This window comes from Roseburia rectibacter (assembly GCF_014287515.2).
GTDB lineage: Bacteria > Bacillota > Clostridia > Lachnospirales > Lachnospiraceae > Roseburia > Roseburia rectibacter.
Genome location: NZ_CP092473.1, coordinates 2,279,112 through 2,740,484, shown reverse-complemented (window position 1 = coordinate 2,740,484; position 461,373 = coordinate 2,279,112). Strand labels below are relative to the sequence as shown.

Genomic DNA, 461,373 nt, shown 5'->3' with positions numbered 1-461,373 from the left:
CTTAGAGCAGGACAAAATGAGAAATGGAATTTTGAAAACTTATAAAGAACTGAGGAAGTTGTGAAACTGTGCCAGGTTCACAACATTCATAGCCTAAAGATGAGTTTTTTTTAAATTCAAATTCGAATAAAAACGAAGGGAGCCATATATGCTGGCAGAAAATGTAGAAGGAATCGCTAATGCAACCGAGACCGTCGAAATGTTAAACCAGGCGCAGGAAAACTTACAGGAGGTTGCGAAGAACCCGGGAATCGTAGGCACATGGCTGCAGGGACTGATACCGGATCTTTTGAACTTTGCGTTTCAGGTCGTAGTTGCGATTATCATTTATATTGTTGGAAGCAAGATCATTGGTCTGATCTTAAAAATGTTCCGCAAATCCATGGAACGCAGAGATGTCGATACCGGTGTCAGACAGTTTGTACTGCCATTGATCAAATACGCACTATATCTGGTACTGATCTTTATTATCATGGGACTGTTTGGAATTGCAACCACCTCGGCAGTGGCAGTGCTTGGTTCTGCTGGCGTGGCAGTCGGTCTGGCACTGCAGGGCAGCCTTTCAAATTTTGCGGGTGGTGTGCTGATCTTACTGTTAAAACCTTTCCGTGTCGGAGATTACATTATAGAACATTCCGGCGGGAAAGAGGGTACGGTAACAGAGATCTCCATTTTCTATACAAAACTGCTCACCATTGATAACAAAGTGGTCATGGTACCAAATGGTACACTCTCTAACAGCAGCATCACAAATGTTTCCACCATGGAAAAACGCCGTGTGGATCTGGTAGTAGGTATTGCATATGAAGCGGATATCAGAACTGCAAAAGAAGTGTTGTATTCTGTTGCAGAAGCGGAGGAGGCAAGACTGCCGGAAGAAGAGATTCTTGTATTTGTGGATGAACTTGGAGATTCGTCAGTAAATATGGGTGTGCGTATCTGGGTAAAAACAGAGGACTACTGGACTGCAAAGTGGCGCCTGACTGAGAATATCAAATATGCACTTGATGATCATAATATTTCCATTCCATATCCGCAGATGGATGTGCAGATAAAACAGTAACTGCAAAATGTGCATATTTCACAATAATTATAAAATAAGATTGACAAAATAAGTAATATATGCTAAATTCGACTCATGGTGTTGTTATAAATTTCATCGTTTGGACAGCACAGTACACACGGAATATTCCGATGTGGAAGAAACAAAAGTTTTGCATGTATTAGGAGGTCTTGAAAGAGTTATGCAGCAGGGAACTGTAAAGTGGTTTAATGCCAAAAAGGGTTACGGATTTATTTCGGACGAGCAGGGGAATGATGTATTCGTACATTTTTCCGCACTGAACATGGATGGATTTAAGGAGTTAAAAGACGGCGAGCGTGTAGAGTTCGAGGTTACTGAGGGAGAAAAGGGACCTCAGGCTGCCAATGTAAGCCGTATCGCATAATAGCGGATTATTCCATAAGTACCAAAAAAGGGAGTGTAAATAATACATTCCCTTTTTAAGTTGTGTAAAATATGGTATACTAATAGACATAAGATCATATTTTGGAGGATGATGATGAAACTGACTGATTTGGAAGCATACGAGATTTTAGAACAGTGCCCTTTGCGTGATTTGAAATCCGAAGGGTTTATTTTACGCCATAAAAAAAGCGGTGCAAGAGTTGCGGTAATTTCAAATGATGATGATAACAAGGTATTTTATATCGGGTTCCGTACGCCGGCAGAGGATTCTACAGGTGTACCACATATCATAGAACACACAGTATTGTGTGGGTCTGATAAATACCCGGTCAAAGATCCTTTTGTGGAGCTGGTCAAGGGATCTTTGAATACATTTTTAAATGCGATCACGTATCCTGAGAAAACGATCTATCCTGTGGCAAGCTGCAATGACATAGATTTTCAGAACCTGATGAGTGTTTACATGGATGCCGTATTTCATCCAAATATCTATAAACATCAGGAGATTTTCAAACAGGAAGGCTGGCATTATGAGCTTGAGAGCGAAGATGCACCGGTCACCATCAATGGTGTTGTATATAATGAGATGAAGGGAGCTTTTTCGTCTGCAGATGATGTGCTGCAGCGGGAAATTTTAAATTCCCTGTTCCCGGATACCACATACAGCAATGAGTCCGGTGGAGATCCGGAACACATCCCGGATCTGACATATGAGGATTACCTTGATTTTCACAGAAGATATTATCATCCGTGCAATTCATATATTTATCTGTATGGAAATATGGATGTGGCAGAAAAACTTCGCTGGATGGATGAGGAATATTTAAGCCATTATGAAGAGATTGAACTTGATTCGGCCGTAAAGGCACAGAAAACATTCGAAAAACCGGTGGAGATCACAAAGAAATACCCGATTTCTTCTGCAGAACCAGAGGAAGATAACACGTATCTTTCCTATAATCTGGTCGTAGGAGATATTTTAGATAAGAAACTTTATCTGGCATTTGATGTTCTGGATTATGCATTGCTTGGTGCACCGGGGGCACCGTTAAAACAGGCACTGATCGATGCGGGGATCGGAAAAGATATCGTTGGTGGTTATGACAGCAGTACCATGCAGCCGGTATTTTCCATTATTGCCAAAAATGCAAACAGCACAGATAAAGAAAAATTCCTTGAGACGATACAGAACGTTTTAAAACATCAGGTAAAAGACGGAGTGGATAGGAAAGCGCTGCTTGCAGGAATCAGTGCATCGGAGTTCCGTTATCGCGAGGCTGATTTTGGGCAGTTCCCGAAGGGACTTTTATACGGTATCCAGTGTTTAGACAGCTGGCTTTATGATGACAGGCAGCCGTTTATGCATGTGGAAGCATTAGATACCTACCGTTTTCTACGGGAGCAGGTTGAAACAGGATATTTTGAGGCACTGATCGACAAGTATCTGATTCATAATCCACATGCATCGGTCGTTGTGATCGAACCGGAACGAGGATTAAATGCAAAACGTGATGAGGCACTGGCAGAGAAACTTGCTGCATATAAGGAAAGCCTGAATAAAGATGAGATAAAACAGCTCATCGAGGATACAAAGCATTTAAAACAGTATCAGGAAGAATCATCACCAAAAGAAGATTTAGAAAAGATCCCGATGTTAAAACGCGAAGACATGAAGCGCGAAGCAGCACCACTTTATAATAAGATAAAGAAATGTGGTGACACGACGATCGTGCATCATGAGATGTTTTCAAATGGCATCGATTATCTGCGCATCCTTTTTGATATCCGTGATATGGAGATAAAGGATCTTCCATATGTTGGAATACTGAAATACATTCTTGGATATATGGACACAGAGCGGTATGGATTTTCAGAGCTGGCAAATGAGATCAACATTCATACCGGAGGGATATCCGCAAGTACCGGTGTATATCCGCATGTGAAAAAGCAGGATGACATGCAGTTTATGTTTGAACTGCGTGTGAAAACACTGGCATCAGAACTGCCTCAGGCAATGGATCTTTTACGCGAGATCTTAATGACAACAAAGATTTCCGATGAAAAGCGTCTGCGTGAGATCATAGCCCAGCTGCGTTCCAGGATCGAGGCAGCATTTGACGGTTCCGGTCACTCGGTGGCATCCATGCGTGCATTGTCTTATTTTTCAAGAGCGGCATATTATCAGGAAGCAACAGCAGGTATTTCGTTCTATGAGCTGGTTTCCGATTTAGATGAACATTTCGATGAGAAAAAGGACGAACTGATCGCAAGGCTTATGCGGCTGGTACAGATGATATTTGTGCCGGAACGTATGTTAGTCAGTGTTGTCTGTGAAGAGGCTGATTATCAGGCGGTGGAAGAACAGATTGCCTTTCTGTTAAAGAATCTGTATGTGTCAAAAGAGACTGTAAAAGAGCGGATGCTGCCAAAGGTTCATCTGGAAAAGAAAAATGAGGGATTTATGGATGCATCGCAGGTACAGTATGTGGCAAGAGCCGGCAATTATGCGCGTCACGGATTTTCGTATCACGGGGCACTGCGTATTTTGAAAGTCATTATGGGATATGATTATCTCTGGATCAACGTCCGTGTCAAAGGCGGTGCCTATGGATGCATGAACAGCTATATGCGAAATGGAGATACTTATTTTGTATCTTACCGTGATCCGAACTTAAAGAAAACAGATGAGATCTATGATGGCATTCCACAGTATCTGGCTGATTTTAAGGCGGACGAGCGTGAGATGACAAAATACATTATCGGTACGATCAGCGATATGGATACGCCGATGAATCCGAGTGCGAAGGGAGCGCGTTCCATGACCGCATATTTACAGGGACTGGATTTTGCGGATATCCAGAAAGAGCGTGATCAGGTGATCGGTGCAACAGAAGATGATATCCGTGCCTTAAAGGATCTGATCGCATCCGTATTGGATGAGAAAAATATCTGTGTCATCGGAAATGAAGAAAACTTAAAGAGTCAGAGTGATATGTTTATGCAGTTGAAAAATTTATATGAATGATTTTGGAATGGAGTACAAATGAAAGAAAATTTTAAATCAGGATTTGTCACAATTATCGGCAGACCAAATGTTGGAAAATCAACGTTGATGAACCATCTGATCGGACAGAAGATCGCAATCACATCAAATAAACCGCAGACAACCAGAAACCGTATCCAGACAGTCTATACGGATATGGAGCGTGGACAGATCGTATTTTTGGATACACCGGGAATCCACAAGGCAAAAAATAAGCTGGGCGAATATATGGTAAACACCGCGGAGCACACATTAAATGAAGTAGATGTGATCCTCTGGTTAGTGGAACCTTCAAACTTTATCGGAGCAGGCGAGCAGCATATCATCGAGCAGTTAAAGAAGACAAAAACACCGGTGATCCTTGTTATTAATAAGGTAGATACGGTGAGCCGGGATAAGATATTGGAATTTATCGATACTTACCGCAAGGTATACGATTTTGCCGAGATCGTTCCGGCATCCGCACTGCGTGCACAGAATCTTGATACCGTATTGGATATGATCTTTAAATATCTGCCGTATGGACCGCAGTTTTATGATGAAGATACGATCACAGACCAGCCGGAGCGTGCGATCGTTGCGGAGATCATCCGTGAAAAAGCACTTCATGCATTAGATGATGAGATACCGCATGGAATCGCAGTCTGCATTGACCGCATGAAACAGCGGAAAGGACAAAATATCATGGACATTGAGGCAACGATTGTCTGTGAGAGAGATTCCCATAAGGGTATTGTGATCGGAAAAGGCGGAGCCATGTTAAAAAAGATCGGTTCAAACGCGCGCTATGAGATTGAACGTCTGTTAGAGGAGCAGGTCAATTTAAAACTCTGGGTAAAGGTCAAAAAAGATTGGCGTGACAGCGATTCCATGATGAAGAACTTTGGCTATAATAAGGACGAGATCTGACTTACCATTTTTTTGCTGGTATAAGGGAAGCTGTCTGAGGAAATCCTAACATTATCAAGTGATGGATGATGGGAGGATGAGATTATGGATGAAGCCTGGAGCAATTTTATGACAACAGGAAGAGTAACCGATTATTTAAAATACAAAGAGTCGCATAAAGGCAGCTTTGATACCACAGGGAGAGGATGGGAAAATAGACCGGATGGGACAGAATATCGTAGTGACCGGGATGGTCTTAAAGGTAATGCCGATTGGCGATTATGACAGAAGAATCACACTGCTGACGAAGGAAAGGGGCAAGATCACCGCATTTGCAAAAGGTGCAAGAAGACCAAACAGTGCACTTGTTGCTGCGGCAACCCCCTTTTCCTTTGGTGAATTTGAAATGTTTGAGGGGCGAAGCTCCTATACGGTGGTGAGGGCTTCCATTCAGAACTATTTCAGGGAAGTTCAGGAAGAACTTGAAGCTACATATTATGGATGTTATTTTCTGGAATTTGCCGATTATTACTGTCAGGAAAACAATGATGAACGCGAGATGTTAAAGCTGCTTTATCAGTCACTTCGGGCATTGACAAGCAGTGCATATGATAAGAGACTGGTCCGTTTTATTTTTGAGTTAAAGGCAATGTCGGTAAACGGTGAAGCACCGAATGTATTTGCCTGTCTGAAATGTGGAAAAAAAGAAGAACTGAACTGGTTTGTAACAAAACGGGGTGGCTGTGTCTGTGATCCCTGTGAAAAAAAAGAAGCGTCCACGGAGGAAAGCGGCAGGTTTTTCCTGGATGAATCAACTCTTTATACGATGCAGTATATCATTTCAGCAAGGGTGGAAAAATTATATACTTTTTCTGTCAGTGACAGTGTGTTAAGGCAGCTGCTTGCAATTATGAAAAGTTATCGTGCAGTTTATCTGGATCACACATTTCAGTCTCTTAAAATGTTAGAGGGACTATTTACTGGTTGAAATCGGGAATCGGAAATAGTATAATGTAAAACATTGGATATGTAAGACGAATGGAGACTTGTAAAAATGAGAAAAGCATGTATGGCAGGTATTGGCGTACTGATTGGCATTTCGATGCTGGCTGGATGTGGAAAATCTCTGAATGCAGATACGGATACGGTATATGTACAGAAAAACGGAACCGTACTCACAGTAGATGTTGAGACACTGGATAAAGATTATTATGATGAGACAGAACTAAAGGATTATGTGACAGATGCTGTTTCTGCTTATACGGAAGAACATGGAAAGAATACGGTAAAACTGGAAGGACTTTCTGTGAAAGAGAGTACGGCAACGCTTAAGATGAAATATAAAACACCGGAAGATTATACAGGATTTAATGGCATTGAACTCTATGAGGGCAAGGTTGTTAAGGCACTGGCAGCAGGATATGATTTCAACACAGATTTTGTCAGTGTAGAAGATGGAAAGGTGACCGGAACAGCGACGAAGGAAGAAATTTATTCCGGGGATGATTTAAAAGCAGTCATCATCAAGGCAAACAGAGATGTCAAAGTAGATGGAACGATCTGTTATGTTTCCACAGAAAATGTAAAGCTGACCGGGGCAGACAGTGTTTCCATACGGGATGGTTACAGTTTAAACAGTGATAATGTTTCAGATGAAAATGCTTCTGGCGGAACAGAGAATGTTGGCGGTTCAACAGAGATATCTGACACGGATGTCAATGATGACACAGCCTATGTAAAAGATGATGGGGCATTTGAAACAGATGTCTACACATACATTATTTATAAGTAAACATACAAAAGAGGCAGTCCACTGCCATTTTATAGAAAGGTGAGGAATTATTTATGGAAAAATCAATGGACAAAATCGTAGCACTGGCAAAATCAAGGGGTTTCGTATATCCGGGATCTGAGATTTACGGTGGTCTTGCAAATACATGGGATTATGGTAATCTTGGCGTTGAATTAAAGAACAACGTAAAAAGAGCATGGTGGCAGAAATTTATTCAGGAGAATCCATACAATGTAGGTGTGGACTGTGCCATTTTAATGAACCCGCAGACCTGGGTTGCATCCGGACATCTTGGCGGATTTTCAGATCCTCTGATGGATTGTAAAGAATGTCATGAGCGTTTCCGTGCAGATAAGATCATCGAGGATTTTGCAGAGGAGAAAAAAATCGAGTTAAAGAGCTCCGTAGACGGATGGACACAGGAAGAGATGCGTGATTTCATCGAGGAAAATCAGGTTCCATGTCCAACCTGCGGCAAACACAACTTCACAGATATCCGTCAGTTTAACCTGATGTTTAAGACATTCCAGGGTGTTACTGAGGATGCAAAGAATACCGTATACTTAAGACCTGAGACAGCACAGGGTATTTTCGTAAACTTTAAGAATGTACAGAGAACATCCCGTAAAAAGATTCCGTTTGGTATCGGACAGGTCGGAAAATCTTTCCGTAATGAGATTACACCGGGTAACTTTACATTCCGTACCAGAGAGTTTGAGCAGATGGAGCTTGAGTTCTTCTGTGAGCCGGGTACTGATTTAGAGTGGTTCCAGTACTGGAGAGGTTTCTGCCGTGACTGGCTGATCTCCCTTGGAATCAAAGAGGATGAGATGCGTCTGCGTGACCATGATCCGGCTGAGCTTGCATTCTACAGCAAGGGAACAACGGATATCGAGTTCTTATTCCCATTCGGATGGGGCGAACTCTGGGGTATTGCTGACAGAACCGATTATGATCTTGGACGTCATCAGGAGACTTCCGGTCAGGATCTTACTTACTTTGATGATGAGAAGAATGAGAGATATCTTCCATATGTTATTGAGCCTTCACTTGGAGCAGACCGTGTTGTTTTAGCATTTTTATGTGCTGCTTATGACGAGGAAAATATCGGAACAGAGGAAAAACCGGATATGAGAACGGTTCTTCATTTCCATCCGGCTTTAGCACCTGTTAAGATCGGTGTACTTCCATTATCCAAGAAGTTAAATGAAGGTGCTGAGAAAGTATTCGCGCAGCTTTCACACAAATATAACTGTGAATTTGATGACAGAGGAAATATCGGAAAGCGTTACAGAAGACTGGATGAGATCGGTACTCCGTTCTGTGTAACCTACGATTTCGAGTCTGAAAATGACGGTGCCGTAACGGTTCGTGACCGTGATACCATGGAGCAGGAGCGTATTAAGATCGAGGATCTGGATGCTTATTTCGCAGAGAAGTTCAACTGGTAAAAGAAAAGATATGATCAGGAGAAAGACCAGAGACAATGTGCTTTGGTCTTTTTCTATGGGAGAAATTAAAAAATGGGATTCCTACGGAATAAAAATGGTAACGTCAGTAAAAAAGTCTGGTTTGCTCTGGCATATACCATATGTTTTACAATCATTGCGGGGGCGGTATTCTCCGTATTTATCATAAATAAAAAGAGTTTTATATGGGTTCCAGACGGTTTGCAGCAGCATTTCAATGCGCTGCTTTATTACCGTTCCTGGCTGTTATCGATCATAGATACGCTTATTACAGAACACAGGCTTTCGGTTCCGCTGTGGGACATGCATATCGGACTTGGCTCAGATGTGCTGACGACGCTTCATTATTATGTGATCGGTGATCCACTCAATCTTTTATCGGTGTTTGTGCCGGATGAAAAGTATATGGAACTTTTTTACAATGCGATGGTTCTGGTAAGGATTTATTTTGCCGGACTGGCATTTTCTGCATATTGCAGGTATCACGGACAGAAACCTTATTCTACGCTGCTTGGGGCAATGGTATATGATTTCTGCTTCTGGGTTATCATTGCGGTGCGCCATCCGTATTTTTTAAATCCGATGATTTATCTGCCGTTGATCCTGATTGGTGTGGATAAAATTTATAAAAAACAGAAACCATGGTTATATATGGGAATGCTTGCGGTGGCAACGGTCAGCAGTTTTTATTTTACCTATATGATCTGTATCTTTGTTGCCATCTATGCCCTGCTTCGTTACCTGATGCTGTTTGGAAAACCGGTTTTTAAGACGGTATGGTACTGGGTATGGCGTTTTGCGGCATACTCGTTTGTAACGCTGTCATCTGTTTCTATTATTCTGCTTCCGGTTGTTGCCATGACATTATCTACAGGAAGGGCAGGAGCACAGCATACGTTTTCATTGCTTTATCCGTTATCTTATTATCGGAAATTATTTTATGGATTCCTGATCGGAGGTTCGACCTACTGGAGTGAACTGGGATATACGGGAATCGTCCTTTTGGCAGTGCTGCTGCTTCTTCTTGGGCGAAGAAAAAACAGGGGACTGCGTGCCGGATTTGTACTTATGACGCTGTTACTGTTGTTCCCATTTGCGGGAAAAATGTTGAATGGTGGAAGTTATGTGGTAAACCGTTACATGTGGGCATATTCTATGCTCGTGTCTTTTATTGCGGTAAAAATGTATCCACAGATGATGGAGATGCATTTTAAGAAAAAAATAGCACTTTTCTGGGCGGGGATCACCTATATCTGCCTGTGCTTGGAGGTGCTTGGAAAGCATCAGAAACAGTATGTATTAGTGGCATTATTATTATTTTCCGTGCTGTTAGTCCTCATTGTCGGAACCGGGAAAAAGACGAAAGAAAAATTTGTTTTTAAAGCGGCATTGTTAGTGGTCGTGATGCTGGAACTGATCTATCAGGGATGGGCAGAATATGCGCCACAGGCGGGCGGTTATGTGGAGGAATTTGCCACACAGGGGGAGGCACTTTCCATGCTGACAAAGGGTGCGGCTGGAAACCTTGTGAAAAATCATGCGAAAGATACGACATACCGCTATGAGTCCCTGCAGTCTGAGGAGTGGAAAAACACGGCAATGCAGCTTGGAATTAATGGTACTTCCTATTATTTCAGTCTTGCAAACCCGGATATCAACCAGTTTCAGAGAGAAATGTACATCAATCAGACCAGGGATTTCTGTTATTCCGGGTTTGATGCGCGCACGATGTTAGAAGTACTTTCCGGCGTGCGTTATTATGTGGTGCCGTCCGGGAATAAAGGACTGCGTCCATATGGTTACAACGTCTGTATCAATCGTGGAACACTTGGCGCGGGGGGACAGTATGAAGTGAAATGCGATGCCTATGAGAATGATTCCGTACTGCCGGTCGGATTCGCAGGCAGTGCAGTAATTCCACGGAGTATCTATGAAAAGCTGGATGTAACAAAAAAACAGCAGGCACTTTTACAGGGAATCATTGTGGAGGATGATAAGGTTCCGGCTGCATTAGCTCAGAAGGAAACCGGAATGGAATTTACAGATAAAGAGATTTCTTATGAGATTACGGATATGCATAACGTGGAACTGACAGACCAGGGATTTACAGCGACAGAAAAGAAAGCGTCGGTCACACTTTCCTTTGAGGGGATGCCGGAGAGCGAAACATACTTTATATTAAAGGGACTTGGGTTTTCGGAGGAAGGAAAAACCTTAACACAGTCGAAGAGCCGTCTGCACATTGATGTGACCTGTGGAAAGATTACAAAGATGATTACATTCCTTACCAGAAAGAATAATTTTTACAGTGGTGTGGATGATTATCTGATCAATACCGGCTATCGTGATGAAAAAGCAGATGAAATTACACTGACATTTCATGAAAAGGGGACTTACCGGTTTGATGAGATGCAGATCGTATGTCAGCCGATGCAGCAGGTTGATAGTCTGGCAAAAAAACTGAAACAGAATGTTTTAAAAGGGGTCGTCATGGATACCAACCGGATATCCGGTACTCTTGAGACAGATCAGGAAGAATTGTTTTGTCTGACGGTCCCATACAGCAGTGGATGGCGGGCGTATATTGATGGCAAGGAAGCAGATGTTTTAAAGGCAGATACGATGTATATGGCAATTGATGTGCCGGAGGGAATACATCAGATCGAATTTTATTACTGTACACCGTATTTAAAAACGGGTGCTGTTTTGAGCGGTCTTGGAATCCTGTCGGTGATCGGGATTGCTGTTTTCAGATATAGAACGGGTGATAAGAGAAAAAAAGAACAGGGCAGGACGAAAGAAAGGATCTAAGATGTCTACGATATATCTATCGGAAAAAAATGAATACAGGGCACTTGATTTTCTGAAATTTGCAGCAGCATTTCTAGTTGTTGCCATTCACATTCCACCATTTGAAGAGGCTGCTCCGGTATTTTCACACGAATTTCAGCAGGTAATCTGCCGGATGGCAGTGCCGTTCTTTTTTGTATGTACCGGATATTTTATGGGAGAAAAAATAGCGGACAAAGGCAGGGTAAAAAAATATCTTTTCCATATTATAAAGATGTATGTATGGTGGAGTCTGTTATATCTGATTCCGATCATTGACCGGTTCTGGGAGAAAAAAAGAAGTGCTGCCGGAAATTTGTCAGAACTGGCGAGAAGATTTTTTCTGATCGGTTCTTATATACAGCTATGGTATCTTCTTGCAACGGTTGTGGCGGTACTGTTATTGTATCTTCTTGCAACGCACTTTCAGTGGAGTGTAAAAAGAATTGTAGTGGCTGCCGTACTATTATATCTGGCTGGAGTCTGCCATAACACTTATCATCATGCTTTTGATGATCTTTCTCTGGCTGCAAATGAGATCAGATGGTATCTTTCTGTATTTGCCACCGCAAGAAATGGCCTGTTTTTTGGATTCCCGTTTGTGACGATGGGATATTTGTTCCGGGTAAAGGCAGACCGGATCAGAAAAAATGATTATGGATGGCATACGATAGTTTTTCTGGCACTCATGATGTTAGAAGAGTGGATCGTCACTCAGAAAATTGGCGAATCATCCCATGATATGTATCTAATGACACCTCTTGTCACGGCAAATCTTTTTCTGGCAGCCGCTTTTTGTCCGGTAAGCGATAAGCGGGGAGCAATGGCAAAGATTATGCGTGAACTCTCGACTGAGATTTTTCTTTTACACATGCTGGTATATTTCTGGTATAAAAAGATTATGGAGAGTCTGGGACTGGATGCAGGAAATCATCTGGTGCGTTATCTGGTGGTTGTTAGTGGCAGTGTTCTGATCGGATTAATCCTCATATATATAGGAAGAAAAAGGAATAAAACCGTAAAATTATAAAAAAAATATAAAACCGCAGAAATTATAAAAATTAGTGTTGACAAAAGAATATGATGGTGCTATTTTAAGTACATAGATGTTAGCACTCCACAATAACGAGTGCTAACAGATATAAAAAGTAACTGGGAACTAAGGCAGATGCCAGATTCTTACAGAGAGTTACAGAGTATGGAGATGGAGAAGAGAATGGACGAGGAATTCGAGTTAGACGAACGAAAAACGAAAATTCTTGATGCAATCATCCGCAACTATTTAGAGACAGGCGAACCGGTTGGATCACGAACGATATCCAAGTATACCGATTTGAATTTAAGCTCTGCAACGATCCGTAATGAGATGGCAGATCTGGAAGAACTTGGATACATTTTACAGCCGCATACTTCAGCCGGCAGGATTCCTTCTGACAAAGGATACCGCTTTTATGTGGATCATCTGATGGAAGAGAAAAAACGTGAGGTCGATGAGATGAAGAGTTTCGTCATCGAACACACGGAGAAGATGGATCAGGTGTTGCAGCAAGTGGCAAAGATATTGGCGAACAATACCAATTATGCAACGATGGTAACAGCACCGACGTTCCATAAGAATAAAGTAAAGTTCATCCAGTTATCCAATATGAATGAAGAACAGATCTTAGCAACGATCGTTACCGAAGGAAATCTGGTCAAGAATAAAATTATTCCGGTCAGTGAACCAATCGATAATGAGACGATGTTAAAACTGAATTTCCTGTTAAATGCGAATTTAAATGGTCTTGCATTGCAGGAGATCAATCTTGGAACCATTGCAAAGCTGAAAGAGCAGGCAGGCATTCACAGTGACATCATCAGTGATGTGCTTGATACTGTGGCAGAGACGATGGGACAGGATGAGGACATCCGCATTTATACAAGCGGAACAACCAACTTCTTTAAATATCCGGAGTTAAGTGATTCGGAGAAAGCGAGTGAGCTGATCTCCACATTTGAGGAGAAACAGCAGTTAGCGAGCCTTGTAACTGAAAACCTGTTAGATGATGATAATACAGGGATTCAGGTTTATATAGGAAATGAAAGCCCGATACAGACCATGAAGGACTGCAGTGTTGTGACAGCAACTTATGAATTGGGCGAAGGCGTTCGTGGAACGATAGGAATTGTCGGACCGAAGCGAATGGATTATGAGAAAGTAATGGATAACCTGAAAACCTTGAAAAATTCCTTAGATGGAATTTTAAACAAGGATAAGGAACAGACATAGAAAGGTGGTTCATAGATGTCAGAGATGAATGAAGAGGTATTAGACGAAGCAATGGAGAATTCCACAGAGGAAAATGCTTCTGAAACCCAGACGGATGAAAATGTGACATCCACGGAAGAGACAACTGAGACAGCAGATACGGAAGAAGCAGAAAATGCTGATACGGATTCTGAAGATTCAGATAAAAAGAAATCTTTTTTCAAAAAGAAAAAAGATAAAAAGGATGAGCAGATCGAAGAGCTTACTGACAAAGTCAAAAGACAGATGGCAGAGTTCGATAATTTCCGTAAGCGTACAGAAAAGGAAAAATCACAGATGTACGATATGGGAGCCAAAACGATCGTAGAAAAGATCCTGCCGGTAATTGATAACTTCGAGCGTGGTCTTGCAGCTGTTCCGGAAGAAAGCAAAGAAGATGCTTTTGTTGTCGGAATGGATAAGATCTACCGCCAGATGCTTACCGTATTAGAGGAAGCAGGTGTAACACCGATCGAAGCAGTCGGTGCAGAATTTGATCCGAATTTCCACAACGCAGTAATGCATGTGGAGGATGAAACCTTAGGAGAAAATGTAGTAGCAGAAGAACTCCAGAAGGGATATATGTACAGAGATACTGTAGTAAGACACAGTATGGTAAAAGTAGCAAACTAAGTATTTCATAGATATTAGATGAGGAGGAAATCATTATGAGTAAAATCATTGGTATTGACTTAGGTACAACAAACAGTTGTGTAGCTGTTATGGAAGGTGGAAAACCTACCGTTATCGCAAATCAGGAAGGTGCAAGAACAACACCATCTATCGTTGCATTCACAAAAACAGGCGAGAGATTAGTAGGTGAGCCTGCAAAACGTCAGGCTGTTACAAACGCAGAAAAGACCATATCTTCTATCAAGAGACATATGGGTACTGATTATAAAGTAGCAATTGATGATAAACAGTATTCTCCACAGCAGATTTCTGCAATGATCTTACAGAAATTAAAAGCTGATGCAGAAGGATACTTAGGAGAAAAAGTAACAGAGGCTGTTATCACAGTTCCGGCTTACTTCAACGATGCCCAGCGTCAGGCAACCAAAGATGCAGGTAAGATCGCAGGCCTTGATGTAAAACGTATCATCAACGAGCCGACAGCAGCAGCTTTAGCTTATGGTCTTGACAATGAGAAAGAGCAGAAGATCATGGTATACGACCTTGGTGGTGGTACATTTGATGTTTCTATCATTGAGATTGGCGATGGTGTTATCGAAGTATTATCTACAAACGGTGATACACATCTTGGTGGTGATGATTTTGATAACAGAATCACACAGTGGATGATCGATGAGTTCAAGAAAGCAGAAGGTGTTGATCTTTCTACTGATAAGATGGCTCTTCAGAGATTAAAAGAAGCTGCTGAGAAAGCAAAGAAAGAGCTTTCTTCTGCAACAACCACAAATATCAACCTTCCGTTCATCACAGCAACTGCTGAGGGACCGAAACACTTTGATATGAACTTAACAAGAGCAAAATTCGATGAGTTGACACATGATCTCGTTGAAAAGACAGCTATCCCGGTTCAGAATGCTATGAGAGATGCAGGACTTACTAATGCTGATCTTGGTCAGGTATTATTAGTTGGTGGTTCTACACGTATCCCGGCAGTACAGGATAAAGTAAAACAGTTAACAGGCAAAGAGCCAAGTAAGACATTGAACCCGGATGAGTGTGTTGCCATCGGTGCATCTATCCAGGGTGGTAAACTTGCAGGAGATGCAGGTGCAGGTGAGATCTTACTTCTTGATGTAACACCACTTTCACTTTCCATCGAGACAATGGGTGGTATCGCAACAAGACTGATCGAGAGAAATACAACAATTCCTACAAAGAAGAGCCAGATCTTCTCAACAGCAGCAGATAACCAGACAGCAGTAGATATCAACGTTGTACAGGGTGAGAGACAGTTTGCAAGAGATAACAAATCCCTTGGACAGTTCCGTCTCGATGGTATCCCGCCAGCACGTCGTGGTGTTCCGCAGATTGAGGTTACATTCGATATCGATGCAAACGGTATCGTAAATGTATCTGCAAAAGATTTAGGAACTGGAAAAGAACAGCATATTACAATCACAGCAGGTTCTAACATGTCTGATGATGAGATCGATAAGGCAGTAAAAGAAGCTGCAGAGTTCGAAGCACAGGATAAGAAGAGAAAAGAAGCAATCGATGCAAGAAACGATGCTGATTCCTTCGTATTCCAGACACAGCAGGCATTAGATCAGGTTGGGGCAAACCTTGATCCGGCTGATAAATCTGCAGTAGAAGCTGATATGAATGCAGTAAAATCATTCTTAGATGCACATCAGAATCCGGAAGAAATGACAGAAGCTGATGTAACAGAGCTGAAATCCCTTCAGGAAAAACTGACAGAGAGTGCTCAGAAGGTATTTGCAAAGATGTATGAGCAGACACAGGCAGCACAGGGAGCAGCAGGTGCAGGTCCTGACATGAGCGGTATGGGCGGTAACGCACAGGCTGGCGGATCTTCTGCAGATGATGATGTCGTAGACGCAGACTTCAAAGAGGTTTAATCATCAGAAATAATAAAAATACAACGGGGTTTCCGGGGGTTTTCCCGGAAACCCTGTATGCAGTTTGAGAGAGGAAAACGTTATGGCAGATAAGAGAGATTATTATGAAGTCTTAGGCGTGAGTAAAACGGCAACAGATGCTGAGATCAAGAAAGCGTTCCGTGTACTTGCCAAAAAGTATCATCCGGATATGAATCCCGGAGATAAGGAAGCGGAGGCAAAGTTTAAAGAGGCACAGGAAGCATATGCAGTGCTAAGTGATGCAGAGAAGAGAAAACAGTATGATCAGTTTGGTCATGCGGCATTTGATGGCAGTGCCGGTGGAGCAGGCGGATTTGATTTTTCCGGTATGGATATGGGAGATATCTTTGGGGATATTTTCGGAGATTTCTTCGGCGGTGGATCAAGAAGACGTGGCAATGATGGACCGATGAAAGGTCAGAATCTGCGTACCAGCGTCCGCATTACATTTGAGGAAGCTGTATTTGGCTGTGAGAAAGAGATCGAGATGGTCTTAAAGGATGAGTGCCAGAAATGCCATGGTACAGGTGCAAAACCTGGAACAACACCGGAGACCTGTACAAAATGCGGTGGTAAAGGTAAAGTGGTTTTTACCCAGCAGTCTTTCTTTGGGACAGTACAGAATGTACAGACCTGTCCGGACTGTGGCGGCTCCGGAAAGGTGATCAAGGATAAATGTCCTGATTGCCGTGGAACCGGATACATTTCAAGTAAAAAGAAAATTCAGGTATCGATTCCTGCCGGAATTGACAATGGACAGAGTGTCAGAATCCGTGAAAAAGGTGAACCTGGCATCAATGGCGGACCGCGTGGAGATCTGTTAGTAGAGGTAGTAGTATCTCGTCATCCGATCTTCCAGCGCCAGGATATGAATATCTATTCTACGGTACCGATTTCATTTGCACAGGCGGCATTAGGCGGAGAAGTTCGCATTAATACGGTGGATGGTGATGTTTTATACGAAGTGAAAGCAGGTACTCAGACAGATACGAGAATACGTCTGAAAGGAAAAGGTGTGCCTTCTCTTCGCAATAAAGCTGTGCGTGGTGATCATTACGTAACTTTGGTGGTACAGGTTCCGACATCTTTAAATGCAGAAGCAAAAGAGGCACTGCGTAAATTTGATGAGGCGACAGGTAATACTTTAAACAAGTCGGCAGAGAGCGCAGGAACAGCAGAAAAGCCGAAAAAGAAAAAGGGATTCATGGATAAGATCAAAGAATCCTTAGATGATATCTAAAAATAGGGCAGATAACAGAAAAATGAAAGAAAACGAAATTTTTGAAAAAGCACCGGTATCTAAGGCTTATTTTACAATGGCACTTCCGGTAGTGCTCAGCATGGTGGTATCGCTGATCTATAATATGGTGGATACTTATTTTATTGCAGGGACAGGAAATACTGATCTTGTGGCGGGTGTATCACTTGGAGCACCGGTTTTTACGCTGATGATCGCACTGGGAGATATCTTTGGACTTGGAGGAAGCTCTGTTATTTCAAGAATGTTTGGGAAAAAACAGGATGACGACGGAAGAAGGATGAGCGTATTCTGTTTTTATGCTGCAATTTTATGTGGTATTCTGGTGATTATCATAATGCTGGCTTTTCGCATGCCAATTCTCCATATGCTGGGAGCAGATGAAGATACATTGTGTTATGCGTCTGCATATTATACGGGTATTGTGATCGGAGCACCGTTTATTATTTTATCCTTTACACCATCAAACCTGCTCCGTACGGAAGGCTTTGCGAAGGCGTCTATGGTAGGAACGATATTGGGTGCAGTTGTGAATATGGTGTTAGACCCGGTATTTATTTCTCTGCTTGGATTTGGGGCAGCAGGAGCTGCAATCGCAACGGTCATCGGATATATATGTGCAGATCTTTATTTTCTGTGGTTTTTACTGAAACGAAGCCAGAAATTGTCTGTAAACCCTGTGGGATTTCATATTTCGGCTGATGAACTGAAGCCGATTTTTGCCATCGGAATCCCTGCATCGATCACAAATCTGATGCAGAGTTTTGGAATGGCACTGACAAACCGTTTTTTACTGCCTTACGGCAATGAAAAAGTGGCTGCAATGGGAATCGTTATGAAAGTAAATATGATCGCTGTGCTGGTATTAGTTGGATTTGCATTTGGTGCGCAGCCGCTCATTGGGTACAATTATGGAGCAGATAATAAGAAACGGTTAAAAGAAATTCTGGCATTCTGTTATAAATTTGAGTGCAGTCTTGCCGTGATCCTTGCCGCAGCCCTGTCACTTGCAGCAAAACCGCTGATACGGGTATTTATGGATGATGCACAGATTGTAAATTCCGGCGTGGAAATGCTTAAATACCAGCAGATGGGAATGTTATTTGTAGCGATCGTTCTTGTGACGACCTGTACATTCCAGTCTGCCGGAAAGGCATGGGGAGCGTTCTGGCTGTCGGTCAGCAGACAGGGACTTATCTTTGCTGTTGTGATATTGACTGCATCCCATCTGGCAGGCTATACCGGAGTATTGGCAGCGCAGGCAGTTTCAGATTTTCTGACGGCGGTGCTTGCAATTCTTTTTTACCGGCATTATTTTGGTTCACAGCACAATTAATTTCTAAATAACAATATTCAAATGTTAATACGAAAATTTTCTTGACATTCAGATATTTCTGCGTATAATAAAAATGCAAACAAGTTGCAAATGCAAAACGATTGCAAAATAATTGCAGGAATGGAGTGCCATATGTTAGATATTATTTTAGATACTTTATTAGACAGTGTAAAATTACTGCCTTTTTTGTTTGTAACATACCTTCTGATGGAGACATTAGAGCATAAAACCGGAGGAAAGGCAAAAAACCGGATCAGAAATGCCGGAAAAAGCGGACCAGTATGGGGCGCGTTGCTTGGAGTGATACCGCAGTGTGGTTTTTCTGCCGCAGCATCAAGCCTTTATGCAGGGCGTGTGATCACAGTCGGAACACTGCTTGCGATTTTTCTGTCGACCTCCGATGAGATGCTCCCGATCATGATTTCAGAGGCAGTAGCGCCGGCAGTGATCGTTAAGATCCTTGCTGCCAAAGTAGTGATTGCTATGATTTCCGGTCTTGTGGTGGAATTTTTATATGTAGGTGTGATGAAAAAGCATGAAAAAGAAATGGACATCCATGTGGTCTGTGAGGAAGAACACTGCAGCTGTGAGGATGGAATTTTACTTTCCGCACTGAAGCACACATTAAAGATTTTTTTGTATATTTTGATCATTTCTTTCCTTTTGAATGTTGTGATAGGAATTATCGGGGAAGATACACTGGCAGGATTTTTTACAGTGATGCCGCTCGCGGGTGAGGCTGTCGCAGCGTTAGTCGGACTGATCCCGAACTGTGCATCTTCGGTTGTGATTACAGAACTTTATTTAAGCGGCATTATCGGAGCGGGTGCTATGATGTCTGGACTGTTAGTCAATGCCGGTGTCGGACTTCTGGTATTATTCCGTTTAAACCGTGACTGGAAGCAGAACCTTGGAATCGTCGCAGCGTTGTATGCACTTGGTGTATTCTGGGGCATTGTCATAAGAGCATGCGGGATTGTGTTTTAATGATAAGTCAGTGAGCAATCAAAGTATGTTATGCGTTTGCACCGTAACATTATAAAATTGAGAAAACAGGAAGGTACGAGGAAGAATGCCGGGAAGTGGTTATGCGACGATCAGCCGTAAAAAAATATTGGAATTTTTAAAGAAAAACAGTGACCGGACAGTGGCGGTAGCAGATATCGACCATTATCTGAGGACGCAGGACTGCGAGGTAAACATCACCACCATTTACCGCTATTTAGATAAACTGGCAAAGGACGGCACGGTGATCAAATATGTTGCTGAAAAAGGGAATCAGGCAGTATACCAGTACGTAGAATTGGGGCATCATTGTGAGGAACATCTCCATTTACAGTGTGTAAAATGCGGAAAGATCATTCATCTGGAGTGTGAATTTATGGACGAAATCTCGGAACATATTTTAAAAGATCACGGATTCCGGCTGCAGTGTAAGAATTCAATTTTGTATGGAATGTGCAGTGCGTGCCAGGAAAAAGAAGAATGAAATATCAGGAATGATTTTTGGAATCTGTCGTAAAAATAAAGATATGTTATAACGAAAAATATGATATTCCTCCTGCTGTATTCATATAATGAAAAAGAATGGCGGGGGAGGATGATCATCATGCATATGACGTCGATCGGAAAGAAAACCTGGTGTCAGAGAGTAAGAGCAGCCATTATTTTAGAGGGAGCCATCCTTCTTGTGGCTGCTTTTATTTTATGTAAAAATACAGCCGGAGCAGGAGAAAATGCGGTCGCTGCAACATCGGATGGGACGATCCGCTGGGTAGATTTTAATGTATCCTACGAGGCATTGTGCAAGGCATATGAATATGATGTGGGAACATATGGAAAAGAGATACATATTGACTGGATCGATCTGCTTTCCTATGTGGCAGCTAAAAATGGCGGGGAGTTTGGTACATCCGCAGTGTCGGAGCTGAATCAGGCAGCAGAAAAGGTGAAGAAAAAAGAACTGACATTTGATGAGGCGGCAGAGCAGCTTAAGTATTTTTCCTATTATAAAGAGGCATATTCTGCGGTACTGGGAGGTCTGGTCGGTGATTATGAGATACAGGAGAGCGAAGGCGGCCCTTATGTGAAAAAATATGGACTGAAGGCATTTTCACCGATCGCAAAAGGATTTCCATACAGCGATTATGATGATTTTGGTGTATCAAGAAGCTATGGATATAAAAGGCAGCATTTAGGGCATGACATGATGGGACAGATCGGAACGCCGGTGATCTGTATTGAGTCGGGATATGTGGAGGCACTCGGCTGGAACCAGTACGGAGGCTGGAGGGTGGGAATCCGCAGCCTGGATAAAAAACGTTACTATTACTATGCACATCTGCGGCAGGATTATCCCTATCAGGCAAAGCTGAAAGAAGGAGATTTTGTGACAGCGGGGGATGTGATCGGTTATATGGGGCACACCGGCTACAGTACAAAGGAAAATGTTAACAATATCGATACCGTGCATCTTCATTATGGATTAGAACTGATCTTTGATGAGGAGTGGAGAGAGAATGGTCATGAGATATGGGTGGACTGTTATAATCTGACGCGTTTTTTGTATAAAAACCGTTCCGAGGTACATAAAGTGGAAGGCACAAAGGAATGGAAACGGACTTTTGATATGAAAGAAATTACACAGGGTGAAAATGTGCAAAGTGAAAGAAAAAATAATAAAAATAGGTAATTTTTTGATGAAAATGACATATTGTATTGACTTTTTTCATAATTGGGTGGAAAATTTAGAGTAAGCTTAAAGAAAGCAGGCATTACGGGATTGCGGAGTATTGCCGGGCGGAACATAAAATTATAAAAATAAAGAGATGCTGCACAAAATGGGGGATACAAATGAAAAAAAATAAAATAAAAAAAAGCTGCATGATAGCAGCGATTCTTTTTGTGCTGCTGTGTTCAGGCATAAGTTCTCCGGTTCATGCAAAAGAAAAAGAGCGGGGACGTGTGTTGTTTATCAGTTCTTATTCCTATGCATGGGAGACGATTCCGCAACAGGTTGAGGGAATCAGGCGGGCACTTGGGGATGAAGTGACGATTGACTATAAGTTTATGGATACAAAAAACGTTGATACAGCGGAAAATGTACATCTGTTTTACAAAAGCCTGAGTTATTATCTGAGTCAGGTTCCGGCTTATGATGTGGTTATAGTGGGAGATGATGCCGCGTTTAATTTTGCACTTGCGTACCGGAAAAAATTATTTGGAGATACGCCGATTGTTTTTGAGGGTGTCAATAATTCAGAAAAAGCATTGGAGCTGAATCAGGAACCGGATGTTACAGGTGTGATAGAAAACCAGACCTATGAAGATACCATAAAACTTGCAAAAAAAATATGTCCCCAGGCTACGCGTATCGTGGCAATTGTTGATAATACAGTAACAGGACTCAGTGCAAGAAAAGAATTTTATTCTTGTCAGGATTCTTTTCCTGATCTGGAATTTCATGATATTAATGCATCAGAACTTTCACAAAAAGATCTGATCGGGCGTGTAGAGTCTTTGGATCAAAGCTCGATTCTGTTATATATTTTGTGCAGTAATGATAAGGATGGAAATGTATATGCATCAGCAGAATCTGTGCAGATGTTAAGCAGCCGTGCCCGTATTCCGGTGTTTTCCGGAATTGCAATCGGTATGGGACAGGGATTGCTTGGCGGAAAGATCGTCTCACATGAAAAGATGGGGGAGATTGCCGGGCAGATGGCATCAAAAATTCTGGATGGCGGAGTCTGTGAAAGTATGGCTGTGGTGCAGGACTCACCGATGATATATTGTTTTGATGAAAATGTTATGAAGCGCTTTGATATATCACGCAGTATGCTGCCGGATAATGCAAAAATTATCAATCATAAAGAGACATTTATGGAACAATATGGAAAAGTAATCCGTGTTACATCTGTGATTGGTGTGATACTGCTTTTATCCATTATCTGGCTTGTGCGGGATAATATGCATAAAAGAAAGGTAAATGAAACAATCAGTTCACTCAATAAAAAGCTGAATTTTATGGCGCGTTATGATGCACTGACATCGCTTTTAAACCGTCGTGTGTTCATGGAGGAGCTGCAGTACCGGATCAGGGAAGGAAAACCATTTGGTCTGATCATGTTTGATATGGACAATTTTAAGCGGATCAATGATGTCTACGGACACAATGAAGGAGATGCGGTACTTAAGGAAATGGCAGTGCGTGCTGGTACACTTGTAGATGATGTATTTGAGGTTTACAGGCTGGCGGGGGATGAATTTGTCGCGATTGTGGCAAGCGGTCAGACAGAAGTCATAGATACCTATGCGATGAAGATTTTAGATACATTTAAAATACCATATCAGATTGCCGGTGGTGAGCAGTATCTGGCATCCAGTATCGGGATTGCAATTTATCCGAAAGATGGAAAGAACAGTACAGAAGTGATCGCGGCGGCAGATCATGCTATGTATGAGGTAAAGAAAAACGGAAAGAACAGCAGGGCATTTTATGATGCCGGAATGAAAAAAGATGATCCGTAACGGTGACAGTGCGGATCATCTTTTTTGTTATTCATGATAGTAGAATGACTATTTTTTCATATTAGCACGTTTACGAAGTGTCGGGTCTAAGATACGTTTACGGATACGAAGACTCTCCGGTGTTACTTCGAGAAGCTCATCGACATCAATAAAATCAAGTGCCTGCTCTAAACTTAAAACTTTTGGAGGAACCAATGTCAGAGCCTCGTCAGCGGAAGAAGAACGTGTGTTTGTAAGATGTTTCTTTTTACAAACGTTAAGTTCGATATCCTCGGCTCTTGCACAGGAACCGATTACCATACCGGCATAAACTTTTTCACCCGGTCCGATAAATAAGGTACCACGGTCCTGGGCGGAGAAAAGACCATAGGTTACAGATTCACCGGACTCAAATGCGATCAGGGAACCAAGTTTACGGTAAGCGATCTCTCCACGGTATGGAGCATAGCCATTGAAAATAGTATTGATGATACCATTTCCCTTTGTATCAGTCATGAAATCTCCACGGTAACCGATGAGACCGCGGGATGGAATGTTAAACTCAAGACGGGTATAACCACCGGTGATCGGTTTCATGTTGACAAGCTCACCTTTACGCTGGCTTAACTTATCGATAACTGTACCGGTAAATTCATCCGGAACATCGACATAAGCGATCTCCATAGGCTCTGTCTTTTTACCATTTTCGTCTGTGTGATATAAAACCTCAGCCTTGCTGACTGCAAATTCATATCCTTCACGGCGCATGTTCTCAACTAATACGGATAAGTGAAGCTCACCACGGCCGGATACTTTGTAGCAGTCCGGGCTCTCTGTTTCCTCTACCCGCAGAGAAACATCGGTATTTAACTCTTTGAACAGACGGTCTCTTAAATGACGGGAAGTGATGAATTTTCCTTCCTGTCCGGCGAGCGGACTGTCATTTACCATAAAGTTCATGGAAAGTGTCGGCTCGGAAATTTTCTGGAACGGGATCGCAACCGGATTTTCCGGAGCACAGATCGTATCTCCGATATGGATATCAGCGATACCGGAAATCGCAACGATCGATCCGATTTTTGCCTCTGCAACATCTACTTTATTTAAACCGTCAAATTCATATAATTTGCTGATGCGGACTTTTTTCTGTTTGTCCGGTTCATGATGGTTTACTACAACAGCTTCCTGATTTACCTTTAAGCAGCCGTTGTCGACTTTACCGATACCGATACGTCCAACGTACTCATTGTAATCGATCGTACTGATGAGTACCTGTGTGTTTGCATCCGGGTCACCCTCCGGAGCAGGAATATAATCAATGATCGTCTCAAACAGAGGTGTCATATCTTTTTTGTTATTTACAAGATCACCGATCTCGCGTACTGCGTAACCGTCTCTTGCGGATGCAAAAAGGAATGGACAGTCTAATTGTTCGTCGGAAGCATCTAAGTCCATGAATAATTCAAGCACTTCATCGACAACTTCGTTCGGGCGGGCTTCCGGACGGTCTACTTTATTTAAACATACGATAACCGGAAGAGAAAGCTCTAACGCTTTCATCAGTACGAATTTCGTCTGAGGCATAACACCCTCGAATGCGTCAACGACAAGAATAACACCGTTTACCATTTTAAGGACACGCTCAACCTCACCACCGAAGTCTGCATGACCAGGAGTATCAATGACATTGATCTTTACGCCTTTATAGGTAATGGCAGTGTTTTTTGAAAGGATCGTGATACCACGTTCTCTCTCGATATCATTAGAGTCCATGACACGTTCCTGAACTTCCTGATTCGCGCGGAATACGCCGCTCTGCTTTAACAGCTCATCGACCAGTGTTGTCTTACCATGGTCAACGTGTGCGATAATGGCAATATTACGGACATCTTCACGTTTCATTTTCATATACAAAATCTCTCTTTCCTGTGTGAAATGAATTAACTGTAACATAAGGTTAAAAAACCAACCTATACATTTTATCATATTTATGGGATTCTGCAAGATTTTTTTCAACAAAAACCTGACAAAAGTTGTCATTACATTCGTTTTCTTATCGACATGTTCCATGAAAATTTGAATGTGATACATGGTAAAAATAATATGTCAGGCAGGTCATACGAGAAAGAAACGGTAAAAAAAGTACAAAAAATACAGGTGTATGGCCGTAAGGAAGGGAGAAAATTCATGGCAGATAAAATGTTTGAAAACAACCAGGTGTCAATCGTGGGGGAGATCGTATCAGATTTCCGGTTCAGTCACGAAGTGTACGGAGAGGGATTTTATATGGTCGATGTGGCAGTCAACCGTCTCAGCAATTATATGGATTATATACCACTTATGGTTTCAGAGCGGCTGATTGATGTCAATGAAGATATGGTCGGACAGAATATTTATGTGACAGGGCAGTTCCGTTCATTTAACAGGCACGAGGAAAAGAAAAACAGGCTGGTGCTTTCTGTGTTCGTGAGAGAACTGGAATTTTTAGATGAGATCGATGATGACGTGAAAAGCAACCAGATCTTTCTGGATGGTTATGTATGTAAGGAACCGATTTACCGGAAAACGCCGCTTGGAAGAGAGATCGCAGATCTTTTGATCGCAGTCAACCGCTCCTACGGAAAATCAGATTATATCCCATGTATCTGCTGGGGCAGAAATGCGAGATTTGCATCCGGATTTGATGTAGGCGGACATGTGCAGATCTGGGGCAGGATACAGAGCAGGGAATATGTTAAAAAACTGTCGGAGACGCAGACGGAAAAGAGAGTCGCCTATGAGGTGTCCGTCAGCAAAATTGATTTTTTAGAGGAATTGGATTGACAGTAGAAATAGATGGTGCTATGATTGCTAAAAGATACATATTGCTTGATAGAGGTTGCGTGCTTTAAGAGTAGTTTTTACGGATGTGGCAGAGACAGTGGATGGAAAATGAAAGGAAAGGACGCCGAAGGAGTATATTTGCTGCAGATATGTTCCTGGGCATAAGGTAAAGAGCCTTATGACTGTCATCTTAAGCTGTAAAGCAGAAAGATGGGGCGCTATCGGATTCGACATATACTGAGTAATACATATGATTAGAATTTACGAACCGGCTCATCAGAGTCGGTTTTTTTAATTCAAAGGGAAATTATGTCCTATGAATAAATAAAATACCGTGTGCACAAAGCAGTGTATCCTAACGTATCATAATACAGGAAGCAGGAGGATTGTTAGTATGTCTATTTTTAAAGGAGCCGGTGTGGCGATCGTAACACCAATGAAAAACAATGAGGAAGTAAATTATGACAGATTAGAGGAAATGATCGAGTATCAGATCGATCAGGGAACGGACTGTATCATTATTGCAGGTACAACCGGTGAGAGCTCTACATTGACGACAGAGGAGCATGCAGACGTGATCAAAGCCGCAGTCCAGTTTGCAAAACACCGTATCCCGGTTGTTGCCGGAACCGGTTCAAACTGTACAAGAGAAGCAATCCATCTTTCTGAGAAAGCAGAAAAGGCGGGCGTAGATGGATTACTCTGTGTAACTCCATATTATAATAAGGCAACACAGGGCGGTCTGATCCGCTACTACACAGAGATTGCAAATTCTGTAAAACTTCCTATTATTATGTACAATGTGCCAAGCCGTACCGGATGCAATATTCTTCCAGAAACAGCCGCAACATTGTATCGTGATGTGGAGAACATCGTTGCGATCAAAGAAGCAACCGGAAACGTTGCACAGGCAGCAAAAGCAATGTATTTAACGGACGGAAAACTTGATTTGTATTCCGGTGAGGATGGAATCGTGGTACCGCTTATGTCCATCGGAGCGATCGGAGTGATCTCCGTATGGTCAAATGTTGCACCGAAAGATGTACATGATATGTGTATGGCATTCTTTGATGGCGATACGAAAAAAGCAATGGAGATCCAGTTAAAGGCACAGCCGCTCATTGAGGCACTGTTTTCAGAGGTTAACCCGATACCGGTCAAGAAAGCACTGAATCTGATGGGTATGGAAGCAGGACCGCTTCGTTCCCCACTCACAGAGATGACAGATGCAAATGCAGCAAAACTTGCGGAAGTAATGAAGAATTATGGGATTAAGCTGGCGTAAGTGATAAAAACATCAGACAGCCAGATTGATAAAAACACCGGAAATGTTGGGGGCAGCGTTTCCGGTGTTGCTTTAAACATAGAAAAGAGAGGAAAAAACAATATGATAAGAGCAATTATGAGTGGATGTAACGGAAAAATGGGACAGGTGATTACCGGAATCTGTAAGGAAGATGCAGATATTGAAATCGTGGCAGGAATCGACCTGTACGATGGCATTAAGAACGATTATCCGGTATTCCCGAATATTTCTGTGTGCGATGTGGCAGCGGATGTGATCATTGATTTTTCCAACGCAAAGGCAGTGGATGATCTTTTAGTATACAGTGTGGACAAGCAGATCCCGGTAGTACTCTGTACAACAGGACTGTCTGAGGAGCAGTTAAAAAAGGTGGACGAGGCATCGAAAAAAGTTGCCGTATTAAAATCTGCCAACATGTCCCTTGGAATCAACATGTTAATGGAATTATTAAAACAGGCAGCAACCATTTTAGCACCGGCAGGTTTTGATATGGAGATTGTTGAAAAACACCATAATCAGAAATTAGATGCACCGAGCGGTACGGCACTTGCACTTGCTGATTCCATGAATGAAGCACTTGACAATGCATATACTTATACTTATGACCGCAGCAAAGAGCGTAAAAAGAGAGAAAAAACAGAGATCGGTATTTCAGCAGTGCGTGGTGGCAGCATCGTAGGAGAGCATGAAGTGATCTTTGCAGGACTTGATGAGGTGATCGAGTTTAAGCATACTGCATATTCCAGAAGTGTATTTGCAAAAGGAGCTGTTCAGGCAGCAAAATTCTTATCCGGTAAACCGGCTGGTTTCTATGATATGGGGGATGTGATCAAGGCTACGATCGCGTAGTGTATTGACAATAAATTAACGTTGGTTGCCCCGGTTCATTTCCTGTGCTAAGATAAAAAGCAGCAAATGAACGTGCAGAAAGAAATGAGGAACACTATGGGGCAGACCGACCTGCGTTATTTAAAAAGTTTATCAAACCAGTATCCAACCATTGCCACAGCGGCAACGGAGATCATTAATTTACAGGCAATTCTTAGCCTGCCAAAGGCAACGGAGCATTTTATCACAGATGTGCATGGGGAGTATGACCAGTTTTTACATGTGTTAAAAAACGGTTCCGGTGCTATTAAGCGGAAAATAGAAGATGAATTTGGCAATGCAATCAGTGCGGCGGAGAAAAAAGCAATCGCCACACTGATTTATTATCCGGAACAGAAATTAGAACAGGTTTTAAAGACGGAAGATAATTTAGAGGACTGGTACAAGGTGACTTTGTACCGCCTGATCCGCATCTGTAAAAGTGCATCTTCCAAGTATACAAGATCAAAGGTGCGCAAAGCACTGCCGAGAGACTTTGCCTATGTGATCGAGGAACTTCTGACCGGCAGACAGGAAGTATCTGATCAGGAAGCATACTATAATGAAATCATCCGGTCGGTCATCCGTACAGGAAGGGCTGCGGAACTTGTGACTGCGTTCTGTAATCTGATCCGCCGTCTTGTCGTGGATCATCTGCATGTAGTCGGGGATATTTTTGACAGGGGACCATATCCGAATCTGATCATGGATACGCTGATGGAGCATCATTCTGTGGATATCCAGTGGGGTAATCACGACGTATACTGGATGGGAGCAGCGTCTGGAAGTGCTGCGTGCATCTGCAATGTGATCCGCATTTCCGCAAAATACGGCAACCTCGATCTGTTAGAGGATGGTTATGGAATTAATCTTGTACCGCTGGCAAGATTTGCGATGAAATGGTATGACAAGGATTCCTGTGATTGTTTTAAACTGGATTACAGGGAAGATGAGTATGATGTACATGACGCATTTTTAGATGAAAAAATGCACAAGGCGATCACAATCATGCAGTTTAAGCTGGAAGGACAGCTGATCAAAGAACACCCGGAATTTGAGATGGAAAAAAGGCTTCTGCTTGACAAGATTGATATTAAAAAGGGAACGGTGTGTGTGGAAGGAAAAGAATATCCGCTCAAGGATGTCAACTTTCCGACAATCGACTGGAAAGATCCATATCGCCTTTCGGAGGATGAAGCAGATGTGATGGAGCGTCTGGTGGCGGCATTTACAAATTGTGAAAAGCTGCAGCGTCATGTACGTTTTTTGTATACACAGGGAAGCCTCTACAAAGTATACAATGGCAATCTTCTCTATCATGGCTGTGTGCCGTTAAATGAGGATGGCACGTTCACGAAAGTCAATGTTTTCGGAAAAGAATATACCGGAAAAGAGCTTTATGATGTGCTAGAAGGCTATGCGAGAAAAGGTTATTATGCGATCGACCCGAAGGAAAAGAAAAAGGGACAGGATATTTTATGGTTTATCTGGGAAAACCAGAATTCCCCGGTGTTTGGCAAGGCAAAGATGACAACGTTTGAACGTTATTTTATCGCGGATAAAACGACACATCAGGAACCGAAAAATCCATACTACAGGCTGCTTGAAAAAGAGGAAGTGGTCAACCGTATATTAGAGGAATTCGGACTTGAAGGTGCGGAGGCACACATTATCAACGGTCATATTCCGGTGGAGGCAAAAAAAGGAGAGTCACCGGTTAAATGTAATGGAAAACTTCTGATCATTGACGGCGGTTTTTCTAAAGCATACCAGCCAAAGACCGGAATTGCAGGCTATACGTTGATCTATAATTCGTATGGTCTGGTGCTTGCGGCGCATGAGCCGTTTGAGTCGGTGGAAAAAGCGGTGCAGGATGGAAGCGATATTGTCTCCCACACCGTACTCGTGCAGCAGGTTGTACGGAGAAAAACAGTTGCGGATACGGATATCGGAAAAGGCTTAAAAGAGTCGATCCATGATCTTGAAGAACTGCTCGCAGCATACAGGGCAGGTACGATCGTGGAGAAGAACCGGGCAGAATAAAAGAGCATGCGCGCATACAGACAGGAGTATTATTGTGTGTAAACTTAAGATGCGCGAAGCACAGTGCAGAAATGAGGATTGATATGTTAATAGGAAATCATTTATCCGCATCGAAAGGTTATGCGGCAATGGGAAAGGCAGCGTTAGCGTTAGATGCCAATACATTTGCTTTTTTTACCAGAAATCCACGTGGTGGAAAGGCAAAAGAAATTGATGAAAAAGACGTGGAAAAGTTTTTAAATTTTGCTAAGGAGCATGAATTTGGCAAGATCGTTGCACATGCGCCGTATACGATGAATCTCTGTGCAGCGAAAGAGGATGTCCGTTCTTTTTCAAAGGAAATGTTATTCGATGATTTAAGACGCATGGAGTATACACCGGGCAATTATTATAATTTTCATCCGGGTTCCCATGTGGGACAGGGGGCAGATACTGGAATTGAACTGATCGCAGAAGCGTTAAATGAGGCATTAAAACCGGATCAGACAACGACAGTTCTGCTTGAGACGATGGCAGGAAAAGGAACTGAGGTTGGCAGAAATTTTGAGGAATTAAGAGAGATCTTAGACCGTGTGGAATTAAAAGAAAAAATGGGAGTCTGCCTTGATACCTGCCATGTATGGGATGGCGGCTACGACATCGTGAATGATTTAGAGGGTGTATTAAAGGAGTTTGACCGGGTGATCGGGCTTGACCGTTTAAAGGCGGTTCATTTTAACGACAGCATGAATGACTGTGGTTCCCACAAGGACCGCCATGCGAGGATCGGAGAGGGAAAGATCGGCGCAGAGGCAATGCGTCATGTGGCAGTGCACCCGCTTTTAGAGGGAAGACCGTTTATTTTAGAGACACCGAATGATGATGAGGGATATAAAAGAGAGATACATTTAGTCCGGGAGTGGACCAAATAAATATCTGTATATACAAAAGAATGTGATTGTATATTGAAAGACATCGTTATTTTATTACTACGGTATCGTACCGATCGTTCTGTTTGTATTTAACCTTTTTGTGACACCACTTCTGATCAAGAGGCAGGTAACAGAAGTTGACTATGGAACATTCATGAAAATGATCGACGATAAGAATATCGGAGATGTCCAGGTGGAGACTGGAGGATCTCTATATTGGAGATTATGTATCAGCATCCAAGACAGGAAAGACATATGCCTATTATGGTTATCTGTCAACTAGTGGATATTCCAGTTTATCTTCTGCTGCCATCAGTGTTGCAAATCCGCTGTCAACACGCAGCAGCAAGATGTTCAAAATTAATTCAGTTACCGGAAAAGGAACAACAGCAACGATCACATTAAAATCAAAAGTGACCGCAGATCAGTTGTTTGGTCTTGCCTGCACTACAAGAAAAGATTATAAGTCCACCATCAAAAAGGGGAATACCTGCCAGTTTAAGATCAAACTGAAAGGAAATGGAAAGACTATAAGTGCAACCGCAACTGCCAAAGTTGGAAGCAATAAGATTACAATCAAAACAAAGAAACTGACAAAGGGTAAAACCTATGTGTTACAGGACTGCTACTATGGTGGATGGCTCGATTCCAAAAAGGATGGCAATAAAAAAATTTCATTTAAAGCAAAATAAAATATGAAGAAAAGCAGATATTTATTGCATTTGCCAGATGCGTGTGTTATACTTCAAATCACATGAATGCGAAAATTGTTTTCATGCAAATATTCGTTACAATAGAGAAGAAACAGATCTATTGTTTGCCCACCAAGAGATTGGTTAAGCCCATACGGACAGGCGGGGCAACTGCCGATTGCGGTGTAAGCCGCGTTATTGATTGAGTTAGAAGCTCAAATTTTATAAGTTGATTACGGGGATATCCCGGAATCCAATATCACTTGTGAAACGGTCAATAAGAGTAGTATACGCAAATATTTGCTGGCGATGGTGCCAACGCAGTTGCTGTTCACACATACTGTGTGAGCAGCAACTATTACAGCCCATTTTAAATGCATCTTCGATGCATGGGGCTGTAATTTGGCATTATCTAGTTTCTGGCGCACAGCTTGACAGCAAGTGTCAAGCTTACGACTGAACAGTAACCCAACGCGGACTCTGGAGAAAATAGTTTTTGCAGAATGTAGACAGATTACATAAAGTATGACTATGATGATAACGACGATAGAAGAACAGGTGATGGATGCCTGTTCTTTTTTGTACTTTTGGATATTAATGAATTTATCAGAAAGGCGCAAGCATATAAAGGCAGACATACCGTATTTTTATGGAAGATGAGGGGGTTTTTAGAAGTCATGGACAAAGAGCAGCAGATGCATGCGCCGGTTTATGAAGCATTAGAAAAGTTAAAAAAACGAAGAGTGGTACCGTTTGATGTGCCGGGACATAAGAGAGGAAGGGGAAATCCGGAGTTAGTGGAGCTGTTGGGAGAAAAGTGTGTCAGCTTAGATGTCAATTCCATGAAGCCGCTTGATAATCTCTGTCATCCGGTCTCTGTGATCAAGGAGGCGGAGGAACTTGCAGCGGAGGCATTCCGGGCAGAACATGCATTTTTTATGGTAGGAGGAACCACTTCATCTGTTCAGGGTATGGTGCTTTCCTGCTGCAAGGCAGGGGATAAGATCATTTTGCCGCGCAATGTGCATAAGAGTGTGATCAATGCACTTGTACTCTGTGGAGCGATTCCGGTTTATGTCAACCCGGAAGTGGATGTGAAACTTGGCATTTCGCTTGGCATGCAGGTATCAGAAGTGGAACGTGCGATTCTGGAGAACCCGGATGCAGTGGCAGTACTGGTCAACAATCCAACTTATTATGGAATCTGCTCTGATCTGCGTTCCATTGTAAAAGTGGCACATGCACACAATATGCTGGTGCTGGTGGATGAAGCGCATGGAACACACCTGTATTTTGGGGAGAATCTTCCGGTGTGTGCCATGGATGCCGGTGCAGATATGGCATCTGTTTCCATGCACAAGTCGGGAGGAAGTCTGACACAGAGTTCGCTTCTTCTGACCGGACGGGGCGTGAACTGGGAATATGTCAGCCAGATCATCAATCTGACACAGACGACGAGTGCGTCTTATCTTTTGATGTCAAGTCTTGATATTTCGAGAAGAAATCTTGCACTGCGAGGAAAGGAATCATTTGCAAAAGTAGCACAGATGGCAGAATACGCCAGAGATGAGATCAATTCCATCGGTGGATTTTATGCGTATGGTAAAGATATGATCAATGGCGGCAGTGTCTATGATTTTGATGTGACGAAACTGTCAGTCTATACGCGAGATATCGGACTTGCAGGCATCGAAGTCTATGATCTGCTGCGGGATGAATATGATATCCAGATCGAGCTGGGGGATATTGCGAATATTCTTGCCTATATTTCCATTGGTGACCGGATACAGGACATCGAGCGGCTTGTCGGGGCGCTTGCAGATATCAAGCGGCTGTATTCAAAAGATCCGGCAAAGATGTTAAACACAGAATATATCAACCCGAAAGTTCTGGTGTCGCCGCAGGTGGCATTTTATTCCCAAAAGGAATCTCTGCCGGTACGACAGACGGCCGGAAGAATTTGTGGTGAATTTGTCATGTGCTATCCACCGGGAATCCCGATTTTAGCGCCGGGCGAGATGATCACGCCGGAGATCATTGAGTACATTGTTTATGCGAAAGAAAAAGGATGTTCCATGCAGGGAACGGAAGATCCCGAAGTTGAAAATCTGAAGGTGCTTGCACATGAACCAAAGATGTGTTAGAAATCGGACAGAAGAAGGGAGAAGTAATCATGGAGCTTTGGTTTTCAGATTACCATACAGAAAAAGTAAAGGTATCTATTAAGGTGCAGAAACAGTTATTCGGACTTCAGACAGAGTTTCAGCGGATCGATGTGTTTGATTCGGACGAGTTTGGAAGATTTTTAAGTTCGGATGGAAGTATTGTTTTTTCAGAAAAAGATGAGTTTGTCTATGATGAGATGATCGTACATGTTCCTATGGCAGTACATCCGCATGTAAAAAAAGTGTTAGTCATCGGTGGCGGTGACGGTGGTGTGGCGCGTGAGCTTGGATACTACGATGAAATAGAACAGATCGATGTGGTGGAACCAGATCGTGTGTTCGTGGAGGTATGTAAAGAATTTTTCCCGGATAACGCATGTGGTTTATCGGATGAGCGTGTGACAGTTTACTATGAGGATGGACTTAAGTTTTTGCGGATGAAACATGACGAGTATGATCTGATCATCAATGATGCAATCGATCCGCTTGGGCATACAGCAGGGTTGTTTACCAAGGAATTTTACGGAAACTGTTTCCGTGCCTTAAAGGATGACGGAATCATGGTCTATCAGCATGGAAGTCCTTTTTACGATGAAGATGAGGAATCCTGCCGTGGAATGCACAGAAAGGCAAGTCACAGTTTCCCGATCAGCCGTGTTTATCAGGCACACATACCAACGTGTTCCTCCGGTTACTGGCTGTTCGGATTTGCTTCAAAGAAATATCATCCGCTCGATGATCTGGATGTGAAGCGCTGGAAAGAGCGGAAGATAAAGACATGGTATTATACGACCAACCTGCACAAGGGAGCGTTTATGCTGCCACGGTATGTGGAGGATATGTTAGAGGAAGAGGAAGGCCGTAAGAAATAAAATATACAAAAATTGCCAATAACGTAAAGTATGTTAGTTAGATTCAGACGATAAGAAAATTAAAGATATAAAAGGCATGGAAATTGCGGTCAGAGTGAAAATAAGGATTTTCACACATAAGAAAGGAGATCAAAATGGGAAGATTATTAATTATCGGATGTGGCGGAGTAGCAGGAGTTGCGATTCACAAATGTTGTCAGAACAGCAAAACTTTTACAGAGATCTGTATTGCGAGCAGAACAAAATCAAAATGTGATGCATTAAAAGAAAAACTGGAGAAAACAACAGATACCGTCATCACAACAGCGCAGGTAAATGCGGACAACACAGAGGAGCTGATCGCCCTGATCAAAGAGTATCAGCCGGATGCTGTATTAAATGTAGCATTGCCATATCAGGATTTAACGATTATGGATGCCTGTCTTGCCTGTAAGGTAGACTATATTGATACTGCAAACTACGAACCGGAAGATACCGATGATAAAAAATGGCGTGCTATCTATGAAAAACGCTGCGAAGAAGAAGGATTTACCGCATATTTTGATTATTCCTGGCAGTGGGCATATCGTGAAAAATTTAAGGAGGCAGGAATCACTGCACTTCTTGGAAGTGGGTTTGATCCGGGTGTAACAAGCGTATTTACAGCTTATGCATTGAAGCATTATTTTGATGAGATCGAGACAATCGATATTTTAGACTGCAACGGCGGCGACCATGGTTATCCGTTCGCAACGAATTTCAATCCTGAGATCAATCTGCGTGAGGTTTCTGCAAATGGTTCCTACTGGGAGAATGGTCACTGGGTGGAAACAAAACCGATGGAAATTAAAAGAGAATATAATTTCCCGCAGGTCGGTGAGAAAGATATGTACCTGCTGCATCATGAAGAGATTGAGTCTCTCGCCCAAAATGTGCCGGGAGTAAAGAGAATCCGTTTCTTTATGACATTTGGACAGAGCTATCTGACACATATGAAATGTTTAGAGAATGTTGGAATGCTTTCTACTTCACCGATTGAATATGAGGGCAGGGAGATCGTACCGATCCAGTTTTTGAAAGCACTGCTTCCGGACCCGGCATCATTAGGACCGCGCACTGTCGGTAAAACGAATATCGGCTGTATTTTTACAGGAAAGAAAGATGGAAAAGAAAAGACAATCTATATCTATAATGTCTGTGATCATCAGGAGTGTTATAAAGAAGTAGGTTCCCAGGCAATCTCTTATACGACTGGTGTACCGGCTATGATCGGTGCAGCTTTGGTTGTTGATAAAGTCTGGGATAAAGATGGTGTATTTAACATTGAGGAATTTGATCCGGACCCGTTTATGGATATGTTAAACCAGTATGGTCTGCCGTGGATCGTGGATGAAAATCCGCAGACAGTAGAATAAAAAATGGGATTTGTGCTGACATACAGGCTTAAGATGTAAATGAAAAAATTCATTGGAAAAGCTGTGCAAGAAGGGGATTATGATGAAATGGCAGGAGATTCCTACCCCATGTTATGTGGTAGATGAAAAGAAATTAAAACAGAATTTAAAAATATTACAAAACCTGGAACAGGAAACTGGCTGCCATGTGCTTTTGGCGCAGAAGGCGTTTTCCATGTTTTCACTGTATCCGCTGATCGGGCAGTATATCAGCGGAACGACAGCGAGCGGGATTTTTGAAGCACGTCTCGGAAAAGAAGAGATGGGAAAAGAAAATCATGTGTTTGCGCCGGCTTATAAGGAAAAAGATATGGAGGAGCTGGTTAAAATCTGTGATCATATTATCTTTAATTCCTTTGCACAGTATGAAAAGTACCAGAATTACTTTTTGCAGCCGGAATGTATGGCAAGCGCAGGAATCCGCGTGAACCCGGAGTGTTCCACACAGGAGGGGCATGAGATCTACGATCCGTGTGGACCGGGTTCAAGACTTGGCGTGATTTATGGCGAATTTCCGGGACAACTGCCGGATGGGATCGAGGGACTGCATTTTCATACGCTCTGTGAGCAGAATGTGGATGATCTGATCACGACATGGCATGCGTTTGAAGAGAAGTTTGGAAGATATTTAAAACAGGTAAAGTGGCTGAATTTAGGCGGCGGACATCATATCACAAGAGCAGATTATAAGCTGGATGACTTAAAGAACCTGATACACGAAATCAAAGAAAAATATGGTGTGGAAGTTTACCTAGAACCGGGTGAAGCGATTGCACTTAATGCGGGATATCTGGTTACGGAAGTTATGGATATCGTGCATAATGGAATGGACATTCTGATCCTGGATGCATCGGCGGCATGTCATATGCCGGATGTGCTAGAAATGCCTTATAGACCTCCGTTAAAAGACGGTTACCTGCCGGGCGAAAAGCCGTATACATATCGTCTTTCTTCCATGACCTGTCTTGCAGGGGATGTGATCGGTGATTACAGCTTTGCACAGAAAAAACAGGTGGGAGATCGTCTTGTCTTTGAGGATATGGCAATTTATTCCATGGTGAAAAACAACACGTTTAATGGTATGCCGCTGCCTGGAATTGCCGTCTTAAGAGAAGATGGCAATGTGGATATGATAAAGGAGTTTGGTTATGAGGATTTCAAAGGCAGATTGTCCTGAAATGATAAAAGAGACAAATCCCGCGCAGGATGGTTTTTATATGCCGGGAGAATTTGAAAGACATCAGGGGTGTATCATGATCTGGCCGGAGCGCCCAGGCTCCTGGCGAAATGGTGCAAGAGAAGCAGAAGCAGCATTTTCTGCTGTGATCCGCGCGATTGCAGAGAGTGAAACGGTGTATGTTGCTGCAGGAAAAAAAGGGATCGGTCACGCAAAGGCATTTGCACAAAGTTTAAAAGAAGAAGAAAACTTGTATCCGGTGATCGTTTTTGAGATGGAAACGGATGATTCCTGGGCAAGAGATGTTGCACCGACTTTTCTGGTAAAAAATGTAAATAAAAATTCTATTGCATTGACGGCAGACAATCAGATGTCTGTGCAGGCAGATTGTGTGAAAAATAAGAAGGTTTATATACAGGATTTGTGTTCTGGTACCAACATAAGATGCGAAAAAGACAGCACAGGAATGGAGATTCATACGGGGAAAAATCTGTGTATACGTGGCGTAAACTGGAACTTTAATGCATGGGGCGGTACGGTGGATGGATTGTATGCCTCTTATGAAAAAGATAATGCGTTTGCATGGAATTTCTGTAAAAAATTTGGCTTTACCTGTTATGATGCCAGACCGTTTGTGTTAGAGGGTGGCTCGATTCACAGTGACGGTGAGGGAACACTGCTCGTTACGGAGTCCTGCCTGCTCAGTGAAGGAAGAAATCCATCACTCACAAAAGAACAGATTGAGGAAAAACTGAAAAGTTATCTGGGTGCCGAAAAAGTTTTATGGCTGCCTCGTGGTATTTATCAGGATGAAACAAATGAACATGTGGACAATGTCTGTGCATTTCTAAGACCGGGAGAGGTTGTCCTTGCATGGACAGACGATAAGAACGATCCGCAGTATGCATTGTCAAAAGCGAGTTTTGATTATTTAAGTTCGGAGTATGATGCAAAGGGCAGAAAACTGATCATTCACAAACTTCCGATCCCGGATACCCCGGTTTGTATCACAAAAGAGGAGCTCGAAGGATATGAATTTGAGGAAGGCGAGGATAAAAGGGAAGTGGGAGAGCGGCTTGCAGCTTCCTATGTGAACTTTTATTTTTCCAATAATGCCGTGGTCATGCCGGCGTTTGGCGGGGAAAATGAAAAAAGTGACAGGCGGGCACAGCAGATTATGGTAGAACTATGCCCGGAGAGAAAAATCATACCGGTGTATGCAAGGGATATACTGACCGGTGGAGGAAACATTCACTGCATTACACAGCAGATCCCTGCATATATCGTGAGTTCCTCCGATAAATGATGGTTTGCGGGTGACATGAGTTTCCTCGTGTAGGGTGGTTCCGGGGGTTTTCGATTGGCAAATTGCATCAAGCCGGGACTCGTTTTGTTCCGTTGTACGAAAATAAGAAAGTCTAAGTATGCCTGATTTATATTGTGGCGGAGTGAAGTGTGCGTCTTAAATGTGCCATCCGGGCACATTAAGACTTGTGCTGCCGTCCGTGGCAGCACAACACTGTATTGTGAACAGGCATACAAAGACTTTCTAATTTTCTCCCAAAGTCACAAAACGGATCCCGGCTTGATGCGATTTGCCAGCCGCAAGATTGTGAACCACCCTTCGTCGGGGAACTCATTTTACAACCTTGGGGGTGCGTAAATTTTTGTAACATTCATTTCAAAAAGGTTGAAAAATCTCGACGCAATCTGTTATATCTATGCTTTTAAACATACATACTTGGAATAATAATCTGCATTATTAGTCTGGTAATTTACGAAATGATTAATGTAATGCAACATAGCAGATGAAACTTCAGACAAGTCATCAGGCTGAATATTAATGATACAGCACATTAGGATTTTAAGCATATTTCCATTCGTGCGAATATCAAAAATCCACACTTACGCCCCCAAATTTTGAGATGAACCGCCCACCCAAATGGTGTTCACAACCTGAAGACTGGCATCTTGCGCAAAGCCGAAGCTAATTTTGTGACTTTGGGAGAAAATTAGAAAATCTTGGTATGCCTGCCTACACACAGTGATGTTCTGCCATGGATGGCAGAACAAGGCAGCATCGAGTCATGGATGACTCGTTGTTGCCGTTCACGTCACTCCGAGAAAATCTAATTCAGGCATACCTAGACTTTTCTTATTTTCGTACAACGGAACAAAAATTACTCCGGCTTTGCGCAAGATGCCATTCACAAACCTCCGACACACCATTTGAGTGGGCGACGCATACCTCAACAAACCAGCATTTATTGCGTAACCAGTGAATATCAGAATATATGGAGGTATTACTATGGTGAAAAGAATCGTAGGTCTGATAGCATGTGTTATGTGTGCAATCCCTTTTTTATTGTATAAACAATGTTCCATTGCATTTCTCATTACCGGGGCTGGAGTTATGGTGATGCCCATTGTGGGAATAATACTGATATGTCTTGACTGTACGCTTGGAATTTATGTTATGTACAAAAAATACAAAAGAATTTTAAATATGTATTCATAACTTTCAATTTTAAGATAGCTTTGTTACCGGACAATATCGAAGAATGGCAATCAGATTGCACGGTATGAAACTTCCGAAAGGAATTTTGCCGGGATCTTTATATAATCCGGACAATATGTTGAAATGTCTGGAGTGGATAAAAGAAAAAAGCAAAGATAAAAATTGTTTGGGAGTATTATGTGCTCATGAATATATGTGATGAAGAAAAAATCTGATTGTGAAACGAAAAGATTTTTATGCCACTTCCACCAAAAAGAAAATTTACAGTAAAAAATAAGAACAGAAAGGACATACACATGAGACAGGTAAAAGTAGCCGCAGTTCAGATGAAATGTGAACCAGAGCAGGAAAAAAATTTGAAGAAGGCAGAAGAAATGATCCGCAAGGCTGCAGCGGAAGGTGCAAATATCATTTTACTGCCGGAACTTTTTGAAAGAGAATATTTCTGCCAGCAACGCAGATATGATTTTTACAGCTATGCAAAACCCGTGAAAGAGAGCGAGGCTGTAGCAATGGGAGTACGCCTTGCAAAAGAATTAGGCGTGGTGCTGCCGGTCAGCTTTTATGAGCGTGATGTCAATAATCTTTATAATTCGATTGCCTGTATTGATGCGGATGGAACAATCCTTGGTGTGTATCGGAAAACACATATTCCTGATGATCATTATTATCAGGAAAAGTTTTATTTTACACCAGGAGATACCGGATTTAAAGTATTTGATACGAAATATGGCTGCATTGGTATCGGAATCTGCTGGGATCAGTGGTTCCCGGAGACGGCGCGTGCGATGGCACTGCTTGGTGCAGAATTATTATTTTATCCGACGGCGATCGGCTCTGAACCGATCTTAGAATGTGACAGTATGCCGCACTGGAGACGCTGCATGCAGGGACATGCGGCAACAAATCTGATGCCGGTGATTGCGGCAAACCGTATTGGCAGGGAAGAAGTAGAGTCTTGTGATGAAAATGGCGGACAGAAGTCAGCATTGGAATTTTATGGATCATCGTTTCTGACAGATGAAACAGGTGAGTTACTGGTCAGTGCCTCAAGAGATAAAGAAGAAATCTTAAGTCAGACTTATGAATTGGATGAACTTCGGGAAAAAAGACTGGAGTGGGGACTTTTCCGGGACAGAAGACCGGAATGTTATGGAATTATCGCAGGTATGTAATTTATTGAGTATATGATGGAGGCTGCAATATGAACAAAGATCCATTCAAAGAATATATAAAAGAATCAGAGCCTGAAAAGAGAGTTAAAGGATATGCATGGCATACTGCAATTGGTCTGCAGGCTGTGGATGGATTAAAAACTTCGCAATATTTAGTTGATACTGCAATTAGAAATATTGAAGGTGATATTTCAATAGATGAAGCCAGTGAATTATTAAACAGTTATTATGAGGAAAATCCTAAGACGGAAAATGATGACAGAACGGAGGAAGCGGATAAGGTTGCACTTAGAATTGCCAAAATTTTATCTGAAAAAGCATTTAGCTTTACTCCGAATGAATATATATCAATCCACAAGAAATTGTTTGTTGGGATTTATAAGCATGCAGGCAAAATATGTGATTATTGCTTTTAGAGGAGAAGAATGAACTCCACAATCGTTCAATGCATATAAGTGGCTCATTGAAAGCGGACATTGAAAAAATTTTGACGAATATTGATGATGTTATCGAAAATAAAACAGTTATGCATGTGACTGCTTTATATGAAGAGTGCGGAAGGAATAATGTATTTGGACGTTCTGGTGTTGAGAGAATAACAGGTTTGAAATCTACAAGGGCATCAGAAATCATAAAATTAATGTTAGAAAATGATGTCATAGAGCCTGTTAGAGGGCAGGGAAAAGGAAAATATCGATTCAAATGAAGAAACGATAAATGATGGTTTGTGGTTAGCTTGAGTTCCCCGGTGAAGGGTGGTTCCGGGGTTTTCGATTGGCAAATTGCATCAAGCCGGGACTGTTTTGTTCCGTTGTCCGAAAATAAGGCAATCTAGGTCTGCCTGCTTAGGTTGTGGTGGAGTGACGTGTGCGTCCTAAATGTGCCATCCGGGCACATTAGGACTTGTGCTGCCGTCCGTGGCAGCACAACACTGTGTTACGAACAGGCAGACTAAGATTGCCTAATTTTCTTCCAAAGTCACAAAACGAGTCCCGGCTTGATGCGATTTGCCAGCCGCAAGGTTGTGAACCACCCTTCGTCGGGGAACTCATTTTACACCCTTGGAAGTGCGTAAATTTTTAGTGTTTTGTGTCTGAATCTGATAAAGAAATATTTCCAAATAACTATATTCAATAGTTTATTATTTGTTTGATAACGCTGGCAAAAACCTCAATATATTCCACTATGCTCATGTTTATTGCCATACACATTTGAAGAATATTTTGTGTTATTGGTCTGACAATTTACGAAACAATTCATGTAGTACAATGTAGCAGATGGAAATTCTGGGAAGTCATTAGGCTGAATATCAATGATACAACACCTTAGGATTTTAAGCATATTTCCATTCGTGCGAATATCAAAAATCCACACTTACGCCCCCAAATTTTGAGATGAACCGCCCACCCAAATGGTGTTCACAACCTGAAGACTGGCATCTTGCGCAAAGCCGAAGCTAATTTTGTGACTTTGGGAGAAAATTAGAAAATCTTGGTATGCCTGCCTACACACAGTGATGTTCTGCCACGGATGGCAGAACAAGGCAGCATCGAGTCATGGATGACTCGTTGTTGCCGTTCACGTCACTCTAAGAAAATCTAATTCAGGCATACCTAGACTTTTCTTATTTTCGTACAACGGAACAAAAATTACTCTGGCTTTGCGCAAGACGCCACTCATAAGCCTACGACACACCATTTGCCGCACAGTTCATTTCAAAACAACAAACCAGCATTTGTAGGGAAAACTTATTCGTAAAAAACACAGGTACATTTTAAAATCTCACAGCAGAGATTAAAAATGTACCTGTGTTTTTATGTATCATATAAGATAGCAGAACAGCTACAAAAACTGTATGCTGAATTATAAAAGCTGAATCCCGTTTTTCTCACACTCTTTTGCGACTGCATCCGGCCACAGAGAAGACTGTACTTCTCCGATATGTGCTTTACGAAGGAAAAACATACAGATACGGGACTGTCCGATTCCACCACCAATGGTATAAGGAAGTTCTTCGTTGATGATTGCTTTCTGGAAAGGAAGTTTTGCACGATCCTCACAGCCTGCTTTTTTGAGCTGGGAGAGAAGTGCTTTCTTGTCAACACGGATACCCATGGAGGAAATCTCAAGTGCAATGTCAAGTACCGGATAGTAGACAACGATATCTGCATTTAAAGACCAGTCATCATAGTCCGGGGCACGTCCGTCATGAGGCTCTCCATTTTCTAAGGTATCACCGATCTTCATGATACATACGGCACCCTTGGTTTTGGTGATGTAATATTCACGTTCCTTCGGTGTATTGTCCGGGAACATCTCCTCTAATTCCTGGGTTGTGATAAAGAAGATATCATGTGGAAGGATCTCTTCTATATAATCATACTGGATCGCCATGTATTTTTCCGTCTTGCGCAGGCAGTTGTATACAGTGGTGACGGTTTCTTTTAATGTCTCAATATTACGTTCTTCTTTATGGATGATCTTTTCCCAGTCCCACTGATCTACAAAAATAGAGTGGATGTTGTCGGTATCCTCATCTCTGCGGATAGCATTCATATCGGTATACAGTCCTTCACCGTAATCGAAACCGTATTTTTTTAATGCGTAACGTTTCCATTTAGCGAGAGACTGTACGACTTCTGCCTCTTTTCCATTCTGTTCTTTGATATCAAAAGTAACAGGGCGTTCAATACCGTTTAAGTTGTCGTTGAGACCGGATAACGGATCAACGAAAAGCGGAGCAGAAACGCGGGATAAATTCAGGCGAAGTGCAAGCAGGTTCTGGAAAAAATCTTTTACTGTTTTGATTGCAATCTGCGTATCGTGCAGATTTAGTTCTGAATGATAATCTTTTGGAATAATTAAATGTTCCATCTAAGGTTCTCCTCTCTGGTATAAACCACATATTGCGGCATAATACCAATCCCATGTGCCTTGTATATGTATGAAAATGAAATTGACACACTAAGTTATTATAGCACAGCAGACCTCATTTTCAAGAAAAGATCATGTAATTTCTTGAAAAATACATGTATACAATGTAAAAATTAGCGGAAACAATATATGATACATATTGACGAAAAAAGGCAATGATTTTATAATTTATATTGTAAAATTTATGTAAAAAGAGAGGGCAGTTTATGAAAAAGCAAAAGACGGTGTCGATTAAGGCAAAGTTACTTGGTGTCATTATACCGGTCGTAATTGCAATCGTTGTGGTACTTGTTGTGGTTGCTTATCAGATATCTGCAGGAATTATCAAGAAATATTCACAGAATTTACTGCAGTCTTCGGTAGAGAATCAGGCGTCCCAGATTGAAGCGTGGCTGAATGAGAATCTTGCTTCTTTTCAGATGGCGAAGACTACGATCGAGAATTTAAAACCGGATGATGAGGAACTAAAGACCATATTGGACAGTTACTATGGATATAACAGCAATTATCCGGATGGACTTTATGTGGCAGATTCCACAGGACAGCTTATAACGGCATCCGAATCGACAAAAAAGGAATCCGATGTAACAAACAGTACATGGTATAAAGAAGGTCTTTCCAGAGTCAATATGGCAGTCGGTTCTGCCTATCAGAATGCAGATGGTGTGGACGTGATCAGTGCTTCTGGCATTTTAAATGATGGATCTGATAAAGTACGTGTCATTTCAGCAGACATGACATTAGACCGGATTGCAATTATTGTAAATTCTTTTATCGAGATGAACGACGCGGAAGCATTTCTGGTTGATAAAACCAGCGGTGTGATCCTGGCAAACCGTGATTCATCTCTTATTTCCCAGACACTCGGGGCAGAAGGACAGAGTCATTTTTACCAGCTTACGGCAGAGAAAGCTGCAGAGAAAGACTATAATTTTGCTACACTTGATGGAAATATGACGGTATTTCAGGAAGTAGAAGGAACAAACTGGCTTTTAGTATCTTACATTCCTACAAGCATTGTACTTTCTGATCTGACACAGCTTCGTAATATTATGATCGTAATCAGTGTGATCTGTATTGCATTGCTCTGTGTACTGATCGAACGTGTAACTCATGTTGTAATCAAACCTGTCAAGGAAATGACAAGAGTGATCACAGCGATGACTTCCGGTGATTTTACGGTTTCTATTAAGACAAAAGGCAATGATGAGATCGCAGTCATGAGCCAAAGTGTGGAGAAGTTTATTGCTTCCATGAAACAGATGATCTCCGAGATGGGAAATGTTTCCGGCAAGTTGAAGAATCAGGCTGACTCAAGTAAGGGTGTTTCCGGTGAGATGAGTTCGGCAGCGGGAATCCAGTCACAGTCCATGAGTGAGTTGAACGCGACGGTTGATCAGTTGTCTGTATCTGTAAATGAGATCGCGGAAAATGCAACACAGCTTGCAGGTGTGGCAGCAGATACCAAGAGCGACAGTGATATGGTTGAAAGCAAGATGCAGGAGACAGTTGCTGTTTCTGAAAAAGGACGTAAGGATATGGAGCGCGTTGGTGAGGCACTCTCAAATATCGAAGTTTCCATTCACAATCTGGAAGAGGCTGTTAATAAGGTAGGAACCGCTTCCGGCGAGATCGTGCAGATCATCAAACTGATTGGTGATATTGCTGACGAGACGAACCTGTTATCTTTAAATGCATCGATTGAGGCTGCACGCGCAGGCGAAGCAGGAAGAGGATTTGCAGTTGTTGCAGCTGAGATTGGTACACTTGCAAAGAACAGTGCGGATTCGGTAGCACATATCACAGAGCTGATCACAGAAATCAATACGTTAGTAGAAGATGCTGTCAGACAGGCAGGAAACAGTGCACAGGATATTTCAGGCAGTGCAGAATTGATCCACACAGCAGTCGATACATTTGATACGATCTTTAAAAATATTCAGGAAACGAGCACGCTGATCGGCAACGTGGTTGATAAGATCAATCAGGTAGATCAGGTTGCTACGAATGTTGCAGCTATTTCGGAAGAGCAGGCGGCAAGTTCCGATGAGATTCTTGCAACATCAGAATCCATGTTACAGCAGGCAAAGAATATTTCAAAGAACAGTGACCAGGTAGAACAGGAAGCAGATAACCTTGCCGTTTCTGCAGATCAGCTTGCAGATCAGGTAAAACAGTTCCGGATATAGAGAGGAGATCGTGCGATGAAGAAATTAATAAGTACTATCATGTGTCTGGCATTGCTCGTAGGATGCCTTGCCGGATGTGGTGGAAATACACAGACAGGTTCAATAGATGGTAAAGGATTAAAGATTCTTCTGTCATTATCACAGGCAGATACTTTCCGAAATGTACTTGTGGCACAGGCACAGCAGACGGCGGAAGAGTGTGGGGCTCAGCTGGATGTATTTGATGCAGAAAATTCCATTGAAAACCAGGTGGAACATATCAAAAAGGCGGTCAGTGAGAATTATGATGTGATTTTATGCGGACCGGTTGATGCTGATACGGCATTCGAATTAGAAGCGCTTGCAGGTGATATACCAATCGTATTTTTTAACAGCTGCCCGGATGAGTCGAGACTTCAGGCTGGGAAATATATTTATGTTGGATCGGATGAATATGTGGCAGGACAGTATCAGGCAGAGTATATTCTAGATAAATTTGCTTCTGCGGATGAGATCAATGTGGTGTTGTTAGAAGGACCGAAAAAACATTCCGCGACAAAAGGAAGATCTGAGTCATTAAAGGATACTTTAAATGCATCAGGGAAAAAGATCAATTATGTCTTTGAAGATAACGCCGACTGGGAGCAGGACCGTGCGGAAGAGATGTTCAATATATTTTTAAAGACAGGACAGAAGTGTGACGTTGCTGTCTGCAACAACGACTCTATGGCACTTGGTATCATTGATGCCTGTGATGCAGCAGGAATCAGTGATGTGACGGTACTTGGAATCGATGCGACTGCAGACGGATGCAAAGCGATTGAAGATGGAAAGATGGACTTTACCGTATACCAGTCCGCAGTTGGACAGGGTGAGAGTGCTGTTTATGCAGCAATCGCACTTGCAACCGGAAAAGATGTGACGACTTTAGAGGGAGCTACCGCAGATGGCTTATATGTATGGGTACCATTTGAAAAAGTAGACAGTTCTAATGTTAAAAATTATGAATAGAAAGCGTACATAAAAATGGAATATACACATGTAAAACACACGTTTTCGCCAGTATATAATGAGGAATCCAGAATATTAATTCTGGGTTCCTTTCCGTCTGTAAAGTCGCGGGAGAACCAGTTTTATTATGGACATCCGCAAAACCGTTTCTGGAAGCTGATAGCGGAAATTTTTAATGAACCGGTGCCACAGACGATTGAGAAAAAGAAAGATTTGCTTTTAACGCATCAGATTGCTGTGTGGGATGTGATCGACTCCTGTGATATTGTGGGTTCTTCTGACAGTTCTATCAAAAATGTTGTGCCGAACGACATGAATGTAATCTTATCGGGGGCAGATATTCAGGGAATCTTTGCAAATGGTGGAAAAGCACATCAGCTTTTTGTAAAATACTGTAATAAAGAGGGAATGCCGCCGCTTGGCAAACTGCCATCCACAAGCCCTGCAAATGCAGCATGGAATTTTGAACGTCTGACGGCGGAATGGAAAGCGGCATTTGGAATGTATTTAGAAATAACAGAATAGAAGATGAAGAACAGCACAGGAAGGGGATAAATTTGAAAAAAGAAGAAATGACAAATATGGATTTCCTGCTTGAGGCAGTGGGAATCGTAGCTGCAATGATTTATCTGGGACTGCAGATTTATTATGGAATCGTATATGGAGTGGCATTTACCGGAATTATTTTAAATGCGGCGATCCTGATTCTTGTATATGTTGGACTGACGCTGCTTGCACGTTATCCGGAAAGGGTAAATAACCTGCCGAAAGAAATATGTAGTGGAAAAATAAGAAAATATACGATCCATATGGTGCGTGCGGTCAAGCTGATCTTCGTGCTCAGTCTTTTATTTACCAGTATCTGTGATGTCGCCGGAGTGCAGATCAATAAGGGATACAGTCTGGTGACGGTGGCGCTGATTGCTGTGGTGACGGTGGTGTATGAGGGGAAGATCATAAAACTGCTGCGAAAATAGAACAATATTTACAGTCAAACAAGCAATAAACATACATTATAAGGCAAAAAGACGATTCTGACAAAAGGAATCGTCTTTTTGCTTGTAATCTGGAAAAGCTGTGATATAATACAAACAAAAGTTAGATAACACTAACAAAAGTAAGAAAAGACTTTAAAACCATTCAGAATAGATAAGGATATAAGAACAATTCTGTAATGGGAAAGGGGAGCATATGTCAGAAGAAGAAAGAAAATTTTTGGAAATTGTTGATCTGAAAAAAGGGTTTGGAAGCGGGGAGACCCGACAGGAAGTACTTCGGGGAATGAATTTTTCCGTGGCAAAAGGAGAATTTTGTGTGCTGCTTGGACCATCCGGTTCCGGAAAGTCGACGCTTCTCAATATTATCGGTGGAATCGATAGTGCGGACTCCGGTTATATTTCCATCAACGGCGATAAGTTAGAAGAACTCGGAGAGAAGAAGCTGACACAGTACCGCAGAAAACATTTAGGTTATGTATTTCAGATGTATAACCTGATCGCAAATTTAAATGTCAAGGAAAATATTGAGGTTGGTGCATATTTATCAGACAGTCCGCTCGATATTGACGATCTGTTACATACGCTGGGACTTTATGAACACAGGCATAAACTGCCGAACCAGCTTTCCGGCGGCCAGCAGCAGAGGGTTTCCATCGGGCGTGCCATTGTGAAAAATCCGGATATCCTGCTCTGTGATGAGCCGACCGGAGCACTTGACTACAACACTTCCAAGGAAATATTAAAGCTGATTGAGGATGTCAATGTCAAATATGGTAATACAGTTATCATGGTTACACATAACGAGGCAATCCGGCATATGGCAGACCATGTCATCAAACTCCGTGACGGGGCAGTGCGTCATAACGATATCAATGAACATAAAATTTCAGCGGCAGATCTGGAGTGGTAGGAAGCTGTATTGGCGTACAAACTTGTGATGCGCTTAAAAACAGCGCAAGAATGGAGATTAGTATGAAAAAGAAAAAAATCAAAAATCCGCTTATCAGACGAATACCGAGGGAACTGACAGGAGACTGGAAAAAGTATCTTGTGGTAAGTCTGTTCCTGATTCTGATGATCGGCTTTGTGTCCGGCATGTATGTTGCAAACGAGAGCATGATGACAGCGGCTGATGAGGGTGTTGGCAGATACAAGCTGGAAGACGGACACTTTGAATTAAAAAAGAAAGCAGACGAAACACTGCTTGATGCAATTAAGACAGGCGATAAAGCAGATGTCAGACAGTATTACATTGATGAGGCAAAAAAGAAGCTGGATAAAAAGTTCGATAGTGAATTTGAAGAAAAGTTCAAAAAAGAATTTGATGAGAAGTTTGAAACAGAATTTAAGGAAAAATTTGATGCAGAGTTCCAGTCAGAATTTGATGTTTCTTTTAATGCACAGATAAAGCAGATGCTGATGGCGCAGGGACTTGATGAAACAACTGCGGGAGTTATGCTTGATACAGCAGTAGCACAGGCAAAACAGTCCAGGCAGTACAACAAAGCCTATGATACAGCGTATGAAAAAGCATATCCTAAGGCACATGACGAGGCGTATGAGAAAGCGTTTGATGAGGCACATGACGAGGCATATGAGAAAGCATACGACGAAGCCTGGAACAAGGTTTTAGATGAGATCAATGAGAAATATGCGGATGCAGAAGAAAAATATGAATTGAACGATCCTGATTTTAAGGAAACTCCGGTTCATCTGTATGAAAATTTTTACAGGGATGAAGAGGAAGATCATGACAACGACGGAACTTCGGATGGAACAGTCCGTGTTTTTGCAAAGACAGATGATATCAATCTTGCATGCCTGATGGACGGAAGTTTCCCGGAAAAAGAGGATGAAATTGCCATTGACCGTATGCATGCTGACAATGTCGGGATAAAAGTCGGCGATGAGATCACAGTCGGAGAAGAAAAATATCAGGTCGTTGGTCTGATCGCATATGTCAACTATTCCACACTGCACGAAAAAAGCACGGATCTGATGTTTGATGCCTTAAAGTTTAATGTTGCAATGGTAACAGATGAGGGATTTGCAAAGTTACATAAGACGATTCATTACGATTATGCATGGAAGTATGAAAATGAGCCGTCAGATGAAAAAGAAGAGAAAAACCAGTCGGATGATTTTATGCGGGCGTTGCTCACACAGACCGTGGTAAATGACAATGAGATTGAAGATTATGTGCCAAAATATGCGAATCCGGCGATTCATTTTGCAACCGACGACATGGGCTCTGATGAGGCAATGGGAGGTGTGCTGCTTGATATTCTGATTGTCATCATCGCATTTATTTTTGCAGTTACGATCAGCAATACGATCACAAAAGAGTCATCTACAATCGGAACATTGCGTGCGTCCGGCTATACGAAAGGGGAGCTGGTACGCCATTATCTGTCTATGCCGGTTATCGTTACCCTGATTTCCGCATTAGTCGGAAATGTGCTTGGCTATACGGTATTTAAAGATGTTGTGGTATCCATGTATTATAACAGTTACAGCCTTCCGACCTATGAGACGATCTGGAATCCGGATGCATTTTTTAAGACAACCCTGATACCGGTCGTGCTGATGTTTATGGTCAATCTGATCGTCATTATTAAAATGATGCAGCATACACCGTTACAGTTTCTGAGGCATGATCTGAAAAAAACAAAACGCAAAAAAGCAATGCGGCTGCCACATTTTAAATTTTTTAACAGATTCCGTCTGCGCATCATGTTTCAGAATGTGGCAAATTATCTGATTCTGTTTGTGGGAATTTTCTTTATCATGGTGATGCTTGCAATGGCAGTGGGAATGCCGGATACGCTTTCTTATTACAAAGAAAATGCAAAAAATATGATGTTTGCAAAGTATCAGTATGTTCTGAAATCTTTTGAGGATGAAGATGGAAATGTACTGACGACGGACAATAAAGACGCAGAAAAATTCAGTATGTGTTCTTTGCAGAAAAAAAGCGATGTAATAGATGAGGAAGTCTCTGTTTACGGTATTTCAGACAATAGTAAGTATGTAGAAATAAAAGGTATGCAGTCCCTGCAGGAAGATGAAGTTTATATTTCCAGATCATTTTCAGAAAAATATGAACTTAATGTCGGGGATACCGTTTCACTGGATGAAAAATATGAAAACAAACAGTATACGTTTACGATAGCCGGAATTTATGACCAGTGCGTAAACATTGCAGTATTTATGCCGATTGAAAATTACCGCATGGTATTTGAGCTGGATGAAGAGGCATTTAGTGGATATTTTTCAAATGAAGAGCTTGCAGATCTGTCGGAAGATGATATTGCAACGGTGATCACCGAGCGTGATATCACAAAGATGTGTGACCAGTTAGATCATTCCATGGGATCTTATATGGATTATTTCCAGATACTTTGTATCCTGCTTTCCGCAGTTTTGATCTATCTTCTGACAAAGCTGATCATTGAGAAAAATGAGAATGCAATTTCAATGACAAAGATTCTTGGATATGAGAATAAAGAAATCGCCAGCCTGTATCTGCTTTCCACAACGATCGTGGTTGTGATCGAAGATGCGGTCAGTGTTGTATTTGGAGCGTTTGTTATGAATCTGGCATGGAAAGCGATCTTGTTTAGTTACAGTGGATGGTTTGCATTTGTGATCCAGCCAGCCGGATATGTGAAAATGTTTGCATTTGTGCTGATCGGATATCTGTTTGTAATGATACTGGACTTTATGCGTATCAAAAAGATCCCGATGGATCAGGCACTCAAAAATGTGGAGTAGAGATTGCTGCTGTGCATATTTATTGTGTGACCGGTAACGAAAGATTTTTCGTAAAAATTTTTGGTTGCATTAAAAATGGCATTGTGCTACTATTGCAATAGAAATTTAAAGGAGAGGAACCAATGCGGAGATAATTTACTTTTGAAACATGAAAGAAAACAGAGTCAGCAAGAGAATGTGTGTCATATATGGCATGCGTTTGTCTGCTGATTCGGGATGATACATGGCATATATTGCACCGGTATAAGGAATAAAGTGCATGATATGTTGTGTAAATCTGAAGTTACAGCAGTATTGCAGAGGTGCAGTACGGCATATCATGTTGCCAAAAGTGGATTTGATTCTTGTATCCTCTCTTTTTTGTGTTAAAAAATGGCGGAAACGGACATTTTGTTGTCCGGGACAATCGATTTTATCTTACAATGTGCAATCTATTGTCTGCCAGATGTGATCATAAAATATGTGAGGTGTAAGAAAAATCCCATGGCAGCATGGGATTTTTTGTATGGGAGGAAAATCCTCTGCTCCTGCAAGAGGCAAATGCTATAAGAAACATAGCATGCATTTTCCTTCGCAAAACAATGAGGCTAGTGTGAAAAATACATTTTTCTCACGCAAGATTTGTGCTTACGCACAAACTTGAGATGCGCTTGAAAGCAGCGCAAGAATGGAGATTTTTATGTCACAGATTCAGGTAACAGATCTCACATATGGTTATGAGGGAAGTTTTGATACGGTTTTTGAAAACGTATCTTTTGGGATTGATACGGACTGGAAGTTAGGTCTGATCGGGAGAAATGGAAAAGGAAAAACAACTTTTTTAAATTTGCTGCGTGGAAAATATAAATATGAGGGGAATATCACATCGTCTGCAGTGTTTGATTACTTTCCATATCAGATATCTGAAAAACAAAGGGAAAATTGTGCATCCTTGTTTTTAGAAGAAGTAAAACCGGGATGTGAAGAATGGCGCGTGATCGTAGAACTTGGAAAGCTGCATGCGGATGCAGAGTTATTATACCGTCCATTTAAAAGTTTAAGTCATGGAGAGCAGACAAAAGTACTTCTTGCGGTGCTGTTTTCCGGGGAAAATGATTTTCTGCTGATCGATGAGCCAACGAATCATTTGGACATGCATGCAAGGGAATGTGTGAAAGAATATCTGTGCGGCAAAAAAGGGTTTATCCTGATATCGCATGACAGGGATATTTTAGATGCATGCATTGATCATGTACTGGTTTTAAATCGAAAGACGATCGAGGTACAGAGCGGCAATTTTTCAAGCTGGTGGGAAAACAAGACGCGGATGGATCATTTTGCGATGGAGGAAAATGAAAAACATTTGAAAGAAATCGCATCTTTAAAACAGGCGGCGGCAAGAAGCCGAAAGTGGGCGGATAAAAACGAAGCGACGAAAATAGGCTATGATCCGGTCAAAGAGCATGACCGCTCGGGTGCAACGAGAGCATATATCGGTGCCAAGACAAAAAAGATGCAGAGCCGTGTGACACAGTATGAACGCCGGATGGAGAGGAAAATACAGGAGAAAGAGGGGCTTTTGCAGGATATTGAACAGCCTGTCAGTTTAAAAATTATGCCGCTTTCCTATCATAAGGAACGTCTGATTTCCTGCCAGGAACTTTCGGTGCGGTATGAAGGTGCAGAGGACAATGTATTGAAAAATCTGACCTTTGAACTGGTGCAGGGGGAGCGTGTCTTTTTACATGGAGAAAACGGATGTGGAAAATCGACGCTGATCAAGACGATTCTGCAGCAGGTAAATATCGGACAGGCAGGTTATGAGATGAAAAATGTGCAGCAGATCAATACACAGCAGTCAGGCAGCAGTTATGCAAAATTGCTTGTGACAGACGGAGAAATCCGAACAGCTTCTAATCTGGTGGTGTCATATATTAATCAGGATACCAGCTTTCTGCGTGGTGATATCAGAGATTTTTGCAGGGAAAGAAATTTAGAAGAAAGTTTATTTTTTGCATTACTGCGCCAGCTTGACATGGAACGGACACAATTTGAGAAAAGACTCGAAGAGTTTTCGGAGGGGCAGAAGAAAAAAGTACTGATTGCCGCGAGTCTGATGACACCGGCACATGTGTACATCTGGGATGAACCGCTCAACTATATTGATGTTTTTTCAAGAATGCAGATCGAGCAGCTGATCCTTCGGTATCAGCCGACCATGATCCTTGTCGATCATGATATCAGGTTTCAGGAGAAAATCGCAACGCGTGTTGTGGAACTGTAAAGCTGTGATCCGACCGTTTTTGTAATCTGGCGATCAGAAGAGGAGGATAAAAAATGTTAGAACGGATTGAAAATGTAAATGAACAGGTAATAAAAAAAATGTTTTTATTATATGCAGAATCCATGGCGGATATGGAGGGGAAATTTAAAAATCGTGATGAAATGGAGGCATCATATGCGGCGTTTTTAAAGGAGTTTATCGAAAATCCAAAGCAGATGGTGTTTGTTGAAACTGTAGAAAAACAGTGGGTATGCGGACTCAGGGCAGTTGAGTCAGAGCCGGGGAAATGGTTTTTTGAGGCAGTTGAGACGAGGCCGGGGCAGAGAAACAGAGGATATGGTAAAAAACTGATACGTCATGTAACGGAGTTTTTGAAAGGCACAGGCGCAAAAAAGATAGATTGCATTATAGGAAAAAGTAATTTATCATAAATAAAAATGCATTCGGATTGTGGATTTAAAGAAACGAAGGAGCCGCCGGTAAATTGTTGGGGAGAGCTTGAGGAGGGAAGAATTCTTTTCCGGCTTGAAATTTGATCATATGCCATTTTGCACATGGTATAATCAATGAATTTATCTGCCATATGCTCAATCGCTGATACAGGAGAGAAAAGAGGAATACAATGATAAATATTATAGAAATCAAAGATCTGGATGCCCCGGAGCTGCAGATTTATTACAATTTAAATGAAGCACAGCTTTTTCACTATTTTGAGCCGAAGCCGGGGATTTTCATTGCGGAAAGTCCGAAGGTGATCAAGCGTGCCTTAGATGCCGGCTGTGTGCCGATGTCATTTCTGATGGAAAAAAAGCATGTAAAGACGCAGGCAAAAGAAATTCTTGCGCGCTGCGAAAAATTACAAAGCCAGGACATCAAACAGACAGACAAGATGGAAGCAGAGAATGGAAATTCAAGCATGGCGGCGGAGCATGATATTCCAGTCTGCACAGCAGAGTGTGAGATTCCCGTCTACATTGCAGAAATCGAGGTGCTGGCAAAGATCACCGGCTATCAGCTGACACGCGGCATGCTATGTGCCATGTACCGTCCCACACTGCCTTCGGTGGAGCAGATCTGCAAGAATGCAAGGCGTGTTGCAATTTTGGAAAATGTGGTAAATCCAACAAATGTCGGAGCAATTTTCCGTTCTGCGGCGGCACTTGGAATGGATGCAGTTCTTTTGACATCAGCCTGTGCAGATCCGCTGTACCGGAGAGCAAGCCGTGTCAGCATGGGAACAGTATTCCAGATACCGTGGACATATTTTGATAAAAATGCATGCTGGCCGGACGGTGCGATGGATGTGCTGCATAAGCTGGGATATAAAACGGCGGCAATGGCACTTCGGGATGACTCCGTGAGTATAGATGATGAAAAAATGATGGCGGAGGAAAAGTTAGCAATCGTTCTCGGAACGGAAGGTGACGGACTGGCAGATCACACGATCGCAGACTGTGACTATACGGTGAAAATTCCGATGACACATGGTGTGGATTCACTGAACGTGGCGGCTGCAAGTGCGGTGGCATTCTGGCAGCTTGGGATGAAGTGCGAACAGTAACAAACTAACTTCTTAGAGAAAGATGGAAGTGTGAAAAATAAGATTTTTCACACGCAAGAATGGAGATTTATATGAAAGTAGTAGCAGCAATCGATTCATTTAAGGGAAGCATGACGTCCATGGAGGCTGGAAATGCTGTAAAGAAAGGAATTCTGGCAGCAAAACCAGATGCAGAAGTATGGTTAAGTCCACTCGCAGATGGCGGTGAAGGAACCGTGGATGCATTGATCGAAGGCTTGGGAGCAGAAAAAATACCGGTTACCGTGGCAGGACCGCTTGGAGAAAAAGTGTCGTGTTATTACGGTTTTTTAGAAGAGACAAAAACGGCTGTCATGGAAATGGCATCTGCTGCGGGAATCACGCTTGTGATAAAGAAAGATCCGCTGCGTGCATCTACCTATGGAGTGGGGGAGATGATTGCAGATGCCCTGAAACGAGGATGTAAAAATTTCATGATTGGAATTGGTGGAAGTGCAACCAACGATGGCGGCATCGGAATGTTAAAGGCGCTTGGATTTGAATTTTTTGATGAAGATGGAAATGATGTGGGAGAGGGCGCGGCTGCGCTTGCAAAGATTGAGGTGATCCGGACTGAAAATAAAAATTCGCTGCTTTCCGGTGCAAAATTTCAGATTGCCTGTGATGTGAAAAATCCGCTTTGCGGCAAACAGGGTGCAACTTACATATTTGGACCACAAAAAGGTGTGACGGAAGAGCAGAAGTCTAAGGTCGATGAGGCAATGAAACATTATGCGGATGTGACCAAAGAAAGTTTAGGCTGTGACTTTGCGGACTGTGAGGGCGCCGGTGCAGCGGGAGGACTCGGATACGCGTTCCTTTCGTATCTTGCGGGAGAATTAATACCGGGGGTGGAACTGATTTTGCAGGCAACCGGTCTGGAAGAAAAAATGAAAAATGCGGATGTTGTGGTGACCGGAGAAGGACGTCTGGATGCACAGACGGTTATGGGGAAAGCACCGGTCGGTGTTGCTGCGCTGGCAAAAAAATATAATGCGAAAGTCATCGCATTTGCAGGGAGTGTTGCACCGGAAGCTTCCGTCTGTAATCAGGCAGGGATTGACGCATTTTTCCCGATCGTAAGAGGCGTGACAACATTAGAAGAAGCAATGAAAAAAGAAAATGCAATGGAAAATATAGCCGCCACGGCAGAGCAGGTATTTCGGCTGCTGTGAGGGAAAAGAATGGAGATTTGTGTGAAAATACATTTTTTCACACGCAAGAAAGGGGGTTAATATGATTCGTTTTGAAGAAATTACAACAAAAAATGTCTGGGATGTATGTAGATTAAAAGTGACAAAAGAGCAGGAGAATTTTGTCTCCGCAAATATTGAAAGTCTTGCGGAGGCATATGCTGTTAATAATGAGGGATATTATGCAAAACCGCTCGCAGTTTAAGATGAGGGTCTTTTGATTGGTTTTGTGATGCTGGGCTATGGGAAGACCGGCCATGAAGATGATCCTGAAATAGCAGAGAATAACTACTGCCTGTGCCTCACTTTGAATTGACGGAGTACTGGGCAAATGAATTACTTCGGCTGGTGTTAGAAGGTAGGTAGTCTATCAAAGATAGAGGAGTAAGTGTGAAAAATAAGATTTCGCGCAGAAATGGAGATTAATATGAGATATAAGATCAGTCATGCTCTCGTCCAGTTTGGCGGGGATGTGATTTTACGCGATGTCAATTTTGAGGTGCATGATAAAGAAAAGATTGCCATTGTAGGACGAAACGGCTGTGGAAAGACCACGCTGCTGCGTCTGATCGCGGGCGATATTTCGATGAATAATTTAGACAGCGATGAAGAATGTGGTATTACGATGGCAGGAAAACAGGAGATTGGTTTCCTGCGTCAGGTTAATTTTACGGAAAAAGATGTGACCGTGGAAGAGGAAATCAAGAAAGTATTTGAGCCGGTGTTTGCGTGTGAAAAGCGGATGCGGGAACTTGAAAATGAGATGAAAACTTCCGCGGACAAACAGCTTTTGCGCGAATATGACAACTTACAAAGCCGTATGGAGGCAATGCGGGGATATTCGTGGCAGCAGGATATGGAGACTATGTTTCAGCGGTTCGGGTTTGCGTTAGAAGATCTGAAACGCCCGATCGGAAGTTTTTCCGGTGGACAGCAGACGAAAGTGGCATTTATCAAACTGCTGTTAAAACGTCCGGATATCATGCTGCTCGATGAGCCGACCAACCATCTGGATCTTCCGACAATCGAGTGGTTAGAAGGATATTTAAAGACTTATGATAAGGCGGTCATCATTGTTTCACATGACCGTATGTTTTTAGACAAAGTGATCGATGTGACCTACGAGATCGAATATCATGAGATCAAACGTTATGCCGGCAATTATACGGCATTTATAAAGCAAAAGGAAGAGGCACTCATCAAGCAGGAAAAAGACTATGAGGAGCAGCAAAAGGAGATCAAACGTCTGACGGACTGGATCGAAAAATGGAAAAATACGCCGACGAAAGTGGCGGCGACACGTTCAAAGCGCATGGCGATCGAACACATGGTAAAAATCGAAAAGCCGAGACATTTTGATACGAAAGCATTTCATGCGAGATATGTACCGCGCATGGAAAGCTACACGAATGTGATTCATGCCAAAAATCTTGAGATCGGTTACGATACCGTCTTAAGTAAAGTCTCATTTCTGCTTCAAAAGAAAGACAGACTTGCAATCATTGGGGAGAACGGTAAAGGAAAATCCACACTTTTGAAAACCTTAGTCGGCGAACTGCCTGCGTTAGGTGGTGAATTTTCATTTGGACAAAATGTAGAATGGAGTTATTTTGACCAGCAGAAAGCAGTGCAGGAGCATTTCCGGGAAGATCAGACCGTGCTTGAAAATTTCTGGGAGGAATATCCTTCCTATATGAGGGAGGAAGTCCGCAGTGCACTGGGGGGATTTTTATTTTCCGGAGAAGATGTAGAAAAGAAGATGGGACAGCTTTCCGGCGGAGAAAAAGTCCGTCTCGCACTCTGTAAAATGCTGCAGACCAAACCGAATCTTTTGATCTTAGATGAGCCGACGAACCATATGGATATTGTTGGAAAAGAGGCGTTAGAACAGATGTTAAGAGAGTACGAGGGAACAGTACTTTTCGTCTCACATGACCGTTATTTTATCAGCAGGATCGCAACCGGGATTTTGGAGTTTTCCGAGAGTGGTGTGAAACAATATGCCATGAGCTATGAGGAGTATCTTGCAGAAAAACAAAAAGAAATGGGGATTTCCCCAAAAGGGCAGGTAATGTCACAGAGTGCGCGGCATATGGCAGGAAATTACACACAAAACCCCGCGGGGAATGAGAAACAAAATCAGAATCAGAGTAGTATCAAAACAGGCAAAGATGTGCCGACTTTAACGGATGTATTTGACAAAAAAACATATTATAATCCGGGCAAGATCCGTTCGAGACTGCAGCGTCAGTTAGAAAAATATGAAAAAATGTTAGAGGAGAGCGAGGAAAAACTTGCAGAAATAAAAATGCAGTTCATGGATCCGGAGCTTGCCAGTGACTATCCGAAGCTGATGGAACTGCAGAATGCACTCGATGCGGAGGAAAAGAACCAGGAGAGTCTGTTAGAGCGGATGCTTGAGACGGAGACCGAACTTGCGGAATTTGAGGAGGAGTGAGTATGAAATAATTGGACCAAAAGTTCTTGGATGAACTTTTGGTCCTTGTTTATATCTATATCCGTTCAAACACTGGAATATGTTCGATCGGTGCGTCTGTTATGTTTACCCATTTTCCTGCAGGAAGATATACATCGCGTTTATTTATATCTGCGGAGAGAACCGGTGCTACAATGCTCATGTGCGGTAAAGTAACACACAGAGCTTGACAGACAGCAGCCCCCTATTCTGAGTGTCAGATACAGCTATTTTTGATAACTGTATCTGGCAATTTTATTTTGAGGGTTGACTATGAGTTTATAGATGCTATAATGTAACTGTACATTAAGTACAATCAAAAAAACGAAGGCGGTGAGTTATGGAAATCATTATCAGTAATAACGCCAACAAGCCGATATATGAGCAAATCACATCGCAGATAAAAGCAATGATAATGAGTGGAGAACTGCAAGCCGGAGACGCTATTCCCTCAATGCGTTCACTGGCAAAATCTATTCATGTTAGTGTGATTACCGTCCAAAAAGCATATGAGGATCTGCAAAGGGACGGTTTTATTGAAACAACTGTCGGCAGGGGGAGTTTTGTATCGGCACAAAACAAAGAATTTTATCAAGAAGAACAACAACGTATTGCAGAGGAACATTTACAAGCCGCCGCAGAGATTGGACGGACAAGTAATATTTCCCTTGAAAAATTGACGGAGTTGTTGGCTTTATTCTATCAGGAGGACGAATGAGCATGGAAAATATTTTAGAATTACAACAGGTTTCCAAAACATTTTCTAAGTCAAATTTTGCGTTAGAAAATGTGACTTTTTCTCTGCCGTATGGTTCTATTTTGGGTTTTGTCGGGGAAAACGGAGCCGGAAAAACTACAACGATTGGCTGTATTCTAAATACAATCGCCAAAGACAGCGGAATGGTAAAGTTGTTTGGAAAAGAAATGACAGACGCAGATACAGATATGCGGGAAAGAATAGGTGTTGTTTATGACGGAGATAATTTTCCAGCTTATTGGACAGCAGCACAATTAGCGAAAGTTATGTCAGGATTTTATAAGCAATGGGACAATATTTTGTTTCAGAAATTTTTAAAAGAATACAAATTACCTGCAAATCAAAAAATTAAGCAATATTCCAGAGGGATGACAATGAAATTAGCGATTGCGGTTGCTTTATCACACCATCCACAACTGTTAATTCTGGATGAAGCTACTGGCGGACTTGACCCTGTTGTACGCGACGAGATGTTAGATACATTCCTTGATTTCGTACAGGAAGAAGACCACTCTATTTTACTTTCTTCCCATATTACAAGTGATTTAGAAAAAGTGGCAGACTATATTACATTCATTCATAATGGAAAACTGATTATGACCGTATCGAAAAATGATTTGGTTTATAATTATGCGGTTATGCGCTGCAAGGAAAATCAATTCCTTGCATTAGATCCGGCAGATATTATTGTTTATCGGAAACGTGATTTTCAAATTGATGTTCTGGTTTCAGATTGTAAAGCAATGCAGAGAAAGTACAAAGAAATCGTGATAGACCACGTTTCTGTTGATGAAATTTTTTTGCTTTTAGTAAGGGGGGATCATGTATGAAAGGTCTTTTTAAAAGCAATTTTCTTGCTGTATGGACAAATGCAAAAATTTTTTTGCTTTTTATGTTTGCAATGGGGATTGCCGTTATCATTATTCCAGACCAGACATGGCAAATGTATTTCATAATTATTGGAATTGTCGGATTAGCAGTAAATGCAGCTACCGTTATTGGAAATGAATTTTCCTCAAAATGGGGAAAATATAAACTTACTTTGCCAGTAAAGCGGATTGATATTGTAAAAAGTTTATATATAAATCAATTATTATGGATTATGATAGGAGTGCTTTTCGTTGGCATTATAATAGCCCTATCCTATCTGTTACATGGAATTACTTTTGAACAATTTGAGGGTATCTCAGGTGTACTTGTAATAGGAATTAGTATAAGTCTTACAATGGGAGCAATATTTATTCCTATGGTTTATTTAGCGGGGGAAGATAAAACCATTGTGTTTCTTATCATATCTTTGATTTGTGCATTGGGTATTGCCACAATGCTTTTTAATATACCGTTGTTCGGGACGTTTATTTTAATTGGTTGTTCTATATTGTTATTTATCGTGTCCTTTCCTTTGACTGTAGGTATTTTCAAGAAAAAGGAATATTAGGTGATAAAGCAAAACCAGACGAGCCAGTCAACGGTCATGATGCTAGAATTTTTCAGTGCTGATTGAAATGCTGTATAAATGATAAGATTTACAGCATGTATAGCTAGTATTTAATAGGGGTGAGAATACAGACATGAATCAATTAAAAAAGAACACAGCATACTACCATCTTCCAGGCCTGTTTGAGTTTTATGAATTGTACCATGTGTTTCTGCCACTATTCCGGGAACACAGAGAATACTTTTACGACTGGTGTGAGATAGGCTCTGTCTATGGTGCCCCGTCAGATTGTATCTGGGGCGGAGGCCGTACCTCGTTCGGAGATCATGATCCGCGGGAGGTTTTTGCGTTGATGCAGGAATACGGAATCTCAGCGCGGCTTACATTCAGCAATTCCCTGCTTGGGCAGGAACATCTTTGGGATAAGAAATGCAATCATCTCTGCACTTTATTTGAGAAAAGTGAGGGTGTCAGAAATGGTGTCATTATCTATTCGGACCTGTTACTGGAATATCTGAAAAAAAATTATCCGGGATTTTATTTTGTTTCTTCCACCACCAAGGTCCTGACGGATTTTGAGCAGTTCGTAAGGGAAGTAAACAGAGATGAGTTTCTTTACGTCGTACCGGATTTCCGGTTGAATAAGGTTTTTGATAAATTAAATACATTGACAGGGGCACAGAAAGCCAAAGTGGAATTCTTATGTAATGAATGCTGCTGGTTTGGCTGTGGGGACAGGAAAATCTGCTATGAAGCTGTCAGCCGCAAAAACCTTGGCGAAAATGGTCCGGATCACCGCTGTGCAGCTCCGGATGCAGGGAATGGCTATCGTTTTTCGAAGGCAATGGAAAATCCCGGATTTATTGGTGTGGATGATATGAAAAACAGCTATCTGCCGATGGGATTTTCCAATTTTAAAATCGAAGGCAGGGGACTTGGCAGCGCCCTGATTCTGGAGTTTCTGCTCTATTATATGACAAAACCTGAGTATCAGCTGCAGGTCAGAGAGGAGATATATCTGGATAATATGCTGGATCTTTTTTAAATAAGTCCCTTTAACACTTTCTTGTTATGGTACATCATCTCATCTGCACGTTCACGCACTTTTTCTATATCGGTATCATCCGGTGTGACCAGCGCATATCCGCATGCGATTTCCACTTCAGTCGGAATGATATTCTTATTATTGAGTATCGCTACGTCCTGATGCATTTTTTGAATAAAATGTTCTATCTGAAATTCTGTTGCATCCGGTATGATGCAGCAGAATTCATCGCCGCCGATACGGTAACATTTGCCAAAACGATCAAACGCAGTCTCTATGATATGTGCCGAATTGATGATATAGGCATCCCCGGCACTGTGTCCATAGTTGTCGTTACACATCTTGAGATTATTAAGATCAAATGTAACCACCATATGATTTTTAATATCCGATTCATTATTTATAAAGTAATCATAGGCATTTCTGTTGTAGAGTCCTGTCATGGAATCATTCAGTGCAAATTGTTCGAGTTCCTCCATCCTGCGTCTTTTTTTCAAACTGGTAACAGCCTGTCTTGCGGATTCTAAACCGAGAATTATGATAAATACAAGGAAGGATGATCTTCCAAACATTCCGGAATTATTTCCTGTTTTGTAATAACCGACCATATCCACGATAGTTGCAATGATGACAAGCGTAAGAGCCATCATGCAGGCTTTCAGTTTCTGGTCTGTCTGTTTTTTTACAATCTTATATATGATAACTGCAATGAGATAAACGAGCACCATACAAATGGAAATGTGAGTGATCCAGATGCTTCTTCGAAACTCATAGAATCCGGTAAAGTGCAGCAAACTGCAGACAACTGTCTGAAGTATACAAAGATCGCAGATGATTTTCCAGATTTTATCATCATTGATCTCAAGGAAGCTCTTTACAAACATCAAAAATGGGATAGGCATTATCATCAGAAACATAAAAGCAGCAAAAGCAGATGATCTTCTGTTTAGGAGCATCAGAGAACAAACATCTGTCTCGTTGGCGGTCCAAAGTCCAAGCAATATGGAGAAGATCCCCAGATAAAAAAGGGTTCCGTCTATATGGCTGCTGTTGTGAATAAACACCCAGTAACACGTGATAAAAAAACCGGCTAACAGAATAAATACACTCGCTATAAAAGTGGGCATAGACTGACGCAATATGCCTGTATAGATTTCATTTCCGGTTCCTATATAATATTGTTCAATTTGACCGGCTGTTTCCGGATAACAGGGTTCCAGCCTGACTATGACTGTTTCTGCATGTGTCGGCAGTTTGACAAAATTCCATACATTTCCTGTTGTATGCCCCCATATTCCACCGGAGTCATCTAATCTGTATATTTCATTGTTTTTCGTAGAAACGGTCACATGCTGATGTGAGGTAAAAAATACAAGGGAACCGTTGTTGCTTTCATTGCGGTTAATGTTAAAACTAAGCAGTACCATTCCATCATCCAGGTATTGTATTTTGTCAGGCTGACGCGCTTTGAGTTTGCTTACAGAGGCTGCATCCTGATTTGTAAATATGGTACAAAGCAGGAGCATGATAAATAATGTCAAAATTACACCTGTCAACATTTGCTGTGCGTTTTTTTCTTTATTTTGTCTTAAGTTCATCTATGATCAGATCTCCACAAATAATACTTTTACTTTATTTTACCATGTTATGGGATAATATTCTATAATATTGCGTGGATTTTTGGTGGCGTTCAAGATATAATAAGACTGCCGGGCGAAGCGAGTCAAGATACTTGTATAAGTGGCAAACGGCGAATTGGATAAATAAAGGAGCAAAAAATGTACACACTATTATTACTATTAATTTACATGGCATTTATAAGTCTTGGCTTACCGGACTCTCTGCTTGGTTCGGCATGGCCGATCATGCATGAGGCATTTTCGGTGCCGCTGTCCTATGCGGGACTGGTCACAATGATCATCTCTGCAGGGACGATCTGTTCAAGTTTAATGTCGGAACGCCTGACAAAGAAATTTGGAACACAGATCGTTACGGTATGCAGTGTCCTGTTAACGGCAGCTGCCTTGTTTGGTTTTTCGACGTCGAGCGCATTTTACATGTTGTGCCTGTGGGCGATTCCGTATGGACTTGGCGCAGGAGCTATCGATGCGGCACTCAATAACTATGTTGCACTGCATTATTCATCAAAACATATGAGCTGGCTGCATTGTTTCTGGGGCGTGGGAACAATCATCAGCCCGTACATAATGAGCTATGCACTGACCACCTCATCCTGGCAGAACGGTTACCGCATGGTATCTTTTCTTCAGATGGGGATCACAATGATTCTGTTTGTGACACTTCCGGTCTGGAAAGTCAACAAAACGGCAGAACAGCAGGAAGAGCAGCACGAGGTGATTGGAATACGCGGTGCAGTGAAGATCAAAGGCGTACCACAGCTCTTGCTTGGATTTTTCTCTTACTGTGCATTGGAATCTACACTGATCCTCTGGTCAAGCAGTTATCTGGTCGGTGCAAAAGGTATCTCTGCGGAGCGTGCGGCGGCATATGCGGCATTGTTCTGCAGCGGTATCACGCTCGGAAGATTTTTGGCAGGATTTGTGACGGAAAAATTAGGGGATCATAAGATGATCAGGCTTGGCACAACTATTTTACTGGCTGGCTGTGCTGCAGTACTTCTGCCGATTCCGTCTGACACGGCAGCTCTGGCAGGACTTGTCGTGATGGGGATTGGATGCGCACCGGTCTACCCATCGATCATTCACGCAACACCGGCAAATTTTGGAGAGAAAAATTCCCAGGCGATCATCGGTATCCAGATGGCGAGTGCTTATGTTGGTTCTACATTTATGCCTCCGGTCTTTGGACTGATCGCAAACCATATTTCCATCACACTGCTGCCGGCCTATGTGCTGATTTTCATTGTGTTAATGTTTTTCATGGTGGAAAAGACATTCCGGCTGGTGCGGTAATAGAGAAGAAAACAAAAAATGAAGGGAGACTGTTTCACAAACCGTGAACAAAAAGATATGAGCAATTTACACACACACGACAACAAAAGAAGTTCTTTTTCCGGGAAACTGGGTTATGTACTGTCCGCCGCAGGTGCGTCCGTAGGACTTGGAAATATCTGGAGATTTCCATATCTGGCGGCAAAATATGGTGGAGGGATTTTCCTTCTGATCTATATTTTACTGGCACTGACGTTTGGATATACGATGATCATGGCTGAGTCGGCACTTGGACGCATGACAAGGAAAAGTCCGGTGGGAGCATTTCAGGCATTTGGAAAAGCCGGATGGCTGTCAGCCGGTGGATGGATCAATGCGATCATCCCGGTATTGATCGTGCCGTATTATTCCGTGATCGGCGGCTGGGTGATCAAATACCTGATCGAGTATATCAGGGGAAATGGAAAAATGCTGGCGGCAGACGGATATTTTTCGGAGTTTATCTCAGATGGAGTATCCACGGAACTCTGTTTTATCCTGTTCTGTCTGTTCACTCTGACGATCATTTACGCAGGGGTGCGAAACGGAATCGAACGTGTATCGAAATTTATGATGCCGATACTGATCGTGTTATCCGTCCTGATTGCGGTGTATTCCGTGACAAGACCGGGCGCCATGGAGGGAGTAAAATATTTTCTTGTGCCAAATGTGAAAAACTTTTCCTGGATGACGGTGGTAGCGGCGATGGGACAGATGTTTTATTCGCTGTCGATTGCAATGGGAATCCTCATTACCTTTGGATCCTATATGAAAAAAGAAACATCACTGGAAGATTCCACAAGAAATGTGGAAGTGTTTGACACGGCGATCGCTATTATGGCGGGACTGATGATCATTCCGGCGGTGTTCGCATTTTCGGGCGGCGACCCGGATACTCTGCAGGCGGGACCGGCATTGATGTTTATTACAATTCCAAAAGTGTTTGAGAATATGGGATTTGGGACAGTAGTTGGAATCCTATTTTTCCTGCTAGTACTGTTTGCAGCAGTAACAAGTTCTATCGCATTGACTGAGAGCGCGGTTTCTACCTTTGAGGATGAGCTGGGATGGAGCAGAAGAAGAGCAACGGTTTTAGTCGGAGTGATCATGATCGCGCTTGGAAGTTTATCTTCACTGGGATATGGACCGTTAGTAGGCATTAAAATTATCGGCATGCAGTTTTTGGATTTCTTTGATTTTCTGACGAACTCTGTGATGATGCCGATTGCGGCAATGCTCACAAGCCTGTTTGTATCGAGAATCGTCGGAATGAAGCGGATGGAAGATGAGATCATGCACGGAGGGAGCACATTCCGCAGGAAAAAGATTTTTATTGTGATGATCAAATATCTGTGCCCGGTCTTTGCACTGATCATACTGATCAGTTCCGTGGCAAATGCATTTGGCTGGATTGCAATGTAAAGAAAATATAATATATTTTAATAAGCGGCTTGTCCTCACTTATGTGATGGATGTCATCAGCAGTTATGCTCAAACCAACAAAGGAGAAAAAACGTGAACCTGTACCAAACCCTCAAACACTATTTTGGATATGATACCCTGCGCACCGGTCAGCAGGAGCTGATGGAAGGAATTTTAAAGGGAAAGGATGTACTTGGCATCATGCCGACCGGAGCCGGAAAGTCACTCTGTTATCAGGTGCCGGCACTAATGCTTTCCGGTATCACGATCGTGATCTCGCCATTGATCTCCCTGATGTCCGATCAGGTCAAAGCACTGAATCAGGCAGGAGTACATGCAGCATATATCAACAGTTCGCTGACGGAGAATCAGATCCGGGCAGCACTTTTGTATGCAGCGCAGGGAAAGTATAAGATCATCTATGTGGCACCGGAGCGGTTAAATACCATGCGTTTTTTAGATTTTGCATGCCGGGCAGACATTTCGATGGTGACAGTGGATGAGGCACACTGTATTTCCCAGTGGGGACAGGATTTCAGGCCAAGCTATTTAGAGATTGCAGATTTTCTTGCAAGACTGCCGAGACGCCCTGTGGTCAGCGCATTTACGGCGACAGCGACCGAGCGCGTCAAACAGGATATCACGGGAAGTCTGCACCTGCAGAATCCGGTGACTGTCGTGACCGGGTTTGACCGGCCGAATCTTTTCTTCCGTGTCGTAAAGCGAAAAGGTGGAAAAGAGACGGACAACAGTATTTTAAATTATGTCAAAAGGCATGAGGATGAGAGTGGAATCATCTACTGTGCGACAAAAAAGAATGTGGACAGTGTCTGTGAACTTTTATTGCAGCACGGCATTCTGGCAGGGCGGTACCATGCGGGGCTTTCTTTGGAAGAACGGAAAGAGAGTCAGGATGATTTTACCTATGACAGGATCCGTGTGATGGTTGCAACCAACGCATTTGGAATGGGGATCGACAAATCCAATGTGCGTTATGTTCTCCATTATAATATGCCGCAAAGCCTTGAATATTATTATCAGGAGGCGGGAAGAGCCGGGCGCGACGGGGAGGAAGCGGAGTGTGTGCTTTTCTTTTCCAAACAGGATATCATGATTAACAAACGGCTGCTTGACTATAAGGCGACAGAGGGCGGATATACGTCGGGGGATCCGGCAGTCCGGGCAAATGAACAGCGGAAACTGAATCAGATGATTCATTACTGTGAGACAGATGAGTGTCTGCGCCAGTATATCCTGAACTATTTTGGGGATCACAGTCCGTGCACCTGCGAAAAATGCAGTAACTGTGTTGTACCAGAGGACGAGGTGGAGGAAAATTATATAGAGACCGGAAAGGCAAAGAAAAAGACCGCGGGACTTGCAGATTTAACGAAAGAGGGACAGGAGCTGTTTGAGGAGCTGCGTAAATGCCGGTTGGAGCTTGCAGCAAAACAGGGCGTACCTCCATTTATCATCTGTTCGGATAAAACGTTGAAAGATATGTGCGCTAAATGTCCGGCTGATAAAGCGCAGATGGCAGACGTTTACGGAATGGGTGCACAGAAGATTGCAAGCTACGGGGAAAGTTTTGCAGAGATCATCCGGATGTTTTTGCAGACACATGAATCCGGAAATATGACGACAGGAAAGACAGAAGGAGCTGCGGTAGTAGAAATTGTGTCGAAGCCCCTGGCGGGAAAAAAGAAACAGCCGTTTTATATTGCACCGGGAAAATTAGATCAGGTAACGTTTTCTGACGCCTGCATGGTATCGGAACTGACCGACCGGATCAATGCGCTCTGTGAGGAAAAAGACCGCAAAAAGCTGACGGCTGCTTTTGTCAATGATCTGCTCGTACAAAAAGGCTATTTGAAGGAAGAGGAACAGGACGAAACCCGCATCAGACGTGTGACCGAAAAAGGCATTGCAGCGGGAATATGCGAAGAGGAAAGACGGTCAAAATTTGGCGGCGGGCATTATTATGCACTGATCCACACGAGGGAGAGTCAGGAAATGATCGTGGCGGAGCTGAAAGCATATTTTACTGATTTTCCATCCGGTTCAGCTCCGGCAGAACCGTAAACAGCATTGTGATAAAACACAGACTGCCACCGATCACATTTGATACGGGTTCTGCAAGAAATACGCCGTCCGTTCCCATGTGGAAAGTGTATGGCAGAAGATAGGTCAGCGGTACAACGATAAACACCTTGCGCAGCAGGGAAAAGAAGATCGCCTGTTTCCGTTTGTTTAAAGATTTGAAAACAGTCTGACCGATATACTGCAGATCCATAAAGATAAATGCAGCAAAATACAGTTTTAATGCGGGAACGGCATCTGCTGACAGTGCTGTATCCGAACTGAAAACACCAATTAAATATTCCGGGGCGAGAATGATCACGCTCCACATGAGGCCGGTATAGACGAGCGCCATAAGAGCCATCGTGATGCCGGCTTTTTTGACGCGCGCGGGGCGGAGGGCACCATAGTTGTAGCTTATGATTGGGGAGGAACCTTCCGTGATCGCATAGATCGGAGTTTCCACCATCTGGCGGACACTTGAGACAATTGTCATGACAGAGACGTACACATCGCCACCGGTGACGGAGAGTACATGATTGCAGCAGATGGAGACGAGACTGTTGGTGAGCTGCATGATAAAACCGGATGTACCGAGGCTGATGATACTTTTCGCGAGAGGAATGCAGGAGGAAAGTTCATTTTTTCGAAGCAGGCGGACTTTGATCTCCGCTTTGCGGCGCAGAAAATGAAACACAAACAGTGCAGATAAAATCTGTGACAATACAGTGGCGGCCGCTGCACCGTTTACGCCCAGATGGAAGGTAAAAATAAAGAGCGGATCCAGGAGAATGTTTGCGATTGCACCGATTGCCACGGAAAACATCCCGGTTGTGGAATACCCCTGTGCATTGATAAAAGGGTTCATGCCGGTAGCAATCATGGATGGAAGTGTACCGAGCAGATACAGCATCATATAAGGTCTGGCAAAAGTCAGAGCATTTTTTGAGGCACCAAAAAGAATGAGAAGCGGTTTTGCAAAGAGAAGACCGGTTCCCATCAGGAGGAGTGCACTGGCACATACCATGGAAAAAGAGGTATTTAAGATCCTGTTTGCCTGTTCTTTATCACCTTTCCCACGGTTGATCGAAAAAAGCGGTGCGCCGCCGCTCCCGAACAGATTGCTGCATGCCGTGATGATCATAATAAGCGGAAAACAAAGTCCGACAGCACCAAGCGCTGTGGTCCCGATATTCGGGATACGACCAATATAAATGCGGTCTACAATGTTATAGAGCAGACTTAAAATCTGGGCTGCAAGCATAGGGAGGGCAGCGCTTAATATATTTTCAGTTACGGTTCCGTTTTCAAAATCAATGCGTTTCATGGTAATCCTCATTTTTGTGAAAAATTTAATTCTTGAAAACCAGTATAGCATAAATTATAATATATAAAAAATATTTATTTTATATCATAAAACAATATTTTTTATATATACTGACAAAAACAGGAGAGGAGGGAAACATGGAAATCAGACAGTTGGAATATTTTCGTGCAGTAGTGGAAGAGGGAACGGTGAGTGGTGCTGCGAAAGTTCTTAAAATGACACAGCCACCGGTCAGTTATCAGATGAAAATGCTTGAAGAAGAACTTAATGTACAGCTTTTTTTTCGTGGAACAAAGAAAATCACATTGACAGAAGCTGGAAAGGTGTTGTATGCAAGGTCTGGCAGTATTTTAAAAATGTTAGATGTTACAAAGCGTGAGGTGGTCAAGGTAAGTCAGTCTGCAACGATACATATTGGTATTACACCATCTACGGTTCTGATGATGTCAGAATATATTGAGCGGTTTTCAAAACAATATCCGGAGATTCATTTTGATATTCATGAGGGATCGACATTCAATTTAAAAGAACAATTAGAAAAACACATGATAGATATCACAACGCTGCGTACGCCGATCACGCTGAACGGTTGTAAGACAAAGAGGCTGATTCAGGAAAAACTGGTTGCCGTGGCAGCAGATGGATATGAGGGAATAGAGGGATTCAGGAAAAAGGATGGATCACAGATTAGTTTGAGAGAATTGTCAAAGGAACATCTGATATTATCACACCGGTATCGGAATTATATTATTTCAGCGTTTGAGGCTGTTGGACTGACCTGCGATATCTATTATGAATGTGAGGATGCAAGAACAGCGATGACAATTGCAGAAAAAGGGATTGGAGTGGCAATTTTGCCAGAGTCCATGCGTGTGTCTGACTCGATGAGTGTTTATGGCATTACGGACGCTGATCTTACAACCGAGATATTGTTAGCATGGCGCGAGGAACGTTTGCCGGTAGAAGTGGAAGCATTTATTAAGGAAATGGAATTCGAGGAGGATTAACATGACGAAAGAAGAAAAAATTGCACGTTACAGTAAATTGAATCAGGAAGTGGTACCGGGGAAAATTGTATGCGCAGGTTCCTCACTGATGGAGATGTTTCCGGTCGAAAAATTTATTGACGAAGACCATCTGGATATCACGGTCTATAACCGTGGAATCGGCGGTTTTATCACAGACGAGCTGCTTGAAAATGTAGATGTCTGCATCCTGGATCTAAAGCCGTCCCGCCTTTTTATCAATATCGGGACAAATGATCTGAGTGATCCTGCGATATCAATAGACCGGATGATCGCAAACTATGACAGGATACTTTCCATTGTAGAAAACAAACTGCCTGATATTGAAATCTATATGATGGCATATTATCCGATTAATTATGAAGCAGCAGCCGAGGAGATGAAACCATGTCTGCGTGTCCGCACGAACGGGAAAATTGCGATGGCAAATAAGGCAGTGCAGGAGCTTGCGGAAAGACATCATGCAAAATATATAGATATCAATGATCCGTTAAAAGACTGGGATGGAAATCTAAAAGCAGAGTATACGATTGAGGGAATGCATATCAAGGAGGAAGGCTACCGTGCGATCTTTGATCTGTTTATGGGGTATGCAAAAGAGCCACGATGGAACGTCTGAAATATAGTTTGTCTCGTATGCAGGTCATAAAGATGCATAGTCTTTTGCTTCCTCTGTGACAGTTTCGTATGCGAAAAGAATCATTTTCAAAAGATTTTGGCTCTGCCATCCGTCAGAATGTATCAGCCATTCGAAATAGCGTTGTCGTGTGAAAATAAATGTGTTAAAATATTCTAATTCACGACAATCGTTCTGGCAGGGATTTATGCAGCCGGTTGTTGCACAATTGAGGTAATGGTTCGGGATAGAAGAGGAAAAGCATGAATACAAAAAACATAAAAGCCGTAATTTTTGATATGGACGGCACACTGATCGATACGGAAAAATATTACCGCATGTTCTGGCCAAAGGCACTGGCGCATTTTGGGTATGAAATGACGGATGAACAGGCACTTACCATGCGGTCGCTTGGGCAGCCATATGCACCACAGCATTTAAAAGAAATGTTTCATGATCCGGATCTGGATTATACGGCGATACGAAATTATCGCAAGCAGATCATGGGAGAGTGTCTGAAAAAAAATGGAATTGAGATCAAAAAAGGTGCAATCGAACTTCTTGATTATTTAAAGGCACAGGGTATTCGCCGTGCAATCGCGACGGCGACAGATCAGGTGCGTACGGAACAGTATTTAAAGCAGCTTGGTCTTTACGGTTATTTTGATCAGATCATCTGTGCAACGATGGTGGAACATGGAAAGCCTTCACCGGATATCTATCAGTATGCATGCAGACAGCTTGCACTTTTGCCGAATGAATGTATGGCGGTTGAGGATTCCCCAAACGGTGTATGCAGTGCTTATGATGCAGGCTGTAATGTTGTGATGGTGCCGGATCAGACCGAACCGGATGAGACACTGCGTGGGAAACTGGCAGCGAGGGTGGATTCGTTAGATGAGATCATAAAGCTGTTTGAGAAATTCCCCGGTCTGACAAAGGAAGACGAGGAGCATCAGCTCAGTAAAATCATAGAGATCGCGCAGGATAATTTAGATCATGCGAAAGAAGATATCCGGAAGATCAATGAAGATCTTGCCGATCTCCTCGAAGTCTACGATGCAAAGGATAAGGAAGGACTGGCACTCTGGAACAATGCGACTGCGAGGTTAAAAGAGGAAGAACGGGAACTGGTGCGCTATGAAAAGGCACGTAAGAAGCCATATTTTGGGCGCATTGATTTCAGGGATCCAAAGGCGAAAGCGGATGAGACTTTTTATATTGGAAGAGTCGGCATCACGGACAGCAGCTCTGATCCGGTTGTGCTCGACTGGAGAGCACCGATCGCATCAGTATACTATGAGAGCAGGATGGGAACGTGCCAATATACCGTGAGTTCTGAGGGAACATTTGAGATTGATCTGAAACGCAAGCGCACTTACGAGATTGAAAATGACCGGTTAAAAGATTTCTTTGATTCGGATGTGGTCGCCAACGATGAACTGCTGACAAAATACCTTGCCAAAAATAAAAAGGCAGTTTTGGGCGAGATCATTGCGACGATCCAGAAAGAGCAGAACCTCATTATCCGCCGTTCACCGAAAACAAACATCATTGTGCAGGGTGTCGCTGGTTCCGGAAAAACGACGGTGGCGATGCACCGCATTTCCTATATTCTATATAATTATAAAGATGATTTCCGCCCGGAGGACTTTTATATTATAGGAAGCAACCGGATTCTTTTGAATTATATCACAAGTGTTCTGCCGGAACTTGATGTGTATGGAATCCGTCAGATGACGATGGAGCAGCTTTTCATCCGCCTTTTGTATGAGGATTGGGGCGAGACGCGGTTTTCTTACCACAATATCGACAAGACAGATGCAAAAAACAGCATCAGGGGCGGCACGGCGTGGTTTCTGGATTTAGAAAAATTCTGCCAGAACTATGAGAATCAGTCGATCGCAAAAGAAGACATTTATATGGAAAAGACTGGAAATCTCCTGTTATCAAAGGAGCAGATCGGACGTTATTTAAAAAATAATCCGAAAGTTTCCATGCAGAGCAAGATACTCATGTTAAATGAGATTTTGTATGCAAAATATGAAAATGAGGTTTCCGGGAAGTCCGTGACTTTTCCGCCAAAAGAGAAAAAGATTTTAGACAAAAAGTACGCGTCTTATTTTGGGGATGGAAAATGGAGAGAATCTGTATTTACTTTTTACAGAGAATTTTTACTTGCGCAGCAGGAGGCAGGAAAAGAAGTCGATGTGCCGGAAAACTCGTTTGATGTCTATGATCTTGCGGCACTTGCATATATTTACAAGAGGATCAAAGAGACGGATCCGGTGCGTGAGGCGAGCCATGTAGTGATTGATGAGGCGCAGGACTTTGGCATGATGTCATACAGATGCCTGCATTACTGTCTGTATGACTGTACTTACACGATCATGGGTGATACATCCCAGAATATTCATTTTGAGTATGGTTTAAACGACTGGGAAGAGTTGAAAAAACTGATTTTGACAGGGACATTTGATGCGTTCGGACTTCTTAGGAAAAGTTACCGCAACACGGTGGAAATTTCTGGGTTTGCAAATGAAATTCTGCGTCATGGAGATTTTTCCATTTATCCGGTAGAGCCGATTATCCGTCACGGAAATCCGGTGCAGACGGTGGCATGTCCGGATGAAAATCAATTGCTGGCAGATACCGTCACCACGATCAAAAAATGGCAGCAGGACGGTTATGAGACGATCGCTGTGATCTGTCGTGATGAGGCGGAAGCGGCACAGGCTGCGGAAGAACTAAAGAAATATGTAAAAATTGCAGAATCAGATCTGGAAAAAGCCGAGTTCGGGGATGGCGTCATGGTGCTTCCTGTCTCCTACACGAAAGGACTTGAATTTGATGCTGTGCTGCTGTTTGATCCGACACAGGAAAAATACCCGTCGGATAACGGGCATGTCAAACTTCTGTATGTGGCTGCGACCCGCGCACTGCATGAACTTGTGGTTTTGCACCGTGGAAAGCTGACCGGGATCCTTGCCGACAAAGTCCCGGAAGGAAAACATATGAAAGAGTTTGCGGCAGAAACCTTGACAAAAGCAGCGGAATTTGAACGGGTGCAGCACACGGAAAAAGAGATCGAACAGCAGCGCAGGATCGAGGGCGCAAAGGATATGGCAGAGCGCGAGTATATCGGTCCGAAGCGCATTGTCATTAAAACGCAGGGGAAAGAGAATGAGGCTGCGGCAAGAGGAAAAATATTGACAGGGCAGAAAATGGCATCTGCCTGTAAGAGAGCTGTGGCAGCGCCAGTCAGAAAAGCAGCAGACAACTCTGGAAAAAACGAAAAAAATCATACGGAGGAAATCATTATCTCTCCATATGAATTTGGCGCGATACCGGACAATGCGATCCTCCGTGTCAAAGGTCATTCCCGAAACAATTTTGTCATCAAATGGATCAAAAAGACAAAAAGCTATGTGGAACTTTCCAGTATGTACGGACTTTTACGCATCACACCGATCACACCGGAGGTGATCCGGGTCAGTTTCGTGAAGGGTGTCACGGAAAAAATTGGCGATACAGCATGGAAAGGAAAGGCGGATACAGCATTTACATGGAGTGCAAAAGAATCCAAAATGCTGGTAGAAATTGCAACGGAAAAAGTTACCGTGCACATTGCAAAAAATAATGGTGCGGTCTGCTTTTACAATGAGAAAAAGCAGTTACTGCTTACGGAAAAAGCGGAGGAACCGAGGTTTCAGGAAGGCGGATGTAACTGGACATTTTTTGAATGGGAAAAGTCCGAACATTTGAAAGCAAAGGGACTGCTTGCCGCTGATTTTATGGATGTGACAGCAAAAGCAAAATACATTTCCTATGGTGGAAAAAAGTTAAGAATGCCGCTTATTTTATCAGAGAAAGGATACGGGCTTGCCATTGCATCGAAAGGAACTGTGCTGTTTTGTGGGATACGGACTTTTGGACCTTATATCATGGCAGAGGGGAGTCAGAGCGATTATTATTTTATCAGCGAAAAGAACCGTGAAAAATTGGTTGAGATCTACCAGAGAACATTGACTTTACGCTACTGTTCACAGGCAGGCATTTTCTGAACTGAAAATGCCGTATGATACAGTGGTGGCAGCAGATTTTGCCGATTTGGAATGCGAAGCATCGGCAAAATCCGTTACTGGAACGAGGTACGAGTGAACAGTAACGACTTTATAACTGAAGATTTAAACATGATACGGATATTGATTGAATCAGAAAAGCGGTTTGTTTTATAATGGAGCGGATAAGAAAGAATAGGAGATCAGTGTGCAAAACTTGTTTTCATTAGAAAGCAGCGCAGGAAAGGGAGTTTAAATGAATATAAAAAATTTAGAAAACAACGCAAGAAAATATGTGAGCAGTCTTGGAAATTTTCATGTATTAGAGTATCAGTCAGACGCCTCCGTTGCGCCGGAAAATGCGAGAAATGAGTACTTTATGAGTAAAATGGGTGTCCGCAGACGCCAGATCGTTATTGAACTAAACGGAAAAGAGTCTGCCATTATCCAGGCGGGCAGCATGCAGTGGATGGCAGGTCATGTGAAAGCAACCACAGGGATCAAGGGAGTCGGTGATTTTGTCGGCAAGATGGTCAAAGGTGCGATCACAAAGGAGACAGCAGTCAAACCGGAATACGTCGGCAACGGCATTCTGGTGTTAGAACCTACCTATAAATATCTGATCTTAGTGGATGTCGGATCCTGGGGTGAAAAGGGCATGACGATCGAGGATGGCATATTTTATGCCTGTTCCGGAACCGTAAAAAATAAGCTGACGGCGCGGAAAACAATCTCATCGACCGTGCTTGGCAAAGAAGGATTTTTCAACTTAAGTCTGGTCGGGGAAGGTGTCGCAGCATTGGAGAGTAACGTGCCGTATGAAGAACTGATTGAGGTGGAACTTGACAATGATGAATTAAAAATTGATGGAAATCTTGCAGTCTGCTGGTCCTCCGGTCTGGAATTTACTGTGGAGAGATCGACGAAAACGCTTGTGGGTTCGGCAGTCAGCGGCGAAGGACTCGTCAATGTGTACCGCGGAACCGGAAAAGTGCTCATGAGCCCGGTCGCACCGACGGCGTCACTCTATGAGGCAACACATACGGTGGAGGCAAAGCCGGGAGTGGAGATGCATGAGGCGGAGTAGAAGGGAAAGATAAAGATGGAGGAAACATATGATTACCGGAGAATTACGAAATAAAATAGACAGAATATGGGAAACATTCTGGACAGGAGGAATTACAAATCCGTTAGATGTCATAGAGCAGTTTACATATTTGAAAGTTGAAGTCCAAAAATCTCTTGATGAAACCCAAACATTATTTGACAGTCTGATGCAGAAATATTTTGGATAGAGGGGGAGAGATACTATGGCGAAAATGACAGTTTATCATGGTGGTTATACACCTGTTGAAACCCCGGAAATCCGCATAGGACGCAATACAAAAGACTTTGGCATTGGTTTTTATTGTACGATCATAAAAGAGCAGGCGCAGAGGTGGGCAAGACGTTATGATACGAAAATTGTGTCGATTTATGATGTGCGTTTAAATCAGGATTTAAACATCAAAGAATTTCGTGAGATGACGGATGAATGGCTGGATTTTATTATTTCGTGCAGAAGTGGGAAAGTACACGATTACGATATAGTGATCGGTGCAATGGCAGATGACCAGATTTATAACTATATTTCCGACTATATGGATGGCACGATTACAAGAGAACAATTCTGGGTATTGGCAAAATTCAAATATCCAACGCATCAAATCACGTTTTGTACGAAAGAGGCATTAAAATGTCTGGAATATAGAGGTTACGAGGAGGTAACACTGTAATGATCGGAGAAGGGCGCGAAGATCAAAAGGACAATGATTTATTTTTTGTATGTGGTCTGATTGATTATATTGCAAGAAAAACAAAAAACAAGAGGGCTGATATTGTAAACTGGCTTGGCAAAGAACGGCTGCAGAAAATCTATGAGCTGGCAGATATTTATCATTGTGACAATATTGACAGGGTATGTGAAGATTTTGTGGAAGAAGCGAAGATCCCGAATGGAACCTTTGATAATGTAGCAGATTGCAGATACGTGATTCCCTCACATTGGGATATTGCAAAAGTATATAAACGTTTGATCAAACAGGTGGCACAGGAAAAACAAATAGATATAATGGATGCATTGATAAAAGTATATAATTCGTTTCTAAGTCCGAAAATTGATGATTATAACAGTAGTCTTTATTACGAAAATCCATCTTATTTACTGGAGTGTTATATAGAAAATACAATTCTTTAATTTGATAAATAATAGTTTCGTTTGCACGCTGTCAGAAATACGTGCCTTAGTTAAGGTAGCTAAAAGTAGAGGATAATGTTATACTATGCATTATAGGAACATGGAAATCAAGAAACAGACACAAGAATTTATGATAGCATCATATTATTTTTGTCTGCAAACATAGAAAGAAACTAGTGGTATCAAAGCAGGTATCAGACGATATAAAACAGTTTTTTATGAGATATGTCAGAAAAACAATGTCTTTCATATAATGAATAGACAGAAGGAAGGAGACAGTTAAGATGTTAGAAATGAATGAATTGGATTCTATGTGTGGAATTTCAGATGATGAATTAACAGAGCGTTTTAAAGAGGCTATTCGGATTGATAATGAGATAAAAAAAATAAAAGGTGTTCCAATTGCAGGCTATGATGTTGAAAAAAAGACGGCTTTTTTAGAGTATCCGGATGGAAGGAGAAAATATGCCTCAGTATAGGGAAAAGTTTCCAGAAATAATTGTATTTGCAGGACCTAATGGTAGCGGAAAATCAACTATTACAAAGATGGTAAAAGTTATTGAACCGTATATTAATGCAGATGATATAAAAAGAACAAACTATTGTTCTGATCTTGAAGCAGTGCAATTGGCTGAAAAGATGAGAGAACAGGCGATTGTTAATCATAATAGCTTTACTTTTGAAACAGTTATGTCAACGGACAGAAATCTGGAATTATTGAAAAAAGCGAAAGAGAAAGGGTATTTTATTCGATGTATATACGTGTTGACTGCTGATGTAAATGTTAATATATTACGTGTGGAGTCTAGAAAGGCGTTAGGTGGACATGGGGTACCGGAAGATAAAATTCGTTTCAGATACTCGAAAGCGTTAAAACTTATTCCAGAATTAGTTCAAGTTGCAGATATAATGCATATTTATGATAATACATCTGTCCCGTATAGGATTTTTAAAAAAAGAAAAACAGAGTATTTTATATGGGAAAATAATAATTGGAGTGAGGAAACAATAAAAAAATTAGTTGGTTTACAGTAGAAAAGAACCTGTGTAATTTCTTAAATTGCATAGGTTTGTTTTATAAGTCTGAAAAACGTAAATAATAAATTAAATTTTGACAGTGATGTTGGCGCAGGATGTTGGTACGAAAGGAAAAGAGTACCAACATGGATGAAAAATTAGTATGCATATTAAATGAAATGGCAGATTTTTTTAGTATTGCGCAAATGAAAAAATTGCAGGAAGTATTACTTAAAAACTTATCCAGTGAAACACCGCAGAGAGAGCAGACATCCAATGAGACATATTTAAAAATGTTTATAGATGCAAAGCAGATCGAAGGATGTTCAGAGCGGACGCTGCAATATTATAAAATGACAGTGGAACATTTGCTTGCGACTTTAGATGTTCCGGTTCGAAAAATGACAACCGATGAGATCCGAAGTTATCTGGCAAATTACCAGCAGCGTAATAATTGTAGTAAGGTTACGGTTGATAATGTGCGTAGAAATATATCCAGCTTTTTTTCATGGTTAGAGGAAGAGGATTATATTTTAAAAAGCCCTATGAGACGAATACATAAAATTAAAACAAAACAGTCTGTGAAAGAGACGATTTCTGATGAAATGATTGAAAAACTCCGTGATAACTGCGAATGTGCGAGGAATTTAGCGATGATTGATCTTCTGTATTCAACCGGAATTCGTGTCGGAGAGCTGGTAAGATTGAATATCTCAGATATTGATTTTGAAGAAAGAGAATGTATCGTTTACGGAAAAGGAGATAAGGAGCGCAGAGTTTATTTTGATGCAAAAGCAAAACTGCATCTGCAAAATTATATCAATAGCCGCCATGACGATAATCCGGCATTATTTACAACTTTAGATGCTCCGTATGATAGATTAAAAATCAGCGGCGTGGAAATACGGGTGCGTGAGCTTGGCAGAAAAATCAGCATGGAGAGAATACATCCGCATAAGTTCCGACGAACGATGGCAACGAGGGCGATTGATAAGGGAATGCCGATTGAACAGGTACAGAAAATTTTGGGACATTCTCAGATAGACACGACGATGCAGTATGCAATCGTAAATCAGAATAATGTAAAAACAGCACATCGGAAGTATATTGCATAGACATATATATATGATGGTAACGGGGGAAAATAAATGGACAAAGTAATTGTATATCATGGCAGCAATGTTGTGGTTCCAGAACCTAAAATTATGATTAATGGACATTATAAAGATTTTGGATATGGATTTTATTGTACCAATATAAAGAAACAGGCAAAAAGATGGGCATTAACAAAACGTGGAGAATCTATTGTAAATATATATTCATATTCGGATATATCATCTCAGAAAGCAAAAATTTTTTCGGAAATGACGGAAGAGTGGCTTCAATTTGTTGTGGATTGTAGAAGAGGAATTGAGCATAATTATGATATTGTGGAAGGACCGATGGCTGATGACCAGATATGGGATTATGTAGAAGACTATATGGCAGGAAATATAAAAAAATCTGCTTTTTGGGAATTGGTAAAATTTAAATATCCGACGCATCAAATTGTATTTTGCACAGAGCAATCGCTAAGAATGCTGCAGTTTGAAGGGAGCGAAAATGTATGACAAATAAGTATTTTCCAGATGAAGAAATTCAAAAGAATGATTTATATTTTATATGTTATATGATTGAACGGGTGGCAAGAAAAATTCATCAAAAGAACCGTTATGTTGTAAATAGGATCGGAAAAGATGAATTATACCACTTGATTAGTGTGGCAAATGTACTTCATGCAGAAAATCCAAAAGATGTAGAGGATGACTGGATTGCAGCTTATCAGTTAAAAAAAGGCGATTTTGATATTGCGGATGTGAATAAAGAATTAGTGAGACAGATCCCATCGGCAATGCAGATGGGAAAAGTATATCAGCGTTTGATTGTCGATACGGCTCTTTGGAATGAAAATTATGTTGATGGAATATGCAGGGTTTATAATAATGATATTTGTGATATAATAGATAATTATAATTGTAGCGCATATTACGAGCCATCCTATATTATTGCCAGAGCATATCAGAATGGCGGTTTTTAAGGGAGTAAATAAGGTATTTTATCTCACAATCTGATCCCATAAATTCGGATTTGCAGGGCTGCGAACAGCCCGCGGAGGAATGATGTAGATGGAAATGATGTATGTGGAAGATTGTTGTGAAATACTTGATTCAATGAGAGTACCTATTACAGCATCGGATAGAGAAGAGGGAGAATATCCTTATTATGGAGCAAATGGTATTCAAGACTATGTTGCTGATTACATTTTTGATGATGAACTTGTTTTACTAGCTGAGGATGGTGGAAACTTTGGTTCAAAAGAGAGACCTATTGCTTATAGAGTTTCTGGAAAATGTTGGGTTAATAATCATGCTCATGTATTAAAACCAAAGGTGGGATTAAATGTAGATTACTTATGTTATTCACTTATGTTTTATAAGGTTGATGGAATGATAAATGGTGCAACGAGACAGAAATTAACGCAAGCTGCAATGTGCAAAATGAAAATTCCTTTACGAACATTAGAAGAGCAATCACATATTGTTGATGAATTGAATCGAATAGTAAAAATAAAGAAACTGCGGCAACTGGAATTGGAAATATTAGACAACCTCATCCAAGCCCGATTTGTCGAGATGTTTGGTGATCCAAAACTTAACGATAAGGGATGGAATGCGGGTATTATATCCGACTATTATGAAGTTAAAGGTGGTAAGCGTATTCCTAAAGGTATGGGATATGCTGATGATGCAACTGCTCATCCATATCTGAGAGCAACAGATATGAAAAACGAGACTATTCTTGATGATGATATTCATTATATTGATGAAGAAGTGTATGAGCATATCAAAAGATATACGGTCAAAAGTGGCGATATTTATTTGACTAATGTTGGTGTAAATCTTGGTATGGCGGGAGTTATTCCAGAAAAGTATGATGGTGCAAATTTGACTGAAAATGCAGTTAAGTTAGTTCCTAAAACAGAGAAGGTCATAGATGGCGTTTTTTTTGCTCATTACATTAATTCCCCAGGTATTCAGGATTACATTAACGAGAGAAAAATGTCTGTTGGTGTACCTAAGTTGGCTATTTTTAGAATAGAAACTATGCCTTTATTATTACCACCGATGGATATACAGATGCAGTTTATTGAGTTTCACAAACAAGTCAACAAATTGAAACTTGCAACCTCCCCACAAACCACTCTCGCTGCTTGATATTAAAATTGTAATACTAACATCATCATCCAACAATAAATAAACGAAAAAGGACTTAATCACTATCCACACAAGAAAAAGGAGCATCAGCCATGGAAACTAATTTTGATTATCTTTTAGAAAAAGAAGAGTATTCCGATTTTGCAAAACAGGCGATAGAGGCAGAAAAGAGCATCAGCATATCGCCTGCGACATGTGCGATTCTCTCCAGAAGAGCGTTAGAACTCGCGGTTCGATTTGTGTTTTCCTATGATGCGGAACTGACACTTCCGTATCGGGATAATGTGTCGAGTCTGATCCATGAGCCTACATTTCGCAGCATCATTGAACCAAGACTGTTTCCGATGCTGAAATATACAATCCATCTTGGAAATGTCGCAGTCCATACGAACAGTAATATCAAAAGAGATGAGGCAGTCATAGCCCTGCGTGATCTGTTTGAATTTTGTGACTGGATTGATTATTCCTATTCGAAAGAATATACGGAACGTTTTTTTGATGAGTCTATACTGCCATCCGGGGATGAAAAAAGGGTAAAAGCGGAGGAGTTAAGACGTTTATATGAGAGTCTGTCCAGCAAAGATAAAAAATTAGAAGAAATTTGCAGGGAAAATGAGCAGCTGCGAAAACAGATGCAGGCACAGCGTACACTTCACAGCCAGACCAGAGAGTTCCATGTAGATGAGATCAGCGAGGCAGAGACGCGAAAGAGATATATCGATGTGGAATTACAGAGAGCAGGATGGATTATGGGACGGAATTGTACGGAGGAGGAACCGGTTACCGGTATGCCCAATGCCTCAGGAAATGGCTTTGTGGATTATGTTTTATGGGGAAAAGACCATTTGCCGTTGGCAGTGGTAGAGGCAAAAAAAGCATCGGCAGATCCAATCGTTGGAAGCCAGCAGGCAAAATTATATGCGGACTGTCTGCAAAATCAGTATAAGCAGCGTCCACTGATTTTTACCACAAATGGATTCGAAATTTTTTATACAAATGATAATGAGGGATATCCAAGGCGCGAGGTATCCGGGTTCTTTACGCAGGAAGAATTACAGATTGAGATAGACAGAAGAAAGTTAAGAATTCCGTTGGAAAACATTGAAATTCGGGATGATATTACAAACCGTCCTTATCAGAAAGAAGCGGTAACAGCAGTCTGTGATGCAATTGAAAAAAAGCATCGGAAGATGCTGATCGTGCAGGCTACCGGTTCTGGAAAAACCAGAGTCAGCATCAGTATTGTGGATGTGCTGCGGAAACATAATTATGTAAAAAATATTTTGTTCCTTGCAGACCGGACGGCGTTGGTAAAGCAGGCGAAGAACAGTTATACAAATTTGCTGGATGATTTATCCTGCTGTAACCTGGTAGAAGGAAAAGATGATCCGGAAGCCTGCCGCATGATTTTTTCCACTTATCCTACCATGATGAATGCAATTGATGAGACGAAAAATAAATATGGGGATCGTTTGTTTACACCGGGATATTTTGACCTGATCATCTGTGATGAGGTGCACCGCAGTATTTACAAAAAATACCAGGAAATTTTTGAATATTTTGATGCAATGCTTCTTGGCATGACGGCAACGCCGAAAAATGAAATTGATAAAAATACATACGGGGTATTTGATCTTGAACGCGGCGTCCCGACATTTGCTTATGAATTAGAAAAGGCGGTAGAAGAGGGATATTTGGTCACTTATTCGACATTGGAATACAAAACGAAGATCATGGAAGAAGGCATCCATTATAATGAGTTGTCTGAGGAAGAGAAAGAGAAGTTTGAGGAAACTTTCAAAGATGAAGAGACGGTGGAGGAGGATATTTCCAATACTGCAGTTAATACATGGCTCTTTAATGACGACACGATCGATCTGGTGTTAAAAGAGCTGATGGAGAAGGGGTTAAAGATCGAAGGTGGGGATAAAATTGGAAAAACGATTATTTTTGCAAAAAACACTCCTCATGCGAAAAAGATTGTGGAGCGTTTTAACACGTTATTTCCGGAATATGGTGGAGATTTTATCAAACAGGTCGATTATAGCATCAAATATGCAGATACACTGATTGATGATTTTGGCACAAAAGAACGAATGCCGCAGATTGCAGTATCTGTGGATATGCTGGATACGGGAATTGATGTTCCGGAGATTTTAAACCTTGTATTTTTTAAAAAGGTGCGCAGTTATGCAAAGTTCTGGCAGATGATAGGAAGAGGAACGCGTTTATGCAAAGATCTGCTGGGCGAGGGAATGGATAAAGAGCGTTTTCTGATTTTTGACTTCTGTAATAATTTTGAATACTTTCGGGTGAATAAAAATGGTTCTGAGAATGGAATTCAGGAATCACTTTGTGAAAAAATATATAATGCAAAGGCACAGATATGCAGGGAACTGCAGGCATCACAGTATGTCATGGATGCGGATTATGCAGTGTACCGAAAAGAGCTGGTAATGGGGCTGAATCAGGCAGTGATAGAATTAAATGATGACAGCTTTGTGGTAAAAAGGCATCTCAGATATGTAGAGATGTTTCGGAAGCTGTCAAGTTGGAATCAGTTAGAGACGATTGAAATATCCGAGATTAAAGAACATATCGCACCGTTAATGAAACCCAAAAAAGAAAATGAACTTGCCCGGAGATTTGATTATCTGATTTACAGCATTGATCTGGGATTATTACAGAGCAAAAGCGTCCAGAAACCAATTCAAATTGTGATGACAACAGCCGAACAGCTCTCGAAAGTATATCGGCTTCCGCAGGTCGCAGCAAAAAAAGAAATGATTGCAAAAGTTCAGGAGACAAATTTCTGGGATGATGTAACGGTTGTAGAATTAGACAAAGTGAGGGAGGCTTTGCGGGATCTGCTTCAATATCTGGAACGTGCAGGAAGAAGAATTTATTATACCGATTTTACGGATGAGATCACAGATAGGAAAGAAGGGGAACCCATTTATGCCAGCGTGGATCTGAAAAATTACCGGAAAAAAGTAGAGTTTTACCTTCGGGATCACAAGGGTAAAATTTCAGTATTTAAACTGAGACATAATAAAAGACTTACAGAGGCTGATTTAAAAGAGTTAGAAGAAATTCTCTGGAAAGAACTGGGAACAAAAGCAGATTATGAAAAAGAGTATGGAGATACGCCGGTGGGACGTCTGGTACGGCAGATTGTAGGAGTTGACAGGGAAGCAGTCAATGAAGCATTTAGTGAATTCCTGACAGAAGAGCGTTTAAATGTAAATCAGATCCGGTTTGTAAGGCTGATCGTTGATTATATTGTTGCAAATGGAAATATTGATGACAACAGGGTACTGATGGACGAACCGTTCCGGTCGGCGGGCAGTATCACAGCTTTGTTTAAAGATGATATGGATTCGGCAAGAAAGATTATGAGCATTGTGGACAGCATCAAGCGCAATTCCGAGGAAACTGCGTAAAAAATCTGCTGGCAAAGAGAAAACTTATTCAACAAAAGGTGAAGTACATGAAAAGAAAAACAAAACGAATACAAGCAGTATGTATCTATATGATGTTATTGTTACTGCTGCTTTTGCCACAAACAGTAATGGCAAAAAATACAGAAAAATCCAAAACCACATTTCCGGTTCAGGTAATTCATAAGACTGGTGATGATAAAGAAAACTTTGTGATCGTGATCATGGGAGATGGATATACCGCCGGTCAGCAGGATCAGTTTTTGGAAGATGCCACTCAAAAGGCGCGTGGAATGCTGACATGGTCACCATATAGGGAATATTCTGACCGTATTAATATTTACGCTGTGCAGGCAGTTTCTAACGAGTCAGGCATTGGAGTGTATGGCGGCAAGAGTCCGGATACATATTTTCATGTCAAAGTATATGGAAAGGCAGCCGGATTTACCAATGGCGGGGATGAAAGGGCGAAAGCGTTAAGAACGGAACTGGAAGAAAATTATCTGGATGAAGGCGCAAATGTTGGAACGATTCATATACTTTGTAATGATACAGGAAGCTATGGTGCATCAGTAAATCCATTATTTTCTTTTTCTACAAATTCTGAGGATAATAGTGATGGAATGGTTATGGCTCACGAGACTGCCCATAGTATAGGCGGACTCGGCGATGAATATGAGAGATATACCAACAAACCAAATATGTCCGACACTACTGATCCGGAGAAAATCAAATGGAGCAAAATGTTAGGATTTCGCGGGATCGGAATCACGAATGCGGGAACGGATACCGCATTTGCGCCCAGTCGTGAATGTATGATGCGGTGGCTCGGACAGCCGTTTTGTGAGGTCTGCAAAATGGAACTGGCAAGAAAGCTGAATAACACGGATTATGTCAGTAAACCGGCGGCTCTTTATATCAGTGATCCTGAAGTTTCTATTCCTCATAACAAAACCGCGACACTTGACAGAGACAGTGAAAAATACAGAATTACCGAGTCTAATATCACAAAAGCCAATGATCATGATTTGGAATTTCGCACGGTTGTACAAAATATGGTGAATAAAGAACAGCATCTTAAGATGAGTTTTCGCATTATCGGCGCAGATGGAATAACGGTAAAATATAGTGCAGAAAAAGAATTTACCATCCAAGCCCTTACAAATTTCTATGACCCGGATGCTGCAAGAGAGTCTCTTTCCGTTGTACTTAATGATGTGTATGGTCTGACAAACGGTGACAGACTGGATGGAAAAATCGTGGACATGGATACACAGGAAGTTTTAGCGACAGATAAAACAGGTAATCAGGCATGGAGTACCGTCAACATTCATTACCGGTTAAAGAACGAAGACGGAACAGAAACAGATATTCCGAATACAAAAGCATCGATTGTCCATGTACCACGCAATTCTACATATACCTTAAGAAATCCTGAGTTATCCGGTTATGCCTGTGTGGGAAACAGTGTGGATCAGGATAAGATAACGATCACGGAAGACAGCATGGACATTGTTTATTATTATCAGGAGAACAATGATTCCTCCGGAGACGAAGATCAGGAGATAGCAGAGTGTACGACAAGACCGGTTACAGTGCCGTATGATTCAAACAGGCATACATTTGACATTAGACCAGGGGAGGGTGTGAATCTTCGATACAGTATGAAGGAGGACGGACCTTATACAATAGAAGAACTTCCGGCTTATACAGACGCAGGTAAATATACAATTTATTTTGAAGCATCTTCTGATTCTGCAAAATCCTGTTATGGGCAGGCATTTTTGGAAATTACAAAGGCTGTTACAGAACTAAAGCTTCTTGCAACGCCCGCAGGATCAGAGGGTGCTGGCAGCGTAACACTTAAAGTTATAAAACAGGGAATCAGCGCAGATGAACCGGTGGATATTACTTGCAATGATTCCAGCATTACACTGGTTAAGAAGGAAAATGATCAGTGGACGGTATCACTTCCGAACAAGACAAAGACATATTCTTTTACCGCAAAATATAATGGCAATAAAAACTATGCAGGGAGTGAAGCTGCCTGTCAGGTTATTGTGAAAGAAAAGAAAACACAGACTGGAAGTGGTGCTTTAGAAGCACCGGAAGAACCGGAAGAACCGACGACGGAAAAACCGACACCACAAAAACCGACACCACAAAAACCAGCACCGGAAGAACCGACAACAGAAAAACCAACACCGGATAAAAAGATAAAAAATAAGACGGTCAGAATAAAATGTAAGTCCAGGAAAGGGAAAAAGCAGGTTTTAAAGGTTAGTAAGTCAACGTTGAATCGTCTTATTGACAATGAGGCAAAAGCACTGCAACTGGAATATGGAAACGTTATAATTACGATGGACCGCAATGCCTTAAAAGAAATAAAAAAACAGATGAATTCAGATGTGTATTTTCATGTTAAGAAATTAGATAAACGCATTCTTTCTTCAAAGGCAGGTAAAATTGTCAAAAAACGTCCAATGTATGAAATTTCGGTTACAGGTGCAAAGAAAAAAACGTTAGGAAAATTGAAAAAGGGAAAGGTTACCGTAAAGATCCATTATAAGATTTCTAAGAAAGAAAAAAAGAAAGATCTTTTTGCGTACACCATCAACAAAAAAGGAAATGTCAAAAAGATTTCAAAATCTTATTATGATTCTAAGAAACAGACAGTGAACTTTACAACAAAGAGCTTTTCTAAATTTGCAGTGGGCGGTCGTTTGTGAGAGTGATAAAAAGTTCCTGGATCAAAAAATACAGGAAAATGCCTAAATTGCGGGAATTGCAACCATCAATTGACAGATTGACAGGCACATTTGGTAGCCTGCAACCGGTCAAAATGGGTATGATGGAGGCGTAACAAAGATCACATCATTGAAAAAGAAAAGAGGATGAGTTATGATTTTAGCTGAAAAAATTATGGAAGAGCGAAAAAAGAACGGATGGTCGCAGGAAGAACTGGCAGAGAAACTTTCCGTCTCCAGACAGGCGGTGTCAAAATGGGAGAGTGCCCAGTCAATACCGGATCTGCAGAGGGTGATCCAGCTGTCAGAGATTTTTGGGGTGAGTACAGACTACCTTTTAAAAGATGAATGTGAGACACCGCAGCCCATTGAGGGAGTGGAACCTTCCGACAAAGATTTTCCATTAAAAAAGGTTTCGGTGGAAGATGCAAATGATTTTATGGAAGTCCGGAAGAAAAATGCACCGAAGATCGCAGCTGCAGTTGCAGCCTGTATCGTCAGTCCGTCAGTTCTGATATTTTTGGCAGGATTATCGGAGGCGCAGATTGGAAATATTTCCGAGGGTGTGGCTGCATCGGTTGGACTGGTATGCCTGCTTGGATTTGTGGCTGCAGCGGTATTTACATTTATTTTCTGCGGTATGCAGACAAAAAGATTCGAGTTTCTGGAAAACGAATGTTTTGAAACCGCCTATGGGGTAGAAGGGCTTGCAAAGGAAAAATTAAAAAATTATGAGGGAACATTTACCAGAGGAATCGCCGTTGGCGTGGTGCTCTGCATCGTTGCGGCAATCCCGCTTTTGGTGGCAGCATGTATGGATGCACCGGATGCTGTATGTACCAGCTTTGTATCGCTGCTTTTAATTCTGGTAGCATGTGGCGTGTATATGATAATCCGTGTCGGTATAATAAAAGGAAGTTATGATATTCTTTTGCAGGAGGGAGATTATACTATTTCAGAAAAGAAACTGAAAAAGAAGTTAGATGCATTTAGCGGAGCGTACTGGTGTATTGCCACTGCAATTTATCTGGGATGGAGTTTCTGGACAATGCGTTGGGATTTTACATGGATCATCTGGCCGGTGGCAGGGGTACTTTTCGCTGCAGCATCAGGTATTTTCCGTGCGGTCATGCAAAATGAAAAGAAAAAAATAGAATGAAAACAGGCTAGTGTGAAAAATAAGATTTTTCACACGCAGGAATGGAGTAAAATGAAATATCAGTCAGTTGCAATACTTGGAGCAGGAGCAGTAGGTTCCTACATCATCTGGGGACTTACCCAAAAGAAAGATATTGATCTGTGTGTGGTTGCGTCAGGAGAACGCAGAGCACGTTATGAAAAAGAAGGATTTTTTATCAATGATAAAAGATACGATCCAGTCATAAAAACACCTGAGGAGGCACACGGCGTAGATCTTTTGATCGTAGCAATGAAATACAATGCACTCCGCCCGGCATTAAAGGATATCCGGACGGTGGTGGGAGAGAAAACAACCGTTATCAGCTTGATGAACGGCGTGGACAGTGAGGAGATCATCTCAGAGGTGATCTCTTCTGATAAAATCGTACATTCACTGATCAAAGTGGCATCGGAGAGAGATGGCAACCATGTAAAATTTGAGCCGGAGACAACGATCGGCATTATCTACGGGGAAGCAGATCTTAGCAGAGGGACAGAGAGAGTTGAAGCATTAAATGATCTTTTTGTGGATACAGGGCTTCATTACAGGGCAACTGATGTGATCCTTACGGAAATCTGGAGCAAATTCCGGCTCAATGTGCCAAATAATCAGGCGCAGGCTATGGTTGGCTGTGGCGTCGGAGCCTATAAAGACAGCGAACATATGGCATTTTTGCGGGACAGACTCAGGGAGGAAGTGGATCTGATCGCAAAGGCAAAAGGAATTGATTTTGACAAATCGGATACATCCTCAACCTTTGGCAGCAAAGTCATGGACCGCGCTAGATATTCCACGCTTCAGGATCTTGATGCAAAGCGTCACACAGAGGTAGATATGTTTGCCGGTGCAGTCGTTCGTATGGGGAGAGAGTTAGGCATTCCTACACCGTATAATGAGTTTACTTATCATATGATCAAAGCCTTAGAAGAAAAGAACGACGGGAAATTTGATTACAAATAAGAAAACAGAATGGGAATAAAGTCAAATTGCGGTGCAGTGCTGCATTTCTTACAGCTTTCATTTTGATGTCATCTGCCTGTGTAAATGGATTAATCTACAAGAAAGTGGTATTTGACAAAGCCGGTTTTACAGACACGCCGAAATCGATCGATGAGTTTCTGGGCATTAAAGGCAGATTTTACTGTTTCCGGTTATTACAGTGTATATTATTATATGCAGGAACAGGGATTTGAACATTTTCGTAGTATCTGCTTTTTTGCGATTAGGGAGAAAAATCAAGAATTAGGACTTCCTATTTAGAAAAAGATGTAGTATAATAGCCACATCGAAAAATTCAATTGTCACATCAGACATCATTTCCGCAGACGATTCCAACAGGTGAAAAAAGTAAGGAGTTTATGAATGAGAGAAAAATATGAGAGTTTATCATTAGTCGTTTTGCGTGATCTGGCAAAGGCACGGGGACTGAAGAATATTTCTTCCATGAAGAAGAGCGATTTGGTCAATCGTATGCTTGAAGAAGATGCACGCAAACAAAAAGAGACGGAGAGTATGCAGACGCAGGAAGAGCGCGGGGAGCGTGTGAAAGCAAAAGAGGGCACAGAGCGTTCGAAAGATCATGCACAGCCGAAAGAATATTCCAGAAAAAGGACGGAATATGTACCAAGGGAACGCGGAACAGATGCAGATCGTCAGACAAAAGAAAAGGCAGAAGAGCCGGTAGAAACACAGGAAAATCAGACGGCATCTGCAGCGGCAGATGATACCATGATGAGTCTTGACAGTGGAATTACGGCAAATGGTATTTTAGAGGTTATGCCGGATGGATACGGATTTATCCGCTGTGAGAATTATCTTCCGGGTGAGCATGATGTGTATGTTTCACCATCACAGATCCGAAAGTTTAATTTAAAAACGGGAGATATTGTCTGTGGTAATACAAGAATCAAGACACAGCAGGAAAAGTTTTCGGCACTTTTATATGTGACTACAATTAACGGCTATCACCCGAGTGTAGCCCAGAAGAGAAAAAGTTTTGAAGATCTGACACCGATTTTTCCGAATGAGAGGATACGTTTAGAACGCCCGGGATGCAGTGTTGCGATGCGTATTGTAGATCTTGTTTCCCCAATTGGTAAGGGACAGCGTGGTATGATCGTTTCCCAGCCTAAGGCAGGAAAAACAACACTTTTAAAAGAAATCGCCAAATCAGTAACATCAGGAAATCCGAATATGCACCTGATCATCCTTCTGATCGATGAGAGACCGGAGGAGGTTACAGATATCAAGGAAGCCATTGTGGGCGATAATGTTGAGGTAATTTACTCTACTTTTGATGAACTCCCGGAACATCACAAACGTGTATCGGAGATGGTGCTTGGCCGTGCAAAACGTCTGGTAGAGCACGGCAAAGATGTCATGATCCTTCTTGACAGTATCACAAGACTTGCAAGGGCATATAACCTTACGGTTCCACCAAGTGGACGTACCTTATCCGGAGGTCTTGATCCGGCGGCACTCCATATGCCAAAAAGATTCTTTGGTGCAGCGAGAAATATGCGTGAGGGAGGAAGCCTTACAATCCTTGCGACAGCGCTGGTTGATACCGGAAGCAAGATGGATGATGTTGTATTTGAGGAATTTAAGGGAACCGGTAACATGGAACTCGTGCTCGACAGAAAACTTTCGGAAAAGCGTGTATTTCCGGCAATCGATATCGTGAAATCGGGAACCAGAAGAGAAGATCTGCTGCTTGATTCCGAAGAACAGGAAGCAGTTGACATCATGCGAAAAGCAATCAATGGAATGCGCAAAGATGATGCCGTGGAGAATATTTTGAATATGTTTGCACGCACCAAAAATAATCGCGAATATATTAATATGGTAAAAAAGAACAGAATTATTTAAAAATATCTTGATTTTTTTGAAATCGTATGTTACACTGAATAAGCTGTTTATCGGGACTTTCCTTTGGAGTAAGTACCATATGCGGATCGGGCATACGGGTATAAAAGGATTGAACAGGCGAAACTAAATAACGATAAGAACATAAAGAGGTGAAAATCATGAGAGAAGGAATCCATCCAGATTATTATCAGGCAACAGTTACATGTAACTGCGGTAACACATTCGTAACAGGTTCTACAAAAGAGGATATCCACGTAGAAATTTGTTCCAAATGCCATCCGTTCTACACAGGACAGCAGAAATCTGCAAGAACTGACGGACGTATCGATAAGTTCAACAAGAAGTACGGCATTAACAAATAGTACGCAAGTGAACATGGTTAAAGATAAGGTTGAGGTTTATTTAATCTCAACCTTTTTTTAGAGCGTCGGATGATTTTATTCGTTAATTTCGTGAAAACCGACAGGAATGGAAAACAGTGTGAAAATCTTCTTTTTCACACATAAGAATGGAGATTAACATGAGATATTCCGGGATTGGCGGACAGGCAGTCATGGAAGGTGTGATGATGAAAAATCAGGAAAAATACGCCGTAGCTGTCAGAAAGCCAGATGGGGAAATTGCACTTGAGGTTTCCGAATATAAAGGTATTATAAAAAATAAGAAAATCAGAAACATGCCGGTCTTACGCGGTGTGTTCAGTTTTATAGAGTCGTTGTACCTGGGTGTTGCAACGTTGACGTTTTCCGCTTCTTTTTTTGAGGAAGAAGAGCAGGAACATGAAAAAAAATCAAAAAAACAGCGCGAGAAGAAAGTGCTGACCAAAGAGCAGCAGGAAAGACAGGACAGCCTGATGATGGGTGGTACGGTTGCATTTTCCATTGTTCTTGCTGTCGCGATATTTATGATTCTTCCATATTATATATCTGTATTTTTTCAGAAGTTTACAGATTCCTATATGCTGATCGCTGTTTTAGAGGGGCTGATCCGTCTGGCAATTTTTATCGGGTATGTGGCAGCGATTTCGCTGATGCCTGATATCAAACGGGTTTACATGTATCATGGTGCGGAGCATAAGTGTATTAACTGTATTGAACATGGGATGGATCTTACGGTGGAGAACGTGAGAAAGAGTTCCAGATTACATAAGCGTTGTGGAACCAGTTTCCTGCTGATCGTTATGATCATCAGTATTTTCTTTTTTATGTTCATCCATGTGGATTCAAGAGTGTTAAGACTGGTACTTCGTCTTGTGCTGATCCCTGTGATCGCGGGGGTATCTTATGAATTTATAAGACTGGCAGGACGCAGTGATAATGAAGTTGTCAATCTGCTCAGCAAACCGGGACTTCTGTTGCAGCACATTACAACGAAAGAACCGGAGGATGACATGATCGAGGTGGGTATGGCATCTGTTGAGGCTGTGTTTGACTGGAAGGCTTATGTGAAAGAAATAAAGCAAGAGGACAGTAAGGAACATGACATATCGGGAAGCAATTAATCTCGGTGAGAAAGTTTTAAATATGGCAGATGTGGCAGATGCTAAAATCGATGCATGGCTGCTGTTAGAGATGGTCTGCAAGATTGACCGCAGTTTTTATTATCTGCATATGGAGGACGAGGTAGCTGAGGAACAGTTAAGTGAATATGAGATCGCACTGAGAAAACGCGCAGAACATGTGCCGTTACAGTATATTGTCGGTGAGGCTGAATTTATGGGATTGAAATTTAAAGTCAATTCCAATGTGCTTATTCCAAGGCAGGATACGGAAACTTTAGTGGAAGAAGCATTAAAAGTTGTAAAACCGGGAATGAATGTGCTTGACATGTGTACCGGTTCCGGCTGTATTATTGTCAGTATTGTGCATAATATACCGGAGGTGGAGGGAACAGCGACGGATATTTCCAAACAGGCGCTTCTTGTGGCGAAAGAAAATGCAAAGCTGAATCAGGTTTCGGTTACATTTGAACGCAGTGATCTGTTTGATAATGTGACAGGAACTTATGATGTGATCGTATCAAATCCACCTTATATAAGAACAGAAGAAGTACTTAAACTTATGCCGGAAGTACGGGATTTTGAACCGATGGAGGCATTGGATGGCAAAGAAGATGGTTTATATTTTTACCGGAAGATCATGGAGAAATGTCCATCGTATTTAAAACCGGAAGGGCACATTCTGTTCGAGATCGGTTATGACCAAGGCGAGGCGGTATCCGGGCTTTTAAGAGAGGCGGGATTTAAGAATGTGGCGGTCATCAAAGATTTAGCACAAAATGACCGTGTTGTGACAGGAATGCTTTAGCGTGGAATGTGGTGTGTTTGTTAGAAAGATGGTATGTGAAAACAGGGAATGTGTAAAGGTATTCTTTGATACACAGGAATGGAGGATTTATGTTTGATAAATTAGAGGATTTACTGATCCGTTTTGAAGAATTAATGAGTGAGTTAAGTGAGCCGGATGTTGCAAATGATCCGGTGCGTTTCCGTAAACTGATGAAAGAGCAGAGTGACCTGACTCCGATCGTAAACGCATACAAAGAGTACAAACAGTGCAAACAGAATATTGAAGATTCTCTTGCATTGCTAGAGGAAGAGTCAGACGAGGAAATGCGTGAGCTTGCAAAAGAAGAATTAAACGATTCTAAGGCAAGAGTGGAAGAGTTAGAAAAAGAGTTGAAAATTCTTTTACTTCCGAAAGACCCGAATGATGACAAAAATGTTATCGTTGAGATCCGTGCGGGCGCCGGTGGTGACGAGGCAGCTTTATTTGCAGCTGAGATCTATCGTATGTATCTGCATTATGCAGAAAGCAGAAACTGGAAGACAGAGATTATGGAAGCAGATGAGACAGGCATCGGCGGTATGAAGAGTGTTACTTTTATGCTGAGTGGTCAGGGCGCGTATTCTGTTATGAAATATGAGTCCGGTGTACATCGTGTACAGCGTGTGCCGGAGACAGAGTCCGGCGGACGTATCCATACATCAACGATCACGGTTGCTGTGATGCCGGAGGCTGAGGAAGTGGATGTACAGATCGATGATAAAGATATCCGTATCGATGTCTGCCGTGCATCCGGTGCCGGCGGTCAGTGTGTCAATACGACAGACTCTGCCGTGCGCTTAACACATATCCCGACCGGAATCGTGATCTACAGCCAGACGGAAAAATCACAGATCCAGAACAAGGCAAAGGCATTTGCCCTGCTGCGTACTAAACTGTACGACTTAGAACAGCAGAAAGCCCACGATGCAGAGGCAGAGCTTCGTAAGAGCCAGGTTGGAACTGGTGACCGTTCCGAAAAGATCCGTACCTACAACTTCCCACAGGGACGTGTGACAGATCACAGGATCAACCTCACACTTTACAAACTTGATAAGATCATGAACGGAGATATCCAGGAGATTATTGACGCATGTATCGCAGCAGACCAGGCAGCGAAACTTGCGAAGATGAATGAAAATGCGTAAAAAACAAAAGTCATCGGAGAATATCCTATGAATTTAAGGAACCAGAGATTACCTCTGGTTCCTTTCCGTATATTCTGTTTTTATTCTGAGATTAGCCAGTCGATCAGGTTGATTGATTTTATGCCATCATAGGAAGAATCTATGCCTGTATTTAAGGAAAGAACGATTTTTTCATAGTTATCGCTGATTTTTTTGAGTGGTGCTAATTCCCGGCTACGAACATCTTCACTTGTCATTGATTCTGTGACCTGAACATAAAGTTTGTTGTCTGCCTTTGTTGCAATAAAATCCACTTCGAAATTACCAACTTTACCTATAGTAACATCATAGCCTCGACGAATCAGTTCAAAGTAAACAATGTTTTCTATTGCATGACCGCTGTCACGATCTCTGAATCCAAGCAGATAGTTTCGAAGTCCGATATCGACAATATAGTATTTGCCAAGAGTGCGTAAATATTCCTTTCCTTTGATATCAAATCTTTTGATGTCGTAGAAAAAATATGACTCTAGAAGTGCATTCACATAAGCCTGAACAGTGTGAACACTTGGGGTTCCTTTTCGCTTCCCGTTTTCAAGAAGTCCTTCATTTACCAAGGTGTTGCCGATAGAAGAAACAGAGATGTTGCTTCCAATGTTATCAGCAAGGAACATGATAATCTTTTTTAAAAGGACCGGGTCAGTGATTTTTTTCTGACCTCTGCGACTTTCACGTTCGAGAATGTCTCTTATAATAACGGTAGAAATGCAAAAACTTTAAAAAAATGACATTTTTTGCATTATAAAATAGCTGGAAACATATAGGATGGAATAACAAATACAGAGCTGCAGTATATGTGATGATAGTAGTTATAGCTGTGGAAGCAATTATTTGCTCCACACATCCTCCGGCCAGGCAGCGAAGATGAATGAAAATTAAGGATAAATAATTTCTTACCAAAATCCCCAATTCATGCTATATTTTACTTGCACCCAAGCGGTGTATCATGTATGATATAATGAGTGTAAGTGAGTCAACATATTTGAATGATTGACGAGCGGCGAATGTTGATCATGTGCTGATTTTGCACATGATATAGCATGAGTTGTTATATGAGGAGGACAGACATCATGGAGAACGAGAATGTCTCAAAGAATTTTATCGAACAGTTTATTGATCAGGATATAGAGGAAGGACATTGCAAAACCGTCCATACAAGATTTCCACCGGAGCCGAACGGATATCTTCATATCGGACATGCCAAGTCCATACTTTTAAATTCTGGACTTGCACAGAAATATAATGGAAAATTCAATTTACGATTTGATGATACGAATCCGACCAAAGAAAAATCGGAGTTCGTGGAAGCAATTAAAGAAGATATCAAATGGCTTGGGGCAGACTGGGAGGACAGACTGTTTTTCGCATCCGATTATTTTGACCAGATGTATGAAGCAGCAGTAAAGCTGATCAAAAAAGGAAAAGCATATGTTTCTGATCTGAGTGCAGATGAGATCCGTGAGTACCGTGGTACTCTGACAGAGCCTGGAAAAGAAGATCCGGCGAGCTCAAGAAGCGTGGAAGAGAATCTTGCTTTATTTGAAGATATGAAAAACGGTAAATTTGCTGACGGAGAGAAAGTGCTCCGTGCAAGGATCGATATGACATCTTCAAATATCAATATGAGAGATCCGGTTATTTACCGTGTGGCACATATGACACATCACAGAACCGGAGATAAATGGTGCATCTATCCAATGTATGATTTTGCACATCCATTAGAGGATGCGATCGAGGGAATTACCCATTCTATCTGTACACTGGAATTTGAGGATCACAGACCTCTTTACAACTGGGTAATTGATGAAGTCGGCAAGGACATGATCCCTGACAAGGATGAGATGCCTCCAAGACAGATCGAGTTTGCAAAATTATATCTGACAAATGTTGTAACCGGAAAAAGATATATCAAACGTCTTGTAGAGGAAGGTATCGTAGACGGCTGGGATGATCCGCGTCTTGTATCGATCGCAGCACTCCGCAGAAGAGGATTTACACCGGAATCTTTAAAAATGTTCGTAGAACTCTGTGGTATTTCCAAGGCAAACAGTTCCGTGGATTATGCAATGTTAGAATACTGCATCCGTGAGGATCTAAAGATGAAACGTCCGCGTATGATGGCAATCTTAGATCCGGTCAAAGTGGTGATCGATAACTACCCGGAGGGAGAGACAGAGTATCTTGAGGTAGTTAATAACCTTGAGAACGAGGAACTTGGTGTGCGTAAAGTTCCATTTTCACGCGAACTTTATATTGACCGTGAAGATTTTATGGAGGAGCCGCCAAAGAAATATTTCCGTATGTTCCCAGGCAACGAAGTGCGCCTGATGAATGCATATTTCGTGACATGCAACAGTTTTGTGAAAGATGAAAATGGAGTGGTAACTGAGATACACTGTACTTACGATCCGGCTTCAAAAGGTGGAAACAGCCCGGACGGACGTAAAGTAAAAGGAACGATCCAGTGGGTATCGGCAGCACAGGCAGTTCCGGCTGAAATCCGTCTCTATGAAAATATTGTGGATGAGGAAAAAGGCGTGTATAATGAAGACGGAAGTCTGAATCTGAATCCGAATTCCCTTACGATTTTGAAAAACTGTGTTGTTGAGGAAAACTTAAAAGATGCAAAAGCATATGACAGTTTCCAGTTTGTAAGACAGGGATTTTTCTGTGTGGATGCAAAGGATTCAACCGCAGATCATCTGGTATTTAACAGAATTGTGTCATTAAAGAGCTCATTTAAATTACCTAATGCATAAGCATTAGCTACACCGGGATGGTGCATTTGCACCCGGAAACGGGCGTATCAGGAAAGGATATGAAATACATATGAATTTATTTGCAGGATTGGAAAAATTTGGTATCAAAGCGGATAACACAACGGATCTGTTTGAAGAAGAGAAAAAGCCGGCAGCATCTGCTAATGGAGGAAAAACAGAAGCTGCTCCGACAGAAGACAGTTTTCTGTTAGACAAAGCGATCCGCTGTACTGTATGTGATAAGGTATTTAAGACCAAAATGATTAAAAACGGACGAATCAAACGATTAGAGCCGGATCTGGATCTGCGTCCACGTTTTGAATATATTGATACATTAAAATATGATGTGGCATCCTGCCCGTATTGCGGATATACAGCGATGAACCGCTATTTTGAGCATGTAACATCAGGACAGATCAAACTGGTCAAAGAACAGGTTTGTGTGAACTTCAAACCAAGTGGTTCTGATGAACCAATGGTTTTAGACTATGACCAGGCGATTGAGCGTTATAAACTGGCGCTGTTTAACACGATCGTGAAAAAAGGAAAGACGAGTGAGAAAGCATATACCTGTCTGAAACTTTCCTGGCTGTATCGTGGAAAAGGGGAGGAGTTAAAAGGAACTGATCCTGAAACATTAGGGAAGAAAAAAGAGGTAAAAGAGCAGGAAGAAGCATTTTACCAGCAGGCATATGAAGGCTTTATGAAAGCAATGTCTACAGAGATGTTCCCGATGTGTGGAATGGATCAGTGTACCGTAGATTATCTTCTTGCAGCAATGGCATATCATTTTAAAAAATATGATGTGGCATCTAAGTGTATTTCAAGGATTCAGGCTGCGCCTTCCGCATCAAAGAAGATGAAAGACCGCGCATATGATTTAAAAGAAAAGATCGTTGCAGAAATCAAAAAAAGCAAATAGGCAAAATTATAATGATTGAAATAATGATTGATCTACAGGGGGGAGCGAAAGCTCCCCTCTATGAGAAAATATATGAGTATATCAAACGGGATGTCATTGCGGGAAAGATTCCCGTCGGGGAAAAACTTCCATCAACAAGACTTTTGTCAAAACATTTGTCTGTAAGCAGAAGTACCGTGGAAATGGCATATGAACAGCTCCTGGCAGAGGGATACATCAAAGCAGAACCTTGCAGGGGTTTTTTTGTATGCGATATTACGGAATTATATGAATTTGGTCATGCAGAAAATGGATCAAAAGATATAGCTCCATTTGGGAAAAAGGGACAGAAAGAGAAAATGGGGGAAGATATCATTGACTTCTCACCATATGCGATCGATACCGAACATTTTCCATATAATGTGTGGAGAAAATTAAATAAAAATGTGCTGTTAGATGACCGGGAGGAATTGCTTTTATCCGGAGATGGACAGGGAGATTATGGACTCAGAAAGGCGATTGCAGCTTATCTTCATCAGGCGAGAGGGGTTAACTGTGAGCCGGATCAGTTGATTATCGGAGCCGGAAATGAATATCTTGAGATCTTACTGACACAGATTTTGGGCAGAAATAAGCGTGTCCTGATGGAGAATCCGACTTATCTGCAGGCATATCATACATTTTTAAATATGGGATACCAGATGTCACTGGTTACCGTGGAAGAAGATGGAATAGATCCCTGGAAAGTCAGAAAATATGATCCGGATATTGTCTACATTATGCCTTCCCATCAGTTTCCGCTTGGAACGGTCATGCCGTTAAAGCAGAGACTGGAGCTGCTGAAATGGGCTTCTGAAAAAGAAAACAGGTATCTGATCGAAGATGATCACGACAGTGAATACAGGTATCGTGGAAAGCCGATCCCGTCCCTGCAGAGTGTGGATCATTTTGATAAGGTTATTTATATTGGAACTTTTTCTAAGAGCATTGCACCGTCACTTCGAATCAGTTATATGGTGCTTCCGCCGGAATTGTTAAATCGTTATCATGAAAAATGTGGATTTTACTCTGCAACTGTTCCTAAAATCCAGCAGGAGGTATTGCGTGCGTTTATTGAAGAGGGACATTTTGAACGTCATCTGAATAAGATGAGAGGAATTTACCGTGCAAAACATGATTTCCTCCTTGCGGAACTAAAAAAGAGAAACTGGGTGGAAAAAGTTTACGGAGATCATGCAGGACTGCATGTTCTGGTGCAGATACGTACAGAAAAAAAAGAAGCGGAGATATGTGACCTTGCAGGAAAGCAGGGAATACGTATCTATGGAATCAGTGAATACGTTGTTCCGGAAATGGCTTCGAATGGATATGAGAATACAAAATACAGCAAGTATTCCATAGAAAGTGAAAAAATCGGATCTGCCGGAACTGCACCGGACAAACAGATTCTTTTACTTGGTTATGGAAGACTGTGTGAAGATGAGATCCGGAAAGGACTTTTGATATTAGATACAATTATATGATGTATTCAATACTGTTTTCGGGCGTTTTCCTGGTATTTGTGTTGAACAGGATCACAGCCTCACGTTCCTCATATGGTCCCATTTCATAAAAGCCGACACCGGTACTTGAAAGCCTGTCGATTGAAATCATGCGGTTAGCACGCTTTGGCTGATCGGTGATAAAGGTGATGCCATCTTCAAAGAATTCTTTGTCGAGTTCAGGGTCATCTATCTCTTCATAATATGGATCAAACACATAAATATCATTGTCCGAAACACCAGTCAGCAGAATATAATGCGGTACTTCTAAGTAGACACGGAGCAAAACAGCACCACCCTGCTGCAGGGCACCGATAATATGGCTGTTTTGGGATAATACGACATCTTTTTTAGATAGAAAATTGCAGGAAATAGGAAAGTTTTTCACTTGTCCAAACTGGGTGAGCCAGTTGCTTAAAAACATCATGGCAGATGCGGAAGTACCGCGTTTTCCTACCTCACCGGCTTCATTATAAGAATCGAGACAATAGAGCATAATATATTTGACAATATCAGGATAAATTTCTTCACGGTCAAACAGATATCGGATTGCATTTGTCAAGGTGGTCGGGCCACAGTCATATTCAGTGGATTGATAGATTAACAGATTTTTCATGTGTATTGCCTCTTTTCTTTATTCTAAGGAATACTATAATCAGCCGTAATTTTTTTGTCAATCTGAAAGATGCTAAGTTGTGAATCACCTTTTGACACCTGGATATTCTGAAAAAATGATTGACAATTTAAAAAAGAAAAAATATAATTTACCTAATTCCTAGTGGATTACTAGTAATAATGTGCAAAAAGTACTGGTTTATGTGCGAGAAGCGGGCATAATACAGTTTTTTGTCAGAAAGTGAGGAAATTATGAGAAAAGAAAGAAGATGGAAAAAAGTCCTGTCGGCGCTTATGCTTACGGCTGCGATGGGGATTACTGCTGTTGGATGCGGGACTTCTGGCGGCAATACAGGCAGTCAGCCGCAGGGGGAAAATGCTGCAGCAACAGAGATGGCAGAAGTTTCAGATGATATTGTAAACATTGGTGTTACGGATACACTTGGAACATTAAATCCGCTTTTGATGGATGGCGGTGAGATCAATAAATATGCGACCAGCCTGATGTTTCTTCCACTGGTGGAATTAAATTCCAAACTGGAATTTGAAGGTGAGATTGCTGATTCTGTCACAACGGAAGATAATAAAAATTTCATCGTGCATATCGATGAGAAAGCAACCTGGTCAGATGGCGAGAAGATCACTGCAGATGATGTGGTATATACAGCACTTCGTCTGACTTCCCCGGTTATTGGAAATACCTCCATGATGTATTATGTGTTTGAAGGTGTCGGAGATGACGGTTTTACGGAAGAGGGAGCGGAGAGTATCGACGGTATCAAAGCGATTGATGATGCAACAGTACAGTTTACTACAAAAGATGAGATGTCATTAGCCACATTTGAAAATTCCTATGCACGTTATCTGATGACACTTCCAAAACATGTGATCGAGCAGTACAGTGAGGAAGAATTAAAGACGGCTGACTGGTTTAATCATCCGGATGTGGTCAGCGGACCATATATGGTGACGGATTTTGATGTCGATCATTATATTTCTTATAAAGCGAATGAAAATTACTGGAAAGGTGCACCAAAGATCGCGAAACTCAATATCAAGATCGTAAGCGGCAGTCAGCTTTATGCCGGATTACAGTCCGGGGAGATCGACATTACACAGCCGACAATGAGTGTTATCCCACAGGAAGATTATGACAGCATTGAAGGACTTTCCAATGTGAATGTTGTATACGGAGAACCGGTAACAAACCAGTCCGTGTTTATCCAGACAAAGAATGTTCCTGATGTGCGTGTGCGTCAGGCAATGTTATATGCAATTGACCGTAAGATGGTTTTAGAGCAGCTTTTAAAAGGAAAAGGTGAAGTTGTAGACGGATTTCTTTCTTCTGCAAGTCCTTTTTATGACGATGGCATCGTTCCGGTAGAACAGGATGTGGAGAAAGCGAAAGAACTTTTAGCAGAGGCCGGATGGGACGGATCACAGACTTTACGTTTTTGTGTGAATTCCGGAGACGGCGCATTCGTAAATGCAGCAAATGTGTTTGTGGCACAGTGGGCTGCAGTTGGTATTAAGGTGGAAGTGCAGACAGTGGATTTTGCAACCCTGATGTCTGTAGCAGGTACAAATGATTATGATATTTTGGCGGTACAGTATACTTATGCGCCGGTTGATCCATACCCGGATGTAGCATGGCTTTTAGGTGGCGAGGAGAGCTGGACCGGATACGGAGATGACAGTGTAAATGAAGCACTTGCAAAGACACAGACGACAAGTGATATTGATGAGATCAAAGGTCTTTATTCAGTAGTGGATCAGAAAGTGCAGGAAGATGTGCCGATGTTCTCTGCTTATATTGTCAGTGCGCAGGCGGCTGTTAACAAACGTCTGGTAAATGCCACACCAAGTGTGTATGGTTTCTTTAATAATGTAGAACAGTGGGAAATTACGAAATAAGGAACGGGAAAATCAATGTCAAAATTATTACAGGTAAATGATCTGACGACAGCGTTTACCGGAGATTTTGGAAAAAAGATCAGTGTGGATCATGTCAGTTTTGAAGTTGCAGAAGGAGAAACGGTTTGTATCGTTGGTGAGTCCGGCTGTGGCAAGAGTGTGACATCACTGTCTATAATGGGATTATTAGGAAAGGGCGGAGCTGTTATTGACGGCTCTGTCCTCTTTACAAACAAAAATCTGCTAGATATGGATGAAAAGCAGTTAGATATGATCCGCGGAAATCAGATGACGATGGTTTTTCAGGACCCTTTAACGTCGTTAAATCCGGTGTTTACGATTGGAAGTCAGATTACGGAGAGTATACGCATCCATCTGCATCTTTCAAAAAAAGAAGCAAAAGAGAGGGCTGTTACGATTTTAGAGAAAGTCGGGATGCCGGATGCGCGTGCAGCAATGAAAAAATATCCGCATATGTTATCCGGAGGGATGCGTCAGCGTGTGATGATCGCGATGGCACTTTGCTGCAATCCAAAGCTTCTCATTGCGGATGAACCGACAACGGCGCTGGATGTGACGATTCAGGCTCAGATCATGGAGCTGATGAAAGAACTGCAAAAAGAGATTGGGATGTCAGTGATCCTGATCACACATGATATTGGACTTGTGGCGCAGATGGCGGATCGTGTGCTTGTTATGTATGCGGGACAGATTATAGAGATGGCATCAGTGAAAGATCTTTTTTATCATCCGGCACATCCGTATACGAAAGCACTGCTTGATACGGTTCCGGGTATTTATGATGAGAGTGGAAGGACACTTGCATCAATTCCGGGCATTGTACCGGAAAATTATGACCAGATCACAGGGTGCCGGTTTGCAGACCGCTGTGCATTTGCCGGAGAAGGCTGCGTGGAAAAGCAGGAGATGAAAGAGACAGAAAAGGATCATTTTGTACGCTGCCATAAGGCTTGCAGGAGTTAAATGGAATGGATAAAGAACTGATCAGAGTAGAAAAATTAAAAAAATATTATGACATCAAAGGTGGTATCATTACCCATACTGTCAGTCAGGTACAGGCAGTTGACGGTGTTGATTTTTCAATAAAAAAGGGCGAGACACTTGGTCTGGTTGGAGAGTCCGGATGTGGAAAATCCACGATCGGACAGCTTTTAGTCGGGCTGATTTCACCGACGGACGGAGCGATTTACTATCATGGAGAAAAAATCGCTGCAAAATCACTTACCCACAATGAAAAAAAGGCACGAAAACAGGCAGGAACCGGTCTTCAGATGATCTTTCAGGATTCCTATTCCTCTTTAAATCCCCGGAAACGTATCTATGATATTTTGGCACAGCCAATGTTATATCATGGAATTTCGGATAAGAGAACAATTGACACTGATATAAAACAGCTTTTAGATATGGTCGGACTGCCCCAGAGCACACTTTTAAAATATCCGCATGAATTTTCGGGTGGACAGAGACAGCGTATTGGAATAGCAAAAGCGTTGTCATTAAAACCGGAGTTCATCGTGTGTGATGAACCGGTCAGTGCACTTGATGTGTCGATACAGGCACAGATATTAAATCTGATCCGTGAGTTACAAAATGAACTGGGACTGACAAGTCTGTTTGTGGGGCATGGTCTTGGAGCTGTCCGTTACGTGAGTGACAGGATCGCGGTTATGTACCTTGGGAAGATCGTTGAGATCGCAGATGCCAGTGAAGTGTTCTTACATCCTGCACATCCGTATACAAAAGCGCTGACACATGCAGCACCGGTTGCAGATCCGGGACACCGGGAAGAAAAGCCTGCAGTTTTAAAAGGCGAGGTTGCTTCCGCGGTGCATCCTCCAAAAGGATGCCGGTTTCATCCGAGGTGTCCGTATGCGAGAGACGACTGCCGGCTGAGTGAGCCGGTGCTTTTACCGATTGCCGGAAAACCGGATCATCTGGTGGCATGTCCTTATTATGAGGGGACAGAAAATGCGTAAAATGCGGTGATGCACAAAAGCAGTGATGCAAAAGTGCAGGAAATGAGGAATCATATGACAAAATATATTATCAAACGTATCCTGATCGCGATTCCGGTATTGCTCGGTATTACTGTGATCGATTATGCGATCATGTGTATGGCGGGGAGTCCGCTTGAAATGCTGCAGGGACCGCGTGTTTCGGAAGCTGCAGTACAGGCAAAAGCAATAGCACTTGGACTCGACAAACCATTTTATGTGCAGTATTTTGTGTGGCTGGGACAGCTTCTGCATGGGAATATGGGATATTCCATTAAAAATTACCAGCCTGTTGCAGATATGATCGCAAGCCATCTGGGACCAACATTGCTTTTGATGGGGGTATCACTGTTTGTCAGTATATTGCTTGCTGTTCCGTCAGGAATTTACAGTGCAATCCATCAGTATTCAAAAGGTGATTATACGGTAGTGACATTATCATTTCTTGGCAGCAGTATTCCGGGATTTTTCCTTGCCATGCTTCTCATCTATCTGTTTACAGTCAAATTGGGCTGGCTGCCTTCCGGTGGAATGACAACGCTTGGCACGTCCGGTGGTGCAGCAGATGTGGCGGCACATATGGTTATGCCGGTCATTGTCCTTGCGGTGTCCATGGCAGGAACAAATATCCGCTATATCCGCAGTGCAGTGCTTGAAATCTTACAGCAGGATTATCTGCGTACAGCACGGGCAAAGGGAATCGGACATTTTCTTGTCATCAATAAACATGCACTGCGCAATGCCTTAGTTCCGATCGTGACGGTCATTGGAATGGAAATACCGGTATTGTTTGGAGGTTCTATTATTGTGGAGCAGGTATTTTCCTGGCCGGGACTTGGTCTTATGACGATGAGTGCGATCACAAACCGTGATTATCCGGTTATTATGGGAGTCTGTCTGCTCTCAGCGATCGTTGTACTGCTCGGTAATCTTCTGACAGATATTTTATATGCGGTAGTAGATCCGACGATAAAACTTCAGTAAAGAGGTTGAATTTGTATGATAAAAAAGAAAAAAGAAAACTTAAATGAAACATATATGCAGATGGTGCTGCGTCGTTTCCGTGCACATCATCTTGCAAAAATCAGCCTTGTGATACTGGTTGTTGTCGGACTGGCGGCATTGTTTGCACCGGTTGTTGCGCCTTATGACCCGGATGCAATTGTCGGAACGTTTAGTGGAGCACCGTGTAAAGAGTTTATTCTTGGAACAGATCAGATCGGCAGGGACGTATTCAGCAGGCTTTTATATGCAACAAGGATATCACTGCTTGTGGGAATCCTTGCTACAGCCATATCGACGGTGATTGGTGTGGTACTTGGCCTGATCGCGGGATATTTTGGCGGAGTGGCAGATATGATACTGATGCGTTTTACGGATATGGTCATGTCTTTTCCTTATATCCTTCTGGTGCTTGTTGCAGCAGCGATCTTTAAACCGGGATTGTGGAGTATTATTCTGATTCTGGGATTTGTAGACTGGCCTGGGGTAGCAAGACTGGTACGTGGAAATGTGCTCAGCTTACGTGAAACAAATTTTGTCAAAGGAAATGTAGTGGCAGGCATGCCGCTTCGTCATATCCTGTTTTCCGAGATTTTGCCAAATACGGTTGCTCCGATCCTCGTATATGCAACTTCTGTTATGGCAATCTCCATGTTAGATGAGGCGGCGTTAAGTTTCCTTGGCATGGGTGTGCAGCCTCCAATGGCAAGCCTTGGAAATATGTTAAACGGAGCACAGTCTATTACGGTACTGACGTCACAGCCTTGGCTCTGGCTGCCTCCGGGGATTATGATCGTTGTGCTGGTTATTTCCATCAACTTTGTTGGGGATGCACTGCGTGATGCATTTGATCCGTCTGGTGGGCGCAGATAGGTGCCCATGGATCATGAGCTTCCCTGTGTAGGGTGGTTCTGGAGGGTTACGATTGGCAAATTGCATCAAGCCGGGACTGTTTTGTTTCCGTTGTCCGAAAATAAGAAAGTGATTTCACTCTGATAATAATCAGAGTGAAATTAGTATGCCTGATTCAGGTTGGGGCGGAGTGACGCATGCCTCAACAAACCAGCATTTGCCGGGCGGCTTATGATATTATATTATGCAGAAAAGCAGAATGGAGAAGTATATGGAACAGAAAGTATTAGAGCAGAAACTTACGGATTTCTTTGAGGAACTTCACAGTCACCCAGAGCTATCCTATGAGGAATATGAGACGACAGAGCGGATCAAAAGAGAACTTCATGCAGCAGGAATCGAAATTTTACAGACACCATTAAAAACCGGCGTGGTTGCCATAATACGAGGCGCACAACCGGGAAAAACATATGGATTGCGTTGTGACATTGATGCACTGCCGATCATGGAGGAGACAGAGCTGCCTTATAAGTCAGAAATTCCGGGAAAGATGCATGCCTGCGGACATGATTTCCATACGGCAGCAGTGCTTGGAACAGCATTACTCTTGCAGGAGCGAAAAGAGAAACTGCATGGAAATGTAAAAATTCTGTTCCAGCCGGCAGAGGAGTCGTCACATGGAGCAGAGACGGTTCTGCAGACAGGGATACTTTCTGATGTGGAGGCGATTTTTGGTCTGCACACAGCAGCATATCTTCCGGTTGGCACACTTGGAATCCGTGCCGGAAGTGTTATGGCGGCGGTAGACCGGTTTGAATTAAATATTACGGGTACAGGCTGCCATGGCGGTCATCCGGATGAGGGAGTGGACACGATACTTGTGGCGGCATCTGTGATACAGGCATTGCAGAGCATTGTCGGCAGAAACTTAAATCCGTTTCATACGGGGGTGGTCAGTGTGACAAGGATTCATGGCGGTAATACCTGGAATGTGATTCCGGATAAAGTGGAATTAGAGGGAACAGTTCGTTCCATGGACAAAGAGGATCGTGTTTTTATAGAAAAACGCATGCGCGGGATTGCAGAAAACATAGCCGCAGCGTATGGTGCGAAGGCAGAATTACTATGGTATCCGGGACCTCCTGCAACAGTCAATGAGGAAACATGGAGTGCGTTTGCAGAAGATGTGGCAAAAGAATGTGGCTATGAGGTTGTTCCACAGCGAAATTCAACAGGTGGAGAGGATTTCGCATTTTATCTGGAAAAGATACCGGGATGTTTTATCAATGTCGGGACAGGGGTTGGTTATCCAAACCATCATCCACAATTTTATGCGGATGAGGCTGCACTTGCACCGGCGGCAGAGTATTTTGCAAGACTGTTAGAAGAAGCACTTGGTAAATAATACAAAAACAGGAGTCCTTGCGGGCTCCTGTTTTTTGATCTCAGATCATGAACTGTCTGAATTGAAATCAGAATTTCTGATTAATCCTCGTATTTGTTTTTCTCGCCGATCTCCTGCATTTTCATAGCACGAACTTTTAATGGAAGTCCGAACAGTGTGATAAATCCGGAAGCATCATGATGGTCATAAAGATCACCGGTTGTGAAACTTGCGAGTGACTCACTGTACAGAGAATATTTTGAAGTAGTTCCGGCTTTGATGATGTTACCTTTGTATAATTTGAATTTTACTTCACCGGTTACATATTCCTGTGTGGAAGTAACGAAAGCTCTGACTGCATCACATAAAGGTGTGAACCATTTTCCTTCGTAAACGATCTGGGCAAGTTTGTTTCCCATATCTTTTTTTACTTCCATGGTAGCACGGTCTAAAACAAGCTCCTCTAACTGCTGATGAGCTTCCATTAAGATCGTTCCGCCAGGAGTCTCGTATACACCGCGGGATTTCATACCAACAACACGGTTCTCAACGATATCAATGATGCCGACACCATGTTTGCCGCCGAGACGGTTTAATTCACGGATGATATCGGAAACCTTCATCTCTTTTCCGTTTACGGAAGTCGGAACACCTTTCTCAAATGTCATAGTTACATATTCGCCTTCTTCCGGAGCTTTTTCCGGGGAAACACCGAGAACTAAAAGGTGGTCGTAGTTAGGCTCGCATGCAGGATCCTCTAATTCAAGACCTTCATGGCTGATGTGCCAGATGTTACGGTCACGGCTGTAGCTTGTGTCGGCAGAGAATGGAAGATGAATGCCGTGTGCTTTGCAGTATTCGATCTCTGATTCACGGGAATCCATAGTCCACTTCGGATCTCTCCATGCAGCGATGATCTTTAAGTCAGGAGCAAGTGCTTTGATGCCAAGCTCGAAACGGATCTGATCGTTTCCTTTACCGGTAGCACCGTGGCAGATTGCAGTAGCGCCTTCTTTTCTTGCAACTTCAACTAATTTCTTAGCGATCAGAGGACGTGCCATAGAGGTTCCAAGTAAATATTTGTTCTCGTAAATGGCATTTGCCTGAACACATGGCATAATGTAATCATCACAGAACTCGTCGATGATATCTACAATGTATAATTTGGAAGCTCCACAGGAGATAGCTCTTTCTTCAAGACCGTCTAATTCTTCTTCCTGACCGCAGTCGATACAGCAGCAGATAACTTCGTAATCATAATTTTCCTTTAACCATGGAATAATGGCGGTGGTATCAAGTCCGCCGGAGTACGCTAAAATAACTTTTTCCTTCATGTGATACAGCCCTTTCTGTTATGTATATTTGATCTATTTGTTTCCAGATCATTGACTAAAAACAATATACAACAAAAAATATAGAAACGCAAGTGAAAAAATATACATTCATTATTCATAAAAATGCATAAAGATTATACAAAATGCAGAAAAAGGCTTAATATATAGTATGCTAAAGAAAAAAGATAAAAAATGGTATTGCATAAAAAATAAAACGAATGTATAATTATGCAATATCAAACAGCGTATGAAAAAAGATACTTTACGACTGCGATGAGGTGTATTAATATAGGAAGAAAGATGCTTATGCAGGTATGCCTGTATACAATGACAGATAAGAAATTTTAAAAGGCATATAAAATAAGGATAAGCAGAAAGGACGAAAAAATGATAAGAGCAGGAATTATCGGAGCAACCGGTTATGCAGGAAATGAACTGGTTCGTATTTTAATGGGACATAAAGAAGTGGAGATCAAATGGTATGGATCCCGCAGTTACATAGATAAAAAATATGCAGAAGTTTATCAGAACATGTTTGAGATCGTGGATGATGTGTGCTTAGACGATAACATGGATGAACTTGCAAGCCAGGTGGATGTGATCTTTACAGCAACTCCGCAGGGATTTTTAGCAGGGGTGCTGACAGAAGATATATTAAATAAGGTAAAGATCATAGATTTGAGTGCTGATTTCAGAATCAAGGATGTATCTGTTTATGAGAAATGGTACAAGATCGAGCACAAGACTCCGCAGTTTATTGAAGAAGCTGTTTATGGACTCTGTGAGATCAACCGTGATAAAGTAAAAGGAGCAAGATTGATTGCAAATCCGGGTTGTTATACCACTTGCTCTATTCTGACAGCGTACCCGCTTGTAAAAGAGGGCATGATCGATCCTAATACGCTGATCATTGATGCAAAATCAGGAACTTCCGGTGCAGGGCGTGGCGCGAAACTGCCAAATCTGTTCTGTGAAGTCAATGAAAACATGAAAGCATATGGAGTGACAAATCACCGTCATACACCGGAGATCGAGGAACAGCTTGGTTATGCGGCAGGAAAAGAGATCGTTGTTAATTTTACACCGCATCTGGTTCCGATGAACCGTGGTATTCTTGCAACAGAGTATGCGACACTGGTGAAAAAAGCAGATGGCAGCCTTCCTTCTGATGAAGAAGTAAAAGCAGTCTATGATAAATATTATGCGAAAGAAAAATTTGTCCGTGTACTTGAGAAAGATATCTGCCCGGAGACGAAATGGGTAGAGGGCAGCAACTATGTGGATGTCAACTTTAAGATTGATGAGAGAACCGGCCGTATCGTGATGATGGGAGCACTTGATAATCTGGTAAAAGGTGCAGCAGGTCAGGCGGTACAGAACATGAACCTGTTATTTGGTTTTGATGAGGCAGAAGGCTTAAATATGGTTCCGATGTTCCCATAAAGTGGATGGACGATTACATTGGAGTCTGTGACTACAATTTTATGTGGTAAAAAATAACTGGATGAGACAGTTATGCTAGAAGAGGAATAAAAGACATGAAAGAGAACAAGGTAAATATCCGTGAGATGACAATGGAGGATTTTGAGGAGGTACATGCGCTGTGGATGGGAATCCACGGGTTTGGAATCCGGAGCATTGACGATTCGAAAGAAGGTGTGGAACGTTTTATCAGACGTAATCCGACTACCAGCATGGTGGCGTGCGAAAATGGCAGGATCGTCGGTGCGATTCTGTGTGGTCATGATGGAAGACGCGGATGTTTATATCATGTCTGCGTTCACGAAGATTACAGAAAGCAGGGCATTGGACAAAAGATGGTGGAGGCCTGTCTTGCAGCTTTAAAACGTGAACATGTCAATAAAGTAAATCTGATCGCCTTCAAAAAAAATGATGTTGGAAATCATTTCTGGCAGGGGATGGGATGGACATTCCGTGAGGATGTTAATTATTATGAATATGTCACAAATGAAGAAAACCAGACGGTATTTAATCCGTAAAAATACAATTTTCACACGCAGGATTTGAGCTACGCACAAACCTGAGATGCAAAAGAAAACTTTGTCTGCATTAGAAAGCAGTGCAGGAATGGAGGAAACGATGAAACAGATCAAAGGCGGAGTTACCGCAGCAAAAGGATTTGAAGCAGCAAGCACAGCAGCAGGAATCAAATATAAAGACAGAACAGATATGGCAATGATCTACAGCGAGGTTCCGTGTGCAGTGGCAGGTACATTTACCACAAATATTGTAAAGGCCGCTCCGGTAAAATGGGATCAGCATGTAGTCTATGACAGCAAAATGGCGCAGGCAGTTGTTGTCAATGCAGGTATCGCAAATGCATGTACCGGAGAAGAGGGAATGGGCTACTGTAAAGCAACCGCAGAAAAAGTAAACAATCTGCTTCATATCCCGACGGATGAGGTACTTGTGGCATCAACCGGAGTCATTGGTATGCAGCTTCCGATCGAACGTATCTGTGCGGGAGTTGAAACGATGGTTCCACAATTAAATGGCGATATCGAAAGCGGACATAAAGCTGCACTTGCGATCATGACAACGGATACGCATGAGAAAGAAGTGGCAGTTGAGATCGAACTTTCCGGTAAGACGGTCACGATCGGCGGCATGTGCAAAGGTTCCGGCATGATCCATCCGAATATGTGTACCATGTTAAGTTTTGTGACAACGGATGCTGCGATTTCACAGGAGTTGTTATTAGAAGCATTAAAAGCGGACGTGGAAGATACCTATAACATGATCTCTGTAGATGGCGATACATCCACAAATGACACCTGTCTTCTGCTGGCAAACGGAACGGCAGAAAATACAAAGATCACAGAGAAAAATGCGGATTATGAGACATTTACAAAAGCACTCCGTTTTGTCAACGAGACACTTGCAAAACAGATGGCAGGAGACGGAGAAGGTGCAACTGCATTGTTTGAAGTGAAAGTAGTCGGAGCTGAGACAAAAGAACAAGCAAAGATCTTAAGCAAATCCGTCATCACATCAAGCCTTACCAAGGCAGCTATCTATGGACATGATGCAAACTGGGGCAGAATCCTCTGTGCCATGGGCTACTCTGGTGCACAGTTTGATCCGGAAAAAGTAGACTTATTCTTTGAGAGTGCCGCAGGAAAAATGCAGATCATCAAAGACGGTGTCGCCGTCGATTACAGCGAAGAAGAAGCAACCAAAATCTTATCCGAGCCGGCAGTCACCGCCATCGCCGACATCAAAATGGGAGATGCAGAAGCTACCGCCTGGGGCTGCGATCTGACTTACGACTATGTAAAAATCAACGCCGACTACCGTTCATAAAAAGGCGTGCCTTCATTTTATCTGGCAGGTGGTCACAGCAAACAAAATATGGATAGAGTTTCGCACGGCAATATCAACATTTTATAGAGGGGAAGAGGAGAACCAAAGCAATGGAAGAAAATAACAATATGAAAGAAATTTTGCAGAAAGCCGAAGTGCTCATTGAAGCGCTCCCTTACATACAGCGTTTTAACCGTAAGATCATTGTGGTAAAATATGGTGGAAGCGCCATGGTAGATGAAGAATTAAAAAAACATGTCATCCAGGATGTTACCCTGTTAAAACTGGTTGGATTTAAACCAATTATTGTACACGGCGGTGGAAAAGAGATCAGCAAGTGGGTCGGAAAAGTCGGTATGGAGCCTGTATTTGTCAACGGACTGCGCAAAACAGACGAAGCGACCATGGAGATCGCTGAGATGGTGCTGAACAAAGTCAATAAGTCACTTGTGACACTGGTACAGGAACTTGGAGTAAATGCGGTCGGTATCAGTGGAAAAGATGGTGGACTTTTAAAAGTAGAGAAGAAATATTCAAACGGTGAGGATATCGGTTACGTTGGTGAAATCACTGAGGTAAATCCGCAGATCTTATATGATCTGTTAGAAAAAGATTTCCTGCCGATCATCTGTCCGGTCGGAATGGATGCAGAATACAACAGCTACAATATCAATGCGGATGATGCTGCATGTGCGATCGCAAAAGCAGTAAAGGCTGAAAAACTGGCATTTTTAACCGATATAGAGGGTGTTTACAAAGATCCGGAAGATAAAGATACCCTGATCTCTGAACTTCGTGTATCAGAAGCAAGAGAATTGATCGGGGATGGATTTATCGGTGGCGGCATGCTTCCGAAGTTAAATAACTGTATTGATGCAATCGAGAACGGTGTTTCAAGAGTCCATATCTTAGATGGACGTATCGCACACTGCCTGCTTCTTGAAATCTTTACAAACCGCGGAATCGGAACTGCTATATTAGGAGATAAGGAGACGAAGTTTTATTATGAATAAAGAAGGATATATAAGTGAAGCAGAGGAGAATATCCTCCATACATATAACCGGTTTTCATTGGTATTAGACCATGGAGAGGGAGTGTATCTGTACGATACAGATGGCAAAGAATATCTGGATTTCGCGGCAGGTATTGCTGTGCAGGCATTCGGATATGGTAATAAAGAGTATGGGGATGCATTAAAAACACAGATCGATAAAATTATGCATACGTCAAATCTTTATTATAATGTGCCGATCATCCATGCAGCAGAGCGGGTAAAAAAGGCAAGCGGTATGGACCGTGTATTCTTTACTAACAGTGGCACAGAAGCAATCGAAGGTGCGATCAAGGCTGCAAAAAAATATGCCTATACGAGAGATGGTCATGCAGGTCATGAGATCATTGCAATGAATCATTCTTTCCATGGAAGAAGCATCGGAGCGCTTTCCGTCACCGGCACTAAACATTACCAGGAACCGTTTGAACCACTGATGCCGGGTGTGAAATTTGCAGATTACAATGATCTCGACAGTGTGAAAAAGCTGATCACGGATAAAACCTGTGCGATCCTGTTTGAAACAGTACAGGGTGAGGGCGGTATTTATCCGGCGACGAAAGAGTTTATGGAAGGTGTAAGAAGCCTTTGTGATGAGCATGATATTTTACTGATATTAGATGAGATCCAGTGTGGTATGGGACGAACAGGAGAAATGTTTGCATGGCAGCATTATGGTGTGAAACCGGATATCATGACAAGTGCAAAAGCCCTTGGCTGCGGTGTACCGGTCGGAGCATTCATGATGACAGAGAGAGTAGCAGAAAAGTCCTTAAAACCGGGCGATCATGGAACAACTTATGGTGGAAATCCATTTGTAGGGGCTGCAGTTGACAAGGTGCTTGAGATGATGGAGCGCGACCATATCACGGATCATGTCAAAGAGATCGCACCATATCTGGAAGAAAAATTAGATGAACTGGTTGATTCTTATGATTTCTTAACGGCACGCAGAGGACTTGGACTGATGCAGGGCGTTGTATCCGAAAAACCGGTCGGACAGATCGCCGCAAAAGCACTTGAGGAAGGTCTGATCGTGATTACGGCGGGGGCGGATGTACTTCGTTTTGTACCGCCACTTATCATTGAGAAGAAACATGTAGATGAGATGATCGGAAAACTGAAAAAAGCTCTGGATCAGATGTAAGGATCATGGAATAGCTGACCTGTCTGCATGATTGATGAATGGATGAAAATAAGACTGCACACGGATGTGTGCAGTCTATTGTCGTAAAATGAGGAATAGGAAAGAGATTATGAAGAATGTACAGAAAAGAAGTGTAATTGCAGCCATAGTGGTATGTGCAGGAGCAGCCATTATGGCTGGTGTCGTTTCAAAACAGCCTGAAAAAGAAGCGGCATTTCGTTTGCCGGAAAAACAGACGGATGCAGAAGAACAACAGCCGGGTGCAGAAACAGATCCATATGATGCCGCAGAAACAGATCTGACGGTGTGGTATGAGGATGCATCTTATATGGATTTCTTTGAATATGCAGCAAGACAGTATTTTGCAAAGACCGGTGTTAAGGCAGTTTTTAAATGTCAGGATACATTAGATTATATCGGAATGATCTATGATGACACCATAAAAGGAGAGGATTATCCGGATGTTTATCTGCTGAATGGTGACGGACTTGAGGAGGCATATTTATATGGACTTGCCGCATTAAATGAGACACAAAAAGCATATGAAGGTGCATCACAAAAGGCATTGGAGGCTTCCTCTTACGAAGAAAAGCTGCTGGGATATCCGCTCAGTTATGATGCAAATGTGTTTGTTTATCAGAATGGATATTTTGAAAATCGGCCGGAATCACTGCAGGCAATTATTGATTATTCGAATGAGAATGAACCGGGTGAAAATGTGGAATACCTATTGGAGTGGGATGTAAATGATGCATTTTATGATTTCCCATTCATTGGCAACAGCGTGACATTTGAAAAAACAGCACCGGAAATGATGAATGTAACCTATGATGAGGATTTGTATCAGAAAGATCTTGAGTATTTTGAGACGATTCTTGGCTCATTTTCCCTGGATATCAATACAGTTTCCATGGACAGTATATTAGAACATTTTAAAGATGGAAAAACACTCTGTGCATTTGTGAACACAGATTCCCTGCAAAAATTAGATGATATATCTTATTCTGTGATGGAGATTCCGGCATTGAATGAGGAACTTCCATCTGTTGCATGTGCATCTACGGATATGCTGGTTGTTAATGATTTTTCAAAGAATGCGTCCGATGCAGCAGATTTTGCAGAGTTTGTGACTGTACAGCTTGCAGACGTGCTGCATGATATGAGTGGTCATTATTCCGTATTTTTATCGCAAAATGCGTCTGATGCGGAAAAAACTGCATATCAGGCATATGAGGATGCCATTTTACTGCCGGATTCCCAGGATGCAAAAGACTTCTGGGTAGGTTTAAAGGAAAAAATTGCCGAGTATTTTTAAATTTTATAAAAATAAATGAAATAAATTTTATACACTCTTGTAATAAATGAAAAATTTCGTTAAAATATAGAGAGTGGGCATTGAGGACTCCTTCTAATATAAGAGAAGGAGATGCTTATGATTAAAAAAATTATAAAAGTACTATGTTTTTCATGTTTCTGCCTGTTGGCAGCAGCATGTGGAGAAAGAGAAAACGTCTATTTTCAGACAGAAACATCTGTGGCTGGAACACAGCAGAACGAGGATGTGGCGGCGACAGAGATTATGGCAGAGAATAACGCGGATGATACACAGACGGCAGGGTCTGATAAAAAACGCTTTGTGTATATATGCGGAGCTGTAAATGTGCCAGGTGTTTATGAAGTGGAACAGAATGCAAGACTCTATGAGGTGGTTGAAGCTGCCGGTGGTCTGAGGGAGGATGCGGCAGAAGAGTCTGTCAATCAGGCACGTCAGATTGAGGACGGAGAGATGATACGCATCCTGACACAGGAAGAGGCAGCGCAGGCTGGTGATGAAGAAGCAGGGGAAGGGGCAGAGAATGACGTGAAAGCAGAAACAGCAAATGATTCAGACGGCAGGATCGATCTGAATCTTGCAACTGTGGCAGAACTCATGACGCTTCCCGGAATTGGTCAGGCAAAAGCGGACAGTATTGTCCGTTACCGCGAGAAGAATGGTGCTTTTTCTTCTATAGAGGAGATCAAGCAGGTAGAGGGAATCAAAGAGGGCGTTTATAATCGAATAAAAGATAATATAAAGGTGAAGTAAAATGGCAAAAAAGGTTCTTGTTGTAGATGATGAAAAGTTAATTGTAAAGGGTATCCGGTTCAGCCTTGAACAGGACGGAATGGAAGTAGACTGCGCATATGACGGGGAAGAAGCATTAAAAATGGCAACCGAAAATGCTTATGATATGGTGCTGCTTGATATCATGCTTCCGAAGATGGACGGATTTGAAGTATGCCAGCACATCAGGGAGTTTTCTAATATGCCGATCGTCATGCTTACCGCAAAGGGAGATGACATGGATAAGATCTTAGGTCTGGAGTATGGCGCAGATGATTATATCACAAAACCATTTAATATCCTTGAAGTAAAAGCAAGAATTAAGGCGATCATGCGGCGTACAGCAGCAAGTCAGCCGAAAAAAGAGGACAGCAAAGTCATAGAAGCGGGAGATCTGAAATTAGACTGTGAGAGTAGGAGACTCTTTATTTTAGGAAAAGAAGTGAATCTTACTGCAAAAGAGTTTGATCTGTTAGAACTTCTTGTCAATAACCCAAACAAAGTCTATGGCAGGGAGAACCTTTTGAATCTTGTGTGGGGATACGAATATCCGGGAGATGTGCGTACAGTGGATGTTCATGTGAGACGTCTGAGAGAAAAGATCGAGAGTAATCCGAGTGAGCCGAAGTATGTGCATACCAAATGGGGTGTTGGATATTATTATTCTCAGAATTAGTAAGGTGCAGCCATGACGAAATTAAAAAAATTTACCGATTTTCTGAACAGCCTGAGATTCAGGCTGATTCTTTTACTTATTCTTATAGGTGTGATACCGTGTGTTCTGTTACGGATTGGGATGCTGAATTCATATGAAAACAGGGCTGTTTCACTTCGAACCAGTGAAATCTTAAGTCAGGCGAAAATTTTAGCAAATCAGATCGTGTCAAATGATTATCTGGAAAATTCCGGTTCTCCTACTATCAATGCGCAGTTAGAGCAGCTTTCTACTATTTATGACGGACGTGTCATGATCATCAGCGACACGTTTCAGGTAGTGAAAGATACTTATAAGCTCGATGAAAAAAAGACGATCATTTCAGAGGAAGTCATTAAGAGTTTTTATGGAGAAGAGATTACAAAATATGATTCGAAATATCGTTATATTGAGATGACGATACCACTTGTGCGCACAGATCAGGAAAACGAAAGCAGACAGGTGATCGGTGTCATGATGGTAAGTGTATCGACGGACACAATCAGTCTGAATTTAGAATATCTTGCAACCAATACAAGGATTATTGAATTGATCTGTATTTTTTCGGTTATTTTTGCGAGTGTGATCATTGCAGGGCAGATGGTGAAACCATTTCATAAGATGTCAAAATCGATCGATGAGATTCAGACAGGTTATGGAGAGGATGCACTTTCTGTCAATGATTATACAGAAACCAGAATGATCAGTGAGAAGTTTAATAAAATGTTGGGAAGGATGAAGGTGTTAGACGATTCGAGACAGGAATTTGTATCGAATGTGTCGCATGAATTAAAAACACCGCTTACTTCCATGAAGGTGCTGGCGGATTCCATCAACAGTATGGAGGATGCTCCGATAGAGCTTTATAAAGAGTTTATGGGAGATATCGGTAACGAGGTGGATCGTGAGACGAAGATTATCAATGATCTGCTTTCCCTGGTCAAGATGGACAAGGCAGCAGGGGATTTAAATATCACGAATATTAATATTAATGAATTGTTAGAGCAGATTTTAAAACGCCTGCGTCCGATCGCAGATAAGCAGAAAGTGGAGCTTGTGCTTGAGAGTTTCCGGCCGGTCAGTGCTGATGTCGATGAGGTCAAGATCACGCTTGCCTTTACCAACCTGATTGAAAATGCGATCAAGTATAACAAAGAAGATGGCTGGGTACATGTTTCGCTGAATGCTGATCATCAGTATTTTTATCTGAAAGTTGAGGATTCCGGAATCGGAATACCGGAAGATTCCTTAGAACATATTTATGAACGTTTTTACCGCGTGGACAAGTCACATTCCAGAGAGATCGGTGGAACAGGACTTGGTCTTGCCATAACGCGAAATGCAGTGCTGATGCATCGTGGTGCGATCAAGGTATTCAGTACAGAGGGAGAGGGAACGATCTTTAATGTTCGTATTCCGCTCAACTATATTTCATAACAGATTGGATCTATTGAAAATGAAAGGTCAGATTATGGATAAAAAAATAATTATCCTGTTGTCAGGATTTATTCTGGCAGTTATTTTGCTGACAGGATGTGGAAACAATGAGGTAGCCAGTGAATATCATATTGAATATCTGAATAAAGAAAAAACAAAAATCGTAGATGTTCCTTATGAGCCACAGGCTTCCGATACGCAAGGTTTGATCGAAGAATTTTTAGCAAAGTTAAGCTCGGATTCTGACAATGTTGAGTACCGTAAACCGATACCAAACGGGGTGGAGGTTACCGATTATTCACTTGACGGTGTAATGCTTTCGATTCATTTTGATGCAGATTACAGCAGTATGGCAGAGGTGGAGGAGGTATTGTGCCGGGCAGCAGTTGTTCTTACAATGACGCAGATTCCTGGGGTGGACTGCGTATCATTTTATGTGGCGGACGCACCACTTACGGACGTCAGAGGCAATATTGTCGGAAGTATGAATCAGGACAGCTTTATTGAGAATCCGGGGGAACAGATTAATTCCATTCAGTGTACGACATTAAAACTTTATTTTGCAAATGAAGCCGGTGATGGTCTGGTAGAAGAGACAAGAAGTGACGTATATTACAGCAGCAATGTGTCAATGGAAAAACTGATCATGGAACAGCTACTGGAGGGACCACAGACAGAGGGGGCGAAGTCTGCAATCCCGGCAGGAACAAAACTGATCAATGTATCAGTGGTGGATGGTGTCTGCTATGTGAGTCTGGATGAAAACTTTAAAAATCAGGATTATCAGGTAAATGAGGCAGTTGTCATTTATTCAATCGTGGATTCCCTGACAGAATTGTCTACGATCAGTAAAGTACAGATCTCAGTCAACGGAGATACCAGTGGCACTTACCGTGATAATTTTAAATTGAGCGACATGTATGACAGGAATCTTGATTATGTCGTTACACTGGAGGAGACAGGAACAACAGAGGAGGAGTAGATTGGGGAAAAGACCATTTTTGGAAATGGCGGCCGGGTTTATCTGCGGTATTTTCATTGCAGTATATGGAAAACCGTGGATGATCGTGCCCGGATGTATTGGAATTTTGTTATGGACGGCAATCCTGGCGGGATATAGTCTGGGGCGGCCGGAGAATGACAGATATCCTGCCTGGAAGCGGCGATGCTGCGTGGGGGTGTTATGTGCGGCATTTTTTTCCCTGGGCTGGTATCATTGCCGGGCGGTGCAGGCGGCAGAAAATCAGTATTTGCCGTATTTAGAGGATGGAAAAGAAATCTTCTTAAAAGGAAAGATTGCAGGCAAAGAACAAAAAAAGGAACAGTACTTATACTATATGTCATCCTGTCAGATCAGACAGGATCTTAAAATCAAAGAATGGCAGAGGGTATCTGCAAACGTCATTATCTATTGTGAGTCCGACACATATTCTATCGGACAAACGCTTGTATTACATGGAAAAACAAAATTATTTAACCGGGCACGCAACGAGGGAAACTTTGATCAGGCGGCTTATTATAAAGCGCGGGGAATCTCATTTGCTGTAAATGATGTGGATGTAAAGAATGCATACGGAAAAAGGGATCGCATTGCAGAGACAATGTATGGATGGAAATATTACCTTGCTGGTGTGTATGAGTGCGCACTTGGAGCACGGGAGGGTGGAATTTTAAATACGATGCTTCTGGGAGAGAAAAATCTTTTGGATGCAGAGATAAAACAGCTTTACCGTACGTCCGGAATTTCACATATTCTGGCGATATCAGGTCTGCATATATCTATGATCGGTATGACATTTTACCGTTTTTTGCGAAAGAGAAGTCTTGGTTTCTGGGGAGCGGGAATTTTTGCAGCAGTTTTTATGGTTTCATATGGTCTGATGACAGGAATGGGATATTCGTCTTTCCGGGCAGTCAGTATGTTTTGTATTCTTCTGCTGGCACAGGCAGTGGGACGAAGCTATGATTCGTTAAATGCAATGGGTTTTGCAGCACTGCTCATTCTGTGGAAACAGCCGTTTGCACTATGTGATGCAGGTTTTCAGTTTTCGTTTATTGCGGTATCTGGTGTGGTCTGGGCTGGAAAAATCGTTCAAAGTGCATACCAGGGGCATGTATTGTTACAGAAAATTGCTATGGGATTCGTACTTCAGCTTGTAATACTGCCGGTCACAGCGTGGTACTTTTTTGAAATTCCGGTATATGCGATGCTGATAAATCTGCTTGTGCTGCCGTTTGTCGGTATTGCGCTGGCATCAGGGATAGCGGGAGGCCTGCTGGGAAGTGTCGTGATACCAAAGACGGCAGTGTTATCCGGGGGATCACTGGTTTCTGCTATAGAAACCCTGCCGCATATGTACAACGGTATGGGATGGAAATGGAAGATGGTACGTATCGTATTGTTACCATGTCATGTGATCTTAAGCGGCTGTGAAAAAATCTGTACGATCGCATCGGATCTGCCCAAAGCAATGGTAATTACAGGAAGACCATCCGCAGTAAGAATAGTGCTATATTATCTGTTGCTGCTTGGAGGACTTTTTTTACTTTTCTGTGTGACAAAACGACAGGAAAAAGAGTCACATGGGTGGATACCTTTTATCTGTGGTTTTAGTCTGCTTGTTTTTTTGTTTGTACCATTTCAAAAAGACATGAAACTCACTGTGCTTGATGTCGGACAGGGTGACGGAATTTATCTGCATACGGACAATGGATATGATGTTTTTATAGACGGTGGAAGTACGGATGTGCAGAGTGTGGGAAAATACCGCATCTTACCATATTTAAAGTCAAATGGTGTAAAAGAAATCGATTATTGGTTTGTATCCCACACGGATCAGGATCATATATCCGGTCTGTCGGAACTTTTTGAAGAAAGATACAGGATCAGAAATCTCGTATTTTGGAGGGGAATGGTACAGGATGAAAGTTATAAGAAGCTGGTTTTGCTTGCAAAAGAACATGGAACAAATATATGTACAATGAACCGTGAGGATATATTATTTCTTGGAGAAGGAAAGATAACAGCCATTTCACCGGAATACTATGCAGGAGATGAAAAAAGGAGTGATACATCTGCGGATAAAAATGAGGAATCACTTGTGCTATTATATGAGGAAAAAGGTTTTTCGGCACTGTTTACCGGCGATATAGGGGAAATGCAGGAAAAAAAGATTTTAAACTGGTTAAAAGTTTCTGATATCGATTTTTACAAGGCAGCTCACCATGGCTCAAAATATTCAAATACAAGATCATTTTTGAACGCAGTATCGCCGCGGATTTCTGTTATTTCCTGTGCGAAAAGGAACCGGTATGGTCATCCGGGCAAAGAAGCGGTTGAAAATATAAAAGATACGGGAAGTTCCTTGTTTTATACGATGGAAGATGGTCAGATCACTGTGACACGGTCAAAGAAACATGCGCTTACAGTACAAAAATATCTGGTGCCGGATAAGCAGTTTGTATTTGTAAGGTAATGTATGCTATACTGTGATAAAGCGAAACGGACAAAAAGGGATGGAATAAAATGAAAACGATTGATGAGGATATTAAGAGCGGAAATTTCAAACAGATCTATCTGTTGTATGGAACGGAAGCATATTTAAAGAAACAATACAAAGATAAACTGAAAAATGCAATGGCAGCGCCGGATGATACCATGAATTTTACGAGGTTTGAAGGGAAAAATATCAATCCGAAAGAAGTGATCGATCTTGCCGAGACACTGCCTTTTTTTGCGGATAAAAGAGTCATACTGATCGAGGACAGTGGCTTTTTTAAAAGTTCCTGTGAGGATCTTGCCGAATATCTGTCACAGGTGGCGCCAGCGACACATTTTATCTTTGTGGAGGAGGAAGCAGATAAGCGTTCGAAAATGTATAAAGCGGTTAAAAATAATGGAAAAATCGTAGAATTTTCGGCACAGAGTGAGGAACTTTTGACACGCTGGATTCTGACGAGACTAAAGAAAGAGGGGAAAAATATCACCGGTTCTGTGATGCAGCTATTTTTAAGCAGGACAGGAACGGACATGGGAAATATCGACAGGGAATTAGAGAAGCTGATCTGTTATGCTCTGGATCGAGATGTGATCACAACGGAAGATGTGATGGCAGTTACGACAGAACAGACCACCAATAAGATATTTGAGATGGTCAATGCGATAGCGGAGCATAACAAACGCAGAGCACTGGATCTTTACTATGATCTTCTGACGTTGAAAGAACCGCCGATGCGTATCATGTTTCTGATCACCAGACAGTTTCAGATCCTTTTGAATGTGCGTGATATGGCAGGACGAGGGATGGACAACCAGACAATCGCGAAAAATGCAGGAATACCTCCGTTTGCAGTAAAAAAGAATATTTCACAGGCAAAAGGATTTACGATGGCACAGTTGAAGATGGCGCTTTATGATGGAGTGGATTTAGAAGAGTCTGTAAAAACAGGGCGGATGAATGACCAGATGGCAGTGGAACTTTTTATCATGAAGTACAGCAGTACGAAGAGATAAGTCAAAAAAAACACCAGTATGACGGTACTGGTGTTTTTTATTATGTGGTCGGGTTAAAACCACATACAAGTTTTATCTATGTTTCAAAAATTAAGCTAATCCGTTAACAAGTTTTGTTAAACGGGAAACTTTTCTAGCAGAATTGTTCTTGTGGTAAATTCCTTTAGAAGAAGCGCTCTCGATGGTTGAGATAGCAACTGTTAAAGCAGCTTTTGCAGCCTCTTTATCATTTGCAGCCACTGCAGCCTCAACTTTTTTAATAGAAGTCTTAACTTCGCTTCTGATCGCTTTGTTTCTAGCAGCTCTTGTCTCTGTTACTAAAATTCTTTTCTTTGCAGATTTAATGTTAGCCAATCCGTACACCTCCAATTTGTAATCGTTATTGTTCATGATTGTTACATTAAAGCCGGACACGGACAGTTCAATGTAAACATACTGGTATATTATAGGTCAGTATATTTTTGTTGTCAAGTATAAAACAGCAAAATAATGAGAAATTATGGATATTTTTTTCACAGATTTGAAATAATATAGGCAGAGATAACAGATGCCGGGAGCAGGGCATTGGGATATAGGGGGAATTTATGTATCAGATCCGGACAGATTTAGCACTTGAAACGCAGGAAAAAATGCAGGAAGATCATGTTGATTTAAAGGGAGTCCGCTTTTTAGAAGAGAAAGTAGATAAAAATATCACGATCAGCACAGTGGTCATTGAAACAGAAAACGGTGCAAAGACGATGGGAAAACCAAAGGGAACCTATATTACGATCGAGGCGGGAAATATGGATGAGGAGGACGAGGATTACCACAGAGAGATATCTGTGCAGCTTGCACAGATCATTCGTAAGCTGATACGGGACAGAAAAGAAGAAATGTCAGTGTTGGTTGTAGGACTTGGAAACCGTGAAGTTACACCAGATGCGTTAGGCCCCCGTGTGGTGGACAACCTGTTTATCACAAGACACATTATAAAAGAGTATGGAAAATATGCATTCGGGGAAAAAAATGTAAACCGGATCAGCAGCATCGTACCGGGAGTTATGGCACAGACGGGGATGGAAAGCCTTGAGATCATTCACGGGATCATTGATGAGACAAAACCGGATATTGTCATTGTTATTGATGCGTTAGCTGCGCGGAGTACCAAAAGGTTAAACCGGACGATCCAGGTTACAGATACCGGAATTAACCCAGGCAGCGGAGTTGGAAATCACAGACACGGCCTGAATAAAAAGAGTCTAGGGGTTCCGGTGATCTCAATCGGGATACCGACGGTTGTGGATGCTGCGACCATCGTCAATGACACGATGTTTAATCTGATCGCAGCTATGAGCCAGAGCAGAGCTTTTGATAAGCTGGGAGATTCGTTAAAGGAACTGAATGATGGGGAAAAATATGAATTGATCAGGGAACTGCTCTCACCGAATTTAAATGCGATGTTTGTGACACCAAAAGATATCGATGAGTCAGTGAAAAGATTAAGTTTCACGATCTCTGAGGGCATCAATATCGCATTTATGGGTGAAATGCTGCCGGTATAAATGGATGGGATACTGACATAATGAAAATTGAAAGAGCATACAGTGTAGTATGTATGCTTATCGTTATCGGTCTTTAAAAAAGAAAAAAATAAAAGCAGCCGTCTGGCTATGGATATTGTTATCGGCTTTCATTGCGCTGCTGATACAGACAGATAAATCCTTTCTGACAAAACTGGGAGAGGAGGGGGCAGAAAGCTGTTGTGAAAAAGTACTTGAATTTTATCTTCCCGGCCTGTCATACAGCATAAAGGATGAAAATGAGTGGTCTTTGGTGGAAAAAGTGATCGGTGTACTTTTTTCGGAGGAGGATGTCAATACAGAAAGTGAATCATATAAAACCCAGATCGAGAGTGATCTGTCTTATGAGACAATCTTAGCGCGGGAGGCTGCAGATGAAAACTATGTGGATGAAAAGACTGGGAAAGTGATACCATCTGTCGGAAGCGCAGATGGTACGAGCCTGCCAGATGATGAAAAAGAGGTTGAGAATACAAAAGAGAATGTGGAAGAACAAGACATGGCACAAGATCAGACTTTGAAAGATACAGACAGTAAAGAAGCGGCAGCAGTGGCAGATGGTAAAGTGGTCACGTTTGCCAGGGAAAAGCTGGATGATTTTGATTATCTGATCCAGAATTTTTATCAGGTAGATAATACGACAACAATCGGGAGCACACAGCTTAATGCAGATGCCCTGCTTGGAAAGGATGTGCGTTTAAGCCATGATGCATCCACACCGCAGATTCTGATCTATCACACACATTCACAGGAAGGATATGCAGATTCTGTCCCTGGTGATGCTTCCATGACGGTGGTGGGTGTCGGAGATTATCTGACAGAGCTTCTGACACAAAAATATGGTTTTTCTGTTATCCACCACACGGGGCAGTATGATGTCGGAGACAGAGATCATGCTTATGCAAAAGCGGGGCCTGCGTTAGAACAGATTTTAGCGGAGAATCAGAGTATTGAGGTTGTGATCGATCTGCATCGTGACGGCGTTGGGGACAATACAAGGCTGGTGACAGAACAAAACGGTGTGCAGATGGCACAGGTGATGTTTTTTAATGGGTTAAGCCGTACGACGAAAACAGGTGATATCGAATATCTGTATAATCCTTATATCGCAGATAATCTGGCGGTATCGTTTCAGATGCAGCTAAAGGCGGCGGAATATTATCCGGGATTTACCAGAAGAATTTACCTGAAAGGGTACCGCTACAATATGCACTATTGCCCGAAAACGCTCCTGATTGAGGTTGGGGCACAGACGAATACACTCGAAGAAGCAAAAAATGCAATGGTGCCGCTTGCTGATCTGCTCAATAAAGTATTGACGGGACCACAGTAGAAAAGTAAAATATTCGTAAAAATGTAAAAAAATGGGGTAATACATAAGATGGATGCTTTGTTACATTTAGATGGCAATATTTTATTATGGATACAGGAGCATGTGAGAAATGATATGCTGACACCTGTGATGAAATTTATCACACATTTGGGAGACGCCGGATGGATCTGGATCGCACTCACAGTTTTGTTTCTGCTTTTAAAAAAGATGCGAAAGACCGGGCTGCTTATGACGTGTTCACTGATTGGATCTTTGATCATTAATAACCTTATTCTCAAAAATCTGGTTGCCAGAACAAGACCTTATGAGGCAGTGGATGGATTGCAGCGTATCATAGAAGCGCAGAAGGATCTGTCATTTCCATCTGGTCATACCGGCAGTTCGTTTGCGGCAGCAGTTGTTATTTTTCTCACATGTCCGCGAAAGATCGGAGTACCGGCTCTGCTCCTCGCATTCCTGATCATGTTCTCAAGGCTTTATGTCGGGGTTCATTATCCGACGGACGTTCTTGCCGGAATGGTCACAGGAACACTGATCGCGGTGCTGGTATGTGCGGTATACCGGAGAAAGTTTCCGGACAATGATGTGCAGAAATTCTGAAATATTTTGTTACATGAATTGGAAAATGGCTTGAAAAGTCAAAAATAAAAGACTTTTCAAGCCATTTTTTATATGGAAAGATGATATTTTTCCATCCAGTAATTTAGCTGTATAAAGTAAGCTAAAAGCTGGGGACCTGCCATGAGCTGTCCAAACCAGGGCTTTCCATATTCTTTTGGAGATTCCATAAATTTTTTAACTTTCTTTTTGTCAATAAGCGGAAGAATGGGAGCATTGCTGTCTGCTAAAATATCCGTCATTCGTGAGATCAGAATTTTTTCATAACCCGGATGATAGGTCTTGGGGTAAGGACTTTTTTTGCGGTGCAGCAGTTCAGGCGGCAGAAGATCACAGAAGGCATCGCGTAAAAGGGATTTTTCTACACCGCCCTGGTATTTCATTTCCCAGGGGACGTTGTATACATAATCGATAATGCGATGGTCAGCAAATGGAACCCTCGCTTCAAGACCGGAATACATACTGGTGCGGTCCATGCGGTCGAGCAGTGTCTGCATAAACCATTTGATATTCAGGTAGGCGATCTCTCTGCGTCTGTATTCTTCGGCAGTTTCGTCCGGAAGATGTGGTGTCTTTTTTAAAGATTCTTCGTATCTGGCATGGGAATAAGAAGAAAGATCAAGATTCTTTACGACATCATCGGCAAGAAAAACAGTACGGGCATTTGTATCTGCAGACCATGGAAAACCGTCCTGATGCATCAGCTCTTTGCGGTAAAACCATGGATAGCCGCCGAAAATTTCGTCAGCACATTCTCCGGTCAGTGTTACCTTGTTCTGTTTTTTTACGAGTGAACAAAAATAAAGCAAAGAGGCATCCACGTCCGTCATACCAGGCATATCTTTCGCATCTACGGCAGTATAGAGCATGTCGGCAAGTGTTTCCTGTGTACATTCCAGATAGGTATGGTTTGTTTTACAATGCTTTAACATGCAGTTTACATATGGAAGATCGCGTTCCGGCTGAAAGGAATTGGATTGGAAATAAATATCATTTTCCGTAAAATCGAAGGAAAAAGTATTTAGGGTTTTGCCATGTGCGGTCTGGTAAGATGCGGCAAGGGCAGTAACGATGCTTGAATCAATGCCGCCGGATAAAAATGTACAGATCGGTACATCGGATACCATCTGCCGTTTTACAGTATCGCGTATGAGGAAAGATACATGTGCTACTGTATCTTTATAGGAGTCCGTATGAGGCAGACATTTCAGATCCCAGTAGATGGTGTCGGAAAGACCGGAGGTGTTAAAACACATGTAATGACCGGGCAGAACTTCGCAGATGCCGCGGAAAATCCCATAGCCGGGTGTGCGTGCAGGACCAACCGCAAGCAGTTCCCTTAAGCTGTTTTTGTCGATGGAAGGTGTCAGATCCGGAAAACAAAATAAGGCTTTGGGTTCGGAAGCAAAAACCAGTTCGTTGTCTTTTACAGAATAAAAAAGAGGTTTTGTTCCTACCCTGTCGCGATAGAGTAAAAGCTGTCCGGTGGCACCATCCCAGATGGCAAAAGCAAAAATTCCGTTTAAGTGAGAGACAAAGGAAGCACCGAAATGCATATAGGCATATAAGATCACTTCTGTATCAGAGGTTGTAAGAAAGTCAAATCCTGCAGCGGTAAGTTCTGGTATCAGTTCATCGGTATTATAGATTTCTCCGTTGTAGGCGATAGCATAATCAGCACCGTTGTGGTGGCGTATCATAGGCTGGGCACCGTGCGTAATATCACGGATGGAAAGTCTCTGATGTGACAGGCCGGCATGCGGTGCCAGATAGATACCGGAAGCGTCGCCGCCACGGTGTATCAGTTTTTGATGCATGGAGATCAGTACATTCTCCCAAAAGGACTGTCTGTCCGTATAACAGCGTTTCAGACTGCAAAATCCTGCAATTCCGCACATAAGTTCACTCCATTTTTTGAAAACAGATTTATTCCCTGTTAGTATATGCAGACCCATTATATTTATGATAAATTGCTATCAAAAAAATGATAAAAACAGTCGGATTTCCCGGAAAAACTTGGAATTATATATTGGAATATGTTATACTTAATAAGTTATTATTTTTAATTGGAGGAAACGGCTTTGACGCTGGATAGTTTATATATTGGAGTTCCGATCGGAGCGTTTTTCTGCTTCCTGTTTATATTCTTTTCCTTCCTGAATGCGGCGGATGCAAAAGCAGTCAGGTATTTCAGACAGATTCTTTTATCCTGCCTGATATGGACAGGCGGCATGGTAATGATGCGTATGCAGATCATGCCTGGAATACGGTTCTGGTTTCATGTGTCGGTGTTCGGACTGTTGACGGTGCCGATTTTTATGTATGCCTTTTTGTTTTATATGCTGGAGATCAGAAAGAATGGATTCCTGATCGGATTTTGTATCGCTACTGCAGCAGCAATGGGGATCAATATTGCTACAGAGGTATTTATCCCGGAACCGGATATCGTCAGATATACGGATGGAAGTATAGGATATACTTATCATATATTGTGGGGAAGTTATCTGTTGGCAGTTGTGGAGGCAGGCGTGATCGTATATGCGACCGTTCTGGCACACAGGGCGATCGGCAATAAACTGGAAAAACGAAAGAAATTATTTCCTTTGCTGCTTGGGACAGTTTTGGTTTTGACCGGCAATCTTTTGGATGCATTGCCGGGCAATCAGTTCCCTTACGATATGCTCGGTGGCATTTTTATGGCGTTGTGTCTGTTGTATATCATGTGGCACAAGTATCTGTTTGATCTGTCAAACCGTATCGTGATCGGATGCATCTATTCTGTTGCACTGGCAGTCAGCCTTCTCCCGGTATTTAATTTTAATCATAATGCACAGAGGTATCTTGGCAGTGTATTGCCGGAAATGCAGCAGAAGATCATAGTGATCGTGCTTGGATTTATGGGATGGTCGTTGTTTATATTTTATCTGGCAAGAAAAATGGCAGAAGGAGTCATGCAGGGACAGAACAGAAAACAGATTGAAGTATTGCGTTGTTTTCAGAATGAGTCGGCATCCGTATTTCGGCAGGAAGAACTGTTTGATAAAATGATCGGTGTGGTAAATGAGATGTTTCCGGTAATTGATGTTTTTATCTTTACCAGAAATGAAAATAAATTTACACTCGCAAAAACAGGCAGTGGACAGATGCCGGGGCAGGAAGAACAGGATGAGATCGCAGCTATGCTGGAGGAACCGGGAATAGGCGAACGTTCTGAGATTTCCCTGATGAAGTATGACAATGAGATACAGGGGTTTATTTATATAAAACTCGAAAGGCGGACCAGACTCAATTATTTAGAGAGAGATTACTATTGGAGAATTGGATTATATGCCAGTGTATGTCTGAAAAATATCCGTACATATCAGGAAGTATATCAGATATCGATCCATGATGAACTGACAGGACTTTATAACCGGGGATATTTTAAAAAATTTCTGATGGAAAACTGGAAAGTGGGACAGCCGGTGGCTCTTTTGTATCTTGATCTGGATGATTTTAAGCTCTTTAACGAGCTGTATGGAGAAGAGTGTGGAGACCGTATCTTAAAATGGTGCGGGCATATCATAGAGAATACGGTAGGATGTCAGGGAGAAACGTTCCGGTTTGGATCAAATGAATATGTTGTTTTGATCAATTCGGGGGAAAAGAGAGAAGTTTCGTTGATCGCACAGAAAATACAGAAGAATTTCCTGATTGAGGATAAGGAAAAGCCGGATGTACTCCAGCCGGTCACTGCAAGTATCGGTATTGCATTTTATCCGGATACAGCTTCCGGAGAGGATGAGCTGCTCAGTCAGGCAGAACGTGCAAATTTTTATGCAAAACGGGATGGAAAGAACTGTATTAAAATTTATGGAGAACGCACGGAAGATGAGATCGAGGATCAGAAGGCAGAAAAACATTATGAACAGATCGCACCGACCATCTATGCACTTACTGCAGCAATTGATGCGAAGGATTCGTATACATTTGAGCATTCATGTCATGTATCGGATTATGCAGTTCTGCTTGCAAAGAAAATAGGACTTTCACCAGATGATATTGAAATTGTAAAAGAGGCGGGACTGCTTCATGATATCGGGAAAATCGGTATTCCGGAAAGTATCCTGAAAAAACAGGGAAGACTAAATGCTGAGGAATATGAGATCATGAAAACACATGTCACAAATTCGATTGAGATGATCCATTTCCTGCCTAATATGAACTATGTGATACCGGCTGTATTATCACATCATGAGAGATACGACGGAAAGGGATATCCGAGAGGTCTGAAAGGAGAAGATATCCCTTTGCTTGGACGTATACTTGCAGTGTGTGATTCGTTCGATGCGATGACAACAAAGCGTTCTTACAAGGAAGCAATGCCGGTAGATTATGCGATCAGTGAGTTAGAACGTAACAAGGGAACACAGTTTGATCCAAAGTTGTCAGAGGCATTTGTTGAACTGCTGAAAGAAGGAAAGATAGAGGTATAACTGCAGCCTGATTTAAAAATTAAGATTTATGAAAAATTTTTAAAAATTTTTTAAGATTGCGCTGTTTATGATGACAATGAAACGTTAATATGTTAAACTGACGAAGTGAAAAATGTTTTTATTTAAGGAGGAGTTTAATATGTGGAACAGAAGTGATTTAAAAAGCAATGCAAAACTTGCATTGAAAGCGAATTACTGGAAAGCGGTATTAGTTGGGTTGATCCTGTCGCTTATTTTGGGATCAGGTTCGACAGCTACCAGAAATTCAGCAAAGTCATCAACGGATGGAATGGCATACATGGACCCGGCAGTTTTATTTTCCGTGATCGGAATTATCTTAGCAGCGGTACTCGTTGCCATGGTGATCAGTATACTGCTCAGTATTTTTATCTGGAATCCGCTTGAGGTAGGATGCCAGAAATTCTTTGTAAACTGTAAATATGGCAATGCACAGTTAGGTGATCTGGCACACGGATTTAAAAACGGATATGCAAATATCGGTGTGATCATGTTCCTTCGCGGACTGTTTACCGCACTTTGGAGTTTGCTGTTTATCATTCCTGGTATTGTGAAAAGTTATGAATATATGATGATCCCATATCTGTTAGCAGAGCATCCGGAAATGACCAGACAGGAAGCATTTGCAGAGAGTAAGCGGATGATGGATGGAAATAAATGGAATGCATTTGTTTTAGATCTTTCATTTATCGGCTGGACATTGTTAGGCATCTGCACAGTCGGTATTCTTCTGGTATTTTATGTAGAACCATACATATATCTGACACATGCAGAGTTATATCATGCATTAAAAAACAATAATAAGTCGGTAGAATTTTAAAAATAAAAACAATAAGTCATAAAATCCCCCGCAGCCGCATTTCTAATAAGTAAAGGAGTGCGATCGCGGGGGATTTTTATGTCCAATGAGAAAATAGAAAATCTGTTGAATCTTGCACTCGATGCGACAGAGCAGGAACGCGAAAAGTCGTTAGATCTTGATACAGGATACGACAAGGAGGAACGAACATGGGAAGTGATCGTGAAGTTTGGAGGAACGGAGGAATCGTTAAAAAGACTGCTTGCACAAAATTTTCCAAAGGAATACGACCGGATAAAAATTACGAATCTGCGGAATGAGTATGCGATCCTGCTTTTGCCGGAGCACATTGTGGAGCTGGTGGCGGCGCTGACAGAGATCGAATATATGGAGAAACCGAAACTTTTGTTTTTTGCAGTGAATAATGGCAGACGTGTGTCGTGCATCAATCCTCTGCAGACCGGACAGATGCAGGGAGGAACAGCCGGAAGGAATGATTTAAGTGGAACCGGCGTAATCGTGGCAGTGATCGATTCCGGGATTGATTATGCACATCCTGATTTCCGGAATGCGGACGGAACGACCAGAATCTTAGATCTCTGGGATCAGACGATTCCAGCAGGCAGTGTGGCAGATCCATTGTCTGAAGAAAACGCGGAACAGTCATTTTTAGAGGCCCCGGCAGGGTATTTTCTTGGAACAGAATTTCCGCAGGCAATGATAAACCGCGCATTAGAGCAGACGACGGAAAGAGAGCGGTATGCGGTATGTCCCAGCCGTGATATTTCAGGACACGGCACCCATGTGACGGGGATTGCAGCCGGAAATGGTATAGCCTCGCAGGGACGGTACAGGGGAGTAGCATATGAGAGTCCGCTTCTGATCGTTAAATTAGGAACACCGGGTGAGCGGTCTTTTCCAAGAACGACAGAACTGATGCAGGCGGTAGATTACTGTATCAGAAAAGCACAGGAGTATGGGATGCCTGTCGTTTTAAACTTAAGTTTTGGAAATAATTATGGTTCACATTCCGGCAATTCCCTGCTGGAAAGTTATCTTGATGATATGGCAGATTACTGGCGCACATCAATTATTACCGGCAGCGGGAATGAAGGGGCATCGGCGGTGCATGCAGCAGGAACCCTGCGCGAAAATGTTACGGAAGAAGTTGAGGTTGCAGTGAGCGGATATGAAATATCACTGAATCTGCAGATCTGGAAAAATTACGCGGATGAGATTGCAGTTTCTTTAATTCATCCTGACGGAAGCAAAGCCGGACCGATCCAGCAGATTTTAGGGCCACAGCGTTTCCGGCTGGGGAATACAGATGTTTTGCTTTATTATGGGGAACCGAGTCCGTACAGTCCTTATCAGGAAATTTATTTTGAACTGCTTCCGACAGACGATTTTATTGACAGTGGTATCTGGACAATACAGTTGCTGCCACAGAAAATCGCAGTTGGAAATTATGATATGTGGCTGCCGGCAGGCGGTGTTTTAAATGAAGGTACCGGATTTGTGCTGCCGTCGGTGGAAACGACTTTAACCATTCCATCGACAGCAGCGCGGGTGATCACAGTTGGAGCCTACGATGGCTATTTTGACCGCGCAGCAGCGTTTTCAGGGCGTGGTTATACGCGTGAGACAAATCAGGTCAAACCGGATCTTGTGGCACCTGGTGTGGATATTACTTCCTGTGCACCGGGGGGCGGGTATGTGGTAAGGAGTGGGACATCGATGGCAACTCCCTTTGTGTCAGGTGGGGCAGCACTGCTGATGCAGTGGGGAATCGTGAATAAAAATGATCTGTATCTGTATGGTGAAAAAATGAAAGCATATCTGATCAAGGGGGCAAGGAGACTTCCTGCGATGCAGTACTATCCCAATCCGGTGTTTGGATGGGGAGCACTCTGCGTGGCACAGAGTCTGCCGGATTGAAACCAGAAGTTGTGGAATGGAGACCAGTATGAATATAGGATTTATGTTACTGGGGATAACAGGAATAGCATACGGGATACTGTTAATACGGATCGGATTTGGCAAATGGAGAAGGCGCATCCGTTGTAAAGTACCTGTTGAAGCAGTGTTTGAGCGGACTGTGACAAAGAAAACAGGGGATCATGTCAGAACATATGCGGTGTTTTCTTATGTCTATCATGAAGAAAAATTTCGCCAGTGTACGATGGAGCGGCTTTCACGCAGAGAAAAAAGTTCACTGGAAAAAGGAAAAACTTATGTGATCCGGATCAATGAGGAAAATCCAAAAAAACTATGTTATCTGCGGAAAAATTTTCAGATGGAAGATCTGTTTACATTTTTCTTAGGTGTTGCATTTTTATTAAGCGGTCTTTTTTATCTGCTGCAGGGAATGTTTTTTTAAAATCAGTTGCCGAAAACATATTTTTGATTATAATAGAAATAAGAACACTTTGCTGTGCTAATGTGTGACAGTGCAAGAAGCTATCACACAACAGTTTGAAAAAATAGGAAATGAGGAAGATACGAATGGCAGAAAAATACGAATTATGGGATATTTATAATGAGAAGAAAGAGCGCACAGGCAGAACGATGAAACGAAATGACTGGTGCTTAAAAGATGGCGAATATCATCTTACCGTACTTGGCGTGATAAAAAGAACGGATGGGCGTTTCCTGATCACGAAGCGTGTTATGACAAAAGCATGGGCACCGGGCTGCTGGGAAGTTTCCGGTGGTGCTGCGATGGCGGGAGAGGATTCTAAGACCGCGGTACTTCGGGAGATTAAGGAGGAAACCGGACTGGATGTCTCTGCGTGGGACGGCGGATATCTGTTTACCTACCGCAGGGATAATCCGGGAGAAGGAGATAACTATTTTGTGGATGTATACCGTTTTTCCGCAGATTTTGATGAGTCGGACATCAGCCTCCAGGAGGAAGAAACAGATGGGTATATGTTTGCTTCCACGGAGGAGATTAAAAAACTTGGGGAAGAAGGAAAATTCCTCCATTATGACAGCATCAGACAGGCTTTTGCCTAATCAATAATGTGATGGTTTAACCATTTTCTTCCGTGGAAGCGGAGTGAAAATACAATTCCACGGATCGTCCAGTCGGCAAACATACCGATCCAGACGGCGATCGGTCCAAAGCCCCATACACGGCAGAGATAAATGCAGAGGCTTACACGGCACAGCCACATCGTGCAGCAGGAAGTGATCATGGAGAATTTTACATCTCCGGCTGCACGCATTCCATATGCGGGGATAAAAGAAAGCACCCAGGAGATTGGTTTTGTGATCGTGATAAAAATGACCATTTTAAAACAAAGGCTGGCACTTTCTGCTTCCATACCGCCTAAGAGGGTGATCGGTTTCGTCAGTGCGAGCACGGTAAGACAACTGATCACGATCGCTGCTTGGGCAAGCCAGGACAGCTTTTTAATGTAATAGATGACTTCATCTTTTCTGCCGGCACCGAGACACTGACCGACTACGGTCATCAGACCGATACCGATACCGATCGCGGCGACACCGTTTAGATTTTCCAGAATATTTGTCATTGCCTGTGCTGCGATCGCGACGGTTCCAAGGGTGGAAACTGTGGACTGGATGGCGAGTTTACCGAACTGAAACATACTGTTCTCGATTCCGGATGGGATACCGATGAACAGTATTTTCTTTATGAGAGAAAAATCAGGACGGATGGAGGCATAATTTTTAATAAAGATTGGCTCATCTTCACTGCGCAGCTTATAGATCACGACAATAGCGCAGAAAATACGGGATGCAAGAGTTGAAATTGCAGCACCTTCCACGCCCATTCCGAAAACAAAGATCAAAAGGGCATTTCCACCGATGTTTAAAAAGTTGGATATGATGGAAATGATCATCGGTTCCCTGCTGTTATTCTGTGCACGCATGATCGAAGCACCGGCGTCATATAATCCGATAAAAGGAAAGGACAACAGCGTGAACAGAAAATAAATCTGTGAGTTTTCCATAACATCTGCTTCTACGGCACCGAAGATTGCACGGAGTAGTGGACCGCGGAACAAAAGGCAGATGACGGATAAGGTCACCGATAAAACAGTCATGACAAAGAGTACCTGTCTGGCAGATTCATTGGCGGCTTTTTTATTGCTGCTTCCAAGATACTGGGAACAGAGGATCGCACCTCCTGCCGCGAGTGCGGAGAGTGCCTGGATCACTAAGACATTGATGGAATCTACGAGAGATACTGCAGAAATAGCTGCAGATCCGACATTGCTGACCATCATTGTATCGGCAGTTCCCATCAGGGAGGAAAGCAGCTGCTCTACAATGATCGGAACTAAAAGTTTCCGCAGATCCTGGTTGCTGTATAAATGAGTAATGGATGTATTTGTTTTCATAAAAATTCCTATTCCTGATTGTGAAAATTTATTTTTACGAAAGTTATTCTAGCACCTTAGTCATAGTTTTTCTACTTGTTATAAAATACTTTTCATGAGAAAATGGCACTGTATTTTTTCTGAAACACGGCACTGTATTTTTTGGGGGAAATTGTACTATATTTTTTCTGGAAAAATTGTACTATATTTTTCGTGGAAAAATTGTACTATATTTTTTCTGGAAAAATTGTACTATATTTTTCCATGGAATAAGTGTATAATCGATAAAGATTATCAATATCAATACAAAGGATAAAGAAAAATGACGCTAAAAGAGTTAGAAATCGGAAAAAGTGCTGTGATCAAAGTAGTCGGGGGAGAAGGGGCACTAAGACAGCATTTTCTGGATATGGGAGTAATACCGGGGGCAGAAGTTACGGTTATCAAATTTGCACCTATGGGAGATCCGATGGAGCTGCAGATTCATGGATATGAGCTGACACTGCGGCTTTCGGATGCAGAGCAGATTGAGATTGAACTGATCAGTGAGCGTTCGCGCAGACATGAGGGCGCAAAAAATATCAACAAATCGGTACATCCGGGACTTGGGGAAGAAGGAAAGTACCATGTGAAGGGAGGCGGAAAGCCGCTGCCGGAGCAGGAAAAGCTGACCTATGCACTTGTCGGGAACCAGAACTGCGGAAAGACAACACTGTTTAACCAGTTGACCGGTTCTAACCAGCATATAGGCAATTTTCCGGGAGTGACGGTCGACAGGAAAGACGGAGCGATAAAAGGTCATCCAAACACGTCGGTAACCGATCTGCCAGGCATTTATTCAATGTCACCATACAGCAGTGAGGAGATCGTTTCGAGAAATTTTGTGCTTGAAGATAAGCCGAAAGCGATGATCAATATTATCGATGCAACCAACATCGAGCGCAATCTGTACCTGACGATGCAGCTTTTGGAGATGGATATTCCGATGGTCATTGCATTAAATATGATGGATGAGATGACCGGAAACTCCGGTTCTGTGGATGTCAACGGCATGGAGGCAATGCTTGGTGTGCCGGTTGTCCCGATCTCAGCGGCAAAAAATGAAGGTGTAGATGAGCTGGTACGTCATGCGCTTCACATTGCAAAATATCAGGAACGTCCGGGAAGGCAGGATTTTTGTGATGAGAGTGACTTTGGAGGAGCCGTGCACCGCTGTATCCATGCAGTTTCGCATCTGATCGAGGACCATGCGAAAGAAGCGCAGATACCGATCCGTTTTGCGGCTTCGAAAATCATTGAAGGGGATCATCTGATCTTAGAAAAACTGCATCTGGATGAAAATGAAAAAGAGGCGATCGAACATCTGATCGTTCAGATGGAAAAAGAGCGTGGACTTGACCGGAGTGCAGCGATCGCAGATATGCGTTTTACCTTTATTGAAAAAGTCTGTGAAAAGACAGTAGTAAAACCCAAAGAGAGCAGGGAAAGGATACGAAGCGAGAAAATTGACCGTATCCTGACCGGAAAATATACGGCAATCCCTTGTTTTATCGGTATCATGCTGATCGTGTTTTATCTTACGTTTCATGTAATAGGAGCGGGACTACAGAATCTTTTACAGATGGGGATTGATGCGCTGACAGCAGCAGTGGATCAGCTCCTTTCTGCTGCAGGTGTCAATGAAGTGTTGCATGACCTTATAATTGATGGTATTTTTACAGGAGTTGGAAGCATTTTAAGTTTTCTTCCGATCGTTGTGACGCTGTTTTTCTTCCTGTCTCTGATGGAGGACAGTGGATATATTGCCCGTGTTGCATTTTTTATGGATAAGTTATTACGAAAGATCGGACTCTCTGGAAGAAGTATCGTTCCGATGCTGATCGGTTTTGGCTGTACGGTTCCGGCAGTAATGGCAACTCGTACACTGCCAAGTGAGCGTGACCGCAAAATGACGATCTTACTGACACCGTTTATGAGCTGTTCGGCAAAACTGCCGATCTATGCGTTTTTTGTCAGTGCATTTTTCCCGGAATATGGAGCACTTGTGATGTGCGCACTGTATCTGGGGGGAATCGTAATTGGTATTTTAGTCGCACTGCTTTACCGCAAGACACTGTTTCGCGGTGATGCTGTTCCGTTTGTCATGGAATTGCCGAATTACCGTCTGCCGGGGTTAAAAAATGTCATGCAGCTTTTGTGGGAAAAAGCAAAAGACTTTTTGCAGAAAGCATTTACGGTTATTTTCCTTGCAACGATCTGCATCTGGTTCTTGCAGAAATTTGATATTCATTTTAATATTGTATATGATTCGAAAGACAGCATGCTTGCACTGATTTCGAATGGATTAGTTCCATTATTTGCTCCGTTAGGACTTGGGGACTGGCGTATCTGCACTTCCCTGATCAGCGGTGTGATGGCAAAGGAGAGCGTGATCTCTACACTTGAGATCTTATTTAACGGTAATGTACATGCAGCATTGTCAAATGCGGCCGCAGCGTCTCTTCTGGTGTTTAGTCTGCTCTATACGCCTTGTGTTGCGGCACTTGCAGCAATCCGGCGCGAACTTGGCAGAAAATGGGTGGCAGGCGTGATCATCTGGCAGTGTCTGGTTGCGTGGATCGCAGCATTTTTAGTACACGGGATTGCTCTGCTTTTCTAAAAAAAGTGTATTGTAAAAGGAGATTGGTATGGTGGAGAAAAAATTAGTGGCATTGACCTTTGATGACGGACCGACGCCGGGGATCACGGATCAGGTTCTGGATGTATTGGAAGCAAATCAGGTTGTGGCAAGTTTTTTCCTGATCGGGCAGAAGATTACGGAAAAGTCCGAATATCTTGTGAGACGGGCATATGAGATGGGATGTTCGATCGAGAATCATTCCAGGACACATCCGGGGATGCCGGAACTTAAGGAACAGGAAATTTTAGACGAAGTCAGTTATACGACAGAACAGATCGTGCGTATTACCGGGGAACAACCAAAGTTTTTCAGACCGCCATACATCAGCTATAACCAGAAAATGTATGATCTGATCGATCTTTATTTTATCTGCGGATATGGATGCGAGGACTGGGAACCTTCCGTGACAGCACAGGAACGGATAAACCGGATTCTTCATGATGCAAAGCCGGGATTTATTATCTTGCTGCACGACATGGAAGATAATGTGCAGACGGTTGAAGCGATAAAGACAATTATTCCGGCATTAAAAGAACAGGGATATGAATTTGTCACAGTAAGGGATCTGTTCCAAAAGAGTGGTATTTCACCGCAGAAAAATGTGATCTATATGGGAGCGGACGAAGTAAGAAAAAATTATGAATAAAATATTTGTAAAATGTTAGCACTCTGGCTTGACGAGTGCTAAAACAAGTGTTATAGTATATCTGCAATAAATGTAAAACCAAGATCCCAGACAGAAAAGCGAAGCACATCGCCATGGGAGAGATAGATTGCCGGGAGAACCGGAGATAAAACAGAGAGGCGATGTAAGAGGTCTCTCTGTTTTTGTTTTGATTGGAGGTAGTGCAATCATGAAAAGAGATTACTATGAAGTACTTGGAATTGATAAAAATGCGGATGCGTCTGCGATAAAAAAGGCGTATCGGAAACTTGCAAAAAAATATCACCCGGATACGAATGCGGGCGATCCGAAAGCAGAGCAGATGTTTAAGGAAGTCACGGAGGCATATTCTGTATTAAATGATCCAAAGAAAAAGAAATTATATGATCAGTATGGAATGGCTGCGTTTGAGGAAGGATTTTCTGAGGAGCAGGCAGGGCGTGCTGCAAATGGAGGTGGATTCTCAGAATTTCATTTTGAAAATGGCAATGCAGGAGATTTCTGGGATGATATGTTTGGCCAGTTCTTTGGCGGCGGCAGCAGAAGAAATGCAGCAGGAGAAGGCGGTTCCTACGGCAGCGGATTTTATCAGGAATTTACCGGAGGAAGCAGCGGGCACTTTAGCGGCGGGCGCGATGTGGAAGCGGAAGTGGCTGTAGATTTTGATGAGGCAGCATTAGGCTGTGAAAAAGTCATAAGATTAAGCGGAAATGATGGAAAGATCCAGTCGTTTAAAGTGCGTATCCCGGCGGGGATGGATGATGGAGAGCAGTTAAGGCTGAAAGGAAAAGGACATGCCGGCACAGACGGTACCACAGGAGATCTGTTTTTGAAGATAAAGATCCGCCCAAAGAATGGCTGTGAGAGAAAAGGACTCGATATCTATACGACTGTCACAATACCATATGCCACGGCTGCACTTGGAGGAAAAGCCAGAATCCATACGCTCTACGGGGATGTAGACTGCAATATTAAGAGCGGAACGCAGGATGGCAGTAAGATCAGGCTGCGTGGAAAAGGAATCGTTTCCAGAAAGAATCCGTCCGTGCATGGAGACCAGTATGTAAAAGTACAGATTCAGGTACCAAAATACTTAAGCCCTGAGGCAAAGAAAAAACTACAGGAATACAGTGCAGTGTGTTAAAAATAATTATTGATTTAAAGATGTTTTACGCAGCAGTATAAGAATGGAGAGAAGTGCCGTGGCTGCCTGGCTGACAAGGATTCCCCAGAGATAGCTTCTGATCCCGAAGGTGGGGACAGCAAGCAGAACAAACAGAATTCTTATAGTGCAGGAAATCAGGTTTAATTCAAATGTGATGCCGGGATGTCCGAGACCATGCAGGATACTGCTTAAGGTAGAACTCAGATACAGAAATGGACAGAGCCAGCCGAGAGTTGCAATGAATGTTCCGGCAAGAGCATTTTTGAATAGAAAATTGCCGAGAAAATTTCCGGTGATAAGAAAGCCGGCGGTTGAGATAAAACCAAGCAGAAGGCAGGATTCAATTGTTTTTTTTATGGTGTAGAGGATTTTGTCTCTTTTGCCGGCAGCCTGTGCTTCCGATATCGTAGGGAGCAGTAAGACGGAAACGGAATTTGTGAGAACGGAGGGAAACATGATGACAGACATTGCCATTCCAGTGAGAATGCCATATACGCTGAGTGCTTCTGATTGTGTATAGCCAAATGCCAAAAGACGGTTTGGCAGCATAACATTTTCAAACCCTGCAAATAGATTTAAAACGATACGGTTTGAAGTTAATGGAACTGCCATGGAGAGCAGATTTCTGGTGCAGGTATACAGATAGTTCCTGTTTTTTCCGGCTGTATGCTGATTTGTACCTGAAATGCGGAAAACACTTACAGATACCAGTGTGCTTGCCATCTCACCACAGACGATGCCCCAGACGACCATGGAAAGTGTTAGAGATCTTCCTTCACTGATAGCGATCTGATACATCAGATAAACGCTTCCAACGCGTGCTAATTGCTCTGTCAACTGGCAGAGTGAAGGGACGGCAGTTTTTTTCAGCCCATAATAGTAGCCGTTGATGCAGGCATGGATGCAGCAGGGGATAAAAGAAAAGGAAAGAACAGAAAGAAGAGGGATACACCGTTTATCCCCCAGCCAGGAGACGGCAATGAAATCTGCATAATGATAGAGAATAAGGCCACAGAGCGCAGAAAGGCACAAGGACATGACAAGCCCGATCGAGAGATAGGTTTTTGCCCCTGTGCCGTTTTTTTTACCAATTTCCATGGAAACAAATTTGGATATGGAAGTCTGGATTCCGGCGGCGGTGAATGCAAAACAAATAGCGGTTACTGGTGCGATGAGCTGATAAATACCCAGACCTTCTGCACCAATGGTACGTGATAAGAATATTCTATAGAAGAAACCTATGATGCGGGTAAGGATTCCGGCAAGGGTGAGAAAGAGGGTTCCGGTTAAGAGCGTACTTTTGGTGGAAGATAATTTTTTCAATAGAAACCTCCAAAGTCAGCCGGAAAATCCGGACTTAGTTCATTTTAATATATGAAGGAAGCGGGGAGAAAATGAATCAAATTGAAAATAAAGAGAAGGTAATTTATTTAGATAACGCTGCAACTACAAGGATGTCAGAAGAAGTAAAAGAGGCGATGAATCCGTATCTGGAAGAAAAATTTGGAAATGCGTCTACAATGTATGGATATGGGGAAAAGTCGAGACAGGCAATGGAAAAGGCAAGGAAAACCATTGCCGGTACACTCGAGGCAAAGCCGTCAGAGATTTTTTTTACATCAGGTGGCTCGGAATCGGATAACTGGGCAGTAAAATGTATTGCCGGAGAGTATAAACATAAAGGAAAACATATCATCACAAGTAAGATCGAACATCATGCGATATTAAATTCCTGTAAATATTTAGAGGAACTTGGATATGAGGTGACCTATCTGGATGTGGATGAATATGGAATGGTATCACCGGAAGCGGTGTATCGTGCAATCAGGGAGGATACGACACTGATCACGATCATGTTTGGAAATAATGAGGTTGGGACGATTGAACCGGTTTTTTCAATTGGCAAAATTGCAAGAGAAAAAAATGTACTGTTCCATACGGATGCTGTGCAGGCATATGCGCAGGTTCCGATCTCCGTGCGTTATTATCCGGTAGATCTTTTAAGTGCGAGTGCCCATAAATTTCACGGGCCAAAAGGTGTTGGATTTTTGTATATCAGGGAAGGCGTGAAGATTCCGTCATTTATTCATGGAGGATCACAGGAAAAAGGAAAACGTGCCGGGACAGAGAATATTGCCGGAATCGTTGGGATGGGAAAAGCAGCAGAGATCGCCGCAAAAAATATGCGCACAGGAATGTACCGTGAAACAATGCTGCGCAATTATCTGATCGAAAAGATCATGCATGAGATCCCGGATGTCCGTGTCAATGGACACAGAACAAAAAGACTTCCGGGAAATGTATCTGTCAGTTTCCGGGGGGTAGATGGGGCATCCCTATTAATCCTTCTGGATGAAGACGGAATCTGTGCATCCGGCGGTTCTGCATGTAATACGGGAGAGAGCAGGATATCCTATGTGATAAAAGAACTTGGGGTTCCGGAAGATTATGCTGCGGGAACCGTCCGTATGACACTTTGCAGGGATACGAGGCGTGCGGATATTGATGCGGCAGTGGAGTCCTTAAAACGTAATATCGAAAGACTGAGAGACTGAGGATTGGATGTTTATAAAATTTGATATGCAGTGTGAAAAATAACATTTTTCACATGCAAGATTTGTGTTTATGCACAGACTTGATATGCGCAAAAGACAGCGTAAAAATGGGGATTTTATGAAAATATGTGCGATAAAAATAAAATATCAGGAAAATAAACGTACAGAAAAAAGAATGGTATGTTACAATAGAAAAAACAAAAGAAAATGGAGAAAACAATGAGACCGGAATATATTTTTATGGATCTGGATGGAACGATTTCAGATCCGAAAGAGGGAATCACAAAGGCGGTGGCACATGCACTTTCGTATTATGGAATCCAGGTTGAAAATTTAGATACATTAGAGAAGTTTATTGGACCACCGCTTCTGGATTCTTTTCAGGATTTTTATGGATTTTCAGAGGAACAGAGCCGGGAGGCAGTCGGAAAATACAGGGAATATTTCAGCAGGCAGGGTCTTTTTGAGAATGTTTTGTATGATGGAATGAAAGAATTACTTGCGGAAGTTGCTTCACTGGGAAAAAAGATTGTGATCGCGACATCAAAACCGGAAGTATATACTGTACAGATCCTTAAGTATTTTGAAATTGAGCAATATTTTTATTTTGTTGCAGGAAGTACATTAGACGGCAGCAGAAGTAAAAAAGGTGATGTAATCCGCTACGCCCTGGATTCACTTAAAATCACTGCTGATCAGGCAGTAATGGTGGGAGACAGAAAACATGATGTGATTGGTGCAAAAGAAAATGGCATGTATGTGATCGGTGTTTTGTATGGTTATGGTGACAGAATGGAACTTGAAACTGCCGGGGCAGACTGTATTGTTGCGGATATGAATGAATTGAAAGTAAAATTAAATAATATATAAGTAAAATTAACTAAAATTAACTAAAATCACAACTAAATATATGGGAAAATGGTACTAAATCATATAAAAGAACTTGATGGCAGCAGAGTACTGTGGTAAAGTAAAAATGGTTATTTACAAAACAAGGAGGAAAACAAGGAGGATTGGTTATGAAAACCAGAAAAACAATTTTTCACAGAGCTGTTTGCATGTTTTTGACAGCAGTTATGGCAGTTACGTTATTTACAGTGGCAGCTCCGACAGAGGCACAGGCAGCCGGACTTTCTTTTAAGGGGAATGGAAAGTCTACAGTTACAATTAAAGATACGCAGTGTTATAGCGGACGGAATTTGAAGGTAAATTATATCAAATTCAAACCATCCGTGACTGGTACGGTAACTTTAAAGTTTAACTGCAGTTCTTCTTATTACAATAATTCCCAGGGGTATGTTACATTTTGTAATAAAAATAAAAAGACGATCGGTCAGCAAAATGAAATCTGGAGAAATGATTATGCCGGCAAGATTTACAATACCACAACGTATGGTGTAAAGAAGAATACTACATATTATTTTGCAGTGCAGTGTAATGCAGGTACAAAAATCACAGCTACTGTAAAAGCTATTAAAGATTCATCTGCAAGTTCAAAATCAAAAGCAAAAACACTTTCAAAAGGAAAGAAAGTGACAGGTGTTATTGCATACGGTGACAGTAAGGCAGACTGGTATAAAATCAAACTGACTAAGAGTGCTAAATTGGATCTGTATTATCTCGCAAACACAAACGGAACAAATGAGAAAAATGGTTTTAAGATAACTTTCTATAATAAAGATGGAAAAGTATTTTCTGGTAAAAACAATGGAAAAAAAGTTTCTGCTATTTCAAAAGTTACCAGATTATATCCGGAAGATGGATGGTATATCAGTTTGGCAAATGGTGGAACAAAATTTGATCTGCCGTCTGGTACATACTACATCAAGGTAGAGCGTATGAGCAAAGCGTCATCTGGTTCTTATACATTAAAATGGACCACATTTTAGGAAAAATTAAAAACAGCACTGCCAGATCTTATTCTGGTCAGTGCTATTTTTTTAGTTATCGTTCTCGTCGTCAGAAGACATACTGTATACCTGACGTTTTCTTGCCATCTCATCATTTTCAAGATATTCATCATAAGTAGAAACTTTATCAATAAATGTTCCGTCCGGCAGAAATTCGATGATTCTGTTTGCAGTGGTCTGTACAACCTGATGGTCACGGGAAGCAAAAAGGACAACTCCCGGGAATTTGATCAGACCATTATTTAATGCAGTGATAGATTCCATGTCCAGATGGTCAGTCGGCTCATCTAAGATCAGAACGTTTGTAGCCATGATCATCATGCGGGAGAGAAGTACACGTACTTTTTCACCACCGGAGAGAACACGCATTTTTTTGGTTCCATCTTCTCCTGCAAAAAGCATACGGCCGAGGAATCCGCGTACGTAAGTTGCATCTTTGATCTCGGAGTACTGTGTCAGCCAGTCAACGATCAGAAGATCTGTATCGAAAATCTCTGTATTGTCTTTTGGAAAATAGGACTGACTTGTGGTGACACCCCATTTATAAGAACCGGAATCCGGTTCCATTTCTCCGGTAAGTATTTTAAAGAGTGTGGTTTTTGCCAGTTCGTTACCGCCGACAAAAGCGATCTTGTCATCATGTCCTACGATAAAGGATACATTGTCGAGCACTTTCACACCGTCGATGGTTTTCGTGATGCCTTCTACCGACAGAACCTCATTACCGATCTCACGGCTTGGACGGAAATCAATGTACGGATATTTACGGCTGGAAGGACGGATCTCATCTAACTGGATCTTCTCTAAAGCACGCTTTCTTGAGGTAGCCTGTTTGGATTTGGAAGCATTTGCAGAGAAACGGGAAATAAAGTCCTGTAACTCTTTGATCTTTTCTTCTTTCTTCTTGTTGGCTTCTTTCATCTGTTTTACGAGAAGCTGGCTGGATTCATACCAGAAGTCGTAGTTACCTGCATACAACTGGATCTTACCGTAATCGATATCTGCAATGTTTGTGCAGACTTTGTTTAAGAAATAACGGTCATGGGATACCACGATAACAGTATTTTCAAAGTTGATCAGAAATTCTTCCAGCCAGTTGATCGCATCAAGATCTAAGTGGTTAGTCGGCTCATCGAGAAGCAGAATGTCAGGATTGCCGAACAGCGCCTGTGCAAGTAAGACTTTTACTTTTAAAGGACCAGGCATGTCAGCCATTTGTGTGTAATGTTCCTCTGTCGGGATACCAAGACCATTGAGGAGCGTTGCAGCATCGGATTCTGCATTCCATCCGTCCATGTCAGCAAACTCTGCCTCAAGTTCGCTTGCACGGATACCGTCCTCATCCGTAAAATCCTCTTTCATGTAAATTGCATCTTTTTCTTTCATAATATCATAGAGGCGTTTATTACCCATGATGACAGTATCAAGAACCGTATATTCATCATATTTGAAGTGATCCTGCTGCAGGAAAGAAAGACGCTGTCCCGGTGTAATGGTAACGTCACCTCCAGTCGGTTCTAACTGTCCGGATAAAATCTTTAAAAAGGTAGACTTTCCGGCACCGTTTGCACCGATAAGACCGTAACAGTTTCCTTCAGTAAACTTAATATTGACGTCTTCGAACAGGGCTTTTTTACCAATTCGAAGCGTAACGTTATTTGCACTGATCATAGTTGTTATTCTCCTGATTTGTTAATATTGAGTGTGCGGATGCTGTTGCAAACCGCTATAATACCGTAATTGCACCAATTCGTATCATACTAGAAAAGTGTGGAGATTGCAACCGAAACTTCCTAGAAACACTTTTATTTCTGACAAAATTTGCTATAATGGAAAATAGAATGTGTATACAGAATCGGAAAAGAAATTGTATGGAAAAGTCAGATTTACATACTTGAATGGAGAAAAAATGGAGAAGGCAAACGTAAAGGGACTGATATATGAATTTCCGATGGGGGTTGCAGTATTAAAAGGTGGAAATTCATTACAGGTTGAGATCGCAAATGCAGAATTTATGAAAGCAGTCGGTCATGGAGAATGTACGGAAGCAGACAGAAGCAGGGATTTCTATGACTGTATTTATGGGCAGGATGCAGGTGCTTTTGAGGACATGATCGAAAAATGCAGGGAGAAGAAAAAGGCAGAAGAGATCGAAATAAGAATCATTTCGGGACAGGGGCAGATCTGCTGGGTAAAATTCTGGTGCAGTATTTATTATTATAAGGATGCGGTGCCATACTATCTTTTGATCTGTAAAGATACCAATGACCAGAAAGCACTCGAAGATGAGCTGTTTTTATTAAATGAGCAGTATTCCATGTTAGAGGAAGTGACGGATGATGTGCCGTTTGAATACGATGTGGAGGGAAAACGATTCAGAGTCCCACATAAATATCATATAAACGGACGCCTGAAAAAAGATGGTCAGGATTATATGGAAATTGAAGAGTGGCTTGATTTTATACATAAAGAGGAACAGCCGCTATATCGGGAAGTAATTCAGAATGCATCCGCAAAGGAAATGTCTGGATCGTTTGATTATCGGATGAATACCGCCCTTGGAGGGGGAGTGCCACAGTACTGCTGGTATCGGACTGTGTACCGGAGTATAAGGGGAACAGATGGAAGAATTTTAAAGATTATCGGGAGAAGTTATGATATCAGTTCCGACAGAAAGATTCAGGAACAGCTTTCCGAAGAGATGCGGAGAGATCCACTGACACATCTTTATAATAAAGTGGCGACCGGTGAAGAGGTGGAACGGATATTAAATAAGTATCCAGAAGAAACACATGTATTGTTTCTGATCGATATCGATAATTTTAAGAATATTAACGATACGTTTGGACATACGGTAGGCGACACCGTGATTTCAGATATTGCATTAACTTTAGAGGAACAGTTCCCGGATAATAAACTGGTGGGAAGAGTCGGCGGAGATGAATTTCTGGTTCTGATGGATAATACGACAATAAAACAGGCAGAACAAAAAGCAAAGGAACTCTGCCGGCATGGAGATAAAAAGCTGGTTGGAGATGATGCGGTCATCTATGTGACGATGAGTGTGGGACTGGCGGTATCGGGACAGGATGGAGACAGTTATACAGATCTGTTTGATCAGGCGGATCGTGCCATGTATGAGATCAAGCGGAGTGGAAAAAGTAATTACGCATTCGCCGGAAAAAATAAGAACAGTCATACGAAACGCGAAATAGATACCTGTGGAAAAGACATGGACTTTGAAAAAAAGCAGGGAATGGACAAAGAATTTTTAAATACTGCATTCCTGCTTTTATCACATGCGAAAGATCTGAATGGTTCCTTAAATGTGCTGCTTGAGAGGATTGGCAGACGGTATCACCTGGATATGGCAGCTGTTTTTGAATATGATGAAGAACTTTCAAAAATGACGCTGACAAACTATTGGAGCACCTTCGGACAGATTTATGAAAAAAATGTCATAAAACCGATCCGGACTGAAGTGGCAGAGGCAGGCGGCGGGGATTTTGTAATATTGAATGATACAGATGAGACACACTATCAAAGGCTGTCACTTGAAAACTGGAATACGGGAGAAGAACGTATCACACAGATCGCTGTGGCAAAATTTGAATGTTCCGGTAACCGGACCGGGGGATTGTATTTTGGTGTGCGGAACAGACAGAACTATTTTGAAAACGCAGACCGCACAACGTTTTGCGAACTTGCAAGGATAACGTCTGTGTTCGTGTCGCTGAGAAATAAGTTAAGGGATGATCAGAAGGAGATCCGCCATTTACAGAATATAGACCAGCTGACGGGATTATATAATTTAGAAGCGTTTAAAAATAAAATGAACAATATTCTGAGTGAGACCTGGAATACCGGAAAAGAACAGGAACACTATGCGCTTATACATGCAGATATCGACAAATTTTCTTATGTCAATGAAAATTATGGGCAGCAGACAGGGGACACTATTTTGAAAGATTTTGCGGCGCGGCTTATGAAAAATAGCAGGATTCTTCTGGCATGCCGGATGTATTCCGACTATTTTATCCTTCTTTTAAAAGGAAAAGACCAGGCTGAAATCGAAAAATTGGTGGCATGGGGCACAGAATATTATGAGCAGAAATTAAAGAAAAAATATCCTTTCGGAACGCTCAGGCTGTCGGTTGGAATCTGTCACATTGAAAATCTGAATGAAAAATTTGACACGATATTAGAGAGTGCAAATATGGCACGCAAACTGGTAAAGGAACAGGGCGGTGCAGGAATCTGCGTTTATAAAGAAGAGATGCGTGCAAAACGTGATGATGAGATACAGATCACAGGACGCTTTTATGGAGCCATGCAGCAGGGGGAGCTTGAAGTTTACTTACAGCCCAAATTTAATTTAAAAGACCGGAAAATATACGGTGCAGAAGCACTTGCAAGATGGCGGACGAAGTCCGGGGAGATGATCATGCCGGGAAGATTCGTTCCCCCACTTGAAAATACAGGCTATGTGGTGGATCTTGACTTCTATATTTATGAACAGCTTCTTAGGGCAATGCGAAGATGGAAACAGGCAGGAAAAGAGCTGTTTACAATATCTACCAATTTTTCGCGGCGCAATTTTGAAAATGGAAGCAGAAATTTTGCAGACCGTTTAAAACGCATGGCGGATCATTATGGCATTGATCCAAAATATATTGAAGTGGAAGTTACCGAGAGCGTTGTGGTGGAAAATGTGGATGAATTAAAGGTGGTGCTCGCAGAACTTGAAAAATCCGGATTCCGTATCGCGATCGATGATTTTGGAACAGGGTATTCTTCACTTGGTGTTCTGCTTGAGATACCCGCTGATGTGGTGAAGATCGACAAAACTTTTACAGACCGGATCAATCTGGAAGAACAGCGCAACTTTGTTTCGCAGATGGGGAATTTTATACATTCGGCAAAAGAAGAAGTAATATTTGAGGGGATTGAAACGGAAGAACAGCTTCAGTTTTTGTGCAGCTGTGGCTTTTTGTATGGACAGGGATATTTATTTGACAGACCGATCCCGCTAAAAGAATTTGAAAGGAAATATATGTGAGATTGCACTTGTTTTTGTACAGTCAAAGACCTTTTCTTTTGATAAATTCTATGCTAAAATATGACTTAAGTCGATAAATTGTATCATTTTGTGCTTTTCACACAGGAGCATAAGAGAGATACAGTATGACATTTTATTTTTTTAAAATAAGGAGGAATAAGTAATGTCCAGAGCAAAACAGTCAATGGACGGTAATACCGCCGCAGCTCATGTAGCTTATGCGTTTACAGATGTTGCAGCTATTTACCCAATTACACCATCCAGCCCGATGGCAGATACCGTAGATCAGTGGTCTGCAGCAGGACAGGAAAATATTTTCGGTAATCAGGTAAAGGTTGTGGAGATGGAATCTGAGGCAGGTGCAGCAGGTGCCGTTCACGGTTCTCTTGCAGCAGGTGCTTTAACAACCACCTTTACAGCTTCTCAGGGTCTTTTATTAATGATCCCGAACATGTACAAAATCGCAGGTGAGCAGCTTCCATGTGTATTCGATGTATCTGCACGTACAGTTGCTACACAGTCTTTAAATATTTTTGGTGATCACAGTGATGTATATGCCTGCCGTCAGACAGGTTTCGCTATGTTATGTGAGACCAACCCACAGGAAGTTATGGACTTAAGTCCGGTTGCTCATCTTGCAACAATCGAAGGAAAAGTTCCATTCATCAACTTCTTTGATGGTTTCCGTACATCCCACGAGATCCAGAAGATCGAGAAATGGGATTACGCTGATCTGAAAGAAATGTGCAACATGGACGCAGTTGCTGCATTCCGTGCACATGCATTAAATCCGGAGCATCCGGCTATGCGTGGTTCTCATGAGAACGGAGACGTTTTCTTCCAGCATCGTGAGGCTTGTAACACAGCTTACAACGAGTTACCGGCAATCGTTGAGAAATACATGGCTAAGATCAACGAGAAGTTAGGAACAAACTACGATTTATTCAACTACTACGGAGCAGAAGATGCTGACCGTGTTATCGTAGCTATGGGTTCTGTAAACGACGTAGCAGAAGAGGTAATTGATTACTTAACAGCTAAGGGTGAGAAAGTCGGACTTATCAAAGTTCGTTTATATCGTCCATGGGTATCTGAGGCATTCTTAAAAGTTCTTCCTAAGACAGCTAAGAAAGTTGCTGTTCTTGACAGAACAAAAGAGCCAGGTGCACTTGGTGATCCGTTATACTTAGATGTAGCAACCACACTTCGTGAGGCAGGTCTTGATACAATCGTATTAACAGGCGGCCGTTACGGATTAGGTTCTAAAGATACACCACCTTCAAGTTTATTCGCAGTATACAAAGAGTTAGAGAAAGATGCTCCAAAGAGCAGATTCACCATCGGTATCGTTGATGATGTTACTAACTTAAGTTTACCGGAAGTTAAACCGGCTCCTATCACTGCAGCAGAAGGTACAGTTGAGTGTAAATTCTGGGGTCTCGGCGGAGATGGTACTGTAGGTGCTAACAAGAACTCTACCAAGATCATTGGTGACCACACAGATAAATACATCCAGGCATACTTCCAGTATGACTCCAAGAAAACTGGTGGTATCACAATTTCCCACTTAAGATTTGGTGACAAACCAATCAGAAGCCCGTATTACATCAACCAGGCAGACTTCGTAGCATGCCACAACCCATCTTATGTAACAAAAGGATTCAAGATGGTACAGGATGTAAAACCAGGCGGAGTATTCATGATCAACTGCCAGTGGTCAGATGAAGAATTAGAGCATCATTTAAATGCTGCTGCTAAGAAATACATCGCTGACAACAATATTCAGTTATACACCATCAACGCTATCGATAAAGCTATCGAGATCGGTATGGGTAAACGTACTAACACAATTTTACAGTCTGCATTCTTCAAATTAGCAAACGTAATGCCAATCGAAGAGGCTGTAGATTTCATGAAACAGGCTGCTAAGAAATCCTATGGTAAGAAAGGTGATGCAGTCGTAGAGATGAACTACAAAGCAATCGACGCTGGTGTTGATGCAGTTCATAAAGTAGAGGTTCCGGCTTCCTGGTCTAACCCGGCAGCAGATCCGGCTCCTAAGAAATTAACAGGTCGTCCAGAGACAGTTAAGATGGTAGAAGATTTAATGAACCCGATCTCCTTAATGGATGGTGATTCATTACCAGTTTCTGCATTCATGGGCAACCCTGATGGACAGTTCGAGCATGGTGCAGCAGCATACGAGAAACGTGGTACAGCTGTAACAGTTCCTACATGGAATGCAGAGAAATGTATCCAGTGTAACCAGTGTGCATTTGTATGTTCTCATGCAACAATCCGTCCGTTCATGTTAAGTGAGGATGAAGTAAAAGCAGCTCCTTCCAATATCAAAGTTGCTGATACAAAACCAAAGGCAAGCGAGTACAAATACACAATGAGCGTATCTCCATTAGACTGTATGGGATGCGGCGAGTGTATCACAGTATGTCCGGTTGGTGCTATCGAGATGGTTCCACAGGAATCTCAGGCAGACGAGCAGCCAGTATTCGATTACTTAGTTGCTAACGTAAGCAAGAAACCTGGTATGCCGGCAGACAACACTGTAAAAGGTTCTCAGTTCAACCAGCCATTACTTGAGTTCTCAGGTTCTTGTGCAGGATGTGCAGAGACATCATACGCTCGTTTGATTACTCAGTTATTTGGTGAGCATATGTATATCTCCAATGCAACAGGATGTTCCTCTATCTGGGGTGGTCCGGCTGCTACATCACCATATACAGTAAACAAAGACAGTAAAAAAGGACCGGCTTGGGCTAACTCCTTATTCGAGGATAACGCTGAGCATGGTTTAGGTATGCAGATTGGTCAGGAAGTATTACGTGATCAGGCTATCGCAAGCGCTGAGAAATGTGCTGCTTCTGACAAAGCAAGCGCTGAGTTAAAGGCTGCATTTGATAAATTTGTTGAGACAAAGAACGATACAAAAGCAAATACACCTGCAACAGAAGCTCTTGTAGCAGAGTTAGAGAAAGCTGCAGCAGCTGGATGCCCAGACGCTAAGGCAGCTCTTGATAAGAAAGATTACCTCGCTAAGAAGTCCGTATGGATCTTCGGTGGTGATGGTTGGGCATACGATATCGGATTCGGCGGATTAGATCATGTTCTTGCTTCCGGACATAACGTAAATGTTATGGTATTCGATACTGAGATGTACTCCAATACAGGTGGTCAGGCTTCTAAAGCTTCCAACATCGGTGAAGTTTGTCAGTTCGCTGCTGCTGGTAAAGATATCGGCAAGAAGAGCCTTGCAGAGATCGCTATGAGCTATGGTTATGTATACGTAGCACAGATCGCTCTTGGTGCAAACATGGCTCAGGCTGTTAAAGTTTTAGCTGAAGCAGAAGCTTACAACGGACCTTCTTTAATCATCGGTTATGCTCCATGTGAGTTACACGGTGTTAAAGGCGGAATGAACCACTGCCAGGATGAGATGAAGAAAGCAGTAGCTGCTGGTTACTGGAACTTATTCTCCTTCAATCCTGCACTCAAAGCAGAAGGAAAGAACCCATTTACATTGACATCTAAGCCAGGTGATGGTTCTTACCAGGATTTCCTGAACAACGAAACACGTTACAGCCGTCTGACAAGATCCTTCCCAGAGAGAGCACAGAAACTCTTTGCTGCATCTGAGGAAGCTGCAAAGGCTCGTTATGAGCACTTACAGAGACTGGTTGAGCTTTACAAATAAGCTGCAGATCTTGTCTGAATTGATGTAAATTTCCAAAGCCCGGAAAGGTATAAGCCTTTTCGGGTTTTTTGTAAGTCAGAAGCTGGTGATAAAATAAACTTTTGGTTACAGGATTATAACTGGAGCATGGAACAGATAGCAGGCGGTCCAATAGATAAGATGTATCTGTGAAAATATGTCGAAAATTATATCATAATTGTATACAAAGTATATAATTAGCATAATACGAAATTGTGTATTGACAAAAACAGGGTAAAAACGTATAATAAAAATACATATAGAGGGTAGTTCACATGCAAATGTACTAAACCGAAAAAGTAAGACGCTTATGATTGCGTGTGCTTTTTCGGTTTTTTTGATTTTGAATGCAGATGTGGTAGAGTAATGTGACTTGTTGTTTAGAGGGGGGAAACAAATGCAGCAAATTAATGGAAAGATTGCATTCGGAGGAATTGCGATTGGAAAAATCAAAGAAGTTTTTAAAGAAAACAATGTGGTAAGACGTGTGAAAATTGATGACACACAGGCAGAAATTTCACGTTTTAGAGCAGCCAAAAATCAGGCAACAGAAGAATTAAAGGCACTTTATGACAAGGCAGTCAAAGAAGTTGGTGAAGCAAATGCAGCAATTTTTGAAGTACATCAGATGATGTTAGAGGATGAAGATTATCTGGATTCTATTCGTAATATCATAGTAGCGCAGTCTGTGAACGCAGAATTTGCTGTAGCGACGACGGGAGATAATTTTGCAAGGATGTTTGCGGATATGGATGACGATTATATGAAAGAACGTGCAGCAGATGTAAAAGATATTTCTGAACGTGTGATCCGTATTTTATCCCGGAAGGAAGAAACTGTGCATGCGGCCGATGAAGAAAAATATATTATAGCAGCGGACGACCTTGCTCCGAGCGAGACAATTCAGTTAGAACGGGAGAGAGTGCTTGCATTTGTGACAAGACAAGGCTCTACAAATTCTCATACAGCCATTCTTGCCAGAACGATGAATATTCCGGCATTGGTATCAGCGGCAATTCCAAAAGAAGTGAATGGAAAGTATGCAATTATAGATGGATTTAAGGGTATTTTGATCCTTGATCCAGAGGAAGAAATATTAAAAGAATACGAGAAAAAACAGCAGAATGAGAAGAAACGTCAGGAATTATTACAGCAGTTAAAGGGAAAACCGACTGTTACAAAAGATGGAAAAGAGATCAAACTCTATGCTAATATTGGTGAGGTAAAAGATTTAGGAGCTGTTTTACAGAATGATGCAGCCGGAATCGGACTTTTCAGAAGTGAGTTTTTATATTTGCAGAGTGATCATTTTCCAACAGAGGAAGAACAGTTTCAGGCCTATAAAACGGTTGCAGAAGTGATGGCTGGAAAAAAGGTGATCATCCGCACATTAGATATCGGAGCAGACAAGCAGATAGATTATTTTGGACTTGATCGTGAGGATAATCCGGCATTGGGATATCGTGCAGTAAGAATCTGCCTGAACCGGCCGGAAATTTTTAAAACACAGTTAAGAGCGTTGCTGCGTGCAAGCATGTTTGGCAATATTTCCATTATGGTTCCTATGATCGCATCTGTATGGGAAGTGAAAAAAGTAAAAGAAATCATGGAGGAAGTGAAAGCGGAATTGTCTGCAGAGGGATTGCCATATAAAGAAGTTGAATTTGGAGTTATGATCGAGACTCCTGCAGCAGTTATGATCGCAGATGATCTCGCAAAAGAGGTGGATTTCTTTAGTATTGGAACCAATGACCTGACACAGTATACGCTTGCTATTGACAGGCAGAATGCAAAACTTGACCGTTTCTATGATTCACATCATCCGGCAGTACTCAAAATGATCCAGATGGTCATTGACAGTGCCCATGAAGAAGGAATCTGGGCAGGAATTTGCGGAGAACTTGGAGCAGATCTGACTTTGACAGAAACATTTGTGAAAATGGGCATTGATGAATTATCGGTATCACCTGCAATGGTGCTGCCTGTAAGAAATAAAATAATAAATGCATAATCTAAGCATAGGAGGAAATTAAAATGAAATCATTCAGTTACACAGTAAAGGACGAATTGGGTATTCATGCAAGACCGGCGGGAATGCTCGTAAAAGAGGTTAAAAATTTTAAAAGTAAAGTAACTCTCGAAAAAGACGGAAAAGTAATTGATGCAGCCCGTCTGATGGCAGTTATGAGTATGGGAGTAAAAAAAGACCAGACTGTGACTATAACAGTGGAAGGTACTGACGAAGATGCGGCATATGATGCATTAAAATCTTTCTTTGAAACAAATTTGTGAGATAATTAGTTGTTGTGTACAGGTTTTTGAAAAAAACATGGTGGATATTAACAAAAAAACAAATATAATAAGAATAAAACTTGACATAATAAACAATAAATGCTACAATCTATTTAGATAGAAACAGAGCACATTGGATTGTTACTGGTAAGCAGGCAAAACCAAATTTTACATATCTGGCTTGGATTTTGTAAAATTTGGTTTTTTTAATTATTAGGGACAAAAACGGAGTGGAATATGGTTATCCAGAAAGTGATTAATAACAATGTAATATCAGCATATGATGTGAATCAGCAGGAAATTGTTATCATGGGTAAGGGAATCGGGTTTAAGGCGCATACGGGAGAACTGATTGATGAAAGCAAAATCGAGAAGGTTTTTCGTATTGAGAATGAGAAGCTTTCCAGACAGTTTCAGGAACTTTTAGAAAATATTCCATTAGAGCACATGCAGCTTACCAATGATATTATATCCTACGCAATAAAGAATCTGAATGTACAACTGAATCAGAATATATACATCACTTTGACAGATCATATTAATTTTGCAATCCAGAGACAGTCGCAGGGGATTCAATTGAAGAATGCATTACTTTGGGAGACTAAGAGGTTTTACCATCAGGAATATCTGATGGGAAAATATGCAGTTGATCTTTTGAATGAGAAGCTGGGTACAGAGTTTACGGAAGATGAAGCAGGATTTATAGCCCTGCATTTTGTGAATGCAGAATACAACACGACGATCAATGATACATTTGAAATGACGAATATGATTCAGAAGATTTTAGAACTGGTCAGGTTGGAAATGGGAATTGAGTTTGATGAGGAATCCCTGCATTATGAGAGATTTATCACTCATCTTAAGTTTTTGGTACAGCGCCTTTACCGGCATGAATTGTTGAAAGATGAGGAGATTGAATTTGCAAGGATGATGGAAAATAAGTATCCGAAGGAATATGAATGCAGTAAACATATTGCTGAATATATTGAAAAGGAATATGGCAGCGGAATTGCCAGCGAGGAAATCATGTTTCTGGCGATACATATAAAACGTGTGTGTATGGCAGGATAAACCTGACAATAATACAGCAGAAAAGAGGTATGGAAATGTTTGATTTTTTTAAGAAAAAAGAAAAAGGGATTGAGATAGGTTCACCAGTAAAAGGAAAAACGGTTGCGATCAGTAATGTAAGTGATCCAACTTTTGGAGAGGAGATTTTAGGAAAAGGTGTTGCAATTATTCCTGCGGAAGGCAGGATATATGCACCGGCCGATGGTACGATTGAGATGTTATTTGATACGATGCATGCAGTAAGTATGACGACTTCAGAAGGTGTAGAACTGCTCATACACATAGGACTTGATACGGTTGCATTAAAGGGAGAACATTTTACTGCATATAAAGGCAATGGTGATTCTGTGAAAAAGGGAGAACTGTTGATAGAGGCTGATCTTGACGCAGTAAAAAAAGCCGGTTATGACGTGATCACGCCTGTGGTTGTGTGCAATACATCAGATTATCAGACAGTGGAAACAGTGACAGATCAGGAAGTAGAACCTGGCGACACAGTATTGATCCTAAATAAATAAAGCACAAACTTGAGATGCAAATGAAAACGTTGTTTTCATTGAAAGACAGCGCAAGAATGGAGATTAAAATGTATTTTAGCCGTACTTATAACGGCATAAAATAAAATGAAAAGGGATAAAAAAAAGGAGGAGCTTTTATTATGATGAAGTATTTACAGAAATTGGGAAAAGCATTAATGCTTCCTGTAGCGTGTCTTCCAATCTGTGGTATCTTAATGGGTATTGGATATGCGCTATGTCCATCTACCATGCAGGGGGGCGATGTTTCCGGTATCGTTCAGATGATCGGTTTCTTCCTTGTAAAAGCAGGAGGAGCTTTGATCGATAACATGGCAATTCTTTTTGTTATCGGTGTCGGCGTTGGTATGGCAGATGATAATGATGGTACAGCAGCTCTTGCAGCTTTGGCATCATGGTTAATGATGACAAACCTTCTTTCTACAGGGGTTGTTACAACGTTAATGCCGGTAATTGCAGAGAATGAGACAAAAGTGCTTGCATTCAGTAAGATTGCAAACCCATTTATCGGTATCCTTGCCGGTATCATCGGTGCAACATGCTACAACAAATTCAAAGGTACAAAATTACCTGACTGGTTATCATTCTTCAGTGGTAAGCGTTGTGTAGCAATCGTTGCAGGCGTTGTTTCTATCATTGTATCCGCAATCTTATTATTCATCTGGCCTTTATTATTTGGAGCATTAGTTTCAATCGGTGAAGGAATTGTTGGATTTGGTCCTGTTGGTGCAGGTATTTATGCATTCTTAAACAGATTGCTGATTCCAACCGGATTACATCATGCACTGAACAATGTATTCTGGTTTGATACGATCGGACTTGGGGATTTACAACATTTCTGGGCAGGCGAGACGTCGGCAGATGTAACATGGGATTTGGGTATGTATATGTCTGGATTCTTCCCATGTATGATGTTCGGTATTCCGGGTGCAGCTCTTGCTATGATTCAGACTGCTAAGAGTAATAAGAAGAAAGTTGCAATCGGTCTGGTAGCCTCCGCAGCTGTTTGTGCATTTGTCTGTGGTGTTACAGAGCCATTTGAGTTTGGTTTCATGTTCCTTGCACCGGCACTTTATGTTGTATATGCATTATTATATGGTATCTTCACAGTGATTACGGTATTAGTTGGATTTAGAGCAGGTTTTAGTTTCTCTGCTGGAGCAACAGACCTTCTTTTCTCTGCAACCCTTCCGGCAGCAAAGAATACCTGGATGATCATTCCACTTGGTATTGCAGCATTTATTGTATTTTATGTTGTATTCCGTTTCGCTATCACAAAGTTTGATCTGAAAACTCCTGGTAGAGAAGACGATGATGTGGAAGCAGAGAAAAATGTCGACCTTGGGAGCAGTGATTACACAACTGTAGCGGCAACAATTTTAGAAGGTGTTGGTGGTGCAGCAAATATTAAAAGTATTGATAACTGCATTACAAGACTTCGGCTTGAGGTAAAAGACAGTTCTTTAGTAGATGAGAAGAAAATCAAATCAGCAGGGGCTGCTGGTGTTATCAGACCAAGTAAAACAGCTGTTCAGGTTGTCATTGGAACAAAAGTCCAGTTCGTAGCTGATGAGTTCAAAAAATTATGTAGATAATCAAAAACATACTATTTGTGAAATGAAATCATATTGAAGAAAAAATAATCCCTTTTTGACAGAGGCGGTTCCAGTTGGAATCGCTTCTTTGTCATCTATGCGATCCTTAATGAAAATATAAAGTTTCACAGTCCACATGTTTAACATAATGGAAAATAATTTATTGTTTACAAAGAAAAACGATAATGATAGAATAACCATGATATATTGCGAAAAAAATCAGAAAGGGGGAAGAAGTGGACACAGATGGCAGGTTTATGGCAGATGGTATTCAGACAGCTTCACCCCCAGAAAAAGCGGGTTATACCGCAGAATGTACGTCATTTGGACCGGAAAAAGCCGGAAGAGAGCGGACAAATGAACAAACAGGAACAGGAAAGGACACAAAAGGACGTGGAAAATGAAGATTTACTGATCAGTCAGATCGATGAGTTTCGTGAAAAAGCAAAACAACTTCAGGTGCTTCTGGCAGCAAAAGAAAGTAAAGCGGCGGAACTGCAGTCACTTGTGGATGAGAGAGCGGACAAGGCACAGGAGTTAGAACATATTTTAACAGAACGTCAGGAAGAGGCGGACAAGATTGTTACCGAGTTTGGACGGAAAGTAGATGCGCTTGCTGATAAAGTGACGACGAAAATGACAGAGATTGAGGCAGGTCTTACCGGACAGGTGGCTGATATCAGGAAAACCAGTGAGGAACAGATTGCCTTAAATCGTCAGATGAATGAGGAGCAGACGGCTTCTAACCGGAAATTAAACGAGGAACAGATTGCGGCGAACAAGCAGTTCTTAGAGGAACAGGCAATTGCCAACAAAAAGCTCAGTGAAGGACAGATTGCGGAGGTCAAGGAGCTGTTAGAGAATGCAACGTCACAGTTAGAGTCTATTAAGACGGATCTTTCTGAAAAAGTACACACGGAAAATGTCAAATGTTATCGTAACATACAGGATCTGTTCAATGAGTTTGATTCTAAAATTGAAAAAATGGATGAGATGGAAGGCGGCGTTGATTCGGTGAAAGGATATGTGAAGCTGCTATCCTGGTTTTCAATTTTAAATTTTGTGGTATTGATCGTATTTATATTATATTCTATGGGAGTATTTCGCTTTTAACAGTACACATGACGCCGGCGCTGCCAGCGTCTGTTTCTTTCTTTTTTAGTAATAAAAAAGAAGAGTTCGGCAGTAATAAATCAGAGAAATAGCTGCTAATTTTTAGGTAAAGAGAGGAATTTCATGAGCGCAGAAAAGAGAAAAGTTTGGGTTGTAGGGCATAAAAATCCGGATACGGATTCTATTTGTGCAGCTATCTCTTATGCATATTTAAAAAATCAGACAGAAAACGATAAAACCTATGTGGCAAAACGTGCCGGAGCAGTAAATGCAGAGACACATTATGTGCTCGATTATTTTGGGGCACAGGAACCAGAGTTAGTTACCTATGCGGGAACACAGATTAAGGATATTAATTACAGAAGAACGGCGGGAGTAAGCAGCCAGATTTCCCTGAAACGTGCATGGGAGACAATGAAAAAATTAGAGGTTGTAACGCTTCCGGTAACCAATCAGTTTGGAAAACTCGAAGGAATTATTGTAACAAAGGATATTGCAACGTCTTACATGGACGTTTTTGATAATCATGTGTTATCCCAGGCACGAACACAGTATAAAAATATTGCGGAAACGTTGGATGGAACGATCATCGTTGGAAATGAGCATGCATATTTTGTAAGAGGAAAGGTAGTGGTAGCGACCTCGAATCCGGAATATATGGCAGATTATATCGAAGATGATGACATGGTAATCTCAGGGGACCGGGAAGAGGCGCAGAAACAGGCTATCGAGTCAAATGCAAGCTGTCTGATCATCGGTGGGGGAATTGAAGTCAGCGAGGATGTACGCGCCCTTGCGGAAAAACATGACTGCATCATTATTACAACACCGTTTGATACATTTTCGATAGCGCGTCTTATCAATCAGAGTATGCCGATCAAACAGTTTATGACACGAAAAAATATTATTACGTTCGGAATCGAGGATTATGTGGACGAAGTGCGGGAGACAATGTCAAAGATCAGACATCGTGACTTCCCGATTTTGAATGAAAATGGTAATTATGCTGGAATGGTTTCACGCCGTAATTTGATGAATATGCAGAAAAAACAGGTAATTCTTGTTGACCATAATGAGAAGGCACAGGCGGTAGACGGAATTGATGAGGCAGAGCTGTTAGAGATCATTGATCATCACCGTCTTGGCAGTCTTGAGACAGTTTCGCCCGTTTATTTTAGAAACCAGCCGCTCGGCTGTACCTCCACAATTATCTACCAGATGTATCAGGAAAAGGGAGTGGATGTGCCGAAACAGATTGCAGGACTTTTATTGTCAGCAATTATTTCAGATACGCTGATGTTCCGCTCGCCAACGTGTACACCGTTAGATAAATCTGTGGCGGAGGCGCTTGCAGTGATCGCGGAAGTAGACATTGAGACTTATGCGAAAAATATGTTCCAGGCCGGCAGTAATTTCAGCGGAAAGTCCACGGAGGAGATCTTTTATCAGGATTTCAAGATATTCCATACCGATGACTGTGATTTCGGAGTGGCACAGATCAGTGCTATGAGCCGGGAAGAACTAGACAAAGTGGCAGAGCAGATACGTCCGTTTATGGTACAGGTGCTTGCAGAAAAGAAGATAGATATGGTCTATGTCATGCTGACGGACATTTTAGAGGAATCCTCAAAAATTATTTTTGACGGGGAGAATGCAGGCAGGATTTTAGGAGCTGCGTTCCGCAAAGAAGAGCGGGCTGATGGTATTTTGTTAGACGGAATTGTTTCCAGAAAGAAACAGTTCATACCGACGCTCATGAATGAAATGGCAGAGCGTCAGTGAGAAGCAGTGTCAAAATAGGATGAGAATAACAGAATGTGTGTCCTGCGGACATTTTATTATCATAAATTAAGATTTCAGGTTTTGGAGAGAGTCCCTTGGGGCTTCTCCAAAACTTTTTTTATATGCACGCGAAAAAGTTGAATAATTTTTAAAACCGCAGGCATAGCAGACTTCAGTGATCGGCATTCCTTCTGAAATCAGATCTTTTGCTAAAAGCAGCCGTTTGGTCGAGAGATAATTGCCGATCGTGTAACCGGTCTGGTCTTTAAACGTATGCATCAGATAAGAGCGGCTTAAGAAAAACCTCGCAGACAGTTTGTCGATGGAGATATCCTCGGTCAGATGTTCACTCAGATAATTTAATACCGTGATGATTTTTTCGTCGGAGGCAGTATCATTGATAAATTCGATGCCATCGTGCATGGCAGCACGGTTTAACTGTATCATAAATTCTAAAAATAAAATTTTCTGATGCAGGGAAGCTGCAAAATCTTTATCATTTATAGACTGGTCAAGTGCCTGTATCGCAGTTTTTAACTTTGCAGCACGCGAACCCTGAAAACGCAGCACGTGTGACTGTTCTGTGGCAGCCTGGCTCAGACAGTGTGAAAGATCAAAATCGGACTTTTCATATTTTTTCAAATAATCCGGTGAAATGTAGATGATGATACGTTCATAAGGAGATTCTGACTGAATGATCGGCCGGTGAACCTCCCCGGCGTGAACTAACACGATATCATTAGGGGCAAGCTGATAAGAATGTCCCTCGATGCAATAAGTGATATCACCGTTTAACAGGATTAAAATCTTGTGAAAATCGTGATAATGATAAGAAAAATCCTTTTTATTCTGGTCTTTCAGATGAAATAATTTAAAACTGGATGTCAGATAACCGACTTTTTTATATTCCGGCATACAGGTACTCCTTCCGAATCAGATTAATAAAATGCTTTTCAAATCCAACCCTAACACAAAAAAGCACAATTTGCAATATACACAGCACTAGACGAGTATATATTTTAAAAAGTGTTTTATATAATAGAACCATATGAAAGAAAAAGTTATAGGAAATAAGTGTTAAAAAACTTGAAATAATAAGAATGAAAAAGAAGGAGAACGGCATGAAGAATTTCAGCAATTACAATGATTACAGTACAAAAGAAGAATTACATTTTGAATCAAAGGCAGTACACGGAGCACTTGGAACGGAACCGCTTACCGGAGCAGTCAGCATGCCGATCTTCCAGACGGCTACTTTCCGTCATCCGGCACTTGGAGAATCCACAGGATTTGCATACAGCCGTCTTGAGAATCCGACCAGACAGGAATTAGAGCGTACTATGGCGATTTTAGAGGGAGGTATCAAAGGATTTGCATTTTCCAGCGGACAGGCAGCAAATATGGCAGTATTTTCCCTGTTAAATCCGGGAGAGCATGTGATCTTATCTGACGATATCTATGGTGGAACATTCCGTATCATCGGTGATGTTTTTGGAAGATATGGCATCGAGCACACTTATGTGGATATGTCAGAACTTGATGAGGTAAAGGCAGCGATCCGTCCGAATACAAAAATGTTATTTATCGAGACACCGACTAACCCGATGATGAAGGTGGCAGACATCCATGCACTTTCTGAGATCGCAAAGAGTATCGGAGCACTCACGGTTGTTGATAATACATTTTTAACACCATATTTCCAGAAACCATTACAGCTTGGTGCAGATATCGTAACACACAGCTCCACAAAATATTTAGGCGGACATAACGATACGATTTCCGGTATCGTGGTTGTAAAAGATGACGAGGAGATTGCAGAAAAGATCCATGTCCATATCAAATCTCACGGCAGTCAGCTTGCACCGCTTGATAGCTGGCTGATCTTAAGAGGAATCAAGACATTGCCGGTTCGTATGGACAGACACAACGAGAATGCGAAGAAAGTTGCAGAGTGGCTCAGAACACAGCCGAAAGTACAGAAAGTGTATTATGTAGGTTTTGAAGATCACAAAGATTACGCAGTGACGAAAAAACAGACAACTGGTTTTGGCGGAATGATCTCATTTACTGTTGACAGTTTTGAGACAGTAAAGAAAATCTTAAAAGGTGTTGATATGATCATGTTTGCGGAGAGCCTTGGAGGAACAGAGACACTGATCACATACCCGACAACACAGACACATGAGGATACACCACTTGACATCAAAGAGAAACTTGGTATTACAGACTGCTTCCTTCGTATGTCAGTCGGAATTGAAAATGCAGATGATATCATTGCAGACCTTGACAGGGCAATGAATGCATAAAATGGAGGATTACCATGAAATTTACAAAAATGCAGGCATTTGGAAATGATTATGTATATATTGATGCCGTTCACCAGGATATTAAAAATTTACCGGAGCTGGCACGGTTTGTCAGCGACAGACATTTTGCCATTGGATCAGACGGAATGGTTTTGATCTGTCCATCTGATAAGGGAGATTTCCGGATGCGGATGTTCAATCCGGATGGTTCAGAAGGAGAAATGTGCGGCAACGCACTCCGTTCTGTCGGAAAATATGTTTATGACCACAGGCTGACCGATAAGACAGAACTTGTGATCGAGACACTTGGTGGAATGCAGCATCTGAATCTGACGGTAACGGATGGTCTGGTATCAAACATCCGAGCAGATATCGGGGAACCGAGACTGGATACGAAAGTAATTCCGGTAAATACAGATTTAGAGCAGTTTGTAGAGCAGCCGGTGGAGGTGCTGGATAAAACATTTCATATCACGGCAGTATCCTGGGGCAATCCACATTGTGCAATGTTTGTGGATTCTGTCGCAGACCTTGATGTGGAGCGTTACGGAAAGACAATCGAGCATATGACATCGTTGTTTCCAAATAAAACCAATGTTACATTTGCAGAGTTTGTAAAGCGTGATTATATCAAGATCCGTGAATGGGAACGTGGGACCGGTGAGACGATCGGATGTGGGACAGGCTGTTCGACAGCGGTTGTTACAGGTGTTCTGACCGGACGTACAGACCGCAAAGTTACTGTGGAGCAGATTGGTGGACCTCTTCTGATCGAGTGGGATGAGAAAACGAACCATTTATTTATGACGGGACCGTCACACACTGTGTTTGAAGCGGAGATTGATGCATCACACATTTTAGAAAAATAAAAAGATATTATACAGGGGCTGCCGTGCAGAATGTACGGCGGCTTTTCGTGGTCTTGAACAATATAGGGAGAAAAAATGAAGTTAAGTAAGATCTGTGAAAAGATAAAATACGAATGTTTACAGGGCAGCATGGAAGCAGAAGTCAGAGACATTATCTATGATTCAAGAAAGATTGCAAAGGAAACCATGTTCGTCTGTATGGTTGGAGCAGTGACGGATGGTCACAAATATATCCCGGATGCAGTGGAAAAAGGAGCAAGTGTCATTGTTGTGGAGCGGGCGGAGGAAGCCACGCAGATTCCTGATACGATCACCGTGTTAAAAGTGGAATCTGCACGTTATGCACTCGCATTGATGTCAGCTGCATTGTTTGACTACCCTGCAGAAAAGCTGATCACGATCGGACTGACCGGCACCAAAGGAAAGACAACCACGACATACATGATCAAAAATGTGCTGGAAGCAGCAGGCAAAAAAGTCGGACTGATCGGAACGATCGGAGCGATGATCGGAGATGAGAAGATTCCGTCAAAAAATACGACACCGGAATCTTACGAACTGCACCGCATGTTCGCTTCCATGGTAGAAGCAGGCTGTGAATATGCAGTGATGGAGGTGTCCTCGCAGGGACTGAAAATGGACCGAACAGCAGGAATCCTGTTTGATTATGGTGTGTTTACCAATCTGTCCCCGGATCATATCGGACCAAATGAGCATGCATCGTTTGAGGAATATTTAGAATGTAAGAGCATGTTATTCCGCCAGTGCAAGATCGGTATTTTAAATGCAGATGATGAGCACAGCGAAGCAGTTGCGGCAAACCATACCTGTGAGATCCACAGTTTCGGGGTGGAAGATGGCAGTGAAAAAACGTTTCTTGGCAAACCGCTTGATCTGGTTGCAGCGGATCTTGGATTTATCAAGGAAAACGGAAAACTCGGTATGCATTTCCATGTGAAAGGATGCATGGACTGCGAGGCAAGAGTGCATATTCCGGGAAGATTTTCAGTATATAATTCACTGGTAACAATGTTAGTCTGCCATCTGGCAGGAATTTCAGATGAGGCAATCTTAGACGGTCTGGATAAAGTGCAGGTCAAAGGACGTGTGGAAATGCTTCCGGTATCGAAAGATTATTATCTGATCATTGACTACGCACACAATGAAGTCAGCACCAGAAGCGTGCTTACGACATTGATGGAATATCATCCGAAACGTCTGATCTGTGTCTATGGCGGCGGCGGAAACCGTTCAAAGCTGCGCCGTTATGATATGGGTGAGGTAACCGGTGAGATGGCAGATCTGTGTGTACTGACCTGTGATAATCCGAGAGATGAAGACATCCGCGATATCAATAAAGATATTAAAGTCGGACTTGCAAGAAGTAACGGAAAATATATCGAGATCGACGACCGGAAAGAAGCGATCGCATACTGCATGGTAAATGCCCAGCCGGGAGATATGATCGTATTGCTTGGAAAAGGCCACGAAGATTATCAGGAGATCCGCGGTGTGAAATACCATTTTGATGAGCGCGAGGCAGTTGCGGAAGTTTTAGATGAGATCAAAGAGGGAAAGCGCACAAAATAAAAGAATACGAAATTGGAGGAAATATTTTGAATACAATTACCGTAGAAGAACTGGCACAGAAAGGAACAGAAGGTCTGCAGCTGATCGACGTCCGTCCGGAAAATGATTTTTCACGCGGGGCGATCGACGGTGCCATCAATCTTCCGTTAGAAAAGATCGAAGCGGGTGAGACAGATATTTTAAAGAAAGACCAGCCGGTTTATCTGTACTGCCATGTGGGGGAAAACAGCAGGGATGCAGCAGAGATACTGGATGATGAAGGCTATGATACCATCAATTTAGAGGGTGGTTACCGTGCCTGGTTAAGATACCAGCTCACGCGTGTGACGATGGAGGATGATTCAAGAAAAGAGCGTACCGAGCAGATTGAAAAAAGCCTGATCAAAAAATTCAGAAAGCCGGTCTGGAGCCGTTTTACCAAGGCACTTCATGATTATGAAATGATCCAGGATGGCGATAAGATCGCGGTATGTATTTCCGGTGGAAAAGATTCCATGCTTTTGGCAAAACTGTTTCAGGAATTATACCGTCATGGAAAACGCAATTTTGAACTTGTTTTCCTGTGTATGAATCCGGGCTATAATGAGGAAAACTGGCGTATTATCCAGGAAAATGCAAAACTGCTTGATATTCCGCTCACGACATTTGAAACACAGATTTTTGATTCTGTTGCAGAGGTAGATAAGAATCCGTGTTATCTGTGTGCGAGAATGCGGAGAGGATATCTTTATTCAAAGGCAAAAGAGTTAGGATGTAATAAGATCGCACTTGGACATCATTTTGATGACGTGATCGAGACGATCCTGATGGGAATGTTATACAGTGGAAAAGTTGAGACAATGATGCCAAAACTTCACAGCCAGAATTTTGAGGGAATGGAACTGATCCGTCCACTTTATCTGGTAAAGGAAGAGGACATCAAGGCATGGCGTGACTATAACCGCCTGCAGTTTATCCAGTGTGCCTGCCGTTTTACGGAAAACTGTACAAGCTGTGGCGGGGCAAAAGGCTCCAAGCGTGAGGAAATGAAAGATCTTGTCACCGAACTGCGCAAAAAAAGTGAATTTATTGACAGCAATATTTTCAACAGCGTCAGCAATGTGAATTTAAAGACTATCATTGGATATAAAAAAGATGGAGTGTACCATAACTTCCTGGATGATTATGATGCAGATTAAAGCGGATTTTTCGTGTATAAGTAGGCGAATAAATGTGGTAGAAAATTGAGACGAAAATCCTTACTTTTAAAGTAGGGGTTCGTCTGGTGTTTAAGAAGGAATCCTGTTGGCGGGGTTCCTTTTTTCGATTCATAGGAAATTACGTCCTATGAATCAAAAAGCCCTCCGGGCAGGATACGCATCTCGCGGAGAAGAAGTTAGCTGTAAACAGCACCGCTCGAGCGCAAAAGAGTCGCGAGCGACTCTTTTTTATCAGCACTGCGAATCTGCTTACTCGCAAACGGGAATCATCGTTACACTGAAAAAAATATCCGCGAAAGGAGTTCACCTATACAATGAAAGCCCACAAAACAATCAACTACGAATACAAAAATGCCCCAATCCCAGGCGGCGGATACGTCACCGGACTGTTATACCATCCCAGACAGCCCGGTATCCTCTACGCCAGAACAGACATCGGCGGTGTTTACCGGTATGATTACGAAAAAAAACACTGGAAAAGTCTGATCGATGGCGTGAGCATGGAGGATATCTCTGAAACATTTCCAATCGCATGTGCACTCGACGAAAATCATCCGGAATATTTATATATTATGAGCGGTATCAACGGGCAGGGCTATGGAAAATTTTCTATTTCAGAGGATTATGGAGAGACATTTATCCATAAAAAGATACCTGTGACTGTCCATGGTAACCTGTGCGGAAGAGGAACCGGATATCGTCTGGCAGCAGATAAAAAGGATGAGAATATACTTTATTTTGCAAGTCAGTTAGATGGTCTGTGGAAAACCACGGACAGAGGAGATACCTGGAAGAGACTTACTTTAGAAGAAAATTACATGACATGTGTCTGGGTGTCAGATGATGCAAAAACGATCGTCGCAGGGACAGCAGGCTATACGACGAGAGAAAATGATAAACTGCGTGGTCACAGCCTGTATGTTTCCTATGATGCAGGCCAGTCATTTGAAAGGCTGATGCAGCCAGAAAATGTTTTAGTCAGTGACAGTAAAATGAACGGTCTGGTGGCATCACGTTATAATTATGATGGAACTTATCTTTATGTGACGATGAATGTTACCGGAAGATGGAATTATGTGGTCGATCTCGGATACAGCTGCGATTCCGGGGATGTGATCGGTGGAAAAGTACTCCGTTATTATTTTTCGGAAGGGAAAATTGCAGGATATGATGATATCACGCCGGATGCGGATGGTGTATTGACAAAAAAATTTTTAAATTATGGATTTGGCGGGATTTCCTCCTGTAAAGCGATGCCCGGACTTTTGGTCTGCTCGACACTTTGCCGGGAAAAAGAGGGTGATGAGATCGTATATCTTTCCAAAGATTATGGTAATAGCTGGAGTGTGAGCCTGTGCGGACTTGAAAAAGGAGATCTGTATTTTAATACTTCCTATATGAAGCCGGAGTACAATGGCAATCATTGTCTGCTGCACTGGATGAGCGATATTAAGATCAATCCATTCGATCCGAATGAGGTATGGTTTAATTCCGGAACCGGTGTTTTTATGACGGATGCACTGCTTGGTGAACATCCGCGTTATCATGATGCATGTGCAGGAATCGAGGAGACGGTTCATCTGAATGTATATGCCCCGGTCGCCGGAGAAGCAGAACTTATTGATATCGTCGGGGATCTTGGCGGTTTTGCGTTCCGTAATCTCGATGAACCATGTAAAAATTCATTTGACGACAGGGAAGGCAACCGCTATATTACCTGTATCAATGCAGATATTTCCGATGCAGACAGCAATCTTGGCATTGTGACGGCACGGGGAAACTGGAAAGGGAAAACAAAAGGCGGTCTGGTGCGCACCCGTGATAATTTTAAAACATTTGAGCGGATCAGCATGCCGTTTGGCATCAATGCAGAGATTGACCGAAAACTGCATGAGATTGAAAATCCGAATGTAAATGCCGGCTGGGTGGCAATGTCACCGGACGGTACAAATATTGTCTGGTCTGTGGCAGATGGCATCAGGCTTCCGGTGGAACTGGTGATCATCAGCAATGACGGTGGGAAAAATTTTCAAAAAGCAGGCGTATTTGATCTGAAAGGAAATCCTGTCAAAAAGGGTTACCTGAAAGTCTTTTCTGACCGTACTGGTAATGATTTGTTTTACGGTTTTGGCGGTGCGTCTGAAATCTATGTGAGCAGGGACGGCGGTAAAAACTTTTACCAGAAGCAGCCGGAAGAAACATTTCCTATCTGCGATTTTGGTTATATTGATACTGCAAATAAGACGGAAGTGCGCGGTGAGGGTGGAAAAAGCGGTGTATTTTACATGGCATTAGGTGACGCGGGACTTTATAAATTCTGCTATGACACCGGAACAGATGAAATTCATGTAAAAAGGCTGACAGATGCGAAAGATGCATGTTACCGCATGGGACTTGGTGTGATCGGCGAAGGAAGGGAGTATCTGACAGAGGAAAAGGCGATTTATTTCTGCGGACGTCTTGATGGGGAATATGGATTTTACCGTACCCTTGATGAGGGAAAGTCGTATGAGCGGCTGAACCGGGAGAATCAGATGTATGGTGAGATCAACAGCATCGACGGCGATAAGAGAAAGTTTGGCAGATTTTTCCTTGCGACAGGGTCACGCGGCGTTCTGTATGGAGAGATGTTGAAATAATCTGACAGGGCAGAATGTTTTGCAAATTTGTATTAACTGGAAAAAGGACGGAAAATTTTACAAATTTATATCAACTGGAAAAAATGATAAATACAGGAAATAGCAAGTTATATTAATTTTGAATGATTCATATAAGAGAGGAAAAGTTAGATGAGAGTTTACGAAGAAAATAACAGACTGGTAATTGCAGATGGAACATCGACATTGTGGTTAGAACCATGGGGAGAAAATTCTTTCCGTGTGCGCATGACGAAGGAAGCACAGATGGATGCACATGACTGGGCGCTGACCGAGGAAGTAAAAAAATGCCCTATTCAGGTGGAATGCAGGGAAGTTGACACGACAGATCCGTGGTATCGCGGAGAAGAATTTGCAAAATATCATCAGACCGGAAACGTATACACGGTAAAAAACGGAAAGATCACGGCGGTGATCTCCCCGGAGGGATGGATCAGCTATTTTAATCAGAAGGGAGAGCTTCTGACCGAAGAGTACTGGAGAAACAGAAACCGGATCAACCGCTATTGCGTGCCACTGCGTATTGATGCAAGAGAATTAAAACCGATTCCAGGAAGTACAGATTACGAACTGACCATGCGTTTTGAAGCATTTGATGATGAAAAAATATTTGGTATGGGGCAGTATCAGGAAAAAAATCTGAATAAAAAAGGTGCGATATTGGAACTGGCACACAGAAACAGTCAGGCGAGTGTACCATTTATGGTTTCAAACAGAGGTTATGGATTTTTCTGGAATAATCCGGCGATTGGGACAGCCATTTTCGGAGCAAATAAGACTGAGTGGCATGCAAAGAGCACAAAGAAACTGGATTATTTTATCACGGCGGGAGATACACCGTTTGAGATTGAAGAACAGTATTCTGCGGCAACCGGAAGAACACCGATGATGCCGGAATATGGTATGGGATACTGGCAGTGTAAGCTGCGTTACCGCAATCAGGATGAGATACTTGCAGTTGCAAGGGAACATAAAAAACGCGGACTTCCGATGGATGCGATCGTGATCGACTTTTTCCATTGGACAATGCAGGGTGAATTTAAGTTTGAGCCGAGAGATTGGCCAGATCCAAAAGCAATGGTGGATGAATTAAAGAGTATGGGAATCGAGACGGTCGTATCTGTCTGGCCGACGGTGGATGAGCGCAGCGAAAATTATGGGGAGATGAATGACAGGGGATATCTTGTCACACCGGATCGAGGACTGTCCTATCATATGAGCTGGATGGGTAATACGGTATTTTATGATGCGACAAATCCGGGAGCACAGAAGTTTGTATGGGATAAATGTAAGGAAAACTACTATAAAAACGGAGTCCGCTGTTTCTGGTTAGATGAGGCAGAGCCGGAGTATGGTCCTTATGATTTTGACAATTACCGCTATTATGCGGGACCTGCATTACAGTGCAGTAATATTTATCCGGTCGGTTATGCAAAAGGATTTTATGATGGCTTAAAAGCGGAGGGAGAGAAAGACGTCATGAGTCTGGTGCGCTGTGCATGGGCTGGCAGCCAGAAATACGGTGTCCTTACCTGGTCAGGGGATGTGTATTCTTCGTTCCGTTCTATGAGAGAGCAGCTTCAGGCAGGAATTAACATGTGTGTGGCAGGCATTCCGTGGTGGACATCAGATATCGGAGGATTCCTTGGTGGGGATATCAAAGATCCGGCATTTAAGGAGCTTTTAGTACGCTGGTTTGCATGGGGTGCATTCTGTCCGGTATTCCGTATGCATGGAGAACGTTCCCCGTGGTATGAGAGAGAACAGGAGTTTATCGATGGTGTGCGCCAGCTTACCTCCGGTCAGGATAATGAGGTATGGAGTTTTGGAGAGGATAATTATGAGATATTGAAAAAATATCTGTTTATCCGTGAGCGCCTCCGCCCGTATATCCGTTCCTGCATGGAACAGGCAAGTAAGACAGGGGCACCGGTGATGCGTCCGCTGTTCTTTGATTTTGCAGAAGATAAGGAGAGCTGGAACGTGGAAGATGCATACATGTTTGGCCCGGATCTTTTGGTGGCACCGGTCATGGAAGCCGGAGCGACAGAACGCAGGGTTTATCTTCCATCTGGTACAAAGTGGACAGATGCATATACGAAAAAAGTATATGAGGGTGGAAACTATGTGACAGTACCGGCACCGATCGATGTGATCCCGGTATTTATGAGAGAAGGAACTTCTTATCCAATTTATGAATGAGAAAAAAATTCCCAACACAGCGTTTGCAGCCGCTGTGTTGGGAATTTTCATATTAAGAAGGGGGTTTAAGTCATAGTGACTACGGAAACCCAACTGTTAAATATTTAACAGCAAATTTATTATGCACCCAAAAGTACTAAAAATCCAGTGAACATATTGTGAATTTTTGTATCTTAATTGTTAATAAATGAAAGAGAACCGCGAAAGTGGACTGCGGACGACTTGACGTTTCCTTTGCTTTTCCCGTATAATAAAAAAGTATGGGTAAATGCCTGATTATTTTTTGGAATGGAGAATAAAATGTCAATAGATCAGAGTAAAATCAGAAATTTTTGTATTATAGCACATATCGATCACGGCAAATCAACGCTTGCTGACCGTATTATAGAAAGAACAGGAACACTGACCAGCAGGGAGATGCAGGCACAGGTTCTTGATAATATGGATTTAGAGCGTGAGCGTGGAATCACGATTAAGTCACAGGCGGTTCGTATCATTTATAAGGCGAATGATGGGGAAGAATACATTTTTAACCTGATCGACACACCTGGACACGTCGATTTCAATTATGAAGTGTCACGAAGCCTTGCAGCCTGTGATGGCGCGATTTTGGTTGTAGATGCTGCACAGGGCGTGGAGGCACAGACACTGGCAAATGTATATCTTGCTTTAGATCATGATCTTGACGTGATGCCGGTTATTAATAAGATCGATCTTCCGAGTGCACAGCCGGATGAGGTGGTAAAGGAGATCGAGGATGTAATTGGTATTGAGGCGGAGGATGCACCGCGTATTTCCGCTAAGACCGGCTTAAATATCGATCAGGTATTAGAGCAGATCGTGACAAAGATCCCGGCGCCGACCGGAGATAAAGATGCGCCGCTTCAGGCGCTGATCTTTGATGCACTTTATGATTCCTATAAAGGAGTCATCGTATTCTGCCGTATCAAAGAGGGAACGGTAAAAGTGGGAGATACCATCCGTATGATGGCAACCGGTGCACAGTCCGAGGTCACAGAAATCGGATATTTTGGTGCAGGACAGTTTATCCCATGTGATGAGCTTGCGGCGGGAATGGTAGGTTATATCTGTGCAAGCATCAAAAATGTCCGTGATACCCGTGTCGGCGATACCGTGACGAATGCCAACCGTCCATGCAGTGAACCGCTTCCGGGTTACAAAAAAGTCAACCCGATGGTGTACTGCGGTATGTATCCGGCAGACAGTGCAAAATATCCGGATCTCAGAGATGCACTGGAAAAATTGCAGATCAATGATGCTTCCCTGCAGTATGAACCGGAGACATCTTTAGCACTTGGTTTTGGATTCCGCTGTGGATTTTTAGGATTACTTCATTTAGAGATCATTCAGGAACGTTTAGAGCGTGAGTTTAATTTAGACCTTGTGACAACGGCACCGGGAGTTATTTATAAAGTGCATAAGACAAACGGTGAGGTCATTGACCTGACAAACCCGTCAAACCTCCCGGATCCGTCTGAGATCGAATACATGGAAGAACCTGTTGTATCGGCAGAGATCATGGTGACGAGTGAATATGTCGGCGCAATCATGAAGTTATGTCAGGAACGCCGCGGTGTTTATCTGAGTATGGAATATTTAGAGGAGACGCGTGCACTCATCAAATATGATCTGCCGTTAAATGAGATCATTTATGATTTCTTTGACGCATTAAAATCACGTTCCAGAGGTTACGCATCTTTCGATTATGAATTAAAAGGATATGAGCGTTCCGAGCTGGTAAAACTTGACATTCTGATCAATAAAGAGCAGGTGGATGCCCTTTCCTTTATCGTATTTAAAGACAGTGCCTACGAGCGCGGAAGAAAAATGTGTGAAAAGTTAAAGGAAGAGATTCCGAGACATCTGTTTGAAATACCGATCCAGGCGGCTGTCGGCGGTAAAGTTATCGCGCGTGAGACAGTCAAGGCAATGCGTAAGGATGTGCTTGCAAAATGTTATGGTGGTGATATTTCCCGAAAGAAGAAACTGTTAGAGAAACAGAAAGAAGGAAAGAAACGTATGCGTCAGGTCGGAAATGTTGAGATTCCGCAGGAAGCATTTATGAGTGTTTTAAAACTGGATGAGGATTAAAAATGGAAAAAAAGGAACTGGAATTATATATCCATATCCCGTTCTGTGTCAGGAAATGTAATTATTGTGATTTTCTTTCTTTTCCGGCGGATGAAGATACACAGAGACAGTATGTGAAGGCACTTTGTAAAGAGATTACCTACTATGGAGCCCATTGCAGGGATTATGTGGTCTCGACCGTATATATTGGCGGCGGTACACCGTCATGGCTTTGGGAGTCGGATATGGCAGCAATCATGGATGCTGTGCATCAGAGTTTTTCCCTGCTGCCGGATGCGGAAGTTTCCATTGAGTGCAATCCGGGAACTGTCACGGCACAGAAGTTTGCAGTATACAGACAGTCCGGGATCAACCGGATCAGTCTGGGGCTGCAGTCTGCACAGAATGTTGAATTAAAAATGCTAGGACGTATCCATACCTGGGAGCAGTTTTTAAAGACCTATGAACTTGCAAGGGCAGGAGGATTTTCCAATATCAATGTGGATCTTATGAGTTCTCTTCCGGGGCAGCATATAGAAACCTATGCGGATTCCCTGCAGAAAGTATGCCGTCTGAAACCGGAGCATGTTTCTGCCTATTCGCTGATCATTGAAAAAGGAACACCTTTTTACGATCTCTATAAATTTGATGCGGTCAAGCAGCGTGCAGGAATGGCAACGGATGCACTGCCGACGGAAGATGAAGTCTACGAGATGACGCAGATGACGGAACAGGTACTGAAAGAAAATGGCTATGTGCATTATGAGGTGTCAAATTTTGCGCAGCCGGGATATGCATGCAGACATAATATTGGTTATTGGACACGTGTCAACTATCTCGGAATGGGACTTGGTGCATCTTCTTTGATGGAAAACATACGTTACACCAATACATCGGATCTATATACTTATTTAGAACAGACACAAGCAATCCGCGAAGGTATCTGGGAAAATCATCATGAAGATGGCACAGTGGAACAACTTCCGGCAACCAATCTACATGCCTCGGCAGAATCTGTAAGCAGATATGCCCAGATGGAAGAGTTTATGTACTTAGGACTCCGTATGATCGATGGAATTTCCAGAGATGATTTCTTTCATGACTTTGGAATACCGATTGAGGCAGTGTATCAGGAAGTTTTAAATCATCTGCAGGAAGAGAGACTCTTAGAGCGCCGTGCAGGCAGAATTTACCTGACACCGAAGGGGCAGGATGTCAGCAATTATGCACTGGCACAGTTCCTGTTTGACGAAACATAATAAAATATTAAGAAAATGTTTTATGGTCATTTAAAGGTGGATGGGATATAATGTGGTAAAGCAATGAGCACATGCACTGCGGACTAAAGTATTAATATCGCAGTACCTGAAATATGCACTGCGGACTAAAATATTTATATAAATGAATGAAAAAGAAAAAAAAGATAGAGAGTGAACGGATTTGAATGCAGAGAAGCGAAGAAAAAAACGACTGAGAAACCTGGTATGCATAGTATATTGTTCGCTGCAGCTTCTGATCGTTCTTGCGTTATTTAAAGGGATGGGGAGTTTGCTGCACAAGCTGGTTCCGGCAGGCATTGACCTTTCACAGATCGAAGGGAAGATCGTGGCGGTTAATGACGAGCAGGAGAAGCAGGATGAGATAGACGAGAATAAACTGATCGTATGTTTAGATGCCGGGCATGGCGGAAAAGATAATGGATCTGATTACAGGCTTCGTTATGAAAAAAATGACAATTTAAAAATAACACAGGCAGTGGCAGCATATCTTACTGACAAGGAAAATGTGCAGGTTATCATGACACGTTCGGATGATACATTTTTGTCGTTAGAGGAGCGGACAACCTTTGCAAACCAGAATAATGCCGATTATTTTGTGTCGCTGCACCGAAATACCGGTGAGGGAAATGGCGTAGAGACATGGATCCGCAGTGATGCAGATGACAAGGCACAGTCACTTGCCCAGAATATCATGGACAATCTGGATGCTGCAGGAGTTTCAAGAAACCGCGGCGTAAAGAAAGGAACACAAAAGAGCGAGAGCAAAGATTATTATGTAAATCTGCACACAAACATGCCGGCATGTATCGTTGAACTTGGTTTTATGAACAGCCCGACGGATAACCAGTTGTTTGATGCAAACCTTGACAGTTACGCGAAAGCAATCGGGGATGCTGTATTAAAAACGTATGAGTCCTATGGAAAAGACGGAACAGATGCTACAGAATCGGTAGAAGATGTTCCAAGTACGGAAGACCAGACATCTACGGAAACAGGCACAGGCACGACCGGACAGGTGCTGCAGAATACGCAGATTGAAAACGTAGCTTCTTTAGATGCGACCAGTCATGACTGGGGACTTGGCAGCCACACGGATGACGAAAACCGTCCGCTTGACGCCATCAATGCACAGGAAACTTATGGAAAATATAATGCGTACTTCATCGGTGAAGATACAAAAGATATTTATCTGACATTTGATGAAGGTTATGAATACGGACAGACCGAGAGCATTTTAAATACCTTAAAAGAAAAAGGTGTATCTGCTACATTTTTTGTAACGGAACCATATGCGAAGGACAATCCTGATCTGGTAAGACGTATGATTGATGAAGGTCATGTGCTTGGAAACCACAGTGTGACACATCCATCTGCGGGTATGCCATCATTGACTTTAGATAAGCAGGAAAATGAGGTAACAGAGAATCATGCCTATATCAAGGAAAACTTTGGGTATGACATGTACCTGTTCCGTTATCCGACCGGAAGATTCAGTGAGCAGTCGCTTGCACTGTTAAATAACTGTAATTATAAGAGTATTTTCTGGAGTTTTGCATATCTTGATTATGATGTCAATAACCAGCCGGATCATGTATCAAGCCTGCAGAAGATGAAAGATAAACTCCATCCGGGTGCGATTTATCTGCTCCATGCGGAGTCGGAGACGAATGCAGCAGTGCTGGGTGATTTTATTGATGCCGTGAGAGCTGCTGGGTATGGATTTAAGAATTTTTAGATGGTAAAAAATAATATAGTTTAAAAAATTCCTTATCAGATTATTGGTAAGGAATTTTTTTACATTTCTATTACTTTTTTAGCACAGATGTGCAGACGGATACGGTTTCTTTCCATTGTTCATCATGGGAAATCGATGCATCATGGTCACCTTTTTGTGCACCGTAACTTCCAAAACCGGCATGATTTCCTCCTTCGATCACATGTTCCGAATAGTCAGCGGGCATAAGGTCACGGCTAATTACAACTTTGTCCATGTTTAAGACACCGTCATTGCTGCCATATATGGAAATAACCGGAAAAACAGCTTTTGTAAGATCACTGGTGGAATAGGAAGCAAGTAGGATCAGTCCGTCTAAATCATTTAAATGCTTCCCTGCATAGCTTGCAGCCATGGCACCACCGAGGGAATGACCAGCCAGATACCAGTGTTCATAGGAATAATCCGCCATGATGTCATCCGCTTTATTCATACCAAAAAAAGCAAGGTTGCAGGGCATTTTGACAAGAAAACAGTCGATGCCGCTTCCTGCGATCTGTTTTAACAGTGGTGCGTATGCGATTGCCTCTACTTTGGCGCCAGGATAGAAAATAAGCGCATCTTTCGTGCCTGGTCCGTCAAAAAGCATGCCGGTGGCAGTAGAACTTACCGTTACGGTATCGGAGGAGGTTAAAGCCGCATCTACATCAACGGCGTGATAGTAGTCATTGACATACCAGACGCTGATGCCGCAAAGTGTAAGAATCACGGCAAGCAGTATAATAAGGATAATTTTTGATTTACGTTTTGTGTGAGTCATGTGAAGTCCTTTCTTAAGTTGTATGGCTGTGGGCTGCCTGAAAGGCAGAGATTGGAAGTTATCAGTATCTATAACATTGAAATAATCGTCATAATAACATCCATTCCATTTCCTAATAAATTGCCAATAAAATGTGCTGTCATTGGTACATATATATTTTTAGTCTTAATATATGACAAACTTAACGGCAAAGCCCAGACCATAGTTAAAAATATTCCCCATATTGTTAAGGAGTGTTAGTATAAATAAAATATTCCTTTGGAATGACAAAACAAGATATTATAAATATCATTTCTATTATAATCGGTATCATGTTTGTTTTAATATAGCTGCTCATTATTTTACCTTCTTTTGAGAATCATAAAATTATGCACTTTAAACTGGAATTTATATAATTATCTCTCTAACTTTCCCCATTTTATAGGCTTTCCCGCCTGTCCATTAGTGAAATGATATGTAGTTTCCCTTATTTTTGCCCTTATGAGATAATCACAAGGGAAATAAGGGAAATTTTTTAGTCATTGCCTACCACTTTATCAAGAAGCCGAACCGATTTTCGTTTCGCATCTCTTGTGGAGTGAGCATAGACGTTCATTGTGGTACTGACATCTGAGTGTCCTAACAATTCCTGCACATCTTTTGGGGCAGCTCCATTTGCTAAAAGGTTGCTTGCATAGGTGTGACGTAACTGGTGGAAATGAAAGCCTTCAAATCCCTCTAATGTTTTTGCTACCTTTCTGCATACCGTTCCCAAAGTAGTCGGAAGTTCCAGACAGCCATCAGGTCTTAAGCAGACGAAAGAAATTTCTTTATAATCTGCCGGGACTTCCTCTGTTCTGTCTAAGCAATAATACTCGTAGTACACTCTGTTTTTCTCTTTGACCTCTTTGTAGTAGTTCGTGTGATAAAGTTCTCCATACTGCATTCGATTTTTTAACTGCTCTTTCCGGGCATTACGGAAAATCTCTACCAGCGTATCTCCAAAATCAACAATCCTCACTTTTTTCCGCTTGGTTGGTCCGATGATATATTTGCGTTTTGAGCCATCATATCGGATGCTGCGTCTTATGGTAAGGCATTGTTCTTCCAGATTTACGTCCTGCCATGCCAAACCACAGGCTTCTCCAATACGAAGCCCGGCATAATAGGCTATCTGGATTGGAAGTATTGCGGCTGGGTTCTTTTTTTGAAGATACGTAAGCAGTCTTTCATAATCTTCTCGTGAAATTGGTTGGATATTTCCGTCCATGTCCTCATCCGAAAACAAATCAACTTCGTCCGTCTGATACCGCAGTTTAATATACTGCATGGGATTGAACGTAATATACTGTTTTGGAAATACTGCAAAGCGGAAGGACTGCTGCATGACTGCGGAAAAAGAATGGATGTAATCTTTGCTGTAACCCTTTTTCTCTTTTCCATCGGGATGAACTCCCCCAAAGGAAAGCAAATCAAAGAAGGATTGCAAATGCTCAGAGGTTACATTTTTTAATTTCCGTTCTGCCAATGGGTGTTTCTTGATATTTCGGATTGTTCCGAGGTAATTCTCCACAGTACCATTGCTGAGCGTACCTGTTTTTAATTCCTCCTCTGCCCACACATCCAGAAGTTGTCCGACTGTGAGATTTTCCGCTTTGGCAACAAATTTCTTTTTTTCATAATCATCCATTGCCTGACGGAGCAGCTTTTCAGTTTCACTTTTGCTTTCTGTTCCAACGCATTCTTTTTGAACAAGATTGCCGCTTGCGTCCTCTACATAGAAGCGGTAGTACCATTTCTTTCCTTTTTTTCTTACAGATCCTTTTGCCATAATCGTATATCTCCTTTCGATATTAGACAATCGGAACTGATGAAATGCTTCGTGCGTGTAAGTATATCATAACTCCGGTTGTCTTACTATACCGATTCGGAATCTTCGTATAAGACTTCTGATAAAAGATTTGCAAGCCTTTGTTCTGCTGTTTTTGGTTTCTTGGAATAGAGCCTTACAACGTCTGCCATCTCATTAAGAGCATTGATGGTAGGAGTGATTTCCCTTAAGAACATAATCTCATTATATTCCTCATTCGATTCAAACCCTATTGTTTTGGCAATATCCGTCTGACCAGCATTCCCCTTGAAATTTTTGCAGGCGAACTGGAAGGAATCCAAAAACAGACCATATTGTTTTAACATCAGCAGTAATAAATCTTTTGAAAAAGCATCTTCTTCTTTGGTAAGGGCAAGCGGTAACTGTTCCAGAATATCTCCCATCGCATCACGAATCTGTAACTCTCTCTTATCCGTAATGTCGGTTTCATATTCATCTGTTTCCCCTTTGAGCCATTCCACAGATACATGGAGTGCTTCCGAAAGACCTTCCAGCACCATTTTTTTCGTATTGTCAATCGAACCATTCTCATAACGCAGGATTGTAGAAGCGGTAACCCCCATCTTTTCTGCGACATAAGGCTGTGTCAGATTCAATTCCAGACGGCGCTGTTTTACTCTGCTGCCTATCAGCTTGCGTAGTTCTTTATCTTTCATGCTGACTGCCTCCTTTTTCGGTATGTATGAATTATAGCATTGTTTTTCCAAAATTGCAATATGCAACATAAAGTTTGTTTTTGATATTTCGTAACGCTTGACAAAAAGATATGAAAAGGATATACTTACATCACAAGAATTGCATAATGCAATTTATAAGGAGGTGATTATATGACGCAAAGAAAAATTGCATTATCCATCGAAGAAGCTGCTGACTATACGGGAATCGGCAGAAATACCTTAAGACAGCTTGTAGAATGGAAGAAACTTCCAGTATTAAAGGTTGGTCGCAAAGTCCTGATTAAAACCGATATTCTGGAAATGTTTATGGAAGCTAATGAAGGTCGTGATTTGAGGGATAGAGGAAATGTAAAAGCCGTAACAAGAACTGCGGCAAATTAAAAAGGCGGCTTCCGAAGAAACCGCCAAAGGTTCTATCAGACCGAAGCCATGATATACCTACACGCAAGAAGATTATACCATGTGCTTCTTCTGATACGCAACCGAGAACTTATGTTTGTGAAGGAAAGGAGAATGTAAGAATGGCAAAATCAACAAAAAGTTATGAAGAACGAATGCTTGAAATGGAAAAGAAGGAACAGGAAAGCCTTGAAAAAGCAAAACGATATGCAGCACAGAAGAAAGAACTTCTAAAACGAAAGAAAGCCGAAGAAAGTAAAAAACGAACCCATAGGCTCTGTCAGGTTGGCGGTGCGGTGGAATCCGTTCTTGGTGCGACTATTGAGGAGGAAGACATCCCAAAGCTGATTGGTTTTCTGAAAAAGCAGGAAGCCAATGGGAAATTTTTCTCAAAGGCAATGCAGAAAGAAACAAATACCGATATGGAGGAAGTGTAATGGCGGATGGGATGAGTTTTTCATTCCCTTCATTGCTTTTTCATGAAGGGCGCACTTATGGACAACCAGAGGTCGTCCCAATAAGTTTGCCACAAGTGGCAACCGGTCTGCGCTCACGCTTGCCGGGCTCGTTCCGTCGGCGGGGCTTTCAGCCAGACCTGCTCATGCCACAGGAGGCACTCTTCGCCAGAGAGGCGCATTCCATGCAGGCTGCTATGCGCAGGGCACTCTTACGCAGAGGGCGTTCTGGCAATGCTGCTTTTTCTAAAATCGAAAGCAATGTTGCCGGAAATCTATACCGGATGTGCAGAAAGGAGGAATCCAGATATGGCGATTTTTCATTACACAATCAAAATAGTCGGACGAAGTAAAGGGAAATCTGTTATCTCCGCTTCCGCATATCTCAATGGGGATGTGATGAAAAACGAGGAAACCGGGAGAATCAGTTATTACACTTCTAAAAAAGAAGTGGTCTACACCAGTCTGATGATGTGTGAAAACGCACCTCCTGAATGGCAGATAGTACCAGAAGAAAATATAAAACGCTTTCAAAAATCTGTCCGCTACAAAAGGTCAGAAGATAAAGAAGCTGCTTTAGAAAAATTCAAAATCACATTTCAGAAACAAAGATTATGGAATGAGGTATTGAAGATTGAAAAAAGTGCGGATGCCCAACTTGGCAGGTCATTTGAATTTGCCCTCCCAAAAGAATGGAGCAGACAGGAACAGATTCAATATACATCCGACTATATCCAAAAAACATTTGTGGATAAGGGAATGTGTGCTGATTGGAGTATCCACGACAAAGGGGATGGCAACCCCCATGTCCACCTGCTTCTGACGATGCGACCTTTTAACCCGGACCATTCTTGGGGAAAGAAAGAAGTCAAGGATTGGGATTTTGTCAGAGATAAAAGCGGAAATATCGTGATTGACGAATCCCACCCGGACTGGTGGCAGGATAAGAAAAACCCTGACCGTCATGGAATCCGTATCCCTGTATTAGACGAAAACGGAATCCAGAAGATTGGTGCAAGAAACCGCCTGCAATGGAAACGGGTGCTGACCGATGCTACTGGATGGAACAATCCCAAAAATTGTGAGCCGTGGCGGAGTGAGTGGGCAAAGGTGTGTAATGAACATCTTCCTTTGCATAATCAGGTTGATCACCGTTCTTATGAAAAACAGGGAAAACTCCAGATTCCTACCATCCATGAAGGTGCTGACGCAAGAAAGATTGAACAAAAATTTCTTGCCGGGCAGGAAATAAAAGGTTCGTGGAAAGTAGCGGAAAATCAAATCATAAAACAGCAAAACACGTTATTGCAAAAGATACTGGACACCTTTGGAAAAGTATCAGGTGCATTATCATTATGGAAGGAGCGATTAAATGACATTAGAAGAAAGCCGGGAAGTCATTCCCATGATGGAATCAATGATAAACCAGATCGAGGAACAGCAGAACCTTATGGCAGAGATGGTACAGGAATTACAGGAAAAAGACAGACAGCTTCTGTCCTTTCAGGAGCAGAACCAGAGCTTGCAGATATTAAACAGCGAGTTATCCGGACTGCTGAATCTTTTGCCAGATACAGAAGAACTGCTTTCCCAGATCGAACAGCAGAAAAACAGAATCGAACAGTTGGAAACCGAGAATCAGCAATGGCAGGAATTAACGCAGAAGCTGAACAACGAGAACAGCTTATTGCTGAAACAGAGCAGAGAATTACTGACCTTAAACAGCAGATAGAGAAAGTGAGGGATATAGATGCGAGAATGCGTAAACTTAGAGAACGTCGGTCAAGTGGAAGAACTTCTACAGATGACAGAACAGATGCAGGACGAACTGGATCAGAAAGACCAGATGATTATGGAACTGAACAGGCAGCTAAACAGATCGCTGACCTTGAACGAGAAATTGAACAGCGAAAACAGAGTCGAGAATATCGAAGCATTGCGGACAAGATTAAGGAAAATAGAAGAACAATTAGCCAACGAGACAGACAGCAGGAAAAGAGCCGACGCAGAAGTCGTGGCATGGAAATTTAGGTATGAAAAAGCGGAACAGGCAAAACGCTATGCACAGACACACCAAAAGACAACAGAGGTAGCTGTTGAGAAAAAAGTGCCCTATGAGAAATGCGATAACTGTGACCGCACTGCTTACCAAAAAGCAAAAGAAAAATGCGATAACCGTAAAATTCAGTTAGAGAAAAAATATAAAAATATGACGGCTGGTTATGAAAGTATCCTGTTTCTGCTGGCATGGTACAGTATAGCCATTACACTATTCACTGCTATCCTTTCTCCAGTTTTCTTTAGTGACTGTATTAGCTTTTTCAGTATGTTTGCTAAAGGAATCTTAAGCCTGTTTCAAAAATTTGTTGCAGGTGCAGATTCTTTCGGACAGTTAAGCAGTGGAATCTCAAATAGTATCATTTCAGGGATTGTGTACTGGCTGATTGTAAGTATTGTTATGGGAATTTTATTTATCATAACGGGATTGCTGATAATCGGGACTGGCTATCAGGTGGGGAAAATCTACCGGAAATATTGCTGGGATATTATCAGCATCATGGTGGTGATAATGAGTACAGCTATCATAATCTATTTCGGAAAATGGATAAAATCAATTATTCCGATAAACCTCATTATGTTGCTACTTCTGGTACATGCGGTTTATATCGGAATCCGATGTTATGTGAAAAACTGGCGAGAAAAACGAGGATATTTTTAAAGTAAAATGGGCATGTAAAACTGCCTGTTTTTCACAAAACAAATATACTTATTTTTAGTTATCCAGATTTTTAGAGTCTGTGAAAACTGTTCTTTGATTTTTAACACTATTTTTTATAATCTTCCAAATGAATCTGTTTTGATTGATTGACAATTACCGAGCTATTCTAATATATTTAATCCATAAAGCAGATACAAAATCGCAGATGTGCAGGTGAACAGACATGAAAAATATCCATAGCATTGAATTTTATACTGGAAGCAAGGAAGAACTGCTTCCCGGTTTTGAAAAAGATTTTCCCTATATCGCTTCAAGGGCAGAACTTGACAAGTATATCGGACATTATGTACCGTGGCACTGGCACAAGACAGTGGAACTTTTTTATATGGAAAGTGGTAGCATTGAATATGATACGCCGGGAGGAAAACTGTTGTTTCCGGCTGGAAGCGGCGGCATAGTAAATTCCAATGTACTCCATATGACAAAAGCAATATCGCAGAAAGAAAAGAATATACAGCTACTTCATATTTTCGATGTTTCCCTACTTGCCGGGGAACAGGGAAGCAGGATTGAACAAAAATATATTGCGCCTATCATAACAGCCCCACAGATTGAGGTAATTCCGCTTTTTCCAGGCAATGCAGAAGAAGAAAGGATTTTGAAACTGCTTGCCGCTTCATTTCGTTTATCCAGTGATGAATTTGGATATGAAATAAAACTGCGGGAAACCCTAACAGAAATATGGCTCATGCTTTTTGAACTATCCCGTCCTATGCGTGAAAAAAAGGGGGAACATAATAAAAGCAACGATAAAATAAAGCTGATGATGATATATATTCACGAACATTACAGAGAGAAAATCTCTATCCCGGAACTTGCGGCAGCAGCATACCTAAGCGAAAGGGAGTGTTATAGAGTGTTCCATGACTGTCTGCACATGACACCCGTAGAGTATATAAAGGCTTACCGTCTGCAAGCTGCCTGTCAGATGCTAGCAAAGGGGCAGGAAGCAGTTACCGTTATCAGCCATGAGTGCGGTTTGGGGAGTAGCAGTTATTTTGGAAAGGTTTTTCGAGAATACACACATTGTTCACCCACAGAATATCGGAGAAAATGGCAGAATAGTGATAGATAAGGGCAGAAAAGAAATATTTTTTCTATTCCTTTTGCATTATAATGATACCTGTAAAGTAAATCCGTCATTTACAGGAGGTGAGTGCAAAGTGGTAAAACTGAACATTCTGAACATGAAAAATTTTTTAGATACGGTCAATAGCTGTTCCGGCAAAGTAAATATGCTCTGCCCGTATGGTAAAAAACAAAACATCAATGGGGAAGAAAAGATACAGGGCAGTTTGTGGCGGCAATACTCCCAAAACAAAAACTGTTTGCGGCTTGTTTTAGAAGTTCCGAATCCAACGGACTATATGAACATTGTTTCGTACTATGCCGGGGATTGCTGATTTATCTGTAAATATTTCATCATAAAGGGGCTGGACAGTTTATCTTCCAGCCCCGCCCTTTTGAAAGGAGTTAAAAATGGAGTTGAACATTCAGACCGCAGAACTGGCATTAAGGGAAGCGGCAGAATCCAATCCGGGAGCATGGGCAGAACATTCCCGGTATGTAGCCGAAGCCTGTAAAAACATTGCGTCACACTGTAAAGATTTATCTTCTGAACAGGCGTATATTTTCGGGCTGTTACACGATATTGGACGTTATGCCGGAGTGAGTTCGGAAAGGCATCTGATAGACGGCTATCGTTACTGTATGGAGCGTGGGTGGGGAAAAGCCGCACAAATATGTATATCCCACGCATTTATGATACAGGATATTGCCACATCTATCGGAGAGTTTGATGTCAGTGATGAGGATTACCTGTTTATGAAAGAATTTGTTGCAAATGCGGTATATGATGATTATGACCGTCTTGTACAGTTATGTGACGCATTGGCTATGCCTTCGGGGTTCTGTCTTTTGGAAAAGAGATTTGTAGACGTGACAATGCGATACGGCGTTCACCCAGCGACAATAGACAGATGGAAAAAGATTTTAGAGATTAAAGAACGGTTTGAGGATCAGATTGGCTGTTCTATCTATGCCCTGCTTCCGGGCGTTATGGAAAACAGTTTTCGTTAAGGGGGGATATTGTGTATTACGAATCCAGTGATTTTTTGGAAACAGCGGACAGCGATACGTTAAAGCAGATTGCCCGCACAAGGGAATTAACACGGAAATATTATTTTTCTGATTATAGAGATACAGAAAAACGCACTTCCATTCTTCGGGAGCTGTTGGGCGGAATAGGGGAAAATGTGGCAATCGACACGCCTTTTCATTGCGACTATGGAAAAAATATTTTTTTGGGAAATGATGTGATCGTCAATATGAATTGTACCTTTGTGGATAACAAAACTATCCGAATTGGCGACAGGGTATTGATTGCGTCAAATGTGCAGATTTATACATCTTCACACCCTGTCTTACCACAGGAAAGGTTTGTGCCGGATTGGAGGGAACGTCAGACAACATTTTTTAGAACCTATGCACGTCCGATAGAAATAGAAAGTAATGTCTGGATTGGCGGCGGCTGTATTCTTCTGCCCGGAGTCACTATAGGAAAAAACAGCGTGATAGGGGCTGGAAGTGTAGTTACCCGCCCTATCCCGCCTAATTGTGTTGCAGTAGGAAATCCATGCAGGGTGATACGTTATTTTGATACAGACAGGGAAAGGTGGCAGCATGAAGTATAAGCATATCGTTTTTGACATTGACGGCACTCTGATTGATACGGAATATGCTGTATTACATTCTTTACAGGAAACTATAAAGGGATTGTCCGGGAGAGAGATACCATGTTCTGAACTAAGATTTGCGTTAGGGATTACAGGAACAGACGCTTTGAAAAAACTTGCGATAAAAGACACTTCCTATGCGATAGAATTATGGGATAAAAATATGCGTAACTATACAAATAACATTAAAGTATTTGACGGAATCGTTGAATTATTGAAAAATCTTCTAAGTCTGGATTATGAAATGGGGATTGTCACATCAAAGACAAGGGAAGAATTTACACATGATTTTTGTCCGTTTGGTATCAGTCATTATTTCAAAACAATCATATGTGCAGACGATACACAGGAACATAAACCCAATGCCGCACCGATTTTGAAATATGTGGAATTATCAAAAACAGACCATAGGAAAGTACTTTATATCGGAGATAGCAAATATGACAGTAAATGTGCGGAAAATGCGGGAATTGATTTTGCTTTAGCAGTATGGGGCAGTCATAATAAGCACATAAAAGCAGATTATTTTTTAGAAAAACCTGCCAATCTGTTATCTGCTATCACTTCAGAGAAATTTTATTAGCGATGAAAGATCGAACGAAAATGACTCCGAGGTATATTAAAAAAACTTGCTTGACCAATTATGGTGATTTTGATTAAGTAGCCTGTATGTAAAATAAAGCATACAGGCTACTTGTGGTTTACAATTCCAAAGAATCTTCTGCATCTACCCACATTTGCATATTACCATCAAGATATAATCGTGCATATTCAAGTGGCTCATCAATAGCAAGTGTATTTAATGCGCAGTCTGATCCAGGAGTGGTTTTTAAGTTCTTCTCAGCTTCCCAACAGTCAATGCGGAGCATATAACCGGCATTGGTATAAACATCAATGCTGTTTCTGTGTGGATTGTATTCTGCAAATATTGTTCTCATCGTATCTTATCTCCATTTTTTTAATAATCAGTTATAGAGTTAAATATCGAAAACATTTCAATCAGTTCACCATGTTGTTATTGTTATATGTTATACTGTGTTATGAAATTTTCTTTCCCTTAATTTTTCCCATATTAAGGTTCATGAAAGCTAATGGGAGAATGTAACACAAGGGAAAGAGTAAGGGAAAGTACACTTGCTACAAACTTAGTGTTTTCAAGGGTTTGCGAAGAATTTGATAATCAAATATAATAGTTATTAAATTTCCTAAAATAAGTGGAATATCAACTGGAATTTGACTATTTCGTTGCAACAATACTTATCCAATGATTTTTTGCATTTGAATACGTTTTGATCTCTGTAAAACCCGCTTCTTTCAAAGCGGCAACAAGTTGTTTAGATGTGTAAATCTTCATACCATTGATCATCTTTGTCCATTTTTCATCTGCGGCATTCGTTCCGTCACTCTCGTTACAAATCAGGAATATGCCTTCGCTTTTCAGCACACGGTTGACCTCGGAAAAGCATTTTACTAATCCTGGCCAAAAGTAAACTGTTTCGAAGGCAGAAACATAATCAAAAGTCGCGTCAGAAAAGGGTATAGCAGATACATCTCCTTGAACTACATTACATTTCCCTTGTTTAATGGCGAGGGCGTTCAATTTTTGAGATTCTGCCACACTAACCTCAGAATAATCCATTCCTGTCACGTGGCCATTTCTACATCTATCAAGCCAGACCGCAATATTTGCTCCGCCGCCACAGCCAACGTCCAGAACTTCAGCATCAGACTTCGCGGAGATATTTGAGAATCCCCATTGAGATAATTTGGCGTGACCGCTGTTCATCATCTTCGTCATCAATTTTCCGCCGAAGCCTTGTGGCTTACGGGTATTTTCAAAAAATCTCATTACAGAATTCCTCCTCCACAAATACCGGTTCTCTTAATTCGACAAACCGGTATTGCTCAATCGTTTTTCTCCGTTAGGAGAATATACAATCCATAGATAAAAAGAACAAGGAATAAAACCGTAGGAATCAATAATCCATTTTCTAAAATACTTACAATCATTCTTCCAGGTGGCGTTACCCATGCAGTTGCTGGATTTTGCATTGCCGCTATTATCATTCCTACAATACCAACAACACCACTTAATGTTAAAAAACCACCTTTTATATTTCTACTCATAATCATTACCTCCTCGTTAAATTCCGATTTGTTACGTTGAAATTATAGCCGATGCAGGGAGCGTTTTCAAGCAATCCTGATTTATCTGACAATATTATGCCAGTTTTCATAATATATGTGGACAGCAGTCAGGGACATTCCAGTGGAGAAAGTGATGGTATTTGAAGATAGAAAGCATTGTGAATATGTGATAAAATTTAAAAGCAGCATATCAAATGATGATACCTATTTAGAAACGATATTATAAGGATTAAGGAATATGGAAATAAGAGAAAGCACAACAGAAGATACAAAGCAGATTATGGCAATTTTTACAACGGCAAAGGCATATATGATTGCGCATGGGAATAAAACGCAATGGGGAGATGGATACCCTGATGAGAAAATATTAAAAACGGATATAGATGCCGGAAACAGCTATGTAAAGGAATCGCCAGAGCATGTTTTGAATATTGCATTGAACAGATAGACTATATTCGTATTGATACACGCAAAGATAATATTTCTATGCAGACTGCAATTGAACGGTTTGGATTCTGCAAATGTGGAAATATATATGTCAGAGATGGAGCTGAACGGATAGCGTATGATTATTTGAATGAATAGTATTAAGATACTTTCTTTTTCAGGGTTGGTATGGTATCATGATTATGGTTAGTTAATGCTAACTATGAGATTTGACAAATCACCAGACTGTAAAGGAGAAAACGGAAATGTTTACAGAACAGAAATATAAGGATTTATCGATAAAAGAATTTACCAAAGCTGCGGAAGTATATGATTCCGGGCATGCGGGTGTGTATGAAATGTGTAAGGACGATTATCCGCCGGTTCTTGAAGAATTAAAAAAATATCCATTTCAGGAACTTTTAGATGTGGGGTGTGGAACAGGTCCAATGATAGAACTTTTGGTGAAAGAATTTCCTGACAGGAATTATACGGGAATCGATCTGACGCCCCGTATGATCGAAGTGGCACAGGAGAAAAAACTTGTCCATACCAAATTTTTAGTCGGAGACAGTGAGAATCTTCCTTTTGCCGAAAATACGTTTGATGCAGTGATCTGTACGAACAGTTTTCATCATTATCCGAATCCCCAGGCGTTTATAAATGGAGTGGCACGGGTGTTGAAGAAAAGCGGAAAACTGGTATTGCGTGATTACACGAGTAATAATTTTATGATATGGCTGATGAATCATATTGAGATGCCATTGGCACATCTTGGTGGACATGGAGATGTACGGATTTACAGCTGCATGGAAGTGCGCAAAATGTGCGAAACAGCAGGTTTAAAAGTGATAAAATTAGAGAGACAGAAAGGGTTTCGTATGCATCTTGTAGCAGAAAAGTAATGGGGCTTCGTTTATAGTCAAATATTGTTTTTTGGATATTCATCCGCTATACTAATGGTTAAGTGTAGCGGATTTATTTTCAGGGAGGTTTCCATGCATGGATAACAGATTAAAATTACCAGTAGGAATTGAAGATTTTGAAGAGATCCGGAAAGAGGGATTTTATTATATCGATAAAACAAAACTGATAGAGCAGCTTTTGATGAGCTGGGGAAAGGTAAACCTCTTTACGCGTCCGCGGCGTTTTGGCAAGACTTTGAATATGAGTATGTTTAAAACATTTTTTGAAGCTGGTACAGATAAGTCTGTTTTCGACGGACTATATATTTCCTGCAACAGAAAAATATGTGAGGAATATATGGGAAAGTATCCGGTTATTTTCCTGTCACTTAAGGGCGCAGATGGATTGACTTTTGATGCAGCCTTAAAACGTATCATTACTACCATAAAAAATGAAGCCCGCAGACATTATTATCTAAAAAACAGTGAAAAACTGGTAGATGAAGAACGTATGCAATATGATAAACTTTTATCAGGACAGATGGAAGATTTGTCAGACAGTATTCGTCTGCTGTCAGAACTTTTATGCAGACATTACGGAGAAAAAGTGATCATTATCATAGATGAATATGATGTACCGCTGGATAAAGCATTCAGTAATGGCTATTATGATGAAATGGCAGAACTTATTCGTGGACTATTAGGGCAGGCATTGAAAACGAATGATTTCCTGCAATTTGCCATCTTGACAGGATGTTTAAGAGTATCGAAAGAGAGTATCTTTACAGGAATTAATAACTTTAAGGTGTTATCTGTCATGGATACAAGATTTGATGAGCAATTCGGATTTACCGATGAAGAAGTAAAAAAAATGCTTCTGGATTATGGATTATCGTCGCATTTCGAGGAAGTAAAGGAATGGTATGATGGTTACAGATTCGGTAATGCAGATGTATATTGTCCGTGGGATGTTGTAAATTACATTGATTTATTGTGTGCTGATCCCAATGCCACACCACAGGATTTCTGGTCAAATTCCAGCAGTAACTCTATCGTACGCAGGTTTATTGACAAGGCAAACGTCCAGACAAAAGCGGAAATAGAGCAGTTGATCGCAGGAGAAAGCATTGAAAAGGACGTTTCGCAGGAACTGACGTACAATGAGATAGACAGAAGCATAGAAAATTTATGGAGTGTACTTTTGACTACGGGATATCTGACACAAAATGGCTATACAGTAAGTGGAAAATATTTGTTGAAAATTCCAAATAGAGAAATAAGAAATCTGTTTACCAGACAGATAAAGGAATGGTTCAGTGATGTGTCAAAAAGTGATGGAAAAACGCTCGAAGAGCTTTGTGAGGCATTCGTAAAGAAAGAACCGGAAAAGATAGAAAAGATATTTGGAAATTATCTGTGGAATACCATAAGTATCAGAGATACTGCGGTCGCAAAGGAAAAGAAAGAAAATTTTTATCACGGTGTTCTTTTAGGACTGTTAGGCTATAAATCCACATGGCGCACAATATCCAATGCAGAGTCAGGTATTGGTTACAGTGACATACTTATCGAGATTGGAGAAAACAGGATGGGTATTGTAATCGAATTAAAATATGCAGAAGGCGGAGATATGGATGCAGCATGTGAGGAAGCACTGCAGCAGATCGAAGAAAAAGACTACATTGCAAGATTAAAGCAGGATGGTATGCAGAATTTTATAAAATATGGCATAGCCTGTTTCCGGAAAAATTGTAAGGTGGTTATGGCAGACTCCATTTAGATATTGTAGAAGAGGGAAAGATATTGAACCATTTTTCAGACAAAAGAAGGAAGTAACATTGCAACACATTCCCCGTTTATGCTTGGAACGTTGAATGCAAAAATCTATAATATCGATACGGAAGACTACCGTATTTGTGAATGGTATGAGCTTGAAAACTCAATAATAACTGGCATAAAAATAGCATGAAACCATCTGGTTTTCTTCTATAAGTGCTACATAAAAAAGTGCAAATGTACAAAAAATAGTAATAGCTATGGAAATAAAAATAATTTAGCAGTAAAATAATACTACCAAAATTTGTGCAAAGCACAAAAATAAGGAACGGATACTATGGAGATTAAGAGAGATTTATATCTTGAACAGTTAAAAATAAAAAAAGGTAACGGAATGATTAAGATTATCACGGGAATCAGGAGATGCGGCAAATCATTTCTGTTATTTGTGTTGTTTAAGAAATACTTATTGGAAAGTGGTGTAGATAATGACCACATTATTGAGATTGCTTTAGATGGCATTGAAAATGAGGAGTTGAGAGATCCAAAGAAGTGTTATCAGCATATTAAAGATATAATGAATGATGATCAGAAATATTATCTGCTCTTGGATGAAGTACAGTTTATGCCACGATTTGAAGAAGTGTTGAACAGTTTGCTTCGCATCAGTAACATTGATGTGTATGTAACTGGCAGTAATTCTAAATTTTTATCCAGCGACATTGTAACTGAATTTAGAGGCAGAGGAGATGAAATCAGAATTTATCCGTTGTCCTTTGCAGAGTTCTATGCGGCTTTTAACGGAGATTATGATGATGCGTGGGAGGAATATATGATATATGGTGGTTTACCGCAAGTGGCACAATTCTCTGCGGAACGCCAGAAAACGGAGTATCTTAAAAATATTTTTACTAATGTTTATATCAAGGATGTAGTAGAGCGAAACAGGATTCAAAATGTTGATGAAATCGGAACTTTGGTAGATATACTGGCGTCTGTCATTGGAGCTCCTACCAACCCAACTAAAATATCAAACACCTTTAAAAGTGAACGAGGAATCAATTATAGCAATAAAACTATATCTAACCATATTGATTATTTGGCAGAGGCATTTTTGATTTCTAAAGCGAACCGGTATGATATTAAGGGCAGAAAATATATAGGAGCCAATCTGAAATACTATTTTTCGGATGTTGGACTTAGAAATGCAAGACTGAATTTTAGACAGCAGGAGCCGACTCATATTATGGAAAATATTGTTTATAATGAGCTGCTTGTGCGTGGTTACAATGTGGATGTTGGAATTGTGGATGTATTTGCAAAAAATAGTGAAGGAAAGAGAGTGCATAAGCAGTTAGAGGTTGATTTTGTAGTAAATCAGGGCAGTCAGAGATATTACATTCAGGTCGCTTATGATATGACTACAGAGGAAAAGCAAACACAGGAACTTAATTCGTTTCGAAATATTCCGGATTCATTTAAGAAGATTGTTATAGTGAATGGAACGAAAAAGCCATGGAGAAATGAAGAAGGATTCGTATTCATGGGCATGAAATATTTTCTGCTCAATGCAGATAGTTTGGAGTTTTAGTGTGGCAAATTGGAGGTTAAGATGAGACTGGTTTTAGGTGGAATAGCACAGGGAAAACGCGATTATGTAAAAACTGCATATCAGATTTCAGAGAACGACATTTTTTCCGGTGAACAAACAGAACTTGAGCAGTTAAGCGGTGTAGTGGCGGTAGATCAGTTCCATCTGTGGGTCAAAAGAAAAATAAAAGAAGGCGCAGATGTACCGGAACTCACAGAAATATTTATAAAGCAGAATCCGGACTGTATCGTGATCTGTGATGAAGTCGGATGTGGTGTAGTACCGGTCGAAAAAGAGGAAAGAGAGTACCGGGAGCAGGTCGGAAGAATGCAGATCGTTCTGGCAAAAGCCTCGGAGAGTGTGGAGCGAGTGATATGCGGAATAGCGCAGAAAATCAAATAGGAATGGTTTTTATCCGGCACGGAGAAACAGATTCAAACCGCAGAAAAAGTTATCTTGGCTGGACGGATGAGCCGCTTTCTGTGGAAGGACGTGAAGTGATTGCACAGAACAAAAAAAAATATCCGGATGCGGATTTTATTTTTACAAGTCCGATGTTAAGGTGCAGACAGACAAAAGAGATTATATATGGCAATCAGTCCTGCCAGATCATAGAAAAATGGAAAGAGATGAATTTTGGCAGTTTTGAAGGGAAAACTTATCTCGAATTAAATGGAAATAAAGATTATCAGAGATGGATCGACAGCGGTGGAACACTGACCTTTCCGGATGGGGAGAGCCGGGAAGAATTTATCCTGCGGTGCAGAGCCGGGCTCATGGATTGCCTGACCAGATTGACAGAAAAAAAGAGCGATACCTTTCGTTCGGAAGATCAGAGTAAAAGGATAAATAAGATCTGTTTTATAGAGCAGGAAAATGAGCTGAAAAAAGCATCGCAGCCAAAAAAAGTACAGGGAAAAGTTGTCTGCGTCGTACATGGCGGCACGATCATGGCATTATTTGACAGCTATGGAAAGGGTTCCTATTTTGATTACCAGTGCAGGTGCGGACAGGGGTATGAATGTACATTGTCTTATACCACGGATGAAAATGGAGCAGTGGATGAGACTTCGATTTTTATAACAGATGAAAAAATAATTTTGGGAGAGTAACGATATGTATTACCATATGATTGCATTTCTGGCAGGATTTCTGTTAGATCTGCTGATCGGAGATCCGCACTGGCTGTATCATCCGGTGCGCCTGATCGGAAATCTGATCTCTGCAATAGATCATAAAATGCTTGATGTATCAGGCATAAGAAATGAAAAAAAAGAATGGTGTGCAGGCATCTGGCTTGTAGTGATCGTATTATCTGCTACAGGTCTGGTAAGTATTTGCTTACTTCTGGGGGGGTATGTACTCAATCCCGTAGCAGGCTGCATTTTAGAGAGTATCATGACATATCAGATTCTTGCGACAAAGTGTCTGAAAGTCGAGAGTATGAAAGTGTACGAACGTCTGAAGGCAGAGGATCTTGACGGTGCAAGAAAAGCAGTGGCAATGATCGTGGGACGTGATACCCAGAATCTGAATGAAGCAGGTGTTGCAAAAGCAGCAGTGGAGACGGTAGCGGAAAATACATCGGATGGTGTGATCGCACCGATGATCTATTTAGCGATCGGCGGACCGGTTCTGGGATTTTTGTATAAGGCAGTCAATACGATGGATTCGATGGTGGGATATAAAAATGACTGCTATCTGAATTTTGGAAGAACGGCGGCAAAACTTGATGATGTGGTAAATTATATTCCGGCACGTATCAGTGCGGCACTGATGATCGCTGCAGCTTATCTGCCGGGAAAACAGTTTTCCGGGAAAGATGCCCTGCGCATTTTTAAACGTGACCGTTATAACCATGCAAGCCCCAATTCTGCCCAGACCGAGGCAGCCTGTGCAGGTGCCTTAAATCTTCGTCTGGCAGGGGATGCAAGTTATTTTGGAAAGATCGTGAAAAAACCATATATCGGGGATGATATCAGACCAGTGGAAGCAGAAGATATTGCGCGGGTAAATGTGCTTTTATATCGGAGCGCAGTGATTGGGGAATGTTTGTGTCTGTTAATTCTTATGGGAATAACGTTGTTCATTTAATCTAAATTTTCTTCCCCCCATTTTGATATTTCAAAAAACACCGGAAGCAGGGCTTTTCCTTTTTCGGTTAAGGAATATTCCACATGGGGTGGAATCTCATTAAACTGCTCTCTGTGAATGATCCCAAGCTCCTCTAAATCTCTTAAGGTATTTGTAAGCATGGTATTTGTGATGCGTGGATATATAAGTCGTACTGTCATGCAATGGGGATGCTCATCACCGCAAACCATATAGAAATGGTGCTTGTCAATCTGGGCGATGAGATTATAAAAAAGGAACGTATCCGCTTAAAATTTACAACAGAATTATCTTATTGTACAGAAGCTGCAAAAAAGGTAAAATTTTTTTTAGCTGGTGAGTCTGCAGAGAAAACATTGCTTGGAATTGGGATTGCGATTTCGGGAATCGTTGACCAGAAAGAACGGATCGTTTTAAAATCCCATGCGCCTGTTCTAAAAAACTACAGTCTGCGTTTTTTAGAACAGGCGATCGGAATCCCGGTATATTTTGAAAATGATGTAAATGCGGCGATGCTGGCGGAAAAAACAGGGGAGTACTCCAATGTAATCTATCTGTCTTTGAATCACACATTAGGGGGTGCATTCTGCATCAACGGAAAGCTGTTTTTGGGGCAGAACCATTTTCAGCTGTTTCGTCTGCGAGTGCCTGAACCAGAGCCTGTACTTTGGGCGGGAGCCGTCTGTAATATTCTAAAACACGCTGTTCACTCTGCGTGATGGAATCTTTCGGATATACTTCATACCGGAAGGGAACATCTGTGTAACCGATCAGATAATCAACAGAAGTATCAAAGAAATCTGCCATGTGAAGAATTACATCAAGATCCGGTTCCGCAAGAGCATGCTCATATTTAAAGATTGTCTGCTGTGTGACATGAAATACATCAGCGACAGCCTGCTGACTCATATGTTTTGATTCACGTAGTTCTTTTAATCGTACCATGCAATAAATCTCCTTATCGTTCTACTTTATCAATAAAAAATGTAACTATATAAAACATACAGGTTGTATTGATAACAGCTAACAAGTGTTATATAATGAATGAAAAGAATCTGAACTACAGAAGAAACATATCTGTGAAAGGAGAACAGTTATGAAAAAACGAATGATCGCATGGCTGCTTTGTGCCTGTATGACATTGACCGCGGCACCGGAGATGCTGCTGGCGGATGTGGCAGGGAAAGATTATCAGCAGACACAGGAAGAAAACAGTTTCAGAGAGAAAGGGACTGTGGAAACACAGACTGCAGAACAGGATGATGAAAAGTCGACAGTGACAGAGAAAAAAGAAACAGACCAGGCAGATGAAGAAGATCATAATGCCGGACATCTGGCAGAAGAAGAGTCTGGGGCGGTTGAGACGGAGATTGTTACGGAAGAGACAGAAGAGCCAGAAACGACGATTGTCACGGAAGAGACAGAAGAGCCAGAAACGAAGGTTGTTACAGAAGAAACAGAGGAGGCTGAAACAGAGAATGTCACAGAAGAGCCAGAGCAGGCTGAAACAGAGAACGTTACGGAAGAAACGGAGAGTACAGAGGAGATTTTAAAAAGGGCATTATCAGGTGACGAGATCAGCCGTATCGACTGGGTACAGGAACTGGTAACATTATTTGATCTTACGGTAGATGGGGACAATTATCCGGATAATTATTACAGTGACATATCAACGGATGATTCGTTTTATCGTGATGTGATGGTGGCATGCGAGTTCGGAATGATCGATCTTGAGGCAGGAGAAGAATTTCGACCGGAAGATGCAGTGACACGTGAATTTGCAGCGCAGACCATGAATGCGATGCTTGGTTTTGTGCCGGAAACAGACAGTTATACTTATCAGGATACAGCAGATGTTACATATAAGGATGCAGCACAGGTCGCAATCGATAGAGGATGGGTTACGGTTGCTGCCGGTAAATTTCTCCCGGAACAGTCACTTACAACGGAAGAACATGATGCAATGATCGCGGATGCAAAAAAGGTTTTGGCAGATGCGCAGATAGAGACCGGAAAAGAAAATACCTGTACGTTTGCGTCCGGAGTAGTTGTTGTACCAAAGGGAACAGCCGTATCTATTGATGTGGACGGAATAGTTATGATCGAAAACTGTCCGGTTACGATCAAACAGGGAACAACATTTGCCGTGTATGTTAACGATATTGTCATGGCATATAAGGCAGAAAGTGTACGGACAGAAGGAACAACGACATATATTACAACCGCAGATGCGGATGATGGCGCGGTTTTAAATGTTGACCAGCAGGGCGAACTGGATGTTGATATGACGGAATTTATTCCGGCAGATGAAGAAACATATGTGGTAAATGGTGTTACAGTCACAGAAGGTATGACAAGGGGGATATCCTATAAAAACAATACCCTGCGTGCAGATAAAACGATTTCCATCTCAGATGATGTCACAGCGACAGTAAGTGTTGTGATTTCAAACATGAAAGTAAGTTACAGGCTGAAAAATAATGACTATTATTTTACAGTCAGCGGAGATATGGAGTACTCCTGCAATGTAAAAGGGGACGCATTTAAAGATATTAACCATACACTGACGCTGGGGGCAGTGCCGCTCGGCGGTGTTGGTATGCTGACGCTGGCAATGGAATATAATCTTTCCGGGGAGGCAACGCTTACCGTGGAAAAGGAATTTGAAGCCGGATTTGCGTATTCGGACGGATTCCGTGTAGTTGGAAACAGTCATAAAAAAGGATTTTCCTTTTCAGCAGAAGCAGATCTGACCACAGGTATTGTACTCTCCGCAAAAGCAACGCTCGGAATTGTCAGCGGAGATATTTATGCAAAAACCGGTGCACGTATGAACATCAAATACGTAAGGTACAGTTCCGGAACACCGACATACTGTGCGTCACAGGCGGCATATCTGTATGCATCAGTGGGGGCAAGTGCAAAGATCGGAGTTGGTATTGCATCAAAGACCTTTAGCAAAAGTATAGAGATCTGGGGAAAGAATAACAGTCCGGTGCGCGTGTACTATCATATTGAGGACGGCGTACTTCGGACATCATGTACGCGTGGGAAAGAATTTGCCGCGCAGGGAGGCTGGACAAGTTATTGGACATCTCCAGGTTCGAGATATTTCAATCCGGCGGGCGTAGGAAGCTATTTTGATGCAGGAGCAGGTGCAGGCGGTGCGATCGTACCGATTTATACCTATACACTCGATGATGCAAACAGGGCTACGATCACAGGATATAGTGGAAATGCGACGGCACTTTATATTCCGGGGGAGATTGACGGGCATGAGGTTGTTGCGATTGGAGATAGCGCTTTTGAGAACCGGACAGATTTGAGAACGGTGATGATACCAGATAGCGTGACGGAAATTGAAGCATATTCATTTAACAATTGTACTAACTTATCAAATGTGACATTATCTAAAAATTTAGAGAGTATGGGAAGCAGTGCGTTCGGAAATTGTGATGGCTTGACGCAGATAGAGATACCGAAAAGTTTGGAAAGCTGTGATATATCTTATGGATCGTATGGACCCTTTAGAGATTGCGATAAATTAAAAAAAGTAAAATTTGAAGAGGGAACAACGATAATAGCAACAATGTTGTTTCACCATTGCACTGGAATAGAAGAAATAGAAATTCCCGATACAGTAACAATAATAAAAGATAGTGCATTTGAAGAATGTACGAATTTGAGGTCGGTACAAATTCCAGACACTGTAACAAAAATAGAGCCGGAGGCATTTCAGAATTGTGTAGGATTAACAAATATTAGGATACCAGATAGTGTGACGAGAATAGATGGTGGAGCATTTTATGGGTGTAGTAATCTTGTAAATGTAACATTGTCAAAAAATTTAGAGAGTATGGGAAATAGTGCGTTTGGAAATTGTGATAAATTGACGGAGATAGAGATACCAAAGAGTTTGACAAGTTGCGATATATTTTATGGATCGTATGGACCCTTTAGAGATTGCGATAAGTTAAAAAAAGTAAAATTTGAAGAGGGAACAACGGTAATAGCAACAATGTTGTTTCACCATTGCACTGGAATAGAAGAAATAGAAATTCCCGATACAGTAACAATAATAAAAGATAGTGCATTTGAAGAATGTACGAATTTGAGGTCAGTACAAATTCCAGACACTGTAACAAAAATAGAGCCAGAGGCATTTCAGAATTGTGTAGGATTAACAAATATTAGGATACCAGATAGTGTGACGAGAATAGATGGTGGAGCATTTTATGGGTGTAGTAATCTTGTAAATGTAACATTGTCAAAAAATTTAGAGAGTATGGGAAATAGTGCGTTTGGAAATTGTGATAAATTGACGGAGATAGAGATACCAAAGAGTTTGACAAGTTGCGATATATTTTATGGATCATATGGACCCTTTAGAGATTGCGATAAGTTAAAAAAAGTAAAATTTGAAGAGGGAACAACGGTAATAGCAACAATGTTGTTTCACCATTGCACTGGAATAGAAGAAATAGAAATTCCCGATACAGTAACAATAATAAAAGATAGTGCATTTGAAGAATGTACGAATTTAAAGTCAATACAAATTCCAAATACTGTCACAAAAATAGAGCCAGAAGCATTTTATAACTGCACTTCGCTAACAACAGTAAATATTCCTGATACTGTTAAGTCTATAGATAAGTCCGTGTTTTCGGGTTGCGCCAGCCTGACGGAAGTGCATTTGCCAAGTACCATAAAAGAAATGCCTGTAAGCGCATTTTACAATTGCAAAAAGTTAACCACCATCAACTTCCCATCCACCCTGACCATGATCGGGAACTCCGCATTCTCTGGCTGTGAATCCCTGCCGGAAGCAATACTTCCATCCGGGGTAGAAAAAATAGAAAGCAACGCATTTAAAAACTGTAAAGCCTTGAAAAAGGCAGCGGTACCGGATACCGTTTCATCCATTGGAAGTTCTGCATTTTATGGCTGTGAAGCTCTGACCGACATTATATTAGGCAGCAAGTTAAAGAAGATTGAGAGCCAGACATTCTACGGCTGCACAGTTCTGCCATCCATCGTGCTTCCTTACAATGTGACCACGATCGGTGACAGTGCCTTTGTCAACTGCACGAAGCTGACGCAGATCACAGTCCCGCGCAACACAACTTTGATCGCATCAAATGCATTTTCCTATCCAAAGAAAATGACGATGTACGGTCCGTCTGATTGCTATGCCCAGACTTATGCAAGCGGAAAAGGAATCAAGTACGTCACACAGGATATTCATGCAACCTCAGTCAGTCTGGATATTACAGAAAAAACGGCGGAGCGCTATGACGATTTCCAGCTGACAGCGACGATCGCGCCTTTGAATTTCACAGATGCAGTGGTATGGACAAGTTCCAACGAAGAGGTTGCCACTGTTTCTGATACCGGATATGTGGAGATCTGTGGTGTTGGAACAGCAGTCATTACGGTAACGGCTGGAAATGTAAAAGCTGCCTGTAAGATAACCGTACCGCAGCTGATAGACTGGATCGAATTTGATGAGGATGAGATTGAATTAAAAGCTGGTGAAACCTATCAGTTGAAACCATATATTTCACCTTCGGATGCCACAAATAAAAAACTCAAATATACTTCTTCTGATACGAAAGTGGCAGAGGTTTCTGCAAGCGGACTTGTCACTGCAAAATCGGAGGGTGAAGCAAAAATCCGGGCGGCGGCAACGGATGGCAGTGATGAATATGCAGTCTGCTATGTGACTGTTACCGGAAAGGCGAAAGTAACAGGAATAACTTTAGACAGGACATCAGCAGAGGTAAAAAGAGGAGAGAAGCTAACCTTAAATGTGACTGTATCACCATCTTATGCCTCCAATAAAAAGGTAGTCTGGAAATCGGCAAATACAAAGATTGCCACCGTGGATGCCAACGGCAGTGTGACAGCAAAAGCACCGGGCAGAACGAAGATCATGGTGACTTCGTCTGAAAACAGTAGTTATCAGGCATCCTGTACGGTTACAGTACCATATAAAATTACCTACAAACTGAATAAAGGTAAAAACAATGCCTCAAATCCGTCAACTTATTATAGAAAGAAAGTAACACTGAAAAATCCGTCACGCAAAGGATACGCATTTGCAGGCTGGTATACGGATGCAAAATTTAAAAAGAAGATCACAAGTATCAGCAGCAGCGCAAAATCCGATTACATTTTGTATGCAAAGTGGACAAAAGTAAAAGTGGCGAAGGCTTCTCTTACGTCTGCGAAAAACAGCAAGAGTAAACAGATTTTACTGAAATATAAGAAAGTATCCGGCGCAAAAGGTTACGAGATTTCTTACAGTACGGATAAAAAATTCAAAAAGGCGGTTACAAAGAAAAATACGGCGAAGACATCCTATACCATAAGTAAACTGAAAAAAGGAAAGATATACTATGTGCGCATCCGGGCTTATAAAATGGATTCCACGAGCAAAAAAGTGTATGGAAAATATTCATCCGTGAAAAAAGTTAAGGTCAGTAAATAGAAAAATTTAAAGTGTGTAACTATTAGAAAATGACAGGGAAGACAGTGTCCGGATTGATATTCAGCCGGACCCTGTCTTTCTTTAAAAATAGCCGCTTGTTTTGTTACTGTTCACTTATCACTTGAACACTTTGCTGTTCAGGCGCGTATGAACATGATGTGGGGGTGAGCAGCCCCTTTTGCGAAGCAAAACTTTATATGGGGCTGCGAAGTTACAGTCCGCAGGGTAACCTGTGAACAGTAACTTTGTTTTTGTACAACCTGCACAAGAAATTTCAAATTGGTTGCATACTAAGGATGACGTATGATAAAATAACTCAAAGCATATTTCTATTGATGCGGACATTTATCCGATGCCATAATTATGAATCCGGCAATTCTGTCTGCATGACTATCAGGATGTATACATCCGTCTATCTTTCAAAAACATTTCAGAAATCTATGCTTTTTATCCACAAAAATGAAAAGCAGGAGATCTGGATGAGCCTCCTGCACACAGGAGGAACCGAATATGAAGAAGAGCACACAGGTATCAGAAAAGATACCGACAGCCAACCGTCAGTACAAAGACACTGTATTCCGTATGCTGTTCTCAGAGAAAGAGAATCTCTTATCCCTGTACAACGCAGTGACCGGAAGCCATTATCAGAATGCGGAAGCCCTTAAGATTGTCACGTTGGAAAACGCGATCTATATGGGAATGAAAAATGACCTGGCATTTATGTTAGAGACGAATATTTATCTCTATGAACATCAGTCGACGATCAATCCCAATATACCATTGCGGGATCTGATTTACATAGGAATCGAATACCAGCAGTTTGTGAACGATAAGTCACTATATTCGTCAAAGCTGCAGAAGATTCCGGCACCGAAGTTTATGGTGTTTTACAATGGAACCGATGACGTAGAAGACCGTATGGAACTGAAACTTTCATCAGCATATGAGCATCTGGCAGGAGAGCCGGATTTAGAGTTAAAAGTTCTGATGTTAAATGTGAACGAAGGACACAACAAAGAACTGATGGAGCAGTGCCAGACATTGAAGGAATATGCCATTTATGTTGCGAGAGTCCGAAAATATGCATCAGAGCTGAATCTGAATGATGCAGTTGAGAGGGCGATCACGGAATGCATCAAAGAAGGAATTTTAGTGGAATTTCTTCGGAAGAATCGTTCGGAGGTAAAGATGGTGAGTATATTAGAGTATGATAAAGAGTGGGAAGAAAAGAAACTCCGAAAGGCAGAATATGAAGCTGGTAAAGAGGATGGCAGAAATGAGGGAATCGAAATCGGCAAAAACGAAGGAATTGAAATCGGTAAAAATGAAGCTATAGCAGAAATGATTCACAATATGGCGAAATGCGGTTATTCCATAGATAAAATCGCCGAAATAACCGGCAGAAGTACAGAACAGATACAATCGATAATGGACAGATGAGCGTAGTAATAACAAAACAGGAGAAAATCTTTTATGTGAAGATTTTCTCCTGTTTTGTTTAAGTATGATTCATCCTTTCCTGCGGTTATGATTCTCATAATATACCAGCTTATCCTGATACATCTGCTTATCGATACGGTTCATAAAATCATCCATTGTCTCGACACCCAGGTTGGAGACTGCATATCCCATAGAGGCTGATAACTGATATGATTTGTCATTTGTCTGGTTTTCTTCCTGAAAATTCTTTTTTGCGCGCTCAATCAGTTCCGGGATAAACTGCTCATCCGTTGTGTTTAACATTACAACAAACTCATCGCCTGCATATCTGGTTACTACGCCATATTCGCTGAATGATTTCCGAAGCAGATCAGCAACAATGATCAGTGCAGCATCTCCCTCAGAATGTCCGTAGTTATCGTTAATCTGCTTGAAACCGTTTAAGTCAATCATGATACCTGAGACCCAGACGCCTTTTTTCTTACAAGCCTGTTTTTGCAGAAACTCCAGATACACACGGTTATACAAGCCTGTAAGACGATCTACAAAAAATTATTTCATTTTTCAGTGCTGTCATGATTCCCGCGATCGCAATGGATGTCCATGTAATGGCAATCTCTACAAAAAGTGCCTGTACAACTAACCCGAATATAATAGGAACGAGAAATACCCGTACAGGAAACAGTTTCAGCGTACCAACTTTTTTGCGGCACCTGCCATATAAATACAGGCTGTCCAAAATATAAAAAAATGCAAAGAACAGGAAAATGCTATACGCTGATCCCCTCTGCTATACGCCATCCTTACTGTTAAATACCAGCGGATAGAAAATGTTGATGACCAGCAGAATACAGGCAACAAGTGCAACTATCCGGTACATTTTCTTATGTGTATCTGTAAAGGGGATATTCATGTGCGTCATTATAAATTGTGCCCACGAATAGCCAATCAGTACATTTCCTAAATAGAGCCACGAGCCGCTTACGAATACAAGAATTTCTAAAAATATACCATAACTGCCGTTAAGATAGAAAACGCAGCAGTCAGCAACATTAGAAATAGCCGTAATTCCCATCATGCGCAGAACAATCTGCCAATCAAAAAATTAAAAAACACCTTTTGACACCCGAATCCTTATATGGAAGAAACGCAGACATTCTGTATTATTTTACATACGTGGAGGGGAATGCTTCTTATTATACAACGTATTCCATGTGTATCATTATTCCTTCTATCATTGGGGCAGCCTGTTTCCAGCCAGTATTTCGCAAATTGAATAATAAAGGCAGAACGGCATCTGTTTTTGCATTACTGACAGGAATTGCAATGCTTACAATGTTTTTCTTTAACGCAAAGGAATCACCGGTTGTTTTTTATACTTTATCCGGTCTGACACAGTTTTTCTTCTCTGGATTTAATACTGCAATTTATGCGATCATTCCTGATTGTGTGGAATATGGGGAGAGGAAAACAGGGCTTAGAAATGATGGCTTTCAGTATGCGTTTATTTCACTGGGAAATAAGATTGGAATGGCGGTCGGAACCTCACTTTTAGCAGGATTACTTGGAAAATACGGTTATGTTGCAAATCAGACACAAAATGCAGCAGTACTTTCTGTTATGAAACATGCATTTATTACAATTCCAGGAATACTTTGGATCGTGACAGCGGTCGTACTGTTTTTCTACCGGTTAAATAAAAAACGTTATAACGAGAATGTGGAGGAACTGAAACATGGAAAAAAAGGTTGATATTGCCGCATTAGGCGAACTGCTGATCAATTTTACGGAAGCAGGATACAGACAGGATGGAAGAAAACTGTTTGAACAAAACCCAGGAGGTGCACCGGCAAACCTGCTGACAGATGCGGTCATAGAAGATCCAGCTTATTTTACAACGCTGGCATTTGTGGAAAACGATGAAATTGGAGAACGGAAATTTTCTTTTGCAAGAAAACCGGGAGCAGATACACAGTTAAGAAAAGAAGAACTGGATCAAACATTAATTTCTGATTGTAAGATTTTCCATTTTGGATCGCTGTCGCTGACCGATGAGCCGGCGGAAGGTGCAACGATCAAAGCAGTGAAAATGGCAAAAGAAGCAGGTGCACTTATTTCATACGATCCGAATTACCGTCCATCTTTGTGGAAGAGTAAAGAAATCGCAGTTGAAAAAATGAGATCGGTCATAGAACTGGCAGATGTCATGAAAGTGTCCGATGAAGAGAGTATACTCCTGACCGGTGCAGAAAGTTATGAAGATGCAGCGGACAGACTGCTTGCCATGGGACCAAAACTGCTTGCAGTCACACTTGGAGAAAAGGGTGTGCTTATGGCAACCCAAAATAGAAAAGAGATTATAAAAGCATTTAAAACGAAGGCAGTTGACACGACCGGAGCAGGAGATTCGTTCTGGGGTGGTGTTTTATGTGGGATTCTTTCTTTGAATAAACCCATTGAGAAGCTGGAGTGGGAAGAAATCACAAAATGTGCCGTTTTGGGAAATGCGGTTACCGGATTGTGTGTACAAAAGAGAGATGGGATACCTGCCATTCCGTCAAAAGAAGAAGTGCTGGCATTAATGCAGAAGTCAGGGTGTTAAAAATATAATTGACATATGAAAATAGATGTACTATCATCAAGTTGGATGTAGGTACATCTATTTTTGCGTAAAAAAATAAACATGAACTGTCCGCCAAATGCTGGTTTGTGGTTGACATGCGTCGCCCGTCCAAATGGTGTGTCGTAGGTCTGTGAATGGCATCTTGCGCAAAGCCGGAGTTAATTTTGGTTCCGTTGTACGAAAATAAGAAAAGTCTAAGTGTGTCTGAGTTAGATTTTCTCGGAGTGACGTGACCGGCAACAACGAGTCATCCATGACTCGATGCTGCCTTGTTCTGCCATCCGTGGCAGAACATCACTGTGTACCTACGGACACACTAAGATTTTCTAATTTTCTCCCAAAGTCACAAAATTACTTCGGCTTTGCGCAAGATGCCAGACTTCAGGTTATGAACACCATTTGGGCGGGCGGTTCATCTCAAAACTGGGAGCGCGGGTGTGAATTTTTGATATTCGCACGAATGAGAATATGCTTAAAATCCTAATGTGCTGTATCATTAATATTCAGCCTGATGACTTGTCTGAAGTTTCATCTGCTATGTTGCATTACATTAATCATTTCGTAAATTACCAGACTAATAATGCAGATTATTATTCCAAGTATGTATGTTTAAAAGCATAGATATAACAGATTGCGTCGAGATTTTTCAACCTTTTTGAAGTGAATGTCACAAAAATTTACGCACCCCCAAGGTTGTAAAATGAGTTCCCCGACGAAGGGTGGTTCACAACCTTACGGCTGGCAAATCGCATCAAGCCGGGTTCCGTTTTGTGACTTTGGGAGAAAATTAGGCAATCTTAGTCTGCCTGTTCGTAACACAGTGTTGTGCTGCCACGGACGGCAGCACAAGTCTTAATGCCCCCGGACGGGGCGTTTAAGACGCACACGTCACTCCTCCACAACCTATACCAGGCAGCCTTAGATTGACTTATTTTCGTACAACGGAACAAAACGAGTCCCGGCTTGATGCAATTTGCCAATCGAAAACCCCCGGAACCACCCTACACGAGGAAACTCATGTCACCCGCAAGCCATCATTTGTCAGGGCAGTTTATATGATGATAATTCAATTTTGCAGATAATTGGAAAAAGGAGACCAGCAATGGATGAAACAGGAAGAAAAATCACAAAAATAGCGCGTGAGGCATCTAAATTTACACTAAAAATGATGAAAGAAGAGGGAATCGGAACAGCAGAATTTGATTTCATCCATTTTATCAGGCACAATCCAGGTGTCACACAGGCAAAAGTCATAGAACAGTTAAAGATTGACAAAGGAGCAGCCGCAAGGCGCGCAGCAAGTTTAGAGAGCAAAGGCTATCTTTACCGGAAACCAAACCCTAAGGATGGCAGAAGTCAGCTTTTGTATGCAACAGAGAAAGCAGAACAATTAAAAAATTCAAAGGCACATATTGAGAGTGTGTTTTATGAATGGCTGTTAGCAGAGCTGCCGGAAGACGAGAAAGTACCATTTCTGAAAACGTTAGATAAGATTTACTGGAGATCTAAGGAGCAGCGGAGAGCAGAGTTTAAAGATGTGTCAAAACTTGTGGAAACAGGGGAAAGTGACATGGCAGAAATGGATGGTGAGACGGATGAGTGATAATTGTGGCAGAGAAAGCAATGGAAAAGAAATAAGTGGATTTCAGGCGGATCGGGTTATTTCTTATTTTAAAATGGAGTGGCAGGTTCTTCTTGCAGTGACAGTTTCCGGACTGATCTATAATTTAGGACTTCTTGCAGGACCATGGTTTGAGGGAAAAATGGCGGGATGTCTGGTGGATATCCTTAGAGGCAGAGCAGGGTTTCCTGACATGGAAAAACTGGTTGCAGCATATGTGATCGCGATTGTGGTAGTACAGAGTTCGAGATATATCAAGCGTTTTTATGTGAGACGTTTTGCAAATAATGTCAACCGGCGCATGAAGCATGTGCTCTATAACAGTCTTGTGCATAAAAGCAGGGCAGAACTTGAGGAGGAAGGTGCCGGAAATGTCATGACAAAGGCAATCCTTGATGTGGATGACTGTGCGGAGGGTATGCGGAAATTTACTACGGAAATATTTGATACCGGAGTGGCGCTGCTTGCATATGCCGGAATGTTACTCTTTTATGACTTTAGACTTGCTGTTTTAAGTATGCTGTTTCCCCCGGTTTCTTATTTTCTGGCTGAAAAAATGAAAGAAATCGTACAGCGGACGGGGGCGGCTTATAAGGAGCAGTCCGGGATTTTAAGTGCAGCTACCTTAGACCGGGCGTCAAATGCGATTACTTACCGTGTTTATGGCTGTGAGCAGGAGCGAAAAGATTCTTATGAAAAAAATCTGTCAGCATATGAAAAATCTGCAGTGCGGGTAAATATCTGGAGTGCGGCATTTCCACCGGTCTACCGTGTTATTTCTATGGCAGGTGTTCTATTTATTTTATATTTTGGAAGTAAAAACGTACTTGGAAACGGATGGAGATCCTGGGATGTGGCAGCATTTACCACCTTTCTTACCTGTTTTACCAAACTTTCCGTTAAATCATCAAGTGCGGCAAAACTTTTTAATGCAGTCCACAAGGCACAGGTCTCCTGGAAGCGGATCAAACCTCTCATGAAATGTGTTGAAAATGATGGCGAAAGCAGTGTTCAAAAGCCGGAAAAACTTGAAGTTTCCCATTTGGGTTTTGCATATCCGGGTGGAACAGATATCTATGAGGATATTACTTTTTCGGCACAGCCGGGACAGATCATCGGTGTTACCGGGGCAGTTGCATCCGGCAAATCGACATTTGGCAAGACGTTTCTGTGTGAATATCCTTATAAGGGAAGCATCCGTTTTGCTGGTGATGAGTTAAGTAAAATGGAAAATTCTGTACTGACCGGGACAGTGGGATATTTAGGTCATGATCCGGAATTATTTGATGACAGTATAAAAAATAATATTCTGTTAGGGGAGGATAAGGATGCCGCCGTTTATCTGAAGGCAGTGTGCTTTGATAAAGAAGTGGCTGAGATGGAACAGGGAATGGATACAGTTGTGGGAAATGGAGGAGTCAGACTTTCTGGTGGTCAGGCGAAACGTCTGGCACTTGCGAGAACCCTGTGTCATAAGAGACCAGTGCTGATCTTAGACGATCCCTTTTCTGCGCTTGACCGGAATACAGAGCAGGAAGTGTATGCGAACTTAAAGATGATGGCTTCAGACAGTATTGTAATCCTGTTATCACACAGACTTTATCTGTTCCCGGAAATGGATCAGGTAATCTGGATGGAACATGGGCATGCTGCGGTTGGCACGCATGAAGAGATAATGAAAAAATATCCGGAATATGCAAAACTTTATGAGGAGCAGACGAAGAGCAGTACAGTAGAAAACGGAAAGTCAGAAAAAGAAAAGCTTCTGACAGAACAAGTACAGGTATGTGAATAAAATTTTCAACTTAAAAAGAAAACGATAGACAGAAATGAGCCGGAGCAGAGAAATGCAGCGGAGAAAGGGGATATGCGGGATGCATAGCGAGACACAAAGTAAAACACATGGCAGTAAAAATGTAGGAAGCGTGATGCTTCGGACGATAAAAAAACAAAAATGGCTTTCTATCGGAATTGTGTGTGCAGTTGTTGGTGCAATTCTGACAGCACTCCTGCCACCGCTTATTCTTGGAAATATCATAGATAGTATGACAGCGGGAAATGCAGTATCATTTTACCTTATTTTATTATATTTTGGTTTTACTTTGCTCACAGGATTGCTGGAAAGTTCAAGAGAGGGACTGTTAGTTGTGTTTGGACAAAAGATCACGCACGCACTCAGAAGCAGTCTGATGGATAAATATACAGTTCTGACAGCGGATGCACTGATACATCAGGAGCCTGGAGCGGTGGTTTCCCGATTTGTAGGGGATGTTGATACGGTAGAAAATCTGTTTACATCAGGGATCATCAGTATGTTTGCGGACGCGTGCAAGATCATCAGTATTCTTGCAGTCATCTGGTTTAAAAACCGCGGACTTGCCATTGTACTGGTGGTATTGCTGCCATTTCTGTTCTGGTTTACGCGCATTGTGCAGAAAAATATGCTGGCAGCGCAGATCGAGAACCGGCGTGCCGTAAGCCGTGCATCGGGTCATGTGCCTCAGACGCTTCACAATATAAGAACAATCCGTAATCTTGGCAGGGAAAACTATATGGCAGAGTGTTATGACACTTATATCGGGGAAAGTTACCGTGCCATGGAGCGGACAAATTTTTATGATGCGATCTATTCTCCGGTTATTTTGATCTTAAATGCCGTGGTTGTGGCAGTTGTTATGTTACTTTCAGCGTCCGGCAATGCAAACGTATTAAATCTGTTTGGAATGTCAGCCGGTACAGCAGTTGCTGTCATGAATTATATTTCACAGATATTTTCCCCGGTGGAGAGTCTTGGTATGGAAATCCAGACGATACAGTCCGCGATAGCAGGCGTGCATAGGATCAATGAATTTTTCAGTCTGGAAGAACTTCCGGACAAAACAGGATACATAAAAGAAAATCTGCAAAAAGCAGATACGTCTTTTGTAAGTTTTGAAAATGTAACATTTGCCTATGAAGAACAAAATGTGATAGATAACCTTAGTTTTGAGGTGAAAGAAGGAGAACAGGTCACACTTTCCGGTCGCACCGGTGCAGGAAAAAGTACGATATTTAAGCTGCTGTTAGGACTATATGAACCAAAGACCGGCAGTGTACAAATTCAGGGAAAGCCGGCAAAAGATATCCCGGACACAGAAAAACGTCACCTTTTCGGCTATGTAGAGCAGTCTTTCCATATGGTTCCGGGAACTGTAAAAGAGCAGATCACACTGTATGATCCGTCTATTACCATGGAGGATGTCCGTGCGGCTGCAAAAATGACAGGACTTGATGATACGATCATGAGCTTAGAACATGGGTATGATACACCGTGTTCGGATGGAATTTTCTCGCAGGGGCAATGGCAGCTTTTGTCGATCGCCCGCGCAGCGGCGGCAAAACCGAAACTGCTTCTTTTAGATGAGATCACAGCAAATCTGGATGCACAGACAGAAAAAGAGGTTTTGCAGGCGTTAAAACGTGTCAGTGAGAACCGGACTGTGATATCTATCTCGCATAGAGTGAATGCGACAACGGGCAGAGTGATTGAAATCTGATAAACAACCCGCCCAATGCTGGTTTGTTTATGAAATAAATCGCCCGTCCCAATGGTGTGTCGCAGGTCTGTGAGTGGCGTCTTGCGCAAAGCCGGAGTTAATTTTGGTTCCGTTGTCCGAAAATAAGAAAAGTCTAGGTATGCCTGATTCAAGTTATGGTGGAGTGACGTGAACGGCAACAACGAGTCATCCATGACTCGATGCCGCCTTGTTCTGCCATCCGTGGCAGAACATCACTGTGTGTAGACAGGCATACTAAGATTTTCTAATTTTCTCCCAAAGTCACAAAATTAGCTTCGGCTTTGCGCAAGATGCCAATCGTCAGGTTGTGAACACCATTTGGGTGGGCGGTTCATCTCAAAATGGGGGCGCGGGTGTGAATTTTTGATATTCGCACGAATGGAAATATGCTTAAAATCCTAATGTGCTGTATCATTGATATTCAGCCTGATGACTTGTCTGAAGTTTCATCTGCTACATTGTACTACATGAATTGTTTCGTAAATTGTCAGACAAAATAACACAGAATATTTTTCAAATGTGTATGGCAATAAAAGTAGGCATAACGGGATACATTGAGGTTTTCCAGTATTATCAAACCAATAATAATCTATTATACATAGTTATTTGGAAATATTTTTTTAAACAGATTCAGACATAAAAACACTAAAAATTTACGTCCCTCAAGGTTGTAAAATGAGTTCCCCGGCGAAGGGTGGTTCACAACCTTGCGGCTGGCAAATTGCATCAAGCCAGGACTCGTTTTGTGACTTTGGGAGAAAATTAGAAAGTCTTTGTATGCCTGTTCACAATACAGTGTTGTGCTGCCATGGACGGCAGCACAAGTCCTAATGTGCCCGGACGGCACATTTAGGACGCACACGTCACTCCGCCACAATATAAATCAGGCATACTTAGACTTTCTTATTTTCGGACAACGGAACAAAACAGTCCCGGCTTGATGCAATTTGCCAATCGAAAACCCCCGGAACCACCCTACACGAGGAAACTCATGTCACCCGCAAACCAGCATTTGTCAGGCAGTTAACGAAACATTTTCACACAGATGATCCCTGCCACGCATGCGATCACTTCCGTCAGCGGAAATGTCCACCAGACTGCGTTAAGTCCCCAAAAATGAAGCACCCATGCCAATGGCACCAGCAAAAACACCTGCCGCAGCACAATGATAAAGATGCTTGCCTGCATACGGGCAATTCCCTGCAGATATGAAGTGATAACAATAGTAAGTCCTGCAAAAATAAAGCTGATCGAGATAACACGCAGCGCATAACTGCCGATGTTTAACAGTGCAGGACTGGTGGAGAAAATTGCTATCAAAAGGTGCGGAAAGGCAAAAAAGATCATAGTTGCAACCGTCATAATGCAGCAAGAAACGATGGATGCGAATTTCAAAATATCTTTTGTGCGTGATATTTTACCGGCACCGTAATTGTAGCTGATAAGCGGAAGCAGCACCTGCTGAAATCCAAGCAGCGGAATAAAAAAGAAAGACTGTATCTTATAATAAATGCCAAGCACCGTCACGGCATCTTCGGTAAATCCCTTTAAAATCATATTAAGACCTACAATATAAAGTGTAAAAAGCGACTGCGTCACAATGGAGCCAATGCCATTCTGGTAGATCTGTTTACAGACAGATATCTGAAACCTGCCGCGAAGAGAATATTTCCGTATAACAGCGATCAGTGTAATAAACATGGCTGCCCACTGTCCGATCACGGTTGCGATGGCAGCGCCTGCAATGCCAAGTTCTGGAAAACCGGTAAGTCCGAAAATAAGAAAAAGATCAAGTATGATATTTAACAGGGAACCGGTTATCTGGGCGATCATTGGGATGACCATGTTTCCTCTTGCCTGTAAAATCTTGGTACAGATGGATTCAACAAAAAGCCCGAGAGAACCGATAAAAATAATTTTTGTATAAATAATTCCATCCTTTGCAACCGCAAGGTTATCTGTAGAAATCTGAAAATAAAATTCAGCTAGCATAGTCCCGGCCACAGCGAAAATAAGAAAATGAAAGAGCGTAAGCAAAAGTCCGCTTTTGATGACCTGATGCTGTTCTTTTGATCTTCCCAGTCCGTCTAACCTTGAAATTAAAATATTGACACCGGCACCTGTTCCGGTGGCGAGTGCTACCATTAAAAGCTGGATCGGATATATGATGGATAAAGCAGTCAATCCGACTGCAGAATATTTTGCCACAAAAAAACTGTCCACAATATTGTAGATCGACTGTATCAGCAGTGCCAGCATTACCGGTGGCGATAATTTTAATAAGAGTTTTGGAATTGATGTATGTTCCATATCCATAGGAATGTTCCTCGCATGTCATGTATTTCGAGGAACATTCTAAAGCATGGAGTAACTACACGGTCAAGAGAAAAATTATTTTTTTATCAGATGAGCTTTGATCTCACAATAATAATTATGGATATATTTAAAAAGCTGAAAACCGATTTCCTCGGCAAACACGATGTCGGTCGTAAAGCCCTCTGATGAAAGAAAATCAAGCAGTGGCGAAAAGTCAGCAGTCTCATCCTGAATCTGAACGGTAAATACTGCATAATCCCCGGCGGGAAGTGTATAGAGGTGTTCGGGGTTGATAGAAGAGTAATCCCCGTTCGGCAGTTTCATGTATTCCCGGCATTTGAGGAGATCATTTTGTAAAAGACGGTCCGGATCCAGAAAGTATCCGTATTTTCTACGGACAAAATGTGTTTGTTGAAATTCCTGCTTTAAGACCTCCTGCAGATTGGCATGGTAGGAAGAATCCTCGCGTGTCAGGCTTCCGGCGATGACCGTTTCCTGTTCTAGATATCTGACCTGGATTTTATGTGACGGGGTCTGGGCTTTGATATGTTCATTTTCGGAATCATACCAGAGGATATCGTCTGCAACCTGCGCATAATATTCGCTTAAACGTAAGGCTTCTTTGCGGTATTCCATCAGAAGATGAACAACTTTATCGTTATCTTTCGAGGAAATGATCTGTCGTACTTTATCGAGCGGTATGCCAAGATTCCTGCAGGTGGTAATGATATCAAGCTGATACATGTTCCAGCGGGAATAATAATGGTAATGATTGTCAGGGTTGATATAGTCGGGTGTCACGAGACCTGCCTTCGTATAAAAATGTAACGTATCTTTGGAAATACCGGTGATTTTGCTGACCTCACCGATCTGGTAATATTCTTCTTTCAATTTTGTACCTCCATGCTGCATGGTTTGTAAGGAGCATAACAAAATTATGAGGTGTCTGCAAGGCGACCTGCGGATTGTGGTTTTTTTGTTTAGTTCTACATATAAAAATAGAAAAAATGTATATATACTGTACAAAAGTATCAAAAAAATATTAATAAATTCTAAAGAATGTTAAGAATGTGCTAACAATGTAAAAATAATACGGTTTTCTTTGTTAAAAATTCCTCTTATAATAAATACATAAAGTTGCAGCGGCAAAGAGGGGCAGCGCAGCAAATATATCAACCAATTACAGGAGGGTTTCTTATGAAGAAAAAAGTTTTATCTGCAATCGTATGTGCAGCAATGGTATTTTCCATGACAGCGTGTGGCTTACAGTCACCGAACACAGCGACAGGCAACAGCGGAACAACAAATGCAGCAACATCGGATGCAGGTACATCAGATGCAGAAGCAGCAGACACAACGACAGAAGCAGCATCCACAGGCGATAGCGCAACAGAACCGGTTGGACCGGCAGTGACACTTGTATATGCTGAGGTTAACCCGTTAGAGGGAACCATTGTTGGACAGACAGCTACCGCATTCAAAGACAAAGTAGAAGAGCTTTCCGGCGGAAGCATCACAATCGATATCCAGGCAAACGGTGTATTAGGAGCTGAGTCAGATGTCTTAGATACCATGCTTGGCGGAGGCGGCACGATTGATATGGCTCGTATCTCTGCATTCGCACTGACAAGCTATGGCGGAGAAAAATCCAGCCTTTTATCCGTACCATTCACATTTGTAAACAGAGATCATTTCTGGAACTTCGCAACATCTGATCTGGCACAGGAATTTTTGCTTGAGCCGCATGAGAACGGAAGCGGTATCCGCGGACTGTTCTACGGAGAAGAAGGTTTCCGTCATTTCTTTACCGTGAAACCGATCTCCGGAATGGAAGATCTTGCAGGAATGAAGATCCGTGTATCAAATGACCCGATCATGACAGGTATGGTTGAAGCACTTGGAGCAAACCCGACCGTTGTTGCCATGGGTGAGTTATATTCCGCATTACAGACAGGCGTTGTTGATGCAGCAGAGCAGCCGATCGCAAACTATCAGGCAAATGCATTCCCGGAAGTTGCAAACAACATTATCTTAGACGGACATACATTAGGAGCAATCCAGGTAGTCATCACAGATGAAGCATGGGATAAATTAACACCGGAACAGCAGGATGTATTAACAGAGGCTGGTGAGTATGCGTCCCAGTACAACCGTAAGATTTCTGAAGAGACAGAGAACAAGATCTTAGACGAGTTAAAAGCAGACGGATGCAACGTTATTGAAGTAGATGACATCAAACCATGGCAGGATGCTTGTAAAGATGTTATTGAAGAAGCAACAAAAGATAACAAAGAGTTATATCAGAAGATCCTTGATATGGCAAACTAATTAAAAAAATGTGATCGGACACACAGAGTCTGATGTGATGTACCAAAGGAGCACAGAGAGAATACCTGCTCTCTGTGCTCCTTTTCTAAAGAAAAAGGAATTATTTTAAAGGAGGAAGATAGTTTATGCCAAAATTTTTTCAGACCATTGATAAAATAAAACCGGCATATGACATTACATATAAGGTCGTTTTATTCATATGTAAATTATTGCTGACGGCAGATCTTGTGATCACAAGTGTCTGCGTTGTCGGAAGATACGTTTCGTTTGTGCCGGATCCGGCATGGAGTGAGGAAGTCGTTCTGACACTGATGTCTTATATGGCAGTATTATCTGCAGCACTTGCAATAAGAAGAAATGCACATATCCGTATGACAGCATTTGATCAGTATCTGCCAAAATCTGTGATCCGTGCACTGGATATTTTTGCAGATGTAGCAGTATTGATCCTTGGTGTGATAATGATCACAGTTGGCTTTTCCTATGCAGTCCAGATCGGTGCAAAAGGAAATTATGTAAGTATGCCAAGTGTTTCAAAATTCTGGATGTATTTCCCGATTCCACTTGCAGGAATTGCAATGGTGGTATTTGAGATTGAAGCAGTTTATAACCATATCAAAGGAATTTTTGTAAAGGAGGATAAATAATGAGCGCACAAGGAATTGCAATCGCAGTATTGCTGATCAGCTTTTTAGTAATGATACTCCTTAGATTTCCAATTGCATATGCAGTTGCATTGTCATCACTGCTTTGCTTACTGACACAGGGATTACCGCTTACTACGATCTGTCAGCAGATGGTAAAAGGAATCAGTTCTTTCAGTTTGATGGCAGTACCATTCTTTATCACGATGGGTGTACTGATGGGTACCGGTGGTATTTCAGAAAAACTGATCGCACTTGCCAATGCCTGTGTTGGATGGATGACAGGCGGTATGGCAATGGTAAATATCGTAGCATCTTATTTCTTTGGTGGAATTTCCGGATCTGCATCGGCTGATACCGCTTCCATCGGAAGTATCATGATCCCTATGATGGTAGACCAGGGATATGATGATGATTTTTCTACCGCAGTAACAATTACTTCTTCCTGTGAAGGACTTTTAGTTCCTCCAAGTCACAACATGGTTATCTATGCAATGTCAGCAGGTGGTATTTCCGTAGGAAGCCTTTTCCTTGCTGGTTATCTGCCAGGTGCATTGCTTGCAGTTTCCCTGATGGTAGGTTCTTATATTATTTCTAAGAAGAGACATTATCCGAAGGGAGAAAAATTCAGCTTTAAAGCATTATTAAAACAGATCGGAGTTTCTATCTGGGCACTCGCAGCCGTTGTTATCGTAGTTGTCGGTGTAGTAGCCGGATGGTTTACTGCAACTGAATCAGCAGCAATCGCAGTATTTTATAGTTTGATCGTCAGTGTGTATATTTATAAAGGCCTCAACTGGAAAGGTGTATGGAAATGTTTAGAGCAGTGCATTGATACGTTATCGATCGTATTGATCCTGATTGCAACTTCCAGTATCTTCGGTTACTGCCTGACCACATTACATGTACCTGATATGGTAGCAAATGCAATCGTAGGATTTTCTACAAACCCGATCGTAATTGCACTGTTGATTGACTTGATTCTTTTATTCCTTGGCTGTATCATGGATATGGCGCCGATTATCCTGATCGCAACACCGATCTTACTGCCGATCGCAACTTCCATCGGTATTGATCCGGTACAGTTCGGTATTATCATGGTATTAAACTGTGGTATTGGTCTTTTGACACCGCCGGTTGGTTCCGTATTATTCATCGGTTCCGCAGTCAGTGGTGTAAAAATGGAACGTGTCGTAAAGGCAACACTTCCATTCTATGTATGTATGATTATTGTATTACTGTTACTCACATTCGTTCCGGAAGTCAGCCTTCTGTTACCGAGAGTATTAGGCGGCTACGGCGGATGAGTTTGAAATGATAGGGGGATTGGCATGACATACCAGTTTAAGAGCGAAGTAACTGCAGGAGACTTCTTTAAATTAACAATGAGCCGGACTTACCGTTCGGTGGCAGGAGTCTGTAACATGGTCTTTACGGTGGCGATGATTTTATTTACAGCAAAATTTTTCAAAAGCTCCGGAGATCTGATGCAGATGCTGATGCTCTTTGGATGTCTGCTGTTTCCTGTGGTTCAGCCGATTGCAATCTACCTGAAAGCGAAAGGTCAGGCAAAAACAATGCCAAAAGATGTGAATCTTTCATTTGATGATGCAGGACTCCATGTGACAGTGGGAAAAGAGAAAGAGAGCATTGGCTGGAGAAAGCTGCGGGTGTCAAAAGAACCTGGCATGATGATCGTTTTTTCTGATGCAAGACATGGATATATGCTTACAAACCGTATTTTAGGAGCACAGAAAGAAGAATTTTATACATTTGCAAAAGAAAAGATCGCAGCAGCTAATTAAAAAATACAGGCTTGCTATAGCAGCGAAGCGGATAAAAAAGCAGGATGGGACAACAGCTTGAAGAAAAGGATAAAATTATGGTGGCAGGAGCTTACCATTCAAAAGAAAATAGCAGTGTTTACCGGGATGGTCTGTCTGACCATCCTGCTTTCCGTTGTTTTTAATGTCTGGGTTGTTCGTTTTTCACTGGTCGATTTTAACGGTATTTTACAGGATAATGCAAAGTGCAGCGAACTGATTCAGGCATTAGAGCAGGAGAGTACGCTGTTTGAAAGTTATATGAGAAATCCGGATGCAGAGAAAAAAGAAGAGTTAGACCGTGCCATGAAACGGACAAAAAATGCTGTTTATGATCTGCCATTTCAGTACCGTAAGGTCGGAGAACTCCGTTATGCAAAAACATGGTCGATCCGCAGCAGTTATGAAGTTTACTGTACGAAAAGAGATGCGATTCTTTCCATGGAAGACAATGTGACAGATTATGTCAGCAGACTCTACGAAGTTTATGATATGCAGAAATACTTAGGACAGTATGCCGGGATACTGATGAACTGTACGATCGAGGAGGGGGATATCTCCTATCAGAAAAAAGTACCGACATTAATCAGCGTACCGATGGTAGTTATATTTGCCGGACTTTTGCTGTTATTTGGAATTGCGGAAATGGCTTCGTTGATGAAAGAAACGATCATGTCGCCCATTTTTAAGCTGGTGCGTGCATCACAGAAAATCGCAGCAAATGATTTCTTTATAGAGGACGTAAAAGTAGACAATAAAGATGAGCTTGGGGAGTTGGTTCATGCATTCAATAAAATGAAATATGCGACAGGAGAATATATTCAGGCACTGGAAGAAAAACGAAAGACGTTAGATCTCTTACATGAGGAAGAATTGGAAAAACTAGAGACAGAAAAGCGATTGGAGATGACCAAACTCGAACTGTTAAAAAGCCAGATCAACCCGCATTTTCTGTTTAATACATTAAATGTGATCGGTGGAATGGCATGTTTAGAAGAGGCTGCAACGACCGAAAAAATGATCCGTGCATTATCTGCGCTTTTCCGGTATAACCTGAAAAATCAGGAAACGGAAGTGTGTCTGTCGCAGGAATTAAAAATTGTAGAAGATTATATGTATCTGCAGCAGATGCGGTTTGGAGAGCGTATCTCGTATCAGAAGATCTGCCGTGTGGATGCGGATAAAGTCATTGTTCCGGCATTTACGTTTCAGCCGCTTGTGGAAAATGCCATTATTCATGGACTTTCCAAAAAGGAAGAAGGCGGAACCGTGCGGATACATATCTGGCAGCAGGGAGAATTTATATTCATTACGATTGGAGACGATGGACTGGGTATGGATGATGAGCTGCTTATGCATCTGCGCAGAGAACTGGCAAAAGAAGATGGAAAGACTGGAATCGGACTTGGAAATATTTACCGGAGGATACATGCAATGTATCAGGATGGAAATGTGGAAGTTTACAGCAGGAAAGATGCCGGGACTGTCATAAAAATACAGATCAGACATAAGGAAGTGGGAGAAGAAGATGTACCGTGTGTTGGTGGCGGACGATGAACCGATAGAGAGAATGATCGTCGCAAGAACGATAAAAAAATATTTTTCCGGACAGTTAGAAGTTGTGGAAGCAGTAAATGGCAGGGAGGCAGCAAAGTTTTTTACAGAAAAAGACTGTCAGATCGCATTGCTTGACATTGAGATGCCTGGTGTGAATGGTTTAGAGGCAGCAGGGCAGATCCGGGAAAAAAACAGGGACTGCAGCATTATTTTCCTGACAGCATTTGATGAATTTAATTATGCAAAACGCGCAATTTCGGTACATGCCCTGGATTATCTGCTGAAACCGGGAACTGAAGAGGAACTGGTTACAGTGCTAGAGGAAGCGATACGGCTGTTAAATGAGAGAACAGACGGATTGCGGGAAGATAGAAAAGAGATTTTACCGAAAAAACAGGAAAAAAAGAAAGATATCCAGCCGGAAAGCGGCAATATCAGAATGAGTGCTGTGGCAGAAAATATCAGACAGTATATCAGTATGCATTATAAAGAAGATATTTCCCTGCAGAGTGTTGCAGAAGAAATGAATTATTCTGATGCGTATTTCTGTAAGATATTCAAGCAGTGTTTCGATAAGAGTTTTATTGTATATCTGACCGAGTTCCGGATGGAGCAGGCAAAGCAGCTGCTTGCCGATGTCCGTATCAATGTAAAAGATATCAGCACGAATGTCGGATACCGGGATTCGAATTATTTTGCTAAAGTGTTTAAACGTGCCGTGGGAAGCACGCCTACAGAGTACCGGATGGAGGTCTTAAAGCAGATGGAGACGGGAAATGCTGTCGGAGGATTAGGATAAATGAAAAAAAGAGGAATCTTTATTTTGTCTGCGGCGGTGGTTCTTGCAGCAGGATTGTTGTGCCATCATATGCTGGTACAAGAGAGAGAACCGGAATTTGTTTTTTCTTATGCAGAGAACCAGACGGAGGATTATCCGACAACACTGGGGGCGAAAGAGTTTGCAAAGCTGGTAGAAAAGAGAAGTAATGGAAGAATACAGATCTTAGTTCAGGCGGAAGGGGCGCTTGGCACAGAGAGCGATGTGATTGCACAGATACAGTATGGTGGGATCGATTTTGCGCGAGTATCCCTTTCGCAGCTGGCAGAATATATTCCAGAATTAAATGTTTTGCAGATGCCATATCTGTATACAAATTCTGATCATATGTGGAAAGTTCTTGATGGTGAGATCGGAGATGCTTTTCTTGCTGCGACGGATGAAAGTGAACTGGTCGGACTTTCCTGGTATGATGCGGGTGCAAGAAATTTTTATAATTCAAAAAAACCGATCACCTGTCTTGAGGATATGGCAGGCATGCGTATCCGTGTACAGGAATCGGAAGTGATGGTAGATATGGTAGAGGCACTTGGCGCAACGGCACTGCCGATCCCATATGCTGATGTATATTCTGCATTAGAGCGTGGAACGGTGGATGGGGCAGAGAATAACTGGCCTTCCTATGAGGCGATGAATCACTATGAGGTGGCAAAATATTATACGGTTGATGAGCACAACCGGGTGCCGGAAATGCAGATATGTTCGAAAAATACATGGAATAAACTTTCGGAAGATGATCAGAAGATGATCTTAGATTGTGCAAAAGAATCAGCATTGTATGAGAGAAAACTCTGGACGGAACGCGAAGCGGATTCAAAGGAGCTGGCATTGAAACAGGGTGTGGAAGTAGTAGAACTATCTGCGGCAGAAAAAAAGCGTTTTCAGGAAGCTGTCATGGGAGTGTATGAAAAATACTGTGCAGACTATATGGATGTGATCGAACAGATCATTGCACAAAATAATAAGTGAGGATGAACGGATGGATTTTTTACAGGATAAAATAAAAAAGAAACAGTTTTTATGCAATTATAGTGTATTTTTGCTGAATGGAATGTTAGCACTTTCCATCGGCTCACTGCTTCCTTTTATCAGGGATGCAAGAGGACTTGATTATGCATTTTGTGGTCTGATCGTCAGTCTGCATTCTGTCGGAAATCTTGTTTCGAGTTTTGCAGCCGGATTACTGCCGGTTGCCATCGGAAGAAAAAAGAGTATTTTATTTTTTAATGCATTTTTTGCACTTTCCTATCTTTTGATCATTTTTGGAAATCATAACTGGTGCATTGCACTGGCATTTTTCCTGACCGGAGTTGCCAGAGGTGCGACAAGTAATTTCTGCAATACGGCGATCAACAGTCTGGCACCGGGAAAAGCATGGACGATCAATGGACTGCATGCAATGTTTTCTGTCGGAGCTTTTTTGTTCCCGATCCTTCTGACACTGTTTACAGGAAGCGGAGAATCCGGCTGGATCGTGGCATGTTATTTTATGCTTGCAATGGGCGTTTTAAGCTGGATTTTGTATGCGATGATCCCGATGGAAAATGACCGGGTGGAGAAAGAGAAAAAAGGTGGAAACTTTGGGTTCTTTTCGGAACCACTGTTTTATTTATGCGTTGCAACATTATTTTTCTATCTCTGTGCAGAGCAGGGAGTTATCGGATGGATGATCACATATTTTAAAGATACCGGATTCCTGCCGGCATCTTTATCCCAGATGACAGCGAGCGTGTTATGGGTGATGATTTTAGCAGGGCGTCTGACCACAGCGTGGCTTTCCACCAGAATGCAAAAAGAAAAACTGCTGCCAATTATGGGAATCGGACTCGTATGCTTTTTCTTTTTACTTTTATTCAGCCGCAGTACGGTATGGATCGTGATCGGTATTATGGGATTTGGTTACAGCATGGCAGGAATTTATCCGACGACCGTTTCCTTTGCCGGAAATCTCATTGAAAAATATCCAATCGCATGGAGCTTTATTCTGACAACCGCAAGTATCGGTTCCATCGTGATGCCGTCTATCATTGGTAAGATCGCAGAGACAGCAGGTATTTTTTATGGAATGGGTTCGATCGTGGTGGTTGTATTTATTGATATGGTCTGCATCTTAGCACTGGTGCGGTACTTAAAAAAACAAAAATCAGCAAATTCTTAAATCAAAAAGGGGGACTTTTCTATGAAAACCAAAAAAAATCAGATCTGGAACTTTAACAGCGAAATTGAATCAGAAGTTTGTGGAGAAGGCGTAAAGCGTAAAATATTAGCATATGCCGATGAGCTGATGTGTGTGGAAAATCATTTTGAAAAAGGAGCCATTGGTGCGCTGCATCATCATCCGCATACCCAGATCACATATGTGGTGTCAGGTCAGTTTGAATTTACGATCAATGGTGAAAAGAAGATCGTAAATCCGGGAGATGCACTGCTAAAGAGAGATTCGATTGAGCATGGCTGTGTATGTTTAAAAGAGGGAATCCTTTTAGACATCTTTACACCGATGCGGGAAGAGTTTGTGCAGGATAAAGATTGACAATCCGCACACAAAATGATTAAGTACGGTTGCTATGAGTAAGTGAAATAGTAGTCATGGAAATAAAAAGCATATGCAGAATATATCAACGGAAAACGAAGTTATAATAAAGAAATGATTTAAGGTGTATGGAATGTATAAAAAATCATTAGCAGGTGCCGTCTGTAACACAAAAAATTGTGTACAGACGGCACTTTGTGTTATACTCTGAATACGAATGATATATCTGAATTTTTGAAATGACAGATCATCTAATGTCCGAAAATAAAAGAACAGACTACAGAAAGTGAGAAATAAAGGAATGCAGTACCACGGAGGAGACATATACCGCAATCAGATAAGACTGGATTTTTCGGTGAACACCAACCCGCTTGGAATGCCAGATCCGGTGAAAGAAGCACTTCATCAGGCAGTGGAGGAAGCAGAAAACTACCCGGATATCAGAGCACAGGCACTTAGCGCTGCAGTCACAGAGCAGTTACAGGTGCGAAAAGAACAGCTTGTGTTTGGAAATGGTGCATCAGAATTGTTCCATGCCGTTTTACATGCCATAAAACCATCAAAAATACTGATCCCGGTACCTTCTTTTTTGGGATATGAAGAGGCAGCAAAAGCAATAGACTGCGAAGTTATCTTTTATGAGATGAAAAAAGAAGAAAATTTCTGTCTGACCGACCGCATATTGGATGTGTTAGATGAGAATATTTCTCTGGTATTTCTGGCAAATCCCAATAATCCGGTCGGAAATCTCGTTGAACCGGAACTGATTTTTCAAATTGCAGAAAAATGCAGACAGTGTGACATTACGCTGGTGTTAGATGAATGTTTTATGGAACTGACCGGGAAAGAACAGACATATTCTTTTTTAAAACGGCTGGATGAATTTCCAAATGTAGTCGTGATACGTGCATTTACCAAATTATATGCGATACCGGGGGTGCGGCTGGGATATCTGGTTTGTGAGCAGAATTTAGCAGAAAAGATCCGGTTGCAGTTACCGGAGTGGAATCTGTCGGTATTCGCCCAGAGAGCGGGAGTCGCTGCAATAAAAGAGCAGGAATATATTGCGCGTGCGGTAGTATGTATTCAGACGCAGCGGCAGTTTTTGCTTGAAGAATTACAGGCGGCGGGATGCAGTGTGTTTGATTCCGATGCAGACTATCTGTTATTTTACAGTGAAATGCCGCTGTATGAGTTATTTTTACAGCGCGGTATTCTGATCCGTGACTGCAGTAATTTCCGGGGGTTACAGAGAGGTTATTACCGGATCGCGGTAAAATCAGAAGAACAGAACCGGATGTTTGCAGAGGTGTTAAGGGAAATTCATGAAAATGCACAGGCAGCAGAGCGTATTGACCTGATGAAAGAGAAGTCAGAAGAACGAAATGACAGAGTAAAAGGGCAGGAGTGCATCGGCAAAACCGGAGCAACAGCCCAACTGGTGCACAAAACAGGCGCGGTAGAATTTGTGCTGCCCGGAGATATCGAGGGTCGCAGTTTTGCGATCATCACAAAAGAACTGGCGGAGCGGGGAATTGTGATCCTGGAAGAACAGGAGCCGGTGACCAAACGTGTGATCCATACGAGCGCGGACTTCGGATATGCAGATACACTTACCTTTTCAGAAAATGCGGTTGCAGTTGCAAAGAGCCTGATCCGAAACGGTGCGGATATCGTGACGGATACAAACATGGCATTATCCGGCATCAATAAAAAAGTACTTGAAACATATGGTGGTATGGCACATTGTTTTATGGCAGATGAAGAGGTTGCAAAAGAGGCAAAAGAGCGCAGGGTGACGCGGGCAGTTATTTCCATGGAACATGCGGCAAAACTGGACAAGCCGGTCGTTTTTGCTGTGGGAAATGCCCCGACAGCACTGATACGTTTATATGAACTGATCAGTGACGGAATTTACCGTCCTGCATTTATCATCGGAGTTCCGGTTGGATTCGTCAATGTGGAGGTGGCAAAAGAAATGATCCTGCACACCAATGTGCCGTGTATCGTGAACCGGGGAAGAAAAGGAGGCAGCAATGTGGCTGCTGCGATCTGTAATGCATTGTTATATGAAGTGCGGCGGGAGGATGCAGTGAAAAAGGTGGATTGATAGATTTTCGCCTGATATCACGAAGATTCTTGTAAAAGAAAAAGGAGAACCCCATGCGCTATGGATTTACAACCGGAAGCTGTGCGGCAGCAGCAGCAAAGGCGGCAGCATATATGTTGTTTACCGGAAAAATAAAAAATGAGATAGAGATCGAGACACCAAAAGGAATCCGTTATCATGCTGCGATCACAGACATAAGACGAGGTGAAACAGAAGTAAGCTGTGCAGTAATAAAGGATGGTGGAGACGATCCTGATATTACGACAGGGGCACATATCGTGGCAACTGTTTCAAGGATTGACAGTGACATGCAGCAAAAAGGGAAGTCTGCGCATTCACAGAAGATCGTGATCGATGGGGGATACGGTGTCGGGCGTGTCACAAAACCGGGATTAGACCAGCCGGTCGGAAATGCAGCCATCAATCATGTGCCGCGGGAGATGATCGAAAAAGAGGTGAGGGAAGTCTGTGCGCTCACGGATGAATGGGCAGATATTCTGGTTGAAATTTCTGTGCCGGAAGGGGAAGAACTTGCGTCGCAGACATTTAATCCGAGACTTGGCATCACAGGAGGGCTCTCGATTCTTGGAACGAGCGGCATTGTGGAGCCGATGAGCAGCAGGGCGCTGCTTGAGACGATCCGTGTGGAATTAAAACAGAAACGTGCGTTAGGAAATTCCATCGTAGCAGTCTCACCGGGAAATTATGGACTTGATTATATGAAACGGACTTACGGTTATGATCTGGATAAAAGTGTGAAATGCAGCAATTTTATCGGAGATACGATCGACATGGCAGTGGAAAATGGATTTAAAGCCATGCTTCTGACCGGGCATATCGGCAAGCTGGTAAAGGTCGCCGGAGGAATCATGAATACACATTCAAGGGAAGGAGACGGCCGGATGGAGCTGATCGCATCATCTGCCCTGTTAGCAGGAGCGGATGCGGATACAGCATGTCAGATCCTTTCCTGCGTGACAACGGAAGAGGCAGTCAATGTATTAAAAAATGCTGGGCTTTGCGAACAGACGATGAAACTTATCATGCAAAAGATCATGTTTTACCTGAATAAAAGAGCAGCAGGGAAGATCGTGGTTGAGTGTATTTTATATTCGAACGAGCATGGAGGACTTGGAGAAAGTGACGGAGCAGCAGAATTGATCGGGAGACTGAAGGAGGAGAAGCAATGATATATTTTGTAGGTGCCGGCTGTGGAGCAGCAGACCTTATTACAGTGCGTGGAATGCGGCTGTTAGAAAAAGCAGATGTAGTGATCTATGCGGGATCACTGGTAAACCCGGAGTTACTTTCCTATACCGGGGAGGGGTGTGAGGTTTATAACAGTGCAAAAATGACACTGGAGGAAGTCATAGATGTGATGAAAAAGGCACAGGCAGAAGAAAAAATGCTGGTGCGTCTTCATACCGGAGAGCCGAGTCTTTATGGGGCAGTCAGAGAGCAGATGGACTGGCTGGATGAACTGGGGATTCCTTATGAGAGCTGTCCGGGAGTTTCTGCCTGCTTTGGCGCTGCAGCATCCTTACAGATTGAATATACACTGCCGGAGGTTTCACAGAGTCTTATCATTACCCGTATGGCAGGAAAAACAGCGGTACCGGAAAAAGAAAGCATTGAGAGTTTTGCAGCACATCAGGCATCCATGGCGATTTACTTAAGTACCGGAATGTTAGAGGAGCTTTCCAGACGTCTTGTGGCGGGGGGGTATACGGAAGATACCCCGGCAGCGTTAGTGTATAAGGCAAGCTGGCCGGAAGAGGAAGCATATTTATGTACGGTCGAGACATTACCGCAGGTTGCGAAAGAGCATCATATCACAAAAACGGCACTGGTTTTGGTTGGAGATATTCTTGCAAAAGAACGGTGTACACGTTCGAAACTGTATGCACCGGATTTTGAAACAGAATTCCGGAAAAAGAAGGAGTAATACATGCAGATCGATATCATGAGTTTTACCGGGCGCGGGATAAGACTCTCGGAAAAGATACGGGATGAAATTCTTGTTGAGCAGGAAGATTACGAAGTCCACTTGTATACAAAATATGGAAAATATCAGAATCTGGCAGATGCAGAGAGAAAGATCTGGCAAAAACAGGAACAAAATGCTGCCGGATGGAAAAATCAGGTTTACGTCAAAGAAACAATCTACGACTGGATGCGTGCACGCTTCGAACAGAATAGAAAAGGAAACAAAACAGCGGTCATCTGGATCGGTGCATGTGGAATTGCGGTACGTGCCATGGCACCGTCTTTACGTGATAAACTTACGGATATTCCGGTTCTGGTCGTAGATGAGGCAGGGCAGTTTGTTATCCCGGTTTTATCCGGACATTACGGTGGGGCAAATAATCTTGCAAGACTGCTTGCAGATAGGATCGGTGCAGTGCCTGTCATCACGACAGCAACCGATGTCAATCATGCATTTGCGGTGGATGTTTTTGCAAAAGAAAATGGGCTTTTGATACAGAATAAAGCACAGATCGCAGCAGTCTCATCGAAGGTGCTTGATGGAAAAAAGATCGTGATGCTGACAGATGGAAAAATCGAGGGAAATGTACCGGATTCGGTCATTTTACCGGCTATGAAAATATGTGAGGAAGAAAATCTGATAGTGCCGGATGTTATAATATCTGCAAGATATCCGGTAAAAAAACTTCTCCTAAATCAGGTTATGGATGAACAGTTGGAAGTTAAAGCACATACAGAGCCACTCTGGCTGGTTCCACGTTCCATCATCCTTGGTATGGGCTGCAAGAGGGGAAAATCCTGTGAGGAGATTGAGCAGTTTGTATTAGAGACATTAGAACAGGAGCAGATAGCTATACAGGCAGTCAATGCGCTTGCCACAATTGATCTGAAAAAAGAAGAACCGGGTTTTTTGCAATTTGCAGAAAAATACGGGTTGGATTTTCTGGCATATCCGAAAGAGGTTTTAAAAGAAATACCGGGTTTTTTTAGCAGTTCAGAATTTGTTTCACAGACAGTCGGTGTGGACAATGTCTGTGAGCGTGCAGCGCTTGCGGCATGCCAGAAAGAAGAACCAAAGGTATGCTGTGACGGTAGTGAAAATCAGAAAAAAGTGCTATTACGGGGCAGATTACTGCTCAGAAAGAAAGCAAAAGACGGAATGACGCTCGCAATAGCGGAGCGGGAATGGAGTGTAAGATTTGATGAAACATAAAATATATATTGTTGGAATGGGACCAGGTGAGGAGTCTATGATGACGATGCAGGCATACGAGACATTGATGTCCTGTGATACGATCATCGGATATCAGGTTTATTTAAAATTATTAGGAGAGGCATTTGCCGGAAAAGAGCAGTTGTCCACACCGATGAAACAGGAACGTGAGCGCTGCATTCTTTGTTTTGAAAAGGCAGAAGAAGGAAAAAAAGTTGCCTTGATCTGCAGTGGGGATGCCGGAGTTTACGGAATGGCATCTTTGATGTATGAGATCGGGGAAAACTACCCGGACTGTGAACTTTGTGTTGTGCCGGGCGTTACCGCTGCGTTAAGCGGCGCAGCATGTCTTGGTGCACCGTTAAACCATGATTTTTGTGTGATCAGTTTAAGTGATCTTTTAACACCGTGGGAAAAGATAGAAAAACGATTAAGAGCGGCGGCAGACGGGGATTTTGCGATTGCGGTCTATAATCCGTCGAGCAGAAAAAGGGCAGATTATCTGATGCGCGCCTGCGACATTCTGTTAGAGACAGTCGAGGAGACACGTCCGTGCGGGTATGTGGAAAATATCGGAAGAGACGAGTCAAAAATGGAACTGTGCACGTTAAAAGAATTGAGAGAATGTCAGGTAAATATGTTTACAACGGTATTTATCGGCAACTCGGAGACAAAGATCATAGACGGACATCTCGTCACCAAAAGGGGATATCACATATGAAACGCATTTTGATTTTTTCCGGTACGACAGAGGGAAGGCAGTTAGCAGACATTTTAGATGCTTCCGGAATCTGTGCAGATGTCTGTGTAGCCACAGAATATGGGCATGAAGTCATGACCGAAGGAAAGTACCGGAATATTCATACCGGACGGCTTGCGGAAGATGAAATGAAAGAATTTATGCAAAATGGAGACTATACAGCAGTAGTTGATGCAACACATCCTTATGCGGTTCTGGTTTCTTCGAATATCAGGCAGGCGGCAGAACAGGTCAGACTTCCATATTACCGTTTAAGACGGACATTACAGTCTGCCGGAGAAGAAAACAATGTGATCTATGCAAAGTCGCAGCAGGAATGTGTCCGTGCCCTTGAGCAGACAACCGGAAATATCTTACTTACCACAGGCAGCAAGGAACTGCATTGTTATTGCGAAAATGAGACATTAAAAAAACGTCTGTTTGTCCGTGTCCTTCCGGGAATGGAGAGTATAGAGATCTGTCACCGGAATGGTATTACCGGAAAACAGATTATTGCCATGCAGGGACCATTTTCGGAAGAAATGAATCTGGCACTTTTTCATCAGTATCAGATCGCACATATGGTTACAAAAGAGAGTGGAGCGATAGGCGGATTTTCAGAGAAGATCAGTGCTGCAAAAAAGGCAGGAGTTTCCGTTTATGTGATCAAAAACCCGGAGGCGGAAAACGGAGAACAGAAGGAAAATTTAGAGGAGATTTTAAAAGAGATTGAGCGTCTGACCGGGAAAGAGATCAGAAGAAAAAAGATGCAGGTATCTCTCGTCGGAATCGGTATGGGGAATACAAAACTGATCACGGAGGAAGTGGCAGAGCGCATTAGAAGCGCAGATCTGTTATTCGGGGCAAAAAGGCTGTTGGACGCTGTGCCTGCGCAGTGGAATTTATCTGCCAGACGGCTACCATATTACCTGGCAAAAGATATTCTTCCATATCTGGAAACAGCTGTTCCACAGGCTGTTATTTTGTTTTCCGGTGATACCGGGTTTTACAGCGGGGCAGAAAAAATGGTACAGGCATTGCAGGAAAGATGCGATATGGAAGTATCTGTCTGTCCGGGGATTTCTTCCGTTTCCTATCTGGCTGCTAGAAGCGGTAACAGCTGGCAGGATGCAAAAATCATCAGTCTGCACGGAACAGATCATATGGAACTTCTGATGGAGACTGTCAGGACGAACCGGAAAGTGTTCGTTATCACATCAGGTGTTTTGGATGTCCGTGAAATTGGAAAGAGACTTTTGGACTGTGGATTAAAAGAAACGGCTGTGACGGTCGGGTATGCACTTTCTTATCCGGATGAACAGATTAAAACCTTATCGCCGGAAGAATGTATACAGCTTGCGGACGAAGGACTCTTTACCTGTCTGATCCAAAATAAAGAAATTCATGAAACAGGAAAAGACGCTGACCGGAAATTCCTGACTCACGGTCTGCCGGATGATGCATTCTGCCGTGATAAGGTTCCGATGACAAAAGAGGAAGTCAGAGAGACCGCTATCTGTAAAATGCGGCTGAAAGAAAATTCAGTCGTCTATGATATCGGAAGCGGGACAGGTTCGATCGCAGTTGAAATGGCAAGGTTATCGAAAAATCTTACAGTCTATGCGATCGAGCGAAAGCCGGAGGCAGCTTCATTGATCGAAAAGAACTGTGAAAAATTTGAACTTTCCAATGTAAAAGTGATTCGAGGGGAGGCACCTTTGGTATTTGCAGATCTTCCGGTTCCGACACATGTTTTTATTGGCGGAAGCAATGGCAGTTTAATGGCTATATTAACGGATTTATACCAGAAAAATCCACGTATGCGTGTGGTGGTGACAGCGATAACATTAGAGACGGTTGGAGCTGTTTCTTCTATATTAAATGAATTTCCGGTGGAACAGGAAGAAATCATTCAGATGTCTGTTGGCAGGGCGAAAAAGGCAGGGCGTTATCATCTGATGCAGGCAGAAAATCCGGTATTTATCCTGTCATTTTATTTTGCAGGAGGAGCGGAGCAATGAGGGCACCAAGAATACTGATCGGTGCAACAGGGAGCGGAAGCGGAAAGACTACGATCACCTGTGCACTGCTTGAAATCTTAAAAAGACAGGGAAAAAAAGTGCAGGCATTTAAGTGTGGACCGGATTATATCGATCCCATGTTCCACCGCACGGTACTTGGAATACCATCGAAAAATCTGGATACTTTTTTTACCGGGGATAAAACGACAGCAGAGTTGTTTATGACGTCTGCAAAAAATGCAGATATATCGGTGATGGAAGGCGTGATGGGACTGTATGATGGGTTAGGGGGAATCCGGAAAGAAGGATCTGCTTATGATCTGGCAACGGTAACAGATACGCCTGTCATTCTGGTCATTGATGCGCACGGGATGGGTAGAAGTATCCTTCCGCTGATCGCAGGTTTTTTAGCTTATGATACAAATCACCTGATAAAGGGGATTATTTTAAACCGGACATCCGGAGCTTTTTTTGAGACGATCCGGCCGGAGATCGAAAAAAGTTTTCCGGCAGCCGTTCTCGGATATTTTCCCAATCAGAAAGATATTTTGTTAGAAAGCAGACATTTGGGGCTGAAACGTCCGGAAGAAATAGACAGGATGGCTGAAAAACTGTCAAAAACAGCGGATATATTAGAAAAGACGGTTGATATAGAAAGACTTATAGCAATCGCAGAGAGTGCAGAAGAATTGCCGGATGCTGAATTCAGGGCGTTGACAGAGAAAACATCCGAATCAGCAGAAAATGATATGTTGGGAAAAAATAGTTCCAGTAATCAGAAAGCGTGTTCACAGGAAAATGAGAAAAGACCTGTGATCGCGGTGGCACGTGATGAGGCATTCTGTTTTTATTATGAAGATAATTTAAAAACACTAGAAAGAGCTGGAGCTGACATTGTGTTTTTTTCTCCATTGCACGATGATTATGTCCCGAAAGAAGCGAATGCTTTATTGCTTGTAGGTGGTTATCCGGAACTCTATGCAAAGGAATTATCGGAAAACAAGACGATGCTTGCAGACATAAAAGACAGGGCAGAACGTAAAATGCCGATCGTTGCGGAATGTGGCGGATTTATGTATCTGCACCGGACAATGGAAGATACAGCCCACCATGTTTATGAGATGGCGGGGGTTGTGCCGGGAGACTGCTTTTACACAGGAAAACTTGTCCGCTTTGGATATATCGAACTGACAGAAAAAGAGGCAGATTTTCTGCCGGAAAATGTCAGTATAAAAGGGCATGAATTTCATTATTTCGACAGCACTGCAAACGGTGATGGCTGTGTGGCATTAAAACCGGTAAGCGGGAAAAAATATGATTGCATTTTTGATAAAAAAACGATTTTTGTGGGATTTCCACATCTTTATTATCCGTCTGCGCCGCAGTTTGCAGAAAATTTTGTGAAAAAAGCGAAAAACTATAAATTACAGAAGTCCTCATCCGGCAGCGTAACCGGTTCATAATGCGATTATTGTTATATATGTGAAAGCAGTCATAGGAAAATAAAAGAAAAAGAGAGGGATTTAACCGTGAAAGATACAGAAAAAACAGGTATTCTCTATGGCGTTGGTGTCGGTCCGGGTGATCCGGAGCTTGTCACATTAAAGGCTGTGCGGATTGTCAGGGAGTGCGATACAGTGATACTTCCTGCAAAAAGCAAAGAGGATTGTATTGCCTATGGGATCATGAAAGAGGCATGCAGGGAGATCGCAGAAAAAGAACTTATATGTATGCCGTTTCCAATGACAAAGGATGAGAACAGGCTTGCCACGGCACATGAACAGATTTATCTTACAATAAAAAAACTGTTAGATGAGGGCAGAAAAGCAGCCTTTTTGACAATCGGAGATCCGACTATTTATTCTACCTACCAATATATCCATAAACGTGTGGCAAAGGTTGGTTATGAGGCGCATATCATAAACGGAGTTCCATCTTTTTGTGCGGCGGCAGGGGCGCTTGGAATATCGTTAGCGGATAACAAAGAAGAAATCCATGTGATACCGGCTTCCTACGATATAGAAAAAACGACAGAACTTTCAGGAACCAGAATATATATGAAGTCCGGAAAAAAATTAGGGGAATTAAAGCAGATGCTGCAAAAACAGAAAAAAGGCGGTCAGATGGAAGTGTATTCGGTGGAAAACTGTGGTATGATGAATGAAAAAGTAACCAGAGAGATCGGACAGTTAGACGATACATCAGGTTATCTTACCATTGTGATCGTAAAGGAGCATTAAAATTGGAAAATTCCTATCGTTATTTTGAAAACAGAGCGTGCAGATATTATCCATGCCATGAAGTAGAAAATGATGAGATGAACTGTCTGTTCTGTTTTTGTCCTCTGTATGAGAGAGAGCACTGTCCGGGGAAACCGGAATATATTAACAGTAAAGGCAGAATCATCAAATCCTGTATGAACTGTACATTTCCACACAAAGCGGAAAATTATGAGATCATCATGCAGTTCTTAAAAAAGAAAGCAGAGACGGAAAGATAAGTGACAGAAGAAAAATTTATTCATACAAACCTGAAAAATGAACTGACATATAATTTCCTTATGGATATCATAAAGCAGTATCATTATGAAAAAAAGGATATGGAAATGCTAGAGACGGTTGCTGACAGACTGCGCGAATGTCTTGCCGGAGAGGAAGGATTTTACTGCATGGGCAGGAACAGGTGTGAGCAGATACTCAGTCTACACAGGGAAGAAAACTATGCTATCGGAATATTTACGCTTGGGGGCAGGGTCGATGAGCTTCAAAACCGCTATAGCAGCACAGATTGCCTAAGAGAAGCATATGCAGTGGAGACGATCTGCTGGGAGCTTTTGCGAAAAGGTTATGATCTGTTTCAGAGATGGGCAGAGGCACATTTGAAACAGAGGCTTAGTTCTTATCACTTTTTTGGTACGGAAGAAGAACTTTCTTTTGAAAAAATGGTAAAGCTCCTGTCTGGAATGAAACAAAAAAGGGTTATCTGCAATCAGGCATACTGCATGGAGCCGAAAAAAAGTGCAGTATTTTTAGTGGAACTTTCTGGTGGAAAAGAAAAATGCAGCGAAAAACATACAGGAATCTGTGCCTCCTGCAGCAACAAAGAATGTATCTATCGAAAGTAAAAAGATTGTTTTTTATAAAAAACAGATGAAAAATGTAGTTGAAAATTTGGCAATTATCTCAAAAAACATCCGAAAAAACGGGTGTTTTTTTGTTTACCTGGTCAGTTCTACTTTATTCGAACATAGTTTCGAATGGATGAATGGCTGATAAAAAATGTGGCACATATCAAAATTTTGAGTAAAATTCGCAAATTTTTTTTCAGAAAAGTATGTATAAAAAATTTGACTTTTGGATATAACCTAAGTATGATATGTGCCTGTATCAAATGACGGCTTTCGTCATGTTGACATATATGTATCATTCTTGAGGAAAGGAGCAAAATGAGAAAAAGAATATTGGACGCGGCAGTGCTGTTTTGTTTTATCGTCAGTCTGACTGCAGCATCCAACATAAAAAAAGACGCAGCGGTCAGAGAACTTCCGGTAATGGAGGGGCTTGCAGCAGGATCGATACGTTTTGCACATTCATTTACGCCAGAATCAGATGAAAAAACAGGAATCGAAAAAAAAGAAACTATGATAGTAACATCTGCATATGATGATGATCTGATGCAGGAAAAAATAAGAACCACAAAAGAGATACAGACAGAAGAAACTGCACAGGTAAGTCAGGTAGTGCAGGAAACGGCGATAGAGCAGGAAACGGCGATAGAGCAGGAAACACAGGAAAACCGCTGGAACATTACTTTAACGCCGGAAGAAACGGAACTGCTTGCGAGGATCGTCTGGTTAGAATCACAAGGCGAACCGGTAGAGGGGCAGCAGGCGGTTGTGGAAGTTGTGTTTAACCGTATGAGAAGTGAAGTGTATCCGGATACACTTTATGAAGTTTTAAGCCAGAAAAATCCGGTACAGTTCTGTTCTTTTAAAAACAGGAACAGAGCGAATCCGACACAGAAGGAATATGAATCCATTAAACAGGTACTGGATGGAAAAACAAGATTATTAAGAGATGATACAATGTATTTTTCTACATTTCCTTTGACGGAACATGTGGAAGTCAAAATTGGTGGGCATTATTTTTGCTATTAGAACATCAAAAAGGGAACTGAGCAGTCTAAAAATTTCTGGGCTGTGAGGTTCTTTTTTTGATATTAGAAATTGACTTCCTATTCTGAAAAAATTATACTGATTCATAGTGCTTCAATATCTGCGGAGCAGGTACCATATCATGATAATATAATTTGAAAATAGAAATGGAGTTTCTATGGAAGAGACGAGAAAAGACGAAATTGAGCTTAGTCTTCGTAAAAAATATCATAAGACAATATTTTCACGTTTTGCAAGGGCAATCAATCATTATCAGTTAGTGGAGAATGGCGATCATGTCGCAGTCTTCATGGAACAGGGCAGAAATGAGCTGATCCTTGCAAAATGTTTTCAGGAGATAAAACGTCACAGAAAGATTGATTTTGAAGTGGATTTTTTTGGACTTTGCAGGGAGGATGACGGAAAAATCGTATCAATTGCAGAGGAGACCGGTATTCCGGTGCGAAAGATCAGATCTTATGGAGAGATAAAAGAAGCTGGCTGTAACAAGGTGGCGGTGGCAGACTGTTATGAGGATGTGATAGAGACGATCCTTGCGGGGGTACTGTATAAAGGTGAGATCAGTACCCTGATGCCAAAAGAAAAAGGGTGTGGAGATCGTTTAGAGTTGATCCGCCCGTTTTATCTGGTGCATAAGCAGGATCTATCAGAATGGAACGAAGAATTTGGAATGATGCCGGAAATGACAGAGATCTTTTTGGATCAGCAGAAAGAAATAAAACATCTGCTGGAAGAATTTGGAAGTATCAATCCCGGAATTGCTGCAAATATTTTTAAAAGTGTGGAAAATGTAAATTTGAATACTGTGATCGCATATCGTACAGATACGGAGCTTCATAGTTTTTTAAAAGATTACAAATAGGACTTTAGACACAGTTTATTTTCGTTTTCTATTTAAAACAGGGAAGAAAACTGTTATAATAAATAGACAGGTTTCATAAAATCAGAGCAGTACGAGATGCAAAATGGAGCGGAAAAGGATTACTATGGAAAAACAGCGGGCAATTTTGGAAAGCGTTATAAAAGAAGAAATTGATTTTATTTCATATGTGGATCTGGCAGATGGAATGGTACATACGATTGTTACCAATGAGGAAGCGGATGTTATGCCGCCTTTAGATGGAAATTACCAGAAAGTCAATGATGTGGCAATTCCGGAGTATGTACATCCGGATGACAGAGAAATGTGTGAGAGGGAGTTCAGACTGGAACGACTTAAGGAAAATTTACAGAAAAAAGAGCGTTTAGTCATTAACTACCGTTTGCTGTGCGGTGAGGAATATCGTCGGAAATCAATGAGTATTTACTATTATGATAAGACCAGAACAACATTGGTTTTTGTGCGCAGGGATATTACAGACAGTTACGAGGAAGAACAGAAGCACCAGAGAGAAATTTATGATGCGATGATGGAGGCAAAGCGTGCAGACCGTTCTAAGAGTGAGTTCTTAGAGCGCATGAGTCATGAGATCCGTACACCGCTTAATTCGATCATTGGTCTTTCCTATCTGAGCAGGGCAAATCTTAGTGATGAGAAGAAAGTTCTTGAAAACTTTGACAAGATTGAGATGTCGGCGCAGTTTTTACGCTCCTGCATGGATGATATTTTAAATCTTTCGCTTTTAGAGAGCGGTCGTGTTGCATTCAATGAAGAAAGTACAGATTTTGAAGAATTTCTTACGCATATAGAGGAAAAATTTTCCAGTAAGGCAAAGGAGAAGAGAATTTCTTTTTCCATGCAGAGACGGGGTTCATTTGCGGATAAATATCTGTTTGACCGTGAAAAGTTAAATGAGGCATTGTCATCGATTTTAGAGAATGCCGTAAAATATACACCACCGGAAGGAAGAGTTATTTTTATCATAGAGCTTTTTAACCGGGAAGAACAGGAAACGATCTTCCGTTTTGAGATCAGGGACAATGGAATTGGAATGGAGCAGAGTTTTTTGCCACACATTTTTGATGCATTTGCGCAGGAAGATAACAGAAATACAACATTAAGCGGTGGAACCGGATTAGGACTTACTATTTCCAAGAATATTATTGATTTTATGGGTGGTAAGATCGATGTGTACAGTGAGAAAGGAAATGGCACTGCGTTTGTTGTAACAGTTCCTTTAAAGACTGCAAAGGAGGACAGGCGCAGAACAGAGCGGACAATATATCAGGAGTATGATTTTTCCGGAAAAAGAGCGTTGCTTGTCGAGGACAATGAGATCAACATTGAGATCACGAGAAATATTCTGATACATAAGAATTTTATGGTGGATATCGCTGAGAATGGAAAAGAAGGTGTGGAACTGTTTTTAAAGAATGAACCGGGATATTATGACGTGATACTGATGGATATCCGGATGCCGGTCATGGATGGACTTGCTGCCACACGCTGTATCCGTGAATCAGATCATCCGGACAGCAGAACAGTACCGATCGTTGCGATGACAGCGAATGTTTTTGAGGAGGATGTAAAGAAATCTTTTGATGCAGGAATGAATGCGCACTTAAGCAAACCGGTGGATATTAAGCAGATGTATGCTGTTTTAGACGAACTGGTAAACGGTGACGGATTACTTTAAATGAGATGTATAATCTGACAGGTTTTGACCACACTATGATTTAGGCGAGTCAATGTGAAAGACGATATGCCAGCGATAGACCGCATGTTTAAAGACCGGATCTATTGCCATGAATGAAAATATGGAGGTGGAACATGAGCCAGTTATCAGAAAAAGAATTATCCGTTTTGAATGATCTGCTGACCGAGGAGGATCTTTTGATCAAAAAATTCCAGATGCTTGCAGAACACACAAAGGATCAGGAAATCAGTGCCAAATTTACGGAGATTTCCCAGAAACATCAGGGACATTTTAATTCCCTGTATGCACAGTTGAGCTAAGGAATGAGAGAGGGAGGAAGATCATGACAGAGCAGATTTATACGGACAAAGAAATCTTAGCCGATGCACTTACGGCTGAGAAGGCAGCAACGAATAACTATAATGCATTTGCAAATGAATGTGTGCATGACAGTGTGAGAGATGCAATTCTTCACTGCTTAGAGCAGGAACACTGCATTCAGGAAGATGTATTTAATATGATGCATCAGAGAGGTCTTTATCCGACTCCGGATGCAGATGCAAACAAAGTTGAAAATGCAAAACAGAAGTTTTCACAGTGTGTGAAAACTGTGTAGGACAAAATCAAAGTATATTATTTTTTTAGAAGAAAAAGCGTAGATCCGGCGGAGATCTGCGCTTTTCCTTTTTGTGCCAGCCACTTTTTCTTGACAAAGTAATATGTATTAGGTTAGACTAACGAAGCAAAGTTAGTCTAATCTAATAGCAAAACACAGAAATAAGGATGGAACAGAGAGGAAAAAAATAGATAAGCGGATATGAAAACGGAAACAAAAGAAATACAGGAAAAACGAAAAAGGGAGATAGAAACAGTGTCTTCCATGATAGAAATCTATTGTCATGGCAGTCATGGGACGAAAAGGGGAACGCTGTGTGAGCAGTGTGAAAAATTAAAAGAATATACGACGGCACGCACCATGCATTGTCCGTTCATGGAAACAAAGACATTCTGCAGTGCATGTAAGGTGCATTGTTATTCGAAGGAAATGCAGGAGGAAATACGAAAAGTGATGCGTTACTCGGGACCTAGAATGTTATTTGTGCATCCTGTACTTGCAATCAGTCACGTGAAGGTGACCATGCAGAATAAGAGGAAACAGGCAGATTAGTGCTTACGCACAAACTTGAGATGCAAATGAAAACGTTGTTTTCATTGAAAGACAGCGCAAGAATGGAGATTAATATGTTTCATAAGAGACTAATGAAGGAATTTAAAGAGAATCAGAAGTATGTGGCAGGGATGGTCGCCACGCAGTGGGGCTCGCTGCTCTGTAATGTGGCGCTGATGTATGCCATTGGTGTTTTTCTGGAAAAACTGCTTCTGTATAACAGAACTGTTGGAGAGGGAGATATCGCAAAGTTATTTATTGTTTTTGCGGCGGTTTATATCGGGCGTGCAGTATTTACAAGCATTGGAAGCCATTTATCCTTTGCCGCCTCAACGCAGGTGAAAAGAAAACTGCGCGAGCTTGTCTATGAAAAATTAATGAAACTTGGAAGTTCCTATCATGCTCATTTTGCCACATCCGAGATCGTCCAGATCAGTACTGAGGGCGTGGAGCAGTTGGAGATTTATTTTGGAAAGTATGTCCCGCAGTTCTTTTACAGCCTGTTCGCACCGCTGACATTGTTTTTGATCGTTGGAAGCATGAGCCTTAAAATTGCGGTTGTGCTGCTTTTATGCGTCCCGCTGATTCCGGTATCCATCGTTGCCGTGCAGAAATTCGCAAAAAAACTTCTGGCAAAGTACTGGGGCAGTTACACAGAACTTGGAGATTCTTTTCTGGAAAATTTACAGGGACTGACTACCTTAAAAATTTATCAGGCAGATGAGCGCTATGCAAAAAAGATGGATGAGGAGGCAGAACAGTTCCGCAGAGTGACGATGCGGGTGCTGATCATGCAGCTTAACTCGATCAGTATCATGGATCTGGTTGCATATGGAGGAGCGGGGATCGGTATTATTTTAAGTGTATTAGAACTTCGGGCTTCCCATATCACACTGGCGGAATGTATTTTTATCATACTGATCTCAGCGGAATTTTTCCTGCCGCTTCGCCTGTTAGGCTCTTTTTTCCATATCGCGATGAATGGAAATGCTGCCGCAGACAAGATCTTTAAATTACTGGATGAGCCGTTGCCGCAGTGTGGAAAGAATACAAAGATCGGGGGCGATGACATCGTATTTTCTGATGTATCGTTTGCTTATGAACCGGAAAAACCTGTTTTAAAAGGGATATCTTTTACGGCAGAAGAGGGGGCATTTACAGCTTTAGTCGGAGTGTCTGGATGCGGAAAAAGTACAGCGGCGTCTTTAATGATGGGAGAAGGGAAGGAGCAGGATGCATTTTCCGGTACGATCACGGTCGGCGGTGTCAATATCCATGAAATCGCACCGGATGCATTGTACAGAAAAATTACACGAGTGCGTCACGACAGTTATCTGTTTGCAGGAACCGTGCGTGAAAATCTCTGTATGGGGCGTGCAGATGCAGCCACAGAGGAGATGGAAGCAGCGTTAAAAGCGGTTGACCTCTATGATACGGTTTCGGAAAAAGGTGGTTTATCCATGGAGATCACAGAGAAGGCATCGAATCTGTCCGGTGGACAAAAACAGCGTCTTGCGCTTGCTAAGGCATTGCTGCATGACAGTGATATCTACATATTTGACGAGGCAACTTCAAATGTGGATGTGGAGAGTGAAAATAAGATCATGGAGGTTATCCGTGAGCTTGCACAGAAGAAAACAGTGATCCTGATCTCACACCGTCTTGCGAATGTGACCGATGCAGACCAGATTCTTGTCATGAAAGATGGTGTGATCGAGGAATCGGGAGTCCATGCAAAACTGATGGAGAAGAATGGCTATTACAGCAGCCTTTATAAGGCACAGCAGGAATTGGAAAAATATGCAAAGGAGGCAGTCTGATGCAGGGAAAAGAGAATAAAGGGGCACGCAGTGGTGTAAAAGTCATGGCAGGACTGATCGGTATGATAAGACCGATGCTACCGTTTATGTTTGTTGCGATTTTAATGGGATGTGCCGGAAATCTGATGGCGACATTCATCACGATCTTAGGTGGTTTTGGTGTCCGTCAGGTTTTAGGATTGTATCAGGGAATGACACTTTCACATATTTTTATTCTGATCGTGGTGTTTGCAGTATTAAGGGGCATCCTGCGCTATGCAGAGCAGGCAAGCAACCATTATATTGCATTCAAACTTTTAGCACAGATCCGTCATAAGGTATTTGCCGCATTGCGAAAACTCTGCCCGGCAAAATTAGATGGCAGTGAAAAAGGAAATCTGATTTCCATTATCACAAGTGATATTGAACTTCTCGAAGTGTTTTATGCACATACGATCTCTCCAATTGCGATCGCCATACTTACATCGGGCTTTATGGTATGGTTTATTGGGAGGTTACATCCGGCAGCGGGGGCTTTAGCAGCAGTATTTTACCTGATCGTCGGGGCGGTAATCCCTGTTATCAATGGAAAACATGGTGCAGAAAACGGACGCATTTACCGCGAAAGTTTTGGAAAATTAAACACCGTTGTTTTGGATAATTTGTATGGAATGGATGAAATTTTACAGTACGGACAGCAGGAAAAACGTCTGCATGAAATGAATGAACAGACAGAAAAGTTAGAGCAGAAAAATAAAAAGCTGAAAATGGCAGAGAATACACAGCGCATTGCAACAGATGGTGTGATCCTGATCGCAGGAGTACTTATGGCAGCTTTATGCGGACATCTTACTGTACAGGGAGCTGTGAGCATAGATGAAGCAATGATCGCTGTGATCGCGATGATCAGTTCCTTTGGCCCGACAGCCGCTTTATCTGCACTTTCTAATAATTTACAGCACACACTGGCAAGCGGAAACCGTGTACTTGATATTTTAGAGGAGCAGCCGCTTGTGGAAGATGTAATAGATGGAAATAACGAGTGTGGCGGCGATATTTCCTGCGAGCATGTATCTTTTTCCTATGAGTCAGCAGCAGAAGAACGTACACCTGGCAAAGTCTTAGAAAACTTTGATCATGTATTTACAGAACATAAGATCCATGGAATTTTAGGAAAGAGCGGATGTGGTAAATCAACACTTTTAAAACTTCTGATGCGTTTTTATGAGACATCTGAAGGAGATATCTGGTACGGAAAAACAAATGTGGATGAAATTTCAACCACGGCATTGCGTGACAATATTTCCTATGTCACACAGGAGACATTTCTGTTTGCGGATACGATTGAAAATAATATCAAAGTTGCGAAAGAGGATGCGACCAGGGAAGAAGTGATTGCGGCTGCGAAAAAGGCGGCACTTCATGAGTTTATTATGTCACTGCCGGATGGATATGACACGAAATTAGCGGAGTCAGGAGAGTCTGTCTCTGGTGGGGAACGTCAGCGTATCGGGATTGCACGTGCATTTCTGCATGATGCAGATATGATATTTTTAGATGAGCCGACCAGTAACATTGACAGTCTGAATGAAGGAATCATTTTAAGAAGTCTTGATCAGGAAAAAGCAAATAAGACAATTCTTTTAGTATCTCATCGAAAATCAACAATGGCGATCGCAGATGATATAGTCGCAATGTAGGAGAAAGTATCATTTCATGAATTACTGTGGAATGATACTTCTTTTATTCATGATAATAAAATGTTCACGGATCATGTATTCTATTATTTTATGTAATATTGTATGATTATGCATAAAATGTTTGAAAAATTGCAGAAGAAACGCTACACTATAAAAAGTATGGAAATACAGAAATATGGAAAGTTCTGATTGAATGTTGACAGACAAAAGATCAGTAACGTTTGTTTGGAGGACACATATGAAAAGAAAACAGATAGGGATGCTTATTTTTCTTGCAGTGATCGTGGTATTACTGTTTGTAACGGCAAATACACCCGGAGTGGTCACTGATCCGGAAAATTATCAGTGCAGCGTATATGCGACAGTATTTGCATTACTGCCACCGGTCATTGCAATCGGTCTGGCACTCATTACAAAGGAGGTATATACATCACTTTTAGCAGGAATCATCACAGGAGGGCTGTTATATTCCAATTTTAATCTGGAACTGATGATAGGTACGATCTTTTTTCAGGAAGACGGAGGCATGGTGTATAAACTCGCGGATGCATGGAATGTCGGTATTCTTGTGTTTTTAGTCATGCTTGGAATACTTGTTTCGATGCTGAATAAAGCAGGCGGTTCCGCGGCATTTGGAAAATGGGCGTCAAAGCATATCAAAACCAGGATCGGCGCACAGATTTCTGTCATGATCCTTGGTATACTGATCTTTGTGGATGATTATTTTAACTGTCTTACCGTGGGGAGCGTGATGCGTCCGGTCACAGACCGGCATAAAGTATCGCGTGCCAAATTATCCTATATCATTGATGCAACGGCAGCACCGGTGTGTATCATTGCACCGATCAGTTCCTGGGCGGCAGCGGTGACATCTTCCGTGCCGGAGAATGCGGGAATCAATGGATTTGCCGTATTTTTGCAGACAATCCCATATAACCTGTATGCAATCCTGACGTTGGTTATGGTATTGCTCGTGACAGTACTCCGGGTTGATTTTGGACCGATGAAAAAACACGAGATGAATGCGATCGCAGGTGATCTGTTCACAACACCGGGAAGACCATATGAGGGGAATGAGGAAGAGGCGGTCAATGATAAGGCACATGTGCTGGATCTGATACTCCCGGTCGCAGTACTGATCGCAAGCTGTATTGTTGCGATGGTTTATACCGGAGGATTTTTTGACGGAGCTTCTTTTGTTGATGCATTCGCGGCTTCGGATGCTTCTGTGGGACTGGTACTTGGCGGTGCTGTTACGCTTGTATTTACATTTATCTATTATATGATGCGCGATGTATTATCCTTTGAGGAATTTGCAAAATGTATCCCGGAGGGATTCCAGTCAATGATCGCACCGATCCTGATCCTTACGATGGCGTGGACATTGTCGGGTATGACAAACCTGCTTGGTGCGAAATATTTTGTTGCAGATCTTGTGGCAAATTCCGCATCCGCAATGCAGGGATTCCTTCCAATGATCATTTTCCTGGTTGCCGCATTTTTAGCTTTTGCAACCGGAACATCCTGGGGAACATTCAGTATCCTGATCCCAATCGTGATCGGGGTATTCCCGGAAGGACAGATGATGGTCATTTCCATCGCATCCTGTCTGGCAGGTGCGGTCTGTGGAGATCACTGTTCTCCGATTTCCGATACCACGATCATGGCATCTGCCGGAGGACACTGTGAGCATGTCAATCATGTGGTAACACAGCTTCCATATGTGTTGGTTGTTGGCAGTGTATGTATGGTCGGATATCTTCTGATCGGTATTTTAAAAGCAGCTGGACTGGATGCGGTTGTCTGGCTGACACTTCCGGTCTGCATTGTGATTCTTTGTGCGGTTCTTTGTGTGATAAGAGCAAAAACCGGTGGCAAAGAGGAAATTTAAGAATAAGAAAGAAAAGCCTGCTTAAGGTGGCAAAGCTGACAATCAAATAGTAAAGTAAGCAATCAGACGGCAAAGAAAACAGTAAAAAAAATAATAATACTAAAATAAAGAGAGGATGTCAGAGAAATGGTAAAACATGTTATTTTATGGAAACTGAAAGAGGAATTTTCGGACGAGGAGAAAAAACAGATCAAAGCAGGAATCAAGGAGGGGTTAGAAGGACTTGCCGGTCAGATTCCGGGGATGACAGAGATCAAAGTGCGCATTGACTGTCTGCCGAGTTCCACTGTGGATGTGATGTTAGATACCACATTTGAGAGCGCAGAAGCACTGAAAGCATACAGCGTGCATCCGAAACATGTGGCAGTGGCAGATAGTAAAGTAAGACCATATACAGCAGTGAGATCCTGCATGGATTATGAGATTTAAGAGGGAGTTACACAAAAACAGATAGTTTTAAAGCCCTCCGGGCAGGATCGCACTGCGGTGGAGTGTGCCCGTTTGGAATCAATGATGGTGTGGAGGTTTATCTCGATGAAAGCCTGAAAAAATTTACGACAGTATATCCGGCAGCGGGAAATGACCATAGTGCCGTAAAATTAACAATCCCGGAGCTTGAGCAGGCTGCCGGTGCAAAAGGCTGGGTTGATGTCTGTAAGGAAGAAAATGTTTAGACAGACCAAAGCATGAAAGGAACGATATTTTGGGATGAAAATTGGAGTGATTGCAGATGTCCACAGTAACCAGATTGCATTTCGGGCATGTGTGGACTACATGATAAAGGCGGGGTGTGAGGAATTTCTGCTTCTGGGAGATTTTGTTTCGGATACTGCCGGTGCAAAAAAGACGATGGAGATTCTCTATGAACTGATGGAGCAGTTTCCCTGTCATGTTCTGCGGGGAAACCGGGAAGAATATATGACAGAACAGCGTAAAGTCAGGGAACAGGAAGAAAAAGAAAAATACTGGATCGCAAATTCTGCCAGTGGTAATCTTTTATATACTTATGAACAGCTTACCCCAAAAGATCTGGACTTTTTTGAAAATCTTCCTATTACGTTCCGTTATGAAAAGGAAGGGTATCCTGCGATCATCTGCTGTCATGGTTCCCCTGTCAATACAAGGGAATTACTTCAGCTTGACAGTGAGCGGACAAAAGAAGTTTTAGATGAAATCAATACAGATTATCTGCTTGCAGCACATACGCATTATCCGGGAATGATGAGATATCATGGGAAAACCTATATGAATACCGGTTCCTGTGGAATTGCGATCGGTGATCCGGGATATGCACATGCTGTGATCTTAGAGTCATGGGAAAATGAATGGAAACCGGAATTTTTGCGTATTCCATATGATATCAACCAGGTGATACAGGATATTTTTGAATCAGGACTTTATGATATGGCACCGTGGTTTTTGAATAATAATCTCCATATTTTCCTGACAGGAACGGATCTGACACCGGAACTGGTAAATCTGGCTACAAAATTGCAGAAAGAAAATGAGGCAGAAGAAAAGGTCTGGCCGCATATCGAAGAAAAATATTTTGCGAAGGCGGCAGATGCCTTGAAAATTCCGGATTATACATTTTTGCGATATATCCGCCCGGCTGTAATAGAAGATACGGAAAAGCTGTTAGAATTATATCATTCGATGATCGGCGGAGCGGCAGGCTGGAATGAATATTATCCGGGAATTGATACGATAGAATCAGATCTTTCGAGGAATGCACTTTTTGTGATGGAAAATGAAAAGGGGAAACTGATAGCTTCCATTTCCATAGATGCAGACGAAGCCGTAGACAGTTTAAAATGCTGGGATGAGGCGCTGCTTCCGGGAGCGGAACTGGCGAGACTCTGTATCAGAAAAGAATACCAGAATAAAAAAATGGCGAGAATGATGATGGCATATGCCATGAATGTCCTGCGGAAACAGGGAAAGAAATCTGTTCACATACTGGTACGAAAAGGGCATGAGGTGGCAATGCGTTCTTATGCGCATCTTGGATATGAGAAAGTGGGAGAGTGCAGTCTCTATGATATGCAGTTTATCTGCATGGAGAGGGCATTGTAGAAAAAAGGGCAGGCGAAATTGCCTGCCCATATAAAAATTTTAGTCTGCACCTAATTCTCTGTCTTTTGCCATAAAGAACAATGCAATGGTATCAGGTCCTACATGGCTTCCGGTACAGAAATCATAAGAAGTATTGATAAAATCGCGGACGGAAACTTTTTCCTGAATCTTATTCATGACATAGAGGGAGTCTTCGTAAGCGTCGGCATGTGCGATACCGATGATCTGTTTTTCCGGTTCTGTGATATTGTCACAGACGAGAGAGACGAGCTCGTTTAATGCAGCCTTTCTTCCACGGCATTTTTTATACTGGACAATAAAACCGTCCTTGTTTCCACGTAGGATCGGTTTGATATTTAAAAGATTACCGACAAGGGCGGTTGCTCCGCTTAAACGTCCGGTTTTTGAAAGATATTTTAAGTCTCCGACGGTAAATACACCGTTCATCTTTGCAGGGTACGTTTCTAAGATATCTGCTACTTCATCAATCTCCATACCTTTATCACGCATTTCACTTGCGTAGATCGCTAAAATTCCCTGTGCTAAAGAAGCATTGAGTGAATCGATCAGACGGATTTTTCTGCCGTTTACCGGATCACGCAGCAGATCCTCCGCGGCAAGTCTTGCGGAGTTGAAATTTCCGCTGATATTTTTGCTGAGTGAAAAATACAGCACATCTTCGTTATTTTCCATGGCACTGCGGAATGCATCTTCAAAAATGGCAGTGCTGATCAGACCGGTCTTTACATCTGCGCCCTGGCGCACGGCGTCGTAATATTCATGACCTTTCTGACGTTCCTCTTCCGGGGATAATTCCGGATCAAAACAGGTGACTTCTTTTCCATTTACAAAGTTGATAAAAGAAAGAACTTTGATCTTATATTTTTTTACAAGTTCTGCGGGAATATTTGCCGCAGAGTCAACGATAATCTGAAACATGATGATCTCCAATCCTATTAAATAGTTATAGTGTACAGTGTAAGCGGTTTTAAAAACTATGTCAAGTGGTTTTGGGACGTTTTCTTCTTTATTTCATAAAAGAGAATAATAGTATCATTGACGTTGACCATGTGGTATACTGCATTTAAGTAAATCGTAATTTGAAAGTGAGATGTATTTTATGAAAAAGAAGATTATATTAACAATAGCATTTGTTATTAGTTTATTACCAATGTTATTAAACCAATATGGTGGAATGAAAGGTGTACAAGAGATTAGAGGTTTAATTAGCTTGTATAATCCAATAGGCATTATATCTGTGTTATTTTTTATTATAGGTGTATGGATTCCATTTAAAAATAAAAAAATCAATAAAATTTTTGGTGGATTAGGAGTAGTAGGAATTGTAATTTCTGAAATATACAATTTCTTTACTTGGCACATAATGAATATAACAGGGAAAATGAGTATTCATAATAGTATCGAATTTGCTTTTCCAGAGTTTTATGTTGGATTGGTAATATCTTTAATTATGATAGCTGTTTATTTCTGCATTGATAAAATCGTAAAAGAATAACAACTTCCCGTTTATTGGGAAGTCACAGAGAACGAAAAATCGGAATTTGTCGGGAAGTTGCAGAGAGCGTAAAATCGGAATATTGCTGCTATCAATATTTGAAAAATTGTGCTGATTTAACAGAAGTTTTTATAGGAGACACGAATGTGATAACAGAAATAATTTTTTCGGATTATTATAGAACATTTTTATTGTGTATATTATCTATTGGGGTTGTTTTTTTTATGCGAAATGCAAGTATAAGAAAAAAAGTACTTGCATTAGCAGGATACGAATTTATTGTATTTTTACTTTTTCTTTGGATATTTATTGTATGCATAATTTTTACTGAATTTGATTATGAATCAATAATAGCTATTGTGCAATGGGAATTAAAGTGGATACTTTATTTTACAATAAGTATAATATTGCAGTTTGCAATGTACTATTTTTTCTGGAAAAAAAGTAAAATATTAAAGATAGTGACTTTACTATTTAGTCTTATTATTGTTATTGTCCCATTGCATGTATTTGATTTTACTTGAAATAACAAAATAAAAAAATGAAATCCGACAAATGCAAACTATAAAACAAATAGAGCAAACATAATCAGTTTATTTATATGCGTAATATTGTACAGACTTATGTGTATTGTATGAAAGAACGATAAAATTCCAATTTGATGGAGTAATGGATATGAAAATACGAGAAGTGAATGAGAATAAAAAGCAGTTTATATCCTTATTGCTATTAGCTGATGAGCAGGAAAATATGATTGATCGCTATCTTGAAAAAGGTACTATGTATGCACTTGAAGATGGTAATGTAAAAGCTGAATGTGTTGTCACCGATGAAGGTAACGGAATACTTGAAATCAAGAATATCGCAGTCGATCCGGAAAATCAGGGAAAGGGCTATGGCAAAGCACTAATTGATTTTCTTGCCAGTAAATATGCAGATGAATATTCTGTTTTGCAAGTTGGAACAGGTGACAGTCCATTGACGATACCATTTTATGAAAAATGTGGATTTGCCCGTTCTCACAAGATTCCCAATTTCTTTACTGACAATTATGACCACCCAATTTATGAGAGCGGTGTACAGTTAATAGATATGGTATATTTGCAAAGATATATATAACTTTCAATTGTAGAATTAGGGGAGAGTACATATGCATTTTGTAGAAGCAAAGGGAATTCTTTCAAGTAATAATGGAATGAATATATACAGAGGCTGTACGCATGGCTGCATTTATTGCGACAGCAGGAGTAACTGCTATGGATTTACACATGAATTTGAGGATATAGAGGTAAAAGCAAATGCTCCACAGCTTCTTGAAAAGGCATTAAAATCCAAACGCAAAGAATGTATGATAGGAACCGGTGCTATGTGCGATCCTTATCTTCAAGCAGAAGAAAAATTAAAACTGACCAGAAGATGTTTGGAGCTGATTGACAAATATGAATATGGTGTTGCAATTCAGACAAAATCTACCAGAATATTGCGGGATATGGATATTTTAAAATCAATCAACGCGAAAGCAAAAGCTGTTGTACAGATGACAATGACTACTTATGACGAAACACTCTGCAAGATTTTAGAGCCGAATGTTTCTACAACCCATGAGAGATTTGAAGCACTTATGCAATTTAAAAAGGCAGGGATTCCAACTGTCGTGTGGCTGACACCTATATTACCTTTTATAAATGATACAAAGGAAAACATCAATGGTATTCTTGATTACTGTATGGAAGCTGGCGTAAAAGGAATCATATGCTTCAACATGGGAGTTACATTAAGGGATGGAGACAGGGAATATTTTTATCAGGCATTGGACAGATATTTTCCAGGGCTTAAGAAAAAATACATCTATACATATGGAAATGCATATGACCTTGCAAGCCCTGATAACGAGAAACTTATGGATATGTTCAGAAAAAGATGTGCCGAAAATGGAATTATCTATGATCCAAATGAGTGCTTTTGGTATCTTCATGAGTTACCGGATAAATATGTTCAGATGTCTTTGAATTTGACATAATAACAGCCAGAGGTGGGAGTCATCTCCCAGCTGATATATATAGTTAATAAAGAGAGGTGCATATGCTATGCCAGGTATACTCGTGGTTGAAGATGATGAAAATTTAAATCGTGGAATTACATTCTCACTGAAAAAATCCGGATATGAGGTTTTTTCAGCAGAATCAATGAAAAAAGCGAAAAGAATTGCAAGTGATAATAATGTGGATGTTACCATTTGTGATGTGAATCTTCCGGATGGGAATGGACTGGAATTTGTAAGGTGGATGAGATGCAATTATAATACATACATTATTTGTCTTACAGCACTAGATCAGGAGATGGATCAGGTCATGGGATATGAAGCAGGGGCAGATGATTATATTACAAAGCCGTTTAGTCTTTCGGTACTTCTTTTGAAAATAGAAGCACATTTCCGCCGCAGACAGGAGAAAACGGAAGCCGGAAAGATGATTTCGGGAGATATCGTATTTATCGCAGGAGAAATGAAAGTCCTGATAAAGAGTCGTGAAATCAGTCTGACAAAAACGGAGTTGAAAATGCTGACTTTTTTTCTTCAGAATCCGAAACAGATTCTTTCAAAAACACAAATATTGGAAAATGTGTTTGATCTGGAAGGGGATTTTGTGGATGAAAATACAATCGCTGTCAATATCAGAAGACTCCGTGAGAAAATCGAAGACAATCCGGCTGCACCGGTCTATATAAAGAATATCAGAGGTCTTGGGTATATATGGAATCAGGAGGTAAGGCAGTGACAAAGAGATATCGCAAGAAGATTACAGTAGTGCTCTCCTTGGTATTACCTGTCATATTATTGTTTGCAATATTAAATTGCTTTACCACGTATGTGTTTTATGAAGATTATAAATATAAAATGAATCTTATGACAGAAATTGCAGCAAAGGAAAAATTTTCCGGGCTGGATGCTGTTTCGGAATTGCTTAAGGATAAGGATATTGAAACCAACGAACAGGGAAGGCGATTATTGGAGCAATATGGATACTGGGGAAATAAAGGGAATGTGTTTTATTCGCAATTCCGGCATCAGGTTATGGTGACCGGTGCTGTAAGCACTGTGATATGCGTGCTTCTTTTGATTATTTTATTTTATTGGAAGAAGACAGAAGATGCGTGTCATCAGAAAATTTTAGACCAGTTAGAAGAAATTCTGATCAGATTCCGTGAAAATAAATTTGATGATTTACTGAAAACGGAAAATCACGCTGAACTGGAAAAATTGAATGACCAGCTTGAAGCAATCGGACATCATATTCAGTTGCTAAAGGAAGAAGCACGGGAAGAAAAAGAGAGCACGAAAGAAATGGTTTCTGATATCTCTCACCAGTTAAAGACACCGGTTGCAGCTTTGGATACATGTTTTAGTGTGTTGATGCAGAATGACTTAAGTGCCACAGAACAGGAGGAGTTTCGTATTCGTTGTCGGAGTGCTCTGGATGGACTGGAGACATTATTGCAGTCGCTTCTTGAAATATCCAAGATGGAAACCGGACTGATTCAGATTAATAAGAAAAAACTTCCGCTTATGGATACTGTCATATCTGCTGTGAACCGTACTTATCCAAAAGCGGATGAGAAAGAAATTGAATTCATTTTTGACTATGCAAAAGAGCTGGAAACATGCATGGTTGTGCAGGATAAAAGGTGGCTTGGTGAAGCTTTTATCAACGTTCTGGATAATGCGGTCAAGTACAGTCCGGGTGGTTCAAAAATATTTATCCGGTTACAAAAAAAAAACGATCTTGTAAGAATGGAAATTGAGGATCAGGGAATCGGTATTCCGCAGAATGAGTATCACAAAATTTTTCAACGATTTTACAGAGGAGGTTCCAGGGAGGTCAGGGAAGAGAGTGGCACGGGAATCGGACTTTTTCTATCGAGAGAAATTATCGAAAAACACGGAGGTATGATCACGGTAATCTCCGGCAAAAAGAAAAAAGGAAGCACGTTTGTGATTCAATTACCATATGTTGGTTAAATTTTAATTGGGCAGAAATCTTACAATTCTGTAAGATTTCTGCCCAATTTTTGAAAGTGAAATGAAAGATTATATTGCTACAATCAGCATGTAGGTTGAAAAATGATATATAAACAGGCAAAGAAAGTGTGCTGAAAAGGTAAACTTTACAGAATTAAAAAGGAGGCAACACATGAGTGTGATATTAGAAACCAGGCAGCTTTGTAAGTTTTATGGCACAGGTGAGAATCAGGTCAAAGCGGTCAACCAGGTGGACATTCAGATTGAGCAGGGAGAATTTGTCGCAATTGTTGGAAAGTCAGGTTCCGGTAAAAGTACATTACTTCATATGCTTGGAGGGCTTGATACCCCGACAAAAGGCAGAGTTACTTTAGCAGGGAAAGATTTATACAGGATGAAAGAAGATGCTCTTGCTGTTTTCCGCAGAAGAAAAATCGGATTTGTTTTTCAGGCATTTAATCTGGTTTCATCTGTTAATGTCTGGGAAAATATTGTACTGCCACTGGGGCTGGATGGAAGAAAAGTGGATGAAGCGTATGTAAATGATATTATTGCAACTCTGGGGATTGAAAACCGGATTTATAATCTGCCAAATCAGTTATCCGGAGGACAGCAGCAGAGAGTAGCAATTGCAAGAGCACTGGTGAATCGTCCGGAAATTATATTTGCAGATGAGCCGACAGGAAATCTTGATTCTAAGACCAGTGATGAGGTAATCGCTCTGCTTAAGATGACAGCAAAAAAATATGGACAGACAATTGTAATGATTACCCATGATGACGAAATTGCACAGGTCGCTGACCGTATTCTGGTGATTGAGGACGGACAGGTGGTGGATTTCAGATGAAGACAATAAGCAGGATTGCATATAGCAATGACAAAAAGAACAAGACAAGAAGTATACTGATTATGATGTCCATATGTCTGACTACGATGCTGCTTGTGATTATCAGTACTGTGGGAAATGGAATGATACGTTTGCAGAAAAGTCAGGCGGCAGGCTCATATGGAAGCAATTATGGTCTGTTTGTCGCAGCAGATGCCTCGCAGTTAAAGGAAGTAAGCCGCCGTGCAGAAATAGATACAATGGGAATTCTGTGTACAGAAGGCATCATAAAAGGCAATGAAAAAGGCGGGTTTGTCTGCATGGATGAGACTGCAAGAAAAATGCTTCCCTATAATAAGGAATATGAGTTAAAGGAAGGAAAGTATCCGGAAAAAATGCAGGAAATTGCCGCAGGAAGAGCATTTTTTAGTGAAATGGGATATGATGATGTAAAGGTCGGAGATACGGTTACACTGGATTACCGCGCAGGGATGCAGTCAGAATATAAGCCGGAAGAATTTGTTGTCAGCGGAATCCTATATGATTGGGATGAGTATACCATCGAGGCATCTTATGTTGCTTTCGGGTCACAGGAGTTTTATGATGAGCACGTCGCAGAGAATGACAGACAGTATAATATTTATTTTACTTTAAATGATTCTGCAAATGTATCTATGAATAATATTGAACCGGTTATAAAGCAGATTGCAGCATCTTGTGGGATCGAAGAAAAAAACGTTATAGTCAATGATCTCTATTTGCAATGGGTCTTGCAGCCGAGTTATGAAACGATTGCAGTATGCGGGGTTTTGATTCTTGCAATTGTACTTTTCTCTGTTGTGGTCATTTATAATATTTTTCAGGTCGGTATTGCCAACAAGATACAGGAGTATGGAAAAATCAAGGCTCTGGGAGCAACAAAAAAGCAGATGAAACAACTGATCTTCAGAGAGGGCATTTTTTTGACATCTTTTTCAATACCAGTTGGATTGCTTTTTGGCTTTCTGATTGCAAAATGCGGTTTTAACTGGCTGGTAGAACAGGGGAATCTTGTATCAACCGGAACTGACTCTATGGGAGTCCAAAATCAGCAGGTGTCACTGTTTTCCCTGCCTGTTATGCTTCTCTGTATTTTCGTATCATTTCTTACCGTTGCTTTGTCACTGCGTAAACCAATGAAAATTGTTTCACGGATTTCACCTATCGAAGCAACACGGTATTTAGAAAATGCAGAAACACACAAAAAAGGAAAACGAAATGGCAGAAAAAATGTCACCGTGTTTTCTATGGCAATGGCAAATGTAACGGGTAACCCAAAAAGAACCATTGGTACCATCCTCACAATGGGGCTTTCCTGCACATTGTTTGTGATTATCTCTAATTATGTGGGAAATATTGACACGGAGCATGAAGCACGTCTTTCCGTTAATCATGGACAATTTGAACTGCAGCTTGACTATTCTGCTGAGTATGATGAAAGATATCCGGAGAATAATCTGGATACGATTCTGACGGATAATCCATTGAATGATTCGCTGATTGAAGAAATCAAAAGCATTCCGGGAGTGACAGATGTCATGACGAGAGAGATTGTCTCTATAAATTTGAACGAAACGAGATTTCCGGCTGATATTGTGAGTAAAAAGGATTTTGATTTTATGCGCCAGGACGGGGATATTGGCTCTATGGACTATGATCAGGCGGTAAAGAATGGTGATATTTTCTTTGGCTGGTCAACGTGGATGGAACAAGATGGATATGCTCCGGGTGAATCCATTGCATTTGACTTTGAGAATGGAAGTGAAACCTATACCTATCAGGGAAAGATTGCAGGATCCTTTGTAAGCGCGGACACTTATCTTGTCATTCCAGAAGGTGTATACCGTTCCATGAATCCGAGAGGAACAGCCTATGGATATCTGTGGGTGGACTGTGATAAAAAAGATATGGCATCTGTGGAACAGAGTCTGAATACTTTGATTTCTAATACTTCGCATATAAAAATGGATACCTATCATGCACAGTTACAATATGCAGAATTAGCAGCCCGCATGATGAAGCTCGGCTGTTATCTGTTTATAGCGGTTGTAGGACTCATCGGTTTTATGAATATGGCAAACACCATGATCATGAATATTACGACAAAAAAGCAGGAATATGGTGTATTACAGGCTGTGGGTATGACAAATAAACAATTAAATTTATGTCTGCAGTTACAGGGACTGATTTTTACGGTTGGCACCATATGTGTAGCACTTGTCGTTGGTCTGCCACTTGGCTACGTGCTCTTTGCCTATGCAAAGCATAATGGGATATTTGGAATGAATGTCTATCATGTTCCAATTACACCAATTCTTGCTATGATTTTGCTGGTCAGCCTTTTGCAGATTGTGCTTTCCTGCGTTTTAAGCAGTAATCTGAAAAAGGAAACGCTGGTAGAAAGAATAAGGTATCAGGGATAGCAAGTATTGCTGGGATATCCTCAGTATCATAACAGGAATTAAAAGCACTTGGTTTCAAAAAGTTTTGTACTTTTGACAAAATGTAACCGATTTTTCATCAATTATAATAAATTTGATTAAGCAGCCTGTGTGTAATGAAGCATACAGGCTGCTTGCATTTTATAACTCTAATGAATCTTCTGTATCTACCCACATCTGTAAATTGCACTCAAGATATAATCTCGCATATTCAAGTGGTTCATCGACTGCAAGTGAAGTCAATGCACAGTCTGATCCGGGTGTGGTTTTTAAATCCTTTTCGGCTTCCCAGCAGTCAATGCGAAGCATATAGCCAACATTTGTATAAATGTCAATGCTGTTTCGTTGTGGATTGTATTCTGCAAATATTGTTCTCATCGTATCCCATCTCCTTATCATTTAATCAATCATTAGTAGCAAAAATTAAGAAGCATTTCAATCAGTTCACCATGTCACTTTTATTTTGTGTTATACTGTTTTATATAATTTTTTTGCCCTTGTATTTGCCCTTATCAGAGTTCATAAATATAACACAAGGGAAAAAATAAGGGAAAGCTCACCTGCAACAAATCCAGTGTTTTCAAGGGTTTGCGGAGAATTTAATAACAAAATATAACAGTTAAATCTCTTAAAACAGGTGAAATCTCAATCGGAGGTTGAAGGTACACGATGATAATAAAAATTGTTACAATTTCACTGATGGCAGTGTTCTACATCTGCTATTTTGCAAAGCTGATTAGTCAGAAAAAGCAAGGCATAAAGACAGACCAATTAGGGAAAGGAAAAGAGGGTTTTGTCAAATTTATAGAAGTAGCTCTTAAAATAATCACATATTTGCTTCCTGTAATACAGATTATCAGTATTGTGTTTTATTCGGGAACAGCATATATTGTGTTGCAATTTACAGGAGTTGTAATAACAATGTTCGGTGTACTTGCTTTTATTGTTTCTGTTACACAGATGAAGGAAAATTGGAGAGCAGGTGTGCAAAAAGAAGAAAAGACCAATTTGGTAACAACAGGCATCTATTCTATTAGCAGAAATCCTGCATTTTTGGGTTTTGATTTAATGTATATAGGAATATTGTTTTCGTTCTTTAATTGGATTCTTTGCTTTGCCACAGGTTTTGCAGTGGTATTTTTTCATTTACAGGTAGTCAATGTAGAGGAAGATTTTTTGATAGAAGCATTCGGAAATGAGTACCTGCAATACAAATCAAAAGTATGCCGATATTTAGGAAGAAAAAGATAACTTCCTGTGGAGATTGTAAAGTTACTTGATAAATAAAAATTCATCTTACAAATTGGTTATAAAAGATAAGTAGGAAGCCATGTAATATGCCAATGTTAACCTAATGACATTGTGCAATATGCTGGCTTCTTTTTTTAGATAGTACTGTAGATTGGTTTTTGTGGGTGCTTATTACCGAAAAATGAATATTTTTTTAAAAGTGGGAATAGAATAATGACAGAAGACACAGATTGTGTTAATATGTGTCTGAAAATCATATTACCGAAAAATGAAAAAAATTCTAAAAGCGGGAATAGGAGATGGCACCATGCAGCTTATAGTGAGAAAAAAGTATTTAGATGAACTGATTGAATTGTATGGAACACCAGATATAAAAGTTATCACGGGTATCAGACGAAGCGGCAAATCAGTATTGTTGCAAGAGTTCGTTACATACTTGCAGTCATTAGAGAAACCCATAAATATTGTAATGATAAATCTTCAGGAATTAGAGTTTGATTATTTGTTAGAATATCACGCATTGCATAAGTACATCTTGGATCAGCACAAAGAGGGCATGGCTAATGTTTTATTGATTGATGAGGTTCAGTTGTGTCCTCAGTTTGAGCTTGCAATCAATAGTATTTACGCAAAAGGAATCTATGATATTTACATTACCGGTTCAAATGCATTTTTGCTGAGTTCAGATTTAGCAACACTTTTTACTGGAAGAACGATGGAAATAAAGGTATATCCATTTTCTTTCGTGGAATATCTAACTTATTATAAAATTACAGATGGATATGATGATGCATTTGATCAGTATGTCCGAACTGGTGGCATGCCGGGGGCTTATGTATATAAGACTGAGGATAGACAGTATGACTATGTTAGAGATGTGTATTCAACTATTCTTATCAGAGACTTGGTGGAAAAGTATAAGATAAGAAATAAATCAGAGTTTACCAATATATCAGAATTTATGATGGATAATATCGGTAACTTACTTTCTCCAAATAATATCAGCAAAACCTTAAAGATTGATCAAAGTGAGATAAGCAGAAAGACGGTATCGAAGTATATTGGTTACTTGGAAAATGCTTTTCTGTTCTATGAAGCAAAACGGTATGATTTAAAGGGAAAAAAATACTTAGCGAACAATAGTAAGTATTATCTTTGCGATTCATCATTCCGTTATGCAGTCAATGGTACACGAAACATGGATTTTGGAAGAGTTTATGAGAATATTGTTTATCTGGAGTTACGCAGAAGAGGATATGAGGTATATGTTGGAAAACTCTATAAAAAAGAAGTGGATTTTGTGGCTAAGAAACGTGAGGCTCAAATATATATTCAGGTAAGCGATAATATTTCAGATGAAAAAACATTTGAAAGAGAATATTCGCCTTTGCTTGCAATAAGAGATGCATATCCTAAGATGATAATTGCAAGAACACATCACGAAACTTATGATTACAAAGGAGTGCGAGTGGTTGATATCTGTAGATGGTTACGAGAATAGTATTGTGAAGAAAATGTTGTTCCAACAGATGAGGAATTTTCACGGCCTGCGGAAGCTCATTATAGAAAAATCGACTTGAGTGATGGTATAATTGATAACTTTAAATTTGGCGGGATGAGGCAAAGAAATTAAAATCGTTGTTGGAATGGAGTATATTACTATGGAAATAAAAAAAGCGGAAATCAAAATGAATAGCAAAAAGGGAGAAAAATAATAAGAACGGTGGAAAATTGTAAGAAATCTGTAAGAAATATCCCACTTTTTTTGTAAGAAGCCCCGGATAAGATAGACACAGGCTTTAAGGAGGAGTAAATACAGCATGAGTGAATGTATATTAGTCGTGGATGACGACCGCGAGATCGTAAGGGCAATCGCAATACTTTTGGAAAAGGAGGGATATCAGGTATTAAAAGCGTATGATGGCATGCAGGCATTAGAGCTCATAGCGGAGCAGAAGGTACATCTGGTGATCATGGATGTCATGATGCCAAAACTCGACGGATTATCTGCGGTATTGAAAATACGCGAGCGAAAAAACATTCCGATCATTGTGCTCAGTGCAAAGAGTGAGGACACAGACAAAGTCTTAGGACTGTCCATGGGAGCGGATGATTATGTGGCAAAACCTTACAATCCACAGGAGTTAGCAGCGCGTGTGAAAAGTCATCTCCGCAGGTATACAAGTCTTGGGGATATTCATAAAGCAGATGATGATGGATGTATCACGAATGGCAGACTGGAGTTCCATACGAATGAGCGAGTGCTTTATGTGGACAAAGAGCCGGTCAGACTGACTGCGACGGAGACAAAGATCATGGAGCTTTTGATGAAACATCCGGGACGCGTTTTCCCGGCGGAGGAAATTTACGAGCGTGTCTGGAATGAGCAGGGGTATGCATGCGAAAATACGGTCATGGTCCATATCAGGCGCATCCGTGAAAAAATTGAACTCAATCCAAAAGAGCCGGAATACTTAAAGGTGGTGTGGGGAATTGGCTATAAAATCGAAAAAATGGAAAAATAGGATTGTATTTTTAGTGTTCTTTATCGGAATCAGTATGCTGATGGCAGGAATCGGCAGATTTGCATATGAGAGCTATTATATCGGTGTGGATGAGGTCTGTGCGGAACTGAAAGAAAAGGACTATCAGGAGTCTAAAGAATTTAGAAACACCGTGCTGAACAGATTTTATACGTTTCTTGATGTGGCGACAGGAAACTATCATGGGGACAGCGGATATAGCGGCAGTGCTGTGACTGAGGAAAATATTGACGATTATCTGTCATCGGGAGGAAATTTTTTTGATAGGCTGTTTGGAACAAATAACAGAATTTCGGAGTATGTAGTGGACACGGCTGCGACGTCGGACATTTATGAAAACCCGGATGCAGCAGAGACTGCGGGCACAGATGAGAACTCTTCCACGACGTATGAGGAGGTGTCAGACACGGAACATATTTATATGGCGTCTGACGACAGTACCGGTTATCAGGAAAAAGGCGAAGAAGAATATTTTGCGGACGTTAATAAGGATCATAATTTTTTCTATGAGATCTGCTATGACGGAAAAATAATGTATTCAAATATGCCTGATGATGTAACAGATGCTACATCATCAGATGGCGCATCCTCTGATGGGAAAAACAACACGGCTGCTTTGTTAAAAAATCTTCCGGAGGGGTATAATTATGCATTTCATTTTGATGGGAAAAAAGTGACGATCGAAAAAGACGGAGTGGAGCAGGATGTCTATGGAGATGGCATTTACCGCGAGGGAGAGGACTGGTATGTACCGGGTTTTCAAAACCTGATGGGAAAAAAATCCTGGGAGAAAGCGGATATCCGGATCATCATAGCAAAAGATCCGGTGCAGTATATGGGAGAAGATGATGCCGGAAATTCCTGGATCTGTAATTCTTTTTACGATCTTAACATACGGTGGACGCAGCAGCATAAACGCTATATACAGGCAATTTATTTTATCATTGCAGGCATTCTTTGTCTGTGTGCCAGCAGATTTTTCAAAGATGCAAAGAAACAGGAAGATAGCGTGATCGCCGCCCTGAGTGCGAAAATCTGGTTTGAATGGAAAATCTTAGCTACGACTCTGGTGCTGCTTCTTGTCTTGAGGATACAGTATGATTTTCCGGGTCTGGTGGAACTGCCGGTGATTTTTTGGCTCTGTTATTTCTGGATCAATGATGGAAAATATAATAAAAAAATCTGGCAGAATGGATTTTTCGGAAAACTGCTCGCACAGGCAGAGACAAAAAATATGTCCCTGCCATTTGCAAAACGGCTGGTAAGGGCTCTGTATGGGATCATTGGAATTACAGTATTTGGGCTGGCGGTAACTTGTGTGATGCTTGTTTTACTGCTGATCGTAAATTACAGACTGGCAAATTTTATTTACTGGCTGTTACTGCTGACCGGGTTTGCAGGGGTATTTTGTATCCTGCTTGGTATGGAATATTTCTATCAGAAAAGAAACCGGAATTTGGCAAAATCTTTAGAACAGCTTTCAAAACGGATTACAGAGATCAGCAGTGGACATTATGAACCGGCGGATATGGTGAAAGTACAAGACAGTGATATCCGCGCCATGGAAGAAACGTTAGAGCAGATCGGACAGGGCATGGAAACTGCGATAGAGGAGCGTATCAAGAGCGAGCGCATGAAAGTGGAACTGGTGGCAAATGTATCCCATGATATTAAAACACCGCTGACTTCCATTATCAGTTATATTGAGCTGTTAAAACAGGAGGAAAATCTGTCACCGGAGATTCAGGATTATATCCGGATTCTGGAAGAAAAATCGGAGCGGCTGAAAAATATGGTGCAGGATGTATTTTCTGTCAGCAAAGCGGCATCCGGACAGCTTGCGGTCGAGATGGAAGAAATTGATTTTGGAAAGCTTCTGCGGCAGACCCTTGCAGATATGGACGGTGAGATTCAAAAGAGCCCGTACAAATTCAAAATTGATATACCTAAGGAGGCGGTCATGGTATATGCCGACGGAGACCGGATGTACCGGGTATTCCAGAATCTGATCGGTAATGCACTCAAATATTCGCTGGAGGGTTCACGGATCTATATTTCATTAAAAACAGAGAAAAATGCTGCAGTTGCAGATATTCGCAATACATCGCGCAGTGAATTAAAACAGGATGTGGATTTTACCGCACGTTTTACAAGAGGGGATGAGAGCCGTACCGATGGCGGAAGCGGGCTGGGACTTTCGATTGCGAAAAGTTTTACGGAGGCCTGCGGAGGAATATTTGAAGTGGAAACGATGGCGGATCTTTTTACAGTAAAGGTCAGTTTTGAGTTGAGACAGCAATAATTTGTCAAATAAGAATAGAAAACGGATTGTGGGAGAAAAATCTGTTGTTGTCTATAATGGCACATAAAATGGAAAAATATTCCATAATGTTGTGCAATTTGATGATAATAGTGTATAAAGTACTTCCTGCAATCCGTTTTTTTACATGAAACGGAAATAAATGAGAAAAAATATCAATAATGTTATTGACATCTAATGAACGTTAGCATATACCAACCAACGTAAGAAATGAAAATCATTATCAATACAGTAGGAGAAAAGAGGAAGAAATGATGCCGCTTACTATGTTAAACACAGGAGAACCGAGTATTATTAAAAAAGTCGGTGGAAAAGAAGAAACCAGAAGATTTTTAGAGAATCTTGGATTTGTTCCAGGCGGAGAAGTGACAGTCGTATCAGAGATCGACGGGAATATGATCGTCAACATCAAGGATTCAAGAGTTGCGATCGGAAAAGATATGGCGAATAAAATTATGGTATAAAACTGTTGCAACAGCACAGTTTCATGATACAAAAATGAAAAAGGAGCAGAACGATGAAGACGTTGAAAGAAGTAGCCTGCGGCAGTACCGTAAAGGTCAAGAAACTGACTGGGGAGGGTCCGGTCAAAAGAAGAATCATGGACATGGGCATCACGAAGGGTGTTGATATTTTTGTAAGAAAAGTAGCACCGCTTGGCGATCCGATCGAAGTAACTGTAAGAGGATATGAGTTATCTTTAAGAAAAGCAGATGCTGAGATGATCGAGGTAGAGTAAATTTTTTTGCCCTGATGTTAGCAAGTGCTAACAAAAGGAAGAAAAAACAAACACATGACAGCACAATCAAACATAAGACAGCACAAACAAACACAAGCAAGTTGTAGCAAACTAAAATAAAAGGAGAAAAGTTATGGCAGTAAAAATTGCACTCGCAGGTAACCCGAACTGCGGAAAAACAACTTTATTTAATGCTTTGACTGGTTCCAACCAATTCGTGGGTAACTGGCCTGGAGTAACAGTAGAAAAAAAAGAAGGTAAATTAAAAGGACATAAGGATGTTGTTATCATGGATTTACCGGGTATCTATTCCTTATCTCCGTACACACTTGAGGAAGTCGTTGCACGTAATTACCTGATCAGCGACAGACCGGATGCTATCTTAAATATCGTAGATGGTACCAATATCGAGCGTAACCTGTACCTGTCCACACAGCTTATGGAACTTGGTATTCCGGTTATCATGGCAGTCAACATGATGGATCTTGTTGAAAAGAATGGTGATAAGATACATATTGACAAGTTAAGCAAAAAACTTGGATGTGAGGTTGTTGAGATCTCTGCATTAAAAGGAACCGGTATCCAGAAAGCTGCTGAGAAAGCAGTAGCACTTGCACAGCAGAAGAAAAATATGGTTCCGGTACATGAATTTTCCAAAGATGCTGAAGAAGTGATTGCAGAAGTTGAAAACAAGCTGACAGGTATCGTTGCAGAAGATCAGAAACGTTTCTTCGCAATCAAGTTATTAGAGAAAGATGACAAGATCAAAGAGCAGATGAAATCTGTTCCGGATGTATCATATGAGATCAAGAAAATGGAAGATAAGTTTGATGATGATACTGAGAGTATCATTACAAACGAGCGTTATGTATACATTTCATCTATCATCGGTGAATGTATCACAAAGAGCAATAAAGAAAAACTTACAACGTCCGATAAGATCGACCGTATCGTAACAAACCGCTGGCTTGCAATCCCAATCTTTGCAGTTGTCATGTTTTTGGTATATTATGTATCTGTAACGACGGTTGGTGCTATTTTAACAGACTGGACAAATGATACACTCTTCGGTGAATGGATCATCCCGGGAGCACAGAGCTTATTTGAAAATATCGGATGCGCTGACTGGCTGACAGGTCTGATCGTAGATGGTGTGATCTCCGGTGTTGGTGCAGTACTTGGTTTCGTACCACAGATGCTTGTACTGTTTTTGTTCCTTGCATTCCTAGAGTCCTGCGGTTACATGGCACGTGTCGCATTCATCATGGACCGTGTGTTCCGTAAATTCGGACTTTCAGGAAAATCATTCATTCCGATGCTGATCGGTAGTGGATGTGGTGTTCCTGGTGTCATGGCTTCAAGAACGATCGAAAATGACCGTGACCGTAAAATGACGATCATGACAACAACGTTCATCCCTTGTGGAGCAAAACTTCCGATCATCGCATTGATCGCAGGTGCTTTCTTCAACAACGCCGGATGGGTTGCATGGAGTGCTTATTTCGTAGGTGTGGCAGCAATCGTCTGCTCCGGTATTATTTTAAAGAAAACAAAAATGTTCGCTGGCGATCCGGCACCATTTGTTATGGAGCTTCCGGCATATCACTGGCCAACAGTTGGAAACGTATTAAGAAGTATGTGGGAGCGTGGCTGGTCTTTCATCAAAAAAGCCGGTACAATTATCACATTATCAACAATCATCTTATGGTTCTTAATGAACTTTGGATGGACGGACGCTGGCTTTGGAATGTTAAGTTTTGATGGTCTGGAAGGTGCAACACTTGAGGCTGCACAGGCAGAATGTATTCTTGCAAAAGTTGGTTCCGCAATCGCATGGATTTTTGCACCTCTTGGATGGACACAGAGTGGTAACGGCTGGAAGATGTCAGTTGCAGCAGTCAGCGGTCTGATTGCAAAAGAAAACGTCGTAGCAACATTTGGTATGTTATTTGGTTTTGCAGAAGTTGCAGAAGATGGTGCCGAGTTCTGGGGTAATCTTGCAGCTGTTATGACTCCGGTAGCTGCATATGGCTATCTGGTATTCAACCTCTTATGTGCACCTTGCTTCGCCGCAATGGGAGCAATCAAGAGAGATGAATAATGCAAAATGGTTCTGGTTTGCAATCGGATATCAGTGCGGTCTCGCATACGTAGTATCCTTATGTATCTATCAGATCGGTACATTGATCACAACAGGTACGTTCGGCATTGGAACAGTTGTTGCATTCATACTGATCGCTTGTCTGTTATATCTGTTATTCAGACCTTATAAAGAGAGCGATACATTAAAAGTAAATGTAAAAGGCATGGCAGGCGCAAGATAAGCACTGCTTCTAAAGTGGCTGCCGTGTGTTGACACGGCAGCCATATTTATAACAAGGAGGAAAACAAGGAGGAAAATCCTCTGCTCCTGCAGTGGCAGTCGCATTTTCCTTCGGAAAACAAGGAGGATTATCTTATGGGAACAATTGTAACGGGAGCGGTCGTTGTAGTGATCGTAGGTCTTATTATCCGCAGCATGGTTCGCGATAAGAAAAACGGAAAATCTCTTCAGTGCGGAGGAGATTGCAGTCAGTGCGGAGGGCACTGTCATTAATACAGGAGGAGACCATGACAGCAGGAGTAAACAGTCAGAAAAAGAAAAATCATGAAACGGCGAATTACCATAGAACCCAGATGCAGAAAGAAATTGTCATTCAAAGATTGAGAGAACAGGGGTGTCGTATTACCAAACAGCGTCTGATGCTGCTTGACGTGATTCTCAATGAAGATTGTTCATGCTGCAAGGAAATTTATTACAGAGCAGCAGAAGTTGATCCGGGAATCGGCGCGGCAACTGTTTATCGCATGGTCAATTTATTAGAAGAAATCGGGGCTATCAGCAGAAAAAATATGTATCGGATCGCATGCGGGGCGGTATGTGACAGAGAAAAGGCATGTACGATCGAACTTGATGATGATACTGTAAAAGAATTATCCGCAAAAAGCTGGAATGCAGTCGTACTTGCAGGTTTAAAAGCATGTGGTTATGTCGACAAACAGGGAATCAAAAGCGTTGTAGTGCAGTCCTGCGACTGTGAAGAAGCAGGCTGATAAGAAATGGAGAAATTTATGTTAAAGATTACGGTGGACGTAGACGGAATGCAGTGCGGCATGTGCGAAAATCATGTAAATGAAGCAGTTCGCGGGGCATTTCCGGTCAAAAAAGTATCTTCCTCTCATGGCAAAAAGCAGACCGTGATCATCACGGAACAGGATATCGATGAGCAGGAATTGAAGGCTGTCATTGACGGAACAGGGTATGAGTCAGGGGCAGTCCAAAAAGAGCCATATGAGAAAAAAGGGTTGTTCGGATTTTTGAAATAAACAGCTATTGCATAGAAAAAGTAACGGTTTAAAATGGTTACGCGAAAAGCAGGAATTCCAGAAGTGGGATTCCTGTTTTTTATAGGCTGATGACATTTCCGATAAATGCTGGTTTGTGGGTGATATGAGTTTCCTCGTGTAGGGTGGTTCCGGGGGTTTTCGATTGGCAAATTGCATCAAGCCGGGACTCGTTTTGTTTCCGTTGTCCGAAAATAAGGCAAGTCTAAGTCAGCCTGATTTAATGTTTCTCGGAGTGACGTGTGCGTCTTAAACGCCCCGTCCGGGGGCATTAAGACTTGTGCTGCCGTCCGTGGCAGCACAACACTGTGTTACGAACAGGCAGACTAAGATTGCCTAATTTTCTCCCAAAGTCACAAAACAAATCCCGGCTTGATGCGATTTGCCAGCCGCAAGGTTGTGAACCACCCTTAGCCGGGAAACTCATTTTACAACCTTGGGGGTGCGTAAATTTTTAGTGTTTTGTGTCTGAATCTGATTAAAAAATATTTCTAAATAACTATATTCAATAATTTATTAATTGTTTGATAACGCTGGCAAGAACCTCAATATATTCCACTATGCTCATGTTTATTGCCATACACATTTGAAGAATAATTTGTGTTATTGGTCTGACAATTTACGAAACAATTCATGTAGTACAATGTAGCAGATGGAAATTCTGGGAAGTCATCAGGCTGAATATTAATGATACAGCACCTTAGGATTTTAAGCATATTTCCATTCGTGCGAATATCAAAAATTCACACCCGCGCCCCCAATTCTGAGATGAACCGCCCACCAAAATGGTGTTCATAACCTGAAGACTGGAATCTTGCGCAAAGCCGGAGCTAATTTTGTGACTTTGGGAGAAAATTAGAAAATCTTGGTGTGCCTGTCTATACATAGTGATGTTCTGCCACGGATGGCAGAACAAGGCAGCATCGAGTCATGGATGACTCGTTGTTGCCGGTCACGTCACTCCGAGAAAATCTAATTCAGGCATACCTAGACTTTTCTTATTTTCGTACAACGGAACAAAAATTACTTCGGCTTTGCGCAAGATGCCACTCACAAGCCTACGATACACCATTTGGGGAGATGATTTATTTCATAAACAAACCAGCATTTGGCGGGCAATGTTAGATGATGTCAGAGTCAAACAGCATATTTCAATTTTTGATTGACAAAACCGCAAAAAGAATTAATATGGTTATCTGTATAAAAAGTAGAAATAGTGCAATTATTATGTGAAAAACTACAAGAATTATGGCGCAAAATGTCATATTATTAGTATGGCGCAAAAACTCTAGTTTATTGCTGAAAATATAAAAACGAAAAATATTTAGTGCAGATGTGAGGGCAGTTCAAATGGAAATCCAAAGAAAATCTTTAACACAGCTTTTTGTACCAATATGCTTCGAAACACTTTTTTATATGCTTTCCGGAATGGTTGATACCCTGATGCTTTCATCGGTAAGCGATCAGGCAGTTGGTGCAGTCGGTACGGCAAATACATATATTGGTGTTTTTATCATCATGTTTGGAGTTATATCGTCGGGCATGGTTGCGGTAATGACACAGAATATCGGGGCAGGAAAGCCGGGAGTTGCATATCAGGCAAGACAGCTTGGACTTATTTTTAATGCGGTTGTCGGAGTGATGATGTCCGTATTTTTAGCTGTTTTTTCAGGAAAAATTTTAGAGATAGTAAGTATTGCACCGGCTCTGTTTACGCCTGCTGAAACTTATCTGAAAATCGTAGGCGGTGCGTGTTTTTTAAATGCGCTCATACCTATATTTTCAAGCTATCTTCGGGTGTTTGGCTATACCAGGCAGTCGCTTTTGGCATCTATCACAGGAAATATAATTAATTTTATTTTGAATTCTGTATTTTTATTTGTCATGAACTGGGGAGTTATGGGAGTTGCCATCGCCACAGTAATATCGCGTGTTATAAATCTGATCATGGTTGCGGCTATGGGAGCAGTGCTGGTAAAGGCAAAAAATGCTCCTGAGAGGGAGTCCTCACGCAAAATATTAGGACAGATCATAAAAATAGGTTTTCCATCCGCGTGCGAGACGGCTCTTTATAATATTGCAATGACGCTTGTTGTTCGTTTTATGAATCAGATGGATGCGGACGGGATGAATGTTACCGCGCGCTCTTATACGCTTCAGATTGCAAATTTTTCATACTGTGTAGGTGCTGCCTTAGCACAGGCAAATGCCATCATGACAGGCTGGCGGATTGGGGCAAAAGAATTTGAAGAGTGTGATAAAGGAACGAAAAAGGCTGCTATTTATGGAGTGATAACAGCCACCTGTTTTTCTGTGACGTTCGCATTGACTGGACATTTTATCGTACATATTTTCACAGACGATCCACAGATGATAAATCTGGTTGTAAAATTGCTTGTCGTTGACATTTTCCTCGAATTTGGACGTGTAACGAATCTGGTCTATGGACAGGCATTAAAAACAAGCGGAGATGCTGTTTTCCCTGTGATCATGGGTGCAATATTTATGTATCTGGTGGCAGTTGGAGGCACATATTTTTTGGGCATACGGTTAGGGCTGCTTGCTGTGGGGGCATATATTGGCATGGCGGGTGATGAATGTGCCAGAGCGGTTGGAATGGTGCTCCGCTGGAAAACAGGGAAATGGAAGACGAAGCGTCTGGTGGAGTAAGATGAAACTGTTGTTTGTGAATGATTATTTATGCGGAGGATATTATGTACTTTGAATTAAAAGAAAACAGACCACATGGTACGCAAAAGTATCCTTTCAGTTTATATCATATCTATAATATCCACCATTCCTTTCAGATTCCGGTGCACTGGCATGACGAACTTGAGATTATATATGTAAAAAGTGGAGTTTTAAATGTGAATATATCAGGAGAAAACTACACAGGAAGTACAGGAGAAGTATTTGTTGTATCGCCGGGTAATTTGCATTTTATGGGTTCGCAGACAGGAAAAGTGGACTACTATACGTTACTTTTCCCATTGGAGTATGTATCGTTTCAATCAAATGATCTATTAGAGAAAGAGGTAATGGCACCGCTGAAAAGTGGAAAGCGGATGGTAAAACCACAGCTTGGTGCTGGATTGAGTGATATATGCGATAATCTGATCGCTTTGGAACATTCAGATCTGACACTGTCTGATACTCAGAAAGAGCAGAAAATTGCTGAGAATACGAGTGATAATAGGAACAACCTGATAATCCAGTTTGAGATAAAAAGCAGATTGCTTATGTTTTTTAAGAGAGTGCTGCAAAGTGGTTTTATATTAGAAAATAATACCAGTGGCAGAAATACTACCGAGAAAGAAATGATTTCGTATATACAGCAGAACTTTACAAGGAAAATATCGCTTAAGGAGTTTGGAAACCAGTTTCACTTGTCTGAAAAATATATTTCCCGCTATTTTAAAGAACATTTTCATATTACTATTTCACAGTATATCAATCATTTACGCATGGAGCATGCGAGACAGTTACTGCAGGAGACTACACTTCCTGTTACGGAGGTTGCAATGCGGTGCGGTTATGAAAATGTCAGTTATTTTATCCGGAGCTTCAAAAAGATGTACGGAAATCCGCCGTTGAAATATCGAAACGAGATTTAATTCGAAAATCGTATCTCATATATTTTCGGAAGAACAGGTCATGAATCTGTTATTTTAAGGACGTATTTTGTATAACCATTTTCATAGAACCTTTATTGTTAATATAACATGGCAGTAGAAAAAAGACTGAGACAAGAATGGAGGTTACTATGAAATACGGATATTTTGATGAAAATAAAAAAGAATATGTGATCACAAGACCGGACACACCGGCACCATGGGTAAATTATTTAGGATCACCGGAGTATGGAGCGATCATATCCAATAATGCGGGAGGATATAGTTTTGCAAAATCCGGAGCAAACGGAAGAATTTTAAGATATGTATTTAACCAGTTTGATGAACCGGGCAGATATATTTACATCAGGGACAATGAGAGTAAAGATTACTGGTCAGCTTCCTGGCAGCCGGTGGGAAAAGATTTAGAGCATTATAAGAGCGAGTGCCATCATGGGACTGCTTACACAAAAATGAAAGCGGCATATGCCGGGATCAGTTCTGAGGTATGTTATTATGTACCGTTAAACCAGTCTTATGAAGTTTGGAATCTGAGTGTTACCAATGATTCTGAAAAAGAAAGAAAACTTACTGTGACCGGTTATGCAGAGTTTACGAATAACAGCAATTATGAACAGGATCAGGTCAATCTGCAGTATTCACAGTTCATCACAAGGACTGTTTTTTGTGAGAACCGTGTGCGCCAGATGATCCATGCCAATCTTGATATGATTGAAAAAGGAAAAGAAATTGACCATAAGACCGTGGTGAGCCGGTTCTTTGGACTTGCGGGCACAGCCGTAACATCCTGGTGTGGCGATAAGGAAGAGTTCCTTGGCAGATATCATGGATATGGGAATCCCAAAGGTGTGGAAGATGGTGTTTTAAATAATAAAGGGAATTACAATGAAAACGGCTGTGGTGCTATTTCAACGGTACTGCATCTGAATCCGGGGGAGACAAAGAATATCGCATTTTTAGTCGGAATGAAAGAGGATGATGAGGCGGCAAAAATCATAGCAGGATATGGGAATACAGCAGAAGTGTGCAAAAAAGAACTTGCGGAACTGACCGCATACTGGCATGAAAAATTTTCTCATTTTCAGGTAAAGACACCGAGTGAAGAATTTAATACCATGCTCAATACATGGAATGCGTATAACTGTTTTATGACATTTATCTGGTCAAGGGCTGCATCCTTTACTTATTGTGGACTGAGGAATGGGTATGGTTACCGTGATACCGTGCAGGATATTCAGGGCGTGATCCATCTTGCACCGGAGATGGCAGTCGAAAAGATCCGCTTTATGCTCTCGGCCCAGGTGGACAATGGAGGCGGATTGCCATTAGTCAAATTTACACATAATCCGGGACATGAGGATACACCGGACGATGCCTCTTATGTACAGGAGACAGGGCATCCTGCATATCGTGCGGATGATGCACTCTGGCTGTTCCCAACCGTGTACAAATATGTTTCGGAAACCGGTGACGTGGCGTTTATCGATGAGGTGATCCCGTTTGCGAATAAAGACGAGGGAACGGTTTACGAGCATCTGAAGCGTGCAATAGATTTTTCCATGAAACATCTTGGAGGGCATGGACTGCCGGCAGGGCTTTATGCAGACTGGAATGACTGCCTGCGTCTTGGAAAAGATGGGGAATCAACATTTGTTGCCCTGCAGTTTTATTATGCGATGACGATCCTGCGTATTTTTGCAGAATATAAGAAAGATGAGGCATATATTGCATTTCTGAATGAAGAGCAGAAAAAATTGGGAGAGCTGATCCAGAAACTCTGCTGGGATGAGGACAGATTTATCCGTGGTTTCACAGAGGATGGTAAGACAATCGGAAAGCGTACCGATCCGGAAGCGAACATGTGGTTAAATCCGCAGAGCTGGGCGGTGATCAGCGGACTTGCAGATGAAAAGCAGGCAGACTGTGCATTGCAGCAGGTATATGACAGGTTAAACACGGAATATGGAGCAATTCTGATGGATCCGCCATATCATGCACATGCATTTGATGGGGCGCTTGCAGTTATTTATAACGCTGGCACCAAAGAAAATGCCGGTATTTTTTCTCAGTCACAGGGGTGGATCATCCTTGCGGAAGCATTGAGAGGACATGGAGAGAGAGCATTTTCCTATTTTATGGAAAATGCACCGGCAGCACAGAATGACAGGGCAGAGATCCGAAAATTAGAGCCATACTGTTATGGTCAGTTTACCGAAGGAAAGGATAGTCCGAATTTTGGACGGTCGCATGTGCACTGGCTGACAGGAACAGCTTCCACGGTTATGGTAGGGTGTGTAGAGGGAATCCTTGGCATGCGCCCGGATCTTTATGGACTTCGCATTGCACCGGCTGTTTCGAAAGAATGGGAAATGTTTGAAATCGATAAAGATTTCAGAGGCTGCCATCTGCACATTACAGTAAAAAATCCGGGACATGCAGAGCGCGGATACAAAAAACTATTCGTTAATGGTCAGGAAATGGAGGACAATTATATTCCACAGTCTGTACTTACAGAGACAACAGAAGTGGAACTGATCATGTCATAAGACAAAATAAGTAAAGAAGTCTTTTTATACGCAGAATTTGTGTCAGCGTGCACCTGACACAAATTCGTTATGCTGGGAAAATGTGCGCAGAAATGAGGAGTATCATGAAACAAGTTGAATTTATAGATAAAAATGGAGCTTTCCGTATTCACAATCCGGAAAATTATAGTGGTCTGTACCTTCCGCTGGCAGGAGAGACGGGATTGAAATCGAGCATTACGCCGAATCTTGGAGGGGACAGCAAGACAGATCAGAATCATTTTCTGTTAGAACCGGTCAGTATTGAAAACTTACATAATAACCGCAATACAAGAAATTTCTGGTGCCGGATCGAAGATAAAGGCTGTTGGTCTGTCTGTGGTTCTTCTGCAAAACAGGAAGCGGAAAAGTTTACGAAAGATCAGGATGAAAGCACCTTAGAAGCCGGATTTATGTGGCAGAAACTGACAAGAATATCAAAAGAGTATGGGGTAAAAGCAGAGACGACTTCCTTTGTGACTTTAGATGGTGCAATGGAAGTAATGATGGTAGAACTTACCAATACAGCAGAGTATGAGCAGAAAATCACACCGATGGCGGTGATTCCGGTTTATGGACGGAGTGCAGACAATATCAGGGATCACCGTCATGTGACATCACTTTTACATAGAATCGAGACAAAGATGTATGGCGTGGAAGTATGTCCGGTACTTTCTTTTGATGAAAGAGGACACCAGAAGAACCAGACGACATATTTTGTCTATGGGTCGACAGGAGAAGGCGAGGCACCGGAGACATTTTATCCGACAACGGAAATGTTTATCGGAGAGGGCGGAAGTTATCTGATACCGGAAACTGTGCGGACTGTGAAGGATGGCGTGCCGGCTGGAACGAAACTGCAGGGAAAAGAGGCAGCAGGAGGAATGCGTTTTGCGTCGGTTACTTTAAAACCACAGGAATCAGCAGCGTATCTGATTCTCGCAGGAATTTCGGAAGAAAGGGAGCAGATCGAAAAACAGACAGCAGCTTACCGTACGAAAAAGCAGGTGGAAGCAGCACTTGAAACGGTAAAAAAGCACTGGACTGACAAAGTAAATGTCGATTTTGCAACAGGTGATACAGCAGTTGATAATTATCTGAAATGGATCTGCTTTCAGCCGGTTTTAAGAAGGATCTTTGGATGCTCTTTTTTACCGTATCATGATTATGGAAAAGGCGGACGCGGCTGGAGAGATCTCTGGCAGGACTGTCTTGCCCTGCTTATCATGGAGCCGTCTGTGGTGCGTCAGATGATTGTGGACAATTATGGCGGTGTCCGGATAGATGGAACAAATGCAACGATCATTGGAAGCAGACAGGGAGAATTTATTGCTGACCGTAATAACATTACCCGTGTCTGGATGGATCATGCGTTCTGGCCGTTTGTAACAACGAAATTATATCTGGATCAGACCGGAGATCTTAATATTTTACTGGAAAAAGTTACTTATTTTAAAGATCTTCAGGCAAAGAGAGGTACTGCACATGATAATGCGTGGGATCATGCGTATGGAAATAAACAGCGCACGGAGGGCGGCAACGTTTATTTTGGAACGATCTTAGAACATATTTTGCTTCAGAATCTGTGTGCTTTTTATGATGTCGGGGATCATAATGAGATGAGACTGCACGGTGCAGACTGGAACGATGCGCTTGATATGGCATGGGAAAGGGGCGAAAGTGTGGCATTTACCTGTGCATATGCTGGAAATCTGAAAGATATTGCAGAGTGCCTGAAACATCTGGAAGCAGAGACAGGCATCAGCAGGATCGAAGTGGCGGAAGAGATGAAATATCTGCTTGCAGACGGAACAGATTTATATGAAAGTCCGGATAAAAAACAGGAATTGTTAGAAAAATACACCAGTCTTTGTGCACATAACATAAAAGGCGGGACGATCCTTATTTCAGTGGAACAGATCAGAAAAAATCTGCTTGGAAAAGCAGAGTGGCTGATGCAGCATATCAGATCAAAAGAATGGATCAGTGCAGAAGATGGTATGGGCTGGTTTAACGGATATTATGATAATCATGGAAATGCAGTCGAGTACAGCAAAGATCGGGATGTCCGTATGATGCTGACCGGACAGGTGTTTGCGATCATGAGCGGTACCGCCGGTGAGGAACAGATAAAAGCAGTATGTAAGAGTGCAGACAGATATCTGTTTGATAAAAAAGCCGGTGGCTATCGTCTGAATACAGACTTTAAAGAAGAAAAATTTGATCTTGGAAGAATGTTTGGATTTGCCTATGGCGAAAAGGAAAACGGAGCAGTATTTTCACATATGGCGGTCATGTATTCAAATGCACTGTATCAGAGGGGATTTGTATCAGAGGGACATAAAGTACTGCAGACACTGCTTGATGCAGCCATGAATTTTGAAAACAGTAAAATGTATCCGGGACTGCCGGAGTATTTTGATAATGATGGAAGAGGACTTTATGCATATCTGACAGGTGCGGCAAGCTGGTATATGTTAACCATGATCACGGAGGTCTTTGGCGTAAAAGGAAAACTCGGCGACCTTGTGATCGCACCGTCCCTGCTGCCGGAGCAGTTTGACGAAAAAGGCGATGCAGGGCTGCAGCTGGAGTTTGCAGGTAAGAAATTCCATATCATACTGCATAATCCCAAAAAACAGAGCAGCAGAGATGGTCAGATCAGACAGGCAGTGTGTGATGATCAGATCATTTTAGAAACAGAGCCGGAATATGGGGTACGGCTTAGTAAGAAAGTGATCGAAACACTCAATTCTGGGAAATGTCACAGAATTGATGTTGTTTTAAGTGAGTAGTGCAAAAACCGGACTGTCACCACATGGATTTGTAATATTTGTCCCGGTATTTCTTTGGTGTCAGTCCGGTATAGTTTTCAAAAATCTGGATAAAATGGCTCTGTGAGGAAAAGGAGAGATAATTTGCAATATCAACGATCGGCTTATCGGAATAGCGCAGCAGATGTGTCGCTTTCTCAATTTTTTTTTCACGGATATAGTCACTGATGGATATACCAAGGTTCTGTTTAAAAACACGGGACAGATAACTCTCGGACAGCCCGGTATATTCAGCCAGAATATTGATGGTAATGCGTTCTTTGATGTGCGTGTAGATGTAGTCGACACACTGCATGACAGGCTTTGAGAGAATTGAACTTTTTTTCTGAAGAACCATTTTTCCGGTAAAATCTTTTACCATTTCATGATGCAGGTCTGCCACCTGGCGTATCGAGGTACAGGAATCCATTTTTAAAATATAAAAATCACTCAGGCGGTAAGCCTGTTCCGGTTCTAATCCACCGTCAATGCAATAGCGTGTGATCATGGCGGTAGTGACAACAAAATGATATTTGATATTCGTAAGCGGATTGCGGGAAAGCACTCCTGTACCTTTTAGGTCAATAAAAGCATCTTCTTTGCAATTCCGTATCACAGTTTCCATATCCCCTGTTTTGACCGCATTATAAAAAGAATACTCTACCGTCGGGGAACGGTGCAGCATATCGTATTCACTGTTGACTAATTCTGTGTGATACCACTCTTTTGAAAGTTCCATGATTAGCTCCATTCTTGTACTGTTTTCAAATGAAAATATCATTTCATTTGCAGATTTGTACATCTTTCGTCTGGTTGTCTCATTATGTCATGAATCTGACATTTTTTCAAGCGATTTAGTATAATGCAAAATTAAAATCAGTTAATATATCACTTGTAAACGAGATAGGAACACAAAAGAAAATAAGTGTTCCAGAGGAATTTCGAAAAGGGAGGAAAAGTAGATGAAACGAAGAATTGTAAGTATGATGCTCGTAGCAGCGATGGGAGCAACATTATTGACAGGCTGTGGCGGAAATGCAGCAGGCAGCAATGACACAAAGAGCGACAATGCTGCAGAAGCAACTGGCAGCGATGCAACAGCCACAGATGAAAATGCTCCGGCAACAGAAGCAGAAAACACAGATGCACAGGCAGGTACTTCTGATGAAGGAAAGGTACTTAATATTTACTGCTGGAACGAGGAATTTAAGAGTCGTCTGACAGATCATTATCCAGGATATACAGAGGTGGATGCAACTACAGGAACGATCGGTGATGTAATTGTAAAATGGAACATTACCCCAAGTGATGATATGGCATATCAGAACAATCTGGATGCAACCTTATTAAAACAGGCAGATGCAGCAGCAGATGACAAGATCGATATCTTTCTGGTAGAAGCCGATTACGCATTAAAATATGTTGATACAGATTACACAATGGCAGTTACAGATCTTGGAATTACCGATGCTGATCTTTCCAAACAGTACCAGTACACCAAAGATGTTGTTACAGATTCCAACGGTGTATTAAAAGGTCTTTCCTGGCAGGGCTGCCCTGGCGTATTATTCTATAACAGAGATGCAGCAAAAGAAGTATTAGGTTCGGATGATCCTGCTGAGGTTCAGAATTATGTAAAAGACTGGGATACATTTAATGATACAGCAAAGAAAATGAAAGATGCCGGTTACACAATCACATCTTCCGCAAACGATACTTTCCGTGTATATTCTAATAACGTCACTTCAAAATGGGTTGTTGACGGCAAGATCAATATTGATGACAACATTATGAAATGGGTGGATGATTCCAAAGAGCTTGTAGATGCAGGTGAGACAGGAACATATGATCTGTGGAGTGATGACTGGAAGAAAGGTTTCTATCCGGAAGGAAATGTATTCTGCTACTTTGGACCTGCATGGTTAGTAAACTTCTCAATGGCAGCAGATACAGAAGGCAGTATCGGTTACAATGGTGGCTGGGGCGCAACGGAAGGACCTCAGGGCTTCTTCTGGGGTGGTACATGGATCTGTGCAGCCAATGGAACTGATAACCAGAGCCTTGTAAAAGATATCATGCTTCAGATGACAACCAATGATGACGTTATGAAAGATATCATTGAGAAAGATGATGACTTCGTAAACAATCAGGACGTAATTGCTGAGATGGCAGACAGCTCTTACTCAAGCAAGATCTTAGGCGGACAGAATCCACTTGGCATTTACAGCTCAGGAGTTTCCAAACTTGATTTAAGCAATCTTTCTTCCTACGATCAGGGTTGTAACGAAGAGTTCCAGCATGCAATGAAGAACTACTTCGAAGGAAGTGCAACGAAAGAAGAAGCATTAGATCTGTTCTACAAATCAGTTTTAGAGAAATATCCGGAATTGACATATTAATCTCCATTCTTGCGCTGTTTTTAAGCGCATCACAAGTTTGTGCGAAGCACAAATCTTGCGTGTGAAAAATGTATTTTTCACACTAAGTTCTGTTACTATGAATGAAACTGCGCCTGCCAGATCGTAAGGAAGGCAGGTGCGGTTTATTATGTAAAACCATTAGCGCAAAGCTGACAGCATGTTTACACAGAAGAAAAGTGAGGGATGCTGTGAGCTCTGTGGATGAGAAAATATACTCTGAAAAAGGAGGTTGGGCTGTTATGAAAAAAAGCAGTGGAAAGGTAGTAAAGTACAATAAATGGGGATATATCTTTTTGATTCCTTTTATTGTAGTATATGTTATTTTTCAGTTGATCCCATTGGTCAGCACTATTTACAACAGTTTCTTTGAAAACTATATGTCAGGATTAACACAGGTTGGACCAAGGTTTGTCGGATTTGAAAATTATCAAAAACTCTTCTCCGATGGAGATATCTGGATTTATACCAAAAATACTCTGTTATTGTGGATCATGTGCTTCGTACCGCAGATTATTTTATCGCTTGTACTTGGGGCATGGTTTTCGGATGTGCGTCTCAAATTAAAAGGAACACGTTTCTTTAAAACGGTCGTATATCTTCCAAACCTGATCATGGCATCCGCATTTTCCATGTTGTTCTTTACCTTGTTTTCCGATGGAGGACCGATCAACTCAATGCTGATGCAGATCGGATTTATTGATACACCATATAAATTTTTATCAAATGCGGGAAGTGCAAGAGGACTGATCGCACTGATGAACTGCCTGATGTGGTTTGGTAATACAACGATCCTTCTGATGGCTGGTATGATGGGTATCGATACTTCTTTATTTGAGGCAGCAGAAGTCGATGGAGCAACTTCTTCCCAGGTATTCTGGCAGATCACGTTACCGCTGTTACGTCCGATCCTTGTATATGTGGTCATCACATCTCTGATCGGTGGTTTACAGTTATTCGATGTTCCACAGATCTTAACCAATGGAACCGGTGATCCGATGCGTTCTACTATGACACTGATTATGTTCTTAAATAAACATCTCTACAGTAAGAACTATGGTATGGCTGGTGCATTGTCAGTTATTCTGTTTATCATTACAGGTATTTTAAGTCTGATCGTATTTAAGATTACCGGCAATGATAAGAGGAAGGGGTGAAGATCATGAATGAAAATCGTAATTTGAAAAAAGGCGTAGGTATTCATGCAAGGAGATTTATTGCATATGTTGTATTGGCGATTGTTTCTGTTTTGTGTTTATTCTGGTTTTATGTATTATTTATCAATGCAACCAGATCAAATGGTGAGATGCAGTCCGGTTTTACACTGGTTCCAAGCAGTCATTTGTGGGAAAACTGGAAGAACTTAAGAAACGGAACACTTCCGGTTTGGAATGGTATGTTCAACAGCCTGATCATTTCAGCATGCGGTGCAGTACTTGGTGTGTATTTTTCAACGATGACAGCTTATGCGATCCATGCGTATGATTTCAAACTGAAAAAATATATTTATCCATTTATTTTAATGGTTATGATGATTCCGACACAGGTAACTGCACTTGGATTTATCAAACTTGTATCTGGTATGCATCTGGAAGATTCTTTTATTCCTCTGATTGTGCCTGCAATTGCAGCTCCGGTTACTTTTTTCTATATGAAACAGTATATGGAGAGCACACTGCCGTTGTCACTGATCGAGGCAGCCCGCATTGATGGCTCCGGGGAGTTTCGTACATTTAACTCTATCGTAATGCCATTAATGAAGCCGGCGATCGCCGTACAGATGATCTTTACTTTTGTAAGCAGCTGGAATAACTACTTCACACCGGCATTGATCCTGCACGATGACAAGAAAAAGACACTGCCTATCTTGATCGCGCAGTTACGTGGAGCTGACTGGCTTAAATTTGATATGGGGCAGGTATATGTGATGATCGCATTCTCCATCTTCCCGGTTATTATTGTATATCTGTTTTTATCAAAACATATCGTACAGGGTGTTGCTCTTGGTAGTGTAAAGGGGTAAGTGATAAAAAATAAGACACGAAATAAAAAACAGGATATGAATGATGCAAGAGCCTGCTGACTTAAAAAAAAGCCAGCAGGCTTTTTTGTTGCGCTTATCCGTTCAGCAGACAGATCCCCAGATTTAAGTATCCTGCAAAAGTCACCCAAAGCAGATAGGGGATCATCAGATATCCGGCTGGCTTTGAAATCGGGTAAAACAGAATTGCTGTCAATAAGATCAGAAGCCACAGCAGCACGAGCCAGATAAAAGCAAACAGACATAGCCCAAAATTAAAAAAGAAAATGGACCAGAAAAAGTTAAACACAAGCTGGATGCCGTATACGGTCAGAGCGTTACCAGTGGGCTTTTGTGATGTGACCACCAGATAAGATGCGATTCCCATCAGAACATACAGAATTGTCCAGACTACCGGAAACAGAAAACCCGGTGGAGCAAAAGCAGGTTTGTTTAGCATTGCAAAGTTTTCCATGCTGTTTTTGGTAAGAAGAGATGCCAGTGCGCCGACAGCAAGTGGTATGGCAATGCAGGTAATCAGGCAAAGCACAGATCATAGAGCCATTTTCGGACGAATATGTTGCGGCAGCAGAATTTAAAAAGATTCCAATAGATGCACTGAAAAAATTACCGCAGCCGATGCATTTGATCCGTGTGACGCCGGTGAAAGCAGAGATGTTAAATTCAGAATTTAAGAAGGATGGGTTTGCGAGCAGACAGAAAATTGTTTAAGAAATGGAAGAAAAAAGATAATTCTAAACAAAATATAAATAATTGGCACACTGGTATGACCAGAATTTATTGACATCACCACTATTAAATGATAGAATTTATCTATAAGTAACAGACGAAACAAAAATGTTACATCAGAAATGGAGATTATCAATGGGAAATGTACGGATTCTGGAAGTAAAACAGAGTATTTTCGAGAGCAATGACAAGCAGGCAGCATTGCTCCGCGAAGAACTGAAAAAAGATGGTGTGTTCTTACTGAACCTTATGTCATCACCTGGATCGGGCAAAACAACGACGTTAACACGCACGATCGAGGCACTGAAAGATGATTTAAAGATCGGTGTCATGGAAGCAGATATTGATTCAGATGTGGATGCAGAGACGATTTTAAAGACCGGAGCAAAAGCGATCCAGCTTCATACAGGCGGCATGTGTCATCTGGATGCAGATATGACGGGACAGGGATTAAAAGGACTTGGGACAGATGATGTGGAACTGGTTATTTTAGAGAATGTCGGCAATCTGGTATGTCCAGCAGAGTTTGACACAGGTGCTGTTAAAAATGCAATGATCTTATCTGTGCCGGAAGGACATGATAAGCCTTTAAAATATCCGCTGATGTTTTCTATCTGCGATGTTGTACTGATCAACAAAATAGATGTGATGCCTTATTTTGATTTTGATCTGGAACAGTGTAAAAAGAATATCTTAATGCGCAATCCGAATGCAAAGATCATCCCGATCTGTGCAAAGACCGGAGAGGGTATTGAAGAATGGGCAGACTGGCTGAAAACAGAAACAGCTGCATGGAAAGAGGAGGAACACGCATGAAAAAGTTTGAGTACACACCACCGGAACAGCCGAGAGAGCTGATCTTAAAATTAGGACAGAAGATCACTGACCGCATCGGTCATACGGTGACAGCAGAAGATCCGGAATATTATGGTTTAGAGGCACTTGTGACCGATGAGATGGCAGAGGTTGCACTGAAAATGAAAGTGCGTAAGCCGATGACATTAGCGCAGATCGTAAAAGCAACCGGAAAAGAAGAGAAAGCACTCGAAGAATTGCTGCAGGAGATGAGCAATATCGGTCTTTTGGAATACAACTGGGAAAATCCAAAGCATGAGAAACAGTATGTTCTTCCGATGTATGTACCGGGAAGTGCAGAGTTCTTTAATATGAAGTTAGACCAGATCAAAGAGCACCCGGAGGTAGCGTCATTCTTTGAGCGTATGGCATTTTTACCATTGCAGAAAGTAACACCGATGGTACCGCCAGGAGGCGCAGGAATCGGTATGCATGTTATTCCGGTTGAGAAAGCGATCGAGACAGAGAATGAGTCTGTCAGTGTCGAGCATATTTCCCACTGGCTGGATAAATATGACGGAAAATACGCAGCAGGTCCATGTTCCTGCCGTTATTCACGCGGTGTTTTAGGCGAGGGATGTGCGGATGATCCGGAAGACTGGTGTATCGGTGTCGGCGATATGGCTGATTATCTGGTTGAGACAAATAAGGGACATTATATCACACGTGAAAAGGTAATGGAGATCTTACAGCGTGCAGAGGACAACGGTTTTGTCCATCAGATCACAAATATTGACGGCGAGGACAAGATTTTTGCTATCTGTAACTGTAATGTAAATATCTGTAATGCGCTTCGTACTTCACAGTTATTTAACACGCCGAATATGTCGCGTTCTGCTTATGTGGCAAAGGTTGAGACGAAGGATTGTGTTGCATGTGGACGCTGCGTAGAGTACTGCCCGGCAGGTGCCGTAAAACTTGGTCAGAAGCTTTGTACGAAAGACGGAGCTATCACATATCCGAAACACGAACTGCCGGATAATACCAAATGGGGACCGGAAAAATGGGATATGGATTACCGTGATAATAACCGTATCAACTGCTATGATACCGGAACAGCACCGTGTAAGACTGCCTGTCCGGCACATATCGCAGTACAGGGATATTTAAAAATGGCAGCACAGGGACGTTATACGGATGCGCTTGCTCTGATCAAAAAGGAGAATCCATTTCCGGCAGTCTGCGGTCGTGTCTGCAACCATCGTTGTGAGGATGCATGTACAAGAGGTACCGTAGATCAGGCGGTTGCGATCGATGATGTTAAGAAATTTATCGCAGAACTTGATTTAAAGGCAGAAACGCGTTATATTCCACCAGTCGTACAGCCGTCAAACCGTGGAACTTTCCCACAGAAGATCGCGATCATCGGTGGTGGCCCTGCAGGTTTAAGCTGTGCATTTTATCTGGCTGCCAGAGGTTACAAACCGACTGTATTTGAGAAAAATGAACGTCCGGGTGGAATGCTCGTTTACGGTATTCCTTCCTTCAAATTAGAGAAAAATGTTGTGGATGCTGAGATTGAAGTAATGCGTGAACTTGGCGTAGATATTAAATGCGGCGTGGAAGTTGGAAAAGATATTTCATTAGATGAGCTGCGTGCACAGGGATATCAGGCATTTTATATCGCAATTGGATGTCAGGGAAGCCGTAAAGCAGGTATTCCGGGTGAGGATGCAGACGGTGTGATGAGTGCAGTTGATTTCTTACATATCGTATCCGGTGGAAATGAAGATTATCGTGTGGATGGCAGATCCGTTGTCATCGGTGGCGGTAATGTTGCAATTGACGTGGCACGTACAGCAGCACGCTGTGGTTCAAATGAAGTTTCCATGTTCTGCCTGGAGTCCGAAAAAGAGATGCCGGCATCAAAAGATGAGGTGGCGGAAGTTAAAGGAGAGGGCGCAGCCGTTCATTGTGGCTGGGGTCCGAAAGAAATTTTAACAGAAAATGGCAAAGTACGCGGCATTGTGCTGAAAAAATGTCTTTCTGTTAAAGATGAGACAGGCCGCTTTAACCCTCAGTTTGATGAGAATGATACGATGACTGTGGAATGTGAGCATGTTTACTTAAGTATCGGACAGAGTATCCTCTGGGGTGACCTTTTAGCAGGTTCAAAAGTGGAACTTGGAAGAGGAAACGGAGCTGTGGCAGATCCGCTTACTTATCAGACTGCAGAACCGGATATTTTTGTTGGTGGAGATGTCTATACCGGACCGAGCTTTGCAATCAATGCGATCGCAGCCGGAAAAGAAGGTGCAGAGTCCATTCACCGTTTTGTCCATGAAAATGCGAGCATGACGATCGGAAGAAACCGCCGTCAGTTTATCGAACTGGATAAGGAAAATCTTGCGCTCGAAGGATATGACAATGCAAAGAGACAGCGTCCTGCAATGGATGATAAGATTGATGCACACAGATCCTTCCGTGATGCACATAAGACACTGACCGAGGAGCAGGTGAAGATCGAGACAGCGCGTTGTCTTGGCTGTGGTGCTTCCGTGGTGGATCCGAACAAGTGTATCGGATGCGGTGTCTGCACAACAAAATGTGAGTTTGATGCGATCCATCTGCACCGTGAACTGCCGGAGTGCAGCCGCATGGTAAAAGCAGAGGATAAGATGAAGGCAATTCTTCCTTATATGTTAAAACGTGAAGTGAAGATCCGTTTTGGGAAAAAGGAGAAATAAAGCGAATGCATGAACTTGGAATCGTATTTCATGTGATCAAAAGCGTAGAGGAGATCGCACAGGAAAATGATCTGACAAAGGTTTCGGCTGTGACACTTTCCATTGGGGAAGTGTCCGGCATTGTGCCGTCCTATCTTACAGACTGCTGGCGCTGGGCAGCAGACCGTACAGAGATCTTATCAGGCAGTGAGTTAAAAATTGATATGATCCATGCGGTAACACATTGTGACGACTGTGGCTGTGAATATGATACCGTAGAGCACGGTAAGATCTGCCCGGAGTGTGGTGGTGAACATACCTGGCTTTTATGTGGAAATGAAACGATGATTAAAGAGATCGAGGTGCCGGAGGAAGAGCCGGTGCCGTAAAAGTGTGACAGATTTTTGCAGGGTATGCTTTGTATTTTATGGCATACAGAACAGAAACATAATTGCATTTCTTAAAAAATCATGATACCCTTTGTATACATAATACTTATATGCAAAATATTTTGCCTGTATAATTTTCATGTATACAGAGGGTATTTTTGTGAAGTAATATTGTAAATCTTTGCAAAGAGCACATTTAAAGTCCTTTTTGCGTAAGATTTTAAATGGAAAAAGAAAAGACACTGACATTGAAAGAATTATCTGAGATGAAAGGTACGGCATAGAGTGAAATATAAGAGGCGCATTGTGACTCTTTTTGGGCTGTACCTGGAATTAGGGGTACAGCTTTTTTTCTTCCAAAAGCTGCATCATAGATTCGTGTATGAAAATAATATAAATTTGGTAATCAGGGAGAAAATGAATGGAAACAAGAGTAGCTTTGATAGGGATCATTGTAGAAAATATGGATTCCACACCAGAATTAAATAATCTTTTGCATGAATATGGTTCGTATATCATCGGACGTATGGGTTTACCATACCGCAAGCGGAATGTACATATCATCAGTGTTGCGATCGATGCGCCGCAGGATATCATTAATGCACTTTCCGGCAAAATTGGCAGACTTAACGGAATCACGGCAAAGACAGTGTATTCTAATGTTGGCATAAGCTAGTGTACGCTATTATTGTTAGTGATACAGTACACCAGTGCAGATGTGATTGAAATTACTAATTAAAAAATGAGGAATTTATGTTACAAAACCAGATAATACAAGATCAAAACAAAAATACACAGAGCACACAGAGCACCTACGGCATGCCAGAGCGTGAACTTAAAAATCTGCCGGAGACAATAGAAAAGACAGCAGATATCACAAAAGAACAGCTCGCATTTCTTCTTTCCACAGAGGACAAGGCAATGATACAGGACTTAAAACAACGTGCGCGGAGTGTGGGTGACCGCATCTATGGAAAAAATATTTATATCCGCGGACTGATCGAGTTTACCAATTACTGCAAGAATGACTGCCTTTACTGTGGAATCCGCAGAAGTAACTGCCACACAGACCGTTACAGGCTGACGGAGAAGGAAATCCTTTCCTGCTGTAAGAACGGATATGAACTGGGATTCCGGACTTTTGTATTACAGGGGGGAGAGGATGGATTTTATTCAGATGAAAAAATCTGTCATCTTGTTTCAAAGATCAAGGAGGAATATCCGGACTGTGCGGTGACACTTTCCATCGGTGAAAAATCAAAGGAGAGTTATCAGGCATATTTTGATGCCGGGGCAGACCGGTATCTGCTGCGCCACGAGACGGCAGATGAGGCACATTATAAAAAGCTGCACCCGGCGGAGATGTCCTATCAGAACCGGATGCGATGTCTTAGAGATTTAAAAGAAATTGGATATCAGACCGGCTGTGGATTTATGGTGGGTTCGCCATATCAGACCGTAGATACTTTGTGGGAGGATCTGCAGTTTATCCGCAGATTAAAACCGCAGATGGTCGGTATCGGGCCATTTATCCCGCAGAAGGATACGCCGTTTGGCAATGAGACGGCGGGTACGATGGAGATGACACTGCGGCTGCTGTCGGTCATAAGGCTGATCCATCCGCATGTGCTGCTCCCGGCAACCACGGCACTTGGAACGATCCATCCAAAGGGCAGGGAGCTCGGAATCTTAGCAGGAGCGAATGTTGTCATGCCAAATCTGTCTCCGGTTGCCGTGCGTGAAAAATATAAATTATATGACAATAAGATCTGTACCGGCGATGAGGCGGCAGAGTGCCGTTTCTGCATGCAGCGGCGCATGGAAAGCATTGGTTATCAGGTAGTTGTAAACAGGGGAGATTTTTTGGCATAACAGAGAAAACAGATAAAGAACTGGCAGTTCTAAAATAGCATTGCCGGTTTTAGGTGACAGAAAAACTGTCATACCATATAAAAAATACTAACCGGAAAGTAAGCGGGTGGTTACTGCTCACACGGTATGAGTGAACAGTAACAGCGGGTGCAGACTGACCGGAAAGAAAGGAAGCATGTATGTACAACGCAAAATCATTAAAAGCAGAAGAGTTTATTTCAGACGAGGAGATCAAAGAGACACTTGCCTATGCAGATGCCAACAAAGACAATGTGGCACTGATCGATGAGATCATCGAAAAGGCAAAATTAAGAAAAGGTTTAAATCACAGGGAGGCATCTGTCCTTTTAGCATGTGAGATCCCGGAAAAGATCCAGGAAGTTTATGAACTTGCAGAGCAGATCAAAAAAGACTTTTACGGAAACCGTATCGTATTATTTGCACCGCTTTACCTGTCAAACTACTGTGTAAACGGCTGTGTATACTGTCCGTATCATCTGAAAAACAAACACATTGCAAGAAAGAAACTGACACAGGAAGATATCGTAAAAGAAGTTACTGCACTGCAGGATATGGGACATAAACGTCTTGCGATAGAGGCTGGGGAAGATCCGGTCAACAATCCGATCGAATATATTTTAGAGTGTATCAAAACCATCTACAGTATCAAACATAAAAATGGTGCGATCCGCCGTGTCAATGTCAACATTGCAGCAACGACCGTAGAAAATTACCGCAAATTAAAAGAGGCAGGAATCGGAACTTACATCCTGTTTCAGGAGACTTACCACAAAGACAGCTATGAAAAACTACATCCGACCGGACCGAAACATGATTATGCATATCATACGGAAGCAATGGACCGCGCAATGGAGGGCGGCATTGATGATGTGGGACTTGGTGTATTATTCGGACTTGACCTGTACCGCTATGAGTTTGCAGGACTTTTAATGCATGCAGAGCATTTAGAGGCAGTACATGGAGTGGGACCTCATACGATCAGTGTTCCAAGAGTAAAACATGCAGATGATATTGATCCGGATGCGTTTGATAACGGTATTTCCGATGATACATTTGCAAAAATCTGTGCACTGATCCGTGTTTCTGTTCCATATACCGGAATGATTATCTCAACCAGAGAGAGCCAGGAAGTGAGAAATAAAGTACTTCCGCTTGGTGTATCTCAGATCAGCGGCGCATCAAAGACAAGCGTAGGAGGATATGCAGAGCCGGAAAAAGAGGACGAAGTGACCAGTGAGCAGTTTGATGTCAGTGACCAGAGAACGTTAGATGAGGTTGTAAACTGGCTGATCAAACTTGGTTATATCCCAAGTTTCTGTACGGCATGTTACCGTGAGGGAAGAACCGGTGACCGTTTTATGGCACTTTGTAAAAACATGCAGATCTTAAACTGCTGTCACCCGAATGCGCTGATGACGTTAAAAGAATACTTAGAGGATTATGCGAGCGAGGAGACTAAAAAACTTGGTATGGAGCTGATCGACAGAGAACTCGAAAAGATTCCGAATCCGAAAGTAAAACAGACTGCATACGAGCATATTCATGATATTGCAGAAGGAAAACGTGATTTCAGATTCTAAGAAAAACGTGATGCATATTCGGAATGAACAAACCAAAGGCAGATAAATTATGCCCGCAGGCTGTTCGAAAGGAGTACTATGGCAGGAACACTAAATGACACACCGGGCAGCAACCGTCTGCATATCGGTGTGTTTGGAAAAACAAACAGTGGAAAATCTTCTTTTATCAATGCGTTCACACATCAGGAAGTTTCCATTGTTGCGGATATTGCCGGAACGACGACAGATCCGGTCTATAAGCCGATGGAGATCAGCCCGCTTGGCCCCTGTGTGATCATTGACACAGCAGGATTTGATGATACAAGCGAGCTTGGTGAACGTCGTGTGGAGAAAACAAAACTGGCGGCAGAAAAGGCAGATATTGCAGTGATCGTGGTATCACAGCCGGATAATGAATGGGATATCACAGAAGAATTAAAGTGGTACCAGTTTTTGAAAGAGAAAAACACACCGGTCTTGTTCCTCGTCGGAAAATCAGATATTGATCCGCACACAGAAGAACTTATTTCATATATCAAAGAAAAAACCGGAAAGAAAGCGTTTGCAATCAGTGCAGAAACCGGGGCAGGAATCGATGTGGTAAGAGAAGAATTAGCCCGCCTTGTACCGGAAAACTTCGGGGAAAGAAAGATCACGGGAGAACTTGTCACAGAGGAAGATCTTGTCCTGCTGGTTATGCCGCAGGATATTCAGGCACCGAAAGGACGCCTGATCCTGCCGCAGGTGCAGACGCTGCGGGAGCTTTTAGATAAAAAATGTCTGGTCATGAGTGTGACAACAGACAAACTGGTGCCGGCACTTGCAGCCTTAAAAGAACCGCCGAAACTGATCATTACGGACTCACAGGTGTTTGGCTATGTGTATGAGCACAAACCCAAAGAGAGCATGCTGACTTCATTTTCCGTTTTATTTGCAGCCTATAAAGGGGATCTTCCTTATTATGTGGAAGGTGCGAAGATGTTAGACTCCCTGACGAATGAATCACACGTTCTGATTGCAGAGTGCTGCAGCCATGCACCGTTGCAGGAAGACATCGGAAGAGTCAAGATCCCGCGCATGTTAAAAAAACGTGCTGGGGAGGGGCTTACGGTAGATATTGTAAGTGGAACGGATTTCCCGGAGGATTTATCAGATTATGATCTGGTCATCCAGTGCGGTGCATGTATGTTTAACCGTAAATATGTGCTGTCCCGGATCGACCGAGCAAAAAAACAGCAGGTTCCGATGACCAATTATGGTGTGACGATCGCCCATCTGACCGGAATTTTAGATAAGATTTCAATGTAACAATAGAATTAAAAAGCAGGATTGCGTTTTCCTGTAAAATTAGAATTAAATGAAAAAAGCGATGCACGGTTTTAACCGGTGGCATCGCTTTTTTTGATCTAATAAACTGGATGACTCATATTTATTTTGCTAAAAGCATCATGATCTGGTTGCTGCGCTGTACAAATTTGGACATTGCATCAACAGACAGAGGTTGGTTTGAAAGCATTGCAAGATCGTATAACTGTTCGCAGAACATCGGAACATGCTCAGAATCCTTGTGCTCGAAAATGTATTTTACAAGTTCGTTATTTGCATTTAACGTCAGGGTCTGATCTGCTGCAAACATGTTCGGGTCCATACCACCCATGCCGTTCATTGCGTACATCTTCATCATATCCTGCATACGTCTGCCTTCCTCGGAGAGAGTGATGACAGAAGCAATATCAGCATTTTTCAGTTTCTCGACTTTGACAGTCAGCTTGTCATTGTTTAAGGCTTTTTTGAATACATCCGTCAGGGTATCTGTCTCAGCCCTTAAGTCCTCAGCAGAAGTCTCGTCCTTTAAGGATTCTGTCACATCTGCATCGATACGCATGAATTTATAATGCTCGTTGCGCTGTTCCAACTGTGAAATGAAAGAAGTATCAATGTTGTGGTCTAAGATGACAGCGTCCATGTTCTGCTCTTTGAACATCTTAATGTACTGACCCTGCTGAAGTTTGTCAGTTACATAGTAGATTACCTTGCGCTCATCTTTTTCCTCAGTATTCTCATCTGCTGCATCGGTGCTTTCCTTTTTGATCGGATTGCCGTCAGCATCTAATACCTCAGCTTCATCTTTGTTTTCGTCTTTCTTTTCTTCCTCTTTGACTAAGAGTTCCGGAAGAGTGAGATATTTGTCATCCAGATTCTTGAACAGGATGTAATCGTTCATCTTGTCACAGAACTTGGTATCTTTCAGACAGCCGAATTTGATGAACGGGCTGATGTCGTCCCAGTATTTCTCGTAATTTTCTTTATCCGTCTTGCACATACCGATCAGCTTGTCAGCTACTTTCTTGGTGATGTACTCGGAGATCTTCTTTACAAAACCATCGTTCTGCAGTGCACTTCTGGATACGTTAAGCGGTAGATCCGGGCAGTCGATCACACCTTTTAAGAGCATTAAGAATTCAGGAATGACTTCCTTGATGTTGTCGGCGATAAATACCTGATTGTTGTAAAGTTTGATGGTTCCCTCGATGGAATCATACTCGGTATTGATCTTCGGGAAGTACAGGATACCCTTTAAGTTGAACGGATAGTCCATATTCAAGTGGATCCAGAACAATGGTTCTTTGTAATCTAAGAATACTTTGCGGTAAAATGCTTTGTATTCTTCGTCGGTGCATTCGTTCGGACTCTTTGCCCAGAGAGGGTTGGTATCGTTTAATGAAACCGGACGCTTTACGATCTTTAATTTATCTTTTGCAGGAGAAACTTCAATGACTTCTTTTTCGCCGTTTTCGTTTTCTTTCTCCTCTGTTTTTGCTTCCTCATGGATCGTCTCAACGACAGTGTCTGTGTCTAATTTATCAGCGGCGTCGATCGTCTCATATTCTGTCTCAGCGTTTGCCTTCTCAAGGAAGATCGGAGTCGGCATGAAAGAGCAGTACTTTTCGATGACTTCTCTTGCACGGTACTCGTTGGAAAATTCAACGGAATCCTCGTTTAAGAAAAGGGTGATTTCTGTACCGACGCCTTCTTTGGTGCCATCAGCCATATCAAATTCAGTACCGCCGTCGCAGGACCAGTGAACAGCCGTTGCGCCGTCTTTGTAGGATAATGTATCGATCGTTACCTGATCAGCTACCATGAATGCGGAATAGAAGCCAAGTCCAAAGTGACCGATGATCTGATCGTCGTTTGCTTTGTCTTTGTATTTTTCAATGAAATCTGTTGCACCGGAAAATGCGATCTGGTTGATGTATTCCTCAACCTCGTCTGCGGTCATACCAAGACCATTATCGATAAATTTTAAGGTTTTTTCCTCCGGATTTACAACAACGTGGATCTCCGGTTTGTAGTCAGACGGTAATGTATATTCGCCCATCATTTCGAGTTTTTTTAATTTTGTGATCGCATCACATCCGTTACTGATCAGCTCACGGAAGAAGATGTCGTGATCGGAATATAACCATTTTTTGATAATCGGGAACAGATTATCGCTGTTAATTGAAAGATTTCCATGTTTCTCTGCCATATTCAAACACTCCTTTATAATCGTAATAAAATGCAGTGGGCAGATCCGCCTCGCTGCTGCCTGAATCTAATATTATAACCGCAAATTTCAAAAGTCAATAGAAAATCAGCACTCTTTTTTAATGAGTGCTAACAAAAGAAACGGAAATGCCTTAAAACAGGGAAAAACCAGTATTTCTTAAAAAAATATAAATTAAGCAGATAAATAGGATTTTCATTTTGCAGGATTTGTTTTATCATGATAACAGTGAAATTTATTAAGCAGATGAAAAAGATGTTTGCTGGGCAGAAATGGAGATTATTATGACATGCGACAATAACATTCCGGAAATTGATTTTGTGATCACATGGGTAGATGGCAATGATCCGGACTGGCAGAAACAGAAAATGGAGTACAGTATGCAGCCGGATCTGTCGCAGAAACAGGATGACAGAAAAGAGAGATACAGAGACTGGGATCTGCTGAGGTACTGGTTTCGTGGTGTGGAGCGTTTTGCACCATGGGTGCGCAGGATACACTTTGTTACATGGGGGCATCTGCCATCCTGGTTAAATAAAGAACATCCGAAGTTAAATATTGTAAATCATAAAGATTTTATTCCAGAAAAATATCTGCCGACATTTAATTCACATGCCATTGAGTGGAATATGCACAGAATCCCAGGTCTGGCAGAGAATTTTGTATATTTTAATGATGATATGTTTCTGATAAAAAAGGTCAGACCGGAACAGTATTTTAAAAATGATCTTCCGGTGGATATGCTGGCTCTTCAGCCTGATGTGGCAAATACAAAAGATCAGGTCATGCCATATATTTACCTGAATAATGCCATGCTTCTGGCAAAATATTTTGACAAACGTGAAAATATGAAAAAACAGCCGGGAGCATATTTCCATCCCGGTTATCCGTTTATGTATTTTATTTATAATATGTTAGAACTGGCGTTCCCGTTGTTTACAGGATTTTACACGGTTCATGGGCCGTCTCCTTTTAAAAAGAGTACTTTTGTGAAAATGTGGGAATTAGAGCCGGAGTTGTTAAACGAGGTGTGCAGCCATAAATTCCGTCAGAAAGAGGATGTCAGCCAGTATGTGCTCAGGGAGTATCAGAAACTGACTGGCGGTTTTGTTCCCGGCAATGTAAGAAGACTCTGCCGGTATTATGATGTCTCAAATGATAACAGCAGGATTGTGGCTGATATAGGTCATCAGAAGAGTGGAAGCGTCTGTTTGAATGACAGCAATCAGGAGATTGATTTTGAGTGGGCAAAAGAAGAACTTCATATGGGTTTTGCGCAGATCTTGAAGGAAAAATCTGCATTTGAAAAGTAAGAGGTGAAAAAAGTGATCGTATTAAAAGCAGATAGCGAATTAAAAATGACATTTGAACGGCTGATAAAGACCATGCATGCAAATGTAAACTGGACAGGTCTTTTTGTGGCACTTGATAATTATCTCATTTTACAGGGGGAAGTGCGCTCCCTGTTTTTTCATTTTGACAGTAGAAAAGTGGCGGAAAATATTGTAGATCTGCCGATCAAAGAAGATGAGATCAAAGATACCGATGAGGCAGCAGTACGGGATGTGATCAATATGATCCTGTATGCATTTGGAAAATGGGGAACGATCCAGGGACTTCGTGTGGAAAAAAATACGGAGCAGCTGAATACTCTTTTCGGGCATGTGCTTGCAGGAATCTATATTGAACCGGAATATACCACGCAGTATTTTCGTTTTTATCATGCAGGAAAGCGTATTACCTATGAAGATGTGATACAGGCGGCACTTGAGGCAAAAGAAGCAGTGCAGAAGGAAGAGGAAGCAGACGAGGAACAGGGACTCTGGCATAAAGTTGAATGGAAGATGGCGCATACTGTTTTTGAGAGAATAGAACTTTCACTGTCAGAAAGAGCAAAAGGCAGGATTGGCAATAACTTTTATAAAGTTGGTTACCGCTGCCCAAAATGCAAAGGAAATCTGCATATGATCATGTATCCGAAAGGAAAAGAGTTTCGAATCGAGACGCCTGAGGGAGTAGTCCTTTTGGCAAAAGCATGTACCTGTGCAGCGTGTCACAGATTTTATACGCCGCGCCCATGGAAACTTCTTGGAGACGGCGATATTTATCTGATGGATTTTGAGGAGGATAAAAAGGCATACGAAGATTATCTTGAGCTGATGGGGCGTAACGGCGAGCATGAGGCAAACAGCCGTTATAATGAGTATGAGGACGGCAGAAAGCCGGCGGGTGTCGAGGACGAGCAGCAGCCACTTGAGGAACTGTGCGAGGATCTGCCGGAATATTCAGATGCAGACTTTGAGGAATTATTAAATAAGATAGAAGAGGGATTTTTCCCGGAAAGCAGTATTGCAGCCTGCGAACCTGCCATACAGGAGGAAAAAAAGCGTCGTAAAAAGTTAAAGAGTACGCCTGCATCAGATCAGGACGAAGTCACAGATGATGAAGAAGAGCAGGATGAGAGCAAGAACCGGCACGCAGAAAAACAGCATGGAAATGAAAGCGCGGGTGAAAGTGGATGGAAGCGGAATGAGAACGAAAGGCTGTATGCAGATGCACGTCAGGATGAAACCGAACGACGCCATGTGAAAGGTTCCCGATATGAGAGTGACAGCAGGCAGCCGCACGAAGCTGGGCGGATTGGTGGGGAATCGTCCGATGAAAAATATGCACAGGTAAATAATGCGGAGGCACAGAAAGTCCGCGAGACTTATCAGGCTAAATTTGGAGTCGCAGACCGTATGTCAGAGCGCCAGCTTTCCGAATTAAAACACCAGCTCATGCATGAAACAAGAATTTCGCCCGAAGAGCGGAAACAATACCTGGATATGTTAGAGGAAAAAGAACAGGACAGAAAGCTTGCCGCGTTAAATAAAAAGGCAGAGAACTGCGCAGATAAAAATTATGCCGTGATGCGCCGTGTCTATGACGAGATTGCAGAGGAAAAGCTGCCGCAGGAGAAAAAACAGAATCTGCTTTTAAATCTGAAACAGAAAATGCAGACACAGGCAGAGCGGGAAGTCGCAGGGCTGGTTGGGAAAATGCCGCCTAATATGGACAGGGCACGTTACCATGCACTTCGGGAGAAATTAAAAGAATACGAAGGAGTAGATTTAACTCCATATCAGGAACGGTTAGAATCGCAGAAAAATCTTGCCGAACAGCAGGAAATAAAAAATATGATCCGCCAGTCGAGAAAAATCACCAGAGATGATCTGACAGAGCTTAAGGAGCGTCTGAAAGAAAAGGAGTTTGAGCCGGGGCTGGTTTTGCCGTATTTTGAGCAGATCGAGAATAAAATCCGTCAGATGGATGAAAATGAGATCGCAGAAATTACCGGTGATCCGGCACACATGTCCTTTGATGAGGGAATGGATGCGTATCAGAAGATTGCAGAAGGACCATATTTACCGGATTTAAAGGATAATGCATTAGAACTTTTAAGCAGGCGTCTTTCCAAGATCAAGACAGATGAGTGTGAACAGCTTGTAAATAAGCTGAAAAATGAACTGGAAGAGGCGGGAATCACAGAAAGCCAGAAACATTATTTTTACCCGGCGAGAAAAGTGCTGTTAAAGCAGGCAGCGCCGCAGGAAACAGAGGTTATCGATTATGCCATGGCATCCTATGCCGCAGGAAACGGTCTGTTTGAATATCCGATTTTTGTGGTGGACACATCGAGAAACAACAGTGGAAAAGAGGGGATTATCCTGACACCGGAACATCTATATTACAGCACACTGATGACATCTTACCGTATTGATATTCCGTCCATAGATGAGATCACTGCATACACAGGACTTTTAAACCGTGGTGTGTATGTGACAGAGAAAAATGGGAAAAAGACGAAAATTCCATATGCGGTAGAGAATAAGCAGCTCACGGCATATGCCGGGGTATTGAATGAATTTATTCATTATTTACAGGAAAAACCGGATTCGCGAAATATTTCTTATCTGGCGAAAGAAAAACATGATACGATCTGCTGCTTCCGCTGTGGTTATGTATATAAGGGAGGAAATATCTGTCCAAAATGTGGATTTAAAAACAATGCTTAGAAAATATTAAGAATTATTAAAAATGTATAAAAATGCTTCTTATTTTTGAAAGATATGATATAATGTTACCATACATATTGTTATTTAATTAACAAAATATGTGATGGTTATATAAAAGTTGCACACAGTAAATGACACAAAAAATACAGGCATGTGTATGTGTCAGGGGGCGGCCTTTTGATGGCGGCAGATTGGAGGAAAGATGGCAAGATTTACATTACCACGCGATTTGTATCACGGAAAAGGGGCATTGGAAGCATTAAAGACGTTTGAAGGCAAAAAGGCGATTATCTGCGTAGGCGGTGGTTCCATGAAACGTTTCGGTTTTCTTGACCGCGCAAAACAGTATCTGGAAGAAGCCGGCATGGAAGTACAGCTTTTTGAAGGAATTGAGCCGGATCCATCGGTGGAGACCGTAATGAAGGGCGCAAAGGCGATGGAAGAGTTTGGTCCGGACTGGATCGTTGCGATCGGAGGAGGTTCGCCGATCGATGCGGCAAAGGCTATGTGGATCAAATACGAATATCCGGATATCACATTTGAGGATATGTGCAAGGTGTTTGGTATTCCAAAACTTCGTAAGAAAGCGCATTTCTGTGCGATTTCCTCAACTTCGGGAACTGCAACAGAGGTAACTGCATTTTCCATCATCACCGATTATGAGAAAGGTATCAAATATCCGATCGCTGACTTTGAGATCACACCGGATGTTGCAATCGTTGATCCGGAACTTGCAGAGACAATGCCACAGAAACTGGTAGCACATACCGGAATGGATGCGATGACACATGCAATCGAGGCATATGTATCGACAGCGAACTGTGATTTCACAGATCCGCTTGCCCTGCATGCAATCAAGATGATCCAGCGTGATCTGGTAGGATCTTATAACGGGGATATGGAAAAGAGAGATAACATGCATAATGCACAGTGTCTTGCCGGTATGGCATTTTCCAATGCACTGCTTGGTATCGTACATTCCATGGCACATAAGACCGGTGCTGCATTTGCGGATTACGGCGCACATATCATCCACGGTGCAGCCAACGCAATGTATCTGCCGAAAGTGATCGCATTTAACGCCAAAGATGAAACTGCAAAGAAACGTTATGGTGAGATCGCAGATTTCATGGGACTTGGCGGTGATTCATTAGACGAGAAAGTGGAACTTCTGATCAAATATCTGCGTGGTATGAATGATGACTTAAAGATTCCGCACTGTATTAAGAATTATGGTGCAGACAGTTATCCGACCGAGCAGGGATTTGTACCGGAAGAAGTGTTCTTAGAGAGACTGCCGGAGATCGCAGCCAATGCCATCTTAGATGCTTGTACCGGATCGAATCCGCGTCAGCCGAGCCAGGAGGAGATGGAGAAACTGCTGAAGTGCTGCTACTATGATACGGAAGTAGATTTCTAGGATTTCTAGGATTTTTAGAGTCTGAGAATAAAAAGGAAAAGAAAAAGACAGACGGATTTTCCGGTTGGGAGGGAATGATCCGTCTGTTTTTATGTGCATTCAGCGAAGCCGATGCATGGGCTTAAGTCATTCTCGTGGACTTGCTGTGGGCTTATTTTATTCTTTGGACTTACGACTTTGAACTTTGTGCCCTGTGGTTGTGGGTCCTTTTCTGGTTTATCTGAGATTCCAGATGCACCGGCAGCTACTGTTTCCAACTTGTGCTGGTTCTGCGTGGATCATAAAAGTTGACACCACATGGTACCGTGATAAAAAATGTACCAAAAAGGTAACCTCAATTAAAAAAGGCAGCACAGGGAAAATGACGCTGTATGCGAAGTGGAAAAAGAAATAAATACTTACAAAATGTTCCACATCACGAAACAAAGTTTTACATTGTGAAAATGTAACAAAAAAACAGGGATAAATAGCAAAAAAAATGTTGCTATTTAGACAAAATATGATAGAATGAATATGTGCGTTTTAGAAATGTACATGACATGGCTTGATTATGGAAACAAATACAGTGTCCATAATTACATAGTAATATAATTTAGGAGGAATTATCAAAATGGCAAACAAATGGGTGTATATGTTTAGCGAAGGCGACATGACCATGCGTAACCTGCTTGGCGGTAAAGGTGCCAACCTTGCAGAGATGACAAGCATCGGACTTCCTGTACCACAGGGATTCACAATCACAACAGAGGCTTGTACACAGTACTATGAAGATGGTCGTAAGATCAACGACGAGATCATGGCTCAGGCTATGGAAGGCGTTAAGAAAATGGAAGAGATCAACGGAAAGAAATTCGGCGATCTTGAGAATCCATTGTTAGTATCTGTTCGTTCAGGAGCAAGAGCTTCCATGCCAGGTATGATGGATACCATCTTAAATCTTGGTTTAAATGACGAAGTAGTTGCTGCTATGATCAAAGGTAATCCGGATCCTGCATTCGAGCGTTTCGTATATGACTCATATAGACGTTTCATTCAGATGTTCTCAGATGTAGTTATGGAAGTTGGTAAAAAATACTTCGAGCAGCTCATCGACAAGATGAAAGAAGAAAGAGGCGTTAAATTCGATATCGACCTCACAGCAGCTGACTTAAAAGAGTTAGCAGAGCAGTTCAAGGCTGAGTACAAGAATCAGTTAGGAACAGATTTCCCTTCAGATCCTGTTGAGCAGTTAAAACTTGCTATCGAGGCTGTATTCCGTTCATGGGACAACCCACGTGCGAACGTATATCGTCGTGATAACGATATCCCATATTCCTGGGGTACTGCAGTTAACGTAATGCCTATGGTATTCGGTAACTTAAATAACGAATCTGGTACAGGTGTTGCATTTACACGTGATCCTGCAACTGGTGAGAACAAACTGATGGGTGAGTTCTTAATCAATGCACAGGGTGAGGACGTAGTTGCCGGTGTTCGTACACCTATGCCGATCGCTCAGATGGAGAAAGAGTTCCCGGAGGCATATGCAGACTTCCTTAAAGTTTGTGAGACTCTTGAGAATCACTATCATGATATGCAGGATATGGAGTTCACCGTTGAGAACAAGAAGTTATACATGCTTCAGTGCCGTAACGGTAAGAGAACAGCTCCAGCTGCACTTAAGATCGCTTGTGATTTAGTAGACGAGGGACATAAGACTCCGGAAGAGGCAGTCGCTATGATCGATCCTCGTAACCTTGATACATTACTTCATCCACAGTTCGATGCTGCTGCATTAAAAGCTGCTACACCGATCGGAAAAGGACTTGGTGCTTCTCCGGGTGCTGCCTGCGGTAAGATCGTATTTACAGCAGAGGATGCTGAAGAGTGGAATGCAAGAGGAGAGAAAGTCGTATTAGTACGTCTTGAAACTTCTCCGGAAGATATTACTGGTATGAAAGCTTCCCAGGGTATCTTAACAGTTCGTGGTGGTATGACATCTCACGCAGCCGTAGTTGCACGTGGTATGGGTACCTGCTGTGTATCCGGATGTGGCGATATCGCTATGGACGAAGAGAATAAGAAATTCACATTAGCTGGCAAAGAGTTCCATGAGGGAGATTATATCTCTATCGATGGTACAACCGGTAACATTTACGATGGAGCTATCAAGACAGTTGACGCTACGATCGCTGGTGAGTTCGGACGTGTTATGGCATGGGCTGATCAGTTCAGAACTCTTAAGGTTCGTACAAATGCAGATACTCCTGCAGATGCTAAGAAAGCTCGTGAGCTTGGTGCAGAAGGTATCGGTCTCTGCCGTACAGAGCATATGTTCTTCGAGGAAGACAGAATCGCTGCTTTCCGTGAAATGATCTGCTCCGATACAGTAGAAGAGAGAGAAGCTGCATTAGAGAAGATCCTGCCATATCAGCAGGGAGACTTCGAAGCATTATATGAAGCTCTGGAAGGCAACCCAGTTACTATCCGTTTCCTTGATCCGCCTCTTCATGAGTTCGTTCCTACTGAGGAAGCTGACATTGAGAAACTTGCAAAAGCTCAGGGTAAATCTGTTGAGACAATTAAGAACATCATCGCTTCTTTACATGAGTTCAACCCAATGATGGGACACAGAGGATGCCGTCTTGCAGTTACTTATCCGGAAATTGCAAAGATGCAGACAAAAGCTGTTATCCGTGCAGCAATCAACGTTCAGAAGAAACATTCTGACTGGACTGTAAAACCTGAGATCATGATCCCATTGGTTTGCGAAGTAAAAGAGTTAAAATATGTAAAACAGGTTGTTGTTGAGACAGCAGATGCTGAGATCGCAGCAGCAGGTATCAAACTTGATTATGAAGTAGGTACTATGATCGAGATCCCAAGAGCTGCTCTTACAGCTGATGAGATCGCTAAAGAGGCTGACTTCTTCTGCTTCGGTACAAACGACTTAACACAGATGACATATGGATTCTCTCGTGACGATGCTGGTAAGTTCTTAAATGCTTACTATGATAAGAAAATCTTCGAGAACGATCCATTTGCAAAACTTGACCAGACAGGTGTTGGTAAGTTAATGGAGACAGCTATTAAACTTGGAAAACCGGTTAATCCGAAACTCCATGTTGGTATCTGTGGTGAGCACGGTGGAGATCCTTCATCTGTTGAGTTCTGCCACAAGATTGGTCTGGATTATGTATCCTGTTCACCATTCCGTGTGCCGATCGCTCGTTTAGCTGCAGCACAGGCTGCTATTGCAAATAAATAATTTGTTGTAAGGTAAAATGCTGCCTGTGCTGCATGCACAGTGCAGCAATTGCAAACAAATAAATTGTTTTGCATAAATTAAAAAGGGGATATGTTATTTTTGGGAGAAGGTAATATATAGAGGGAAAACCCGCATGAACCGAAAGGTTTGTGTGGGTTTTTTTGTGTAAGGGTAAGGATTGACAATCCATATATTTGTCAATATAATTAAACTGAGAGTTTAATTAATAAAAAAGGAGAGGTATATGGGACGAAGAAAAAAAGAACCGAGGGCAGTACATAGAGAAAATATTGCGTCAGCGGCATCGGTATTGTTTATGGAAAATGGAATTACGGCAACTTCCATGAGCGATATAGCAAAAGCTGCCGGGTACAGCAAAGCTACGTTATATGTATATTTTGAAAACAAAGAGGAGATCGTTGGTCTGCTGGTTTTAGAGAGCATGCAAAAATTATATGGATATATAGTTGCTGCGTTAGAAGAGCAGCAGACAACAAGGGCGAGATACGATATGATCTGTAAAGGTTTAATACAGTATCAGGAGGAATTTCCGTTTTATTTTAAAATGGTGTTAGACAAAATTAATGTTGATTTTAAAGATCATGATTATCTGCCGGAAGAGAAAGCTACCTATCAGGTAGGGGAAGAAATCAATGAAAAAATGAAAGAATTTTTAGCGGCAGGCATTCAAAAAGGCGATTTGCGTGAAGATTTAAAAATAATGCCTACGATCTTTCAGCTTTGGGGAATGTTAGCAGGACTGATACAGCTTGCGGCGAATAAGGAAGAATATATCAAAATGTCGATGGATTTATCGAAGAGCGAATTTTTAGAGGATGGGTTTTGCATGCTGTATCATTCCATAGAAAATATTCTATAAAAAAAATACCAGAATAATAGAAAGAGGAGGAGTTTGAAATGAGTATATCCAGAAAAAAGATAGTGATGATTCTTATTATGTTGTTTCTTCTTTTAGCATTAATTTTTGGAACTGCTTATATAGATCGTGTTGGAGAGTATAAGCGGGCTGTAAAGGAAACGACTATTGAAGAAGTAAATATTTCGGATATTCCGGATGGAGTTTATATCGGAGAATAAAATGAGATCGTTGATGAACAGAGAATAGACGTCGATACCGTTTCAGGTGCGACGAATTCGAGTATTGTTATTAAGAAGGCGGTTGAGGTTGCACTTAAAGGAGCTGCATAAAATTTTATTGGGAGTGAGTAAGTGTATGTTAGGAATCTATTTGAGTGGTACAGGCAATACGAAACATTGTGTTACAAGACTGGTGAAATTAATTGATGCGTCAGCCGATGTGGTTCCATTAGAGGATGAATCTGTTACTGATAAAATAAAAAGGAATGAAACGATTATCCTGGGATATCCGACGCAGTTTTCGAATGCACCATATATGATCAGAGATTTTATCCAAACGCATGCCTCTTTATGGAAGGGCAAGAAAATGATATGTGTCGCGACCATGGGAGCATTTAGCGGGGACGGCGCCGGATGTGCAGCGAGACTTCTGAAAAAATACGGAGCAGTAATCTTAGGCGGCGTACATCTTAAAATGCCGGATTCCATATGTGACAGTAAAATGTTGAAAAAATCAGTGGAAGAAAATGAAAAGATCATCAGGAAAGCGGATGAAAAATTGAAAGAAGCTGCAGAACGGATCAGGCAGGGGGATTATCCTGCGGAGGGGCTGACAATTTTCGCCCATATAGCAGGACTTATTGGACAAAGGCTCTGGTTTTATAAAAAAACGGCGGGATATACCGACCAGCTAAAAATAAATCAGGATTGCGTGGGATGTGGTAAGTGTGCAAAAATCTGCCCCATGAAAAATATCACGATGGAGAATGGAAGACCTCATCCAGGTGGCAAATGTACGATGTGTTACCGCTGTATATGTAATTGTCCACAAAAGGCGATCACACTTTTGGGAAGTAAAGTTATCTTGCAATATAAATTTGAAGATTCTTCCAATCTTACAAAAATGTAAGATTTATCAGGGAAATGTAAGCTAATAAAATGGCGGTACATTTCCTTTTTTGTTAAGATAAAGTCGTGAATTAAGTAAAGCAGATAATTTTTGGGGAGGGAAATTTATGAAAAAGAAAAAACATTCGCGAATCTGGGCTGTCGTAGGTATAATCCTGCTGGGTATAGTTGCTGTCGGCAGTATATATTCTCATTTTGGAGGATTTGGTACCGGACCATGTGCTGATGAAACGGAATTTATGCAATACGCAGACCAGGTGGATAATATAAAAATACCGGAGAAAACAAAGATTGTGGCATTAGGGGAAGCATCCCATGGAAATGTAGAGTTTCAGCAGTTAAAACTTTCCGTATTTCAAAATCTGGTGGAAAATGCCGGGATAAGGGCATTTGCACTGGAGGGAGACTATGGCGGATGTGAGTATGTGAACCGTTACATTCACGGCGGGGAAGGAACGGCAGAGCAGGCTGCCGCGGCGATTGGCTTTGCAATATACAGAACCGATGAGATGGCAGATCTGATTTCTTATATGCGAAAATACAATGAGACTGCAAAGGCTGGAGATGACTTAAGATTTTATGGGTTTGACATGCAAAACTGGTCCTATAATCTGCAGTATCTGACCGAGGCATGTAAAGCGTCAGGAATCGACGTAACTGAACTGAAAAAATTAGAAGACAATGACGAGGCAGACGGCGGCTATGATATTGAGGAACAGACCAGGATTATAATGGAAATAAAAAAAGAATTGCAGGAATCAGATGCGAAAGACATTAAACAGGCAGATCATCTGGCAGATACGCTGCTGCAGAATATTTCTCTTGGAAAAGTGATCGATTCTGCCGTAGAAGGAAATGCGCTCAGAGATCAACGGATGGCAGAAAATGTGATGTGGATTCTTTCTATGGAAGAACAACGGGGGAATGCATGTATTTTTATTTCCGGTCACAATGGACATATAGAGCGGTCTGGAAATTATGGCACGGATAACAGGGTTATGGGAAATATTTTATCGGATGAACTTGGAGAAGGATATTTTGCAATAGGAACAGATTTTTACAAGACAAACTGCAATCTTCCGAAAAGTGATGGAAAGCGTATCACGCACACGTTTTATTCGTATGATCCTCTTGCAAAAGCCGCGAAGAAAGCCGGTTATGATATGTGCTGGCTGGATTTTTCAAAGGTTCCGGAAAATTCAAAACTGAAAGAACAGATTACAGATCATGTTTCTATGGGATCATTAGGAGAGGGTTACAGTGCGTTTTTTATGAGTATTTTCCCTCAAAGTTACCGCATATCACAATCGCCGGAAAAATTGTATGATGGAATGATTTTTGTTGCGGATGCACATCCGATAGAGATCCGGGAAGAGTAGAAAAATAATCGGTCAGGTCTTTGAAAATTGTGTTTTGATTTTCAGAGACCTGATTTTTGTGAAAAAGTAACAAAAACAAAACATATGTTTGCATTGCGCGGTGTTATGTGGTACATTTAAATCAAATATTACGATTGATATAGTACAGGGGGAGAACATGAAATTTCTTCATATCTCAGATTTACATATTGGGAAACGTGTCAATGAGTTTTCCATGATCGAAGATCAGAAATATATTTTACGGCAGATCAAAAAAATTGCATTGGAGCAGCAGGTGGATGCAGTTATGATCGCGGGGGATATTTATGATAAGCCGGTTCCGTCTGCAGAGGCGGTACAGTTGTTTGACAAGTTTCTGACAGAACTTGCAGATTGCGGGAAAAAGGTATTTGCAGTCAGTGGAAACCATGATTCAGCGGAACGCATTGCATTTGGTGCGCAGCTTATGAGCAGCCGGGAAGTTTATGTTTCTCCGGTTTATGATGGAGAGGTAAGATGCGTTACCTGTCAAGATGAATACGGAGAACTGTGTATCTGGCTGCTTCCGTTTATCCGTCCTGCGGTTGTGCGCCATGCGTGGAGAAATGTGACAGAGGGGATATCTATTGGGAAAAATGATGCCGGGACAAAACAGGATCTTGCGAAAGAAGATAACGTGGAGACAGTGGAAACATATCAGGATGCACTGCAGTATGTCGTATCACACATGCCGGTAGACATATCAAAGCGTAATATATTAGTGGCACATCAGTTTGTGACAGGTGCAGCCCGTTGTGAGTCGGAAGAAGTTTCTGTTGGCGGATTAGACCAGATCGAGGCGGGAGTATTTAATATTTTTGATTACGTTGCACTTGGGCACATTCACAGTCCACAGTATATCAGCCGGGAGACACTGCGTTATTGCGGAACACCGCTCAAGTATTCTTTTTCAGAGGCAGAACAGGAAAAGTCTGTTGTTGTTATGGAGATAAAGGAGAAGGGGGATGTCTGTATTGAAAAGGTTCCATTGAAACCTCTTCGTGATCTGCGTAAGATTCGTGGAACCTACATGGAACTGATGTCAAAAGATTTTTATGAGGGCACAGAAACGGACGATTATCTGCAGATCACGCTGACTGATGAGGAAGATGTCCCGGATGGAATGGCGAAACTTCGGACGGTATATCCCAATCTGATGCAGCTTGTCTATGATAATAGCAGAACCAGACAGAGCAGGCAGGTTGAAGTGACGGAGCATGTGGAGCAAAAGTCAGAGATAGAATTGTTTGAAGAATTTTACGAGATACAAAATAATCAGCCGATGAATGAAGAACAGCAGAATTTTGTAAAAAAACTATTAGAGGAATTACATTAATATTGTAAATAACTATTTGATCTCAATATTATTATGTTTTCATAAAACAGGAAAAAGGAGCGGTTATGAAACCAGTCAGTCTTACAATAAGTGCATTTGGACCATATGCGGGAGAACAGACCATAGATTTTGAACGGCTTGGATCACAGGGATTATTCCTGATTACAGGAGATACCGGAGCAGGAAAGACTACAATTTTTGATGCGATCACATTTGCATTGTACGGGGAAGCCAGCGGTGATGTGCGCAAAGCGGATATGTTCCGCAGTAAATACGCCAAAGCGGATGTGAAAACATTTGTGCGTCTGACGTTTGAGTATGCAAATAAGCGGTATATCGTAGAACGCAATCCGGAATACATGCGTCCAAAAGGACGCGGAACTGGAATGACAATGGAAAAAGCGAATGCTACGTTAGAGTATCCGGATGACAGGGAACCGGTGACAAAAAGCAGAGAGGTTACACGTGCCATCACAGAACTGATTGGCTTAGACTGCAAACAGTTTACCCAGATAGCGATGATCGCACAGGGAGATTTTCAGAAAGTATTGTTTGCAAATACGGAGGAGAGAGGAAAGATCTTTCGACAGATATTCGGTACAGATATTTACCGTGTGCTGCAGGAACGGCTGAAAGATGCTGTGAAAAAGCAGTGGAGGGAATATGATGAACTGCGGCGCAGTATCAATCAGTATATGGATGGAATTGTTTGTGATAGTGATTCATTGAATGAAGAAGGGGCAGCAATCGCTGAAAAAATGAGCCTGCTCAAAAAAGAAAAGTTTGATGGCAGGGTGGAAGAGGGAATTTTGCTTTTAGAGCAGCTCTGCCAGGTACAGAAAGAGTCATTAGAATATTTACAGAATGAGAAACAGACACTTGATGAAAAGATCAGAAGTGCGGATGAACTCAGTGGAAAAGTACGGGAAAATACAAAAAGAAAGCAGTTATTAGAAGAGAAAAAGCAAAGATTAAAGGAATTAGAACCACTACTTATAAAGGCAAAAGAAGATATGTTGTACGCCCAAGAAGCAGCAAAAGACTGCGAAAGATTAGACAGGGCAGTGGAGGAATATGAAAAGAAGCTGACACTATATGAAAAAATCCAGAAACTTGACCTGGCACAGCGGACAAAACAGCAGAATATAGAAGAGAAAGTTCAAAAAAAGCAGCAGGAGGAACAGAGAAAAATCAGGCTGGAGGAAAAACTGCAGCAGGAGAAAGAAAATTTAAAATCATATGAGGGTGCTACTGTAGAAAAACAGCGTGTGGAACGGGAAATCCACACAATTACAGAAAAAAGAGATTCGTTAGAAAATCAGAAAAAAAAGATTGTTGAACTGGAAACGGCACTTTCAGTCAGAAAGGAAAGTTTAAGTTTACAAAAGAAAACAGAAGATCATCTGTTAATGCAGGAACAAAAACTAAAAGAAGAACAGGAACAGAAGAAAGATGCTGCAGGCTGTGAAATTGTCTGTAAGAACGCATTAAATGATATCCGGCAGAAAATAAGAAATCTGACAGAGATTACGGAACAGTTGGAAACGGCAGCAAAAGAAGTGAAAAGACTGGGCATGGAACAGGATAATGCACAGAAGAAGTATGATACGAAAAGCAGCGAACTGCAGCAGCAAAAAGAAATGTTAGAGCAGGTTTCCGACGCAGAAAGAAGGGAAAAACAGGCTGAAACAGAGAGTATTAAGGTATCGGAAGCGATACGCAGACAGGATGAGCTGGAAGATAAGTTAGAAGATTGGGAAAAAATCAGTAAAAACAGGGAAAAGGCACAAAAAGAGTATCAAAAAGAGGTCACAGCGCAAAAACAGATCAGTGAGCATTACAGGAAGATGGAGCAGCAATTCTGGGATGCACAGGCAGGAATATTGGCACAGGGACTGAAAGAAGAAGAACCGTGCCCGGTCTGTGGCTCGGTGCATCATCCCCTGCCGGCAGTTATACCACAGGAGACTCCGGAGAGGGATGAGTTAGAGAATGCGAAAGCGGAGGATGCAAAATCAAGGGAAAAAGTCAGCAGGCTGAGTGAAAAGGCACATCAGCTTATGGTACAGGAAGAAGAAAAAATATCTGCTGTATTAAAAGATGCAAAGGAATTATTGGGAATATCTGATGACAAAATGTCTTTAGCAGAGATCAGGCTGGAGAATCAAAAACAAAAGAATGCGAATGAGGTACAAAGACAAGAATATAAAAGTCAAAAAGAAAAGGCAAAGAATGATTTGGACACAAAGAATCTGTTAGAACAAAAGATGCAGGATACGCAGAATGAACTGACGCTGTTAAGTGAAACGAAGAATGCCCTTGGACAGAAGAATGCTACGGCAAAGGAACGTTATACACAGCAGAAACAGCAGTGGGAGAAAAATATTGCTGACTGTGGCTTTATGCTGGAAAATACAGAAGATTCCCAGATTGTTTTATCACAGCTTTCCCAAATTGAAAGAGAACGAAATATGCAGTTTTTGCAGGCAAAAAAAGACAGGGAGCGTGTGGAACAGATTGCAGGTGAATTAAAAGAAAGTGAAGAATCAAAGCAAAAAATACGTGTAACGATCAGCAGCATCCAGGAAGAAATCGCAAAACTGACAGGAAATAAAGAGACTGTCGAAAAGCAGATGAGAACAGACATGCAGTCTGTATGCGGTCAGGCAGATATCTTCGGAAATACCGGCACTACTATCGTGCAGAAAATACAGGAAGCAGAGCACGAACAGATGGCTTTCGCAGAGGATGTGATTGTCATGATGCAAAATGCAGCCAGTGAAAAACAGGTGGAATTATCCAAAAAGCAGGAGAAAGAACGAAAAAAGGCTGCATTAGAAAAGCAGATTCCGCTTGATGAAACAGAAATAAAAGAACTTACCAGTCAGATCGGTGCGGCAGAAAATGAGATAATACGTTTACAGACAGAGTATGTAAACGAAGAAAAAGGTTTAAAAGAACTGAAAGAGCAGGTAGAAGATATTACAAAAGAGGAAGTACAGTCACAGATAGAAAAATGTACGGAACAAAAGAAAAATCTTGAAGAGAACAGGGAAAAGACGAGGGAAACCTATAATAATTACGAAAAAAATACGGAGAGTGAAAAAGGTGCTATTCAGGTACTTCTTGGTCAGATTAGGGAGACAGAAAAGTTGATAGCACTTCCGGAAGAAGAAATCGAAAAACAGGCGGAAGAACTGCGGACAAAAAGAAGTGAGATCGAAGAAAACAGGGCATCAAAATATACTTCTTATCATGCGAATATGAATATCTGTGAAAATGTCAGTAAAAAACAAAAGGAGATTGCACAGACTGAACAGAAATATGTCTGGATGAAGTCGCTTTCCGATACAGCAAGCGGTATGTTGACCGGAAAGGCAAAGATCGAATTAGAAACTTACGTGCAGATGGCTTACTTTGACCGGATATTGATCCGTGCAAACAGGAGAATGCTTACGATGAGCAGTGGGCAGTATGAACTGCAGCGTGAGGAGGAGACAGGAAGCCGCAAGGAAAAAGCAGGATTGGAACTTTGTGTGGTAGACCATTATAACGGAACAAAGCGCAGTGTCAAGACACTTTCCGGCGGAGAGTCATTTCAGGCATCATTGTCGCTTGCACTTGGATTGTCGGATGAGATACAGTCTTATGCAGGCGGAATCCGTATGGATTCCATGTTTGTGGATGAAGGGTTTGGCTCGCTTGATGAGGATGCCCTAGAGCAGGCATTAAAGGCATTGTTACAGCTTACAGAGGGTAATCGTCTGGTAGGCATCATTTCACATGTATCGGAACTAAAAGACCAGATTGACAAAAAAATCATTGTAACGAAGCATCGGACGCCGGAAGGTGTCAGCAGTGCTGCACAAGTGGAGTAAAATATAGTGAATTAGTATAAACTTTTTTTCTTGACTTCACCACTGTATAGTGCTATCATCTGAAATAGAGTGAGCAGAGCGTTCATGAAGGGGTACACCACCTTGGGTGTATTTCTTTGTGAACGCTTTTTTTGATTCATAGGAAATTACGTCCTATGAATCAAAAAGCCCTCCGGGCAGGATGCGCATCTCGCGGAGAAGAAGTTAGCTGTAAATAGCACTGCTCGAGTGCGAAAGAGTCGCAAGCGACTCTTTGTTTTTGCCTGAAAAAACAAAAGGAGGAAAATGAAAGGATTTATGGAGATCAATGGAAAGCATGCAACGTTGCCGGAAGGGACAACGATACTTGATTACTTAGAGCAGAATCATTACGTGTTAGCACAGATTGCAGTTGAGCACAATTATGTGATTTTAGACAGGGAAGATTATGCGAAAGTTGTTTTAAAGGATGATGACATTTTAGAAATTGTCAGTTTTATGGGTGGCGGCTGTTAAGCTGGCATAAGCGGAATATCTGGCAGAAATAAAGAAAATTGTAAAAGAAAAAAGAGTTGATAGCTGTGTTATCAGAAAAGATATAACAGTACAGACATAACAGAAAAGAGGAAAAAAATGAGTGAAATGACGAAAGATACATGGACATTAGGAGGACATGAGTTTACCTCCAGATTTATATTAGGTTCCGGAAAATATTCCTTAGAGCTGATTGATGCAGCAGTAAAAGAAGCAAAAGCAGAGATCGTGACGATGGCACTGCGACGTGCAAATGAGGGTGGTGTGGCAAATATCTTAGATTATATTCCAAAGAATGTGACATTGCTGCCAAATACATCCGGGGCACGAAATGCAGAGGAGGCAGTCCGTATTGCAAGACTGTCAAGACAGATCAGCGGCAGTGATTTTGTGAAAATCGAGGTCATTCATGATTCAAAATATCTGCTGCCGGACAATTATGAGACAGCGAAAGCAGTAGAAGTGTTAGCAAAAGAAGGATTTGTTGTAATGCCATATATGTATCCGGATCTCAACGCAGCACGTGATATGCAAAACGCAGGTGCAGCCTGTATCATGCCGCTTGCGGCGCCGATCGGTTCAAACCGTGGAGTATGTACAAAAGATTTTATCCAGATATTGATCGATGAGATCGACCTGCCGATTATCGTGGACGCTGGCATTGGAAAACCATCCCAGGCATGTGAAGTTATGGAAATGGGAGCAGCAGCGGTTATGGCAAATACTGCGATTGCGACAGCAGGTGATATTCCGGCAATGGCATCTGCTTTCCGTGAGGCTATCGAAGCCGGAAGAAAAGCATACCTGTCGGGTTGTGGACGTGTCAAGATGGGTGGGGCAAGTGCATCTTCTCCACTGACGGGTTTTCTCTCTGAATAATTCAGAAGAATCAGAGTGGCAAATATGGGAGCAGAATAAAAATTAGTTTTATGGAAATTTTGAATCAGAAAATATAATGCATTTTTTATAATTTGATTTGAACAGAAAAATGAATATAAAAAGTTTCGGGTTCAAAATAAGCACAGGGGATAAAAAATCATGGAACATATCAATGAAAGTATTTTAAGCGACGAGATAAAGGAACACCAGAAAGAAGCAAGAATCGATCATATGACATATTTGCCGGGGATGGAAGCGTTGAGATCCGATATCACAAAACAGGTGGTTGAAGTAATGCAGGCATATGATTATGACAGTTACACAGCGGAAGATGTACGGAGGGCACTTACAAAAAGAAACCGTACACCAGAAGATTTTGCAGCGTTGCTGTCACCTGCGGCAGAGCCTTTTATTGAAGAAATGGCACAGTGCGCAAAGGTGGAAAAAGAAAATCATTTTGGTAATTCTGTCTGCTTTTTTACACCACTTTATATTGCAAATTATTGTGAAAACTACTGTATTTACTGTGGATTCAACTGTCATAACCGCATCCGCAGGGCAAAGCTGAATACGGAGGAAATTGAAGCAGAAATGGCTGAGATCGCAAAATCAGGTCTGCAGGAAATATTGATTCTGACAGGTGAGAGCAGAAAAATGTCGGATGTGGAATATATTGGAGAAGCATGTAAAATTGCAAGAAAATATTTTAAAGTCATAGGACTTGAAGTTTATCCGATGAATTCTGATGAATATGCATATCTGCACAAATGCGGTGCAGATTATGTGACTGTTTTTCAGGAAACCTATAATTCAGATAAATACGAGACACTTCATTTAGCAGGACACAAACGTATTTTTCCATACCGTATGGAGGCACAGGAGCGTGCAATCCGCGGCGGTATGAGAGGTGTGGGATTTGCAGCACTGTTAGGGCTGGATGATTTCAGAAAAGATGCGTTTGCGACAGGAATGCATGCTTATCTGCTGCAGAGAAAATACCCGCATGCAGAGATTGCTTTTTCCTGTCCGAGACTTCGTCCGATTATCAATAATGACAAGATCAACCCGATGGATGTGCATGAAAAACAGCTTCTGCAGGTTGTGACGGCGTACCGTCTGTTTATGCCATTTGCAAGTATCACGGTTTCTACCAGAGAGTGTGCGAGGGTAAGAGACAGTCTGATGGAGATCGCTGCAACAAAGATTTCCGCGGGAGTCAGCACCGGTATCGGAAGCCATGCAAAGGGACTTGAGGATCGGGGAGATGAGCAGTTTGAAATTTCGGATGGAAGGACAGTAAAACAGGTGTATGATGCATTGCTTGAAGAAGGACTGCAGCCTGTTATGAGTGACTATATTTATGTATAAAAAAGAAAATCCAATTCCGGGAAAAATAATTGCGGTTACAAATCGCACACTTTGTGACCGCTCATTTTTAGAACAGGTTAAAAGAGTATGTGAAAAGAAACCAGCGGCGCTGATATTAAGGGAAAAAGATCTGCCGCAAACAGAATATGAAAGTCTGGCAATACAGGTTTTAAAAATTTGTGCAGAATATGGGGTGATCTGTATTCTGCACAGTTATCTGGAAGTCGCAGAGCGGTTAGGGAGCAGGTACATTCATCTGCCGCTTCCATTATTAAGAGTTTATATGGAAAAAACGGAAAATGGGAAAAAGCAGACAGAGACAAAAGTTAAAATGATCTTAGGCTGTTCCGTTCATTCTGTGGAGGATGCTATCGAGGCGGAAAAACTAGGTGCATCTTATCTGACCGCAGGTCATATTTTTGCCACAGATTGTAAGAAGGGGCTTCCGCCGCGTGGAACAGAATTTTTAAAGCAGGTGTGTAAAGCCGTGCATATACCGGTATACGCTATCGGTGGAATCGGGTTTGGTGATGGAAAAGTTGACCTTGTGTGTGAATGTGGGGCAGAGGGAGCATGTATCATGTCAGCGTTTATGACAATATAACATAAAAAATATAAAAATTTCAATCAAATTTCTCATGTCGCATTGCACCTGTTTCAAGAATCTGCTATACTAAATCGGATAGTAAAGTGGAGGGACGATATGTCACAGGCAGTTGTTATAAAAAGTAATAAATACGGGATACATCTTGTATTAAGCAATGAGATATCTTTTAAAGCACTTTTAGATGCCATCGTCGAGAAGTTCAAAGAGTCAGAGAAGTTCTTTAAAGGGGCAAAACTGGCGATTTCTTTCGAGGGAAGAAAGCTGACACATGATGAAGAAATGGCTATCATTGATGCAGTGACATCTAATACAAGTATCGAGATATTGTGCATTGTAGATCATGATCCGGACCGTGAAGCATACGTCAAGCAGCAGATCGAAGAATATCAGGCATCTGTGCAGCAGCCGTATGTGGATGGAGGGACTCAGTTTTACCGCGGAACGCTTCGCTCAGGTCAGACACTTGAGAGCGAAACAGGTATTGTAGTGGTAGGTGATGTCAATCCGGGCGCAGCAGTCATGGCAAACGGCAGTATCGTTGTACTTGGAGCGGTAAAAGGAAGTGTCTATGCAGGACTTGGTGGAGATGACAGTGCATTTATCGTTGCACTGGATATGGACCCGATTCAGATCCGCATTGGAAATGTTCTGGCAAAGAGTCCGGACAAACCTTTTGGCAGGCGTAAAATAAGAAAAAAGGTCAAGGAAACGACCACGTCTCCGCAGATTGCGTATTTAAAAGATGGAACAATCTGTATTGAACCGCTGACAAAAGAACTATTAAGCGATATTTAACGGCAGGAGGAATTTTTTGAAATGAGTGAAGTTATTGTAATTACGTCCGGAAAGGGCGGAGTTGGTAAAACGACTACAACCGCAAATGTTGGAACAGGTCTGGCACAGTTAAATAAAAAAGTAGTGCTGATCGATACCGATATCGGACTTCGTAATCTGGATGTTGTAATGGGACTTGAAAACCGCATTGTTTACAACCTGGTAGACGTTGTAGAAGGAAACTGCCGTGTTGAGCAGGCATTGATCAAAGACAAAAAATATCCGAATTTATGTCTTTTACCGTCAGCACAGACGAGAGATAAGTCAGCAGTATCTCCGGAGCAGATGCAGGCGCTGATCGAAGATTTAAGACAGGATTTCGATTATATTTTATTAGACTGCCCGGCAGGAATCGAGCAGGGATTTAAGAATGCCATTGCAGGTGCAGACAGAGCACTTGTAGTTACAACACCTGAGGTTTCCGCAGTGCGTGATGCAGATCGTATCATCGGACTGCTTCAGGCAAACCAGATCCAAAAGGTTGATCTTATCGTAAACCGTCTGCGTATGGACATGGTAAGACGTGGCGATATGATGAATGTAGAAGATGTGTGCGATATTTTAGCGATCAATCTGATCGGTGCAGTACCGGATGATGAGAATATCGTAATTTCTACGAATCAGGGTGAGCCGTTAGTTGGCAGCAACTGTCTTGCAGGACAGGCATATCAAAATATCTGCCATCGTATTCTTGGCGAGGAAGTCGCATTCCTTGATCTTGAGGCAAAACAGGGAGTATTTTCAAAATTAAAAGATTTATTTAAGAAAAATTAGGAGGAACAGTCATGGGATTGATGGACTTATTTAAAAAGAAAAGTTCCGGTGATGTTGCAAAAGACCGTTTAAAACTTTTGCTGGTGACTGACCGCGCAAGCTGTTCCCCGGAAATGATGGAGCAGATCAAAAACGAGATCATTCAGGTAATTTCAAAACATATGGATATTGATATGGAAGGCCTTGACATCCAGATCACACAGACAGAGTCAGAGTCAAACAATGGAACTGTACCGGCATTGTTTGTTAATATTCCAATCCGTGATATCAGACACGGAAATTCATAAAAACTTATCATTATATATAAGAGATCATAGACTGTTCGAAGGAGAATACAGATTTTCGTTTGAACAGTCTTTTTTAGTACTATTGACATATGATATTGAAAATGCTAATATCATACTAATTTGATATGAATTAAATGATAAAAGAGAAAAAGGATGCGGCAACTGATAACAGAAATACAAAGGATGAGCAAAGGAGCAGTATCCCGGAATGGAGTATGTCATGAAGTACGATTTTGATGAAGTAGTAGAGCGAAGAGGAACCGGATGTTTAAAATATGATTTCGCAAAAGAGCGTGGAAAAAAAGAAGATGTATTGCCACTGTGGGTTGCTGATATGGATTTTAAGACTGTGCCGGCGGTAACAAAAAGACTGCAGAAAGCAGTGGAACATGGGATTTATGGGTACAGTGACAGTAAGGAAGATTATTTTGCAGCAGTGTCAGGATGGTACCGTGATCATTTTGACTGGAACACAAAGCAGGAATGGATGATAAAAACTCCAGGGGTCGTTTTTGCACTTGCGGCAGCAGTACGTGCTTATACAGAAAAAGGCGATGCCGTACTGATTCAGCAGCCGGTATACTATCCATTCCGTCAGGTGATCGAATCAAATGACAGAAAGTTAGTCAGCAGTGATCTCGTCTTGCGGGATGGTCATTATGAGATTGATTTTGAAGATTTTGAGGCAAAAATAAAGGAACATCAGATTCATTTGTTTTTACTCTGCAGTCCGCATAATCCGGTAGGACGTGTCTGGAAAGAATGGGAATTAAGAAAGATCGGAGAAATATGTCTGAAATATCAGGTTGTTGTTGTCAGCGATGAGATCCATAGTGATTTTGTGTATCCGGGAAATAAACATTATGTATTTGCGTCTATAGAACCGGAATTTGAGAAGATATCCGTGATCTGTACAGCACCAAGCAAAACATTCAATCTTGCCGGACTTCAGGTGTCAAATATTTTTATTGCTGACGAAGGATTGCGTAAAAAATTTATCCGTGCGGTGGATCAGGCGGGGTACAGTCAGGTAAACCTGATGGGACTTGTCGCGTGTCAGGCTGCTTATGAAGAAGGAGCAGAATGGCTTTTGCAGTTAAAAGAATATCTGCTTGGAAATCTTTCCTTTGTACGTGAATATCTGAAAGAAAATCTGCCAGAAGTCAAATTGATCGAGCCGGAAGGAACGTATCTGATCTGGCTGGATTTTGAAGCGCTTGGACTGGAAAGAAAAGAACTAGAGGCTCTGATCGACAAAGCCGGACTGTGGCTGGATGCCGGAGCTATTTTTGGAAAAACAGGAATAGGATTTGAGCGCATTAATATTGCATGTCCGAGAAGAACATTAGAGCAGGCGTTTGTGCAACTGAAAAAAGCGGTGGATCAGTTGAAGTAGTATGGGATAAATGCGGGTTTGTTTATGAAATAAATCGTCCGCTCAAATAGTATTTCGTAGGTTTGTGAGTGGCATCTTGCGCAAAGCCGAAGTAATTTTTGTTCCGTTGTACGAAAATAAGAAGAGTCTAAGTGTGTCTGAGTTAGATTTTCTCGGAGTGACGTGAACGGCAACAACGAGTCATCCATGACTCGATGCTGCCTTGTTCTGCCATCCGTGGCAGAACATCACTGTGTATCTACAGACACACTAAGATTTTCTAATTTTCTCCCAAAGTCACAAAATTAGCTCCGGCTTTGCGCAAGATGCCCACCTCCAGGTTGTGAACACCATTTGGGTGGGCGGTTCATCTCAAAATCTGGGGGCGTAAGTGCGGATTTTTGATATTCGCACGAATGGAAATATGCTTAAAATCCTAAGGTGCTGTATCATTGATATTCAGCCTAGTGACTTCCCAGAATTTCCATCTGCTACATTGTACTACATGAATTGTTTCGTAAATTGTCAGACCAATAACACAAAATATTCTTCAAATGTGTATGGCAATAAACATGAGCATAGTGGAATATATTGAGGTTTTTGCCAGCGTTATCAAACAAATAATAAATTATTGAATATAGTTATTTAGAAATATTTTTTAATCAGATTCAGACACAAAACACTAAAAATTTACGCACCCCCAAGGTTGTAAAATGAGTTCCCCGACGAAGGGTGGTTCACAGCCTTACGGCTGGCAAATCGCATCAAGCCGGGATTGCTTTTGTGACTTTGGGAGAAAATTAGAAACTCTTAGGATGCCTGTCCGTAACACAGTGTTGTGCTGCCACGGACGGCAGCACAAGTCCTAATGTGCCCGGACGGCACATTTAGGACGCACACGTCACTCCGCCCCAACCTGAATCAGGCATACTTAGACTTTCTTATTTTCGTACAACGGAACAAAACGAGTCCCGGCTTGATGCAATTTGCCAATCGAAAACCCCCGGAACCACCCTACACAGGGAAACTCATGTCACCCGCAAACCAGTATTTATAGGGGCAATTCATTTTATAAGTCGATATCTAGTTCTACCGGGCAGTGGTCTGAGCCGAAAATATCTGTATGGATCTTTGCACCGGTGAGTTTGTCTTTGAGCCGGTTTGATGTGATAAAATAGTCAATACGCCATCCGGCATTCTTTTCACGTGCCTTAAAACGATAAGACCACCAGGAATAGATCTGTTCCATATCCGGATAAAAATAACGGAAAGTGTCTGTAAAACCGGCGCCTAAAAGTTCTGTCATTTTTGCACGTTCTTCATCTGAAAAACCGGCATTTTTCCGGTTCGTTTTTGGATTCTTTAGGTCAATTTCCTTGTGTGCTACATTTAAATCTCCACAGAGAATGACGGGTTTTACGTCATCAAGTTTCTTTAAATAAGTACGGAAATCATCTTCCCACTGCATACGGTAAGGAAGACGTGCCAGTTCATTCTGTGAATTTGGTGTATAACAGGTAACCATATAAAAATCAGGGTATTCCAAAGTGATGACACGTCCTTCTTTGTCGTGTTCTTCGATACCGATGCCGTAGGTCACATTTAAAGGTTCTTTTCGGGTAAAAATTGCGGTGCCGGAATAACCTTTTTTCTCTGCGTAATTCCAGTACGAAAAATAACCGGGCAGTGGAAGGTCAATCTGTCCTTCCTGTAGTTTCGATTCCTGAATACAGAAAATATCTGCATCTATTTCATGAAAAAAATCAAGAAAACCTTTTTGAATACAGGCACGCAGCCCGTTGACATTCCAGGATATCAGTTTCATAGTAATCTCCATTCTACGTGTGAAAAATATCTTTTTTACACGAATCTCTATTTCTTTTTTCTGCAAAATATCATAGCATTATATTTTGTGCTAAACAAGGAAAATATGCAATTGCTGCTGACAAAACAGTGTATGTATATTGTTGATAACAGAAAGAAGTGGTGTTTCCATATTGTAGGGAGAATGGTATAATTTATTTCAATAAGTAAGTTCATGGCAGGTAGGAATTGATGAAACGAGTTTTTTTACAACAAAACCAGAACAGGACAGTGCTGGAACTATTGAGAGCACAGGGGGAATATTTAGATGCACCCTGCAATGGAAAAGGTACCTGTGGAAAATGTTGCATTATAATAGAAGAAATACAAAAAGCAGATCCACCCAAACCACGGGAAAAAGAAGTGTTTACAGAGAAGGAGTTAGAAGAAGGATGGCGTCTTTCCTGTATGACGATTCCATCAGGCGATATGTATGTGCGCATTCCAGAAGAAGGTGGGGAGCAGATGCATGTGCAGACTGAATTTATCCGTGGAAAAAAGGAAGCAGGTGATGGGCAAGGAGTATCTGTATGGGAAAAGGAAGATGCAGGGGACAGGCAGCCGGAATTTATCGAAAAAAAGAGAACAGAAGATAACCAGCAGATATCACTGGCTTTGGAAATGCCATTAGAGAGCGTAGATACAGAAAACTCTACATATGGCATTGCAATCGATATCGGAACGACCACGCTGGCAGGCGAGCTGATTTCACTTACGGATGGAAAATGCATAAATACAGCAGTGTGCGTCAATCATCAGAGAGCATATGGAGCAGACGTGATATCAAGAATCCGGGCGGCAGCGTCTGGTGACGCAGAAAATTTAAGACAGAGCATTTTAAAAGATATAAAAGATCTGGTAGGAATATTGCTTGCTGGGCAGAAAATGGATGAACAAAGCACACAAAGTGTCAGTAAGATCGTGATTGCTGGAAATACAACTATGTGCCATTTACTGCTTGGGTATTCCTGTGCGGGACTTGGAATTGCGCCGTTTACACCGGTAAATCTTGCGCCGGAGAAGATGACTTGGAGCGAATTAACCGGAGAGTGTGAAGATGTAAAGAAAGGCATAAGTATTGGAGAATATGGAGATGGAGGAAACATCAGAAGCACTGGAGAGCATGGAGATGTCAGAAATAGTGGGAATATCGGAATAAACCAGTGTGCGGAGGTATACATCGTTCCGGGAATCTCTGCTTTTGTCGGAGGTGATATTACAGCAGGTATGATCGGATGCGATATGCGTCCGGATCAGTGTGAGATGCTGATCGATATTGGAACAAACGGTGAGATGGTCTTATCTGCGGGGGATCATTTCCTTGTATCATCCGTTGCAGCAGGACCTGCATTCGAGGGTGGAAACATATCCTGTGGAGTGCCGGGAGTACCGGGGGCTGTCTGCCGTGCAGTTCTGTTCGGAAAAGAAAATATGGTGACGAAAATGATTGGTGGCAAACCCGCGATCGGGTTGTGCGGAACAGGAATTATTGACGTGATGTACGAATTAGTGCGCCATCGTATCGTTGATACACATGGAACCCTGAAAGAGCCATGGTTTACCAAAGGGTTTCCGGTCGTACCCGGTAAAATCTATTTTACACAGGAGGATATCAGACAGGTACAGATGGCGAAGGCAGCTATCTGCGCAGGTGTGGAAGTTCTGCTGCAGAAAGCACATATACCATATGAACAGATCAATCGGGTATATGTGGCAGGCGGATTTGGTACAGGTCTTGACATGGAAAAGGCAGTTGGGATCGGACTTCTGCCGTCAGGACTACGAGGAAAGCTGATTCCTGTCGGAAACAGCGCCTTGGAGGGCGCTGTCTGTTGCCTGACTGGCAAAAAAGAAAAAAATGGGCTGAAGCCAGAAAAAATTACAACGTTATCGAATGAAATCAATCTTGCAGACACAGAAGAATTTCAGAAGCTGTATGTAAAGCATATGCAGTTTCCATTTTATTGAAGTGAGAATAGAGTGTGAGGGGGGATTGGTTATAACATCATAAAATTCAGGTACGTCAGAAGATGATCAAAAGGACAGGGGTATTTATTAGAAAAAAATACCTCTATTTTTTTACATCTGATTTTCAATGACCAAAAATCAAGGTATATTTTATCAATTATTTACGGTATTTTAATTTTCTTCCCTTTTATATAATAAATACAACAAAAGCAGTTCGGAAATATTTTTTTTAAAGCAAAACTTAAACGTTTTCGAAAAAACTCCGGATGCTGGAGAAAACCAAAAAGAAGGGAAAGGGAGAAATGAAAGAAACGGGCATTTCAAAAAACAAAAAAGCAGATGGCACCGGCGTTACAGATAAGTTATATCTTGTACTTCGGATCGCAGTTCTGTTTGCAGTCTTATTTATGTTCATACCTGGAATTAACCCAGCGCGAATCAGTGGAATGATCGGAAGAAACTTATCCTTGTTTACTTCCGGTATCTCATACTCATCACTGGCATCAGAGTTTGGACGTGCATTCCGAAAAGGATGGGTCATGAAGTCAACATTACGGCTTGACTCTGTATCTGCTCTGGTTACCTGTCTTGGAACAGCAGCGGTTGCAGCGGGAGGATGTTTATCACTTGGTAATCTGAAAATGAAAAAACTGAGCAACATCTTCACAGCGGCAGGAAGTGCAGTGATGATCCTCGGACTTGGCGGTATCGCACTTGCATACAGCCAGATCAACAAAACGGAAAAACCTGGTAAGATAGAACCGATCTTTTCCAATGGCTTCTATGCAATATTAATCGTTGCGATCATACTTTTAGCAGTTACATTGATCGTGATGATAAAACAGCCGAAAGTTGAGGCAGGTGCAAAATATGAGATGGAAACAAAGTATCGCCTGTTTCTGATGCTGATGCCGTTTTTAGCACTGGCTGGTGTGTTCTGTTATCTGCCATTATGGGGATGGAGATATGCATTTTTCGATTACAAAGTTGGTGATACTTTAAGCAGGGCTAACTTTGTTGGATTCAAATGGTTCACACAGTTATTTAAGAATCCGGCTACCGTAAGAGATATCATTCGTGTTCTGAAAAACACACTTGCAATGAGTGGACTTGGAATTTTGACAAGCTGGCTTCCAATGGCATTTGCAATCTTCCTTTGTGAGATTAAAAATATGAAGTTCCGCCGCGTTGTACAGACACTTACGACTGTGCCAAACTTCATCAGCTGGGTACTTGTATATGCAATCGCTTTCTGCATCTTCTCAACAGACGGATTTATCAGCAGTTTGATGGTAAATGCAGGAATCTGGTCAGAGGGTGTGAACATGCTGATGGGAGGCAGCCATGTATGGCTGCAGATGTTAGCATGGGGCTTATGGAAAGGAATCGGCTGGAGTGCAATCATTTATATCGCAGCGATTTCCGGTATTGACCAGCAGCTTTATGAAGCAGCAACGGTGGATGGCGCAGGCCGCTTCCAGAGAATGTGGAATATCACAGTGCCAAGCCTGATCCCGACATTCTGTGTATTACTGTTAATGTCAATCGCCAATATCTTAAGCAACGGTATGGATCAGTATTTAGTATTTGAAAACTCTACCAATACAAACGCTATTATGGTACTTGACCTGTATGTATACAAACTTGGTATCGGACAGGGACAGATCCCATTATCAACAGTAATTGGTATGGTAAAATCACTTGTCAGTGTAACCTTACTGTTTGGTGCAAACGGTATTTCAAAACTGATTCGTGGCGAGAGTATTGTATAAGGAGGCATAAGACATGGCAAAAACAGCACAGGAAAAGGCTGATTTAAAAGCCGAAAAGCTTTATGAAAAAACACATAAACGCAAATATCGCTTAAAACCCGGCGATGTCGTATTTAACATTTTAAACTACCTGTTTTTTACATTATTTACAATCGCATGTATATTCCCGTTTTATTACCTGTTCATCAATACGATCAGTGATAACGATCTGGTAATCAGGGGTGTGATCAACTTCGTACCGAGAGGAATCCATCTGGATAACTATACAGCTCTGTTAAACGTAAGTGACCTTTCAAGTGCATTGATCGTATCATTGTCAAGAACAGTACTTGGTACAGCACTTATGGTTGCAGCATCAGGATTTATCGGTTATCTGGTAACAAAAGATGAAATGTGGGGCAGAAAATTCTGGTACAGATTCCTTGTGATCACCATGTATTTTAATGCAGGTCTGATCCCATGGTTCTTAAACATGCAGATGTTAGGACTGACCAATACATTCTGGGCATACATCATTCCTGGTATTGTGGCACCATATAACATCATTTTGGTAAAGACGTACATAGAGTCTATTCCGGCAGAACTCGAAGAGAGCGCACAGATCGACGGAGCAAGTTTCTTTACCGTATTTCGTAAGATCATCTGGCCGCTCAGCAAACCGATCCTTGCAACGATTGCGATCTTTGGTGCAGTTGGCCACTGGAACTCCTTTACGGATTCCCTGATTTTAATGACATCTGCTCCGAAATTATATACGTTACAGCACAGACTTTACATTTACTTAAATCAGGCATCCAACTTAAGTGCATTGATGGAGTCCGGTGGAGCTGTCAGCGAGGCTGTTCTTAAATCAGCAATGAGTGGAAAAGTTATCAAATATACGATTTCCATGGTAACCGTAATTCCGATCTTAGTCGTATATCCATTCATGCAGCGTTACTTTGAGAAAGGTATCATGTTAGGTGCCGTAAAAGGTTAAAGAGGTGTTAACCGCGTGGTGCGGAATCAATATAACACAAAACAAGGAGTAAAATCCTCTCCTCACCAAAGGACTCGGATTTTGCTTCGCAAAACAAGGAGTAAAATCCTCTCCTCACCAAAGGGTTCGGATTTTGCTTCGCAAAACAAGGAGGATTATATGAAAGCTAAAAAAATTGTATCACTGCTTTTGGTAGCTGCGATGACAGTTTCCATGGCAGCCTGTGGGGGAAATGATCAGGCAAGCAACACAAAAAATGACACAGCAGCAGATAATGCTGTGGACGAAGCTGGCACAGAGACTGGAGACGCTTCTTCCGATGAGGCGGATGCTGAGGATCTGGCAGACATCATTCCGGAGGAGACAGTAACTCTTGATGTATTCGACCAGTTAGCAAACTATTCCGGAGAGCAGATCGGCTGGTTCGGTCAGATCATGTTGGACAAATTCAATGTAAAATTAAATATCATTCCGGATTCCGACGGTGTATATGAGACACGTATGGAGTCAGGAAATCTTGGAGACCTGGTTCTCTGGGGAAATGACTCCGATGAGTATCAGCAGGCAGTGAACAAAGGAATGCTCTTTGACTGGAATGAGGATGATATCTTAAGCGATTATGGTCCATACATCAAACAAAACATGCCGTATGCATTACAGAAAAATGCAGACCTTTCCGGCGGTACGGTTTATGGATTCGGATTTGATGTTGCAAGAGATGCAACAGCACGTCAGGATTTCATGTATACCTGGGATTTAAGATGGGATCTTTACAAAGAGTTAGGATATCCTGAGATCAAAACATTAGATGATATGGTAGATGTATTGGGTCAGATGAAAGAAATCTGCCCGACAGATGATAATGGAAAAACAACTTACGGTGTTTCCTTATTTAACGATTGGGATGGAAATATGGTAATGTTCGTAAAATCAACGGCAACTGCTTATTATGGATATGATGAATTCGGTTTTGGTCTTTATGATCCGGAGGAGCAGGTATTCCATCCGGTGTTAGAGGAGAATGGACCTTATCTTACATGCTTAAAATTCTATAACAATCTGTTTCAGAAAGGATTACTTGATCCTGACTCACAGACACAGGGATATGATGGTATGCAGGAAGATTACCAGAACGGTGGAGCATTCTTAAATGTATTCAACTTCTTAGGTTCTACTTTCTACAACTCAGATTCACATGCACAGGAAGGAAAAGCAATGTATCCTTGCCCACCGGAAGATGCAACCCCGATCTGCTATGGTCAGAATATCTATGGTGGAAACCGTATCTGGTCTATCGGTGCTAAGACAGAGTATCCGGAATTGTGTATGGCTATCTTAAACTGGTTATCTACTCCGGAAGGACGTATGACAGCTGAGTATGGTCCAAAGGATGTCTGCTGGTACTATGATGAAAATGGAAAAACACAGTTTACAGATTTAGGACGTGCAGCTAAGACAGATATCAGCACACAGATGTCTGATGGTTACAGCGGAACATTTGATGATGGTTCCTTTAAAATGAACAACACAACATGGGCACTTGATTCCTTAAATCCTGATTCAAACGGTGAGACATACAACTATCGTAAATGGGCTAGTTTTGCAACAGATGCAAATTCTGACATTGAGCAGGATTGGAGAGATAAGACCGGTTTTGCAACAGCAGATGAGTACATGGGATCAAGACCTTACAAACTTTCTCTTGGTACAACATACTCTGAGTCTGTAAAATCTGATGAGTTAAATGTATTATGGACACAGGTTGCTGAGTGCATCAAGACAAATTCATGGAAAGCAATCTATGCTAAGACAGATGCTGAATACGACCAGATCGTTTCTGATATGATCTCTCAGGCAAAAGATTACGGCTATGATGAGTGTATCGCATTCCAGGAGAATGAAGCATCACTTAGAAAAGCAGCTGAGGACGCAGTAAAAGAGACAATCAAATAACGATGTGATGAAAAACAATAGATGGCATGTTATGTAAAGACGTCTGTTGTTTGAAAAGACAGACCTGAGCAAAGGATCCGGACAAAACGTCCGGATCGCCCCGGTCTGTTTTCATCATACTGGATATATTTGTAAAAATCCTGTATGATGAAAGCAGATCAGACAGAAAAAATAAATAAAAGAGAGAAGTGTATTTACAGCACTCTGGATCGGAGGAAAAGATGAAATTTTTCAGTGTGGACAGTCCGTTATACCGTTTTTTGAGCAGATTGTTAGATATTTTAAAATTAAATTTTTTGTGGATTCTAGGAAGTATACCAATTTTTACGATCGGTGTATCAACGACAGCAGCAATGTCAGTTGCACTAAAATTAGCGGATGATGAGGAAGGTTATATTGCAAAATCTTATTTTGAGGCATACAAGGCAAACTTTAAGCAGGGAGTTCCGATGGGACTGATCTTTCTGATTGCGTGGTATGCGGTGTATCTTGATTTCCAGCTTTTTGGAGCGGTGAAAAACAATCCGGTCATTTTGCTGATCATTGGTATGGTCTCCGTATTTCTTGTAATCATTGCGATGATCTATGCATTTCCGCTGTTGGCAAGATACGAAAATACAGTGATCCGTACCATTCAGAACTCTATGGATATTTCAAGAAAATATTTTGGAAAAACGCTGATCTTAGTGATACTTGTTGCTGCGGAAGTGCTGATTTTCCAGTATAATTCCACGATGATATTCCTTGGAATCTTATTTGGCCCTGGATTTATCATTTATACGGTTGCAGCAGTGAGTAAACGTATTTTTCTGCAGATCGAGCGTGTGAATCGTGAGGGTGAATAAGAGATTGTCAATTTTTGGACAGTTCACTATTTAAAAAAGCAGATAAAATATATTTATAGGCAATGAAAAAATATAAAAAGGCAAGAGGAGTAAAGAGATGATCGAGAGCAGCAAAGTACATAAAATTTTATACGGCGGAGACTATAATCCGGAGCAGTGGCCGGAAGAGATCTGGAAAGAGGATATGCGCATGTTTAAACTGGCGCATATAGATGTTGTGACTTTAAATGTGTTTAGCTGGGCAGCATTGCAGCCGGATGAAGTTACCTATGATTTTTCCAAACTGGATAAGATCATGAAATATGTAAAAGAAAACGGATTAAAAGTCTGCTTTGCAACCTCAACAGGTGCGCATCCGGCATGGATGGCAAGAAAATATCCGGATATCCTGCGTGTGGAGCATAACGGTATGAAACGTAAGTTTGGAGCACGTCATAATTCCTGCCCAAACAGTCCGACCTACCGGAAATATTCCGTGGCACTGGCTGGAAAACTTGCAGAGCGTTATAAAGATTATGACAATATCGTTGCATGGCATATTTCCAACGAATATGGCGGAGAATGTTATTGTGAAAACTGTGAAAAAGCATTCCGTGTATGGCTGCGCAAAAAATATAAGACGATCGATGAGTTAAACCGTGTGTGGAATACTTGTTTCTGGAGCCATACATTTTATGACTGGGATGATGTCGTTCTGCCGGATATGCGTTCGGAAGAATTTAACTGGGATGGTATCCGCACAAACTTCCAGGGAATTTCGCTCGATTACCGCAGATTTAATTCAGACAGTATTTTAGACTGTTATAAGTTAGAGCGTGATACGGTAAAAGCATATACACCGGACGTTCCGGTTACCACGAATCTGATGGGATTTTATCCGTCATTAGACTACCAGAAATGGGCAAAAGAGATGGATTTTATTTCCTGGGACAGCTATCCGTCATTTGGGGCAGAAACAGAAAACAATGCGATGGCGCATGATCTGATGCGCGGGTTAAAGGGCGGAAAACCGTTTGCACTGATGGAGCAGACACCGAGTGTGAGCAACTGGCATACTTATTGTGCCCTGAAACGTCCGGGTGTGATGCGTTTATACAGCTATCAGGCAGCAGCGCATGGAGCAGACACGGTCATGTTTTTCCAGATGCGCAGAAGCATAGGTGCCTGTGAAAAATATCATGGTGCAGTGATCGACCATGTTGGTAATGAAAATACAAGGGTATTCCGTGAGATTACGGCGCTTGGGGAAGAACTTGAAGGACTTTCGGATACATTGCTTGGCGCACGTACTCCGGCAAAAGTGGCAATGGTGTTTGACTGGGATAACTGGTGGGCAACCGTGCTGTCCGCAGGACCAAGCCGATGCATCAATTATTATGAAGAAATCTATCAGTATTATAAAGCATTGTTGAATCTTCATATTCCGATGGATTTTGTTGGTGTGGATGATGAACTGTCCGGTTATAAAGTTGTGATCGCACCGATGTTATACATGTGTAAAGACGGTTATGATGAAAAAATCCGTGCATATGTCAAAGAAGGAGGTACATTTGTAACTTCCTATTTCAGTGGTTATGTGGAAGATCATGATCTTGTTATTACAGGCGGATACCCGGGCAGACTGCGCGATATCTTAGGCATCTGGGTGGAAGAATCCGATGCCATCCCGGAGGGGAATGTCGGAATGAAACACACTTTTGCATACAAAGATGTCACTTACCCGGCTGAAGTACTCTGTGACCTCTTACACACCGAAGGTGCAGAAACGCTTGCCGTTTATGACAATGATTTTTATGCCGGAATGCCGGTACTGACCTGCAATTCCTTTGGAACAGGAAAAGCCTGCTACGTTGCAACCCGTTCAGACGGAGAGTTTTACCGTACCTTCCTGACGGATATCCTGAAAGATGCCGGTGTCGAGGCTCTCGCTTCAGGCAGCGAAAAAGTAGAAATCACCCTCCGCGAGAACAAAAATGGCAGCTTCTTATTCCTCTTAAATCCAACGGATGAACCACAGGAAGTAACGCTGAAAAAAGCCGGAACCGACCTGCTCGGTAAAGCAGATTACCAGGCAGGAGAAAATATTGTGCTTGAACCTAAAGCAGTTGCGATCATCCAGAGTTTCGCACCAAATACAGAACAATGAAAAGGGACACATGTTATGGAACAGCAGAAAGAACAACAACTTCTTGAAACCGTAGACCGCATCATTGCAGAAGGACCGTATCAACCCACCTGGTCCTCCCTGATGCAGGCAAACACCCCGGACTGGTTTAAACAAAACCATTTTGGAATCTTCATCCACTGGGGTGTTTACAGCGTTCCTGCAAACTCTAATGAATGGTATCCGAGGAACATGTATATCGAAGGAATGCCTGCATATGAACACCATGTAAAAACTTACGGAAGCCAGAAAAATTTTGGTTACAAAGATTTTATTCCAATGTTTCGTGCTGAAAAATTTAACCCTGCAGAATGGGTAAAATTATTTAAAGAGGCTGGTGCCGGTTATGTATTTCCGGTTGCGGAACATCATGATGGATTTCAGATGTACAAAAGCGGACTGTCCCACTGGAATGCCGCAGAGATGGGACCAAAGAGGGATGTGCTTGGGGAACTGAAAGAAGAGATTGAAAAACAGGGTATGATGTTTTGTGCATCTTCCCACCGTGCAGAACACTGGTTTTTCTTAGGGCATGGAAAAGAATTTGACAGTGATATCAGAGAACCTCTGCAAAAAGGAGATCTGTACTGGCCGTCTATGCCGGAACCGGATGCGGAAGATCTTTATGGAGAACCATATCCGACGGAAGAATTTTTAAATGACTGGTTAGCACGCACCGCAGAACTGATCTTAAATTATCAACCATCGCTGCTTTATTTTGACTGGTGGGTACAGCATCAGGCATTTAAGCCATATTTAAAGAAAATTGCAGCATTTTATTATAACTGTGGCGTAAAATGGGGCAAAGATGTAAAAATCTGTTATAAACATGATGCAATGATGTTTGGCAGCGGTATTGTAGAAGTAGAACGAGGTGGTTTTGCGGAGGCAAAGCCGTATGAATGGCAGACAGATACGGCGGTAGCAAGAAATTCCTGGTGCTATACAGATACGTTAGATTATAAGAGCAGCAATGAGATCATCTGTACGCTTGTTGATGTGGTCAGCAAAAACGGAAATCTTTTACTGAATATCGGTCCAAAAGCGGATGGAACCATACCGGATGGCGACCGTGCGATTTTAGAAGACCTTGCAGGATGGATGAAAGTAAACAGTGAAGCCATCACGGGGGCAAAGGTATGGAGAAAATCCATGGAAGGACCTACTGTAACGGCAGAAGGGCAGTTTCAGGATCAGAAAGAACTGAAATTTACAGACAGAGATTATCGTTTTACGATTAATCATGGAAATATTTACGCGATTGCGTTACAATGTCCTAAAGATGGTGTTTTCTGTATCCATTCACTTGCAGACAGCAGTGACCAGAATGTACCGGAGTTTCATGGCATCATTGATTCGGTGGACATTTTAGGATATGACGGTAAGCTGCAGTGGTCTGTTGACGGGGAGGGACTTCATGTCACAGCACCCGGAATAAACAGCAGATTTCCGGTTATAGTACGTGTTTGCCCGGAATAAATAGTGGGAAATGCCGGTCTGACTGAAAGACAAACGAAAGGTGTAGAAATATGAGTTTGTTTGCCCGGATAAAAACGTTTATAGGTAACTTAAGACTGCGGGAGAGAATGCTCTTTATATATATTGCCGGAGGAATTCTGCCGATCTTGTTATTGGATATTTATACTTATCAGAATACAAGAACGGTACTGATCCAGAAAGCAAAGGAAAGCGAGATGGATGGACTGAATATGATCGCAGATTCCATGAGCGAAAGTATGTCCGTCATCTCTGATATTTCCAAACAGATGTACTTTGATGAAAAGATCGAGCATATCGCATTTCATCAATATGAAAATTATTCAGAGATTCTTGCAGATTACAGAGACTATGATACCATTTCTGATTATCTGAAATATTATTATCATGAAATTTCAAGTATCACATTGTATCTTAATAATGATACAATTTCCAATAATGAATATTTTGTACATGTAGACCAGGAGATCGCAGAGAAACCATGGTACCAGAATACATTAGATCTGGATGGAAAGCCTTACTGGTCTTATTCGTATGATTCGCTCAAACGCAAAGATTCCCTTCGGATGTCAAGACTTTTATATACAAAGGATATGGAGCCGGTCGGTGTACTTGCGATAACCATGCAGTATAAGCGTACAGAACTGCCGGTGCAGGAGCGGACACAGGATACTTATTTAGTGTATGATGATACTGTGGTTTTACATCGCAATGAAAATAACCGTGATACAGATGAGATGATTCTGTTATTAAAGCAGATCAAAGATGATACTTATTCCGGAAAAGTACGTTTTCAGGGCGAAGATACCTGTCTTTTATCGACAGTGCGGGTAAAACCGGATTACTCTGATGATTATTATACGTTAGTAAGTGTATGTCCGTATGAGGAGATTGCCGGATCAGCAGCACGCAGTGCGTTGGGAAGTCTTGTGCCGCAGCTTGTATGTGTGGCATTTGGACTTGGAATCATTTTAGCATTTTCCAATCAGTTCAGTGCAAGGGTAAATACGTTCCGTCTCCAGATGCACAAGGCGGCAACCGGAGATTTTAATATTACAGAAGATATCGGCGGTGAGGATGAAATCACAGATCTTTATCGTGATCTGAAGGTTATGATCGATTCTATCCAGGAACTGATGAATAATGTGATCAAGGAGCGTGTGCAGAAAGAACAGGTCAATGCAAGGCAGAAAGAAGTGGAATTTAAGATGCTTGCAAGCCAGATTAATCCGCATTTTTTGTATAATACGTTGGAGACGATCCGCATGCAGGCAAGGATTCACAATCAGCCGGATATCGAAGAATTAGCAAAAATGCTTGCAAAGATCATGCGGAGAAATATTCAGGTAAGCAATACATTACAGCCGTTAAAATCAGAATTGAAGTTAGTCGAGTATTATCTGAAAATACAGGATTACCGTTTCCATGACAGGATTCATTACAGTATTGAGACGGAGGGAGATATCAGTTCACTGAAGGTTATGCCGCTATTGATCCAGCCCTTTGTGGAAAATGCATTTGTGCATGGACTTGAGGCAAAGGAAAGCGGGGGAGAAATCGTGATCAGGGTTGAAGTGAGATCCCATCTGTGGATTACAGTATCAGATAATGGATGCGGAATGTCCATGGAAAAACTAGACGAAGTGCGTAAGGCGTTGAATGATTTTGACAATCTTGACCGGACGCATATCGGAATCTGTAATGTCAATCAGAGAATTAAACTTCAGTATGGGGAGAATTACGGAGTAGAATTTGAGAGTAAGACAGGAGCAGGAACGAAAGTCAGTATCAAACTTCCGGTTCTGACGTCGGAAATTGAGTAATGAAATATTACATTCTGAAAATGAGAAAATAATTTAAAGGGGCAGGATATATGGGAAGGAGTTTTTTATACAAAGGTATAGGTAAAACTTTTGTATGTAAATATTTTGCATGCAATAGAACAGTGTGCAGCAGGATCGTAAGTGGTCTTATCACAGGCAGTCTGCTGATGGGGTTATATGGCTGTGGGGCCACAGAAAATACAACTGTTTCAGACACACAAAAGCAGGAGAGCAGTCAGGAAGATTTAGAACCGGTTACATTTACATTTTATAATGCGGACGGGATGGAGGACACATGGACAGATCCTGTCGCACAGAAAATAACAGAAAAGACAGGTGTTACGCTAAAGATGGATTACCCTGCGGATGCCAGTGATAACCGTATTGCGCTGATGGTTGCAACCGGGGAATATCCGGATCTTGTGTTTGCAAAAGGGGATGCTCCGACATTGATCCAGAATGATGCATTGATTGATATGTCAGATCTGATCGATGAGTATGGTCCTAATATTAAAAAATTGTATGGAGATGAGTACGAAAATCTGCGTTATTCCAGTGATGATCCATCTATTTACCAGTTATGCAGTGACAAGGTGCAGGAAGAAATATTGGAAACATCAGGGACAGCCCAGCTCCAGTGGGCGGTATTGCAGGAAAACGGGTATCAGATACCATATACATTAGATGAATATACACAGATGATCCGTGACTATATGGTAAAATATCCCACTATTAATGAAAAACCGACCATCGGTATTTCCATTGCATGTTCTGACTGGCACTGGTATACGATGTTGTCTAATCCGTCCGGGTTTATCGCAAATGGTTCGCCGGATAATGGTCAGTGGATCGTGGATGAGGACAAGGAAGAAGTATATTATAAGCATGCAGCGGATGGACAGAAAGAATATTATGAATGGCTGAACGAAATATATAATGAAGGAATTTTAGATCCGGAATTTGCCACACAGACACACGAAGATTATATTATGAAGATTGCAGACGGCAGGGTGCTTGGACTGCTGGATAAAGACTGGGATTATGCAAATGCGGAGGTATCTTTAAGATCGGAAGGACAGGACGAGCGGACTTATGCGGGACTTCCGGTTACGATTGATGAATCTGTAAAATGCCCGTCTTTAAAGCAGAGAAGTCTGGCAGTCGGCTGGGGAATCGGTATTACGAAAAGCTGTAAAGATCCTGTACGGGCGGTCAAATTTCTGGACTGGATATGCAGTGATGAGGGACAGATCCTTCTGAACTGGGGAATCGAAGGAGTTAACTACTATTATGATGAAAATGGAAAACGCTGTATTACGGAGGAAGACCTTGAGGTATCGAAAAGTGATACGAATTATTCGGAGCGCACAGGAGTTGGCTTCCGTGTATATCCGTTTCCAAGTTATGGAAATGAGGCAGTTGATTCTACCGGCAATTCATACAGCAAGAGTTCAAGAAATGTGATAAAGGAAAGTTATGATGAGATGGAAAAAGAGGCATTAAAAGCATGGAATGCAGATATGCTGATCGATATTTTCCCACAGAAAGAAGAATTTGAAAAAGAAAATTATTCACCGCTCTGGTCTTTGACACTGCCGGATGAGCTGAATCAGATATTAAGTAATCTGAATGACATAGCATGGAAAGGACTGATCGACTGCATTGTCTGCAAACCGGAGGATTTTGATGCAAAATGGGATGAGATGCAGCAAAAATTAAAAGCTGTCGGTCTAAAAAAAGCAGATCAGGAAATGACCGCGTTACTGCGGGATGAGATCAGCCGCCGAGAGTAGATGGGTAAATGCGAAAGAGTCGCAAGCACCTCTTTGTTCTAAAAAGAAAATACAGGGATAGGAAAGAGAAATAAATTTATGGCAAAAAGAATCATGATTCAGGGAACAATGTCAAATGCTGGGAAAAGCCTGCTTGTAGCAGGTTTATGCCGTATTTTTAAGCAGGACGGTTACCGTGTGGCACCATTCAAATCCCAAAATATGGCACTCAACTCTTATATTACCGAAGAGGGACTTGAGATGGGGCGTGCGCAGGTCATGCAGGCAGAGGCAGCAGGGATAAAACCGCAGGTCTGCATGAATCCGATTCTTTTAAAACCAACGAATGATACAGGCTCCCAGGTGATCGTAAACGGCGAAGTGCTTAAAAATATGAAGGCACGGGATTATTTTGCGTATAAAAAGAAACTGATCCCGGATATTTTAAAAGCATATCAGACGTTAGAGCAGCAGGCTGATATCATAGTGGTCGAAGGAGCCGGCAGTCCGGCAGAGATCAATCTCAAAGAAAACGATATTGTAAACATGGGGCTTGCAGAGTTATTAGACGCACCGGTACTGCTCGTCGGGGATATTGACCGTGGGGGTGTATTTGCACAGCTGATCGGTACATTAGTTTTGTTAGAAGAAAAAGAACGGGAACGCATTAAAGGACTTATCATCAATAAGTTCCGCGGGGATGTGTCGATCTTAGATCCTGGTATACAGATGTTAGAGGAAAAAGGCGGGATTCCGGTTACCGGAGTCGTGCCTTATATGCATTTAGTACTTGAAGATGAGGACAGTCTGTCAGACCGGTTTACGGATCACGAGGAAAAGGCAGTTGATATTGCAGTTATCCGTTTTCCGCGTATTTCCAATTTTACGGATTTCATGGTATTTGAATCGATCGAAGGTGTTTCTGTCCGCTATATAGATACACCGGAAAAGCTGCATCAGCCTGACATGATCATTCTGCCGGGCAGCAAAAATACGATGGGTGATTTAAAATGGATGCGTCAGAATGGTCTGGAAGCTGCCATAAAAAAGCATGCGAAAAATCAGGATGCCGTGATCTTTGGAATCTGCGGCGGCTACCAGATGTTAGGAGAGTGTATTGCAGATCCTTATGGTGTTGAGGAGGGCGGTATGCTGCGCGGCATGGAACTTTTGCCGATGGTAACAGAGATGGAACAGGAAAAGACGAGAACACAGGTGGACGGGGAATTTGAAAAACTTTCCGGTGTGCTGTCTGTACTGTCCGGCATGAAGCTGACGGGGTATGAGATTCATATGGGAGCGAGCAGCAGAACGGATTTTACGGAAAATGAGATGGATATGGCTGCTGCAGATCCGTGTCAGAGAGCGAGAGCTGAAATTCTGCAGAAATCACAAAAACAGCAGGAAATGCAAAGCCGGAAAACCAAATTGCGGAGATATCACAATGAAAATCTGTGCTATATTACAGATCAGAATGGAATGAAAAAGACAGATGGAATATGCAAAGGAAACATCTATGGTACGTATGTCCACGGTGTATTCGATGCAGACGGTATCGCCGCAAAGATCGTGGAAGCACTGGCAGCAAAAAAAGGAATTTCCATGGAGACAGCAACACTGCAGAGTTATCAGGAATTTAAGGAAACGCAGTATGATAAACTTGCTGATACACTGCGGGAATATTTGGATATGGATGCGGTGTATCAGATGATGGGAATGGAACGGTAAATTATCTGACAGAGGAAATTTGTTTGTTGCTGAATACAGGAAACTGTCCTATAATAAACGATAGCAGAAATAAATAAAAATGCTGGTTTGCGGGTGACATGAGTTTCCTCGTATAGGGTGGTTCCGGGGGTTTTCGATTGGCAAATTGCATCAAGCCGGGACTGTTTTGTTCCGTTGTCCGAAAATAAGAAAGTCTAAGTATGCCTGCTTCAGGTTGAGGCGGAGTGACGTGTGCGTCCTAAATGTGCCGTCCGGGCACATTAGGACTTGTGCTGCCGTCCATGGCAGCACAACACTGTATTGTGAACAGGCATACAAAGACTTTCTAATTTTCTCCCAAAGTCACAAAAGCAATCCCGGCTTGATGCGATTTGCCAGCCGTAAGGCTGTGAACCACCCTTCGTTGGGAAACTCATTTTACAACCTTGGGGGTGCGTAAATTTTTAGTGTTTTGTGTCTGAATCTGATTAAAAAAAGATTTCCAAATAACTATATTCAATGGTTTATTATTTGTTTGACAACACTGGCAAAAACCTCGATATATACCACTCTGCCCATATTTATTGCCATACACATTTGAAAAAATATTCTGCGTTATTAATCTGGCAATTTACGAAAAATTTCATGTAATACAATGCAGCAGCTGAAAATTTTGGAAAGTCATCAGGCTAAATATTAATGATACAGCACATTAGAATTTTAAGCATATTTTTATTCGTGCGAATATCAAAAATCCACACCCGCGCCCACAATTCTGAGATGAACCGCCCACCCAAATGGTGTTCACAACCTGGAGGCTGGCATCTTGCGCAAAGCCGGAGCTAATTTTGTGACTTTGGGAGAAAATTAGAAAATCTTGGTGTGCCTGTCTATACATAGTGATGTTCTGCCACGGATGGCAGAACAAGGCAGCATCGAGTCATGGATGACTCGTTGTTGCCGGTCACGTCACTCCGAGAAAATCTAATTCAGGCATACCTAGACTTTTCTTATTTTCGTACAACGGAACAAAAATTACTCCGGCTTTGCGCAAGATGCCACTCACAATCCTACGATACACCATTTGGGGAGATGATTTATTTCATAAACAAACCAGCATTTGTTGGGAGCTTATAAAAATATAGATATTATAGAAATGGACAAAAAATACATGACAAACCAGCAGCTTAAGCAAATCAAAATCAGAAAACCAGATGAGAACATACGGAAAAAAGTGCAGGAAAACTGGGATTCCCTGGCGAAACCATTAGACGGTCTGGGAATTTTTGAAAAGATATTTACGCAGATCGGTGCAGTGACGGGCGATGAGAGTGTTCCGATACAGAAAAAGGCAGTTATCGTGATGTGTGCAGACAATGGAATCGTCGAGGAGGGCATCAGCCAGTCCGGACAGGAGGTCACGTATCAGGTTGCAGAATCCATGGGAAAAAGAAAAAGTTCTGTCTGTCTTATGGCAGCACAGGTGAATGCCGAGGTGATACCAATCGATATTGGTATCGCAGCAGAAAAAACACCGGAGGGTGTCTGGAACAAAAAAGTATGCCCTGGTACCAAAAACTTCTTAAAACAGCCTGCGATGACAGAGCAGGAAGCACTAGCTGCGATTGAAGCAGGGATTAAAAGCGTCAAAAAATGTAAAGAAGATGGCGTGATGCTGTTTGCAACCGGTGAGATGGGAATTGGAAATACAACAACCAGCAGTGCTGTGGCTGCGGCACTGCTGGACTGTGGGACTGCAGATATTACCGGAAAAGGTGCAGGGTTAAGTGATGAGGGATTACAGCACAAGATAGAAGTCATCAATGCAGCACGGGAAAAATATCAGTTTGATTCCAAAGAGACATTCCGGATTCTGTGTTCGGTTGGAGGACTTGATATTGCCGGCTTATGTGGTGTGTGTATCGGAGGAGCAGTTTATGGTGTTCCTGTTGTGTTAGACGGTGTGATCAGTGCAGTTTCTGCACTTGTGGCAGAACGGCTGGTGCCGGGGGTAAAAGATTTTTTGATCGCCTCCCATAAAAGCAGAGAGCCTGCTGCGGCATTGATCTTACAGGAACTTGGAGTACATCCGGTCATTGATGGTGCGTTAGCACTCGGTGAGGGAACAGGCGCAGTTCTGATGTTTGGACTTCTGGATACGGTACATGCTGTCTATGATAACAGGACAACTTTTTCAGATATCAGGGTGGAAGCATACCGGAGGTTTACGGAAATATGATGATATTGGTAACAGGTGCAAGCGGCAGCGGAAAGTCGGAATATGCGGAAAATCTGGCAGTGAAGCTGGCAGGGAAAAAGAATCAGGATACTGGAAATAAAATCCCGGATGCGGACCACGCATCAGAAATCTGTGATGGATATCTGTCAGCGGAAAGTCATAAGTTGTATTATCTTGCGACGATGCGTGTGTATGGAGAAGAGGGCATGCGCCGGGTGGAGAGGCACAGAAAATTGCGCGCAGGAAAGGGATTTTATACAGTGGAGTGTCCCATAAATGTGGACGAAGCATTTTCAGAAATTCTTATGTGCGTAGGGGATGAATTCGGCAGAAAATCATCTATGCCGGTGGCTTTGCTGGAGTGTATGTCCAATCTTGTCGCAAACGAGATGTTTCCGGAGCCTGGAGATGAGCAGGAGAGAGGCTGTATGGAGGAAGAAAATCCCGCAGAACAAAATGATGTATATATAACAAAGAAACAACAGAAAGAGACAAATAGCTGTGCCCAAAATATAATCCGTCAGATCAGGCATCTGAGAGATCAGACCGCTCATTTAGTGGTCGTAACCAACCAGATTTTTGAGGACGGAATCACTTATGAGCCGGGGACGACGGAATATATCAGAAATCTTGGGCAGATCAATCAGTTGCTGGCAGAAATGGCAGATTCAGTTGTTGAGGTTGTTGCGGGAATCCCGCTTCTTGTAAAATAACCCGGAAATGGAGACGATTATGACAACAGCATTAAAAGCATTTATCATTGCATTTTCCATGTATTCGCAGATCCCAATGCCGCAGTTTACCTGGCAGGAAAAAGAAATGAAATATGCATTTTGTTTTTTTCCATGGGTGGGAGCAGCGATCGGTGGAATCACGATGTTCTGGTGGTGGTTCTGCGGAAAGTTTTCGGTTGGAAATATGGCATTTGCCATGATAGGTGCAGCAATCCCGCTTGCAGTTACCGGTGGATTTCATGTGGATGGTTTTATGGATACGATGGACGCATTCCATTCCTATCAGCCGAGAGAGCGGAAACTTGAGATCTTAAAAGATTCCCACATAGGTGCTTTTTCCGTGATCTGTCTGGTGCTTTATGAACTGATTTATATCGGAGCTTATTCAGAAATAAATGCTGTGCGGCAGATAGAAATTGCAGCAGTCGGATTCTTTTTATCGAGATGTCTAAGCGGTATAGCAGCAGTGACCTTTCCAGGCGCTAAAAAAGAGGGACTTTTATATATGTTTACGAGCAGGGCACATGAACGGACAGTAAAGGCAGCACTTTTTTTGCAGACACTGTCGGCAGCAGTGTTGATGCTATATATAGACGGCATTACCGGTGCAGCCGTTTTAGTGGGTGCCGGCATTACTTTTTGGTATTATTATAAAAAATGCAAAAAGGAACTCGGCGGTATTACCGGGGATACCGAAGGGTATTTTGTGACAGTGTGCGAGGGTGTGATCGTTTTGGCTGCTGCGGTATGTAAAATTGTATTAATTTAAAAAATACGTTTGATTTTGCTATACTAAGAGCATATAAATCCAGAGGTGTAGCGTGGAACTTAGAGTATTAAATTTTTTTTAATGGTTGCCAGAGAAGAAAATATTACAAAAGCAGCACAACTGCTTCATGTAACGCAGTCGACACTTTCCCGTCAGCTCATGCAGTTGGAAGAGGAATTGGGAGTGCGGCTTTTTCACATAGGAAAACATAGCGTAACCTTGACAGAAGATGGCATGTTACTTCGCAGGCGGGCACAGGAGATTGCAGCATTATCAGAGAAAACGATTTCAGAATTGAAAAATAAAGGTGATATGCTTTCAGGGGAGATATTTATTGGGTGCGGCGAAACGAGAAGTATGGAGATTTTGTCCGAAAATATCAGAAATTTTCGAGAAATCTATCCTCTGGTACAGTTTCATATATACAGTGCCACAGCGGATGACATTAAAGAGTGTATAGAGAAAGGATTGCTCGATATTGGACTTTTAACAGAGCCTGTTGATATATCAAAGTATGAATTTATTCGTATGCTGGGCAAAGAAAGATGGGGCGTGTTAGTAAATCCGGATTCTCCGTTGTATGTAAAAGAAAGTGTATCACCTGCTGACTTATCAGGTATTCCGCTTATCATGGTACAGAGAAATTCTGTAAAAAATGAACTGGCAAACTGGTTTGGCGATATTTATGAACAATTAGATGTGGCAGCTACTTATAATCTTATTCTGAATGCAGCCAGTAAAGGAAGGCGTGGGGACAGCGGTTTGTTTTGATCTTGGGATGATGTATGGAGAGTTACGATTCATTCCGTTTACCCCACAACTGGAAACGGGCTCAGTTCTGGTATGGAAGAAAAATCAGGCGCATGCTGACACACTGCGGTTATTTTTACAGTTTGTTAAAAATGCCTTATAAGCATTGCTCACAATTTATAATGGGTATTAGACATAACATATATATGAAAGTAAAATGAAGGTGTTCCGAAAGGAGCATCTTTTTAATTAGCTGTAAACAGCACCACTCGGGCGCGAAAGAGTCGCAGGCGACTCTTTGTTTCGTATAATACTCCTTAGTCAGGGGGTTATATTAGAAGAAATATGGGACTATGAGAGGATAAGAGGATGACAAAGCAGGAGGCTGCAGATGGCAGCAAAAGGCGTGGAGTCTCCGATTATCGGGGCAACGAAGGTGAAATATATTGATGATGCAGTGGGTGCACTTGATATACATTTAGCGGATGAGGACGTTGCTTATCTGGAAGAAATGTATGTGCCACATCCAGTCATCGGAGCAATTGATAAAAACCCGGAGCAGGGAGTCATATTATTGGATGAGAAAAATAGAAAGTGCACAGGCTGCATGATATTCATTTTGAGCAATAAAGAAAGAAAGGACAAAGACTATGAAGAAAAATATAGGATTGGAAAAGAACTTTTCGAAGCAGATATGTTAGTAATAGTAACTCCTTTATATTATTATGGAATGTCAGCACAAATGAAAACAGTAATTGCTGGTTTGTTTATGAAATAAATCGCTCGTCCAAATGGTGTGTCGCAGGTCTGTGAGTGGCGTCTTGCGCAAAGCCGGAGTAATTTTTGTTCCGTTGTCCGAAAATAAGAAAAGTCTAGGTATGCCTGAATTAGATTTTCGCGGAGTGACGTGAACGGCAACAACGAGTCATCCATGACTCGATGCTGCCTTGTTCTGCCATCCGTGGCAGAACATCACTATGTGTAGACAGGCACACCAAGATTTTCTAATTTTCTCCCAAAGTCACAAAATTAGCTCCGGCTTTGCGCAAGATGCCAGTCTTCAGGTTGTGAACACCATTTGGGTGGGCGGTTCATCTCAAAATCTGGGGGCGTAAGTGCGGATTTTTGATATTCGCACAACTGAAAATATGCTTAAAATCCTAATGTGCTGTATCACTGATATTCAGCCTAATGACTTCCCAGAATTTCCATCTGCTACATTGTATTACATGAATTATTTCGTAAATTGTCAGACCAAATAACACAGAATATTTTTTCAAATGTGTATGGCAATAAACATAGGCATAATGGGATATATTGAGGTTTTCCAGTATTATCAAACCAATAATAATCTATTAAATATAGTTATTTGGAAATATTTTTTAATCTGATTCAGACACAAACACTAAAAATTTACGCACCCCCAAGGTTGTAAAATGAGTTTCCCGGCTAAGGGTGGATCACAACTTAGTGGCTGGCAAATCGCATCAAGCCGGGATTCGTTTTGTGACTTTGGGAGAAAATTAGGCAATCTTAGTCTGCCTGTTCGTAACACAGTGTTGTGCTGCCACGGACGGCAGCACAAGTCTTAATGCCCCCGGACGGGGCGTTTAAGACGCACACGTCACTCCGAGAAACATTAAATCAGGCTGACTTAGACTTGCCTTATTTTCGTACAACGGAACAAAACAGTCCCGGCTTGATGCAATTTGCCAATCAAAAGCCTGTGAGACCACCCTTAGCCGGGGAACTCATGTCACCCGCAAACCAGCATTTATCGGGGCGTTTGTTTAATAAAAGAAAGCACTTGTAATTGAAAGTATACTATGATACACTTGTCGACAAGGAAGTTCATTTCCGATGAGGTTGTCAGATATAAATCTATACCGCCTGAAGAGGCGATCCACGGGCATCAATCTGCCGGTAATCCTGTAAATAAAAATAAGTGCTGTTGGGGAAAATGTGTTTTGCAGGCAGCCATAAACCTGTCGTAGAGCGTGTGGGGGAATACAGACAATTTTATGGTTGACATTTCAGAAAAAATATAATACTATTAGAACAGAAAAACGAACATAAGTTCGCACGGAGGAAAGAAATGGCAAAGGAAGATAAATATAAAGAGATCAATGCAGTAAAAAATGATAAACTAAAAGCATTAGATGCTGCAATTTCACAGATTGAGAAGCAGTATGGCAAGGGATCTATAATGAAGCTCGGAGATAATTCCGCACATATGAATGTGGAGACGATCCCTACCGGTTCTTTAAGTCTTGATATTGCATTAGGTTTAGGCGGACTCCCGAAGGGAAGAATCATTGAGATCTATGGACCGGAGTCTAGTGGTAAGACGACAGTTGCACTGCATGCGGTTGCAGAGGTACAGAAAAGAGGAGGCATTGCTGGATTCATTGACGCAGAGCATGCCTTAGATCCGGTCTATGCAAAGAATATCGGCGTTGATATTGATAATTTGTACATATCACAGCCGGACTGCGGAGAACAGGCACTTGAGATCACTGAGACCATGGTGCGTTCCGGTGCGGTAGATATTGTGATCGTTGACTCCGTGGCAGCACTTGTTCCAAAGGCAGAGATTGATGGAGATATGGGTGATTCACATGTAGGACTTCAGGCACGACTGATGAGCCAGGCACTTCGTAAGCTGACTTCTGTTATCAGCAAGTCAAACTGTGTGGTTATCTTTATCAACCAGCTACGTGAAAAAGTAGGTGTAATGTTCGGTAACCCAGAGACAACGACCGGTGGACGTGCGTTAAAGTTTTATTCCTCTGTCCGTATGGATGTCAGAAGGATTGAGGCATTAAAGCAGGGCGGGGAGGTTGTTGGAAACCGTACCAGAGTAAAGATCGTTAAGAATAAGGTGGCACCACCATTCCGTGAAGCAGAGTTTGATATCATGTTTGGACAGGGTATTTCAAGAGAAGGTGATATCTTAGACCTTGCGGCAGATAAAGGGGTTGTTAACAAGTCCGGAGCATGGTATGCATATAATGGAGATAAGATTGGCCAAGGACGTGAGAATGCAAAGCAGTATCTGAAAGATAACCCACTGATCTGTGAGGAGATTGAGGCAAAAGTCAGAGAGATGTTAAAGGTTGACGGAACCGAAGAATCTGAAGAAGCAAAGGAAAACGAGACTGAGGCACAGAGTATAAAGGCTGCTGAAGCGATTGTAAAAAAAGCTGAGGCGATCGAGAAGGCTGCGTCATCAGAAGCGGAGGAATAAAAGATGCAGGAGTTACTTGTCACTGAAGTAATTCCCCGGGAAAAAGGAAGGACTTCCATTCGTTTTGACAACGGGATGGAAGTCCTTTTATATAAAGGTGAGGTAAGAAAATTAGGTTTACAGGAGCAAACTGTCATATCCCGGGAAAAATATGATGAGATCATTTATGAAATACTTGGAACAAGGGCAAAGAAACGCGCAATGTTTCTGTTGGAACGAATGGACAGGACAGAGCATCAGCTGAGAGATAAACTGATGCAGAATGGATATCCTGCTGTCTGTGTGGATCTTGCAATAGATTATGTAAAAAAATATCATTATATTGATGATCTGCGTTATGCAACAAATTATATTTCATATCAGCAGAAGAGGAAGAGCCGTCAGAAATTAAAAATAGATCTTTTAACAAAAGGAATTGACAAAAACGTGATAGAACAGGCGCTGGATGAAGCGTTTGACAGTGATGAACAGATAAAGATCCGTCAGCTTTTAGAGAAGAAGCATTATGATCCAAAGGAATGTGATCGCAAAGAAAAGCAAAAAACATACCAGTATCTGATGCGTCGTGGATTTAAGGGCAGCGATATTTTACATGTTATGAAGATCTGGGACGGATACGAGGAATAAGAATGCAGTAAAACCTGGATTTTTGGTACAATATGTTGTATTGGAGCAAAATAAAAATGCAATATTATGCACATTGAACAGTTATCTACTTGACATAAATATTAAAATAGAATAAAATTTATATGTTGTAATTATGACAGATAACAATCCATGTTTTAATGTTATATGTACAATGAAAATTTAATAAAGGAGGTGCTCCTGTGGGAAGTGTGATTATCGCTGTTGTGATCACTCTACTGGTTACCGCGGTCGTTGTATATTTCGTTACAACTGCTTACTATAAAAAAGTAACAGAGGCTAAGATCGGAAATGCAGATGAAAAAGCGCGTGAGATCATTGATGAAGCGGTAAAGACGGCAGAGACCAAGAAGCGTGAAGCAATGCTTGAAGCGAAGGAAGAATCCATCCGTGTCAAGAATGACTTAGACAAGGAGGTAAAAGAGCGGAGAGCAGAGATCGGACGCAGTGAACGACGCATTGTTCAGAAAGAGGAAAATCTGGACAAAAAGTTAGAAGCGATCGAAAAACGTGAGGCGGGATTTGCAGCCAAGGAAGAAGAGATCAACAGACAGAAAGCGCAGGTCGCAAAGCTCAATGAAGAGCGTGTGAAAGAACTGGAAAGGATCTCCGGTTTAACCTCCGAACAGGCAAAGGATTATCTCTTAAAGACTGTTGAAGAAGACGTTAAAATTGATACTGCAAAATTGATCAAAGAAATGGAACACAAGGCAAAGGAAGAAGCTGATAAGAAGGCAAAAGAGTATGTAGTCACTGCAATTCAGAAGTGTGCTGCAGATCATGTTGCCGAGACGACGATTTCTGTTGTTCAGCTTCCAAATGACGAAATGAAAGGAAGAATCATCGGACGTGAGGGACGTAATATCCGTACCTTAGAAACGTTGACAGGTGTTGACCTGATCATTGATGATACTCCTGAGGCGGTAATTTTATCAGGTTTTGATCCGATTCGTCGAGAAGTTGCCAGAATTGCTTTGGAAAAACTGATTGTGGATGGACGTATTCATCCGGCAAGAATCGAAGAAATGGTTGAGAAGGCTCAGAAAGAAGTCGAGACAATGATTCGTGAGGAAGGTGAGGCGGCAACTTTAGAGGTTGGTGTTCATGGAATTCATCCAGAACTTGTACGTCTTTTAGGACGAATGAAATTCCGGACGAGCTACGGACAAAATGCTCTCAAACATTCTATTGAAGTAGCACAGCTTTCCGGATTACTTGCTGCTGAGATTGGTGTAGATGTAAGAACTGCAAAACGGGCAGGATTATTGCATGATATCGGTAAATCTGTAGACCATGATATGGAAGGTTCCCATATTCAGATCGGTGTGGATTTATGTAGAAAATACAAGGAATCACCAATTATCATCAATGCGGTAGAAGCGCATCATGGTGATGTAGAACCGGAGTCATTAATTGCATGTATCATTCAGGCTGCAGATACGATCAGTGCAGCAAGACCAGGTGCCAGAAGAGAGACACTTGAAACATATTCAAACAGACTGAAACAGTTAGAAGATATTTCTAACGGATTTAAGGGTGTAGAAAAATCCTTTGCTATTCAGGCGGGCAGGGAGATTCGAATCATGGTTGTTCCGGAACAGATCAGCGATGCCGATATGGTATTGCTTGCACGTGATATTTCAAAACAGATCGAGGCTGAATTGGAATATCCGGGACAGATTAAGGTAAATGTTATTCGAGAATCAAGAGTAACGGATTATGCGAAATGATTCGTGACAATAGTTTTGCTCGCGAAGCGTGCAGGCCATTGTTCATGATAATAGAATGTTTACAGAACGTGCATTTTATTATTGGAAAAAATAAAGAGACTGTCGTACCAGAGTCAGAAATGACCGGTACGGCAGTTTTTTGATTCATAGGAAATCTCACGTCCTATGAATCAAAAAAACTCCGGGCAGGATTCTTTCTTGTATATATGGAAATTGCAATCCATAATTCCATATCCATGAAGATAAAATCCTAAAAAAATAGTGCCAGAATGTAAAATATATGTTAAAATACATCTGAAAAAGAGCGAAAGAAAGGTGGTGTGGCAAATGCAGAGTGTGAAAAAACATAAGTGGATTTTATTCCTTCTGATCGGATTTATGATCATATCTTTCTTTCAGTTTTTACCACAGACAGACACACTGCATTTGGAAAAGACATCACAGAGTTTAAAGCTGGCTGCAGATATACTGCCTGATGGCGGAATAGAGCAATATCAGACAGACTGGCTGATGGAGCCGGGGATAGCGGAACATCAGGCGTGTAACGTTCCTGAAAATATACCGGCATCCGCATTTGCGCGAACAACGCAGAGCGATGCCGTTCTTGGAGAACAGGGACAGAGCAGGTTTCAGATTTTACGTTTTCTTGTAGAAGTATACGTACTTATTGTGATACCGGCTGTTATTTTGCATATGGCATTGAAGCGTTTTGGCAGCCATATGATCATGCTGTGGCAGAATATCAAATATATCCATCTGGTAGATGGAAAGAAGGCAAAACATTTTCCTGTAATCAAATAAAAATATATTACAGGAGGCGTTTTAACGTGAATGAAAACAGAATAAGTGACAGAGCAAAAATATTACTGATTGATGAAGATGCGAGTATTTCCTATTTGATCCGCAGGGCAATGGAAAAAGAAAATTATAAGATATATACTGCGGGAAAAGGAAAACAGGGGATGGAGATGAGTACCGGTATCTGCCCGGATCTGATCCTGATGGATAATAAATTTTCTGATATGGAGGGACTGGCGTTAATTCAATGGTTTAGGGAGTGGACGGATGCTCCGATTATTGTTTTATCGGAACAGAACAGCTATCTTGATAAAGTAGAGGCATTATATGCCGGAGCAGATGATTATATGGTAAAGCCGTTTCATGAAAAGGAACTGGCAGCACGGATTTTTTCGGCATTGAGAAGAAGAATTTCGACAGGTGCACATACATACTATGAGGCAGGAAATCTTAAAGTTGATTTCACAAAAAGACAAGTTCTGCTTGGAGGTATGGAAATTCATTTTTCGCCAGTGGAGTATCGGATCATAGAAAGTCTTGCGTTAAATGCTGGCACGGTTGTAACATACCAGATGCTTTTGGAAAAAATATGGGGACCGTATGCAGAGCAGAACAGCAGGATACTTCGTGTTAATATGACAAATATCCGAAAAAAAATCGAAAGATCTCCATTGGAACCGGAGTATATAACAACGATCCCGAGGGTAGGATACCGGATGTTAGAGAGCCAGACGAGTGTAAATGGCATGCAGATGATGGCATAACAGAAAAAGAAGGTTGAAAAAAACAGACTGCACACAGATATGTGCGGTCTGTTTTTTATGTAATAGGAAAATTCGTTGAAATTACCTATTACATAAAAAACCCTCCGGGCAGGATTGTTTCTTGGATAATATAATGTCATTCTATTATTTGGATGTACGATATTTTTTCGACTGACAGTAGGAATCATAAATTCCGTAAACAAAACCTCCGATCATAATGCCAATACCGATAATAGAAAAAATAATTTCAGCAATTGTCATAGCTGGTTTCCTCCCTGTAGATAAGATGTTATCAGTATAACAGTATTCGTTATATGGAGGAGATATTTGCGCATTCTTTAATCCTTTTTGAAAAGAGAATGGGAAAGTTTTAACACTTTATTTATCTGATGTCAGGATATAAAAAACTGATGGAAAATAGACGAAGCGGGTGGTAAAATAACAGCAGAAAGAATAAGAACAAAAGAAGACAGGATTTGTGGAGGAATATCATTATGGATAAACAGGTCAAGAGAATAAAAAGAGAACTGGTGAAAAATGGAGCAATTCTGGATATATATACGGATACCATGCAGCTTCCGGACGGAAAACTTGAGGAATGGGATTTTATCTCGCACAGAAAAGGTGCAGCAGCAGTTGTACCGGTGAGAGAAGATGGAAAGATTCTGATGGTACGTCAATACCGGAATGCGATCGACCGAATGACACTTGAGATACCGGCAGGATCGAGAGATAGTGTCACAGAAGACACAAAAGTATGTGCAGCAAGGGAATTAGAGGAGGAGACAGGATATCGCAGTGATGATCTCACGCGTCTTTTATCCCTTAAGACCACAGTAGCATTTTGCAATGAGTTCATTGATGTGTATCTGGCACGCAATTTAAAACCGGGTCATCAGCATTTAGATGAGGGAGAGTTTATAGATGTTGAGGCATATGAGATAGATGAATTGTGTCAGATGATCTATGATGGAAAATTGCAGGATGCGAAAACAGTTTCTGCACTTCTTGCATACAAAAATCTTCTGAATCAGGAGAAAAACGCATAAACTAAAGAAAAAGGATGTGCGGTGTGCATGAAAAAAGAAGGATTCCTGTTTTTTGCGGTGTTTTTTGCGGGTGTTTTTCTTGCAAACCTGTTAAAGTACAAAGAGGGGAATCTTTGCCGGATATTAAACATATGGATTTTAGAACAGTTTGCATATAGCAGTATTTCGCTGGAAAGACTATTCTGGCAGTTGTTTTGGAAAAGGGGAAAGTTTGCTTTTTTCTCTTTTTTGCTTGGAGAATGGTGTGGATACGTGGTGGCATCAACAGCATGTTTGTGCCTGCTGACAGGAACTTTTGGGTTTTTCCTTACAATGGCGATTGCAGATCTTGGAATCCGGGGTGTTGCATTTGCGTTCGTCAGTGTTTTCCCGCATGCATTTTTATATGTGGCAGCGGTGCTATGGTGCAGGTTCTGTGGAAAAAACAAAATGCAGTATCGGTCATTTAACTGTGATCTGAAAAGCCGCATGAAAAAAATATTTGAATCTGTCTCGTTTTATGGAGTAGCAGTTGCACTGATGGTTGGCGGTGTTTTTGCGGAAACTTATATCAATAATCCGATCCTTAAGATGCTTGTAAAAAATTTTTGAAAAGATTGCTTTTTAGTTTGCTTGTTATTATAATGAAAAAATACACAGGATAAAAAGAAAGTCAGGAAAAAACATGACACGTGACATTATGGATTTTATAGAATATATTCACAATGAAAAACAGACATCGAAGAATACAGAGGTTTCTTATGAGCGTGATCTTCGTAAACTGAATGAATATCTGGCAGGGCAGAATATATGTGATGCAGCTGCTGTTACAGAGACAAATCTGAATGCATATGTTATGTTTTTAGAGCGCGAGGGACGGAAACCAGCGACTGTTTCGAGAAGTATAGCATCAATGAAGGCTTTTTTTCATTTCCTTGAGCGGGAGCGGAGAATTGAAGCAGATCCGGCATGGAGGTTGAAAGCACCTAAGATTGAAAAAACAATGCCACGCATTCTGACCACAGAAGAGGTGACACTCTTACTGGAGCAGCCATCCGGCAATACTCCGAAGAAACTGCGGGATAAAGCAATGTTGGAACTGCTTTATGCAACAGGGATACGCGTGTCGGAGCTGATATCACTGAAGATTTCGGATCTGAATCTTCAGATGGAGTATGTGATCTGTACGGACACCCACAAAGAACGTATTATTCCCTTTGGAAATGTTGCAAAGGAAACATTAGCAAAATATATACAGGATGGAAGAGAACATCTGATCAGCCAGGAAGACTGTCCGTGGCTGTTTACAAACTGTACCGGTGGTGCCATGAGCCGTCAGGGTTTTTGGAAGCTGATCAAGTTTTATGGGAAAAAGGCGGGGATCGAATCGGAGATCACACCTCATACATTAAGACATTCATTTGCGGCACATATGATCAGCAATGGAGCGGATTTAAAATCTGTCCAGGAGATGTTAGGTCATTCTGATATCTCAACGACACAGATTTATTCGCAGATGGGACAGGGAAGAATAAGAGAGGTATATTTAAAAGCACATCCAAGAGGATAGCAGTTAAAAAAGATGCAGAATATAAAAGAGGAACCCACGGATTTGGAGTTCCTCTTTTTATGTAGTATTTATACTATCAGAAGGTATCAATTAATTGCACATGTCTGCGATCGTATAAATAAGATTTTTGGAATCTTCCCAGCCAAGGCATGGATCTGTGATAGATTTTCCGTAGATATGTTCGCCAATCTTCTGGGAACCTTCCTCAATATAACTTTCGATCATGACACCTTTGACCATTTTTCTGATCTCAGAAGAAACCTGACGGTTGTGCATGACTTCTTTTACAATACGGATCTGTTCTCTGTGTTTTTTGCCGGAGTTGGAATGGTTTACATCCACAACGGCTGCCGAATTTACAAGATCCATTTTCTCATACATGTCGCACAGACGGATCAGATCCTCATAATGATAATTTTGTGTGGAGTTACCGTGTTTGCTGACTGCACCGCGCAGAACAACATGCGTAAGAGGATTACCGCTTGTCTCGACTTCATAGCCACGGTATACAAAATGATGTGGGTGCTGCGCTGCATATACGGAGTTGAGCATAACGGAGAAATCACCACTGGTCGGGTTCTTCATACCTGATGCAACATCAAAACCGCTGACGGTCAGACGATGCTGCTGGTCTTCAACAGAACGTGCACCGATAGCGACATAGGAGAGAAGATCTTCTACATATCCCCAGTTTTCCGGATAAAGCATCTCATCTGCACAGGTTAAACCGCTCTCTTTGATCGCACGGATGTGCATTTTTCGCATGGCGATCAGACCTTCGATCATATCCGGTGCTTTTTCAGGATCTGGCTGGGATGCGATACCTTTGTAGCCTTCACCTGTAGTACGGGGCTTATTTGTATAAACGCGTGGAATGATGATCAGGCGGTCAGCAACATCCTCCTGAATTTTTGTGAGGCGGCTGACATAATCGCAGACTGCGTCTTCCCTGTCAGCAGAACAAGGTCCGATGATAACTAAAAACCGGTCATCTTTTCCTGTGATGACGTCAGAGATCATGGCATCGCGTTCTTTTTTTAACTGTTTTAATTCTTCTGACAGCGGAAAATCATGTTTGATCTCTGCCGGAGAAGGAAGCTGGTTTAAAAATATAAAACTCATAATAAAACTCCATTCTAAGCGCCAAAGTACATGCGCTGTCTCTTGTATTTGATAAAATCAAAAATATATTAAATGATATTGCAGAAGATGTCAAATATTTGCATAACAGAGAAGTGATGGTTATAATGAAAATTATAGCAATGACGTAAGAGGTAATGGGAGGTGTCAGGCATGAAAATAAGAGAAACCGAAGTTGGAACGGGGCGTCCGCTGGTCTGTGTTCCGGTGCTTGAAAAAACAAAAGAGGAAGTTATAAATGAAATAGAATATCTTGCAGAATCCGCTGCAGACATGATCGAATGGCGGCTGGATGCATTTGAACATTTTACGGATTATAATGAAGTGCGGGAGATATTGCAGCAGGCAGCGCCTTTGCTAAAGAAAAAATTGTTTTTATATACATTTCGTACTGCAAAACAGGGTGGAATGGCATCGGTTGACCGGGAAACATTAACAGATCTGCATGATCTTGCGACAGAATCAGAATGTGTGGATCTGATCGATCTGGAATTTTTTGAGGAGGAACACACTGCAAGGCAGATCCGGAAAATTCAGAAAAAAGGGAAGAAAATCGTAGCATCACATCATGACCTGGAAGAAACACCACAGATGGAAGTTATGCGGATGCTGCTGGACCGTATGTGTGAAGGCGGAGCGGATATTGTCAAACTGGTTGTAACTCCCAAAACGCCGGAGGATGTTTTAAGACTTCTTGCGGTCACATCTGAATTTCACTGTGAAAACAAAGAAACTCCGATTATCACTGTGGCAATGGGAAAATTAGGTGAGATCAGCAGAGTAAGCGGGGAGACATTTGGCTCCTGCGTGACGTTTGCATCACATAAAAAGAAAAGTGCACCGGGGCAGTTTGATCTCGAAGAAATGAGACGGACAATTGATATGATGCATCAGGTGTGTGAGTAAAAATAAAAAAAGAATATAAAGAAAATATAAAGAATGGATAAAGTGCAGGGAAGATACTTGACGTAGTATCTTCCCTGTGTTAATATATGCCACTGTAAATAAATAACAAGGAGAATACATAACAATGTTAAATAACGAGGTGAGAAAAACAAAAATGGATGATTTATTTACAAGATTTTTCTCTGCACTGTATCAGTTCCATAAACTGCATATGGGCGATCTTGTGCCGGATATCACCAAAATTGAAGGTATGACGATGTTGGCGATCAGGCATTGCAACGGGGAAATGGGAAAGGAAGAACTGACGGTATCTGAACTGACTGCGAAGTTGAAAGCGAAGGGACCCGCAGTTTCACGTACCTTAAAGACATTAGAGGATAAAGGATATATTGAGCGTGATGTCAATAAGGCGGACAGACGAAATACGTATGTGAAACTGACAGATTCCGGGAAAAAGAAAACAGAGGAGTGCGAGCAGATCATGAGTAATTTTGCACATGCGGTTATTTCAAAAATGGACAGGGATGATATGGAAGGTATGATAGACTGTCTGAACGAACTGTATGAGGCAGCCAAAGAAGAAATTGCAGACCGGAAAATGAGACAAAAAGGAGAGTAGAATATGAGCAAAATATTTAAAAATATGCTCCCATACTGGAAGGGATTGATCATAGTAATCGCGCTGTTGATTGTTCAGGCATGGTGTGATCTGTCACTTCCGGCATATACATCGGATATTATTGATGTCGGTATCCAGAACAAAGGTGTGGAGCATGTACTGCCGGAAGCAGTAACAGAAGATGAATTTACATTAGTACAGCTTTTTATGACAGATGAGGAAAAAGAAAGCTGGGAGAACAGCTACGAACAGGATGGAGAGGTTTACCGTCTGACTGTTACAGATAAAAAACAGTTAGAGGAGCTGGATGATGCACTGCTTTTACCACTCCTGATGAATTATCAGATGTCATCGGTGGATGAGCAGACCTTTAAAGAGAGTGTGGCAAAACAGACCGGAATGGATCAGGCAATGCTTGATAATATGAGCATTGAACAGATCGGGGAGTCCATGGGCGTGCCGCTTACTTCTTTTGAAAAAGAGATAGAGGATGATGATGGAAATACCGTAGCCACAAATTGCGTGGATATGCGCACGATTTTTTCGGCCATGAAAGCATCCGGGGCAATGACAGAAGACCAGATCTTATCTATGCGTGATACCGTTTCCGATACGATTGATACGATGGGAAGCTCCCTGGTAAAATCAATGGGAATTGCTTATGCGGTTAACTGCGATACGCAGGCAGGGTTGGATATTGATAAGATACAGACATCTTACCTCTGGTCAGCCGGAGGAAGAATGGTTGCGATGGCGCTGCTTATGGGGGTTGCAACGGTTCTGGTAGGATTTGTTGGTGCACGTATCGGTGCAGGGATCGGACGTGACCTCAGAGGAAAAATATTCGGACGTGTGGTACGTTTTTCGAATGCGGAGATGGATCGTTTTTCCACGGCATCCCTGATCACAAGAAGTACCAATGATATCCAGCAGATCCAGATGGTTTCTGCCGTGATGATCCGTATGGTTGCATATGCGCCGATCCTTGGTATCGGTGGTGTCTTAAAAATCATCCAGACGGGAGCAGGAATGGGATGGATCATTATTCTTGCAATCCTTGTGATCCTCGGATATGTTATGGTATTGATGGCAGTTACGATGCCTCGTTTTAAACTGATGCAGAAACTTGTGGATAAGATCAATCTGGTATCAAGGGAGATTTTGACAGGACTTTCTGTTATCCGTGCATTCGGCAGGGAGACAGAGGAAGAAAAGCGTTTTGATGATGCGAATAAAGACCTGACAAAAACAATGCTGTTTACGAACCGTGTCATGACATTTATGATGCCTGGAATGATGCTGATCATGAATCTTCTGACCGTAGGTATCGTATGGGTAGGAGCTCATAAGATTGATGCAGGTTCTATGCAGGTTGGATCGATGACAGCATTTATTACGTATGCGATGATGATCGTTATGGCATTTTTGATGCTGACAGCAATGTCTATCATGCTTCCGCGTGCAGCAGTCGCAGCAGAGCGCATCGATGAGGTTATCAATACAGAATCTTCCATAGAGGATGCAAAGACTCCGGAAGAGTTAAAAGAACATAAAGGAGTGATCCGTTTTTCACATGTCAGCTTCCGTTATCCGGGTGCAGAGGCAGATGTACTTGAAGATATTGATTTTACTGCAGAGCCAGGTAAGACAACGGCGATCATCGGAAGTACCGGATGCGGAAAATCTACACTGGTCAATCTGATCCCGCGGCTTTATGATGTTACGGACGGAAGTGTTACACTAGATGGTCAGGATATCCGGAATATCCGCATGGAAGATTTGAGAGAAGAGATTGGTTTTGTACCGCAGAAAGGTGTATTGTTTTCCGGTACGATTGCTTCGAACCTGCGTTTTGGAAAGCGGGATGCTACGGATGAGGAAATCAAAGAAGCAGCAGCAATCGCGCAGGCAACAGATTTTATCGAAGAAAAACAGGAAAAATATGACAGCGATATCGCACAGGGTGGAAGCAATGTCTCCGGAGGACAGAAACAGCGTCTTGCCATTGCACGTGCGATTGCAAAACAGCCAAAGATCTATGTGTTTGACGACAGTTTTTCTGCACTTGATCTAAAGACGGATGCAGCACTTCGAAAGGCACTTGCATCAAAAGTTAAGGACAGTACGGTAATCATTGTGGCACAGAGAATCAGTACGATCCTGCATGCAGAACAGATCCTTGTACTGGATGATGGCAGAATCGTCGGAAAAGGTACACATGAGGAATTGCTGAAAAATTGTGAGACCTATCGGCAGATCGCACGTTCACAGCTTTCTGCAAAAGAACTTGGAATCGAGGAAAGTGAGGTGTCTGTCAATGAGTAATGAAAGAGAAAGAACAGGAATGCAGCGCCGTGGCAGAGGACCGATGGGACATGGCATGCAGCCGGGAGAAAAACCAAAAGATTTAAAAGGTTCTTTAGGAAAACTGTTATCTTATATTGGAAGTTTTAAAGCAGCGATTATTGTGGTCATGATTTTTGCGGCAGCTTCTACGGTATTTAATGTAATCGGCCCTAAAATTCTAGGAAAAGCAACAACAGCGCTTTCTGAAGGACTGATGGCAAAGATTCAGGGCACTGGAGGCATTGATTTTACTTATATCGGACAGATTCTTTTGTTTGTGCTTGGACTTTATGTGTGTAGTGCAGCTTTTAACTTTATCCAGGGCTGGATCATGACAGGTGTGACACAGAAGATCTGTTACCGGATGCGTAAAGAAATCTCTGAAAAGATCAACCGCATGCCGATGAAATATTTTGAGAGCCGTACTTATGGAGAGGTTTTATCAAGGATCACCAATGATGTCGATACTTTAGGTCAGGGATTAAACCAGAGTATCACAACGATCATTACATCGGTTGCTACTTTGATCGGTGTACTGATCATGATGCTCAGTATTTCTCCGCTGATGACACTGATCGCGATCGTGATCCTGCCAATCTCCATGGCACTGATCTCATTTGTGGTTAAGAATTCCCAGAAATACTTCAAAGACCAGCAGGAATATTTAGGCCACATCAACGGACAGGTCGAGGAAGTTTATGGCGGACATTTAGTTATCAAAGCATTTAACCGTGAAAAAGATACGATCGATGAATTTAACCGTACAAATGAAATTCTGTATCAGTCAGCATGGAAATCCCAGTTTTTGTCCGGAATGATGCAGCCGATCATGATGTTTGTCGGAAACCTTGGCTATGCAGCCGTGGCATTATCCGGTGGACTGTTTGCGATCCGTGGAACGATCACAATCGGTGATATCCAGGCATTTATCCAGTATGTAAAAAACTTTACGCAGCCGATCCAGCAGATAGCACAGGTCATCAACCAGGTGCAGTCGATGGCGGCAGCATCCGAGCGTGTGTTTGATTTTTTAAATGAGGAAGAGGAAGATCAGACTGCAGAAAATCCGGCAGATGTGAGTACAGTGACAGGAACGGTTGATTTTGATCATGTACAGTTTGGCTATAATCCGGATCAGACGATCATCAAAGATTTCAGTGCTCATGTAAAACCGGGACAGAAGATCGCTATTGTAGGTCCGACCGGAGCAGGAAAGACCACGATGGTAAAACTTTTAATGCGTTTTTATGATGTAAACAGCGGTTCTATCAAATTAGACGGTCATGATGTAAGAGAGTTTAACCGCAGGGAATTAAGGGATGCGTTTGGAATGGTATTGCAGGATACATGGCTGTTTAAAGGAACGATCATGGAAAATATCCGTTACGGTCGTTTAGATGCCACGGATGAGGAAGTGATCGCGGCAGCGAAAGCAGCACATGCCGATCACTTTATCAAGACGCTTCCGGGTGGTTATCAGATGGAATTAAATGAGGATGCAAGCAATGTTTCACAGGGACAGAAACAGCTCCTTACGATCGCAAGGGCAATTCTTGCAGATAATAAGATTTTGATCCTCGATGAGGCAACTTCTTCGGTTGATACGAGAACTGAGGTTACGATCCAGAAGGCAATGGATAACCTGATGCGTGGCAGAACCAGTTTTGTCATTGCACACAGATTATCAACGATCCGTAATGCAGATCTGATCCTTGTCATGAAGGATGGGGATATCGTGGAACAGGGAAATCATGAAGAACTGCTTGCGAAAAACGGATTTTATGCAAATCTTTATAATTCACAGTTTGAGGATGTTGTTGCCTGAAATAATAGAATGAATGATCCGTAAACATTTTATTGTCATGGATCATAAAGGGATGTCGTCATATGGCGGCATCCCTTTTTATGTATAAATTTTTCTGCGATCAGGAAATATTATAAAAAAAGCCATGTTTACATGGCAGAAAGCAGGAAAATCATATGGGAAAAATGAATATCAGAAAAGCAGCGATGATCGGCTGCGGATTTGTAGGTGCATCATCGGCATTTGCGCTGATGCAGAGCGGTATTTTTTCAGAAATGGTTATGATCGATGCAGATCATGCAAAGGCAGAGGGAGAAGCAATGGATTTAAGCCATGGACTTCCATTTGCAAGACCGGTAAAAATATATGCCGGGGATTATGATGATATCACAGATGCAGGGATCATTATCATCACGGCAGGAGCAAACCAGAAGCCGGATGAGACGAGGCTTGATCTGATCCACAAAAATGTAGAAATTTATAAACAGATCATTCCGGAAATTGCAAAGAGAGACTGTGAGGGAATCCTCCTTATCGTGTCAAATCCGGTAGACATTCTTACCTATACGGCATTAAAGCTCTCTGGTTTTCCGGAACACCGTGTGATCGGCTCGGGAACGGTGCTTGATACTGCCCGGTTAAAATATCTGATCGGGGAGCATTTAGGGGTGGACAACCGCAGTGTACATGCGTTTATCATCGGCGAACATGGAGACAGTGAACTTGCAGCATGGTCAAATGCAAATATTTCAGGTGTGAGACTTAGCGATTTCTGTGAAATGCGGGGACATTTTATGCATGAAGAATCAGAAAACCGTATCTATGAAAAAGTAAGAAACAGTGCTTACGAGATCATTGAACGGAAACACGCCACGTATTATGGAATCGCAATGGCGGTAAAGAGGATCTGTGAATGTATCATAAGAAATGAACAGTCGATCCTGCCGGTATCATCCATGATGCGTGGCATTTATGGGATGGAGGACGTCGTGATCAGTATGCCTGCCATTGTTGGAAAAGACGGAGTGGAGGATGTGATACCGATCTCGCTGGATGATGAAGAAAAAATCCAGTTAAAAAATTCGGCAGACATTTTGAATGAAATGAAAGAGATGATAAAAAAAGAACATGGGATCGGTTAAAAAAGAAGGATAATTGTGTTATAGTTTATTTATGCAGAGCACAACACAAAAGAGGAGGGACATATCATGTCCATGCGCATATATACCATGACACACAAAAAATTCACGCCGCTGTCGGATAAACTGTATGTACCGCTCCATGTCGGAAGGGCATGTGGGGAAGATTTTGGATATCAGGGAGATGATACAGGAGAACAGATCTCGGCATTGAACTGTTATTACAGTGAACTGACAGGATTTTACTGGATCTGGAAAAATTGTCATGATGTGGATTATGTCGGTACCTGCCATTACAGAAGATATCTGATCAATGAAAAGGAACAGATTTATACGGAGGCGGAATACCGGGAACTGTTAAAGAAATATGACCTGGTCACAACGAAAAAGGTTCAGTTAAATAATTCTTACTATGATGGATTTTCGGCAAATCATAATATACGGGCGCTTGAAATGACAGGAAAAGTCATAGCAGAGAAATACCCGGAATATGCAGATGCGTTTGACACGCTGGTAAATGGCAGACAGACTTATTTTGGAAATATTCTTGTCACATCAAAAAAATTATTTGATGAATATGCGTCCTGGCTGTTTTCCATTTTTTTTGAAGTGGCAGAGCGGATTGAACTGGAGACGGGAGAAGATGCCTACCATAAAAGAGTATTTGGATTTATTTCTGAATTTCTATTGCTTGTTTGGGTTACCGTTAAGAAATTGCGTGTGTATGAATGTAAGGTGGGAATGCTTGGAGAAAAGGCAGAAACAGGTGAATTAAAACAAAGACTTGCCGAATGTTTCAGAAAACGTGATGTTGATCTGGCAAAAAAGATTTTTCTGGAAACAAGAGAAATGCGGCCGGATGTATTGATGGAGGCGTCGGATATCACAGGTGAATTGCATCTTTGTATGCAGATCATTGCAACCGCAGGGGAGGAAAGGTGCCATGGAGAAACAATGATCCTGGAGAGGGAAAATGATTTCGACAGGCTGATAGAAATTTTCTCAGAATTAAACCGGATTGTAAGCAGGTACCGCGAAGACAGTCAGAGCACAGAGGATATCTGTTTCCTGAAAAAAGAAAAAATATCGGGGACTGCCGTCTGGGTGGCAGTTATGATAGGAAAAGAATCGGATAGTGAAAAAAAGGATCTTCTGAATCGTATATTAAAAGATCTTCATTAAATTTTAAGAAATGCCGGAGAACAGGAAAATACAAGCGTGCGGAATGACACGGTAACCTGTGCCGGCATTTTTTGTTGACAATTATTTTAGGGTCTGTTATGATAAAACGTGCGTGAAAAAGTGTTTTTGCGTTGTAGATCCCTTATATGAATAGTAAGAGCAGGCAACCGTAGTCTAATGGATAGAACACCGGACTCCGACTCCGGCAATGCGGGTTCGATTCCCGCCGGGTGCATTTTGACAGTCAGATAGCAGGCGGCATACTATATGTTTCGCCTGTTACATATTTTTGTGAAGTTTTATATAACAAATGGAAAGGGATGGAAAATACAATGGCTTCTTCGAATGTTGATGATAAATTAAAAAATGATACAGAAAATAAAGAGACAGGTAATAAAACAGAAAATAGTGGGACAAATAAGATCCTTATGTTCATAAAACAGAATGTCCGGTATATCACAGCAGGTGTATTATTCCTTGCACTTGTGCTTATTTTAGTGAAAGCCGGATCACCGAAACAGTCACAGAACGGACAGGATGTTGCGGCAACAGAAGTTACGTCAGAGGCATCGAATGATGCAGTGCAGGAATTTGAAGTGGATGCATATGAGGATGTAAATACATTAATCAACCAGTATTACACCGCATATGCAGCAGGAGATACGGATACTCTTCAGACAATCGCCACTCCATTGTCAGAAAATGAGAAAAGCTATATTTCTGTATTCAGTCAGTATGTTGATGCATACCAGAATATCAAATGTTATACCAAACAGGGGCTTGATGCATCTTCATATCTTGTGTCTGTTTATGTGGAAGTAAAATTTAAGGATGTAGATACAGTTGCACCGGGACTGGATTTCTTCTATGTGCGCACGAATGATGATGGCAGTGTATATATTGATAACCTTTACAGCCAGTACAATTTAAAGATAAAAGAAAATGCGTTAGATACAAGCATCCAGAACCTGATCAGTGAGTATGAGGGAAGTGAAGATGTCAATTCACTCCAGAAAGAAGTCCAGGACAAATATGACACGGCAGTTGCGTCAGATGATAAGCTGAGCGAGATGATCCAGACGACAATTCCGAATGCGATCACTGAGTGGGCAGGTACGATTGTAAGCCAGAATACCGAAACAGAAAGTACTGAGCAGCAGGTACCGGAAGAAACAACGGAGGCAGAGCAGTCTGAAACGCCGGAAGAGAATACAGACCAGCCTGAGGAAAATGGACCGACGCAGAGCGAACCGGATACAGTTTATGCAGTAGATACGGTAAATGTAAGGGCAGCAGCAGATACCGAATCAGAAAAACTTGGTACGTTAGAGCAGGGTACAGCACTTACAAGAACAGGTACAGATGGTGAGTGGAGTATTGTTAATTATAACGGTCAGACCGGATATATCAAAACAGAATATCTGACTACAAAGAATGCTGATTCTGAAGCAGACAATGGACAAACAGATAATGGTGGTAATGATGAACAGACATCTGCAGGTGATTTCATAGCAGAGGGAACAGTTATTACATTAAAGGATTCTGTAAATGTACGTTCTGGAATGAGTGAGTCAGACAGCAAGATAGGAACCGCATTTACAGGCGAGAAAGTAACGGTGGTCATGAGTTATGCAGAAGGCTGGACAAAGGTGACATGGAATGGTCAGACCGGATATATTAAAACTTCCCTGTTGCAGTAACTGCTGAATATATGATGTGTAGCAGGATTCCAGCAACAGACTTGTTGTCATAGTAAAAATGGCGGAGACTTTAAAAAGAAGTCTCCGCTTTTGTGCAGAAAGAGAAAGGTGAAAAATGCAGGAGGCAGTCAGAATCAATAAATATCTCAGCGAGGCAGGAGTGTGTTCCAGAAGAGAGGCAGACCGCCAGGTGGAAGCCGGAAATGTGATAATAGACGGTGTGGCTGCATCCATGGGGGCAAAAGTATTGCCGGGACAGACGGTTCTTTTTTGTGGAAAGCCGGTAAAAAAAGAAGATGAAATGATACTTCTGGCATTTCATAAACCGACAGGAGTAGTATGCACTGCAGAAAAGAGAGAAAAAAATAATGTGGTGGATTATATCAACTATCCCAAACGGATTTATCCAATTGGAAGACTGGACAAAGATTCCGAAGGATTATTGCTTATGACAAACAATGGTGATATTGTAAACCGCATTATGCGTGCCGGAAATATGCATGAAAAAGAATATATTGTTACCGTTAATAAACCTGTGACGGACAGTTTTCTGCGGGGACTTGCAGGTGGCGTGCCGCTGGTGGAATTGAATGCTACCACACGTAAATGTAAAGTCTGGCGGACAGGAAAAAGGCAGTTTGGCATCATCCTGACACAGGGATTGAACCGGCAGATCCGCCGTATGTGCGAATATTTTGGATACAGAGTGGAAAAACTGGTAAGAACCCGTATTATGAATATCGAACTGGGAGATTTAAAAGCCGGGAATTACCGCGAAGTAACATCACAGGAATATGATGAACTGATGCGGCTTGTAAAAGATTCATCAAACACGACAGTGATTCACAGACGGGATGGAGGAGACAGATGACACCGGAAGAACAGATCAAAGAATTAAGAGATAAGATCAATTATCATAGCGACAGATATTATAATCAGGATAATCCTGAAATCTCAGATTATGAATTTGACATGTTGATGCGGCAGTTAAAACGTCTGGAAAAAGAACATCCGGAGCTTGTAACGGAAGACTCGCCGACACAGCATGTCGGTGGTACGGCAAAGCGTACAGCAGGTATTTTGGTGCACCATAATGTTCCGATGTTAAGTCTTCAGGATGTATTTTCGAAGGAGGAAGTCGTTGATTTTGTGGAGCAGATGAAAGAGCAGTTAGATGATCCTGAGTTTGTGGTGGAATATAAGATTGACGGATTATCTATGGCACTCCGCTACGAAAATGGCGAACTTGCCCTTGCGCTGACGCGTGGTGATGGGGTGAACTTTGGCGAAGATGTGACAGCAAATGCAAAAGTGATCTCAGATGTTAAAAAGAAACTGAAAGACCACCCGGAATATCTGGAGATCCGTGGTGAAGTCTATATGAAAAATGAGGACTTTGACAGAGTCAATGAACAACAGGAACTGCTCGGTAAAAAGATTTTTGCAAATCCAAGAAACTGCGCTGCAGGAACGCTGCGCCAGCTTGACAGCCGTGTGACAAAAGAAAGAAAACTGTCCATGTTTGTATTTAATATCCAGCAGGTGCGTGGCATGGAGATTGCAACGCATACCGAAGGATATGAATTTTTAAAGAAACAGGGGATTCCGATCATCGAAGATTACAAAGTATGTAAGACTGCAGACGAAGTCTGGGATGCCATCACGGCAATCGGAGAGAATCGTGGAAATCTTGGCTATGATATTGACGGGGCAGTCATTAAGATCAACCGTTATTCAGACAGGGAACTGCTGGGAAATACCTCGAAAGTCCCGAAATGGGCGATCGCATACAAATATCCGCCGGAAGAAAAAGAAACGAAACTGCTTGATATTGAGCTTTCCGTTGGAAGAACAGGAAGAATCACGCCGACAGCGGTTTTTGAACCGGTGCGCCTGTGTGGAACTTCTGTTTCAAGAGCAACATTGCATAATCAGGATTTTATTGATGATCTTGATGTGGGAATTGGTGATACGATCGTTGTTTATAAGTCCGGAGAGATCATTCCAAAGGTCAAAGAAGTCCGCAAGGAAAAAAGACCGGACGGCTGGAAGCGTTTTATGATTCCGGATGTCTGTCCGGTCTGCGGTGCAAAGACGGAACGCGAAAAAGATACAGCAGATATCAAATGTACGTCGCCAAACTGCCCGGCGCAGTTAGAACGTCATATCATTAACTTTGTCGGCAGAGATGCCATGGATATCAAGGGATTTGGTACGGTTTATATTGAAGAACTTGTGCGTTTGGGGTATATTAGAGATATTGCTGACATATTTGAACTGAAAGATCACAGAGAAGAACTGATCGAACAGGGAATTATCGGAAAAGAAAAGAATACGGACAAACTTTTAGATACGATCGAAAAGGCAAAGGAAAATGATGCGTATATGCTTCTTACCGGATTTGGTATTCCAAATGTTGGGAAAGCGGCAGCAAAGACGATCATGAAACGTTTTTCCTCGATCACAGATTTAGAGGAAGCAGATCGGGAAACTCTAATGGAGGTGGATGATGTCGGAGAAGTGAGTGCAGACTGCATTTTCCGTTTCTTCCATGACGAAAAAAACAGAGCGATGATCAATCGTTTAAAGTCGTTAGGTGTAAATATGGAAGCGGAAGAAACAGAGACGATCGATTCGGCAGTCAGCGGAAAAACAGTAGTTATTACAGGTACTTTGCCGACACTGGGAAGAAAAGAAGCAGCAGAGCTGGTGGAAAAATACGGCGGAAAAGTATCCGGTTCCGTATCAAAAAAGACAGATTATGTTGTTGCGGGAGAAAGTGCGGGCAGTAAACTGACAAAAGCACAGGAACTTGGAATAACCGTGCTTACGGAAGCAGAACTGTTTGCCCTGCTTGGAATTAATACAGAGAATGGGAGTACAGTGCGATAAATAAGTTCGATAGCTTATTTATCACACAGGTATTTGTTTCTGGGCAAAACAAATACTTTTTATGGCAGACACAAATCTGACATTTGCGTCGCCGCTTCCCAACAAATTGCTCAGAGAATGGAGTATAATTATGCCAATTAAGACACAGAGTGATTTACCGGCAAAAGAGATATTGGAAAAGGAAAATATATTTGTTATGGATGAAAGTCGTGCAACACACCAGGATATCCGTGTCATTGAGATCGGAATCCTGAATTTAATGCCGTTAAAAGAAGACACAGAGCTGCAGCTTCTGCGTTCATTGTCTAACACACCGTTACAGATCAATGTGACATTTATTACGGTATCATCCCATGAGTCAAAAAATACATCCATGAGTCATTTAAACAAGTTTTATGAGACATTTGATGGAGTGAAGAACCGTTATTTTGATGGACTGATCATTACAGGTGCTCCGGTGGAACAGATGGAGTTTGAGGAAGTGGATTACTGGAAGGAAATGTGTGATATTTTTGAATGGACAAAGACACATGTAACATCCACAATGCATCTGTGCTGGGGTGCACAGGCAGGACTTTATTATCATTATGGACTAAAAAAGCATCTGCTGGATAAAAAAGTATTTGGTGTGTTTGAACATCATGTCATGAACCGTAAAGTGCCGTTAGTCCGTGGCTTTGATGATTATTTTATGGCGCCTCATTCAAGACACACGGAAGTCCGTGCAGAAGATATCCGGAAAATACCGGATCTGACGATCCTTGCTGAGTCAGATGAAGCAGGCGTTTTCCTTGCAATCGCAGATGAAGGCAGACGTATTTTTGTCATGGGACATCCGGAATATGACCGTGTCACACTTGATAAGGAATACAAACGTGATAAAGCAAAGGGACTGCCGATCGATCTCCCGGTCAACTATTATCCGGATGATGATGATACGAAGAAACCTAGATTAGAGTGGCGGTCACATGGAAATACCCTCTATTCAAACTGGCTGAATTATTATGTGTACCAGACGACACCGTATGAGTTTATCGATACGGCGGAGATTGTAGGGAAATAAGGACTTAGAGCTGTTTTTATAGGGTTTGCGTAAAAATCAAAAATTAATAGTAAGTTGATATATCTTCATATAAATTGATATAATTTTGTATATCTGTGGAGACAAAATGGAGACAGCTCAATTTTGATGGAGACAAAATAATCAATTATATTTGGAGAAAAGAATCTTATGTAAAAAATAATAGTGCAGTGCATTATTTATATTTAGGACATCTTAATAAGTCCATATCAGTTATAGCAATATGATTGATGTGGGCTTATTTTTGTGCCTTAAAATCGAAAGACACACAAATACACACTAATGCTCATAAAATGCTTATATGAGCCACAGAGAGCGTCACAGAGCCTTTATATGACCGAATTAAGAAATATGCATTTCATTGGAAGAATTACAAGGAGGGACAGACAGCATGGCAAAAGCAATAAATAATATGGACGATTTGGCTATTGCATTGCAGCCAGTAATGAAGAAAATGGTTGACAATATGGCAAATAGAGTATATAAGACATTGAATTTCTTTCTACAGGGATATTACGATTCATATAATCCGATTTTCTATCGCAGACAATATGATTTTTTGAGGTCAGGTTTTAAGGTTAATGCAAGAATTGTCAGAGGTAAGGCGATAGCATTGGTTTATATTGATGTGGGTTATATGAGTAATTACTATGGTGTAACTGGTCAACAGGTCGCAACATGGGCGAATGAAGGTCTGCATGGTGGAAAGAATTTAGCAACTAATACACCGCATGTATGGGATGCAACGATGGCAAATACTGTTGATAATGGAGAATTGGTAAGAGATGCAGTTGCTTATTTGAGAAGTCAAGGATTTACAGTTAGAGTATAAGGAAGGAGGGTGACACAATGAGATTACTTAAACAGGATGTAATAGACAAATTAACTGAAAAGACAGGCTTATATAAAAAAGATGTACGAGCTGTATTAGATTCATTCCATGAATTAGTTTATGAAGAATTGGATGCAGATAATTCAATTCTTATCACAAATCTTTTTAAGGTTGAGCCAATAACAGTTGATTCAAGAAAAAGATACAGTCCGTATGTTGATGATAATTACTACATTGAGAAAGAACATAAGACTGTAAAAATCACACCAGCTTCAAATCTATTGGATAGCTTGAAGAAAGAGGAAGAGTAATGAGTAAGATTTTACATATCAAGGATGCTTAATTTTGAGTTACCAGAGAAGTGCAAGGATGATATAGGTTGTATGGTATCTCTGTTAGGAATGCATCTACAACAAGACAGAGACTTTCAAAAGCCACTGATAAAGAAAAATGTACAATACAATATGAATTGATAACAAAATAAGGACGTAAAGCATGAATGATATACCAGATTGCAGTAGATGTGAACGCTGTAAAAGTATGGAATATTTATTTGATGATTTTTATTGTTGTGAAGAAAACGAACCATCACAAATATATGGATTGCTTGGTGTATATTGTCCACCAGAAGTCAGTCCTATATGGTGTCCAAAGAAAGTAAAGGAGAATGAAGAAGTAATGAGAAATATTGACACAAAGGCTACAAGAGAGAACATTAGCAAGGATTTGAATAATCTGGGAGAAAATAGAACTGAAAATATTGGAGATTTGAAAGTCGGATTATTTGGCAGTCTTGATATGAATAGGACAAGAAAAAAGATTAAAAACTCATTGGCTAAGTTATCATTATAGAAGGAAAACTAAGATTATGATAAAATTAAATATCAATATCAAAGTAAACGAGATTGAGGAAATTGCACCAGTTATTGAAAGTGTGAAGAAGTTGGAATTGAATAAAATTTCTGAATGTAACGCAGTAGTAACAGTAGAACTTGAAGTATAGGATTGGAAGGAGATTAAATAATATGACAAAAGAATTAAGCATTGAAAACATTAAGAAGGAACTGATTGACAAGATTTCCAATAACTCTGATATTTTAGAGTATTTTGAGAATTATTTGCAATCTCACAAGCATTGTTTAAAAGAATATGGAATGAAGTACATAAAAGATAATTTTATTTTTGCTAATGATATGTCCGTGTTCGAGTATGATAATTTTATATCTGTCGAGGTTACTGAGAATGAACTTTTAATATGTGGAAATATAGAAAAATGCTACAATGTTAATATTATTGTTACTTTTGAAGATTGTAAGGATATTGATACAATATCAATTATACTTGGAAATATTGCTACTGAATTATATCCAGATAGATCTAATTATAAAAATACTGTATATAGTTATGAGGGTAAAAAGCAACTTATAAGAGTGGTACAGTTTACAATCAGATAATCGGCAGACATACACCGATTCTAAACAAATGTATGGATATTTCCCAACAGGCAGGAAGTAAAAGAAAGTCTGTATCAGAGATCAAGAATATCTAACGTGCAATTCTGCACATTTCCCAATATGAGAAATTGAATAAATTTGACTGCTGCATTTAGTAGTTTATTAAGGGGAACGAATTTTAGTTTACCTTTATTTCTTGACCTCTGATTTATCAAAAAGGAGGAAAATGATTAGTGACAATAAGATTAAATGTATGTATTTCAATAAACGATTCAATGAGAAACCACAAGGAAAACAATGTGGATGGGTGCAGAAAAGTTTAATTGAGACAGAAATTGCAATAGAAGATTTGGCAGATGCTTTATGTCATGGAGCATCATTTAAGCCAGGAGTTTTAGTTGGCGGTATGAAAGCTGATAACTGGACACAGCAACAGTTATTTGGCTTGGATTTTGATAATGGAATGTGCATAGAAGAAGCATATAACAAGGTTATTTCTCTTGGAATTGTACCATGTTTTATGTACACCACATTTTCACACAAGGAAGAACATCATAAATTCCGCATGATATTCTGCAATGATACAGTTATTACAGATGGCAGTATCAGAGATAAATTACAAGCTACACTTATGGGTGCGGTGGGTGGAATTGATGAGGTATGTTTCAATAGAGATAGATTGTTTTTCGGTGGCAAGGGGAATGAGACATTATATCCATCTTATGACAGTAGAATCAATGCAAAATCAGTTATTGATAAATACTGGAAAGATGAGTATGAGCAATATATATCAAATGCACAGCCAAAATCAAAGAAGAAGCCTGCTGCAAAAAAGGAAAAAGCTGATACGGAGGTAAAACCCGTATATGAAAACTTAAATGTCAAAGCAATCAAGGAACATGATGTTGAATATTTGCGTACAGTATTAGCACATGAACCGATTGAGTTTGATACAAAAAATGAATTTTGGGATTATATCTATTCGGAACTGGATATCGCAGAACTGATAGATATTGACGATCCGAGGTCTTTTTGCTGTATTCTGCATGAAGATCATAACCCTTCTGCAAACATCTTTACTACGAAAAATGGAGTTCAAAAGTATAGATGTTGTTCTGAAAATCTTACTCTTAACATAAAACAGTTGATTGAAATGTTGGGAGATTTCAAATCTGAATATAAAGCTATTCAATTCATAATGGATATTTATAATCTGTCTATAAAGGAATCTCAATGGAGCATTGAACAGCGTGAAAACATAGACATGATGATAAGTAATATCACTCTGAATAAATTTCAAGAACTATGTCCACAGGCTGATAAAAATATCAAATATGCAAAGGACACATTTCTTATGATGCTGTCTATTGCACGAAACAATATTTATAGCGAGAAGTTTTCTAATGATGATGGAGAAATAATCTTTTACGTTACCAATAAAAAGTTGGCTGAATACATGGGAAAAGGTAATAGCCAGAAGAAGATTGACAAGATCAATAAGTATGTGAAAATGCTTATCTATCACGATTTAATACGGATATTAGATAATGACCAGATACCAAAGGAATTATTGAAAAACGCATTAAAATATACGAATGGCAATAAGAATCGTGTCAATTTCTATGCTATTCCATCATGGGTAGTACAACAGTTGAAAACAATAGAAGATAACGGAATCCGTTGGAAAGATAAAGGTTATAGAATTGGCGGTGTATCGTTTGATATGTTCTATCGTTCTGAAGGTTTTGAGGTAGCCGCCTCATTATATCCCCAGTATAAGAAAAAGAAAAATGAATATGGTGAGATTGTAAACAGAACTACCACAAAGGCTAGTGATGAATGTACATTGAAGATTTCAGAAGTGATTTTGCATTGTATTCAAAGAAAAGGATATTGTACCGAGAAAGAGGTTGTTTATATTCTTGGTAATGAGTATAGATACGAAGTCACAGAGACACAGATTAAGCGATGTTTAAATGAGATTATGGATTGTTATGGATTGAAGAAAGTCAAAGCTAATAAGGTATTAAAGGAACAATTTGATATAAAATCAGACGGCTATCCCTACATAATAATTGAAGATGAGATGTAAGGGTAGGTAAAAGGGTAGGGGGGTGTAACTAAGATATATATATGTTACTACCCACCCCTTTTACCCCCTATTCGATATTGATTGACTGAAAGACAGTATGAATTTGATTCTGCTGTCTTATTTTTATGCGAAGAATAAGGAGAAATTTTATAAATGGATACAGCAAAAATATGTAAGAAATGTGGGAGAGAACTCCCAATAGATAAATTTGGAATAAACCATAATTATACAAGAAGTATGTGTAAAGAGTGTTTTAATGAAGGAATGCGAGAAAAGCGTTATCAACAAAGATTATCAGATGGCATAGAAATATATCATAAAGATAAGTTGATGAAGATACAGAGGAAATATAAGAAACCATACCATTTTCAAATCTTGTATAGGTCGGAATCTGGTATTGATACTATTGCAAAAGATGAAGTGTTTGTGCGTTTATTTGACTATAAATCTGTATGGACTTCTAATTATGGTAGGATAATTCAGAGATTGAATGATGGAACATACCAGCTTGTAAAAGGTGTATATTCAAGAGCCACAAAGGAATTGACCTATACACTTGACAGGAATATTTATTTCAAATCTAAGAACAGATGGGGATATAGGAAAGAGAAGGTAACTGCCAGTGATCTTGTAATTCAGATGTTCGTTGTCAATTATGACATGAAAAATAATACAATGGTTTGGCATAAGAAGAATGATACAAAGGATAATTACTATAAGCATTTATTCCCAGTCACAGATAAACAATACAATGAGATTTTAAGCATATATGAACAGGACGGAACAATCACAGATAAGCAGATTATGGAGATTGTGAATGCGGTAGAGTTTAAACCCGATGATTGGAAACCTTGGCATAATAAAAGAACTTATGAAGGTGTCGGTTATGTCGGTGCTGATACTTCAGATATTGATTATGAATCATACTCATTTGTAAAGTGGAAGAATATGATCCAGAGGTGCTATAGCGATGTTGTACATAAATTAAAACCTTATTACATGGATAAGGAAGTTTGTATTGAATGGCAGAACTACCAGAATTTCAAGATATGGTTTGACGCACATTATATTCCTGGGACTAAGGTCGATTTAGACAAAGATTTACTCTATAAGGAAGGTAATATCTACAGTCCAGAAACGTGTGCGTTTATGACGCATTTCTTGAATACAGTATTTGAGGATAGAGGAATTGAGAGCAACATCAAACAGAATGATGATGGTACATATTCAGTATCAATGATAGTTCTTAATAAGAAGATGGATATAGGTGTATTCGATTCAGAGGAAGAAGCACATACTGGATTTATAGATGGCAAGATTGATTATATTTGTGACCTTGCAGAAAAGTGTAAGGACAAAGTGCCAGATTATGTGTATGAAGGTATGCTGAATTATAAGATTGAAATTGACTAATAATCGGAGGTGGCAGATTTAACCCTGCTGCCTCTTTGCAGTTTATAAAGGAGAAAAAGGAATTATGGCTTATATAAAGGTCAAAGATAGAAGAAGATTTGAACGAAAAGAGTTCAGAGATTACATAAAGCTATCAGATGATAAAGTGCTTGACACAAAAAAGAATAATATAGATTTACTTGGAGATGATGAAATATTTGTACAGTTGGAAGATACACAGCATTATTGGATTTCAAGTCATGGTAGACTTACAAACAATATGAGGAAAGATAAAACATTCTTCTTTCATAAAATGGATAGCGGTGATCCAGAAAGAAGTGTTCATTGGACGATTGTAACATATGATATTGACGGAACTGCTTTACATGAAGAAACAAGTCCAGAGATACTTGTAGCAAAGCATTTCTTAATTAAGCCGACAGGATGCAATAAGATATGGCATATAGACGAAAATATGAATAACAATTACTACAAGAATCTGATTTATGTATCTGTAGAAGAGTATGAGTTGTTACGCAAGCATGTTAAAACAGTTGCAGAGCTTGGAAGAGAGCAGGAATATTATGATTACAATACCGTAAAGGGCAATCCAGCTTATAAAATTTATGAGGGGATTTATGCAAGATGCTATGGTGGTAGTTCATTATTGGTGAATCAATGCTACGATGATACTTATATGTGTGACGATTGGAAGAATAGCAGAGATTCTTTTGCTGAATGGTATTCTGCTAACTATTATGAGTGTGATGGAGAACGCATGGCAGTTGATAAGGATTTATTATGTCGTGGCAATAAAGAGTATGCACCAGACAAGTGTTGTATATTGCCTGAGACTATCAATTCTGCCTTGGCAAGTGCTACAAAGAGAAGAAGCCGTTATAAATCAGCAAAAGTTTATGCTATCGGTGTTGATTATGACAAAGGAAGAAATAAGTTCTATGCAAGGATTACACCATTCGGGCATGATAAACAGGTTATATTGCATTACTGGGACACAGCAGAAGAAGCATTTCAAGAATATAAGCTATTCAAGGAATCAGAGATTAGAATATTAGCGGTAAGATACAGAGAAAAGATACCAGAGCGACTATTTGACGCATTGATTAAGTATGAGGTACTTCCTTATAGTCCGTATGAAGATTGACGTTTCCAAAGAGGGAAACGTTGTAAAACTGAATTAAACCAATAGTTTAATGACAGATAATGCTTATAGGCATAAAATTAAATATAATTTCGAGGTGCTGTCAGATAAAATTACTGGAAGAAACATTGAAATAATGATAAAATATGTTTGTGTATCGGGATGGAAGATGTATAAGGAGGAGCAATGTGAAGCCTATATATTTATCAATCCAACAAGAAGCAACAGGAAACAGAATCAGAGAACTTTTATTGAATAATGGATATACAGTAAAAGATATTCAAGAAGTTATGGGATTTGAAAATCCACAGGCAGTCTATAAATGGCTTTCTGGTAAATCGTTACCCAACTTGGATAATCTGCTGATTCTAAGCAAAGTGTTACATACCAGTATAGAAGATATCCTCGTCATTGACGGGGATATTGCTATTTTGATGGAGGGTGCTACACAATGGATAATGTATGGAATAAAACAGATTTTTGGTATGAAAGAAAAAGACCGTGGAAGATACCTGGTCTTGTGTTGCGGAATATAAAATACAGCTTTCAGAGAGTGACAAAAGGTTATTGCGATAAGGATTTATGGAACATTGATTATTGGTTTATGAATCTTATGCCAGATATGTTGCAACAATTCAAAGATACAAAACATGGAAGCCCAAGTTGTTTAGGGACAGAGTATGTGGACGAACATGGGATTTCCTGCAATGATGAATGTCATGCAGAATGGGATAAAATTTTGGATAACATGATATTTTTATTTAGAGAAATGAATGAGGAAACGTGTCAGAAGAAAAATCCATATCTGAAAGAGCATGATAATATATTACAAGAATTTGAAGAAAAATACGGACTATTTGGAGAAAAACTTGAAGAAGGAAAGATGAATAAACTTGGTAGAGTTTTACATTTCCCTAGTGAAATACCAGAGTATAAGGATATTGAGGAAAAATATTATGCGGAAGAAAAAGCATTGAGACAGTACAGAGAAGATTGTAAGAATGAAGCATTGGAATTGTTTTCTAAATGGTTTTATTCGTTGTGGGATTAAAGATTAGGGCATATTGGATATTAAATTATCTGATATGCCCTATTTTTTTACCTTTTTGTAGGTGGATATGGTAGAATATTATAAAAAGTATGAAAGGATGTTTGAATATGACTGTTATTATGGGACATAAAACTGCAAATAAAATGTATCTTGGGGCAGACAACAGATTGTGTACACCTGATGATGAGCTTATTTGCGATAACGACAATAAAATCGTTGTAGTTAATGATAAGGTTGCAGTTGCATTTGCTGGATATGGTGGCGTAAAAACTATATTTGAAAATATGATAAAAGAAAATACAAAGGAAATTTATGTAGAGGATGTTATTCGTATTTTTAAATTTATATATTGGACTTTAAGAATAATGAAAAATAATAATGCATCAAAAAATGCTTTTCATTATGGGGCACGTTTTATCATAGCTGGAAAAAGTAAAAAGAATAAATACTGTATATATACGATGTCAATTCTAAATGGAAAGATAGAAAAACCTTCAATGGTTAACAGTTTTATGTTTCCCCCTTCTGATGCTGATACAAAAGAGTGTTGTGAGATATATAGTAAATATACAAAGGCAGATGATTCAAATTTTATACAAAATACTATTAAGGATATTTCAAAAATAAGTAAGGTTATTAGTTCATCTGGTGATATTTGGACGTGTGACATAACAACGGGAGAGAGTTCATTAAAACACTTTGAATAATTATAGTTTTCTGAAATCCTAATTATAATGGCTGATCGGTATCAGAGGGAATGTATCTGACAATATCGCAAATATCACAATCAAGAATCCGACACAGATCATTAAGTGTCTTGGTAGATACATCTTTATTATGCTTCAATCGGTGGAGTGTGCTATGTGACATATGATATTTATTTGTAAGTGTGTACCAGTTTTCACTTGAATTTTCAAGAGTATTCCAGAATGGGGAATAATCAATCATTGTAGCACCTCCGTTTCATTAGTTTATGAAACAAGTGTACTTTGTATTCTTTTGATTGAATATCTTCGCAAAAGCGAATATAATAGAGATATGAAACTTTTTGATTATGAAAAAACCAAAAGGGAGAGAGGTACAAGATATGGCTATGATTAAATGTCCTGAATGTGGGAATGAGATAGCAGATGATGTAAAAGTATGTCCTAGTTGCGGATTTGAGATTCAATCTGAAACGATGGGAGAAAATACTGATATAACAAATACTAATGAGACAGTACCAGCATATAAGAATAAAAAATATATTGGTATTGCCCTTTGCGTGGTAGCTTGTATTATGTTAGTTGTTGCATTTACAAGGGTAAATAATGATAAATACTCTTTCTATAAGCAACATTATAAGGAATGCATGGATGGGTATGCAGAAAACAAATCAACAGCAAACGATTATGGCGGTTGGTTTAACAGTTCATATAATTATATTGCATCAAGCTATGAAAATATGGCAAAAGATGATAATAAGAAGATATGGAGTTACCGCATACAAGCTATTATACTGTGTCTTGGTAGTGTAGCTTGTGGAATTGTTAGTTATAAATTTATAAAAGGGGAGATGGCGAATGGCATTAGTAAAGTGTCCTGAATGTGGCAGAGAAAATGTATCGAGTACAGCTAAGTCTTGCCCTAGATGTGGATATAATATAAAGGCATATTATGAATCACAACAGCAGACAGAGACAGTTTCTAATCCTGTTGCATCTGACAATAAAATCAATGTAAAGGCTATTATTGGTGTAGTGGCAGCGTGTCTTGTAATATTTTGCATACATTACTTCTCTACTAGATGTGCTTATGATGGCTGTACAGAGAAGAAAACAAGTAATAGTAAATATTGTGCATATCATTCTTTGTCAAGTTCTTATGGGTATTCAAATTATGATTATACACCAAAGACCGGCAATGCAGGAGCAGAAGCAAAAGCGGAATCATATTTGAGAAGTTCTGCATTTTCCTATACAGGATTGATTGACCAGTTAGAATATAATGGTTTTTCAGAATCAGAAGCAACATATGGAGCAGATCATTGTGGTGCAGACTGGAAGGAACAGGCATTAAAGAAAGCTAAGTCATATTTGAATAGTTCTGCATTCTCATATAGTGGATTGCAAGATCAACTTGAATATAATGGATTTACGGAAGAAGAAGCACAGTATGGTGTTGATAACTGTAATGCAGATTGGAATGAGCAAGCATATAAAAAAGCAAAATCATACATGAAATCTTCGCCAGATATGGGAAGAAGTAGAATGATAGAGCAGTTACAATATAATGGTTTTACTTATGAGCAAGCTGTATATGGAGTGGATCAAGCTGGATTGTAGTTTTTACATATCCCCATTCATATATAAGGTACTTAAATTTCACAGGTTTAAGAGTACCCCCCACCTATGGTATATATGTTTGCTTAAATCAATGATTTTGAGGTCAATTTGGCTTTGTAATAGTGTAGGCGAACAAGTTTACCTATGATGGATTTTGAAGCGGATTTGAGTTGATTTTGATTGATTTATTCAAAGGATATGTGGTGTTCTCCGTGGGGAACTGGGGTTGATGCAACCTTTTGGCGGTTTCCAATAAATCGGAATGGTGGATTCCGAAAGTTTTAGAAACCTATCAAAGCAGATAGTGTCGGTTTTAATCCTTCATTTTGAATGATTAGAAATGAACTGTCGCAAATTTGCAATATCTTTGGGTGTGTCCATTTGGACACACCCCCGTGATTGTTGGTCATGACCACTCATGGGAATTTTCGCATACAAGTGTGCGAAAAATTTTATCTTCTAAGTGTAACTGATTCACTTAGGGGAATTTTCCCTTTAGGTGGGAATGGTACTTCAGGATTCTCAGAATGAGAAAGCTGAGAAATATCGTAGGGGTAAAATTTTCAAGTCGCTGTATGGAAGAACCAACTACAGGGCGGTGGAGAAAAACAATTCCCTTTTTTCGTTTTTGATACCCCGGACTACATAATCCCTACTAAACCAGTAGGATATAATAACAATAAAAATATCAATAGAGCATATAAAAAAATATGGTGTAACTTTATCGGTTACACCATTGTATTATAATTATATTATGTTATTGCTTTATTCTTCTAAATCTGTCAAGTGTGGCAAGTCTGAAATAATATCATTGTAACTTTTTCCGTTTGGATTGTCTAACTGTTTTCCTATGTCTCCTAGTTCAAAACAAATATAATCATATTTATCATAGTACCAACCGCACACATCATCAAGCGGTATACAATTATCAAGTGATATATAATTTTGTGGGATAACTTCAATCTCTTTTATAACTGTTTCTGTTTTGGCTTGTGTAGTTCCTACCATGTAAGAGCATACCGACATAGTAACCATAATTGCGATAATTCCGATTGTTTTTATTGATTTCTTCATATTGTTTTTATCTCCTTTTCTATGTATCGGGTGCAGGCTTGTAAGTCATGCACCCTTATTTTTTTACGCTTCTTTCAGTCTCTTTGTTGCTTCTGTCTGTACTTCTGTACTTCCGTAATAGTTCCGTATATCATCCATAGATAATTTTTTCTTGCTTCTCTTTCTGAATGCTTCTGTATGAAAATACCACTTCTTTTTCTCTCTTGCCCATTTAAACCCTAGAGCCTTTAAACTGTCTTTATGTTCGTATGTGTTACCGTCAACCCATATCCAACAACCGACTATTTCAATATTGATATTTTCCATTGTAACAATATGCTGTAATACTTCCCTTAATTTTTCATCTTCTGAAAAATCATACTTCATATTATTATAATCTGTATTGTTGTCGGTGGTGTCGCTTGCGTTGTGTTCGTGTCTGTCTTTTAATGTTTTGAATAATGTATCATATTCAACATTGATTTCTTTTGTTGCTTCCGTTGATCCGTTTGGGTTGTCTGGGTGATACTTCTTTAATAACTCTTTGTACTGTTTTCTTAATTCTTCTAATGTTTCTACATTCTTAAAATATTTCATATTAAAACCTTCTTTCTGATGTTGTAGGCGGTATATTTCAACCGCCTATATTATTTAATTGTTTCTTTCTAATGCTTTAACATTGATTAGAGCATCCAATATATAAAACATATCTTTAGTTATTGCGGTGGCTATTCTGTTGTTATCTTCTGTATAAAGATTGATAGCACCGATTACATCATCATTAAGTTTTAACTTAATATCTGAAATACTGTTGTAACTGTTTACCTTTGTTTCTAATTGTTTTCTTGTAATTCTCATAAGAAAACCCTCCTTTAAAAAATTGATAATGTTTTGTTGTTGTCTTAATTATACACACATATATGTGTATAGTCAATAAGCATACACATAAAAATGTGCATAAAAATATTCACATAAATATGTGCATATTGCCAGTAGACTATGCACAGATATTTGTGTATAATACAGTTACAAGGTCAAACAAAACAGACCTACAACAACAAAATAATTTCATCATTAAGGAGGTAGTCATTATGTGTATGACAGTTAAAGAAATGAATGAAGCAATGAAGCAGATTCAAGAGTGGAAAAGAATCAAAGAAGAAGCAGAGGACAACATCACAACTTTAAATTTAAAGGTTATGGAGTTTCTTAATGAAACAGAAGAATGTGAAGCAGTTGATGACAAGGGCAAGCCAATCCGTAGATTTATCGGTAACATTTTCAAAGCTACTCTTTCAAGTGTTGAGCGTGAAACAGTCAACAAAGATGAAGTAAAGAAATTACTTAGTAAAGATGATTATGCAAAGGTTAGTAAAGTTAGTAGGTATCAGTCTTTAAGAATCAACTAACAACAAGCAATCAGCAGGGCAAGGGTGGAAAAATCCACCCGATACCCTAAAGAATAGGAGTGATTGACAATGAAAAAATATATAACCTATGAAGAGCCATTACAAGGAAGAATTTTCACAGAAAAACAGATGCACGAAGTTTATAGAGACTTAGCAGACAAAGCAGAATATCCCGATTTTGAGTGTTGGTTTACAGATATGTTGAGAAGTGGAGTATTTGAGGAGGTGCAAGCATGAAAACGTGGTACGAGGATAAGAAGAAAGCAGACAAATGAGCACAACGAGGCGAGCGATCAAGCCGTGGTATTCAATTACAACTTGCCTATCGGCAGTAATGCCACATTATAACAAGAAAGAAGGTGAGACAATGACAAGTGCAGATTTAACAGTATTAGAGCCATATTGTAAAGATAATATGCGACTGCTAAAAAAGTTATCAAAGTCAATCTTTTTGAGGCTTAACGAGCCATTGACAGAAGCAGACTATGACGATTTTTACAGCATTGCAAATATGACATTGTGGCAGTGTTACAACTCTTATAGCACCGATAAAGGAGCAAGTTTTAATACTTTTCTTTGTGATTGCTTAAAGAAAAAATTTAAGACAGAGATAAGAGACAGACACAGAGAAAAACGAGTTATCAATCAGTTTACAACCTCATTAGATGCAACTAATGACAGCGAGGAAGAATGTAGCATACTGGATTTTATACCATCCGATTTTGACACATTTGAGGAAGTAACCAAAAACAACAACGAACAATTTCAAGACAAGGTACAACAGTACATTTCAAAACTTTCTAATCAGCAGGTAAATATATTAAACCTTTTGATTGATGGGTACACACCTAAAGACATACGGCAGATTTTAGAAATTTCATCAACTGAATATGCTGAAAATATGAAGATTATGAGAAGTTTTGAAAATGTAAAGATTTTATTTTAGGAGGTAATCACTATGAAGAATATCAGAAAGCAGACATACACATTAGAGCAGTATTTAAAGGACATGAAGGCAGAAAAAATCAGAACAGACCAGGAATGTCAGAGATTATCAGGACAATGGAATCCAAACATGGTAAATGAACTGATTGCATCGGTTCTGACAGATGATTATATCCCACCTATTATTTTAGGTGAGGAAACAACATCAAACGGAATCACAAGACAATGGATAATTGACGGATTGCAGAGAAGTAGCACATTATCATTATTCAGATATGGAAACGCAAAAATAACAAAGAATCTTGATGAATATATGGTTACTTATCAGACAAAGGCAACCGATGCAGATGGAAATATAAAGCGAGACAAGCAGGGCGAAATTGTATGGGAGAATGTAGATTTTGACATTCGTAACAAGACATACGAGCAGTTACCAGAAGAATTGAAAGAGGTATTCAATGGCTATCAGTTAGAGGTTGTAATTCATCAGAATTGCGACACAACGCAAATTTCAAAATTGGTGCGCAAACTGAATAACTGCAAGCCGATGAATCAAGCCCAACGTGCTTTTACATATATTGATGCGTTTGCAAGGGAAATAAGAGAAATTGCAGACAACAGATTTTTCAAAGATATGTACTCTTGCAACAACAAAGACAGAATAAACGGAACTTTTGAAAGAGCCATCGGAGATATGGTTATCTTATCTGAATATCCTAATCAGTACAGAAAAGATACAAAGATAGGATTCAAGTGGTTAAATGAAAATGCAACCATTCTTGATTTTGAAAATCTTGATGATTTACTCACAAGGTTAGTAGAATCAACGGAAATCACAAGCGAGATAAGGGAACTGTTCAATAGAAAGAGTGCATATATCTTTGTGGCAGCATTTAAGGCATTTACAAAGTTAGGAAGGGAAGATAAAGCGTTTGGAGAGTTCCTGCATTGGTTAATTGCAGAAGGTAAAAATACAGAAATCAATGGAAAGACATGGACTGAATTAGATATAGACCGTTCTACAAGGGATAGCAATGTAGTACACGGAAAACTTGATTATCTTACAGCACTTATCAATCAGTATTTTACAGAGGTTAAGAAAGTAGCATAAGGTAAAAGGGGAGGGCAAACCTCCCCGATATAAGAGAAATTGAGGTAAAGCATATGAATACAATATCAGATATTTTGATGGATATAGACAGAGGTTGCCTTGCTAATAATATGATTGAGGATTGCTTCACATACAGAATTGTATATTTTGTCAATGAGGGAAACAACGGAAAGAAATATTATCTTGACAGCTCATACAGAGATTTACGGAAATCATTGGAAAGTATTATTAGAGGGAATTTAACCTTGACAAATAATGTTGTTATAGCAGAGACAACAGTATTAAAAAGAGGGAAATGTACTTGCTTACAGAGTAGGTCATATTCATTCAATTTAGAAGAGTATTTCAAGCGGATCAAGGGAGAATGTAACAGTAACAGAAATAATCAGTATTGCAGATATGCAGGATAAATGGAAAGGCAGGATATACATATATGTTTAATTTTAGAATAATTACAACAGCAGACGGAAACCAGATTATAGATAGAAACTTAAAAACTCCATATGAGGCACTTACACCAACGCAAATGTTGGAATACATGGAAATGGATAACAGCCTTGCTTTTATGGACATGGTGGAACGTAAAGCCAAACAGAAAGCGGAGCAGACGAGGAAACTTGCAAAGAACCCATTGTATAAAATGGCTTGCATGGTTGGCTTGATATAAGGATATGGGTGATAAGAAATGTATAAAAATTATGTCTATTTTAATAAAGAAAAGTCCATTGAAAAATATAAGCAGAAAATGTTTGACAATAGTATTTTTTCAAACATGAGAAAAGTCAATCAAGGAAAAAAGGAAGAGGTATATAAAAACCACGAGGCTTTAATTTGTATAGGCAAGAGAATTGTTAGCTTTTTAATCTATGATGAATACAATGCGAAAATGATAGAGGCAGTAAAGACATTGAACGATTAAGGAAAGGACTGAAAGCGAAATGATCACATCAAAATTTTTCAATATGGGACAGGTAGTAACCACAAGATCAATCTATGATCTTATGGTAGCGGAACAGAAATTTGCGGTTGAGGTCACATTTGCATTGCAGAGGTTTGCAGTTAAAGACTGGGGAGATATGGACGCAGAAGATAAACAGACAAATGAGGATGCTTTAAATTATCCAGATGAAAGATAAAAGGGAACTGTAAAGGATGGGACAGTCTGAAATATGGCTGTCCTCAATGGAAAAGAGGTTGATATTATGGCTTATATACTTACAAATGGAAATTATTACATAACAGTTACAGACACAGGAAAGACAACAAAAACGAATAATATAGATGAAGCAAAGTTATTTGCAACTATTGGTAAAGCACAAGAGAAAATCAAGAAAGCACCAGCAAAAACGAAAAATTATTATATTGAGGATATAGATACAAATGTAAAAATACAATGTAATGCAGATGGAAAAATCAAGCGAAAAAGATATTCTGATAATGTAAAGAAATTGCTTTATATGAATGCAAATGGAAAATGTGCTTTATGTGGTAGGAAGTTGTTATTTGAAGATATAACAATTGACCATAAAATTCCTTTGGCTTGTGGCGGTGCTGATTCTGTGGAAAATTTACAAATTTGTTGTCTGGAAGATAACCAGTTCAAAGGTTCAATAATGCCTGATGATTTTATGGAACGGATAACAAGAATTTTTCTATATCAGATGGATCAGAAAGAAGGCAAGCGGTTATTATGGAAGATTGTGCACAAAATATTAAATAAGATAGTATAAGCGAAAAATCGGCATTGGTTGAGGTGTAGCAACTTCTTCTAATGCTGATTGAAAATTAGGGAAAGGAGTGTTATAATATACACAGAAATCAATGTATATTTGTATGGAGAAGATGTTAATGATAAATTATAATAAATTGATGCAGAAGTTAAAAGATAAAGGCATAACGACATATATTATAAGACAAAAAGGCTTAATTCCACAGGGAATACTTACTAAAATGAAAATGTGTAGTGGGGATTCATGGGAAGATATTGATAATAATATAAAGGAATACAATGAAAAGCCAGAGAATGTAATAAAGGGAAGAGTGTTTGCTGGTGGCGATGTATCAACAAAAACGATAGAGGATATATGCCAACTCTTACAATGTCAGCCACAAGATTTAATTGAATGGAAAGTAGACTTAAAACCAGAGCTATCTTATGAAAATCGCTACAAAAATGCAAAATAATAGCATATAAAGAAACGACGATTTCATCCGAAAATTTAAAGGAGGTATGACCTATGACAGCATTAAGACAGAGTGCAATAATGGAACTGGAAAAAATACCAGAAGATAAGTTATCCTTTGTAATTCAGATTATGCAGGGTGTAAATGGATTATATAATGATTCTAATAAGGAAAGGAAAGATGCTTTTGCAAGATTAGAGCAGTTACGCAAAAAGGGGACTGTTACCGATGATGATGCAGAATTAGCATCTTACAGGGAAGATAAATATGGTAGGTAAAATTCTGATTGATACCAATATATTACTTGATTATCTTCTTGAAAGAGAACCATTCTTTGAGGATGCAAAGAAAGTAATCTCGTCATGTACCGAGGGAAATATAAAAGGTTGCATTGCAGCTCATTCTATTTCTAATATGTTCTTTATATTAAGGAAAGATTATACTGCAAAGGAAAGAAGAGAAATATTATCAAACCTATGCACGATTTTTGATGTAGAGGGCATAGACAAAGCAAAATTATTATCTGGTCTTGCAAATGAGGAGTTCTCTGATTTTGAGGATTGTTTACAAATGGAATGTGCAAAAAGTTATGGAGCAGAGTATATTGTGACAAGAAATGTATCGGATTATTCGGTATCAGACATAAAGGCAATTCTTCCAAGTGAATACTTAGGACTATAATAAACAAAGCACCAACGGAAAGAGATTTATCTTTCTGAAGGTGCTTATTTTAATCCTGCTGCTTGTTATGAATTTTATCAACAGCCTTTTCTAATTCTATTGTCTGCCAGCGTTTGCGGATGATCTGACTTTGTAATTCTGATAATCTTTTATTTGTGTAGCGTTCCATCCATTTCATAAAAGAAGAGGGTATGTGCTTTTCTGGTATCTTTTGAATGATAGCGAATGTCAAATCTTCTAAGTGGTCATAAATCTTATGTAATAAATCTTTGAAGCGATTCGGCTTCGTAATCTCAATGTAAATGTAAATCACCCCTTCCATATATATTATATAGGAAGAAAAACAATGCTACAAGCGAAAATGGAAACTGTCTATAAAGGTGTCATTTTACGGAGAATACTTATTATGTAAGGAAATGTATTTGTAAAGGTGTCAATTCTATTTACAGATATATCCGAAAAGTGACAAGTGTTTTACGAACAGAAAGGACAGTAATATGAAAAATGAAGTATGGGGATATGCAAGAGTTTCTACAAAAGAACAGAATCTTGCACGACAAATTGAACAGTTAAAAGAGTTTGGAATATCTGAGAGAAATATTAAGTGTGACAAAATAAGCGGAAAGACATTTAATCGAATGGAATACAACGCATTAGTTGGAACAGAAACAACAGCACCAACTTTAAGAGAGGGAGATTTGCTTGTTATTGTCAGTCTTGATAGGTTGGGTAGAAACTATACGGAAATCAAGGAACAGTGGAACTATATTATCAATGTTATTGGAGCAGATATTGTTGTGTTGGATATGCCATTACTCGACACAAGGCAATCTGGTGATAATCTTGATAAAAGATTTATTGCTGACCTGGTATTACAGATTTTGTCTTATGTGGCACAAAAGGAACTTGAAAACACAAGACGTAGACAAAAACAGGGAATGGATGTTATGCCAGTAATCAATGGAAAGAAAACTTCTTTAAAGACAGGCAGACCAACAGGCAGACCAAACGCACAGTTTCCCGATAATTGGAAAGATTACTATGAAAAATGGAGACTAGGAGAAATGACAGCAACAAAGTGTATGGAAATACTGAATTTGAAAAGGTCAACATTTTATAAGCTGGTTAAGATTTATGAAAAGGATCTGTGAATTTAATACAAGGATGTAGAAATATAGAGAAACATTATATGAAGCATTTACCAAAGATGGGAGGCATAGACAGATGAAAAGACAAGTAGCATATAAGCAAGGATATAAAATTGTAATCTGTGGAAAATTTTATGAGGTGGCAGATACAAAGAGGATTTTACATTATGGAAATCTATCTCATATACCGACAGTACAAGAGGTATGGAATAAAACAATAGGAATACAGTTAGCAGAAGAGAATTATAAAGTACATAGGAATAACGCATATAGCAGATTGAGAGGAAAAGCCCTTGAAGCATAAAGAATCAAATAATCATAAGTGTATCAGATTTGTTATATCTCTGATTATACTTTGCGGTTTATTTTATTTATCGTGGAGGTGGAAATTATAATGGATAGAATTTTTGAAAGTCAGGCTTTTTGTAATGGAGTTGCTGTAGGAATCAACCTTTATCAGCAAAAGGTTATTATGGCACATGAGAATAATGAAGCTATTAAGATTAATGGAGAATTATATTATATCCAAAGCGGAAAGGAACGATTGCAGGAAATGATTGATAAAATGCGTAAATAGCTTATCGAACCCTATATCGCAAAATGCGTAAATACTTGATTTTCCTATATCTTTTTATTTAGGAAATGCGATAACATACTATTTTGGTAGGAATTGAATGACATCGTAAAAACCTTGTAACTACAATGTAATTATAAACTGATATGCAAAATGTTGAATTGCATATACAATTTGGATTTTTACTGTAAGTACAATGGATTTTAATAATTTTTGTTGGAAGAGGCTTATCGTAAATAGAAAGCAATTTTTCAATGTAACCAGTATCATTACAACAAAACAACCACAACACACAAGAAAGAGAGGTCAAGACAATGCAAATAAATATAGAAACAAAGTTTAACATCGGTCAAGAGGTCTATATCATCCAGAAAGCAAGGTCAAAAGAACCATGTGCAGCTTGTAATGGAGAAGGACATATTATTGTAGATGGTAATAGATTCTCATGTGATAAATGTTTTGGCACTGGTCGATTACACGGAAAGAGGAAAATATATCAATTAGCTGGTAAAAACACCATTACTAATATCAAGGTATATAATTATTTGCTTAACACTGGTGGACACCACAACGAACCGAAAACAGTTGTGAAATATGGATTTGCTGATAGGAGCGACTATACAGATCGGAAGCTATTCGCCACACAGGAAGAAGCAGAAACCAGATGCAACGAACTTAACAAGGAGGCTCAAGATGAGCATAAAAATTGAATACGACTATAACATAAATCAAGTATTTATCAGCAACAATAATAAATCAATTCCAATAGACAGGACAGAGGTAGCAAGAATTGAGACTATTCTGGAAGCATTGGAAATTCCATACACTGAAAAGTTGGGTAAGGTCTTTCTATTTGATAAGGAAATAGCCGATGAAGATAGGCAGACAATGTTAAAGGCTGGTTAGCATCATAGCATTATAATAAGGAAGAAATAGGTTATATTATGATAGATACAAATATTGAATCATTAGCAATCAAAGCGGAAATTAAACAGAGACTTAGAAATGAGATGGAGAATAGTATATCAGAGGATGATATAAAATTCGTTCTAAAAACATTTGACGATGTATCAAGCCGATTCAGATTTTCCAAGGAAAAGTAGATAGAAAAAATCGGCAAGGTATGTTATACTCATTAGGTATTAAGGGCGTGATGAACCCTTGATATACATTTTTTGATCATAGGATTACCTATAGATTGAAATTGTTTTGTTGTTGAAAAGTCATGGCTGTAATAAGTCATGGCTTTTCTGTTTATGTAGAAAGAATTGTATTTGTGGAAATTCTGCAATCTGTTATAATAGGTATTACATAGAAATATGAAAAATAAGATTTGCAAAGGAGATATATGTAATACATATAAGCAATTTGAAATAATGGATATGCACTATATAGGTACTACATATAAATAATATATATGAGTGAAAGCAAAGTGTCGGATTCACAGAAACAAGCCCAGAAAAGATATGATAAGAAAATAAAGATGGTGTCAGTAAAATACACTCTTTCCGAAATGGAAGAATACACACAGCTAAAAGAATATCTGGAAAAGACAAATCAAAGTATGAACGGATTTGTTAAAGCTCTAATCAGAGCTTATTTTGAATCAGGTAAGGGTACAATATATGAAAGACCACTTGAAAAGAAACTTCATAATACAAGAACATACCATAACTACAAAAATATAACTATAGATGATATGCAACCTTTGATAGATTATTTTGGAGAAACACAAACACGGGCGTTATTATTCAAATATGAAAAAATTTTTAAAGATGCTGTTTTAGCTGAAAGAGAAGAGTATGAGACAAAATTATTGATATGGATGGAAGATGTTATGAAAAGAGTTGAACAAGGTGAGTTTGAGGATATGAAACGAAATGAAAAATACCATAAGTTAAAGGCTGAATTGATTGAATTGATGAAATAGAAAAAATAATCAGCATAGGTATTACATATAAGCACTATATAAAGATTTTGAAATATAAGTCTTTGTATGGTGCTTTTTTAATTTGCACAAAAATACAAAAACAAGTGGAGAATATTATGTTGAAAGGGTTGATTGCAAAACATTTCATAAAAATTTTCTCATTCTATGGAAATCTGATAAGAGAATGTTTTGAAAAAAATTTTTGATGGTGTAGAAATTTTGCAAAAAACAATTTTCAAAAGGCGAATAAGTATATAGAGGGCAGAAATGCCAATATATTTTTTAACATTTAATGACGAGAGACAAGGAGGTGTGGAAAGTAATGACAAAATTTGATTATGAAATTCTAATGTTACTTTGTAATCAGAATGTGGACAATCCATTAAAAGCTATGAATATTTCACAGATATTAGAAGAAATTTCAGTAGCAAAAAGAAAATCATACAGTACAACATACAGGCATTTGCAGAGTATGAGCAAACAAGGATATGTGGAATGTGGTCTGATAGATGGATTGGCAAGCACATATTATATTAGCGAACTTGGAAAAGCCTACTATAAATCATAGCAGAATGGAGGTAAGAATTTTGAAAGTCATTAGTTATTTGATACTTAGTTGGTTATATAGAACTGATGCAAAAAGCAAAATTATAGCAGCCACAAGAAAAATGATACTTGATGGACTTGCAGAAGAAGGAACAAGTTATTGTGATAAGACCATTTATAACAACCTTAGAAATCTGATACAAGGTGGGTATGTAAAAAATGGAATGCCAGTAGGTAATACATATACATATTACATTACATCTAAAGGTATGAATTGGTTAAAAGAAATGGAAGAGGAAGAAACGGAGGAATAATTACTATGAATAAGGAAATCAACGCAGGACTTAAAATTACAGGCATTGGATGTGGTCAGTGTGGAACACAGATTATCGCAGAAATTGAGAAGGCTGTAAATCTTCTTGATGGGGATAAATCAAATCTTTCCTTTATTGGAATCAATACAAGTACAGAAGATTTATCATCCGTAACATTATCTCACAAGATTCACATTAACAATTCAAAAGGTGCAGCTTGCGACAGGAATAAGAGTACAGAAGCATTAGCAGATGGCATTGACGAAATTCTGGAAGAATTACAGTCATACATTATCGAAGATTCCATTATTTTCATTGCATTCTCATGTGGTGGAGGCACAGGATCAGCGATAGCACCTATTCTTAGTGGAATATTAAAGGAAATGGGATATTCGGTTGGTATGATTCCTGTATTGCCAGCAGATACAGAACCATTAAAGGTAAGAGATAATGCAAGATTGACATTTAATGAGATTGATGAATTAAAGCCAGAAATGGGAAGTATTTTTATCCTTGACAATAATGCAAGCGACAAAATTACTGTAAATAAAGTGTTCGCTTCATTATTTACAGGTATTCTTTGCATCAATAATAAATCCCAGGATGGAAATATGGATTTGGCAGAAATTGAAGCTTGCTTAAAGTGTCCGTCATTCTCTGTCATTACAAAAACCAATGCAACAAAGGGAACGACTGCAAATATCATTGATATTTTAAATAAGGATAACAATATTTTTGCAAAGAGAGAGGACAAGACTGTTACGATTATGGGTATTTCTGAAGCTGTATCAGCAAAGGAAAGTAAGATTGATATTATTCAGTTGCGTAAAGAGGTAGGAACAGCACCAACAGAATTTCATGGTTATCTGTCTGAATCAGAAGAAAATGTAATTATTCTTAGTGGTTTAACAATGCCATACAGTAGATTGGATTCAATGACAGATGCTATTGAGAAAGAAGCTGTGAATGTTCAAAACTCTATGAAAGCATTAACAGAAGTAAGAACTGCAAAATCATTAGATATATTTGGACAGAAGGCAGAGCCAGTTGTAGCACCAAAGAAGTCAAATAGATTAGATGCACTAAAAGCAAGAAGAATCAGCAAGTAAAACAGAGAACAATATAGTGTGTGTGTGGTGGAAATCCACCCTCACGAACCAAAGAAAGGACTTTGCTATATGGGAAAATCAAAAGTAATACAGATGAAGAAAGCAGATAAATCACAGGAAGCGAGACAGATTCTAAAGAATGGTATCGTAAATGGAATGTGTATTGAAAAACTAATTCAGATGACAGAATTTGGGCTTGTTGGAAATATAGACAGTGTAAATGGTACGAATGGCACAAGTCATTATTTTAATCGTATGAAATATGTTGTGGCTGAAAATGAAAGAGGATTCGATCTTATAAATTATTTCTTCACAGATAAAGAAAACATCATTATAGCAACAACTTCCATCAGCATTGACCATATAGACAATATTTCAGGTTGTATCAATAAAGATAATCCTGACAATGTGCTTGATATAAATATTGTTATGGTGGATGGCGCAGAGATTACAATCAACGTGATTTATTAGACAGAGGAGGACTAATTACATGGAACTTACAGAATTATCAAATTTATTAAAGGAACAGAATGAGAGTGGCAAAGGTTTTCAAATTCATTTGAACAGTGGAAATCTTGATGAAAAGAGCCAGCATAACACAGATGTTGAGTTTGGTGATTTATATTTCACTAATTGTAGGATGTTGGGAAATACAACACTTCTGTCATTCGGTAACAACGAAAAAAAGCCAGTAGGATTCAATGAGGAAATCAATCAGCCACTTTATCCAATGGAGATTAATAGCAGTATGTTCATTGATATTGCAAGGATCGAAGCAGTTGAGGCAGTAGAAAATTTTGAGGACTGGTTTATATTTACATCATCGAGAGTCATTAATCTGTACATGCTGCCTCAAAACAACAATGTAGACGGACACAGAAATGTTGTAACAATCGGTTTTATTGAGTAACAAACAGAGAATGTATATAGGAAGGAAACAGGCATGGTTAAGATATGGATAAGAGCAGATACTGGTAAGTTATCACATGTAATCGAGTATGAGAACGGACAACGAGTACAGATACCAATAAACAAAGATGGCACTATTAAATGGCTGTCAGATAAGATTAAAAAGCATAAATAAATGGAGGAAAATTATTATGACAAACAAAGATTATGAAATTATTATGGGTTACTTTAACGGAAAGCACATTGATCGTGAGGGATTAGAGAAATCTTGCGATTTTGATAATTTGACAATGACAAAAGATGTTACAACAGATATTACAAAACTGCTTTCAGATGAAGGATATAAAAAATCTGAATCACAGAATGCTATCAAACAGTTCGTTGGGTTTGTAAAAAGTAGAAGTGGTTCAGGTGAAATTACATGGGATGGTTTAATTAAAGATTTAAAGAATTTAGAGCTTGCAGAATCAGAGTTTGGTATTAGAGTGCAGAATTTTGGAAAGGCATATTGGGAAGTATTTTTCGATCACTTTGATATAGAAAAGTGTGAAGATGGAAATGTAAAATTAACATTCGACCATGAATATTATTATGACACGGAGAATGAAAGAGCATGGGAAGTATTAGATAAATACGGTATTGATGGTAATGTTCCGACAGAAAAAGCACTTTCTATCATTAGCGAGAAATGGACTGGTTTATCAGATGAAGAAAAAGACGAGTTGATTTCTGCACTTTCAGTACCGACAACTACTCATTATGTGGATAAATCACGAATGGTAATCTTAAAAGAGGATATCGAAAAGATTAACAGGACAAGTGCAGATTTAGTACCTCATGTGGGATTGCGTAATTATACAATCACTTTTACAAATGGAGAAAATGTGTATCTGAGATTTTAAAACAGAGAGCAAATACAGTAAACGGTCAGCCAGTTAAGCAGATAAAAGAGAATTATATGGGATTTCCATATCTCTGCCAGCATAGAAAATGGAGGATTAAAAGATATGACAAATTTAAGTTTAGACAAATTAAGAAAAGGAACAGGCGCATTTATTTCAGAATCCGATTTTCAGGTTATTCAGTTAGAATATCTTGATTATTTGGAAGAGAATGGTTTGATAGACGCAGAAGCTAATGCTGAAAAATTTTGTGAGATTTGGGTAGAGGAGCAAGAAAATCTTGATACATTCAAACAAACTTCTGATGGCAAGATTGAATATTACAGCATGGATGCAGATGATACACCTATGACAACAGAAGAATATCTGAATGATTTGGATATGACATCGTATCATTGGGAAAATCTATGCCGTAGCTATTGGAAGATTTTTGAGGACATTCTTAACACGGGTAATGTGGATATGAAATTGCTTGCAAATATTTTAGCAGAAAGAACAATCTCACATGAGCAGATCTATGAATTGCAGAAGGCAATTAAATGTCGAGTCGCAGAGTTAGTGGCAAATGACAATAAAGATTTATTGGATGACAGCTTGAAATATCCATGTGGATGTTAATAACGTAAAAAGTATTTTCTTAACGGAGAATATTAATAATAGGTGGAAGTCCTGATAGGGTAAGTTCCTATCCTATCAAAACATTAACATAAAACCGTGGATCAACGAAATGTTGATCCCGTACATAAAGGAGCAAGTATATGGGAAGCACAAGACCAACAACGGCGAAAAATCTTCAGAAAGCAATTAAAAATCATCTGGTAACAGTCGTCAATGCACAGACAGAATGTAAAGATACAGATGAGGTTCAGACCATTACAGCAGAGCAGTTTGTAACAGATTTGGATTTTTATATGGAATCAGGTATCTTTTCGGATTCATTGGATTTCAAATATAAAATTACTGGCAAAGAATTTCTACAGATTCAGGTAGGTTATATGAGCAGTTTTTGCCAGCATTGTATTACAGCAACATTGAAATTATGTGATGGCATAATGATGGAGCAGGTAGAGAAGCAGCTTAGAGAGACGATTTTCGATATTTTATCTGCATAGAAACAGAGAATATTATAAATAGACAGAGATATTTGTTACAGTGAGATGACGCAACCGACTATTGAAGCGAATAGTTACAGTTCAGAACGGATTTACATTTCCCCTTTTATTAAAACATATATCAGTGAAGATGCTGATTACATAATTTGAACGGAATCACAATACCATTGAAGATAATGGTTACTTATATTGGACGGAATAACAGGCACATTACCTTTATGGTGGTGTGCCTACATTAAATTGAAAGAGAGGCAATGAATTATTACAAGCGAAAAAGAAATGTGTCCAGTGCGTTCACTGGCATTAGCAAATTATTTATGTGGTCACGGTTACGAAATAAAGAAAGTTATTGATTCTGAAAAGAATCCACAGTACAAAATATTTTTATTTGAGGACAATAAAGCTATTCATAATAGTATTACTACATATCTCACAAACAGGGAGGTGTAGGATTTATTGACCAAAAGCAGCGAAGAAAATAGATTGTCACAAAAGGTCTTTCTATTAAACAATGTCATTAGAGATAAGACCATATCTGATAATGGAATCTTGGTTTATTGCTATCTAAGAGCAATTCAAAGAACAGATATGAATTATTATCCAATATCAGTTGATATAATGGATTATTTCTTTCGACACACATTTGATATTGAGTCAAGAGACAAGAAAAAATATGTAGATGGATTAAATGATTTGGAAGAACATGGTCTAATCCATAAAATCAACGAAAAGAAGTATAACTTTGAGTACGATTTAGAACCTATATATTTTGATCCAACAAAAACCAACAAGGAAAATAATTTATGGTTCACAGTAGTTTATACGGACGAATTAACCACAATTATGCAGATTGATGATAAGAAATCCAATGTCAGTAAAGCTAAATTGATTAGATATTTTGTGAACGTTGTCAGTACCTTCCGTCATGGAAAAAGCTGGACATTTGTATTATCCGATGGAAAAGAAACGGATGGAGTTATAGGATTTTCTTCTATAGAAGTATTATCGAATATATCCAATATAAGCAAAGATACTGTATTGGCATATAACAAAATTCTGGAAGAGAACAAGATTTTATATATTTACAGGGCAAACGATTTACTACTCATAGACAATGAAATATCTGGAATCACCAATACATATGGAAGATACAAATATAAGAAGTTCATCATTGATGAGGGCGAAGATCATAAAAAGGAATATGGTTATTGTCAATCAGTAGAGAGCATAAAGCACAAGACAGCAAAGACATCAAAGCGAAAGAGTCTGGGAGTAAAATATTTCAACTTGGTATCAGGAAATAAAATGTACGATAAAGAAACTATCATTGAGATATACAAATATGCGGTTGAATTTAATAAAAGACATGAAAACGATGGATATTGTGAAAACGATTTGAAAGATATTTATTTCTTTGACCAGTTCCCATTCATAACAGAAGATTGCTTGAAAAATAAGGACAAAGCAAAAAGACCATTTCCAATAGAAGAAAAAAGTAATGATGATATATGGGGAGAAGCTGATCCATTAGAGAATGATTTTAGCATAGAGGAAATAATTGATATGCCAGGTATGAATGAAACCAAACATAATATAGAATAAATTTTATTATTCATCAATGAACAATGATTAAAAAATAATGGAGTATGGATGCGATAGCAGCCATACGAAATTATACATTAAACCAAAAAGAAACGATACAAAAAAGATTTTCTTTAGTAAAAAGTATCTTTAGTAAGATAATCCTAAAATATGTCAAAAAACATACAAATAATCGGATGGTTGCTATCCTAAAATATGTAAGAAAATTGACAAATTTTAGGATGCGAGGAAATCAGATAGGAGAAGGAGAATTATATATGAGTAAAGAAATTACAGAGAAAAAATATTACAGAGTAGGTGAAACGTTTTCCAATACAGATAAAGATTACAACGGATTATTGGATATTCCTTTTGGTATTTGGGTTACAACACATAGCTTTGAAGTGATAAGTTCTATGAAATGGGAAAAGGCATATAAGCTATGTACTCCGATTGATGGAAAAATTATTGATGAAAGTGTAAAGGACTGCTGCATTTTTGTCTATTTGGATGAAGCTAATTATGACTATAAGGGTGGTAAATTTGTTGAAGTTACATGGGATGAACTTATGAAAGAGTGTACACCTGTAGAAGCAATTGTGTATGAATAAAGGAAAATAGATATTATGATAACAATAGAAAAAGCATATGAAAAATTTTATAAATTATTGGAACAGATTGACAATTCAAACATTCCATCAAGTGAGCAGTATGAACTGTATCAAGATATGAAATCTGAAATTGAACAGAAAAAGCAACAAGCGTATGCAGATATGTATGAATATTGATAAAGGAGATTTTATAATGGCAAATAAAAATAACGAATATTGTTGTATGTGTGGAAGCAAAAAAGATGAAGTAGACAAGCTGATTAGAGGTAAATATGGATATATCTGTGATAGCTGTATCAGTATAGCAAGCGATTTACTCAATGATGAAGAAGAGGAATCTATCACAAATAATATGCAGTTGGCTACTCCTTCACAGATTAAAGCACATTTGGATCAGTATGTGATTGGACAGGATGAAGCAAAGAGAACACTTGCAGTTGCGGTCTACAATCACTATAAGAGATTGAAACAGAATAAGAAATCTGATGTTGAAATACAGAAATCCAATATCCTTATGATTGGTTCAACCGGCAGTGGTAAGACACTGATTGCACAAAGTTTAGCAAAATTCTTAGGTGTTCCATTTGCTATTGCTGACGCTACAACACTTACTGAAGCTGGTTATGTTGGTGACGATGTAGAGGTCATGTTAAGAACACTCTTACAGAATGCAAATTATGACATTGAATCAGCACAAAGAGGAATTATCTATATTGATGAGATAGATAAGATTTCTCGTAAAGGCGAGAATGTTTCTATCACAAGAGATGTGTCAGGTGAGGGAGTACAGCAAGCACTTCTTAAAATTATCGAGGGTACTATTTCAGAAGTGCCAGTGACAGGTAGTAGAAAACATCCACAGGGAGAGACAGTTAAGATTGATACATCTAACATACTTTTCATCTGTGGTGGAGCTTTTGACGGAATAGATAAGATTATCAGCAAAGAGGACACGCATAATACAATCGGATTTGGTGCTAAAGTTGCCGATAAAAAGGAATCAGAGGTTGATATGTCAAAGGTGGAACAGCATGATCTTGTGAAATATGGTCTTATGCCAGAATTGATAGGTAGACTTCCTATTATAACTGCATTGAATCCATTATCTGAGGAAGATTTGGTGTATATTCTCACAGAGCCAAAGAATGCTATTACAAAGCAGTATCAAGAGTTGTTATCAATGGATGGTGTGAAGTTGGAATTTGAGGACGAAGCATTGAAAAAGATTGCTGAAATGGCTATTAAGAAGAAAACAGGTGCGAGAGGTCTTAGAAGTATCATTGAATCGGCTATGCAGAAAGTCATGTTTGATGTTCCTGATATGAGTAATGCAAAGAAAGTTGTTGTAACTGCTGATTGTGTAGAAGGAAAAGCGGATGCGTTGTTTTATGGTGCAAAGAATAAGAAGATAGCGTAGGTGGAAGGAGACTATAAAATATGAATAATGAAGTAAGATGTAACAATGATTTGGAACTTAAAGCAATAGAAAACAGAATAATTCGGCTTAAAAATGAGACTGCACAAAATCTCATTAAACTTGGTAATGAATTGAATAGAGCAAAAGAAAAAGTACCACATGGAGAATGGGGAACATGGCTAAGAGATAAAGTTAATTTTTCACAAAGAACAGCAAATATTTATATGAGAATTGCAAAAGAATTTGGTTCAAATTCGCAAGCGATTTCCAATTTGGAAGTAACAAAATTGGGATTATTATTGGATGTGCCAGAAGATAAAAGAGCTAATTTTATTGCAGAACATAATGTAAAGGAAATGTCAACAAGAGAATTAAAAGCTGCAATTAAAGGTGAATCTGATCATACCAAAACAGATAGCGTTATCGACTATGTAAGAGACTATGAAGATATTGAGATAGATGTAGATTGTTTAAAACCATTACCACAACATGATAAATATTTCTTCAAAAGAACAGGCAAGGACTGGATTTCATTTTTAAATTCGGTTGATAAATATGGTATATATGAGCCAATTATGATTGCAAGAGATAATACAATTATTTCTGGACATGAAAGAGTAAGAGCTTGCAAAGATTTAGGTATTAAGAAAATTCGTGCCTATTATGCTTGTCAAGAAAAGGAACATAGAAAAGATTGCAAAACAGATGATGAATTGAAATTAAAGATGTTTATTTTGTCAAATTTTAGTCTGCGAAGCATAGATGGGTATTATGCAATGTTTTGGATGGACACTCTGTTTGGAACATCTTATGGTGATGGTAGTGGAGATTTGACGCATTATGTTACAGATGATGTTGTCAATAAGTTAAATCATAATAGGGATATTTTGAAAAAAATGAAAGATGTGGTTGATAAGTGCCAATGTGAAGAAATAACAGAAGCTGAAATGGATATAGAAATTGTAAAATTACATGAGCAGTATGTGTAAAAGAAGGAGAATATACAATATATGGATAAATTTACAGTAACAATAGGAAACAAAGACACAGCCGAACTGAACAGACTTACAAGAACAATCAAGTTACATGATATGTGGAACAGACAGTATCACAACACAGTTAGCAGTATGTTTGAAAAGTACAAGAATTTAGATGATTGGTCACAAGATGAATTGATGAAAGTTGCTTTATGCGGTGTGAAGTATATAAAATGCGTTGCAGATATTGAGAGAGAAAATCAGAGATTAGATTCAAGCTACAATACACCATTTGCAATAAAAGAAGCAGGATTTAATATGATAGATGTTCTGTTTGGTATTATAGGTCGTATCAAGCTGAAAAATCTGATTAAGATATTCCCAATAGATAAAACCTATGATGGCGATAAATGGGGCTGCAAGGATTACTTTTTCACAATGGATGTTCTGAAGGAAAAAGGTCTTGATAGTGCAGTTGGTCGTGATGGTGTATTCGATTTGATGTGGGATTATGAAAACAGAGATTTGAGAGAGTTCACAGTATTCTATATGAGCTGCATGAGTGCAATGTACAAACAGCAGACAGGTGTTGGTATTGCAGAAAAATTTTGCGAAGATAATGGAATCGGTACGTATACAATGGACAGAGAAAATGGTCTGCTTATTGATAATCAGAATGGAGAGATTGCAAAATTGAGCAATAAGCCCTCATTTATGCAGATTGTGAAGTAAAATTGCATTTTCCGATTAGCATCAAAAGTACATTGAAAATTGAATATTGGCGGTTGTTGTGGTATTCTTAATCTAAAATATACAATATGGAGGATTTTTAATGGAACGTAACGATAGATGTTTCTGTGGAAGCGGAATCAAATATAAAAAATGTCATTACAGAATTAATGGTGAAAGTAAATTAGCAAATATATATAGAGCATATAATGAGTACAATAATGCTTGTATTCAAAAAGGAATATGTAATAATTGTAGAAAGGGATGTTCACAATGTTGCAATGACTATTTCTTTATTTCTGAAAGTGAATTTCTACAAATATTGGAAGAATTAATATATAGAAAAATAAATATAAATGATTATATTAGTAAGGCAAAGGCGGTTAAAAAGCATATTGAAAAAGTTCACCCAGAAATAATAAAGAAACTTAACGAATTTATGCCGAAATCAGTAGATAATATAGATGAATCTTTTTTTAAAGATTCAATTAATCCCCCTGATTTACCAGCATGTATTTTTTTAGATAATAATAAGTGCAGTATTTATAATGTACGCCCATCTATATGCAGGGGATATGGGACAACAGAAGAATGTGGAATTATAAAGAATAAAAAATATGATTTTGAAGAAAAATATAAAATGTATAACGAAGCAAGTATTATTTCGCATAGTGGAGATACAACGAAAGCAATATTAAAAAGACCCTATCCGTTATTTTATTGGTTTGCTTATTTCTTAGATGATTCATGGTATAATTTTACAATGGAAAAGCTTAGAAGAATTAGAGATGACCAAAATGATGCTTATTATGATTTTACAAGGAAATTGCAATGACATAATAGATATATGAATTTATATAATGAATACCAACCGTCAATATTCGATGGTTGGTATTTTTTTTACGCAAAATCGGAAACAGAACGGAGAATATTACATATAGAAGAATGAATGGAGGTTGATTACTATAAGTAAGATAAATTATAAAAAGACATTGAAGCCATTATATATAGAGTCGATGGAGGCAAGTCATGTTTATATCAATGAACGTGCAGTACAGGAAGATACAACTGCACAATATAAAATTGGTAAGGAATATGTGGACTTTAAAAAGATTAATACAAAGAGATCTGTATTAGCAGACAGTTTATTTCTTAGATTCATGCAATCGAGTATTACAAGAATTGGTGGTGATTTTAGTAAGGACTTTATTGTATTGAAATTCAATTACGATGCTAATTATAAGATAAGCGACGGAGTAGAAGAGAAACTTTCAAAAGAGGAATTACGTACACTGTATTATAAGAATGGAGTGACTTTTATTTCTGAGGTAAAGGATGCCAAAAGTAAACAGAAGCTGAGTAGTGAAGAGGATAGATGTCATTCAATACATTATAAAATGTTAATGAGATCACCTGGCAAGGCGAAAGATGGTGATTGTGTATTCATACGAGATAATTTATATCATAAAGCAATCAATTTCTTGACAATGGGATTATATGATTTGATGAATGAGGAAGCAAAGAAGGATCCGGATAAGGTATTCAAAATTGTTGAGTTATCTGCGTATTTAACATTAACGACTGCTGCTGCAAATGGTTATATACGGATTCCGTGGAATCGAATTTTAGTTGTACCGGATGAGGAAGTTTATTCGAAACGGATGAATGCGGTTATTGTACAATCTGAACCAGTAACACGAACATATGAGAAAAAAGAATTTTATATAGATTTTGATAGTCCTAAAACAGAGGAACTTATCAATAAAAAGGGAGTTACATTTGATGAAGAAAAAGCGAAGAGTCATGATTTGACATATATAGCCAAAACAAAAAAAGCACTCATAGATAATGGAATCAGATGGAATCGTTATTACGGATATTCGGAAATCATAGAAGAAGACGTTACTAGGGATGAATGTTTTGCTCACTACGTGTCAGATGAAAAAGTCAAAAATATTCTTTGGGATGGCATGGGATTAATAGATGAATCAATCTTTCCTAAAGATATGAATGGATTTATTTATTGTAGATCGCATTTCTTTAAAAGTTGTTTGTTCCGTGGAAATATTCAAGATTTTTTCAAAGATTATTGCAAGGAACATGGATTTGATTATAAAAATTTTACGACTGAGAAGATTGATATGTTTGAACGCAAACTTAGTCTATCTAATATTGATGTTGTGATTACGGACAAGTCTCTTAAATGGCTGAAATTTGTTGATGTGATGAGCGGTGGTCAAGAAGGCACTCCGAAGGATGCGTTTAATAAATATTATAAGCGGTATATGAAATTACATGATAATTGGTTTTCGATTGTAAAGACTGCTCATTCGAGTAAATGGGGAGATATGCAGTTGATGGCATATCAGATGGATAATTCGCTTCCAACTACGGATAAAAATGTATTAGGGCGTATTGCGGATCAGTCGGTGCAGTTTTGCAATGAGTTAAAACTTGCAGATGATGAAGCATATCTGAAATATCTGGATCAGAGAAAAAACAATTTTAATATCAATGAAATGTTGATTGAATTGGTAAAATGGAATCCTGACTTTAGACGTACAGAGTTTTTTAGAAGTAAGAAAACTAAGGATATAAGTAAATTGAAGAATGAATACTTTAAACAAGGACGGTTACTGCAAAATGGAGATAATCTTACTATTATGGATAACCCGATTGCACTTTTGTTAAAAGCAGTAGGTGCAGATCCGTTGCAGGAAGGTTGCTTTGATGTAGTAGAGGATGGTGTTCAGTGTTATACACCAAGATTTAAGGCTGGGGATAGGTTGGCTGCATTTAGAAGTCCTCATAATTCACCCAATAATATAATTCATTTATACAATATATATCCTGATAGGCTGGTTAAGTATTTCCCTAATATAGGTCAGAATGTGATTGTATTCAACGCTATAGGTACTGATACACAATCAAGGCTCTCGGGTCATGATGTTGATAGCGATTTTGTGTATACAACAAATCAGCCTGATTTAGCAGAATTGGCAAGAATAGCCTATGTCAATTATCCGACAATAATTAATGGCGTTGAAGAAAAAGGTAGCAGTTCATATCATTTTGTATTAGAAGATTTTGCGCAGATGGATAATAAAATTGCTTCCGCACAAGAATCTATTGGAACATCAACAGACACTGCGCAACTTGCGTTGAGTTATTACTATGATGAGGGCATGATAAGTGAAGAACTGAAGAAATGCTTTGTTATTCTATCCGTAATTGGTCAGATCAGTATAGACTTGGCTAAAAAGGAATTCAATATTGATGTTGTGAATGAGATTAATCGAATTAAAAGATTGCCATGTATGAAAGATAAAGATATTCCGGCATTTTATGCTGCTACTAAGAAAAGTCGGAATAACAAGGATTTTGATATGGATAAGATTCGTTCTATGAATTGTCCAATGGATATAATTGCAGATTATATTGATGAAAAGGTAATAGGGCGTGCTGATGGAATCGACCATCTTCCGATTCGTAATTTCTTTAATAAGCAAGTTATAGGCAAAGGGAATCGCTACAAAAAGGAAAAGTTAATTAGACTTGCTAAATCATACAACGACTCAAGAAGGTATTTGGAGAACAACAAAGACCAGTATACAGATGATTGTTTCATTAATTTGAAAATAACCAATATGAATCAGTTTTTGAATCGTGCAAGTAAAAGTCTGGATCAAGAAACAATTATGCAGTTGATTATATATGCACTTAAGGATGACAATTCAGATGTAAGCTCGATAATCCTCAATTTTTTATTTAGGGAGCATCATGACGAATTTATGAATTGCTTTGTGAAAAAGTACCAAAAATAACAATGGAAAATTATGCGAAAACTGTTATAATGCAACAAAAAACAAGCGTTTAGAACATCTCCTTATGGAAAGAGATCTGTGCATGAAAAGACCGTAGGCTGAGTAGTGCGTGGGAAACTTCATTTCCATTTTCCATGTTTAAAAGTTAAATCTAAGCAATTTAACAAATTAGCTGATACATTGTCCTCAAACAGCAGTGTGTTGGTAGAGTACCGAGTGTATTCAAACAAAACAATGATTGAGCGGACAGGCTGACTTCAAACTAGGTCTGTCTGCGAAATTAAAAATGTAGACATCTGTCAATTATTGGTCTATAATGAGAATATTAAATGCTAATGATTGGGTGGTGAAATTTTGGAAGGTAAATTTTCTATTTTATATAATCCCAAAGATGAATATAAAGAGATTGGTTATCATAAAACTTTATATATGTATGTTGAAAGTATAAAAAAGAATGGTTTTGAACCAAGTAACAAAGATGATGATTGGCTTGGGTTCGGTGTTTATTTTTGGGATAATATTGAAAATGCGAAATGGTGGAATGTTGGTACAACTTCTATTATAAAAGATTGCATTATAGAATGTGAATTAAAGTGTGATATGAATCAGTATGCGAATCTAAACAATGATATGAATAAACTTGATTCATTTTGTAAAAACTATATGAAAGAAATAAGAAAAAATAAATTACCTAGACCAAATTTTAAAAACAATAATCAAAAGAAAAAATTTTTTTGTGATTTGTATTGCATAAAAAATAATCTGTCTATATTGTCATTTGAATTTGAACATGATATTATAAATATGGCTGGATTTAAAATTGATACAAAGAAAAGGCGACAAATATGTGTAAGAAACCCTAACCTTATAAAAATATTATCTATTAATGGAGGGTAAATATATGTTATATAATGAAAATGAAACGCGCGAATTATGCAAACGATATGATATAGAAATAATCAATAGTGATGATAAAGATTATTATAAAGACATAGAATTTTCGATGAATGATATTATGAATGAACCATATATTCACACTGTAGTTGAAAAATGTATTGTCTCCGAATCTATGAAAATTCCTATTGCTATGGAAAACGATTTTTTTGTTGATAATAAAAACGATTACTATTGTCGCGTAGCCAAAGAGGATTACTATGATTGTTTGATGTCTGTAGTTGATAGTGACACCGTAATCAATAAGGCTGCATAATAAGGAGTTTTTATATGAAAAAAAGTATGTTTCAATTTAAGAATCCGCATATTGAAAAAATATCTTTTGAAATAAACAATAATATACCTTGTGAAGACGATATACCACTTGGAATTAACGTTCAGACATTTTTGTCAAATGATGAAAATAATGCATTAGTAAAATTAACCTTAACTGTTGGCGAATTAGATGCAAATTCAAAAGAATTAAAAAATTCAATATATTTTAATGGATGTATTGTTTCAGAGTTTAAGTGGGAAAAAGAAATCAAAAATATTGAGAATATGTTAAAAGTAAATGGCGGAGCTGTTTTGCTATCATATTTAAGACCTATTTTATCATCGTTGACCATGCAAGCAGGAATAAAGCCATTGCATATACCATTAATTGATTTTACAGAATAAGAAAATCATATTATTATGTAAAAGAGCAAGGAATTCCTTGCTCTTTTAATATTGAAGCATGAATTATGGACAAAGCTAGTGTGATTGATTTTACACTGGTTTTCTTTTTTATCTACAAAAATAGCAAAGGAGGTTGAAAATTGACACAAGAAGAATTACGTGATCTGTTAATAAAACGGACACAGAAGGAAAGTAAGTACGTAATCATCCGTATCTGTCAGCAACTATATTTTTCTGATACACTCTTTTCATAACAAAGGAAGGAAACTGTATCATTATGAAAAAAGATGAAAAAATCACTCTGTGGTCTGAACGAATCCATGAATTTCAATCCAGTGGGCAGACTTGCAAAACATGGTGTCAGGAACATCACGTTCCAGTCTCTACAATGAATTATTGGATGCGCAAGCTGAAAAAATTGGACGAACAATCAGATACAGATATGATTTTTGCAAAAATGCCAACGGAAAAAGAGATTTCAAAGAATGAGACTTTGAATATCAGCCCGTCTCCAGTCCGCATTTTTATCACAAACGCTATTCGGATTGAAGTGATGCCTGAATGCCCGCCGGAATTTTTTCGTGTTCTGATCCAGGGGCTGAAAGATCATGCTTGATCTGGCAGGTGGCACAACCGTTTACCTTGCATGTGGAGCTACCGATCTGAGAAAAAGCTATCACGGACTGGCTGCAATTATCAAGCTAAAATTCAAACTTGATCCCTATTCGCGCTGCATGTTTGCGTTCTGCAACCGCAGGCGGACTTCTATTAAGATTCTGCAATGGGACGGATCCGGTTTCTGGATTCTGATGAAGAGGCTTGACAAAGATTCCTTTCACTGGCCGGATACTCCGGATGAATTACAGAAAGTGACCCTGAAAGAAATGCATTGGCTGTGTGATGGCCTTTCACTTACTCCGAAGGGAGCTTTTGAAGAAAGACATCCAAAGATTGTTGTATAAAGAACGGATTTGTCAATTCGCAAAAAGCACGAAATACTTGTGGATATCGGTATATATTCCTACACAGTAAAACGTTGATTTTTCTCGAACAGCTGGACTTTCTATGCTATACTGGAATTATCATATAAGAGTTTGGAGATTGCCGGATGGATCCGTTTTTTACAGAGGAACAGCTGAATAACATGAGCCGTGAAAACATGATGGAAGTTATGAGAATCATGCAGAATCAGGTTCAAAAAAAAGAGACCGAGGTACAGCTTCTGAAAGACAAGCAGAAAGAACTGGAATTTATGAACGCAATGCTTTCAGACCGTCTTGCGCTTGCACAAAGAAGACGTTTCGGTTCTTCCAGTGAAAAATACGCAGATGGATATGAACAGATGGATCTGTTTAATGAGGCTGAAGTCAATGCAGATATGGATACTGCTGAGATTGAAGAGGAAATCGTGATTCCATCGCACAAACGGAAAAAACGCACCGGCAAAAAAGAAGAAGATCTCTCTAATTTCGAAGTAACAGAAACAATCGAATATAAACTGACCGGCGAAGACCGCTATTGTCCGGACTGTGGAACAAAGTATAAAGTCGTCACAAAAGAAGTCGTAAAACGACTGAAATTCATCCCCTCCACCTTTGAAGTGGTTGAAGAAGTAACCTATGTATACAGTTGTCCAAAATGTGGTGCTATGATCCGGCCGGAAAAAGAGTTTCCGCTGATCAAGGGAAGCATTGCTACACCTTCGCTGGTTGCCGGAATCATGAATGCAAAGTATGTCAATGGCATGCCGCTGGCAAGACAGGAACGGGAATTCGCAAGGTATGACTTAAATCTTTCAACAAAAACAATGGCAAACTGGATCATCAGCTGTGCAGACCGGTATCTGGGACTGCTTTATGGGCAGATGAAGGAAGAATTCCTAAAGAGCAGATACATCCATTGCGATGAAACCAGGATCCAGGTGATTGATGAACCAGATCAGAAAGGATCATCTCAAAACTGGATGTGGGTATATCTGACAGATCATTACAGTGAAGCCCCACAGATGGTTCTCTTTGATTATGAGAGAACGCGTGCCGGATATCACCCGGTAAACTTCCTTGGAGATACATTTCATGGATATCTGACGTGTGATGGATACCAGGCGTATCATGGACTGAACGATTCCATCACCGTAACCGGATGCTTTACCCATGCGAGACGCCGTTTTGATGCTGCACTCACGGCATTAAAAAAGGATTTCACAAAGGAGCAGCTGAAAGAAACAGTTGCATATCAGGCAATGACGAGGATCGGAATCCTGTATAAAGTAGAGGAACTGATCAAAGATAAGACACCGGAAAAACGGTATCAGGAACGCCAGAAGCAGTCGCGTCCAGTAGTGGAAGCCCTGTTTGAATGGCTGCATTCAATGGAAGATTCTGTAGACAGATCTTCCCTTATTGGTGATGCCATTTTATATACGCTGAATCAGGAAAACTATCTTCGCAGGTACTTGGATGATGGGCATCTGAGCATTGATAATAATAGTGCGGAGCGTGCAATCAAAAATTTTGCAGTAGGCCGCCGGAATTGGCTGTTTGCCAAGAGTATCCGTGGTGCAGATGCCAGTGCTGTTGTTTATAGTATCGCAGAAACAGCCCTGCTGAATGGTCTGAAGCCGTATGTATATCTTTCCTATGTATTAGACGAACTTCGTAAAATGGGACCTTTTCCAAAGCCGGATGATCTAAATCGGCTTTTGCCATGGTCAAATGAATTACCGGAAGGATTTCGAACCAAAAAGAAGAAATAAAATGTGCCGCCCTGATGGGCGGCATGTTTTTTTTAAAGGCAAGGTACAGATGATTACGTACTTACGAAGGAAAAGCAGATTTACATTGCCAATGTAACAGGTATTGACAAAGATGTACTTTCAAGATTCAAATTAGGAAAAATCAATTTATATCCGGCATTATTCTCAAAGCTGGAAGACTATCTTACAAATTCATAAAATTATTCTATGGCGCAATGCCAATAATTCTGATTATTCAATCGAAAATTCCACGAGAAAAAATCTATAAAATTAAATATTGGTGGCAAAATCTATTACGAGGATTCTATTTATACTGTTGTGGCGGTAATCTATACAACGGTTTATTTGCGTGCTGTAAACGATGACAGTACAAATTATGATTAAAAAATGCAGGAAATTTATAAGACATACAAGGATATAGAAGTCCTTGGGAAGGATATTAGATGGAAGAAATTAAATATACATATGATGATTTATTACAGGCAGTTAGTAGTCTGGATGACGAAAAGAAAACATTTTTAATGCAAGCCGTTGATATGCGGCATGTACTTAGTATGATGAACTCTGATAAAACGTTTGAAAAGACAATGAAAAGTATAGATACATATATTGCATATTATCAGCTTTTGCAGGCGTATTTAGTGGATTTGAAAGAGTGTTTAGAATCTGGAAGCTATATTGTAGCTGCCGGAATTAACGTGGACACTATTTCGGAGAATTACGATAGCTTGGAAGAAGATGAGAAGAAAGCAGTGGTGCTTAATCTTTTGAATAATGCAGATTTCCAGAAAAAATGTTGTGAGATTTTAGCAGTAGATTTTAAAAGAGTTGTAAATTCAGATGCGACATTAAAAGCAATCGACAATCTGATAGGAGTGAGCAGATACTTTGACAAGATGGTTCGACTTGGAATAGGTTGTAACCATAAATACGAGGTCGAGTCATGAAAAATACCTATGATGATATAGATAAGTTACTAAAGGATATGCGGTCTGATATAGAAGATACATTGTCAAAGGAAGTATTTGAGGAAGTCCGTGATATTGAAATGGAACATGTATACAGGGATGTTTTGAGTACATACAGTCCGAAGATTTATGAGCGTAGAAGTACCGGCGGTATAGATGACATTAGAAATATTGTTGGATATGTAAAAGATATGCATTTAGAAGTTGATAACGTGACTCGGTTTAATGATGGTTATGGCACATATAATCACGGTTATGGATTAGCAGGTTTGATTAATGAAGGTGATGGAGGAATGAGTCATCTTTACTATGATTTTACAGGAAATTTTATACAACCACGTCCATTTTTGGATAACACACAAGAAGAAATTGATAAAACCGACAGAGTGGATCGGGTATTAGAAAAAGGTATGAAAAGACGTGGATATGATGTTAGCTAGGAGAAAGGATGAACAAATGGCAAAGAAAATAAATATAGATGTAAATTTGCGTGATGAAGAAGCAAAGAAAAAACTAAAGAATTTACAAGAAGGAAAATATAAGGTTGACATGGATGTCAATGCAGACGGTATAAATCAGACCACAAAGGGGATGAATCGTCTTAGTACTTCTGCAAAGAATACAAACACAGTATTTGGCAAATTAAAAAATACCATCAGTGATACGTTTTCTGGTGGAAAATTGGCAATGACAGGGTATTTGGCTGTTTTAAGGAGTATTAATCTTGCATCGAAAAATGCAAAACAGAGTATAAAAGAACTGGATAAGAGTGTGACTGATTTATCGGTTGCCACAAATATGAGTAGAAAATCTACATATGATCTTCTGGGACAATATAATAACATGGCAAAGCAGTTGTCGAGTACAACTACACATATTTCATCTGCTGCGGATGATTATTTGCGTGCCGGTAAAAGTATGAGCGAAGCAAATAAACTTATTCAGGACTCTATTATGCTATCAAAACTTGGACAAATAGATTCTGGTGCAGCCACAGAGGATTTATTAGCGACCATGAATGGTTTTAATATGTCTGTCGAGGAAGTAAATAAGGCATTAGATTCAATGGTTGCTATTGATATGGCAGCGGCAACAAGCAGTGGAGATATAGCAACCGCATTAAAGTATTGTGCTTCAAGTGCAGACGTGGCGGGTGTTTCATTTAATAAGTTGGCTGCGATGATAGGAACAGTTCAGGATAAAACACAGCAGTCAGCAGAAACAGTCGGTACATTTATGAATACCCTGTTATCAAGATACCGGAATGTAAAAGCAGGACAGTTCGTAGATGATGATGGACAAGATTTATCTGATGTCGAAACGATTTTAGATTCTGTTGGGATCAAATTGCGTGAGACAAATCAGGAGTTTAGAGATTTTGAAACGGTCATTGATGAAGTTGCTAAGAGTTGGAATAATTACTCTGGTGTACAACAGGCTGCTATTGCAAAAGCATTTAGTGGCTCAAGACAGCAGAACCGTTTTATAGCACTCATGGAAGGTTATAACAAAACATTAGAACTTACAGAGGTTGCAGCCAATAGTGCTGGAACAGCAGTTGAGAAGTTTAATAATAGCTATCAGAACAGTCTGGAAGCCAAGCAGAATACTTTACAGGCAACTTTTGAATCCATGATTATGAACTCTGATATGGGTAATGTTTATGGTGATATTTTGGATGCAACAACAGCACTTGTTAAGTTTGTTGACGAAACAAATCTTCTCAAAGGTGCACTTACAGGATTAGCAACTTTTGGTGGAATCAAAGCATTTATGACAATTAAGACTGGTGCAATGGAAGCATACGTTGAATTGAATAAATTCAAAAATGCAATGGATATTGTAAAAAGTACTAATATTTCCACGGCACAGTTTGATAAATTATTGTTACTTTCTGAAGGATTATCAAAGAGTCAGATGAAGCAGGTTTTATCGACTAATTCACTCACGATGGCACAGAAGAAACAACTTTTGATGGTTTCAGGACTCAGTGAAGAAGAATCGGTTGCTGCATTGCAGGCTTGGAAGATGACTGCCGCAAACAATGGTCTTACTGCATCAACAACATCTGCAAGCAATGCTTTTAAAGGTCTTACAATGATGATTAAAGCCAATCCGTTTATGATTGCTGTAACGGCAATTACGATTGGTGTAGCAGCATGGCAGAAGTACAAACAGTCTATAGAGGACGTAAAGGACAGGATTGACGAATTATCTGATTCAATTTCCACATTAGAATCTGAGTATAAATCATTAAAAGAAACAGGATCGGAAAATCTGACCGACACAGAACAAGCACGATTACAGTATCTTGAAGATCGTATTGAACGTGAAAAAGAGTTAAAAGAACTGGAAGAAGCCCGTCTTATCAGAGAAAAATACGGTAGTAATTTTACAGATTATTTTGATGAAGATAACCAGAATGCAAAATATAGTGATTTCCGTGAAAAATATCTCGATGGAATGAGCAAAGTAGATGTCACTTCTTTAGCATATGGAATCGACCATGATGAGCAGAACGTCATTGACATTGGATCAAAGATTGACGAATACAAGGCAGCTCAAGAAAAGATACAAAGTTATGTCGAACAGATGAACAGACATAGTTCAGATGAACAGGGATATATATGGGCTGATGAATTGAAAAGTCAAGAAGAGGATAACCTTGAAAAACTAATTCCACAGCTTCAGGAAGAATATCAGAATTACAAAGAAGCCAAATATGAAGCTGAGACAGCTATTGATGAAATGACACAGGATTTAGACAATCCTAATCTGACAGATAAAGACAAAGAAACAATTCAGAGTTGGATTGCACAGTATCAAGATGTTGTCAAAATTGCTGATTATTACATTGGTTTAATGAGAGACATCCCGGCTATTCCAAGTGATACGGACACCAACACATATCATAATTGGTATAGCAAATTATCCGATGACGAAAAAGAATTAGCTAACAGTGATGATTTCAAAGAAGCTCTTGAAAAGCAGAAAGAAGGACTGGGCAAAGCTGCTTTAGCCGCAAATGATTATGATATTGCTTTACAGGAAGTAAAAAATGCACAAGCGTCTGTTGCAAATAGTGGTGATGGCATTGAAACAACTTCTTTTTCAGATACTATTACAGAACTTTCTGATTTACAAGATGATTTATCAGATCTTGATGAAGCAATGGCAAATATTGTTTCGGATGGTAATGTAGATTTATCATCTTTAGACGGATTGATTGAAGCATTTGGTAAATTAGAAGAAGCTGGTAAAAACATAGATACATCTACTGTTGATGAAGCAATGAAATCCTTATCTGATGCTACTTCTATCCAGTCAGCACAGCAGGCATTAGATACTTTATGTACAGAGTATATCAAAGCGTCTGGTATTCTTGATAATTTGAATGAGAGCAACAAAAATCTCATTGCAACAAGATTACAGGGAATGGGCGTAGCCAATGCAGAAGAAATGGTCGAGGCTCGTTTAGCAGCACAGAAATATGCTACAGCTAATGGATGTATTGATCTTGCGAATGCAACATGGGAAGAAATATCTGCATTAATTGCTGAAGGGGATGCTTCTCAGGAGACACAACAGTATCTTGCTAATTTAGCACTGTCAAAAATTGATGTTAATAATATTAAGCTGGACACAAAAGCCGATGTAGATAACATTATTGCTATCGCAAATGCGGCAGGTGCAAGTGCAGCTCAGATTGCAGCATTAAAAACTGCGTTAGCTTCTCTTAGTAATGCGAAGATTGATAAATGGGCAAACTCTGGCGGTGGAATGAATAGCCTTAATCTTATGAACCCAGCCAAATTAAATACACCTTCTAGCGGGAATTCTAAGATTGACCAGTTTGCAAAACAGCAACAGGCACAGAAGGCGAAAGATGCTGTACAGGATGCTACGGATACACTTGCAAAGACATTAGACGATATAAAAAATGGTGCATACAATCTTGACGCATCCAATTTTTATGCTAATTATTCTGGTGGCTCTGCTACAAGTAAAGCGGTCAATGATGCTGCAAAAGCAGCCAAGGATGCTGCAAAAGATGTAAAAGAAGCTGTTGCAGAAACGTTTGATTTTATCGAAAATGGCATCAATCGTTTTGATAAAGCACTTTCCAAGTTAGAAGACAAAGTAGGTAAAACTTCTTCCTCATTCACTTCTCGCTTAAATGCATATAAAGAGGCTTTAAACGCTACAACATTTGGCATTGAACTTCTCACAGATGATTACAACAAATATATGCAGAAAGCAAATGAAGTTGGTCTTAATGAAGATATTGCTTCTGCTGTACGTGGTGGTGCTTCTAATATCTGGGATTATACTGATGATACAGTAAAACAACAGATAAAGGATTATCAGAGTTGGTATGATAAGGCACAGGATTGTTTGGATAAGATTGACGAGTTAAAAGATAAACAGCTTGAATTGACTCAGGCAAGCATCGAATTGCTGATTACTCAGTATGAAAAACTTGCTACTAAAATCGAAAATGTAAACGACCGAACAGAGAAATGGATCTCTTTAAAAGAGTCATGGGGATTTTCTGCAAATACTAAGAATTATGATAGTATGAACAAAAATATCCAAAAGCAGATTGACTTTATTATCAAGCAAGATGAGCAGTTAAAATTGTTACAGAAAACAGTGGCAAAAGGTTCTGAAGCTTGGTATGAGTATAATGAGCGTATTGATTCGAACAAAGCTTCTCTGATTGATTTAAAACAGCAAATGCAGGAAAATGCTACTGCCGCCGCTGTGTTGGCAAAAGCGACTGCTGATAAAAAGACAGAAAAATATGATTCACAAGATGAATTATATGATGCTAAAATTGACAATGCTACGTCTGCAAAATCTAAAAATAAACTGATTGACAAAAAGATCTCTAATATCAATAAGACACAGAAGGCTTATAATACTGCTGTTTCTACTGATAACAAAAATCTTAAATCTGCAAAGAAGACAATTAGTAAATTCAAATCTACCAAAGAGAATAAAAAGATCCTTGCTTCTATTAAGAAAGCTGCAAAATCTGGTAAACGTATCTCACAGTCTTTATTAAATAAAGCATCCAAGCTGAATGATAATGGTAAGCTGTATAACGCATGTGTGCAGTATAACGCTTATTTAGATGCGAAAGAAGCCGACAAAGCTACTGCTGATTTATACAAAGAAACAGCAAAACAGGATAAGGCTACTCTTGCAAAAGAAAAGTTTGATAATATTTCCTCTGATTATGAGAATAAAATTTCTAGTAATGAGCAGAAAAAGACATCTCTTAATAATAAGATTTCTCTTGCACAGGAACAGGGGAAACAGGTAAGTGCAGCTTACTATAAATCTCTTATTTCTGCCGAAAAAGGCGAGAAAAGTAAACTTATTAAAGAAAGAAAAAAACTTCAGAAGAGTTTGAATGATGCTGTTATTAGTGGTTCTATTAAAAAAGGCAGTGATGAATGGTTTGAAATGGTCAGTGCAATCAATGAGGTAACTAATGCTATAGACGAGTCAACTCAGTCTATTGTTGAATTTCAAAATGCCCTTCGTCAATTAAAATGGGATACTTTTGATAAATCTATGGAAACTGTAAAACGTATCAACAGTGAAAATGATTATTATATTGATCTTATGAGCCATAAAGATATGACGGATAAAGGCACTGGTAACTTTACAAAATATGGCACAGCTACTATTGGTCTGCATAAAACAAATTATGATAATTATCTTGCACAGGCAGATGAGTATCAACGTGAATATAACAAGATTATGAGACAGATAGAAAAGGGTGAATTATCTACATCTGATGAAAATGTTATTCAACGTCTGCGTGATTTACAGGACGCTCATAGAGAGGCGAAGAAATCTGCTGAGGATGAATTGCAGTCAATTCAGGATTTGGTAAAACAGGGTTACGAAGCTCAAACTGATGCATTGAGCGAGTTGATTGATAAATACAAGAAACTGAAAGACTCCGAACTTGAAGCATATAAGTACCAAAAGGAAATTGCTGAGAAGACAAAGACTATTGCTTCTTTACAGAAGCAGTTGACCGCTTATAATGGTAATGATTCTGAGGAATCTCGTGCACAAATTCAGAAACTAAAAGTACAGCTTGAAGAAGCTAAAAACGATTTAAAAGATACACAATACGAAAAATTCATTTCTGATACTGAGGATATGCTTGATGATTTAATGAATGATTACCAGGAGTTCATTAATGAAAAACTCAATGATACAAATAATATTCTTGATGAGATTAAAACTCTTCTTGGCAGTGATATTATTGAAACAATTAAGGGATTAGATTCTAATCTTACAAATGATACAAAAGATCAAATTGGTTCTAGTACCACGAATGGTGGCGATGGTGGTCAAGCCGCAAAAGATTACGTTCATAATACTGTGACTAATGATCAAAATAAGGTTAATTCTAAAACTGATACTAGCAGTTATAATCCTGCGAAAGAGGCTGATATAGCTAAAAAGAAAAACGAAATCGCACAAAAGAAAAAAGCAATTAATGAACAAAGGCAGTCTTTTCAAAATCAGATTAAGGAACTTGAAAGTCAGTTAAAACAGTTATACGGTGAATTGAATTCTGTAGAAAATAAATACCAGTTTGAAAAATCTTCTACGAAGAATAAAGATAAACTACAGGATTTAAAAAATAATTATATCGAGAAAAAGAGTGGACTCAATGCTATGATACAGGATGTAACTCATAACAAAGATGTGTTGCAACAATTCATAGCTGATCTTGATAAGCAGTCGGCACAACTTGATACAGATTTAGTGAGTCTTAAAGGTTACGAAAAAGGTTCTGAACACATAGACAAGAGTCAATTAGCATGGACACAAGAAGATAAACGAGAAATGATTTATCGTGCTTCTGACGGTGCAGTTTTAACAAAACTCAATCCTGGCGATAAAGTATTCACAAATGAGATGACTGAAAATCTTTGGGAACTTGCAAAGATGAATCCTGCACAGATGTATGCGGGGCAGTTCACGCCGGTTACACCGGATTTCTCAAAGAGTGTGAATAATTCAAGTAATATTGAGGTCACTTTTGGAGATTTGGTATTACCTGATGTAACAAATAGCGCAGAGTTCGCAGACAGCGTTGAGTCTGTTATGCGTGAAGCTATTTGCAAGAACGGAAAGACAACACAATGTATTACTGAAGCAGTTTCTGCCAAACAACTTGGTAAGAATGGTATAGGTAATGCGAGGTTATATAAATAATTGGTATGAGGACTTGGAAGATTTTCTGAGTCCTCTTTTAATGGAAAAGTTATGGAGGAATGTTATGACGGAAGAAAAAAGATTGGAGATTCCGTTTTGGAATAAATTGAATTTGACAATTAAGGAAGCCGCGGCTTATTCGGGAATAGGGGAGACAACTATACGAAAAATGCTTTCAGAAAGAGGATGTTCTTTCCTATTTAAAGTGGAAACAAAGAATCTGATAAAGAGAAAAGAATTTGAAAAATATTTAGATGGAGTGCATTATTTGTAGAAAAGAAATTTATGTGTTATACTTCAAAATACACAAGATTCTTTTCTCCATTTGGAAAGGATACGATATGGGAAAAGACTTAAAAGGAAAAGAACTTGGTCACGGAATTATTCAAAAGAAAGGTGGTAGGTATGAAGCTCGGTATGTAGATCGATTCGGAAAGCGTATATCAATATCAGGTATGGATTTAAAAGATGTAAAGAAAAGATATAATGAGGCTCTTTATGAAAATGAAAAGGAATTAAATATTCGATCTGATATTAAATTAGATGATTGGTATAAGCAGTGGATGAATATATATAAATATGATATCATACGAGAAAATACGAAAAATCATTACAATCAGGTTTATAATAAACATATTTCTCCGTATATTGGTAATTTCTATTTAAAAGATATCAGACAAATGGATATTAAAAAAATAATAAAAGAACTTGATAAGAATGGATACAAATTTGAAACAAAAAATAAAGTTCGTATATTATTGGTGGATATATTCAATAAAGCGATCATAAATGAATATGTCATGAAAAATCCAGCCAAGGGCATGTCAATAAAACGAGATGAGAAAAAGGATATCCGAGTGTTATCAGTAGAAGAACAAACATTGTTCTTTGATTGTTGTAAAGGCACATTTTATGATAATTTCTTTACGACAGCTATATCTACAGGAATGAGAATTGGCGAATTAGCAGCACTTAGATGGAAGGATATTGATTGGGAAAATAATCTGATTCATGTTACAAGAACACTGATATATCAAAAATTTGAAGGGGACGCTAAGAAAGAGTTTCATTTAGGTAATCCCAAGACATATACGAGTATTCGAGATATTCCAATCAACAGGCAGTGTGAAATTGCTTTAAAAAAGCAGTACATGCAAAAATATGTGGTAGAAGCAAAAGCACCAAAATGTAAACAACCGGAAGAACAATTTAAAGATTTACTATTTACTACAAAATATGATACACCATTAAATTCGCAAATTGTATGTGATGCAATCAAAAAGATTGTAGATGAGATTAATTTGACACGGGATTATATAGAAGAAATGGAAGTGTTTTCATGCCATTGCTTCCGTCATACATTTGCTACTAGAGCTTTTGAAGCAGGAATACAGCCTAAAACCGTACAAGCTTATCTTGGTCACGCAACACTTCAGATGACGATGGATCTATATACGGCTGTTATGCCACAACATCTTTCTAATGAGATGGAAAAGATGTCGGAGGTACTTGACAAGATATCACAAAACGGAGAAAATATTGCAGAAGAGCAATATGAATCTGTTGTGAAAAAGAAAAAGATTATTCCGATAAATGGAGACGTGATGGTGGTATAATAGTGCAAAATGGAGATTGGTTGCGTAGAAACATTATAAAATAAGGCATTGTAGAAGATACCATATGATATTATAAGATATTTATTATGTGTATCAGACGACACCATATGAATTTATTGATACGGCGGAAATACTGGCTTCACGCTGATTTTACCTGGGTTTCAGAAAATTATAAAATTGTATAAAATGATACAAATCAGGCAGTTAGGGCATATTAGATATTAGGTTATCTGATATGCCTTATTTTCCGCCTTTTTTGTGCGATATATTGTACAGGATTCATATAATTATAGGATTTGTTTTATTTGTGAGTAAATAAGGAGCTGTTACATTATTTGGCAAACATATGGAACACATTTCCGAAAAGGGAGTTTTAAAATTTAACAGTATTTTTGAATACGAAACTTTGATTTTACAAAAGGCAGGGGCGTTGGTATAATTATTATATTGAGGTGTTTTATTTTTTGGAAAAATGAAAAATCTTGGAGATGACTATGATGAAATGTAAAAATTAGTTTGCGATACAATAATATATATGAGAAATGCATGAACGCAAATCAAAGAGGTCTATTATGAATCTGAATAGAATTTTAGAAAAACAAAAAATATATAGTCAGGGAAAAGATAAGATAGACACAGTCACATTATCTTCCTATGAAAAGGACTTTGAACTGACTTTTACGCATAATTCCACGGCTATAGAAGGAAATACATTGACGTTGATGGAAACAAAGGTAGTCTTAGAAGATGGAATTGCTGTAGGTGGAAAAGAACTGCGGGAAATATATGAGGTTGTCAATCATAAGAAGGCATATCAGTATGTTAAAAAGTGTATAGCAGAAGGAAAAGTCTTGGATGAGCATATTGTAAAGGATATTCATGCAATTTTGACAGAAAATATTATAGTGGGCGGCATTTACCGGAATCAGGAGGTACGGATCAGTGGTGCGGGTCACGTTCCAGCAGTTGGAAATGATATGTTTATTCAAATTAAAAATTTTTATGATGATTTAGGATGGAAAAAGAATGCATTGAATCCTGTTGAATATGCAGCATGGACACATGCGGAATTTGTGCGTATTCATCCATTTATTGACGGAAATGGCAGAACTTCAAGATTATTGATGAATTATCAGCTTATGTCGGCAGGGTTTTTGCCAGTATCTATAGCAAAAGAAAATCGATTGGATTATTATAACGCTTTAGAAGTTTATGCGGTACAGGGAGAACTTGAACGATTCACAGATTTAGTGGCTGAATTGGAAGAAGAGCAGCTAGATGCATATATCAAACTGATTTAAAAGAAGGAGAGGCTGATAAAACTACTTCACAGTTCACTCCACAGTTTTATACAAATTTTAGTTTCCAAAATAAGAATAGTCTGTTATAATCTCATTTTTGACAGTTGATTAGTTAATAAAGTGCCACAATCCCTGTAAATACAAGGGGTGTGGCACTTTTATCTGCATACACGAAATATAGTAATGTTTTATCTCTGCTTACTTTTTTTCTGAATTCCTTTTATTTTCCGTTTTGTTATGAATTGATAGTCCGTTCTGAATCCGCAGGTTTCATGGAGATCGTCAGTGATTTCCTGACGCTCATATACCGGCATGAAACCCTGTTCTTCTATATCCGTAAATTTTATGTCTTTTAAAGTGTGAAGTAATTGTTCTGTGGTATAAGTCCCTTTCAAGGAGCGGTTTAATAACCGGAAATGTAACAGAGCAAGAAAACAGGTAAGAAAATGAGCCTTAATTCGGTCTTCACGGTTTAAGTAAACGGGTCTGGCTTCAAAGTCTGTTTTCATAGTTCTGAAACAGTCTTCAATCTGCCATCTTCCTTCACTGACTTTTAAGATATCTGCAACGTTATCATCAAGCAGGTCTGTACATACCGCATAAAGCCCGTCATACATTTCTTCTTCAGCAATCTTATCCGTATCGAGATAATAGTGGATATTAGCTTTTTCTCCTTCGTTGGTTACAGCTACCTTATTTACAAATCTTGCAGGATCATTTGGATTTTTGCGCTGTTTTTTTAGAGAGCCATTTGCAACCATTTTTTCTGCCCGACAGATCTGCTCCGCACGGATGGATTTCTGATAAGCGGCATATTTAGGGGAGTAGGTTATGATCAATCTTTGATCCAGTTTTTTTGTTGTAAATGGTTCGTCTTTATAATAAAGCTGGTTCTTGTCATCATCTGTCAGTTTTGTGAGGTCAACAGGTTTATCATCTGAGAGACGTTTAAAGCCAGTTTTCTTTAAAGCCCATGCCCGGTCTTCAGCAGGCAGCTTTTTGATGGACTGAGTGACAATAAATGCCCTTTGTCCCATGTGATTAAGAACACGGTTATCCTCAGAAGCAAGTCCGGCGTCACTGCAATAGATAAACTTATCACAGCCGAATTGTTGGAGAATCTTTGTTTCTAAAGGTTTTAAGGATTTCTGCTCATTTTGGTTTCCAGGAAAGAGTGAGAAAGCCAAAGGTATTCCGTCACCATCCGTAAAGAGACCCATTTGAATAATGGAATTCGGACGGTGCTCTTTGCTTTTTCCGTATTTTTTATCTCCATTTTCCTGTTCGATTTCAAAGTAGTAGTTTGTGCAATCATAATAAAGGATCCGATCCATTCTGTCACCGAGAAAAAAGCTATTTTTATAAACTTCTGATTGAATAAAATCCATTTCAGAAGCAAGAACAGAAAGAGCTCGGTACACATCATGAAGTTCATAAGTGGGAGGCTCAAGGAACTGTTTTGCTGCTCGGAAAGAAGAACTTTTGCTGGAAGGTTCTAGAACTCTTGTATAAATTAAATCAGATAAAATCGCATTAAGATCATACTCGAATTTATGTCGGCTTTTGATTTTTCGGCAGACAGAATCGAGCTTAAGTCCATAGTAAATAGACTGAAGAAAAAGATATCCGCCAGAAAAAAGTTTCTGCTTATTATAGTCCATGAGTCTGTTGGAATGAAATGGGATCATGACAGTAGCATCCTCTTTTTCACTTTTATATTTCAGTGTTTCAAGACGAGCCTGTTCATTTGCCCATTCAACAACTCCGTCACGATCCGTGTGGAGCTGCGCTGATAATTCAGCTAATGTACCTAATTTTCGGATGGTTTTGGAAGTACTTTTCCCATTGGCATTTGTATAGGACTGAGTGATGTAAAAGGACTCAGAATTTTTTGATTTTGATGTTGTTATACGCACAATAATCACCTCTGTCACCATTATACAACATATCACCAAATATTACTATATAATAAAAATAAAAATTTGACAAAAAAATAAGTCTATTTCAAGGCTTTGCGGTACGTTTTTGCATTTCAATGTGTCAAACTCCCGAGAACTTGAACGATTCACAGATTTAGTGGCTGAATTGGAAGAAGAGCAGCTAGATGCATATATCAAACTGATTTAAAAGAAGGAGAGGCTGATAAAACTACTTCACAGTTCACTCCACAGTTTTATACAAATTTTAGTTTCCAAAATAAGAATAGTCTGTTATAATAGACTCATAATATCACTTAGGAGGCAATTAGCGATGGGTGAGGATAGAAAAACATTTAAAATAAAGGATGGTAATTTGGGAGAAGTGAAGATAGCAGATGAGGTAGTTGCCATCATTGCAGGGCTTGCCGCTACTGAGGTTGAAGGGGTAGGTTCCATGGCTGGCAACATTACAAATGAACTTGTTAGTAAGCTTGGCATGAAGAATCTTTCCAAAGGCATTCGCGTAGAGGTGCTTGAGGGAACCGTCAATGTAGACGTTGCGCTGAATATCTCTTATGGTTATTCAATTCCGGAAGTATCAGCCAAAGTACAGGACAGAGTAAAAAATGCGATTGAAAATATGACAGGACTTGAAGTATCCGTAGTGAACATCCGTATCGCAAGCGTGGACATGGGCAATAATAAATAATGCTATTCTAAGGAAAAGAGGGTGTCTTAAGCGACATCCTTTTTCCTTATGCGTAAAAATTATAATTAGAAAGGATGACAGAAGAAAACAATATGACCAGAAGAGAGATAAGAGAGCAGGTTTTTAAAATGCTGTTCCGTGTGGAATTTTATAATCAGGAGGAAATGTCAGAGCAGCTTTCGCTGTGCGAGGATGATGCCTGTGACTGGAAAGAAAAAGACAAGACATATATTTTTGATAAAGTAGAAAAGATTTCCGAAAAGATCGGGGAGATCGATGCAAAGATCAATGAGGTCTCCGAAGGCTGGAAGACAGGAAGAATGGGAAAAGTAGATCTGACACTGATCCGTCTTGCTGTGTATGAGATGCTGTATGAGGAAGATGTTCCTGCAAAAGTTGCGATCAATGAGGCTGTGGAACTTGCAAAAATGTATGGTACAGATAATTCACCTTCATTTGTAAACGGTGTACTGGCAAAACTGGTATGATGAAAAACGTATATTCCGTAGGGCAGGTCAATACATATATCAAGAATATGTTTGCCCAGGATTTTATGTTACAGAGGATTAGTGTAAAAGGTGAGGTGTCGAATTGCAAATATCATACCTCCGGGCACATTTATTTTACGATCAAGGACGCAGCTGGAACACTGAATGCGGTAATGTTTGCAGGAAGCAGAAAAGGTCTGAAGTTTCAGATGAAAGAGGGCGACCAGGTTGTAGTGACCGGTTCGGTGGAAGTGTATGAACGCGATGGAAAGTATCAGATCTATGCTAGAGAGATCGAACTGGATGGAGCCGGAAACCTTTATCAGAAGTTTGAAGCATTAAAACAGGAATTAGAAGAGATGGGAATGTTTGCTGCCGAATATAAACAGCCAATCCCATCATACGCAATGAAGATCGGTGTGGTGACAGCACCGACCGGTGCAGCCGTGCAGGATATCCGCAATATTTCTGCGAGGCGCAACCCGTTCGTTCAGCTTATTTTATATCCTGCACTGGTGCAGGGAGATGGTGCAGCCGAAAGCATTATAAATGGCATCCATGCCTTAGATGCACTTGGTGTGGATGTTATGATCGTCGGCAGGGGCGGTGGCTCGATTGAGGATCTGTGGGCATTCAATGAGGAAGAAGTGGCGCGTGCTATCTTTGAGTGTAAAACACCAATTATCTCAGCGGTTGGTCATGAGACAGACTGGACGATCGCAGACTTTGTGGCAGATCTTCGTGCACCGACACCGTCAGCGGCTGCAGAACTTGCGGTGTTTGACTATGCAACAGTGGCAGGAAGGCTGGATGAAATAAAAGACAGAATGTTCCTTTTAAATATGCAGCGTGTGCAGCAGATGCGAAAAGAATTAAAACATGCATCAGACAGACTTTCTTATCTGAGCCCGGAGGGGCAGCTGCGTGAAAAACGAAAATATGCCATGGATCTGGAAGAACAGTTAAGAAACTGTATGGAACATATGATCGAACTGCGCAGGCACAGACTGGCATTACTTTCAGAAAGATTAGAAGGCGTATCGCCGGTCAAAAAACTTGCACAGGGATATTCTTATGTGACGGATCAAAATGGGCATACGCTGACAGATACAGAAGGTATAAAAACAGGTGATCACGTAAAGATCCGTCTTTTAAAAGGTGCATTAGAAGCAGAGGTAACGGAGGTTTTGCATGAGTGATGAGACAAAAAACAAGCCTGCACTCGAAGATAACTTTGCAGAGCTTGAGGATATTTTAAAACAGATGGAACAGCCGGAAATTTCATTGGAACAGTCATTTTTACTGTATCAGAGCGGTGTGGAGAAATTAAAAGAATGTAATGTGATGTTAGACACTGTAGAGAAAAAGATGCAGATTTTAAACGCAAAAGGTGAACTGGAAGATTTTTAAATACAGACGGTGCATATGGAGGAGCAGATATGGATATCAAAGCGGAAATAGGCAGACATACGGATGAGGCAGAACAGATCATAAGTTCCTATCTGCCAAAAGAGGAAGGATATCAGAAAACGGTGATCGAAGCTATGAATTACAGTTTTCTTGCAGGAGGAAAAAGATTACGGCCGATTCTGATGTTAGAGACTTACCGGCTGTTTGGCGGAAGGTCAAAAGTGATCGAGCCGTTTATGGCAGCGATCGAGATGATACATACATACTCACTGGTGCATGATGATCTGCCGGCGATGGACAATGACGAATACCGCCGCGGCAAGAAGACAACACATGTGGTGTATGGGGAGGCGATGGCGATCCTCGCCGGGGATGCCCTTTTAACATATGCATTTGAGACAGCAACAAAGGCACTTGACATCGAACCACAGAATCCGGGAATTGGAAAAGCAATCCGTATTTTATCTGCAAAAGCGGGAATTTATGGAATGGTTGGCGGTCAGACTGTGGATGTAGAGTCGGAAAACACCTGCGATATGACAAAAGAGAAACTTGATTTTATCTATCGTCTCAAGACGAGTGCACTGATCGAGGCATCTATGATGATCGGAGCCGTTCTTGCAGGAGCAACCGGAAATGAGCAAAAGATCGTGGAAGAAGTGGCATCTAAAGTCGGTCTGGCATTTCAGATACAGGACGATATTCTTGATGTGATAAGTACGATGGAAGTACTTGGAAAACCGATCGGCAGTGATGAAAAAAATCACAAGAGTACGTATGTGACGTATGAGGGTATCGAGAAAGCAGGAAGGGACGTTGCAGACCTTTCAGAACAGGCGATTGCACAGATGGAAACACTTGTTGTAAAAAATGAATTCCTGACAGAATTATTGCGTTATCTGATCTCGCGTGAGAAATAATAGAATGTCCGCTCTGTGAACATTCTATTGTCAGGAATAATAGTCGGTACGAAAAGAGAACCGGGAAACAGAGGAAGTCAGTATGATATTGGAAAAAATAAAAAAAGAAAATGATATCAAAGAACTCAGTGAGGAAGAGTTGGCGATATTAGCGGATGAGATCCGCGAATTTTTAATTCAGAAAATATCGGTTACCGGTGGACATTTAGCATCGAATCTGGGGGTTGTAGAGCTTACTATGGCACTTCATCTGTTTTTAGATCTGCCAAAGGACAAGCTGATCTGGGATGTTGGTCATCAGTCTTACACGCATAAACTTCTGACAGGGAGGAAGGATAACTTTGATACACTCCGCAAATATGGCGGGATGAGCGGTTTCCCCAAAAGAAAAGAGAGTGATTGTGACTGTTTTGATACGGGACACAGTTCTACTTCAATTTCGGCAGGACTTGGCTATGCCCATGCCAGAGAAATTTCGGGCGAGGACTACAAAGTAGTATCTGTAATCGGAGACGGGGCACTGACCGGAGGTATGGCTTTTGAGGCTTTAAATAATGCGGCACAGCTGAAAACAAATTTTATTATTGTGCTGAATGATAACAATATGTCTATTTCTGAAAATGTCGGAGGACTTTCAACCTATTTATCCGGTTTCCGTACAGCAGACGCTTATCTGGATCTGAAAATGGGTGTCATGAATTCCCTGAATAAGATTCCGGTTTATGGAAATAAAATGGTAGAGAGAATCCGGAAGACGAAAAGCGGGATCAAACAACTGTTTATTCCGGGCATGCTTTTTGAAGAGATGGGAATTATTTATTTAGGCCCTGTTGATGGCAGTGATATGAAGGGAATATTGCGGCTGCTGAAAGAAGCATCTAATATTGAAGGACCGGTTATGGTGCATGTCCTGACGCATAAAGGTGCAGGGTATCTGCCGGCAGAACGTCATCCGGCAAGATTTCATGGGACAGAGCCGTTTGATATTGAAACCGGATTGCCAAGCCGACCGAGAGTAAAAGCAAATTACACAGATATTTTTTCGACTGTGATGCGCAAACTCGGTGACCGCGATGAAAAAGTAGTAGCTATTACGGCGGCAATGACGGATGGTACGGGTCTGAAACGGTTTCATAATATGTTCCCGGATCGTTTCTTTGATGTCGGAATTGCGGAGGAGCATGCAGTCACATTTGCTGCCGGACTTGCAGCAGCGGGATTGAAACCGATATTTGCGGTATATTCATCTTTCCTGCAGCGTGCCTATGATCAGATTCTGCATGATGTGTGTATTCAGAATCTGCCGGTTGTTTTTGCAATTGACCGGGCAGGGCTTGTAGGCAGTGATGGAGAGACGCATCAGGGTATTTTTGATATATCTTACCTGTCTACGATTCCGAATATGACGATCATGGCGCCAAAAAACAAATGGGAGCTTTCTGATATGATCAAATATGCCGTTGATTTTCCAACGCCGGTTGCGGTAAGATATCCGCGGGGAGAGGCATATGACGGACTGAAAGAATACAGGCAGCCGATATCCGTTGGCAGAAGCGAATGGATTTACCGCGAATCGGAGATTGCACTTGTGGCGTTAGGATCAATGGTTAAGACGGCCGAGACTGTGCATGCGGCATTAAAGGAAGAAGGGATTCCGGCAAGTCTTATCAATGCCCGTTTTGCGAAACCATTAGATACACAGATGTTAATGGAAGCTGCATCAAAACATACACTTATAGTCACTATGGAAGAGAATGTCATAAATGGCGGCTTTGGAGAACATATTACAAGGTTCTATAATGAACAGGGGATTTATGTGAATGTACTCAACATTGCGATTCCGGATGAGTATGTGGAGCATGGAAATGTTGATATTCTCTACCACGAAGTTTGTATTGATGCGGATACTATATTAAAACGGATCAAAGAAGTTTATCATCCATTATAAGGCAGAAAGGATACAGATTCATTGAAAGAAAGATTGGATTTACTGTTGGTAAACAGAGGACTGGCACCGTCCAGGGAGAAAGCGAAGACAATGATCATGGAAGGCAATGTGTTCGTAGAGAATGAGCGCGAGGACAAGGCTGGTTCCATGTTTGATACGGAAGCAAAGATCGAGATAAAAGGAAATACGTTAAAGTATGTGAGCAGAGGTGGTCTGAAACTTGAAAAAGCAATGACACATTTTGATATAGAGTTAAATGATAAGGTCTGTATGGACATCGGGGCATCGACCGGAGGATTTACAGACTGTATGCTTCAAAATGGCGCAAAAAAGGTATATTCTGTTGATGTCGGATATGGTCAGTTTGCATGGAAGTTAAGGCAGGATCCGAGAGTAGTCTGTATGGAAAAAACAAATATCCGTTATGTGACACCACAGGATATTGATGATGTGCTGGATTTTGCATCGGTTGATGTCTCATTTATTTCACTGACAAAGGTGCTTGGACCGGCAAGAGAACTGCTTGCAGATGGTGGTGAGATGGTCTGTCTTATCAAACCACAGTTTGAAGCAGGAAGAGAAAAAGTAGGAAAAAAAGGTGTTGTACGTGACAAATCCGTTCATGAGGAAGTAATCGATAAAGTTATTTTGTTTGCCATTTCAATCGGATTTTCGGTTCTTCATCTTGAATATTCGCCGATCAAGGGACCGGAGGGAAATATTGAATATCTGGTGCATTTAAAGAAAGAACAGGATGTGGAACAGGCAGGCATGGAAGAAAACGTCGATGTACAAAAAGTGGTAGAAGCTGCACATGGGGAACTGGATAAATAAATGAAAAATTTTCTGATCATTACAAACTATTATAAGGACGCAGAGGCAAGACTGACGAACCGCATCAAAGAATATATCGAAAATAAAGGTGGTTTCTGCAGTGTTTTTTTCAGTAATGGAGAGACACCGGGGGAGGCGGCACCACATAAAGAAAACATTCCTGCGGACACACAGGGCGTTTTAGTGCTTGGCGGGGATGGCACGCTGATCCGGGCTGCAGCAGCTTTGGTAAAGAGCAGGCTGCCTTTGATCGGTGTCAATCTTGGAACATTAGGATATTTGTGCGAACTTGAAGAAAAGGATGTATTTGAGGCAGTTGACAAACTCATGAAAGATGATTACATGGTCGAGGAGCGGATGATGCTTGGTGGATATGGAATCAAAAACGGAGAGATCCTGTCTGCGGATATTGCACTCAATGATGTGGTAATTCACCGAACCGGGGCACTCTCGGTAGTAAATCTGATCGTTTATGTCAATGGGGAGTATCTGAATACATTCCGCGCTGATGGAATTATTATATCGACGCCGACCGGTTCAACCGGGTATAATATGTCTGCGGGTGGCCCGATCGTGGATCCGAAGGCACAGATGATGCTGATCACACCGATCAATGATCATAATCTAAGTTCAAAAAGTATTGTGATCAGTGCAGATGAGGAGGTTACCGTAGAACTTGGAAAGCGCCGGTCGCAGAAAGACGAGATGGTAGAAGTCAGCTTTGACGGAGACAGCAAAGTGCGTTTGGAAGTTGGTGACCGTTTTGTGGTGCGCAGGGCAGAAGATACGGCTAAGATCTGCAAATTAAGCAGTGAGAGTTTTCTTGAAATACTGCGCAGAAAGATGAGTGCTTATACATAATAGTGGATCTATCTTTAGAACAGGAGAAAGTATGAAGACAAAAAGACAGGAAAAAATACTTGAACTGATAAAAAAGAATAACATTGAAACCCAGGAGGAATTATCAGATTACTTAGAGAGAGAAGGGTATCAGGTAACTCAGGCAACGGTTTCAAGGGATATTCGGGAGTTAAAGCTGACGAAAGTCGCAATCAACGGGGGCAGGCAGAAGTATGTTGCGCTGATGGAGGCAAATGAAGATCTGTCCGAGAAATATACAAGGGTATTCCGTGATGGATTTGTTTCCATGGATATGGCACAGAATATCCTTGTGATAAAGACCGTTTCAGGAATGGCAATGGCGGTGGCTGCGGCATTAGACGCTATGCATCTGCATGAAGTGGTGGGATGCATCGCAGGGGATGATACGATTATGTGTGCAGTCAGAAGTGTACAGGAAACTGTTGAAGTAATGGGACGGTTGCGCAAGATTGTAGAAGAATAACAGGCTATCAGAAAAAAGGAGATACTTCCGGGAGAGAATGCGCGTGAGAGCGCAGGAAGGAGATTCTATGTTACAAAATCTACATGTGAAAAATTTAGCACTGATTGATGAATCGGAGGTCGATTTTGAAGAGGGGTTAAATATTTTATCCGGTGAGACGGGAGCCGGAAAGTCCATTATCATCGGATCGATCAATCTTGCACTTGGAGGAAAGGTTTCAAAAGAGATGCTGCGTGATCCGGAAAAAACAGCACTTGTGGAGCTTATTTTTTCTGTTACAGAAAAACAGAAAATGCTTTTAGAACAGCTTGAGGTGGAGATTGAGGACGATGAGGTTATCTTAAGCCGTAAGATCACTGGTGGACGAGGTGTTTCAAAGATTAATGGAGAAAGTGTGCCTGTTTCAAAAGTAAAAGAGATCGCCTCAGTTCTGATCGATATTCATGGACAGCACGAGCACCAGTCTCTTTTATCGAAAAAAAAGCATTTAGAGATTCTTGACAGTTATGCAAAGGAAGAGATTGAACGGCCGAAAAAGGAGCTTGCAGACGCGTACAAGGAATATAAAAGACTTGTAGCAGAGTTAAACGAAGCGGATGTGGATGAAGAAGAACGCTTAAGGGAGGTCTCTTTTCTGGAATATGAAGTTGGTGAGATTGAAGAAGCAGGGCTTACCATAGGCGAAGATGAAGAATTAGAGACACAGTATAAGCGTTTCATCAATGGAAAAAAGATCGTGGAAGCACTGAATCAGGCATATCAGTATACCGGAGGAAATGATCAGGCATCGGAACTGACCGGACGGGCACTAAGAGAGCTTTCAGGTGTATCTGCATATGATGATAAAATTGCTGATATGGAAGAGATGCTGACACAGATCGACAATCTGCTCAACGATTTTAACCGTGAGATCGCAGATTATCTGGAAGATACGGATTTTGACGAAGAAACATTTTATCAGCTGGAAAAGCGTTTAGATGAGATCAACCATTTAAAGTCAAAATATGGCAGTTCCATTGAGGAAATCTTAAACGCATGCGAAGCAAAACAGGAACGTCTGCTTCATTTAAAGGATTATGATACTTATCTGGCTGATCTGAAAGAAAAAGTAAAAAGTGCAGAGAAAAATCTGCAGAAAAAATGTGAGACAGTGTCTGCTGTCCGTAAAAAACATGCAGATAAACTGGTTGCTGCAGTGACAGACGCATTGAAAGATCTGAATTTTTTGGATGTTGTGTTTGAAATGCGGTTTGGTGTGTTATCAAGTTATACTGCCAACGGGTATGATGACGCAGAGTTTATGATCTCTACCAATCCGGGTGAGCCGGTGCGTCCTCTCGGAAAAGTAGCATCTGGTGGAGAACTTTCGAGGATCATGCTCGCAATAAAAACAGTGCTTGCCGATCAGGATGAGGTTGAGACACTGATCTTTGATGAGATTGACAGCGGGATCAGCGGGCGTACTGCACAGATGGTTTCTGAGAAGATGAACCTTTTAGGACGTACACACCAGATCATCTGTATCACACATCTTCCGCAGATCGCTGCGATGGCAGATGCACATTATCTGATCGAAAAAGCTGTCTCAAACGGTTCAACAGTATCGAAGATCAGAATGCTTGATCCTGCAGAGACCGTGGATGAACTCTCACGTATGCTTGGAGGTGTCGAGATCACGGATAAGGTAAGAGAGAGTGCGAAAGAAATGAAAGAGCTTGCTTTAAAAAAGAAAAAATAAAAATTCCAAAAAGAGGCTGGATTGTAAAGAAGTGGCAGTACAGTTTGGATAAATAACAGCGTGAAAAAGAAAAAAGCACATATAATAAAAAGGAGATATCAAAAACAGGATATCTTCTTTTTTTTGCGAAATATGGGTAAAACAGGAGAGAAAAAATGAAAAAAATAAGTGCTTATTATAAAATTATACAAAATCTTACCTGTATGGGATTCTTTTTGACACTGATTTTTGCTGTGAGATCATTTCAGAATGCTGTTCCGGATGAGATATATGTGAGGGCAGGAGAAACAGTATCGTATGATTTTAAAGTACCGGTCAGCATTGTATTAAAGCAGGATGGCACGGAGGTATTTGATTATCTGACAGAAGATTCAACGCTTACGTATCGTGTGAACTGTAGATTATTTGGAATTTTTCCTGTTAAGGACATCACGGTCATGCTGGTGGAGCCGGAAACCGTTTATGCAAGTGGAATGCCGGTTGGGATTTATGCAAAAACAAAGGGTGTTCTTGTAATAGGAAATGGAGAAGTTGAAAAGATAGATGGACGTGAGGTAAAACCATCAGAAAATCTTGTAAAAAGCGGGGATTATATTGTAAGTGTAAACGGAAAGGCAGTTAATGAGAAGGAAGATCTTGCAGCAGCAGTGAATGAGGCAGGTGGGGGAAAAGATGTTCTTGGAATCATGCGTGGCGAAGAATACATTGAAGTTTCCTTAGATCCGGTTAAAAGTGTCAGCGGAAAATACATGCTTGGTATCTGGGTCAGGGATGATCTTGCGGGAGTGGGTACACTTACGTATTATAAGCCGGATGGAACTTATGCGGCACTTGGACATGCGGTAAGTGACAGTGATACCGGAACGATCATGAATATGTCGGAGGGATATCTTTACCATACGGACATTGTAGGCATAAAAAAGGGAAAAGTGGGAACTCCCGGAGAACTTTCCGGTATTATCCAGTATGGAGACAATACAAAAATAGGATCGATCATGCAAAATACAGATCTTGGCATTCATGGCATCCTGAATGGAAACTTGAAGTGGTTAGAAACAGGTGAGTGCTATGAAGTGCGTTATAAACAGGATATCAGGATTGGAAGCGCATTTATTGTATCATCTGTTTCCGGGGAAAGTAAAAAGTATGAAGTAATGGTGGAAAGCGTTGATTATAAGGGGAATGACGAAAATAAAGGAATTCTGATCCGGGTTACGGATCCTGTGCTATTGGAATTGACGGGAGGAATCGTACAGGGAATGAGTGGAAGCCCGATCATACAGGATGGAAAACTGATCGGAGCAGTGACTCATGTGCTCGTGAATGATCCGACCAGGGGATATGGGATATTCGTTGAGAAAATGCTTTCCTATCATAATTAAATATGATATTATTAAAGCAAATTAACAGTTTGCATAAGTAGGTGAACACATGTATTCAGAGAGTGAAACAGAGAAATTAGCAGCAGAATATATGGAAAAAGGCCGGACTGCCTTCTTTTCAAAAGAATTAAATAAGGCAGCAGCGTTAACGCAGAATGCAATTGATATATATCAGACAGAAAAGAATTACGAACAGTACGCATATGCGCAGAACATGATGGGCGTTATCTATATTTCGCTTGGCAATGAATCAGCAGCAATGGATTGTTATCTGGAAGTACTGGAATGTTCGAAAAGACATGGCGTAACGTCAGTTCTGGCATTAGCCTATAATAACATAGGATCGAGATATCAGGAACTGCAGCAGCATGGGAAAGCGATTGATTATTTTGAAAAGTCTGCTGATGAACTTGAAAAAGTTACGGATACGGAGAATGAAAATTTTCAGATAAGATATCTGATTACACATATGAATCTGATGAAATCATATGGAGAGCTTGACAGGCTGGATGATGCATGTGAGGAGCTTGTTAAATTAGAAAAATGCAGCAAAGATGTTATGGATGGGATGTATTATTACTCGTATCTGACATTGAAATCAAGACTTTACTGGAGCATTGGAAGAAAAGAATATGTATATGAGCATCTGGACGAATTGATCAAAGGCGGCATTGATGATTCAAATGCAGCAGATTATATTGAAGACATGAGTGATTTGTGTGCATTGTTAAAGGATATGCGTGAGTTTGACAAGTGGAAGAAAGTTATTCTGGTGTTTGAACAGTATGTTAAAAAGCAGCACAGCGTTTATTATGAAATGCTGCTTACAGAAATGTGGTTAGAGTACTATAAAGAACTCGGTGACACAGAGCAATATGTGAAGCTGTGTATTCATTACGTAGAAGTGTCACAGCAGCAGAAAAAAGCGGATAATGAGGAACGTGCACGCGCGATCGATTTAAAGATTGAACTTCAGGAAAAAGAAGAACAGCGTAGACATGCAGAGATACGTTCGAATCAGGATGCGCTGACCGGACTGGGCAACCGGTACATGTTAGAGAAAGATGCTGTGGATGTGATCGGTCAGGCAATAAAGACAGGCAAAAAGATTGCGGTAGGCATACTTGACATTGATTGTTTTAAACAGCACAATGATACATATGGACATATTCAGGGGGATCGTTGTCTGCAGCTGGTTGCAGATGTATTGAAAGCAGCCGTGGCAGGATGCGGGAAGGCATACAGATATGGCGGAGATGAGTTTGTCTTAATGATCCAGAATGGCGAGGAAGATGTAATTACAGGAATTGCCCGGACGATCAAAGAAAATTTACAACAGTTACATATAGAAGATAAGGGTTCAGGCAGACAGGTGACGGTCACGATTTCCCAGGGATATGCCAGCTTTTTGCCGGACAAACAGGAGAACAGGAACAGCCTGATCGAACATGCAGATAAAGCATTGTATGAAGTAAAAGAAAATGGAAGAGATGGATTCCGTATTATTGTAGAATAATCCATATTTTATGTGTTTTTTGCGCTTGACGACTACATTCGACAAATAATCTGACCGGAAATAAGTATCATCAAATTGCAAATAATTTATGATTTTTGTCACAGGAGGGCTTGAAATGGAAAAATTAAGTGTAGCAATTGCTGATGATAATGAGATAATGTTACAGTTATTAGGAGATATTATCGAAAGTGATGACGAATTGAATGTGGTGGGGACAGCAAAAGACGGTGAGGAAGCTTATCGTGTGATAAAAACAAAAGAACCTGATATCGTACTTCTCGATATTGTGATGCCAAAGTTGGATGGACTTGGAGTACTTAGCCGTGTGAACAAGGATAAAACAATAAAAAAACACCCTGCATTTATCATGATCAGTGCGATCGGACAGGATCGTATCACGGAAGATGCGATCAATATGGGGGCATCTTATTACATTATGAAGCCATTTGACAATGATATGATCATTGACCGGATCAAACGGATCAAAAACCGCAGTGTACCGGGAATGGAAAAACGCAAGATAAACGCATATGAGAAAGCAGAACCGGTCAGTGAACGCAGTCTTGAAGCAGACGTAACGGAGATCATCCATGAGATCGGTGTTCCGGCACATATCAAAGGATATCAGTATTTAAGGGATGCTATCGTTATGTCCGTAAATGATATGGAGATGCTGAATTCTATCACAAAGATCCTTTATCCGACCATTGCAAAGAAGTATCAGACGACGTCAAGCAGAGTGGAGAGAGCAATCCGCCATGCGATTGAAGTTGCATGGAGCAGGGGGAAAATGGATACAATTGATGAGATGTTTGGCTATACGATCCACAATGGAAAGGGAAAACCGACCAATTCAGAGTTTATTGCACTGATCACGGATCGTATCAGACTGGAACATAAAATGTATTAATACTTTTCAGAAAAGCGAAAAAGAGTTATAATATTCTTTAGATTTTCAAAAGTTTATAGAAAAATAAATTTTTGGGGCTGGAGGGTTTATGACATGAAAAAAATATTATTTACGGCTTCAGAAGCTGTGCCTTTTATGAAAACCGGTGGACTTGCAGATGTAACAGGCTCATTGCCGAAATATTTTGATAAGACGAATTATGATGTAAGGGTTATTCTTCCAAAATATGTCTGCATGGATGAACGGTGGAAAGGACAGCTTCATTTTTTATGCCATTTTTATGTGAATTTAAGCTGGAGAAAACAATATGTCGGCATTTTTGAAACAACGTACGATGGAATTACCTATTATCTGGTAGACAATGAATTTTATTTTGCCGGAAATGCACCATATAACAATATTTATGAGGATGTAGAAAAGTTTGCATTTTTCTCAAAGGCAGTGTTGGAGGCATTGCCGTATCTGGATTTCTGTCCGGATGTCATCCATTGTCATGACTGGCAGACAGGACTGATCCCGGTATTTTTGCGGACTTTATATGGGGATGAGGAATACTATACAGGTATAAAGACGGTATTTTCGATTCATAATCTGAAGTTTCAGGGAAGATGGAAACTGCCTGCTGTTATGGATATTACCGGATTGCCGGAGCAGATTTTTACATCGGATAAGTTAGAGTCTTACGGTGAGGCAAATTACTTAAAAGGCGGTGTGGTCTATGCAGATGCGGTCACTACCGTCAGTCCGACCTATGCCTATGAGATCACTACACCGGAGGGAGGCGAAGGATTAGAAGGGCTTATGTATGCGTGCAGAAACAAACTTTCCGGCATATTGAATGGTCTTGACTATACTGAGTATGATCCACAGAAAGATATCTATCTGTCCAATCATTATAATGAAATGAATTATAAAGAAGGAAAAGCGCTCAACAAGGCGCGTCTGCAGAAAAATGACTCCTTACCTGTGGATGGAGATGTATTTCTGATCGGCATGGTATCGCGTATGACAGATCAGAAAGGCTTTGATCTGATCGCATATATCATGGATGAGCTGCTCAGTACGGAGCGTGTTCAGTTTGTTGTGGCGGGGACCGGGGAGGCACGCTATCAGGATATGCTGTCTTATTTCGCAGGAAAATATCCGGATAAGATGAAAGTACATATCGGATATTCAGAAGAACTCGCACATCAGATTTATGCCTCCTGTGATGCATTTTTGATGCCGTCCTTGTTTGAACCGTGTGGTTTAAGCCAGTTAATGAGTCTTCGTTATGGTACTGTTCCTATCGTACGTGAAACGGGAGGACTTAAGGATACCGTCATTCCGTACAATGAATATACAAAAGAGGGAACAGGATTTTCTTTTGCAAATTATAATGCGCACGAGATGTTAGAAACGATCCGCTATGCGATATCTGTATTTTATCAGCATAAAAATGACTGGGATATACTGGTAAAACATGGCATGAGTCAGGATTTCTCCTGGAATGCATCGGTTGTAGAGTATGAAAAACTATATGATGGTCTGATGACGAAATTTACATGGTAATACGGCTGCTTTCTCTTGAATAATAATATACATGGTCAGAGAGAATATCTTCCACAGATAGCTGGGTGGAATTGACCTCACATACCATTTCCGAAAGCTCCCGGTAGGATTCCTGTGTGGTATCCCTGGTTTTATTCCCGGATGAAAGCAGAGGATCAGATGGTAAGGAAAAAGAACTGACAGGAATGATAAGAACTTCGTGGATACTGCTTGGAAGGATGTAGAGATCACTTCTTAAGCGGTCTGCGAAGTTTTTTAACAGATCCTGATACAGAATGCAGGCAGAGCCGTTTAATTTTGTATGGTTGGAAAGCACATACATGGGAAAAGGCGCCGGCGGAGCGAGGAGAGCAGCACTGTCGTCACCGGAAAGAAGTTCTTTTAGTACGTCACTCATATTTCGAAGTTCATAATGCAAAAGAGCCGGTGTATTTTTACATGCGAGTGCATAAAGATCATCTTTTGTGATATCCCAGAAAGAAAGATGATGGTTGTGGATCAGAATCGTGGCAGAGCTCCCTGCGTGTGTGAAAGAGTCAGTGGCAGGGTTATTTTCTTCCGAAAAAGACTCGATGATATCGTCGGGATAAATACTGATCAGACAGCTGAACACAATCGCTAAATCGAGAAAGCGGAAATGGGGAACGTCAGATAACAGTGCTTTGTTGCGCTCGTAATTGATCAGCTTAAAGATAATGCGGGACTGTACTTTCTCATAGCATGTGAAAAAGGAAATGTCAACACTGTGGGAAGGCTTGTTCTGCTGATAGATCGTTTGAATTTCGGCGCAGATATCAGGAAAAGATCGGCCTTTTTCATATTCGCGGAAGTAGTCATTCAGATAAATGGTTGGTGAAATATTACAGCCCGGAGTTAAAACGGTCAGACCGTCTAAGTGGGTATTGTTATTTTTTAAAATATCCTGCAGGATAATGGAAACATCAGAACCGAATGCGTCCTGTAAAGATTGTCTGATCTGCTGTTTAAATGTCTGATATGTCATAATGACCTCCTGTAAATACAGATATGTCTGAGTTATATGAGATATACCTGTGGTGCAGGAGAAGATATTACTGCCTATAAATGGGGAAAGTCCACGCAAAAAACTGCGTGGACTTACTATATCATATACATACTACAAATGCAAGAAAAAATTATTCGGATTTTAATTTTTTCCAGAGATAACTGTAAAGAGAGATTGTAGATTCGTCAAACTGTTTGTACACAGTACAGTTATCTAAAGTTTCCTGTGGTGGAAAAATCGTGGTATCACTTAAGGTTTCATCATCTAGCGCATCAATCACGGCGAGATTGGGTGTGGCATAGCAGACATAATCAAAATTAGTCATAGCTACATCCTCGCGGCACAGAAAATCAAGAAATTTTTCGGCATTTTCCTGATTCTTGCAGCTCTTTGGCATAAACCAGGAATCAATCCATAGGTTCGAACCCTCTTTTGGAACTGTATAGGAGAGATCATCGTTTAATTCCATCGCAGTGGCAGCTTCCCCGGAATAAACCAGCGCCATTGCTGCATTGCCGGCGGCCATCTCATCAGCGGTCTCATCTACGTAGTAGGCGTAGACAAGCGGTTTTTGCCTGATCAAAAGATCTACTGCGTTATTTAGTTCCGTTTCATTTTCTGTGTTGATGTCATAATTTAACAGGCGAAGAGCCGGTACAAACGAATCGCGGACAGAATTCTGCATGATAATGGAATCTTTGTACTTTTCATCCCACAGAATGTTCCAGGACGATACTTCGTCATCTGTGACCATTGTGGTATTGTAGAGGATACCAAGTGTTCCATAAAAATATGGCATGGAATAGGATGCATCCGGGTCAAAAATCCTTGCAGCATCAATGATCGACGGATCTATATTCTGGTAATAAGAAAAGTGATCAAAGTCGATTTTGTTTGCCTCTCCTTCGGAGATCAGACGTTCTACCATGTAGTCGGAAGTGCAGATTAAGTCATAACCGATGGAACCGGCTTTATATTTGGTATACATTTCTTCCGGACTTTCGTATTCCTCTAATTTGACGTGAATGCCTGTTTCCTGTTCGAACAATTTTAAAACAGAACTGTCCATATATTTTCCATAATTTAAAACAACCAGCGAATTGTCATCAGCGGTGTCTTTATTTCCGCATCCTGCCATAAAAAGGGTGCTCAAAAATAATAACGGAAAAATCATATATTTTTTCATGAAAGCCTCGCGTTCTGCCGGATAATACGGCGTATCAGTAATAAAATATATTTGCAGAGATTGCCACACCAAAAAGATATCAGTTTGTCTTATCAGATCTGCGGTTCATAATAAAAAGCAGCAAAAATGCAGCAAAAAACAACAGTGTGGAAAGTGCATAAAGTTCCGGACGTACACCTTTCCGAAGTTCTGTATAGAGCATAGTAGAAAGCGTATTTACACCGGCTCCTTTCGTGAAAAAGGTGATGGAAAAATCATCCAGCGACATGGTAACTGCCATTAAAAATCCAGAAAATACACCGGATTTGATGTCAGGCCAGGTTACTTTATAAAAGGCATAAAGCGGGGAGGCACCAAGATCTAAGGCAGCTTCATATGTGTTTCTGTTTATCTGCTTTAATTTTGGAAGTACATTCAAAATTACATATGGAATATCAAATGTAATATGTGCGATGAGTACTGTCACAAATCCAAGATTTAAAAATTTTACAAAAAGCAGCATGAGGGATATTCCGGTCACAATGTCTGCGTTTAACAGCGGGATATTGGTTGCACCGAGCATCAGGGTTGTGCCACGTTTTTTCATGGCACTGATCCCGATGGCAGCAAGTGTGCCGATCAGGGTTGAGAGTACTGCGGCAGCGAATGTGATCTGAAGTGTCATGGTCAGTGCATTCATGATCGTTTCGTCTGTAAAACAGGAAGCGTACCATTTTAAAGTGAATCCACCCCATACAACTCTTGATTTGGAATTATTGAAAGACAAAATGACCAAAACAAGAATCGGAAGATATAAAAATAAAAAGATGACCGCAAGATAAATGCGGGATGCAGCCTTCTTTACCATACAGCAGTTCCTCCCTGATCTTTATCGAAGATATTCATGACCGCCATACTTGCGATGACGAAAATCATAAGTACTACGGAAAGCCCGGAACCTAAGTTCCAGTTACTTCCCTGCATAAATTCCTGTTCAATGACATTTCCGATCAAGAGCACTTTACCGCCACCGAGCAGATCGGAGATCACGAAAGATGTGAGAGCCGGAACAAAGACCATTACGATCCCACTGATGACACCAGAGAGAGTCAGCGGAAAAATAATACGGAGCAGTACGATTTTTGAATCAGCTCCTAAGTCTTTTGCAGCTTCAATGACATCCAGTTTGATGCGCGCCATGGAGTTATAGATCGGCAGGATCATAAACGGCAGAAAATCGTATACCATACCGAAAACAACGGCAGTCGGTGTGTTTAACATTTTTACCGGACCGAAACCGAAGAAACCAAACAGGGCATTTACGATACCGTTGTTAGAAAGTAAAAGTCTCCAGGCAAGGATGCGCAGCATAAAGTTCATCCACATTGGAAGTACAAATAAAAATACAACGAAACTCTGATGCTTAAAATGAAAACTGTTTAGGATAATGGCGAGCGGATAGGCAAGCAGCAGGCAGACTATTGTACAGAAAAATCCGAGTTTCAGGGAAAGCAGGATGGATTTTACATGCACCGGATCTGCGATCGCTGCAATATTATCCCAGGTAAATGTACCGGAAGCGTTTGTAAAAGCATAATATAAGATAATAACGATCGGCAGCAGGATAAATCCGATCATCCATACAAGATAAGGTCCTGCTAAAAGCTGTCTGCCTAATTTACGCATCGATCTCTACAGCCTCCTCGTCCTCAGATTCCGGTTTGTTCATGATCTGGATATTAAACGGGATCACGTTGATGCCGACATGTGTGCCGACCGGATACATTTTCGTCGTGTGGACAAGCCATTCATAACCATTTGCCATGATACTGATCTCATAGTGTACACCTTTAAATATAATAGAGACAATGTCACCATCCATAAAACCGGCGCCAGGTTCCGTGATCTCAACATCTTCCGGACGGATCACGACATCAACCGGAGTATTGCATCCGAAACCTTCGTCAACACATGGAATCTTTACACCTAAAATTTCCACGACCTTATCTTTGATCATGGTTCCGTTTATAATGTTGCTGTCACCGATAAAATCAGCCACAAATGCATTGACAGGTTCGTTGTAGATCATTTCGGGGGTGCCGATCTGCTGGATGTAACCCTGATTCATAACGACAATCGTATCAGATATGGTAAGTGCTTCTTCCTGATCGTGGGTAACAAATACGAATGTAATGCCAAGCTCATTTTTCAGACGGATCAGTTCGTACTGCATGTCCTGACGGAGCTTTAGGTCGAGAGCACCGAGCGGTTCATCTAAAAGAAGAACTTTTGGCTCATTTACAATGGCACGCGCGATCGCGATACGCTGCTGCTGACCGCCGCTTAATGAGTCGATAGAGCGGTTTTCAAATCCTTCAAGATTTACCAGCTTCAAGGCGTAACGGATCTTATCATTGATATATTCTTTGCTTTTTTTCTTAATACGCAGTCCGAATGCAATATTTTCTGCAATCGACATATGCTGGAAAAGTGCGTATTTCTGGAAAACAGTATTTAAATTGCGCTCATTTGGAGGTAATGATGTGATATCTTTGCCGTCAAAAATGACACTGCCGGCATCCGGTGTCTCAAAACCGCCGATGATACGAAGGGTGGTTGTTTTTCCACAGCCGGATGGACCGAGAAGTGTGATAAATTCATTTTCACGGATATATAAATTTAAATCATCTAATACGACATGGTCGCCGTAAGATTTTGAAATACCTGTCAGATTAATTAGTTTTTTGCTCATTTGTGTTCAAAACGTTTCTTAATTGGTAGCAGAAGAAACATGATCCCTTTCTAAGTGGTTACATGATAAAATTAAAAACTCGGCGGCGTAGATACCCAGATTAAGATGGCATCGCGGTTTCCATTATTTTCCAGACGATGTTTTTTACCGGCCTGGAAATAAAAAGATTCGCCAGCGCGGACGGTATAAGCCCTTCCACCATATAGTACACGCACAGTTCCTTTTAATACATAGCCAAATTCTTCCCCTGTATGTGGCAGGTGTGTGTCGGAGGAGCCGCCGGGTTTTAAGGTAAGGCGTACCGGTTCCATACTGTTTTTCTGTGCATTTGGAATGATCCATTCGATCATTTTATTTCCATCTTCACTGATTTTTTCAAAATAGTCATCTTTTTCAAATACGATCTGTTCCGGTTCTTCGTCCGTAAAGAATTCGGCAGGTGTTGTGCCGAGACACTGTATGATATCGAGCAGTGTACCAATAGACGGAGAGTTCTGGTTACGTTCCAACTGGGAAATAAATCCCTTGGTCAGTTCGGAGCGGTCGGCGAGTTCCTGCTGTGTCAGGCCATACTGGATACGCAGTTCTTTCATACGCTTTCCGATATCCATAATAATCCTCATTTCTGCGATGTTTTATAGTAACTGTAAAAATATATGTTTTGTTTACAATAAGTAAACAAGATTATTTTATGCATTTCATAGGAAAAGTCAATAGAAAATAAAATATTGCAAAAATTTAGAAAAAAATATAAAAAAGGTATTGCATTTTTTATAATATATGTATATACTAGTCGAGTGTGGCGCAAGTCAAAAGACAGTCCACATTAATTGCCAATATGGCTCAGTTGGTAGAGCAACGCATTCGTAATGCGTAGGTCGTCGGTTCGAGTCCGACTATTGGCTTATAACTTCCGGAAGTCCGGACAGATAAGAGCAAGTGGTTTCTGAAAAGTTCCGCTTGCTTTTTTTGTAATAAGAAAATTCTTTTTTATATATCAGAATGTGAAAGGAAACGGTATTATGGCAGAGAAAAATACGATTTTAATTGGAATTGCAGGAGGAACAGGAAGCGGGAAAACGACGCTGGCAGATAAAGTGGTTGACAGCTTTGGACGTGATGAAGTCAGTATTCTGCGTCATGATAATTATTATAAACGCCATGATGAGATGAGTTATGAAGACCGCTCAAAGTTAAATTATGATCATCCGGATGCATTTGATACAGAACTGTTATGTGAACATATCAAAGAGCTGAAAAAGGGCAATGCCGTGCAGATGCCGGTCTATGATTATACGGTTCACAACCGTTCCGACAGGACGATCCTTGTGGAGCCGGCACCGGTGATCGTACTTGAGGGTATTTTGATCTTTGCCGAGCCGGCCTTGTGTGAACTGATGGATATCCGTGTATTTGTAGATACGGATGCGGATGTGCGTATTCTAAGAAGGATCGTAAGAGATGTAAAAGACCGTGGACGCTCCTTAGACAGTGTCATAAATCAGTATTTAACGACTGTAAAACCGATGCATGAACAGTTTGTGGAACCGAGTAAACGCCGTGCAGATATCATAATCCCGGAGGGTGGCGAAAATGCGGTTGCATTGGAGATGCTGATCCAGAGAGTAAGAAAGCATTTAGAGGAAGCGTAAAGATACAGCATCAGCCATTGCCTTGTAACCGGCACTGCTTGGGTGAAGATGGTCGCCACTGTCATAGCCTGCTTTGAATGCAGCAGGATTGGTGCTGTCACGTACGGCAAGGTCAAAATCAATGCAGCCTTCAAAGCCGTCCGCCTGGCGGATCCATTCATTGACTTTATTTTTCAGTTCTTCACGGAACGGGGCATAGGTACGCCAGCCTTCGATCGGAAGCAGTGTTCCGATATAGACAGACAATCCAAGAGAGTGTGCCTGGTCAGTGTACCATTTGAGACCGTCTATGAGTTCTTCTGCTGTTGGAAGATCGCTCATGGGACGGAACGGATTGATATCTGTTCCAACCGGGTGAATGATATCATTGATCCCCTGCTGGATAATGATAGTATCGGCACCGGCGGCCGGTATTTCATGCAAAAAGCGGTTGCTTCCTTTTAAACCGTAGGAATCATAGGTAATGCAGTCATACTGGCGCAGAATTCTGGTACCGCTTGCAGCGCGTCGGATGATGGAAGTGTGTTTTCTGCCCTCACGTCTTAAACGGAGCGTTAGTTCATCCGGCCATGCCTGTGCGGTAATGGAGTCACCATAGCAGATCACAGCATGGTTGTCGGATGATGTTAAAATATCAATATTGCTTAAAAAATAAAACCAGCTTGTCGTTTTGCTTGTATCAAGAGGAAGATCTTCTGTTAATGTCTGATCACCCAGTGAGAAAAATCCTTTCGAGAGAGGACCTGTGATCAGAACAGCGGACTGCATCAGCGTAAAGTCTGCAAAATAAAGATTGACACAAAGTGTCTGTCCTGCCTGAACCTGAAAGGAAACTTCATCGCTTACAATACGCTTGTGTGCATCAAGTGTCACAGAAGGATTGCCCCAAAAAGTAATCTGTGTTGTTGTCGATTTCTTCTGCGGGCAGGACAGATTAATTTTGGGGGCAGAATCGCTGTTGGTATTGAAGTCCGCGACGGAGACGGTTGCCTTTGTGATAGAGACAGGTTCGCTTCCACAGTAATTGTCAAAGGTAAATCTTAAAGATGTTCCGTCAAATGGCGCATAGACCGGATAGCGGAGTGTAATATCTTTTGCATAGCTTTCCGGCCGGTGTTCTGCGATTGAAACTGCATTTCCCCACATGGAACACCATGTATCAGGTTTGTTGATCGTTGTATGATTCATCGGGTTCTCCATTTCTGTCAGATAATTATTTTCGTTGTATCAGTATACATCCTTTTTGAAAGAGGGTAAAGTGAAAACTACTTGTTCTTTTTTATATAAATTGATATAATGCAGAAAGATGACGTGTTTTCCGGTAAGCAGATCATTTGACCGGATGACATTATAGCAGAAAGAGGAGAGGTATTAAGGTATGAGTGAACCTGAAAATTATGTAAAAAAAGAGGAGCCGCGCGTATCCATAAAGCAGCGCAGAAAAAAGAGTATAGGGGGTATCCTTGGAACGTTATTTGCAGAGAATCAGAGTATGCTGATGCTGTTTGCAGTCATTGTTGCAGCACTTGCGGTTATTCTGGCAGGAATTATTGCTCTGCATATGCCGGTTGTTCCGGTTTGTCTGATCGTATTGTTAGAAGCAGGGATTGCCTGCTGCCTGCATGATGTACCGGTCTGGCTGCATGCGATTGCTGTGATCGCTCAGATCGTAGCAGGGGTTTTCGCCGGAGCAACTGTTTTTATGGTGCTTTGCGTGGTAGAATATTTAGTTGGAATTTTGTGCCTGCGTTATGTAAGAGAGTAAGGAATGAGAATGAAAACGGACTTTTGCTTTGGGGAGACTTTTAGCAGGAGTCCGTTTGTATTTTACGGGAGGAAAAACGGATGAAAGCACAGGAAAAGATTTTAGTATTCTGTTCCAGGGAAATCTGTTATTTGTCGGGAAACTTTTTTGCCCATCAGCTTGCAGGTGCGTTTGAAGAAGCAGGCTATGAGACGACAGTATGTGAGTTTACATCCAAAGATGATCTTGATAAGGTACTTTCTCCATTTTTTGGAAAAAAATATCGTGCAGTTTTTGACTTTAACTCTCTGCTTCCAAGACTTGCGATGGATGACGGAACACCGGTGACAGACCTGATCGATGGTCCATTTTACGATTATATTTTGGATCATCCATTATTTCATTATAACTGTCTGATGACACAGGCAAAAAATTTTCATGTGATCGTGCTGGATGAAGGACAGGCTGATTATGTCAGAAAATATCATCCAAATGTAAAGAGCGTGCATATGCTCCCGCTTGGAGCGACGGTTGCATTATTTGACGGGGAAAAAAATCCTGCGGATCGGATCCTTTTTATAGGAACTTATGATGCACCGGATAAGGTATATGATATTGTGAAAGCAGCACCGGAGCCTTTTTGCGGATTGATGAAAAGGATCATAGAAATGAGGATCGGGACGCCGGAACTTCCGATGGAGGAAGCATTTCGGGCATGCCTGAAAGAAAATGACATGGAACTTGACAGTGCGCAGTTTGCTCTTTTTATGAATACAATGTATGCATCGGATGCCTACATCAGGGATTATTTCAGGAAAGCGGCACTTGATGAGCTTTTAAAAAGAAAGATACCGGTACGGTTAGTCGGTGAGGGATGGGAAAAATATCAGACTCCCTATGAGAAATATCTGACGATCGAAAAGCCGGTTACCTTTGATCTTTCTTTTGAGAAAATTGCGAGAAACCAGATCATGCTTGATGTTTCGCCGATTTTTAACCGGGGCATCCATGACAGGGCGATTGCCGGGATGGCAAACCGTACTGTGGTGCTGACAGATGAGAATCCGTACAGGCGTTCGCATTTTAAAAACAGGGAGGATCTGATGTTTTATTCGCTGTCAGAAATAGGTTCGCTGTCGGAAGCTGTCGGAGAACTGATGGAAAATGACAGACTTCGGGAAAAGATCCGGGACAATGCATATCAGACATTCTGTACCGGGCATACATGGAGGGCGCGGGCAGAAGAAATATTGTCATGGGAGGCAGAAAATTGAAACAGAATTATCAGAAAATGCTTGAGGAGACCATAGCGAAAAACCAGAGTGAGAACAAAGTGCCCACCCTGCTGTTACACAGTTGTTGTGCACCCTGCAGTTCTTACTGCTTAGAGTATCTGTCACAGTATTTTAAAATCACGGTTTTTTATTATAATCCGAATATTTATCCGGAAGAGGAATATTTTAAACGTGTAAAAGAGCAGCAGCGCTTTGTCGAGAGACTGCCGGCAAAATATCCAGTTTCTTTTGTAGAGGGAAATTATGATAAAGAACGTTTTTATCAGATGGCGCAGGGACTAGAGGACGTGAAAGAGGGCGGTGAGAGGTGTTTCCGCTGCTATGAACTGCGGCTCCGGGAATCGGCCGAGATTGCAAATAAACTTCATATGGATTATTTTACAACGACATTATCCATCAGTCCGCTTAAAAATGCAGAAAAATTAAATGAGATCGGGGATCGTTTATCTGAGGAATATGGGATTTCATACTTAAATTCTGATTTTAAAAAGAAAAACGGATACAAGCGTTCCGTGGAGCTTTCCGAAGAATATGGCATGTACCGCCAGTATTACTGCGGCTGTGTTTTTTCGAAAAAGGAAAGGGATGCACAGATCGCGGCGAAGGAAGCGGAGAGGCATGCATGACAGCATGTATAGCCGGTGCATAAAAATACAACAGGGACTTGCGGGGATGCAGCACTTCATGTAGAATGAAATGTAATTATGACAACGAAAGTGAGGATTTAGATATGGCACAGTTATGGGGAGGACGTTTCACAAAGGCAACAGACCAGCTTGTATATAATTTCAATGCGTCTATCACATTTGATCAGAAATTTTATAAACAGGATATCGAGGGCAGTATCGCACATGTAAAAATGCTTGGAAAACAGGGTATTTTAACAGAACAGGAAATGAACGATATCGTCACGACACTGCAGGAGATCAAAGAAGATGTGGAGAGCGGAAAATTAGAGATCACATCAGAATACGAAGATATTCACAGTTTTGTGGAGGCAAATTTAATCGACCGTCTCGGTGATACCGGTAAAAAGCTTCATACCGGACGCAGCCGTAATGACCAGGTGGCACTTGATATGCGTCTTTACACCAGAGACGAGGTGCTTGCAGTGGATGGACTGTTAAAAGAACTTCTGACCACGATCTTACATATTATGGAAGAAAATACAGAGACGATCATGCCGGGCTTTACCCATTTGCAGAAAGCACAGCCGATCACGCTGGCACATCATATGGGTGCTTATTTTGAAATGTTCAAGCGTGACCGTCTGCGTCTGCATGATATTTACGAGCGTATGAATTACTGCCCGCTCGGTTCCGGGGCGCTTGCCGGTACAACTTATCCGTTAGACCGCGAGTATACTGCGGAACTGCTTGGCTTTTATGGACCAACTTTAAACAGTATGGACGGCGTTTCAGACCGCGATTATCTGATCGAGTTTTTATCTGCGTGTGCAACGATCATGATGCATCTTTCCCGTTTTTCTGAGGAAGTGATCATCTGGAACTCCAACGAATATCAGTTTGTTGAAATCGATGATGCGTACAGTACCGGAAGCAGTATCATGCCACAGAAGAAAAACCCGGATATCGCAGAACTGGTTCGTGGTAAGACCGGACGTGTCTATGGTGCGCTGATGTCTTTGCTTACGACAATGAAAGGAATCCCGCTTGCATACAATAAAGATATGCAGGAAGATAAGGAGCTTTCTTTTGATGCGATGGACACAGTAAAGGGATGTGTTGCATTATTCAATGGAATGCTTGCAACCATGCGTTTTAATAAAGAAAGAATGCGTCAGTCTGCAAATCATGGATTTACAAACGCAACAGATGCAGCAGATTATCTGGTAAATCATGGCGTTCCATTCCGTGATGCACATGGAATCGTTGGTCGTATCGTACTTTACTGCCTTGATAAAAAGATTCCGATCGATGACATGAGTCTGGAAGAATTAAAAGCGATCAGTCCGGTATTCGAGGAGGACATCTATGATGCGATCTCCATGGAAACATGTGTCAATAAACGTCTGACGATTGGCGCACCTGGCAGGGAAGCAATGGAGAAAGTCATTGAAAAAGAGCGCGAATATCTGAGCAAAGAATGGATGTAACACTTTTGTACACTGACGTGTTGTTGTGACAAATGTACAAGTTTTTGCTAAAAATACAGGAAACTTTGACAAAATAAGCATTGCTTTTTTCGGGAAAATAGCATAATATATTTACTATGAAAGACACATGTTTGCGACAGACGGACAAACAGAGAATAAGGGACGAGGAGATTAGAGCAAAATGAGCGAAAAGTTAAAAGTTGGTATTCTTGGCGGAACAGGTATGGTAGGACAGAGATTTATCTCTCTTCTGGAAAATCACCCATGGTTTGAGGTGACAACCATTGCAGCAAGTCCTAGAAGCGCCGGAAAGACTTATGAGCAGGCAGTTGGTGACCGTTGGAAAATGGATACACCGATGCCGGAGGCAGTAAAAAATATCGTTGTCATGAATGTCAATGAAGTGGAGAAGGTAGCAGCAGAGGTTGATTTCGTATTTTCCGCAGTGGATATGACCAAAGAGGAGATCAAAAAGATCGAGGAAGATTACGCAAAAACAGAGACACCTGTTGTTTCCAATAACAGTGCACACCGCTGGACACCGGATGTTCCTATGGTAGTGCCGGAAATAAACCCGGAGCATATGGAAGTTATCAAATACCAGAAAGAGCGTCTTGGCACGAAGCGTGGTTTTGTTGCTGTAAAACCAAACTGCTCCATCCAGAGCTATGCACCGGTACTTACTGCATGGAAAGAGTTCGAGCCGTATGAAGTGGTTGCTACAACCTATCAGGCGATCTCCGGTGCCGGAAAGACATTTAAAGACTGGCCTGAGATGGTAGGAAACATCATTCCTTACATCGGTGGTGAGGAAGAAAAATCTGAGAAAGAGCCGCTTCGTATCTGGGGTTATGTTGATGACGAGAAAAAAGCGATCGTTCCGGCAGAATCACCGGTCATTACCTGTCAGTGTATCCGTGTTCCGGTATTAAACGGACATACAGCAGCAGTATTTGTTAAATTTAAGAAAAACCCGACAAAAGAGCAGCTGATCGAGGCTTTGAAGAACTTCAGCGGTGTTCCGCAGGAGTTAGGTCTTCCGAGCGCACCAAAGCAGTTTATCCAGTACTTAGAGGAAGACAACAGACCGCAGGTCTCCTTAGATGTTAATTACGAGAACGGAATGGGTATCTCAGTCGGCAGATTAAGAGAGGATACCGTATACGACTGGAAATTTGTCGGACTTTCCCATAACACAGTCCGTGGTGCAGCAGGCGGTGCAGTACTTTGCGCAGAGCTGCTGAAAGCACAGGGATATATTACAAAGAAATAAATAAAACATGGATGATAGAAACGTCATCGGAGGATTTCCGATGGCGTTTTATATTGCCTAAAAAATTTAAAAATGTTATAATTTCTCTTATGCGAAATAAAGGTTAAGTAATCAGAAACGGAGAAATACTTTAGTGGCAAAGTCTTTGATAATAACGGAGAAACCAAGTGTAGCGCAGGAGTTTGCAAGGATTCTTGGCGTGAGCGGACGAAATGACGGATACATTGAAAATGACAAATATGTCATTACATGGTGTGTCGGCCATTTGGTGGAGATGGTTTATCCGGAAGCATATGATGAAAAATACAAAAGATGGCGGTTGGAAGATTTACCGTTTCTGCCGGAAGAATATAAATACAATGTAATACCAGATGTCAGTAAACAGTATGATACGGTGCATCGGATGCTTTTCAGAGAGGACATAGAAACTGTCTACTGGGCAGGCGATGCCGGAAAAGAAGGACAGACGATTGAGGAAAATATCAGACGCTTTGGCGGGGTCAGACCGGGGATGAAAGAGCTCCGTGTCTGGATCGATTCACAGACGGAAGAGGAGATTCTGCGCGGAATTCGTGAGGCAAAGCCAATGGCAGAGTATGATAATCTGGCAAAATCCGGTATTATGCGCACAATTGAAGATTATGCAATGGGAATCAATTTCTCCAGGGCGATGTCGGTAAAGTACGGGAAGCTATTGAATGATGCTGCGGCGACTAAAAGTTATACGGCGATCGCGGTGGGACGAGTCATGACCTGTGTACTTGGAATGGTCGTGATCCGTGAGCGGGAGATCCGCAACTTTGCGGAGACGCCGTTTTACCGTGTGGTGGGAGGATTCCTGCCGGAAGGCGCGGAAACGGAGGAGACAGTAACCGCAGAGTGGAAGGCGGTAAATGGTTCTAAATATTTTGAATCGCCCCTTTTGTATAAGGAAAATGGTTTTAAAAAGCGCGAAAGCGCGGAAAATCTGATCGGTGAACTTGACGGAAAACAGGCGGTCGTAAAATCCTTAGAGCGCGGCACATCCAGAAAGAAAGCACCGTTATTATTTAACCTTGCAGAGTTACAGGCAGAGTGTTCGAAACGATATAAGATCAGCCCGGATGAGACGTTACAGGTGGCACAGGACTTATATGAGAAAAAACTGACGACTTATCCGAGAACGGATGCGAGAGTGCTCTCGACGGCAGTTGCAAAGGAGATCGGGAAGAACTTAAATCGTTTAAAAACCTATGAGCCGACGAAAACTTATACGGAGCGTATTTTAAAAGAGGGTACTTACCGGAACATTGCACGTACACAGTATACCGACGATTCAAAGATCACAGATCACTATGCGATCATTCCGACCGGACAGCTCACGGAACTTGGTTCGTTAAGCGATTTACAGAGAAGAGTGTATGACCTGATCGTGCGCCGCTTCTTAAGTATCTTTTATCCGGCGGCTGAGTATGAAACGACCAAACTGGTGGTACAGGTGGGGGCAGAACAGCTTTTTGCATCTGCAAAGGCGCTGAAAAATCCGGGATTTCTTGAAATCATGGGAAGACCGGGAAATGATGAAAATAAGGAAGAAGAAAGTGCGGGACTCTTAAAACTGGCAGGGCAGTTACAGACCGGTGATCCCCTGAAGGTGGACGGTTATGAGATCAAAGAGGGAAAGACCGCACCGCCGAAACGCTATACCTCCGGTTCGATGGTGCTTGCGATGGAAAATGCCGGACAGCTCATTGAGGAGGAAGAATTAAGGGAACAGATCAAAGGCTCCGGAATCGGAACTTCTGCGACGAGAGCTGAGATTATCCGCAAACTGGTGCGTATCGGGTATCTGAACCTGAACAAAAAGACGCAGGTGCTAAGCCCGGAAGCGATCGGAGAGATGGTGTTTGAGGTAGTGAGCATGACCGTGCCGGCACTCTTAAATCCGAAGATGACGGCTTCCTGGGAAAAAGGACTCGACGGCATCACGCGTGGAACGGTCATCATGGAAGATTACCGCAGTAAACTGGAGGATTTTATCCGCAAAGAAACGGTTTCCATGATCGAACATGACCTGACCGGCAATCTTGCGGCGAGGATCCATCCGTTTGTCGGAAAAGGCGGAAGAGGACTTGCCGCAAAGAAAAAAATAGAGGCGGTCTGTCCGGTCTGCGGCGGGGATATGGAAACGACACCATTCGGTTATGGATGCGGTAATTATAAAAAAGATGGAAGCGGATGCAAGTTTGCCATCGGAACCATAGCAGGAAGAGACTTAGAGGAAGACGAAGTGGTGGAGCTTCTGACCAAAGGGCACACAGAGGTATTGTCCGGCTTTATATCAAAGTCCAGAAAACGCTTTTCTGCTGCATTGGTACTTGAAAAAGATGAGAATGGAAAAGCATCAGTCAATTTTGACTTTTCCAAAAATGAACCTGAAATATTAGAAGGGGTGAAATGTCCGGTCTGCGGTTCTGATATGGAAATCACTTCTTTTGGTTACAGTTGTGTGAAACACCGTGAAGATCCGGAAAGCTGTTATTTCTCCATTGGAAAAATCGCGGGAAAATCCCTTAGTGTGGATGACCTGACTGATCTGCTGCAAAAAGGAGAGACGGAGGTCTTAAAAGGGTTTACCGCAAAAAATAAAAAGAAGTTTTCGGCGGCATTGCTTTTGAAAACAGGAGAGGATGGCAGAAAAACAGTCGAATTTGATTTTTCAAAGAATGAGGCAGAGATATTAGAAGATGTAGTCTGCCCGATGTGCGGCGGACAGATCCAGAAAACATCATTTGGTTATGGCTGTATGAATTACGACCAGCAAAATCCGCAGAGCTGCCGCTTTGCCATCGGTACACTTGCGGGACGTGACCTGACAGAGACTCAGGTGAAAGCACTTCTGACCGACGGCAGAACGGAGACAATCCGCGGTTTTAAGTCGAAGACCGGGAAAAAATTTGATGCCTGTGTGGCGTTAGAGACGGATGAAACCGGTCGGAAGTATTTAAAATTTGACTTTGACCATGTGGAGGCAAAGAAGATAAAAGATGTAGTCTGCCCGCTCTGCGGTGGTGATATCGTACAGACAGCGTTTGGCTACGGATGTGCGAATTATAAAAAAGATGACCCGGAAAGCTGCCGTTTTTCCATTGGAAAGATGGGAGAAAAAACGTTAAATGAGGCACAGGTGAAACAGCTTCTGACAGAAGGCCGGACAGCAACGATTCGCGGTTTTAAGTCAAAGACAGGAAAGAAGTTTGATGCAAGGATTGCTTTAAAAAAAGACGAATCCGGCAAGGTAATCGGACTAAAATACGATTTCTCGGATGTGGAAGCCCCCAAATTAAAAGATGTGAAATGCCCGGTCTGCGGCGGTGATATGGTGAAAACGCCGTTCGGCTATGGCTGCGCAAATTATAAAAAAGATGATCCGGAAAGCTGTCGTTTTTCGGTTGGACAGATCGCAGGAGTAAAATTAAAAGAAGCACAGGTCAAAGAACTTTTAACCAATGGAAAGACCGGTGTGATCGAAGGATTTATCGCAAAGACCGGAATGAAATTTGATGCGCCGTTAAAACTGACGAAAGAAGGTCAGATCACCTTTGATTTCCCGGAGAAACCAAAGCCGGTCGAGACGACGGTAAAGTGTCCGAAATGTGGGGAACTCTTAAAGAAAAGCCAGTGGTACTATGAGTGTGACTGTGGTTTCCGGTTAGGGCATACGGTCGCGAAAGTGCAGCTTTCGGAAGAAATCATGAAAGAACTGTTGGAAACCGGAAAGACAAAGGAAAAAGTGACCGGATTTACCTCAAAAGCAGGAAATGTATTTGATGCCTGCTTAAAATATGAGGACGAGCGGATCAGCTTTGATTTTGACAATCCGGGAAGCCAGTCTCTGCAAAAACAGGAGACAGAGGGGCAGTCAGAAGTGCAGACGGCTGTGCAGGAGAATGGGGCACAGCAGATGCAGCAGGCAGAACAGGGTGGCACAGAGACACAGCAGTCACAACGGACGGACTCTGAACCGGATGGTGCAGATGATTTCTATGCCGCTATGGCAAATGAGGCTGCGGCGTTCCAGGAGGAAGAAGAGCAGGAATGGATCGCAGGAAGCAATTTTTTAGATGAGTTTATGCCGTAAGCGATCTCCGGCAGACAGAAATTCTTGTCTGTCCGGAGATTTTTTTGCAGTGTTCGAATATTATTTTGACAGATCTGTGAAAACGTTTTACAATAGAACCAGTATGCAAACAGAAATGCAAGGATCACACTGGATTCATATCCATGTGACAGAGACATTCTGGGATGGAGGAAAAGATGGAAAACGCAAAAATCAGCAATTTATATGATTTAGATGAAACAATCGCAAAAGAATATTTAGAACAGTTTACATATCCATGGGAGGCTTTAAAAGGGATCAGTGAGTTCATAAAAAAACTTGGACCAACATTAGATCCGGAAAAGTTTGAAAAAAGAGGCGAGGATATCTGGGTTGCAAAGAGTGCAAAAGTGGCACCGACAGCATGTTTAAACGGTCCGCTGATCATTGATGAGGATGCAGAAATCCGTCACTGCGCATTTGTCCGCGGCAGTGCGATCGTAGGAAAGGGTTCTGTTGTCGGCAATTCCACAGAACTGAAAAATGATATTATTTTCAATTCCGTTCAGGTGCCGCATTACAATTATGTTGGTGATTCTATTCTGGGTTATAAGTCACACATGGGTGCAGGATCAATCACATCAAATGTGAAATCAGATAAGACACTGGTTGTGGTAAAAGATGGTGATGAAAAAATTGAAACCGGATTAAAGAAATTTGGTGCAATGCTTGGAGATTTTGTTGAAGTTGGATGCAATTCTGTATTAAATCCTGGAACGGTGATCGGCAGACATACAAATGTATATCCGCTTTCAAGTGTCAGGGGAGTGATCCCGGCAAACTCAATTTTTAAGAAACCGGGCGAGGTTGTACAGAAAAAAGAAGCATAATATTCTTAAACTTAAGATCCGGACAGGTCGGATAAGTTATGGCAGAAAATATTGATCATATTTTAAGTACAGGGAGATAAAATATATGGAAGAAGAAAAGAAATATATTTATAATGATAAAGCGGAACGGATCAAAAAGATGAACCGGTTCTATATAGGTGCAACCATATTTCTTGGAATATTGTTTTTACTGTATCTGTGGCTCCGCATGGCAAATCAGAATCTGGTAAATGCAGTAGTATATGGGAATACTGTATTAATAATAGGCGCATCAGTTTTGAACACGATTATTTATCATAAAGATCATGCAACAGCAAAATTAAAAGTGATTGCTACGCTTGAGATGGGATTAGAGTATCTGTTAGTCGGAGTACAGACAGATGCACATTTTATTACGTATGTACTGATCGTTATAGTTGCGTTACAGATTCCGTACTATGATGAAGGTGGATTAAAAAGAACCTGTGTGGGAGTGAGTATTCTCTACGTGATCGTTACGATTGTTCAGGGAATAAAGGGTATTACTGTATTGAACGTGGATACAATATGTTCTGTGGTCGGCGTGCTTGGCGTTTTATTTATGGTTTCAAGAATTGGAAAGATCACATTATTGTTTAACGCAGATGCACTTGGATCCATAGATGAGGAACACAAAAAGCAGAATGAAATTTTACAGGGAGTGCTTGAGATTTCCAAAACTGTTCAGGAAGAATCAGTTAAGAGCAGCAGCCTGATCGGAAAACTGGTCGAGACGACCAATTCTGTAACTGGCAGTATGCAGGAGATTACAACGGCTTCCGGAATGAATGCAAACAGCATCGAAGAACAGAATACCATGACTGCAACGATCCAGGATGCGATCGAGGAAACAAGTGAGCGATCAAAACAGATGGTGGATATCGCAATGAATTCAAATGACAGCATTCAGGAAAATATGCGTGTGATGGATGAGTTGAAAGATCAGGCAGAGCAGATCACAAATACAAATCATGATGTTACTGAGGCAATGACCAAACTTCAGGATAAGACAAAAGAAGTAGAAGAGATTGCAGGTATGATCTTAAATATTTCAAGCCAGACAAACCTGCTGGCGTTAAATGCATCTATTGAGAGTGCACGTGCCGGAGAAGCCGGAAGAGGTTTTGCGGTTGTAGCAGAGCAGATCAGACAGCTTGCGGAACAGACAAAAAATTCGACGGAAGAGATCACGAGAATTACAAACGAACTGAATGCAAATGCAAATGATGTGGTTGTATCAGTAGAAGGTTCTGTACAGGCAACGGAAGATCAGAAAGAAAAGATTCTTGCTGCGTCAGAAACATTTAATCTGCTTAATAAAAATATAGGTGAGCTGGTTGCCCATATTGAAGAGGTCAATAAAAAGGTAAGCGGACTTTCAGATTCCAACAATAAGATTGTGGTAAACTGCTCGCAGCTTTCGGCAGCGACTGAGGAAGTTACGGCGAGTGCAGAACAGGTACATACACTCAGTGAAGAAAACCTTGATGTTGCAAAACAGGTTCAGAATGCGGTAGAGAAAATTCACAGTACGGCAGATGATATAAAAAAGTTTTTGCACTGACAGAAAGGAGTGCATAATTATATGAAAAATAAAGTGTGGTTGTTTACAGCCGCACTTTTGCTTTTTACAGCAGGGTGTGGTGAGCCAGATATTGCACAAAATAAAATAAACAGCAATGAGCAGAAAACAGCAGGAATTTCAGATACAGATGAAACAGAATCCGAAATAGACAGCAGTGCGTCTGAAAAAATGGAAGCAGCCGAAGAAAAATATATCTGGAAAGAGATCACGCTGCAGTTTCCGGAGAGCTGGGAAGATAAGTATGTAATTTTAAAAGATGATACCGGTTTTTCTGTTTTTCAGAAAAAATCCTATGAGAAAGAAAGTGGGACGGGGTTTCTTTTTGGAATTACCAAAGACACGGAATGGTATCCGGATGCTGCCGGTGTAAGTATTTTAGGATATACCGATGATGGAGTGTTATATGAGGTTGTGAGGCCTACGGATGTGAGCTGCGATGTGGAAAATGAGGATACTTTAAATGAATATCAAGGGATGATGCAGCAGTCAGATACGGTAGTACAGAATGCGGTCATTGATACACAGAACCTGCACAAAGATGCTGACCAGTATATCATTCCGGTCAGTATGACACAGACAATTTCGACAGACAGTCTTATCAATATGTCGGACAATGATTTATGGTTAGCACGCAATGAAATCTATGCAAGACATGGACGGGGTTTTACCAATGAATATCTGCAGAGTTATTTTAATGCATGTTCCTGGTATGAAAAAACGGCGGAGACAGATGCATTTGACGAGTCTGTGTTAAGCCAGACAGAGAAAGATAATCTGAAAGTGATACAGGAAGCAGAAAAAACATATGCAGACGAACATCCATATCCGAAAGAGTATAAAACAGGACAGAAAGTTATGGAAGATATTGATGGAGACGGCAGGGAAGAAGAAATACGTTATGATGTGAAAGAGAGTGGCGATTATGCAGGGTATTCCTGTATCCTTACCGTGAATGGAACTTCATATGAACTGTGCGAATATGCGGCGATGGTGACACCGGAAACAGATTGCTTTTATGTCACTGATATTAATGCTTATGATGATTCGTTAGAGATTGCTGTCTTAGATGATGGGCCGAGTGGTGATTATGTGACATATTTTTACCGGTATGATGGAAACACACTCGAATTTGCCGGAGAAGTTACTGGTTTTCCTTTTAAAGAAAAAAATGGCGGTATCAACGGCTTTACCGGACAAAGCGGAATCTATGGAACAATTCGTACAGATATTCTTGAGACAGCATACTTAAATGGCTACTGGTGGTATGACAGTGATGCGGGGAAATTAGAGTATATGGATACCGGAATGCACAGGTATCAGTATTTCACACCGCACAGATTATATGTGGATCTCCCACTGTGGGAGGCTATGGATCAGACATCAGACCAGGTGACGGTTTCATCCGGTCAGGATGTATTCTTTATCAGTTCCGATGCAAAGGAATGGATCTATGTTCGTGCCAAAGACGGAACAAAAGGATATATTCATGTGGATGGGGAAAATATCAGCAACGCCGGCAGACTGGGGTCGGAAGTTTTTTCAGAATTGAATTATTTTGATTAGTGTATAAAAACAAATACACGGAATAAAGATAATTTTTTTCGATTAGGACTTGTAGATTTCAACAAAATGTGCGAAAATAGGTAAGGTATGTTAAATGTATAACAAAGTCTGATACATACAGTTCTATTTAAGTGAAAGGAGTCTTAAAATGATTTACACTAAGGAAGTCGAAAACATGTGTCCTGTAGCAAAGGGCGCAAAACATGAACCAGCTCCAATTCCGGAAGAAGGCAAATGGGTTCATTCTAAAAAAATTGAAGATATTTCAGGTTTTACACACGGTGTTGGCTGGTGTGCTCCTCAGCAGGGTGCCTGCAAGCTTTCATTAAATGTAAAAAATGGTGTAATCGAAGAAGCTTTAGTTGAGACAATCGGATGCTCTGGTATGACACATTCCGCAGCTATGGCAGCAGAGGTATTACAGGGCAAAACAATTCTTGAAGCATTAAACACAGACCTTGTTTGTGATGCAATCAATACAGCAATGAGAGAGTTATTCTTACAGATCGTTTATGGTCGTACACAGAGTGCATTCTCTGATGACGGTCTTGCAATCGGTGCTGGTCTTGAGGATTTAGGTAAAGGACTTCGTTCCCAGGTTGGTACAATGTACGCTACCAAAGAGAAAGGTGTTCGTTACTTAGAGATGGCAGAAGGTTATGTAACCGGTATTGCTCTTGACGAGAATAACGAAGTTATCGGATATCAGTTCGTTTCTCTTGGAAAAATGACTGACTTCATTAAAAAAGGCGATGATCCTAACACTGCATGGGAAAAAGCAAAAGGACAGTACGGCCGTGTGGCAGATGCTGTTAAAATCATCGACCCGAGAGAAGAGTAGGAAAGGAGACGGACGAAAATGGCATTATTTGAAGGATATGAAAGAAGAATTGACCAGATCAACGCTGTGTTAAACAGCTATGGTATCAGCTCTATCGAAGAAGCTGAAAAAATTACAAAAGATGCTGGACTTGATGTTTACGATCAGGTAAAGAAAATCCAGCCAATCTGTTTCGAGAACGCTTGCTGGGCTTACACTGTAGGTGCTGCAATCGCAATCAAAAAAGGATGTACAAGAGCTGCTGATGCTGCTGCAGCAATCGGTGAGGGACTTCAGGCATTCTGTATTCCGGGTTCTGTTGCAGACCACAGAAAAGTAGGTCTTGGACATGGTAACCTTGGTAAAATGTTATTAGAGGAAGAGACAGAGTGCTTCTGCTTCTTAGCAGGACATGAGTCATTTGCAGCTGCTGAGGGTGCAATCGGTATCGCTGAGAAAGCAAACAAAGTACGTCAGAAACCATTACGTGTTATCTTAAACGGACTTGGAAAAGATGCTGCTCAGATCATCTCCCGTATCAACGGATTCACATTTGTTGAGACACAGTATGATTACAAAGCTGCAAAATTAAATGTTGTATATGAGAAAGCATATTCTAACGGACTTCGTGCAACTGTAAAATGCTATGGTGCAGATGACGTTCAGGAAGGTGTTGCGATCATGCATCATGAGAACGTAGGTGTTTCCATCACTGGTAACTCTACAAACCCAACACGTTTCCAGCATCCGGTTGCAGGTACATACAAAAAAGAATGTATCGAGCAGGGTAAGAAATACTTCTCAGTTGCTTCCGGCGGTGGTACAGGACGTACACTTCACCCGGACAACATGGCAGCAGGTCCTGCTTCCTACGGTATGACAGATACTATGGGACGTATGCACTCTGATGCACAGTTCGCAGGTTCCTCTTCTGTACCGGCTCACGTTGAGATGATGGGTCTGATCGGAATGGGTAACAACCCAATGGTTGGTGCTACTGTTGCAGTTGCAGTTTCCGTTGAGGAAGCTCACAAAGCTGGTAAATTCTAAGATAAATTTAGATTATAGAAAGAAACGTGGTTCTTGAATCGTCAAGAATCCCGTTTCTTTTTCTGTATAAATTTATTTGAATATGATTTATACTTTTATCAGAATTCTAAATGTTTTGAGAAACGGGAGGGTTAGTTTAGAATCATGAATGTAATGCCCGTAAATATATTAATTACAAAAGTTGCAGAAATATGTAAAAAAAATGGTGTAAAAAAATTGGTTCTTATAGGTTCATTCGCAACAGATACAGCAACTCCATATAGTGATATTGATTTTGTAGTTTATGGCGATGTGGATATGGATAAACTTGAACAGGATCTAGAAAAAATAGAAACTTTACGTAAGATAGATATTTTGGAATATAAAACAATTCGAAACCAGTATCTTTTGGAGGATATCGCAAAGTATGGAAAACAAATATATTAACAGATATAAAAATTTTTGCAGAAGTTTGAATAATTTAAAAAAAAGTAAAACAGCAGACCCGGATGCTGATTTTGTGTTAGAAGGTACTGCTCAAAATTATAATTTAACATTTGATTTATCATGGATAGTGATGAAGGATATTTTAGTCAAAGTATTGGGTATTAATGATATAGCGCTTGGATCGCCAAGAGCGAATTTACAGGCGGCATTTTCAAACAAATTGATTGATGATGATGTTTGGCTGCAAATGTTGAGAACAAGAAATCTGCTTGCTCATGATTATGATGGCGCAGTTGCAAGAGAAAATTTTGAAAAGATAACAACAGTGTATTATGATGTTTTTTATAAATTTAAAATGATAGCAGAAGAGTATTTTGAAAAGGGAATGCAGGAAGAAGACAGTTTTAAAGCCTGATAGAACGTTTCGAAGAGGGGTATTTTGTAGAAAAAGATTATCTATAGATTAAAGTGATATATTTTTTATAAGCCATTTGGACTAACTATCCAGGTGGCTATTTTTGGATGATTTATTAGAATCAGTACCATTATTTTAATATAGTCCGATATTTTCAATTTTTTCCAAAACAGGGTGATAACCGAACATATTTTCTGCTATAATAATATCTATAACCAGAAGCAGAAAGAGAGGCGGCGTCCGGACATGAATGATTCATCCCATATTTATATTGCAATCGATCTGAAATCTTTTTATGCATCTGTAGAATGTGTAAAATTAGGATATGATCCGCTGACGACAAATCTTGTCGTGGCAGACGAGAGCAGAACGGAGAAAACGATCTGCCTTGCGGTATCACCGTCATTAAAGGCATACGGTATTCCGGGACGTGCAAGATTATTTGAAGTGGTGCAGAAAGTAAAACAGGTCAATAAGGAGCGGAGAAGCCGGATTGCCGGTGGAATGTTTACAGGAAAATCAGCAGATGACAAGGAACTGAAAAATAATCCGGCACTGGAACTGACTTATATTACAGCACCACCGCGCATGGCGCTTTATATGGAAGAAAGTAACCGGATCTATGATATTTATTTAAAATATGTAGCACCGGAAGATATGCATGTTTATTCCGTGGATGAAGTATTTATGGATGTAACGCATTATCTGAAAACATATCAGATGAGTGCAAGGGAGCTTGCAGAGAAAATGATTCAGGATGTTTTAAAAGAAACCGGTGTTACGGCAACCGCCGGTATCGGTACGAATCTTTATCTGTGCAAGGTTGCGATGGATGTTGTTGCAAAACATGTGACACCGGATGCAAATGGAGTGCGGATCGCAGAGCTTGATGAGATGAGTTACCGCCGGCTGCTGTGGGATCACAGACCGCTGACAGATTTCTGGAGGGTTGGCGGTGGATACCGGAAAAAATTAGAGGCGGCAGGCCTGTATACAATGGGAGATGTTGCCCGCTGTTCATTGGGGAGGGAACAGGATTTTTATAACGAAGATCTGCTATACAGGATGTTTGGCATCAATGCAGAACTTCTGATCGATCATGCATGGGGGTATGAGCCGACCACGATCGATCTGATCAAGGCGTACAAGCCGGAGACAAACAGCATTAGTTCCGGGCAGGTATTACAGTGTCCATATGAATTTGAAAAGGGAAAGCTGATCGTCCGGGAAATGACGGATCTGCTTGTACTGGATCTTGTGGACAAACATCTGGTTACAGATCAGATGGTACTTACCATCGGTTATGATATCGATAATCTGACTGATCCGAAGCGTAAAAATGCATATCATGGGGAAGTGACCATTGACCGTTATGGAAGAAAAGTGCCAAAACACGCTCACGGTACGATCAATCTGAAAAGCCGGACTTCATCGACCAAACAGATTATGGATGCTGTTATGGAGTTGTATGACCGTATCGTAGATCCAGATCTTCTGATCCGCCGGATTTATGTTGTCGCCTGCAGACTGTCGGATGAAACTTCAGCAAAACAGGATGATACATTTGAACAGTTGGATCTGTTTACGGATTATGCGGCATTAGAAGAAAAAAAGCAGGCGGAAAAGGAAAAAATGGAAAAAGAGAGAAAACTTCAGGAGGCAGTTCTCAGTGTAAAAAAGAAATATGGGAAAAATGCCATGTTAAAGGGGATGAATCTTCAGGAAGGCGCTACAAGTATAGAACGTAACAGGCAGATCGGGGGACACAAAGCATGAGGGAACAAAATCTGTTTAAAGAAAAAGAAACACACAAATATGATGATATCATCCATCTGCCACACCATGTTTCTGTAAAACATCCGCAGATGGCATTGTTAGACAGAGCAGCGCAATTTTCTCCTTTTGCAGCACTGACGGGACATGAGGATTCAATCCGTGAGACGGCAAGACGGACAGAAGATTTTTTAGAACTTGATGAGGATAAAAAAGAACAGCTTGATGAAAAAATGCGCTGTTTACTGGAACATTTTACGGAAAAACCGGAGATTACGCTTACTTATTTTGTGCCGGATGAAAAGAAAGACGGCGGGGCCTATGTTACACACTGTGGCAGAGTGCGGAAAATAGATACCTGTCATCACAGACTTATATTTGAGGATAGAACGGAAGTTCCCCTGCAATTTATTTTTGAAATAGACGGTGAAATATTTAAAGATGCAGAGTGAAGGGATAAGAGCGGTAAATTTGACAATCGATATTCCGGATGGTATAATTTCCCGATAATAGGGACTTTTGCGCTATTGAAGAAGAATATGGAAAAGTTAAGGAGCTTGTGAGGCATGAAAAATATATGGCATATTTTTAGCGGGGATATGAAGAGACTGGTGCGCAATCCTTTTGCACTGATAATCGCAATAGGTCTTTGTATCATACCATCGCTATATGCATGGTTTAATATTTACTCGAACTGGGATCCGTATGCGAATACAAAAAATATCAAAATTGCGGTAGCTACGGAAGATGCAGGATATCAGATGGATGATGGAACCACTGTGAATATGGGTGATTCGGTCATTGAGAGCTTAAAGGAAAATGATAAGATCGGATGGGTATTTACAGACACGAAAGATGCGGCTTTAGAAGGCGTCTATAGTGGCGAATATTATGCGGCAGTCATCATCAGTTCTGATTTTACATATAGTATGTATAACGTGTTCCGGGAAGATTTTAAGGGGCCGACTATTTCTTATTATGAGAACGAAAAAAAGAATGCCGTAGCAACAAAGATCACGGATTCTGCAGTATCAACCTTAAAACAGAGTATCAATGAACAGTTTATAGAAGTGCTTGCAAGCAATATATTTGAGCAGACAAATCATATTTCAGAACAGATGGAAGAAAATGATAAGTTTGCCTATTTTCAGAGTAAACTAGAGAACCTGAATGAAAATCTGATCGGGTATAGTAAGATGATCGACACATTTATTGCCGGCAACGGAGAACTTTCACAGGCAGTTGCAGAGGCAAAAGGCAGTATTCCGGGTCTCAGTAATAAAGTATCAGATGGCGCAAAGAGTTTTGGTACGGCAAGAAGCAGTCTGGATGATACAAAAACGTCATTAAATTCGTTCAGTGAAAATGTAAATCAGACAATGACAAGTATCAATGACTCTATGAACAGGATTCAGGACAGCATTAATGCAACGAATCTTGCAGGAGATGCACAGCAGACGGCGGACAGTCTGAATCAGGCGGCATTGGACGCAGTGGAATTGCAACGGGAACTGAACCGTCTGCAGGAACATTTAAAAAAGGTGATTGTTGAGGAGAGCGTGTCGGATGATGACCGTGCTGTCATTCAGAAGATCATTGAGACGATAGAGTCGATCAATGGTGGCGCAACGGATATTGAGAAGGCAATCAGCAGCATTAACCAGATCGCAATGGGATTTTCAGGAGATTCCAAGACGGATGCAATCAATACGCAGGTGTCAGGAAGTATGGTTGCAGATGCGATCAATCAGTCTTTGTCGGATATGACACAGGTTTTAACTACCTGTTCCCAGGCAATCGCAAATATGCAGGAGATGTATACGACAAGCCTTGTCCCACAGTTAAATAATGTGATCGACAGTATGAGTCAGATGTTAAATAATGTATCAGATATTCTGACCAGATTAGATGACACTTTAGGAGATATGAATTCTGTATTTTCCGGAATTGAGACAACTGTGACAGGTGCAAATGACAGTTTAGAGCAGATTCAGACTGTTATTGACGGGGTAAGTGAAAAATTAACGAAATTGTTAGAACGTCTGAATTCGGTTGAGGATGACGAAAAGGTACAGG

At 40.9% G+C, this 461,373-nt stretch carries 401 protein-coding genes, 2 tRNA genes, 7 pseudogenes and 1 riboswitch (1 of these 411 cut by a window edge); of the genes and pseudogenes, 364 read left to right on the top strand and 46 right to left on the bottom strand.

What is annotated here, in order from left to right:
• The first annotated feature begins 148 nt into the window (after positions 1-148).
• From H8S51_RS12800 to H8S51_RS12710, 19 genes are all read left to right on the top strand, one after another.
• Positions 149-1,063: a mechanosensitive ion channel family protein gene (locus H8S51_RS12800; RefSeq protein ID WP_117919651.1), complete on the top strand. Its 915-nt coding sequence runs from the start codon at positions 149-151 to the stop codon at positions 1,061-1,063.
• A 181-nt stretch (positions 1,064-1,244) separates the two neighbouring features.
• Positions 1,245-1,448 carry a cold-shock protein gene (locus H8S51_RS12795; RefSeq protein ID WP_006856998.1) on the top strand — a complete coding sequence of 68 codons (204 nt, stop codon included), beginning with the start codon at positions 1,245-1,247 and terminating at the stop codon, positions 1,446-1,448.
• A 114-nt stretch (positions 1,449-1,562) separates the two neighbouring features.
• Positions 1,563-4,493: an insulinase family protein gene (locus H8S51_RS12790; RefSeq protein ID WP_118209169.1), complete on the top strand. Its 2,931-nt coding sequence runs from the start codon at positions 1,563-1,565 to the stop codon at positions 4,491-4,493.
• An 18-nt stretch (positions 4,494-4,511) separates the two neighbouring features.
• Positions 4,512-5,420, top strand: a complete 909-nt coding sequence (gene era, locus H8S51_RS12785; RefSeq protein WP_006856999.1) for a GTPase Era — start codon at positions 4,512-4,514, stop codon at positions 5,418-5,420.
• A gap of 84 nt (positions 5,421-5,504) precedes the next feature.
• Entirely contained in the window at positions 5,505-5,684 is a 180-nt protein-coding gene (locus H8S51_RS12780) for a hypothetical protein (protein WP_147345377.1), read from the top strand.
• The gene (gene recO, locus H8S51_RS12775; protein ID WP_117919655.1) at positions 5,623-6,387 is read left to right on the top strand and encodes a DNA repair protein RecO; all 765 of its coding nucleotides are present in this window, start codon (positions 5,623-5,625) and stop codon (positions 6,385-6,387) included. Before H8S51_RS12780 ends, recO begins: the two co-directional genes overlap by 62 nt.
• A gap of 66 nt (positions 6,388-6,453) precedes the next feature.
• Positions 6,454-7,191 (top strand): hypothetical protein, encoded by a 738-nt coding sequence (locus H8S51_RS12770; protein ID WP_117919657.1) that lies wholly within the window; start codon positions 6,454-6,456, stop codon positions 7,189-7,191.
• A gap of 53 nt (positions 7,192-7,244) precedes the next feature.
• Positions 7,245-8,642, top strand: coding sequence for a glycine--tRNA ligase (locus tag H8S51_RS12765; protein ID WP_118209166.1), 1,398 nt, complete (start codon positions 7,245-7,247; stop codon positions 8,640-8,642).
• Positions 8,643-8,714: 72 nt separating this feature from the next.
• On the top strand, positions 8,715-11,471 hold the full coding sequence (locus H8S51_RS12760; RefSeq protein ID WP_186899117.1) for a YfhO family protein: 2,757 nt from the start codon (positions 8,715-8,717) through the stop codon (positions 11,469-11,471).
• A gap of 1 nt (position 11,472) precedes the next feature.
• Complete coding sequence (locus H8S51_RS12755) at positions 11,473-12,519, top strand: acyltransferase family protein (RefSeq protein WP_241070712.1); 1,047 nt, start codon at positions 11,473-11,475, stop codon at positions 12,517-12,519.
• A 186-nt stretch (positions 12,520-12,705) separates the two neighbouring features.
• A complete protein-coding gene (hrcA, locus tag H8S51_RS12750; protein ID WP_241070711.1) occupies positions 12,706-13,758 on the top strand; it encodes a heat-inducible transcriptional repressor HrcA in 1,053 nt (350 codons plus the stop codon).
• Between the two features lie 15 nt (positions 13,759-13,773).
• Entirely contained in the window at positions 13,774-14,409 is a 636-nt protein-coding gene (grpE, locus tag H8S51_RS12745) for a nucleotide exchange factor GrpE (RefSeq protein WP_117919665.1), read from the top strand.
• A gap of 35 nt (positions 14,410-14,444) precedes the next feature.
• Positions 14,445-16,328: a molecular chaperone DnaK gene (gene dnaK, locus H8S51_RS12740; RefSeq protein ID WP_117919667.1), complete on the top strand. Its 1,884-nt coding sequence runs from the start codon at positions 14,445-14,447 to the stop codon at positions 16,326-16,328.
• 82 nt (positions 16,329-16,410) lie between these two features.
• Positions 16,411-17,589, top strand: a complete 1,179-nt coding sequence (gene dnaJ, locus H8S51_RS12735; RefSeq protein WP_117919669.1) for a molecular chaperone DnaJ — start codon at positions 16,411-16,413, stop codon at positions 17,587-17,589.
• 22 nt (positions 17,590-17,611) lie between these two features.
• Entirely contained in the window at positions 17,612-18,943 is a 1,332-nt protein-coding gene (locus H8S51_RS12730; protein WP_117919704.1) for an MATE family efflux transporter, read from the top strand.
• Between the two features lie 132 nt (positions 18,944-19,075).
• A complete protein-coding gene (locus tag H8S51_RS12725; protein WP_241070710.1) occupies positions 19,076-19,930 on the top strand; it encodes a putative manganese transporter in 855 nt (284 codons plus the stop codon).
• 85 nt (positions 19,931-20,015) lie between these two features.
• Positions 20,016-20,432 (top strand): Fur family transcriptional regulator, encoded by a 417-nt coding sequence (locus H8S51_RS12720; protein ID WP_117919673.1) that lies wholly within the window; start codon positions 20,016-20,018, stop codon positions 20,430-20,432.
• 120 nt (positions 20,433-20,552) lie between these two features.
• Positions 20,553-21,635: a M23 family metallopeptidase gene (locus H8S51_RS12715; protein ID WP_186899118.1), complete on the top strand. Its 1,083-nt coding sequence runs from the start codon at positions 20,553-20,555 to the stop codon at positions 21,633-21,635.
• 161 nt (positions 21,636-21,796) lie between these two features.
• The gene (locus H8S51_RS12710) at positions 21,797-23,473 is read left to right on the top strand and encodes an ABC transporter substrate binding protein (protein WP_117919677.1); all 1,677 of its coding nucleotides are present in this window, start codon (positions 21,797-21,799) and stop codon (positions 23,471-23,473) included.
• Positions 23,474-23,521: 48 nt separating this feature from the next.
• Here the strand turns inward: H8S51_RS12710 and typA are convergent, their stop codons facing one another.
• Positions 23,522-25,360, bottom strand: coding sequence for a translational GTPase TypA (typA, locus tag H8S51_RS12705; RefSeq protein ID WP_117919706.1), 1,839 nt, complete (start codon positions 25,358-25,360; stop codon positions 23,522-23,524).
• A gap of 279 nt (positions 25,361-25,639) precedes the next feature.
• Between typA and H8S51_RS12700 the strand changes: the two genes are divergently transcribed.
• From H8S51_RS12700 to H8S51_RS18305, 15 genes and pseudogenes are all read left to right on the top strand, one after another.
• Entirely contained in the window at positions 25,640-26,275 is a 636-nt protein-coding gene (locus tag H8S51_RS12700; RefSeq protein WP_117919679.1) for a single-stranded DNA-binding protein, read from the top strand.
• Between the two features lie 41 nt (positions 26,276-26,316).
• Positions 26,317-26,504, top strand: a riboswitch (Lysine riboswitch).
• Positions 26,505-26,669: 165 nt separating this feature from the next.
• A complete protein-coding gene (gene dapA / locus H8S51_RS12695; protein ID WP_186899119.1) occupies positions 26,670-27,560 on the top strand; it encodes a 4-hydroxy-tetrahydrodipicolinate synthase in 891 nt (296 codons plus the stop codon).
• A gap of 102 nt (positions 27,561-27,662) precedes the next feature.
• Positions 27,663-28,430, top strand: coding sequence for a 4-hydroxy-tetrahydrodipicolinate reductase (dapB, locus tag H8S51_RS12690; protein ID WP_022112756.1), 768 nt, complete (start codon positions 27,663-27,665; stop codon positions 28,428-28,430).
• A 96-nt stretch (positions 28,431-28,526) separates the two neighbouring features.
• Complete coding sequence (locus tag H8S51_RS12685) at positions 28,527-30,491, top strand: fructose-1,6-bisphosphatase (protein WP_186899120.1); 1,965 nt, start codon at positions 28,527-28,529, stop codon at positions 30,489-30,491.
• Positions 30,492-30,574: 83 nt separating this feature from the next.
• Positions 30,575-31,402: a deoxyribonuclease IV gene (locus H8S51_RS12680; RefSeq protein WP_241070709.1), complete on the top strand. Its 828-nt coding sequence runs from the start codon at positions 30,575-30,577 to the stop codon at positions 31,400-31,402.
• 100 nt (positions 31,403-31,502) lie between these two features.
• Positions 31,503-31,550 (top strand): annotated as a pseudogene (locus H8S51_RS18450) (hypothetical protein); the annotation flags it as partial.
• A gap of 37 nt (positions 31,551-31,587) precedes the next feature.
• Entirely contained in the window at positions 31,588-32,094 is a 507-nt protein-coding gene (locus H8S51_RS12675; RefSeq protein WP_186899121.1) for a hypothetical protein, read from the top strand.
• Positions 32,095-32,771: 677 nt separating this feature from the next.
• Positions 32,772-34,238, top strand: coding sequence for an aminotransferase class I/II-fold pyridoxal phosphate-dependent enzyme (locus tag H8S51_RS12670; protein WP_117919712.1), 1,467 nt, complete (start codon positions 32,772-32,774; stop codon positions 34,236-34,238).
• 29 nt (positions 34,239-34,267) lie between these two features.
• A complete protein-coding gene (speE, locus tag H8S51_RS12665) occupies positions 34,268-35,131 on the top strand; it encodes a polyamine aminopropyltransferase (protein ID WP_117919687.1) in 864 nt (287 codons plus the stop codon).
• Between the two features lie 134 nt (positions 35,132-35,265).
• Positions 35,266-36,525: a saccharopine dehydrogenase family protein gene (locus H8S51_RS12660; protein WP_118209154.1), complete on the top strand. Its 1,260-nt coding sequence runs from the start codon at positions 35,266-35,268 to the stop codon at positions 36,523-36,525.
• Positions 36,526-36,607: 82 nt separating this feature from the next.
• Entirely contained in the window at positions 36,608-37,741 is a 1,134-nt protein-coding gene (gene nspC / locus H8S51_RS12655; RefSeq protein WP_118209153.1) for a carboxynorspermidine decarboxylase, read from the top strand.
• Entirely contained in the window at positions 37,713-39,047 is a 1,335-nt protein-coding gene (locus tag H8S51_RS12650; protein WP_186899122.1) for an agmatine deiminase family protein, read from the top strand. The genes nspC and H8S51_RS12650 overlap by 29 nt, the downstream gene beginning before the upstream one ends.
• A 1,508-nt stretch (positions 39,048-40,555) precedes the next feature.
• On the top strand, positions 40,556-41,434 hold the full coding sequence (gene aguB / locus H8S51_RS12645; RefSeq protein WP_117922614.1) for an N-carbamoylputrescine amidase: 879 nt from the start codon (positions 40,556-40,558) through the stop codon (positions 41,432-41,434).
• A gap of 29 nt (positions 41,435-41,463) precedes the next feature.
• Complete coding sequence (locus H8S51_RS18310; RefSeq protein ID WP_330646613.1) at positions 41,464-41,850, top strand: antitoxin VbhA family protein; 387 nt, start codon at positions 41,464-41,466, stop codon at positions 41,848-41,850.
• A 47-nt stretch (positions 41,851-41,897) separates the two neighbouring features.
• Entirely contained in the window at positions 41,898-42,140 is a 243-nt protein-coding gene (locus H8S51_RS18305) for a hypothetical protein (RefSeq protein WP_330646612.1), read from the top strand.
• Positions 42,141-43,297: 1,157 nt separating this feature from the next.
• Here the strand turns inward: H8S51_RS18305 and asnA are convergent.
• Positions 43,298-44,308, bottom strand: coding sequence for an aspartate--ammonia ligase (gene asnA / locus H8S51_RS12635; protein WP_117922609.1), 1,011 nt, complete (start codon positions 44,306-44,308; stop codon positions 43,298-43,300).
• A 266-nt stretch (positions 44,309-44,574) separates the two neighbouring features.
• Between asnA and H8S51_RS12630 the strand changes: the two genes are divergently transcribed.
• The 12 genes from H8S51_RS12630 (at position 44,575) to H8S51_RS12575 (ending at position 59,812) form a co-directional block, all read left to right on the top strand.
• Entirely contained in the window at positions 44,575-46,557 is a 1,983-nt protein-coding gene (locus H8S51_RS12630; RefSeq protein ID WP_186899124.1) for a methyl-accepting chemotaxis protein, read from the top strand.
• A gap of 15 nt (positions 46,558-46,572) precedes the next feature.
• Positions 46,573-47,547 carry a sugar ABC transporter substrate-binding protein gene (locus H8S51_RS12625; protein ID WP_186899125.1) on the top strand — a complete coding sequence of 325 codons (975 nt, stop codon included), beginning with the start codon at positions 46,573-46,575 and terminating at the stop codon, positions 47,545-47,547.
• A gap of 15 nt (positions 47,548-47,562) precedes the next feature.
• The gene (locus H8S51_RS12620; protein WP_186899126.1) at positions 47,563-48,072 is read left to right on the top strand and encodes a DNA-deoxyinosine glycosylase; all 510 of its coding nucleotides are present in this window, start codon (positions 47,563-47,565) and stop codon (positions 48,070-48,072) included.
• 32 nt (positions 48,073-48,104) lie between these two features.
• Positions 48,105-48,524 carry a transglycosylase gene (locus tag H8S51_RS12615; RefSeq protein WP_241070708.1) on the top strand — a complete coding sequence of 140 codons (420 nt, stop codon included), beginning with the start codon at positions 48,105-48,107 and terminating at the stop codon, positions 48,522-48,524.
• A 214-nt stretch (positions 48,525-48,738) separates the two neighbouring features.
• Positions 48,739-49,455 (top strand): ABC transporter ATP-binding protein, encoded by a 717-nt coding sequence (locus H8S51_RS12610; RefSeq protein ID WP_006857030.1) that lies wholly within the window; start codon positions 48,739-48,741, stop codon positions 49,453-49,455.
• Between the two features lie 62 nt (positions 49,456-49,517).
• Positions 49,518-52,319, top strand: coding sequence for an ABC transporter permease (locus tag H8S51_RS12605; protein WP_186899127.1), 2,802 nt, complete (start codon positions 49,518-49,520; stop codon positions 52,317-52,319).
• Between the two features lie 679 nt (positions 52,320-52,998).
• The gene (locus tag H8S51_RS12600) at positions 52,999-54,582 is read left to right on the top strand and encodes an ATP-binding cassette domain-containing protein (RefSeq protein ID WP_118209556.1); all 1,584 of its coding nucleotides are present in this window, start codon (positions 52,999-53,001) and stop codon (positions 54,580-54,582) included.
• Positions 54,583-54,635: 53 nt separating this feature from the next.
• Entirely contained in the window at positions 54,636-55,013 is a 378-nt protein-coding gene (locus H8S51_RS12595; protein ID WP_118209555.1) for a GNAT family N-acetyltransferase, read from the top strand.
• A gap of 191 nt (positions 55,014-55,204) precedes the next feature.
• A complete protein-coding gene (locus H8S51_RS12590; protein WP_118209554.1) occupies positions 55,205-56,143 on the top strand; it encodes a TrmH family RNA methyltransferase in 939 nt (312 codons plus the stop codon).
• Positions 56,144-56,214: 71 nt separating this feature from the next.
• A complete protein-coding gene (locus H8S51_RS12585) occupies positions 56,215-57,336 on the top strand; it encodes a glycerate kinase family protein (RefSeq protein WP_118209553.1) in 1,122 nt (373 codons plus the stop codon).
• Between the two features lie 61 nt (positions 57,337-57,397).
• Positions 57,398-57,559 carry a hypothetical protein gene (locus H8S51_RS12580; protein ID WP_186899128.1) on the top strand — a complete coding sequence of 54 codons (162 nt, stop codon included), beginning with the start codon at positions 57,398-57,400 and terminating at the stop codon, positions 57,557-57,559.
• A gap of 222 nt (positions 57,560-57,781) precedes the next feature.
• Entirely contained in the window at positions 57,782-59,812 is a 2,031-nt protein-coding gene (locus tag H8S51_RS12575) for an ABC-F family ATP-binding cassette domain-containing protein (RefSeq protein ID WP_186899129.1), read from the top strand.
• Between the two features lie 55 nt (positions 59,813-59,867).
• Here H8S51_RS12575 and H8S51_RS18525 read toward each other — a convergent pair whose 3' ends face one another.
• Positions 59,868-59,993, bottom strand: coding sequence for a hypothetical protein (locus tag H8S51_RS18525; RefSeq protein WP_408639566.1), 126 nt, complete (start codon positions 59,991-59,993; stop codon positions 59,868-59,870).
• A 177-nt stretch (positions 59,994-60,170) separates the two neighbouring features.
• Here H8S51_RS18525 and H8S51_RS12570 point away from each other — a divergent pair, with 177 nt between their 5' ends.
• The 4 genes from H8S51_RS12570 (at position 60,171) to H8S51_RS12555 (ending at position 63,070) form a co-directional block, all read left to right on the top strand.
• Complete coding sequence (locus H8S51_RS12570) at positions 60,171-60,548, top strand: GntR family transcriptional regulator (RefSeq protein WP_015520232.1); 378 nt, start codon at positions 60,171-60,173, stop codon at positions 60,546-60,548.
• Positions 60,549-60,550: 2 nt separating this feature from the next.
• The gene (locus H8S51_RS12565) at positions 60,551-61,417 is read left to right on the top strand and encodes an ABC transporter ATP-binding protein (RefSeq protein WP_173885109.1); all 867 of its coding nucleotides are present in this window, start codon (positions 60,551-60,553) and stop codon (positions 61,415-61,417) included.
• The gene (locus H8S51_RS12560) at positions 61,414-62,025 is read left to right on the top strand and encodes an ABC-2 transporter permease (protein WP_186899130.1); all 612 of its coding nucleotides are present in this window, start codon (positions 61,414-61,416) and stop codon (positions 62,023-62,025) included. Before H8S51_RS12565 ends, H8S51_RS12560 begins: the two co-directional genes overlap by 4 nt.
• Positions 62,026-62,158: 133 nt before the next feature.
• On the top strand, positions 62,159-63,070 hold the full coding sequence (locus tag H8S51_RS12555) for a hypothetical protein (protein ID WP_186899131.1): 912 nt from the start codon (positions 62,159-62,161) through the stop codon (positions 63,068-63,070).
• On the opposite strand, the gene H8S51_RS12550 is transcribed toward H8S51_RS12555, so the two are convergent.
• Positions 63,067-64,668 (bottom strand): sensor domain-containing diguanylate cyclase, encoded by a 1,602-nt coding sequence (locus H8S51_RS12550; RefSeq protein WP_118209550.1) that lies wholly within the window; start codon positions 64,666-64,668, stop codon positions 63,067-63,069. The two genes, H8S51_RS12555 and H8S51_RS12550, sit on opposite strands and share 4 nt — an antisense overlap.
• 180 nt (positions 64,669-64,848) lie before the next feature.
• Here H8S51_RS12550 and H8S51_RS12545 point away from each other — a divergent pair, with 180 nt between their 5' ends.
• The 3 genes from H8S51_RS12545 (at position 64,849) to H8S51_RS12535 (ending at position 69,525) form a co-directional block, all read left to right on the top strand.
• On the top strand, positions 64,849-66,003 hold the full coding sequence (locus H8S51_RS12545) for an MFS transporter (RefSeq protein WP_186899132.1): 1,155 nt from the start codon (positions 64,849-64,851) through the stop codon (positions 66,001-66,003).
• A 57-nt stretch (positions 66,004-66,060) separates the two neighbouring features.
• Entirely contained in the window at positions 66,061-67,443 is a 1,383-nt protein-coding gene (locus H8S51_RS12540; protein WP_408639582.1) for a sodium-dependent transporter, read from the top strand.
• Positions 67,444-67,536: 93 nt separating this feature from the next.
• Positions 67,537-69,525 carry a RecQ family ATP-dependent DNA helicase gene (locus tag H8S51_RS12535; RefSeq protein ID WP_186899134.1) on the top strand — a complete coding sequence of 663 codons (1,989 nt, stop codon included), beginning with the start codon at positions 67,537-67,539 and terminating at the stop codon, positions 69,523-69,525.
• Here H8S51_RS12535 and H8S51_RS12530 read toward each other — a convergent pair.
• The gene (locus H8S51_RS12530) at positions 69,485-70,849 is read right to left on the bottom strand and encodes an MATE family efflux transporter (protein ID WP_186899135.1); all 1,365 of its coding nucleotides are present in this window, start codon (positions 70,847-70,849) and stop codon (positions 69,485-69,487) included. The two genes, H8S51_RS12535 and H8S51_RS12530, sit on opposite strands and share 41 nt — an antisense overlap.
• Before the next feature lie 137 nt (positions 70,850-70,986).
• On the opposite strand from H8S51_RS12530, the gene H8S51_RS12525 reads away from it, so the two are divergent.
• The 24 genes and pseudogenes from H8S51_RS12525 to prfA all read left to right on the top strand — a co-directional run bounded on the left by H8S51_RS12525 (position 70,987) and on the right by prfA (position 96,765).
• Entirely contained in the window at positions 70,987-71,856 is an 870-nt protein-coding gene (locus tag H8S51_RS12525; protein ID WP_186899136.1) for a LysR family transcriptional regulator, read from the top strand.
• 1 nt (position 71,857) lies between these two features.
• A complete protein-coding gene (locus tag H8S51_RS12520) occupies positions 71,858-72,493 on the top strand; it encodes a GDSL-type esterase/lipase family protein (RefSeq protein ID WP_186899137.1) in 636 nt (211 codons plus the stop codon).
• A 260-nt stretch (positions 72,494-72,753) separates the two neighbouring features.
• Positions 72,754-76,554 carry an HAD-IA family hydrolase gene (locus H8S51_RS12515; RefSeq protein ID WP_186899138.1) on the top strand — a complete coding sequence of 1,267 codons (3,801 nt, stop codon included), beginning with the start codon at positions 72,754-72,756 and terminating at the stop codon, positions 76,552-76,554.
• Positions 76,555-76,807: 253 nt separating this feature from the next.
• On the top strand, positions 76,808-77,638 hold the full coding sequence (locus H8S51_RS12510) for an AIM24 family protein (protein ID WP_015520243.1): 831 nt from the start codon (positions 76,808-76,810) through the stop codon (positions 77,636-77,638).
• 28 nt (positions 77,639-77,666) lie between these two features.
• A complete protein-coding gene (locus H8S51_RS12505; RefSeq protein ID WP_186899180.1) occupies positions 77,667-77,846 on the top strand; it encodes a hypothetical protein in 180 nt (59 codons plus the stop codon).
• Positions 77,847-77,861: 15 nt separating this feature from the next.
• Positions 77,862-78,326, top strand: coding sequence for a DUF3990 domain-containing protein (locus H8S51_RS12500; RefSeq protein WP_117919449.1), 465 nt, complete (start codon positions 77,862-77,864; stop codon positions 78,324-78,326).
• On the top strand, positions 78,326-78,787 hold the full coding sequence (locus tag H8S51_RS12495; RefSeq protein WP_117919447.1) for a hypothetical protein: 462 nt from the start codon (positions 78,326-78,328) through the stop codon (positions 78,785-78,787). The genes H8S51_RS12500 and H8S51_RS12495 overlap by 1 nt, the downstream gene beginning before the upstream one ends.
• A gap of 92 nt (positions 78,788-78,879) precedes the next feature.
• Positions 78,880-79,031 (top strand): annotated as a pseudogene (locus H8S51_RS18565) (IS200/IS605 family transposase); the annotation flags it as partial.
• 40 nt (positions 79,032-79,071) lie between these two features.
• Positions 79,072-79,266, top strand: coding sequence for a hypothetical protein (locus H8S51_RS12490; protein WP_117919445.1), 195 nt, complete (start codon positions 79,072-79,074; stop codon positions 79,264-79,266).
• A complete protein-coding gene (locus H8S51_RS12485) occupies positions 79,238-79,822 on the top strand; it encodes a zeta toxin family protein (protein WP_241070707.1) in 585 nt (194 codons plus the stop codon). The genes H8S51_RS12490 and H8S51_RS12485 overlap by 29 nt, the downstream gene beginning before the upstream one ends.
• A 128-nt stretch (positions 79,823-79,950) precedes the next feature.
• Positions 79,951-80,919 (top strand): site-specific tyrosine recombinase/integron integrase, encoded by a 969-nt coding sequence (gene xerA / locus H8S51_RS12480; protein WP_186899139.1) that lies wholly within the window; start codon positions 79,951-79,953, stop codon positions 80,917-80,919.
• 33 nt (positions 80,920-80,952) lie between these two features.
• A complete protein-coding gene (locus H8S51_RS12475) occupies positions 80,953-81,414 on the top strand; it encodes a DUF3990 domain-containing protein (RefSeq protein ID WP_118488329.1) in 462 nt (153 codons plus the stop codon).
• A complete protein-coding gene (locus H8S51_RS12470) occupies positions 81,411-81,881 on the top strand; it encodes a hypothetical protein (RefSeq protein ID WP_182436992.1) in 471 nt (156 codons plus the stop codon). The genes H8S51_RS12475 and H8S51_RS12470 overlap by 4 nt, the downstream gene beginning before the upstream one ends.
• Positions 81,882-81,969: 88 nt before the next feature.
• Positions 81,970-83,058 carry a restriction endonuclease subunit S gene (locus H8S51_RS12465; RefSeq protein WP_186899140.1) on the top strand — a complete coding sequence of 363 codons (1,089 nt, stop codon included), beginning with the start codon at positions 81,970-81,972 and terminating at the stop codon, positions 83,056-83,058.
• A 92-nt stretch (positions 83,059-83,150) separates the two neighbouring features.
• Complete coding sequence (locus H8S51_RS12460; protein WP_186899141.1) at positions 83,151-86,501, top strand: DEAD/DEAH box helicase family protein; 3,351 nt, start codon at positions 83,151-83,153, stop codon at positions 86,499-86,501.
• A gap of 47 nt (positions 86,502-86,548) precedes the next feature.
• On the top strand, positions 86,549-89,227 hold the full coding sequence (locus H8S51_RS12455; RefSeq protein WP_241070706.1) for a M64 family metallopeptidase: 2,679 nt from the start codon (positions 86,549-86,551) through the stop codon (positions 89,225-89,227).
• A 172-nt stretch (positions 89,228-89,399) separates the two neighbouring features.
• Positions 89,400-90,404, top strand: coding sequence for a helix-turn-helix domain-containing protein (locus H8S51_RS12450; RefSeq protein WP_186899142.1), 1,005 nt, complete (start codon positions 89,400-89,402; stop codon positions 90,402-90,404).
• Between the two features lie 51 nt (positions 90,405-90,455).
• Positions 90,456-91,385, top strand: coding sequence for a ketopantoate reductase family protein (locus H8S51_RS12445; protein ID WP_117919431.1), 930 nt, complete (start codon positions 90,456-90,458; stop codon positions 91,383-91,385).
• Positions 91,386-91,535: 150 nt separating this feature from the next.
• Positions 91,536-91,685, top strand: coding sequence for a hypothetical protein (locus H8S51_RS12440; RefSeq protein ID WP_172606719.1), 150 nt, complete (start codon positions 91,536-91,538; stop codon positions 91,683-91,685).
• Positions 91,686-91,787: 102 nt separating this feature from the next.
• On the top strand, positions 91,788-93,293 hold the full coding sequence (rho, locus tag H8S51_RS12435) for a transcription termination factor Rho (protein WP_186899143.1): 1,506 nt from the start codon (positions 91,788-91,790) through the stop codon (positions 93,291-93,293).
• A gap of 158 nt (positions 93,294-93,451) precedes the next feature.
• Positions 93,452-93,655 (top strand): 50S ribosomal protein L31, encoded by a 204-nt coding sequence (gene rpmE, locus H8S51_RS12430; protein ID WP_006859131.1) that lies wholly within the window; start codon positions 93,452-93,454, stop codon positions 93,653-93,655.
• 158 nt (positions 93,656-93,813) lie between these two features.
• Positions 93,814-94,794 carry a DUF1385 domain-containing protein gene (locus H8S51_RS12425; protein ID WP_186899144.1) on the top strand — a complete coding sequence of 327 codons (981 nt, stop codon included), beginning with the start codon at positions 93,814-93,816 and terminating at the stop codon, positions 94,792-94,794.
• Positions 94,772-95,599 (top strand): peptide chain release factor N(5)-glutamine methyltransferase, encoded by an 828-nt coding sequence (gene prmC / locus H8S51_RS12420; RefSeq protein WP_117919425.1) that lies wholly within the window; start codon positions 94,772-94,774, stop codon positions 95,597-95,599. The genes H8S51_RS12425 and prmC overlap by 23 nt, the downstream gene beginning before the upstream one ends.
• Before the next feature lie 89 nt (positions 95,600-95,688).
• Positions 95,689-96,765 carry a peptide chain release factor 1 gene (gene prfA / locus H8S51_RS12415; RefSeq protein ID WP_015520252.1) on the top strand — a complete coding sequence of 359 codons (1,077 nt, stop codon included), beginning with the start codon at positions 95,689-95,691 and terminating at the stop codon, positions 96,763-96,765.
• 80 nt (positions 96,766-96,845) lie between these two features.
• Here prfA and H8S51_RS12410 read toward each other — a convergent pair whose 3' ends face one another.
• Positions 96,846-97,496 (bottom strand): ATP-binding protein, encoded by a 651-nt coding sequence (locus H8S51_RS12410; RefSeq protein WP_408639581.1) that lies wholly within the window; start codon positions 97,494-97,496, stop codon positions 96,846-96,848.
• Between the two features lie 378 nt (positions 97,497-97,874).
• Between H8S51_RS12410 and H8S51_RS12405 the strand changes: the two genes are divergently transcribed.
• The 3 genes from H8S51_RS12405 (at position 97,875) to pdxR (ending at position 101,987) form a co-directional block, all read left to right on the top strand.
• On the top strand, positions 97,875-99,563 hold the full coding sequence (locus H8S51_RS12405; RefSeq protein ID WP_117919423.1) for a glutamine--tRNA ligase/YqeY domain fusion protein: 1,689 nt from the start codon (positions 97,875-97,877) through the stop codon (positions 99,561-99,563).
• A 70-nt stretch (positions 99,564-99,633) separates the two neighbouring features.
• The gene (locus H8S51_RS12400; protein WP_186899145.1) at positions 99,634-100,485 is read left to right on the top strand and encodes a DUF2225 domain-containing protein; all 852 of its coding nucleotides are present in this window, start codon (positions 99,634-99,636) and stop codon (positions 100,483-100,485) included.
• Between the two features lie 11 nt (positions 100,486-100,496).
• Complete coding sequence (gene pdxR / locus H8S51_RS12395; protein WP_186899146.1) at positions 100,497-101,987, top strand: MocR-like pyridoxine biosynthesis transcription factor PdxR; 1,491 nt, start codon at positions 100,497-100,499, stop codon at positions 101,985-101,987.
• Here the strand turns inward: pdxR and H8S51_RS12390 are convergent.
• Positions 101,980-102,621: a peptidase C39 gene (locus H8S51_RS12390; protein WP_186899147.1), complete on the bottom strand. Its 642-nt coding sequence runs from the start codon at positions 102,619-102,621 to the stop codon at positions 101,980-101,982. The genes pdxR and H8S51_RS12390 overlap by 8 nt on opposite strands.
• Positions 102,622-102,872: 251 nt before the next feature.
• Between H8S51_RS12390 and H8S51_RS12385 the strand changes: the two genes are divergently transcribed.
• From H8S51_RS12385 to H8S51_RS12360, 6 genes are all read left to right on the top strand, one after another.
• Entirely contained in the window at positions 102,873-104,534 is a 1,662-nt protein-coding gene (locus tag H8S51_RS12385) for an ABC transporter substrate-binding protein (RefSeq protein WP_186899148.1), read from the top strand.
• A gap of 15 nt (positions 104,535-104,549) precedes the next feature.
• The gene (locus H8S51_RS12380) at positions 104,550-105,518 is read left to right on the top strand and encodes an ABC transporter ATP-binding protein (protein ID WP_118209533.1); all 969 of its coding nucleotides are present in this window, start codon (positions 104,550-104,552) and stop codon (positions 105,516-105,518) included.
• 5 nt (positions 105,519-105,523) lie between these two features.
• Positions 105,524-106,531, top strand: a complete 1,008-nt coding sequence (locus tag H8S51_RS12375) for an ABC transporter ATP-binding protein (protein ID WP_118209532.1) — start codon at positions 105,524-105,526, stop codon at positions 106,529-106,531.
• A gap of 54 nt (positions 106,532-106,585) precedes the next feature.
• The gene (locus H8S51_RS12370; protein WP_117919500.1) at positions 106,586-107,533 is read left to right on the top strand and encodes an ABC transporter permease; all 948 of its coding nucleotides are present in this window, start codon (positions 106,586-106,588) and stop codon (positions 107,531-107,533) included.
• 15 nt (positions 107,534-107,548) lie between these two features.
• Entirely contained in the window at positions 107,549-108,424 is an 876-nt protein-coding gene (locus H8S51_RS12365; RefSeq protein WP_117919409.1) for an ABC transporter permease, read from the top strand.
• A 250-nt stretch (positions 108,425-108,674) separates the two neighbouring features.
• On the top strand, positions 108,675-109,808 hold the full coding sequence (locus H8S51_RS12360; RefSeq protein ID WP_241070705.1) for an amidohydrolase: 1,134 nt from the start codon (positions 108,675-108,677) through the stop codon (positions 109,806-109,808).
• An 80-nt stretch (positions 109,809-109,888) separates the two neighbouring features.
• On the opposite strand, the gene H8S51_RS12355 is transcribed toward H8S51_RS12360, so the two are convergent.
• Entirely contained in the window at positions 109,889-111,121 is a 1,233-nt protein-coding gene (locus H8S51_RS12355; protein WP_117919406.1) for an argininosuccinate synthase, read from the bottom strand.
• Between the two features lie 387 nt (positions 111,122-111,508).
• Here H8S51_RS12355 and argC point away from each other — a divergent pair, with 387 nt between their 5' ends.
• The 12 genes from argC (at position 111,509) to holA (ending at position 125,392) form a co-directional block, all read left to right on the top strand.
• On the top strand, positions 111,509-112,564 hold the full coding sequence (gene argC / locus H8S51_RS12350) for an N-acetyl-gamma-glutamyl-phosphate reductase (protein ID WP_186899150.1): 1,056 nt from the start codon (positions 111,509-111,511) through the stop codon (positions 112,562-112,564).
• A gap of 95 nt (positions 112,565-112,659) precedes the next feature.
• Positions 112,660-113,121, top strand: a complete 462-nt coding sequence (locus tag H8S51_RS12345) for a GNAT family N-acetyltransferase (protein WP_118209529.1) — start codon at positions 112,660-112,662, stop codon at positions 113,119-113,121.
• A gap of 100 nt (positions 113,122-113,221) precedes the next feature.
• Entirely contained in the window at positions 113,222-114,445 is a 1,224-nt protein-coding gene (argJ, locus tag H8S51_RS12340; RefSeq protein ID WP_117919498.1) for a bifunctional glutamate N-acetyltransferase/amino-acid acetyltransferase ArgJ, read from the top strand.
• A gap of 110 nt (positions 114,446-114,555) precedes the next feature.
• Positions 114,556-115,458, top strand: a complete 903-nt coding sequence (argB, locus tag H8S51_RS12335) for an acetylglutamate kinase (RefSeq protein WP_186899152.1) — start codon at positions 114,556-114,558, stop codon at positions 115,456-115,458.
• The gene (locus H8S51_RS12330; protein WP_186899153.1) at positions 115,451-116,644 is read left to right on the top strand and encodes an aspartate aminotransferase family protein; all 1,194 of its coding nucleotides are present in this window, start codon (positions 115,451-115,453) and stop codon (positions 116,642-116,644) included. The genes argB and H8S51_RS12330 overlap by 8 nt, the downstream gene beginning before the upstream one ends.
• 109 nt (positions 116,645-116,753) lie before the next feature.
• Entirely contained in the window at positions 116,754-117,959 is a 1,206-nt protein-coding gene (locus H8S51_RS12325) for a type 2 periplasmic-binding domain-containing protein (RefSeq protein ID WP_241070704.1), read from the top strand.
• Positions 117,960-118,076: 117 nt separating this feature from the next.
• On the top strand, positions 118,077-118,730 hold the full coding sequence (locus tag H8S51_RS12320) for a helix-hairpin-helix domain-containing protein (RefSeq protein ID WP_117919396.1): 654 nt from the start codon (positions 118,077-118,079) through the stop codon (positions 118,728-118,730).
• 1 nt (position 118,731) lies between these two features.
• A complete protein-coding gene (locus H8S51_RS12315; protein WP_006858401.1) occupies positions 118,732-119,424 on the top strand; it encodes a response regulator transcription factor in 693 nt (230 codons plus the stop codon).
• Between the two features lie 12 nt (positions 119,425-119,436).
• Entirely contained in the window at positions 119,437-120,879 is a 1,443-nt protein-coding gene (locus H8S51_RS12310) for a sensor histidine kinase (protein WP_117919393.1), read from the top strand.
• 34 nt (positions 120,880-120,913) lie between these two features.
• Positions 120,914-121,861 (top strand): GerMN domain-containing protein, encoded by a 948-nt coding sequence (locus tag H8S51_RS12305; RefSeq protein ID WP_241070703.1) that lies wholly within the window; start codon positions 120,914-120,916, stop codon positions 121,859-121,861.
• Between the two features lies 1 nt (position 121,862).
• Positions 121,863-124,355 (top strand): DNA internalization-related competence protein ComEC/Rec2, encoded by a 2,493-nt coding sequence (locus H8S51_RS12300; RefSeq protein ID WP_241070702.1) that lies wholly within the window; start codon positions 121,863-121,865, stop codon positions 124,353-124,355.
• 50 nt (positions 124,356-124,405) lie between these two features.
• Positions 124,406-125,392 carry a DNA polymerase III subunit delta gene (gene holA / locus H8S51_RS12295; protein WP_117919390.1) on the top strand — a complete coding sequence of 329 codons (987 nt, stop codon included), beginning with the start codon at positions 124,406-124,408 and terminating at the stop codon, positions 125,390-125,392.
• A gap of 90 nt (positions 125,393-125,482) precedes the next feature.
• Here holA and rpsT read toward each other — a convergent pair whose 3' ends face one another.
• Positions 125,483-125,746 carry a 30S ribosomal protein S20 gene (gene rpsT, locus H8S51_RS12290; RefSeq protein ID WP_022112069.1) on the bottom strand — a complete coding sequence of 88 codons (264 nt, stop codon included), beginning with the start codon at positions 125,744-125,746 and terminating at the stop codon, positions 125,483-125,485.
• Positions 125,747-125,976: 230 nt separating this feature from the next.
• Here rpsT and gpr point away from each other — a divergent pair, with 230 nt between their 5' ends.
• From gpr to H8S51_RS12275, 3 genes are read left to right on the top strand one after another with little or no spacing between them, the layout of a single operon-like run.
• On the top strand, positions 125,977-126,936 hold the full coding sequence (gene gpr, locus H8S51_RS12285) for a GPR endopeptidase (protein ID WP_118209526.1): 960 nt from the start codon (positions 125,977-125,979) through the stop codon (positions 126,934-126,936).
• 49 nt (positions 126,937-126,985) lie between these two features.
• Positions 126,986-128,287 (top strand): stage II sporulation protein P, encoded by a 1,302-nt coding sequence (spoIIP, locus tag H8S51_RS12280; protein WP_186899154.1) that lies wholly within the window; start codon positions 126,986-126,988, stop codon positions 128,285-128,287.
• A gap of 48 nt (positions 128,288-128,335) precedes the next feature.
• The gene (locus H8S51_RS12275) at positions 128,336-128,887 is read left to right on the top strand and encodes a phosphatase PAP2 family protein (RefSeq protein WP_186899155.1); all 552 of its coding nucleotides are present in this window, start codon (positions 128,336-128,338) and stop codon (positions 128,885-128,887) included.
• Between the two features lie 68 nt (positions 128,888-128,955).
• On the opposite strand, the gene asnB is transcribed toward H8S51_RS12275, so the two are convergent.
• Positions 128,956-130,803 (bottom strand): asparagine synthase (glutamine-hydrolyzing), encoded by a 1,848-nt coding sequence (gene asnB, locus H8S51_RS12270; protein ID WP_186899156.1) that lies wholly within the window; start codon positions 130,801-130,803, stop codon positions 128,956-128,958.
• Positions 130,804-130,986: 183 nt separating this feature from the next.
• On the opposite strand from asnB, the gene H8S51_RS12265 reads away from it, so the two are divergent.
• From H8S51_RS12265 to H8S51_RS12245, 5 genes are all read left to right on the top strand, one after another.
• The gene (locus H8S51_RS12265) at positions 130,987-133,380 is read left to right on the top strand and encodes a histidine kinase N-terminal 7TM domain-containing diguanylate cyclase/phosphohydrolase (RefSeq protein WP_186899157.1); all 2,394 of its coding nucleotides are present in this window, start codon (positions 130,987-130,989) and stop codon (positions 133,378-133,380) included.
• 139 nt (positions 133,381-133,519) lie between these two features.
• Positions 133,520-134,218, top strand: coding sequence for a DUF975 family protein (locus H8S51_RS12260; protein WP_186899158.1), 699 nt, complete (start codon positions 133,520-133,522; stop codon positions 134,216-134,218).
• A gap of 78 nt (positions 134,219-134,296) precedes the next feature.
• On the top strand, positions 134,297-136,135 hold the full coding sequence (locus H8S51_RS12255) for a S8 family peptidase (RefSeq protein ID WP_186899159.1): 1,839 nt from the start codon (positions 134,297-134,299) through the stop codon (positions 136,133-136,135).
• A 28-nt stretch (positions 136,136-136,163) separates the two neighbouring features.
• Complete coding sequence (locus tag H8S51_RS12250; protein WP_241070701.1) at positions 136,164-136,577, top strand: DUF3592 domain-containing protein; 414 nt, start codon at positions 136,164-136,166, stop codon at positions 136,575-136,577.
• Positions 136,578-136,702: 125 nt separating this feature from the next.
• The gene (locus tag H8S51_RS12245) at positions 136,703-137,215 is read left to right on the top strand and encodes an NUDIX hydrolase (protein ID WP_186899160.1); all 513 of its coding nucleotides are present in this window, start codon (positions 136,703-136,705) and stop codon (positions 137,213-137,215) included.
• On the opposite strand, the gene H8S51_RS12240 is transcribed toward H8S51_RS12245, so the two are convergent.
• Positions 137,212-138,567 (bottom strand): MATE family efflux transporter, encoded by a 1,356-nt coding sequence (locus H8S51_RS12240; RefSeq protein ID WP_186899161.1) that lies wholly within the window; start codon positions 138,565-138,567, stop codon positions 137,212-137,214. The two genes, H8S51_RS12245 and H8S51_RS12240, sit on opposite strands and share 4 nt — an antisense overlap.
• A 301-nt stretch (positions 138,568-138,868) precedes the next feature.
• On the opposite strand from H8S51_RS12240, the gene feoB (H8S51_RS12235) reads away from it, so the two are divergent.
• The 3 genes from feoB (H8S51_RS12235) to H8S51_RS12225 all read left to right on the top strand — a co-directional run bounded on the left by feoB (H8S51_RS12235) (position 138,869) and on the right by H8S51_RS12225 (position 143,034).
• A complete protein-coding gene (gene feoB / locus H8S51_RS12235) occupies positions 138,869-141,205 on the top strand; it encodes a ferrous iron transport protein B (protein WP_186899162.1) in 2,337 nt (778 codons plus the stop codon).
• Between the two features lie 28 nt (positions 141,206-141,233).
• A complete protein-coding gene (locus H8S51_RS12230) occupies positions 141,234-141,872 on the top strand; it encodes a polysaccharide deacetylase family protein (RefSeq protein ID WP_186899163.1) in 639 nt (212 codons plus the stop codon).
• Positions 141,873-142,080: 208 nt separating this feature from the next.
• Positions 142,081-143,034, top strand: a complete 954-nt coding sequence (locus H8S51_RS12225) for a DnaJ C-terminal domain-containing protein (protein WP_186899164.1) — start codon at positions 142,081-142,083, stop codon at positions 143,032-143,034.
• 6 nt (positions 143,035-143,040) lie between these two features.
• Here H8S51_RS12225 and H8S51_RS12220 read toward each other — a convergent pair whose 3' ends face one another.
• Entirely contained in the window at positions 143,041-144,378 is a 1,338-nt protein-coding gene (locus H8S51_RS12220; RefSeq protein ID WP_117919363.1) for a polysaccharide biosynthesis protein, read from the bottom strand.
• 71 nt (positions 144,379-144,449) lie between these two features.
• On the opposite strand from H8S51_RS12220, the gene H8S51_RS12215 reads away from it, so the two are divergent.
• From H8S51_RS12215 to H8S51_RS12205, 3 genes are all read left to right on the top strand, one after another.
• A complete protein-coding gene (locus H8S51_RS12215; RefSeq protein WP_117919360.1) occupies positions 144,450-145,610 on the top strand; it encodes a cysteine desulfurase family protein in 1,161 nt (386 codons plus the stop codon).
• A gap of 219 nt (positions 145,611-145,829) precedes the next feature.
• Positions 145,830-146,480 (top strand): HAD family hydrolase, encoded by a 651-nt coding sequence (locus H8S51_RS12210; RefSeq protein ID WP_118209515.1) that lies wholly within the window; start codon positions 145,830-145,832, stop codon positions 146,478-146,480.
• A gap of 149 nt (positions 146,481-146,629) precedes the next feature.
• Positions 146,630-147,499 (top strand): hypothetical protein, encoded by an 870-nt coding sequence (locus H8S51_RS12205; protein ID WP_117919356.1) that lies wholly within the window; start codon positions 146,630-146,632, stop codon positions 147,497-147,499.
• A 51-nt stretch (positions 147,500-147,550) separates the two neighbouring features.
• On the opposite strand, the gene H8S51_RS12200 is transcribed toward H8S51_RS12205, so the two are convergent.
• Positions 147,551-149,191, bottom strand: a complete 1,641-nt coding sequence (locus H8S51_RS12200; protein WP_117919354.1) for an ABC-F family ATP-binding cassette domain-containing protein — start codon at positions 149,189-149,191, stop codon at positions 147,551-147,553.
• A 238-nt stretch (positions 149,192-149,429) separates the two neighbouring features.
• On the opposite strand from H8S51_RS12200, the gene H8S51_RS12195 reads away from it, so the two are divergent.
• From H8S51_RS12195 to H8S51_RS12155, 9 genes are all read left to right on the top strand, one after another.
• The gene (locus H8S51_RS12195) at positions 149,430-152,579 is read left to right on the top strand and encodes a bifunctional diguanylate cyclase/phosphodiesterase (RefSeq protein WP_117919489.1); all 3,150 of its coding nucleotides are present in this window, start codon (positions 149,430-149,432) and stop codon (positions 152,577-152,579) included.
• A gap of 163 nt (positions 152,580-152,742) precedes the next feature.
• A complete protein-coding gene (gene nifJ, locus H8S51_RS12190) occupies positions 152,743-156,288 on the top strand; it encodes a pyruvate:ferredoxin (flavodoxin) oxidoreductase (protein ID WP_117919352.1) in 3,546 nt (1,181 codons plus the stop codon).
• Between the two features lie 415 nt (positions 156,289-156,703).
• Positions 156,704-158,317 carry a phosphoenolpyruvate--protein phosphotransferase gene (gene ptsP / locus H8S51_RS12185; protein ID WP_117919350.1) on the top strand — a complete coding sequence of 538 codons (1,614 nt, stop codon included), beginning with the start codon at positions 156,704-156,706 and terminating at the stop codon, positions 158,315-158,317.
• 23 nt (positions 158,318-158,340) lie between these two features.
• Positions 158,341-158,598: an HPr family phosphocarrier protein gene (locus H8S51_RS12180; RefSeq protein ID WP_117919348.1), complete on the top strand. Its 258-nt coding sequence runs from the start codon at positions 158,341-158,343 to the stop codon at positions 158,596-158,598.
• 237 nt (positions 158,599-158,835) lie between these two features.
• Positions 158,836-159,669 (top strand): BglG family transcription antiterminator LicT, encoded by an 834-nt coding sequence (licT, locus tag H8S51_RS12175; protein ID WP_186899165.1) that lies wholly within the window; start codon positions 158,836-158,838, stop codon positions 159,667-159,669.
• A 35-nt stretch (positions 159,670-159,704) separates the two neighbouring features.
• Positions 159,705-160,187: a PTS sugar transporter subunit IIA gene (locus H8S51_RS12170; protein ID WP_022112008.1), complete on the top strand. Its 483-nt coding sequence runs from the start codon at positions 159,705-159,707 to the stop codon at positions 160,185-160,187.
• 143 nt (positions 160,188-160,330) lie between these two features.
• A complete protein-coding gene (gene nagE / locus H8S51_RS12165) occupies positions 160,331-161,800 on the top strand; it encodes an N-acetylglucosamine-specific PTS transporter subunit IIBC (RefSeq protein ID WP_334294384.1) in 1,470 nt (489 codons plus the stop codon).
• Between the two features lie 246 nt (positions 161,801-162,046).
• Positions 162,047-162,913 (top strand): hypothetical protein, encoded by an 867-nt coding sequence (locus H8S51_RS12160; RefSeq protein ID WP_186899166.1) that lies wholly within the window; start codon positions 162,047-162,049, stop codon positions 162,911-162,913.
• Positions 162,914-163,036: 123 nt separating this feature from the next.
• Positions 163,037-164,695: a putative manganese-dependent inorganic diphosphatase gene (locus H8S51_RS12155; protein WP_186899167.1), complete on the top strand. Its 1,659-nt coding sequence runs from the start codon at positions 163,037-163,039 to the stop codon at positions 164,693-164,695.
• Between the two features lie 66 nt (positions 164,696-164,761).
• Here H8S51_RS12155 and H8S51_RS12150 read toward each other — a convergent pair whose 3' ends face one another.
• Positions 164,762-165,610 (bottom strand): helix-turn-helix domain-containing protein, encoded by an 849-nt coding sequence (locus tag H8S51_RS12150; protein ID WP_186899168.1) that lies wholly within the window; start codon positions 165,608-165,610, stop codon positions 164,762-164,764.
• A gap of 206 nt (positions 165,611-165,816) precedes the next feature.
• On the opposite strand from H8S51_RS12150, the gene H8S51_RS12145 reads away from it, so the two are divergent.
• The 9 genes from H8S51_RS12145 to H8S51_RS12105 all read left to right on the top strand — a co-directional run bounded on the left by H8S51_RS12145 (position 165,817) and on the right by H8S51_RS12105 (position 180,624).
• Positions 165,817-167,001 carry a trans-sulfuration enzyme family protein gene (locus H8S51_RS12145; RefSeq protein WP_118209509.1) on the top strand — a complete coding sequence of 395 codons (1,185 nt, stop codon included), beginning with the start codon at positions 165,817-165,819 and terminating at the stop codon, positions 166,999-167,001.
• A 14-nt stretch (positions 167,002-167,015) separates the two neighbouring features.
• Positions 167,016-167,870, top strand: coding sequence for a diaminopimelate epimerase (gene dapF, locus H8S51_RS12140; RefSeq protein ID WP_117919334.1), 855 nt, complete (start codon positions 167,016-167,018; stop codon positions 167,868-167,870).
• Between the two features lie 75 nt (positions 167,871-167,945).
• Complete coding sequence (locus tag H8S51_RS12135) at positions 167,946-169,460, top strand: UDP-N-acetylmuramoyl-L-alanyl-D-glutamate--2,6-diaminopimelate ligase (RefSeq protein WP_117919332.1); 1,515 nt, start codon at positions 167,946-167,948, stop codon at positions 169,458-169,460.
• A gap of 26 nt (positions 169,461-169,486) precedes the next feature.
• Complete coding sequence (locus tag H8S51_RS12130) at positions 169,487-170,638, top strand: ATP-binding protein (protein ID WP_117919330.1); 1,152 nt, start codon at positions 169,487-169,489, stop codon at positions 170,636-170,638.
• Positions 170,639-170,973: 335 nt separating this feature from the next.
• Positions 170,974-173,298 (top strand): beta propeller repeat protein, encoded by a 2,325-nt coding sequence (locus H8S51_RS12125; protein ID WP_117919328.1) that lies wholly within the window; start codon positions 170,974-170,976, stop codon positions 173,296-173,298.
• A gap of 150 nt (positions 173,299-173,448) precedes the next feature.
• On the top strand, positions 173,449-175,518 hold the full coding sequence (locus tag H8S51_RS12120) for a glycoside hydrolase family 31 protein (protein ID WP_186899169.1): 2,070 nt from the start codon (positions 173,449-173,451) through the stop codon (positions 175,516-175,518).
• Between the two features lie 300 nt (positions 175,519-175,818).
• Entirely contained in the window at positions 175,819-177,630 is a 1,812-nt protein-coding gene (gene lepA, locus H8S51_RS12115) for a translation elongation factor 4 (protein ID WP_117919324.1), read from the top strand.
• 2 nt (positions 177,631-177,632) lie between these two features.
• Entirely contained in the window at positions 177,633-178,868 is a 1,236-nt protein-coding gene (gene hemW, locus H8S51_RS12110; RefSeq protein WP_186899170.1) for a radical SAM family heme chaperone HemW, read from the top strand.
• A gap of 181 nt (positions 178,869-179,049) precedes the next feature.
• Positions 179,050-180,624: an N-acetylmuramoyl-L-alanine amidase gene (locus tag H8S51_RS12105; RefSeq protein ID WP_241070700.1), complete on the top strand. Its 1,575-nt coding sequence runs from the start codon at positions 179,050-179,052 to the stop codon at positions 180,622-180,624.
• A gap of 70 nt (positions 180,625-180,694) precedes the next feature.
• On the opposite strand, the gene H8S51_RS12100 is transcribed toward H8S51_RS12105, so the two are convergent.
• From H8S51_RS12100 to H8S51_RS12090, 4 genes are all read right to left on the bottom strand, one after another.
• Complete coding sequence (locus H8S51_RS12100; RefSeq protein WP_186899171.1) at positions 180,695-181,423, bottom strand: alpha/beta hydrolase; 729 nt, start codon at positions 181,421-181,423, stop codon at positions 180,695-180,697.
• 68 nt (positions 181,424-181,491) lie between these two features.
• A complete protein-coding gene (locus H8S51_RS18520) occupies positions 181,492-181,638 on the bottom strand; it encodes a CPBP family glutamic-type intramembrane protease (protein WP_408639580.1) in 147 nt (48 codons plus the stop codon).
• 299 nt (positions 181,639-181,937) lie between these two features.
• On the bottom strand, positions 181,938-183,233 hold the full coding sequence (locus tag H8S51_RS12095; protein WP_008394179.1) for a tyrosine-type recombinase/integrase: 1,296 nt from the start codon (positions 183,231-183,233) through the stop codon (positions 181,938-181,940).
• An 86-nt stretch (positions 183,234-183,319) separates the two neighbouring features.
• The gene (locus tag H8S51_RS12090; RefSeq protein WP_015530715.1) at positions 183,320-183,949 is read right to left on the bottom strand and encodes a helix-turn-helix domain-containing protein; all 630 of its coding nucleotides are present in this window, start codon (positions 183,947-183,949) and stop codon (positions 183,320-183,322) included.
• A gap of 171 nt (positions 183,950-184,120) precedes the next feature.
• Between H8S51_RS12090 and H8S51_RS12085 the strand changes: the two genes are divergently transcribed.
• From H8S51_RS12085 to H8S51_RS12040, 10 genes are all read left to right on the top strand, one after another.
• Positions 184,121-184,351, top strand: coding sequence for a helix-turn-helix domain-containing protein (locus tag H8S51_RS12085; RefSeq protein ID WP_004843519.1), 231 nt, complete (start codon positions 184,121-184,123; stop codon positions 184,349-184,351).
• Between the two features lie 140 nt (positions 184,352-184,491).
• Positions 184,492-184,806: a hypothetical protein gene (locus H8S51_RS12080; RefSeq protein WP_008394181.1), complete on the top strand. Its 315-nt coding sequence runs from the start codon at positions 184,492-184,494 to the stop codon at positions 184,804-184,806.
• On the top strand, positions 184,806-185,177 hold the full coding sequence (locus H8S51_RS12075) for a hypothetical protein (protein ID WP_015561462.1): 372 nt from the start codon (positions 184,806-184,808) through the stop codon (positions 185,175-185,177). The genes H8S51_RS12080 and H8S51_RS12075 overlap by 1 nt, the downstream gene beginning before the upstream one ends.
• Positions 185,134-186,855: a MobA/MobL family protein gene (locus tag H8S51_RS12070; protein ID WP_301332351.1), complete on the top strand. Its 1,722-nt coding sequence runs from the start codon at positions 185,134-185,136 to the stop codon at positions 186,853-186,855. The genes H8S51_RS12075 and H8S51_RS12070 overlap by 44 nt, the downstream gene beginning before the upstream one ends.
• Positions 186,839-187,543, top strand: coding sequence for a DUF6040 family protein (locus H8S51_RS12065; RefSeq protein WP_055196675.1), 705 nt, complete (start codon positions 186,839-186,841; stop codon positions 187,541-187,543). The genes H8S51_RS12070 and H8S51_RS12065 overlap by 17 nt, the downstream gene beginning before the upstream one ends.
• Before the next feature lie 223 nt (positions 187,544-187,766).
• A complete protein-coding gene (locus H8S51_RS12060) occupies positions 187,767-188,678 on the top strand; it encodes an AraC family transcriptional regulator (RefSeq protein WP_016304806.1) in 912 nt (303 codons plus the stop codon).
• Between the two features lie 88 nt (positions 188,679-188,766).
• Entirely contained in the window at positions 188,767-189,006 is a 240-nt protein-coding gene (locus H8S51_RS12055; RefSeq protein ID WP_241070699.1) for a hypothetical protein, read from the top strand.
• Positions 189,007-189,082: 76 nt separating this feature from the next.
• Entirely contained in the window at positions 189,083-189,682 is a 600-nt protein-coding gene (locus H8S51_RS12050; RefSeq protein WP_019162948.1) for an HDOD domain-containing protein, read from the top strand.
• Between the two features lie 11 nt (positions 189,683-189,693).
• Positions 189,694-190,296, top strand: coding sequence for a sugar O-acetyltransferase (locus H8S51_RS12045; RefSeq protein WP_117674858.1), 603 nt, complete (start codon positions 189,694-189,696; stop codon positions 190,294-190,296).
• Positions 190,286-190,921: an HAD family hydrolase gene (locus tag H8S51_RS12040; protein ID WP_016304801.1), complete on the top strand. Its 636-nt coding sequence runs from the start codon at positions 190,286-190,288 to the stop codon at positions 190,919-190,921. Before H8S51_RS12045 ends, H8S51_RS12040 begins: the two co-directional genes overlap by 11 nt.
• 118 nt (positions 190,922-191,039) lie before the next feature.
• Here H8S51_RS12040 and H8S51_RS12035 read toward each other — a convergent pair whose 3' ends face one another.
• From H8S51_RS12035 to H8S51_RS12025, 3 genes are all read right to left on the bottom strand, one after another.
• Positions 191,040-191,276 carry a DUF6061 family protein gene (locus H8S51_RS12035; protein WP_012744332.1) on the bottom strand — a complete coding sequence of 79 codons (237 nt, stop codon included), beginning with the start codon at positions 191,274-191,276 and terminating at the stop codon, positions 191,040-191,042.
• A 299-nt stretch (positions 191,277-191,575) separates the two neighbouring features.
• Entirely contained in the window at positions 191,576-192,187 is a 612-nt protein-coding gene (locus H8S51_RS12030; RefSeq protein WP_008704955.1) for a class I SAM-dependent methyltransferase, read from the bottom strand.
• 56 nt (positions 192,188-192,243) lie between these two features.
• Entirely contained in the window at positions 192,244-192,465 is a 222-nt protein-coding gene (locus H8S51_RS12025) for a hypothetical protein (protein ID WP_020993165.1), read from the bottom strand.
• A gap of 259 nt (positions 192,466-192,724) precedes the next feature.
• Between H8S51_RS12025 and H8S51_RS12020 the strand changes: the two genes are divergently transcribed.
• From H8S51_RS12020 to cbiB, 7 genes are all read left to right on the top strand, one after another.
• On the top strand, positions 192,725-192,934 hold the full coding sequence (locus tag H8S51_RS12020) for a hypothetical protein (protein ID WP_241070698.1): 210 nt from the start codon (positions 192,725-192,727) through the stop codon (positions 192,932-192,934).
• Positions 192,935-193,178: 244 nt separating this feature from the next.
• On the top strand, positions 193,179-193,817 hold the full coding sequence (locus H8S51_RS12015) for a class I SAM-dependent methyltransferase (protein WP_118209502.1): 639 nt from the start codon (positions 193,179-193,181) through the stop codon (positions 193,815-193,817).
• Positions 193,818-193,914: 97 nt separating this feature from the next.
• The gene (locus H8S51_RS12010; protein ID WP_186900147.1) at positions 193,915-195,597 is read left to right on the top strand and encodes an AAA family ATPase; all 1,683 of its coding nucleotides are present in this window, start codon (positions 193,915-193,917) and stop codon (positions 195,595-195,597) included.
• 333 nt (positions 195,598-195,930) lie between these two features.
• On the top strand, positions 195,931-197,184 hold the full coding sequence (locus H8S51_RS12005; protein ID WP_186900148.1) for an ATP-binding protein: 1,254 nt from the start codon (positions 195,931-195,933) through the stop codon (positions 197,182-197,184).
• Between the two features lie 21 nt (positions 197,185-197,205).
• Positions 197,206-197,586 (top strand): bifunctional adenosylcobinamide kinase/adenosylcobinamide-phosphate guanylyltransferase, encoded by a 381-nt coding sequence (locus tag H8S51_RS12000; protein WP_118209499.1) that lies wholly within the window; start codon positions 197,206-197,208, stop codon positions 197,584-197,586.
• A complete protein-coding gene (locus tag H8S51_RS11995; protein ID WP_186900149.1) occupies positions 197,559-198,296 on the top strand; it encodes a histidine phosphatase family protein in 738 nt (245 codons plus the stop codon). The genes H8S51_RS12000 and H8S51_RS11995 overlap by 28 nt, the downstream gene beginning before the upstream one ends.
• A 4-nt stretch (positions 198,297-198,300) precedes the next feature.
• Entirely contained in the window at positions 198,301-199,278 is a 978-nt protein-coding gene (cbiB, locus tag H8S51_RS11990) for an adenosylcobinamide-phosphate synthase CbiB (protein WP_117919309.1), read from the top strand.
• Here the strand turns inward: cbiB and H8S51_RS11985 are convergent.
• Positions 199,275-199,478 (bottom strand): winged helix-turn-helix transcriptional regulator, encoded by a 204-nt coding sequence (locus tag H8S51_RS11985; RefSeq protein ID WP_330418367.1) that lies wholly within the window; start codon positions 199,476-199,478, stop codon positions 199,275-199,277. The genes cbiB and H8S51_RS11985 overlap by 4 nt on opposite strands.
• 3 nt (positions 199,479-199,481) lie before the next feature.
• Here H8S51_RS11985 and H8S51_RS18445 point away from each other — a divergent pair.
• A pseudogene (locus tag H8S51_RS18445) lies at positions 199,482-199,856 on the top strand (ROK family protein); the annotation flags it as partial.
• A 31-nt stretch (positions 199,857-199,887) separates the two neighbouring features.
• On the opposite strand, the gene H8S51_RS11975 reads toward H8S51_RS18445, so the two are convergent.
• Positions 199,888-200,241, bottom strand: a complete 354-nt coding sequence (locus tag H8S51_RS11975; RefSeq protein WP_117919305.1) for a helix-turn-helix domain-containing protein — start codon at positions 200,239-200,241, stop codon at positions 199,888-199,890.
• Between the two features lie 151 nt (positions 200,242-200,392).
• Between H8S51_RS11975 and H8S51_RS11970 the strand changes: the two genes are divergently transcribed.
• The gene (locus H8S51_RS11970; protein ID WP_186900150.1) at positions 200,393-205,786 is read left to right on the top strand and encodes a leucine-rich repeat protein; all 5,394 of its coding nucleotides are present in this window, start codon (positions 200,393-200,395) and stop codon (positions 205,784-205,786) included.
• A 510-nt stretch (positions 205,787-206,296) separates the two neighbouring features.
• Complete coding sequence (locus H8S51_RS11965) at positions 206,297-207,226, top strand: RpnC/YadD family protein (protein ID WP_186900151.1); 930 nt, start codon at positions 206,297-206,299, stop codon at positions 207,224-207,226.
• A gap of 69 nt (positions 207,227-207,295) precedes the next feature.
• Here the strand turns inward: H8S51_RS11965 and H8S51_RS11960 are convergent.
• Together H8S51_RS11960 and H8S51_RS11955 are read right to left on the bottom strand one after the other, a co-directional pair.
• Positions 207,296-207,760 (bottom strand): annotated as a pseudogene (locus H8S51_RS11960) (GGDEF domain-containing protein); the annotation flags it as partial.
• Positions 207,761-208,016: 256 nt separating this feature from the next.
• A complete protein-coding gene (locus tag H8S51_RS11955; RefSeq protein ID WP_186900152.1) occupies positions 208,017-208,304 on the bottom strand; it encodes a hypothetical protein in 288 nt (95 codons plus the stop codon).
• A gap of 53 nt (positions 208,305-208,357) precedes the next feature.
• On the opposite strand from H8S51_RS11955, the pseudogene H8S51_RS11950 reads away from it, so the two are divergent.
• From H8S51_RS11950 to H8S51_RS11930, 5 genes and pseudogenes are all read left to right on the top strand, one after another.
• Positions 208,358-208,978, top strand: a pseudogene (locus H8S51_RS11950) (MFS transporter); the annotation flags it as partial.
• A complete protein-coding gene (locus H8S51_RS11945; RefSeq protein WP_186900153.1) occupies positions 208,962-209,828 on the top strand; it encodes a PfkB family carbohydrate kinase in 867 nt (288 codons plus the stop codon). The pseudogene H8S51_RS11950 and the gene H8S51_RS11945, both read left to right, overlap by 17 nt.
• A 1,123-nt stretch (positions 209,829-210,951) precedes the next feature.
• The gene (locus tag H8S51_RS11940; RefSeq protein ID WP_117922676.1) at positions 210,952-211,452 is read left to right on the top strand and encodes a MarR family winged helix-turn-helix transcriptional regulator; all 501 of its coding nucleotides are present in this window, start codon (positions 210,952-210,954) and stop codon (positions 211,450-211,452) included.
• Positions 211,445-213,265 carry an ABC transporter ATP-binding protein gene (locus tag H8S51_RS11935; RefSeq protein WP_241070697.1) on the top strand — a complete coding sequence of 607 codons (1,821 nt, stop codon included), beginning with the start codon at positions 211,445-211,447 and terminating at the stop codon, positions 213,263-213,265. The genes H8S51_RS11940 and H8S51_RS11935 overlap by 8 nt, the downstream gene beginning before the upstream one ends.
• A gap of 52 nt (positions 213,266-213,317) precedes the next feature.
• Positions 213,318-215,006, top strand: coding sequence for an ABC transporter ATP-binding protein (locus tag H8S51_RS11930; RefSeq protein WP_330646606.1), 1,689 nt, complete (start codon positions 213,318-213,320; stop codon positions 215,004-215,006).
• A 1,044-nt stretch (positions 215,007-216,050) separates the two neighbouring features.
• Here the strand turns inward: H8S51_RS11930 and H8S51_RS11925 are convergent.
• Complete coding sequence (locus H8S51_RS11925; RefSeq protein WP_118210593.1) at positions 216,051-217,343, bottom strand: MATE family efflux transporter; 1,293 nt, start codon at positions 217,341-217,343, stop codon at positions 216,051-216,053.
• Positions 217,344-217,418: 75 nt separating this feature from the next.
• A complete protein-coding gene (locus H8S51_RS11920) occupies positions 217,419-218,234 on the bottom strand; it encodes a MerR family transcriptional regulator (protein ID WP_117922090.1) in 816 nt (271 codons plus the stop codon).
• Positions 218,235-218,540: 306 nt separating this feature from the next.
• Here H8S51_RS11920 and H8S51_RS11915 point away from each other — a divergent pair, with 306 nt between their 5' ends.
• The 31 genes and pseudogenes from H8S51_RS11915 (at position 218,541) to H8S51_RS11760 (ending at position 250,519) form a co-directional block, all read left to right on the top strand.
• Positions 218,541-219,671 carry a TRAP transporter substrate-binding protein gene (locus tag H8S51_RS11915; protein WP_186900154.1) on the top strand — a complete coding sequence of 377 codons (1,131 nt, stop codon included), beginning with the start codon at positions 218,541-218,543 and terminating at the stop codon, positions 219,669-219,671.
• 125 nt (positions 219,672-219,796) lie between these two features.
• Entirely contained in the window at positions 219,797-220,318 is a 522-nt protein-coding gene (locus tag H8S51_RS11910; RefSeq protein ID WP_118210591.1) for a TRAP transporter small permease, read from the top strand.
• A complete protein-coding gene (locus H8S51_RS11905) occupies positions 220,318-221,622 on the top strand; it encodes a TRAP transporter large permease (RefSeq protein ID WP_186900155.1) in 1,305 nt (434 codons plus the stop codon). Before H8S51_RS11910 ends, H8S51_RS11905 begins: the two co-directional genes overlap by 1 nt.
• A 24-nt stretch (positions 221,623-221,646) precedes the next feature.
• A complete protein-coding gene (locus H8S51_RS11900; RefSeq protein WP_117922094.1) occupies positions 221,647-222,120 on the top strand; it encodes a YcxB family protein in 474 nt (157 codons plus the stop codon).
• A 57-nt stretch (positions 222,121-222,177) separates the two neighbouring features.
• On the top strand, positions 222,178-223,695 hold the full coding sequence (locus H8S51_RS11895) for a sensor histidine kinase (protein ID WP_241070696.1): 1,518 nt from the start codon (positions 222,178-222,180) through the stop codon (positions 223,693-223,695).
• A complete protein-coding gene (locus H8S51_RS11890) occupies positions 223,667-224,494 on the top strand; it encodes a response regulator transcription factor (RefSeq protein WP_117922096.1) in 828 nt (275 codons plus the stop codon). Before H8S51_RS11895 ends, H8S51_RS11890 begins: the two co-directional genes overlap by 29 nt.
• Positions 224,495-225,502, top strand: coding sequence for a TRAP transporter substrate-binding protein (locus H8S51_RS11885; RefSeq protein ID WP_117922097.1), 1,008 nt, complete (start codon positions 224,495-224,497; stop codon positions 225,500-225,502). It abuts the gene before it with no gap.
• Positions 225,503-225,512: 10 nt separating this feature from the next.
• Positions 225,513-226,691, top strand: a complete 1,179-nt coding sequence (locus H8S51_RS11880) for an MFS transporter (protein WP_207724057.1) — start codon at positions 225,513-225,515, stop codon at positions 226,689-226,691.
• A 21-nt stretch (positions 226,692-226,712) separates the two neighbouring features.
• Entirely contained in the window at positions 226,713-227,066 is a 354-nt protein-coding gene (locus tag H8S51_RS11875; protein WP_117922098.1) for a cupin domain-containing protein, read from the top strand.
• Positions 227,067-227,367: 301 nt separating this feature from the next.
• Positions 227,368-229,176, top strand: coding sequence for a precorrin-8X methylmutase (locus H8S51_RS18300; protein ID WP_186900156.1), 1,809 nt, complete (start codon positions 227,368-227,370; stop codon positions 229,174-229,176).
• A gap of 53 nt (positions 229,177-229,229) precedes the next feature.
• Entirely contained in the window at positions 229,230-230,366 is a 1,137-nt protein-coding gene (cbiD, locus tag H8S51_RS11860) for a cobalt-precorrin-5B (C(1))-methyltransferase CbiD (protein ID WP_186900157.1), read from the top strand.
• On the top strand, positions 230,363-231,121 hold the full coding sequence (cobM, locus tag H8S51_RS11855) for a precorrin-4 C(11)-methyltransferase (RefSeq protein ID WP_117922101.1): 759 nt from the start codon (positions 230,363-230,365) through the stop codon (positions 231,119-231,121). The genes cbiD and cobM overlap by 4 nt, the downstream gene beginning before the upstream one ends.
• 3 nt (positions 231,122-231,124) lie before the next feature.
• Positions 231,125-232,375: a cobalt-precorrin 5A hydrolase gene (locus tag H8S51_RS11850; RefSeq protein WP_186900158.1), complete on the top strand. Its 1,251-nt coding sequence runs from the start codon at positions 231,125-231,127 to the stop codon at positions 232,373-232,375.
• Positions 232,365-233,096, top strand: a complete 732-nt coding sequence (gene cobJ, locus H8S51_RS11845; RefSeq protein ID WP_186900159.1) for a precorrin-3B C(17)-methyltransferase — start codon at positions 232,365-232,367, stop codon at positions 233,094-233,096. The genes H8S51_RS11850 and cobJ overlap by 11 nt, the downstream gene beginning before the upstream one ends.
• Positions 233,093-235,135: a precorrin-6A reductase gene (cobK, locus tag H8S51_RS11840; RefSeq protein WP_186900160.1), complete on the top strand. Its 2,043-nt coding sequence runs from the start codon at positions 233,093-233,095 to the stop codon at positions 235,133-235,135. Before cobJ ends, cobK begins: the two co-directional genes overlap by 4 nt.
• The gene (locus H8S51_RS11835; RefSeq protein ID WP_186900161.1) at positions 235,132-236,598 is read left to right on the top strand and encodes a cobyrinate a,c-diamide synthase; all 1,467 of its coding nucleotides are present in this window, start codon (positions 235,132-235,134) and stop codon (positions 236,596-236,598) included. The genes cobK and H8S51_RS11835 overlap by 4 nt, the downstream gene beginning before the upstream one ends.
• A 66-nt stretch (positions 236,599-236,664) precedes the next feature.
• Positions 236,665-237,375: a precorrin-2 C(20)-methyltransferase gene (gene cobI / locus H8S51_RS11830; RefSeq protein ID WP_186900162.1), complete on the top strand. Its 711-nt coding sequence runs from the start codon at positions 236,665-236,667 to the stop codon at positions 237,373-237,375.
• Positions 237,376-237,377: 2 nt separating this feature from the next.
• Positions 237,378-237,635: a cysteine-rich small domain-containing protein gene (locus H8S51_RS11825; protein ID WP_117922106.1), complete on the top strand. Its 258-nt coding sequence runs from the start codon at positions 237,378-237,380 to the stop codon at positions 237,633-237,635.
• Positions 237,636-238,259, top strand: a complete 624-nt coding sequence (locus tag H8S51_RS11820) for a hypothetical protein (RefSeq protein ID WP_186900163.1) — start codon at positions 237,636-237,638, stop codon at positions 238,257-238,259.
• A 321-nt stretch (positions 238,260-238,580) separates the two neighbouring features.
• Positions 238,581-239,291: a cell wall hydrolase gene (locus H8S51_RS11815; RefSeq protein WP_118210578.1), complete on the top strand. Its 711-nt coding sequence runs from the start codon at positions 238,581-238,583 to the stop codon at positions 239,289-239,291.
• A gap of 175 nt (positions 239,292-239,466) precedes the next feature.
• Positions 239,467-240,171 (top strand): tRNA lysidine(34) synthetase, encoded by a 705-nt coding sequence (locus H8S51_RS11810; protein WP_117922109.1) that lies wholly within the window; start codon positions 239,467-239,469, stop codon positions 240,169-240,171.
• Between the two features lie 124 nt (positions 240,172-240,295).
• Entirely contained in the window at positions 240,296-241,885 is a 1,590-nt protein-coding gene (locus H8S51_RS11805) for an ATP-binding protein (RefSeq protein WP_186900164.1), read from the top strand.
• 134 nt (positions 241,886-242,019) lie between these two features.
• Positions 242,020-242,205 carry a hypothetical protein gene (locus H8S51_RS11800; protein ID WP_117922111.1) on the top strand — a complete coding sequence of 62 codons (186 nt, stop codon included), beginning with the start codon at positions 242,020-242,022 and terminating at the stop codon, positions 242,203-242,205.
• A 23-nt stretch (positions 242,206-242,228) separates the two neighbouring features.
• Positions 242,229-242,501, top strand: coding sequence for a spore coat protein (locus tag H8S51_RS11795; RefSeq protein ID WP_006856858.1), 273 nt, complete (start codon positions 242,229-242,231; stop codon positions 242,499-242,501).
• Positions 242,502-242,702: 201 nt separating this feature from the next.
• Positions 242,703-243,053: a nitrous oxide-stimulated promoter family protein gene (locus H8S51_RS11790; RefSeq protein WP_117922112.1), complete on the top strand. Its 351-nt coding sequence runs from the start codon at positions 242,703-242,705 to the stop codon at positions 243,051-243,053.
• 74 nt (positions 243,054-243,127) lie between these two features.
• Positions 243,128-244,873, top strand: coding sequence for an ABC transporter ATP-binding protein/permease (locus tag H8S51_RS11785; RefSeq protein WP_186900184.1), 1,746 nt, complete (start codon positions 243,128-243,130; stop codon positions 244,871-244,873).
• A complete protein-coding gene (locus H8S51_RS11780; protein ID WP_186900165.1) occupies positions 244,873-246,552 on the top strand; it encodes an amino acid ABC transporter ATP-binding/permease protein in 1,680 nt (559 codons plus the stop codon). The genes H8S51_RS11785 and H8S51_RS11780 overlap by 1 nt, the downstream gene beginning before the upstream one ends.
• 238 nt (positions 246,553-246,790) lie before the next feature.
• Positions 246,791-248,443, top strand: coding sequence for a Na+/H+ antiporter NhaC family protein (locus H8S51_RS11775; RefSeq protein WP_118210572.1), 1,653 nt, complete (start codon positions 246,791-246,793; stop codon positions 248,441-248,443).
• Positions 248,444-248,569: 126 nt separating this feature from the next.
• Positions 248,570-248,872, top strand: a complete 303-nt coding sequence (locus tag H8S51_RS11770) for a Dabb family protein (protein ID WP_117922115.1) — start codon at positions 248,570-248,572, stop codon at positions 248,870-248,872.
• Between the two features lie 56 nt (positions 248,873-248,928).
• Positions 248,929-249,117: pseudogene (locus H8S51_RS11765) on the top strand (YbaK/EbsC family protein); the annotation flags it as partial.
• A gap of 34 nt (positions 249,118-249,151) precedes the next feature.
• Positions 249,152-250,519 (top strand): metallophosphoesterase, encoded by a 1,368-nt coding sequence (locus tag H8S51_RS11760; protein WP_117922116.1) that lies wholly within the window; start codon positions 249,152-249,154, stop codon positions 250,517-250,519.
• Between the two features lie 39 nt (positions 250,520-250,558).
• Here H8S51_RS11760 and H8S51_RS11755 read toward each other — a convergent pair whose 3' ends face one another.
• Positions 250,559-251,458 (bottom strand): DegV family protein, encoded by a 900-nt coding sequence (locus H8S51_RS11755; RefSeq protein ID WP_186900166.1) that lies wholly within the window; start codon positions 251,456-251,458, stop codon positions 250,559-250,561.
• Between the two features lie 181 nt (positions 251,459-251,639).
• On the opposite strand from H8S51_RS11755, the gene H8S51_RS11750 reads away from it, so the two are divergent.
• The 8 genes from H8S51_RS11750 to H8S51_RS11715 all read left to right on the top strand — a co-directional run bounded on the left by H8S51_RS11750 (position 251,640) and on the right by H8S51_RS11715 (position 259,341).
• Entirely contained in the window at positions 251,640-252,035 is a 396-nt protein-coding gene (locus H8S51_RS11750) for a hypothetical protein (protein WP_118210571.1), read from the top strand.
• Positions 252,036-252,181: 146 nt separating this feature from the next.
• On the top strand, positions 252,182-252,559 hold the full coding sequence (locus tag H8S51_RS11745) for a hypothetical protein (RefSeq protein WP_055039029.1): 378 nt from the start codon (positions 252,182-252,184) through the stop codon (positions 252,557-252,559).
• A 151-nt stretch (positions 252,560-252,710) separates the two neighbouring features.
• A complete protein-coding gene (locus H8S51_RS11740) occupies positions 252,711-253,154 on the top strand; it encodes a GNAT family N-acetyltransferase (RefSeq protein WP_186900167.1) in 444 nt (147 codons plus the stop codon).
• A gap of 31 nt (positions 253,155-253,185) precedes the next feature.
• Positions 253,186-254,055, top strand: a complete 870-nt coding sequence (locus H8S51_RS11735) for an SPL family radical SAM protein (protein WP_186900168.1) — start codon at positions 253,186-253,188, stop codon at positions 254,053-254,055.
• Positions 254,056-254,122: 67 nt separating this feature from the next.
• Positions 254,123-254,812, top strand: a complete 690-nt coding sequence (locus H8S51_RS11730) for a response regulator transcription factor (protein WP_005427500.1) — start codon at positions 254,123-254,125, stop codon at positions 254,810-254,812.
• Positions 254,788-256,053 carry a sensor histidine kinase gene (locus tag H8S51_RS11725; protein ID WP_186900169.1) on the top strand — a complete coding sequence of 422 codons (1,266 nt, stop codon included), beginning with the start codon at positions 254,788-254,790 and terminating at the stop codon, positions 256,051-256,053. Before H8S51_RS11730 ends, H8S51_RS11725 begins: the two co-directional genes overlap by 25 nt.
• A 172-nt stretch (positions 256,054-256,225) precedes the next feature.
• Complete coding sequence (locus tag H8S51_RS11720; RefSeq protein WP_118210567.1) at positions 256,226-256,900, top strand: ABC transporter ATP-binding protein; 675 nt, start codon at positions 256,226-256,228, stop codon at positions 256,898-256,900.
• Positions 256,897-259,341 (top strand): ABC transporter permease, encoded by a 2,445-nt coding sequence (locus H8S51_RS11715; protein WP_186900170.1) that lies wholly within the window; start codon positions 256,897-256,899, stop codon positions 259,339-259,341. Before H8S51_RS11720 ends, H8S51_RS11715 begins: the two co-directional genes overlap by 4 nt.
• Before the next feature lie 159 nt (positions 259,342-259,500).
• Here the strand turns inward: H8S51_RS11715 and H8S51_RS11710 are convergent, their stop codons facing one another.
• On the bottom strand, positions 259,501-259,737 hold the full coding sequence (locus H8S51_RS11710) for a DUF6061 family protein (protein ID WP_186900171.1): 237 nt from the start codon (positions 259,735-259,737) through the stop codon (positions 259,501-259,503).
• A 291-nt stretch (positions 259,738-260,028) separates the two neighbouring features.
• On the opposite strand from H8S51_RS11710, the gene H8S51_RS11705 reads away from it, so the two are divergent.
• The 14 genes and pseudogenes from H8S51_RS11705 (at position 260,029) to H8S51_RS11640 (ending at position 278,587) form a co-directional block, all read left to right on the top strand.
• Positions 260,029-260,610 (top strand): methyltransferase family protein, encoded by a 582-nt coding sequence (locus H8S51_RS11705; protein WP_186900172.1) that lies wholly within the window; start codon positions 260,029-260,031, stop codon positions 260,608-260,610.
• Between the two features lie 307 nt (positions 260,611-260,917).
• Positions 260,918-262,111: an ATP-binding protein gene (locus H8S51_RS11700; RefSeq protein WP_117922126.1), complete on the top strand. Its 1,194-nt coding sequence runs from the start codon at positions 260,918-260,920 to the stop codon at positions 262,109-262,111.
• Between the two features lie 319 nt (positions 262,112-262,430).
• Positions 262,431-263,135 carry a response regulator transcription factor gene (locus tag H8S51_RS11695; protein WP_117922127.1) on the top strand — a complete coding sequence of 235 codons (705 nt, stop codon included), beginning with the start codon at positions 262,431-262,433 and terminating at the stop codon, positions 263,133-263,135.
• A complete protein-coding gene (locus H8S51_RS11690; protein WP_186900173.1) occupies positions 263,104-265,455 on the top strand; it encodes a sensor histidine kinase in 2,352 nt (783 codons plus the stop codon). The genes H8S51_RS11695 and H8S51_RS11690 overlap by 32 nt, the downstream gene beginning before the upstream one ends.
• 269 nt (positions 265,456-265,724) lie before the next feature.
• The gene (locus H8S51_RS11685; protein ID WP_117922129.1) at positions 265,725-265,937 is read left to right on the top strand and encodes a FeoA family protein; all 213 of its coding nucleotides are present in this window, start codon (positions 265,725-265,727) and stop codon (positions 265,935-265,937) included.
• Positions 265,938-265,990: 53 nt separating this feature from the next.
• Positions 265,991-266,212 (top strand): FeoA family protein, encoded by a 222-nt coding sequence (locus H8S51_RS11680; protein WP_117922130.1) that lies wholly within the window; start codon positions 265,991-265,993, stop codon positions 266,210-266,212.
• Positions 266,213-266,345: 133 nt separating this feature from the next.
• Positions 266,346-268,536: pseudogene (gene feoB / locus H8S51_RS11675) on the top strand (ferrous iron transport protein B).
• A 134-nt stretch (positions 268,537-268,670) separates the two neighbouring features.
• Positions 268,671-268,808, top strand: a complete 138-nt coding sequence (locus H8S51_RS11670; RefSeq protein WP_186900174.1) for a FeoB-associated Cys-rich membrane protein — start codon at positions 268,671-268,673, stop codon at positions 268,806-268,808.
• 14 nt (positions 268,809-268,822) lie between these two features.
• Complete coding sequence (locus tag H8S51_RS11665) at positions 268,823-269,305, top strand: Fur family transcriptional regulator (RefSeq protein WP_118210562.1); 483 nt, start codon at positions 268,823-268,825, stop codon at positions 269,303-269,305.
• 18 nt (positions 269,306-269,323) lie between these two features.
• Positions 269,324-269,578 carry a heavy-metal-associated domain-containing protein gene (locus H8S51_RS11660; protein WP_186900175.1) on the top strand — a complete coding sequence of 85 codons (255 nt, stop codon included), beginning with the start codon at positions 269,324-269,326 and terminating at the stop codon, positions 269,576-269,578.
• Positions 269,579-270,946: 1,368 nt separating this feature from the next.
• Positions 270,947-272,266 carry an MATE family efflux transporter gene (locus tag H8S51_RS11655; protein ID WP_186900176.1) on the top strand — a complete coding sequence of 440 codons (1,320 nt, stop codon included), beginning with the start codon at positions 270,947-270,949 and terminating at the stop codon, positions 272,264-272,266.
• A 44-nt stretch (positions 272,267-272,310) separates the two neighbouring features.
• On the top strand, positions 272,311-273,210 hold the full coding sequence (locus tag H8S51_RS11650; RefSeq protein ID WP_186900177.1) for an AraC family transcriptional regulator: 900 nt from the start codon (positions 272,311-272,313) through the stop codon (positions 273,208-273,210).
• A gap of 149 nt (positions 273,211-273,359) precedes the next feature.
• Positions 273,360-275,774 (top strand): GH36-type glycosyl hydrolase domain-containing protein, encoded by a 2,415-nt coding sequence (locus H8S51_RS11645; protein WP_186900178.1) that lies wholly within the window; start codon positions 273,360-273,362, stop codon positions 275,772-275,774.
• Between the two features lie 104 nt (positions 275,775-275,878).
• Positions 275,879-278,587 carry a GH36-type glycosyl hydrolase domain-containing protein gene (locus tag H8S51_RS11640; RefSeq protein WP_186900179.1) on the top strand — a complete coding sequence of 903 codons (2,709 nt, stop codon included), beginning with the start codon at positions 275,879-275,881 and terminating at the stop codon, positions 278,585-278,587.
• Between the two features lie 16 nt (positions 278,588-278,603).
• On the opposite strand, the gene H8S51_RS11635 is transcribed toward H8S51_RS11640, so the two are convergent.
• Entirely contained in the window at positions 278,604-279,344 is a 741-nt protein-coding gene (locus H8S51_RS11635) for a helix-turn-helix domain-containing protein (protein WP_186900180.1), read from the bottom strand.
• 223 nt (positions 279,345-279,567) lie between these two features.
• Between H8S51_RS11635 and H8S51_RS11630 the strand changes: the two genes are divergently transcribed.
• The 3 genes from H8S51_RS11630 to H8S51_RS11620 all read left to right on the top strand — a co-directional run bounded on the left by H8S51_RS11630 (position 279,568) and on the right by H8S51_RS11620 (position 283,045).
• Complete coding sequence (locus H8S51_RS11630; RefSeq protein WP_186900181.1) at positions 279,568-281,004, top strand: type 2 periplasmic-binding domain-containing protein; 1,437 nt, start codon at positions 279,568-279,570, stop codon at positions 281,002-281,004.
• A 260-nt stretch (positions 281,005-281,264) separates the two neighbouring features.
• Complete coding sequence (locus tag H8S51_RS11625; protein WP_241070695.1) at positions 281,265-282,179, top strand: carbohydrate ABC transporter permease; 915 nt, start codon at positions 281,265-281,267, stop codon at positions 282,177-282,179.
• Positions 282,180-282,184: 5 nt separating this feature from the next.
• The gene (locus H8S51_RS11620) at positions 282,185-283,045 is read left to right on the top strand and encodes a carbohydrate ABC transporter permease (RefSeq protein WP_186900465.1); all 861 of its coding nucleotides are present in this window, start codon (positions 282,185-282,187) and stop codon (positions 283,043-283,045) included.
• A gap of 94 nt (positions 283,046-283,139) precedes the next feature.
• On the opposite strand, the gene H8S51_RS11615 is transcribed toward H8S51_RS11620, so the two are convergent.
• Positions 283,140-283,592, bottom strand: a complete 453-nt coding sequence (locus tag H8S51_RS11615; protein ID WP_186900464.1) for a TspO/MBR family protein — start codon at positions 283,590-283,592, stop codon at positions 283,140-283,142.
• Between the two features lie 335 nt (positions 283,593-283,927).
• Between H8S51_RS11615 and hypB the strand changes: the two genes are divergently transcribed.
• The 7 genes from hypB to hydF all read left to right on the top strand — a co-directional run bounded on the left by hypB (position 283,928) and on the right by hydF (position 292,462).
• Complete coding sequence (hypB, locus tag H8S51_RS11610; RefSeq protein ID WP_118210622.1) at positions 283,928-284,608, top strand: hydrogenase nickel incorporation protein HypB; 681 nt, start codon at positions 283,928-283,930, stop codon at positions 284,606-284,608.
• A complete protein-coding gene (locus tag H8S51_RS11605; protein ID WP_186900463.1) occupies positions 284,605-287,334 on the top strand; it encodes an FAD-dependent oxidoreductase in 2,730 nt (909 codons plus the stop codon). Before hypB ends, H8S51_RS11605 begins: the two co-directional genes overlap by 4 nt.
• Positions 287,335-287,339: 5 nt before the next feature.
• Complete coding sequence (locus H8S51_RS11600; RefSeq protein WP_117922286.1) at positions 287,340-287,702, top strand: hydrogenase maturation nickel metallochaperone HypA; 363 nt, start codon at positions 287,340-287,342, stop codon at positions 287,700-287,702.
• Between the two features lie 421 nt (positions 287,703-288,123).
• A complete protein-coding gene (locus H8S51_RS11595) occupies positions 288,124-288,378 on the top strand; it encodes a TM1266 family iron-only hydrogenase system putative regulator (RefSeq protein ID WP_186900462.1) in 255 nt (84 codons plus the stop codon).
• A gap of 77 nt (positions 288,379-288,455) precedes the next feature.
• On the top strand, positions 288,456-289,574 hold the full coding sequence (gene hydE, locus H8S51_RS11590; RefSeq protein ID WP_117922288.1) for a [FeFe] hydrogenase H-cluster radical SAM maturase HydE: 1,119 nt from the start codon (positions 288,456-288,458) through the stop codon (positions 289,572-289,574).
• A 179-nt stretch (positions 289,575-289,753) separates the two neighbouring features.
• Entirely contained in the window at positions 289,754-291,175 is a 1,422-nt protein-coding gene (hydG, locus tag H8S51_RS11585; RefSeq protein ID WP_117922289.1) for a [FeFe] hydrogenase H-cluster radical SAM maturase HydG, read from the top strand.
• A gap of 78 nt (positions 291,176-291,253) precedes the next feature.
• On the top strand, positions 291,254-292,462 hold the full coding sequence (hydF, locus tag H8S51_RS11580; protein WP_117922290.1) for a [FeFe] hydrogenase H-cluster maturation GTPase HydF: 1,209 nt from the start codon (positions 291,254-291,256) through the stop codon (positions 292,460-292,462).
• Positions 292,463-292,583: 121 nt separating this feature from the next.
• Here hydF and htpG read toward each other — a convergent pair whose 3' ends face one another.
• Complete coding sequence (gene htpG, locus H8S51_RS11575; protein WP_186900461.1) at positions 292,584-294,686, bottom strand: molecular chaperone HtpG; 2,103 nt, start codon at positions 294,684-294,686, stop codon at positions 292,584-292,586.
• 302 nt (positions 294,687-294,988) lie between these two features.
• Here htpG and H8S51_RS11570 point away from each other — a divergent pair, with 302 nt between their 5' ends.
• From H8S51_RS11570 to H8S51_RS11480, 20 genes are all read left to right on the top strand, one after another.
• Positions 294,989-296,017: a Stealth CR1 domain-containing protein gene (locus tag H8S51_RS11570; protein ID WP_241070694.1), complete on the top strand. Its 1,029-nt coding sequence runs from the start codon at positions 294,989-294,991 to the stop codon at positions 296,015-296,017.
• A gap of 12 nt (positions 296,018-296,029) precedes the next feature.
• On the top strand, positions 296,030-298,762 hold the full coding sequence (locus H8S51_RS11565; RefSeq protein WP_241070693.1) for a hypothetical protein: 2,733 nt from the start codon (positions 296,030-296,032) through the stop codon (positions 298,760-298,762).
• A 202-nt stretch (positions 298,763-298,964) separates the two neighbouring features.
• Complete coding sequence (locus tag H8S51_RS11560; RefSeq protein WP_006858501.1) at positions 298,965-300,182, top strand: iron-containing alcohol dehydrogenase; 1,218 nt, start codon at positions 298,965-298,967, stop codon at positions 300,180-300,182.
• Positions 300,183-300,414: 232 nt separating this feature from the next.
• Positions 300,415-300,576 carry a hypothetical protein gene (locus H8S51_RS18515; RefSeq protein ID WP_117922294.1) on the top strand — a complete coding sequence of 54 codons (162 nt, stop codon included), beginning with the start codon at positions 300,415-300,417 and terminating at the stop codon, positions 300,574-300,576.
• Positions 300,577-300,792: 216 nt separating this feature from the next.
• Positions 300,793-303,429 carry a pyruvate, phosphate dikinase gene (ppdK, locus tag H8S51_RS11555; RefSeq protein WP_117922295.1) on the top strand — a complete coding sequence of 879 codons (2,637 nt, stop codon included), beginning with the start codon at positions 300,793-300,795 and terminating at the stop codon, positions 303,427-303,429.
• 244 nt (positions 303,430-303,673) lie between these two features.
• Complete coding sequence (locus tag H8S51_RS11550; RefSeq protein WP_117922296.1) at positions 303,674-304,309, top strand: TetR/AcrR family transcriptional regulator; 636 nt, start codon at positions 303,674-303,676, stop codon at positions 304,307-304,309.
• Between the two features lie 38 nt (positions 304,310-304,347).
• On the top strand, positions 304,348-304,527 hold the full coding sequence (locus H8S51_RS11545) for a hypothetical protein (protein ID WP_241070692.1): 180 nt from the start codon (positions 304,348-304,350) through the stop codon (positions 304,525-304,527).
• A 6-nt stretch (positions 304,528-304,533) separates the two neighbouring features.
• Positions 304,534-304,638 carry an FMN-binding protein gene (locus tag H8S51_RS18440; RefSeq protein WP_334294428.1) on the top strand — a complete coding sequence of 35 codons (105 nt, stop codon included), beginning with the start codon at positions 304,534-304,536 and terminating at the stop codon, positions 304,636-304,638.
• 25 nt (positions 304,639-304,663) lie between these two features.
• The gene (locus H8S51_RS11535) at positions 304,664-305,437 is read left to right on the top strand and encodes an EFR1 family ferrodoxin (protein ID WP_186900458.1); all 774 of its coding nucleotides are present in this window, start codon (positions 304,664-304,666) and stop codon (positions 305,435-305,437) included.
• A 106-nt stretch (positions 305,438-305,543) separates the two neighbouring features.
• Positions 305,544-306,815, top strand: coding sequence for an erythromycin esterase family protein (locus tag H8S51_RS11530; RefSeq protein ID WP_186900457.1), 1,272 nt, complete (start codon positions 305,544-305,546; stop codon positions 306,813-306,815).
• A gap of 157 nt (positions 306,816-306,972) precedes the next feature.
• Positions 306,973-308,169: an exonuclease SbcCD subunit D gene (locus H8S51_RS11525; RefSeq protein WP_186900456.1), complete on the top strand. Its 1,197-nt coding sequence runs from the start codon at positions 306,973-306,975 to the stop codon at positions 308,167-308,169.
• A gap of 65 nt (positions 308,170-308,234) precedes the next feature.
• Positions 308,235-312,047 (top strand): AAA family ATPase, encoded by a 3,813-nt coding sequence (locus H8S51_RS11520; protein WP_186900455.1) that lies wholly within the window; start codon positions 308,235-308,237, stop codon positions 312,045-312,047.
• Between the two features lie 285 nt (positions 312,048-312,332).
• The gene (thiS, locus tag H8S51_RS11515; protein ID WP_241070691.1) at positions 312,333-312,542 is read left to right on the top strand and encodes a sulfur carrier protein ThiS; all 210 of its coding nucleotides are present in this window, start codon (positions 312,333-312,335) and stop codon (positions 312,540-312,542) included.
• Positions 312,543-312,659: 117 nt separating this feature from the next.
• Positions 312,660-313,439, top strand: a complete 780-nt coding sequence (locus tag H8S51_RS11510; RefSeq protein ID WP_117922300.1) for a thiazole synthase — start codon at positions 312,660-312,662, stop codon at positions 313,437-313,439.
• A gap of 159 nt (positions 313,440-313,598) precedes the next feature.
• Positions 313,599-314,807: a 2-iminoacetate synthase ThiH gene (gene thiH / locus H8S51_RS11505; RefSeq protein WP_186900454.1), complete on the top strand. Its 1,209-nt coding sequence runs from the start codon at positions 313,599-313,601 to the stop codon at positions 314,805-314,807.
• Positions 314,800-315,411 (top strand): thiamine phosphate synthase, encoded by a 612-nt coding sequence (locus tag H8S51_RS11500; RefSeq protein WP_186900453.1) that lies wholly within the window; start codon positions 314,800-314,802, stop codon positions 315,409-315,411. The genes thiH and H8S51_RS11500 overlap by 8 nt, the downstream gene beginning before the upstream one ends.
• A gap of 99 nt (positions 315,412-315,510) precedes the next feature.
• Positions 315,511-316,209 (top strand): septum site-determining protein MinC, encoded by a 699-nt coding sequence (minC, locus tag H8S51_RS11495; protein ID WP_117922303.1) that lies wholly within the window; start codon positions 315,511-315,513, stop codon positions 316,207-316,209.
• Between the two features lie 21 nt (positions 316,210-316,230).
• Positions 316,231-317,022: a septum site-determining protein MinD gene (minD, locus tag H8S51_RS11490; protein WP_118210614.1), complete on the top strand. Its 792-nt coding sequence runs from the start codon at positions 316,231-316,233 to the stop codon at positions 317,020-317,022.
• A gap of 11 nt (positions 317,023-317,033) precedes the next feature.
• Positions 317,034-317,309 carry a cell division topological specificity factor MinE gene (minE, locus tag H8S51_RS11485; RefSeq protein ID WP_006857669.1) on the top strand — a complete coding sequence of 92 codons (276 nt, stop codon included), beginning with the start codon at positions 317,034-317,036 and terminating at the stop codon, positions 317,307-317,309.
• Positions 317,310-317,517: 208 nt separating this feature from the next.
• On the top strand, positions 317,518-318,705 hold the full coding sequence (locus H8S51_RS11480; protein ID WP_186900452.1) for a MalY/PatB family protein: 1,188 nt from the start codon (positions 317,518-317,520) through the stop codon (positions 318,703-318,705).
• A 1,048-nt stretch (positions 318,706-319,753) separates the two neighbouring features.
• On the opposite strand, the gene H8S51_RS11475 is transcribed toward H8S51_RS11480, so the two are convergent.
• Positions 319,754-320,509 carry an exodeoxyribonuclease III gene (locus tag H8S51_RS11475; protein WP_186900451.1) on the bottom strand — a complete coding sequence of 252 codons (756 nt, stop codon included), beginning with the start codon at positions 320,507-320,509 and terminating at the stop codon, positions 319,754-319,756.
• A gap of 230 nt (positions 320,510-320,739) precedes the next feature.
• Between H8S51_RS11475 and H8S51_RS11470 the strand changes: the two genes are divergently transcribed.
• From H8S51_RS11470 to xerD, 23 genes are all read left to right on the top strand, one after another.
• Entirely contained in the window at positions 320,740-322,515 is a 1,776-nt protein-coding gene (locus H8S51_RS11470) for an ASKHA domain-containing protein (RefSeq protein WP_186900450.1), read from the top strand.
• Between the two features lie 302 nt (positions 322,516-322,817).
• On the top strand, positions 322,818-324,287 hold the full coding sequence (locus tag H8S51_RS11465; RefSeq protein ID WP_186900449.1) for an ABC transporter permease: 1,470 nt from the start codon (positions 322,818-322,820) through the stop codon (positions 324,285-324,287).
• A 13-nt stretch (positions 324,288-324,300) separates the two neighbouring features.
• Positions 324,301-325,266 carry a carbohydrate ABC transporter permease gene (locus tag H8S51_RS11460; RefSeq protein ID WP_117922533.1) on the top strand — a complete coding sequence of 322 codons (966 nt, stop codon included), beginning with the start codon at positions 324,301-324,303 and terminating at the stop codon, positions 325,264-325,266.
• A gap of 159 nt (positions 325,267-325,425) precedes the next feature.
• The gene (locus H8S51_RS11455; protein ID WP_117922541.1) at positions 325,426-327,219 is read left to right on the top strand and encodes a type 2 periplasmic-binding domain-containing protein; all 1,794 of its coding nucleotides are present in this window, start codon (positions 325,426-325,428) and stop codon (positions 327,217-327,219) included.
• 221 nt (positions 327,220-327,440) lie between these two features.
• A complete protein-coding gene (locus H8S51_RS11450) occupies positions 327,441-328,064 on the top strand; it encodes a YesL family protein (RefSeq protein WP_117922534.1) in 624 nt (207 codons plus the stop codon).
• 97 nt (positions 328,065-328,161) lie between these two features.
• On the top strand, positions 328,162-330,210 hold the full coding sequence (locus H8S51_RS11445) for a beta-galactosidase (RefSeq protein ID WP_186900448.1): 2,049 nt from the start codon (positions 328,162-328,164) through the stop codon (positions 330,208-330,210).
• Between the two features lie 15 nt (positions 330,211-330,225).
• Positions 330,226-331,707 (top strand): alpha-L-fucosidase, encoded by a 1,482-nt coding sequence (locus H8S51_RS11440; RefSeq protein ID WP_186900447.1) that lies wholly within the window; start codon positions 330,226-330,228, stop codon positions 331,705-331,707.
• A gap of 50 nt (positions 331,708-331,757) precedes the next feature.
• A complete protein-coding gene (locus H8S51_RS11435) occupies positions 331,758-333,548 on the top strand; it encodes a sensor histidine kinase (protein WP_118209148.1) in 1,791 nt (596 codons plus the stop codon).
• Between the two features lie 50 nt (positions 333,549-333,598).
• Positions 333,599-335,341 carry an ABC transporter substrate-binding protein gene (locus tag H8S51_RS11430; RefSeq protein ID WP_186900446.1) on the top strand — a complete coding sequence of 581 codons (1,743 nt, stop codon included), beginning with the start codon at positions 333,599-333,601 and terminating at the stop codon, positions 335,339-335,341.
• A gap of 78 nt (positions 335,342-335,419) precedes the next feature.
• A complete protein-coding gene (locus H8S51_RS11425) occupies positions 335,420-337,048 on the top strand; it encodes a cobyric acid synthase (RefSeq protein ID WP_117922539.1) in 1,629 nt (542 codons plus the stop codon).
• A gap of 1,135 nt (positions 337,049-338,183) precedes the next feature.
• The gene (gene cobT, locus H8S51_RS11420; protein ID WP_241070690.1) at positions 338,184-339,266 is read left to right on the top strand and encodes a nicotinate-nucleotide--dimethylbenzimidazole phosphoribosyltransferase; all 1,083 of its coding nucleotides are present in this window, start codon (positions 338,184-338,186) and stop codon (positions 339,264-339,266) included.
• Positions 339,263-339,979 (top strand): bifunctional adenosylcobinamide kinase/adenosylcobinamide-phosphate guanylyltransferase, encoded by a 717-nt coding sequence (locus H8S51_RS11415; RefSeq protein WP_118208763.1) that lies wholly within the window; start codon positions 339,263-339,265, stop codon positions 339,977-339,979. Before cobT ends, H8S51_RS11415 begins: the two co-directional genes overlap by 4 nt.
• Before the next feature lie 19 nt (positions 339,980-339,998).
• Positions 339,999-340,769: an adenosylcobinamide-GDP ribazoletransferase gene (locus H8S51_RS11410; protein WP_117922675.1), complete on the top strand. Its 771-nt coding sequence runs from the start codon at positions 339,999-340,001 to the stop codon at positions 340,767-340,769.
• A gap of 81 nt (positions 340,770-340,850) precedes the next feature.
• Positions 340,851-341,540 (top strand): LysR family transcriptional regulator, encoded by a 690-nt coding sequence (locus H8S51_RS11405; protein WP_334294414.1) that lies wholly within the window; start codon positions 340,851-340,853, stop codon positions 341,538-341,540.
• A gap of 370 nt (positions 341,541-341,910) precedes the next feature.
• A complete protein-coding gene (locus H8S51_RS18290; RefSeq protein ID WP_186900635.1) occupies positions 341,911-342,297 on the top strand; it encodes an NAD(P)H-dependent oxidoreductase in 387 nt (128 codons plus the stop codon).
• 1,317 nt (positions 342,298-343,614) lie between these two features.
• Entirely contained in the window at positions 343,615-344,766 is a 1,152-nt protein-coding gene (gene recA / locus H8S51_RS11390; RefSeq protein ID WP_186900444.1) for a recombinase RecA, read from the top strand.
• Positions 344,767-344,769: 3 nt separating this feature from the next.
• Positions 344,770-345,393: a regulatory protein RecX gene (locus tag H8S51_RS11385; RefSeq protein ID WP_117919030.1), complete on the top strand. Its 624-nt coding sequence runs from the start codon at positions 344,770-344,772 to the stop codon at positions 345,391-345,393.
• Between the two features lie 200 nt (positions 345,394-345,593).
• On the top strand, positions 345,594-347,141 hold the full coding sequence (gene rny / locus H8S51_RS11380; protein WP_022112858.1) for a ribonuclease Y: 1,548 nt from the start codon (positions 345,594-345,596) through the stop codon (positions 347,139-347,141).
• A 327-nt stretch (positions 347,142-347,468) separates the two neighbouring features.
• Entirely contained in the window at positions 347,469-347,942 is a 474-nt protein-coding gene (locus tag H8S51_RS11375; protein WP_186900443.1) for a hypothetical protein, read from the top strand.
• 26 nt (positions 347,943-347,968) lie between these two features.
• The gene (locus tag H8S51_RS11370; protein WP_117919026.1) at positions 347,969-348,703 is read left to right on the top strand and encodes a response regulator transcription factor; all 735 of its coding nucleotides are present in this window, start codon (positions 347,969-347,971) and stop codon (positions 348,701-348,703) included.
• A gap of 494 nt (positions 348,704-349,197) precedes the next feature.
• Complete coding sequence (locus H8S51_RS11365; RefSeq protein ID WP_117919024.1) at positions 349,198-349,752, top strand: NUDIX hydrolase; 555 nt, start codon at positions 349,198-349,200, stop codon at positions 349,750-349,752.
• 27 nt (positions 349,753-349,779) lie between these two features.
• The gene (locus tag H8S51_RS11360) at positions 349,780-350,343 is read left to right on the top strand and encodes a hypothetical protein (RefSeq protein ID WP_118208768.1); all 564 of its coding nucleotides are present in this window, start codon (positions 349,780-349,782) and stop codon (positions 350,341-350,343) included.
• A gap of 73 nt (positions 350,344-350,416) precedes the next feature.
• Complete coding sequence (gene xerD, locus H8S51_RS11355) at positions 350,417-351,301, top strand: site-specific tyrosine recombinase XerD (protein WP_186900442.1); 885 nt, start codon at positions 350,417-350,419, stop codon at positions 351,299-351,301.
• A 90-nt stretch (positions 351,302-351,391) separates the two neighbouring features.
• Here the strand turns inward: xerD and H8S51_RS11350 are convergent, their stop codons facing one another.
• Positions 351,392-352,423 (bottom strand): 3-deoxy-7-phosphoheptulonate synthase, encoded by a 1,032-nt coding sequence (locus H8S51_RS11350; RefSeq protein WP_186900441.1) that lies wholly within the window; start codon positions 352,421-352,423, stop codon positions 351,392-351,394.
• 171 nt (positions 352,424-352,594) lie between these two features.
• Here H8S51_RS11350 and aroD point away from each other — a divergent pair, with 171 nt between their 5' ends.
• The 22 genes from aroD (at position 352,595) to H8S51_RS11245 (ending at position 374,800) form a co-directional block, all read left to right on the top strand.
• The gene (aroD, locus tag H8S51_RS11345; RefSeq protein ID WP_186900440.1) at positions 352,595-353,347 is read left to right on the top strand and encodes a type I 3-dehydroquinate dehydratase; all 753 of its coding nucleotides are present in this window, start codon (positions 352,595-352,597) and stop codon (positions 353,345-353,347) included.
• Between the two features lie 124 nt (positions 353,348-353,471).
• Positions 353,472-353,966 carry a MarR family winged helix-turn-helix transcriptional regulator gene (locus tag H8S51_RS11340; RefSeq protein WP_117919014.1) on the top strand — a complete coding sequence of 165 codons (495 nt, stop codon included), beginning with the start codon at positions 353,472-353,474 and terminating at the stop codon, positions 353,964-353,966.
• Positions 353,967-353,969: 3 nt separating this feature from the next.
• On the top strand, positions 353,970-356,291 hold the full coding sequence (locus H8S51_RS11335; protein ID WP_186900439.1) for an ABC transporter ATP-binding protein: 2,322 nt from the start codon (positions 353,970-353,972) through the stop codon (positions 356,289-356,291).
• Positions 356,284-358,137, top strand: coding sequence for an ABC transporter ATP-binding protein (locus H8S51_RS11330; protein ID WP_186900438.1), 1,854 nt, complete (start codon positions 356,284-356,286; stop codon positions 358,135-358,137). Before H8S51_RS11335 ends, H8S51_RS11330 begins: the two co-directional genes overlap by 8 nt.
• A 155-nt stretch (positions 358,138-358,292) precedes the next feature.
• A complete protein-coding gene (locus tag H8S51_RS11325) occupies positions 358,293-359,258 on the top strand; it encodes an L-lactate dehydrogenase (protein WP_117919008.1) in 966 nt (321 codons plus the stop codon).
• Between the two features lie 66 nt (positions 359,259-359,324).
• Positions 359,325-360,437, top strand: a complete 1,113-nt coding sequence (locus H8S51_RS11320; protein WP_186900437.1) for a DUF4422 domain-containing protein — start codon at positions 359,325-359,327, stop codon at positions 360,435-360,437.
• A gap of 163 nt (positions 360,438-360,600) precedes the next feature.
• A tRNA-Arg gene (locus H8S51_RS11315) sits at positions 360,601-360,672 on the top strand.
• 97 nt (positions 360,673-360,769) lie between these two features.
• Positions 360,770-362,137 carry an SH3 domain-containing protein gene (locus H8S51_RS11310; protein ID WP_241070689.1) on the top strand — a complete coding sequence of 456 codons (1,368 nt, stop codon included), beginning with the start codon at positions 360,770-360,772 and terminating at the stop codon, positions 362,135-362,137.
• A gap of 115 nt (positions 362,138-362,252) precedes the next feature.
• A complete protein-coding gene (rluF, locus tag H8S51_RS11305; RefSeq protein ID WP_186900435.1) occupies positions 362,253-363,008 on the top strand; it encodes a 23S rRNA pseudouridine(2604) synthase RluF in 756 nt (251 codons plus the stop codon).
• Positions 363,005-365,029, top strand: coding sequence for an NAD-dependent DNA ligase LigA (gene ligA / locus H8S51_RS11300; RefSeq protein WP_186900434.1), 2,025 nt, complete (start codon positions 363,005-363,007; stop codon positions 365,027-365,029). The genes rluF and ligA overlap by 4 nt, the downstream gene beginning before the upstream one ends.
• Before the next feature lie 130 nt (positions 365,030-365,159).
• On the top strand, positions 365,160-366,092 hold the full coding sequence (gene metA / locus H8S51_RS11295) for a homoserine O-acetyltransferase MetA (protein WP_186900433.1): 933 nt from the start codon (positions 365,160-365,162) through the stop codon (positions 366,090-366,092).
• 409 nt (positions 366,093-366,501) lie between these two features.
• Positions 366,502-366,942: a hypothetical protein gene (locus H8S51_RS11290; RefSeq protein ID WP_186900432.1), complete on the top strand. Its 441-nt coding sequence runs from the start codon at positions 366,502-366,504 to the stop codon at positions 366,940-366,942.
• A gap of 17 nt (positions 366,943-366,959) precedes the next feature.
• Positions 366,960-367,253 carry an HU family DNA-binding protein gene (locus tag H8S51_RS11285; protein WP_186900431.1) on the top strand — a complete coding sequence of 98 codons (294 nt, stop codon included), beginning with the start codon at positions 366,960-366,962 and terminating at the stop codon, positions 367,251-367,253.
• 184 nt (positions 367,254-367,437) lie between these two features.
• On the top strand, positions 367,438-367,794 hold the full coding sequence (locus H8S51_RS11280; protein WP_186900430.1) for a hypothetical protein: 357 nt from the start codon (positions 367,438-367,440) through the stop codon (positions 367,792-367,794).
• 16 nt (positions 367,795-367,810) lie between these two features.
• Positions 367,811-367,945 (top strand): hypothetical protein, encoded by a 135-nt coding sequence (locus tag H8S51_RS18125; protein ID WP_256451896.1) that lies wholly within the window; start codon positions 367,811-367,813, stop codon positions 367,943-367,945.
• A gap of 22 nt (positions 367,946-367,967) precedes the next feature.
• The gene (locus tag H8S51_RS11275; protein ID WP_186900429.1) at positions 367,968-368,396 is read left to right on the top strand and encodes a hypothetical protein; all 429 of its coding nucleotides are present in this window, start codon (positions 367,968-367,970) and stop codon (positions 368,394-368,396) included.
• A 226-nt stretch (positions 368,397-368,622) separates the two neighbouring features.
• Entirely contained in the window at positions 368,623-370,488 is a 1,866-nt protein-coding gene (locus H8S51_RS11270) for a HAMP domain-containing histidine kinase (RefSeq protein ID WP_186900428.1), read from the top strand.
• A gap of 153 nt (positions 370,489-370,641) precedes the next feature.
• Positions 370,642-371,901: a hypothetical protein gene (locus tag H8S51_RS11265; protein ID WP_186900427.1), complete on the top strand. Its 1,260-nt coding sequence runs from the start codon at positions 370,642-370,644 to the stop codon at positions 371,899-371,901.
• A gap of 64 nt (positions 371,902-371,965) precedes the next feature.
• Positions 371,966-373,045 carry a hypothetical protein gene (locus tag H8S51_RS11260; RefSeq protein ID WP_186900426.1) on the top strand — a complete coding sequence of 360 codons (1,080 nt, stop codon included), beginning with the start codon at positions 371,966-371,968 and terminating at the stop codon, positions 373,043-373,045.
• Between the two features lie 185 nt (positions 373,046-373,230).
• Positions 373,231-373,578 carry a helix-turn-helix transcriptional regulator gene (locus H8S51_RS11255; protein ID WP_173886029.1) on the top strand — a complete coding sequence of 116 codons (348 nt, stop codon included), beginning with the start codon at positions 373,231-373,233 and terminating at the stop codon, positions 373,576-373,578.
• A 17-nt stretch (positions 373,579-373,595) separates the two neighbouring features.
• A complete protein-coding gene (locus H8S51_RS11250) occupies positions 373,596-374,093 on the top strand; it encodes a hypothetical protein (protein ID WP_241070688.1) in 498 nt (165 codons plus the stop codon).
• 107 nt (positions 374,094-374,200) lie between these two features.
• Complete coding sequence (locus H8S51_RS11245) at positions 374,201-374,800, top strand: Ntn hydrolase family protein (RefSeq protein WP_186900424.1); 600 nt, start codon at positions 374,201-374,203, stop codon at positions 374,798-374,800.
• A 22-nt stretch (positions 374,801-374,822) separates the two neighbouring features.
• On the opposite strand, the gene H8S51_RS18435 is transcribed toward H8S51_RS11245, so the two are convergent.
• Entirely contained in the window at positions 374,823-375,041 is a 219-nt protein-coding gene (locus H8S51_RS18435; protein ID WP_186900423.1) for a helix-turn-helix domain-containing protein, read from the bottom strand.
• A 139-nt stretch (positions 375,042-375,180) separates the two neighbouring features.
• Between H8S51_RS18435 and H8S51_RS11235 the strand changes: the two genes are divergently transcribed.
• The gene (locus H8S51_RS11235) at positions 375,181-375,678 is read left to right on the top strand and encodes a zinc ribbon domain-containing protein (protein WP_186900422.1); all 498 of its coding nucleotides are present in this window, start codon (positions 375,181-375,183) and stop codon (positions 375,676-375,678) included.
• Positions 375,656-376,417, top strand: a complete 762-nt coding sequence (locus H8S51_RS11230) for an Ltp family lipoprotein (protein ID WP_186900421.1) — start codon at positions 375,656-375,658, stop codon at positions 376,415-376,417. Before H8S51_RS11235 ends, H8S51_RS11230 begins: the two co-directional genes overlap by 23 nt.
• Before the next feature lie 765 nt (positions 376,418-377,182).
• On the opposite strand, the gene H8S51_RS11225 is transcribed toward H8S51_RS11230, so the two are convergent.
• The 3 genes from H8S51_RS11225 to H8S51_RS11215 all read right to left on the bottom strand — a co-directional run bounded on the left by H8S51_RS11225 (position 377,183) and on the right by H8S51_RS11215 (position 378,328).
• Positions 377,183-377,491, bottom strand: a complete 309-nt coding sequence (locus H8S51_RS11225) for a hypothetical protein (RefSeq protein WP_186900420.1) — start codon at positions 377,489-377,491, stop codon at positions 377,183-377,185.
• Positions 377,492-377,554: 63 nt separating this feature from the next.
• On the bottom strand, positions 377,555-378,067 hold the full coding sequence (locus H8S51_RS11220) for a DnaJ domain-containing protein (protein WP_186900419.1): 513 nt from the start codon (positions 378,065-378,067) through the stop codon (positions 377,555-377,557).
• Positions 378,068-378,121: 54 nt separating this feature from the next.
• Positions 378,122-378,328, bottom strand: a complete 207-nt coding sequence (locus H8S51_RS11215; RefSeq protein ID WP_186900418.1) for a hypothetical protein — start codon at positions 378,326-378,328, stop codon at positions 378,122-378,124.
• Positions 378,329-378,567: 239 nt separating this feature from the next.
• Between H8S51_RS11215 and H8S51_RS11210 the strand changes: the two genes are divergently transcribed.
• The 47 genes from H8S51_RS11210 to H8S51_RS10985 all read left to right on the top strand — a co-directional run bounded on the left by H8S51_RS11210 (position 378,568) and on the right by H8S51_RS10985 (position 416,988).
• Positions 378,568-378,879: a hypothetical protein gene (locus tag H8S51_RS11210; protein ID WP_241070687.1), complete on the top strand. Its 312-nt coding sequence runs from the start codon at positions 378,568-378,570 to the stop codon at positions 378,877-378,879.
• A 69-nt stretch (positions 378,880-378,948) separates the two neighbouring features.
• Positions 378,949-379,116: a hypothetical protein gene (locus H8S51_RS11205; RefSeq protein ID WP_186900416.1), complete on the top strand. Its 168-nt coding sequence runs from the start codon at positions 378,949-378,951 to the stop codon at positions 379,114-379,116.
• A gap of 130 nt (positions 379,117-379,246) precedes the next feature.
• Positions 379,247-379,825, top strand: a complete 579-nt coding sequence (locus H8S51_RS11200; RefSeq protein ID WP_186900415.1) for a sigma-70 family RNA polymerase sigma factor — start codon at positions 379,247-379,249, stop codon at positions 379,823-379,825.
• 12 nt (positions 379,826-379,837) lie between these two features.
• Complete coding sequence (locus tag H8S51_RS11195) at positions 379,838-380,935, top strand: DUF262 domain-containing protein (RefSeq protein ID WP_186900414.1); 1,098 nt, start codon at positions 379,838-379,840, stop codon at positions 380,933-380,935.
• Between the two features lie 53 nt (positions 380,936-380,988).
• The gene (locus tag H8S51_RS11190; protein WP_186900413.1) at positions 380,989-381,345 is read left to right on the top strand and encodes a hypothetical protein; all 357 of its coding nucleotides are present in this window, start codon (positions 380,989-380,991) and stop codon (positions 381,343-381,345) included.
• 23 nt (positions 381,346-381,368) lie between these two features.
• Positions 381,369-381,602, top strand: a complete 234-nt coding sequence (locus tag H8S51_RS11185) for a hypothetical protein (RefSeq protein ID WP_186900412.1) — start codon at positions 381,369-381,371, stop codon at positions 381,600-381,602.
• An 18-nt stretch (positions 381,603-381,620) separates the two neighbouring features.
• Entirely contained in the window at positions 381,621-381,854 is a 234-nt protein-coding gene (locus tag H8S51_RS11180) for a hypothetical protein (RefSeq protein ID WP_186900411.1), read from the top strand.
• A gap of 19 nt (positions 381,855-381,873) precedes the next feature.
• On the top strand, positions 381,874-382,071 hold the full coding sequence (locus H8S51_RS11175; protein ID WP_186900410.1) for a hypothetical protein: 198 nt from the start codon (positions 381,874-381,876) through the stop codon (positions 382,069-382,071).
• Between the two features lie 66 nt (positions 382,072-382,137).
• Positions 382,138-382,665 carry an HNH endonuclease gene (locus H8S51_RS11170; RefSeq protein ID WP_186900409.1) on the top strand — a complete coding sequence of 176 codons (528 nt, stop codon included), beginning with the start codon at positions 382,138-382,140 and terminating at the stop codon, positions 382,663-382,665.
• A 118-nt stretch (positions 382,666-382,783) separates the two neighbouring features.
• The gene (locus H8S51_RS11165; RefSeq protein WP_186900408.1) at positions 382,784-383,119 is read left to right on the top strand and encodes a helix-turn-helix domain-containing protein; all 336 of its coding nucleotides are present in this window, start codon (positions 382,784-382,786) and stop codon (positions 383,117-383,119) included.
• Between the two features lie 53 nt (positions 383,120-383,172).
• The gene (locus H8S51_RS11160; protein ID WP_186900407.1) at positions 383,173-383,397 is read left to right on the top strand and encodes a UDP-N-acetylenolpyruvoylglucosamine reductase; all 225 of its coding nucleotides are present in this window, start codon (positions 383,173-383,175) and stop codon (positions 383,395-383,397) included.
• A complete protein-coding gene (locus tag H8S51_RS11155; RefSeq protein WP_186900406.1) occupies positions 383,387-383,800 on the top strand; it encodes a type II toxin-antitoxin system VapC family toxin in 414 nt (137 codons plus the stop codon). The genes H8S51_RS11160 and H8S51_RS11155 overlap by 11 nt, the downstream gene beginning before the upstream one ends.
• Positions 383,801-384,297: 497 nt before the next feature.
• On the top strand, positions 384,298-384,951 hold the full coding sequence (locus H8S51_RS11150; RefSeq protein ID WP_186900405.1) for a recombinase family protein: 654 nt from the start codon (positions 384,298-384,300) through the stop codon (positions 384,949-384,951).
• A gap of 73 nt (positions 384,952-385,024) precedes the next feature.
• Positions 385,025-385,252 carry a hypothetical protein gene (locus H8S51_RS11145; protein ID WP_186900404.1) on the top strand — a complete coding sequence of 76 codons (228 nt, stop codon included), beginning with the start codon at positions 385,025-385,027 and terminating at the stop codon, positions 385,250-385,252.
• Positions 385,253-385,342: 90 nt separating this feature from the next.
• On the top strand, positions 385,343-385,525 hold the full coding sequence (locus H8S51_RS11140; protein ID WP_186900403.1) for a hypothetical protein: 183 nt from the start codon (positions 385,343-385,345) through the stop codon (positions 385,523-385,525).
• Between the two features lie 311 nt (positions 385,526-385,836).
• Positions 385,837-386,232, top strand: a complete 396-nt coding sequence (locus H8S51_RS11135; RefSeq protein ID WP_186900402.1) for a hypothetical protein — start codon at positions 385,837-385,839, stop codon at positions 386,230-386,232.
• Positions 386,216-386,428 (top strand): hypothetical protein, encoded by a 213-nt coding sequence (locus H8S51_RS11130; RefSeq protein WP_186900401.1) that lies wholly within the window; start codon positions 386,216-386,218, stop codon positions 386,426-386,428. Before H8S51_RS11135 ends, H8S51_RS11130 begins: the two co-directional genes overlap by 17 nt.
• A gap of 526 nt (positions 386,429-386,954) precedes the next feature.
• Positions 386,955-387,452 carry a hypothetical protein gene (locus tag H8S51_RS11125; protein WP_186900400.1) on the top strand — a complete coding sequence of 166 codons (498 nt, stop codon included), beginning with the start codon at positions 386,955-386,957 and terminating at the stop codon, positions 387,450-387,452.
• A 322-nt stretch (positions 387,453-387,774) separates the two neighbouring features.
• Positions 387,775-388,020 carry an IclR family transcriptional regulator gene (locus tag H8S51_RS11120; RefSeq protein ID WP_186900399.1) on the top strand — a complete coding sequence of 82 codons (246 nt, stop codon included), beginning with the start codon at positions 387,775-387,777 and terminating at the stop codon, positions 388,018-388,020.
• A gap of 19 nt (positions 388,021-388,039) precedes the next feature.
• Positions 388,040-388,312 (top strand): helix-turn-helix domain-containing protein, encoded by a 273-nt coding sequence (locus H8S51_RS11115; protein WP_186900398.1) that lies wholly within the window; start codon positions 388,040-388,042, stop codon positions 388,310-388,312.
• A gap of 5 nt (positions 388,313-388,317) precedes the next feature.
• Positions 388,318-389,421, top strand: coding sequence for an FtsZ/tubulin family protein (locus tag H8S51_RS11110; protein WP_241070686.1), 1,104 nt, complete (start codon positions 388,318-388,320; stop codon positions 389,419-389,421).
• Positions 389,422-389,490: 69 nt separating this feature from the next.
• The gene (locus tag H8S51_RS11105) at positions 389,491-389,892 is read left to right on the top strand and encodes a hypothetical protein (protein ID WP_186900396.1); all 402 of its coding nucleotides are present in this window, start codon (positions 389,491-389,493) and stop codon (positions 389,890-389,892) included.
• Between the two features lie 19 nt (positions 389,893-389,911).
• A complete protein-coding gene (locus H8S51_RS11100) occupies positions 389,912-390,331 on the top strand; it encodes a hypothetical protein (RefSeq protein ID WP_186900395.1) in 420 nt (139 codons plus the stop codon).
• A gap of 190 nt (positions 390,332-390,521) precedes the next feature.
• On the top strand, positions 390,522-391,232 hold the full coding sequence (locus H8S51_RS11095; RefSeq protein WP_186900393.1) for a hypothetical protein: 711 nt from the start codon (positions 390,522-390,524) through the stop codon (positions 391,230-391,232).
• Positions 391,233-391,337: 105 nt separating this feature from the next.
• On the top strand, positions 391,338-391,850 hold the full coding sequence (locus H8S51_RS11090; protein WP_186900392.1) for a hypothetical protein: 513 nt from the start codon (positions 391,338-391,340) through the stop codon (positions 391,848-391,850).
• A 140-nt stretch (positions 391,851-391,990) separates the two neighbouring features.
• Positions 391,991-392,344: a hypothetical protein gene (locus H8S51_RS11085; protein WP_186900391.1), complete on the top strand. Its 354-nt coding sequence runs from the start codon at positions 391,991-391,993 to the stop codon at positions 392,342-392,344.
• Between the two features lie 279 nt (positions 392,345-392,623).
• A complete protein-coding gene (locus H8S51_RS18510) occupies positions 392,624-392,794 on the top strand; it encodes a DUF5659 domain-containing protein (RefSeq protein WP_408639565.1) in 171 nt (56 codons plus the stop codon).
• 6 nt (positions 392,795-392,800) lie between these two features.
• Positions 392,801-393,946 (top strand): hypothetical protein, encoded by a 1,146-nt coding sequence (locus tag H8S51_RS11080; protein ID WP_186900390.1) that lies wholly within the window; start codon positions 392,801-392,803, stop codon positions 393,944-393,946.
• Positions 393,947-394,203: 257 nt separating this feature from the next.
• A complete protein-coding gene (locus tag H8S51_RS11075; RefSeq protein WP_186900389.1) occupies positions 394,204-394,536 on the top strand; it encodes a hypothetical protein in 333 nt (110 codons plus the stop codon).
• 15 nt (positions 394,537-394,551) lie between these two features.
• Complete coding sequence (locus H8S51_RS11070) at positions 394,552-394,713, top strand: hypothetical protein (RefSeq protein ID WP_022514221.1); 162 nt, start codon at positions 394,552-394,554, stop codon at positions 394,711-394,713.
• Entirely contained in the window at positions 394,703-395,953 is a 1,251-nt protein-coding gene (gene clpX, locus H8S51_RS11065) for an ATP-dependent Clp protease ATP-binding subunit ClpX (protein ID WP_330646589.1), read from the top strand. Before H8S51_RS11070 ends, clpX begins: the two co-directional genes overlap by 11 nt.
• Positions 395,954-395,973: 20 nt before the next feature.
• Complete coding sequence (locus H8S51_RS11060) at positions 395,974-396,942, top strand: DUF3102 domain-containing protein (protein WP_186900387.1); 969 nt, start codon at positions 395,974-395,976, stop codon at positions 396,940-396,942.
• Positions 396,943-396,963: 21 nt separating this feature from the next.
• Positions 396,964-397,662 (top strand): hypothetical protein, encoded by a 699-nt coding sequence (locus H8S51_RS11055; protein WP_186900386.1) that lies wholly within the window; start codon positions 396,964-396,966, stop codon positions 397,660-397,662.
• A 100-nt stretch (positions 397,663-397,762) separates the two neighbouring features.
• Entirely contained in the window at positions 397,763-398,494 is a 732-nt protein-coding gene (locus H8S51_RS11050; RefSeq protein ID WP_186900445.1) for an SEC-C metal-binding domain-containing protein, read from the top strand.
• Positions 398,495-398,675: 181 nt separating this feature from the next.
• Positions 398,676-401,483, top strand: coding sequence for a hypothetical protein (locus H8S51_RS11045; RefSeq protein ID WP_186900385.1), 2,808 nt, complete (start codon positions 398,676-398,678; stop codon positions 401,481-401,483).
• 354 nt (positions 401,484-401,837) lie between these two features.
• The gene (locus tag H8S51_RS11040) at positions 401,838-402,380 is read left to right on the top strand and encodes a hypothetical protein (RefSeq protein ID WP_186900384.1); all 543 of its coding nucleotides are present in this window, start codon (positions 401,838-401,840) and stop codon (positions 402,378-402,380) included.
• Between the two features lie 4 nt (positions 402,381-402,384).
• Positions 402,385-402,693 carry a hypothetical protein gene (locus tag H8S51_RS11035; protein ID WP_186900383.1) on the top strand — a complete coding sequence of 103 codons (309 nt, stop codon included), beginning with the start codon at positions 402,385-402,387 and terminating at the stop codon, positions 402,691-402,693.
• A 14-nt stretch (positions 402,694-402,707) separates the two neighbouring features.
• A complete protein-coding gene (locus H8S51_RS11030) occupies positions 402,708-403,097 on the top strand; it encodes a protein-export chaperone SecB (protein ID WP_186900382.1) in 390 nt (129 codons plus the stop codon).
• A gap of 277 nt (positions 403,098-403,374) precedes the next feature.
• Positions 403,375-403,713 (top strand): IS66 family insertion sequence element accessory protein TnpA, encoded by a 339-nt coding sequence (tnpA, locus tag H8S51_RS11025; RefSeq protein WP_117922646.1) that lies wholly within the window; start codon positions 403,375-403,377, stop codon positions 403,711-403,713.
• Positions 403,706-404,059, top strand: a complete 354-nt coding sequence (gene tnpB / locus H8S51_RS11020) for an IS66 family insertion sequence element accessory protein TnpB (protein WP_006855325.1) — start codon at positions 403,706-403,708, stop codon at positions 404,057-404,059. Before tnpA ends, tnpB begins: the two co-directional genes overlap by 8 nt.
• A gap of 146 nt (positions 404,060-404,205) precedes the next feature.
• Positions 404,206-405,852, top strand: a complete 1,647-nt coding sequence (tnpC, locus tag H8S51_RS11015; RefSeq protein WP_241070685.1) for an IS66 family transposase — start codon at positions 404,206-404,208, stop codon at positions 405,850-405,852.
• 443 nt (positions 405,853-406,295) lie between these two features.
• A complete protein-coding gene (locus H8S51_RS11010) occupies positions 406,296-406,799 on the top strand; it encodes a hypothetical protein (RefSeq protein ID WP_186900614.1) in 504 nt (167 codons plus the stop codon).
• Positions 406,796-407,260 (top strand): hypothetical protein, encoded by a 465-nt coding sequence (locus H8S51_RS11005; RefSeq protein ID WP_186900613.1) that lies wholly within the window; start codon positions 406,796-406,798, stop codon positions 407,258-407,260. Before H8S51_RS11010 ends, H8S51_RS11005 begins: the two co-directional genes overlap by 4 nt.
• A 16-nt stretch (positions 407,261-407,276) precedes the next feature.
• Entirely contained in the window at positions 407,277-414,071 is a 6,795-nt protein-coding gene (locus H8S51_RS11000; protein WP_186900612.1) for a phage tail tape measure protein, read from the top strand.
• 64 nt (positions 414,072-414,135) lie between these two features.
• The gene (locus H8S51_RS10995) at positions 414,136-414,345 is read left to right on the top strand and encodes an excisionase (protein ID WP_186900611.1); all 210 of its coding nucleotides are present in this window, start codon (positions 414,136-414,138) and stop codon (positions 414,343-414,345) included.
• Between the two features lie 67 nt (positions 414,346-414,412).
• Complete coding sequence (locus H8S51_RS10990) at positions 414,413-415,687, top strand: tyrosine-type recombinase/integrase (protein WP_182437041.1); 1,275 nt, start codon at positions 414,413-414,415, stop codon at positions 415,685-415,687.
• A 572-nt stretch (positions 415,688-416,259) separates the two neighbouring features.
• Positions 416,260-416,988 carry a Fic family protein gene (locus H8S51_RS10985; protein WP_186900610.1) on the top strand — a complete coding sequence of 243 codons (729 nt, stop codon included), beginning with the start codon at positions 416,260-416,262 and terminating at the stop codon, positions 416,986-416,988.
• 188 nt (positions 416,989-417,176) lie between these two features.
• Here the strand turns inward: H8S51_RS10985 and H8S51_RS10980 are convergent, their stop codons facing one another.
• On the bottom strand, positions 417,177-418,904 hold the full coding sequence (locus tag H8S51_RS10980; protein WP_241070684.1) for an IS1634 family transposase: 1,728 nt from the start codon (positions 418,902-418,904) through the stop codon (positions 417,177-417,179).
• A 334-nt stretch (positions 418,905-419,238) separates the two neighbouring features.
• Here H8S51_RS10980 and H8S51_RS10975 point away from each other — a divergent pair, with 334 nt between their 5' ends.
• The 14 genes from H8S51_RS10975 to glgA all read left to right on the top strand — a co-directional run bounded on the left by H8S51_RS10975 (position 419,239) and on the right by glgA (position 433,658).
• Positions 419,239-419,616, top strand: a complete 378-nt coding sequence (locus tag H8S51_RS10975) for an Asp23/Gls24 family envelope stress response protein (RefSeq protein ID WP_006857647.1) — start codon at positions 419,239-419,241, stop codon at positions 419,614-419,616.
• A gap of 92 nt (positions 419,617-419,708) precedes the next feature.
• The gene (gene nusB, locus H8S51_RS10970; protein ID WP_186898694.1) at positions 419,709-420,104 is read left to right on the top strand and encodes a transcription antitermination factor NusB; all 396 of its coding nucleotides are present in this window, start codon (positions 419,709-419,711) and stop codon (positions 420,102-420,104) included.
• Positions 420,104-421,303, top strand: a complete 1,200-nt coding sequence (xseA, locus tag H8S51_RS10965) for an exodeoxyribonuclease VII large subunit (RefSeq protein ID WP_408639579.1) — start codon at positions 420,104-420,106, stop codon at positions 421,301-421,303. Before nusB ends, xseA begins: the two co-directional genes overlap by 1 nt.
• A complete protein-coding gene (gene xseB, locus H8S51_RS10960) occupies positions 421,296-421,514 on the top strand; it encodes an exodeoxyribonuclease VII small subunit (protein ID WP_006857649.1) in 219 nt (72 codons plus the stop codon). The genes xseA and xseB overlap by 8 nt, the downstream gene beginning before the upstream one ends.
• Positions 421,515-421,543: 29 nt before the next feature.
• The gene (locus tag H8S51_RS10955; RefSeq protein WP_186898696.1) at positions 421,544-422,434 is read left to right on the top strand and encodes a polyprenyl synthetase family protein; all 891 of its coding nucleotides are present in this window, start codon (positions 421,544-421,546) and stop codon (positions 422,432-422,434) included.
• 82 nt (positions 422,435-422,516) lie between these two features.
• Complete coding sequence (gene dxs / locus H8S51_RS10950) at positions 422,517-424,382, top strand: 1-deoxy-D-xylulose-5-phosphate synthase (protein WP_186898697.1); 1,866 nt, start codon at positions 422,517-422,519, stop codon at positions 424,380-424,382.
• A gap of 21 nt (positions 424,383-424,403) precedes the next feature.
• Positions 424,404-425,216: a TlyA family RNA methyltransferase gene (locus H8S51_RS10945; protein ID WP_117918986.1), complete on the top strand. Its 813-nt coding sequence runs from the start codon at positions 424,404-424,406 to the stop codon at positions 425,214-425,216.
• The gene (locus H8S51_RS10940) at positions 425,217-426,077 is read left to right on the top strand and encodes an NAD(+)/NADH kinase (RefSeq protein ID WP_117918984.1); all 861 of its coding nucleotides are present in this window, start codon (positions 425,217-425,219) and stop codon (positions 426,075-426,077) included.
• A gap of 31 nt (positions 426,078-426,108) precedes the next feature.
• On the top strand, positions 426,109-426,561 hold the full coding sequence (gene argR, locus H8S51_RS10935) for an arginine repressor (RefSeq protein ID WP_117918982.1): 453 nt from the start codon (positions 426,109-426,111) through the stop codon (positions 426,559-426,561).
• Positions 426,562-426,628: 67 nt separating this feature from the next.
• Positions 426,629-428,299, top strand: a complete 1,671-nt coding sequence (gene recN, locus H8S51_RS10930; protein WP_186898698.1) for a DNA repair protein RecN — start codon at positions 426,629-426,631, stop codon at positions 428,297-428,299.
• A gap of 155 nt (positions 428,300-428,454) precedes the next feature.
• Positions 428,455-429,681, top strand: coding sequence for a SpoIVB peptidase (gene spoIVB, locus H8S51_RS10925; RefSeq protein ID WP_117918978.1), 1,227 nt, complete (start codon positions 428,455-428,457; stop codon positions 429,679-429,681).
• A 49-nt stretch (positions 429,682-429,730) separates the two neighbouring features.
• Positions 429,731-431,197, top strand: a complete 1,467-nt coding sequence (locus H8S51_RS10920; protein WP_241070683.1) for a GGDEF domain-containing protein — start codon at positions 429,731-429,733, stop codon at positions 431,195-431,197.
• Positions 431,198-431,312: 115 nt separating this feature from the next.
• Positions 431,313-432,107, top strand: a complete 795-nt coding sequence (gene spo0A / locus H8S51_RS10915; RefSeq protein ID WP_015520632.1) for a sporulation transcription factor Spo0A — start codon at positions 431,313-431,315, stop codon at positions 432,105-432,107.
• Positions 432,108-432,200: 93 nt separating this feature from the next.
• On the top strand, positions 432,201-433,658 hold the full coding sequence (gene glgA / locus H8S51_RS10910; RefSeq protein WP_117918976.1) for a glycogen synthase GlgA: 1,458 nt from the start codon (positions 432,201-432,203) through the stop codon (positions 433,656-433,658).
• On the opposite strand, the gene H8S51_RS10905 is transcribed toward glgA, so the two are convergent.
• The 6 genes from H8S51_RS10905 to H8S51_RS10880 form a co-directional block, all read right to left on the bottom strand.
• The gene (locus H8S51_RS10905; protein ID WP_186898699.1) at positions 433,648-434,661 is read right to left on the bottom strand and encodes a DUF5688 family protein; all 1,014 of its coding nucleotides are present in this window, start codon (positions 434,659-434,661) and stop codon (positions 433,648-433,650) included. The genes glgA and H8S51_RS10905 overlap by 11 nt on opposite strands.
• Positions 434,662-434,812: 151 nt before the next feature.
• Positions 434,813-435,868 carry an ABC transporter substrate-binding protein gene (locus tag H8S51_RS10900; protein ID WP_186898700.1) on the bottom strand — a complete coding sequence of 352 codons (1,056 nt, stop codon included), beginning with the start codon at positions 435,866-435,868 and terminating at the stop codon, positions 434,813-434,815.
• 79 nt (positions 435,869-435,947) lie between these two features.
• Positions 435,948-436,715: an ABC transporter permease gene (locus H8S51_RS10895; RefSeq protein ID WP_186898701.1), complete on the bottom strand. Its 768-nt coding sequence runs from the start codon at positions 436,713-436,715 to the stop codon at positions 435,948-435,950.
• Positions 436,709-437,533: an ABC transporter permease gene (locus H8S51_RS10890; protein ID WP_186898702.1), complete on the bottom strand. Its 825-nt coding sequence runs from the start codon at positions 437,531-437,533 to the stop codon at positions 436,709-436,711. The genes H8S51_RS10895 and H8S51_RS10890 overlap by 7 nt, the downstream gene beginning before the upstream one ends.
• Positions 437,526-438,599 (bottom strand): ABC transporter ATP-binding protein, encoded by a 1,074-nt coding sequence (locus tag H8S51_RS10885; protein WP_186898703.1) that lies wholly within the window; start codon positions 438,597-438,599, stop codon positions 437,526-437,528. Before H8S51_RS10885 ends, H8S51_RS10890 begins: the two co-directional genes overlap by 8 nt.
• A gap of 71 nt (positions 438,600-438,670) precedes the next feature.
• Positions 438,671-439,210: a cupin domain-containing protein gene (locus H8S51_RS10880; RefSeq protein ID WP_186898704.1), complete on the bottom strand. Its 540-nt coding sequence runs from the start codon at positions 439,208-439,210 to the stop codon at positions 438,671-438,673.
• Positions 439,211-439,431: 221 nt separating this feature from the next.
• On the opposite strand from H8S51_RS10880, the gene H8S51_RS10875 reads away from it, so the two are divergent.
• Both H8S51_RS10875 and udk read left to right on the top strand, forming a co-directional pair.
• A tRNA-Thr gene (locus tag H8S51_RS10875) sits at positions 439,432-439,504 on the top strand.
• Between the two features lie 117 nt (positions 439,505-439,621).
• Complete coding sequence (gene udk, locus H8S51_RS10870) at positions 439,622-440,251, top strand: uridine kinase (protein ID WP_186898705.1); 630 nt, start codon at positions 439,622-439,624, stop codon at positions 440,249-440,251.
• Here the strand turns inward: udk and H8S51_RS10865 are convergent.
• The gene (locus H8S51_RS10865; RefSeq protein ID WP_241070682.1) at positions 440,237-441,439 is read right to left on the bottom strand and encodes a GDSL-type esterase/lipase family protein; all 1,203 of its coding nucleotides are present in this window, start codon (positions 441,437-441,439) and stop codon (positions 440,237-440,239) included. The genes udk and H8S51_RS10865 overlap by 15 nt on opposite strands.
• Before the next feature lie 190 nt (positions 441,440-441,629).
• Here H8S51_RS10865 and H8S51_RS10860 point away from each other — a divergent pair, with 190 nt between their 5' ends.
• From H8S51_RS10860 to H8S51_RS10785, 16 genes are all read left to right on the top strand, one after another.
• The gene (locus H8S51_RS10860) at positions 441,630-442,016 is read left to right on the top strand and encodes a hypothetical protein (protein WP_117918958.1); all 387 of its coding nucleotides are present in this window, start codon (positions 441,630-441,632) and stop codon (positions 442,014-442,016) included.
• Between the two features lie 80 nt (positions 442,017-442,096).
• On the top strand, positions 442,097-443,269 hold the full coding sequence (locus H8S51_RS10855; protein WP_186898707.1) for a glycosyltransferase: 1,173 nt from the start codon (positions 442,097-442,099) through the stop codon (positions 443,267-443,269).
• Entirely contained in the window at positions 443,251-443,916 is a 666-nt protein-coding gene (locus H8S51_RS10850; protein ID WP_186898708.1) for an epoxyqueuosine reductase QueH, read from the top strand. Before H8S51_RS10855 ends, H8S51_RS10850 begins: the two co-directional genes overlap by 19 nt.
• Before the next feature lie 104 nt (positions 443,917-444,020).
• Positions 444,021-445,406 carry an argininosuccinate lyase gene (gene argH / locus H8S51_RS10845; protein ID WP_186898709.1) on the top strand — a complete coding sequence of 462 codons (1,386 nt, stop codon included), beginning with the start codon at positions 444,021-444,023 and terminating at the stop codon, positions 445,404-445,406.
• A 181-nt stretch (positions 445,407-445,587) separates the two neighbouring features.
• Positions 445,588-446,679, top strand: coding sequence for an aspartate-semialdehyde dehydrogenase (gene asd / locus H8S51_RS10840; RefSeq protein WP_186898710.1), 1,092 nt, complete (start codon positions 445,588-445,590; stop codon positions 446,677-446,679).
• A 133-nt stretch (positions 446,680-446,812) separates the two neighbouring features.
• The gene (locus tag H8S51_RS10835) at positions 446,813-450,799 is read left to right on the top strand and encodes a DNA topoisomerase III (protein ID WP_186898711.1); all 3,987 of its coding nucleotides are present in this window, start codon (positions 446,813-446,815) and stop codon (positions 450,797-450,799) included.
• A gap of 176 nt (positions 450,800-450,975) precedes the next feature.
• Positions 450,976-451,647 carry an LbetaH domain-containing protein gene (locus H8S51_RS10830; RefSeq protein ID WP_182384816.1) on the top strand — a complete coding sequence of 224 codons (672 nt, stop codon included), beginning with the start codon at positions 450,976-450,978 and terminating at the stop codon, positions 451,645-451,647.
• 85 nt (positions 451,648-451,732) lie between these two features.
• Entirely contained in the window at positions 451,733-453,229 is a 1,497-nt protein-coding gene (locus H8S51_RS10825) for a methyl-accepting chemotaxis protein (protein WP_186898712.1), read from the top strand.
• A 21-nt stretch (positions 453,230-453,250) separates the two neighbouring features.
• Positions 453,251-454,813, top strand: coding sequence for a YARHG domain-containing protein (locus H8S51_RS10820; protein WP_186898713.1), 1,563 nt, complete (start codon positions 453,251-453,253; stop codon positions 454,811-454,813).
• Between the two features lie 148 nt (positions 454,814-454,961).
• A complete protein-coding gene (locus H8S51_RS10815; protein ID WP_006858743.1) occupies positions 454,962-455,654 on the top strand; it encodes an iron-sulfur cluster assembly scaffold protein in 693 nt (230 codons plus the stop codon).
• Positions 455,655-455,672: 18 nt separating this feature from the next.
• Entirely contained in the window at positions 455,673-456,683 is a 1,011-nt protein-coding gene (locus H8S51_RS10810) for a GGGtGRT protein (RefSeq protein WP_006858744.1), read from the top strand.
• A gap of 144 nt (positions 456,684-456,827) precedes the next feature.
• Positions 456,828-457,109, top strand: coding sequence for a nucleotidyltransferase family protein (locus tag H8S51_RS10805; protein ID WP_117918942.1), 282 nt, complete (start codon positions 456,828-456,830; stop codon positions 457,107-457,109).
• Positions 457,090-457,524 carry an HI0074 family nucleotidyltransferase substrate-binding subunit gene (locus H8S51_RS10800; protein WP_186898714.1) on the top strand — a complete coding sequence of 145 codons (435 nt, stop codon included), beginning with the start codon at positions 457,090-457,092 and terminating at the stop codon, positions 457,522-457,524. The genes H8S51_RS10805 and H8S51_RS10800 overlap by 20 nt, the downstream gene beginning before the upstream one ends.
• A gap of 246 nt (positions 457,525-457,770) precedes the next feature.
• Complete coding sequence (locus H8S51_RS10795) at positions 457,771-459,300, top strand: Y-family DNA polymerase (RefSeq protein WP_186898715.1); 1,530 nt, start codon at positions 457,771-457,773, stop codon at positions 459,298-459,300.
• Complete coding sequence (locus H8S51_RS10790; RefSeq protein ID WP_117918936.1) at positions 459,297-459,749, top strand: hypothetical protein; 453 nt, start codon at positions 459,297-459,299, stop codon at positions 459,747-459,749. Before H8S51_RS10795 ends, H8S51_RS10790 begins: the two co-directional genes overlap by 4 nt.
• Positions 459,750-459,863: 114 nt before the next feature.
• Positions 459,864-461,373, top strand: partial view of a YhgE/Pip domain-containing protein gene (locus tag H8S51_RS10785; protein WP_186898716.1) — the 5' portion only. Its footprint extends 710 nt past the window's final position; 1,510 of the gene's 2,220 nt are visible here — the first part of the coding sequence; it begins with the start codon at positions 459,864-459,866; the stop codon falls past the right edge of the window.

Bases quoted from the DNA above. Each gene is read 5' to 3' on its own strand.
- H8S51_RS11880 (WP_207724057.1), top strand. From the start codon at position 225,513: ATGGATTTTTTACAGGATAAAATAAAAAAGAAACAGTTTTTATGCAAT.
- H8S51_RS11635 (WP_186900180.1), bottom strand. From the start codon at position 279,344: ATGGAACTTTCAAAAGAGTGGTATCACACAGAATTAGTCAACAGTGAA.
- grpE (WP_117919665.1), top strand. From the start codon at position 13,774: ATGTCAGAGATGAATGAAGAGGTATTAGACGAAGCAATGGAGAATTCC.
- H8S51_RS12700 (WP_117919679.1), top strand. From the start codon at position 25,640: ATGGCAGATAAAATGTTTGAAAACAACCAGGTGTCAATCGTGGGGGAG.
- hydE (WP_117922288.1), top strand. From the start codon at position 288,456: ATGTTACAAAACCAGATAATACAAGATCAAAACAAAAATACACAGAGC.
- H8S51_RS12530 (WP_186899135.1), bottom strand. From the start codon at position 70,849: ATGAAACGCATTGATTTTGAAAACGGAACCGTAACTGAAAATATATTA.
- tnpC (WP_241070685.1), top strand. From the start codon at position 404,206: ATGGATCCGTTTTTTACAGAGGAACAGCTGAATAACATGAGCCGTGAA.
- dapF (WP_117919334.1), top strand. From the start codon at position 167,016: ATGAAATTTACAAAAATGCAGGCATTTGGAAATGATTATGTATATATT.
- H8S51_RS12485 (WP_241070707.1), top strand. From the start codon at position 79,238: ATGGAAGGAGAAAATATGCCTCAGTATAGGGAAAAGTTTCCAGAAATA.
- ppdK (WP_117922295.1), top strand. From the start codon at position 300,793: ATGGCAAACAAATGGGTGTATATGTTTAGCGAAGGCGACATGACCATG.
- H8S51_RS11085 (WP_186900391.1), top strand. From the start codon at position 391,991: ATGGGAAGCACAAGACCAACAACGGCGAAAAATCTTCAGAAAGCAATT.
- H8S51_RS11120 (WP_186900399.1), top strand. From the start codon at position 387,775: ATGACAAAATTTGATTATGAAATTCTAATGTTACTTTGTAATCAGAAT.
- nagE (WP_334294384.1), top strand. From the start codon at position 160,331: ATGAAGTATTTACAGAAATTGGGAAAAGCATTAATGCTTCCTGTAGCG.
- H8S51_RS11270 (WP_186900428.1), top strand. From the start codon at position 368,623: ATGATTAGTGACAATAAGATTAAATGTATGTATTTCAATAAACGATTC.
- H8S51_RS11940 (WP_117922676.1), top strand. From the start codon at position 210,952: ATGGATGAAACAGGAAGAAAAATCACAAAAATAGCGCGTGAGGCATCT.
- H8S51_RS12495 (WP_117919447.1), top strand. From the start codon at position 78,326: ATGATCGGAGAAGGGCGCGAAGATCAAAAGGACAATGATTTATTTTTT.
- H8S51_RS12370 (WP_117919500.1), top strand. From the start codon at position 106,586: ATGACAAAATATATTATCAAACGTATCCTGATCGCGATTCCGGTATTG.
- H8S51_RS11185 (WP_186900412.1), top strand. From the start codon at position 381,369: ATGTTTAATTTTAGAATAATTACAACAGCAGACGGAAACCAGATTATA.
- H8S51_RS11280 (WP_186900430.1), top strand. From the start codon at position 367,438: ATGAATGATATACCAGATTGCAGTAGATGTGAACGCTGTAAAAGTATG.
- hydG (WP_117922289.1), top strand. From the start codon at position 289,754: ATGTACAACGCAAAATCATTAAAAGCAGAAGAGTTTATTTCAGACGAG.
- H8S51_RS12570 (WP_015520232.1), top strand. From the start codon at position 60,171: ATGGAAATCATTATCAGTAATAACGCCAACAAGCCGATATATGAGCAA.
- H8S51_RS11220 (WP_186900419.1), bottom strand. From the start codon at position 378,067: ATGAAATATTTTAAGAATGTAGAAACATTAGAAGAATTAAGAAAACAG.
- H8S51_RS10890 (WP_186898702.1), bottom strand. From the start codon at position 437,533: ATGCGTAAATTAGGCAGACAGCTTTTAGCAGGACCTTATCTTGTATGG.
- H8S51_RS12020 (WP_241070698.1), top strand. From the start codon at position 192,725: ATGGAAATAAGAGAAAGCACAACAGAAGATACAAAGCAGATTATGGCA.
- H8S51_RS10830 (WP_182384816.1), top strand. From the start codon at position 450,976: ATGGAAAACGCAAAAATCAGCAATTTATATGATTTAGATGAAACAATC.
- H8S51_RS11685 (WP_117922129.1), top strand. From the start codon at position 265,725: ATGATGCCGCTTACTATGTTAAACACAGGAGAACCGAGTATTATTAAA.
- H8S51_RS18310 (WP_330646613.1), top strand. From the start codon at position 41,464: ATGAACAAAGATCCATTCAAAGAATATATAAAAGAATCAGAGCCTGAA.
- H8S51_RS18525 (WP_408639566.1), bottom strand. From the start codon at position 59,993: ATGAGCATTGTAGCACCGGTTCTCTCCGCAGATATAAATAAACGCGAT.
- H8S51_RS11100 (WP_186900395.1), top strand. From the start codon at position 389,912: ATGGAACTTACAGAATTATCAAATTTATTAAAGGAACAGAATGAGAGT.
- H8S51_RS11450 (WP_117922534.1), top strand. From the start codon at position 327,441: ATGAAATTTTTCAGTGTGGACAGTCCGTTATACCGTTTTTTGAGCAGA.
- argB (WP_186899152.1), top strand. From the start codon at position 114,556: ATGGAAGAAAATAACAATATGAAAGAAATTTTGCAGAAAGCCGAAGTG.
- H8S51_RS11890 (WP_117922096.1), top strand. From the start codon at position 223,667: ATGTACCGTGTGTTGGTGGCGGACGATGAACCGATAGAGAGAATGATC.
- H8S51_RS11000 (WP_186900612.1), top strand. From the start codon at position 407,277: ATGGCAAAGAAAATAAATATAGATGTAAATTTGCGTGATGAAGAAGCA.
- H8S51_RS12790 (WP_118209169.1), top strand. From the start codon at position 1,563: ATGAAACTGACTGATTTGGAAGCATACGAGATTTTAGAACAGTGCCCT.
- H8S51_RS11340 (WP_117919014.1), top strand. From the start codon at position 353,472: ATGTTAAATAACGAGGTGAGAAAAACAAAAATGGATGATTTATTTACA.
- thiH (WP_186900454.1), top strand. From the start codon at position 313,599: ATGGAACATATCAATGAAAGTATTTTAAGCGACGAGATAAAGGAACAC.
- H8S51_RS11375 (WP_186900443.1), top strand. From the start codon at position 347,469: ATGCAGAGTGTGAAAAAACATAAGTGGATTTTATTCCTTCTGATCGGA.
- dnaJ (WP_117919669.1), top strand. From the start codon at position 16,411: ATGGCAGATAAGAGAGATTATTATGAAGTCTTAGGCGTGAGTAAAACG.
- H8S51_RS12320 (WP_117919396.1), top strand. From the start codon at position 118,077: ATGATTAAAAAAATTATAAAAGTACTATGTTTTTCATGTTTCTGCCTG.
- H8S51_RS11195 (WP_186900414.1), top strand. From the start codon at position 379,838: ATGAAGAATATCAGAAAGCAGACATACACATTAGAGCAGTATTTAAAG.
- H8S51_RS11630 (WP_186900181.1), top strand. From the start codon at position 279,568: ATGAAACGAAGAATTGTAAGTATGATGCTCGTAGCAGCGATGGGAGCA.
- H8S51_RS11385 (WP_117919030.1), top strand. From the start codon at position 344,770: ATGCAGGAGTTACTTGTCACTGAAGTAATTCCCCGGGAAAAAGGAAGG.
- H8S51_RS11665 (WP_118210562.1), top strand. From the start codon at position 268,823: ATGACAGCAGGAGTAAACAGTCAGAAAAAGAAAAATCATGAAACGGCG.
- H8S51_RS11965 (WP_186900151.1), top strand. From the start codon at position 206,297: ATGAAGAAGAGCACACAGGTATCAGAAAAGATACCGACAGCCAACCGT.
- H8S51_RS12305 (WP_241070703.1), top strand. From the start codon at position 120,914: ATGGATAAAAAAATAATTATCCTGTTGTCAGGATTTATTCTGGCAGTT.
- H8S51_RS11275 (WP_186900429.1), top strand. From the start codon at position 367,968: ATGACAAAAGAATTAAGCATTGAAAACATTAAGAAGGAACTGATTGAC.
- H8S51_RS12625 (WP_186899125.1), top strand. From the start codon at position 46,573: ATGAAGAAATTAATAAGTACTATCATGTGTCTGGCATTGCTCGTAGGA.
- H8S51_RS12545 (WP_186899132.1), top strand. From the start codon at position 64,849: ATGTACACACTATTATTACTATTAATTTACATGGCATTTATAAGTCTT.
- minE (WP_006857669.1), top strand. From the start codon at position 317,034: ATGGGATTGATGGACTTATTTAAAAAGAAAAGTTCCGGTGATGTTGCA.
- H8S51_RS12210 (WP_118209515.1), top strand. From the start codon at position 145,830: ATGAGACCGGAATATATTTTTATGGATCTGGATGGAACGATTTCAGAT.
- H8S51_RS11360 (WP_118208768.1), top strand. From the start codon at position 349,780: ATGAAAAAAGAAGGATTCCTGTTTTTTGCGGTGTTTTTTGCGGGTGTT.
- H8S51_RS11285 (WP_186900431.1), top strand. From the start codon at position 366,960: ATGAGATTACTTAAACAGGATGTAATAGACAAATTAACTGAAAAGACA.
- licT (WP_186899165.1), top strand. From the start codon at position 158,836: ATGGTTATCCAGAAAGTGATTAATAACAATGTAATATCAGCATATGAT.
- H8S51_RS12230 (WP_186899163.1), top strand. From the start codon at position 141,234: ATGGTGGAGAAAAAATTAGTGGCATTGACCTTTGATGACGGACCGACG.
- spoIVB (WP_117918978.1), top strand. From the start codon at position 428,455: ATGAAAAAAATAAGTGCTTATTATAAAATTATACAAAATCTTACCTGT.
- H8S51_RS10800 (WP_186898714.1), top strand. From the start codon at position 457,090: ATGGAAAACAAATATATTAACAGATATAAAAATTTTTGCAGAAGTTTG.
- cobM (WP_117922101.1), top strand. From the start codon at position 230,363: ATGATATATTTTGTAGGTGCCGGCTGTGGAGCAGCAGACCTTATTACA.
- H8S51_RS12720 (WP_117919673.1), top strand. From the start codon at position 20,016: ATGCCGGGAAGTGGTTATGCGACGATCAGCCGTAAAAAAATATTGGAA.
- argC (WP_186899150.1), top strand. From the start codon at position 111,509: ATGATAAGAGCAGGAATTATCGGAGCAACCGGTTATGCAGGAAATGAA.
- H8S51_RS10895 (WP_186898701.1), bottom strand. From the start codon at position 436,715: ATGGTAAAGAAGGCTGCATCCCGCATTTATCTTGCGGTCATCTTTTTA.
- H8S51_RS11710 (WP_186900171.1), bottom strand. From the start codon at position 259,737: ATGAGAACAATATTTGCAGAATACAATCCACAACGAAACAGCATTGAC.
- H8S51_RS12125 (WP_117919328.1), top strand. From the start codon at position 170,974: ATGAAAGCCCACAAAACAATCAACTACGAATACAAAAATGCCCCAATC.
- dapA (WP_186899119.1), top strand. From the start codon at position 26,670: ATGTCTATTTTTAAAGGAGCCGGTGTGGCGATCGTAACACCAATGAAA.
- H8S51_RS11060 (WP_186900387.1), top strand. From the start codon at position 395,974: ATGAATAATGAAGTAAGATGTAACAATGATTTGGAACTTAAAGCAATA.
- H8S51_RS11480 (WP_186900452.1), top strand. From the start codon at position 317,518: ATGGAGTATGTCATGAAGTACGATTTTGATGAAGTAGTAGAGCGAAGA.
- dxs (WP_186898697.1), top strand. From the start codon at position 422,517: ATGATATTGGAAAAAATAAAAAAAGAAAATGATATCAAAGAACTCAGT.
- prfA (WP_015520252.1), top strand. From the start codon at position 95,689: ATGTTTGATAAATTAGAGGATTTACTGATCCGTTTTGAAGAATTAATG.
- H8S51_RS12500 (WP_117919449.1), top strand. From the start codon at position 77,862: ATGGCGAAAATGACAGTTTATCATGGTGGTTATACACCTGTTGAAACC.
- H8S51_RS11330 (WP_186900438.1), top strand. From the start codon at position 356,284: ATGAGTAATGAAAGAGAAAGAACAGGAATGCAGCGCCGTGGCAGAGGA.
- cobK (WP_186900160.1), top strand. From the start codon at position 233,093: ATGAAACGCATTTTGATTTTTTCCGGTACGACAGAGGGAAGGCAGTTA.
- xerA (WP_186899139.1), top strand. From the start codon at position 79,951: ATGGATGAAAAATTAGTATGCATATTAAATGAAATGGCAGATTTTTTT.
- H8S51_RS12330 (WP_186899153.1), top strand. From the start codon at position 115,451: ATGAATAAAGAAGGATATATAAGTGAAGCAGAGGAGAATATCCTCCAT.
- H8S51_RS10880 (WP_186898704.1), bottom strand. From the start codon at position 439,210: ATGGATATCGGAAAGCGTATGAAAGAACTGCGTATCCAGTATGGCCTG.
- metA (WP_186900433.1), top strand. From the start codon at position 365,160: ATGCCAATTAAGACACAGAGTGATTTACCGGCAAAAGAGATATTGGAA.
- lepA (WP_117919324.1), top strand. From the start codon at position 175,819: ATGTCAATAGATCAGAGTAAAATCAGAAATTTTTGTATTATAGCACAT.
- H8S51_RS11810 (WP_117922109.1), top strand. From the start codon at position 239,467: ATGGAAGAGACGAGAAAAGACGAAATTGAGCTTAGTCTTCGTAAAAAA.
- H8S51_RS11925 (WP_118210593.1), bottom strand. From the start codon at position 217,343: ATGGATATGGAACATACATCAATTCCAAAACTCTTATTAAAATTATCG.
- H8S51_RS11215 (WP_186900418.1), bottom strand. From the start codon at position 378,328: ATGAGAATTACAAGAAAACAATTAGAAACAAAGGTAAACAGTTACAAC.
- H8S51_RS11290 (WP_186900432.1), top strand. From the start codon at position 366,502: ATGGCAAAAGCAATAAATAATATGGACGATTTGGCTATTGCATTGCAG.
- H8S51_RS10885 (WP_186898703.1), bottom strand. From the start codon at position 438,599: ATGAGCAAAAAACTAATTAATCTGACAGGTATTTCAAAATCTTACGGC.
- H8S51_RS11435 (WP_118209148.1), top strand. From the start codon at position 331,758: ATGAGTTTGTTTGCCCGGATAAAAACGTTTATAGGTAACTTAAGACTG.
- H8S51_RS12600 (WP_118209556.1), top strand. From the start codon at position 52,999: ATGTCACAGATTCAGGTAACAGATCTCACATATGGTTATGAGGGAAGT.
- H8S51_RS12670 (WP_117919712.1), top strand. From the start codon at position 32,772: ATGGACAAAGAGCAGCAGATGCATGCGCCGGTTTATGAAGCATTAGAA.
- H8S51_RS12755 (WP_241070712.1), top strand. From the start codon at position 11,473: ATGTCTACGATATATCTATCGGAAAAAAATGAATACAGGGCACTTGAT.
- H8S51_RS12245 (WP_186899160.1), top strand. From the start codon at position 136,703: ATGGCAGAAAAATACGAATTATGGGATATTTATAATGAGAAGAAAGAG.
- H8S51_RS12375 (WP_118209532.1), top strand. From the start codon at position 105,524: ATGGATAAAGAACTGATCAGAGTAGAAAAATTAAAAAAATATTATGAC.
- gpr (WP_118209526.1), top strand. From the start codon at position 125,977: ATGTATCAGATCCGGACAGATTTAGCACTTGAAACGCAGGAAAAAATG.
- hrcA (WP_241070711.1), top strand. From the start codon at position 12,706: ATGGACGAGGAATTCGAGTTAGACGAACGAAAAACGAAAATTCTTGAT.
- H8S51_RS11645 (WP_186900178.1), top strand. From the start codon at position 273,360: ATGAAATACGGATATTTTGATGAAAATAAAAAAGAATATGTGATCACA.
- recN (WP_186898698.1), top strand. From the start codon at position 426,629: ATGTTACAAAATCTACATGTGAAAAATTTAGCACTGATTGATGAATCG.
- H8S51_RS11325 (WP_117919008.1), top strand. From the start codon at position 358,293: ATGGGAAAAATGAATATCAGAAAAGCAGCGATGATCGGCTGCGGATTT.
- H8S51_RS18300 (WP_186900156.1), top strand. From the start codon at position 227,368: ATGCAGTACCACGGAGGAGACATATACCGCAATCAGATAAGACTGGAT.
- H8S51_RS12085 (WP_004843519.1), top strand. From the start codon at position 184,121: ATGACGCAAAGAAAAATTGCATTATCCATCGAAGAAGCTGCTGACTAT.
- H8S51_RS12510 (WP_015520243.1), top strand. From the start codon at position 76,808: ATGAATATAAAAAATTTAGAAAACAACGCAAGAAAATATGTGAGCAGT.
- H8S51_RS11105 (WP_186900396.1), top strand. From the start codon at position 389,491: ATGGGAAAATCAAAAGTAATACAGATGAAGAAAGCAGATAAATCACAG.
- H8S51_RS11070 (WP_022514221.1), top strand. From the start codon at position 394,552: ATGATAACAATAGAAAAAGCATATGAAAAATTTTATAAATTATTGGAA.
- clpX (WP_330646589.1), top strand. From the start codon at position 394,703: ATGAATATTGATAAAGGAGATTTTATAATGGCAAATAAAAATAACGAA.
- H8S51_RS12095 (WP_008394179.1), bottom strand. From the start codon at position 183,233: ATGGCAAAAGGATCTGTAAGAAAAAAAGGAAAGAAATGGTACTACCGC.
- H8S51_RS12040 (WP_016304801.1), top strand. From the start codon at position 190,286: ATGAAGTATAAGCATATCGTTTTTGACATTGACGGCACTCTGATTGAT.
- nspC (WP_118209153.1), top strand. From the start codon at position 36,608: ATGAAATGGCAGGAGATTCCTACCCCATGTTATGTGGTAGATGAAAAG.
- H8S51_RS12360 (WP_241070705.1), top strand. From the start codon at position 108,675: ATGGAACAGAAAGTATTAGAGCAGAAACTTACGGATTTCTTTGAGGAA.
- H8S51_RS12710 (WP_117919677.1), top strand. From the start codon at position 21,797: ATGAAAAAAAATAAAATAAAAAAAAGCTGCATGATAGCAGCGATTCTT.
- H8S51_RS11605 (WP_186900463.1), top strand. From the start codon at position 284,605: ATGAAAAAGTTTGAGTACACACCACCGGAACAGCCGAGAGAGCTGATC.
- H8S51_RS11170 (WP_186900409.1), top strand. From the start codon at position 382,138: ATGGCTTATATACTTACAAATGGAAATTATTACATAACAGTTACAGAC.
- H8S51_RS11790 (WP_117922112.1), top strand. From the start codon at position 242,703: ATGAAAACGGAAACAAAAGAAATACAGGAAAAACGAAAAAGGGAGATA.
- H8S51_RS12205 (WP_117919356.1), top strand. From the start codon at position 146,630: ATGAAAACCAGAAAAACAATTTTTCACAGAGCTGTTTGCATGTTTTTG.
- H8S51_RS11670 (WP_186900174.1), top strand. From the start codon at position 268,671: ATGGGAACAATTGTAACGGGAGCGGTCGTTGTAGTGATCGTAGGTCTT.
- H8S51_RS11755 (WP_186900166.1), bottom strand. From the start codon at position 251,458: ATGTTTCAGATTATCGTTGACTCTGCGGCAAATATTCCCGCAGAACTT.
- H8S51_RS11405 (WP_334294414.1), top strand. From the start codon at position 340,851: ATGGTTGCCAGAGAAGAAAATATTACAAAAGCAGCACAACTGCTTCAT.
- H8S51_RS12215 (WP_117919360.1), top strand. From the start codon at position 144,450: ATGAATCAAATTGAAAATAAAGAGAAGGTAATTTATTTAGATAACGCT.
- H8S51_RS11460 (WP_117922533.1), top strand. From the start codon at position 324,301: ATGGCAAAAACAGCACAGGAAAAGGCTGATTTAAAAGCCGAAAAGCTT.
- H8S51_RS11130 (WP_186900401.1), top strand. From the start codon at position 386,216: ATGAGCATAAAAATTGAATACGACTATAACATAAATCAAGTATTTATC.
- H8S51_RS12070 (WP_301332351.1), top strand. From the start codon at position 185,134: ATGGCGATTTTTCATTACACAATCAAAATAGTCGGACGAAGTAAAGGG.
- H8S51_RS11090 (WP_186900392.1), top strand. From the start codon at position 391,338: ATGACAAATTTAAGTTTAGACAAATTAAGAAAAGGAACAGGCGCATTT.
- H8S51_RS11525 (WP_186900456.1), top strand. From the start codon at position 306,973: ATGAAATTTCTTCATATCTCAGATTTACATATTGGGAAACGTGTCAAT.
- H8S51_RS12450 (WP_186899142.1), top strand. From the start codon at position 89,400: ATGATTTTAGCTGAAAAAATTATGGAAGAGCGAAAAAAGAACGGATGG.
- H8S51_RS12315 (WP_006858401.1), top strand. From the start codon at position 118,732: ATGGCAAAAAAGGTTCTTGTTGTAGATGATGAAAAGTTAATTGTAAAG.
- H8S51_RS11500 (WP_186900453.1), top strand. From the start codon at position 314,800: ATGTATAAAAAAGAAAATCCAATTCCGGGAAAAATAATTGCGGTTACA.
- H8S51_RS12025 (WP_020993165.1), bottom strand. From the start codon at position 192,465: ATGAGTAGAAATATAAAAGGTGGTTTTTTAACATTAAGTGGTGTTGTT.
- argJ (WP_117919498.1), top strand. From the start codon at position 113,222: ATGAAACAGATCAAAGGCGGAGTTACCGCAGCAAAAGGATTTGAAGCA.
- H8S51_RS12520 (WP_186899137.1), top strand. From the start codon at position 71,858: ATGACGAAAGAAGAAAAAATTGCACGTTACAGTAAATTGAATCAGGAA.
- H8S51_RS11640 (WP_186900179.1), top strand. From the start codon at position 275,879: ATGAAACAAGTTGAATTTATAGATAAAAATGGAGCTTTCCGTATTCAC.
- H8S51_RS11595 (WP_186900462.1), top strand. From the start codon at position 288,124: ATGGAAACAAGAGTAGCTTTGATAGGGATCATTGTAGAAAATATGGAT.
- spo0A (WP_015520632.1), top strand. From the start codon at position 431,313: ATGGAAAAATTAAGTGTAGCAATTGCTGATGATAATGAGATAATGTTA.
- H8S51_RS12555 (WP_186899131.1), top strand. From the start codon at position 62,159: ATGAATCAATTAAAAAAGAACACAGCATACTACCATCTTCCAGGCCTG.
- H8S51_RS11835 (WP_186900161.1), top strand. From the start codon at position 235,132: ATGAGGGCACCAAGAATACTGATCGGTGCAACAGGGAGCGGAAGCGGA.
- H8S51_RS10985 (WP_186900610.1), top strand. From the start codon at position 416,260: ATGAATCTGAATAGAATTTTAGAAAAACAAAAAATATATAGTCAGGGA.
- pdxR (WP_186899146.1), top strand. From the start codon at position 100,497: ATGATTGAAATAATGATTGATCTACAGGGGGGAGCGAAAGCTCCCCTC.
- argH (WP_186898709.1), top strand. From the start codon at position 444,021: ATGGCACAGTTATGGGGAGGACGTTTCACAAAGGCAACAGACCAGCTT.
- H8S51_RS12250 (WP_241070701.1), top strand. From the start codon at position 136,164: ATGAATATAGGATTTATGTTACTGGGGATAACAGGAATAGCATACGGG.
- H8S51_RS11005 (WP_186900613.1), top strand. From the start codon at position 406,796: ATGAAAAATACCTATGATGATATAGATAAGTTACTAAAGGATATGCGG.
- H8S51_RS12560 (WP_186899130.1), top strand. From the start codon at position 61,414: ATGAAAGGTCTTTTTAAAAGCAATTTTCTTGCTGTATGGACAAATGCA.
- H8S51_RS10855 (WP_186898707.1), top strand. From the start codon at position 442,097: ATGAAAGCACAGGAAAAGATTTTAGTATTCTGTTCCAGGGAAATCTGT.
- H8S51_RS12120 (WP_186899169.1), top strand. From the start codon at position 173,449: ATGAGAGTTTACGAAGAAAATAACAGACTGGTAATTGCAGATGGAACA.
- H8S51_RS18290 (WP_186900635.1), top strand. From the start codon at position 341,911: ATGGCAGCAAAAGGCGTGGAGTCTCCGATTATCGGGGCAACGAAGGTG.
- H8S51_RS11910 (WP_118210591.1), top strand. From the start codon at position 219,797: ATGCCAAAATTTTTTCAGACCATTGATAAAATAAAACCGGCATATGAC.
- H8S51_RS11780 (WP_186900165.1), top strand. From the start codon at position 244,873: ATGCAGGGAAAAGAGAATAAAGGGGCACGCAGTGGTGTAAAAGTCATG.
- H8S51_RS12275 (WP_186899155.1), top strand. From the start codon at position 128,336: ATGGATGCTTTGTTACATTTAGATGGCAATATTTTATTATGGATACAG.
- H8S51_RS12465 (WP_186899140.1), top strand. From the start codon at position 81,970: ATGGAAATGATGTATGTGGAAGATTGTTGTGAAATACTTGATTCAATG.
- H8S51_RS11145 (WP_186900404.1), top strand. From the start codon at position 385,025: ATGAAAAGACAAGTAGCATATAAGCAAGGATATAAAATTGTAATCTGT.
- H8S51_RS10900 (WP_186898700.1), bottom strand. From the start codon at position 435,868: ATGAAAAAATATATGATTTTTCCGTTATTATTTTTGAGCACCCTTTTT.
- H8S51_RS12310 (WP_117919393.1), top strand. From the start codon at position 119,437: ATGACGAAATTAAAAAAATTTACCGATTTTCTGAACAGCCTGAGATTC.
- H8S51_RS11150 (WP_186900405.1), top strand. From the start codon at position 384,298: ATGAAAAATGAAGTATGGGGATATGCAAGAGTTTCTACAAAAGAACAG.
- H8S51_RS11075 (WP_186900389.1), top strand. From the start codon at position 394,204: ATGAGTAAAGAAATTACAGAGAAAAAATATTACAGAGTAGGTGAAACG.
- H8S51_RS18510 (WP_408639565.1), top strand. From the start codon at position 392,624: ATGTGTCCAGTGCGTTCACTGGCATTAGCAAATTATTTATGTGGTCAC.
- H8S51_RS11550 (WP_117922296.1), top strand. From the start codon at position 303,674: ATGGGACGAAGAAAAAAAGAACCGAGGGCAGTACATAGAGAAAATATT.
- xseA (WP_408639579.1), top strand. From the start codon at position 420,104: ATGAAAAACGTATATTCCGTAGGGCAGGTCAATACATATATCAAGAAT.
- H8S51_RS11750 (WP_118210571.1), top strand. From the start codon at position 251,640: ATGAAAAAGAAGATTATATTAACAATAGCATTTGTTATTAGTTTATTA.
- H8S51_RS10865 (WP_241070682.1), bottom strand. From the start codon at position 441,439: ATGAATCATACAACGATCAACAAACCTGATACATGGTGTTCCATGTGG.
- H8S51_RS11730 (WP_005427500.1), top strand. From the start codon at position 254,123: ATGCCAGGTATACTCGTGGTTGAAGATGATGAAAATTTAAATCGTGGA.
- H8S51_RS18125 (WP_256451896.1), top strand. From the start codon at position 367,811: ATGATAAAATTAAATATCAATATCAAAGTAAACGAGATTGAGGAAATT.
- H8S51_RS11350 (WP_186900441.1), bottom strand. From the start codon at position 352,423: ATGAGTTTTATATTTTTAAACCAGCTTCCTTCTCCGGCAGAGATCAAA.
- H8S51_RS12440 (WP_172606719.1), top strand. From the start codon at position 91,536: ATGAGTTTCTGGGCATTAAAGGCAGATTTTACTGTTTCCGGTTATTAC.
- H8S51_RS11570 (WP_241070694.1), top strand. From the start codon at position 294,989: ATGACATGCGACAATAACATTCCGGAAATTGATTTTGTGATCACATGG.
- H8S51_RS11775 (WP_118210572.1), top strand. From the start codon at position 246,791: ATGAAAAGAAAACAGATAGGGATGCTTATTTTTCTTGCAGTGATCGTG.
- H8S51_RS12260 (WP_186899158.1), top strand. From the start codon at position 133,520: ATGTGGAACAGAAGTGATTTAAAAAGCAATGCAAAACTTGCATTGAAA.
- H8S51_RS12385 (WP_186899148.1), top strand. From the start codon at position 102,873: ATGAGAAAAGAAAGAAGATGGAAAAAAGTCCTGTCGGCGCTTATGCTT.
- H8S51_RS11720 (WP_118210567.1), top strand. From the start codon at position 256,226: ATGAGTGTGATATTAGAAACCAGGCAGCTTTGTAAGTTTTATGGCACA.
- H8S51_RS12150 (WP_186899168.1), bottom strand. From the start codon at position 165,610: ATGCCGGAATATAAAAAAGTCGGTTATCTGACATCCAGTTTTAAATTA.
- H8S51_RS12225 (WP_186899164.1), top strand. From the start codon at position 142,081: ATGAAAAGAGATTACTATGAAGTACTTGGAATTGATAAAAATGCGGAT.
- H8S51_RS11190 (WP_186900413.1), top strand. From the start codon at position 380,989: ATGAATACAATATCAGATATTTTGATGGATATAGACAGAGGTTGCCTT.
- H8S51_RS11055 (WP_186900386.1), top strand. From the start codon at position 396,964: ATGGATAAATTTACAGTAACAATAGGAAACAAAGACACAGCCGAACTG.
- H8S51_RS10805 (WP_117918942.1), top strand. From the start codon at position 456,828: ATGAATGTAATGCCCGTAAATATATTAATTACAAAAGTTGCAGAAATA.
- H8S51_RS12425 (WP_186899144.1), top strand. From the start codon at position 93,814: ATGAGATATTCCGGGATTGGCGGACAGGCAGTCATGGAAGGTGTGATG.
- H8S51_RS11110 (WP_241070686.1), top strand. From the start codon at position 388,318: ATGAATAAGGAAATCAACGCAGGACTTAAAATTACAGGCATTGGATGT.
- dapB (WP_022112756.1), top strand. From the start codon at position 27,663: ATGATAAGAGCAATTATGAGTGGATGTAACGGAAAAATGGGACAGGTG.
- H8S51_RS12035 (WP_012744332.1), bottom strand. From the start codon at position 191,276: ATGAGAACAATATTTGCAGAATACAATCCACACAGAAACAGCATTGAT.
- H8S51_RS11975 (WP_117919305.1), bottom strand. From the start codon at position 200,241: ATGGTACGATTAAAAGAACTACGTGAATCAAAACATATGAGTCAGCAG.
- H8S51_RS12400 (WP_186899145.1), top strand. From the start codon at position 99,634: ATGAATTTATTTGCAGGATTGGAAAAATTTGGTATCAAAGCGGATAAC.
- H8S51_RS11785 (WP_186900184.1), top strand. From the start codon at position 243,128: ATGTTTCATAAGAGACTAATGAAGGAATTTAAAGAGAATCAGAAGTAT.
- H8S51_RS11210 (WP_241070687.1), top strand. From the start codon at position 378,568: ATGACAGTTAAAGAAATGAATGAAGCAATGAAGCAGATTCAAGAGTGG.
- H8S51_RS11510 (WP_117922300.1), top strand. From the start codon at position 312,660: ATGAGTGAAATGACGAAAGATACATGGACATTAGGAGGACATGAGTTT.
- H8S51_RS12195 (WP_117919489.1), top strand. From the start codon at position 149,430: ATGGAGAAGGCAAACGTAAAGGGACTGATATATGAATTTCCGATGGGG.
- H8S51_RS12730 (WP_117919704.1), top strand. From the start codon at position 17,612: ATGAAAGAAAACGAAATTTTTGAAAAAGCACCGGTATCTAAGGCTTAT.
- H8S51_RS11045 (WP_186900385.1), top strand. From the start codon at position 398,676: ATGGAGGCAAGTCATGTTTATATCAATGAACGTGCAGTACAGGAAGAT.
- H8S51_RS12390 (WP_186899147.1), bottom strand. From the start codon at position 102,621: ATGAAAAATCTGTTAATCTATCAATCCACTGAATATGACTGTGGCCCG.
- H8S51_RS12145 (WP_118209509.1), top strand. From the start codon at position 165,817: ATGAAGAATTTCAGCAATTACAATGATTACAGTACAAAAGAAGAATTA.
- rpmE (WP_006859131.1), top strand. From the start codon at position 93,452: ATGAGAGAAGGAATCCATCCAGATTATTATCAGGCAACAGTTACATGT.
- H8S51_RS11850 (WP_186900158.1), top strand. From the start codon at position 231,125: ATGCAGATCGATATCATGAGTTTTACCGGGCGCGGGATAAGACTCTCG.
- H8S51_RS11200 (WP_186900415.1), top strand. From the start codon at position 379,247: ATGACAAGTGCAGATTTAACAGTATTAGAGCCATATTGTAAAGATAAT.
- H8S51_RS11740 (WP_186900167.1), top strand. From the start codon at position 252,711: ATGAAAATACGAGAAGTGAATGAGAATAAAAAGCAGTTTATATCCTTA.
- thiS (WP_241070691.1), top strand. From the start codon at position 312,333: ATGAAAGGATTTATGGAGATCAATGGAAAGCATGCAACGTTGCCGGAA.
- speE (WP_117919687.1), top strand. From the start codon at position 34,268: ATGGAGCTTTGGTTTTCAGATTACCATACAGAAAAAGTAAAGGTATCT.
- H8S51_RS12605 (WP_186899127.1), top strand. From the start codon at position 49,518: ATGAAAAAGAAAAAAATCAAAAATCCGCTTATCAGACGAATACCGAGG.
- H8S51_RS11655 (WP_186900176.1), top strand. From the start codon at position 270,947: ATGGAAATCCAAAGAAAATCTTTAACACAGCTTTTTGTACCAATATGC.
- H8S51_RS18435 (WP_186900423.1), bottom strand. From the start codon at position 375,041: ATGATTGATTATTCCCCATTCTGGAATACTCTTGAAAATTCAAGTGAA.
- H8S51_RS12405 (WP_117919423.1), top strand. From the start codon at position 97,875: ATGGAGAACGAGAATGTCTCAAAGAATTTTATCGAACAGTTTATTGAT.
- H8S51_RS11415 (WP_118208763.1), top strand. From the start codon at position 339,263: ATGATGATATTGGTAACAGGTGCAAGCGGCAGCGGAAAGTCGGAATAT.
- H8S51_RS11445 (WP_186900448.1), top strand. From the start codon at position 328,162: ATGATCGAGAGCAGCAAAGTACATAAAATTTTATACGGCGGAGACTAT.
- cobJ (WP_186900159.1), top strand. From the start codon at position 232,365: ATGAAACATAAAATATATATTGTTGGAATGGGACCAGGTGAGGAGTCT.
- H8S51_RS11815 (WP_118210578.1), top strand. From the start codon at position 238,581: ATGAGAAAAAGAATATTGGACGCGGCAGTGCTGTTTTGTTTTATCGTC.
- recO (WP_117919655.1), top strand. From the start codon at position 5,623: ATGGGACAGAATATCGTAGTGACCGGGATGGTCTTAAAGGTAATGCCG.
- H8S51_RS11680 (WP_117922130.1), top strand. From the start codon at position 265,991: ATGAAGACGTTGAAAGAAGTAGCCTGCGGCAGTACCGTAAAGGTCAAG.
- H8S51_RS11725 (WP_186900169.1), top strand. From the start codon at position 254,788: ATGGAATCAGGAGGTAAGGCAGTGACAAAGAGATATCGCAAGAAGATT.
- H8S51_RS12515 (WP_186899138.1), top strand. From the start codon at position 72,754: ATGAATACAAAAAACATAAAAGCCGTAATTTTTGATATGGACGGCACA.
- H8S51_RS11335 (WP_186900439.1), top strand. From the start codon at position 353,970: ATGAGCAAAATATTTAAAAATATGCTCCCATACTGGAAGGGATTGATC.
- H8S51_RS12050 (WP_019162948.1), top strand. From the start codon at position 189,083: ATGGAGTTGAACATTCAGACCGCAGAACTGGCATTAAGGGAAGCGGCA.
- H8S51_RS11365 (WP_117919024.1), top strand. From the start codon at position 349,198: ATGGATAAACAGGTCAAGAGAATAAAAAGAGAACTGGTGAAAAATGGA.
- H8S51_RS11310 (WP_241070689.1), top strand. From the start codon at position 360,770: ATGGCTTCTTCGAATGTTGATGATAAATTAAAAAATGATACAGAAAAT.
- H8S51_RS11530 (WP_186900457.1), top strand. From the start codon at position 305,544: ATGAAAAAGAAAAAACATTCGCGAATCTGGGCTGTCGTAGGTATAATC.
- cbiB (WP_117919309.1), top strand. From the start codon at position 198,301: ATGTATTACCATATGATTGCATTTCTGGCAGGATTTCTGTTAGATCTG.
- H8S51_RS12240 (WP_186899161.1), bottom strand. From the start codon at position 138,567: ATGAAAACAAATACATCCATTACTCATTTATACAGCAACCAGGATCTG.
- H8S51_RS10940 (WP_117918984.1), top strand. From the start codon at position 425,217: ATGAAAAATTTTCTGATCATTACAAACTATTATAAGGACGCAGAGGCA.
- H8S51_RS11225 (WP_186900420.1), bottom strand. From the start codon at position 377,491: ATGAAGAAATCAATAAAAACAATCGGAATTATCGCAATTATGGTTACT.
- H8S51_RS11545 (WP_241070692.1), top strand. From the start codon at position 304,348: ATGAGTATATCCAGAAAAAAGATAGTGATGATTCTTATTATGTTGTTT.
- H8S51_RS11985 (WP_330418367.1), bottom strand. From the start codon at position 199,478: ATGACAGTACGACTTATATATCCACGCATCACAAATACCATGCTTACA.
- H8S51_RS12780 (WP_147345377.1), top strand. From the start codon at position 5,505: ATGGATGAAGCCTGGAGCAATTTTATGACAACAGGAAGAGTAACCGAT.
- H8S51_RS11650 (WP_186900177.1), top strand. From the start codon at position 272,311: ATGTACTTTGAATTAAAAGAAAACAGACCACATGGTACGCAAAAGTAT.
- H8S51_RS12765 (WP_118209166.1), top strand. From the start codon at position 7,245: ATGGAAAAATCAATGGACAAAATCGTAGCACTGGCAAAATCAAGGGGT.
- cobT (WP_241070690.1), top strand. From the start codon at position 338,184: ATGGACAAAAAATACATGACAAACCAGCAGCTTAAGCAAATCAAAATC.
- asnA (WP_117922609.1), bottom strand. From the start codon at position 44,308: ATGGAACATTTAATTATTCCAAAAGATTATCATTCAGAACTAAATCTG.
- H8S51_RS12365 (WP_117919409.1), top strand. From the start codon at position 107,549: ATGATAAAAAAGAAAAAAGAAAACTTAAATGAAACATATATGCAGATG.
- H8S51_RS11260 (WP_186900426.1), top strand. From the start codon at position 371,966: ATGGCTTATATAAAGGTCAAAGATAGAAGAAGATTTGAACGAAAAGAG.
- H8S51_RS12630 (WP_186899124.1), top strand. From the start codon at position 44,575: ATGAAAAAGCAAAAGACGGTGTCGATTAAGGCAAAGTTACTTGGTGTC.
- hydF (WP_117922290.1), top strand. From the start codon at position 291,254: ATGGCAGGAACACTAAATGACACACCGGGCAGCAACCGTCTGCATATC.
- H8S51_RS12015 (WP_118209502.1), top strand. From the start codon at position 193,179: ATGTTTACAGAACAGAAATATAAGGATTTATCGATAAAAGAATTTACC.
- H8S51_RS11095 (WP_186900393.1), top strand. From the start codon at position 390,522: ATGACAAACAAAGATTATGAAATTATTATGGGTTACTTTAACGGAAAG.
- H8S51_RS11535 (WP_186900458.1), top strand. From the start codon at position 304,664: ATGTTAGGAATCTATTTGAGTGGTACAGGCAATACGAAACATTGTGTT.
- H8S51_RS11770 (WP_117922115.1), top strand. From the start codon at position 248,570: ATGGTAAAACATGTTATTTTATGGAAACTGAAAGAGGAATTTTCGGAC.
- H8S51_RS11320 (WP_186900437.1), top strand. From the start codon at position 359,325: ATGTCCATGCGCATATATACCATGACACACAAAAAATTCACGCCGCTG.
- H8S51_RS11430 (WP_186900446.1), top strand. From the start codon at position 333,599: ATGGGAAGGAGTTTTTTATACAAAGGTATAGGTAAAACTTTTGTATGT.
- H8S51_RS11035 (WP_186900383.1), top strand. From the start codon at position 402,385: ATGTTATATAATGAAAATGAAACGCGCGAATTATGCAAACGATATGAT.
- H8S51_RS10815 (WP_006858743.1), top strand. From the start codon at position 454,962: ATGATTTACACTAAGGAAGTCGAAAACATGTGTCCTGTAGCAAAGGGC.
- H8S51_RS12610 (WP_006857030.1), top strand. From the start codon at position 48,739: ATGTCAGAAGAAGAAAGAAAATTTTTGGAAATTGTTGATCTGAAAAAA.
- H8S51_RS11135 (WP_186900402.1), top strand. From the start codon at position 385,837: ATGCAAATAAATATAGAAACAAAGTTTAACATCGGTCAAGAGGTCTAT.
- H8S51_RS12060 (WP_016304806.1), top strand. From the start codon at position 187,767: ATGAAAAATATCCATAGCATTGAATTTTATACTGGAAGCAAGGAAGAA.
- hemW (WP_186899170.1), top strand. From the start codon at position 177,633: ATGGAAAAAAAGGAACTGGAATTATATATCCATATCCCGTTCTGTGTC.
- H8S51_RS11155 (WP_186900406.1), top strand. From the start codon at position 383,387: ATGGTAGGTAAAATTCTGATTGATACCAATATATTACTTGATTATCTT.
- nifJ (WP_117919352.1), top strand. From the start codon at position 152,743: ATGTCCAGAGCAAAACAGTCAATGGACGGTAATACCGCCGCAGCTCAT.
- H8S51_RS12180 (WP_117919348.1), top strand. From the start codon at position 158,341: ATGAAATCATTCAGTTACACAGTAAAGGACGAATTGGGTATTCATGCA.
- H8S51_RS10825 (WP_186898712.1), top strand. From the start codon at position 451,733: ATGGAAGAAGAAAAGAAATATATTTATAATGATAAAGCGGAACGGATC.
- H8S51_RS10860 (WP_117918958.1), top strand. From the start codon at position 441,630: ATGAGTGAACCTGAAAATTATGTAAAAAAAGAGGAGCCGCGCGTATCC.
- minC (WP_117922303.1), top strand. From the start codon at position 315,511: ATGTCACAGGCAGTTGTTATAAAAAGTAATAAATACGGGATACATCTT.
- asnB (WP_186899156.1), bottom strand. From the start codon at position 130,803: ATGTGCGGAATTGCAGGATTTTGCAGTCTGAAACGCTGTTATACGGAC.
- udk (WP_186898705.1), top strand. From the start codon at position 439,622: ATGGCAGAGAAAAATACGATTTTAATTGGAATTGCAGGAGGAACAGGA.
- H8S51_RS12135 (WP_117919332.1), top strand. From the start codon at position 167,946: ATGAAGTTAAGTAAGATCTGTGAAAAGATAAAATACGAATGTTTACAG.
- H8S51_RS12005 (WP_186900148.1), top strand. From the start codon at position 195,931: ATGGAGATTAAGAGAGATTTATATCTTGAACAGTTAAAAATAAAAAAA.
- H8S51_RS12255 (WP_186899159.1), top strand. From the start codon at position 134,297: ATGTCCAATGAGAAAATAGAAAATCTGTTGAATCTTGCACTCGATGCG.
- H8S51_RS12010 (WP_186900147.1), top strand. From the start codon at position 193,915: ATGGATAACAGATTAAAATTACCAGTAGGAATTGAAGATTTTGAAGAG.
- H8S51_RS11935 (WP_241070697.1), top strand. From the start codon at position 211,445: ATGAGTGATAATTGTGGCAGAGAAAGCAATGGAAAAGAAATAAGTGGA.
- H8S51_RS12620 (WP_186899126.1), top strand. From the start codon at position 47,563: ATGGAATATACACATGTAAAACACACGTTTTCGCCAGTATATAATGAG.
- H8S51_RS11715 (WP_186900170.1), top strand. From the start codon at position 256,897: ATGAAGACAATAAGCAGGATTGCATATAGCAATGACAAAAAGAACAAG.
- H8S51_RS11875 (WP_117922098.1), top strand. From the start codon at position 226,713: ATGAAAACCAAAAAAAATCAGATCTGGAACTTTAACAGCGAAATTGAA.
- H8S51_RS11905 (WP_186900155.1), top strand. From the start codon at position 220,318: ATGAGCGCACAAGGAATTGCAATCGCAGTATTGCTGATCAGCTTTTTA.
- H8S51_RS12590 (WP_118209554.1), top strand. From the start codon at position 55,205: ATGATAAATATTATAGAAATCAAAGATCTGGATGCCCCGGAGCTGCAG.
- H8S51_RS11800 (WP_117922111.1), top strand. From the start codon at position 242,020: ATGAGCCAGTTATCAGAAAAAGAATTATCCGTTTTGAATGATCTGCTG.
- H8S51_RS12725 (WP_241070710.1), top strand. From the start codon at position 19,076: ATGTTAGATATTATTTTAGATACTTTATTAGACAGTGTAAAATTACTG.
- H8S51_RS11885 (WP_117922097.1), top strand. From the start codon at position 224,495: ATGAAAAAAAGAGGAATCTTTATTTTGTCTGCGGCGGTGGTTCTTGCA.
- H8S51_RS11915 (WP_186900154.1), top strand. From the start codon at position 218,541: ATGAAGAAAAAAGTTTTATCTGCAATCGTATGTGCAGCAATGGTATTT.
- H8S51_RS12490 (WP_117919445.1), top strand. From the start codon at position 79,072: ATGTTAGAAATGAATGAATTGGATTCTATGTGTGGAATTTCAGATGAT.
- H8S51_RS11805 (WP_186900164.1), top strand. From the start codon at position 240,296: ATGGAAAAACAGCGGGCAATTTTGGAAAGCGTTATAAAAGAAGAAATT.
- H8S51_RS12550 (WP_118209550.1), bottom strand. From the start codon at position 64,668: ATGAACTTAAGACAAAATAAAGAAAAAAACGCACAGCAAATGTTGACA.
- H8S51_RS11165 (WP_186900408.1), top strand. From the start codon at position 382,784: ATGATAAATTATAATAAATTGATGCAGAAGTTAAAAGATAAAGGCATA.
- H8S51_RS11030 (WP_186900382.1), top strand. From the start codon at position 402,708: ATGAAAAAAAGTATGTTTCAATTTAAGAATCCGCATATTGAAAAAATA.
- H8S51_RS11660 (WP_186900175.1), top strand. From the start codon at position 269,324: ATGTTAAAGATTACGGTGGACGTAGACGGAATGCAGTGCGGCATGTGC.
- H8S51_RS12000 (WP_118209499.1), top strand. From the start codon at position 197,206: ATGAGACTGGTTTTAGGTGGAATAGCACAGGGAAAACGCGATTATGTA.
- rho (WP_186899143.1), top strand. From the start codon at position 91,788: ATGAGAGAAAAATATGAGAGTTTATCATTAGTCGTTTTGCGTGATCTG.
- H8S51_RS12525 (WP_186899136.1), top strand. From the start codon at position 70,987: ATGGAAATCAGACAGTTGGAATATTTTCGTGCAGTAGTGGAAGAGGGA.
- H8S51_RS11560 (WP_006858501.1), top strand. From the start codon at position 298,965: ATGGCAAGATTTACATTACCACGCGATTTGTATCACGGAAAAGGGGCA.
- H8S51_RS12680 (WP_241070709.1), top strand. From the start codon at position 30,575: ATGTTAATAGGAAATCATTTATCCGCATCGAAAGGTTATGCGGCAATG.
- H8S51_RS11955 (WP_186900152.1), bottom strand. From the start codon at position 208,304: ATGATGGGAATTACGGCTATTTCTAATGTTGCTGACTGCTGCGTTTTC.
- H8S51_RS11695 (WP_117922127.1), top strand. From the start codon at position 262,431: ATGAGTGAATGTATATTAGTCGTGGATGACGACCGCGAGATCGTAAGG.
- feoB (WP_186899162.1), top strand. From the start codon at position 138,869: ATGACGCTAAAAGAGTTAGAAATCGGAAAAAGTGCTGTGATCAAAGTA.
- H8S51_RS11425 (WP_117922539.1), top strand. From the start codon at position 335,420: ATGGCAAAAAGAATCATGATTCAGGGAACAATGTCAAATGCTGGGAAA.
- H8S51_RS11455 (WP_117922541.1), top strand. From the start codon at position 325,426: ATGAAAGCTAAAAAAATTGTATCACTGCTTTTGGTAGCTGCGATGACA.
- H8S51_RS11995 (WP_186900149.1), top strand. From the start codon at position 197,559: ATGCGGAATAGCGCAGAAAATCAAATAGGAATGGTTTTTATCCGGCAC.
- H8S51_RS10975 (WP_006857647.1), top strand. From the start codon at position 419,239: ATGGGTGAGGATAGAAAAACATTTAAAATAAAGGATGGTAATTTGGGA.
- H8S51_RS11010 (WP_186900614.1), top strand. From the start codon at position 406,296: ATGGAAGAAATTAAATATACATATGATGATTTATTACAGGCAGTTAGT.
- H8S51_RS12675 (WP_186899121.1), top strand. From the start codon at position 31,588: ATGTCCAGGTGGAGACTGGAGGATCTCTATATTGGAGATTATGTATCA.
- H8S51_RS12595 (WP_118209555.1), top strand. From the start codon at position 54,636: ATGTTAGAACGGATTGAAAATGTAAATGAACAGGTAATAAAAAAAATG.
- H8S51_RS10850 (WP_186898708.1), top strand. From the start codon at position 443,251: ATGGGAGGCAGAAAATTGAAACAGAATTATCAGAAAATGCTTGAGGAG.
- typA (WP_117919706.1), bottom strand. From the start codon at position 25,360: ATGAAAATGAAACGTGAAGATGTCCGTAATATTGCCATTATCGCACAC.
- tnpB (WP_006855325.1), top strand. From the start codon at position 403,706: ATGCTTGATCTGGCAGGTGGCACAACCGTTTACCTTGCATGTGGAGCT.
- H8S51_RS12100 (WP_186899171.1), bottom strand. From the start codon at position 181,423: ATGACTCACACAAAACGTAAATCAAAAATTATCCTTATTATACTGCTT.
- H8S51_RS12770 (WP_117919657.1), top strand. From the start codon at position 6,454: ATGAGAAAAGCATGTATGGCAGGTATTGGCGTACTGATTGGCATTTCG.
- xerD (WP_186900442.1), top strand. From the start codon at position 350,417: ATGACACGTGACATTATGGATTTTATAGAATATATTCACAATGAAAAA.
- H8S51_RS12650 (WP_186899122.1), top strand. From the start codon at position 37,713: ATGAGGATTTCAAAGGCAGATTGTCCTGAAATGATAAAAGAGACAAAT.
- H8S51_RS11620 (WP_186900465.1), top strand. From the start codon at position 282,185: ATGAATGAAAATCGTAATTTGAAAAAAGGCGTAGGTATTCATGCAAGG.
- H8S51_RS10920 (WP_241070683.1), top strand. From the start codon at position 429,731: ATGTATTCAGAGAGTGAAACAGAGAAATTAGCAGCAGAATATATGGAA.
- H8S51_RS12795 (WP_006856998.1), top strand. From the start codon at position 1,245: ATGCAGCAGGGAACTGTAAAGTGGTTTAATGCCAAAAAGGGTTACGGA.
- H8S51_RS12355 (WP_117919406.1), bottom strand. From the start codon at position 111,121: ATGAAGGAAAAAGTTATTTTAGCGTACTCCGGCGGACTTGATACCACC.
- ligA (WP_186900434.1), top strand. From the start codon at position 363,005: ATGACACCGGAAGAACAGATCAAAGAATTAAGAGATAAGATCAATTAT.
- H8S51_RS11735 (WP_186900168.1), top strand. From the start codon at position 253,186: ATGCATTTTGTAGAAGCAAAGGGAATTCTTTCAAGTAATAATGGAATG.
- H8S51_RS10810 (WP_006858744.1), top strand. From the start codon at position 455,673: ATGGCATTATTTGAAGGATATGAAAGAAGAATTGACCAGATCAACGCT.
- holA (WP_117919390.1), top strand. From the start codon at position 124,406: ATGAAAACGATTGATGAGGATATTAAGAGCGGAAATTTCAAACAGATC.
- aguB (WP_117922614.1), top strand. From the start codon at position 40,556: ATGAGACAGGTAAAAGTAGCCGCAGTTCAGATGAAATGTGAACCAGAG.
- H8S51_RS11945 (WP_186900153.1), top strand. From the start codon at position 208,962: ATGGAAAAAAAGGTTGATATTGCCGCATTAGGCGAACTGCTGATCAAT.
- asd (WP_186898710.1), top strand. From the start codon at position 445,588: ATGAGCGAAAAGTTAAAAGTTGGTATTCTTGGCGGAACAGGTATGGTA.
- H8S51_RS12155 (WP_186899167.1), top strand. From the start codon at position 163,037: ATGAGCGCAGAAAAGAGAAAAGTTTGGGTTGTAGGGCATAAAAATCCG.
- H8S51_RS11160 (WP_186900407.1), top strand. From the start codon at position 383,173: ATGACAGCATTAAGACAGAGTGCAATAATGGAACTGGAAAAAATACCA.
- H8S51_RS11475 (WP_186900451.1), bottom strand. From the start codon at position 320,509: ATGAAACTGATATCCTGGAATGTCAACGGGCTGCGTGCCTGTATTCAA.
- H8S51_RS11265 (WP_186900427.1), top strand. From the start codon at position 370,642: ATGGATACAGCAAAAATATGTAAGAAATGTGGGAGAGAACTCCCAATA.
- H8S51_RS12160 (WP_186899166.1), top strand. From the start codon at position 162,047: ATGGCAGGTTTATGGCAGATGGTATTCAGACAGCTTCACCCCCAGAAA.
- tnpA (WP_117922646.1), top strand. From the start codon at position 403,375: ATGAAAAAAGATGAAAAAATCACTCTGTGGTCTGAACGAATCCATGAA.
- H8S51_RS11230 (WP_186900421.1), top strand. From the start codon at position 375,656: ATGGCATTAGTAAAGTGTCCTGAATGTGGCAGAGAAAATGTATCGAGT.
- H8S51_RS11900 (WP_117922094.1), top strand. From the start codon at position 221,647: ATGACATACCAGTTTAAGAGCGAAGTAACTGCAGGAGACTTCTTTAAA.
- H8S51_RS12760 (WP_186899117.1), top strand. From the start codon at position 8,715: ATGGGATTCCTACGGAATAAAAATGGTAACGTCAGTAAAAAAGTCTGG.
- recA (WP_186900444.1), top strand. From the start codon at position 343,615: ATGGCAAAGGAAGATAAATATAAAGAGATCAATGCAGTAAAAAATGAT.
- H8S51_RS11600 (WP_117922286.1), top strand. From the start codon at position 287,340: ATGCATGAACTTGGAATCGTATTTCATGTGATCAAAAGCGTAGAGGAG.
- cbiD (WP_186900157.1), top strand. From the start codon at position 229,230: ATGCGCTATGGATTTACAACCGGAAGCTGTGCGGCAGCAGCAGCAAAG.
- H8S51_RS11205 (WP_186900416.1), top strand. From the start codon at position 378,949: ATGAAAAAATATATAACCTATGAAGAGCCATTACAAGGAAGAATTTTC.
- htpG (WP_186900461.1), bottom strand. From the start codon at position 294,686: ATGGCAGAGAAACATGGAAATCTTTCAATTAACAGCGATAATCTGTTC.
- H8S51_RS12460 (WP_186899141.1), top strand. From the start codon at position 83,151: ATGGAAACTAATTTTGATTATCTTTTAGAAAAAGAAGAGTATTCCGAT.
- H8S51_RS12580 (WP_186899128.1), top strand. From the start codon at position 57,398: ATGATTCGTTTTGAAGAAATTACAACAAAAAATGTCTGGGATGTATGT.
- H8S51_RS10995 (WP_186900611.1), top strand. From the start codon at position 414,136: ATGACGGAAGAAAAAAGATTGGAGATTCCGTTTTGGAATAAATTGAAT.
- H8S51_RS12565 (WP_173885109.1), top strand. From the start codon at position 60,551: ATGGAAAATATTTTAGAATTACAACAGGTTTCCAAAACATTTTCTAAG.
- H8S51_RS12585 (WP_118209553.1), top strand. From the start codon at position 56,215: ATGAAAGTAGTAGCAGCAATCGATTCATTTAAGGGAAGCATGACGTCC.
- H8S51_RS11175 (WP_186900410.1), top strand. From the start codon at position 381,874: ATGATCACATCAAAATTTTTCAATATGGGACAGGTAGTAACCACAAGA.
- rluF (WP_186900435.1), top strand. From the start codon at position 362,253: ATGCAGGAGGCAGTCAGAATCAATAAATATCTCAGCGAGGCAGGAGTG.
- H8S51_RS12090 (WP_015530715.1), bottom strand. From the start codon at position 183,949: ATGAAAGATAAAGAACTACGCAAGCTGATAGGCAGCAGAGTAAAACAG.
- H8S51_RS10790 (WP_117918936.1), top strand. From the start codon at position 459,297: ATGAGGGAACAAAATCTGTTTAAAGAAAAAGAAACACACAAATATGAT.
- H8S51_RS12505 (WP_186899180.1), top strand. From the start codon at position 77,667: ATGATTACCGGAGAATTACGAAATAAAATAGACAGAATATGGGAAACA.
- H8S51_RS11705 (WP_186900172.1), top strand. From the start codon at position 260,029: ATGATAATAAAAATTGTTACAATTTCACTGATGGCAGTGTTCTACATC.
- nusB (WP_186898694.1), top strand. From the start codon at position 419,709: ATGACCAGAAGAGAGATAAGAGAGCAGGTTTTTAAAATGCTGTTCCGT.
- argR (WP_117918982.1), top strand. From the start codon at position 426,109: ATGAAGACAAAAAGACAGGAAAAAATACTTGAACTGATAAAAAAGAAT.
- H8S51_RS12660 (WP_118209154.1), top strand. From the start codon at position 35,266: ATGGGAAGATTATTAATTATCGGATGTGGCGGAGTAGCAGGAGTTGCG.
- H8S51_RS10955 (WP_186898696.1), top strand. From the start codon at position 421,544: ATGGATATCAAAGCGGAAATAGGCAGACATACGGATGAGGCAGAACAG.
- prmC (WP_117919425.1), top strand. From the start codon at position 94,772: ATGACATATCGGGAAGCAATTAATCTCGGTGAGAAAGTTTTAAATATG.
- H8S51_RS11180 (WP_186900411.1), top strand. From the start codon at position 381,621: ATGTATAAAAATTATGTCTATTTTAATAAAGAAAAGTCCATTGAAAAA.
- H8S51_RS12080 (WP_008394181.1), top strand. From the start codon at position 184,492: ATGGCAAAATCAACAAAAAGTTATGAAGAACGAATGCTTGAAATGGAA.
- H8S51_RS12575 (WP_186899129.1), top strand. From the start codon at position 57,782: ATGAGATATAAGATCAGTCATGCTCTCGTCCAGTTTGGCGGGGATGTG.
- H8S51_RS18515 (WP_117922294.1), top strand. From the start codon at position 300,415: ATGCACCGGCAGCTACTGTTTCCAACTTGTGCTGGTTCTGCGTGGATC.
- H8S51_RS12715 (WP_186899118.1), top strand. From the start codon at position 20,553: ATGCATATGACGTCGATCGGAAAGAAAACCTGGTGTCAGAGAGTAAGA.
- ptsP (WP_117919350.1), top strand. From the start codon at position 156,704: ATGCAGCAAATTAATGGAAAGATTGCATTCGGAGGAATTGCGATTGGA.
- spoIIP (WP_186899154.1), top strand. From the start codon at position 126,986: ATGTATGCTTATCGTTATCGGTCTTTAAAAAAGAAAAAAATAAAAGCA.
- H8S51_RS12475 (WP_118488329.1), top strand. From the start codon at position 80,953: ATGGACAAAGTAATTGTATATCATGGCAGCAATGTTGTGGTTCCAGAA.
- H8S51_RS11140 (WP_186900403.1), top strand. From the start codon at position 385,343: ATGGATAGAATTTTTGAAAGTCAGGCTTTTTGTAATGGAGTTGCTGTA.
- H8S51_RS10905 (WP_186898699.1), bottom strand. From the start codon at position 434,661: ATGACATATCAGACATTTAAACAGCAGATCAGACAATCTTTACAGGAC.
- H8S51_RS11235 (WP_186900422.1), top strand. From the start codon at position 375,181: ATGGCTATGATTAAATGTCCTGAATGTGGGAATGAGATAGCAGATGAT.
- dnaK (WP_117919667.1), top strand. From the start codon at position 14,445: ATGAGTAAAATCATTGGTATTGACTTAGGTACAACAAACAGTTGTGTA.
- H8S51_RS11760 (WP_117922116.1), top strand. From the start codon at position 249,152: ATGAAAATTGGAGTGATTGCAGATGTCCACAGTAACCAGATTGCATTT.
- hypB (WP_118210622.1), top strand. From the start codon at position 283,928: ATGGGAAATGTACGGATTCTGGAAGTAAAACAGAGTATTTTCGAGAGC.
- minD (WP_118210614.1), top strand. From the start codon at position 316,231: ATGAGTGAAGTTATTGTAATTACGTCCGGAAAGGGCGGAGTTGGTAAA.
- H8S51_RS11440 (WP_186900447.1), top strand. From the start codon at position 330,226: ATGGAACAGCAGAAAGAACAACAACTTCTTGAAACCGTAGACCGCATC.
- xseB (WP_006857649.1), top strand. From the start codon at position 421,296: ATGAGTGATGAGACAAAAAACAAGCCTGCACTCGAAGATAACTTTGCA.
- H8S51_RS10820 (WP_186898713.1), top strand. From the start codon at position 453,251: ATGAAAAATAAAGTGTGGTTGTTTACAGCCGCACTTTTGCTTTTTACA.
- H8S51_RS11520 (WP_186900455.1), top strand. From the start codon at position 308,235: ATGAAACCAGTCAGTCTTACAATAAGTGCATTTGGACCATATGCGGGA.
- H8S51_RS12325 (WP_241070704.1), top strand. From the start codon at position 116,754: ATGAAGAATGTACAGAAAAGAAGTGTAATTGCAGCCATAGTGGTATGT.
- H8S51_RS12075 (WP_015561462.1), top strand. From the start codon at position 184,806: ATGGCGGATGGGATGAGTTTTTCATTCCCTTCATTGCTTTTTCATGAA.
- H8S51_RS12170 (WP_022112008.1), top strand. From the start codon at position 159,705: ATGTTTGATTTTTTTAAGAAAAAAGAAAAAGGGATTGAGATAGGTTCA.
- H8S51_RS11930 (WP_330646606.1), top strand. From the start codon at position 213,318: ATGCAGCGGAGAAAGGGGATATGCGGGATGCATAGCGAGACACAAAGT.
- H8S51_RS11625 (WP_241070695.1), top strand. From the start codon at position 281,265: ATGAAAAAAAGCAGTGGAAAGGTAGTAAAGTACAATAAATGGGGATAT.
- aroD (WP_186900440.1), top strand. From the start codon at position 352,595: ATGAAAATAAGAGAAACCGAAGTTGGAACGGGGCGTCCGCTGGTCTGT.
- H8S51_RS11245 (WP_186900424.1), top strand. From the start codon at position 374,201: ATGACTGTTATTATGGGACATAAAACTGCAAATAAAATGTATCTTGGG.
- H8S51_RS12685 (WP_186899120.1), top strand. From the start codon at position 28,527: ATGGGGCAGACCGACCTGCGTTATTTAAAAAGTTTATCAAACCAGTAT.
- H8S51_RS12800 (WP_117919651.1), top strand. From the start codon at position 149: ATGCTGGCAGAAAATGTAGAAGGAATCGCTAATGCAACCGAGACCGTC.
- H8S51_RS11465 (WP_186900449.1), top strand. From the start codon at position 322,818: ATGAAAGAAACGGGCATTTCAAAAAACAAAAAAGCAGATGGCACCGGC.
- H8S51_RS12540 (WP_408639582.1), top strand. From the start codon at position 66,061: ATGAGCAATTTACACACACACGACAACAAAAGAAGTTCTTTTTCCGGG.
- H8S51_RS12200 (WP_117919354.1), bottom strand. From the start codon at position 149,191: ATGATCAGTGCAAATAACGTTACGCTTCGAATTGGTAAAAAAGCCCTG.
- H8S51_RS11410 (WP_117922675.1), top strand. From the start codon at position 339,999: ATGACAACAGCATTAAAAGCATTTATCATTGCATTTTCCATGTATTCG.
- H8S51_RS10990 (WP_182437041.1), top strand. From the start codon at position 414,413: ATGGGAAAAGACTTAAAAGGAAAAGAACTTGGTCACGGAATTATTCAA.
- H8S51_RS10795 (WP_186898715.1), top strand. From the start codon at position 457,771: ATGAATGATTCATCCCATATTTATATTGCAATCGATCTGAAATCTTTT.
- H8S51_RS11970 (WP_186900150.1), top strand. From the start codon at position 200,393: ATGAAAAAACGAATGATCGCATGGCTGCTTTGTGCCTGTATGACATTG.
- H8S51_RS12470 (WP_182436992.1), top strand. From the start codon at position 81,411: ATGACAAATAAGTATTTTCCAGATGAAGAAATTCAAAAGAATGATTTA.
- H8S51_RS11050 (WP_186900445.1), top strand. From the start codon at position 397,763: ATGGAACGTAACGATAGATGTTTCTGTGGAAGCGGAATCAAATATAAA.
- H8S51_RS12030 (WP_008704955.1), bottom strand. From the start codon at position 192,187: ATGAGATTTTTTGAAAATACCCGTAAGCCACAAGGCTTCGGCGGAAAA.
- H8S51_RS12445 (WP_117919431.1), top strand. From the start codon at position 90,456: ATGAAATATCAGTCAGTTGCAATACTTGGAGCAGGAGCAGTAGGTTCC.
- H8S51_RS11470 (WP_186900450.1), top strand. From the start codon at position 320,740: ATGAAACGAGTTTTTTTACAACAAAACCAGAACAGGACAGTGCTGGAA.
- H8S51_RS12455 (WP_241070706.1), top strand. From the start codon at position 86,549: ATGAAAAGAAAAACAAAACGAATACAAGCAGTATGTATCTATATGATG.
- H8S51_RS12345 (WP_118209529.1), top strand. From the start codon at position 112,660: ATGAAAGAGAACAAGGTAAATATCCGTGAGATGACAATGGAGGATTTT.
- era (WP_006856999.1), top strand. From the start codon at position 4,512: ATGAAAGAAAATTTTAAATCAGGATTTGTCACAATTATCGGCAGACCA.
- H8S51_RS12380 (WP_118209533.1), top strand. From the start codon at position 104,550: ATGTCAAAATTATTACAGGTAAATGATCTGACGACAGCGTTTACCGGA.
- H8S51_RS11795 (WP_006856858.1), top strand. From the start codon at position 242,229: ATGACAGAGCAGATTTATACGGACAAAGAAATCTTAGCCGATGCACTT.
- glgA (WP_117918976.1), top strand. From the start codon at position 432,201: ATGAAAAAAATATTATTTACGGCTTCAGAAGCTGTGCCTTTTATGAAA.
- H8S51_RS11700 (WP_117922126.1), top strand. From the start codon at position 260,918: ATGCAGCTTATAGTGAGAAAAAAGTATTTAGATGAACTGATTGAATTG.